The organism is Halosimplex yunnanense, assembly GCF_054504345.1.
This window is the reverse complement of sequence record NZ_JBTJEL010000035.1, coordinates 168,007-512,988: the sequence shown is the minus strand read 5'-3', so window position 1 is coordinate 512,988 and position 344,982 is coordinate 168,007. Positions and strand designations below refer to the sequence as shown.

At 67.9% G+C, this 344,982-nt stretch carries 330 protein-coding genes, 3 tRNA genes and 1 pseudogene (1 of these 334 only partly in view); 167 read left to right on the top strand and 167 right to left on the bottom strand.

The genetic code is table 11. The features are described from left to right. A partial coding sequence (locus AB2U09_RS16125; RefSeq protein WP_459193751.1) for a PGF-CTERM sorting domain-containing protein occupies positions 1-387 on the top strand: 387 nt, incomplete at its 5' end. 524 nt (positions 388-911) lie between these two features. On the opposite strand, the gene AB2U09_RS16120 is transcribed toward AB2U09_RS16125, so the two are convergent. The 7 genes from AB2U09_RS16120 to AB2U09_RS16090 form a co-directional block, all read right to left on the bottom strand. Further along, entirely contained in the window at positions 912-1,337 is a 426-nt protein-coding gene (locus tag AB2U09_RS16120; RefSeq protein WP_459193750.1) for a plastocyanin/azurin family copper-binding protein, read from the bottom strand. A 63-nt stretch (positions 1,338-1,400) separates the two neighbouring features. Further along, the gene (gene ribB, locus AB2U09_RS16115) at positions 1,401-2,069 is read right to left on the bottom strand and encodes a 3,4-dihydroxy-2-butanone-4-phosphate synthase (RefSeq protein WP_459193762.1); all 669 of its coding nucleotides are present in this window, start codon (positions 2,067-2,069) and stop codon (positions 1,401-1,403) included. 1 nt (position 2,070) lies between these two features. Beyond that, positions 2,071-2,778: a DUF120 domain-containing protein gene (locus tag AB2U09_RS16110; RefSeq protein WP_459193749.1), complete on the bottom strand. Its 708-nt coding sequence runs from the start codon at positions 2,776-2,778 to the stop codon at positions 2,071-2,073. Positions 2,779-2,986: 208 nt separating this feature from the next. Further along, a complete protein-coding gene (locus tag AB2U09_RS16105) occupies positions 2,987-4,564 on the bottom strand; it encodes a methyl-accepting chemotaxis protein (RefSeq protein WP_459193748.1) in 1,578 nt (525 codons plus the stop codon). Further along, entirely contained in the window at positions 4,557-4,853 is a 297-nt protein-coding gene (locus AB2U09_RS16100) for a DUF8530 family protein (RefSeq protein ID WP_510172079.1), read from the bottom strand. The genes AB2U09_RS16105 and AB2U09_RS16100 overlap by 8 nt, the downstream gene beginning before the upstream one ends. A 141-nt stretch (positions 4,854-4,994) precedes the next feature. Beyond that, positions 4,995-5,972, bottom strand: a complete 978-nt coding sequence (gene twy1 / locus AB2U09_RS16095; protein ID WP_459193746.1) for a 4-demethylwyosine synthase TYW1 — start codon at positions 5,970-5,972, stop codon at positions 4,995-4,997. 120 nt (positions 5,973-6,092) lie between these two features. Next, positions 6,093-6,458: a group I truncated hemoglobin gene (locus tag AB2U09_RS16090; RefSeq protein WP_459193745.1), complete on the bottom strand. Its 366-nt coding sequence runs from the start codon at positions 6,456-6,458 to the stop codon at positions 6,093-6,095. Between the two features lie 130 nt (positions 6,459-6,588). Here AB2U09_RS16090 and AB2U09_RS16085 point away from each other — a divergent pair, with 130 nt between their 5' ends. From AB2U09_RS16085 to AB2U09_RS16075, 3 genes are all read left to right on the top strand, one after another. Beyond that, entirely contained in the window at positions 6,589-6,912 is a 324-nt protein-coding gene (locus AB2U09_RS16085) for a DUF8000 family membrane protein (protein WP_459193744.1), read from the top strand. A gap of 96 nt (positions 6,913-7,008) precedes the next feature. Then, on the top strand, positions 7,009-7,665 hold the full coding sequence (locus AB2U09_RS16080) for a hypothetical protein (RefSeq protein WP_459193743.1): 657 nt from the start codon (positions 7,009-7,011) through the stop codon (positions 7,663-7,665). After that, on the top strand, positions 7,662-8,942 hold the full coding sequence (locus AB2U09_RS16075; RefSeq protein WP_459193742.1) for a hypothetical protein: 1,281 nt from the start codon (positions 7,662-7,664) through the stop codon (positions 8,940-8,942). The genes AB2U09_RS16080 and AB2U09_RS16075 overlap by 4 nt, the downstream gene beginning before the upstream one ends. A 35-nt stretch (positions 8,943-8,977) precedes the next feature. Here the strand turns inward: AB2U09_RS16075 and AB2U09_RS16070 are convergent, their stop codons facing one another. The 12 genes from AB2U09_RS16070 to AB2U09_RS16015 form a co-directional block, all read right to left on the bottom strand. Then, complete coding sequence (locus AB2U09_RS16070; RefSeq protein WP_459193741.1) at positions 8,978-10,198, bottom strand: cytochrome P450; 1,221 nt, start codon at positions 10,196-10,198, stop codon at positions 8,978-8,980. Positions 10,199-10,328: 130 nt separating this feature from the next. Beyond that, the gene (locus AB2U09_RS16065; RefSeq protein WP_459193740.1) at positions 10,329-10,958 is read right to left on the bottom strand and encodes a TetR/AcrR family transcriptional regulator; all 630 of its coding nucleotides are present in this window, start codon (positions 10,956-10,958) and stop codon (positions 10,329-10,331) included. Between the two features lie 85 nt (positions 10,959-11,043). Continuing rightward, complete coding sequence (locus AB2U09_RS16060) at positions 11,044-11,280, bottom strand: DUF8593 domain-containing protein (RefSeq protein WP_459193739.1); 237 nt, start codon at positions 11,278-11,280, stop codon at positions 11,044-11,046. 121 nt (positions 11,281-11,401) lie between these two features. Further along, positions 11,402-11,905, bottom strand: a complete 504-nt coding sequence (locus tag AB2U09_RS16055) for an HTH domain-containing protein (RefSeq protein ID WP_459193738.1) — start codon at positions 11,903-11,905, stop codon at positions 11,402-11,404. A 179-nt stretch (positions 11,906-12,084) separates the two neighbouring features. Continuing rightward, complete coding sequence (ppk1, locus tag AB2U09_RS16050; protein ID WP_459193737.1) at positions 12,085-14,985, bottom strand: polyphosphate kinase 1; 2,901 nt, start codon at positions 14,983-14,985, stop codon at positions 12,085-12,087. Positions 14,986-14,990: 5 nt separating this feature from the next. Then, on the bottom strand, positions 14,991-15,686 hold the full coding sequence (locus AB2U09_RS16045) for a metallophosphoesterase family protein (RefSeq protein WP_459193736.1): 696 nt from the start codon (positions 15,684-15,686) through the stop codon (positions 14,991-14,993). A 308-nt stretch (positions 15,687-15,994) separates the two neighbouring features. Continuing rightward, complete coding sequence (locus AB2U09_RS16040; protein ID WP_459193735.1) at positions 15,995-16,783, bottom strand: inositol monophosphatase family protein; 789 nt, start codon at positions 16,781-16,783, stop codon at positions 15,995-15,997. Further along, on the bottom strand, positions 16,780-18,369 hold the full coding sequence (locus AB2U09_RS16035) for an ABC transporter ATP-binding protein (RefSeq protein ID WP_459193734.1): 1,590 nt from the start codon (positions 18,367-18,369) through the stop codon (positions 16,780-16,782). The genes AB2U09_RS16040 and AB2U09_RS16035 overlap by 4 nt, the downstream gene beginning before the upstream one ends. Beyond that, positions 18,366-19,439 carry an ABC transporter ATP-binding protein gene (locus AB2U09_RS16030; RefSeq protein WP_459193733.1) on the bottom strand — a complete coding sequence of 358 codons (1,074 nt, stop codon included), beginning with the start codon at positions 19,437-19,439 and terminating at the stop codon, positions 18,366-18,368. Before AB2U09_RS16030 ends, AB2U09_RS16035 begins: the two co-directional genes overlap by 4 nt. Continuing rightward, on the bottom strand, positions 19,436-20,905 hold the full coding sequence (locus tag AB2U09_RS16025; protein WP_459193732.1) for an ABC transporter permease: 1,470 nt from the start codon (positions 20,903-20,905) through the stop codon (positions 19,436-19,438). Before AB2U09_RS16025 ends, AB2U09_RS16030 begins: the two co-directional genes overlap by 4 nt. A gap of 1 nt (position 20,906) precedes the next feature. Continuing rightward, entirely contained in the window at positions 20,907-21,926 is a 1,020-nt protein-coding gene (locus AB2U09_RS16020; protein WP_459193731.1) for an ABC transporter permease, read from the bottom strand. Between the two features lie 164 nt (positions 21,927-22,090). Further along, the gene (locus AB2U09_RS16015; protein WP_459193730.1) at positions 22,091-24,028 is read right to left on the bottom strand and encodes an ABC transporter substrate-binding protein; all 1,938 of its coding nucleotides are present in this window, start codon (positions 24,026-24,028) and stop codon (positions 22,091-22,093) included. A 146-nt stretch (positions 24,029-24,174) separates the two neighbouring features. Between AB2U09_RS16015 and AB2U09_RS16010 the strand changes: the two genes are divergently transcribed. The 8 genes from AB2U09_RS16010 (at position 24,175) to AB2U09_RS15975 (ending at position 33,442) form a co-directional block, all read left to right on the top strand. After that, a complete protein-coding gene (locus AB2U09_RS16010) occupies positions 24,175-24,657 on the top strand; it encodes a DUF7529 family protein (RefSeq protein WP_459193729.1) in 483 nt (160 codons plus the stop codon). Next, on the top strand, positions 24,654-25,655 hold the full coding sequence (locus AB2U09_RS16005) for a metallophosphoesterase family protein (protein WP_459193728.1): 1,002 nt from the start codon (positions 24,654-24,656) through the stop codon (positions 25,653-25,655). Before AB2U09_RS16010 ends, AB2U09_RS16005 begins: the two co-directional genes overlap by 4 nt. A gap of 167 nt (positions 25,656-25,822) precedes the next feature. Then, positions 25,823-26,983, top strand: a complete 1,161-nt coding sequence (locus AB2U09_RS16000) for a substrate-binding domain-containing protein (RefSeq protein ID WP_459193727.1) — start codon at positions 25,823-25,825, stop codon at positions 26,981-26,983. A gap of 71 nt (positions 26,984-27,054) precedes the next feature. Continuing rightward, positions 27,055-28,176, top strand: a complete 1,122-nt coding sequence (gene pstC, locus AB2U09_RS15995) for a phosphate ABC transporter permease subunit PstC (RefSeq protein WP_459193726.1) — start codon at positions 27,055-27,057, stop codon at positions 28,174-28,176. Then, the gene (pstA, locus tag AB2U09_RS15990; protein ID WP_459193725.1) at positions 28,173-30,830 is read left to right on the top strand and encodes a phosphate ABC transporter permease PstA; all 2,658 of its coding nucleotides are present in this window, start codon (positions 28,173-28,175) and stop codon (positions 30,828-30,830) included. Before pstC ends, pstA begins: the two co-directional genes overlap by 4 nt. Then, the gene (gene pstB, locus AB2U09_RS15985) at positions 30,823-31,737 is read left to right on the top strand and encodes a phosphate ABC transporter ATP-binding protein PstB (protein WP_459193724.1); all 915 of its coding nucleotides are present in this window, start codon (positions 30,823-30,825) and stop codon (positions 31,735-31,737) included. The genes pstA and pstB overlap by 8 nt, the downstream gene beginning before the upstream one ends. 5 nt (positions 31,738-31,742) lie before the next feature. Then, positions 31,743-32,414: a phosphate signaling complex protein PhoU gene (phoU, locus tag AB2U09_RS15980; protein WP_459193723.1), complete on the top strand. Its 672-nt coding sequence runs from the start codon at positions 31,743-31,745 to the stop codon at positions 32,412-32,414. Further along, the gene (locus AB2U09_RS15975) at positions 32,414-33,442 is read left to right on the top strand and encodes an AbrB/MazE/SpoVT family DNA-binding domain-containing protein (RefSeq protein ID WP_459193722.1); all 1,029 of its coding nucleotides are present in this window, start codon (positions 32,414-32,416) and stop codon (positions 33,440-33,442) included. Before phoU ends, AB2U09_RS15975 begins: the two co-directional genes overlap by 1 nt. 111 nt (positions 33,443-33,553) lie before the next feature. Here the strand turns inward: AB2U09_RS15975 and AB2U09_RS15970 are convergent, their stop codons facing one another. Further along, a complete protein-coding gene (locus AB2U09_RS15970) occupies positions 33,554-34,627 on the bottom strand; it encodes a halo transducer protein (protein ID WP_459193721.1) in 1,074 nt (357 codons plus the stop codon). 430 nt (positions 34,628-35,057) lie between these two features. After that, a complete protein-coding gene (gene argS / locus AB2U09_RS15965) occupies positions 35,058-36,821 on the bottom strand; it encodes an arginine--tRNA ligase (protein WP_459193720.1) in 1,764 nt (587 codons plus the stop codon). A 351-nt stretch (positions 36,822-37,172) separates the two neighbouring features. On the opposite strand from argS, the gene AB2U09_RS15960 reads away from it, so the two are divergent. Together AB2U09_RS15960 and AB2U09_RS15955 are read left to right on the top strand one after the other, a co-directional pair. Next, on the top strand, positions 37,173-38,687 hold the full coding sequence (locus AB2U09_RS15960) for a PKD domain-containing protein (protein ID WP_459193719.1): 1,515 nt from the start codon (positions 37,173-37,175) through the stop codon (positions 38,685-38,687). Between the two features lie 4 nt (positions 38,688-38,691). Then, positions 38,692-40,047 (top strand): PGF-CTERM sorting domain-containing protein, encoded by a 1,356-nt coding sequence (locus AB2U09_RS15955; RefSeq protein ID WP_459193718.1) that lies wholly within the window; start codon positions 38,692-38,694, stop codon positions 40,045-40,047. 135 nt (positions 40,048-40,182) lie between these two features. On the opposite strand, the gene AB2U09_RS15950 is transcribed toward AB2U09_RS15955, so the two are convergent. After that, positions 40,183-40,851, bottom strand: a complete 669-nt coding sequence (locus AB2U09_RS15950) for an AIM24 family protein (RefSeq protein WP_459193717.1) — start codon at positions 40,849-40,851, stop codon at positions 40,183-40,185. 74 nt (positions 40,852-40,925) lie between these two features. Continuing rightward, on the bottom strand, positions 40,926-41,729 hold the full coding sequence (locus AB2U09_RS15945) for a MinD/ParA family ATP-binding protein (RefSeq protein ID WP_459193716.1): 804 nt from the start codon (positions 41,727-41,729) through the stop codon (positions 40,926-40,928). 167 nt (positions 41,730-41,896) lie between these two features. Between AB2U09_RS15945 and prf1 the strand changes: the two genes are divergently transcribed. After that, the gene (gene prf1, locus AB2U09_RS15940) at positions 41,897-43,141 is read left to right on the top strand and encodes a peptide chain release factor aRF-1 (protein WP_459193715.1); all 1,245 of its coding nucleotides are present in this window, start codon (positions 41,897-41,899) and stop codon (positions 43,139-43,141) included. 475 nt (positions 43,142-43,616) lie between these two features. On the opposite strand, the gene AB2U09_RS15935 is transcribed toward prf1, so the two are convergent. Next, a complete protein-coding gene (locus AB2U09_RS15935) occupies positions 43,617-44,009 on the bottom strand; it encodes a DUF6276 family protein (protein ID WP_459193714.1) in 393 nt (130 codons plus the stop codon). A gap of 111 nt (positions 44,010-44,120) precedes the next feature. Between AB2U09_RS15935 and AB2U09_RS15930 the strand changes: the two genes are divergently transcribed. Next, positions 44,121-44,816: a hypothetical protein gene (locus tag AB2U09_RS15930; protein ID WP_459193713.1), complete on the top strand. Its 696-nt coding sequence runs from the start codon at positions 44,121-44,123 to the stop codon at positions 44,814-44,816. Between the two features lie 12 nt (positions 44,817-44,828). Here the strand turns inward: AB2U09_RS15930 and AB2U09_RS15925 are convergent, their stop codons facing one another. From AB2U09_RS15925 to ahaH, 13 genes are all read right to left on the bottom strand, one after another. Continuing rightward, positions 44,829-49,919 carry an NEW3 domain-containing protein gene (locus AB2U09_RS15925; protein WP_459193712.1) on the bottom strand — a complete coding sequence of 1,697 codons (5,091 nt, stop codon included), beginning with the start codon at positions 49,917-49,919 and terminating at the stop codon, positions 44,829-44,831. Between the two features lie 380 nt (positions 49,920-50,299). Next, positions 50,300-50,995 (bottom strand): V-type ATP synthase subunit D, encoded by a 696-nt coding sequence (locus tag AB2U09_RS15920; protein ID WP_459193711.1) that lies wholly within the window; start codon positions 50,993-50,995, stop codon positions 50,300-50,302. A 135-nt stretch (positions 50,996-51,130) separates the two neighbouring features. Continuing rightward, on the bottom strand, positions 51,131-52,165 hold the full coding sequence (locus tag AB2U09_RS15915) for a Brp/Blh family beta-carotene 15,15'-dioxygenase (protein ID WP_459193710.1): 1,035 nt from the start codon (positions 52,163-52,165) through the stop codon (positions 51,131-51,133). After that, entirely contained in the window at positions 52,156-52,881 is a 726-nt protein-coding gene (locus AB2U09_RS15910) for a lycopene cyclase domain-containing protein (RefSeq protein WP_459193709.1), read from the bottom strand. Before AB2U09_RS15910 ends, AB2U09_RS15915 begins: the two co-directional genes overlap by 10 nt. Positions 52,882-52,987: 106 nt before the next feature. Continuing rightward, positions 52,988-54,982, bottom strand: coding sequence for a bacterio-opsin activator domain-containing protein (locus AB2U09_RS15905; protein WP_459193708.1), 1,995 nt, complete (start codon positions 54,980-54,982; stop codon positions 52,988-52,990). A 148-nt stretch (positions 54,983-55,130) separates the two neighbouring features. After that, positions 55,131-56,540, bottom strand: a complete 1,410-nt coding sequence (locus AB2U09_RS15900; protein ID WP_459193707.1) for an ATP synthase subunit B — start codon at positions 56,538-56,540, stop codon at positions 55,131-55,133. A 2-nt stretch (positions 56,541-56,542) separates the two neighbouring features. Continuing rightward, positions 56,543-58,309 carry an ATP synthase subunit A gene (locus AB2U09_RS15895; RefSeq protein ID WP_459193706.1) on the bottom strand — a complete coding sequence of 589 codons (1,767 nt, stop codon included), beginning with the start codon at positions 58,307-58,309 and terminating at the stop codon, positions 56,543-56,545. A 1-nt stretch (position 58,310) separates the two neighbouring features. Beyond that, on the bottom strand, positions 58,311-58,634 hold the full coding sequence (locus AB2U09_RS15890) for a V-type ATP synthase subunit F (RefSeq protein WP_459193705.1): 324 nt from the start codon (positions 58,632-58,634) through the stop codon (positions 58,311-58,313). Further along, a complete protein-coding gene (locus AB2U09_RS15885) occupies positions 58,631-59,689 on the bottom strand; it encodes a V-type ATP synthase subunit C (protein ID WP_459193704.1) in 1,059 nt (352 codons plus the stop codon). The genes AB2U09_RS15890 and AB2U09_RS15885 overlap by 4 nt, the downstream gene beginning before the upstream one ends. After that, complete coding sequence (locus tag AB2U09_RS15880) at positions 59,686-60,267, bottom strand: V-type ATP synthase subunit E (RefSeq protein WP_459193703.1); 582 nt, start codon at positions 60,265-60,267, stop codon at positions 59,686-59,688. Before AB2U09_RS15880 ends, AB2U09_RS15885 begins: the two co-directional genes overlap by 4 nt. Before the next feature lie 23 nt (positions 60,268-60,290). Continuing rightward, complete coding sequence (locus AB2U09_RS15875; protein WP_459193702.1) at positions 60,291-60,545, bottom strand: V/A-type ATP synthase subunit; 255 nt, start codon at positions 60,543-60,545, stop codon at positions 60,291-60,293. Between the two features lie 185 nt (positions 60,546-60,730). Next, entirely contained in the window at positions 60,731-62,962 is a 2,232-nt protein-coding gene (locus tag AB2U09_RS15870; protein WP_459193701.1) for a V-type ATP synthase subunit I, read from the bottom strand. Further along, positions 62,949-63,281: an ATP synthase archaeal subunit H gene (gene ahaH, locus AB2U09_RS15865; protein WP_459193700.1), complete on the bottom strand. Its 333-nt coding sequence runs from the start codon at positions 63,279-63,281 to the stop codon at positions 62,949-62,951. The genes AB2U09_RS15870 and ahaH overlap by 14 nt, the downstream gene beginning before the upstream one ends. A gap of 229 nt (positions 63,282-63,510) precedes the next feature. On the opposite strand from ahaH, the gene AB2U09_RS15860 reads away from it, so the two are divergent. Beyond that, on the top strand, positions 63,511-64,128 hold the full coding sequence (locus AB2U09_RS15860) for a methyltransferase domain-containing protein (RefSeq protein WP_459193699.1): 618 nt from the start codon (positions 63,511-63,513) through the stop codon (positions 64,126-64,128). Positions 64,129-64,247: 119 nt separating this feature from the next. On the opposite strand, the gene AB2U09_RS15855 is transcribed toward AB2U09_RS15860, so the two are convergent. After that, positions 64,248-65,543 (bottom strand): DUF7096 domain-containing protein, encoded by a 1,296-nt coding sequence (locus AB2U09_RS15855; RefSeq protein WP_459193698.1) that lies wholly within the window; start codon positions 65,541-65,543, stop codon positions 64,248-64,250. A 145-nt stretch (positions 65,544-65,688) separates the two neighbouring features. Between AB2U09_RS15855 and AB2U09_RS15850 the strand changes: the two genes are divergently transcribed. From AB2U09_RS15850 to AB2U09_RS15830, 5 genes are all read left to right on the top strand, one after another. Continuing rightward, positions 65,689-67,053, top strand: a complete 1,365-nt coding sequence (locus AB2U09_RS15850; protein WP_459193697.1) for a helix-turn-helix transcriptional regulator — start codon at positions 65,689-65,691, stop codon at positions 67,051-67,053. A gap of 97 nt (positions 67,054-67,150) precedes the next feature. Further along, on the top strand, positions 67,151-67,942 hold the full coding sequence (locus tag AB2U09_RS15845; RefSeq protein ID WP_459193696.1) for an electron transfer flavoprotein subunit beta/FixA family protein: 792 nt from the start codon (positions 67,151-67,153) through the stop codon (positions 67,940-67,942). Beyond that, entirely contained in the window at positions 67,939-68,892 is a 954-nt protein-coding gene (locus AB2U09_RS15840; protein WP_459193695.1) for an electron transfer flavoprotein subunit alpha/FixB family protein, read from the top strand. Before AB2U09_RS15845 ends, AB2U09_RS15840 begins: the two co-directional genes overlap by 4 nt. A gap of 101 nt (positions 68,893-68,993) precedes the next feature. Then, entirely contained in the window at positions 68,994-70,418 is a 1,425-nt protein-coding gene (locus AB2U09_RS15835; RefSeq protein ID WP_459193694.1) for a hypothetical protein, read from the top strand. Positions 70,419-70,483: 65 nt separating this feature from the next. Then, the gene (locus AB2U09_RS15830) at positions 70,484-71,326 is read left to right on the top strand and encodes a polyprenyl synthetase family protein (RefSeq protein WP_459193693.1); all 843 of its coding nucleotides are present in this window, start codon (positions 70,484-70,486) and stop codon (positions 71,324-71,326) included. A 33-nt stretch (positions 71,327-71,359) separates the two neighbouring features. Here AB2U09_RS15830 and AB2U09_RS15825 read toward each other — a convergent pair whose 3' ends face one another. Beyond that, complete coding sequence (locus tag AB2U09_RS15825) at positions 71,360-71,548, bottom strand: hypothetical protein (protein ID WP_459193692.1); 189 nt, start codon at positions 71,546-71,548, stop codon at positions 71,360-71,362. Positions 71,549-71,624: 76 nt separating this feature from the next. Continuing rightward, positions 71,625-73,001: a hypothetical protein gene (locus tag AB2U09_RS15820; protein WP_459193691.1), complete on the bottom strand. Its 1,377-nt coding sequence runs from the start codon at positions 72,999-73,001 to the stop codon at positions 71,625-71,627. Between the two features lie 148 nt (positions 73,002-73,149). Between AB2U09_RS15820 and AB2U09_RS15815 the strand changes: the two genes are divergently transcribed. The 3 genes from AB2U09_RS15815 to AB2U09_RS15805 all read left to right on the top strand — a co-directional run bounded on the left by AB2U09_RS15815 (position 73,150) and on the right by AB2U09_RS15805 (position 75,857). Next, positions 73,150-73,542 carry a DUF7383 domain-containing protein gene (locus AB2U09_RS15815; protein WP_459193690.1) on the top strand — a complete coding sequence of 131 codons (393 nt, stop codon included), beginning with the start codon at positions 73,150-73,152 and terminating at the stop codon, positions 73,540-73,542. A 300-nt stretch (positions 73,543-73,842) separates the two neighbouring features. After that, positions 73,843-75,504: a thermosome subunit beta gene (gene thsB / locus AB2U09_RS15810; RefSeq protein ID WP_459193689.1), complete on the top strand. Its 1,662-nt coding sequence runs from the start codon at positions 73,843-73,845 to the stop codon at positions 75,502-75,504. Between the two features lie 188 nt (positions 75,505-75,692). Beyond that, entirely contained in the window at positions 75,693-75,857 is a 165-nt protein-coding gene (locus AB2U09_RS15805) for a hypothetical protein (protein WP_274322200.1), read from the top strand. A gap of 30 nt (positions 75,858-75,887) precedes the next feature. Here the strand turns inward: AB2U09_RS15805 and AB2U09_RS15800 are convergent, their stop codons facing one another. Both AB2U09_RS15800 and AB2U09_RS15795 read right to left on the bottom strand, forming a co-directional pair. After that, positions 75,888-76,937 (bottom strand): AAA family ATPase, encoded by a 1,050-nt coding sequence (locus AB2U09_RS15800; protein ID WP_459193688.1) that lies wholly within the window; start codon positions 76,935-76,937, stop codon positions 75,888-75,890. Positions 76,938-77,464: 527 nt separating this feature from the next. Continuing rightward, positions 77,465-79,126, bottom strand: coding sequence for a sulfatase family protein (locus AB2U09_RS15795; protein ID WP_459193687.1), 1,662 nt, complete (start codon positions 79,124-79,126; stop codon positions 77,465-77,467). Between the two features lie 133 nt (positions 79,127-79,259). Between AB2U09_RS15795 and AB2U09_RS15790 the strand changes: the two genes are divergently transcribed. Together AB2U09_RS15790 and AB2U09_RS15785 are read left to right on the top strand one after the other, a co-directional pair. Further along, a complete protein-coding gene (locus AB2U09_RS15790) occupies positions 79,260-80,606 on the top strand; it encodes a hypothetical protein (RefSeq protein WP_459193686.1) in 1,347 nt (448 codons plus the stop codon). A 284-nt stretch (positions 80,607-80,890) separates the two neighbouring features. Next, positions 80,891-82,369, top strand: a complete 1,479-nt coding sequence (locus AB2U09_RS15785; protein ID WP_459193685.1) for an aryl-sulfate sulfotransferase — start codon at positions 80,891-80,893, stop codon at positions 82,367-82,369. 51 nt (positions 82,370-82,420) lie between these two features. Here the strand turns inward: AB2U09_RS15785 and AB2U09_RS15780 are convergent, their stop codons facing one another. Both AB2U09_RS15780 and AB2U09_RS15775 read right to left on the bottom strand, forming a co-directional pair. Then, on the bottom strand, positions 82,421-82,729 hold the full coding sequence (locus AB2U09_RS15780; RefSeq protein WP_459193684.1) for a hypothetical protein: 309 nt from the start codon (positions 82,727-82,729) through the stop codon (positions 82,421-82,423). A gap of 69 nt (positions 82,730-82,798) precedes the next feature. Continuing rightward, positions 82,799-83,482: a class I SAM-dependent methyltransferase gene (locus tag AB2U09_RS15775; protein WP_459193683.1), complete on the bottom strand. Its 684-nt coding sequence runs from the start codon at positions 83,480-83,482 to the stop codon at positions 82,799-82,801. Positions 83,483-83,657: 175 nt separating this feature from the next. Here AB2U09_RS15775 and AB2U09_RS15770 point away from each other — a divergent pair, with 175 nt between their 5' ends. After that, positions 83,658-83,876: a hypothetical protein gene (locus tag AB2U09_RS15770; RefSeq protein ID WP_459193682.1), complete on the top strand. Its 219-nt coding sequence runs from the start codon at positions 83,658-83,660 to the stop codon at positions 83,874-83,876. A gap of 51 nt (positions 83,877-83,927) precedes the next feature. On the opposite strand, the gene AB2U09_RS15765 is transcribed toward AB2U09_RS15770, so the two are convergent. The 5 genes from AB2U09_RS15765 to AB2U09_RS15745 form a co-directional block, all read right to left on the bottom strand. After that, positions 83,928-84,953, bottom strand: a complete 1,026-nt coding sequence (locus AB2U09_RS15765; protein WP_459193681.1) for an iron transporter — start codon at positions 84,951-84,953, stop codon at positions 83,928-83,930. A gap of 181 nt (positions 84,954-85,134) precedes the next feature. Then, entirely contained in the window at positions 85,135-86,445 is a 1,311-nt protein-coding gene (locus tag AB2U09_RS15760) for a DUF7405 family protein (protein WP_459193680.1), read from the bottom strand. Between the two features lie 92 nt (positions 86,446-86,537). After that, positions 86,538-87,050, bottom strand: coding sequence for a winged helix-turn-helix transcriptional regulator (locus AB2U09_RS15755; RefSeq protein ID WP_459193679.1), 513 nt, complete (start codon positions 87,048-87,050; stop codon positions 86,538-86,540). After that, entirely contained in the window at positions 87,047-87,385 is a 339-nt protein-coding gene (locus AB2U09_RS15750; RefSeq protein ID WP_459193678.1) for a DUF7471 family protein, read from the bottom strand. The genes AB2U09_RS15755 and AB2U09_RS15750 overlap by 4 nt, the downstream gene beginning before the upstream one ends. A gap of 79 nt (positions 87,386-87,464) precedes the next feature. Continuing rightward, positions 87,465-88,919, bottom strand: a complete 1,455-nt coding sequence (locus AB2U09_RS15745; protein ID WP_459193677.1) for a hypothetical protein — start codon at positions 88,917-88,919, stop codon at positions 87,465-87,467. A gap of 103 nt (positions 88,920-89,022) precedes the next feature. On the opposite strand from AB2U09_RS15745, the gene AB2U09_RS15740 reads away from it, so the two are divergent. Then, the gene (locus AB2U09_RS15740; RefSeq protein ID WP_459193676.1) at positions 89,023-90,246 is read left to right on the top strand and encodes an outer membrane protein assembly factor BamB family protein; all 1,224 of its coding nucleotides are present in this window, start codon (positions 89,023-89,025) and stop codon (positions 90,244-90,246) included. Between the two features lie 31 nt (positions 90,247-90,277). Here the strand turns inward: AB2U09_RS15740 and AB2U09_RS15735 are convergent, their stop codons facing one another. Beyond that, a complete protein-coding gene (locus AB2U09_RS15735; protein ID WP_459193675.1) occupies positions 90,278-91,150 on the bottom strand; it encodes a ZIP family metal transporter in 873 nt (290 codons plus the stop codon). 120 nt (positions 91,151-91,270) lie between these two features. Here AB2U09_RS15735 and AB2U09_RS15730 point away from each other — a divergent pair, with 120 nt between their 5' ends. Together AB2U09_RS15730 and AB2U09_RS15725 are read left to right on the top strand one after the other, a co-directional pair. Next, positions 91,271-91,927, top strand: a complete 657-nt coding sequence (locus AB2U09_RS15730) for a rubrerythrin family protein (protein WP_459193674.1) — start codon at positions 91,271-91,273, stop codon at positions 91,925-91,927. A gap of 69 nt (positions 91,928-91,996) precedes the next feature. Further along, positions 91,997-92,218, top strand: coding sequence for a DUF7535 family protein (locus AB2U09_RS15725; RefSeq protein ID WP_459193673.1), 222 nt, complete (start codon positions 91,997-91,999; stop codon positions 92,216-92,218). A 15-nt stretch (positions 92,219-92,233) separates the two neighbouring features. Here the strand turns inward: AB2U09_RS15725 and AB2U09_RS15720 are convergent, their stop codons facing one another. The 3 genes from AB2U09_RS15720 to AB2U09_RS15710 form a co-directional block, all read right to left on the bottom strand. Continuing rightward, on the bottom strand, positions 92,234-94,564 hold the full coding sequence (locus tag AB2U09_RS15720) for a xanthine dehydrogenase family protein molybdopterin-binding subunit (protein ID WP_459193672.1): 2,331 nt from the start codon (positions 94,562-94,564) through the stop codon (positions 92,234-92,236). A 287-nt stretch (positions 94,565-94,851) separates the two neighbouring features. Next, entirely contained in the window at positions 94,852-95,358 is a 507-nt protein-coding gene (locus AB2U09_RS15715) for a 2'-5' RNA ligase family protein (RefSeq protein WP_459193671.1), read from the bottom strand. Between the two features lie 64 nt (positions 95,359-95,422). Continuing rightward, positions 95,423-95,605: a DUF7554 family protein gene (locus AB2U09_RS15710; protein ID WP_459193670.1), complete on the bottom strand. Its 183-nt coding sequence runs from the start codon at positions 95,603-95,605 to the stop codon at positions 95,423-95,425. A 114-nt stretch (positions 95,606-95,719) separates the two neighbouring features. Here AB2U09_RS15710 and AB2U09_RS15705 point away from each other — a divergent pair, with 114 nt between their 5' ends. From AB2U09_RS15705 to AB2U09_RS15650, 12 genes are all read left to right on the top strand, one after another. Next, a complete protein-coding gene (locus AB2U09_RS15705; protein ID WP_459193669.1) occupies positions 95,720-96,835 on the top strand; it encodes a DUF7345 domain-containing protein in 1,116 nt (371 codons plus the stop codon). A gap of 153 nt (positions 96,836-96,988) precedes the next feature. Continuing rightward, positions 96,989-98,110 (top strand): hypothetical protein, encoded by a 1,122-nt coding sequence (locus AB2U09_RS15700; protein WP_459193668.1) that lies wholly within the window; start codon positions 96,989-96,991, stop codon positions 98,108-98,110. A gap of 359 nt (positions 98,111-98,469) precedes the next feature. Continuing rightward, positions 98,470-99,720 (top strand): argininosuccinate synthase, encoded by a 1,251-nt coding sequence (locus tag AB2U09_RS15695; protein WP_459193667.1) that lies wholly within the window; start codon positions 98,470-98,472, stop codon positions 99,718-99,720. 1 nt (position 99,721) lies between these two features. After that, positions 99,722-101,248, top strand: coding sequence for an argininosuccinate lyase (gene argH / locus AB2U09_RS15690; protein ID WP_459193666.1), 1,527 nt, complete (start codon positions 99,722-99,724; stop codon positions 101,246-101,248). Between the two features lie 216 nt (positions 101,249-101,464). After that, on the top strand, positions 101,465-101,629 hold the full coding sequence (lysW, locus tag AB2U09_RS15685) for a lysine biosynthesis protein LysW (RefSeq protein WP_006882170.1): 165 nt from the start codon (positions 101,465-101,467) through the stop codon (positions 101,627-101,629). Positions 101,630-101,631: 2 nt separating this feature from the next. After that, entirely contained in the window at positions 101,632-102,528 is an 897-nt protein-coding gene (gene lysX / locus AB2U09_RS15680) for a lysine biosynthesis protein LysX (RefSeq protein WP_459193761.1), read from the top strand. Next, a complete protein-coding gene (gene argC, locus AB2U09_RS15675) occupies positions 102,525-103,565 on the top strand; it encodes an N-acetyl-gamma-glutamyl-phosphate reductase (protein ID WP_459193665.1) in 1,041 nt (346 codons plus the stop codon). Before lysX ends, argC begins: the two co-directional genes overlap by 4 nt. 14 nt (positions 103,566-103,579) lie before the next feature. Then, positions 103,580-104,437, top strand: a complete 858-nt coding sequence (locus AB2U09_RS15670; protein WP_459193664.1) for an acetylglutamate/acetylaminoadipate kinase — start codon at positions 103,580-103,582, stop codon at positions 104,435-104,437. Between the two features lie 2 nt (positions 104,438-104,439). Next, the gene (locus AB2U09_RS15665; protein ID WP_459193663.1) at positions 104,440-105,573 is read left to right on the top strand and encodes an aspartate aminotransferase family protein; all 1,134 of its coding nucleotides are present in this window, start codon (positions 104,440-104,442) and stop codon (positions 105,571-105,573) included. Next, the gene (locus tag AB2U09_RS15660) at positions 105,566-106,669 is read left to right on the top strand and encodes a [LysW]-lysine hydrolase (protein WP_459193662.1); all 1,104 of its coding nucleotides are present in this window, start codon (positions 105,566-105,568) and stop codon (positions 106,667-106,669) included. The genes AB2U09_RS15665 and AB2U09_RS15660 overlap by 8 nt, the downstream gene beginning before the upstream one ends. Beyond that, positions 106,666-107,556: an ornithine carbamoyltransferase gene (argF, locus tag AB2U09_RS15655; RefSeq protein WP_459193661.1), complete on the top strand. Its 891-nt coding sequence runs from the start codon at positions 106,666-106,668 to the stop codon at positions 107,554-107,556. Before AB2U09_RS15660 ends, argF begins: the two co-directional genes overlap by 4 nt. A gap of 199 nt (positions 107,557-107,755) precedes the next feature. Further along, positions 107,756-108,034, top strand: a complete 279-nt coding sequence (locus tag AB2U09_RS15650; RefSeq protein WP_459193660.1) for a DUF5789 family protein — start codon at positions 107,756-107,758, stop codon at positions 108,032-108,034. A gap of 524 nt (positions 108,035-108,558) precedes the next feature. Here the strand turns inward: AB2U09_RS15650 and thrC are convergent. Both thrC and AB2U09_RS15640 read right to left on the bottom strand, forming a co-directional pair. Continuing rightward, positions 108,559-109,839 (bottom strand): threonine synthase, encoded by a 1,281-nt coding sequence (gene thrC, locus AB2U09_RS15645; protein ID WP_459193659.1) that lies wholly within the window; start codon positions 109,837-109,839, stop codon positions 108,559-108,561. 62 nt (positions 109,840-109,901) lie between these two features. Then, the gene (locus AB2U09_RS15640; protein WP_459193658.1) at positions 109,902-110,891 is read right to left on the bottom strand and encodes a CapA family protein; all 990 of its coding nucleotides are present in this window, start codon (positions 110,889-110,891) and stop codon (positions 109,902-109,904) included. A 92-nt stretch (positions 110,892-110,983) separates the two neighbouring features. Between AB2U09_RS15640 and AB2U09_RS15635 the strand changes: the two genes are divergently transcribed. The 11 genes from AB2U09_RS15635 to AB2U09_RS15585 all read left to right on the top strand — a co-directional run bounded on the left by AB2U09_RS15635 (position 110,984) and on the right by AB2U09_RS15585 (position 120,362). Beyond that, positions 110,984-111,058: transfer RNA gene (locus AB2U09_RS15635), tRNA-Arg, on the top strand. Between the two features lie 180 nt (positions 111,059-111,238). After that, a complete protein-coding gene (locus AB2U09_RS15630; RefSeq protein WP_459193657.1) occupies positions 111,239-111,391 on the top strand; it encodes a hypothetical protein in 153 nt (50 codons plus the stop codon). Positions 111,392-111,603: 212 nt separating this feature from the next. After that, positions 111,604-113,343: a DUF8148 domain-containing protein gene (locus AB2U09_RS15625; protein ID WP_459193656.1), complete on the top strand. Its 1,740-nt coding sequence runs from the start codon at positions 111,604-111,606 to the stop codon at positions 113,341-113,343. Between the two features lie 78 nt (positions 113,344-113,421). After that, complete coding sequence (locus tag AB2U09_RS15620; RefSeq protein WP_459193655.1) at positions 113,422-114,522, top strand: hypothetical protein; 1,101 nt, start codon at positions 113,422-113,424, stop codon at positions 114,520-114,522. Continuing rightward, positions 114,515-115,480 carry a hypothetical protein gene (locus AB2U09_RS15615; protein ID WP_510172078.1) on the top strand — a complete coding sequence of 322 codons (966 nt, stop codon included), beginning with the start codon at positions 114,515-114,517 and terminating at the stop codon, positions 115,478-115,480. Before AB2U09_RS15620 ends, AB2U09_RS15615 begins: the two co-directional genes overlap by 8 nt. A gap of 147 nt (positions 115,481-115,627) precedes the next feature. Then, positions 115,628-115,999: a hypothetical protein gene (locus tag AB2U09_RS15610; protein ID WP_459193653.1), complete on the top strand. Its 372-nt coding sequence runs from the start codon at positions 115,628-115,630 to the stop codon at positions 115,997-115,999. Further along, positions 115,996-116,376, top strand: a complete 381-nt coding sequence (locus tag AB2U09_RS15605; protein ID WP_459193652.1) for a DUF8023 family protein — start codon at positions 115,996-115,998, stop codon at positions 116,374-116,376. Before AB2U09_RS15610 ends, AB2U09_RS15605 begins: the two co-directional genes overlap by 4 nt. 4 nt (positions 116,377-116,380) lie before the next feature. Then, the gene (locus AB2U09_RS15600; protein ID WP_459193651.1) at positions 116,381-117,925 is read left to right on the top strand and encodes an Env/VP5 family phage fusion protein; all 1,545 of its coding nucleotides are present in this window, start codon (positions 116,381-116,383) and stop codon (positions 117,923-117,925) included. Positions 117,926-117,951: 26 nt separating this feature from the next. Next, complete coding sequence (locus AB2U09_RS15595; RefSeq protein ID WP_459193650.1) at positions 117,952-118,518, top strand: DUF8063 family protein; 567 nt, start codon at positions 117,952-117,954, stop codon at positions 118,516-118,518. Beyond that, entirely contained in the window at positions 118,505-119,413 is a 909-nt protein-coding gene (locus AB2U09_RS15590) for a hypothetical protein (RefSeq protein WP_459193649.1), read from the top strand. The genes AB2U09_RS15595 and AB2U09_RS15590 overlap by 14 nt, the downstream gene beginning before the upstream one ends. Then, positions 119,406-120,362 (top strand): hypothetical protein, encoded by a 957-nt coding sequence (locus tag AB2U09_RS15585; protein WP_459193648.1) that lies wholly within the window; start codon positions 119,406-119,408, stop codon positions 120,360-120,362. The genes AB2U09_RS15590 and AB2U09_RS15585 overlap by 8 nt, the downstream gene beginning before the upstream one ends. Positions 120,363-120,451: 89 nt before the next feature. On the opposite strand, the gene AB2U09_RS15580 is transcribed toward AB2U09_RS15585, so the two are convergent. From AB2U09_RS15580 to AB2U09_RS15570, 3 genes are all read right to left on the bottom strand, one after another. Then, positions 120,452-121,591, bottom strand: a complete 1,140-nt coding sequence (locus tag AB2U09_RS15580) for a hypothetical protein (RefSeq protein WP_459193647.1) — start codon at positions 121,589-121,591, stop codon at positions 120,452-120,454. A 463-nt stretch (positions 121,592-122,054) separates the two neighbouring features. Next, entirely contained in the window at positions 122,055-123,056 is a 1,002-nt protein-coding gene (locus AB2U09_RS15575; RefSeq protein ID WP_459193646.1) for a DUF7961 domain-containing protein, read from the bottom strand. 352 nt (positions 123,057-123,408) lie between these two features. After that, entirely contained in the window at positions 123,409-123,732 is a 324-nt protein-coding gene (locus tag AB2U09_RS15570) for a winged helix-turn-helix domain-containing protein (RefSeq protein ID WP_510172080.1), read from the bottom strand. A 468-nt stretch (positions 123,733-124,200) separates the two neighbouring features. Between AB2U09_RS15570 and AB2U09_RS15565 the strand changes: the two genes are divergently transcribed. Next, positions 124,201-125,208: a tyrosine-type recombinase/integrase gene (locus AB2U09_RS15565; protein ID WP_459193760.1), complete on the top strand. Its 1,008-nt coding sequence runs from the start codon at positions 124,201-124,203 to the stop codon at positions 125,206-125,208. Between the two features lie 224 nt (positions 125,209-125,432). Here the strand turns inward: AB2U09_RS15565 and AB2U09_RS15560 are convergent, their stop codons facing one another. The 3 genes from AB2U09_RS15560 to AB2U09_RS15550 all read right to left on the bottom strand — a co-directional run bounded on the left by AB2U09_RS15560 (position 125,433) and on the right by AB2U09_RS15550 (position 126,822). Further along, on the bottom strand, positions 125,433-125,729 hold the full coding sequence (locus AB2U09_RS15560) for a type II toxin-antitoxin system RelE family toxin (RefSeq protein WP_459193644.1): 297 nt from the start codon (positions 125,727-125,729) through the stop codon (positions 125,433-125,435). Next, on the bottom strand, positions 125,719-125,916 hold the full coding sequence (locus AB2U09_RS15555; protein WP_459193643.1) for a hypothetical protein: 198 nt from the start codon (positions 125,914-125,916) through the stop codon (positions 125,719-125,721). The genes AB2U09_RS15560 and AB2U09_RS15555 overlap by 11 nt, the downstream gene beginning before the upstream one ends. A gap of 132 nt (positions 125,917-126,048) precedes the next feature. Then, complete coding sequence (locus AB2U09_RS15550) at positions 126,049-126,822, bottom strand: creatininase family protein (RefSeq protein ID WP_459193642.1); 774 nt, start codon at positions 126,820-126,822, stop codon at positions 126,049-126,051. 126 nt (positions 126,823-126,948) lie between these two features. On the opposite strand from AB2U09_RS15550, the gene AB2U09_RS15545 reads away from it, so the two are divergent. The 8 genes from AB2U09_RS15545 to AB2U09_RS15510 all read left to right on the top strand — a co-directional run bounded on the left by AB2U09_RS15545 (position 126,949) and on the right by AB2U09_RS15510 (position 136,403). Next, on the top strand, positions 126,949-127,731 hold the full coding sequence (locus AB2U09_RS15545; protein ID WP_459193641.1) for a class I SAM-dependent methyltransferase: 783 nt from the start codon (positions 126,949-126,951) through the stop codon (positions 127,729-127,731). An 88-nt stretch (positions 127,732-127,819) separates the two neighbouring features. After that, on the top strand, positions 127,820-128,353 hold the full coding sequence (locus AB2U09_RS15540) for a (2Fe-2S)-binding protein (protein WP_459193640.1): 534 nt from the start codon (positions 127,820-127,822) through the stop codon (positions 128,351-128,353). A 1-nt stretch (position 128,354) separates the two neighbouring features. Then, positions 128,355-129,242: an FAD binding domain-containing protein gene (locus tag AB2U09_RS15535; RefSeq protein WP_459193639.1), complete on the top strand. Its 888-nt coding sequence runs from the start codon at positions 128,355-128,357 to the stop codon at positions 129,240-129,242. After that, on the top strand, positions 129,239-130,378 hold the full coding sequence (locus AB2U09_RS15530; RefSeq protein ID WP_459193638.1) for an XdhC family protein: 1,140 nt from the start codon (positions 129,239-129,241) through the stop codon (positions 130,376-130,378). Before AB2U09_RS15535 ends, AB2U09_RS15530 begins: the two co-directional genes overlap by 4 nt. 410 nt (positions 130,379-130,788) lie before the next feature. Then, a complete protein-coding gene (locus AB2U09_RS15525; RefSeq protein WP_459193637.1) occupies positions 130,789-132,417 on the top strand; it encodes a DUF255 domain-containing protein in 1,629 nt (542 codons plus the stop codon). 90 nt (positions 132,418-132,507) lie between these two features. After that, positions 132,508-133,311, top strand: coding sequence for a TrmB family transcriptional regulator (locus AB2U09_RS15520; RefSeq protein WP_459193636.1), 804 nt, complete (start codon positions 132,508-132,510; stop codon positions 133,309-133,311). 84 nt (positions 133,312-133,395) lie between these two features. After that, positions 133,396-134,460 carry a metallophosphoesterase family protein gene (locus AB2U09_RS15515; RefSeq protein WP_459193635.1) on the top strand — a complete coding sequence of 355 codons (1,065 nt, stop codon included), beginning with the start codon at positions 133,396-133,398 and terminating at the stop codon, positions 134,458-134,460. Further along, complete coding sequence (locus tag AB2U09_RS15510; RefSeq protein ID WP_459193634.1) at positions 134,457-136,403, top strand: ATP-binding protein; 1,947 nt, start codon at positions 134,457-134,459, stop codon at positions 136,401-136,403. The genes AB2U09_RS15515 and AB2U09_RS15510 overlap by 4 nt, the downstream gene beginning before the upstream one ends. 42 nt (positions 136,404-136,445) lie before the next feature. On the opposite strand, the gene AB2U09_RS15505 is transcribed toward AB2U09_RS15510, so the two are convergent. The 3 genes from AB2U09_RS15505 to AB2U09_RS15495 all read right to left on the bottom strand — a co-directional run bounded on the left by AB2U09_RS15505 (position 136,446) and on the right by AB2U09_RS15495 (position 139,997). Continuing rightward, entirely contained in the window at positions 136,446-137,237 is a 792-nt protein-coding gene (locus tag AB2U09_RS15505) for a hypothetical protein (protein ID WP_459193633.1), read from the bottom strand. A 133-nt stretch (positions 137,238-137,370) separates the two neighbouring features. Continuing rightward, complete coding sequence (locus AB2U09_RS15500) at positions 137,371-138,009, bottom strand: hypothetical protein (RefSeq protein ID WP_459193632.1); 639 nt, start codon at positions 138,007-138,009, stop codon at positions 137,371-137,373. Positions 138,010-138,122: 113 nt separating this feature from the next. Next, a complete protein-coding gene (locus tag AB2U09_RS15495; protein WP_459193631.1) occupies positions 138,123-139,997 on the bottom strand; it encodes an ATP-binding protein in 1,875 nt (624 codons plus the stop codon). Positions 139,998-140,677: 680 nt separating this feature from the next. Between AB2U09_RS15495 and AB2U09_RS15490 the strand changes: the two genes are divergently transcribed. Both AB2U09_RS15490 and AB2U09_RS15485 read left to right on the top strand, forming a co-directional pair. After that, the gene (locus tag AB2U09_RS15490; RefSeq protein ID WP_459193630.1) at positions 140,678-141,475 is read left to right on the top strand and encodes an endonuclease/exonuclease/phosphatase family protein; all 798 of its coding nucleotides are present in this window, start codon (positions 140,678-140,680) and stop codon (positions 141,473-141,475) included. 68 nt (positions 141,476-141,543) lie between these two features. After that, positions 141,544-141,903, top strand: a complete 360-nt coding sequence (locus AB2U09_RS15485; RefSeq protein ID WP_459193629.1) for a DUF7113 family protein — start codon at positions 141,544-141,546, stop codon at positions 141,901-141,903. Positions 141,904-141,996: 93 nt separating this feature from the next. Here the strand turns inward: AB2U09_RS15485 and AB2U09_RS15480 are convergent, their stop codons facing one another. The 7 genes from AB2U09_RS15480 to AB2U09_RS15450 form a co-directional block, all read right to left on the bottom strand. Further along, positions 141,997-142,380 carry a DUF5789 family protein gene (locus AB2U09_RS15480; protein ID WP_459193628.1) on the bottom strand — a complete coding sequence of 128 codons (384 nt, stop codon included), beginning with the start codon at positions 142,378-142,380 and terminating at the stop codon, positions 141,997-141,999. Between the two features lie 147 nt (positions 142,381-142,527). Next, positions 142,528-143,466, bottom strand: a complete 939-nt coding sequence (locus tag AB2U09_RS15475) for an ABC transporter permease (protein ID WP_459193627.1) — start codon at positions 143,464-143,466, stop codon at positions 142,528-142,530. Next, positions 143,463-144,518: an ABC transporter ATP-binding protein gene (locus tag AB2U09_RS15470; RefSeq protein ID WP_459193626.1), complete on the bottom strand. Its 1,056-nt coding sequence runs from the start codon at positions 144,516-144,518 to the stop codon at positions 143,463-143,465. The genes AB2U09_RS15475 and AB2U09_RS15470 overlap by 4 nt, the downstream gene beginning before the upstream one ends. A gap of 36 nt (positions 144,519-144,554) precedes the next feature. Then, positions 144,555-145,259, bottom strand: coding sequence for a helix-turn-helix domain-containing protein (locus AB2U09_RS15465; RefSeq protein WP_459193625.1), 705 nt, complete (start codon positions 145,257-145,259; stop codon positions 144,555-144,557). A 668-nt stretch (positions 145,260-145,927) separates the two neighbouring features. Then, positions 145,928-146,929: a lipid II:glycine glycyltransferase FemX gene (locus AB2U09_RS15460; RefSeq protein WP_459193624.1), complete on the bottom strand. Its 1,002-nt coding sequence runs from the start codon at positions 146,927-146,929 to the stop codon at positions 145,928-145,930. After that, positions 146,926-148,122: a GNAT family N-acetyltransferase gene (locus AB2U09_RS15455; protein WP_459193623.1), complete on the bottom strand. Its 1,197-nt coding sequence runs from the start codon at positions 148,120-148,122 to the stop codon at positions 146,926-146,928. The genes AB2U09_RS15460 and AB2U09_RS15455 overlap by 4 nt, the downstream gene beginning before the upstream one ends. After that, on the bottom strand, positions 148,115-149,746 hold the full coding sequence (locus AB2U09_RS15450) for an alkaline phosphatase family protein (RefSeq protein WP_459193622.1): 1,632 nt from the start codon (positions 149,744-149,746) through the stop codon (positions 148,115-148,117). The genes AB2U09_RS15455 and AB2U09_RS15450 overlap by 8 nt, the downstream gene beginning before the upstream one ends. A gap of 338 nt (positions 149,747-150,084) precedes the next feature. Here AB2U09_RS15450 and AB2U09_RS15445 point away from each other — a divergent pair, with 338 nt between their 5' ends. From AB2U09_RS15445 to AB2U09_RS15435, 3 genes are all read left to right on the top strand, one after another. Next, complete coding sequence (locus AB2U09_RS15445; protein ID WP_459193621.1) at positions 150,085-151,890, top strand: radical SAM protein; 1,806 nt, start codon at positions 150,085-150,087, stop codon at positions 151,888-151,890. Between the two features lie 156 nt (positions 151,891-152,046). Next, positions 152,047-153,939 carry a lysylphosphatidylglycerol synthase domain-containing protein gene (locus tag AB2U09_RS15440; protein WP_459193620.1) on the top strand — a complete coding sequence of 631 codons (1,893 nt, stop codon included), beginning with the start codon at positions 152,047-152,049 and terminating at the stop codon, positions 153,937-153,939. 121 nt (positions 153,940-154,060) lie between these two features. Beyond that, the gene (locus AB2U09_RS15435; protein WP_459193619.1) at positions 154,061-155,245 is read left to right on the top strand and encodes an ABC transporter substrate-binding protein; all 1,185 of its coding nucleotides are present in this window, start codon (positions 154,061-154,063) and stop codon (positions 155,243-155,245) included. 28 nt (positions 155,246-155,273) lie between these two features. Here the strand turns inward: AB2U09_RS15435 and yjjX are convergent, their stop codons facing one another. Next, positions 155,274-155,795, bottom strand: a complete 522-nt coding sequence (gene yjjX / locus AB2U09_RS15430; protein ID WP_459193618.1) for an inosine/xanthosine triphosphatase — start codon at positions 155,793-155,795, stop codon at positions 155,274-155,276. Positions 155,796-156,047: 252 nt separating this feature from the next. On the opposite strand from yjjX, the gene AB2U09_RS15425 reads away from it, so the two are divergent. From AB2U09_RS15425 to AB2U09_RS15405, 5 genes are all read left to right on the top strand, one after another. Next, positions 156,048-157,016 carry a transcription initiation factor IIB gene (locus tag AB2U09_RS15425; RefSeq protein ID WP_459193617.1) on the top strand — a complete coding sequence of 323 codons (969 nt, stop codon included), beginning with the start codon at positions 156,048-156,050 and terminating at the stop codon, positions 157,014-157,016. 95 nt (positions 157,017-157,111) lie between these two features. After that, a complete protein-coding gene (locus tag AB2U09_RS15420) occupies positions 157,112-158,020 on the top strand; it encodes a methyl-accepting chemotaxis protein (RefSeq protein WP_459193616.1) in 909 nt (302 codons plus the stop codon). A gap of 121 nt (positions 158,021-158,141) precedes the next feature. Beyond that, on the top strand, positions 158,142-158,825 hold the full coding sequence (locus AB2U09_RS15415) for a type I 3-dehydroquinate dehydratase (RefSeq protein WP_459193615.1): 684 nt from the start codon (positions 158,142-158,144) through the stop codon (positions 158,823-158,825). Positions 158,826-158,940: 115 nt separating this feature from the next. Further along, positions 158,941-159,363: a DUF7575 domain-containing protein gene (locus AB2U09_RS15410; protein ID WP_459193614.1), complete on the top strand. Its 423-nt coding sequence runs from the start codon at positions 158,941-158,943 to the stop codon at positions 159,361-159,363. A gap of 141 nt (positions 159,364-159,504) precedes the next feature. Further along, a complete protein-coding gene (locus AB2U09_RS15405) occupies positions 159,505-159,747 on the top strand; it encodes a hypothetical protein (RefSeq protein WP_459193613.1) in 243 nt (80 codons plus the stop codon). A gap of 47 nt (positions 159,748-159,794) precedes the next feature. On the opposite strand, the gene AB2U09_RS15400 is transcribed toward AB2U09_RS15405, so the two are convergent. The 7 genes from AB2U09_RS15400 to AB2U09_RS15370 form a co-directional block, all read right to left on the bottom strand. Next, entirely contained in the window at positions 159,795-160,835 is a 1,041-nt protein-coding gene (locus tag AB2U09_RS15400; protein ID WP_459193612.1) for a glycosyltransferase family 4 protein, read from the bottom strand. Further along, the gene (locus tag AB2U09_RS15395) at positions 160,832-161,164 is read right to left on the bottom strand and encodes a DUF7347 domain-containing protein (RefSeq protein WP_459193611.1); all 333 of its coding nucleotides are present in this window, start codon (positions 161,162-161,164) and stop codon (positions 160,832-160,834) included. The genes AB2U09_RS15400 and AB2U09_RS15395 overlap by 4 nt, the downstream gene beginning before the upstream one ends. Next, positions 161,157-161,888 (bottom strand): hypothetical protein, encoded by a 732-nt coding sequence (locus AB2U09_RS15390; RefSeq protein WP_459193610.1) that lies wholly within the window; start codon positions 161,886-161,888, stop codon positions 161,157-161,159. Before AB2U09_RS15390 ends, AB2U09_RS15395 begins: the two co-directional genes overlap by 8 nt. A 258-nt stretch (positions 161,889-162,146) precedes the next feature. Beyond that, positions 162,147-163,322, bottom strand: coding sequence for a 3-dehydroquinate synthase II (locus AB2U09_RS15385; protein WP_459193609.1), 1,176 nt, complete (start codon positions 163,320-163,322; stop codon positions 162,147-162,149). Positions 163,323-163,944: 622 nt separating this feature from the next. Continuing rightward, the gene (locus AB2U09_RS15380) at positions 163,945-165,201 is read right to left on the bottom strand and encodes a DNA double-strand break repair nuclease NurA (RefSeq protein WP_459193608.1); all 1,257 of its coding nucleotides are present in this window, start codon (positions 165,199-165,201) and stop codon (positions 163,945-163,947) included. Further along, a complete protein-coding gene (locus tag AB2U09_RS15375; protein ID WP_459193607.1) occupies positions 165,198-165,590 on the bottom strand; it encodes a DUF7522 family protein in 393 nt (130 codons plus the stop codon). Before AB2U09_RS15375 ends, AB2U09_RS15380 begins: the two co-directional genes overlap by 4 nt. Positions 165,591-165,669: 79 nt before the next feature. Next, positions 165,670-167,127 carry a HEAT repeat domain-containing protein gene (locus AB2U09_RS15370; protein ID WP_459193606.1) on the bottom strand — a complete coding sequence of 486 codons (1,458 nt, stop codon included), beginning with the start codon at positions 167,125-167,127 and terminating at the stop codon, positions 165,670-165,672. Between the two features lie 130 nt (positions 167,128-167,257). Here AB2U09_RS15370 and gpmI point away from each other — a divergent pair, with 130 nt between their 5' ends. After that, a complete protein-coding gene (gene gpmI / locus AB2U09_RS15365) occupies positions 167,258-168,838 on the top strand; it encodes a 2,3-bisphosphoglycerate-independent phosphoglycerate mutase (RefSeq protein WP_459193605.1) in 1,581 nt (526 codons plus the stop codon). A 72-nt stretch (positions 168,839-168,910) separates the two neighbouring features. On the opposite strand, the gene AB2U09_RS15360 is transcribed toward gpmI, so the two are convergent. The 3 genes from AB2U09_RS15360 to AB2U09_RS15350 form a co-directional block, all read right to left on the bottom strand. Further along, complete coding sequence (locus AB2U09_RS15360) at positions 168,911-169,870, bottom strand: Gfo/Idh/MocA family protein (protein WP_459193604.1); 960 nt, start codon at positions 169,868-169,870, stop codon at positions 168,911-168,913. Between the two features lie 61 nt (positions 169,871-169,931). Next, positions 169,932-170,168, bottom strand: coding sequence for an amphi-Trp domain-containing protein (locus tag AB2U09_RS15355; protein WP_459193603.1), 237 nt, complete (start codon positions 170,166-170,168; stop codon positions 169,932-169,934). A gap of 112 nt (positions 170,169-170,280) precedes the next feature. After that, positions 170,281-171,357 carry a saccharopine dehydrogenase family protein gene (locus tag AB2U09_RS15350; RefSeq protein WP_459193602.1) on the bottom strand — a complete coding sequence of 359 codons (1,077 nt, stop codon included), beginning with the start codon at positions 171,355-171,357 and terminating at the stop codon, positions 170,281-170,283. A gap of 218 nt (positions 171,358-171,575) precedes the next feature. Here AB2U09_RS15350 and AB2U09_RS15345 point away from each other — a divergent pair, with 218 nt between their 5' ends. The 4 genes from AB2U09_RS15345 to AB2U09_RS15330 all read left to right on the top strand — a co-directional run bounded on the left by AB2U09_RS15345 (position 171,576) and on the right by AB2U09_RS15330 (position 174,496). Further along, entirely contained in the window at positions 171,576-172,070 is a 495-nt protein-coding gene (locus AB2U09_RS15345) for a YciE/YciF ferroxidase family protein (protein ID WP_459193601.1), read from the top strand. 140 nt (positions 172,071-172,210) lie between these two features. Continuing rightward, the gene (locus tag AB2U09_RS15340) at positions 172,211-173,695 is read left to right on the top strand and encodes a TIGR00341 family protein (RefSeq protein ID WP_459193600.1); all 1,485 of its coding nucleotides are present in this window, start codon (positions 172,211-172,213) and stop codon (positions 173,693-173,695) included. Between the two features lie 57 nt (positions 173,696-173,752). Further along, positions 173,753-174,109 carry a hypothetical protein gene (locus AB2U09_RS15335; RefSeq protein WP_459193599.1) on the top strand — a complete coding sequence of 119 codons (357 nt, stop codon included), beginning with the start codon at positions 173,753-173,755 and terminating at the stop codon, positions 174,107-174,109. A gap of 99 nt (positions 174,110-174,208) precedes the next feature. Next, on the top strand, positions 174,209-174,496 hold the full coding sequence (locus tag AB2U09_RS15330; protein WP_459193598.1) for a GYD domain-containing protein: 288 nt from the start codon (positions 174,209-174,211) through the stop codon (positions 174,494-174,496). A gap of 41 nt (positions 174,497-174,537) precedes the next feature. Here AB2U09_RS15330 and AB2U09_RS15325 read toward each other — a convergent pair whose 3' ends face one another. Further along, complete coding sequence (locus tag AB2U09_RS15325; protein WP_459193597.1) at positions 174,538-175,749, bottom strand: site-2 protease family protein; 1,212 nt, start codon at positions 175,747-175,749, stop codon at positions 174,538-174,540. A 125-nt stretch (positions 175,750-175,874) separates the two neighbouring features. Here AB2U09_RS15325 and AB2U09_RS15320 point away from each other — a divergent pair, with 125 nt between their 5' ends. The 3 genes from AB2U09_RS15320 to AB2U09_RS15310 all read left to right on the top strand — a co-directional run bounded on the left by AB2U09_RS15320 (position 175,875) and on the right by AB2U09_RS15310 (position 177,989). Continuing rightward, a complete protein-coding gene (locus AB2U09_RS15320; RefSeq protein ID WP_459193596.1) occupies positions 175,875-176,714 on the top strand; it encodes a sugar phosphate isomerase/epimerase family protein in 840 nt (279 codons plus the stop codon). 69 nt (positions 176,715-176,783) lie between these two features. Next, entirely contained in the window at positions 176,784-177,185 is a 402-nt protein-coding gene (locus AB2U09_RS15315; RefSeq protein WP_459193595.1) for a cupin domain-containing protein, read from the top strand. Between the two features lie 459 nt (positions 177,186-177,644). After that, positions 177,645-177,989, top strand: a complete 345-nt coding sequence (locus tag AB2U09_RS15310; protein ID WP_459193594.1) for a DUF7968 family protein — start codon at positions 177,645-177,647, stop codon at positions 177,987-177,989. Between the two features lie 9 nt (positions 177,990-177,998). Here the strand turns inward: AB2U09_RS15310 and AB2U09_RS15305 are convergent, their stop codons facing one another. Next, positions 177,999-178,874 carry an NAD-dependent epimerase/dehydratase family protein gene (locus AB2U09_RS15305; RefSeq protein ID WP_459193593.1) on the bottom strand — a complete coding sequence of 292 codons (876 nt, stop codon included), beginning with the start codon at positions 178,872-178,874 and terminating at the stop codon, positions 177,999-178,001. A gap of 150 nt (positions 178,875-179,024) precedes the next feature. Here AB2U09_RS15305 and AB2U09_RS15300 point away from each other — a divergent pair, with 150 nt between their 5' ends. From AB2U09_RS15300 to AB2U09_RS15245, 12 genes are all read left to right on the top strand, one after another. Next, the gene (locus AB2U09_RS15300) at positions 179,025-181,076 is read left to right on the top strand and encodes a DEAD/DEAH box helicase (protein WP_459193592.1); all 2,052 of its coding nucleotides are present in this window, start codon (positions 179,025-179,027) and stop codon (positions 181,074-181,076) included. Positions 181,077-181,203: 127 nt separating this feature from the next. Further along, complete coding sequence (locus AB2U09_RS15295) at positions 181,204-182,013, top strand: CehA/McbA family metallohydrolase (RefSeq protein WP_459193591.1); 810 nt, start codon at positions 181,204-181,206, stop codon at positions 182,011-182,013. A gap of 13 nt (positions 182,014-182,026) precedes the next feature. Next, positions 182,027-183,940: an SLC13 family permease gene (locus AB2U09_RS15290; RefSeq protein ID WP_459193590.1), complete on the top strand. Its 1,914-nt coding sequence runs from the start codon at positions 182,027-182,029 to the stop codon at positions 183,938-183,940. A 75-nt stretch (positions 183,941-184,015) separates the two neighbouring features. Then, positions 184,016-184,088, top strand: a tRNA-Pro gene (locus AB2U09_RS15285). A gap of 237 nt (positions 184,089-184,325) precedes the next feature. After that, positions 184,326-184,865, top strand: a complete 540-nt coding sequence (locus AB2U09_RS15280; protein WP_459193589.1) for a hypothetical protein — start codon at positions 184,326-184,328, stop codon at positions 184,863-184,865. 124 nt (positions 184,866-184,989) lie between these two features. Continuing rightward, entirely contained in the window at positions 184,990-187,086 is a 2,097-nt protein-coding gene (locus AB2U09_RS15275; RefSeq protein ID WP_459193588.1) for a minichromosome maintenance protein MCM, read from the top strand. Between the two features lie 7 nt (positions 187,087-187,093). Then, the gene (locus AB2U09_RS15270; protein WP_459193587.1) at positions 187,094-187,429 is read left to right on the top strand and encodes a DUF7854 family protein; all 336 of its coding nucleotides are present in this window, start codon (positions 187,094-187,096) and stop codon (positions 187,427-187,429) included. A gap of 86 nt (positions 187,430-187,515) precedes the next feature. Further along, positions 187,516-188,097 (top strand): DUF7504 family protein, encoded by a 582-nt coding sequence (locus AB2U09_RS15265; protein WP_459193586.1) that lies wholly within the window; start codon positions 187,516-187,518, stop codon positions 188,095-188,097. 66 nt (positions 188,098-188,163) lie between these two features. Further along, complete coding sequence (locus AB2U09_RS15260; RefSeq protein ID WP_459193585.1) at positions 188,164-188,502, top strand: DUF7855 family protein; 339 nt, start codon at positions 188,164-188,166, stop codon at positions 188,500-188,502. Further along, on the top strand, positions 188,499-189,365 hold the full coding sequence (locus tag AB2U09_RS15255) for a DUF7856 family protein (protein WP_459193584.1): 867 nt from the start codon (positions 188,499-188,501) through the stop codon (positions 189,363-189,365). Before AB2U09_RS15260 ends, AB2U09_RS15255 begins: the two co-directional genes overlap by 4 nt. A 72-nt stretch (positions 189,366-189,437) precedes the next feature. Then, a complete protein-coding gene (locus tag AB2U09_RS15250; protein ID WP_459193583.1) occupies positions 189,438-190,295 on the top strand; it encodes a DUF7857 domain-containing protein in 858 nt (285 codons plus the stop codon). Further along, positions 190,292-190,972 (top strand): MinD/ParA family ATP-binding protein, encoded by a 681-nt coding sequence (locus tag AB2U09_RS15245; RefSeq protein WP_459193582.1) that lies wholly within the window; start codon positions 190,292-190,294, stop codon positions 190,970-190,972. The genes AB2U09_RS15250 and AB2U09_RS15245 overlap by 4 nt, the downstream gene beginning before the upstream one ends. Before the next feature lie 310 nt (positions 190,973-191,282). On the opposite strand, the gene AB2U09_RS15240 is transcribed toward AB2U09_RS15245, so the two are convergent. Beyond that, positions 191,283-192,152 carry a transcription initiation factor IIB gene (locus tag AB2U09_RS15240; RefSeq protein ID WP_459193581.1) on the bottom strand — a complete coding sequence of 290 codons (870 nt, stop codon included), beginning with the start codon at positions 192,150-192,152 and terminating at the stop codon, positions 191,283-191,285. A 195-nt stretch (positions 192,153-192,347) separates the two neighbouring features. Then, positions 192,348-193,388 carry a Gfo/Idh/MocA family protein gene (locus AB2U09_RS15235; protein ID WP_459193580.1) on the bottom strand — a complete coding sequence of 347 codons (1,041 nt, stop codon included), beginning with the start codon at positions 193,386-193,388 and terminating at the stop codon, positions 192,348-192,350. Between the two features lie 165 nt (positions 193,389-193,553). Here AB2U09_RS15235 and AB2U09_RS15230 point away from each other — a divergent pair, with 165 nt between their 5' ends. Next, positions 193,554-194,072 carry a DUF7858 family protein gene (locus AB2U09_RS15230; RefSeq protein WP_459193579.1) on the top strand — a complete coding sequence of 173 codons (519 nt, stop codon included), beginning with the start codon at positions 193,554-193,556 and terminating at the stop codon, positions 194,070-194,072. A 469-nt stretch (positions 194,073-194,541) separates the two neighbouring features. Here the strand turns inward: AB2U09_RS15230 and AB2U09_RS15225 are convergent, their stop codons facing one another. Further along, positions 194,542-195,573: a Gfo/Idh/MocA family protein gene (locus tag AB2U09_RS15225; RefSeq protein ID WP_459193578.1), complete on the bottom strand. Its 1,032-nt coding sequence runs from the start codon at positions 195,571-195,573 to the stop codon at positions 194,542-194,544. 185 nt (positions 195,574-195,758) lie between these two features. Between AB2U09_RS15225 and hemL the strand changes: the two genes are divergently transcribed. The 3 genes from hemL (at position 195,759) to AB2U09_RS15210 (ending at position 198,754) form a co-directional block, all read left to right on the top strand. Next, on the top strand, positions 195,759-197,099 hold the full coding sequence (hemL, locus tag AB2U09_RS15220) for a glutamate-1-semialdehyde 2,1-aminomutase (RefSeq protein ID WP_459193577.1): 1,341 nt from the start codon (positions 195,759-195,761) through the stop codon (positions 197,097-197,099). Between the two features lie 138 nt (positions 197,100-197,237). Beyond that, positions 197,238-197,888, top strand: coding sequence for a DUF7344 domain-containing protein (locus AB2U09_RS15215; RefSeq protein WP_459193576.1), 651 nt, complete (start codon positions 197,238-197,240; stop codon positions 197,886-197,888). Positions 197,889-197,947: 59 nt separating this feature from the next. Further along, complete coding sequence (locus AB2U09_RS15210; RefSeq protein ID WP_459193575.1) at positions 197,948-198,754, top strand: HVO_0234 family beta-propeller protein; 807 nt, start codon at positions 197,948-197,950, stop codon at positions 198,752-198,754. Positions 198,755-198,773: 19 nt separating this feature from the next. On the opposite strand, the gene AB2U09_RS15205 is transcribed toward AB2U09_RS15210, so the two are convergent. Then, positions 198,774-200,141, bottom strand: coding sequence for an endonuclease/exonuclease/phosphatase family protein (locus AB2U09_RS15205; protein WP_459193574.1), 1,368 nt, complete (start codon positions 200,139-200,141; stop codon positions 198,774-198,776). Positions 200,142-200,276: 135 nt separating this feature from the next. Between AB2U09_RS15205 and prs the strand changes: the two genes are divergently transcribed. Together prs and AB2U09_RS15195 are read left to right on the top strand one after the other, a co-directional pair. Next, positions 200,277-201,128 carry a ribose-phosphate diphosphokinase gene (gene prs / locus AB2U09_RS15200; protein ID WP_459193573.1) on the top strand — a complete coding sequence of 284 codons (852 nt, stop codon included), beginning with the start codon at positions 200,277-200,279 and terminating at the stop codon, positions 201,126-201,128. 144 nt (positions 201,129-201,272) lie between these two features. Then, a complete protein-coding gene (locus AB2U09_RS15195; RefSeq protein ID WP_459193572.1) occupies positions 201,273-201,452 on the top strand; it encodes a hypothetical protein in 180 nt (59 codons plus the stop codon). A gap of 2 nt (positions 201,453-201,454) precedes the next feature. Here AB2U09_RS15195 and AB2U09_RS15190 read toward each other — a convergent pair whose 3' ends face one another. The 3 genes from AB2U09_RS15190 to AB2U09_RS15180 all read right to left on the bottom strand — a co-directional run bounded on the left by AB2U09_RS15190 (position 201,455) and on the right by AB2U09_RS15180 (position 204,313). Continuing rightward, positions 201,455-201,772: a HalOD1 output domain-containing protein gene (locus tag AB2U09_RS15190; RefSeq protein ID WP_459193571.1), complete on the bottom strand. Its 318-nt coding sequence runs from the start codon at positions 201,770-201,772 to the stop codon at positions 201,455-201,457. Positions 201,773-202,188: 416 nt separating this feature from the next. Then, positions 202,189-203,928, bottom strand: a complete 1,740-nt coding sequence (gene ilvD / locus AB2U09_RS15185) for a dihydroxy-acid dehydratase (RefSeq protein WP_459193570.1) — start codon at positions 203,926-203,928, stop codon at positions 202,189-202,191. Positions 203,929-204,040: 112 nt separating this feature from the next. Continuing rightward, positions 204,041-204,313, bottom strand: coding sequence for a hypothetical protein (locus AB2U09_RS15180; protein ID WP_459193569.1), 273 nt, complete (start codon positions 204,311-204,313; stop codon positions 204,041-204,043). Positions 204,314-204,475: 162 nt separating this feature from the next. On the opposite strand from AB2U09_RS15180, the gene AB2U09_RS15175 reads away from it, so the two are divergent. Further along, entirely contained in the window at positions 204,476-205,087 is a 612-nt protein-coding gene (locus AB2U09_RS15175; RefSeq protein ID WP_459193568.1) for a cell division protein CdpA domain-containing protein, read from the top strand. 154 nt (positions 205,088-205,241) lie between these two features. After that, entirely contained in the window at positions 205,242-206,474 is a 1,233-nt protein-coding gene (gene priL / locus AB2U09_RS15170; protein WP_459193759.1) for a DNA primase regulatory subunit PriL, read from the top strand. Positions 206,475-206,535: 61 nt separating this feature from the next. Here the strand turns inward: priL and AB2U09_RS15165 are convergent, their stop codons facing one another. After that, positions 206,536-206,784 carry a DUF7472 family protein gene (locus AB2U09_RS15165; protein WP_459193567.1) on the bottom strand — a complete coding sequence of 83 codons (249 nt, stop codon included), beginning with the start codon at positions 206,782-206,784 and terminating at the stop codon, positions 206,536-206,538. A 243-nt stretch (positions 206,785-207,027) separates the two neighbouring features. On the opposite strand from AB2U09_RS15165, the gene AB2U09_RS15160 reads away from it, so the two are divergent. Further along, positions 207,028-207,690 (top strand): SWIM zinc finger family protein, encoded by a 663-nt coding sequence (locus AB2U09_RS15160; RefSeq protein WP_459193566.1) that lies wholly within the window; start codon positions 207,028-207,030, stop codon positions 207,688-207,690. Between the two features lie 35 nt (positions 207,691-207,725). Here the strand turns inward: AB2U09_RS15160 and AB2U09_RS15155 are convergent, their stop codons facing one another. After that, on the bottom strand, positions 207,726-207,908 hold the full coding sequence (locus AB2U09_RS15155; RefSeq protein ID WP_459193565.1) for a hypothetical protein: 183 nt from the start codon (positions 207,906-207,908) through the stop codon (positions 207,726-207,728). A 130-nt stretch (positions 207,909-208,038) separates the two neighbouring features. Here AB2U09_RS15155 and AB2U09_RS15150 point away from each other — a divergent pair, with 130 nt between their 5' ends. Then, a complete protein-coding gene (locus AB2U09_RS15150; protein ID WP_459193564.1) occupies positions 208,039-208,941 on the top strand; it encodes a polysaccharide deacetylase family protein in 903 nt (300 codons plus the stop codon). A gap of 48 nt (positions 208,942-208,989) precedes the next feature. After that, positions 208,990-209,166, top strand: coding sequence for a hypothetical protein (locus AB2U09_RS15145; protein ID WP_459193563.1), 177 nt, complete (start codon positions 208,990-208,992; stop codon positions 209,164-209,166). A gap of 6 nt (positions 209,167-209,172) precedes the next feature. On the opposite strand, the gene hjc is transcribed toward AB2U09_RS15145, so the two are convergent. The 3 genes from hjc to AB2U09_RS15130 all read right to left on the bottom strand — a co-directional run bounded on the left by hjc (position 209,173) and on the right by AB2U09_RS15130 (position 213,828). Continuing rightward, positions 209,173-209,694, bottom strand: coding sequence for a Holliday junction resolvase Hjc (hjc, locus tag AB2U09_RS15140; RefSeq protein WP_459193562.1), 522 nt, complete (start codon positions 209,692-209,694; stop codon positions 209,173-209,175). A 131-nt stretch (positions 209,695-209,825) separates the two neighbouring features. Then, positions 209,826-211,769 carry a cellulase family glycosylhydrolase gene (locus tag AB2U09_RS15135; protein ID WP_459193561.1) on the bottom strand — a complete coding sequence of 648 codons (1,944 nt, stop codon included), beginning with the start codon at positions 211,767-211,769 and terminating at the stop codon, positions 209,826-209,828. Positions 211,770-211,911: 142 nt separating this feature from the next. Further along, positions 211,912-213,828 carry a sensor histidine kinase gene (locus tag AB2U09_RS15130; protein ID WP_459193560.1) on the bottom strand — a complete coding sequence of 639 codons (1,917 nt, stop codon included), beginning with the start codon at positions 213,826-213,828 and terminating at the stop codon, positions 211,912-211,914. A gap of 179 nt (positions 213,829-214,007) precedes the next feature. Between AB2U09_RS15130 and AB2U09_RS15125 the strand changes: the two genes are divergently transcribed. The 4 genes from AB2U09_RS15125 (at position 214,008) to AB2U09_RS15110 (ending at position 219,480) form a co-directional block, all read left to right on the top strand. Beyond that, positions 214,008-214,679 (top strand): TetR/AcrR family transcriptional regulator, encoded by a 672-nt coding sequence (locus AB2U09_RS15125; RefSeq protein ID WP_459193559.1) that lies wholly within the window; start codon positions 214,008-214,010, stop codon positions 214,677-214,679. Between the two features lie 251 nt (positions 214,680-214,930). Beyond that, entirely contained in the window at positions 214,931-215,563 is a 633-nt protein-coding gene (locus AB2U09_RS15120; RefSeq protein WP_459193558.1) for a TetR/AcrR family transcriptional regulator, read from the top strand. A 135-nt stretch (positions 215,564-215,698) separates the two neighbouring features. Further along, positions 215,699-217,639, top strand: a complete 1,941-nt coding sequence (locus tag AB2U09_RS15115; protein ID WP_459193557.1) for an ABC transporter ATP-binding protein — start codon at positions 215,699-215,701, stop codon at positions 217,637-217,639. Next, entirely contained in the window at positions 217,636-219,480 is a 1,845-nt protein-coding gene (locus tag AB2U09_RS15110; RefSeq protein WP_459193556.1) for an ABC transporter ATP-binding protein, read from the top strand. The genes AB2U09_RS15115 and AB2U09_RS15110 overlap by 4 nt, the downstream gene beginning before the upstream one ends. A 58-nt stretch (positions 219,481-219,538) precedes the next feature. Here the strand turns inward: AB2U09_RS15110 and AB2U09_RS15105 are convergent, their stop codons facing one another. Further along, complete coding sequence (locus AB2U09_RS15105) at positions 219,539-219,955, bottom strand: SRPBCC family protein (RefSeq protein ID WP_459193555.1); 417 nt, start codon at positions 219,953-219,955, stop codon at positions 219,539-219,541. A 163-nt stretch (positions 219,956-220,118) separates the two neighbouring features. On the opposite strand from AB2U09_RS15105, the gene AB2U09_RS15100 reads away from it, so the two are divergent. The 3 genes from AB2U09_RS15100 (at position 220,119) to AB2U09_RS15090 (ending at position 222,336) form a co-directional block, all read left to right on the top strand. Next, entirely contained in the window at positions 220,119-220,358 is a 240-nt protein-coding gene (locus AB2U09_RS15100; protein WP_459193554.1) for a DUF2249 domain-containing protein, read from the top strand. A 62-nt stretch (positions 220,359-220,420) separates the two neighbouring features. Further along, on the top strand, positions 220,421-221,053 hold the full coding sequence (locus AB2U09_RS15095; RefSeq protein WP_459193553.1) for a DUF7998 family protein: 633 nt from the start codon (positions 220,421-220,423) through the stop codon (positions 221,051-221,053). A gap of 86 nt (positions 221,054-221,139) precedes the next feature. After that, complete coding sequence (locus AB2U09_RS15090) at positions 221,140-222,336, top strand: MFS transporter (RefSeq protein ID WP_459193552.1); 1,197 nt, start codon at positions 221,140-221,142, stop codon at positions 222,334-222,336. Positions 222,337-222,361: 25 nt separating this feature from the next. On the opposite strand, the gene AB2U09_RS15085 is transcribed toward AB2U09_RS15090, so the two are convergent. From AB2U09_RS15085 to AB2U09_RS15025, 13 genes are all read right to left on the bottom strand, one after another. Next, positions 222,362-223,774: an outer membrane protein assembly factor BamB family protein gene (locus AB2U09_RS15085; RefSeq protein ID WP_459193551.1), complete on the bottom strand. Its 1,413-nt coding sequence runs from the start codon at positions 223,772-223,774 to the stop codon at positions 222,362-222,364. A 231-nt stretch (positions 223,775-224,005) separates the two neighbouring features. Next, positions 224,006-224,086: transfer RNA gene (locus AB2U09_RS15080), tRNA-Ser, on the bottom strand. Between the two features lie 80 nt (positions 224,087-224,166). Further along, on the bottom strand, positions 224,167-224,982 hold the full coding sequence (locus AB2U09_RS15075; protein WP_459193550.1) for a DUF6159 family protein: 816 nt from the start codon (positions 224,980-224,982) through the stop codon (positions 224,167-224,169). Positions 224,983-225,154: 172 nt separating this feature from the next. Continuing rightward, positions 225,155-225,397 (bottom strand): DUF7981 family protein, encoded by a 243-nt coding sequence (locus AB2U09_RS15070; protein WP_459193549.1) that lies wholly within the window; start codon positions 225,395-225,397, stop codon positions 225,155-225,157. Next, positions 225,397-225,774, bottom strand: a complete 378-nt coding sequence (locus AB2U09_RS15065) for a Rid family detoxifying hydrolase (protein WP_459193548.1) — start codon at positions 225,772-225,774, stop codon at positions 225,397-225,399. The genes AB2U09_RS15070 and AB2U09_RS15065 overlap by 1 nt, the downstream gene beginning before the upstream one ends. A 45-nt stretch (positions 225,775-225,819) precedes the next feature. Further along, complete coding sequence (locus tag AB2U09_RS15060) at positions 225,820-226,323, bottom strand: DUF8162 family protein (protein WP_459193547.1); 504 nt, start codon at positions 226,321-226,323, stop codon at positions 225,820-225,822. A gap of 105 nt (positions 226,324-226,428) precedes the next feature. Continuing rightward, positions 226,429-226,770, bottom strand: a complete 342-nt coding sequence (locus AB2U09_RS15055) for a glutaredoxin family protein (protein ID WP_459193546.1) — start codon at positions 226,768-226,770, stop codon at positions 226,429-226,431. Positions 226,771-226,869: 99 nt separating this feature from the next. Further along, on the bottom strand, positions 226,870-228,072 hold the full coding sequence (locus AB2U09_RS15050) for an inorganic phosphate transporter (protein ID WP_459193545.1): 1,203 nt from the start codon (positions 228,070-228,072) through the stop codon (positions 226,870-226,872). A gap of 154 nt (positions 228,073-228,226) precedes the next feature. After that, positions 228,227-228,928, bottom strand: coding sequence for a universal stress protein (locus tag AB2U09_RS15045; RefSeq protein ID WP_459193544.1), 702 nt, complete (start codon positions 228,926-228,928; stop codon positions 228,227-228,229). Then, positions 228,925-230,364, bottom strand: a complete 1,440-nt coding sequence (locus AB2U09_RS15040; protein WP_459193543.1) for an APC family permease — start codon at positions 230,362-230,364, stop codon at positions 228,925-228,927. The genes AB2U09_RS15045 and AB2U09_RS15040 overlap by 4 nt, the downstream gene beginning before the upstream one ends. A gap of 52 nt (positions 230,365-230,416) precedes the next feature. After that, positions 230,417-232,060, bottom strand: coding sequence for an SLC13 family permease (locus tag AB2U09_RS15035; protein WP_459193542.1), 1,644 nt, complete (start codon positions 232,058-232,060; stop codon positions 230,417-230,419). A 61-nt stretch (positions 232,061-232,121) separates the two neighbouring features. Next, a complete protein-coding gene (locus tag AB2U09_RS15030; RefSeq protein ID WP_459193541.1) occupies positions 232,122-232,367 on the bottom strand; it encodes a helix-turn-helix domain-containing protein in 246 nt (81 codons plus the stop codon). 52 nt (positions 232,368-232,419) lie between these two features. Continuing rightward, the gene (locus AB2U09_RS15025) at positions 232,420-233,730 is read right to left on the bottom strand and encodes a nickel pincer cofactor-dependent isomerase, group 22 (RefSeq protein ID WP_459193540.1); all 1,311 of its coding nucleotides are present in this window, start codon (positions 233,728-233,730) and stop codon (positions 232,420-232,422) included. Positions 233,731-233,889: 159 nt separating this feature from the next. Between AB2U09_RS15025 and AB2U09_RS15020 the strand changes: the two genes are divergently transcribed. After that, a complete protein-coding gene (locus tag AB2U09_RS15020; protein WP_459193539.1) occupies positions 233,890-234,477 on the top strand; it encodes a hypothetical protein in 588 nt (195 codons plus the stop codon). Between the two features lie 27 nt (positions 234,478-234,504). On the opposite strand, the gene AB2U09_RS15015 is transcribed toward AB2U09_RS15020, so the two are convergent. Beyond that, positions 234,505-234,918, bottom strand: coding sequence for a hypothetical protein (locus AB2U09_RS15015; RefSeq protein WP_459193538.1), 414 nt, complete (start codon positions 234,916-234,918; stop codon positions 234,505-234,507). 563 nt (positions 234,919-235,481) lie between these two features. Between AB2U09_RS15015 and AB2U09_RS15010 the strand changes: the two genes are divergently transcribed. From AB2U09_RS15010 to AB2U09_RS14990, 5 genes are all read left to right on the top strand, one after another. Beyond that, entirely contained in the window at positions 235,482-235,661 is a 180-nt protein-coding gene (locus AB2U09_RS15010; protein ID WP_459193537.1) for a DUF5786 family protein, read from the top strand. Then, entirely contained in the window at positions 235,658-236,215 is a 558-nt protein-coding gene (locus AB2U09_RS15005; RefSeq protein ID WP_459193536.1) for an endonuclease dU, read from the top strand. Before AB2U09_RS15010 ends, AB2U09_RS15005 begins: the two co-directional genes overlap by 4 nt. Positions 236,216-236,283: 68 nt before the next feature. After that, complete coding sequence (locus AB2U09_RS15000) at positions 236,284-236,877, top strand: uracil-DNA glycosylase (protein ID WP_459193535.1); 594 nt, start codon at positions 236,284-236,286, stop codon at positions 236,875-236,877. 99 nt (positions 236,878-236,976) lie between these two features. Then, the gene (gene hisH / locus AB2U09_RS14995; RefSeq protein ID WP_459193534.1) at positions 236,977-237,624 is read left to right on the top strand and encodes an imidazole glycerol phosphate synthase subunit HisH; all 648 of its coding nucleotides are present in this window, start codon (positions 236,977-236,979) and stop codon (positions 237,622-237,624) included. Positions 237,625-237,705: 81 nt separating this feature from the next. Beyond that, the gene (locus tag AB2U09_RS14990; RefSeq protein WP_459193533.1) at positions 237,706-238,242 is read left to right on the top strand and encodes a DUF8173 domain-containing protein; all 537 of its coding nucleotides are present in this window, start codon (positions 237,706-237,708) and stop codon (positions 238,240-238,242) included. A gap of 430 nt (positions 238,243-238,672) precedes the next feature. On the opposite strand, the gene AB2U09_RS14985 is transcribed toward AB2U09_RS14990, so the two are convergent. Together AB2U09_RS14985 and AB2U09_RS14980 are read right to left on the bottom strand one after the other, a co-directional pair. Continuing rightward, entirely contained in the window at positions 238,673-243,925 is a 5,253-nt protein-coding gene (locus AB2U09_RS14985) for an LAGLIDADG family homing endonuclease (RefSeq protein WP_459193532.1), read from the bottom strand. 13 nt (positions 243,926-243,938) lie between these two features. After that, the gene (locus AB2U09_RS14980) at positions 243,939-244,361 is read right to left on the bottom strand and encodes a PPC domain-containing DNA-binding protein (RefSeq protein ID WP_459193531.1); all 423 of its coding nucleotides are present in this window, start codon (positions 244,359-244,361) and stop codon (positions 243,939-243,941) included. Positions 244,362-244,477: 116 nt separating this feature from the next. Here AB2U09_RS14980 and AB2U09_RS14975 point away from each other — a divergent pair, with 116 nt between their 5' ends. Further along, positions 244,478-245,260: an SDR family NAD(P)-dependent oxidoreductase gene (locus tag AB2U09_RS14975; protein WP_459193530.1), complete on the top strand. Its 783-nt coding sequence runs from the start codon at positions 244,478-244,480 to the stop codon at positions 245,258-245,260. Positions 245,261-245,621: 361 nt separating this feature from the next. Here AB2U09_RS14975 and AB2U09_RS14970 read toward each other — a convergent pair whose 3' ends face one another. Both AB2U09_RS14970 and AB2U09_RS14965 read right to left on the bottom strand, forming a co-directional pair. Beyond that, on the bottom strand, positions 245,622-246,443 hold the full coding sequence (locus tag AB2U09_RS14970; RefSeq protein WP_459193529.1) for a class I SAM-dependent methyltransferase: 822 nt from the start codon (positions 246,441-246,443) through the stop codon (positions 245,622-245,624). Positions 246,444-246,507: 64 nt separating this feature from the next. Continuing rightward, positions 246,508-252,783, bottom strand: coding sequence for a PAS domain S-box protein (locus AB2U09_RS14965; protein WP_459193528.1), 6,276 nt, complete (start codon positions 252,781-252,783; stop codon positions 246,508-246,510). A 316-nt stretch (positions 252,784-253,099) separates the two neighbouring features. Here AB2U09_RS14965 and AB2U09_RS14960 point away from each other — a divergent pair, with 316 nt between their 5' ends. From AB2U09_RS14960 to AB2U09_RS14950, 3 genes are all read left to right on the top strand, one after another. Then, on the top strand, positions 253,100-253,345 hold the full coding sequence (locus tag AB2U09_RS14960; protein ID WP_459193527.1) for a HalOD1 output domain-containing protein: 246 nt from the start codon (positions 253,100-253,102) through the stop codon (positions 253,343-253,345). A 2-nt stretch (positions 253,346-253,347) separates the two neighbouring features. Beyond that, complete coding sequence (locus AB2U09_RS14955; RefSeq protein ID WP_459193526.1) at positions 253,348-253,500, top strand: hypothetical protein; 153 nt, start codon at positions 253,348-253,350, stop codon at positions 253,498-253,500. A gap of 134 nt (positions 253,501-253,634) precedes the next feature. Further along, complete coding sequence (locus AB2U09_RS14950; protein WP_459193525.1) at positions 253,635-254,405, top strand: response regulator; 771 nt, start codon at positions 253,635-253,637, stop codon at positions 254,403-254,405. Positions 254,406-254,477: 72 nt separating this feature from the next. On the opposite strand, the gene AB2U09_RS14945 is transcribed toward AB2U09_RS14950, so the two are convergent. Next, the gene (locus AB2U09_RS14945; RefSeq protein ID WP_459193524.1) at positions 254,478-255,755 is read right to left on the bottom strand and encodes an adenosylhomocysteinase; all 1,278 of its coding nucleotides are present in this window, start codon (positions 255,753-255,755) and stop codon (positions 254,478-254,480) included. Positions 255,756-256,326: 571 nt separating this feature from the next. Here AB2U09_RS14945 and AB2U09_RS14940 point away from each other — a divergent pair. After that, positions 256,327-256,704, top strand: a complete 378-nt coding sequence (locus tag AB2U09_RS14940; RefSeq protein ID WP_459193523.1) for a hypothetical protein — start codon at positions 256,327-256,329, stop codon at positions 256,702-256,704. 69 nt (positions 256,705-256,773) lie between these two features. Here the strand turns inward: AB2U09_RS14940 and serA are convergent, their stop codons facing one another. The 3 genes from serA to AB2U09_RS14925 all read right to left on the bottom strand — a co-directional run bounded on the left by serA (position 256,774) and on the right by AB2U09_RS14925 (position 259,630). Next, positions 256,774-258,363, bottom strand: a complete 1,590-nt coding sequence (serA, locus tag AB2U09_RS14935) for a phosphoglycerate dehydrogenase (protein WP_459193522.1) — start codon at positions 258,361-258,363, stop codon at positions 256,774-256,776. 246 nt (positions 258,364-258,609) lie between these two features. Beyond that, positions 258,610-258,777 (bottom strand): DUF7556 family protein, encoded by a 168-nt coding sequence (locus AB2U09_RS14930; protein WP_274321938.1) that lies wholly within the window; start codon positions 258,775-258,777, stop codon positions 258,610-258,612. 175 nt (positions 258,778-258,952) lie between these two features. Next, positions 258,953-259,630, bottom strand: coding sequence for an MBL fold metallo-hydrolase (locus tag AB2U09_RS14925; protein WP_459193521.1), 678 nt, complete (start codon positions 259,628-259,630; stop codon positions 258,953-258,955). A 99-nt stretch (positions 259,631-259,729) separates the two neighbouring features. Here AB2U09_RS14925 and AB2U09_RS14920 point away from each other — a divergent pair, with 99 nt between their 5' ends. Both AB2U09_RS14920 and AB2U09_RS14915 read left to right on the top strand, forming a co-directional pair. Next, a complete protein-coding gene (locus AB2U09_RS14920) occupies positions 259,730-259,936 on the top strand; it encodes a hypothetical protein (protein ID WP_459193520.1) in 207 nt (68 codons plus the stop codon). An 80-nt stretch (positions 259,937-260,016) separates the two neighbouring features. Beyond that, a complete protein-coding gene (locus AB2U09_RS14915; protein ID WP_459193519.1) occupies positions 260,017-260,682 on the top strand; it encodes a helix-turn-helix domain-containing protein in 666 nt (221 codons plus the stop codon). 13 nt (positions 260,683-260,695) lie between these two features. Here the strand turns inward: AB2U09_RS14915 and AB2U09_RS14910 are convergent, their stop codons facing one another. Both AB2U09_RS14910 and AB2U09_RS14905 read right to left on the bottom strand, forming a co-directional pair. Beyond that, positions 260,696-261,790, bottom strand: a complete 1,095-nt coding sequence (locus AB2U09_RS14910) for an aminopeptidase (protein WP_459193518.1) — start codon at positions 261,788-261,790, stop codon at positions 260,696-260,698. Positions 261,791-261,859: 69 nt separating this feature from the next. After that, positions 261,860-262,912, bottom strand: coding sequence for a nucleotidyl transferase family protein (locus AB2U09_RS14905; RefSeq protein ID WP_459193517.1), 1,053 nt, complete (start codon positions 262,910-262,912; stop codon positions 261,860-261,862). A 188-nt stretch (positions 262,913-263,100) separates the two neighbouring features. Here AB2U09_RS14905 and AB2U09_RS14900 point away from each other — a divergent pair, with 188 nt between their 5' ends. Together AB2U09_RS14900 and AB2U09_RS14895 are read left to right on the top strand one after the other, a co-directional pair. Further along, positions 263,101-264,342: a hypothetical protein gene (locus AB2U09_RS14900; protein ID WP_459193516.1), complete on the top strand. Its 1,242-nt coding sequence runs from the start codon at positions 263,101-263,103 to the stop codon at positions 264,340-264,342. Positions 264,343-264,430: 88 nt separating this feature from the next. Further along, positions 264,431-265,441 (top strand): threonine aldolase family protein, encoded by a 1,011-nt coding sequence (locus AB2U09_RS14895; RefSeq protein WP_459193515.1) that lies wholly within the window; start codon positions 264,431-264,433, stop codon positions 265,439-265,441. Between the two features lie 26 nt (positions 265,442-265,467). On the opposite strand, the gene AB2U09_RS14890 is transcribed toward AB2U09_RS14895, so the two are convergent. Then, a complete protein-coding gene (locus tag AB2U09_RS14890) occupies positions 265,468-265,620 on the bottom strand; it encodes a DUF7859 family protein (protein WP_459193514.1) in 153 nt (50 codons plus the stop codon). A gap of 186 nt (positions 265,621-265,806) precedes the next feature. Here AB2U09_RS14890 and AB2U09_RS14885 point away from each other — a divergent pair, with 186 nt between their 5' ends. Continuing rightward, the gene (locus AB2U09_RS14885; protein WP_459193513.1) at positions 265,807-266,445 is read left to right on the top strand and encodes an ArsR/SmtB family transcription factor; all 639 of its coding nucleotides are present in this window, start codon (positions 265,807-265,809) and stop codon (positions 266,443-266,445) included. Positions 266,446-266,554: 109 nt separating this feature from the next. On the opposite strand, the gene AB2U09_RS14880 is transcribed toward AB2U09_RS14885, so the two are convergent. Then, positions 266,555-267,097 carry a metallophosphoesterase gene (locus AB2U09_RS14880; RefSeq protein WP_459193758.1) on the bottom strand — a complete coding sequence of 181 codons (543 nt, stop codon included), beginning with the start codon at positions 267,095-267,097 and terminating at the stop codon, positions 266,555-266,557. Positions 267,098-267,748: 651 nt separating this feature from the next. Between AB2U09_RS14880 and AB2U09_RS14875 the strand changes: the two genes are divergently transcribed. The 4 genes from AB2U09_RS14875 to serB all read left to right on the top strand — a co-directional run bounded on the left by AB2U09_RS14875 (position 267,749) and on the right by serB (position 272,419). Next, positions 267,749-268,711, top strand: coding sequence for a cation diffusion facilitator family transporter (locus tag AB2U09_RS14875; RefSeq protein ID WP_459193512.1), 963 nt, complete (start codon positions 267,749-267,751; stop codon positions 268,709-268,711). A 103-nt stretch (positions 268,712-268,814) separates the two neighbouring features. Further along, the gene (locus AB2U09_RS14870; protein ID WP_459193511.1) at positions 268,815-271,052 is read left to right on the top strand and encodes an ATP-dependent DNA helicase; all 2,238 of its coding nucleotides are present in this window, start codon (positions 268,815-268,817) and stop codon (positions 271,050-271,052) included. Positions 271,053-271,171: 119 nt separating this feature from the next. Continuing rightward, positions 271,172-271,645: a GyrI-like domain-containing protein gene (locus tag AB2U09_RS14865; protein WP_459193510.1), complete on the top strand. Its 474-nt coding sequence runs from the start codon at positions 271,172-271,174 to the stop codon at positions 271,643-271,645. 135 nt (positions 271,646-271,780) lie between these two features. Then, a complete protein-coding gene (gene serB, locus AB2U09_RS14860; protein ID WP_459193509.1) occupies positions 271,781-272,419 on the top strand; it encodes a phosphoserine phosphatase SerB in 639 nt (212 codons plus the stop codon). A 128-nt stretch (positions 272,420-272,547) separates the two neighbouring features. Here serB and AB2U09_RS14855 read toward each other — a convergent pair whose 3' ends face one another. From AB2U09_RS14855 to AB2U09_RS14840, 4 genes are all read right to left on the bottom strand, one after another. Next, complete coding sequence (locus AB2U09_RS14855; protein ID WP_459193508.1) at positions 272,548-272,883, bottom strand: hypothetical protein; 336 nt, start codon at positions 272,881-272,883, stop codon at positions 272,548-272,550. A gap of 182 nt (positions 272,884-273,065) precedes the next feature. Beyond that, positions 273,066-274,634, bottom strand: a complete 1,569-nt coding sequence (locus AB2U09_RS14850; RefSeq protein WP_459193507.1) for a sensor histidine kinase — start codon at positions 274,632-274,634, stop codon at positions 273,066-273,068. A gap of 185 nt (positions 274,635-274,819) precedes the next feature. Next, positions 274,820-275,152 (bottom strand): hypothetical protein, encoded by a 333-nt coding sequence (locus tag AB2U09_RS14845; protein WP_459193506.1) that lies wholly within the window; start codon positions 275,150-275,152, stop codon positions 274,820-274,822. Between the two features lie 83 nt (positions 275,153-275,235). Continuing rightward, positions 275,236-276,528, bottom strand: coding sequence for an O-acetylhomoserine aminocarboxypropyltransferase/cysteine synthase family protein (locus AB2U09_RS14840; protein ID WP_459193505.1), 1,293 nt, complete (start codon positions 276,526-276,528; stop codon positions 275,236-275,238). Between the two features lie 180 nt (positions 276,529-276,708). On the opposite strand from AB2U09_RS14840, the gene AB2U09_RS14835 reads away from it, so the two are divergent. Both AB2U09_RS14835 and AB2U09_RS14830 read left to right on the top strand, forming a co-directional pair. Next, positions 276,709-277,005 carry a hypothetical protein gene (locus AB2U09_RS14835; protein ID WP_459193504.1) on the top strand — a complete coding sequence of 99 codons (297 nt, stop codon included), beginning with the start codon at positions 276,709-276,711 and terminating at the stop codon, positions 277,003-277,005. Between the two features lie 109 nt (positions 277,006-277,114). After that, a complete protein-coding gene (locus AB2U09_RS14830) occupies positions 277,115-277,417 on the top strand; it encodes a hypothetical protein (RefSeq protein ID WP_459193503.1) in 303 nt (100 codons plus the stop codon). 70 nt (positions 277,418-277,487) lie between these two features. Here AB2U09_RS14830 and AB2U09_RS14825 read toward each other — a convergent pair whose 3' ends face one another. Continuing rightward, complete coding sequence (locus AB2U09_RS14825; RefSeq protein ID WP_459193502.1) at positions 277,488-279,050, bottom strand: DNA-directed DNA polymerase II small subunit; 1,563 nt, start codon at positions 279,048-279,050, stop codon at positions 277,488-277,490. Positions 279,051-279,217: 167 nt separating this feature from the next. Here AB2U09_RS14825 and AB2U09_RS14820 point away from each other — a divergent pair, with 167 nt between their 5' ends. Then, positions 279,218-280,162, top strand: a complete 945-nt coding sequence (locus AB2U09_RS14820) for a S24/S26 family peptidase (protein ID WP_459193501.1) — start codon at positions 279,218-279,220, stop codon at positions 280,160-280,162. Positions 280,163-280,239: 77 nt separating this feature from the next. Here AB2U09_RS14820 and AB2U09_RS14815 read toward each other — a convergent pair whose 3' ends face one another. After that, a complete protein-coding gene (locus AB2U09_RS14815; RefSeq protein WP_459193500.1) occupies positions 280,240-282,093 on the bottom strand; it encodes a Cdc6/Cdc18 family protein in 1,854 nt (617 codons plus the stop codon). Positions 282,094-283,212: 1,119 nt separating this feature from the next. Between AB2U09_RS14815 and dipA the strand changes: the two genes are divergently transcribed. From dipA to AB2U09_RS14795, 4 genes are all read left to right on the top strand, one after another. Then, positions 283,213-283,854, top strand: a complete 642-nt coding sequence (gene dipA / locus AB2U09_RS14810; RefSeq protein WP_006882467.1) for a divisome-positioning GTPase DipA — start codon at positions 283,213-283,215, stop codon at positions 283,852-283,854. 4 nt (positions 283,855-283,858) lie between these two features. After that, positions 283,859-284,248: a divisome-positioning protein B gene (gene dipB / locus AB2U09_RS14805; RefSeq protein WP_459193499.1), complete on the top strand. Its 390-nt coding sequence runs from the start codon at positions 283,859-283,861 to the stop codon at positions 284,246-284,248. 7 nt (positions 284,249-284,255) lie between these two features. Beyond that, positions 284,256-285,155 carry an OapC/ArvC family zinc-ribbon domain-containing protein gene (locus tag AB2U09_RS14800; protein WP_459193498.1) on the top strand — a complete coding sequence of 300 codons (900 nt, stop codon included), beginning with the start codon at positions 284,256-284,258 and terminating at the stop codon, positions 285,153-285,155. Positions 285,156-285,500: 345 nt separating this feature from the next. Beyond that, entirely contained in the window at positions 285,501-285,629 is a 129-nt protein-coding gene (locus AB2U09_RS14795) for a hypothetical protein (RefSeq protein WP_459193497.1), read from the top strand. A gap of 150 nt (positions 285,630-285,779) precedes the next feature. On the opposite strand, the gene mdh is transcribed toward AB2U09_RS14795, so the two are convergent. After that, complete coding sequence (gene mdh / locus AB2U09_RS14790) at positions 285,780-286,703, bottom strand: malate dehydrogenase (RefSeq protein ID WP_459193496.1); 924 nt, start codon at positions 286,701-286,703, stop codon at positions 285,780-285,782. Between the two features lie 161 nt (positions 286,704-286,864). Between mdh and AB2U09_RS14785 the strand changes: the two genes are divergently transcribed. Next, entirely contained in the window at positions 286,865-287,680 is an 816-nt protein-coding gene (locus tag AB2U09_RS14785; protein ID WP_459193495.1) for an Sjogren's syndrome/scleroderma autoantigen 1 family protein, read from the top strand. 45 nt (positions 287,681-287,725) lie between these two features. Here AB2U09_RS14785 and AB2U09_RS14780 read toward each other — a convergent pair whose 3' ends face one another. From AB2U09_RS14780 to hemB, 11 genes and pseudogenes are all read right to left on the bottom strand, one after another. Further along, a complete protein-coding gene (locus AB2U09_RS14780; RefSeq protein WP_459193494.1) occupies positions 287,726-288,259 on the bottom strand; it encodes a redoxin domain-containing protein in 534 nt (177 codons plus the stop codon). A gap of 179 nt (positions 288,260-288,438) precedes the next feature. Then, positions 288,439-291,012 (bottom strand): DEAD/DEAH box helicase, encoded by a 2,574-nt coding sequence (locus AB2U09_RS14775; protein ID WP_459193493.1) that lies wholly within the window; start codon positions 291,010-291,012, stop codon positions 288,439-288,441. 105 nt (positions 291,013-291,117) lie between these two features. Continuing rightward, positions 291,118-291,441 (bottom strand): hypothetical protein, encoded by a 324-nt coding sequence (locus AB2U09_RS14770; RefSeq protein ID WP_459193492.1) that lies wholly within the window; start codon positions 291,439-291,441, stop codon positions 291,118-291,120. Positions 291,442-291,530: 89 nt separating this feature from the next. Then, the gene (locus AB2U09_RS14765; protein WP_459193491.1) at positions 291,531-292,112 is read right to left on the bottom strand and encodes a dolichol kinase; all 582 of its coding nucleotides are present in this window, start codon (positions 292,110-292,112) and stop codon (positions 291,531-291,533) included. A gap of 22 nt (positions 292,113-292,134) precedes the next feature. Continuing rightward, complete coding sequence (gene glyS, locus AB2U09_RS14760; protein ID WP_459193490.1) at positions 292,135-293,919, bottom strand: glycine--tRNA ligase; 1,785 nt, start codon at positions 293,917-293,919, stop codon at positions 292,135-292,137. Next, positions 293,916-294,764: a CBS domain-containing protein gene (locus AB2U09_RS14755; RefSeq protein ID WP_459193489.1), complete on the bottom strand. Its 849-nt coding sequence runs from the start codon at positions 294,762-294,764 to the stop codon at positions 293,916-293,918. Before AB2U09_RS14755 ends, glyS begins: the two co-directional genes overlap by 4 nt. 141 nt (positions 294,765-294,905) lie before the next feature. Beyond that, on the bottom strand, positions 294,906-295,367 hold the full coding sequence (locus AB2U09_RS14750; RefSeq protein WP_459193488.1) for a winged helix-turn-helix transcriptional regulator: 462 nt from the start codon (positions 295,365-295,367) through the stop codon (positions 294,906-294,908). A 40-nt stretch (positions 295,368-295,407) separates the two neighbouring features. Then, positions 295,408-297,369: pseudogene (locus AB2U09_RS14745) on the bottom strand (ammonium transporter). A gap of 408 nt (positions 297,370-297,777) precedes the next feature. Then, on the bottom strand, positions 297,778-298,248 hold the full coding sequence (locus AB2U09_RS14740; RefSeq protein WP_459193487.1) for a winged helix-turn-helix transcriptional regulator: 471 nt from the start codon (positions 298,246-298,248) through the stop codon (positions 297,778-297,780). Positions 298,249-298,254: 6 nt separating this feature from the next. Further along, entirely contained in the window at positions 298,255-298,608 is a 354-nt protein-coding gene (gene glnK1, locus AB2U09_RS14735; protein ID WP_459193486.1) for a nitrogen regulatory protein GlnK1, read from the bottom strand. Positions 298,609-299,028: 420 nt separating this feature from the next. Continuing rightward, positions 299,029-300,009, bottom strand: a complete 981-nt coding sequence (gene hemB / locus AB2U09_RS14730) for a porphobilinogen synthase (RefSeq protein ID WP_459193485.1) — start codon at positions 300,007-300,009, stop codon at positions 299,029-299,031. Between the two features lie 224 nt (positions 300,010-300,233). Here hemB and AB2U09_RS14725 point away from each other — a divergent pair, with 224 nt between their 5' ends. From AB2U09_RS14725 to AB2U09_RS14710, 4 genes are all read left to right on the top strand, one after another. Next, the gene (locus AB2U09_RS14725) at positions 300,234-300,689 is read left to right on the top strand and encodes a response regulator (protein ID WP_459193484.1); all 456 of its coding nucleotides are present in this window, start codon (positions 300,234-300,236) and stop codon (positions 300,687-300,689) included. Between the two features lie 91 nt (positions 300,690-300,780). Further along, the gene (locus AB2U09_RS14720; RefSeq protein WP_459193483.1) at positions 300,781-301,428 is read left to right on the top strand and encodes a DedA family protein; all 648 of its coding nucleotides are present in this window, start codon (positions 300,781-300,783) and stop codon (positions 301,426-301,428) included. 65 nt (positions 301,429-301,493) lie between these two features. After that, on the top strand, positions 301,494-302,051 hold the full coding sequence (locus AB2U09_RS14715; protein ID WP_459193482.1) for a GNAT family N-acetyltransferase: 558 nt from the start codon (positions 301,494-301,496) through the stop codon (positions 302,049-302,051). Beyond that, complete coding sequence (locus tag AB2U09_RS14710) at positions 302,051-302,590, top strand: GNAT family N-acetyltransferase (protein ID WP_459193481.1); 540 nt, start codon at positions 302,051-302,053, stop codon at positions 302,588-302,590. Before AB2U09_RS14715 ends, AB2U09_RS14710 begins: the two co-directional genes overlap by 1 nt. 51 nt (positions 302,591-302,641) lie before the next feature. On the opposite strand, the gene AB2U09_RS14705 is transcribed toward AB2U09_RS14710, so the two are convergent. Then, complete coding sequence (locus AB2U09_RS14705) at positions 302,642-302,878, bottom strand: hypothetical protein (protein ID WP_459193480.1); 237 nt, start codon at positions 302,876-302,878, stop codon at positions 302,642-302,644. 91 nt (positions 302,879-302,969) lie between these two features. Beyond that, a complete protein-coding gene (locus AB2U09_RS14700; protein ID WP_459193479.1) occupies positions 302,970-303,701 on the bottom strand; it encodes a competence/damage-inducible protein A in 732 nt (243 codons plus the stop codon). Between the two features lie 107 nt (positions 303,702-303,808). Between AB2U09_RS14700 and AB2U09_RS14695 the strand changes: the two genes are divergently transcribed. After that, a complete protein-coding gene (locus tag AB2U09_RS14695; protein ID WP_459193478.1) occupies positions 303,809-304,741 on the top strand; it encodes a glycosyltransferase in 933 nt (310 codons plus the stop codon). A gap of 51 nt (positions 304,742-304,792) precedes the next feature. Here AB2U09_RS14695 and AB2U09_RS14690 read toward each other — a convergent pair whose 3' ends face one another. Beyond that, positions 304,793-307,000, bottom strand: coding sequence for a heterodisulfide reductase-related iron-sulfur binding cluster (locus tag AB2U09_RS14690; RefSeq protein WP_459193477.1), 2,208 nt, complete (start codon positions 306,998-307,000; stop codon positions 304,793-304,795). A gap of 164 nt (positions 307,001-307,164) precedes the next feature. Between AB2U09_RS14690 and AB2U09_RS14685 the strand changes: the two genes are divergently transcribed. Together AB2U09_RS14685 and AB2U09_RS14680 are read left to right on the top strand one after the other, a co-directional pair. Beyond that, positions 307,165-307,764 (top strand): conditioned medium-induced protein 4, encoded by a 600-nt coding sequence (locus AB2U09_RS14685; RefSeq protein ID WP_459193476.1) that lies wholly within the window; start codon positions 307,165-307,167, stop codon positions 307,762-307,764. A 69-nt stretch (positions 307,765-307,833) separates the two neighbouring features. Continuing rightward, the gene (locus AB2U09_RS14680; protein WP_459193475.1) at positions 307,834-308,487 is read left to right on the top strand and encodes a CRISPR-associated protein Cas4; all 654 of its coding nucleotides are present in this window, start codon (positions 307,834-307,836) and stop codon (positions 308,485-308,487) included. Between the two features lie 25 nt (positions 308,488-308,512). Here AB2U09_RS14680 and AB2U09_RS14675 read toward each other — a convergent pair whose 3' ends face one another. The 5 genes from AB2U09_RS14675 to AB2U09_RS14655 form a co-directional block, all read right to left on the bottom strand. Next, the gene (locus AB2U09_RS14675) at positions 308,513-309,097 is read right to left on the bottom strand and encodes an L-threonylcarbamoyladenylate synthase (protein ID WP_459193474.1); all 585 of its coding nucleotides are present in this window, start codon (positions 309,095-309,097) and stop codon (positions 308,513-308,515) included. Between the two features lie 80 nt (positions 309,098-309,177). After that, positions 309,178-310,170: a ring-cleaving dioxygenase gene (locus tag AB2U09_RS14670; RefSeq protein WP_459193473.1), complete on the bottom strand. Its 993-nt coding sequence runs from the start codon at positions 310,168-310,170 to the stop codon at positions 309,178-309,180. Between the two features lie 68 nt (positions 310,171-310,238). Continuing rightward, positions 310,239-310,499 (bottom strand): hypothetical protein, encoded by a 261-nt coding sequence (locus tag AB2U09_RS14665; RefSeq protein WP_459193472.1) that lies wholly within the window; start codon positions 310,497-310,499, stop codon positions 310,239-310,241. A 128-nt stretch (positions 310,500-310,627) separates the two neighbouring features. Beyond that, entirely contained in the window at positions 310,628-311,143 is a 516-nt protein-coding gene (locus AB2U09_RS14660; RefSeq protein WP_459193471.1) for a redoxin domain-containing protein, read from the bottom strand. Further along, positions 311,143-311,412: a glutathione S-transferase N-terminal domain-containing protein gene (locus tag AB2U09_RS14655; RefSeq protein ID WP_459193470.1), complete on the bottom strand. Its 270-nt coding sequence runs from the start codon at positions 311,410-311,412 to the stop codon at positions 311,143-311,145. Before AB2U09_RS14655 ends, AB2U09_RS14660 begins: the two co-directional genes overlap by 1 nt. A gap of 89 nt (positions 311,413-311,501) precedes the next feature. Here AB2U09_RS14655 and AB2U09_RS14650 point away from each other — a divergent pair, with 89 nt between their 5' ends. Further along, positions 311,502-312,074 (top strand): type IV pilin domain-containing protein, encoded by a 573-nt coding sequence (locus AB2U09_RS14650; RefSeq protein ID WP_459193469.1) that lies wholly within the window; start codon positions 311,502-311,504, stop codon positions 312,072-312,074. Positions 312,075-312,231: 157 nt separating this feature from the next. Then, entirely contained in the window at positions 312,232-313,641 is a 1,410-nt protein-coding gene (locus AB2U09_RS14645) for a hemolysin family protein (RefSeq protein ID WP_459193468.1), read from the top strand. A gap of 156 nt (positions 313,642-313,797) precedes the next feature. Here AB2U09_RS14645 and AB2U09_RS14640 read toward each other — a convergent pair whose 3' ends face one another. The 4 genes from AB2U09_RS14640 to hisB form a co-directional block, all read right to left on the bottom strand. After that, entirely contained in the window at positions 313,798-314,433 is a 636-nt protein-coding gene (locus AB2U09_RS14640) for an IMPACT family protein (RefSeq protein WP_459193467.1), read from the bottom strand. A 25-nt stretch (positions 314,434-314,458) separates the two neighbouring features. Continuing rightward, a complete protein-coding gene (locus AB2U09_RS14635; protein ID WP_459193466.1) occupies positions 314,459-315,556 on the bottom strand; it encodes a YhjD/YihY/BrkB family envelope integrity protein in 1,098 nt (365 codons plus the stop codon). Positions 315,557-315,655: 99 nt separating this feature from the next. Further along, positions 315,656-316,144: a TrpY family transcription regulator gene (trpY, locus tag AB2U09_RS14630; protein WP_459193757.1), complete on the bottom strand. Its 489-nt coding sequence runs from the start codon at positions 316,142-316,144 to the stop codon at positions 315,656-315,658. 93 nt (positions 316,145-316,237) lie between these two features. Further along, on the bottom strand, positions 316,238-316,825 hold the full coding sequence (gene hisB / locus AB2U09_RS14625) for an imidazoleglycerol-phosphate dehydratase HisB (protein ID WP_459193465.1): 588 nt from the start codon (positions 316,823-316,825) through the stop codon (positions 316,238-316,240). A 162-nt stretch (positions 316,826-316,987) separates the two neighbouring features. Between hisB and AB2U09_RS14620 the strand changes: the two genes are divergently transcribed. Beyond that, a complete protein-coding gene (locus AB2U09_RS14620; protein ID WP_459193464.1) occupies positions 316,988-317,161 on the top strand; it encodes a hypothetical protein in 174 nt (57 codons plus the stop codon). 50 nt (positions 317,162-317,211) lie between these two features. Here the strand turns inward: AB2U09_RS14620 and AB2U09_RS14615 are convergent, their stop codons facing one another. From AB2U09_RS14615 to hisA, 3 genes are all read right to left on the bottom strand, one after another. Then, the gene (locus tag AB2U09_RS14615) at positions 317,212-318,438 is read right to left on the bottom strand and encodes an MFS transporter (protein WP_459193463.1); all 1,227 of its coding nucleotides are present in this window, start codon (positions 318,436-318,438) and stop codon (positions 317,212-317,214) included. Between the two features lie 267 nt (positions 318,439-318,705). Further along, on the bottom strand, positions 318,706-319,020 hold the full coding sequence (locus tag AB2U09_RS14610; protein WP_459193462.1) for a hypothetical protein: 315 nt from the start codon (positions 319,018-319,020) through the stop codon (positions 318,706-318,708). Between the two features lie 214 nt (positions 319,021-319,234). Then, entirely contained in the window at positions 319,235-319,954 is a 720-nt protein-coding gene (gene hisA / locus AB2U09_RS14605) for a 1-(5-phosphoribosyl)-5-[(5-phosphoribosylamino)methylideneamino]imidazole-4-carboxamide isomerase (protein WP_459193461.1), read from the bottom strand. Between the two features lie 167 nt (positions 319,955-320,121). On the opposite strand from hisA, the gene AB2U09_RS14600 reads away from it, so the two are divergent. The 5 genes from AB2U09_RS14600 (at position 320,122) to AB2U09_RS14580 (ending at position 325,967) form a co-directional block, all read left to right on the top strand. Continuing rightward, complete coding sequence (locus AB2U09_RS14600; RefSeq protein WP_459193460.1) at positions 320,122-321,717, top strand: globin-coupled sensor protein; 1,596 nt, start codon at positions 320,122-320,124, stop codon at positions 321,715-321,717. Positions 321,718-321,759: 42 nt separating this feature from the next. After that, on the top strand, positions 321,760-322,920 hold the full coding sequence (locus AB2U09_RS14595; RefSeq protein WP_459193459.1) for an inorganic phosphate transporter: 1,161 nt from the start codon (positions 321,760-321,762) through the stop codon (positions 322,918-322,920). Positions 322,921-322,998: 78 nt separating this feature from the next. Next, entirely contained in the window at positions 322,999-324,198 is a 1,200-nt protein-coding gene (locus tag AB2U09_RS14590) for an inorganic phosphate transporter (protein ID WP_459193458.1), read from the top strand. 142 nt (positions 324,199-324,340) lie between these two features. Beyond that, positions 324,341-324,730, top strand: coding sequence for a ferredoxin Fer (fer, locus tag AB2U09_RS14585; protein WP_459193457.1), 390 nt, complete (start codon positions 324,341-324,343; stop codon positions 324,728-324,730). A 187-nt stretch (positions 324,731-324,917) separates the two neighbouring features. Further along, complete coding sequence (locus AB2U09_RS14580) at positions 324,918-325,967, top strand: prepilin peptidase (RefSeq protein WP_459193456.1); 1,050 nt, start codon at positions 324,918-324,920, stop codon at positions 325,965-325,967. Positions 325,968-325,970: 3 nt separating this feature from the next. Here the strand turns inward: AB2U09_RS14580 and AB2U09_RS14575 are convergent, their stop codons facing one another. Together AB2U09_RS14575 and AB2U09_RS14570 are read right to left on the bottom strand one after the other, a co-directional pair. Beyond that, on the bottom strand, positions 325,971-326,234 hold the full coding sequence (locus AB2U09_RS14575; protein WP_459193455.1) for a hypothetical protein: 264 nt from the start codon (positions 326,232-326,234) through the stop codon (positions 325,971-325,973). A gap of 43 nt (positions 326,235-326,277) precedes the next feature. After that, positions 326,278-326,874 (bottom strand): hypothetical protein, encoded by a 597-nt coding sequence (locus AB2U09_RS14570; protein ID WP_459193454.1) that lies wholly within the window; start codon positions 326,872-326,874, stop codon positions 326,278-326,280. Positions 326,875-327,102: 228 nt separating this feature from the next. Here AB2U09_RS14570 and hisI point away from each other — a divergent pair, with 228 nt between their 5' ends. Both hisI and AB2U09_RS14560 read left to right on the top strand, forming a co-directional pair. Next, the gene (gene hisI / locus AB2U09_RS14565) at positions 327,103-327,468 is read left to right on the top strand and encodes a phosphoribosyl-AMP cyclohydrolase (protein WP_459193453.1); all 366 of its coding nucleotides are present in this window, start codon (positions 327,103-327,105) and stop codon (positions 327,466-327,468) included. Between the two features lie 4 nt (positions 327,469-327,472). After that, positions 327,473-328,648, top strand: coding sequence for a DUF7118 family protein (locus tag AB2U09_RS14560; protein WP_459193452.1), 1,176 nt, complete (start codon positions 327,473-327,475; stop codon positions 328,646-328,648). Positions 328,649-328,803: 155 nt separating this feature from the next. On the opposite strand, the gene AB2U09_RS14555 is transcribed toward AB2U09_RS14560, so the two are convergent. Both AB2U09_RS14555 and AB2U09_RS14550 read right to left on the bottom strand, forming a co-directional pair. Continuing rightward, positions 328,804-328,959, bottom strand: a complete 156-nt coding sequence (locus AB2U09_RS14555; RefSeq protein WP_459193451.1) for a hypothetical protein — start codon at positions 328,957-328,959, stop codon at positions 328,804-328,806. A gap of 102 nt (positions 328,960-329,061) precedes the next feature. Continuing rightward, positions 329,062-329,307: a BolA family protein gene (locus AB2U09_RS14550; protein ID WP_459193450.1), complete on the bottom strand. Its 246-nt coding sequence runs from the start codon at positions 329,305-329,307 to the stop codon at positions 329,062-329,064. A gap of 305 nt (positions 329,308-329,612) precedes the next feature. Between AB2U09_RS14550 and AB2U09_RS14545 the strand changes: the two genes are divergently transcribed. After that, positions 329,613-329,831: a hypothetical protein gene (locus AB2U09_RS14545; RefSeq protein WP_459193449.1), complete on the top strand. Its 219-nt coding sequence runs from the start codon at positions 329,613-329,615 to the stop codon at positions 329,829-329,831. 20 nt (positions 329,832-329,851) lie between these two features. On the opposite strand, the gene ilvA is transcribed toward AB2U09_RS14545, so the two are convergent. Together ilvA and AB2U09_RS14535 are read right to left on the bottom strand one after the other, a co-directional pair. Next, complete coding sequence (gene ilvA, locus AB2U09_RS14540) at positions 329,852-331,063, bottom strand: threonine ammonia-lyase (protein ID WP_459193448.1); 1,212 nt, start codon at positions 331,061-331,063, stop codon at positions 329,852-329,854. A 7-nt stretch (positions 331,064-331,070) separates the two neighbouring features. Next, positions 331,071-331,325: a gamma-glutamylcyclotransferase gene (locus tag AB2U09_RS14535; RefSeq protein ID WP_459193447.1), complete on the bottom strand. Its 255-nt coding sequence runs from the start codon at positions 331,323-331,325 to the stop codon at positions 331,071-331,073. A gap of 134 nt (positions 331,326-331,459) precedes the next feature. On the opposite strand from AB2U09_RS14535, the gene AB2U09_RS14530 reads away from it, so the two are divergent. The 3 genes from AB2U09_RS14530 to AB2U09_RS14520 all read left to right on the top strand — a co-directional run bounded on the left by AB2U09_RS14530 (position 331,460) and on the right by AB2U09_RS14520 (position 334,646). Further along, positions 331,460-332,620, top strand: a complete 1,161-nt coding sequence (locus AB2U09_RS14530; RefSeq protein ID WP_459193446.1) for an ATP-binding protein — start codon at positions 331,460-331,462, stop codon at positions 332,618-332,620. A 66-nt stretch (positions 332,621-332,686) separates the two neighbouring features. After that, positions 332,687-334,117 (top strand): MATE family efflux transporter, encoded by a 1,431-nt coding sequence (locus tag AB2U09_RS14525; protein WP_459193445.1) that lies wholly within the window; start codon positions 332,687-332,689, stop codon positions 334,115-334,117. Positions 334,118-334,163: 46 nt separating this feature from the next. Then, positions 334,164-334,646: a dihydrofolate reductase gene (locus tag AB2U09_RS14520; RefSeq protein WP_459193444.1), complete on the top strand. Its 483-nt coding sequence runs from the start codon at positions 334,164-334,166 to the stop codon at positions 334,644-334,646. A 147-nt stretch (positions 334,647-334,793) separates the two neighbouring features. Here the strand turns inward: AB2U09_RS14520 and AB2U09_RS14515 are convergent, their stop codons facing one another. Beyond that, the gene (locus tag AB2U09_RS14515) at positions 334,794-335,750 is read right to left on the bottom strand and encodes a succinylglutamate desuccinylase/aspartoacylase family protein (protein WP_459193443.1); all 957 of its coding nucleotides are present in this window, start codon (positions 335,748-335,750) and stop codon (positions 334,794-334,796) included. Between the two features lie 100 nt (positions 335,751-335,850). Here AB2U09_RS14515 and AB2U09_RS14510 point away from each other — a divergent pair, with 100 nt between their 5' ends. From AB2U09_RS14510 to AB2U09_RS14495, 4 genes are all read left to right on the top strand, one after another. Next, positions 335,851-336,153 (top strand): DUF7536 family protein, encoded by a 303-nt coding sequence (locus tag AB2U09_RS14510; RefSeq protein ID WP_459193442.1) that lies wholly within the window; start codon positions 335,851-335,853, stop codon positions 336,151-336,153. A 415-nt stretch (positions 336,154-336,568) separates the two neighbouring features. Further along, complete coding sequence (citZ, locus tag AB2U09_RS14505; protein ID WP_459193441.1) at positions 336,569-337,705, top strand: citrate synthase; 1,137 nt, start codon at positions 336,569-336,571, stop codon at positions 337,703-337,705. A gap of 134 nt (positions 337,706-337,839) precedes the next feature. Beyond that, positions 337,840-338,952 (top strand): pyridoxal-phosphate dependent enzyme, encoded by a 1,113-nt coding sequence (locus tag AB2U09_RS14500; protein ID WP_459193440.1) that lies wholly within the window; start codon positions 337,840-337,842, stop codon positions 338,950-338,952. Further along, entirely contained in the window at positions 338,949-339,503 is a 555-nt protein-coding gene (locus AB2U09_RS14495) for an NUDIX hydrolase (protein WP_459193439.1), read from the top strand. The genes AB2U09_RS14500 and AB2U09_RS14495 overlap by 4 nt, the downstream gene beginning before the upstream one ends. A 4-nt stretch (positions 339,504-339,507) precedes the next feature. Here the strand turns inward: AB2U09_RS14495 and AB2U09_RS14490 are convergent, their stop codons facing one another. Beyond that, entirely contained in the window at positions 339,508-339,732 is a 225-nt protein-coding gene (locus tag AB2U09_RS14490) for a hypothetical protein (RefSeq protein WP_459193438.1), read from the bottom strand. 184 nt (positions 339,733-339,916) lie between these two features. Here AB2U09_RS14490 and AB2U09_RS14485 point away from each other — a divergent pair, with 184 nt between their 5' ends. Continuing rightward, a complete protein-coding gene (locus AB2U09_RS14485) occupies positions 339,917-340,333 on the top strand; it encodes a VOC family protein (RefSeq protein ID WP_459193437.1) in 417 nt (138 codons plus the stop codon). A 60-nt stretch (positions 340,334-340,393) separates the two neighbouring features. On the opposite strand, the gene AB2U09_RS14480 is transcribed toward AB2U09_RS14485, so the two are convergent. Next, a complete protein-coding gene (locus tag AB2U09_RS14480) occupies positions 340,394-341,665 on the bottom strand; it encodes a TiaS agmantine-binding domain-containing protein (protein ID WP_459193436.1) in 1,272 nt (423 codons plus the stop codon). A 131-nt stretch (positions 341,666-341,796) separates the two neighbouring features. On the opposite strand from AB2U09_RS14480, the gene AB2U09_RS14475 reads away from it, so the two are divergent. Continuing rightward, positions 341,797-342,231, top strand: a complete 435-nt coding sequence (locus AB2U09_RS14475) for a hypothetical protein (protein ID WP_459193435.1) — start codon at positions 341,797-341,799, stop codon at positions 342,229-342,231. Positions 342,232-342,467: 236 nt separating this feature from the next. Next, positions 342,468-343,436 (top strand): transcriptional regulator, encoded by a 969-nt coding sequence (locus AB2U09_RS14470; RefSeq protein WP_459193434.1) that lies wholly within the window; start codon positions 342,468-342,470, stop codon positions 343,434-343,436. A 30-nt stretch (positions 343,437-343,466) separates the two neighbouring features. Here the strand turns inward: AB2U09_RS14470 and AB2U09_RS14465 are convergent, their stop codons facing one another. Both AB2U09_RS14465 and AB2U09_RS14460 read right to left on the bottom strand, forming a co-directional pair. Continuing rightward, complete coding sequence (locus tag AB2U09_RS14465) at positions 343,467-344,741, bottom strand: BNR repeat-containing protein (RefSeq protein WP_459193433.1); 1,275 nt, start codon at positions 344,739-344,741, stop codon at positions 343,467-343,469. A gap of 69 nt (positions 344,742-344,810) precedes the next feature. After that, positions 344,811-344,982, bottom strand: partial view of a halocyanin domain-containing protein gene (locus tag AB2U09_RS14460; protein WP_459193432.1) — the final stretch only. It continues 914 nt past the right edge of the window; only the last 172 of its 1,086 coding nucleotides appear in the window; its start codon lies beyond the right edge, outside the window — the gene reads right to left on this strand; it ends in the stop codon at positions 344,811-344,813.

Sequence of the window (344,982 nt, the reverse complement as noted above, 5' to 3'; positions counted from 1 at the left end):
GCCATGCCCCACCTCGACGACAACTCGAACAACCTCTACGACTTCCCCGAGGCTGACGCGCCGTACTCGGTCAACGGCACCACCGTAACCGACAGCGCCGAGGTCACCGTCGGCGACGCGACGCCGACCCCGACCGCGACGGCTACTGACGAGCCGACGCCTACGGCAACCGACGAGCCGACGCCGACTGCGACCGACGAACCGACGGACGAGCCGACCGACGTCGTCACCACGACGGAGGCGACCGACGGAACGGCCACCGACGACGGTAACTCGACCGACGCGCCGGAGACGACCACCACCGACGACGGTGCTGGCTTCGGTGTCGCAGTCTCGCTCGTCGCCCTGCTCGCTGCTGCGCTCCTCACGGCGCGCCGCCGCGACTAAGGCTGAACCATCGGGCTACCGCCCGACCCGACTCATCCGATATTTTTTCGGCGCTCCCCAGCAGCTACGGGTGACCGATCGTCACGACCCACGAGTCGAACTCCGGAATTGCCGGTCTCGGCTTTCTCTAGTAAACTAGCCGATATCCGAACCAGACACATCGAATATACTTATCATACTCAGTGGCGTCGAAGGAGACGCTCGAAAGCGATCGGACGGCGCCCCCGGTCGAGATCGGTCGTATCTCTACGATTCGACCGCTAACAGCGGGTTTTGTCAGCCCGCCGATCGGGATAGCTGCTGTCTCGGAGAACCCCGACAGTACCGCTTCCGGAGCGGTACGGGATTCAAATCTACCACCTTCGGTGGATCACGGGCGGTATCACGGTCAGACGACGCCGAGTCTCGGAATCGGCCCGTTCGCTCGTCACTATCCGCTCGGAAGCAATAATATAATTCCCCTGTCTATCTATCTATTCTGTTACTTCGGACGACCCCGGAATTTCACCCCGACTGGCCGGGGCTTATTCCACGACGATAGTCCCGACCATTCCCTGTCCGGCGTGGGGGATACAGACGTACGTGTACTCGCCGGCGGTCTCGAAGGATTGCTCGTACGTCGCCCCCTGGGGGAGCGTCTGCCCGGGCTTGCCCTCCTCGTAGCTCGCGAACGGTTCGGCGCCGTCGGGCAGTGACGCCTGAGGGTGATCCTCCGGGACGCAGGAGACGTTGTGCATCGGACTGGCGAACGACCAGGTGACGGTGTCGCCGACAGAGATCGTGTACTCCGCGGGATCGTACACGTAGGTGCCGTTGGGACCGGCGACGATATCGGCCGCTGGCGTGTCGCTCGATCCGCCATCAGCACCGTCGGTCGAACAGCCGGCGAGCGCGCCGAAGGCTGCGAGGCCGCTGGCCCGGACGAACGACCGACGCGAGAATCTTCTCATCGCCACTGCTGGGTGGCGAGTTCCCTTCAGTGTCGCGGAGTCGAGAGGAGGGCGTGTCGGCAGCTATCCGAGGCGGTCGATGACGTCGGCGCCTTCGACGTAGACGAGGCCCTCGCGGTCGGCGTAGGTGCGGGCGGCCGCGGGCGAGCGGGCGCCGCCCGTCTCGTCGTCGAGCATCTCGCAGACGACCATCGCGGGCGGTAGATCCGCGGCCGCGGCGAGCGCGAGGGCGAGTTCCGTGTGGCCTTCGCGGTCGGCCAGCAGGCCCGGGGCGGCGCGGAGGACGTGGACGTGTCCCGGCGCGCGGAACTCGGTCGCGAAGTCGGTGGCCTCGGGGTCGGCCGCGGCGGCGCCGAGTTCGGTGATCGTCAGGGCGCGGTCCTCGTCGGTGATACCGGTGTAGGTGTCGCGGTGGTTGACCGTCAGCGAGAACGACGAGCGGTCGTCGTACCCCAGTTCGTGGTCGGCGGCGGCGGGGTGGTCGATGGCCTCCCGCAGGTACGGCAGGTCGAACGCCGCGGCGACGGCGTCGCCGAGGGCGACGCAGACCAGCCCGCCCGCGTCGTTGCGCATGCGGGCGACGGCGTCCGGCGTGACGGCGCCGGCGGGGTAGATCAGGTCGGTCTCGCCCTCGCGGTCGGCGGCGTCGTGGACGAGGACGGGGTCGCCGCGGCGGAGCGCCTCGATCGCGCGCTCGACGCTCGCGGCCGCGGTCGATGCGTCGCCGGTCATGCTATCGCTGTTCGGTGACATCGATGGTGAGGGAGTCGTCGTCTTCGAGGCCGAGTTCCTCGCGGAGTTTCGCCGGCGCGATCACTTCCAGCTGGTCGTCCCCGTGGTGGGTACGTTCGGGCGTGATGACGTGGGCGTCGCCGAACGTCTCGCCGTCGACGGTCTCGACGGTCGCCGGGTAGCAGTAGGCCGGGCCGTAGGTCCGCTCGTCGTCCTCCCAGCCCTCGATGGTGATGGGCTCGAACGACGAGAGGTGGCCGCGCTCGCGGACGCTGTCCTCGGCGAGTTCGACGTTGAGCGTCCCGAGGAACGGCTCGTAGCCGAGTTTCTCCTCGAACTGGCGCATGTAGCCCGGCAGCGAGATGTAGTGGCGGCCCTCGCCCATCCCGCTCGTGATCGTCCCGTGGAGTTCGACGGTCGCGTCGCGCTCGAAGATCCGGCGGTAGTCGGCGTACTCGCGCTGGAGCGTGCGCTCGCCCGCGTCGGTGACCGTCACCCACTGCCCGTCGCTGACGATCTCCCGTTCGACCAGGTCGGCTTCCTCCAGCCGCTGGAGTCGCCGCGAGGCCGTCTGGGTCGACGCGTCGAGGCGGTCGGCCAACGCCGAGCACGACACCTTCTGGTCGCCGTCGAGTCCGCCCTGCAGCGCCAGCGCCTTCAGCGTCGCCAACTCGGCGTGTCCGACCGACGACGCCGTGACTCCTGTCATACCTGTCACTTGCGGCTACCCGCCGATAAACGTACCGAATACGATACGCGTCTCAGAAGTGGAACGGTAGACGGGTTGCGAACAGTTGTCGCCGGCGACGATCCGTAGCGACAGTTCCACGTGGTCAGTGAAAACGGCGTCGGCATCGCCGCGACGGAACGGAGGGAGTGAAACGCGGACCGGATCGACCGTGCTGGTGGCCGGGTACTCAGGCGGTCGGGTCGCGGGCGGACGGGCCGCCGTCGGCCGCCGCTCGCTGCGAGCGGTCGCCCCCAGTCCCGTCGCCGACGACGAACTCGTCGACTAGGTCCCGGAGGTCGTCGGCGCGTTCGGACATCGAGCGAGCGTTCTCGGCGGCCTGCGTGAGCGACGCGGTCTGCTCCTCGGCGGCGGCCGAGACCTCGTCGGACTCGGAGTCGATCCGGCCGGCCATGTCGGAGACCTCGTCGACCATGCTCGCGACCTCCTCGGTGGAGGCGGCCTGGTCGTCGGTGGCCGAACTGACTTCCGTGATGCTGTCGTGAGCGGTCCGGACGGTCTCGGCCATCTCCTCGAGCGCGTCGAGCGCCTCCTCGGTGGTGACGGCCCCGCTGTCGACGCGCTCGCCCATCTCGCGGATGTTCACGACGGTCTCGTCGGTCGAGTTCTGGATATCGGTGATGAGCCGCTCGACCTCGTCGGTGGCGGCCGCGGCCTCGCCGGCCAGCCCCTTGATCTCATCGGCGACGACGGCGAAGCCCTCGCCGGCCTCGCCCGCGCGGGCGGCCTCGATCGAGGCGTTCAGCGCCAGCATGTTCGTCTGGTCGGCGATGTCGGCGATCATGTCGACGACCTCGCCGATCTCGTCCATCTCGCTCGCGAGCGCCTCGACCTCGTCGATGGTGTCGTCGGCCTTCTCCTCGATGGCGTCGAGTTCGTCGATGGCCTCACCGGCGGCCTCGCGGCCCGACTGGCCGACCTCGACGGCCTCCTCGGTGGCCTGCGAGAGTTCGTCGGCGGAGGCGGCGACCTCCTCGACGGCACCGGAGAGCGTGCTCATCTCGGTGGCGACCGACTGGAGGCGGTCGTTCTGCTCGTCCGCGTCGGCCGAGACCGCCTGCATCGAGTCGGCCACCTGCTCGCTGGCGGAGAGGCTCTCGGTGGCGCCGGCGGTCACTTCCTCGCTGTCGGCCCGCACCTCGTCGGCGAACGACCGGATCTCGACGAGCGTCGCCTCCAGGTCGTCCATCATGGCGTTGAACGACTCGGCGATCTCCGTCATCGCCTCGCTGTCGCTCTCGGGGTCCATCCGTCGGGTCAGGTCGCCCGCGGCGGCCGCGGCCATCACGTCGCCGAACTCCGTCGCCTTGCGCTGGAGGGTCTCGGTGAGCTGTTGTGCGTGCTCGCGCTCCTCCTCGGCTTCCTCGCGGGCCTCCTCGGCCTCCAGGCGCGCGTCCTGGGCGTCTTCCTGGAGTTCGACGGCCTCCTGGCGCGCCCGGTCGGCCTCGGCGGTGGCCGACTTCATGTCGTCCACGACGGCCATCGTCCCCGTGGAACCGACCGCGTAGACGCCGATGGTCGTCCCGAGGAACATCACGCTCAACGCGTCCATCAGCGTAGGCAAGACGCCGAGCCACTCCAGCAACACCGAACTGGTCCACAGAAAGCCCAGGCTCGCGCCGAAGACGAAGTTGACCCAGAACCCGCGCTCGAGTTCGGTGTCCCGCCAGTTCCTGACGCCGACGACGATCGCGGCCGCGAACCCCACCGCCGCGACGAAGTCGAAGAGGACCGTGATCTCAGCCATCGTCGGCCACCACTCCTTCGATCTCCCGCTGTCGATGGGCGTAGGCTGCCACGAAGAAAGCGATCCCGGCGCCCATGAGCCCGACGCCGTGCTCGATACCGTTCATTAGCCCTCCGAGCAGCAAGTCCTCGACGTTCGTCGCCAGCGCCGCGACGACGAGCATCGCGTACCCGACGGCGAACCACTTCGAGCGGTCACGGTACTGTATCACAACCGGGGCGACTCCGATCACCCCGATGATCGCCATCGCGACCGTTATCGGATCTAGTGTCGACCATAGTCCTGCCATGCAATTTCACCAGTATTACCCCTCTCAGTGGCAGATATGAATGTAACTCCCCGATTATAACAGACGATAATGGAGTTGACGATTCGGTGCCCCGTCGAGCGGCGCTCGGTTGGTCGAGCGACCGCGACCGAGACGGCACCGCTACGCGTCGACGTACGGGTCCCGCTCCCAGAACTCGCTTCCCTTCCGGAGTTTGGGGACCCACGTCTCCTCGGTCTTCGAGAGCAGCGTCACGTGGGAGACGGGCACGTCGTTCAGGTAGTCGTGCTCGGGCATGTGCGCCTTGACGTCCTCGGTGAACTCGCGGACCTCCTCGTGTTCGGGCATCGAGTCGCGGTCGAGTCGGCCGCGCGAGTGGCCGACGTGCATGTACGCCTTCAGTTCGACGAAGTCGGGGTCGGCCCGCTGGAACATCGACGCGTACCACTCGGGGTGGTGCATGTTGTTGCCCTTGACCAGCGTGGTCCGCAGGACGGTCCGGGTCTCCTCCTTCTCGGCGAGGACGTCGAGCGTGTCGATCAGCCGCTCCCAGGCGTCGTCCTCGACGGCCTTGACGGTCTCGTCGAACGTCCAGCGGTCCGGCGCGTCGACGCTGACGTACAGCTGGGTGGGGTCACACTCCGCGAGCACCTCGGGCTTCGTCCCGTTGGAGACGAGGAACGTGGTGATGTCGCGGTCGTGGAACTCCTCGATGAGTTCCGGCAGGTAAGGGTAGAGGGAGGGTTCGCCGTCCAGCGAGATCGCGACGTGGCGGGGTTCCATCGCCTCCTCGAACCGTTCGCGAGGCACCTCGTCGTTGCCGCCGAACCCCGAGAGCAGTTTCTTCTGGAGTTCGAGGGAGGCATCGGCGACGGCCGAGGGGTCGTCCCACTCGACGTCGCCGAGTTCGTAGGCGTGGCCGGCGTGGTCGCGCCAGCAGAAGACACAGCGCTCGTTGCACTTGACGACCGGCGTCATCTGGATGCAGCGGTGGGACTCGATCCCGTAGAAGGCGTACTTGTAGCACTTGCCCTCCCCCCGGAGGGCGTTGGCGGTCCACCCGCACGTCTGCGCGGCGGTGTGGTTCTCGCTGTGATACTCCGGGTCCGACACCTGTTTGGGACCGTCCGATTCGCTCATTGAGCGGAACCAAGTCGGGGATTCGTATACATCTGTTCCTCCCGTGTGCGACCGTCTCGATCGGGGCGGACGGGGACCGTCGAACAGCGGACAGGAGTCGCCAAAGGGGCGGGAAAACCGCTACTCCTCGACGATAGCGGGCTTCAGCGCGTCCACCGCTTCGAGGATAGACTCCCTGTCTTCGTCCGTGACGCCGTTCGCTTCGAGCGCCTCGTCGAGGTACGTCGCGACGCGGTCGAAGTCGGCTCCGGTGATCCCCAGCCCCTCGTGGGCTGGCCCCATGTCGTCGCCGTCGTAGGACGCGGGGCCGCCGGCGACCGCGCTGATAAACTGGACCTGATGAGCGTACAGCGCCTCCCGGTCGGTGCCTTCGAAGTACGGTTCGAGCTGCGGGTCCGCGAAGACGCGGTCGTAGAAGTCGGAGACGACGGCTTCGACGGCGTCCCGTCCACCGATCTTCGCGTACAGTGACTCGGTATCAGTCATCGATCTAGACGGCATTCCTGTGACACTAATCACCTGTGAAAACATTCAGCCGGCGTTTCACGTCCGGGGTCCGGACACCGACCGCCATCCGGCGAGTGGACTTATCCCTCCGGGGGACGAGTACCTGACAATGGGACGGACCATCGAGCTATCGGGCGGCTCGCTCCGGTTCGCGCTCTACGCGCTCCAGCTGAGCGGGCTGGTGCTGGTCGCGCTCTTCGTGGTGGCCCCGTTCGATTCGGCCGCGAACATCGTGCTCGCGGTCCTGTTCGGGTCGCTCGCGGTCGCGTCGGCGTACGGCCTGTGGCGCCGGCGCACCGACAGCGGCGCCTCCACACAGGCTCGGACCGCCGAAGACATCACCTACGACCCGATCGCGGATCCCGGGCAGGCGGCAAGGGACAGGTGGGAGAGAGCCGTCCGGCGGCTCCCCGGCGGAGACGACGAGGACTGACGCCGAGGGGGATCTCCCCGGCCGGACGCCACGTACGGCATTTTGCCGGGCGCTCGGACACAAGGCGGATTACACACCTGTACAAATACCACGGTGATGCCCGACCTGACCCGCCGCCGAGCCCTCCTCGCGGTCGCGTCGGGGGCCGTGACACTCGCCGGTTGCAGCGACCGGGAGGCGCGCCCGACGATCGAATGGGAGCGACAGAATCGACGGATCGAGGACCTGGAAGTGCGCACCGCCCGGAGCGAGGACAGCGCCGTGCTGTTCGCCCAGGGCGAGCAGTTGCCGACGGTGACCGACGACCGGCGGCGTCGATACGCCCAGTCCGGTCGAGCGGTCCTCGTCTCCGACGACGACGTCGCCGGACTCACCTTCGGGGACGGCCCCGAAGCCGAACGGCTCCGGTCGTTCGTGACCGAGACGGACTTCGACGCCTCGTCGGTCTACCTCCTCGCGATGTCGATCGGGGCCTGCTACGAGATCCGCCTCCAGTCGGTGACCGTCGAGTGGGACGACGCCGACACGGACGACCTCCACCCCCACGCCGACTTCTGCGAGGCCTACCGGCCCGCCGACGTCGAATGCAGCGCCGACGAGCGCCACACCGTGGGATTCGCGATCCGCCTACCCGTCGCCGCCGAGAGGTCGTCGGGGAGCGGCCGCGGCATGTCGAGTTCCTGCCATCCGGACCCGCGGGGCGAGGCGTTCGACGCGACCGTGACCCCCGCCGAGAGAGGTGATGACGAATGAGGTCGCGGCGAGCGGTCCTCGCCGGCCTCGGAACGGTCGGTGCCGCCGGTCTGACCGGCTGTTCGGCCCTGCCGTTCGGGGACGATGAGAATCAGCGAGAGGACGTGGCGCTGCCGGCCGACGCCGTCGAACCGATGTCGTGGCCCGAGTCGCCGTTCCCGGTCGCCGTCCCCGAGGGGGTCGCAGAGACTCACCGCGAGCGCGCACAGGAACTGCTCGAGGAAGTGCCGGCCGAGCCGACGGTCCCGAACGGCGCGATCACCGAGAAACTCCGTTCGGAGCGCGAGGACGCCGCCAGCGGGCTCGCGGATCCCGTCGATGACCCCTGGCCGATCGACCGGCTCTCGACGTGGCGCAGCCGCCGGGAGACGGCGGCGACCGTCCGCGGTGCGTACCGCGCGGCCACCGGGGAAGACGACGGTGAGACCGTCGCGGAGCGACGGCGGGCCGTGCGCGAGGACCTCGGTGCGTTCGTCGCCGGTACCGAGTACCGCGCGTCCCCGACCCTGGAAGCGGTGCTCGTCTACGCCCCGATCGAGGAACTGATAGCGGACTGCCGCAGCGACGTCCGGCCCGATCGACCGTACCCGTCCGATCCGATCGCCCGGCCCTTCCAGGCCGGCGAGGCCCTCGGGCAGGTCGAGCGCGCCCGCGCGACGCTCCGCGACGCCCGCCGACTGCGGGAGGTCTATCTGGCCGAGCGTACGGATGCCACCTCGCAGTGGGAGACGCTGATCGACGCGTCGGGCCGCCTGCGGTTCGCGGTCGGGCGCGCCCGCTCGACCGTCGACGCGTTCCTCGACGTCGACGAGCCCCCGTTCGAGGCCGACCTCGACGGGACGGCGGCCCGGACGCTGTTCGTCGAGAGTAGCAGACAGGTCTCCTCGGCCGTCGAGAGCCACGAGCGGTACCGCGACGACGGAGACTACGCGCGCGCCGTGATCGAGGCCGGGCAGGCGTTAGCCGCCGTCGAGGCGCTCCGGACGGCGATCGACGGCATCCGCGACGGCGCCTATCAGGGGGAGGTGACCGTCGACTCCGTCACGGAGGCCGCGACCCGGGCCCGGGAAGCCATCGCCGCGGTCGAGGACGCCGAGAACCGACAGTTGGCGACGCGTCTCGTCCGTCCCCCGCTCCAGACGTTCGAGTACCTCCCGCGACACATCGAGGAGGGATACGCCGACGCACCGCGCGTCCAGGGCGAACTGGCCCGGGCCGAACTCTACGCCCGCGCCGTCCCCGCCGCAACCGCGTTCGTGGCCCAGCGGCTCGAATAGGTGGATTACAGGCCAACCGTCCGCCGGTGAGGGCGCTACTCCGCGGGACGAGTGTCGTCGCTCGTTTCACAGGGGAGCGATTCGAGCCCGTAGAGACTGGACAGCGGTTCCAGATCGGATCGATCGGCGTCAAGCCGATCGAAGCGGTCCAGTAGTTGCGAGATGGCTACGTCCGCCTCCATCCGCGCGAGGTGCGCGCCGAGACAGAAGTGGATGCCCGTCCCGAATGCGATGTGGCGGTTCGGCTTGCGCTCCGGACGGAACTCCTCGGGAGCGTCGAAGACCTCCGGGTCGCGGTTGGCCGCGCCCAGCCAGAGCGTGACGACGTCGCCCGCCTCGATAGCCCGGCCGTTCAACTCGACGTCTTCGACGGCGATCCGCTTCAGCGACTGGATCGGCGACCGGTAGCGGAGGACTTCCTCGATGGCCTGTCGCCGGTCGATTTCACCCGTCCGGACCGCGTCCGTGACGCCCTGCTCGTCGAAGGTCCAGATCGCGTTGGTGAGGAGGTTCGTCGTGGTGATGTTCCCCGCGAGGAGGAGCAGGACGCAGAAGCCGACTTGCTCCGGTCTGGACAGGTCCTCCGCGTTCGCCGCGAGCGTGATCAGGTCGTCGCCGTCGCCGCCCTGACGCTCTCCCAGCAACTTCGCGAAGTACCGGCCCATCTCCTGTTCGGCCTGCTGACGGTCCCGCTGTATCCGCTCTCGCTCGGCCTCCGAGTCGTCTTCGGGCCGCGCGACGAGCGCGTCCGACCACGCCTTGAACTGGTCGCGACGCTCGGCAGGGATCCCCAGTAGTTCTGCGATGACGGTGACGGGGAGCGGAATCGCGAACTCGTCGACGAAATCGATAGCGTCGGCGCCCTCCAGATCGTCAAGGAGACCTGCAGTTACGTCCTCGACACCGGGCTGGTACTCCCGGATCGTACCCGGCTGAAACCGCTCGTCGACGAACCCACGGAGCCGCGTGTGCTCCGGCGGGTCGGTCGTGATCATCGTCTGGAGGATCGAATTGCCGCCGTCGCCACCGTCCGCGTCGTCGAGGGACCGGTTCGCGGTGAACGCGTCGTGATCCTTGAGCACGCGGTCCACGTCCTCGTACCGGAAGACGTCCCACGTCTCCCGTCGCTCGTCGTAGCGAACCGGGTCCTCCGCTCGCATCTCGGCGTACCACTCGAACGGCGAGAGTTGCCCCTCGCGGCTTCGAATGGCGTCCGGTGGCTGGCCGACTCCGACGACTGAATCAGGGGACTGCATGGATTAATTGGCCGATTAATCAATTATAGCTCTTTTGGCCATGCGGACAATCTCGGGTGGCGAGACGGGCCGATCGACACCAGAAGTCCGAGGGGTCGCGGAGCAATCGAACTCGCGAGTTCGCCGGGTGTCACGCTCCCGACGGGTCGTCGACGAGATCGTCGACGATGTCGTTGGTGAGCGCGTGAACCCGATCGATCGGGGCGTCCCGGTTTGTCGTCGCGCGCGTGTGCAGCCCCTGTTTGAGGAGGAAAAAGAGGTGATCCGCCGTTCGCTCGGGGTCGACCGGCCGGAACTGGTCGCGCTCGATTCCGGACTGGATCGTCAGTGCGAGCACGTCGCGGACGTTCCCCTCGACCGCCGTCGTCGCCGCCCGGAAGTCGGGGTCCCAGATGGAGTGGGCCCACAGTTCGACGAACACCCGCGCGATGGCCGTCTCGACGTCCTCGGGCGGCGACGAGATGACCTCGCTGACCCGCTCCGGTTCCGGGTGGAGCATCTGGTCGATTATCCCACGGAGCGCCGCTTCGGCGTCGGCGATCGGCGCGTCGGTCTGGCGGTCGACGAAGATGTCGACGAACCCGTCGAGCATCGACAGCAGCAGGTCGTCCTTGCTGTCGAAGTAGTGGTATATGATAGAGGGGTTCTGGCCAAGTTCCTCGCCGATGTCCGTCAGGGAGAGGTCCGCGTACCCGTGTTCGACGAGCGCTCGAAACGCGGCCTCCCTGATCCGCTGTTCCGTCTCCGAACCACTGCTCATTGCACGCATCTGGGGAGGAAGTTCACATGAGCGTTCTGCTCCGGTGGACAGCCAGCGGTCAAGCGAGAAGCGACGGCGGCGGGCGTTACACGCGCAGTCGGATCGTGTTCTCCCGGACGTTCGAGACGTAGCGGTCGTTCAGGGTGTGTTCTTCCCGGTTAGTGCGCACGTCCCAGTCGAGGTGGTCGACGACGTCGTTGTTGTTCCCGACCGTGACGCGGACGACCAGCGACCCGTCGTCGATCCCGCTCACCTCGCCGATCTCGGCGCCGTCCTGGGAGACGACGCGCTTGCCGACCTGTTCCTCGGAGTACTCGGCCATACCGATCGCAGGGGCCGGCGCGCCGTATGGGTTCTTTCGGGGTGGTTGCCCACCGGTAGCGAGTCGCCTTCGGACGATCGTCAGGGCAGTCTCGATGCTCCAAAGCCGGCGGCTCGCCGGCTCAGTCGCCGCTGAGTCCGTGCGTCGCGCCGATCCGGTCGGGACCGTGTTCCCCATTCCGGTCGCGGCGGTCGAGCCAATCGAGTCGGTCGGCGACGCTGCAGATCGCCTCGCCGGTGCTGTAGGGGGCGACGTGAGCCAGTTCCCCGTCGGCGTACTCGGCGAGACAGCAGACCGGCAGCCGGAGCGCGGCGAACTCCTCGCCGGTCAGCGACGACGAACGCTGGCGCGTGTCGAAGAACGGCTCCATCGAGACTCCGCGTTCGTCCGCCCACGCGCGGAAGTCGGCGACCCGGTCAAGGACGCACTGGCCGGCCTGCGTCCGCCGCGCTCGCGCCGAGAGCTCGATCTCGCGCCCCCAGACGGCGACCGACGCCGTCTCGATGCGGCCGGCTTCCGCCAGATCGCGGACCCGCTCGACATGCCCCGTCGCGGGCGTCTCCGTCGGCGACAGCGAGCGGACGAACAGTGCTACGGAACGACGGCCGGGAGTTGCTGTAGCCATGGGTGGGCGTCACGCGAAGCCTCGGTAGCCAGTATCTAATAATTTTCTTCCATGAATACATTTTCTCACAGTAATCTATATATCCGAGAGCGAGCGAGAACGCTGGAACAGCGATCGGTGCAGCGGAAGCGGAAACGACTGGACAGGCCACCAACGGGCGTGTCAGCGGTCCGAACGGCTCATTCGACGATGCGTTCGACGACGGTCGCCGCGCCGTCTGTGGTCTTGCGGTAGACGGTCCCGTCGGGCGTCCGAATCGCGAAGGCGTAGTGGTCGCTGTCCGGGCGGTACCAGCGGTCGGGGTTGGTCCGGAGCAGCGCCGGCAGGTCGGACGCTTCCGCGCCCGACGCACCGGCATCGCCCTCCGTAGTCGGTGACCCACCGTTCTCAGCCGGCGACCGGCCGTCATCCGTCTCGGTGTCCGGGGATCCGTCGCTGGACGCTGCGACAGTCGAGTCGCCGTTTTCCGCGACCTGTGAACCGTCGGCCGCGGTGGCGACCACGGACTCGACCTCGTCCGTCTCCTCGAACGGTTCGACCTCCCCGACCGCGGTCTCACCGGCCGACGAACCGTCGTCCGCGTCGCGGTCGTCGGCCGGTAGATCGACGAGATCCGGGTCGACCGGTTCGACGAGCAGGTCGGTCTCCGTGGCGGCGTCGGTCGGGATCCCCCGTTCGACGTCGTCGTCGGTGGCAGCGCGGCGGGCGCGCTCCATCAGGACTTCCTGAGTGTTGATCACCTCCTCGCCGGGACCGGGCTGGTGCTGTTCGTAGCTCCCGTCGGCGTTCATCTCCCAGCGCTTGCGGTTGTCCCGCAGGAGCAGGTCGAGGACGAACCGGAGCTGTTCGCGGATGGCGGTGTCCTCGACGGGCGCGACGGCCTCGACGCGGCTGTCGAGATTCCGGGTCATCCAGTCCGCGGAGCCGATGTAGTACTCCGGTTCGCCGCCCTCCGCGTCGTCCTCGGCCCGCAGGTCCGGATCCCGAGCCCCGTTCTCGAAGTAGTAGATCCGCGAGTGCTCGAGGAAGCGGCCGACGACGCTGTAGACGTTCACGTTCTCACTGACGCCCTCGATGCCCGGGCGGAGCCGGCAGATGTCCCGGACGATCAGGTCGACGTCGACGCCGGCCATCGCGGCCTCGTAGAGTTCGGCGACGAGGTCGGGGTCTTCGAGGGCGTTGACCTTCGCGACGATGCGGGCCGAGCGCCCCTCCCGGGCGTGTTCGGCCTCGCGGCGGATGTAGCGGGTCAGGCGGTCGCGCATCGTCACGGGCGCGATGAGCAGCTTCCGGAACTCCTCGTCGAGGGAGGGGCCGGTGAAGAAGTTGAACACCTTCACCAAGTCCTGCCCGATGTCGCGGTCGGCGGTCAGCAGTCCGAGGTCGACGTAGCCCTTCGCCGTCTCGGAGTGGTAGTTGCCGGTGGCGACGTGGGAGTACAGCTCGACGCCGTCGTCCTCCTCGCGGACGACCAGCGCGGTCTTGGTGTGGGTCTTCAGCCCGATGGTCCCGTAGGCGACGTGGATGCCGTTTTCCTCCAGCCGACGGACCCACTCCAGGTTGTTCTGCTCGTCGAAGCGGGCCTTCAGCTCGACCATGACGGCGACCTGCTTGCCGTTGTCTGCGGCGTCGATGAGCGACTGGATCACCTGCGAGTCGCTGGCGGTCCGGTAGATAGCCGCCTTGATGGCGAGGACGTCCGGATCGTTGGCCGCTTCGTCGAGGAAGCGCTGGACCGTGTCGGTGAAGGAGTGATACGGGTGGTGCAGCAGGATGTCGTCCTCCCGGATGCGCGCGAAGATATCGCCGTCGTCGCTGGCGCCGTTCAGCGGCGTCCGCTGGCGCTGGAGTCGCGGGTGCGGTTTGGGCGTCCACGACGGGAGCTTCAGCCCCGGCCGATCCAACTCGAGCAGCGTGTCGAACTCCCGGTAGTCCATCGGGCCGGGCCGTTCGAACACCTCCTGTTCGCTCACGTCGAGTTGCTCGACGAGCGTCTGCCGAACGCGTTCGGAGGTCCCGGCCTCGACTTCCAGGCGGACGGCGGTCGCGAACCGCCGCTGTTCGAGCACCTCCTCGATCATGTCGATGAGGTCCTCGGCGACCTCCTCGTCGCGGCGCACCTCGGCGTTGCGGGTCAGCCGGAACAGCGACGCCTCGACCACCTCGGCGTTCGGGAAGAGGAGATCGAGGTTCGCGCGGACGACCTCCTCGATGAGGACGTACCGCTCACCCCCGGCGACTTCGACCAGCCGCGGCAGGTTCTGCGGGACCTTCACCCGCGTGAACGTCGGCGACTCCTCGTCGTCTTCGCGGGTCAGCACCGCCAGCGAGAGGCTCAGGTTCGAGATGAACGGGAACGGGTGGGCCGGGTCGAACGCGAGCGGCGTGAGCGTCGGGAGCACCGACCGCTCGAAGTACTCGCGCATCGACGCGCGCTCGTCGGCCGAGAGGTCGTCGTAGTCGACGACGTGGATCCCCGCCTCGGCCAGCGCCGGCCGGATTACGTTCTCGTAACAGTCGGTCTGTCGAGCGAACATCGGTCGCGCGGCGTCGAGAACCTCCTCCCACTGCTCGCGGGGCGTGCGGCCGTCGACCGTCCGGTCGGTGATCCCCGCCTCAATCTGCTGTTTGAGGCCGCCGACCCGCTTCATGAAGAACTCGTCCATGTTGCGGGTGAAAATCGACAGGAAGCGGACCCGTTCGAGCAGCGGGTTGCGCTCGTCGAGCGCCTCGTGGAGCACCCGGCGCTGGTAGGCCAGTTCGCTCAGTTCGCGGTTCAGGTAGTACTCCGACGCCGAGGCGTCGAACTCGGCCGAGTGGACGTCGACGCCGTCCGCCTCGCCGGTGGCAGTGTCCGTCCCGCCGTCGGCCCCAAGGACCGAGACTGACGGCGGGCCGGCGTCCAGAATCGAGACCGTCCCGGCGTGTTCGGTGCCACTTGCGTCCCCGTCGTCTGTCGCGGTGCCACCGTCGTCACCGGCCGACGCGACGCTCCCGTCACCGTCGGCCGTCACAGTCCCGCCGTCACTCTCGTCCGTCCCGCTGCTCCCGTCACCGTCTTCGTGACTGCACCCCGTCATCGTTCTCAGCCGCTCGCTCGAGGCGTGACGATGCTGTCGGCGCTGCGCTCCTGATAGGTCTCGGCCGGCTCGACGGTCACGAACTCGCCGGTGTCGGTGTGGTAGGCGGTCAGCGTCCCGCCGTAGACGCAGCCGGTGTCGAGGCCGACGGCGCTGGCCGACTCGAATGGCTCGGCCAGCACTGTGTGGCCGAAGAACACCCGCGGGCGCCCGTCGTACTCCTCGAACCAGAAGGGCCGGTCGTAGCTCCCGCCGGGCGCGAGCGAGCGCATCGTCAGGATCTCCGCCGAATCGTGATCGTCCAGCGCCTTCCGCGGGTCGATCCCGCCGTGGACGACGAGGTTGTCCTCCCACGAGACGGCGTGGGGAAGCGACTCGACGTACGCCATGTCCTCGTCGGAAAGTTCGGGGAGGTGTTTGTCCCCGCGGATCAGCTTGTCCTCGTTGTTGCCGCGGACGCTGATCACGTTGTCGCGCTCGCGCACGAACTCGAGGACGCCCCGGCTGTCCGGCCCCTTCCGCACGAGGTCGCCGACGATCACGAGCAGCGTGTCCTCGTCCGGGTCGATGCGCTCGACCAGTCGTTCGAGCGCCGGCAGACAGCCGTGAACGTCGCCGACGACGTAGATGTCGTCCCACCGGTCGGCGTCGATCCGCCGGTGGTCGTCCCCTGCACCGCCGAGCAGTCGGTCGTCCGTCACCGTCGGCCACCCCTCCGTCCACGTGTTCGAGACATATCCGGAGCAACCGGATCCACGGTATAGGTGATTTATATGAGTGTTTCCAGAGTGGACATACCGCTCTATAGATCTACTGACCAGTCTGTAGAGAGACACGAGACGGCACGCGCCCGGCCGAGCCGGGGCCGCCGAACAGGTTGCTGGCCGGCGCGGTGACAATAGCCGGCTGCGTCGCTGACAGCGGGTCGTGACGTATCACAGCGACGGGAGGCTCCCGCGGTGGCGCCGAACGACGGCACCGCAGAAGGCGGTCGCGCGGATAGGTGAAATCAGATCTCGGTCGCGGCGTCGAGGACGGCGTCGTGGACGCCACCGTTGGAGGCGACGAGGCCGACGGAGTCGTGGCGCCAGCGCTCGCCGTCCAGGTCGGTCACGCGCCCGCCGGCCTGCCGGACGAGGTGGACGCCCGCGATGGTGTCCCACGGGTGAGCGTCGACGTTGGTGAACACGCCGTCGAGTTCGCCGGCCGCGAGCCGCGCGAGCGCGGTCTGGACCGACCCCGGACGGCGGACGTCGCCGAACCGCGAGACGGCGGCGCGGGTGGCCGCGGCGAACTCGTCACGGCGGTCGTGGGGCCACCAGACGGTCGGGGCGACCATGCAGCGCTCGGGGTCGGTCCGGTCGCTGACGGTGACCGGCTCGCCGTTTCGCTCGACGGCACCGTCGGCCGCGACGACGGCGTCGCCGATAGCGGGACAGACCGTCGCCGCGGCCACCGGCTCGCCGCCGTCGACGGCGCCGACGCTCGTCGCCCACGTCCGCCCGCCGCGGACGAAGTTGTGGCTGCCGTCGATCGGGTCGACGACCCACGCGGTCCCGGACTCGGGAACCTCCGTGGGGGCGTCGTTCTCCTCGGCGACGACTGGTTCCCCCGGGTAGTGTTCGCGGATGGTCGCCAGCGTCTCCTCCTGGGCCTCCCGGTCGGCGCGGGTCACGTAGTCCGTCTCGTTGTCCTTCGTCTCGACGGAGATGTCACGGCGGAACAGCGACTCGGCGACCGACCCGCCGGCGCGGGCCGCGCGCTCGGCGACGGCCGCGCGTTCGCGGGCGTCAGTCATCGGACGCCTCCGTTCTGGCGGGCGGCGACCGTCTCGCGCACGCCGCGGTAGTCGTCCTCGCAGCGGAAACAGCGGCTCTCGACGTCACCCGTCGAGACCGCTTCGGGCGCCTCTCGGTCGCACCGGGAGCCGAACGCCTCGCGCAGGCGTTCGGCGGCGCCGCCGTCGTCGCCGCTCTCGGCGCGGTCGACCGCCTCGTCGACGGCCCGTCGGGCCTCGGCCGGGAGTTCGCGGTCGCCCAGCAATTCGTCGACCGCCTCCTCGACAGCGTCGGCGTCGACGTCCAGCCCGAGCGCGCCTTTCACGCGGTCGAGCGCCGAGTCGTCGCCGCGGGCGCGCGTCCGGAACACCACCCGGAGTTCGTCGAGCGCCCGCCAGGTCGCCTCGGGCAGGTCGAACTCCTCGGAGCGGATCTTCGCCGGACAGCGCGTCGCGAACGCGCAACCGTCCGGCGGGTCCCGCGGGCTCGGCGGGGTCCCGCGCAGAGTGACCCGCTCGCCGTCCCACGGCGACCCGCTCCCGGGGATGGCCGACAACAGCGAGAGGGTGTACGGGTGGGAGGGGTCACGGAACACCGATTCGGTCGGCCCGAGTTCGACCACGTTGCCGAGGTACATCACCGCGACGCGGTCGGCGATATGCCGCACCACGCTCAGGTCGTGGGCGATGAACAGGTAGGTGAGCCCGAACTCGGCCTGTAGTTCCTCGAGGAGGTTGATGATCCGCGCCTGAACGCTCACGTCCAGCGCGCTCACGGGTTCGTCGAGGACGAGGAAGTCCGGTTCGAGCGCGAGCGCGCGGGCGATACCGACGCGCTGGCGCTGGCCCCCGGAGAACTGGTGGGGGTACCGGCGGACGTGCTCCTCGTTCAGCCCGACACGGGTGATCAGGGCCTCGGCGCGGTCGCGGCGCATCTCGTCGACCGACTTCTCGACAGTCACCGAGACGGTCGGACGACTACCGCGGTCGACCGAGACGCTCACGTCCGACCGGTCGAGCGGGAGTCGCCGGCGGACGGCCACTTCGGGGTCGCCGTTGCCGAGCGTGACCGTGATGTCGGCGCTCTCGGGTACCGCGTCACCCGCGGAGCGCTCTTCGACGGGGCTGTTGCCGGTGACGGTCGCCCCGTCGACGTCCGGGACGGCGACCGAGAGCGTCGGCCAGTCGTGCGCTTCCAGCGGTTCGCGGACGATCTGGCCGACCGTCTGGCGGTCGTTGAGGCTCTCCTGTGGGTCCTGGAACACCATGCCGACCCGCTGTTGCCACTCGCGGGCCTCCGCGCCCGACAGGTCGGTCACGTCGCGGCCCTCGGCGGAGATGGTGCCGTCGGTCGGCTCCTCCAGCCCGAGGAGCGTCCGGCCGAGCGTCGTCTTGCCGCACCCGGACTCGCCGACCAGCCCGATGGTCTCGCCCTCGTAGACGTCGAAAGAGACGCCGTCGACCGCCCGGACGGGCGGCGACCGCGAGAACATCGACCGCTCGTCGTAGTAGGTCCGCAGGTCCCGCACCGACAGCAGCGGTTCGCCGCGGGCCTCGCCATCGTCGGCGTGACCGGCTGTCTGGCCGGTCGCCGGATCGGGCGTCACAGCGACTCACCTCCGTCGGGGCTGACGGTGCCGTCGTCCGTCTCGTCGGCATCCGTCCGGCCGCCGACCCCGCCGTCGAGGTCGCTCTCGCTCGGGTAGCGGTCGTCGTGGAGCAGGCAGGCGGCCGTCCGATCGACGGCCGGGTCGCCGACCGCCTCGTGCTCCGGGTGGACCTCCCGGCAGGCGCCGAACGCTTCGGGACAGCGCGGGGCGAACCGGCAGTCGGTCGCCGGACCGGTCGGCGTGGGCACCTCGCCCTCGATGGTCGGCAGTTGCTCGTCGGGCGGCGTCCGCCCGGGGATCGACCGCAGCAGCGCCTCCGTGTAGGGGTGTTTCGGGTCGTCGAACAGCGCCCCGGTCGGCGCGCGCTCGACGACCTCGCCGGCGTAGATGACGTTCACGCGGTCCGCGGCGTCCTCGATGACCCCCATGTCGTGGGTGATGAGCAGGATGGCGAGATCCTCCTCGCGCTGGAGTTCGTCCAGCAGGTCGAGGATCTGCGCCTGGATGGTCACGTCGAGCGCCGTCGTCGGCTCGTCGCAGACAAGCAGATCGGGATCGCAGGCCAGCGCCATCGCGATGACGGCGCGCTGTTGCATCCCGCCGGAGAGCTGGTGGGGGTACTCGTCGACGCGGCTGGCGGCGTCGGGGATGCCCACGTCCTCCAGCAGTTCGACGGCGCGCTCGCGGGCTCCCGATCCGCGCAGGTTCTGGTGGATCCGCAGCGCCTCGCGGATCTGGTTGCCGACGGTGTAGACGGGGTTCAGGGCGCTGCCGGGGTCCTGGAAGACGATGGCGATGTCGCCGCGGTGGGCCTCCCAGTTGTCCGCTGTGAGGTCCTCCCCGCGGAAGCGGATCGACCCCTCCTCGATGGCACCGGGGTCGTCGACCAACCCGAGGATCGACCGGGCGGTGACGGACTTGCCCGAACCGGACTCGCCGACGAGGCCGACCGTCTCGCCCGCGTCGACCTCGAAGGAGACGCCGTCGACGGCGTGTATCTCCTCGCGCTCGGTGTAGAACACCGTCCGGAGGTCCTCGACGGCCAGCAGAGGCTCGGCGTCGCTCACGCGCCACCACCCCGCCCGGCCGCACCGCCGCTCTCGGCGTCCGACTGCGGGTCGATGGCGTCGCGGATGCCGTCGCCGAGCGCGTTGAACCCGGTGACGACGACGGTGATAAGCAGTCCCGGGATGAGCGAGATGTGCCACGAGCCGGTCGTCACGTAGTCCTGCCCGAGGTTGATCGCCCGGCCCCACTCGGGGGTTGGCGCCGAGACGCCCAGGCCGAGGAAGGACAGTCCGGCGATGGCGATGATCGCGCCGCCCAGCGTCATCGACCCGTAGATGAGCAGGTAGCCGGTGATATACGGGAGCATGTGCCGGCGCATGATAACCCTGGGTTTCTGCCCGAAGCTCCGCGCCGCGTCGACCCACTGTCGTTCGGACACCTGGAGGGCGGGCCCGCGGACCGACCGCCACATGTAGGTCCAGCCGGTGCCCGCCAGTATCAGCGCGAGCACGAACGCGCCGCTGTATATCCCGCCGACCCAGGTGTCCGCCAGCACCGTCGTGAGCATGATTATCAGCAGTAACTGCGGCATGGCCATCACCGCGTCGGAAACGAGCACCAGCCCGAGGTCGACTCGACCCTTGTAGTAGGCCGCGGTCAGCGCGAGCGAGCCCGCGAGCAGGACGCTCAGCCCGACCGAGAGCACGCCGATCACCAGTGAGATACGCGATCCCGCGGCGATGAACGTGAACAGGTCACGACCGGTCGGGAGCGTCCCGAACGGGTGATAGCGGTCGTAGTCGTCGTAGCTGAACGGCAGGATCCGCGACTGCGTCCCGGTCGACTGGGAGTCGAGGTTCGCCTCGCCGACCAGCGCCGTCTCGACGCTGCCGGTTTCGGCGTTCCAGTAGCTTATCTCGTTGGAGTAGGAGTTTCGCATGTTCTTGTCGACGGTCGTCGGGCCGAGCGCGGGCGCGAACACCGCCATCACGACGAACATGAAGACGACGACGAGGCCGAACTGACCCCACGTGTGCGAGCGGAAGCGGTCGACCATGTCGTCGCGCGGCGTCCACTCCAGATCGCGGATCTCCCGACGATAGAGGCGGTAACCGAGCACCGCCCAGCCCGCACAGGCGAAGGCGTACGCGTAGATGGCTATCAGGCGGAGCGCCCACGCGAAGGCGGGTTCCAGCCCGAGGAACGTCCCGACGTAGCGCTGGCCGTTCCAGTAGCCCTCGTTGGGGATCGTCTCCCGCGAGAGCAGCGTCGGGACCGACTCGGCGACCGATCGGGCGGTCTCGAGCGCCTCGATGACCGGGGCCGCCGCGGAGGCGACGCCGGCGAGGTCCACCGCCGTCGACAGGAAGTCCGCGAGGATGCCGACGAGGAAGGTGGCGAGCGCGCCGGCTTCGAGCGCGAGCAACACGGCGCCCGCGGCGAGCCAGACGGCCAGCGGCGAGCCGGTCGGGAGGACGGTCGATTCCCGCGGGGCGGGCGCGTCGGCGTCGTGTGCGCCGGCCATCTCAGGCCCCCTCCAGCGCGACTCGCGGATCGATTAGCGTGTACAGCAGGTCCTGTATCAGGTTGATACCGACGATCATGAGGATGAAGATGTACATGAGTGTGCCCACCAGCGGCAGGTCGCCCTGCATGGCCGCCTGGAAGAACAGCCAGCCGATGCCGTGGATGCCGAAGACCGTCTCGACGAGCACCGACCCGCCGATGAGCAGGAACGCCTCGCTCGTGATGATCGGCACCAGCGGCACGAGCGCGTTCCGGAAGATGTGCTTCCAGACGAGCGCCCGGTCCGAGACGCCCTTGGCCTTCGCCATGTCGACGAAGTCCTCGTTTCGCACTTCCAGCACCGCGGTCCGCCCGATCCGCATCTCGTTGCCCATCGAGGCCGACCCGAGTACCAGCGCGGCGGGCAGTACCTTCTTCGTCGCCGCCAGGAAGCCGTCGACAGTGCCGATGCGGGACATGTCCGGGCTGCCGGAGATAGCCTCGATGGGAACGAGCAGCCCTTCCCAGCTGATCCCGAAGATGGCCTGCGCGCTGCCCAGAAGCGCAAGCAGCATGATCGCCAGCCAGAAGTTCGGCATCGCACGCCAGACGATCCCGCCGAACGAGGCGAAGTAATCGGAGACGGAGTTCGACCGCAACCCGGCGAAAAAGCCCAGCGGCACGCCGATCAGCACCGCGATGAGCACCGACCAGAAGCCCAGCCACAGCGTCCGCGGCAGGAAATCGAGGATGAGCGCGTTGACGCTGGAGCCCTGATAGAGCAGGAACGTCTGCCCGAGGTCGAAGGTGTACAGGTCGGTCAGGTAGCTGACGTAGTGCTCCAGCGGTGGCTGATTGAGCCCGAGTTGCTCCTTGGCAGCGGTGTACGCGTCGGGGTTGCGCGTCTGCCCCTCGCTGAGCAGTCGGGTCGCCGGGTCGATGGGTCCCATGAAGATGACGAACCACGTCAGCGACGTGCCGATCCAGACGACCGGGATCGACAGCAGGAGCCGCTTGCCGAGGTACTTCAGTCGGCTCACGGACGCACCCCTCCGTCAGCCGACGGTCGCTGCCGCTCGCCGTGGTGCCTGCGCCCGCAGGGTCGATCCCACGCGCAATCGTTCGCGTACATGTGATCAGATGGGGGGAGAGCGCGTCCCGGCCGTCCACCCGCGATCGGCCGCGGACGCCCGATACCGAACCGTTACCGATCGAGCGTGACGTCGTCGAACGTCTGGTTCTTCATCACGTCGTACATCTCGACGTTTACCCCGTCGTGCCAAAAGCGCTGGCTATTGGGGTGGAGGAAGGGCAGCTCCTGTACGGACGCCCAGTTCATCTCCTCGACGGTCTGGAAGGCCTCGTTGTGGTCTTCCTCGGTCGTCCCGTCGGCGGCGTAGTTCTCTTCCCACGCGTCCATGGCCGTGTTGCGGTACTCCTCGGTGAAGTGGCTGCCCTCGGCACCCCAGCGGGTGAACTGCGTGCTCGGGCTGTTGCCCCAGAGGAACCGCAGGAAGTTCTGTGGGCCGGGGTACTCCATCCCGTCGCCGAGCCCGAACACGTCCATGTCGCCGGAGAGCGCCTGGCTGATGATCGTCCCGAACTCCGCCTCGGTGATCTCCATGTCGATGTACGCCGACCGGAGCTTGGGCTGGAGCCGGGTGAACACCTGCCGGTAGCCGGACTTGCCGGAGATGGTCGTCGCCGTGATCTCGAAGCGGTTGTCCTCGCCGTAGCCGGCCTCTTCCATGACACTCCGGGCCTCGTCGAGCAGCGTCTCGCCGTAGCCGTAGGGGTAGCCGTCGGCGGCGAAGTCGGTGTTGGAGTTGGCCCCGCTCTCGGCGTGGGCGTCGTAGGCCTCCTCGCCGGACTGGCCGTCCTCGAAGGTCGGGTACGGTGCCGGCGGCGTGATGTGGTAGGCCGGCTTCCCCGTGCCCTTGTAGATGTTCTCGGCGATCTCGTGCTGGTTCATCGCGTAGGCGAACGCCCGCCGCACCGGAAGCGGCACTTCCAGCGTGTTGAAGACGATGTACTCGGTTCGCAGCGCCGGGATCTCGCCGTAGTTGACCTCGTCGCCGTTCTGGAACTGGTAGGTGCCGATCTCGCGGTTGCCCTCGCGCGAGTCGATCGAGACGTTGTCCGGGTTGAACGAGGCTTTCGGCATCCCCTCGAGGATGTCCGCGTTGCCGTTGCGGAAGCGGCTGAGCCGCGTGTTGCCGTCGCCGACGACAGTGAACTTGATCCCGTCGAGTTTGGGACTCTCTCCGTAGTAGTCGTCGAACGCCGAGAGCGTGATGTTGCTGCCCTTGGTCCAGGAGTCGACCTCGAAGGGGCCGACGCCGGCGAAGGTCGGCCCGTCGCCTTCCGTGCTGAAGAACTCGTTGTAGCTGTACTCGCCGTCGTAGCCCTCGATGTCGCCGACCGCACCCTCGGGGAGGACCGCGAACGTGCCGCCCGCGATCTGGAAGAGCGTGTACTGGAACGGGGAGGTCAGCGTCATCTCGAAGGTGTAGTCGTCGACGGCCTCGACCGCGAGCGACTCCGGCACGACGTCGCTGAGCGTCTCCTCGTCGGTCGGCTCGCTCAGGCTCTTGTCCTTCTCGTGGTCGATGGTCATCGTCTCGCCGATGATGTCGTCCCGGTTGCGGGAGTTCTCCGACTCGGCGAGCCGCCGGTACGTGTAGACCACGTCGTCGGCGGTGAGTTCCGTCCCGTCGTGGAACTTCACGCCCTCCCGGAGCGTGAACGTGTAGGTCAGCCCGTCGTCGGAAACGTCGTAGCCCTTCGCGATGGCCGGCTCGGGCGGATACTCCCCGTTCGGGAACTCCATCAGCGACTTGTTGTACTGGTTGTAGCCCGCACCGGACCCCTTCGCGTTGATCGGGTCGAGCGTCTGGACCGACCCCGTCGCCATCATCTGGAGCGTCCCACCGGCGCCCCCTTCGTTTCCGCTCGAGTCCGACCCGTCCGTTTCGCCGTCTCCACCGTCTCCACTGCCGTCTCCATCGCCGCCGGCGCTTCCCTCGGTCCCGTCGCCGTCTGTCGGCGTCGAGGTGTCGTTGCCGGTACAGCCGGCGAGCGCGGCGGCCGCGCCGGCCCCCGCAGCAGTGAGGAAGCGTCGTCGGGTCTGTTTCTCTGGCATCGGTGGAACCGTTCGATGGAACGCAGATATAGGTTATGAAACGGTTTATGGATAGTTATACACGCCACTTTTCGATATATAGTGGGAACAATAGGCCAGAACTGCGCATCCGGAACAGCCATGTGTCGCTGGACGGAGGATGTGATATGGCCGCTGACACGGACGAACCTTCGGCGTGGAGTCGGACGTTACGTGAAGCCAACGAGATGGGCGAGCGGCTCCGCGAGGACGGCTGGGAGGTCGTGACCGTCCGCGCAGGTCACCTCGCCGCGGTCACCCCCGACAGCGGCGACACCGACCGCTTCGGGCTGGTGTACGTCGCCCCCGACAGCGTCGCCGAGTCGCTGCCGGCCGCCGTCGCCGAGGCCGAGTTCGACCGCTCGGCCGCGTTCCGACAGCGGGTCGGGACCGACTTCTTCCTACTCACGCGCGTGGAAGACACCGACGAACGGGTCGCCGTGTTGCTCGTCGGCGCGCTCGATCTGAGCCGGTCGGAACCGGACGAACTCGCGACCCTGGCCCGCGAGCGAGGCCACCTCTTCTCGCACGTCGAACTGCTGGACGGGACCCACCTCGCAACCGTCCGCCACGACCACCCCGCTGACTTCCTGCCGGAGGAGGGACGATGAGCCCCGCAAACGGCGGTGACGGCGACGGCGCACCCCGCGAGGACGGCCCGGGAACGGTCCTCGCGCACCTCGACCGACCGGCCGGCGAGCGCACACGGATCGCCGTCGTCGCCGACCCGCACGTCTCGACGCGGGCCGAGGGCACGTCGAAGCTGTTCGAACTGACCCGCGAGCACCTCGAAGCCGCCGTCGCGGACATCGAGACCCGCGACGTCGACGCGGTGCTGTCGCCGGGCGACCTGACCAAGGACGGGGAGCGCTGGAACTACGAGGCCGTCGACGAGATAGTCGCCGACCTCGACGTGCCGTTTTTCGCCGTTCCCGGTAACCACGACGTGCCCAAGGAGCGCGACGAACACGAGACGCCCGGGCTCGGTCGGTTCGTCGAGCAGTACACGCCCGAGGATCCGGTTTCACGCGGTCCGGACGGTCTCTCGTTCCGGACGCGCGTCGGCGGGCTGGACGTGTTCGGCCTCAACAGCTCCGGCACGGCCGAGCGGTTGTTCGATTCCCACGAGGGCCACGTCGAGGCGCGCCAGCGCGAGTGGCTGGCCGACGAACTGGAGACGGCCGAGACGCCCGTCGTGCTCGTCCACCACAACCTCCCCGCGATCACCGAGCAACTCGATGCCCACCGCGAGCACGTCGAACCCGAGTTCGCCGACATCCCGGCGATGGCCGATCCGGAGCCGTTCGTCGACACGCTCGCCGCGGGCGACGTGGAACTCGTGCTGGCCGGCCACTACCACATCCCGACGACCGGCGTCTCCGAGGGGGTCCGCGAGGTGACCGTCCCGACGACCTGCTCGTTCCCGCAGTCGTACCTCCTCGCGGACGTGACGCCCGCGGGAACGACGGTCCGGCTGGTCCCCGTCGCCGACGACCTGGGACTCGAAACCGCCCACGCGCGGCGGGTCGGCGACTCGCCGACGGCCCGCGGGCTGACCTCCGTCGCCGCCGCGCGGCTGGCCGCGTTCCCGCTGGTCGACGACCGCTGACCCGAACGGGGCTTCCACCCCGCGTCTCCGTCCCCGACAGTAGGTCTACATAGCACTCCCTACCGTGGGGTGACAACCGTTCGCAACGCCACCCGACAGTACGGATGTGGGAGTGGCCATACCCCTATTATAAACCCGTTTAGTGACCTCCCATCTCCGTTCAGGTGATGACGCACGATTCGGAGCGTCCGGCAGACGGCGTAACGCGGCGAAAGTTCTTGCTCACATCCGGCGCGATCGGGGCGGCGGGACTGGCCGGCTGTACCGGCGGTGACGACTCGACCGAGACGCCCGAACCCGAGGACGAAGGGGACGGCTCCTCCGATGGGAGCTCCTCGGACTCGACACCGTCGCCGACGCCGTCGTCGACCGAGACCGCGAGCGGGGAGGGGAGTTCCGGACCGCTCGAGGCAGGCGGCTCCTCGACGGTCTATCCGATCGCGCAGACGGCGGGTTCGTACTGGAACGGGAACCGCCCGGCCAGCGACACCGAGTACTGGCCCCACGGCGAGTACGACATCGACACGGAGAAGAACCTCGCCGACTACTGGGGCGGCCTCTACGGCTTCGAGGGGTCCGACGGGAACGCGCCGTTCGCGGTCACCGTCGCGCTCTCCCACTCCGGGACCGGCGTCGAGAAGGTGATGAACGGCCAGCACGACATCGGTAACGCCTCGGGGAACGTCGAAGACGAGCTCCCCGACCGCGACTCCTACGAGAAGTTCATCGACCACGTGGTCGGCGTCGACGGCCAGCCGATCGTGGTCTCCAGCGAGATCGCCGACGCCGGCGTCACCGGCGTCACCGGCCAGCAGCTCAAGGACCTCTACAAGGGCCGCATCACCAACTGGAGCGAACTCGGCGGTCCGGACCGAGAGATCCAGGTGCTCGGGCGCGTGAAGGGGTCGGGGACGCGGACGTCGTTCGTCAGCAACGTCTTCGGTGACCCCGAGGCGGAGACTACCGTCGCCAACCGCTACGGCCAGAACCAGCGCCTCGCGCAGGCGATCTCCCAGGCCGACAACGCGATCAGCTACCTCGCGCTAGCCTTCCTCGACACCGACGGCGTCACGCCCATCTCCCTCGAGTGGGAGGGCACGACGTACAGCTACCAGGACGACGAGAACGGGCTGGACTCCAAGGAGTACCCGCTGTCGCGTGACCTGCACATGTACACGTGGGACGGCACGTCGATGAAGGAAGCCGCCTTCATCAACATGATCCTCCACGACTTCGGGCAGGAAACGTTCGTGGCCCCCAACGACTACTTCACGCTGAACAAGCGTCGCAAGGAAGAGCAGTTGGCCAAGCTGCCCGACCAGGTGTAGCCGGCGTACCACGAGGTGACACGTCCGCGGTTTCCGATCGCACGCAGATCCTATTGAATTACTGAAATTAGATGATACGAGAAATTCGAACGGCAGGTGAACAACTGCTCCTCGGCGAGGAGCGAAGTGGTGGCGAGCCCCTCGTCGTGGCGGTGCTCGGGTTCCTGCTCGCGGCGCTCGTGGCGGTGTTCCTCGCCAGACCGGGACTGGTGGTCCCGCTGTTGCTGGCGCTGATCGTCGCGACCGCCGTGGGCTGGGTGACGTACCAGGCCGTCGTCGCGCGCTTGCTCACGCTGGTGGCGACCGTCTCGACGGTGCTGACGGTCGCATTCATCACGTACTTCCTCTTCGTGAGCGCGCTCCCGGCGTTCCTCGAACACGGCGCGGGACTGTTCGTCGTTCCCGCCGAGAACGGGCGTGCGCGGTGGTTCTTCGGGCTCGAGACGGTCCTGCCCGCTAGCGAGTCGTTCTGGAACCCGTCCGGTGGCGCCTACTCGCTCCTGCCGACCATCTGGGCGACAGTCATCGTGACGATCATCGCCGGCTCGGTCGCTGTCCCGCTGGGGCTGTTCGGCGCGCTGTTCATCGCCGAGGTCGCCAGCGACGGCGTGCGCGGGGTCGTCAAACCCGGGGTGGAAGTGCTCGCCGGCATCCCCTCGATCGTCTACGGGTTCATCGGCTTTCAGGTACTCAACGGCTTCATTCAGAACGCCTTCCTCGACGACGGGGCGAGCTTCCTCATCGCCGGCGTCGTCGTGGGGGTCATGGCGCTGCCGACGGTCGTCTCGGTCGCCGAGGACGCCCTGTCGAGCGTCCCCGGTTCGATGCGCGACGGCTCGATCGCCATGGGCGCGACGCAGTGGCAGACGATGAAGAGCATCTCGATCCCGGCGGCGTTCTCGGGAATCTCCGCGGCGGTGATCCTCGGGCTCGGCCGAGCGATCGGCGAGACGATGGCCGTCGCGGCGATCATGGCCGCGGGTGTCGGCCTGGCCGACCCGCTGTACGACGTCTTCGACGCCAGCGCGACGCTGACGAGCCTGATCGCCACCCAGTACGGAAGCGCCTCCGAGAGCACGCTCGACGTCCTGTTCGTCGCCGGCGTCATCCTGTTCGTCATCGTCGCCGGGATGAGCGTCGTCTCGCAGGCCGTCGAGCGCCGAATGAAACGCAAACTGAAGGGTGGCCGATGAGCGAGGCCTTCGAGACCGGCGCACACGCGTCGCTGGTCAGCGACGAGTCGAGCCGCTACGACCGCGGCCTCGATGGCATCGTCGCGTTGGGCGTGCTGAGCTTCGCCCTCGGACTGATCTCATTGATCCAGCTGATCCCCCTCGACGCCAGTGGAGGGGCACTCGGCGAGTCACTGCTCGTCTTCCTGGCCGTCGTGGTCGGCGCCGTCGGCGCAGTCGGTCTCGCGTCGCAGCTCGGCGTCGTTCCCGTCACCTCCGACCGCGTCCGAGGCATCGCCTCCGGCCTGATCGTCGGCGCGCTCGCTCTGACGGTCGTCGCCTACGCCGCCCCGATCACCTTCGCGACGCTGCTCGGCGTGGTCATGCTCGTGGAAGCGGCCGGAGTCGCCGCCGCCGGCGTCGCCTCGCGCACGGGCGCGGTCGACACCTCACCCGACGCGTCGGCGGGGCTGCTAGCCGGCTTCGCCTTCGGCGCGGCCGGTCTGTTCCTCGGCGCCGCCATCGGCGGGACGCTCGTCGGGTTCGACACGCCGCTGTGGCGGGTCGTCGCCGTCGGAACGGGGCTACTGTTCTGGGCCGTGACCGTGTTCCCGCGCGAGGACATCGGCTCGACGCTGCCACCGGCGCTGATCGTCGGCGCGCTCGGACTGACGGTCACGACGGCGGTGCTCGGCGTCGGCTGGGAGTGGAACCCCGATACCCTCTCGGGCGGGTTCACCGGCGGCGCCGTCGTCCCGCTGTTCGTCCTCTTCGGCGCGATCCTCGCCTCCTGGGCGGCCGCGAAGAGCCGCGCCGGCTTCGGCGCGCGCGGTCGCCAGTACGGCGCGTTCCTCGTGATCGACCTCGTGGCCGTCATGACGGTGAGCGCGATGGTCGCCATCGTGGTGTTCGTCACGCTCAAGGGGGTCGGGTACGCCTTCCACGACCTCCGGATCGGCGCGCTCGCAGTACTCGTCGCGCTCGTTCCGGTGCTCATGGCCGCAGTCCGGATCGCCGCGACGCCCAGCGGCCGCGAGTCGTGGCACGGGGGCGTTCGGCTCCTCGCGCGCGTCGCCCCGCTGTCGGCTGTCGGCGCCCTCGCGGTGGTGCTGGTCGGTACCCTGGTTACCGGTGATGCGCTGCGCTACCCCTACACGTACACCGTCCAGGTGAACCGCGAGTCGGTCGTCCTCGACACCTCAGTCGCCGTGACCCCCGAGCCGGCAGTCGGTTCGCTGCTGCTCGTCATCTCGGGCGGGCTCACGTTCGCGTACTTCTACCGACGGTACGGTTCGCTGCGTAACGTCGGGACGCCGTCGGCGTTCGCCGACCGGCTCGATCGAGCGACCCCCGCAGCGCTCGCCGCCCTCGCCGTCCTTACGGGATTGTTCGTCCTCGCTGGTCCGTCGCCGTTCGGCCTCCCGCTGGGCGCAACCCTCGGTCTGGCGGCCGTCGCGGCCGCCGCCCTGGGCGGGCTCGCGCTGACAATCGTGGCCCTGTCGGCCGTCGTGAGCGGCGACGGCGACCCCGCAGCGCGCGCCCAGTCGGCCGCGCCGCTGGTCGTTCGGGGCGTGTTCGGTGGGCTCGGACTGTTGCTCGGCGCGACGGTTCTCCAGGCGGCGAGCGGGGCCGTCCCCATGCTCGGATCGGGAGCGCTCGTTCCGATGGTCACCCTGACCGCAGCGGCGGCCTGCGGGGTGCTCGCGCTCGCCGTCGGTGGACGGCGGCGGTCGGTGGAAGACGGCATCACCCGTCGGCTGCTGGGCGAGGAAGCGACGCTCGGGCTGGCGGGGACGGCCGGGTTCGCCGCGCTCGCGGGGCTCCACGTCTGGCTCGTCGGCTCGTCGTTCGGCGTCCTCGGCCTGACGATCAGCGCCGACGGCACGCTCTCGTGGCCGATGACCATGCAGGCGTACATCCCGCTGGGCGCCGAACCCGGCGGGATCATGCCGGCGGTCGTCGGGACCATCTGGTTGGTCGGCGGGTCGACGCTGTTCGCGGTGCCGCTGGGCGTCGGTGCGGCCGTCTTCCTCACCGAATACGCCGAGCAGGGCGCGTTCACCGGCGTCGTCGAGGTGGCGACCAACGCGCTGTGGAGCACGCCGAGCGTCGTCTTCGGACTCTTCGGCGCCGCCTTCCTCATCCCGCGGCTGGGCGGAGACACCTCGCTGCTGGCCGGGATGTTCGTGCTCGGGTTCATGCTGCTCCCGCTGGTGCTCATCACCAGTCGGGAGGCGATCCTCGCGGTCCCCGACGAGTTCCGCGACGCCAGCGCCGCGCTGGGGGCGACCCAGTGGCAGACGATCCGCAGCGTCGTCCTGCCGGCGTCGATGCCGGGGATCATCACCGGCGGTATCCTCGGCGTCGGCCGCGTCGCCGGCGAGACGGCACCGCTCATCCTCGTGCTTGGCTCGACGCTCAACGCGACCGAGTCCGTTCACGTCCTCGGCGGGTTCCGGTTCGTCCCGCACCCGCCGTTCGTCGCCAACCCGGAGCTGCTGTCGGCCTCGGCGTCGCTGCCGACGCAGGTGTGGGCAGTCATCGCCGCCGGCGTCAGCGGATCGCCGTCGATGGGATGGGCGAGCGCGTTCGTCCTGCTGATGGTCGTCCTCAGCTTCTACGCCTTCGGTATCACCGCGCGCAACTACTTCAGAGACAAGATCAACTATGAGTAAGACGACGAGCGACCCGACCGACGCATCGAGCGACCGACCGACCGGGGAGACGACCGTCGCCGGCGAGACGGACGAGGAGACCCGTCCGGAGTGGACTACATTCAGCTTCGACCGCGAGACGAAACTCGCCGTCGAGGACCTGAACGTCTACTACGGCGACGACCACGCGCTGAAGGGCGTCTCGATGGACGTCCCCGAGGAGAGCGTCACCGCGCTGATCGGGCCGTCGGGCTGTGGCAAGTCGACGTTCCTGCGCTCGCTCAACCGCATGAACGACCGCATCAAGGCCGCGCGCGTCGAGGGGTCGGTCGAACTCGACGGGACGGAGATCTACGACCCCAACGCCAACCGCGTCGAGCTCCGCAAACGCATCGGGATGGTGTTCCAGTCGCCCAACCCCTTCCCGAAGTCCATCCGCGACAACGTCTCCTACGGCCCGCGCAAGCACGGCGACATCGACACGGGACTGCTCGCTCGACTGACCGGCCGCGACGACACCGAAGAGGAGGAAGCGCTCGTCGAGCGCTCGCTCAAGCAGGCCGCGCTGTGGGACGAGGTGAAAGACCGGTTGGACGACAACGCGCTCGGGCTGTCGGGCGGTCAGCAACAGCGGCTGTGTATCGCCCGCTGTCTCGCGGTCGACCCCGAGGTCATCCTCATGGACGAACCGGCGAGCGCGCTGGACCCAGTCGCTACCTCGAAGATCGAGGACCTCATCGAAGACCTGGCCGAGGACTACACGGTCGTCGTCGTCACGCACAACATGCAGCAGGCCGCGCGCATCTCTGACCAGACCGCCGTGTTCCTCACCGGCGGCGAACTCGTCGAGTACGACGACACCGAGAAGATCTTCGAGAACCCCGAGAGCCAGCGCGTCGAGGACTACGTCAGCGGGAAGTTCGGGTGACCCCCGTGGCGCGCGACGGCTACCAGACGGCGCTCGCCGACCTACGGACCGACGTGCTCGGCCTCGGCGCGGACGTCGTCGCACAGCTCGACGATGGGCTGACCGCGCTCGAGAGCGGCGACGAGACGATCGCTCGCGACGTGATCGACGGCGACGACGCGATCAACGACCGCTACCTCGACCTGGAAGGTGACTGCGTCGACCTGCTGGCCCTCCAGCAACCGGTCGCCTCCGACCTGCGCTTCGTCGCCGCCTCGTTCAAGATCCTCACCGACCTCGAACGCGTCGGCGACCTGGCGACCAACCTCGCCCGCTACTCGCTGTCGGCCGACCGCGGGACCGACGAGGTGGACGTGCAGGCCATCGGTGCGGACGCGCGAAACCAGCTCGAAGCGGCCCTCAGCGCCTACGAGCGGGAAGACGCCGACGCCTGTCACGCGGTGGCCGCTCGCGACGACGACCTCGACGCGCTCTGTCAGCGCGCGAGCGAGCGGGTCGTCCGCGACCTCCTCGAACGGGAGGCCGGCGACGACTCGTGGGCGGTCGAGCGGGTGCTCGACGACGTCTCTCGGCTGTTGCTGACGCTCCGCGACCTCGAACGCGTCGGCGACCACGCCGTCAACGTGGCCGCGCGGACGCTGTACATGCTGGAAAACGACCCGGAGTTGCTCTACTGATGCAGACGCGCAAGCTTCAGCAGGTCGGCGGCGGGACGTACACGGTGTCGATCCCCAAAGAGTGGGCGAACGAGCACCACCTCGAAGCGGGGATGGAGCTGTACCTCTCGACGCACATCGACGACTCCATCGTCGTCCGCGCCGCCGAGAAAGACGTCGACGAACTGGGAACCGCAACCGTCGAGATCCGCGGCGAGGACCCGGCGCTCGTCCGGCGAGCGCTCCGGGCCGCCCACGCCGCCGGGTTCGAGACGGTGACGCTGGACCCCGCCGACGCGTTCACGGACCGCCAGCGCCGGGTCGCCCGCGAGGTCGTCCGCGACCTCGTCGGGACCGACCTGCTGGTCGAGTCGACTGAGGAGATCACTGTCCAGCACCTGCTGGACGCGGCGAACGTCTCCGTCAGGCAGTCGGTGGTCCAGCTGCAGTACACCGCGCTCTCCATCCACCGCGCCGCGACCGACGCGCTCGTCGATGGCGACGCCGAGGCGTACGACCGACTCCGCACGCGCGCGGACGAGGCCGACCGGTTCTCGCGGATGGTCACCCGCCACCTCGCCCGGTCGCTCGTCTCCCTCGAAGAGATCGACCGCCTCGGGCTGACGCGGGCGATGCTGTTCGACTACTACGTGACCGCCCGCCGGCTGGAGACCGTCGCTCGACAGGGCGTCGGCGTCGCTCGTGCCGCTCGACGCCTGCCCGATCCCCTCCCGGACGAAGTCGCCGAGAGCGTCCGCGACGCCGCCACGGCCGCCCGCGACGTCGTCGACGACGCCACGACTGCGGTCCTCGACGAGGAGGACGACGTGCGCGAAACCGACGCGCTGGCGCGCTACGACGACGCGACCGTCGAGATCGAAGCCATCGAAGAGGCGCTGTTGGACGGCGCGACCGACCCCTTCGATCGGTCGACCGCCGCGACCGTGGCGCTCGCACGCGCGCTCGATCACCTCACGCGAACGGCCGACGCCGGCGTCGCCGTCGCCGACGTGGCCGCTCGCGCCGCGATCCGCGCCGAAAACAGCTGAGTCGTCCCCGCTGACGACGTGAATCGGTCCCGTTCCCGCTGACGAATCGGCTCCGTTTCGCCGACGCCTCCACGTTTTCGCCGTCCCATCCCCGCTCCGCCGTTCTCGCGGCTATTCCATCGAGTCGGCGCCGCTCCGGCGCTCCTCCAGCGCCCGCTGGACGGCACCCCACTCGACCGGCGGGGCGAGCGCGTCGAGGTCCCGCTCGAACCCGTCGATGCGGTCGCCGTACCGGTCGCGCCACGCGGGCGTCGCGAGGCCGTCGAGTCGGTCTGTGAGCCCCGCCCGGCGCTCGTCGACGTCGTCGAGGCGCGCTTCGAGGTCGGCAAGGCCGTTCCCGGACTCGCCGTCGGCCTCGTCCTCCCGGTCCGCCAACGTCTGGAGGTCGTCGAGTTCGGCACGGAGGTCGGCGACGGTGAGGTCGATCACCCGGACGCGGAGCGTCGCGTCGAACCAGGCGCGGGCGGAGGTCGCGTCGACGTCCGTCTCGTCGTCCGCCGTTTCGTCGGCCAGATCGTCGACGGCCGCCGCGAGGTCGTCGAGCGACGAGGCGAGCGCGTCGACATCCTCCTCGAGGGACGCGACGCGGGCCTCGTGGCTGCCGAGCCAGCGCTCGAACGCCTCGAGGTCGAACTGGAGGTCGTCGGCCTCGCGCTGGACCGACCGCGAGCGGTTCTCTATCCGGCGGATGCCGTCGGCGACGGCGAAGCGAGTCTCGGGGCCGGTGCGGTCGGCGACCACGGACTGGAGGGAATCGCCCAGAGCCGCGGCGCGGTCCTCGACGGCCGACACCTCGGCCTCGAAACGGTCGATGCGGGAAGCGACCGCGGGGACGTCGGCGACCGACTCGGCGGCCTCGCGCGCGTCGTCGAGCGCGATACGCGCGAGTTCGGTCCGCGTCTCGGCCGTGGTAACGAGTTTCGAGGTGGACTTCAGCGTCTCCTCGACCGCCTCCGCGCTGACGACGCCGTCGTCCGCGACGTACTCCAGCGCGGCCCGGACCGTCTCCGGGTCGCGGTCGCACTCGCGAGCGACGACCCGCTCGGTCGCTTTGTCGAGCGAGAGTCCGTCAAGCGACCCGGCGGCGGCTTCCTCGCCGTCGGCCGCCCCTGCGTGTTCGTCGCCTCCCGCGTCCGCGTCGCTGGTCTCGTCGGTCGCGCCGGCGTCGTGAGTGCTGTCGGTCATAGTGAGGGCGAGGCGCGGCGGTCGGATCGGCCGCGCCGGTTGGCCGTCGCTACCCGGTCGGCGGGGAAGACGGTGACTAAGTTCACTATATCGACGTGCGGATCGGTACGTATCCCTATATAGAAAAACGGCGGCGACCACAGCGGTCGCAACCGGTTCACCGTCCCGACGACCGCGGAGACCGGACTCCCGACCGGCACCACCTATTAGTCCGTTCGCCCCGAATTCTCGGCGATGTCAGGACGCTCGGCGACCGCAGATCGATCCGGTGACGCGTCGGAGGACGACAGATGAGCGCCGGCGACATCGGCGACGATCCCGTCCCCGACTGGTGGGTCTTCGTCTTTCTCGTACTCGCGCTCGCGACGCTCGCCGGTGTTCTGCTCGCGCTCGGGAGTCTCTGAGCGACCGAAACGGGTCTGTCTTCGGCCTACATTGAGTCCGGAGCGGCGACGCCGAGCAGGTGCAGGGCGTTGCCGACCGTCTCGCGGGCAGCGGCCACGAGCGCGAGGCGCGCGCGGCGGGTCTCCTCGTCGTCGGCGGTCAGGACCGGACACTCGCGGTAGAAGGCGTTGAACTGCTCCGCGAAGGTGCGAGTGTAGGTGGCGACGCGGTGCGGTTCCAGTTCCTCGGCGGCCTCCTCGACGACCGCGGGGAAGCGCGCGATGGTCCGGAGGAGGTCGCGTTCGGCCTCGGTGTCGAGGACGTCGGGGTCGACGGAATCGGCGGGTTCGAGCCCTTCGCCGGCGGCCTCGTCGAGGATACCACATGCGCGCGCGTGAACGTACTGGACGTACGGGGCCGACTGTGCCTCGAAGTCGAGGGCGCGCTCCCACTCGAAGGTGATCGACTTGGTGGGCTGTTTCGAGACGATGTCGTAGCGGACGGCGCCGATGCCGACCTGGTGGGCGATGCGCTCGATGTCCTCCTCGTCGAGGTCGTCGTCGCGGATGCGGTCGTCGAGGCGGTCCTCGACTTCGGCGCGAGCGCGCTCGACGGCCTCGTCCAGCAGGTCGTCGAGGTCGATGCCGGTCCCCTCGCGGGTGCTCATCCCCTCGCCGCCGGGGAGGTTCACCCACGAGTAGAACACCTGATCGAGGTCGTCGGTCTCGTGGTCGAGGAGTTCGAGCGTCCGGCGCAGTTGCTCGAAGGTGAGCTGGTGGTCCTCGCCGATGACGGTGACTGCGCGGTCGTAGTTCTCGAACTTCCACTCGTGGTGGGCGATGTCGCGGGTCGTGTACAGCGTCGTGCCGTCCGAGCGCAGGAAGACGAGGTTCTTCTCAAGCCCGAATTCCGAGAGGTCGAGTTGCCAGGCGTCCTCCTCGTAGACCGCCTCGTCGAGTTCCTTCAGGCGCTCGACGACGTCGTCGGTCGAGCCGTCGCGCATGAACCGCGTCTCCTTGACGAACTCGTCGAACGCGGCGGGCAGGCGGTCGAGCGTCTCGGTCATCCCGGCGAGGACCTGGTCGACGACCTGCGCGACCCGCTCGTAGGTCTCCTCGTCGTCGGCTTCCAGGCCCTGCATGATGGCCTCGATCTCGGCCTCGGCCTCCTCGACGGCCTCGGGGTCACCGTCTTCGAGGAACGCGTTGCCCTTGCGGTAGTAGCGGACGAGTTCGTAGTCGGCCTTCTCCCGTTCGGGTTCGGGCAGGTCGTCCTCGTCGAAGGTCTCGTAGGCCCAGGTGAACACGGCGACCTGGCGGCCGGCGTCGTTGACGTAGTAGTGGGTGTCGACGTCGTAGCCCGCGAAATCGAGGACGCGGACGACGGCGTCGCCGACGATGGGGTTGCGGGCGCGGCCGACGTGGACCGGGCCAGTCGGGTTGGCGCTCGTGTGCTCGACGACGACCGAGGTGTCGCGGTCGGGCAGGCGGCCGTACTCCGCGGACTGACCCTCCTCGACGGTCTCGGCGAGGTACCGGTCGGTCGGGTAGAAGTTGAGGTACGGGCCCTGCGTGTCGACGCGTCCGAGGTAGTCGTAGCCTTCGGGGTCGATCTCGGCCGCGACGTCGGCGGCGACCTTCGGGGGCGGGGCGCCCACCTCGTTCGCCAGCCGGAACGCGACGCTGGAGGCGACGGCCGCGTCGACGTCGTCCGGCGGGCGCTCGATGCCCAGGTCAGCGGTCGGCAGGTCGAGGGCACCCAGGGCCGCTTCGAGGGCCTCCTCGACCTCCGCGCGCAGGGAGAGATACATACCTCCCGGTTTTCGAGCGGCGGATATAGGGATAACGAACTTCCCGGCCGGGACCGGGCCGCCGATCGAAACACCCCGGGAAAACACCGCAGCTGGCTCGTGACAGGCGCGGAAGCGGTCGTTTAACGCACGTTATACGGCGTGTTCTCGCTCGGAAGCGACCCATAACAATACGTCGAAGTTTCGAACGCGCAGTCAGTCAATGAGGGCACAAGTAGCGAGTAACGTAGGGTTACGTACCGACCAGACGGGACGTACCACGCACGTTCACCGAGCGGACGACCCCGCCGACGGCGATCCCGCGCGAGCGGGGAGTGCCACCCGGGCCGAATCGGAGGCACGGGGGTACTGATGACGTCCTCGCTGGCAAAGATCGGAGCCCTGGCAATCGTGACGGCGCTCGTCCTGAGTCTCCTCGTGAGCGGGACGACCGTCGCGGCCCCGGGCGCCGGAAACGAGTCTGGCGGTGACGAGACGTTCGCCGTCCAGCAGGGCGACAGCTGTTACGAGACGCGCGCGCTGGGCGACGGGTCGAAGACGGTCGAGTCGTTTTACAACTACAGCGTCGAGCACGACTGGAGCTCCGAGGGGACCCGGCACCTCCAGGAGGACCAGGTGAGCAACCTCTTCGTCTACTACGGCGCGGAGGGGTACAGCCTGGTCTTTCTCCACGACGAGTACGGCACCGGGAGCTACGCGAGCACGATCTCGATGACGGTCTCCGGGCTCCCCGAATCCGGCGAGTGGGCCGTCGAAGACGACCAGTACTCCGGGCGCGACGACAACTTCGACCACTACGGGACCCGGAGCGAGATCGACTGGATGTGGGCGCCGCAACGAACTGACGGCGGCGCCTTCCGCGGACTGACGGCTGAGGGAGACACCTACGTCACGATCGAGCCAAGGTTCAACGAGGACGCGGACTACTGGGGCGACTGGGCCTTCTCCGAGGGCAACCACCGGATCGAGTCGTGGCAGTTCCTCGGCCCGGACGGCTCGACGGCCTCCACGCTCGACATGGACCAGAACGTCACCGTCGCCACCGGCGAGTGCGACCGGACGGCCCCCGCGGCGTCGCTGTCGGCGAATTCGACCGACGTCGAGGTCAACGAGTCGGTCTCCTTCGACGCGAGCGCGTCGAGCGACGACCGAGCGGTCGCCGAGTACCGCTGGGACTTCGACGGGGACGGCACCGTCGACCGGACTACCGACAGCGCGACCGCGACCGCGAGCTACGACGCGAGCGGCGAGTACGACGCGACCGTGACTGTCGTCGACGAGTTCGGCAACACCGACACCGCGAGCGTCGCGGTGAGCGTGACGGAAGCGACCACCGAACCGCCGCCGGCCGAGTTGACCGTCTCCGACGTGGAACCCACCGACGCCGGGACCGAAGTCACGGTTCCGCTGTCGCTGACGAACGACGGCGAGGCGCAGGCGTTCACGCTCGACGTGGACGCGCCCGAGTCGTTCTCGGTGACGAGCCAGTCCTCCGACGGCGGGACGTGGAACGCCGAGGAGACGAGATGGGAGTGGGAGACCGTCGGCACCGGCGAGACCGTCCAGCCGTCGGTGACCCTCGCGGTCCCCGAGGACGCCAGCGGCAACTACACGGTCGCGGCGACGGCCATCGCGGCCGACACGGCGGTCGCCAACGGCACCGGAACGGTCCCGGTCAACGAGTGCCAGTCCCTCTCGGAGGCGATCGACGAGAATGACGACGGCCGTATCGGCGACTCGGAGATCCTCACGGCGAACGAGTACTGGCGAACCGGCGAGCAAGTACCGGGCACCTGCGGGAAGACGGTCGACGACTCCGCGGTGCTCGAACTGACCGAGATGTGGCGCAACGAGACGCAGGTCTGAACCAATGGTGAACACCAACACACTGTCGATCCGAAGTGGAGTCGTCCTCGCGATAGTCGCCGTCGTCGTCGTGTCGATGACGGTCGCAGCGGAACCGGCCGGCGTGACGGTCGACGGCCCCGACACGACGGAGCCGGGCCAGACCGTCGAGATATCGTACTCGGTGACCAACACCGGGGGCAACGACAGCGCGTACATCCTGAACGCCACGTTGCCCGACGGCTGGGAGGTCGTCAACCACACCGACGACGGAGCCACCTGGAAGGCCAGTGAATACAAGTGGCTGTGGCAGACGATCTCGCCGGACGAGACCGTCGAGTCGTCGCTGACGGTCAAAGTGCCCGATAGCGCCGACGGCGACTACAGTCTGCGCGCCACCGTGATGGACGACACCGGCGTTCGTGACACCACGGCGACAGGGATTTCGGTCGACGCCTCGACCCCCACGCCGACGCCGTCACCAACACCGTCGCCGACGCCGTCACCGACGCCCACTCCCACGCCGACCCCAACTGTGACGCCGACTCCGACGCCCACGCCGACCCCGACTGCGACGCCAACGCCGTCGCCCACGCCGACTCCGACGGCGACGCCCACGGCGACTCCGACCCCGACCCCGACCGACACGCCGACGCCCACGCCTACGCCGTCACCCACCCCAACGCCGACGGCGACGCCAACCCCGACCCCGACCGACACGCCGACGCCCACCCCAACCCCGACGCCGAACGAGACCACGCCGAACGAGACGGCGACGCCGACGCCAACGCCGACGGCGACGCCCACCCCGACGGAGTCGTCTGACTCCGACGATTCATCGGATTCCGACGATTCCTCGGACTCGGGCGGTTCGTCGGGCGGGACGTGGAGCTCCGGCGGCTCGTCGGGCTGGGACGACACGCCGACGCCCACCCCGACGCCGACCGCCACGCCGAACGCGACTGCCACGCCCAACGGAACGACCACGCCGAACGCGACGGCCACCCCGAACGGAACGGCCACGCCGAACGGGACTGCCACGCCCACGCCGAACGAGACGGCGACGCCCAGCGACGGCGACTCGGGGCAGAACGACACGACGCCGACGGTCTCACCGACGCCGACGGAGACGCCGGAGCCCACCGAGACGACGGGCGCCGCGACGCCGACCGCGACGCAGACGTCGACGCCCGAACTGAACGCCGCCCAGTCGCCGGCGGACGCCTCGACGGACGCCCAGTCGGCCGCGGAGAACTCGACCGACTGGGTCGTCCAGAGTCCGACGACCGACGAGGACGGCCCCGGGTTCGGACCCCTGGCCGTCGTCGCGGCGCTGGTCGGGCTGAGCGGCCTGGCCCGGTTCAGACGCCGACGGAACTGAACGCAGCGTAGCCCGCACGGTCTCACGCCGGGAAACCGGCGTGCTCCCGATCGCTGCCGCTCGGACGCTTCGGCCTTCTCGAAAAAATCACGCGGAAACGGACTTTCTCCGGCGGCTGTTGCTACGGATGACCGGTCACTGCATGCCGGGGCCTTCCTCGTAGGGCTGGACGACGACGAAGCCCTCCGCCCCGGAGAAGTCGAGCTGGTAGGTCTCGCCGGAGGACTGCCCGATCGCGTCGCTGAGACTCCGGTCGGTGTTGATGCTCGGCGAGAGGTTGCTGCTCCACGCGACGGTCGCGTCGGGGTCGGTCCGGACCGGCGGCTCCAGCACCAGCGGGTCTCCGTGGGTGGTGATCGCGACCGTGCCCGGCCCGGAGAGGAAGACGTTCGTGAGCCCGGCGGCCGACGCGCCGCCGATGCTGCCGATCGTCCCGATCTCGTAGTCGACGCCGCCCTCGAAGGCGAGGACGTCCTCGCCGTTGACCGAGATGGACTCCCCGTCGTCGAGCCGGAGGAGCTGGATCTTCTTCTCGCGGTCGGCCACGTAGACGTGGCCCTGCCCCTCGACTTCCATCACGGGCGTCCCCTCGCTGGTCGCCTTCTCCTTGATGAAGCCGGTGAGTCCGCCCTCGGCGGAGGACTTGCCGGTGAAGGAGAGATCGCCGGTGTAGGCGACCATCGCGCCGGCCTTGGTGAGGACGGTGCCGTCCACGTCGATGTCGAGTAGCTTGCTGTTCTCCAGTTCGAAGCGCTCGGCGCCCTCGTCGGGGGCGTTCGCGCTGACGAATTCGTCGAGTTCCATGGACCAATCCAGAGCCGCGATGCGACTCTACCCACGGTATCGAGCGCCCCTGTCAAATAAGTGGCTGCTCGGCGTCAGCCGAAGAGACCGAACCGGCCGCCGGAGTCGTCGTCATCGTCTTCCTCTTCTTCGTCGACGAACCAGCCCGGCTCGACGGCGGTCTCGATCTCGTCGATCTCGACGCCCTCGAAGAAGACGCCGATCAGCCGCTCGGTGAGCTGACGGTAGGCCTCGGCGGCGGCGCTGTCGGGGGCGTTGAGGACGAGCGGCTCCTCGGCAGTCGCCTCGATGTCGTCGGGGACGACGGCGAACAGTTTCGAGTCGAAGCGGTCGGCGATGGCCTCCACGTCCGTCTCGGTGGTCGTCCGGTTGAGGACGGTGCCGATGACCTCGCCGTCGACGCGGTCGGCGAGTTCTGCCGTCTTGATGGCGTCGCCGACCGCGACGTCGTCGGGCGTCGTGATGAGGACGACGCCGTCGGCGAGGCCGAGCGGAACGGTCGTCTCGTGGCTCAGCCCGGCGCCGGTGTCGATGAGGACTACGTCGTAGGCGTTGCGCAGCGTCTTGATGACCTTGCTGAGTTTCGCGGGGTCGGCGTCGGCGAACGCTTCGAGGCTCTGTTCGCCGGGGACGATGGTGATGCCGCCCTGTACGTCGGTCAGCGCGTCGCTGACGGTTCGGCCGCCGGCGAGGATCTCGTGGATGCTGGTCTCCGGTTCGACACCGAGCATCGCACCGAGGTTCGCCATCCCCAGGTCCGCGTCGACGACGACGACGTCGTAGCCGTCCTGTTCCATGGCCGCCGCGACGTTGACCGCCGTCGTGGTCTTGCCGACCCCTCCTTTACCGCCGGCAACGGTACACACGTAGCCCGCCATTGGTACGTCCAAGAGACGGGTCCCACATAAACCCGCCGTCCGCTCGCCCGCCCAGTTGTATCGGACGATCCGCCACGTCGTCCGTCCACGTCGGGTGGTCGACCGGGGCCAGCCCCCGCCCCGACAGGTCAACACTTACTTACCGTCCAGCGCCCGAAACATGGACAATGAGTGAGCAACAGGAACAGTCGGACAAACAGAAATACGAGTTCCGCAAGGTCATCGAGGAACTCAAGGGGTACAGCGGATCGGGGACGCAACTGGTCTCCATCTACATCCCCGAGGACCGCCAGATCAGCAGCGTCGTCGCTCACGTCACCCAGGAGCACAGCGAAGCGTCGAACATCAAGTCCAAGGACACCCGCACGGCCGTCCAGGACGCGCTGACCTCGATCAAGGACCGACTGCGCTACTACGACACCTTCCCGCCGGAGAACGGGATGGTCGTCTTCTCCGGCGCCATTGACACCGGCGGCGGCCGCTCGGAGATGGTCACCCGCACGCTGGAGAGCCCGCCCCAGCCCATCGAGTCGTTCCGCTATCACTGCGATTCGGACTTCCTGACCGAGCCGCTGGAGGAGATGCTGGCCGACAAGGGCCTGTTCGGCCTCATCGTCCTCGACCGTCGGGAGGCCAACGTCGGCTGGCTCCGCGGCAAGCGCGTCGAGCCAGTCAAGTCCGCCTCGTCGCTCGTCCCCGGCAAGCAGCGAAAGGGTGGTCAGTCCGCACAGCGATTCGCCCGCCTGCGCCTCGAGGCCATCGACAACTTCTATCAGGAAGTCGCGGGAATGGCGAACGACCTCTTCGTCGAGGACCGCCACGACATGAACGGCATCCTCGTCGGCGGCCCCTCCCCGACGAAAGACGAGTTCCTCGACGGCGATTACCTCCACCACGAGCTCGGCGACATGGTCCTCGGGAAGTTCGACGTCTCCTACACCGACGAGTCGGGGCTGTACGACCTCGTCGACGCCGCCCAGGACGTCCTCGACGAGCACGAGATGCTCCAGGACAAGAAGTACATGGAGCAGTTCTTCGACGAGCTCCACGACGGCGATCTGGCGACCTACGGGTTCGGTCCCACCCGCGAGAACCTCAACATGGGCGCCGTCGAGACGCTGCTGCTCAGCGAGGACCTCCGCCAGGACGTGGCCATCTACGACTGCCCCAACGGCCACACCGAGCGGGAGCTGCTCGGACAGAGCGAGAGCCTCGACGACGACCGGGCCTGCGACCGCTGCGGCGAGCCGATGGAGGGCGAACGCACCGACGCCATCGACCACCTCATGGAGCTGGCCGACCAGCGCGGCACCGAGACGTACTTCGTCTCCACCGACTTCGAGAAGGGCGAACAGCTCCTCTCGGCGTTCGGCGGCATCGCCGGCATCCTCCGCTACTCCACCGGCGTCTAATCGCACTCGACGCTCCCGTTGCTCCGTTTTCGCGTCCTCACTCGACCAGTAGCGGTGAATTCGACACCCGATAGGGCGCGCCTCTTTACGGCGAGATCGGCCGTGCCTGTCGGACTGGAATCGCTCCGGTAGCACCGCTGGTCGGAGCAGAAGTCACGACGGGTTCATCGCGGGCGCACCGATCGGTCGCACTCGCGGACTGTGAAGTAGGGAGAGAGAGTGTCGCCGGCGTACCCGGGAGGCGGGGGGAGAGTGCCTCCGTCGGGCCACCACCGGCGACGCGAATTGGGTGCTGGTGGTTAGGGGGGGATTGGGGGGAGACGACGACGGGTCCTAAGTGTCGTCGCGGCGGCACCTGGCATCGATGCCGCAATCGATCTTATCGTCCCCGGGTGTAAATGCGGTGTACCTAACAGAGTAGGGATCCGGGGCAAACGGACGAGTATCGGGATCTATTCGCACGACTGCGAAGGGATCACAGCAGCTGTTCGAGCTGTCGGCGACGGGTTCGCAGGTCGGCCGCGGCGTCGATTTCGGGGTCGTCCGCGAGGCGGTCGAGCGCGAGGAGCGGGTCGGTCCCCGCGCGCTCGACGTGTTCGAGCAGCGTCGAGATCTCCGATCGATTGGTCGCCAGCGAGGGAACTAGCCCGACCATGAGAACGAACGGGAGCGCCGCGTCCGGGTTCGAGGGGATCGCGTCGCTGATCGCGCCGAAGTCGGGTCGCTCCGCGGGCGGGTCCGCCGCCGGGCGGAGCCGCAGGCAGCGGGTGCAGATCTCCGCCCCGCTGCCCTCGCCGGGGAGGTGATCGCGGTACTCGGCGGGCACGGCGAACGCGAGCGTCTGCGCGCCGCAGTCGGGACAGGTCACGTCCGTTCCTGCGCGCGGGTCGAACTAAACGGTGCCGGCGTGCGTACCGTTTCGAACGGACAGAGAACCGTAGACGAACGACTTTTGCCGATACCGTCGAAACGCCGACGCATGGGTCGCGGGGAACTGATCGCGGTCGGTCTGGTCGTACTGCTCGCAGGATGTGGCGCGCTCCCGTTCTCAGGGGGATCGACGACACCTACCGCGGAGTCGCCGGCGCCGTCGAGTCCAAGTCCGGCTCCGACGGTATCGGAGACGCCTTCGACGACGGACGCCACGGGCCCGAGCGCGACGGTTCCGGGTCAGACGCAGACCACGACTGCGGTCGGGGATCGACGGCTCTCGGACCCCGGCCGTCCGCAGCTCAGCCGCGGTGACGTCGGCGAGGAGTACGAGCTCGTCGGCTCAGTTCGAACTGGTGAAACGAATCTGAGCGAAAGCGAGCGCAGCGCGGGAATGACCAACCTCACCCGCCGGACGTTCCGCTACAACGGAACCGGCGACCGGCCTTTCCTCCTCGTCACAGAGGTTTCCCTCTACAGGAACGGGTCGGCGGCGAGGGGCGCGCTCGCTGACCGTGCGGCGGAGTACGAACGCAAGGGAGCGACGGTGAACGAAACCGCCGTCTCGGGCGGGACGACGGTCACCGTCGTCGAGGTGACGACCGACGGTGGATCCAGCGGCGTCATCGCGCTCGCTCGGGTCGACAATGCCCTGCTGACCTCACAGACGTTCAGCACCGAGGGCTACTACCGGGATCGGACCATCCGGCTAGTTCTGGAGATGGCTGGACGGGCCGGAGCCTGACGCGGCCGCCGGTCACGGGGCGCCGGCCGGGACGGCCCGGATAGACGGTGTCGAGCCTGACGCGGAGGGCCCCAGCGCTGCCGGGCTATGGGCCAGCGAGGCGGTACCGATCGGAGCGGCGTGGAGGCCCGGTGGCAGACCGTGCGATTTGACCGCGTCGTGGGGCGGTGTTCGCCCCTCCGACTTCGCGAGGGAATTTGTCTGTCGCACGAATGCGTCGCTCGACTGCCCAAATGTCTTGACGCTGTGACCGCGCGCCGTCGCGTACTCGAATATCGTCTGCCCCGCCCGATTTGTCACGTCCGCCGCGTTCGACGGGATCTGGTACACCGTGTCGACATCGTCAGGGACGTGTTTCGGCTCGATGCCCGCTGGTGAAGCGCTGCCGGTCTCGAGCTTCCCGAGCCTCTCTTGGAGCTGGCGAATCCCCTCCTTGTCGAACGGATCCGAGGCTCTGGTGACTTCGTAGATAGCTTCTACTTCGGTCTCGCCGTCCGTCCGGCGAAGCACGACCGCGTCGATGTCGCCGATGTTATCCCCGTCTACGCCCTGCATCACGTAGTAGCCGTCGTCGGATATATCATCGACGTGTTTTATCATCGCCGCGTCATCGTACCGCTGGAGAAGCCGCCGCGCGGTCGCCGCCTCCGCGAGGTCACCCGCCTTTTCGACATTGTTGACAAACTCGCTATTTTTCGCGAACCGTGCGCTCTCGGCGGCGTCTTCCAGCCGCGACAGGGACCCGCCCCTGTTGACGTGATCGCGGATGGTCCGACGCGCGAACCCGTGGTTGTCGGTCAGCGCCTTCGCCGACTTCCTGGCGCGCCCGAGGTCGGTCCCCTCGGCGCCGAGCCGCTTCACTGTCCGCTCAGCAAAGCCGTAGTCGTCGACGAGGGTGCTCGCCGGCGACGCGTCGTAGAGGGCGTCGAACGCCTTGACACGCGCGCTATCGAGCTGTTTCATGTGCGCGACGACACGCTGCATCTTCACGATCTCCTCGTGTTTGGCGACTTTCGAGAACTGACGGAGCCGCTTCATGACGGTTCCGGTGTCGCCGACGACCGGCAGGAGGCCGAAGGCGGTCAGAGCGGTGTCGACCGCATCGCCGTCGAGGATGGCGGCCGGGAGATCCCGGACGTCGCCGGCAGCGGCGAACCCGCTCGCGATCCAGCCGGTCATGTACGCCGTCTTGTCGTCCACCTCGTCCGGCCAGCACCACTTCCCGCACATCGCGCCGCGGAGGAACGACGAGGAGTCCTCCGACGGGTCTGTGTCCGGCAGCCGGATTGGGACCTCGTTGTCTCCCTCGCTCAGGTAGACCGGCTGGCGATGGAGGATGTCACCGTCGAGTTTCACGACTGCGGTCCCGTGGCCTGTCGCCAACGGGCCGTCCATGTTGTAGGCGCCGTCCGCATCCGTCTCCGCGGACTGCTCGCCGATCTCGACCGTGAGGCCTTCGAGCTTCGTTCCGTTGGGGAGGTGAACGGTCCCGCTTACCGCAGCTTCCTCGCCGAGCGTGAATCCGACTTCGCGGTCCGTGCCTGCCTCGTACCGGATCACCTTCGACCGCCGGATCTGCGGGCCGGCCACCTCCTCAGAGGTGACTGTCACGACCGTTCGTCCGCCCGGCAGGCCCTCGAAGCGCGCTGCCCCGTCATCGCCGACGCGCTTCGAGACGCCGTCGTAAGTGTTCACGTCGACTCTCGCCATCGGGACCGCCTCGCCGCCGGGTCGCTCCACGACCACCGCCACCGCGCCGTCGCCGACGACGTCGAACGCGTCGCGGACGACGCGACGTTCGTAGCGTTTCTTCGTCGCGTCTGAACCGTGAACCGTCAGTCGAAGGTCGTACTCGGCGGGGTCCGCGTCGGCGGGGACGGGGAGGTTGACGGACAGCGGTTTCTCGCTGTCGGCCGAGACGGCCACGTCGTGGCGTGTCTCGACTGTCTCCCACGCTCCATCGGGGTTTCGTATCTCGAACGCGACAGTGACGAGGCGCATCTCGTCGTCCTCCGAGGCGACCGTCGGTTCGACGGGAACAGTTCCGCCGGGTTCGACCTCCGAGCGGTCGATCTGGATCCCCCCAACGTCGATGAGGGCCTCGTCGGGAATGATCCGGACGGCATCGCTCGCAGTCGTCTCGTCGAGTCGCTCGGACGAACCGGCCCGTCGGACCGAGACGACCACGTCGAACGAGCCGCGCGTCTCGCCGGCGGTCGTCTCCCACTCGGCGGTGGCCGTCGCCGTCCTACCCGACGCGACCCTTACTTCGCGTTCGCGTTCCGCGACCGGGTCCGAGCGGTCGCCGATCTGATAGATCGTCGTCGTGACCGTGTAGTTCTCCGCGAACGCGGCGTCGTTCTCGACCGTCGCGTCGATCGTCACGAGGTCGCCGGCCTGATACTCGTCTCGGCCTGGCGCTACCTCGCGGACCGTCGCCATAGCCGATCCGACCTTCAGTACGTCGGTCCGCGTCGCACCGCCGTACTCCTCGGCTTTCTCTTCGCTTCGGTAGACCGCGGCGCCGAGCGAGTAGGCTCCTGCGGATCCGTCGGCCGGGATCGGGGCGTCCAGTTCGACTGTTCGGCGGTCACCCGGATCGAGCGTGACGCGTCGACCCTGCCCGGTCGTCCACGCACCGGCGGGCGACTGTACGGACGCGTCGACCCAGAACGAGTGGGTCGTCTCGCCCGTGTTCTCGACGGTCACCGCCGCGGTGGCGCTGTCCCCGCGCTCGTGACGGCGCGTCACTGGTTCAACCGAAGTCACCGCCGCGTCGGTCGTCGGGATCGACACGGAGATCGCGTCGGCGTCACTCACGCCGTCGTACTTCTCGTCTTTGTCGTCGGTTTCGTACACCGCCGTCCCGGCGTCGTACGTCCCGTTCCGGGCGCCTTCGGGGACAACCCACGTCAACTCGACCGCCCGGCGCTCGCCGGGATCGAGGTCGACCCACTGCCCGTCCGCGACGGTCCAGTCGCCGTCGGGTGCCCGCACCGAGTAGTCGACCCAGTACCGGTGGGCCAGTCCGCCCGTGTTCTCGACGGTGACCGTTCCGGTGACCGTCTCGCCGGGCCGGTACGTCCCGTCGTCGACGGTAAAGTCGGCGACCGTTGCATCGACCGTCGGTCGCTCGACGCGGAAGGCGTCCAGTTCGGACCGCCCGTCGTACTTCTCGTCTTTGCTCTCAGACCTGAAGACCGCCGCCCCGCCGTCGTACCGCCCCTCCTCGGCTCCGTCGGGGACGGTCCAGGTGAGGTCGACCGTCCGGCGTTCACCGGGATCGAGGTCGACGTACTGGCCCTCGCCCGTCGACCAGCCGCCGTCGGGGCCCTGTCCGGAGAAGTCCACCCAGAACGCGTGCGCGACGTCACCCGTGTTCTCTACTGTCACCGTGCCCGTTATCTCGTCACCCGGGTAGTACGTGCCGCCGTCGACGGAGAAGTCGGTGATCGTCGCCTCCGTGGTCGGTCGCTCGACCCGGAACGCGCCCAGTTCGGAGCGCCCGTCGTACTTCTCGTCTTTGCTCTCAGACCTGAAGACCGCCGTCCCACCGTCGTACAGGCCGGCCTCGGCCCCCTCCGGAATCGACCAGGTGAGGTCGACCGTCCGGCGTTCACCGGGGTCGAGGTCGACGTACTGTCCTTCGCCCGTCGACCAGCCGCCGTCGGGGCCCTGTCCGGAGAAGTCCACCCAGAACGCGTGCGAGAGATCGCCCGTGTTCTCGACGGTGACCGTTCCGGTGACCGTCTCGCCGGGCTGGTACGTTCCGCTCGCCACCGAGAGATCAGTGATCGCTGCTTCGGCCGTCCGCTGTTCCACCCGGAAGGCGTCCAGTTTGGACCGCCCGTCGTACTTCGTGTCCTTGCCGTCAGTTTTGTACACCGCCGTCCCGCCGTCGTACAGGCCGGCCTCGGCCCCCTCCGGAATCGACCAGGTGAGGTCGACCGTCCGGCGTTCACCGGGGTCGAGGTCGACGTACTGGCCCTCGCCCGTCGACCAGCCGCCGTCGGGGCCCTGTCCGGAGAAGTCCACCCAGAACGCGTGCGAGACATCGCCCGTATTCTCGACGGTAACCGTCCCGGTCACCTCGTCACCCGGGTAGTACGTCCCGCCGTCGACGGAGAAATCCGCGATCCACGCCTCCGTAGTCGGTCGCTCGACCTGGAACGCGTCCAGTTCGGAGCGCCCGTCGTACTTCTCGTCTTTACTGTCGGACCGGTACACCGCAGTCCCACCGTCGTACGTACCTGTCTCCGCGTCCTCCGGGATTGTCCAGGTCAGTTCGACCGTCCGGCGTTCACCGGGATCGAGGTCGACGTACTGTCCCTCGCCCGTCGACCAGCCGCCGTCTGGTCCCTGCCCGGAGAAGTCCACCCAGAACGCGTGCGAGAGATCGCCCGTGTTCTCGACTGTTACGGTGCCCGTCACCGTATCTCCGGGCTGATAGGTCCCGCTTTCGACAGAGAAATCCGCGATCCACGCCTCCGTGGTCGGCTGTTCGACGCGGAAGGCGTCCAGTTCAGACCGCCCGTCGTACTTCGTGTCCTTGTCGTCAGTTTTGTACACCGCCGTCCCGCCGTCGTACAGGCCGGCCTCGGCCCCCTCCGGAATCGACCAGGTGAGGTCGACCGTCCGACGTTCACCGGGATCGAGGTCGACGTACTGTCCTTCGCCCGTCGACCAGCCGCCGTCGGGGCCCTGCCCGGAGAAGTCCACCCAGAACGCGTGCGAGACGTCACCCGTGTTTTCGACGGTAACCGTCCCGGTCACCTCGTCACCCGGGTAGTACGTGCCGCCGTCGACGGAGAAATCCGCGATCCACGCCTCCGTGGTCGGTCGTTCGACCCGGAACGCGTCGGACTCCTCGTCACCGCCCAGCCGGTTGTCCTTGCTGTCTGACTCGTACACCGCTGCCCCGGCGGTGTAGGTCCCCGTTTGGGCGCCGTCGGGGACGGTCCACGAGAGCGTGACCGTCCGGCGCTCTCCCGGGGCTAATTCGACGTATCGACCTTCCCCGAGCGACCAGGCTCCGCCGGGATTCTCCGCCGAGAAATCGACCCAGAACGTGTGCGAGGTGTCGCCCGTGTTCTCGACGACCATCGTCGCCGAAACTGTCTCGCCAGGATAAAACGTGCCGCTCTCGGCGTCGAGGTCGCTCAATGTCGCCGAAACCGCGGTCTCACTCGCGCCAGCGGGTTGCACCACCTGTGCGACCGGAGCGAACGCGAGTACCAGTGCTAGCGTAATGACTGTGTATTTGCCCATCATACCCTCCGCCCGAATGGTATCCACGTAGCGACTCGTTACCAAAGAATCTGCTGGTAGTGACGGTCGATATCGTGGGAAGTCGCAACAATCTCGGACGGATGTGACGCGAACGAGGACGGTAGCTACCCGACCACAGGGGAGTCAGTACAGACCGGCCAGGGATCGATCGACGAAACCAGAACTGAAGGGGGAAAACCTAGATACCGCGAGCGTCAGTCGTCCGCAGTGACGGTCTCGGCGGCCTCTTCCTCCGCTTCAGCCGCTTCACGTTCCTCGTCTTCCTCGCGTTCCTTCTTGTCTTTGATCTTCTTCATGCGGAAGATCTCCTCGCGTTCCTGCTCTTCGAGCTTCTGCTCGATGTACTCCTCGTTGGCGCGGAGTTCGGGGAGGAGCTTGAACTCCAGGGCGTTGACGCGGCGCTTGGTGGTCTCGATCTCGTCGAGCATCTTCTTCATCGCCGTCTCGACCTCGGCGGCGAGGATGATCTGGTCGAGCAGTTCCTCGTAGGCGCTCGCGGCCTCGTCGATGCGGGCGCTGGTCCCGAGGACGCCGTAGCCGCGTTCGTCGAGGCTCTTGGAGACCTTCGTAGCGTCGATCTGGGGGATGTAGACGCCCATGACGCTCTTGGACTCGGTGGTGATCTCGGGGTGTTCCTTGAGCGCGGCGGCGGCGCCGCGGACGGCGACGTCGCCGTCGAGGGCGCGGGCCATGTTGATCGCGTTCTGGGCCTCCTCGTACTTCTCGTCGAGGTCGGCGCGGACATCCTGGGCCTCGTCCAGGATGTCCATGAACTCCATGATGAGGCCGTCGCGTTTCTGCTCCAGCGTGTCGTGCCCGCGTTCGGAGAGCTCGATGCGCTCCTCGATGTGCATGAGCTCCTTGCGAGTGGGTTTGACGTCCTCGGCCATTTGATACGGCTTTGTCGACGTAGGCAGTTAACCGTTTTCAGTCGTCGCGAGGTCGTGAGCGAAGCGAACGGCCTCGAGTATCCGATCGGACGCACCACCGTCCGTGAAAAGGGTGGTGCTGCTGCTCTAGCTCGCTCACCAGTATCCGGCAAATCGGTCGAGCCAGGTCACGACGACCACGTGCGGCAGGGTCAACACCGCGATGGCGACGAGATAGACCGCCGTGGCCCCTTCCAGCGTCGGTTCGGGCGCCGGTGCTGCCCACCACAGCCCCGCGCAGCCAGCGAGCGCGACGAGCGACGGGACGGCGGCCTCGCGGGCGAACCGACCGAGTGCCTCGGCGAGACGGCCCCGCGAGAGCGCCTCGCGCGAATCGGAGTCCAAGGCAAGGGTTCTCGCGACGTGACGCGGCGCGTGCCAGCAGCAGAAGTACAGCCCAACCGCGAACACCGGCGGGACGACGAAGAAGTAGCCCCACAGCAGCGCAGTCTCGCCGGCGTCGAGCGCCCACGCGCGCCGGTTCGACGCCTCCCGATAACCGATAGCGAGTGTGCCGACGGTCAACGCGGCCAGTCCTCCGGCGAGCACGAGGCGCGCGTCGGTCCCGAACGGCCACGCCGGTACCGTCCCGCCGAACGGTGCGACGAACGAGTCGAGGACGGCCCGGTACCGGCCCGGAAACGCGAGCAGCGGGACGCCCATCGGGAGCGCGCCGCGGACGGCGACGGTCAGGGCGCGGCGCCACCGGGCGTCGAGGTGGTCGGCGCCGATCACCTCGCGGAGCGGGTAGAGTTCGCCCTGTCCCCAGTGGAACCACGTCAGCGCGAGGAAGGCCCCGGCCGCGGCGAGGGGCGCGAGGAACCAGCCGACGGCGTAGGCCGCGCCGAAGACGAGGTAGACGACGCCGACGACGGCGAGCCACCGGCGGTCGAGTCGACCGGTCGCCGCCCGCGGGAGCGCCGCCCAGTCGACCGCGCCGTGGGGGAGGCCGAAGGCGACGACACTGACCGCGAGCGGGACGTAGCGCCACTCGCGGGCCAGTTCCACGCCAGTAGCGAACGCGAGCATCACGGCCGCGACGGGAACCCACGGGAGCCAGCAGATCAGTACCCGGAGCGAACGGCGGGTGGTCGCCGAGAGGGTGGATACCTCCTCGCGAGCTACCGCCATCGGTGGACCACCCAGCGGAAGAGGACGACCCCCTGGACGACGAAGCAGTTCGTCACGACGAAAAAGACCATCTCCTCGACCGGCAGTCCGGCGACGGCTACTCCCGTCGTGTACGTCTCCGAGATAGTCCAGACGCCCGCGTCGATGGCGAGGCGGTCGACGACCCAGAGGTATGCCGAGGGGACGAGGACGGCAACTGCGACGCGGGCGCGCACCCGCCAGAGGTACCGCCAGCCGACGGTCCACTGGAGCGCCAGCACGGGACCTGCCCACGCCAGGATCGCACCGAGGTACGTCGTCGACGGGCCCGTAAGTAGCGCGAGGCCGACCAGCCCGACGGCGATGCCGGCAACGGCACCTCCGAGTCGGTCGGGCCGGCTGTGTTCGACGCCGCCAGCGACGGGGCCGACGACGTGGACGGCCCACAGCGTCGTCAGGGCGGGCTGGAGGACGAAAAAGAGGACTTCCTCGTAGGGGACGCCCCACAGCCGACCGGCGACCGTCTCGGCGCCGTAGGTCCAGACCCCCGTCTCGATGAGCAAGCGGTCCCACGGCAGCGTGTACGCCACCGCCAGCACCGTAACGAGCGCGAGGCCGCCGCCGCAGACTCGCCAGTCGACGCTGTCCCGGCGGTGGTGGACCGTCGCCGCGAGCGCGGCCAGCGCGGGAAGCACGTAGACGGCGTGGAACTGGACGTAGGTCAGCGACGGCGCCATTGGATGCCCGAAGCGTGGGACAGCGCCGCCGTGAATCGTTCGGCCCAGTTCTCGCGGGTGATAGCGGCCCCGGGAACCGCGCGAGCCGAATCCGCCGGCGACCGCTCTACCCGTACAGTTCCTCGAAGACCTTCCGCTGGGCAGCGCGGAGGTGCTGGTGGAAGGTCGAGCGGCCGATGTCCATCGAGGCGGCCAGATCCTCGCCGTTCGTATCGCGGGGCCACTCGAAGAAGCCGCCGACGAGGGCGGTCCGCAGCGCCGTCGCCTGCCGGTCGGTGAGCCGGTCGTCGATGCGCGCCCGCACGTCCTGACGGGTCGTCACCGGCCGCTCGTGCTCGCGGTAGGCCGTCAGGCTCGCCCCGGTGACCTCCTCTTCGAGTACGTCGACGACCGTCCGGGGTTGCGCTTCCGGCGGTATCTCGACCGTCAGCTCGCCCGTACCGCCGGTCGCCGACGTGGCCGCGATGCGGCCGCCGCGGTCGAGCAACAGTTCGATCAGCGGCGCCTCGTCGACGGTGAACTCCACGACCGTCCGCTCGTCGTCGGTCGTCACCGGCGTGCAGTCGCGCACGTCCGCCCGCTCGGCGGCGGCCGCGACCGTCGCGTCCGGGTCGGCGTCCGTCTCGAAGAACAGGGTCGTCGGCCCCTCCTCACGGGTGACGGTCCCGGCGTGAACGAACTCCGCGTCGAGTGTACCGGAGAGTCCGACGTAGAACGGGTCCTCGCCCGCCAGCGAGAACGACAGCTCGATCACGTCGTCGGACCCGAGCAGGCGCTGGGAGGTCAGGGCGTGCAGCGCCATCGCGACCGAGCGGGCGACCGCCGAGAGGATTCGCCGCTCCGCCTCGGGCAACGTCGTCCCCGCCCGGAGGACGACAGTGAGCACGCCGTAGTTCACGTCGCCGTACCGTAGCGGGAGCGCAGCCATTCCGCCCACGCCGCCGGGGACCAGATCGGCGTAGACCTCGGGGACCGCATCGTCGTCGTACACCTGGAACTCCCCCGTCCGTACGGCGCGGGCGGCCGGGTCGTCGGCGTCGGTCGGGAGTTCGAGCGCCGGCGGGTCGGCGACGCCGGCCCACGTCCCCGGCGTGACGGTGTCGGACGCCGGGTCGCGGTCACCGATCCACGCCAGAGCGTACTCGTCGGTCTCGACGAGCCGTTCGGTCACCGCCGACTCGACGGCGGCCCGGGAGTCCGCGCCGAGCAGGGCGGTGGTCACGTCGGTCACCAGCCCGTCGATGCGGTCCAGCAGCGCCTGAACCTTCTCGCGCTCGCGGCGGGCGGTTTCGGCCTGCCGCCTGGCCTCCCGTTCGGCCTCGACGCGGTCGGTGACGTCCGTCTGGAAGCCGACGTAGTGAGTCACCTCGCCGGCGTCGTTCCTGACCGGCGCGATGTCGACGCGGTTCCAGAACTCCTCGCCGTCACGGGCGTAGTTGCGCAGTTCGACGCTGACCGGCTCCCCGGCACCGATCGCCGCTGCCATCGCTTCGATGGGCTCGTCGGCCGAGTCCGGCCCCTGCAGGAAGTTACAGTTACGGCCGACCACCTCGGCCTCGTCGTAACCGGTCAGTTCCTCGAAGGCCTCGTTGACGTAGATGAGCGGCGTGTCTCGCCGGTTTCCGTCCGCGATCGTAATCCCCACCGGCGCCTCGTCCATCGCGCGGTCTTTCAGCTGTTCGGTCACTTCGGCGAACCGCCGGTCGGCGTCGGCGACGGCCGCCTCGATCGCGTCCACCAGCGCCCCCCGCTGTTTCTCGGGCGGCTCCCGCGGGACGTAGTCGGTCACGCCCGCCGAGATTGCCGCGCTCGCCAGGTGCTCGTCGCCCGAGGCCGTGAAGAGAACGAACGCCAGTCCGCCGCTCGTCTCCCGGACGTGTTCCAGCAGTTCGAGCCCGGACCCCTCGGGGAGGTCCTGCTCGCTGACCACGCAGTCGGGCGGGTCGGTCGCCACGGCGTCGCGGGCCGCCGCCGCGTCGCGGGCGCGGTCGACCGTGAAACCGGCGTCGGCGAGGGCCTCGACCACCGGCGTGGCCCGCTCGTCGTCACCGTCGACATAGAGGACGCGGGCACCGGACCGAACCCCGCTCTCGCTCGTCATGCCACCACCTACCCGAGGGTGCCCAAAGAGCGTTACTCCGGGTCGACGGGATTGCCGGTTCGTGGGCCGGCCGATCCGTCACGGCAAGCGGGTCGGCGTCGCAACTCGACGCGTGGCGACCCGAAAAAGTACGTCGGCGATAGAATCGTCAGTCGGCGGCGACTTCGGCCTGCACGTCTTCGCGGTAGTACTCCTCGATGTTCTCCTCGTCGATACGGTTGAGCTCTTCCTTCGGCAGCATCGAGAGGAGATCCCAGCCGATGTCCAGCGTCTCCTCGATGTCGCGGTCGGTGTCGTAGCCCTGCTCGACGAACTCCTCTTCGAACGCGTCGGCGAAGTCGAGGTACTTGTTGTCCCGCTCGGAGAGGGCCTCGCGACCGACGATGTTCACGAGGTCGCGCAGGTCCTCACCCTGGGCGTAGGCGGCGTAGAGCTGGTCGGAGACCCCGCTGTGGTCGTCGCGGGTCAGCCCCTCGCCGATACCGTCGTCCATCAGGCGCGACAGGGACGGCAGCGGGTCGATCGGCGGCTGGATGCCCTGGCTGTTGAGGTCGCGGTCGACGAGGATCTGCCCCTCCGTGATGTACCCGGTCAGGTCCGGGATCGGGTGGGTGATGTCGTCCGAGGGCATCGTCAGGATGGGGATCTGCGTGATGGACCCTTCCTGGCCCTTGATGCGGCCCGCACGCTCGTAGAGCTGGGCGAGGTCGGTGTACATGTACCCCGGGTAGCCACGGCGGCCCGGGACCTCTTCGCGCGCCGCACCGATCTCGCGCAGCGCCTCACAGTAGTTGGTCATGTCCGTCAGGATGACCAGCACGTGGTACCCCTTGTCGAAGGCGAGGTACTCGGCGGTGGTCAGTGCCAGTCGCGGCGTGACCGTCCGCTCGACGGCGGGGTCGTCCGCGAGGTTCATGAAGACGACCGACCGCTCCAGCGCGCCCGTGCGCTCGAAGTCGTCCATGAACTCGTTGGCCTCCTCGGCGGTGATCCCCATCGCGCCGAAGATCACTGCGAACTCCGAGTCCTCGTCGTCGCCCTCCTCTTCCTCCGGGACGGAGGCCTGGCGGGCGATCTGCAGCGCCAGATCGTTGTGCGGCAGCCCCGAGCCGGAGAAGATCGGGAGCTTCTGGCCGCGGACGAGCGTGTTCATGCCGTCGATGGCCGACACGCCCGTCTGGATGAAGTCCTCGGGGTACTCCCGGGAGTAGGGGTTGATCGCGGCACCGACGATGTCGCGGCGCTCGTCCGGGACGATGTCCGGGCCGCCGTCGATCGGGTTGCCGGACCCGTCCAGCACCCGCCCGAGCAGGTCCTCGGTGACGGGCATCTTCATCGTCTCGCCGAGGAACCGGACCGACGAGTCCATGTCGATCCCTTCGGTGCCCTCGAAGACCTGGATCGCCACGTGGTCGCTGGAGGAGTCCAGCACCTGTCCGCGGCGGGTCTCGCCGTCGCCGGTCTCGATCTCGACGATCTCGTCGTAGCCGATCGGCTCGTCCGTCTCGACGTGAACCAGCGGACCGCTGATTTCCGTGATTGTCTGGTATTCTTTCATTGTTAGTACAGGGAGCGCAGTTGCTCTGCGATGTCCGCTTCGAGGTCGTCGACGAACTCGTCGACCTCGTCGTCGGGCGTCGTGCCGATGCGGTTGAGCTTCGGGGCGGCGTCGATGCCCGTGATCTCCTCGATCGGGACGCCCGCCTCGAGCGCCTCCTCGGCCTCGTCGTTGAACGTCCGGATGGCGCCGAGGATGCGGTAGGTCTTCTCCGGCGGACAGTAGCGGTCGACGTCGTGCAGCGCGTTCTGCTGCAGCCACGCCTCCTTGATGAACCGGGCGACCTCCAGCGTCAGCTGCTGGTCCTCCGGAAGGGCGTCCTTGCCGACGAGCTGGACGACTTCCTGCAGTTCGCCGTCCTCGTCGAGGATGTCGATCGCCCACTGGCGCTGCTCCGGCCAGTCGTCGGCGACGTTGTCCTCGAACCACGGGTCGAGCTGGTCGCGATACAGCGAGTAGGAGTCGTTCCAGTTGATCGCCGGGAAGTGCCGTTTCTCTGCCAGGTCGGAGTCCAGCGCCCAGAACGTCTTGACGATACGCAGCGTGTTCTGGGTGACCGGCTCCGAGAAGTCGCCGCCGGGCGGCGAGACGGCCCCGATGGCAGAAATCGACCCTTCCGTGCCGTTGATGTTGTCGAAGTAACCGGCCCGCTCGTAGAACTGCGAGAGACGGGCGGCGAGGTAGGCCGGGTAGCCCTCCTCACCGGGCATCTCCTCGAGTCGGGAGGAGATCTCGCGCATGGCCTCGGCCCACCGCGAGGTGGAGTCGGCCATCAGCGCCACGTCGTAGCCCATGTCGCGGTAGTGTTCCGCGATGGTGATCCCCGTGTATACGCAGGATTCGCGGGCGGCGACGGGCATGTTCGACGTGTTCGCGATGAGACAGGTTCGAGCCATCAGCGCGTTCCCGGTCTGCGGGTCGGGCAGCTCCGGGAAGTCGTCAATGACCTCGGTCATCTCGTTGCCGCGCTCGCCGCAACCGATGTAGACGACGATGTCGGCGTCGGCGAACTTGGCGAGGCTCTGCTGGGTGACGGTCTTCCCGGAGCCGAACGGCCCCGGAATCGCGGCCGTCCCGCCCTTCGCGAGCGGGAATAGGCCGTCGAGGATGCGCTGGCCGGAGGTCAGCGGCTCCGTCGGCGTCTGCTTGTCCTCGGTCGGTCGCGCCGAGCGGACCGGCCACTCCTGGCGCATCTGGATCTCCTCGCCGTTGTCGAGTTCGGCGACGGTCTCTTCGACGTTGAAGTTCCCCGACTCGATGGAGACGACTTCGCCGCCCTCGTAGTCGGGCGGCACCATCACCTTGTGGTCGATACTGGGCGTCTCGGGGACGGAGCCGACGATGTCGCCGGCCTCGACCTCGTCACCCTCTTCGACTTCGGGGGTGAACTCCCAGGTCTTCTCCAGGTCGATACCGGGGGCGTCGACGCCGCGGTCGAGGAACGCCGAGCCCATCTTGTCTTCGAGGACGTCGAGCGGACGCTGGACGCCGTCGTAGATGGAGTCCAGCATGCCCGGACCGAGGTCGACCGACAGCGGCGAGCCCGTCCCTTCGACGGGTTCGCCCGGGGCGACCGCGGAGGTCTCCTCGTAGACCTGGATCGTGGTGATGTCGCCCTCGATCTCGATGACCTCTCCCATCAGTCCCTCTTCGCCGACGTAGACGACGTCGTTCATCTTCGCGTCGAGGTTCCTGGCCGTGACGACCGGACCCGACACGCTGTCGATGACGCCGTCCTCGCGAACGGTCGTGTCTGTTGCTTGGCTCATGTTAGTCTTCCTCCATCAGGTCGATGCCGATGGCGCGTTTGATCTGCTCGCGGAGTCCGCTGGAACCGCCCTCGCCACCGAGGGTGACGAGAACCGGCTCCACGCTCGTCTCGACGTCGGACCGAACGCCGCGGGAGAGCCGCTCGAGGTCGTCGTCGTGCATCACAAGGATGCCCACGTCGTCGTCGTCCAGCATCTCCCGGACCGCCTCGTCGAACTGTTCGTCTGGTTCGTCGTCGCGGACGTCGGCGAACCGCCGGACGCCCGCGAGCCGGAAGCCCGTCGTGAAATCCGGGCTGCCGACGACGCCGATCTCCTGACTCATAGTACCACCAGTTCCTCCCGGATCTGGTCCGGCGAGAGGTCGGCTTCCCGACCGCGCGCGATCGCACGAATGTTGTCGACCTCGCGCTCCTTCGCCAGCACGTACGAGAGCACCGGACACACGGATAGGGGATAGCGGTTCGAAAGTGTGTCGGCGTACGCGAGCAGCGCCGCGTCGAGGGCGTGCTCGAACTCGATGAGCGACTCGGCCTCGTCGAGGACGCGCAGCGCCTCCGAGAGGTCGTCGCCGTACGTGCTCTCGCGGATCCGCTCGAGAAGCAGCGCCTCGTCGTCGACCAGCTGGCGGACCTCGTCGGGGTCGAACAGCTGCCCGCCGTCGATGAAGTACTCCGCCGGGTCCATGTCGGTGTCCGTCCGGGCCAGCCGGAGCGCGTTCCGGAGGTTCCGGAAGTCGATCTCCGCCCGCAAGAACTCGATGTACAGCCCGGTCGGCCGGTTCGGGTTCGCGGGGAGGCCCTCCATCAGCGTCTCGTAGAACGTCCGGTCGACCGCGTTCTCCAGCGGGACGAGCAGGTCGGTCGCCTCATAGTCCTCCATGGCCGCCACGAGCGAGTCGCCGAACATCGTCCCCTCCAGCGCGGTGACGACGTCCTCGATGGACTCGGCGGCGACCAGCGATTCCAGCAGCGGCTCGGAGAACTCGCCCGCACGGATGAGGTCGTCCTCGATGTCCGCGCCGGACGCGCCCGAGTAGACCCCCCGGAGCGCCGTCTTGACGTTCCAGGCGTCGAACTTCCGGAGGTAGCGGGCGACGTAGTCGTACAGCCGCCCCTCGCACCAGCGAAGCAGGTCGTTGAAGTGCTTCGCCAGGTTCTGGTTCAGGGCGTACTCGATGAGATCGACCCCGGAGTAGCGGGCGCCGAGGCGGTTCATCTCCTCCTCGTACTCCGACTCCTCCATGAAGCGGGCGATCTCACCGGGCCCCATCCGGACCAGCTTGCGGTAATCGTCGTCGTCGAACAGCGACGCGCGCCGGGACCGGACCCGGGCGTTGACGTACTCGTAGTTGCTGGTTTCGTAGTCGGGGGCGCTCATTGTGCTTCGAACAACCTGTCGCTGATCTCCCGGAGGTTGTCCTCCCAGACGTCTTCGAGCAGCGAGTCGAACGTGTTGTTGACCCGGACGCGCGAGGTCTCGCTCTCGACGACGACGCCGCCGAGACAGTCGTGCTCGCCGGCGTGCTCGTAGCCGAACTCCCCGGCGAGGTCGTCCAGCAGCGCCGCGTCGTCGGCGCGCCCGTAGACGGTCACGTCGTCGTCCTCGTCGAACTCGGTGCTCGCGGCCTCGAGCAGCGTGCGGGTCAGCTCCTCGCGGCGCTCGCCCTCGAGCGACGCCAGCTCGTCCTCGACGGCGTCGCGGACGTCCTGCAGGACGTCGCGTCGCGCTTCCAGTCGCGCCTGCTTGGCCTCGAGTTTCGCGCTCGAGAGCTTCTGTTCGCGCTCCTGCTCGATGGTGGCCTCGACCTCCCGCTGGCGCTCCTCGCGGATCTCGTCGGCCTCGGCCTCGGCCTCCTCGGTGATCTCAGCCGCCTGTGCCTCGGCGTCGGCCCGAATCTCGTCCGCACGCGCGCGGGCCTCGTCTCGAATGTCCTCTACGACAGTATCGAGGCTCATGTGTAGTGAAAGGGGGAGGAGTGTTAGTTCGCGATGAAGATCGTCACGAAGGCGATGATGATCAGCGTCTCCGGCAGCGCTGTGAAGATCAGCGCCGGAACGAACATGTCATCGTCCTCCGCGACGGCCCCGACCGCGGCCGAACCGATGCCGCGCTGGGCGTAGCCCGTCGCGAGTGCCCCGAGACCGACCGCGATGGCCGCTGCGCCCTGGTTGTTGAGTGCCGGACCGCCCTGCTGCAGTGCCACTTCCGCCGTCTGTGAAATGATGTCCATCATTGTTGTGATCGAACTCGCGGGTTTGGTTTCCGTACAGGTGTTGTATACTCTATCCAGTTCATAAAGGTTCTCAAATACGTCGATAGACATTGCGAAGACAGACAATTCTCGCTACTGGCGAGTTCCGATCGTCAACCGAACGAACGTGGGAGAAACCGTCGGTGAACCGACGGAGTCGGAGCGCGTTACCGGTCGCGGGTGAACACGCGCTCACGACCGAGCGGCGAGTACTCCTCGCCGTTGCCGTCGTAGAACTTCTCGAAGAACTCGAAGAACTCCAGGCGGATGGACTGGATGCCCGAGGAGGTGACCCCGAGGACGAGCACGACGATGTGCCCGAGGATCAACACGAGGATCCCGAACACCAGCATCGCCGGGCTGCCGTGGTACATCCCGCCGAAGATGATCGACGCCTCCTCGTGGTGTTCGAGGACGTACTCGGGCCCGTGGCTGAGCATGAAGTGGTACTCGCCGTGGGTCTCGTAGGCGCCGAAGAACAGCAGGTTGACCGCGAAGGCCATCCCCGCCTTGGCGAGCAGGACCGCGGCGATCCGCAGGTACGACAGCGCGTGGGCCAGCACGACGTGGATCTCGATGAGCTCGTACGCGGCAGGACCGAGAGCCAGCATCGCCATGCCGGCCAGCACCATGCCCGCGCCGACCATCCCGACCTCCGGGGAGAACCCGGCGAAGCCGAGTTCGAACGCGGCGTTCTCGCCCTCGTTGAAGACCTGGTAGAGGAAGTCCGGCTTGACGTCGGCGAACGTCCGGCTGAAGATGAACAGCCAGAGGCCGTTGAGCGCCAGAATCCACGAACCGCTCTCGATGACGGCTTCCTTGGCGCCGTGGAGCGTGTACTCCTCGAGGAACGAGAGGACGTACGCCGTGTTCAGGTGCAGGATACCGAACAGCACCGTCACGACGAACCAGGCACGGGCCCAGTAGCTCGTCGCGGGCGAGAGTCCCTTCTGGATGGGTGCGTGCTCCATGTGGAACACGCCGTGCCAGAGGTGCTCGGCGACCAGGTGCAGTCCGAATATCTCGCCGTAGAGGATACCGAACAGCGTCGTCCAGAGACCGGCCGCGATGGTGATGACGCCGAGGTTCTCGAAGGCGTCGGAGTCGAAGTTCCGGTAGATGTAGTAGCCGATCGCGGTGTAGATGAGCCCGTACCCGGTGTCCCCGATGATGAAACCGAACATCAGCGGGAACGTCATGAAGAGGATGATCGTCGGGTCGAACTCCGAGTAGTTCGGTCGCCCGACGGCCTTGGTGAGCAGTTCGAAGGGCCTGATGACCGAGGGGTTGTCCTGGACGACCGGCGGGTCGTCGTGCTCGGCCATCGAGACCGTGCCCCCGTCGGCGCGCGCTTCCTGCGCGGGCGCCTCTTCGTCGGCGTCGTCGTCGGCTTCACCGTCGGCCGCCGGTGCGGGATCGATACCGCCCGCCTGCTCGGTCTCGGGCGCCCCGCCGGCGTCGGTGTGGCCGTGCCCGTGGCGGTCGTAAGCCGCGGTTTCGAGCTCCTCGATGTGGACGTGACCGTCGACGGCCTCGTCGACCGCGCGCTCGAACGTCTCGACTTCCTCAGTGGGGAGCCACCCCTCGGCGACGAAGGCGTTGTCGGTCGTCGCGAAGGAGAGGGGCGCTTCCGCCTTCTGGACACGGATAGACAGTTTCTCCTCGGCAGCCAGCAGGAAGCCGGCGACGTCGTAACGCAGGTCCTCGAGCTGGCTCTCGACGGTCGAGAGGTTCGACTCGAGTGACTGGCGCTCGTGGCGCAACTCGTCGAGATACTCCGCGGGGTCGCCCTCGCCGTCGGGAACCTCGAGCGCGGAGATGTCCGCCTCGACGAGCGCGCTCTGGAGCGTGTCTTCGTCCGTGCGGGCGAACGCGGCGATCACGTCGTCCTCGGCGAAGACTTCCGTCTCGGCGTCGAGGTCGGCCAGCGCCAGCTCGACGCTGTTGACGTCGCCCTCGCCGACCTCGACGGCCAGCGAATCGTAGCCGTAGAGGAGATCGAGGTCGATCCCGAGGGTCGCGAACGGCTCCAGCGTGTCGATCCGTTCCTCGGTCTCGCGGAGCTCGTCTTCGAGTTCCGCGCGTCGGTCGTCGAGCTCGTTGACCTCGGTCCGGATCTCCTCGAGTTCGCGCTCCAGTTCGTCGTCGTCGAGGATCCGGTTCGGGCCGGCGTCCTCCTCCTCGACGTCGAGGACGGACTTGAGCGAGCGGATGGTGACGAGCTTCTCCGAGGCGTCGTCGGCGCCCGAGATGGGGTCGCCGTTGGCGAAGCCCTCCCAGCGGCCGTCGTACTCGTTGAGGTGGAGCACGCGCAGGTCGTACGCTGCCTCGATGACGTCGTCCATGACGGACTTCGAGCCCGTCACGGACACCTTGCTCATCCGCTTAGGTCTGAGCATGCACCGCCTCCTCGAACTGTGTCACCACGTATTCGACGACCTCGTCGGTGCGTTCCTGCGCGCGCGATTCGAGGTCCTCACGCTCGTCGGTCCCCTCTTCGAGGATCCGTTCGCGCTCGGCCTCGATCTCTTCGCGCGCCGCCTCGAGCCGTTCCTCGGCCTCGGCGTCGGCTTCTTCGCTGGCCTGCTCGCGGATCTCGTCGGCCTCGTCGCGAGCCGCCGCGATCGTCTCCTCGGCCTCCTCCTCGGCCTCGGCGACGATCTCGTCCGCCTCCTGTTCGGCGTCTTTGACTCGGTCGAGAACCTCTGGCCTTGGCATTTGCTAATCGTGGGGAGATCCGTTCAGGGCCTATTTGGTAGTTGCGAAGTGTACCCGTCCGAGCGCCCCGGGAACGCGCTCGTCGGCGGTCTCCTGTCACCGAACGCCAACGGGCGGAGTCGCCGCAGCAGCTCCGGGGTCAGTCCGGGGACCGCCGCCAGTCGTTCGCTCGACCGCCGAGGCGTCGGAAAACAGGGGAATTATGCCCGACTGGGACGAACTGCCGGCAATGGCCGTCCAAGACAAGACGCGGGCCCGCCTGTTCTACAAGTATCTCTCGAAGGTGTACGACCAGATCAACCCCTTCATCTGGAACGAGGAGATGCGGACGGAGGCGCTCGATCTCCTCGACATCGAGGAGGGCGACCGGGTGCTCGACGTCGGCTGTGGCACCGGGTTCGCCACGGAAGGCCTGCTCGAACGGACGGAGAACGTCCACGGCCTCGACCAGAGCGTCCACCAGCTGGAGAAGGCGTGGGCGAAGTTCGGCAAGCGCGGGGCCGTCCCGTTTTACCGCGGGGACGCCGAGCGACTCCCGTTCAAAGACGACACCTTCGACGTGGTGTGGTCCTCGGGCTCGATCGAGTACTGGCCCGACCCCGTCAAGGCCCTCGCGGAGTGTCGCCGCATCACGAAACCCGGCGGACAGGTGCTCATCGTCGGCCCGAACTACCCCTCTAACACCGTCTTCCAGAAGCTCGCCGACGCGATCATGCTCTTCTACGGCGCCGACGAGGCCGACCGCATGTTCCGACAGGCCGGCTTCGAGGAGTTCCGCCACGTGACGATGGGTCCCTCCTACAGTCCCGAAGTCGCGATCACGACAGTCGCCGAAGTCTCCGAGTAGCCCGTCTGCAGGACGAGTTCGAGGCAGCGGCAGTCGATCGATGCGCGCGTCTCCCGGTGTCTCCGGGACGCGAGCGAAGAAACGCTCAGTGAGTGTCCCGAAACGGATCGGTCCGGGACTCAGTTCGCGAAGAAGCGTTCGGTGACGGTTCGGCCGTCCTCGGTCGTCACAGAGATGCGGACCGCCTGGTGGGGCGCTAACGTCAGGAGGCGACCGTCACTGCCGGTGGATCCGACCTCGGCGCCGTTGATCGTGACGCTCGCGTCGAGCGGCTGGCCGGTCTCGTTGTCGGTGACGAGTAGTTCCATCGGCCCGGTGGCGTGGGTGCGATTGACCTGGAGGACAACGTCGTCGGTCGCGTTGGTCGTCGAGCGCGTGGGGAGCGCGTCGATCCGTTTGGTCTGGAACTCGCGAAATGCCGACTCCGTCCGCCCGTCGAGATAGGTATCGAGCGAACCGTGGGGGTGGCCCGTTCGGATGTAGTAGATGGACGTGGTCCCGATGACGTCGACAGACATGGTTCCGCGGTTGTTTTGGTAGACCCAGGGGTACAGCTCGGTCGCGCGGTTGTTGGCAGCGCTGAGGCCGGTCGAATCGTCGCTGTTGACGAAGTAATCCGTGCCGACCTTCTCGCGGTTCTGGCCGAGATAGGCCTCGCGATAGTAGCGCGACCCCTGGTTCGACGCCAGCACGATCCCGGTCGGGGACGTGACCGTGTAGACCGGGACCGGACCGCGGTCACCGGTCATCGCCTGGGACATCCGCTGGCGGACCGGACCGCGCAGCGTGAGGAGATCGCCCTCGACGTTGTCCATCTTCGTGTCGAGATCCGACGGGAGTTCGAGTCCGGCGGCCTGGCGTACTCGCTCGATCCGCGACTCGATATCGCGGGCCGCGGCGTCCAACGCCGCCAGCTCGCGGAGGAACGTCTCTGTGCTCATCTCGCCGGCGTTGTAGTCGTCCAGCAGGCTGTTACGGCGCAGTTCGAGTTGCTGGACGTCTCGTTCGATCTGGGAGATCTCGGAGCGGATCACGTCCAGCCGCGCCGTCTGCCCGGTGGTGTTCTCGTAGCGCTGTTCGAACGTAAGCGACGCGTACTCGCTTCTGAGGGAGGCGACGTCCTGTTGAACCGCGCCCGCGACGTTCAACGAGGTGCGTTCTCGGCCGGTCTGCTCGACCGCCTCCTCGCGGATCTCGAGATAGTTCGACGTGTTCTGCCCGACGCTAGCTGTCGCGCTGGCGGCGAACGCGTCCGCAGTGGCGGGCGAGAGCGGCGCAGCCGTCTCCGGGCTGGACCCAGTCGGGGAGGCAACGGACGTGGGTGGGGCGGTCGTCGCGGCGACGGAATGAGTTACCGGCGCCAGGACGAGGACCGCGACCACGAGCGCGAGGAGGACAGGGCGGTTCCGTGGCATCGTCACCGACTTTTCTATCTCCGCTTACAAAAACCCATCTACTCCCAGCGAGTGCGTGAGCGCCCGAGAACTGCGGAGACGTTTCAAAAGCAGTGGAGACGTTTTAATGGAAAGCGTTTTCCCCGAGGGCAGGGATGGATGGAATATGTCCCCGCGGTCGTTCGCCGCAGTCGTTACAGTCCTCCTCGTCCTCGCCGGGGCCGCGCCGGCAGTCGCGCTGGCCGGGGTGCCGTCGAGTGCGAGTAGCGGTGCGACCGCCGATGCGAGCGGGGTCCAGAACGCGCTCCCACACAACGACTCGATGGCTCTCGGGGAGATCGAGATGCGGGTCGACGTGGCAGCCAACGGCGACGCGAAATGGCGAGTGAAGGCCGTCATCACCGACGATGCCGACCCGGACGCCTTCGCGGATCTGGTCGACCGGTTCAACCGGACCGAGTCACCGCTGGACTACGACTCGTTCAAGACCGCCGCGGCAAACGCGAGCAACGCCACCGGTCGCCCGATGGAGGTCAAGAACCTCGAACGCCACCACGCGCTCCACAACGGGACCGGCGCGGTGTGGATCACGTTCACGTGGACGAACTTCGGGGCGACGAACGGCGACCGCCTCGCGGTCGACGACGTGTTCAACACGAGCACCGGCACCTGGCTCCCCTCGATCACGGAAGACGAGACGCTGGTCATCGCTCCCCCCGACGGCTACGGTGTCAGCAGCGCGCCGACCGGATCACAGTCGGCGCCGTCGAGCCTCTCCGACGGCGTCGCTCGCTGGGAGGGGCCCCAGAACTTCGGGGCGCGCGGCCCGTGGATCGTCTACTCCGGTGACGCGGCGACGCCGACGCTGACGCCCACGGACGTCCAGGAGAACGGGACCGAGTCGCCCAGTCCAGGAACGTCGCCGGGCGGTCCGGGTAGTGACGGCGACGGCCTGCTTTCGGGTGCGCTCCCGCTGGTCCTGTTGTTCGCGGTCGCAGGGGCGAGCGCGGCGGTCCTCGCGGTCTACATGCGCGGCGACGACGACGGCCTCGGCGGGCTCGTGGGCTCCAGCGGGAGCGACGACGGCGGGTCGAGCGCCGAGTCCGCGTCCGGATCCGCTTCCGAACCGGCCGCAAGCCCCGAGGCGGGCGCGACCGGAACGAGCGGTGCCGCGTCAGAGAATGGCAGCGAAGCCAGTGGCGGGACTGCCGCAGCGGCCGGTGCGAGTGCAACCGGCGCGAGCGCCCAAAACGGGTCCGAGTCGGCTGACGACGGCGCGGACGCGGACGACGACCATCCCATCGACGAGGACCTGCTCAGCGACGAGGAGCGCGTCGAGCGGCTGATCGAGCAGAACGGCGGGCGGATGAAGCAGGCCGCCATCGTCCAGGAGACGGGCTGGTCGAACGCGAAGGTCTCGCAGTTGCTCTCCTCGATGGACGACGACGGTCGGATCGACAAGCTCCGGATCGGTCGCGAGAACCTCATCTCGTTCCCCGGCGAGGACGTGGCCGATCTGGACAACGAGTGAGCGCCGGGTCGCCGAGAGGCGGTAAGCGCCGTGAAAACGTCGAGAAACGGACTTGGCCTCGGAAACGTTTAACCGGCGACCGGGCGAACGATCCTGCATGAAAGTCCTCGTCACAGTCACCGACGTCGCGGTCGTCGACGACGAGTTCGAGATCGACGGGCTCGGCGTCGACGAGCGCTATCTCACCTACGAACTCAACGAGTGGGACGACTACGCCGTCGAGGAGGCCGTCCAGATCGCCGAAGTGGCCGAGGACGTGGAAGTCGTGACGGTCACCGTCGGCCCCGAGCGCTCCGAGGAGGCCATCAGGAAGGCCCTGGCGAAGGGCGCCGACCGCGCGGTGCGCGTCTGGGACGACGCCATCGCCGAGCGAGAACTTCTCGACGCCGAGACGAAAGCCGACCTGCTCGCGGCCGTCGCCAAGGAAGAGGACCCCGACCTGATCCTCTCGGGCGTCCAGAGCGGCGACGACAGCTTCGCCGCCACGGGCGTCACGCTCGCGGAGAAGCTCGGGATGGAGTGGGCCGCGGTCGTCAACCAGCTCGATCTGGACGCCGACGCGGGCCTCGCTTCCGTTCACCGCGAACTGGAGGGTGGCGTCGACGAGCTGACCGACGTGGAGCTGCCGGCGGTGTTGACCATCCAGACGGGCATCAACGAGCCCCGCTACGCCAGTCTCCGCGGGATCCGGCAGGCCCAGAACAAGCCGCTGGACGTGAAGGACCTCGGCGACCTCGACCTCGACGAAGGGGCACTGGAGACCCCGCTCCGCTGGACGGCGACCTACGAGCCCGAGAGCGAGGGAGAGGCGACCATCTTCGAGGGCGGCATCGACGAGACGGCCGGTGAACTTGCCGGCGTGCTCCGCGAGCAGGGGGTGGGCGAATGACGGTCCTCGCCGTCGCCGAGCACCGCCGCGGGGAACTGCGCGACGTGAGTCACCAGCTGATCACGGCCGGCCGCGAACTCGCCGAGGCCACCGGGTCGGAGTTGCACGTCGCAGTCGTCAGCGGTGACGTCGAGGGATTCGCCGAGGACCTGAACCGCGAGGGCGTCGACGTGGTCCACACCGTCGACCACGGCGAGGAGTTCAACCACGACGTGTACGTTCAGGCGATCGAACAACTGGCTGGCGACGTGGATCCGCAGTACCTGCTCCTCCCCCACACCGTCAACGGGCTGGACTACGCCCCGGCGCTCGCCGAGCGGCTGGGGTACCCGCTGGTCACCGACGCCGTCGGCCTCTCGCTCGACGGCGCGCTGGAGGTCACCCGCGAGATGTACGGCTCGAAGGTCGAGACGACAATCGAGGTCGACAGCCAGCCCGCGGCGGTGACGGTCCGGCCGGCGGAGTGGCCCCCCGCGCCGGCGGGCGGCGCCGCCGCAGTCGAACCGTTCGAGGCGAGCATCGACGAGAGCGCCGTCCGCGCGGCGGTGACGGGCTTCGAGGAGGCCGCCACCGGCGACGTGGACATCTCGGAGGCGGACGTGCTCGTCTCGGTCGGCCGCGGCATCGAGGAGGAGGACAACCTCGACATCATCTTCGACCTCGCCGAGGCGCTGGACGCGACGGTGTCGGCTTCCCGTCCCGTCGTCGACAGCGGCTGGCTCCCGAAGAACCGGCAGGTCGGCCAGAGCGGGAAGGTCGTCACGCCCGACGTGTACATCGCCATCGGGATCTCCGGCGCGGTCCAGCACGTCGCCGGGATGAAAGGCGCCGACACGATCATCGCGATCAACAAGGACCCCAACGCGCCCATCTTCGACATCGCCGACTACGGAATCGTCGACGACCTGTTCGAGGTCGTCCCCGCGCTGACCGAGGAGTTCGGCGGGTAGCGTCCGGCGAGGAGTCGCAGACTCCGGGCCGTTCGACGGGTACGGCTACGGTGGGACGTGCTTACAGAAAGTACTTACCGATCAGTTGACACCGGCCAGCTGTGAAACCGCGCGCGCTGGCACTCGGCTTTCTCCTCGTCTTCGCGACCCTGGCGATCGGGGGCGCGGTCGGGAGTCCACAACCGGCTCCCGTCTGCCGGGCGTGTGGGACGGGTTTCGCGCAGGCGGCCGAAGACAGCGGCTACAACGTGAGCGTCGTGAACAGCACGGCGACTGTCCGCATCCACGAGAACGGGTCGGCGACGTGGACGGTGACGAACCGACTCGACGGGGAGGACGCCGACAGTATCGCCGCTCCGGGAGCGGCAGAGTCAGTCGCCCGCGGGGCCGTCAACGACGGGTACGGCCTTCCACACGTCTACGAGGAGGGAGATCTCAGTCTGGAATCGGTCGCCGTCGATGACCGATCCGTGACGATCCGGTTTACCGATCCCGACGCCGGAACCCGCCGACTCGGGACGCTCGTCGTGGATTACTTCCACTCCGATGGGGTCCGCGGCGGGTGGATCCTCGACGTCGACGAGTTCACGCTGGTCGGGCCGCCGAACGCGACGGTCCTGAACGACCCGGCTGGAGTCGTCGACGAGGGGTACTCGACCGCCGAAGCGACGCCGACCGTCGACGGCAGGCGGGTTACCTGGCACGGGTCGCTCGACGAGGACCAGACGCCGATTTTCTACGACGATCTCTACGTCGTCTACGGCGACTCGGACACGGCAGACTGGCGCGCGACCGGTGCGACGGCGCTTTCGACCGCGCCGATCTGGCTCGACAACGTATGGACCTTCGTCGCGCCGACCGCGCTCATCTTCGGTGGCGCACTGTACATCGCCGTGGTCGGAGTGAACTGGCTGCTCTCCTCCGCCATCGACAGTCGTCCGCGACGGATCGCCCGAGCGATAACTGCCCTCGGTGCCATCACTGTCGTCGCGGGCCCCGTAGTGCCGAACGGGCACTTGCTGGTCGGGATCGCCGCTCTGTACCTCGTTGCGGGCGGAGGGGCGCTGATCACGCCACGGCTGCTCCGGTCGCTCGGGGGGACGGCAGTTCTGGGAGGCGCTTCGCTGGCTGCAGTCGGGGCCGCCTACGTCACGATGGAAGCGCTAGTGGGCGGTTCCGTCGCGTTCGAGCAAGCCATCGAGCTCGGGATCTATCACCTCCCCGTCGCCGGCGGGCTGATCGTCGGGCACGCGCTCGCACGGTGTCGAGCCGGTAGCGTCGTCCGTCCCGTACTGTTCGGAACCGTGACGGCGCTGGCCAGCTGGTTCGTCGCGGGCGGCGTCTACGTCCCCGTCGCGTCGCGGCCGTTCGGAGTCATACTCGTCATCATGGTCTTCGCCGCCGTCGTGGCCGCGGTCGCTGCGGCCCCGCTCGTCGCCCTGACCGCGCGGGCGTCCGAAATCCCGGCAGCCGACGCGGAAGACGAGACTACCGCCAAATCGTCGGTCGGTCGCGAAGCCCGGTAGCTGCCGTCGCGCGGACAGCGGTGGTTTCGTCAGGTACAAGCGGGGCTGTTCCCAAGCGTGGGTCGATGGAGTACCTGGAGAGTCGTCGGGAACGGGTCGAGGAGCGGCTGGAGGAGGTCCTCGACGGCGTGGAACCCGACGAACTCGGCGAGGAGGTGCGCCACGTCGTGCTGTCGGGCGGCAAGCGGGTGCGACCGACGGTGACGGTGCTGGTCTGCGAGGCGCTGGGCGGCGACATGGACACGGCGGTCGAGTTCGCGGTGGGGATCGAACTCGTCCACAGCGCCTCGCTGGTCGTCGACGACATCATCGACCGCTCGGAGCTGCGCCGCGGGACACCGAGCGCCTGGGCCGAGTACGGCCACGGGCCGGCGATCATCGCCAGCGACGGGCTGCTCGGCGAGGCGTTCGCCCTCTTCTCCGCCAACGAACGGGCGATGCAGGCCGTCTCGGAGTCGATGGTCGAACTCGGCGAGGGCGAGGCGACGGAACTCGTCGCCCAGCCGTCCAGCGAGGACGACTACATGGAACTCGCGCGGCGGAAGACCGGCGCGCTCTTTCGCGCCGCAGCGGAACTTGGCGCCATCGCCGCCGAGGCCGACGCCTACACCGTCGAGAACTTCGGCAAGTACGCCGAGCGCGTCGGCGTCGCCTTCCAGATGCGCGACGACGTGCTCGACGCGACGGCCGACGCCGAGGAACTCGGCAAACCCACCGGCCACGACGCGGCGATGGAGCGGCCTTCGCTCGTGCAGGTGGCCGACCTGACCCCAGAGGAAGCAAACGAACGCGCGCGCGAGCAGTCGCAGGTGGCGCTCGACGCGCTCGCGGCCGTCGACGCCGACGACTCGAAGGCGATGGACTACCTGCGCGACCTCGCGGAGTTCGTCGTCGTCCGCGAGCGGTGAGCGGCGGTCAGGTTCTCTCGGTCGTTCGGGCCGTTATTCGTCGTTCGCTGTCTCCGCCGTCTCGACGACGGCCTCGGCGCCGCAGTCGGGACAGTAGTCGTGGTTCGTCGTGAACCGCTCTCCGCACTCCTCGCACCGGTAGTCGTACTGCTCCTCGGCCGACTCCACGGCCGTCTGCTTGAACTGTTCGACCTCCCGGCCGAGCCTGTTGAAGATGCCCATCTTCTCTGAGCGGAGGGGACAGAGCGGGATAAGCATTCGCTGGACCGCCTGTCGTGAGCGAACCGCAGAGGGTCCGTCACCGAACGGCGTCTTCGGCGCCCGGCACGTCGTCGCTCGGGCTCTCGGCGGCTCCGTCGTCGGCGAGGCGAGTGACGAGCACGCCCCGGAGCGTGTGAGGGCTGTGTTCGCGGACGACCAGCAGCATATTGGCGGCGAACAGCCCGAATCCGACGGTCGCGAGGACGCCCGAGCCGGCCGTGACTGGGGTCGGGAGCGCGAACGCGTCGGCGGCGAGGAGGCCGACGGCACCGGTGAGGACGCAGACGAAGTCCGCGGCGGCGACGCGGTCGTCGTAGAGGTCGTCGATCATCGGGACCGGTTCGTACCCGAGCAGGTCGCTGTAGCGGTGGACCCAGACGATGAACGGGACGACGTGATACAGCGTCCCGAGGACGACGAAGCCGACGACGCCGAAGACGAGCAGGTGGGGCGGGCCGCCGCCGAACAGCGCCGACCGGCCGAGCGGGTCGACGAACCACGCGCGGGCCGCGAGGAGCGCCCACAGGGCCACGGCGACGGACGCGACCGCGTAGCGCGAGAGCATCGGCGTCCACTCGACCTGCGTCTCGACCAGCCGCCGAACGAGGATCACGGCGAACCCCAGCAGCGAGGCGGCGACGAGCAGCCCGCCGACGCGGGCGACGGGGGCGGAACCCAGCAGTCGACCCGCCGCGAGGGCGACGACGCCGGCGGGGTAGCCGACTTCCTCGGCGCGGCGGAGGTGCAGGTCGACGCCGTGGAGTTCGGTCTGGGTGAACATCGTCACGAGCTGGTAGAGCGCGCCGAGCACCGTCGTGAGTACGGCGCCGAACACCGCGAGCGTAACGTGCGCGGCGGTGAGTTGCGACGGGGTGACCGGCGAGCCCGCGAGGAACGGGACGGCGTAGTTCATCGCGAGCGCGAAGCCCATCGCCGGCACGGCAACGAAAAAGCCGAGCGCGAGCACGAAGTGGCGCTCGGTGACGTCCCAGGGCCGCGCAGGCAGGAGCGTGCGGGCGATGTTGTAGACGAACGTCCAGAATCCGAGCAGGGCGAGGCCGCCGAAGGCGTGGACCCACCCGAGGATCCCGGCTGCGAAGGTGACGGCCATCCCGCCGACGCCGACGGTCACTAGCCACAACTGGGCCGTCGCCAGCCGGCGGGAGTGCAGCGCGACGTTCGACCACACCGGGACGAACTGCGTCATCGCGCCCATGATCGTCACGCAGACCCACCCCGCCAGCAGGAGGTGGACGTGCGCGAGGATAGACAGCCCGGACAGGGCGCCGAGCGCGTCGAGCACACCCATCACCCCACCGGCCACGAGCAGCCCCAGTCCGACCAGAAAGTGCCGAAGCGGGATCGTCATCGGCGGCTGCTGGTCGGTGTCGACGTCCCCCGGAATGGCGCTCATACGCGTCCGTACGGCACCCGAACATCTCGACCTGTGGCCGAACACGTTCGCATCGCGGCGGCAGGCAAGAGCGGAGGGGAGCACAGGGAAGGCCGAACGACGCGTCGGTCGCCCGGACATATAAGCCAGTTGCAACCCACCGATCGGTATGGGAGACCGCCGTCCCAACTACGCGCTCGTCCCGTTCCAGCAACACCTCGGACAGAACGAGGAGAGCCTCGCCGTCCCGTGGGCGGAGTTCGTCGGCGACGCGACGGACGAACTGGAGTTCACCGTCCCGACCGACGACGCCACCGACGCCTACCTCGAACTGCAGGCCTACGACGTCGAGGAGTACGGTCACGAGATCCGCGTCAACGGCGCCGCGCTGTCGGGGTTCGACATCCCGCCGAGCGAGGGCTGGCAACACTGGATGGACACCCTCACCGGGATCGACCTCAACGAGGGCACCAACACCATCCAGATCGAACGCGACAACACGACGACCGACTCGTTCGTCGTCGGCGTAGTCATCGTCCACTGGAAAGAGCCTGCGGACTGACCCACCCCTCGATTTCTCACTGACCGGCCGCTGACTACCAGTCCGCCGCCCCGTCGTTTCTACCGACAGCCGCGCACGTCCGTCCCGTTCCCGACGCCCGCCGGCTCGCGACGATCCGGCCGATACATATAAACCCCAGTGACAGTCGCTCGCACACGTTGATAGCTCGTCGCACACCCGAACCCGGTAGCGGACGCGATATGCCGGTTATCCGGAGGTACATGGCGACTCCGGCCGACTCCCCCGTCGCCCTCGAACACCCATTTTTATATAGAAGCACATTCATACTTCCGTACGAATATGAGTCAACAGCGAATGCAGGGTCAGCCCATGATCATTCTGGGTGAGGACTCCCAGCGGATGAAGGACAAGGACGCACAGAGCCACAACATCTCCGCGGCGCGGGCGGTCGCGGAGTCGGTGCGCTCGACACTCGGGCCGAAGGGGATGGACAAGATGCTCGTCGACTCCCTCGGTGACGTGACCGTCACGAACGACGGCGTGACGATCCTCACCGAGATGGACATCGACAACCCGACCGCGGAGATGATCGTCGAAGTCGCCGAGACCCAGGAAGACGAGGCCGGCGACGGCACAACAACCGCGGTCGCCATCGCGGGCGAGCTCCTCAAGAACGCCGAGGACCTGCTCGAGCAGGACATCCACCCGACCTCGATCATCCGCGGGTTCAACCTCGCGAGCAAGCGAGCCAAAGAGGAGATCGGCGAGATCGCCGTCGACGTCGACCCCGAGGACGAGGAGATCCTCCAGAAGGTCGCCGAGACGTCCATGACCGGCAAGGGCGCCGAGCTCAACAAGGACGTCCTCGTCGACCTCGTCGTCAGCGCCATCCAGGAAGTCACCGTGGAGGCCGACGACGGCAGCCACGTCCCGGACCTGCAGTTCCTCAACATCCAGACCCAGACCGGCCGCTCGGTCTCCGACTCGGAGCTGCTGGCCGGCGGCACCATCGACAAGGACGCCGTCCACAGCGACATGCCCTCGAACGTCGAGGACGCAAACGTCCTCCTGCTGGACACGCCCATCGAGGTCGAGGAGACCGAGACCGACGCCCAGCTCAACCTCGACAGCCCCGACCAGCTCCAGGACTTCATCGAGCAGGAGGAACAGCGCCTCCAGGAGATGGTCGAGACCATCGCCGACGCCGGCGCCAACGTCGTCTTCTGCCAGAAGGGCATCGACGACATGGCCCAGCACTACCTCGCCAAGGAGGGCATCCTCGCCGTCCGCCGCGTGAAGAAATCGGACATCGAGTTCGTCTCCGAGGTCCTCGAGGCCAACATCGTCTCCGACATCGACTCGGTCACCTCCGACGACGTCGCCAGCGGCTCCGTCCGCCGCGACGAGGAAGACGAGATGTTCTACGTCGAGGGCAGCGGCCACGGCGCGACCCTGATCCTGCGCGGCTCGACCGACCACGTCGTCGACGAGCTCGAGCGCGGCATCAACGACGCGCTCGACGTCGTCGCCTCGACCGTCGCCGACGGCCGCGTCCTCGCGGGCGGCGGCGCCACCGAGGTCGAACTCGCCGGCCGCGTCCGCGACTACGCTGACTCCGTCGAGGGCCGCGAGCAGCTGGCCGTCGAAGCGTTCGCCGACTCGCTCGAGCTCGTCCCGCGCGTGCTCGCCGAGAACGCGGGCCTCGACTCCATCGACACGCTGGTCGACCTCCGCGCCGCCCACGAGGACGGCGACGAGCACGCCGGCCTGAACGTCCACGAGGGCGAGGTCGTCGACACCTTCGAGGCCGGCGTCGTCGAGCCGGCCCACGCCAAGGAGCAGGCCGTCTCCTCGGCCTCCGAGGCCGCGAACCTCGTCATGAAGATCGACGACATCATCGCTGCCGGCGACCTCTCGACCTCGGGCGGCGACGAGGAAGGCGGTCCCGGCGGCGCCGGCGGCATGGGCGGCATGGGCGGCGGCATGGGCGGCATGATGTAAACGTCGGCCAACGAGATTCCACTGACAGCTGACCGGTGAACCGGCAGCCTGACGGCCGCCGGACGCCGACCCGTCGACCGCTGCATCGCCTCGGCGAACCGCCGACGGCTCCCGACACCTCCACAGTCCGCCGACGGCTCTCGGATCCGTCCCGATACTTTTTGCGCGCTCGCCGCGTTCGCTCTCGTATGTCTCCCGCCAGTTACACCTGTCAGTGCGGGGCGACGCTGCGGTACAAACAGGACCTCGTCAAGGAGCAGGGCGACGTCTACCCGACGTGGAAGTGTCGCGAGTGTCTCTCGGAAGTGCCGAGCGTCAGAGCCGAACAGATCAAACACCAGCACCCGTCGTGAACGGGGCCGGAGCCGACCGTCGGAGACGACCTACCGACCCATCCCGAACCGGCGGTGGCGCAGTTCGGGCGTGATCTGGATGCGGTCGATCTCCTGGCCGGTGCGGTACCAGACGAAGGCGGCGCGGGTGAACAGCTCGCGACACTCGATGCGAACCTCGCGGGGGATGCCCTCGCTGCGTTCGGTCACGTCGCGGATCGCGGCCTCCGTGAACAGTTCGGGCTGCTGGCCCTCGTAGGGCTCGCCGCGGAAGTACGCGAACGAGCGAGCGATGTACTCGGCGACGTCCTCGGGGCCGAACGGCTCGATCTCCTCGTAGTAGCGCAGTCGGGAGTCGAGCGTCCCGCGGAGGTCGGCGATGCGCTCTTTGCCCTCGGGGGTGCCCATCAGGAACAGCCGCACGCCCATGTCGCCGGCGACCTGCAGCGTCGAGAGGATCTCGGCGGGCAGGACCTCGATCTCGTCGACGACCAGCAGGATGGTCTTGCCGTCGGCGCGGACCTCCTCGACGAGTTCGCGGGCGGCCTCCTTGGCGTCCTCCGTCGCCCACGGGACGCCGTCGCGGGTCTGCCAGTACTCACGGTCCTCGATCTCGTAGCCCGCCGCCTCGATAGTCGTCTGGACCGTCGCGTAGAGTTTCCGCGGCGTGGTCTCGCGGGGGTTGTCGAGGATGGCGACCACGAAGTCGTCGTGTTCGCCGAGGTCGCGGCGGACGATCTCGCGGAAGGCCGTCTTGCCGGTGCCGTAGTGGCTGACGAGGCCGATGTGCTGTTCCTGGAGCAGCCAGCCCGTCACCTGGTTGAGCATCTCCGTGTCGTGGCGGACGTAGAGCGGCTCGGGCATCTTGTCGGTGCCCGCCTCCTCGGTGAAGGGGAGGTCCGCGACGGTGTCGGGGTCGCCGCCGAGGGCCCGCCCGAACGCCAGCAGGCGCTGTTCGACCTCCGAGAGCTGGTCGAGGAGGACCCCCTGGCTGCGCTCCTCCTCGTCGTCCAGCGACCGTATCTTCTCGACCAGGTCGCCGACCGATTCGGTCTCGCCCGCGCGTCCGTCCGTCGTCGGCCGGTCAGTGTCGTCTGTCATGCTGTTCGTCCGATCGGTCTTTGGTTTGCCGCGCGGACGGATAGCTTTTCTGACGACGAGAGAAGATGGGCGTGAGTGCTGGGACCGCTCCAAACGTTGCGAACGCGGTCGTCCAGACCACATCAGCCGAATCGCGGCAACCACAGTAACCGCAAACAGCGTGAAAGCCCCCGCCCGCTCCGGTTGAGGAGCTTGCTGTGCGCTTCGCTCGTTTCACTCGCTGTAGTGCTTGCGGCGCTCGTCTTCCCGGAGCGGACGGCCCCTTTCATTCCCTCCCACACAGACTGATCGGCCAAGCTACGCGGGTGGGAATGAAAAGGGCCGCTCTCTCGACGAACCCGGGCGACGGTGAGCCGAACAGAGTGAGGCGAACGCCGAGAGAGCAAGCTCTCTCGGAATAAGCACCGCAGGGCGGAGCCCGAGGAGCGCAGCGAGCCCCGGAAGTCGAGAGAGCGGGGGCTTTCACGCTGTCCTGGGCTGCAATCGCACTCGCGCTGTGGTGATCGAGACGTTCATATGTCCCCCATTCACTCCGAGACGGTGAACGCGCCGACCTGTTCCTCGCTCTCCTGAAAGCCGTAGCGGACCGCCTTCGCGCGGACGGTCGTCTCGCCCTCGGGCAGGTCGATCGGGCCGGTGTAGAGGTGCCAGTGGGGGTCCTCGCCGTCGTCGTCGACCGGGCTTTCAGAGAACGCGTAGGCGACGGAGGCGCCCTGCGTGGCGCAGTACAGCGAGAGCGTCGCCGGCGATTCGAGGGTCAGCCCGTCGGTTCTGCCCTCGCGCTCGTCGTGGTCGGGTGCGTTGACGACGAACCGCGGGGCGGCGGTCTCCGGCTGTTCGTCGCCCTGGTACTGCTCCCAGACCATCCGTTCCTCGGCCACGTCGCCGGTGTCGTCGACCCGCTCGCGCCACTCGTCGAGGGCGTCGCGGAAGCGATCGAGCGTGTCCGCGTAGGCGGGGTCGTCGGCCAGGTTCTCGACCTCGTAAGGGTCCGTTCGGAGGTCGTAGAGTTCCTCGGCTGGCCGGCGGGCGTCGAACCACTGCTCGGCGCCCTCCAGTTCGCCTTCCCGGGCGCGCTCCAGAATCTGGCGCATCACGGGATGACGATTCCGGAAGGGGATCCACTGGCGGTAGGGCGTCCCCGGGCGGTAGTGACGGACGTACTTGAAGCGGTGGTCGCGGACGGCCCGGACCATGTCGTAGGTCTCGTCGTAGCGGTCCCGCGCGGCGAAGACGTACTCCCGCTCGTCGGCGTCGGGGCCGAGGAACCGGCGACCGCCCATGTACTGCGGCACGTCGAGTCCGCAAGCGCCCATCGTCGTCGGGCCGAGGTCCATCATGCTCACGAGCCGGCCGTCGACGTCGCCGTCGTCGACTTCGCCCGGCCAGCGGACGATCAGGGGGACGTGGATGCCGCCGTCGTAGGGCCAGCGCTTGCTCCGGGGGAGTCCCTCGCCGTGGTCGCTCCAGAGGACGACGACGGTGTCCTCGGCGAACCCGTCCGCGTCGAGTCGGGCGAGGAGGTTTCCGACCCACTCGTCCGAGCGGGAGACGTTGTCGTACTGGCGGGCGATGGCCATGCGGGTCTCCTCCGTGTCGGGGAGGTACGGCGGGACTTCCACGGCGTCGGGATCCGTTTCGGGGTCGGCGACGGCCCCGCCGAACTGGTCGTCAGTACCGGGTTCGGTGGGGTCCCACTGACCGCTCTCGTGGGTGACGCCGTTGGTGAACATGGCGAAGAAGGGCTGATCTGGGTCGCGTGCGCCGTCCCACCAGCCGGCACCGTCTCCGTGGTGGTCCCACATCGTAACGGGGGTGCCGAACTGGTAGTCGGCCTTCTCGTCGAGCGTGCAGTAGTAGCCGGCCTGCCGGAAGAATTCGGGGACAGCCGTGACATAGTGGGGCGGGACGGCCTCGTAGGGCGTCGGGAGTTCGGGGGCGTCGTCGTTGGTGTGGGTCGTCCGCATGTGGTGGGCGCCGATGGCGTTCTGGTGACAGCCGGTCATCACCGCGGCGCGGCTGGGCGCACAGACCGGCGCGGTCGAGAAGGCGTTCGGATAGCGCCGGCCGTCGGCCGCGAGCCCGTCGATATTCGGCGTCCGGGCGAGGTCGTCGCCGTAACACCCCAGGCGCGGCGTCGTGTCTTCCATCGCGATCCAGACGACGTTCGGCCGGTCGGCGCCGGGCATACCCCATTCCCGGCTGCCGCGGCCCTAAATGTACTTGCGGGATGTTCAGCGTGTCTCGGGACCTCGGTCGCTCTCGCCGGGGTTCGTCGACCCCGCCAACAAGTATTTGCCGCTCAATCCGAATCCTCCGACGATGCGACGGTCCCCGACCGTACTGATTTCCCTCCTCGTTCTCCTCGCCGTCGGAACGGCGGCAGCGCTGGTCCTCCTCGGCGCGGCCCCGTTCGGTGGCAGTCCCGCGACCGCCACCACCCCGACCGCGGCGTCTCCCTCCGACGCCGAGATATCGGCCCCGGGAACGCCTGCCACCGCGACGGGCGTCCCGGACGAATCGATCGCGACCCCAACCGCGACCGCCACGCCGACAGCCACCGCGACACCGACCGCTACTCCGACGGCGACGCCCGTCCCCGACAGTGACGGCGACGGCCTCGCTGACGACATCGAACGCGACGAGTACGACACCGATCCGACCGCTGCCGACACCGACGGCGACGGTCTCTCCGACGGCCGCGAGGTCGAACTGGGCACCGATCCGACCGCCGCCGACACCGACGGCGACGGCCTCGTCGACGGTCGGGAACTCGAAATCGGGACGAACGCGACGCTCGCGGACAGCGACCGGGACGGTCTGTCCGATCCCAGCGAACTCGAAGCCGGGACGAACGCCACACGTCCCGATACCGACGGCGACGGCCTCCCCGACGGCCGGGAATTCGACGGCCGTTCGGACCCGCTGGTGGCCGACACCGACGGGGACGGCCTGCCCGACGGTCGGGAGGTAGAAATCGGGACGAACCTGACCGCCGGCGATACCGACCGCGACGGACTCGACGACGGGGCCGAAGCGGCGGGTGTCACCGAGAGCGGGACGCGCCTCCCCGACGCCGACCCGTTGCGCGCGGACCTCTACGTGCAGGTCTCCGTCAGCGAGAGCGCCGAACCGCTCGAGGAGAGCGAACTCGACCGCTTCGAGGAGGCGTGGGCGTCGATGCCCGTCGAGAACCCCGACGGATCGACGGGCATCGCGCTCCACGTCGACCAGCGCCCGCTCAACGAGTCAGCCATCGTCTCGGACGACCGGGACTACTTCGAGCACAAGGGACGAGACGCCAGCGACACGATGGGCAACCGGACCGGCGTGTACCACCGCATGCTGCTGACCAGAGTCGACGCGGAGTACGCCGGACGGAGCGCCACCCCGGGGACTTTCTCGGTCGTCGCCACGCAGTACCGCGCCGAGTTCAACGGGACGAGCCAGCGGGTCTTCATCGCCGTCCACGAACTCCTGCACAACGTCGTCGGCCGGCTCGACGAGCGCAACCACTGTCCCGCCGAGTTCGACGGCGAGGCCGCCGCCCACCACACCTGCGACGGTTGGCTTAGCTACGACCAGCCCGGCACCTCCCAGTTCCTCTCCGACGGCGTCGCCGCCGAACTCGAGCGCGACGGTCTGCGGACGGCGTTCCGCGCCCGGTGATCCCCGTGTTCCGCACCCAGTGACCCACCGCCGCCGGGTCGCCTCGCGGCACCCGGCGGCGCGGGAGCGCGGCTTCTGCCCTGCTGCGGCTATCGGACGCTCGCCCCCGGTCGGCCTCCGCGAATACGGCCCTGCGTCGAAGGCGCAGCTCCGAACAGCCGCGTTTCGACGCGCGCGTGCTCCGTGGAGCGGGTGATCTCACGGTCGCCCGAGCGACACACTCGACCGCCCTGAATGGGGTACCCGAAGGCTTATTCGCCGACGCGGCGCACACACGTGCCACGATGGACGTTTCGCGCGGCAGTGCTCTGGTCCTGCTCGGCGTCGGTCTCGTCGTCGCGACGATGGTCGTCGGTGCCGCGACCGCCCCCGACCGCTCGATGGGCGGCGTCGACGGCTCGACGCCGACCCCGACGCCCTCCGACGGTACCGCGGTCCCGGGTGGGGCCGACGAGCCGACAGCGACCGATGCCCCGCTCCCCGAGACGTCACGGACGCTCGTCGGCGTTCAGGGCGGGTGGGTGACCCACGGGAGCGTCCTCGGCTACGAGGGCCAGGACGTCCAGTGGCGCAACACGCAGGCCGACGGCTATTTCGAGGTCTCGATGCAGGAGGACGGGACCGTCCTCGCGGCGTTCGCCAACGAGAGTTCGACCGACTGCGGCCGGCTCGGGGACTCCTGTGCCCGGACGGGCTACCGCGTCATCGACCCCGAGACGGGGGAAATCGTCGACGAGTACAGCTTCCCAGTCGGCGGGATCACCAACCGCGAGGTCCACGCGATGGACGCGACCGGTGACGGCGGCATCGTCTACACCGACATGGACGAAGAGCGCGTCGTCGTCGTTGAGAACGGCACCGAGGTCTGGGAGTGGCGCGCCAGCCAGTTCTACGAGGCGCCGGAGGACCCGACAAGCCGCGACTGGCTGCACATCAACGACGTCGACACCATCGGCGAGGATCGCTTCCTCGTCTCGGTGCGCAACGCGAACCAGATCGTCATCGTCGAGCGCGGCGAGGGCGTCGTCGAGGTCATCAACGAAGACACCGGGACGAGCGACGACAACTGCCTCCGCGGCGACCGGCTGGTCGACGCCGACGGCGACGGCGACGTCCGCTGTGGTGATCCCTCGGTCATCAGGGAGCAGCACAACCCGCAGTGGCTCGGCGACGGCGCCGTCCTCGTCGCCGACAGCGAGAACGACCGCGTCGTCGAGCTCCACCGGACCGAGAACGGCAGCTGGGAGCCGTCGTGGATCCTCGAATCGGCCGGCGGTCTGGAGTTCTTCTGGCCGCGCGACGCCGACCGGCTCCCCAACGGGAACACGCTGATCACCGACTCGCGCAACAAGCGCGTCGTCGAGGTGAACCCGCAGGGCGAACTCGTCTGGAGCGTCGCGACCGACCGCGTAGTCACGTCCGGCCCCGGCATCCCCTACGAGGCCGACCGCCTGCCGTACGGCGAGTTCGCCGGGAGTTACGGGGACGACGAAACGCCGTCCGGCGGAAACACCAGTGCGACGCCGACGAAGACGCCGCTCCCGCGGATGAACGGCTCCGGCTCGGAGGGAGGGAGCACCAGCGGCGGGATCCCCGTCCTCACGCTCGCAATCGCCGGCATTCAGGGGAGCGTCGCACAGGTACCGTTCTGGTTCCGCGAGGCGCACCTCGCCGTGACGGTCCTCGGTCTGGTCCTCGTGGTCGTCGGCGCTGCCGACCACGTCCGCTCGACCCGAAACGGTCCCCTGATCGGGAGCGACTGACGCCCCGCCGTCCCCGGATTGCCGCAGAATCGGTTCTCCCGTGCTGTCCACTCACCCGTCGAACGCACGCCAGCAGCGCCACAGCCCCGCGATCGCGGCCGCCGGCCCGACCGCGAGTAGGACCGTCCGCGTCGCCCGCGGGACGACGGCGGTACAGCCGTGGGGCCACGCGCCCTGTTCCACGCAGGCCTCCGTCGGCAGCCCCGCGAGCGCGAGGGCCAGCCCGCAGAGGGCGAGCAACACACCGGTGTGCAGGCGTCTGGCCGCGCGCTCGCGCCGCTCGAGCTCCGTCCACCGCTCGCTGACGGCCTCCTCCTCCCACTCGAGGCCTCGCTCCATCCCGATCCGTACGTATGCCATGCCATCACAAAACAATATTTTCCGGACCCTTGCCGGGTCGCTAGTCGCCAGTCGCTGGCGGCGGGTCGCTCACTCGGGGACGGTCCCGACAGCGAGATAGTAGTCGTGGTGCGGTTCGCGGCCCCACAGCACCGGGTCCGCGAGGGCTTCGGACTCGATCTCGACGTCCCGGAGGCCGCAGTCCTCGAGCGTCGCCCGTATCCGCTCGGGCGGTCGCCCGTCGTACATCGGCAGGTCGTCGTGGATCCGTTCGTACTCGTCCCACGGTTCGTCGTGGTCCCAGTAGCCCTCTACCAGGAGGAGTTGCCCGCCCGGTTCGAGGACGCGCGTCCACTCACGGATCGCCGCGTCCGGGTTCGGGAGCGTCCAGACGAGGTGGCGAGCGGTGAGCAGTTCGACGGCGTCGTCGGGGAGGGCGAGGCGCTCGGCGTCGCCGCGGAAGAAGTCGACCGACAGGCCTGCCCCGTCGGCTTTCGCCCGGGCGCGGTCGAGCATCGCCGGCGCGAAGTCGACGCCGGTGACGTCGTGGCCGAGCGCCGCCAGCAGCAGCGAGACGACGCCCGTCCCGCAGCCGACGTCGAGCGTCCGACGCGGCGGTTCGCCGGTCCACTCGGAGAGCACGGACAGCCACCGCTCGCGCTGTTCGTCGGTGTGGATGCCGTGCTGGCTCTCGTCGTCGAACGTCGACGCCCGACCGTTCCAGTGGCGCCTGACGAGGTCCTTGACGGCGTCGTCGCGGTCGGATTCCGTCACGCTGTACTCACTGCTTCGCGGTACCTCCGGATTCGCCAAAAGCGTGCTGACCGACGGGTCCCGGAACCGGTGTCCCGCCGGCCCGAGATCGCGGGCGGGGAGCCCGACGGGGTAATCACAGCCAAAACACTTTGGAAGGATCGTTATCGGGACGGGTGTCGAAGTCGGGAGCAAGATGTCCGTACTCGAACGCGGTTCTCGGAAGGACGGTGCCCGCGGGGTCACCAGCGAGATGGTCTCCTGCCCGGACTGCGGGCGCCCGGCCGGGGTGCCGCTGCCGCGGGACACCACGGTCGTCGACGACGCGGCCGACGCCGACGGGGAGTCGCCGACCTGCTGCCCGACCTGCGACACCCACTTCGACGTCCAGTACGCGTTCGAGCGCGGCGCCTAGCGGCCAGTTACTGCCCCATTCACGCCGAATCCACCGCTCCGAGCGGCCGCGCTATTCGCCGACGGCGATCGTCGCCTCGTCGAAGTCGACGAACGCGGTCTCGTAGCCCTCGTGACGGGAGAACTGCGGGAGCGCGCCGACCGAGAGCGTCAGCTCGTCGCCGGACTGCACGTCGGCGACGGCGCCGTAGTGGGAGCCGAGGTCGGAGTCGAACGTCTGTGCGAGGGCATCGTCGAAGACGGTCTCGCCGCCCCGGTCGACCGTCGCGGACACCGAGGTGGCAGGGATCGGATAGCGGTTGTAGGGCGTCCGCATCGAGACGGCCAGATAGGACTCGCCGTCAGCGCTTCCCCCGCCCTCGTCGCCAGATTCGACGAACCCGGCAGGTGGGGATTCGAGGCGCGTGGCGACGAAGACGGCGTCGGCGCTGGTCGTCTCGCCCAGGACCGTCCCCGGCAGGTCCTCGGTTGCGGGCGCCCGGCTGAGGGGGATCATCTCCATCTCCATCGGGTCGAGGGCGCCCTGCTCGCCCTGCCTGTCCGGCAGTCGCTCGAAGCGGACGTCTTCGAGCGTCGACTGGGCGAACTCCATGGTGAACGAGGCGGTGCCGCGTTCGCCGAAGCGGTCTCGAAATGCCCCCGTCCGACGGATCGAGAGCGGGCCGACGGCGATCTCGACCTCGTAGGTGCCGTCGCCGTCGAGTTCGATGTTGTCGCCGGCGTGGACGCCCATGTTCTGGGAGAGCATCAGCCAGAGCGGTTTCCCGCTGACGAGCGTCTCGCCGTCTTTCGTGATCGTCGTCGTGATCGCGCCGGTGGGCACGACGGTCCCCGTCTCGGCGTCCCAGACCGTCGTCATGAGGTGGACCGTGTCGCTGCCCTGGATCTCGACCTTGTTGGGCTGGTTGCCCTCGGCGCGCCAGAATCGGTGCGGGTAGCTGTAGGTGAGCGCGACCCTGAAGTCGCCGGCGTCGGCCGTCCCGACCATCTCCATCCCCTCGACGTGGGTCGGGACGTAGACGGCGTCGGGCCGGTCCTCGACCAGCGGGGGCGCGCGGGCCGAGCGCGTCTGAAACATCGACCGACACCCCGCCGCACCTGCGGACGCGAGAGCCACGCCCGCCGCGAGAAACCGTCGTCTGTACATGTTCGGTCCTAGCGGACGTACCTAAAAGCGGCTTCTGGTAGGGCTCTCGAAACGGGGTCGCGCCGTCCGGCGGATTCGAGGGTCGGCGGTCGCGGTGCGTTCGGAATCGGTGTCACGCGGACGGTTGCGGAGCGGGGAGCGCCCGGTGCTCGCGCGGCGGGAGCAGGTAGTTCCCGCGGCGGCGGACGGACATGTACTGGAGGATGCCGTTGTTCGAGCGCTGGCGGACGGCGGTGTCCCTGGCGAGGTCGCTCCCGTTCATCGCCTCGCGCGTCCGGACGAAGTCCGCGATGGACGACTGCAGCGAGAGGAAGTGGAGGCCGGCCTGTCCGCCGTCGGTCGAATCGAAGTCACGGCGGAGGATGACGGGCGAGCCGTCCTCGCGGACGGTCGCGGTCTTCTGGGAGTGGCCGACGACGCCCTTCTCGCGCGCGTCGCTCTCGAGGTCCTCGGCGCAGGCCTCGACGCCGGTGTCGGTGCCGAGGTTGTCGCCGACGCCCTCGATGCGGTCCTCCTCGGCGTGGGCCGGGCAGAACATCGTCGCCTCGCGCTGCTCGCGGCTGTCCTGCTCGTACCACTGGCCGAGGTTGAGGTGGATCTGCGAGACGTGCTGGGTGGACCCGCCGGCGAACGGCCCCGACTCGATAGTCACGCGGTCCTCGCTGGCCTGGTTGCCCTCGAAACCCGACTTGAACCCCATGTAGAGGGGGCTCTCCTCGGGGACGGGCTCGGAGTCCGGGATCCCGTTGACGTCCTGGTTGTCGGCGGGCAGTCCTTCGCCGATGAAGCCGGTTCGGCGGTTCGGGCCGTCCGCGGTCAGCGAGGCCCGCTCGAAGACGCCGGAGAAGTCGGCGTCCATCTCGCGGCCGTTGAGCGAGGATTCCTCGCCGAGCAGCGCTTCCTCGGCGGCGAGGACGACCGAGCCGTAGTCGCTTGCGAGGTGGACGACGGCGTCGGGGTCGTCGGGCTCCGGGTCCTCGAAGGGCGCGAGCGCCTCGGGCGCGGGCAGGTCGACGCTCTCGGGGAGCGACTGGTCGAACCGCTCGAAGTACGCCGGCGCGTAGCTGACGGTGAACAGGAGGCCGACCTCGCCCTCGTGGTTCCGGGGGTACGAACGTTCCAGGGACTGGAGGGCGGTCTCGACCGTCTCGCGGTCGTCGTCGGAGGGCGCGCCGTCGCCGGCGTAGTCCAGATAGCAGAGGAGGTGGTGGCGCGGCTGGCGGTGGTTGCCGTGGTCGTCTGTCGGGAGGGCGGCGTTCCAGGCGTGCTGGCGGCGGGGGGCGTCAGAGAGGTCGTCGGGACCCTGCGGGAGGTCGGGGTTCTCCCGACCGAGACAGGCCGACAGCGCCGACGCGCCGCCGATGGCGACGGCCGCCTTGACGAACTCCCGACGAGAGACGCCGCGGGAGCGACTGGGTGGCATCGGCGGTTCTAGCGACCGGGTCACCAAGGGGGTTCTGGTCGGGCTCTCGAAAGTCGGGGGACGGGGCTGGCGGTCGGCCGCCGCGGACGGAATTACTCCGCGAGCAGGCGGTCCAGTAGCGTGGCGAAGCGGTCGACCATCCGGCTGGACAGCGAGGGGTCGACGGTGCGGAGGTGCCGGGCGGTCTCCGCGGGCGCTTCGAGCACGAGCGTCACGCGGCCGCGGTCGTCGCGGCGCTTGGCGACGATTTCGAGGTCGGTCAGCCGGTCGAGGTGCCACTCCAGCGTGCTCCGGGCCACGTCGATCTCCTCGGCGACGGTCCCCGGTGCGGTGGGTCCCCGGCGGAGGAGCACGGCGACGAGGTCCGCAGCGGTCTCCCGGCGCAGCGTAGCGAGCGCGCGGCGCTCGAAGTCCTCGCACTCCGGCGGGTAGTAGTGGGTCCGCCCGTAGAGGTCCGCGGAGACGACCCGGTCGCCCAGCCGGCGCAGGTGGTACTGGACCTGTCCCGGCGCGAGGTCGAGCTGGCGGACGAGTTCGCTGAAGTACACGCCCGGGTTCTCGGCGACGTGGGAGGCGATCCGTTCGCGCGTGTCGGTCCCGGTCATCGCGGCTCACCCGGCGTGACCGATTCGGTCGTCCGCGCGTAGTAGATGGCCGCGAGCAGGAACGTGGCGAGCATCGCGTCGAGGGCGTGCTCGGCGAAGTGGTGGAGCGCGGCGTCGAGCGGCCCGAACATCGCCAGCCCGGAGACGACGGTCCGGGCGACCAGCGCGCCCAGCGCGAGCACGACCAGCAGGTACGAGCGCGAGCCCCGCTGGCCGAGCGCCGCGACGCCCAGGGCGAGCAACAGGCCGGAGCCGACGCCAGCCAGCAGGTGGACCCCGAGCAACATCGGGTCCGGCGCGGGCGGCGCGTGGGCGACCGGGCGGAACGGTGTCACGGGTCCGGCTAGCCGCCCGGGTTATCTAAGTGAGTCGCTTCGATCGTCCGAGTCCATCGAGTCCGGTGCCCGAAGCGATTCAGCCGGCGATCGGCATCGAGACGATCCACAGCGAGAGCACCGTGTAGCCGACCATGACGACGACCAGCGGCGCGTGGCCGCGGCGGGCGTGTGCCCCGGCGCCGTACCGACCGACCGCGACCCGGTGGGCGGCGACGACCGCGACGAGGTGTCCGGCGACGACGAGCGCGACCTGCGACGCCCAGAACGCCCCGACGGGGAGGGCCGCGAGCGGGTCAAGCGAGCCGCCGGCGGTCCCGAGCGCGAGGTCGCGGACGACGGCGACCGCCCCGCCGAGATTGGCCGCGACGTACGGGTAGTTGTGCGCGACCTCGTAGGCGGCCGCGATGGGGACGACCGTCCCGCCGAACGCGGCCGCGGCCGACACTCCCGACAGCGACGGGTCGGTTCCGTCCCGCGGTTCGTCGTTCGACTTCCGCCCGAACCGGTCGGCGAGTGCGGCCGCGAGCGCGAACGACGCGAGGAAGACCGCGAGCCCCAGCGCGTACAGCCCGACGCTCGCGGCGCCGACGCCGACGGCGTCCCGGGCGACCGCGAGCAGTGCCCGGTAGGTCCGGGTCGCGGTGAACCCGTCGAAGCTGACGGTGTAGACCGCCGCGACGACGAACGCGACCAGCGAGGCGTCCGCCAGCGGGCGCGCCGGGGCGGTCCACGGCACGCGGACTGCGATCGTGGCAGCGCCGTCGTCGGTCCGGCAGACGGACAGCGGGGCGACCCGGCCGAGGAGGGCGAACAGCACCGCGAGCGCGTCGGCGCGGGCGAACCACTCCCGACCGAACGCGACGCCGCCGACGAGCATGAGGGCGGCGTACCCGCCGGCGACGGCGACGGTGATCCGCGGCGAGCGCGTCGCGACGGTCAGGTTCTCCAGCACGCCGACCCCGAAGACGAACCCGGCCACGGCAGGCCACGCGCCCAGTCGTTCGGGGTACTCGCCGAGGACGGCGATCTGCCGCCCTTCCAGTGTGACGAGCGCGTCGTAGCAGGTCTCCCACGGTGAGAGGAGGCGCCACGGCGACCCCGCGACGACGGCGAGCAGGCCGACGCCCTTGAGGACGAGCGGCCAGACGACGAGCGTCGCGAGGTTCCCCGCGGCGACCTGCCGGCCGAGGAGCCCGTGCGCGAGCGCGCCGACGAACAGCGCGAGGAAGCCGATCCGGACGGCGAGCACTCCCGGGCGGACGAGAGCGGGCGGAAGCACCGCGACCGTCCGCTGGCCGTGGCCGGTCGCGGCGCGGTCGCCGACGCCGAGCCAGAGGGCCGTCAGCCCGACCGTCGCGCCGGCGCCGGCGAAGACGAGCGGCAGCGGCACCGGCGCGGCGAACTCCCGGACGGCGAGTTCGTGCGCGCTCGCGACACCTGCGGAAGCCACGACGGCGACGACTCCGAGGGCGGCGACAACCGCGCGACGAGCCGCTGCGCGGCCGAGTCCGCCGCCGTCGCGCGGTGACATACCCGCGAGTCGGACGAGCGCGGGCAAAGGGGCTCTGGTACGGGCGTCGAATCCGGCTACGGGGTCGGAAGCGCTTTGCCCGCCCCCCGGCGAGGACGAGACGATGCGAACCCGCACGGCCGCCGCGCTGGTCGCCCTCCTCTTCGTCTTCGCGGGCGCCGGTGTCGCGGCGCTCTGGGTGCTCCCCGGCGGCGGAGGCACGCTGACGGAACTGTGGGTGAGCGACACCGCGCGGGCCAACGACTTCAACCACCACGGCGTCGGCGCCACCGAGGGCGTGGTCGTCGCGCCGGTCACGGCAGTCCGGGGCGCGGAGAATCACACCCGCCGGTCCTGCTCGCTGAACCGGCTGGCCGTCCCGAACGGGAGCGTCCGCTGGTGGACGGGCGTCCCCCCGGAGCGCTGTTTCAGCCACGCGCTCACGAAGCCCGCTATCGCCGACGTGACCGGCGACGGCGCGCCCGAAGTGATCGCCGGGACGACCGAGAACGCTACCGTCGCCCTCGACGCGAGCGACGGGAGCGAGCGGTTCCGGATCCCGACGCGCGCCTACGGCTACGCGAAGCCGACGATCGCCGACGTGCTCGGCGACGGCCGCCCGGAGATCGTCGCGAGCGACGTCTCCGGCGACGTCCACGTCGCGGCCGGCGACGGGACCGTCCGGTGGCGGGGGAACGTCTCCGGCATCGTGTACGCGTCGCCGGTCGCGACCGACCTCGACGGCGACGGTGCGTCGGAGGTCGTCGTCGCCAGCCGCGAGGAGACGGTCGCCTTCGCGAACGACGGCCGGGTGCTGTGGCGCCGCGGCGCGGGCGCCAACGACGCGGCCGCCGCAGTCGTCGACGGGGAGGCGGTCGTGGTCGTCGCGGGCAACGACGGCGTGGTCGCGCTAGACGGGGCGACCGGGGATCGGCTGTGGAACCGCTCGGCGGCGGGGTCGCCGTCGCTGGGCGCGCTCGCCGACGGCGACGGAGACGGCACGCCGGAAGCCTACGTCAGCGAGGCAGGATCGATCGTGCGAGCGCTCGACGCGAGCGACGGGAGCGAGGAGTGGCGGACGCGGCTCGCGACCGACGAGGGAAGCGTCACGCCCCCGGCCGTCCTCGCTGACCTGACCGGCGACGGCGACCGCGAACTCGCGGCCGTGACCAACGGCGGGACAGTCGCGGTCCTCGACCCCGCGTCCGGCGCCGAGCTGGCGGCCTACGAGCGCGACGTGCCGATCTGGACCGGCGCGACGCCGGCGAACCTTACCGCCGCGTCCGGCGACGAACTGCTGGTCCGCTACGGCGACGGGCGCGTCGTCGCCCTCGCCTACGACGGGTGAGCGGGCCGGGTAGCGGTGACGGCGGCGGCAGTCACGCCAGCGAGATGTCGAGGTAGAGCATGACGACGACGCCGACGATGGTGCCGAGCGTCGCGATCCGCTCGTTGCCGCGGAGATGGGTCTCGGGGACGATCTCGTCGCTGATGACGAACAGCATCGCGCCCGCCGCGAAGCCCATCGCGTAGGGGAGGATGGGCGCCGCCAGCGTGACCGCGAGCGCGCCCAGCAGGACGAGCGGGATCTCGACGATCCCGGACCGGATCCCGGTGAGAGCGGCGTAGAACTTCCGGTCGAGGCCGGCGTTGACGGCGGCGACAGACACCGCCAGTCCCTCGGGGACGTTCTGGATACCGATCGCGAGCATGAGCGCGACGGCGTCGCCGAGAGTCGGCACGTTCGTCGCCCCGGGTGGGACCGGCGCAGCCGCCGACCCGAGCCCGACCCCCACGGCGAGCCCTTCGGGCATGTTGTGCAGCGTGATCGCGAGGATGAACAGGATCACCGAGGCGAACCGGTCTTCCCCATCGGACTGGTCGTCCTCGGGGTTGGCCGCGTCCTCGCGGCGCTTGCCGGTCAGCAGGTAGTGAGCGTGCGGGACGAGTACGTCAGCGCGGTCGAGCGCGAGCGCGCCCAGGAGGACGCCGCCGAGGACGGGGAGCGGGTTCGCGCCCGGCGTGGCCTCGATCCCGGGGAGGATGAGGCTCGTGAAACTCGCCGCGAGCATGACGCCGGCGGCGAACCCGAGCGCACCGTCGAGCGCGCGCTCGGAGGGGTCGCGCCAGACGAACACCAGCGACGCGCCGAACAGGTTGAGGCCGGCGATGACCACCCCCCCGATCAGCGCCTGGACGACGAGCGTCTGCCCGCTCAGCATATCGACGAGCGCGTCGGCGGGTCCGACCATTCTGTATCGCGGCGACGAAGTGCGGGCACTTAAAGGTCGTCTCGTGGCCCCGGGAGGGTGAGGCCCCGCCCCGCTCGTCGCCGACCGGACATATACCTGCGCGGCGCCCCAACGAAGCCCATGAACGGCCAGGAACTCGTCGACGCGGTACGGGACGAGCGGGCGACCGCGCTGGATCGGCTCGGGTCGGACAAGTACCTGATCGCCGCGACCGACGCCGACCTGGAGCGGGCGCCAGTCCTCCGGACCGTGGCGCAGTCGGCCGCCAGCGGCCGCGAGACGTTCCAAGGGTGGGCCGAGGAGGGAGTCGACGACGCGGCCTCGGCCTTCGAGACCGCCGCCGAGCGGGAGGCCGCCCACTTCGACCGCGTCGTCGAGTCGCTGGCGGGGCTGCCGAACGACGGCGCCGACGCCGCCGACACGCTCGACGCCGCGGACGACCCGGTCCACGCGGCGCTGGCCGAGACCGACGGGACGATCGAGCGGCTGGGCGCCGCCTTCGTCGGCCGTCCGCTCGTCGCCGACCGGACGCGGCTGCAAGCGGTCAACTTCTTCGTCAACGAGGCCGACGAGGGCCGGGCGGACCTGATCCGCGAGCTACGAACCGACGCCCAGACGCGACTGGAGGAGGGAATCGAGTTGCTCGATTCGGTCTGCGAGACGGACAGCGACTGGGAGCGTGCCCAGCGAGGCGCCGAGCGAGTCATCGACGCGGCCTACGACGCGTACGTGGACGCCCTCGAAGCGATGGGCGTCGACCCGAAACCGGTGTGCTAGGGGACGGCGGCACAGCCATGACGCCCGCTTTGGATCGGTTTTATCGCATCGTTCGTCTTACAGGTGGGTATGAGCGATGCGAGCGAATCCGACGACCCGGGCGCCGCGAAGAAACTGCTTCGGACGGTCACGCCGGGGACCGGACCCCGACCTGACGCGGAGATGGACTCGATCGGCTGGGCGCTGTTTCTCGGACTGGTGATCCTGCTGGTCCCGCTGCTCCCCTTCCTGATCGTCGGGTGGCTGTTCACGAAAGTGCTCGATTTCCTCGCGGGACAACGGGGCGAGTGAGTTCGTCCGGACGGCCTACTCCTCGGCCTCGCGGATCGCCGACCAGACGCGTTCTTCGGTCAGCGGCATGTCGACGTGGGAGATTCCGAGCGGTTCGAGCGCGTCGCAGACCGCGTTGACGATAGCGGGCGGCGCGGCGATGGTGCCCGCCTCGCCGATACCTTTCACGCCGAGGTCGTTGGTCGGACTGGGCGTGACCGTGGCCTCGGTCTGGATCTCGGGGACGTGGAACGACCGCGGGAGCGCGTAGTCGAGCATCGAGTCCGTTTCGAGGGTACCGTCGTCGGCGTAGACGGCCGTCTCGTAGCGCGCCTGGCCGATGCCCTGGGCGACGCCGCCCTCGACCTGCCCCTCGACGATGGTAGGGTTGACCCGCTCGCCGCAGTCGTCCAGGGCGACGTAGCGCTCGATCTCGACGTCGCCGGTGTCGGGGTCGACGGCGACGGCGACGACGTGGGTGCCGAAGGTGTAGGCCGTCTCCTCCTGCTCGAAGAACGTCGTCGCCTCGAGGCCGGGATCCATGTCTTCGGGAACGCCCCAGCCGTAGGCCGCCTCCGCGACGTCGGCGAACGTGCAGGTCTCGCCGTCGGGCGCGGCGAACTCGCCGTCGTCGTACTCGATCGCGGCTTCGGGTGCATCGAGGACGTTCGCGGCGAGTTTGAGAGCCTTCTCGCGGACCGCACGAGCGCTCTCGGCGATGGCGTTGCCGCCGGTGATGGTGGAGCGGCTGCCGAACGTGCCGGTTCCGGTGGGCGTCGCGTCGGAGTCGCCCTCGTTCACGTCGATGTCGTCGTAGTCGACGCCGAGTTCGTCGGCGACGATCTGGGCGTAGGTGGTCTCGTGCCCCTGGCCGTGGGAGTGGGTGCCGGCGTAGACCGTAACCGTGCCGTCGGGGTGGGCGCGCACGACGCCGCTCTCGTGGCCGCCGCCGGTCGACTCGACGTAGCAGGCGAGGCCGACGCCGATGTAGCGCCCCTCTTCGTCGCGGTCGGGGCGATCGCGGAGGTCCCCCCAGCCGGCCGCATCGAGGGCTTCGTCGAGCCCGAGTTCGTAGTCGCCGCTGTCGTAGGTGGCGCCGACAGCGGTCTCGTGCGGGAAGTCGGTGAGCTGGTTCTGCCGGCGGAGTTCGGCGGGGTCGAAGCCGAGTTCGCGGGCGGCGGCGCCGACGCAGCGCTCGATCACGTAGTTGGCCTCCGGGCGGCCCGCCCCGCGGTAGGAGTGGATCGGCGTCGTGTTGGTGAACACGGCTCGCGTCTCGCAGTGGATGGCCGGGACGTCGTACTGACTCGACAGGAGCGAGCCGTACCAGCCGGGCATGCCGAGGCTGCCGCCGAGGCCGTAGCCGCCGACGTTGGCGTCGGTCTCGACGCGCAGTCCGCGCATGGTCCCGTCGTCGTCGACGGCGAGTTCGGCCGTCGTCCGGTGGTCGCGGCCGTGTGCGCCGGCGTAGTAGTTCTCGCTGCGCGTCGCGGTCCACTTCACGGGCTTGTCGAGGTCCATTGCCGCGAAGGCGGCCGCGGCCTCGCCGGGGTGGTGGTGGCCCTTGTGGCCGAACCCGCCGCCCACGGAGGGTGCGAGAACGCGGATGTCGCTCTCGGGGAGGCCGAGCGTGGTCGAGAGCTTCCCGCGGTGGCCGTGGGGCGACTGGGTCGTCATCTCGACGGTCAAGCGCTCGTCGCCGGCGTCCCAGCGGGCGATCGCTGCTCGGGGCTCCAGCGCGTTCGGGATGAGCCGGTTGTTCGTCAGGTCCACCTCGACGACGTGATCGGCTTCGGCGACGGCCGCGTCGGTCTCCTCGGCGTCGCCCAGGTGGGACGTGGCCGCCACGTTGTCCGGCGCGTCGTCGTAGACGGTCGGCGCGTCGGGCTCCTGCGCCGCCCGCTGGTCGACGACCGCTGGGAGCGGGTCGTAGTCGACGTCGACCGCATCGGCGGCGTCCCGAGCGCGATAGCGGTCCGCGGCGACGACGGCGGCGATCGGCTGGCCCTGATACCGGACCCGGTCGCGGGCGAGCACCGGGTGGCCCGGCGGGTCGCAGTCGAGGCCGTGGGTCGAGATGGGCAGCACGCCCGGCACGTCCGAGGCGGCGATGTCCTCCCAGGTGTAGACGGCCTCAACGCCGTCCATCGAGGCCGCAGCGGCCGCGTCGACGGATTCGATCTCGGCGTGGGCCTCGTCGCTCCGGACGAACGTGAGATACGTCAGGCCTGGCGCGTCGACGTCGTCGGTGAACGTGGCGTCGCCGGTGAGCAGGGCCGCGTCCTCGCGACGGGCGACCCCCTCGCCGACGAGCCCCTCGGCGTCGGGTGTGTCGTCCGAATCGTCCGCCGGCGCGTCCTCGGTCATGGCTACTACATCCGGCGACAGCGGCTAAACTGTTGTCCCGCTCTACGAGGAGTTGCGATGTGAGTCTCGAACGGGGGAGCAGCGACAGCAGACAGCACGACGCGATCACCGCGAGTCAAGACAGCATGAAAGGGGCCGGTGCTCTCGACGAAGGCCGACGAAGTAAGCACCGCAGGGCGGAGCCCGAGGAGCGCAGCGAGGCGCCCGAGTCGAGAGCGCCGGGGGCTTTCATGCTGCCCTGTTCACAGTCGCACAAGACCTAGTTCTTCTTGCACCGGTTCGTACTCCTACCCCAGCGACACGGAACTCACCGACTGACCGTGTTCGGCGTCCCAGAACTCCAGCCGTTCGACGGCCCACTCGACGGGGTCGAACGGGGTATCGCGCAGGTCGGCGGCGCGCTGGACGGAGCCGCCGCGGGCGACCGTGATGTGCGGGACGTACTCCTCACCTTCGATGTCGTCGACGGGGTCGAACGCCTCGCAGAGCCGGCGGTGGAGGGATTCGAGGCCGGGGCTCTCGACGGTGAGATAGACGACAGGGCCCTCACCGCGGGGGACGTCAGTGAAGACGTCGACGCCGTCGACGCGGACCTCGAAGGGGGGTTCGCCGGCGAGGACCTCGCGGGCGCGGGCTTCGATCTCGTGGTAGGTGGCGGCGTCGCCGGTGCCGAGGCGCTTGGCGACGAGGGTGTGCTCGCCGCGGGGGCGGACCTCGGCGGTGCCGAGGCGCGTCCCGAGGTCGCCGGCGAGGGCCGCGACCGTCCCGGGGACGGGGACGTTGAGACTGTACACGGATGTGTGGACGGGATCGCCGGCGAAAAGACCGTCGGACGACGGCAGGGGCCGGCGCGACGGATCAGATGCGGTCGAGCAGCCAGAGGACGATAAGGACGACGATGACCAGCCCGAACACCGACTTCAGCGGCCCGAGGACCATCGAGATCGCGGCGTCGAGTATCTCGATCGCGATCCAGACGATCACGAGCACGAGGACGACCTTCAGCAGCGCCTCGACCTCGATGTCTGCCCGGGAGTCCATGACCGGGCGCTCGACGGCCACTCGCAAATGCCTTGTGGGCGTCGGCTTGTGGACGCGTGGCGAACCCGGCCCACGTCACAAAGCCTTTCGCGGTTCAGGCCAACCCGAGTGACGATGAGAGACGCGTCGCGGCAAGTCGCCGCCTGGGTCGCGGCCGCACTGCTGTGTCTGTCGGCCGTCGGTCCCGCCGTCGGGGCCGCGAGCGGCCCGGGATCGGCTGACGAGCGGGCGTTCGCGGTCGATAGCGGCGTCGCCGCCCAACAGCAGGGCCCGGCGTTCCAGTCGGCGGTCGACCCGGACGTGGTGATGCTCCGCGCCGACGTCGGTGAGGACGGCACCGCCCAGTGGACGGTCGCGTTCCGGGTCAGGCTGACCGACGAGAACGAGACCGCCGCCTTCGAGTCGGTCCAGGCCGACGTCGCGGAGAACGCCACCGCCTTCACCAGCCAGTTCGCGACGGGGATGGAGCGGACCGTCGCGAGCGCCGAGAACCGGACCGGCCGCGAGATGTCTCTGGAGAACGTCACCGTCACCGCGACGACGGAGCGGCTCCCCCAGAAGTACGGCGTACTTACCTACCGCTTCCGGTGGACGAACTTCGCCACGGTCGACGGCGACCGCCTGCGGATCGGCGACTCGCTGTCGGGCTTTTTCCTCGACGGCGAATCGTCGCTCACGCTGGCCTGGCCGGAGGGGTACGAGCGCCAGTCGGTGACCCCCCAGCCCGACGAGAGCGGCGATACATCGGTCACCTGGCGCGGACCCGCTGACCTCGGGCCGGACGAACCGCGCGTCGTCGCCGCGCCCGCGGGCGGGCTCCCCACCACGCTGCTCGCGGTCGCCGCGCTCCTGCTCGTCGCGCTGGCGGCCGGCGGGTGGCTCTACCGCTCGCGGAGTGGCGGCGAAGACTCCGACGAAGACGGCTCCAGCGCCGAGACCAGTGGGCCAGCGACCGGCGCAATGGGAGAGGACGGTGCGACCGACGCCGCGGACGCGGACACCGCCCCCGACGAACCGCCGGAGGAGTTGCTGAGCAACGAGGAACGGGTGCTCCGCCTGCTGGAGGAGAACGGCGGCCGGGTCAAACAACAGCGGATCGCCGGCGAACTCGACTGGACCGACGCCAAGACCAGTCAAGTCGTCGGCGACCTCCGCGAGGACGACGCCGTCGAGACGTTCCGCATCGGCCGCGAGAACGTCGTCACTCTCCCCGAAGAGAGTGACTTGTAGCTTTCGGCCGTTCATTCCGCCGCTCGACGGCTAGACCTCGATTATCGCGAGACAGCGGTTCTGTGTTCGACGTCGAAAACGGCCTTAATCCGGGTTGAATCGGGTTGGGGATCGGGGATATATATGGAGACAGGGGACTATGATGGGAGTGAGATGGTCGAAGCATCACCCGTCGCCGCGGCGCTGCTGCTCGTCTTCGGGGCGGTCGGCGCCGTTCCGGTCGCCGCGCTGGCGGGCTCGGAAGCGGGAGCCCAACAGGTGGCGACCGATGGGAACGAGTCGGTGGCGCCCGGTGAGCAGTTCGCGGGCGTCGTCGGTGTCCAACAGGCCGAGGTGTCGAGCGAAGTCGACGCCCGGGCGTTCGGCCAGCGGGTCGCCGCCGCGGGGTCGAACCGGTCGAGCGCCGGCGTCGTCGCCGCGGAGGTCGGCGACCTGGACGAGCGGCTCGCCGACCTCGAATCGCAACTGTCGGAACTGGAGCGGGCCCACGAGAACGGGACGGTGAGCGAGGGGCAGTACCGCGCCCGTCTGGCGAAGCTCCACGCCGAGCAGCGTGCGATCGAGCGCCGGCTGAACCAGACCGAGCAGGTCGCCCGCAGGCTGCCCTCGGAGGCGCTGGAGGCGAAAGGCGTCAACGCGACCGCGATCGACCGGCTCCGGACGAAGGCAGGCGAGATGACCGGGCCGGAGGTCGCCGCGGTCGCGCGGTCTATCGCGGGCAAGAACGCCGGTAAGGGGATGGGCGGCCCGGCCGCCGCGGGTCCACCGGCGTTCGCCGGGAACCGAACCGGCGCGAACGCGTCGGACGCCCCGGGAAACGGTAACGCGGGGCCGCCGGCCGACGCCGGCCCCGGAGCCGAAACCGGACCGCCCAGCGCTGCCGGCCCGAACGACGGAGCACAGAACGAATCCGGTCCGCCGACCGACGTCGGCCTGAGCGGCGCCGGACCGAGCAACGACACCGGCGGCGCGAACGACGCCGGTTCCGACGGCGAGGCCGGTCCGCCCGCGGACGCCGGTCCCGGCAACGAGACCGCCGGCGGTAACGGCGAGGCCGGCTCCAACGGCGCCGGTTTCGGCGCCGAGAACGTTACCAGCGGCGGTGACGCTGCTGGGAACGCTACCAGCGGCGATAGTGCCGGCAACGCCGATGGCGGTAGCGACGGTGGGACCGGATCGAACGGCGCTGATACCGGAGACACCGGCCGGAGCAGCGACGGGGGCGCCGACGAGGGTGCGGCCCGGTCTGCCGTCCCCCTGTTCGAGCGGATCTGATCGGCCGTCAACGGAGCGGGCCAGCAATTTCTGCCCGCCCGTGCGAACGGCTAACAGACGATAGCGGGCCGCTCGGTGTCGGTTCGCAACCTTTTAGTAGCGAGTTGTCGGTAGTAGCAGGTACATGGCTTCGACCCGCACTCCCGGCACGCAGGCCGCGTCGAGTGGCGGGTCCGCCGACCGACTTTTCGCGCGTCGGAGCGCGGCGCCGACCGGCGTCGACGCCCGACGACCGCGGCGACGACGACCGGGCCGTTAGGCCCGAAATTACTACTCCCATCGTCGCCACGTCTCGTTTCCAACTCCCGCCACCGTCGGGTTCCGGGCGGACATCTCACCCGACAGTCACCACACAACACATGACATCCGACCCATCCGGCACTGTCGCGCTCGCCTTCTCCGGCGGGCTCGACACGACAGTCTGCGTCCCGCTCATCAAGGAAGAGTACGGCTACGACGACGTCATCGGCGTCACCGTCGACGTCGGCCAGCCCGCAAAGGAGTTCGACGAGGCCGAGGAGACCGCCGAGGAACTCGGCCTCGACCACTACGTCGTCGACGCCAAGGAGGAGTTCGCCGACCTCTGTCTCCAGTCCGTCAAGGCCAACGGCACCTACCAGGGCTACCCGCTGGGCACCGCGCTCGCACGCCCGGTCATCGCCAACGCCATCCTCGAAGTCGCCGAGGAACAGGGCTGTAGCGCCCTCGCCCACGGCTGCACGGGGAAGGGCAACGACCAGCTCCGCTTCGAGGCCGTCTGGCGCGCCTCGGACCTCGACGTCCTCGCGCCCGTGCGCGAACTCGGCCTCACCCGCGAGTGGGAGAGCGAGTACGCCGCCGAGAAGGGCCTGCCCGTCGAGGGCGGCGACGGTGGCCGCTGGAGCATCGACACCAATCTCTGGAGCCGCTCGGTCGAGGGCTCCGAGCTCGAAGACCCCGCCCACGTCCCCGGCGAGGAGATTTACGACTGGACGACCGCACCGGGCGGCGCCGAGACCGAGACGCTGGAACTCACCTTCGAGGAGGGCGTGCCGGTCGCTCTCGACGGCGAGGAGATCGGCGCGGTCGAACTCATCGAACAGCTCAACGAGCGCGCGGGCAAGCACGGCATCGGCCGCTCGGACATCATGGAGGACCGCATGCTCGGGCTCAAGGTCCGCGAGAACTACGAGCACCCCGCAGCGACCGTGCTGCTGAACGCCCACGAGGCCCTCGAGAGCCTCGTCCTCACGCAGGAAGAGCGCGCGTTCAAACAGCAGATCGACCAGCGCTGGGCCCAGAAGGGCTACGAGGGGCTCGTCGACGCGCCGCTGACGAAGGCGCTCGAAGGCTTCATCGAGCAGACCCAGACGAAGGTCACCGGCACGGTGACCGTCAAGCTGGACGGCGGGCAGGCCCGCCCGGTCGGCCGCGACAGCGAGTACGCGGTCTACAGCGAGTCCGCGGCCTCGTTCAACGAGGAAGCGGTCACCGACGACATCGAACAGGACGACGCCACCGGCGTCGCGAAGTACCACGGCTTCCAGTCGCGCCTGGCCAACCGCGTCGCCGAGAACGTGGCGGCGAAGCAGGCCGAGGCGGCGACGGACGGCGGCCAAGACGACGAGTAAGATGAGCGACGGCGAGGACACTCCCGACGAGACCGGTGAGTCGCCCGGTGCGAGCAATGGCGACGGCCAGAGCGGCGGGACCGCGATCCGCCGGGACCGCTTTTCCGGCGGGCCGGCGCGCGGGTTCATGTCCTCGCTGGCCGCCGACGAGCGGATCTTCGCGGCGGACCTGCAGGTCGACCGCGCGCACGTCGTGATGCTGGCCGAGCAGGGCATCGTCGACGACGAAGACGCGAGCGCGATCCTGGCAGCGCTGGACGACGTGGAAGCGGCGGGCCACGGCGAGTTGCCCGACGCCGAGGACGTCCACGAGGCGATCGAGACGGCGGTCATCCAGCGCGTCGGTCCCGAGGGCGGGCGGATGCACACCGCCCGCTCGCGCAACGACGAGGTAGCGACGTGCATCCGGTATCGCCTGCGCTCGGACCTCTTCGAGGCGCTGGAGACGGTGGTCGGCGCGCGTGAGCAGTTACTCGACGCCGCCGCCGAGCACACCGAGACGGTGATGCCCGGGTTCACCCACCTGCAGTACGCCCAGCCCGTGACCGTGGCCCACTGGATACTCTCCTACGAGGGACCGCTGGCCCGCGATACGGAGCGGTTGCTCGCGGCGCTTTCCACGACGAACCAGTCGCCGCTGGGCGCGGCGGCGTTCGCGGGGACGCCCTTCGATGTCGACCGCGAGCGCACGGCCGAACTGCTGGGATTCGACGGGACGGTAGCGAACTCGATGGACGCCACGTCCTCCCGTGATTTCCTCGTCGAGACGACGAGCGCCCTGACGACGCTGGCGACGACGCTGTCCGGCATGGCCGAGGACCTGGTCGTCTACAGCGGCCGGGACTACGTCGAGATCAGCGACGACTACGCCTCGACGTCGTCGATCATGCCCCAGAAGAAGAATCCCGACACGCTGGAGATCGTCCGCGCCACGGCCGGCGAGGCCCAGGGCGCGCTCCAGCGGTTGCTGACGACGCTGAAGGGGCTGCCCCGGTCGTACAACATCGACCTGCAGGAGGCGACGCCGCCGGCGTGGACCGCCGTTGATTCGGTGCCGCCCGCGCTGGAAGTGGCGACGGGCGCGCTGACCACGGCGGAGTGGCACGAGGACGTGCTCGCCGCGGAAGCGGCGGCCGGGTTCTCGACGGCGACCGGCGTCGCCGACAGGCTGGCGATGGCCGGCGTGCCCTTCCGGACGGCCCACGAGGTCGTGGCGGCGGTCGCCGAGGATCTCGATCCCGGACGGGACGCCCCCGAGATCGCCGAGCTGGAGGCCGCCGCCGAGGAGATTCTCGGCGAGCCGCTGACGGCGTACGTCGACGAGGAGACGCTGGCGGCGACGCTCGACCCGGTCGAGAGCGTGGCGATGCGCGACTCGGCCGGCGGTCCCGCGCCCGACGCGGTCGAAGCACAGATCGAGAGCGCCCGCGAGCGGCTGACGGGCGACGAGGACGCGGTCGCCGAGCGCCGCGACGCCGTGGCCGGCGCGCTCGAATCGCTCGAAGCGGAGGTGGCCGACTATGTCTGAGCGCGAGGCCGCCCGGACCCGCCCCCACATCGACCCGCACCACCGACCACAGCCGCTCCCACGACCCCCGCGAGGGGAACTACCACCAAACTGATACAGTGTACGGACTGTCCACGAAATCGGGCTCGCGACGCGGTTAGCGGGGCGTATGCGTAATTAACTTCTTTTGATAGGTTCGAAGCCTTTAAGTGTATCCCAGTGCGAGTAGCGGGTACGATGGCAGAATGCGTCGAGTGCGGGGCGGAGGTAACCCTGCACGACGGCATCGAGATAGGAGAGATCGTCGACTGTGGCACCTGCGGTGCGGAGCTGGAAGTCGTCGACACCGAACCTCCAGTCCTCGAGACGGCACCGGAGCTCGAAGAGGACTGGGGTGAGTGAGAGTGAACGTCGGCATCCTCTACTCCCGGATCCGCCGGGACGAGAAGCTCCTGCTGAACGAGCTGCGTGAGCGCGACCACGAGGTCGTCAAGGTCGACGTCCGCAAGCAGCGCTTCGGGCTCTCCGAGGTTCCCGAGGACATGCAGGACGTCGACGTGCTCGTCGACCGCTGTCTGGCGACGAGCCGCTCGCTGTACGCCACCCAGTTCGCCGAGGCCTACGACATCCCGGTCGTCAACGCCGCCGAGACGGCGGAGGTCTGCGCGAACAAGGTGAAAAACAGCCTCGCGCTGGAGCAGGCGGGGGTCCCGACGCCGGCGACGGACGTGGCGTTCACCAAAGACGCCGCGCTGGAGAGCATCGAGGACTTCGGCTACCCCTGCGTCCTCAAGCCCGTGATCGGGTCGTGGGGCCGCCTGATGGCCAAGATCGACTCCCGGTCGGCCGCCGAAGCGATCCTCGAACACAAGGAGACGCTGGGCCACTACGAGCACAAGGTCTTCTACATCCAGGAGTTCGTCGACAAGCCGGGCCGCGACATCCGCATCGTCGCGGTCGACGGCGAGCCGATCGCCGGCATGGTCCGTTCGTCGGACCACTGGCTGACCAACGCCGCCAAGGGTGCCGAGACCGCCGAGATCGAGATCACCGACGAGATGCGCGAGCTGGTCGCGACCGCGAGCGACGCGGTCGGCGGCGGGCTGCTGGGCATCGACCTCATGGAAACCGGCGTGGACGACGACGGGAACCCGTCGGGCTACACCGTCCACGAGGTCAACCACACCGTCGAGTTCAAGGCGCTCAACGAGGTCACCGACGTCGACGTGCCCGCCGAAGTCGTCGACTGGCTGGAGGAACGCGCGGGTGCCGACGAGGAAACCGCAGAGGCAGCGACATGAGCGAATACACCGCATCGGTCGTCGGCGGCTCGGGCTTCACGGGCGGGGAGCTGCTGCGCCTGCTCGCCGGCCACCCGGAGTTCGAGATTACGCAGGCGACCAGCCGTTCGAAGGAGAACAAGACGGTGGGCCACGCCCACCCGAACCTCCGCGACCTGGACCTGCGCTTCTCCTCGCCGGAGGAGCTGGAGAGCGTCGACGTGCTGTTCGCGGCGACGCCCCACGGCGTCTCGATGGAGCAGATCGACCAGTTTCAGGAAGCGGCCGACACCGTCGTCGACCTCTCGGCGGACTTCCGGCTGGACAGCGAAGCGCAGTACGACGAGTGGTACGACGGGCACACGCGCCCGGAACTGCTGGAGGACGCCGTCTACGCGCTCCCCGAGGTCACGCGCGACGAGCTGCCGGGCGCGGATCTCATCGCCTCCGGCGGCTGTAACGCGACGGCGACGATCCTCGGACTGAAGCCGCTGGTCGAGGACGGCATCCTCTCCGGCGACGAGCAGGTCGTCGTCGACGTGAAGGTCGGCTCCTCGGAGGGCGGCGCTGGAGGCGGGGAAGCTTCCAGCCACCCCGAGCGCTCGGGCGTCGTCCGCCCGTACGCGCCGACGGGCCACCGCCACGAGGCCGAGATCGAGCAGTTCCTCGGACTGGACGTCTCCTTCACCGTCCACGCGGTGGACATGATCCGCGGCGCGAGCGCGACCTGTCACGTCTTCCCGGGTGAGCCCGTCTCGAAGGGCGACCTCTGGGGAGCGTACCGCGGCGAGTACGACGAGGAGCCGTTCGTCGAACTCGTCGCGGGCGGGGGCGGCGTGTATCGCTACCCCGAGCCGAAGGCGGTCGCGGGGACGAATCGTGCGGAGGTCGGGTTCGAACTCGACCCCGGAAACAAGCGCCTCGTCGTCTTCTCGGCGATCGACAACATGATGAAGGGCTCGGCGGGGCAGGCGGTCCACGCCGCCAACGTCGCGCTCGGCATCGAGGAGACGGCGGGACTGGAGTTCCAGGGCCTCCACCCGGTCGGGGCCCCCTGAGCAGGTGATTTTTCGTGACTACAGTCGTCAAGATCGGCGGTGCCCGCGCGGTCGACCCCGCGGGCGCCCTGGCGGACGTTGCAACGCTCACTAACGACGACGGCGAGGACGTCGCGGTCGTCCACGGCGGCTCGACGGCCGTCGACGAGACGCTCGAACGGCTCGGCATCGAGCCGGAGTACGTCGAGACGCCCTCCGGCGTCGTCGGCCGGTTCACCGACGAAGACACCATGGAGGTCTTCGAGATGGTGTTCGGCCACCTCAACACGCAACTGGTCGCCGGCCTGCAGGGCCAGGGCGTCGACGCCGTCGGCCTCAATGGAGTGGACGGGAAACTCCTGTACGGGCCGCGCAAGTCCGCCGTCCGCGTCATGGAAGACGGCAAGCGCAAGATCCGTCGCGGGGACCACTCCGGGACGATAAAGCGGGTCAATTCGGACCTGCTGGAGACGCTGTTCGCCGACGGCTACACCCCGGTCGCCTCCCCGCCGATGGCCGGCAAGGACGACGACGAGGTCGTCCCGGTCAACACGGACGCCGACCGCTCGGCGGCCCACGTCGCGGGCGCGCTGGAGGCGACGCTCGTCCTGCTGACGGACGTCGAGGGCATCTACGCGGACCCGGACGACCCGTCGACGCTCATCGAGACCGTCGAGACGAGCGAGGAGTGGGCGGCCCTCGAAGACGCCGCCGAGGGCTTCATGGAGCGGAAGGTGATGGCGATCCAGGAAGCCATCGAGGGCGGCGCCGACGAGGTCGTCGTGGCGGACGCCAACGCCGAGGAGCCGATCCTGTCGGCGCTCGACGGCGGCGGCACGCACGTCTACGCGTCGGCACTTTCAGATACTGCGGAAGCGGACACGGAGACATAACGATGACCGGATTCGTCTTTTCCGAGAAACCTATCCAGATCGAATCGGGCGACGGCACCGTCCTGTACGGCGACGACGGCACGGAGTACCTCGACTTCGGGGCCTCCTACGCCTGCGTCCCGCTGGGCCACGGCCACGAGGCCGTCCACGACGCCGTCACCGAGCAGTTCGAGAAGCTGACCTACGTGCAGGCGTCGTACCCGAACGCCGCGCGGACGGCGCTGTACGAGCGCCTCGCCGACTCGGCGCCCGACCCCATCGAGTACACGTGGCTCTGTAACTCGGGGACCGAGGCCAACGAGGCGGCGCTGAAGTTCGCCCGCTCGGCCACCGACAAGTCGAAGATCGTCGCGACGATGAAGGGGTTCCACGGCCGGACGATGGGCGCGCTGGCGACGACGTGGAAGGACAAGTACAAGAAGCCCTACGAACCGCTGATGGGCGACGTGGAGTTCGTCCCCTACGACGACGGCGACGAACTCGCCGACGCCGTCGACGAGGACACCGCGGCCGTCATCGTCGAACCCGTCCAGGGCGAGGGCGGCATCAACCCCGCCTCCGCCGAGTACCTCCAGCGCGCTCGCGAGGTGACCGAGGAGTCGGGCGCGGCGCTCATCTTCGACGAGGTCCAGACGGGCATGGGAAGGACTGGAACGCTGTGGGCCTGCGAGCAGTCGGGCGTGACGCCAGACATCCTCACGACCGCGAAGGGGCTGGGCAACGGCTTCCCGGTCGGCGCGACGCTGTGTCGCGAGTGGATCGCTGACAACTACGGCAGCCACGCCTCGACGTTCTCGGGCGGGCCCGTCATCTCCGCGGCCGCGGGGACGACCGTCTCGACCGTCGTCGAGGAGGACCTGCCGAGTCACGCCGGCGACGTGGGCGCGTACATGCAGGAGCGCCTCGAAGCGGAGATCGGCGACGAGGTGCGCGAGGTGCGCGGCGAGGGCCTGATGGTCGGCGTCGAGGTCGGCCGCGGCGCCAACCGCGCGCTGAAGCAGCTCGCCCTGAACCACGGGATCCTCGCGCTGCCGGCCGGTCGAACGGTCGTCCGCTTCCTCCCGCCGCTGACCGTCAGCGAGGAGGAGGTCGACCAGGTCGTCGACGCCATGGCGGAGGTCGTCGGCGATGACTGAGAGCGAGGGCGCCGCCGCGGACGACGGTGACGACGGCGAGGAACCGGCCCCCGACCTGCCCGCCGACGAGGAAGCGCGCGAACTGCTGATCGACGTGGTCGACACGCCCTCCGTGACCGGCGAGGAGGAAGAAGCGGCGGGGGTTCTCGTCGACTTCTTCGAATCCCACGACCGCGAGGTGTGGGTCGACGAGGTCGGCAACGTCCGCGCGCCCGCCGACGACAGCGTCCTGCTGACCTCCCACATCGACACCGTGCCGGGCGACATCCCCGTGCGCGTGGAAGAAAGCGAAGACGGCGAAGAAGTGCTGTGGGGTCGCGGGAGCGTCGACGCGAAGGGGCCGCTGTGCTCGATGGCCGTCGCGGCCGTCCGGACGGGCGCCTCCTTCGTCGGCGTCGTCGGCGAGGAGGTCGATTCGCGGGGTGCGCGCCACCTCGTCGAGGACCGCGACGAAGAACCGGGGGCCGTCGTCAACGGCGAGCCCTCGGGCTGGGACGGCATCACGCTCGGCTACAGGGGCCTGCTCGCGGGCACCTACGTGGCCACCTCGGAGTCGGGCCACTCCTCGCGCCCGGAGAACAACGCCATCCAGGACGCCATCGGCTGGTGGTCCGACGTGGAGACGGAGTTCGGCCACGACGAGTGGGTGCCCGTCTTCGAGCGGGTGACGGCCAAGCCCATCAGTTTCGAGGGCGGCATCACCGACGACGGCCTCTCGGTGGAGGCGACGGTGGACGTGCAGCTGCGCGTCCCCCCGGAGCAGACGACCGAAGAGGTGCGCGAACTCGCGGACGGCCACCTCTCGAACGGCACCGTCCACTGGCACGACGCGGTCGAGCCGGTGATGCAGAGTCCGCGGACGGCGGCCGGTCGGGCGTTCCGCGTGGCGATCCGACAGACCGGGGGCGACCCGCGGCTCCTGCGCAAGACCGGCACGAGCGACATGAACATCTTCGCCCAGGAGTGGGACTGTCCGATGGTGACCTACGGCCCCGGCGACTCGGACCTCGACCACGCACCTGACGAGCACGTCTCGCTGGCGGAGTACGACCGCGCCGTGGCCGTCCTCGAAGCCGCGACGGAGCAACTACAATGAACTTCCTCGACGTCGACGACCTCACGACCGACGAACTGGCGACCGTCCTCGACCGCGCGGCCACGATCAAGGCCGACTACGAAGAGAGCGGTGCGAGCGACCACCTCGACGGCCAGACCCTCGGGATGATCTTCGAGAAGCCCTCGACACGGACCCGGGTGTCCTTCGAGACGGGGATGACCCAACTCGGCGGCCACGCCGTCTTCCTCGGCCCGGACGACATCGGGCTGCACGGCCGCGAGCCGGTGAAAGACATCGCACGGGCGCTCGGCCGCTACGTCGATTTCGTGATGGCCCGCGTGTTCGACCACGACGACATCGTCGAACTCGGCGAGTACGCGGAGGTGCCCGTGATCAACGCGCTGACCGACGACGCCCACCCCTGCCAGACGCTCGCCGATCTCTTGACCATCCACGAGCACTTCGGCGACGACGTCTCGGTCGCGTGGGTCGGCGACGGCAACAACGTCTGCCAGTCGTTCGTCCTCGGCGCGGCGATGCGCGAACTCGACCTCACCGTCGCGACCCCCGAGGGCTACGGCGTCGACGGCGACGTGCTGGACCGCGCGGCGGAACTCGGCGGGGAGCCGACGGTGTCGAACGACCCCGAGGCGGCCGTTGCCGACGCCGACGTGGTGTACACCGACGTCTGGGTCAGCATGGGCCAGGAAGACGAGCGCGAGGAGAAACTGGCGGCCTTCGACGGCTTCCAGATCACTCCCGAGTTGCTCGGCGACCGCGCGCTGATGCACTGCCTGCCCGCCCACCGCGGCGAGGAGGTCACCGACGCCGTCATCGAGAGCGACAACGCCATCGTCTGGGACCAGGCGGAGAACCGCCTGCACGCCCAGAAGGGCCTGCTCGCGTGGCTGGCGGAACAAGAGTAGCATCCGCGCGAGCGGAGCGAGCGCGGCTTTTTCGCCCACGTTTTTGCGCGAGTGGTACTCGCAGGGAGCGGAGCGACCGAGGACAGCCGAACAGCAGCGCCTGCTTTCGGGAGTCGACGACCGCGACGAGACGCGATTATCATAATTGTTGCTCTAACCGAGTGATTTATAATGATATACTCGAGTTGTGCGGGTACAGATGCGGATCACAGAGACGCAACAGTTGTTCAACCAATCGTTCGACTACCCGATGGACGCAGCGACGGCCGCCGACGCGTTCGGCGACGTGGAGATCGAGGCCCCGACTGGCGATACGACGACGGTCGAAGCAGTGCTCGAACGGTCGAACGTGTCGACCTACGAGTCGGCCGACGACGTCTTCACCGCGATGATGAGCAACCTCGACGAATCGTTCATCGGCCGCAAGTACTACGACGACCGCGGCGACAACCAGCCCCACCCCAAGCGAAGCTGGTAGGAATCTCGGTCGCTTCGATTTTTGGCTGTGGGCTGAGTGCGAATCCGGCAGCAGGCGACGGCTTCACCGCTAGCAGTTACTGTCACCGCAGTAGACGGGAAGCGTCGAAAGCCCTCGGCTCGCTCGCTAGCAGCAACTGCGACAGCAACCGCAGGGAACAGCAGGTGATGAAAGCCCTCGGCGCGCTCACTAGGAGTTGTAGTGACGGCAACCGCGGGGAATACTGAGAGATGAAAGCCCTCGGCGTGCTCGCGGTCGCTGAGGCGGGATATCCGCGCTCTCCGCACCGCCCGCGCGGATAGTGCCCGCTCAGGCGACTCCATAAACGCGAGCCCGCCTCGCCCTTTCAGTCCACCAGGGACCGCACCGCGACCGCAACAGCAACCGCACCGCAGCCGGCCACACGCCTCCCCAGCCGATTCCATCGGTCGCTTCGCTCCCTCAGTCATCCCTCGCACGATGCTGTCGCGCGACGAGACGCGCGACAGCGCGCGCCAGAAGAAAAGCCAGTCGGCGAAATCGCGTTATTCGCCGAGGTGGTCGAGGACGGCTTCGGTGTCGTTGGGGACGGGTTCGGGTTCGCCGCCGGCCTCGTAGGCGGCTTCGGGGTCCTTGAGCAGGTGCCCCGTCGTCAGGCAGACCACGTCCTCGTCGGCCTCGATTTCGCCGGTCTCGCGGAGTTTGCGCAGGCCGGCAATGGAGGCTGCGGAGGCGGGTTCGACGCCGACGCCTTCCTCGGCGAGCGAGCGCTGGGCGTCGGTGATCTCCTCGTCGGACACGGCGACGGCGGTGCCGCCCGTCTCGCGGATGCCCGGCAGGGCCTTCGGGGCGTTGACGGGGTTACCGATGCGGATTGCGGTCGCGCGGGTCTCGACGTCCTCCCAGCGGCGGACCTCGTCGTTGCCCTCCTCGATGGCCTCGACCATCGGCGCAGAGTTCTCGGCCTGGACGCCGGTGAGCTTGGGGACTTCGTCCTCGTCGATAGCGCCGACCTTCCGGAGCTCGCGGAAGCACTTGTACAGCGCGGCGGTGTTGCCGGCGTTGCCGACGGGCAGGACGATCCGGTCGGGGTAGCGCCCTTCGTCGGCGTGGAAGCGCTCCATGATCTCGAGGCCGATTGTCTTCTGGCCCTCGAGGCGGAAGGGGTTCAGCGAGTTGAGCAGGTACGCCTCGCCGCGGGCGGCCAGATTCTGGACGATGTCGAGACAGGAGTCGAAGTTCCCGTCGACTTCGAGGATGCGGGCGCCGTGGAGGCTCGCCTGAGCGACCTTGCCGGCGGCGACCTTGCCCGCGGGGAGCAGGACAAGCGTCTCCATGCCGGCGCGGGCGCCGTAGGCGGCCAGCGCAGCGGAGGTGTTGCCGGTCGACGCGCAGGCGAGGCGGTCGACGCCGACCTCGCGGGCGACGCGGACGCCGACAGTCATCCCGCGGTCCTTGAACGAGCCGGTGGGGTTCATCCCCTCGTGTTTAACTCGGAGCGTGTTCACGCCGGTCTCGTCTTCGAGTCGGGGAACGTAGTGCAGCGGCGTGCCGCCCTCGGGGAGGGAGACGCCCTCTTCGAAGGGCAGCGCGGCCGAGTAGCGCCAGACGCCGTAGGGGCCGCTCTCGGGCGTGCTGGCGCCGCCGAAGTCGTCCCACGTGGGCAGGTCGGCGTAGCGGACTTCGAGCAGGCCGTCGCAGTGGTCGCAGGTGTAGCGGATCTCCGCGAAGGGGGCGAACTGCTCGCCGCACTCGATGCAGGTGAGCCAGACGCCGTCGGTTGCCACGTCGGGCTCGGACTCCTCTAAGTCCAGGTGCGCGCTCATTGGTGGTGCTGGACGCCCGGCGACCAAAAGAGGGACGGTTGTCCCGCCGCCGGCTCTATCGCTCAGGGCACATCCAACACCAGCGCGTCGTCGTCACGCTCGAAGTGAGTCCCGAACGGCTCCGAGCGCTCGCGCATACGTTCCCGGGACCTCACGGCGGCCTCCGGGCCGGCCGCGTATACCGTCCGATCTGCAATTTCGATCGGTTCGAGTCGAAGCGAGCGGACGCCCGACTCGTCGACGTCGGCGACGAACAGGAACCCGCGGTCGTTGCGCAGCGTCGGGTCGACGCGGTAGTCGTCCACGAAGTCGCCGCAGTCGTGGAGCACGGGCGTCCCGTCGACGACTTCGACCCCCTGAAAGACGTGGGCGCTGTGACCGTGGACGAGGTCGACCCGCTCGGCGAGCCACTGGTGGAACGCCCGCAGTCGCTCGCTCGGTGCGGTCTCCATGTTCGGCCCGCCGTGGACCGAGGCGACGACGAGGTCCGGATCTCGGGCTCGTACGTCGGCGACCATCCCCTCGATGGCGGTCCGGGTCACCTCCTCGTTCGGGTCGAAATCGAGGTGGCAGACGCCCGGGCTGTCCGGCCCGGCTGCGTACTCCGGCGTGTTGTCCGTCGCCGCGATCACCGCGACATCGAGGTCGCCGACGGTGAAGAAGGCCGGTTCGCGGGCTTCGGCGATCGTTTCCCCCGCGCCGGTGTGGGCGATGTCCACGGCGTCGAGGTGGTCGAGCGTGTCGCGGAGCGCCGGCTCCTCGTAGTCCAGCAGATGGTTGTTGGCGAGACAGGCGCAGTCGACGCCCGCGGCGGTCAGCGCCTCGGTCGCCCAGTCCGGCGCCGCCCGGAAGTGGAACGGGCGGTCGGTGCGCGTCCACTTTCGTCCTCTCGTGGAGAGCGTACATTCGAGGTTGATCAGCAGCCCGTCCAGCGCGCGGAGACGGTCGTACACGTTCCCCCAGATCGCGTCGGCGTCGTTACCGGGCTGGACATAGCGCTCGTCGACCTGCCGCCCGAGCATCACGTCCCCCGTCAGACCGATTCGGGGCATGCGTGTACGTTTGGCATCGAGTGGCAAATGTGCTAGGCCGGCCGATTACAACCCGGGCCGCTTTTTAATCGCGCCCGCACAATTCCGAACGAGGGCACGTAGCTCAGTCCGGATAGAGCGTCGGACTTCTAATCCGACGGTCGTGGGTTCGAATCCCACCGTGCCCGTACCAGAACCGTCGGTTCTGAGGTTCTACGAGATTCCGTGCCTCAGAGCGGCAGCGCCGTCGTATCACCGGCTTCAGAATCGAAGTTCTGTACCGAGATTTCGGAGTTCGTTCAGCCGCTGAACGGCCCCCTACGCCGTCGTGCGATTTCCATTGTCGGGATCGACCGGAGTGATCGCCCATGACAGGCGACTCGACCGGCTCGCTGTCCCGCGATGACTGGCCGTTCCCGGCGGACGAGTTCGTCCGCGCTTCGCTCCTTCCCCGCGACGAAGCGACCGATGCCGACGCTCGTCGAGCCGTCGCCCGCGTCGAGGACGGTGATTCTCAGTGACGGACTGGTCGGAGTACGTCGAGTACAAGTGTCGCCATCGGAGCTGCCAAGCCGATTGTATCAACCGCGTCGACTCGCCTGTTGCTCAGACGAAGCAGTGCTGGAGCTGCTACCAGGTCACCGACCCGGACGAACTCTCGTCCCTGACGCATCACCTGCCGAAGTCCCGGCGCGGCGAGACGCGCCCCGCTGCTTCTCTCGACTAATTCTCAATGAGTATCGCGTCTCCTCCTGGACACCTGGGCCACCTCGACCTCTCCGAGAGATGTAACACTCCCGTACTGGCGGACCTCATGGAAGAGCGAGATCTCCTCGGCTACGGTCCGCTCATCGACGGGACGCTCACGGAGCGCGATACCGACAGATGTCGGATAGCGAAGTTCATAACCCAACATCCAGAGGGGACGCCGCTGACGCACATCGTGTCCTACGTCGTCAAAGGCGTCTCCCCGGACGCCTGCGATCGCGTCGAAGGCTCGGATCCCGACTACCAGTTCGCCTATCGATTCGTCAACGACCTCGCCGACAGAGAGGACCCCTACGTGCGAAAATCCGAGTCTTCAGGGGTGCTGATGGTCACGCCGACCCTCCGCCTTCTTGACTTGATTACAGAAGGCATTACTCAAACAACCACCGAGCGCGATGGCCCGGTGTACGACCGGGAATTTCTTCGCAACTATCTCGCAAAGGTCGATTCCGTGGATGAAGACCTTCAAGAGTTGCTGGTCGACGGTTTTACATCCTACCTCAATCGTATCGAGGACTACAAGCTACTCTTCGACGTCCACTTCGTCGACGGCCAGGGTAGCGAGACGACCCGCCGGATGACGAAGGACTACAAGACCCGCTTCAACGACTCCGGTCGTGTCTCGAAGCAGTTCGCCCGTTTCAATGACGCGCTCGAATACGGCTACGACCACGCCGACAACGCGGTTTTAGTGACACTCACCACCGACCCGAAGCGACAGGATTCCCTCCTGGACGGGATCGACTCGATCAACGAGAATTTCAATCGGCTGCTTTCGTACTTCGATTCCGACCCGTCGACCAAATCGGACACCCGCCAGGAAGGTGTCTGTGGCTGGCGACCAGAGCTTGATGATTCGGTCACCGGACGGCCTCGGTGCCGTCCCGACTACATCAAGGCGCTCGAATTCACCGAGAAAGGTTATCCGCACCTGCACGTGCTATTCTTCGACGTTCCCGAACGGGAGAGCGACGGGATGCCCTGGCTTTGCGACAAGCCGGAGCTGGCAAAGAAGTGGTCCGACTACGGGCAAGGTGAGATCGTCGACGCATATCCGCTGGTGTATCGGGACGACCTCGACGACCTCGCTCCTGAGTTCCAGGACGACGAAGGATTCGTCGACTGGTATCGGTTCGGTGAGCACGGGCACGATGAGAAGTGGATTCGGGAGCGGACCCGTGCTCATGATCTAATTGAGTTCGACGATGATCAGCAGGAAATGGAATCAACAGCAGGTGCTTATCTTGGGAAGTATTTGAGTGCTACATTCGGATCTCTTTTGGATGCTACAGAATCATTTACCGAGTCTGATGAAGAACGAAGATCGTACGCGGATAAAGCTGCCACTTGGAAGCTTGCGCTCTATTGGACAACAAATCGGCGATTTTGGTCTTGCTCGAAGCCAATTACTGAGGGGATTGACCCAAACGAGCACTTACAGGATTCGGATGTCCGAGAAGCGGTTCGATGGTGCATACTTGATTCTTTGAAATCGATAAGTGAGACTGAGGTACGATTCGATTTAGCGCGCCGACAATGGGGGGATATTGACGAGTTAAAGGCAGCGATAGAAAGAACCGTTTCTGTCACTGAACAGCCCAAAATCCGTTCTACATTGCCTGAAGAGGTGGGTTTCAGATGTGCTATCGATTATATCGGTGCATATGCGTACTGGGATCTCCCAAACGACTGTCTTATAATATGACTTCGGACATAAGGTGGGAAATCCTGGGAAAATTTCTTCACTGAGACTCCTGAAGGCTTAACTAAGCAATTTCAGCCTATGCTAGCCACCCACATATCCAGCCGGCAGGAGATGTTTTCCTTTTTCCAGCAGACGCTAGAAGGAACTCAGGATGATCTCGTTGAGGATCAGGAATTGGACTATGGAAGTACGATGTTGAAGACCTTTTTAATTGAATCAAATATTTCTCCCAATACTCTCTTTGACGAGTATGAAGATATCCAAGAGTTTGAAGAGATTGAACAGAATCTTTTCGGTCTGACTATTGAAAACAAAGATGGAAGAAAAACAGTATTCTTAGATACTCAAGATAGCAGATTCTGGACACTATATTCCACTGCTCACTCAGATTTTGTAAATAGAGTTTTCAAGGATATGTTGGCCGGTGAACGGAGCGGACTCGACAGGCCTTGGATACCAAGTGGAGAAGTTGAAAACTTCCGTGACTTTGGAGAGTTCCGCGGTGTGAGTGTAAAGTACGATGCAGAGAAGATTTTCCCCGAAGAATACATTGATGATAATATTTTGTTCGGTGATCTCTCTCTACAATCTTCCGGCAATGGGACTCAGAATCTTTACGAACAGCTCAAAGCAAGTGAAGGTGTAAACAACTTTCTATCGCTTTCAAATGTCCAGATTCGCCGAGAAGTAGGGGGAGAGTTCGTCAAAGAGCGTATTACGAACGAAGGGCGATTTACTACGAGAGGGGGAACCGATATTCAATTGCATGTTGACACAGTCCTTAATGTCCGTGATAAATACCGTGAACTCTTAGAAGCTATCGAGGAAAACCACAGAATTCGTGGAAAGAACACATCCCATGGATCTCGGGCTAAAGGGTCCCCATTAAAGATATCTTTTAATAACAAGATCGAGAACATAGAGGAATTTTTAAATTATATGATATCTGCTACAGATCCTCTTCGGCTTTGGGGAAATATTACCGAACTGGAGTCGGACTATTACAAAGTAAAAGGTGTAGACATGCACAACGGGGATATGTTCTCTATGGAAGTCACTTCGGACTGGATTCGCCTCTATTTACTTGAAGACGCTTGCGGGAATACTGCTCTACGAATATTTACAAACCTCCAACAGTATTATGACCCATCTGCTGAAATGGTGATAGATAATGTATAACATCTCAGATCACACTGCGCAAATGAATGGTTGGATCTCTCTTACTCGACGTGACGTAGGTTATTCTGATACATTAGCGGAGTTAGATTATGAATGCGATATCATGGAGGAGCAGTTCTATTTAGGAGACGACCAGCTCCACCCAGATATTATTCTTACATCTCCCACTTTGGACCACTCGATCATAACAGAGTGCAAATCAAATTCTATCGATAGAGCCCAAATAGAACGTTATTCTAAACTCAGTCAGGAAGATATTGGTCTCATCGAGAGAGGGGTTGTCGGGGATATTGATGAAAATATTTCCCCTCCAGATTATGAGACCGATATTTGTCTCTCATCTTTAGAGGATCTTTCATCCCATCCCATAGAGATTCCTAATAACTTTGTCATTCTCCATTTTCTTCATGCTGCTTACAGTGGATTCAATATCTGGGTTCGATCGGACACCACGTTCGGCCCTACAGATTTGCAAGAGATCTTCCCAATAAACAGCGGCGAAGGCGAATACATAAGAACCGAGTTCTATCCGTACGATGTCTATCCAGAGGATCACGAGGCCTTGGTTGAGTCGGTTCTACAGGCGATAATTAGCTTAGCACTTAAAAAGAGGGAATTCACACTCGAAGAGGTTTTGGAGCGATCTCATCGGTATTGGGAAAGTATTGGAGACAAGAAACAAGAGGAACTTCGAACTAAAGCTAAAATGATAATCGACGAGCTTGCTGCTGAAGAACTCAAAGGGCATATTGAACAAATCGTCGATACAGATGAGTACGAGTGGAAAGTCATTGCATCTCAAATCCAACCAATTGCTAAACGAACAGAAAGGTTCGTAGAAAAAGTTGTTTCCCGCCTTGATGAGGGAACGACTCAGACAGAATTAGGTGAGTGGATGGAAGGAATGGAAACTGAGGATAATAACGACGATTACCAATTCGGTGGACCTTCAAGTTAGACCGTCATCCAGGAGTCATATAATAGGGAGTTCATTCGCGTAGTCTTGTCTTGCTGGTCCTGTTTCAAATAAAATGTTCTAGAGTATCCCCTTGCCGTCTGGTGATTTGCTGCTTCTAGTATAGCCGCCCGAAATATCGTATGCAGTATGGCAACCCAGGATACCCCGTCTTTCGACGATCTCGAAACTGTAGAAGCGAGCGACGAATCGGACGACTACGACACTGACTGGCTCGACCTTGAACCCGGCGAGAGCGTCGTCGGGGAGATCCGCGCGGTCAAACCTAACTGCGGTCAGTACGACACGACCGTCATCGAGCTGGCCCGCGGTCTCGGCGACATTGTGGCGATGTGGTCCAACGGCCAGATCGACCGCGCCCTGGAGTCGAACGAACTCGGTGAAGGCGACGTAGTCGGCATCAAGCATACCGAAGAGACGCGGACCTTCACCACCGACGACGGCGACGAACGCGAGTTCGACGTGTGGGAGGTCCGCGCGATGGGTGGTGACGGAGAATGAGTTACCGGAACCGGTCGGCGCTCCAGGCATACAAGCAGCTGGACATCGGCACCGCGCTGGCGCTGATGCTCTTCGCAGTCGTCGGGCTGGTCCAGACCGGGCTGATGCTCGACATCGTGGAGCTGCTGACCGAGTACAAGTTCCTCCCGCTGGCGGCGTCGTACGCTGCGTATGCCGTGGTGTTCGCCTCCAGTGGTACCCGTGACCCGTCGAACTACCACCCGCTTGAATGGGTGATTGTCACGCTGACCGCTGTCGTCATGACGGCGAACGCTGTGATGGTCGAGGTGCAGACCGCGGTGACGAACCTGAACCCCTGGGCCAGCGTCGTGATCATGGTGCTGATGGTCGTGACTGGTGCGATCCTCGGGAAGTGAGACGATGAAGCGTCAACTGCTAAATGCGTTCCTCGTCTTGACGCTGATCACTTCGTCGTTAGGTGGTACTGTCGGTCCGGAGATGATGACGACGGCCACCGCTGATTCCCGCGAGTGTACGAACACTGAGCTGTTCGCGATCGGTTTCACGCTCGGCTTTGCTGGATTCGGGACTGACTGCGAGATCCCGTGGAATGCGGGAGCGGTAAACACGACCCAAGAAGACGCTCAGCAACTGAAACTGGATCTCTATCAGTCGGCGCAAAACAGCAAGGCTAACGCTGACCTCTATCAGACGACTGTAGAGAACAGTCTTCAGGACACTGAGAATATCGCCCTGATGATCGCTAAAAACCAGTACGTCAGGGAGTTAAACAACGGTAGCAGCAAGGCCGCGGCGAAGACTGCGGCGAAACAGAAGGCTCTCGACTACTACGCTGGGAAACAGAAAAACCTCGCTGAGCAGTGGCGTCTTCAGCTGCAACATGGCGAGTACATGAAAGGTGTCGCTCAAAACGAGAGCGGCATCGGTGACAACTTTGCGAGTTTTGTAGAGGTCACTTCGACGGGACCCTACAAATACGATGACCAAGGGACGAATCGGTATATTGACGGGTATGAGAACTTCACGCTGGTGAATTCTACTACCGTCAATATCCCGTATATGTACACCCAGTACTACACTCGTAGTGATACTACGTCTGGTACTACAGCAGATCATAAGCTGCACTTCGGAGAGTACATCAACGAGAGCGACGAGATTCATGGGTTCGCGGTGAAAGCCCCGGATTCGAATTACGATCGTCTGCTGTTCGTGGACCTGAAGCGGTACAAGAAGGCGAACGACGAGATCGTCTCCCAAAGCCAGTCGGTTCAAAGTGAGATTGATTCGTTCGTTGAAACCACCTACGACCAGTACCAGACTGGTGAGATCAACAATAGCGACCTCATAGACCCGTACATGATGAACCGGCAGTACAGTCCGAACGGATCGTTCCAGGCGTGGGCGACAACTTCCCTCACGCTGATGGGTGCCAACACGCCCGAGAACGTCCAGAACGTCGGTTCATTCGAGGTCGAGGCCGGTTCCCAGAAGCACGAGGGAATGTTGTTGTCGGACGAAACTCCCGCCAGCGGGATGTTCGAGGCCGGCAACACGTACGACCCTGAGGCGATCGGCGGTCAGCAGTATGTAGTGACCGATGATCGAATCGTGGAGCTGCAACGCAACTTCACGATTCGGAACATCACCAACAGTGATGGTGAGAACGTCCAGAACGTGACGGTCCGAAAGGTGAACTACAATACTGCCAACATGACCGAGCTGCGGGAGCTGAACGAAGAACTCGCTTCGCTCCGCGCCGAGGTCGAGGCTCGCGAACAGAAAAAGAGGAATTCCGGTGGTGCCGGCTTCCTACCCAACGGTTTCGGCGGATTCGGTGGTGGCCTCGTATCCGGTGGACTCGTCGGTGTTGTGGCCGCTATCATCGGAATCATCGCGCTGGTAATGTTGCTGTGGCCTGTGATCGGCCCGGCGATAATCAGCTGAAACACCACTTCCCATATTTATCCAATATGAAACGAGTAGCTGTTACTATAGCGTTCCTCGTGGCGCTGGTGTCGGTACCAACTGGCGCGGTCGCACAGGCCGACAACGGGACGCAGAGCGGTCCCGGTGTGGAGATGCCCAAGGAGTCGGGTACACAGATACAAGACGGCCTTGTCATCGTCTCCTCGTCGTACACCGCAGTGGACGAGATGCAGGGCTTCGAGACTGGAGAGGCGACGATCGTCCTTCGGTCTGACTCCCCGATCGCGGTGACGCTGGCGGACGCGGGAGCGTTCTTCACGGACCAAGACCGGGAGATCAACCGGCGGACGACCGTCGTCGACGGGCGCGCCCAGCTGAAGTTCGCCGTCACCGAGCGAAACGGTCGGGTCGGCGTCTCCATCTCGACTGACGAAACGCTGTACGGCCATACGATACGGAAAGGCGGTAGTACCGACTTCGTGCCGGGTGGCCCGTCTCCCGAGGATACGTGGCTGGCCGGCGCGACGATATTCGCCCTGTTTGCTGTCGCGATGCCGGGCGCGTTCATTGCGAATCGAAAGCTGAGAGGGAAGGAACATGACCAACACTGAACCGCCGAACCCGCAGGCTCCAGCGAAGCCGTCGAATCGTGAGCTGATGGTCGAAGTGTTGCGATACACGGCCGCCCCCCTGCTGATCGGTATCCTGAGCCTCCTTGGCCTCGCACTGGTCTGGTGGTACGGTCTCCCGGCGCGGCCGATCTCGATAGTGCTGCTGTCCGCGATGATCGGTAGCCCGTTCATCGTCTGCTATGCGTTCCTGTTCGCGTACATCTACCAGAAGCGCCTCGACGTGCCGATCGTGCTGAATGACCCAGACGGTCAGTATTGGGGTCTGAAGTACCTCCATCCCGACGAGTTTGGAAAGGCCGAGATTGAGGGTGACCGACTCGCCACTCGTCACGGTCGCGCCACCGGCGAGACCATCTACTTCGCCGAAGGCCAGCGCATCGAGCAGCGCGAAGAGGTCGACCCAGAGACCGGCGAGAAGAAAACGGTTCCTCGTCGAGTCCTGGTATCGACGTGGGAAGGCGAGATCTCCCACCAGAAGTTCATGGAGAAGAAAGCCTCGCTGAAACAGCAGCGGAAGAAACTGGTTCCGCTCGCCTTCGAGGGTCTAAAAGCCCGCGCAGGTGCGGACATGAAGGCCCTCGAAAACACGGACAAGCTATCTCACGCGCTGCTGCTCGGTGCGGAAGAAGACTCCTTCCTCGCCGATGGGCTGGACCCGATGAACTTTGACCTCGACGTCGACCTCGACAGTACGCTCGACGGCCTGATCCCCAGCCGCGGGGAAGCCGACGATCAGGAAGAGCGCGCCGAAGCCGAACGTCCTGGCTCGGCCGACATCCAAGAGTCCAGCGACCCGCTAGAAGAACGTGCGAAAGCCGGCGGTTCACCGGGTAGCAACGGTCAGCATCCCAGCAGCGAGGTGGACCATGAGTAACTACGACGGCAGTTCCCTGGGCATCGGCGCTGCGGAGTTCCGCGAAGTGGCTGAAGGTCGACTGACCGAGAACAACCGCGTGTATCCGCTCGCGCCGTTCCTCGACGGCCGTGCGCTCCATCGTTATGTTCACTACAAGCGTCGATACGACGAGATTCTACGCATCAACGAGGACCAAGAAGCCGATCTCCCGGCGACGTTCGAGCAGACCCAGTACTGTCGGAACTTGATCGCCGCTCACGGCTCGCCGGTTGCAGCTGCGGCAGTCCGCAACGGGAACCTCGCTGTGCTCTCCTGGCTGTCCGGGCTGACTCGTCGAGAGTCGGACTTCTCTAGCGCCCAGGTGTTCTCCCAGCTGGTTCAGGACCTCCGGCGGCCGGGATACCTCGGTGTGTTCCTCGGCATGACCGACGGCGGAAAAACTAATTCCGCCTTGGTTGGTGCCGGTCTACATCTCCGCGATGAACCTGATGCAGTCCTCGCCACGAACGTAACCACCCTCGAGTGGGAAGAACCTGGACTGAACGAACGGACATACACCGTAGAGTCCAAATCTGAACTGGAACTGCTGTGCGAGAAATATTCAGATGTGGTTGCTGTCCTCGACGAGATGAGTACCCAGGCGAACGCTCAAACCCAGAGCTACGAAGTCAACAATGAGTTCTACCCGCTGGTGACATTCAAATCGAAACTTGGACTTCGACTGTTCGTTATCGGTCACCGCGAGGATGGCTATGATATCGCACCGCCGATTCGAGAACATGCTGACCACATTATCGTTCAGCGGGCCGAAAACGTGGGCCTTGACGAGACGGAATATTCCGCGGAGTTCTATCGAGATCTCATTGACGGTAACCCTAGCGACCTCGCATACTCGCTCGATCCGGTGCCGCCAATCGCCGGCTCATACGATCCCGATGAACAAGCGGAATTTGATATCACCATCTAGCGAGCGAGCCTGCGAGCGCCCCCCTTAATGGGGGGCCGAGCAGATGAGACTTCAATTTCTTTGTTAATTTAGCTGGTACAGTGTAGTAGTCAGATTATCCGCCGTAGTATTACCTGAGGAATGAGATCGGATAACCCCCCAAGAACGGATTCATGGTTTATAACTCTATCAACATAATCATCTATATCCGGCTGGACATTTTCTTTCATTTCGAGAGGCTCTAATTCCCCGTATACTTCGCCTCTAGTTACTCGGAGATGTGCACCAAACTCAAGTACAGCCTGTAGTATTCCTAGATATCTTGGTGAGATAGGATTGCCAAACCAATTCTCGGTGTTGAATTCATCCAACAATTCGGTCAAATCATCGCGAATTCGTTTGAGGTGCCGCTCTTCTAAGAGAGCAAAGTCATATGCTAAATACAGATTATTCAAGAGATGAATTCGTTTCCAGCGCCGGTTCCGTTCACTCAGTGGCGAAAATGACGGGGTAACTACTGCTGCTCCCTCTAAATCAACTGAAATCCGGTCACCCTTTAGATAGCCCATATACGGTTCAGCTACCTCATTTGCGGTCCGCTCCGGAATATCCCGTTCTTCTCGTCGAATAATACGTGCCCGTTCTGACTTTGATAACTCATCACTTTCATAAAGATAGGTAATTGAACAGACCTTCCGATCTCCGTTCTTTCCAACGTAAGGCTCTGGAATATCTCCCGCAAACACGGACTTATTTATGTCCATGAATATCGATTGTATGTCTCTATCACCATTCTCAATGGAGATTTCTAGCTCCTTTTGTACGGAGCGTTCAAAATTAAGGAATTCTCTAACGGGAACCTCATTTTCAAACTCAAAGTACACCCTCACACGAACTACAAAATATCCAAAAGGGTAAAACAAAATCCTAGGAGAGATCTTATAATCTGCTAAATTATAGCTATTAATCACCCAACTTGGAAGGTGAGCGCCACCAGAAGGAACGCAAAATTCAGGTTGAAAGTGAAAATTATGTTCTTTTTCATGATTATACAATTGGTTCCAGAAATTCCAACCACCAGTGAATTCACCAATTTTATCGATATAAAGAGGGCGGCTAGGCGGATCACCATCAGTAATTAAAGAATCGCAAGTATTCTGGAACTTTGATCGTAGTTTGTCTTGTCTAAATATAGCCTCTGTATAGAACTCTTGAGTGAATTCCGTAAGTGTCCCACTTTTAATGCCCATAAGGGGAAATATTTATATTTGAGAAACAATTATTTTTCGAATGGACTCCGCCGGCTTTAAGCCGTTTGTGGGGTCGCCGAGAGGCGGCTACTCGCAGCCAGAAGCCGGAACGCAGGTTGGACTCCTGCGCTGGCGGAAAAGCATTGGGGAGTGTGTGTTAAATTAGATCGCATCGCCATCCCAATGTGGGCTGTCTCTCGGTTCCTAGATCGAAAGAGAATTCTTAGTAGAGTCTCATCTCGATTGTTTCCGTTCGGTTGTAGATTTAGCGCTAATTGGGAAATGGATCATAAGCACCGGATAGCTCGCCGTGTCTCGGACGCGCCGAGCGCCCCGAGGCGCGTCAGCGGCGAGCTGCCGGTAAGCGACCCCTTGCGGGTCGACCCGGCAAGCCGGGGCGCACGGGCCGACCTACGGTCGGCCCCAATCGTGTTGCGGTTGCGGTGCGGTCAGGCGCTATCCCTTAGATCTCCGCAAATTCGAGAACAGACGGCTCGTAACTGTATGTCGAGATATCGTTTTCTTCGCAGTGAGCTTTGAGATTTGCTGGCTCTACTTTGTTGCCCAGCTGCCGGTCGAAAGCGACCGTCACCTCCTCGTCACATTCGACGACTACCGCCACGTCCGGATCATCGTGCGATGGCTTGATGACGTAGTCTCCGACAGTATACGGATTCTCTGCGAATTTCAGATTCTCGTGCTTGTAGGTGTACAGACTGATGTCTTGATCGTCGCAATAGGAAGATAGTAACGCTCGATCGATCTCTCGCCAGTCGCCGGGGCCTTCATCGATCGAACTCGGGAACGCAACCCGAACCCCTTCGCCGTCCAACTCCTGCCCGTATAATTCGATCTGTGTCTCTGGCGGTAACACCTCAACGACAACCCCGACAGACGGATCGTCTTTTCCTCTCTTCTCTACCCGGTCACCTGGCTGGAACGGATTCTCGGGCTTCTGGTTCATGTTCGCCATGTTCGGCCCGAGGTCCTGGAGATCGTTCATCGGCCTCGACGCCAGGTGTCGCAATTTCTCGGGTTCGTCTCCCGAGAACTCTTCTTGCGTCTGAACTTTCGACTTCAGCGTCTCCACGTGTTCCCAGCCTAGTAGAATCAGTGAGTCCTCGTTGTCTCGGTGCCACGCCATCACGATAATATCGTCTTCCGAGTCGTTTTCAACTAGTTTCTTAGGTAGAAAGGCAGACACGTCCCGAGAAGTTTTCACGTCGACCTCGTACCCGAAAACCTCGAAGTCGTGACCGGAATAGCTCTCAGGGTTACAGCGCCGGAGTGCATCTTCGTTTTCCCACTCCCACATTTCCGCAGGGAGATATTCACGACAGAACTGCTCGAAGGCGAGCTCGCCAAGGTTCCCGATTCGCTTGACCTTCTCGTCGTCTACGTCCTGCTTTACCGCTTGGTGGTGGGCTCGCTGTTGGTCGATCTCGTCGGGGGTGTACTGATACACGAAGGTGAAGGTAATCCCCAGTTACAAGTAAATTGCTTTTCAGTTACTTACAAATCGCACGAGGGTGGCGAGGCGTTGGATGCAACTCCATGTCGATTTCACCGTTCAGGTACTGAACCCCCGCGGTCGTTATCTCTACGAGATGGGCGTCCTCAGTAAGAAATGCCACTAGCTCGGCGTCGGCCAGAACGTAACATCGCTCTCTGACCTGCGCCTTCGTTGCGTGGATTCCTGAGAGTTTCGCCATGTGGCGCGGTGTTGACCACGATTCATCTCGGAGATGTTCAAGTATCCGATCGTCCACACACCGTTGCCATGTTGCGGTTCTTCGTATCGTCATAGTGGAGGGCAGTCACACTCCGTTCCGTCCCTGTTCCGATGCCGATGGGCCGTCTGTGGCCGAATTCCCGTTGTTGATGTATTTTCCTTGCTCTGCGTCGTATTCTTCGTTCAGATAGGCTTCGCCTTTCTCCGTGATAACGTAAGCTCCGTTACCGACGTGCCGGAGTAGACCGTTGTCAGCGAGTTTCTTACATCGGCGCGCGATATGCGTCTGCGAGACGCGAATTAACCCGCTGTCGTTGAGTTGCTTTGGAGTTCCGGATCCCTCGTTTTCTCGCATCCATTCGAGGATCCGGTCGTCCCAGACACTCATCCACGAACCAGATCGACGCATCTTATTCTCATTTTCCCCGTGTGCCACCTATTTCATACTCTACCAATTAAAGAGTGTTTTAACAACGTAATAGGGTCGTCGTTACATTTATGTTGTCAGCAATCTCCAGTGTTGTCGTGGGCCGCCCACACCGGTGGCTCTGAGTCATCGGAATCGGGCCGTGCTGGGACACGGCCCAGAAGGCGGCTCCGCCCGCGTACCCATGCAAGACGGAACCAGCGTGGGGCATTCGCCCCACACGTCACCAGAGGCATCGACCAGTGAAAAGACCGCCGTTCCCCCGAAGGAAGCGGGTCAGCTACGCTGCCCTGACTGCGGATTTTCGAAGCGATATCCCAACTACGTCACCGCGGTCTCACTCCAGACCTCGAAGCCGTGTCCGAACTGTAACCGGATGATGGCTGTCTCTTGGAGAGGTGGTGAGAAGTGACCGACCTCGACCCAATCTCTCCGGTCGACGCCGTGGAGATGTACCATGACGCCATGCGGGACGAACACGCCGAATCGACCCGCAAGAGCGCCCGCCACCGGCTTCGCGCGTTCATCCAGTTCTGCGACGAAGAAGGGATCGAGAACCTGAACGAACTCTCCGGTCGTGACCTCTTCAGGTATCGCACCTGGCGGCGGGAAGGCCAGGGAGAAGATCGAGAACCAATCAAACTCGTCACGCTCAAGGGTCAGCTGGCGACCCTCCGTCGGTTCCTCCGCTTCGCGGCCAACATCGACGCGGTCGACCCGGAGTTGTACGAGCAGCTGACGCTGCCGACGATGAAGAACGGTGAGGACGTATCGGATACCACACTCGATCCCGACCGCGCGATCGCCATTCTCGACTACCTCGAAAACGCGCAACCGGCCACGCGAGACCACATCATCCTGCTGCTCCTGTGGGAGACTGGTGCGCGAACCGGCGCGCTCCGTGGCCTCGATCTCCGCGACCTCGACCTGGAAGGGAAGCATCCGCGTCTGTCCGGTCCGGCACTTCACTTCGTCCATCGGCCTGATACTGGAACCCCGCTGAAGAACCACGATAAGGGAACCCGGTGGAACCGGATCAGTGAGCGGACTGCGACGTTCATCAAGGACTACATCGACTTCCACCGGAACGAGGTGACCGACGACCACGGTCGAGAACCGCTGATTACCACCGAGTACGGTCGTCCAGCGGCCAACACTATCCGAACCACGCTGTACCGGGTGACTCGTCCCTGCTGGCGCGGCGAAGACTGTCCGCACGACCGCGACCTCGACGACTGCGAAGCGACCCACCTCGACCACGCGAGCAAGTGCCCGTCCGCGAGATCTCCGCACGACGTTCGGAGTGGTCGGGTGACCTACTATCGGCGCGAGGATGTTCCCCGACGAGTCGTCAAAGACCGCCTCAACGCGAGCGAAGATATCCTCGATCGCCACTACGACCGCCGAACCGACCGAGAACAGGCCGAACAGCGCAGCGACCACCTCCCTGACCTCTAAAACCCATGTTCGCTACAATCAACGCCGCACACCGTGAGAAAGCCGGAACCCACCGTGCCCGTCCACCTTTTTGCGGCTCGGGTTTCCTCGCGAGCCTTCGGCTCGCTGCGGGAATCACTCGCCGCAAAAAGATGGGGCAAAAAGGCGCGAGCGCTCCGCGCTCGCGTGAAACGGCTCGCTTCGCTCGCCGTATGCTGGATACTCAACTCCGCTCGTACTGTTGGTCAATCGAACCCGTAGCGCTTGTGGGCCTCGTCGATGTCGACGATCTCGATCACACGGACTTCCTCGTCTCCTTCGAGAACGTCGTAGAACGCGGTGTGGGTCCGCCCGATGTGTAGCCGATATAGCTCCTCTCCGTCGATCACCAGCTTCTCTTTGTCTCCGGAGCCGGGTTCTGGCCTCGGATACGGGTCGTCGGCAAGTTTCCGTAGGTTGTCCTTCACGATGCGGGCACTCTTCTCGTCTAACGCGGCGACGTACTCACGGGCTTCCTCCGCGAGGAGGACCTCATAACTCATCAAGCGACGTCAGATCCTCGCTGTCTGCTTCACGGACCTCCTTCGCCCGCTCGGCGAGTTGCCGGCGCTGGTGTTCCTGGATCAACTCTCCGAGCAGGTCGTCGTAGGTTTCCCCCGCTTCCTTGAGTTCGTTCAGTTCCTTCCACCGTTCCTCTGTGACAGGAATTCGTTTGCTGGCGTTAGACATGCGTATCGCCTTCCGTTACCAGTCCTTACAACGCTTACAACCAAAAGTCTTTGTTGGGAGGATCGAAATCGGCGGTATCAGGGCTACACACCAGCGGAGAACCGGAACCCACTGTACCTGAACTAGCCCATCTTACACGTGCTCCCGCGGCATCAGGTCCGCGTATTCCTGCTCGGCCAGCCACTCGCTCAACTTCACCAACTGATCACACGCGGCCTCGAACAACTCGGCACCCTTCTCCCGGGTCGCGTCGGTCTGGTCGCCGATGACGCCGCACTCGGTGTTGTCGATGGCGTCGTAGAAGGTGCGGGCGCCGAACTTCCGGATGCCCTCGTAGTCCTCGAAGTTGCGGATGCCGTCGTCGCGGGCGCGCTCGAACTGGTCTTCACGCACTAACTCGTCGTCGATGTGGAGCATCATCGCGGTCTCCTTCGGGCCGCCGTGGGGGCCGTTGTTCTCGAAGAGGTCGTCGACCAGTTCGGGGATGGACTCGTCCCACATCCACTCGATGGCGTAGGCGTCGCCGTCGTCGCGGAGGCGGCGGCCCACTTCGCGGAGGTGCTGGACGTTGCCGCCGTGGGCGTTGACGAAGATCACGCGGTCGATGCCGTGATACGTCAGGTTCCGCGTCAGCGACTCGACGTAGTCGCGGAACACGCCGGGTTCGACCCACATCGTGCCGTGGAACTGCCGGTGGTGGGGGCTGACGCCGACGTTTATCGTGGGCGTGCAGAGGAAACCCGTCCGCTCGGCGGCCTCGCGGGCGAGCGCCTCGGCGATGCGGTGGTCGGTGGACTCGGGCAGGTGCGGGCCGTGCTGTTCGGTCGACCCCAGCGGCACGAGCGCCAGCGACTCCGCGTCGAAATACTCGCCCAGCTCCGGCCAGGTCCGGTCTGCGAGGTACATGTCCCGACACGAGGACTGCGCACCCGTCACTGTTTCCCTCCCGGCGGAATCGCCCGCGTCGTCGAGTGTGCCACAGATCCCCACGCGACCCCCGTCACTGATTTCCCCGCGGGTCGATCCGCCCGTATGGACGACAGCGAGACGCCCGAGGCGCCGACGCCGGAGACGGGCGACGCGCTCGGCGCGATGCTCCGGGACTACCACGAGACCGGCGAGGGCGTCGAGGTGATCGAGCGGGACGACGGCTGGATCGGGATCAGCGCCGGCGGCGAGTTCTACTTCGCCGGATACGACGAGTGGCCGGCACCCGACCGCCGCGCGGTAGACCGCGTCGGGGGGCGGGTCCTCGACGTGGGCTGTGGCGCGGGCCGCGCAGCGCTGTACCTGCAGGAGCAGGGCCACGACGTGACGGCCATCGACGTGTCGCCCGGTGCGGTCGAGGTGGCCCGCGAGCGCGGCGTCGACGACGCCCGGGTGGTCGACGTGGCGGACGTCGCCGAGGCGTTCGACCGCGGTACGTTCGACTCGGTGTTGATGCTCGGGAACAATTTCGGGCTCGTCGGGAGCGCCGAGACCGCTCCCGACCGCCTCCGTGGACTGGCCGAGGTGGCGACCGACGACGCGACACTCGTCGCCCAGAGTCGCGATCCGGTCGCCACCGACGACGAGTCCCACCTCGCGTACCACGAGTACAACCGCGAGCGCGGCCGGCTCCCCGGCGCGCTCCGGATGCGCGTCCGCCACGAGACGCTCGCGACGCCGTGGTTCGACTACCTCATGGCCGCCCCCGACACGATGGCCGACCTCGCGAGCGAGACGCCCTGGCACCTCGTCGACACGCTCGAACCCGAAGAGAGGCTGGACCCGGCGGGCGGGGACTACGTCGGGATCCTGGAGCCGAAAGGCTGAGACTCGTCGGGGCCGTTCGCCAGCGTCCCCGAGACCAACACTTTACCCTCCGCGGGCCGTTGTCGGCCCAAGGTATCGATCCTCGCCCATGGCTACACACGACATCACGCTCACGGTGAACGGGCAGGAGGAGACGCTGACCGTCGAGTCGCGGACCCTGCTGGTCCACGCGCTGCGCGACGAACTGGGCTACACCGGCCCGAACGTCGGCTGCGAGAGCGGCAAGTGCGGCGCCTGCACGGTCGACGTCGACGGCGATGCGGTCAAGTCCTGTACCGTCCTCGCCGTCCAGGCCGACGGCGCCGAGGTGACGACCGCGGCCGGCTACGCGACCGACGGCCTCGACGCCGTCCAGCGGGCGTTCCACGACGAACACGGCCTGCAATGCGGGTACTGCACGCCCGGGATGCTCGCGACGACTCACCAGTTCCTCGACGAGAACCCCGACCCTTCGCGCGCCGAGATCCGGAAGGCGCTCAAGGGGAACGTCTGCCGCTGCACCGGCTACGGCAACATCGTCGACGCGGTCGAGACGGCGGCCGATCGACTGGCTGAGACGGAGTCCTCGGGCGCCGAGACCGGCCGACGCGCCGACCCTACCGAAGTGGAGGCCGAGGACTGAGATGTTCCCGGACGACTTCGACTACGAGCGGGCGACCTCGGTGAGCGAGGCGCTGGACTTGCTGGAGGAGCACGCCGACGCGGAGGTCGAGATCCTCGCCGGCGGCCACAGCCTCGTCCCGGCGATGAAGACCGAAGGGCGCAGCCCCGACGTGGTCGTGGATCTGGACGTAGACGCTCTGGACGCGATCAACGCGCTCGACGACCGGACCGTCGTCGGTGCGCTGACGACCTACGCCGACATCGCCGACTCGCGGGTGCTCCGGGCGAACGCGCCGCTGCTGGCCGAGACGGCCGCCGAAGTGGGCGACCTGCAGATCCGAAACCGGGGGACCATCGGTGGGAACCTCGCCGAGGCCCACCCCGGTGCGGACCCGCCCGCGGCGGTGCTGGCGAGCGACGCGATCGTCCTGTTGCGCACCCGCGACGGCAAGCGCGAGGTGCCCGCGACCGAGTTCTTCCGGGGCGACGGCGAGACGGCCGTCGAGTACGGTGAACTCGTCGCCGGCGTCCGCATCCCGCACACCGACGACGCCGGCGTCGCGTACGCGAAGAAGACTCACCCCGCGACGGGCTACGCGATGGTCGGCGTGGCGGCCGTGGTCGAGGTAACTGGAGAAGTCGTTTCGACTGCACGCGTCGCCGCGACCGGCGCGGTGGATCGAGCGGTCCGCCTCCCGTCGGTCGAGGACGCGCTCGTCGACGAACGCCCCGATTCCGATAGCATCGACGCGGCGGCGAGCGAAGCGCGGGCAGATATCGACCCCGAGCGGTTGCGCTCGGACCCCTACGCATCCGGCGAGTTCCGCGGCGAACTGCTGGAGACGTACGTCGCCCGCGCGCTCGAATCGGCCGCCGAGCGGGTCGCCGGCGAGCCTCGGACGGCATGACTGACGGCGGCAGCGACGGAGACTGGACGACCGATCGACCGACCGACTGGACGGCCCCGGACCGCGAGGTCCGCGCGGCGGCCCGCGAGTACCTCGACTCGGGCGAGCCGGCCGTGCTGGCGACGGTCGTCGCCGTCGACGGCCGGGCCTACCGTCGACCGGGCGCGAAGATGGTCGTCGCGCCCGACGCGGGCGGCGTCGGGTCGGTGACCGCCGGCTGCCTGACCGACTCGCTGGCACGACTGGCGGCGGACGTACTCGACGACGGGACGGCCCGGCTTGAGCGATTCGACCTCCGCGAGGACGATGGCTGGGGCCTCGGCGTCGGCTGCAACGGCGTCGTCGACGTATTGCTCGAACCGCTCGGGGAATCCCATCGGCCGCTACTGGCGAGCGCCGACGAACTTAGTGGCGGACGGATCGCCGCCGTCGTTGTCGAGAGCGACGACGAGCGCGCCGACGTCGGAGTGCGATGGACCGACGGGGAGAGCGACACTGTCGATGGCCTCCCCCCGGAGGTGACCGCCGCGGTTCCCGAGGCCGTCGACGGGACGACCACGGTTCGAGTGGAAACGGGGGGCGGATCGGTCCGGCTGTTCGTCGAGCGCGTGACACCACCGCCGCGGCTGGTCGTCGTCGGCAGTAACGCCGACGTCCGCCCGGTCATCCACCTCGCGCGGTCTGCGGGGTTCCGCGTCACCGTCGTCGGGTTCCGCGGGGGCCGCACGACGACCGACCGATTCCCGCGCGCTGACTGCGTCGTCTCGACTTCGCCACGAGATTTGTGCGAGACGGTTGATTTCGAATCGAGCGACGCGGTGGTCCTGATGACCCACAACTTCGTCGACGACCGACTGGCGCTCGGGGAGGTGTTGGAGACGACTGTCGAATACATCGGCGTAATGGGACCGCCCGACCGGTTCGAGCGGTTGCGGGACGCGCTCGCGTCGGACGGTGTCGAAATCGGTGACGGGGACAGGGAGCGCATCTACGCGCCCGTCGGCCTCGATCTGGGCGGCGACAATCCCTATCAGGTCGCCCACAGCATCGTCGCCGAGGTGCTCGCGGTCCGGAACGGTCGTGACGGCGGGCATCTGGGTTCGAGTGCGGGACCGATCCACGCTCGCGAGGACTGAAACTCGGTGGCTGAGAGTGGTCGGCGAGGGTCCTCGGCACGCTCGCTAGCAGTATTACTATCCGCTACCGCAGGAATCAGTGGGCGTAGAAAGCCCTCGGCGCGCTCGCGGTCGCTGAGGCGGGATATCCGCGCTCTCCGCACTGCCCGCGCGGATAGTGCCCGCTCAGGCGACTATACAAGCGCGAGCCCGCCTCGCCCTTTCAGTCCACCAGGAACAATACCGGACCGCACCGCACCGCAGCCGGCCACACGCCTCCCCAACCGATTCGCTCAGTCGCTGCGCTCTTTCGATCATCCCTCGTACGATGCTGTCGCGAGATGAAACTCGCGACAGCGCGCGCCACCGGCGAATTCACCCCGGTCAGAGAGAGTTGAAAGCCCTTATCGGCGCAAGCACGTAGTTCGGGTATGGACGATTCAGCGGACGCGACGAAAGTCGAGTGGCGCGAGTGGGGTCCGGAGGCGTTCGCCGACGCCGAGCGGGCGGGCAAGCCGGTCCTGCTCTCGCTGTGGGCGCCCTGGAGCGAGGACTGCCGGGAGATGGACCGCACGACCTACTCCGAGCCCCGCATCGCCGCGAACGTCAACGACGGGTTCGTCCCCGTCCGGGTGTCCGTCGACCGGCACCCGCGCGTCCGCGACCGCTACAACATGGGCGGGTTCCCCTCGACGGTGTTCACGACGCCCGACGGCACCGTCATCACCGGCGCGACGTTCCTCGGCGTCGACGGCTTCCGCGAGATCCTCGACGCCGTCCGGCGCACCTGGGACGGCAAGGGCGCGGAAGCCGGCTCGATCCCCCGCCAGCTCGGCGACGCCGACCCGCCGGGCGGCGAGCTGTCCGCTCGCGTCGAGGAACACATGGTCGAACAGTTGCTGGCCGCGTACGACGACGAGTTCGGCGGGTGGGGAACGGACGTGAAGTTCCCGCTCCCGCGGACGATCGAGTTCGCGCTGGTCCGTGCGCGCGACCAGGCGACGCGCACGCTGGAGGCCGTGCGAACGCGACTGTTCGACACCTACGACGGCGGGTTCTACCGGCTGTCCCACAACCGCAACTGGGGGTCGCCCCAGCGCGAGAAGCTCGCCGACGAGAACGCGGCGCTCGTGCGGGCGTTCGCCCACGGCTACCGCTACACCGGCGAGGACGCCTACCGCGAGACCGCCGAGCGAACGGTCGAGTACCTGACGACCGACCTGTGGACCGGCGACGCCTTCGCGGCGAGCCAGGGCGGCGACGACGCCTACTACCGGCTGGAGGCGACCGAGCGCGAGGACGCCGACCCGCCGGCGGTCGACGAGACGGTCTTCGCCGGGCACAACGGCGTCGCCGTCGACGGCCTGTTGACCTACGCCGCGTACACCGACGACGAGCGCGCCCAGCGGTACGCCGAGCGCGCCCGCGACCACGTCCTCGCGGAACTCGTCGGCGAGGACGGCGCTGTCGTCCACTTCGGCGACCCCGAGACCGGCGAGGTCGGCGAGGCCGGTCTCCTCTCGTCGCAGGCCCGCGTGCTCGCGGGGCTGACGACGAGCGCGTCCGTGCTGGGCGAACCCGGACCGATGCAGGCGGTCGCGGACTACGCTATCGACGCGCTACAGGGCGACGCCGGTGCGTTCCGCGACGGGTCGTCCGCCGGTGCCGGACTGCTGGATCGCCCGCTGTACCCCCTCGACACCAACGTCGAGGCGGCCGACGCGCTGATCGACTGCTGGCTGCTCACCGACGACGACCGCTACCGCGAGGCGGCCCACGACGCGCTCGCCGCGTTCGCCGGCGCGACCGACCGGATGGGCGTCGAGGTCGCGAACTACGCCTCGGCCGTGGCTCGGCTGCGCGACCCGCGCGTCGTCGCCGTCGGGACCGACGCCGGCAGCGACCTCCACCGCGCGGCACTCCGGCTGGCCGACCACGAGACGGTCGTCTCACCTGCCGACGACCGCGCCGAGGACGGCACGGCGGTCGTCCTCGCCGACGGCGAACCCGAGGGGCGAGCAGCCGACCCCGAGAGCCTCGAATCGCTGCTGACGGGCTGACCGGTCGAACGCCGTACGGCGAGCCGCCGGAGCGCGGACGGTCGTAAATTCACCAGTTGTTTTTTGTTGTTCGGGGAAGAGTTCAACACGATGGCGAGTCTCAGAGACCTGGGTCTCTCGGAGTACGAGGCGCGGGCCTATCGCGCGCTGCTGGAGGCGGGGCCGACGACGGCGAAGGACCTCTCGCGGGCGAGCGACGTCCCGATGGGACGCATCTACGACGTGCTCAACAGTCTGGAGACGAAGCGGCTCGCGCGGAGCCAGACGGCGAGCCGTCCGAAGAAGTACGTCGCCGTCGAGACCGACACCGCCCTGGACCGGCTGCTGGAAGCCAAACAGCGCGAACTGGAGGAACAGGCCGCCCAGTACGAGGAGATCGTCGACGAACTGGTCGACGAACTCGACGAGGGCGAACCGGTCGACGAGCCGTTCTGGACGGCCAGCGTCGGGCCACAGGAGGCGTTCGACCTGCTGGTCGAGCGGTTGACTGCGGCCGACGAACGCATCGTCGTCGTCGCCTCCGAGCCAGTCCAGCAGTTCGACCTCGAAGACGTCTCGGCCCGCATCACCGGCGCGCTGGAGGACGCGCTCGAACGCGGCGTCTCCGTTTCAGTACTGTTGACGCCGGAACTGGTCGACGCACTGCCCGACGGCGTCGGGCGACGCTACCGCGAGACGCTCCAGCCCCACGACCGCTTCGAGACGCGGACCAGCCCGGACGTCTCCGGGACCTTCGAGATCATCGACGACACCGAGGTCTGCATCGAGGTGCCCCACCCGCTCATCGAGGACGAGACGTTCGCGGTCATCGACCTCAAGGACCCCGAGTTCGCCGCCGACGTGGGGAGGGAGTTCGCCCCTCGCTGGGACGAGGCCGAGCAGTTGCGACTCTGAGTCGCCCGGACCACCATCCCGGCAATTCTGTCGGCCACGTAACCAATCCTTAAGTCGCTTGCCGCCGCCAGACGGGGGTAACGGATGAGGCTACTCCACACTGCGGACCTCCACCTCGGGCGCGGCGGCGAGCGATCGGTCGCCGCGCTCGACGCGCTTCTCGACGCCGCCGCCCGGGAGGACGTCGACGCGCTGACCGTCGGCGGCGACTGCTTCGACTCGGCGGCCGCCGCCGACGACCTCCGCCCCGCCCTCCGCGAGCGGTTCACCGACAACCCCTTCGACGTCCTCGTCGTCCCCGGCAACCACGACGCCGACGCCTTCCAGGGGAACGTCGAGTTCGGCCCCGACTTCCGCGTGCTCGCCGCCGACCCCTTCGAAGTCGCGGAGGTCGACGGCGGCGAGGTCGTGGGCGTCCCCTACCGCGAGCGACTGGGCGACGACCTGTTCTTCGAGTTGCGCGAGCGCGCCCACGAGGACGCGGTCCTCTCGCTGCACTGCACGCTCGACGCCGGCTTCGGCGCGAGCGCGACCGGCCACGAGGAGGCCCCCAGCTACTGCCCCGTCCAGACGGAGACGCTGGGCGAACTGGGCTACGAGTTCGTCCTCGCGGGCCACGTCCACGCCGAACTCTACCAGCGGAAACTCCCCAACGGCGGCCTGTTCGTCTACCCCGGGTCGCCCGTCTCCCATTCGTGGGCCGAAACCGGTCGGCGCCACGCCGTCCTCGTCGACACCGACGACGCGAACGTCCAGCCGGTCGCGCTCGACACCTACTACCGCGACCGCTTCGACGCGACGGTCACCCCCGGCGATGGCTACGAGGTCATCGACCGCGTGGAAGGGTGGATCGACGGCCAGGACACCGACCGGAGCGATCTGGAAGTTCGCGTCGACGGGTTCACCGAACTCGACGAGAGCACCTTCGACGAGCGACTGCACGCCGCGGCCGGACCGGCGGCCGTCGTCAACGAGACCCGCGGCGTCGCGGCCGTCCTCGACCACCCCATCTACGCCGACTTCGTCGACCGCCTCGACGACCTCGACCTCGACGAGTGGGACCGCGTCGACGACCGCGAACAGGTCGAACGGCGACTCGTCGAGACGCTCGCCGAGTTGCTCGCCGCCGGGGAGGTGACACACGCGTGAAGCTCAGCGAGGTCCACGTCGACCGCTACGGGCCGCTCCGCGAGACGCTCCAGTTCGACGACGCTCACGTCGTCTACGGCCCCAACGAGTCGGGGAAGACGCTGCTCACCGAGTGTCTCCTGCGGACGCTGACCGGCGACCGCCGCGTCGCCGGCACGCGCATCGAGGAGTCCCCCGAGGGGCACGTCGTCCTCGATGGCGACGAGGGCGAACACAAGCTTTCCAACGGCGAGACGCTTCTCGATCGGTACGCCGAGCGGTACAACTTCGAGCTGACGCCCGCGGAGTTCCGCAACGTCTTCGTCGTCCGCGACGGCGACCTGGGCGTCCTCGACGAGGGTGCGTTCTACCGGCAGGTCACCGACCGCATCGTCGGCATCTGGACCGGCGACATCGAGACCGTCCGCGACCGCGTCCTCGAACGCGGCCGTCTCACGCCCGAGCGGTGGAACCTCTCGAACCAGTACGACGACGCCGACGAACAGCGCGAGCGCGCCGCGACGCTGCTCGAGGACGTGCGGTCGTACCTGGAGCGGGCAGAGTCCGAGGATCTCGACGCCGTCGAGCGCGAGTGCTATCAGGCGGCCCGCGAGCGCGAGCGTGCCGAAACCGAGGTGGCCGCACTCGAAGCCGCACAGGCCCGCGAGGAGTACGAGGAACTCGTCAAGACGAAGGGCGCGCTGGAGCGCAGCCTCGGGGAACGGGCGTCGCTGCCCGGCGACGCCGAGCTGTCTGAGCTGGAGTCGCGGCTGGACGACCTGGCGACCGGGAGCGAGGACGAGTTCGAGACGCGCAAGGCATGGTACCGCCGGACGACGGTCGCGGCGCTGGCCGCCGGCGTCGTCGCCGGAGCGGTCCCGCTGGCGCTGGGGATCCGCGAGCCGTCGCTGGTCGCCGCCGGCCCCGCGGCGTTCGGCGTCGTCACGCTGGTCGCGCTTGCCCTTTACCGGTCGGCCAGCAGTTCTCTCGCGCGGCTCACTGCCGACCGGGAAGCCGTCGTCGAGCGCGCCGCGGAGATCGGTATCGACGCCTACGACCCGACGGACGTCCGCTCCGCCATCGCGGAATTGCGCGACGAGCGCGAGGACCACACCGAGGTGATCCAGACGAACACGGGCGTCCTGCGCAAGTGGCTCGACATCGACGCACAGGACCCGAGCGAGGTCGTCGACGCCGCGACCGACGCCCTCGAAGCCCGCCGGGCCGAGATCGACTTCGAGGCCGACCAGGAGTTCACCGAGCAAGAGCTTGAGGAGGGTCGCGAGCGCGCGGAGGCCGCCGCCGAGCGCTACGAGGAACTCGAATCCGCGCTGCGCGAGCACCGTCGCCAGCTCGACCGGTTCGCCGATCGAGCCGGCGAGATCCGCTTCCAATCGGTCTGCGGCGAGCCGCTGGACCTCGCGGTCACCAACCTCGCTGCGCTCGAAGACCTCGCCGACCGGCTGGAGGCGTTCGTCGACGCCGTCGAGACCGACGCGGACGTCTCGCGGGCGGCCGCGACGGTGCTAGAGCGGATGGCCGAATCGGAGAACGAGAAGATGGCGTCGCTGTTCGCCGACGGCGAGGCCGCCGAGGTGTTCCGCCGGATCACCGACGACCGCTACGTCGACGTGGGCCTGACCGACGAGTCACGCCTCGCCGTCGAACTCGCGAACGGCGAGCGGCTCTCGCCGCGGGAACTGAGTCGCGGGACGCGCGACCAGCTGTACCTCTCGGTCCGCGTCGCGCTCGGCCGCCGCCTCATGGAAGGGCGCGACGGCTTCTTCCTGATGGACGACGCCTTCCTGTCGGCCGACCCCCAGCGGCTCGAACGGCAGGCGGAGGTACTCGGCGAACTGGTCGACTCCGGCTGGCAGGTCGTCTACCTCACCTGCAAACCCGAGGCCCGCGAGGCGCTCACCGACGCGACCGGCGCGGCGGTAACCGAACTGACGCCGCTGTAGGTCGGTGCCGTCCGTCCCGTTTCGGTTCCGCGGTGTGGCCGCTCACAGCGAGAGCGCGAGCGCCGCCAGCGTCGGAAGCAGGACGTATCCGAGCAGCGACCACCCGACTGCCGTGGCCTGGCGCCGATAGACGCCTACCTTCGGGTCGTCGAAGAGGAACGCCTGGTCCGTCCGCGGGTCGTAGTACGCGGTGTCGCCGGCCTCCTCGGCGAGCGAACGGGCGTCCTCGCGAGCGGCCTCCCGGCCGACCGAGGTCTCGTGGACCCCGTCGGGGAAGGCGCGATAGCTCCGCCGTTCGCCACTCGCCGGCCGCGCGCCGTGTCGGTGTGGGTTCGCCGCGTGCTCCTCGACGACAGCCGCCGCGAGCTGCTCGGCCCGCTCCTCGGTGGCCGCGCGTGCCGGGACATCCCGCCCGTCGAGCGGTCCGTCGTCGTCGGACCGCCCCTCGTCGCCGTCGAGTTCGTAGGTGAACTCGACCACCGGGAGAAACCGCTGGCGGCCCAGTGCGAGCGCCGTCCGCGACGGCTGGCTCGTCTTCGCGATCGCGTCGGTTCCCTCGATCGAACAGGGCACCGGCTCCGCGCGGTCGACGACGCGCCGGCGCCGGACCAGTCGCCGCCGGACGCTCCGGTAGGTGAGCCACGCGAGCGCGACGCCGACTGACCCGTACAGTAGCGGCGGTTTCGCCCCGGCGCTCGACCGGTAGCCGACCCCGAACACGACCGACCACAGCACCCCGTAGATCACGAACGCCTCCGAGAGCGCCCGCGGGAGCTGTACGCGACGCCGGATCCGGTCGAACGCCGCCTCGCGACGCACCGACTCGTCGTCCATGTGCTCGTCGTGCAGTTCGCGAGCCAATACGCGTTGCGGTAGGATCGGCGCGCGAAGCGACGCTCCGTGGTGAGCCGCCGGCGACTGCCGGTGTCTCGGCGAGCGCGGTCCCCGCCGTACGCCTCCGTGCCGCCTACACGTGCAGCGTCTGGCCCACAAACAGCACGGCGGACGCTACCACGAGACGATACAAGAGGGTCCTGGCGAAATCCTTCTGGTGGCCCCACCACACCGCATCGTTTGGGTCGTCGAACAGGAACGCCTGCTCGGTCTCGGGGTCGTAGTATGCGGTGTCACCGGCCAGCTCGGTCATCTGGGACGCTTCCCGGGCCGACGTCTGTTCGTCGAACGAACTCGTGTGGACGCCGTAGGGATACGCGAAGAAACTCCGTTCGCGTTCGCCGGCTCGCTCGTAGACGAACTCGACGACCGGCAAGTAACGGTTTCGGTCCCACAGACCCACCCAGTCGCTCTTGTTTATGACGTGAGTGTCGCAGACGCTGCACGGGACCGGTTCCGCGCGTTCGACGGCGCGCTGACGGTGGCGCCATCCGCCCGATAGCGTCCGGTACTCGAACCCGACGGCGGCGACGAGGACGAGTGCCGCGCCGAGCAGGAAGACGCTGCCTCCGGAACGGAAGGCGTAGGCGCTACCGAGGGCCGTCAGCAACAGCAGCGATCCCACGTACGAGATCTCGACCGACATGGGAACGTTCATCGACCGACGGATCCTGTCGAAGGCGGTCTGTCTCGCCTCGATGTTCTCCCCCATCTCCCGTCCCATCAAGGAATCGGCAAATAAATTTGCCGGTCACTGCCGTTCCAGCGGTCGATCCGTCGAGACGCCGTCTGGCGAAACGGACGCGGTCGGTGCTCTCGCCGAACTCACTCGTGATTGGTCAGGCACTTCGAGAGTCCGACCAGTTCGACCGGTTCGGAGTTGTCCGGCGAGTAGACGACCTTCTGTCCCTTCTCCATGTAGGGGACCTTCTGTTCGAGGCTGGCGGGGATGTTCACCGCCGAGATGGCGTCGTCGTCGCCGAGGTTGAGGACGACGGTCGAGTTGATCTGCTTGAACACGGGGTCGGCGATGTCCTGCGGGTCCTGGGTGATGAGGAACAGGCCGAGTCGCTCCTTGCGGCCCTGTTTCGCGGCCTCGGTGAACTTGCCGATGATCTGCTCGCCCTGGACGCTGTCGACCTCCGAGAGGAAGTTGTGGGCTTCGTCGAGGCCGAGCACGAGCGGCGTGTGCTTGATGCGCTCGTAGCGGGGGCTGTTCGAGAGCTTCTGGTCGACGATCAGCGCCGCGAGCGCGAGGACGATGGTCACCGTCGTCCGCGAGTTGTTGATGTGGTAGGTCGGGACGACCGAGACCCCGCCCGGGCGGACGAACTCGTGGATACGGTCGGTGATCGGCCGGGCGTCCTGGTCGAAGATCCCGTCGAAGCCCAGCGCCCGGCGCTTGACCGCATTGAACGTCGCCTCGTGGACCCGACCCGTCTCGTCGAGTTCCTCCCGGAGTGCGGGGTCGTCGAGGAACGTTTTAAACTGCTGGTAGGTGCCGTCGCCTCCGTAGTCTTTCGCGAAGCGATCCAGGAGAAGTTGGAGGGCGTTGTACTGGTTGCCGTTGAGGTTCGCGCCGGCGATGAGCCACGGGTTCTCGTGGACCATCGAGAACGGGATGGTGAACTCCACCTGCTCGGCGCGGTGGTCGCCGGTCGCGTAGGAGGCCCCCTCGACCTTCGGGACGAAGGCGACGGTGTCGTCGACGCCGCCGTGGGCGATGCCCTCGCGGTCGAGCCGGCGGGCGAACTCGTCGTCGAGGTCGGGGTTGTCGTCGTGCATCTGGGCGTACTCGTCCTGCGGGTCGAACATGACGAGTCCGGGCGAGACGTCGCGGGCGCCGTCCTCGACGGGGTAGGTCCGGTCCTCCGCGAGGTACTGCCGGAGGACGTTCTTGGCGCTGTGGGTCTTCCCCGACCCGGTCCCGCCGGCGACGAGCGTGTGCCGGAAGACCAGCGGGTCGCCGTCCTCGTAGTCGTCTTTCAGCCGGTAGTCGATGGTCGGCGGCTCGGCGGCGGTCCTCACCTTCTCGCCGCCCACGGAGAGGTGGCCGAGGAAGACGCCGTCCTCGGGGATCTTCAGCCCGGTCTTGATCTCCGAGGTGTCGGTCGCCTCGCGGACGACCGTCTCGGGTTTGGGCACGCGGTCGGTCATCCGGCGCTTGAGCTCGCCGTCCTCCGAGTAGAGGACCGCGACGGGGTCCAGCGTCGCGACGAACTTGAAGTCCTGTTCGTCGATGTCGCCGCGGCGCATCGCCCGACGGGCGTGGATCTCGGTCGCGTCGTCGGCGCGGAACTCCTGTGCGTACTCTAGCGCCGTGATCCGGCAGAACAGCCGCTCGTCGTCCAAGTACGGGACGAGCAGGTACTTCCCGATGCGCACGTCCGAACGGTTTTCGACGGTGACGTACGCCCGGAGTTCGGTCTCCTCGCCGTCCTCGCTGATCCGCAGGCCCTCGGTCGCCGAGACGACGCCGACGCCGTGGTCTTCGCCGGCCGGCGTCACGTCCATCGACGCGAAGTCCTCGTCGGTCTCGCCGCTCGCGTCGAGCAGCTCTCCATCGGTCGCGGTACCGTCCGTATCAACGTCGGCCGTCGAGGTCGTGGACGTCGCTGCCTCCGCGCCGTCGCCCGCATCGTCGCCGTCGTCGCCGTCGCCGCCGCCGTCGAAATCAGTGAAATCCCCGAGGTCAGACATACCCGCCACGTCGCACTGCGACGTGAAACGCTTTCCGCCCCATCTTTTTCCGGACGGGGTTTCCTCGCGAGCCGAAGGCTCGCTGCGGGAACCCCGCCCACAAAAACATGGGTGAAAACACCGTCAGAGCAACGCTCTGACGAGGTGCTCAAAAATCAGAGATTTTTGGCATGACGAGACGGCTTTGCCGTCTCGAACCATCTCGTTCGCTTCTCTCTCGAGACAGGCCGAACTCGCGCAAAGCGCGAGTTCGGTGAACCGGCGCCTGCGGCGCCGGATGCTTCGCAGGGGCCGACTGATAGCGGTGGCGCGCGCTGTCGCGAGTCTCGTCTCGCGACAGCACCGTGCGAGGGATGAGCGACCACAGGGAGCGAAGCGACTGAGCGAATCGGTTGGGGAGGCGTGTGGCCGTCTGCGGTGCTGTGTGGTGTGATTGCGGTTCCTGGTGGACTGAAAGGGCGAGGCGGGCTCGCGTTCATGTAGTCGCCTGAGCGGGCACTATCCGCGCGGGCGGTGCGGAGAGCGCGGATATCCCGTCTCAGCGACCGCGAGCGCGTCGAGGGCTTTCAACTCTCAGCGTCCCCTGGGTCATTCAAATTCCACTACCAACCACGGTCCTTCGAGCAGAATCGAGAGTAACGGACCGCGGTACTAAGGGCCGCCATGCCCGAGAGACCGATATGAACGGCGACGCCGTCCGCGTCCTCACGTACAACGTTCGCCGGGACGTGGCGAGGGACGGGAAGTTCGACTGGGCGGCCAGACGGGACGCCGTCGCGGGTACGCTCCGCTTTCACCGTCCCGACGTGATCGGACTGCAGGAGCCGCTGGCACACCAGTACGCTGACGTCCGCGAGGCGCTGCCAACCTACGAGTGGGTCGGCCGGTCGCGCAACGCCGACGACGGCGACGGGGAGTTCTGCCCCATCGGCTACCGCCGCGACCGCTTCGAACGTATCGGATCGGGGACGTTCTGGCTCTCGCCGACACCCGACGAACCGGGCAGCGCCGGCTGGGACGCCGCCTACCCCCGGATCGCCACCTGGATCCGCCTCGAAGACCGCCGCAGCGGCGAGCGCCTGCTGTACGCCAACACGCACTTCGACCACGAGAGCGCTCGCGCCCGCGTGGAGGGAGCGAAACTCCTGCGTGATCGGGTCCAACAACAGCAAGCAGACGACGAAGCGCTCGTCGTCGGCGGCGACCTGAACTGTCTGGCAGGCGACGAGCCCTACCGTGCGCTTGCGGGGACTGACGAAGGAGGACCGCTGGTCGACGCGCGGGAGGCGAGCCCCTACCCGCCCCACGGCCCCTCGACCACCCGGACCGACTTCGAGGAACTCCTGCCCGGGCGTCAGATCGACCACGTGTTCGTCGCCGGGTGCAACGTCGAAGGGTACGGCGTCGCCGCCGACGTGGTCGAGGACGGCTGGTTCCCCTCCGACCACCTGCCCGTCGTGGTCGATCTCGGGCTGTAATCCTGCAGTACGTCCGCGAATGCCGGGGGCGGCGTGCTTTTCAGCTTCGGCCCCCTACTGTCGGGGATATGCTACTGGTACGCGGCCACGCGGGCGGGACGGCGCTGACGGGCACGCTCTACGAGCGCGGCGAGCGGCCGCCGACCTTCGAGGGCGCGCCCGACGAAGGCGCCCCCTACGTCTGGATCTGCGACGAGTTCTACGAGGTCGAATCGGGCGGACAACTCCAGCGGATCGACGGTACCGAGCGGCGAGTGGCCTTCGAGGCGCCGACGACCCGCGGGTTCGACACGCGGGAAGCAGCGCTTGCGGCGGCCGAGGAACACGTCCGCACCCAGTTCGCGCGCCTCGGGCTCTCCGGCGACGACGTCGAGATGGAGGTCGTGGAGAACCCCGACCGAGACGACGCGGGCGTGGACCGCGACTGACCGCGCAGCCACGATTCGCCGCATAGCCGCGACTGACGGTACGGACGTGGTGTTGACCGGAAACTGTGATTGGGAAGTCCGGGCGCGGTGGGGTTACTGCTGCGTCGTGTCAGGGTCGGTCGCCGTCCCCTCCTCCGCGTCGGCGGCCGTCTGTTCTTCGGCTTCCTCGGCGGCTTCGGTCGTCGTCGGGTTCGAGCCGCCGCGGTCGGAGTAGTTGGTCCGGCCCTCGCTGTCGCTGGGCATCTGGCCGACGATCTGCTGACGGAGTTCCTCCTCGGACTCGAAGGTCGTATCGCCCATGTACTCCAGCACCGTTCCGACTTCGATGGGCTCGGCGTTGGTCCGTGGGAGTTCGCGGTCGCCGTACTCCTCGACGAACTCGTCGGCCGTGATCGGGTACGACAAGTCCTCGAGTACGGGGTTGAGGTCGGTGAAGTTGACGCCTTCGAACCGCTCCTGATCGTCGTCGTCGGACATACCCACGGTAGGGGCGCGAGCGGTAAACACCCTTTGCGCCGCCGTAGCGGGGCGTATGTACGTGATCAGGAGATCGGGAGCGATCAGCAACCAACTGGGAGCGACGGCCGGCGGACGGGAGCCGAGCGAGTTACTCGAATCGCCGCCTCACTGCACGGCGGAACTCGACGCGCGGTTGAGCAGGTAGACCATGGCGCCGCCGAGCACCAGGTCGAGCGCGAGGAGCACGGCGACGGCGGGGACGAGCGTGTTCCAGATGCCGCCGAAGCGGGTGACCTCGACGACGGTCATCACGTCCTGGTCGAGCATGAGCGCGCGGGCGGCGTCGACCCCGTAGGTGATCGGGTTGTACGTCGCGACGGTCTGGATCCAGCCGGGCATCGCGTCGAGCGGGAGGAAGGCAGTCGAGACGAACAGCAGGGGGAACTGCAGGAGGTTCGCGCCGATGATCGTCGACTCCTGGTCGCGCGTGACGATCGCCATGATGTTCGAGAGCGCGATGAACCACAGCGAGAAGAGGATCCCGACGCCGAGAATCCCGAGGGCACCGAGCAAGCCGGTGGCGACACTCGCGCCGAGGACCGTCCCCAGTGCGAGGATGATCGCGATCTGGACGACGATCCGGAGGATCTCCGCGGCTGTCTTGCCGAGGAACATCGCCGAACGGCTCATCGGCATCACGAGCGTCTTCTCGAACATCCCCTCTTCCATGTCGTTGACGAGGCCGATCCCCGACCCCGCGGCGGCGGCCAGCGACACCTGCATGGCGATGGCGGGCAACAGGAACGTCTCGTAGGTGATACCGGCGCTGGCGCCGCCGCTGAGCGCGCCCGTCGCGACCTTGCCGAACACCTGCGTGAACAGTACGAGGAAGATGATCGGCTGGACCAGCGACCCGACGACTACGAACGGGTTCCGGACCGCCTTCAGGTTCCAGCGGACGAAGTTCACCCAGAAATCGCCGAAAAAGGAGTTCCCCGACCGCCCCGCAGTGGCGTGGCCGCCGTCCGTCCTGACGTCGTCATCCGCTCGCGCGCTCGACGAGTCGCTTTCGACCGCTCGATCGGCTGCGGTATCGTCGCTCATTCGGCCCGCACCTCCCGCTGGGACGCGTCGTCGGTCCCATCGCGCTCCCCATCTTCGCCCGCGCCCTCGTCGGTGATCGCGAGGAACACGTCGTCGAGCGTCGGCGCGCGGATGTTGAACCCGGTGACGGTGATGCCGGCGTCGCGGAGCGCGACCAGCAGGTCGGTCCCGTGCTCGCGCGCCCGCTCGGAGGTGACGGTGATGCCGTCATCCGAAATCGTTACGTCCGCGTCGGCGCCGAACACGTCGCCGGTACGGGCGATCTCGGCGGCGCGCTCGCGGGCGTCCTCGCCCGCGTCCCCGTCTTCCGCGGGGATCTCCACGTCGAGGACCTCGCCGCCGACGCGGCGTTTGAGCTCCGCCGGCGACCCCGTCGCGACGATCTCGCCGTCCATGATGACCGAGATGCGGTCGCAGAGCTGGTCGGCCTCTTCGAGATACTGCGTGGTGAGAAACAGCGTCGTCCCGCGCTCGTTGATACGCTCGAAGTACTCCCACAGCCGGTTGCGCGCCTTCGGGTCGAGCCCGGTCGTCGGCTCGTCGAGGAAGACCAGCGGCGGGCTGTGGACCAGCGCCGTCGCGGCGTCCAGTCGCTTTTTCATCCCGCCGGAGAACTCGCCGGCCCGCTTGTCGCCCACGTCGGCCAGATCGACGAGGTCGAGCAACTCGTCGATGCGGGCTTCCCGCTCGCTCTTGGGGACGCCGTAGGCCCGCGCGGCGAAGCGGATGTTCTCCCGGGCGGTGAGTTCCTCGTCGACGCTGGTCTCTTGCGCCATGTAGCCGATGGTCTCGCGGATCCTGCGGGGTTCGTCCCGCACGTCGAACCCGTTGACGGTGATCGACCCCGCTGTCGGGGCCAGAAGCGTCGCGAACGTCTTGATCGTCGTCGTCTTCCCGGCGCCGTTCGCGCCGAGGAAGCCGAAGAACTCGCCCTCCGGGACAGTCAGGTCGATCCCCTTGACCGCCTCCGTCCCGTCCGCGTAGGTGAGTTCCACACCCTCGGCCTCGATGGCGGCACCGCGCCCGTCCGTCCGTAGCGTATGCTCGGTCACAGGCGTCCTTGTGACTACGGCCCCGTAGCCCGTGCCCTAATTTATTCGGGGTTTTATGTCGTAGCTGCGCCGGAACTCCGCGACGAGGTGGTGCTGCGCGCGGCGCAGCCGCTCGGAGAGGGAGGCGGGCGCGACGCCGAGTTCCTCGGCCACGTCGGCCATCGTGGCGGTCCGCGGCGTGTCGAAGTAGCCCATTTCCTGGGCCGTGACCAGCGCCTCCTGCTGGGGGCCGGTCATCTCCTTCGGTCGCGACAGGTCGCCGTCACCGAACGGCCGCGCGTCGCCGCCGGGCGATCCCTCGTCGGACTCGACGAGGCGGTCGAGGCGGAACTCGTAGTCGTTGGCCCGGCAGAACGCGCGGAACTGGTCGAACTCTTCGCGGTCGGCGAACCAGCGACGTTCCTCCCAGCCGCCCGGCGTGGCGAGCACCCGGTCGACGATGGACTCGTTGTCCGCGAGCAGGTCGAGGTCCGTCGGCGGCCCGCCGGTCGGCCGACAGCGGTAGCGTCGCGTCGCCCCGTCGGCGACGACGAGCGAGTGCTCGGTCACCGAATCGGCGCCGGCGAACGCCGCCTCGGCGGCGTCGGCGTCCGCACCCACGACCCGCACGACGAACGTCGGCGCCCCCGACGGCCGCCCCTGGACCGACTCGAACTCGACGGTCGCCTCGGGCACCCCTTCTGCCACGTCGACCAGCGGGAGCTCCTCGGAGACCATCCGGAACTCCGCGATCAATCCCATGGGGAGTCACAGGACGGACGGACAGTTAGCGCTGGCGGGCGATCAGGGTGTCATCGAGCAGTTGCCGGACTCGCCTACTGTTCAGTACAGGAGACAGAAGTAACGAAACAGCAGTGCTAACAGACAGTACTGGAGGGGTTCGTATACAATTCTCCATCCGGCAAATACACGAAAGTAGCAGGCCCGCCGTAGCAATCACTGAGATGAACTTGTATAGTGCCCGGCTCGCCCCCGGGATTACTCGTGGTCACTGTAACAGACGAACGACCGATATGTAACGGGTTTCTGGCTAGTTTTGCCATTTCCATCTCCGAGTGAGCAGCAACAGTATGCGTTTCTCGATACATTTCCCGAAACTGGTGTCCGATAGTCACTGTCACCGAGACGTTCTGTCCGCGTTCGTTTTCCAGTACAACACTGCGATCGTGCCCTTCTGAAACGAGGGTCGGTGTCGCAGTCACTCCATACAGGAAGGCGATCGCTGCGAGGATGAAAATAGCGAGCGCGACCCGCCTCCAATTCATACGTCGTAGTAAGCCGTATCGTGTATATGTTTTCTCACAACAATGAGGAACCAGAAACTACGCACGAATACTGAACGAGTGATATATTCTCGATAGCCCTGAAATCTCCCATCCCGTGAATCGGTCTACGACACCTGTAACCGCTCACTTCACTCGCGAGTACAACCCGAGAAGGGCGTTCATCGGGAGCGAGGAGCGCTCAACGCTGTGGAACGTCTCGACGGAGGGGCCGAACTTCGCCTTGTAGGAGTTGATCCGCGGGTCGCCCGCGCCGACGAGGTCGTAGGCGTCGAGGCCCCGATCCATCGCGTCGGTCATGACCGTCCAGTCGAGGTTGTCGTTGACCGCGAAGTCCACGTCAGGGGTCACGCCGCCCTGCCAGCGGTGGATCCAGTCGTCGGTCTCGTAGGTGAGGATGCCGCCGACGAACTCGCCCTCGTGGCGGCAGACGTACGTGCGCATCGCGCCGTCTGGCAGCGCTTCGTAGCAGTCGCGAGCGAATCCGCGAGGGAGGCTGAACGGTTCGTCTTGCGCGTCGAAGCGGTCGCGGACGTGGCCGAGGACGCGCTCGACGTCGGCGGCGCCGCCCTCCTCGAAGGTGGCGTCGGCGTCGAGGTTCCGGATGTTCGAGCGGGCGTCGCTGCTGAACGACGAGAGGAGTTCCTCGCGGTCGTCCGGCAGGTCGACGACGTAAGTGAACTCCGGAGTCACGTCCGTCTCCTGCCACTTGAACGGTCGGAGGTCGGCGAACGAGCACTCGGTCTTCACGCGGAGGACGTTCGGGCTACAGCGCTCGTCGAGCCACTCGAAGGCCCCGTCCACGAACCGGCGGATGCGACGCTCGGCCTTGCGCTGGGAGAGCTTGTCGACGTTCAACAGCGCGGGGCCGAGGCGGTGGATCCACAGCGGCGGCGCGGGGGAGAACGCGGCGGTAATCGGTCCCTTCGAGCGCTCGAAGACGGGGAAGATGCCGACCGGTTCCTGGCCCTTGAAGCCGACGAGGCGGTGACAGGTCGTCCCGGAGTACTCCTCCTCGACGGCGAGCGCTTCGGCGCGATGGAAGGGGTTGGCGTCGGGCGAGCGCTCGACGTAGCGGTTCCACTCCTCGGTGTCGCCCTCGTCGAGGGCTTCGATCTCGATGGTCATTGGTCTGAGTAGGCGTATCGCTGGTAACCGTTGCGCGCGATGCGGTAGGCGTTCCACAGGACCGAGGAGCCGCCGCGCTCCCACCGGAGCGTCGGCTCCACGCGCGCGCCGTACTTCTCCTTGTACCGGAAGGTCCCGTCGCGGAAGGTCGACCCCGAGGACCCGAAGTCGTACTCGTCGTAGCCGCGCTCGCGCGCCCACTCGATGGCGTGGGCGTGCAGCAGCTCCGTGGGGTTGTGCTCGTAGTTCTCGACCGCGCCGATGGCCGAGAAGTAGTAGTGGAGGGCCGACTGCTCGTCGTCGAGCAGGTAGACGTACTGGCCGGCGGTCGTGCCATCGACCTCCGCGGAGAACACGCGCGTCCGCTCGGGGAAGTCGGCCGCCAGCGCCGTGAACAACGAGCGGGGGTAGGGGTCGCCGCCCGCTCGCTCCATGTCGCAGACGTACCGCTCGTAGGTCTCGTCGAGCGTCTCCGCCAGCGGGCGCTCGGTCACCTCGTAGTCCTGCTCGCGGGCGTCGCGGACCGCCTTGCGGCGCTCCTTGTCCATGCCGTCGAGGACCTCGTCGAAGGGCCGGTCGACGTCGAGGACGAACCGACAGTCGAGCAACGTCGGCGTGTAGCCCTCGCCGGCGAGGAACTTGCCGTAGCGCATGAACTCGGACTCTTTCGCCTTGACGACGTGACAGAGCGTCGACTCCGAGACGGCCTCCTCGACCGCGTCGAACAGCAGTTCGAGGCAGTCGGCCTCGTCGGTCAGGACGACGGGGCCGCCGAACCCGGGCGACATGGAGGTGAGTCGCTCGACGGGGAGCGAATCGAGCGCACTGGCACCCACATTGACGGGTGTGCCGGCGACCGTCGAGAGGGCGCCGAGGGCGCTGGTCGGGAGGCGGTCGACCAGCGTGGGGCCGTCAGGGTGGTCGTCGAACGGCGACGCGTCGATCTGGTCGAGCAGCGTCGAAGGGTCGGGGAGGTCGACGGGTTCCCGGAAGTTCGGGAGGACGGCGACCGGGTTCGAGCCTTTCCGGACGACGAAGTGGCGTGCCTCTCGGCCGAGGCCGCGCTCGATGGCGCGGAGCCATCCGTAGCGGTGGAACACCGATCCGAGATCCGACTGGCGGACCAGGGTGTTCCACTGGTTCTCGCCGACTTCGTCGATCGATTCGTGGACCGTGAGTTCGAGATCAGTCATCTGTTTCGATGTAGCCGAGGTCGGCGAGCGTCTCGGTCACGCGCTCGTCCTCGGTGGCGACCCGCTCGCGCCGCTGGCGCGGCGGGTACTGTCGTTCGTCGGTCGGTTCCACGAACGGGAGCGGCGCCCCGTCCATCCGGTCGCTGTAGGGGATGCCGAGCGCGGCGCACACCGTCGGCGCCACGTCGAACAGGTGGGGGTCGCCGGGTCCCGCGTCGGGGTCGACGCCCTCGCCCGCGGCGACGACCATGCCCGTGCGCTTGTGGATCCACGGCTCCGAGGGCTCGCCGAACTGGTCGCCGTAGAGCTGGGCGACGAGGTACTGGTCGAAGTCGGCGGGGACGGTGACCACGTCGACCGCCCGGTCCGCCTCGGGGCCGCTGAAGTACGCTTCTCGAGGGGCGACCTCCTCGAAGACCGGGTCGCCGTCGGGCGTTTGAACCGACCGGAGCGCCGCGATGAGGTCCTGTCGAACCGATTCGTAGTCGTCGGGATCCACCACGCCGTCGGGGTCCCGGCCGGCCAGGTTGATCCGGACGCCGAGTTCGATCGGGTCGCGCATGTACGCCGTCGACGCGGGGAAGTCGACGCGTTCGCTCCCGGCCTGCTGTAGATCCTCGGGGACCACTCGCGAGACGACGTCGGTGAGGCCGAGCGCGTCGATCACTCGCGCCACGCGCTGGGTTGTGACGCCGGCGCTGGCGGCGACGCCCATCGCCGCGGCCAACGCGTCAGTCGCGGCGGGGGACTCGCCGCCGGCCTCGTCCCCGTCGCCGTCTCCTTCGCGCAGGTCGCCCTCGCGGATCGACACCCACGACGGCATGCCGTCGCCGTCGGTCGTCGCCTCCACGAACCCCTCCTCGCGGAGGAACTCGTTGACGCGGAACTCCCGCCCCTCGCAGGGACCGATACCGTGGTCGCTGGCGAGGACGACGGTGTCCGGGTCACAGGCGTCGAGGATCGCCTCGATCTCCTCGTCGACCGTCCCGTAGACGGAGCCGAGGAGGTCGTCGTCGCCGGGGAACTCGTGGCAGACCGTGTCGGTCTGCTGGAACTGGACGAAGCCGAAGTCGGGGTCGAAGCGGTCGGCGAGGTACCGGAACGCCGCGCCGCGCGAGCGGACGAACGACCGGTAGTCCTCGGCGGCCGTCTCGCGGTCGACGTCGCCCTCGGAGTAGAGCCGGTACTCCCCGACGTGGTCGCGCACCTCGTCGAGGATACCCGACGGGTGGCACTCGGGGTCCTCGGGGGCGGTGTACCCCGGGACGAGCGCGCCGTCGAACGACCGCGGCGGATGGGTCACCGGCGCGTTCACGACGACGCTGGTCAGTCCGTGTCTGTCCGCGATCTCCCAGACGGGTCGCACCGAGACGTCGGTCGCGTTGACGACGTCCCAGTCGTACCCGTCGAACTGTAGAAAGCCGAAGACGCCGTGTTTCCCGGGATTCGCCCCCGTGTACAGCGACGGCCACGCGCTCGCCGTCCAGGGGGGGATCGCTGATTCGAGCGGCGCGGAGACGCCGCGCTGGCTGATCGAGTCGATAGTCGAGACGGCAGATCGGTCGGGGAGGCGATCCAAGACCGACCAACACCCCGCGTCGACACCGACGAGTAACGTGTTCATGCCCACTCTGTCTGTCACCTCTTGGATCCGGGTTCGCCGTGACCGGGGGTTGTTATTTAGGCGTTAAGCGACCCAGCTCGTCGTTTCTCTCCGAGCGTCCAGAATGGCGTTCCCGGGCGCCAGGCGTTCTACTGGCGGTTATACGCTCTCTAAGACGGGCGAGAGCCATAATTTCCAGTTACTGGGGAGGGACCGCCCGACGACGGCGGGTGCCGAATTCGGGAGAGGGCGCGTCGACGGTTCGACGGTCGGCACGCTCGGGCGTGGGACCGGGTTCCGACCGAGCGCGACGGCGGGAAGAAGATGGTTTATACGCGTCGAGCGGGTACCTCGTTCCGATGACTACGGACCCCGCGACGCTCGACGTGACCATCGTCGACGGGTACGTCGACGAGCCGGCCCACTTTGGGGTGCCGCCCTACATCTCGACGTACCCGCGGTACACCGCGGGAGCGCTCGTCGACGCCGGCGTGCCCGAGACGCAGATCACCTACCACACCATCGATGCGCTCCGCGAGGACCAGGGGCGCTGGGCGGACGTGGCCGACGCCGATCTCATGATCTACGTCGGCGGGATGACCGTCCCCGGCAAGTACGTCGGCGGCACCCCCGCCGAACCCGACGAGGTGCGGGAACTCACCTGGACCGCCGACGGGACGACGCTGCTCGGCGGCCCCGTCCGCTTCGGCGTCGGCGAGGAGAACAAGGGCGCCGAAGAGACCGAGCGCGACGACCTGGACTACGACTTCGTCGCGAAAGGCGACATCGAAGCCGCAGCCTACGACCTCGTCGAGAACGGGCTGGAGGGCTTCGGCAACCGGATGCGTGACAACGAGGAGATCGCCCGCTGGGCCGAGCGAGGCGCGTTCGTCGTCGAGCAACACCCCAACCATCCCGACTACCTCATCTGCGAACTGGAGACCTCCCGCGGCTGTGCCTACCGCTGTTCGTTCTGCACCGAACCGCTGTACGGCGACCCCGCGTTCCGCTCTGCTGAGTCGGTCGTCGACGAGGTCGACGCCCTCTCGGACCACGGCGTGCGGGACTTCCGACTCGGTCGGCAGGCCGACATCCTCGCCTTTGGAGGCGACGGCGAGGCACCGAATCCCGAGGCGCTGCGTGACCTCTACGGCGGGATCCGCGAGGTGGCGCCCGACCTACGGACGCTGCACCTCGACAACATGAACCCGGTGACGATCACCGACTACCCCGAGGAGTCCCGCGAGGCGATCCGGATCATCGCCGAGCACAACACGCCGGGCGACACCGCCGCCTTCGGCCTCGAATCCGCCGATCCGGTGGTCCGCGAGGAGAACAACCTGCTCGTCTCCGCCGAGGAGTGCCTCGAAGCGGTCCGCATCGTCAACGAGGAAGCCGGCTGGCGACCCGGGGGCGACCGCGAGAGCGCGCCGACGTTTGGCGACGACGCGCCCCGTCGGCTACCGAAGCTCCTGCCGGGGATCAACCTCGTCCACGGGCTGAAAGGCGAGCGCAGCGAGACCTTCGAGCACAACAAGCAGTTCCTGCAGGACGTGCTCGACGAGGGCCTGATGGTCCGGCGGATCAACATCCGGCAGGTGATGGCCTTCGAGGGGACCGAGATGAGCGAGACGGGCGCGGAGATCGCCCGCGACCACAAGAAGCAGTTCAAGCGCTACAAGCGCGAAGTCCGGGAGGAGATCGACAACGCGATGCTCCAGCGGGTCGCCCCGCCGGGGACCGTCCTGCCCGACGTCCACCTCGAATACCATCAGGACGGCAAGACGTTCGGTCGCCAGCTCGGCACGTACGCGCTGCTCGTGGCGGTGCCCGGCGAGCGCGAACTCGACCGGACGATCGACGTGGCCATCACCGACCACGGCTACCGCTCGGTGACCGGCGTACCCTACCCGCTCGACCTGAACGCGGCGTCGATGGACGAACTCCGGGCGATCCCCGGCGTCGGTCGGTCGACCGCTGGCGACATCGTGGTCGACCGGCCGTACGACGACGTCGGCGCGGTCGGGGGCGACGCCGACCTCTCGTCGTTCGCGACGGTCGACGGCGCGGCGCCGGCTGACGTCCCCGGCCTCTCCGAGCGCGACGAGCGTCCGGACCGAGGCGACGGTCACGACACCGCCGGACGGACGGAAGCCGACGACTGAGAGGCGAAAGCCGACGACTGATGGACTGAAGTCGGCGACTGACGGCCCCGTGACTCGCATCCGATCGCTGCCGACTGGCGGTCGCATGCAGCGTTTCGGGTCGGCTTGCACCAGCGAACAGAAGGTTCTTGACCGTGCCTGTCGCTACGTGCACCAATGAGTGACGTCGAGGTGAGTGTCGTCCTCCCGGCCTACAACGAGGAGGCCACCATCGAGCAGACGGTGGCCGTGACGCTGGAGACGCTCGCCTCCTTTCTTCCTGCCGGTAGCTTCGAGGTGATCGTCGCCGAGGACGGCTGTGACGACCGCACGCCGGAGATCGCCACGCGGCTCGCCGGCGAGGACGACCGCGTGCGCCACATCCACAGCGACGAGCGACTCGGCCGCGGCGGCGCGCTGGAGTTCGCCTTCGAGCGCGCCGAGGGGGAGACGCTCGTCTACTTCGACACGGACCTGGCGACGGACATGAAACACCTCGAAGAGCTGGTCGAGAGCGTCCGCTCCGGCGAGTACGACGTGGCGACCGGCTCGCGGTGGATGCCCGAGAACAAGGCCGAACGCCCGACGAAGCGCGCCGTCTCCAGTCTCGGCTACAACACGCTCGTCCGCCTGTTCCTCCGCTCGGACCTGGAGGACCACCAGTGCGGGTTCAAGGCCATCTCGCGGGAGACCTTCGACAACCTGCGGAACGAGGTCGAGGACGAACACTGGTTCTGGGACACCGAAGTACTCGTGCTCGCCCAGCGACGGGGCTACCGCGTCCGGGAGTTCCCGGTCGACTGGGAGCCGAAGGGCGACACGAAGGTCGACCTCGTCCGGGACGTCTTCGGCATGGGCAGCCAGATCCTGCGGACGTGGTGGCAGCTGTCCGTCAGCCCGCGGCTCTCCCGGCGCGTGAGCATGACCGCCGGTTCGGTCCTCGTCATGCTCGCGCTCGTGGTCGCCGTCGCCGTCGTCTTCGACCTGCAGGCGGTCTTCGACGCGATGAGCGGCGCTGACTTGGGATGGGTGATCGCCTCCGGCGTCGTCTACCTGCTCTCGTGGCCGCTGCGGGGGCTGCGCTACCGTGACATCCTCGACAGACTGGGCTACGTGGGCGACACGTGGTTCCTCACCGGCGCGATCTTCATCAGCCAGACCGGGAACCTCGTCTTCCCGGCGCGACTCGGTGACGGTGTTCGCGCGTACGTCGTGAAGGCGCGCCGTGACGTGCCTTACCCGAGCGGGTTCGCGTCGCTGGCGATCGAGCGCGTGTTCGACCTGCTGGCGATCACCGTCCTCGCGGGGACCGTGCTCGTCGGCCTCGTCCTGACCGGCGGGACCGAGCAGATCGCCGAGGCCATCGCCACCGAGGTCCCGCCGGTCTCGGTCGGCGGGGAGACGATAAACCCGGGCGCGGCGGCCCGGACGGCGCTGCAGGTCGCGGCGGTCGTCGGCGGCGCGGCGGTCGTCGCCGTCCTCACGATCCTCCTGAGCGCCCGCCGGGACACCGAACTCGTCCACCGGACAGTCACGGCGATCAGCAACGACTCCTACGCCGACTACGTCGCCGGCGTCGTCGAACAGTTCGTCGGCGACATCGAAGCGGTCATCAGCGACCGCGGGGCCTTCCTGCGAGTCGGCGTTGGCAGCCTCGTCATCTGGGTCGTCGACGTGCTGACGGCGCTGGTCGTCTTCTACGCGTTCGGCGACGCGATCAGGCCCGCACTCGGCGAGACGGCGCCCGCACTCGGCGGGGTGATCACCCCCGCACTCGTCGCCACCGCGTTCTTCGCGGTCAGCGTCGGCAACCTCGCGAAGGTGCTCCCGCTCTCTCCGGGCGGGATCGGCCTCTACGAGGGCGCGTTCACGCTCATCGTCTTCGGCCTCACCGGGATTCCCGCGCCCACTGCCTTCGCCATCTCCATCGTCGACCACGTCGTCAAGAACGCCGTCACCATCCTCGGCGGCCTCGCCTCGATGGCGTGGCTCAACGTCTCGCTGACCACCGCCGTCGAGGAGAGCCGCGAAGCGAGCGAGGTCGAAGCCGCCGCCGCGACCGAAGATTGATTCTCTTCCCGGCGGAGTGCCTTTCCAGTCAGCTGCTCACCCACCTAGTCGCCCGTTACTGTACTTGCCGACCTCAAGCGTTTCAATAGGTTTTTATATTTTTAGGTTAGCCTAAAGACCGATGCGACGGAGAACGTTCATCGCTGGTGGGACGAGCACAGTAATCGGGGTCCTGGCCGGTTGTACCGGGGGCAGCGGCGACGACACGCCCGAGACCGAAGGCGGATCCGATCGGAGTGAGGCGGCGACGGGAACCCCGGAAGGGGCGGGGACTGCCGACGGGAGCGGGGGGACGGCGACGGAGACCGCGGACAGCTACACCGTCTCGATGGAGCCGATGGGACCGGTCACCTTCGACGGCCCGCCCGAGGACTGGATGGCACTACTCCCGAGTTACGCCGACATGGGGATAGCGCTCGACGCCGGGCAGACGCTCGGGATCCAGTTGCCCTACCGGTACGCCAGTCACTTCTACGAGGAACTCCCCGGCGTCGAGTACGATCCCGACGCGGTGACGACGCTCTATCAGGACGGCGTCGACAAAGAGCGTTTCTACGAGATCGACGCCGACGTCCACTTCATGGAACCGAACCAGCTCATCCACTGGTACGGCTGGGACGAGGCCGACGTGCAGGAAATCGAGGACAACGTCGGCCCCTTCTTCGGGAACTTCATCCGGCGGCGCAGCGACGGCTGGCACGACTACCCCTACTACTCGCTGTACGGCGCCTTCCGGAAGATCGCAAAAGTCTTCGGCCGCGAGAAGCGCTACCGGCAGTTCAGGGCCTTCCACGACGAGTTCCTCGCGGACCTGCAGGAGCGGCTCCCCGAGGAGACGCCCGAAGCGGCGCTGGTCTACCCCGCGGATGAGCCGCCGGAGACGTTCTACCCCTACCAGCTCTACGACGGCGGCGTCGGCAAGAAACAATGGCGCGACCTGCGACTGCGCGACGCCTTCGAGGGGACGGACGTGGGCCACTACGCCGGCGACACGAGCCTCGAAGTCGACTTCGAGACGCTGCTGGACATCGACCCCGACGTGCTCCTGATCCGCGGGCAGGAGAAGCGAGACCGCGCGGCCTTCGAAGACCACATCGTCGACCCGCTGGCCGACCACACGCTCGGGAGTGAACTGACCGCCGTCCAGAACGGCGACGTCTATCAGGGCGGCTACCTCGATCAGGGGCCGATCATCAACCTCTTCCAGACCGAACTGGCCGCCCAGCGGATCTTCGGCGACGAGTTCACCGAGGACCGGCTGTTCGACCGTCAGCGCCTCGCCGACGTCATCAACGGCGAAGCCTGAGCGCGGCCCTCGCGGGACCGCCGGCGGATCAGTATAGGTCGGTCGCGAACGGGCCGAACGCACCGGCGACCGCGTGGGCCAGCGCCGACTCGCGGTCGACTGCCTCGCCCGTGAGAACGCCGGCCGCGCCCGCTCGTTCGCTGACCCCCTCCGTATCGAGCAGGTCGTCAAGCACCGGCCCGAGTTCCTCGCCCGACCGCACCCGCTCGGCGACGTCGTCGGGCAGTCGCAAGAGCGGGCCGCCGCCGCGTTCGAGGCGCTCGCCGTCGGTGACCGCGGCCCACATGATCAGGTACAGCCCGGGCCGCTCGTCCAGTTCGGCGACGCCGCCCTCGATGCCGACGCCGTAGGCAGCGTCCGGATCGACTTCGAGCGCCCGAGCCGCGCGGTTCTCGGCGCCCGTGACCGTCTCGGTTCGGCCGCGGGGCTGCTCGGGTACGCCCGAGTCGACCGCGACGCCGGCCACCTCGGCGTCGAACAGGTCGTCGACGACTCGCTCCGTCGCGCGGATCTTCACGGGGTTCTCGCTTCCGACTGCGACGCGTTCCATGCCCGAACGCTTCCCGACGCGCGGCTTGGCGGTTTCGCTCTCGACTCACCCCGGGCGAGTATATAAAATCACGAGTAACCAGCATGAAAATCGTTCACACTCCCCCCGAATTTCCGCCTCAGCGGCGTTTCAGCGAGACGGGGGTTTCGATACCAACAGATTTATAAAAGTATCTCCGAATGGTTGTCTCACCATCGGACGCGTCCGGGATTTTCGCGGCGCTATCTACCCGGATGAGTACGCCCCAGAGCCATGAGCGACTCTCGACTCAGAACCCAGCGAACAGACGTACAGGACGAGGAGACCACCGACGAGCGGGCCGACCAGTCCTGCCCGGAGTGTAGCGGCCACCTCGTGGTGGACGACGAGCGCGGCGAGACGGTCTGTGAGGACTGCGGGCTCGTCGTCGAGACCGACGAGATCGACCGCGGCCCCGAGTGGCGCGCCTTCGACGCCAGCGAGAAAGACGAGAAGTCCCGCGTCGGCGCACCGACGACGAACATGATGCACGACAAGGGCCTCTCGACGAACATCGACTGGCGCGACCAGGACGCCTACGGCAACTCGCTGAACTCGAACCAGCGCCAGAAGATGCAGCGCCTGCGCAAGTGGAACGAGCGCTTCCGCACGCGCGACTCCAAGGAGCGCAACCTCAAGCAGGCGCTCGGCGAGATCGACCGCATGGCCTCGGCGCTCGGCCTGCCCGAGAACGTCCGCGAGACCGCCTCGGTCATCTACCGCCGCGCGCTCGACGAGAACCTCCTGCCGGGCCGCTCCATCGAGGGCGTCTCGACGGCGTCGGTCTACGCCGCCGCGCGCCAGGCCGGCGTCCCTCGCAGCCTCGACGAGATCAACGAGGTCTCCCGCGTCGAGCGCGACGAGGTCGCCCGGACGTACCGCTACGTGGTCCGCGAACTCGGCCTCGAAGTCGCGCCGGCCGACCCCGAGAGCTACGTGCCCCGCTTCGCCTCCTCGCTCGGCATGTCCGACGAGGCCGAACACCGCGCCCGCACGCTCCTCCAGAACGCCAAGGAGCAGGGCGTCCACTCGGGCAAGTCCCCGGTCGGTCTCGCGGCCGCCGCCGTCTACGCCGCCGCGCTCCTCACGAACGAGAAGACGACCCAGGCAGCCGTCTCCGAGGTCGCCGACATCTCAGAGGTCACCATCCGAAACCGCTACCACGAGCTGCTGGAGGCCGAGCAGGGCCTCCCCGTCGCCTGACTCGGACGCGGTCCGCTTCTCCAACCGACCCTGTCGAGAATCAGGCCTGATAACCGCGGAGGTACGCTTAATTCGGTCGCCCGCCGCGTACGCCTATGGCTTCCGAATCCGGCGATCTCGCCACTGACGCACTCGACGTCGCGGACGGCGAGGGAGACATGACGGTAGACGAACTCGGAACAGCGATAGACGAACTTCTGCGGGCTTCGGAGAGCGTTTCCGGCAGTTCTCAGCAGATCAGCGATCTGGCCAACGAGCAGTCCGAGACGATGCGGGAGGTCGCGGGGGAGATCTCCAATCTCAGCGCCACCGTCGAGGAAGTCGCCTCCAGCGCGAGCCAGGTGCGACAGGTCAGCACCGAGGCCCGCGATCTGGCCGACGACGGCCGCGAGATGGCCGACGACGCCATCGACGCGATGGAGGCCGTCGACGAGGCCAACACCGAGGTCTCAGAGGACGTCGATCAACTGCGCGACCGCATCGACGAGATCGACGAGATCGTCGAAGTGATCAACGACATCGCCGACCAGACGAACATGCTGGCGCTCAACGCCTCGATCGAGGCCGCCCGCGCGGGCGAGGCCGGCGAGGGCTTCGCCGTCGTCGCCGACGAGGTCAAGAGCCTCGCCGAGGAGTCCCAGCAGAACGCCACGGAGATCGAACAGCTCGTCTCGAACATCAAAAGCGACACCGAGAGCACCGTCGACAGCATCGACCACGCCAACGAGCAGGTCGAAGAGGGCATCGAGCAGGTCGACGACACGGTCGACGTGCTTCGAGAGATCGACGCGGCCGTCGAGGAGGCCGCCCAGGGCGCCCAGGAAGTCGCCAGCGCCACCGACGAGCAGGCCGCCTCCACCGAGGAGGTCGCCTCGATGGTCGACCAGACCGCCGACAGCGCCGAGGAAGTCGCCGGCGAGATCGAACGCATCGCCGCGGCCAACCAGCAACAGACCTCGAAGATCACCGAGATCCAGGCTCTCGTTCGCGACCTCGAACGGTAATCGAACCGCGAACGACGACCGGTCCGCGGCTTTCGGTCGGTCTGGGCTCGGCCGGGACACCACCAGTCGGTCCCGGACGCGGATCCGGGCGCTTTTTTCCCGTCTCACCGAAGGCGTCGACATGCACATCGACTTCTCGTCGTTCGTCCTCGCGGCCGCGACCGCGGACCTGCGCGACGAACCGACGGCCCGCGATCACGCCGACGCGGTCGAGTTCCGCCTCGACATGGCCAGCGACCCGCTCGACGCGCTCGCAGCCTACGACGGCGAACTGCCGCTGATCGCGACCAACCGCCCGGAATGGGAGGGCGGCGACGTGGAAGACGGTCAGGCCCGCCTCGACGCGCTCCGGACGGCGGTCGAGTACGACGCGGTCGCCGCCGTCGATCTGGAACTCGCCGCGCTGGAAGACGGCGACGCAACCGACCTCGCCGAGTACGCCCGCGAGCAGGGAACCGCGGTCGTCGTCTCGACGCACGACTTCGAGGAGACGCCCCACCGCGACACCATGCGGGAGTTGCTGGCCGAAGCGAGCCGCTGGGGCGACGTGGCGAAGCTCGCGGTCACCGCCGAGGGCGCCGGCGACGTGCTCGACCTGCTCGGCGCGACGTGGGACGCGACCACCGACGGCGAGACGGTGGCGACGATGGCGATGGGCGAAGCCGGTCGCCACTCCCGCGCGGTCGCGCCGCTGTACGGCTCGCGCATCGGGTACGCGCCGGTCGACCCCGCCGACGCGACCGCCTCCGGGCAGTACGATCTGGCGACGCTGTCGGCGCTCGTCGACAGGCTGCAGAGCGAGTGACTGGCTGACGGTCTCCTCTCGGCACGCCCTCGCCGACGATCACCCCGCCGAGCGGCCGAAATACCCGGAGTCGGAAGCTTAACAACGCGCGACACCCGAAATGGAGCAACTAACAGTGAGTACTCGGAACAACTCGCGACCGTGGCTGGCGGCCCTGCTCGCCTTCCTCTATCCCGGCCTCGGGCACGTCTACCTGCGCGAGTGGCTCCGCGCGCTCGTGTGGTTCTTCCTCAACGCGACGAGCTTCGCGCTCCTGAGCGAGGACGCGGTGCCGGAGACGCTGAGCTTCGACGCGCTCGTCCGCGCGGCCGAGAACATCCCGCCGGAAGCCGCGCTCGCGCTCGTCTCGATCACGCTCTTCAGCATGATCGACGCCTACTGGATGGCAAAGCGCCAGAACCAGACCGAAGCCGTCGAGGAGGGGACGACCTGCCCCAACTGCGGCCGCGACGTCGACCCCGACCTGGAGTTCTGTCACTGGTGCACCGAGCGCTTGGATCCCCAACCCGAGGGCGACGACTCCGAAGCGCGAGTCTGACGACGCGGAGACGGTCTCGGAGAAGTTCTGCAGCGCCGATCCGCCGAACGTGAGACGGGACGCGTCGCTATCGGTCGGCTGTTCTCGAGTGAGAGTGTCACGTTCCAAAAGGGCTTATTGCACTCCGCGGAACCGTTCGCTATGCCCGCGACGAGTCTCGCGTTCCTCGCTGCACAGCTCCTCCTCTCGGGAGTCATCGCTTATTCGGCGAGCAAACACGGGTCGCAGTCGGCGTTCCTGGCGGGCGCCTTCGTCTTCGCACTCGGGTTTGCCCTCGTTCTCGTGCTCGACACCGTGCTCGGACTGTTCGTAGTCGAATCGCTCGTCGTTCTCGGCTATTACGTGAAAGTACGAACGGGCCGGCAGTCCCCCGTTTCGGAGTGAACCAGACGGATCGAGAGCGAGACGATTCCAGAACGACAGCGCCGGAATCAGCGGGTCGGCGTCCGCTCGTTGGTCGGACCACTCACGACTTCGTCGTAGAGGGTGATCAGTTGCTCGCCGACGGCGTCGAGGGTGAACTGTTCGGTCGTTTCAGCGGCGTTCGCGCCGATCCGGTCGCGCTCCTCGGCGTCCTCGCAGAGCGCGGCGATGGCGTCGGCGAACTCCGTCCCGGTCCGGCACTTGCGACAGTCCTCGCCGTCGTCCAGCCACTCGTAGGTGGGGATGTCGCGGATGACGGGCGGCTTCCCGCAGTGCATCGCCTCCAGCAGCGCCATCCCCTCGTTCTCGTTCTTCGAGGGCCAGAAGAACACGTCGCCGGCGGCGGGCGCGCCCCGCGGGTCCTCGATGTACCCGGTAAAGGTGCAGTTCTCGGGGGAGTACTCGACGAGTTTGCGCGTCTCGCGGGGCTGGAGGAACTTGTCGAGTCGCCCACCGGTCGGGTTGAGGTAGCCGAACCAGGCGAAGTCGTACTCCGGGAGCGCCTGTGCGGTCTCGACGAACGTCCGCAGGCCCTTGCGCTTGATGACGTGGCCGAACATGAAGACGACCGGCGGCTCCAGGTCGTAGCGGTCCAGGTACTCCTCGCGGAGGGCGGGGTCGTCCCAGCCGGCGAAGCGCTCGTCGTCGAAGCCGTTGGAGATGACAGTCGACGGCGTGTCGGTGTACTCCGCGATCACCCGCTGGTTGTGCTCGGAGGGGCAGATCAGGTGGTCCGCGAGGCCGTAGGCGTAGGCGAGGTAGGGGCGCAGGGGCTTCGCGAGCGCGTTCGAGAAGACGAAGCTGTCCCGGAAGTCCGCGGCCGTGTTGTGGGTGTGGAAGAGGACGGGGATCCCGCGGCGGCGGGCGCGCTTGGCGTAGTAGAGAGAGCGCGGGCCGGCGTTGTTGAGGTGCAGGAGGTCAACGTCGAGCGACGGCTCGGTGGTGTAGTCGATGCCGTGGCGGTCGAGGATCTCGCGCTGGTTGTTGACAGACTGGGCGAAGCCGCCGGTGACGACGCCCTCCCCCTCGAAGTAGTGGCTGACTCTCATAGCAGTCGCGCCACCGCCCGGCCGGATTCGGTGAGCGCGTAGCCGTCGTCGGTCTTCGCGACGAGCTCGCCGCGGAGCCGGTCGAGGTGGTAGTTGAACTGCCCGGAGTCGGTCACGTCCACTCGCGTCCGCAGGTCCGAGAAGCGCACCGCCTCGGCGTCGGCGTCGGCGAGCGCCGCGAGGATGCGGACGCGCGTCTCGTTGCTGAGGAGCGTGAACGTGTCCGATACCGCCGCGGGGTCGACGCGCTCGTCCCGGTCAGCGTCGACGACCTGTCGCGGCCCGTCGCGGTCGCCGGAGGCGTCGCCGCCGTTCGCCTGCTCACTCATCATCGAAGAGCACCTCCGGGATCCCGACGTCGGAGACGACCGGCGCCCCGTCGTCGTCGCGGCGCCAGGCGATGGCCGGACCGACCTCGTAGGCCTCCTCGCCGTCGAACGACAGCGTCGCCGTCCCGCCGCGCGCGAGGTGTTCGTTGATCGACTGGCGGGTCTCCCGATCGAAGCGGTTCATCCCGGAGACGGACTTGCCCCCACGGACCGCGACGACCTCGAAGTCGAGACCGCCGCGGCTCGTCTCCAGGCGGACCCGGAGGGGCACCCGGTAGCGCGGGTCGTCCCCCGTCACGTCGTCGAATCGGAGGACGGCGTCCTCCGCGCGTTCGAGTTCCGTCATCTCGCGTTCGAGGCCCGCGCCGGCCGCGTCGACGGACTCCATCGACGCGCGAAGTGACTCCCTGACCTGATCGTGGACCTGTCCCTTGATCTCCTCGACCATCGCGCCGATGGAGTCGCCGTGGTCGACCGGACCGGAACCGAACTCGACGTTGACGTCGTGACCGTGGTGACCGCGCCGGTCGTCCGCCGCGCGGCGGTCCCCCTCTCGGCCGGGGCTCGCGCCGGGCGGCTGTGGCTCTCCCGGTCGCTCCTGCGGTTCCTCGCGCAACCCCCGGTGGAGCACCTCCTCCCAGGAGAGGTCGAGTTCGCGCTTGCGGGCCTTCATCCGCTCGAAGACCTCGTCGTCGTCGATGGTGATCCGCACCTCTCTCGCCATAATGTGAGTTCTAGAAACGATCGTATTTAAAACTTCGCTGTATCACTCACATCGAACTCACATCAGACTGCGAATCGATACGGATCGGTGCGGATCGACGTGCCAGATGTGCGTCGCAGCGGGACGTCGAGAGAGATCGACCGCTGGCCAGACCGGATTCGAGGAGTGCCGGCCGCTTTCCCGCCAAGGAGCACGATACAGGCGAGTTCGGAGAGGGACAGCGTGGAGAAAACTGGGAGATCGCGACGGCAGCGAGGGCTACTGTTCGATGATGCTCTCTTCGATGGCCTCGCCGAAGTGACGGGCCTTGTCGCCGTAGTAGACGAGCACGTCGTCGCCCTCTTCGAGGTCGGTCACGGCCTTGCGACCCCCGCTCGTGGCGACCTTGATCGTCTCGGCGTTCTGCAGCAGCGTCTCGATGCGGTCGACACCCTCGTCGGTCTCGACCTCGGCGCTGACGCGGAACATCGGCCGCTTCTCGATCTTGACGCGGCCGACGATGGCCTCGCGGGTGCGGCCCTCGGTGTCGACGACCTGCACCTCGTCGCCGCTGCGCAGCTCGGAGAGGTACTTCGTCCCGCCGTCGGGCGTGCGGACGTACGCGTGGACGGCCCCGGCGTTCACCCGGAAGGGCCGGGAGGCCACGTACGGCGACTCCGCTGTCTCGGCGTGGACGAAAAAGAGGCCGCGACTCATCGACCCGACGAGCATCCCCTCGTCGTGTTCCATGAGGTTCCCCGTATCGATGCAGACGCGGTCGGCGGAGCCGGTCTGTTCGATCTCCTGGATCTCCGCTTCGACGAGGTCGACCTGCTCGCGACCCATCTCGTCGCGCACCTCGACGGTCTTGCGGATCTCGTCTAGGTCGTCGGTGTCAAGCAGGACCGAGTCGGCGCCGATTTCCAGCGTCTCGTAGGCCGTGCGGGCCTCCTCGGCGGTCGTGACGCCGGCGACGAGGTTCGTCTCCTCGCCGATGCGGGCGATGAGGTTTTCGAGGGGGATGATCTGCCAGTCCTCGCCGACGACGATGGTGTAGTCGGCCGCCGTGGCGACTTCCTCGGCGAACTCCTCGTAGCGCTGGTCGAAGATGCGCACGTAGCCCGCCGTCGCCTTGCCGTCCTGGCGCAGGACGGACAGATCCGCAGAGCCCGAGAGGTCGCCGGGGATGTCCATCGACCCGTCGCCCTCGCCGTCCTTCCCGACGACGGCGATATCGGGTTCGTCCTCCTCGTCGGCCTCCGCGTCCATGACGTGGACGTCGCCGTTGGTGAACGCCGCGACGTTGACCGCGCCGAGGTCGCGGACCCGCTCGACGTCTTCCTCGTCGACGAGGACCCAGTCGACGCCCGCCTCGAGTCCGGCGGTTATCCGCCGCTTGCGCTCCTCCCAGTCGCCGACTTCATCGTCGGCCTTCAGCCACACTTGCCGTGTCATGTATCCACGCTCGCTCCCGCCCGATTTGAACGTGGCGGAAGCGGCGCTATCAGTCAGCGGTCGCGTGATTCAGTGGTTCACCCCTGCTGTCAGGAACTGTCTCGGGGCGGTATTCGAGCGGGAGCGCTGTCGCTTGTCGGTCAGCGGTCCGGTGGACAGAACGCGCGAGTACCCCTACCCGCTGTCCACCGACGTACCCGCGAATCGTTTGACACTGGAAATATGTTTTGTGGTTTGTGAGAGCGAGGTGAACGGTTTCTCGATGGAAGAAGAGACTACCCCGGGGCACACTGAACGTTGAAAGCCCTCGGCACGCTCGCTAGGTGGAGCCGTGACTGCAGGATACATTGAGAGATGAAAGCCCTCGGCGCGCTCGCGGTCGCTGAGCGACATACCCTCGTTGCACTCGGGTAGGGGTCGCTCAGGCGGCTGAACTGTACGCGAGCCCGCCTCGCCCTTTCAGTCCACCAGGAACCGCCCCGCACAGCACTGCACCGCACCGCAGACGGCCACGGGCCTCCCCAGCCGATTCGCTCGCTCCCGTCGGTCGCTCTCTCATCCCTCGCACGACTACGGTCGCGCGACGAGACGCGCGACAGCGCGCGCCACTGCACGTTCGGCGCTACACCAGTTCTTCGACGTCGACGCCCCAGCGTTTGTCGTCGTACTCGCGGTGGCGGTCGCTGCCGAGTTCGCGCTCGATGCGCCGGCGGAGCTGCTCGTTGGCCTGCCGGTCGATGTGCGCGAGTTCGTCGGCCTTGGCGACGGCGAGCGGCGGCCCCTGCTCGCCGGCCACGTCGTGGAGCACCTGCAGGCGGAGCGCCTCGCGGGTGTCCTCGTCCTCGGTGAAGGCGTACGGTGCCTCGATGCGGTAACAGAGGTCGTCGCGGGGGTCGTAGCACACGAAGAAGGTGACCTCGTAGGCCTCGGGGTCGAGGCGGCGCTCGATGCCGAGGGCGTCGCCGTCGGCGGCCATGACGCGGTCGGTGCCGACGCGCGAGCGGAACCACCCCGTCGCAGTCAGGGCGTCGGTCTGGAGGTCGCCGCGGTCGTCGCGGCGAGCGAGCACTCGCTGGAAGAAGGCGTTGTCGTTGGCCCAGGGGGCGTTGGTCTTCTCGCGGACGACCTGCGTGATCGCCTTGGCGGTGCTGTTCTTGATGAAGCCGATCAGGGGTACGTCTCGCTCGACGAAGTCCTCGACGAGGCGGACGTAGTTCCCGACCACGTCGCGCGGGCGCTCGTCTTCGGTGAGCAGGTCCGCGAGCGCGGTGTCGCGTTCGGCCCACTTGAGGAGGCCGGTGGGATAGAGGGGACCGTCGAGGATCAGCAGGTCGTCGACGATGCCGGCCTGTTCGAGGGCGTGCTCGCTCTCGGCGAGGTAGAGCGCCAGCGCGTGGACGACGTTCTGCTCGTAGCGGTCGACCCGGGGGGCGTGCAGCGCGCGCTTGCGGACGTAGCCCGAATCCTGCATCGTCCAGTCGTCCTCGCCGAGGACGTAGGTGTCGTCGTTGGAGTGAACGGTCATCACGATGGTCCGCGCGCGGTGAAGGTCCAGATCGGAGGGGACGCCGGCCATCGCCGCCTGCGAGACGTCCAGTACGAGGCCGTTCTTGAACGTCGTCGGGTTGATCGTGCCCGAGTCGAGGCCGTGCTGGGTCGGGAACGGAGCGTCCCGGAGGGCGACGGCGTCGATGGGTACCTTCTCGCGGACCTGCTCGCCCATCGGTTCGAGGACGGGGTCGCCGTCGCGGTAGAGCGGGTCGAGGAACTCCGCCCAGACGGTCTCGGCGGCGTTCTGGTGGTCGTTCTCGTCGACGCCGGCGCCGACGCGGCCGGCGAGGCGGGCGATGCCGTCGACGTGGACCGGGTCGAGGGTCATTCCGCGGTCGGGTCCTCGGCGAGCATCTTCTCGATGGCGTCGGCGATCTCCTCGTAGGACTGCATCTGGAGGCCGTCGGTGGTGATGAGGACGCCGCGGCGCTCGCCGGTCACCCGGAGGAGGTAGCCGTTGGTGAACGCGCGGACGGTAAAGCGGTACTCGCCGAGTTCGGAGGACTGGTAGGCGTTGCGCGTGTCGCGGAACCCGCGCCATTCGTGGCCGACGAAGGTGTCCAGGTCGGCGTCGCGTTCCAGGTCCTCGCGGAGGTAGAGCTGTTCGAAGTCCGAGCGCGTGAAGAACGTCACCGACCGGAGGCTGTCGCCGGTCGCCGTCCGGGCCGTCGTGACGATCTGGTCCGCCAGTTCGTTCGACAGCAGTTGCGCGTCCATACCCCCACGACCGCCCGCCAGACCCAAAGAGATAGCGGTGGTGCGAACGGTCGCAGTCCGCCACGTCCCCGTCCAGTGTTCAGGACCGCTCGGGCGGGTCGAACGTCGCGTCGGGACCCGCCTCGATGGTCTCGACGGCCTCGTCGATCAGCGTCAGCACGCGGTCAGACGACTCGCCCTCGCGGCGCGCCCGAAGCGCGTCGAGCGCGCGCTCGTCGCCGATCCGACCGAGCGCTCGGGCGGCGTGGCCGCGGGCTCCGGTGTCGGCGTCGCCGAGCAGACCCGCGAGAGCGTCCACCTCATCCCGGACCGCATCGGGCCGAGTCTCGCCGACGACGCCGAGGGCTTCGGCGCCGCAGGCGCGGACGCCGCGGTCGTCGTCGTCCAGCAGGGCCGCGAAGGCGTCGACGTGGGGGACGAGCGCGTCGGGGTCGACGCTCCCCAGTTCGGTCAGGACGCGCGTCGCGTTGAACCGGATCGGCGCCGAGTCGGCGTCGAGCGCGGCCACCAGCGTCTCTACCCGGCCCTCGCCGGTCGTCGGCTCGGCCTCGGCGAGCGCGACGAGCGCGACGCTCGCACCCCGCCGGACGGCCACGTGGTCGTCGTCCAGCGCCGCAAAGAGCGGGGCTCGGCTCTCGATCGCCGCGAGCGCGTCCTCGTCCTCGTGTGCGATCCGTTCGAGCGCTCTCCCGGCTCCACGGCGGGCGTCCTCCGCGTCGTCGGCGAGCGTCTCGGCGAGCGCATCGGTCGCGGCCGTGACGGCATCGACGTCCACGCGGGCGACGCGGCCGAGCGCTTTGGCCGCCGAGCCGCGGACCGCGCCGCTCTCGTCGTCGAGCGCGTCGACCAGCACGTCCGCGAGGTCGGCCGCGGCGTCGGGGTCCGTCTCGCTGAGCCGTCCGATCGCCTCGGCGGCCTCCTCACGGACGACTTCGGCCGAGTCGTCGAGCGCGGCCACGAGCGGGTCGCGGTAGGCGAGCGCGTCGTCCGGTTCGGCCCTGAGGAAGTGGCCGAACGCCCGCGCGGCCGCTCGCCGGACGTCCGCGTCGTCGTCCCGGAGCGCCGACGCGAGCGAATCGGCGGCGGGATGGACTGTCTCGGGCGCTTCCCGGGCGAGTTCCGCGAGGATCACCGCCGCGTTGTGTCGGACGCCCGGGTCGGCATGGCCCAGCAGGTCCTCGCACTCCGAGACCGCGGGTTCGACAGCACGGGGGCGCTCGGCCGCCGTCCGCGAGATGGCCACCGCGACGTGCGTCTGGACGTACGAGATCGGCGTCTCCTCGAAGTACTGGACCGTCGGCTCCTGATCGGGGACCGTCGCGGCCAGCGCGTCGACGTGGTCGGCGACCGCGTCCGGATACTCCTCGGCGATCCGCGACAGGCCCTCGGCGGCGTCCCGTCGCGCGGTGGGACTGTCGCTATCGAGCAGGTCCGCGAGCACCGGCACCCGATCCAGCGCGTCCTCGGGATCGGTCTTCGCCCGCTGTGCGTCCGCCATCGCCCTGTACCGGTCGAGTGCGCGCCCCAGCAACCCCATGATACGCCGACGGAGATTCGGGCCCCTCTTAGGTGTCACGGTGCCTGCGCCGGCGACGGGAGGCGCGTCTACAGTCGAATCGGGCCGAGCGACCGACACTCACTTTGACGCCCCGGGCGGAACTCCCGGCATGGAAGCCGCGCTCGTCATCCTCGACGGCTGGGCGTTCAACCCCGACGAGGGAGTCCGCGACGCCGTCGCCGCCGCAGAGACGCCGAACTTCGATCGGTTCTGGAACGCCGGCGCCCGCGGGACGCTGGTCACCTCCGGCCGCCGCGTCGGCCTCCCCGAGGGCCAGATGGGCAACTCGGAGGTCGGCCACCTCAACATCGGCGCCGGCCGCGTCGTCACACAGGAATCGGCCCGGGTCACCGACGCCATCGCCCGCTGGCGGGCCGCACAGGGCGAGGTCGACCCCGAAGACCTCCCGCCGGACGTCGTCGACGACGGCCCCCTCCACGAGAACGACGCCATCCAGTCGGCGTTCGAGTACGCCCGCCGCAACGACGGCCGCGTCCACTTCATGGGCCTCGTCTCCGACGGCGGCGTCCACTCCTACCAGTCCCACCTCCACGCGCTGATCGAACTCGCCGCCGACGAGGGGGTCGAGGCGGTCACCCACGCGTTCACCGACGGCCGCGACACCTCGCCGACCGGCGGCGAGGACTACCTCGCCGACCTGCAGGCCCACGTCGAACAGCAGGGAACGGGCCACGTCGCCACCGTCTCCGGACGATACTACGCGATGGACCGCGACGAGAACTGGGACCGCACCGAACTGGCCTACGACGCCATCGTCGAGCGCCGCGCCGGGCACACCGCCGACTCGGCCGTCGACGCAGTCCAGGAGTCCTACGACCGCGGCGACACCGACGAGTTCGTCGAGCCGACGCTGATCGAGGGCCGACCCGCGCTGGAGGACGGGGACAGCGTCGTCTTCTTCAACTTCCGGTCGGACCGCGCCCGCCAGCTCACCCGGATGCTCGCGGACGTCCGCCCGGGCGCGTGGGGCGGCCACACCGATCCGCCTGAAACCCGCGTCGTCACGATGACCCAGTACGACGAGACGTTCGACCTGCCGACCGCCTTCCCGCCGATCCGCCCCGAAGATACTCTCGGCGAGGTGGTCTCGGAGACGGGCGGCACGCAGCTTCGCCTCGCCGAGACCGAGAAGTACGCTCACGTCACCTACTTCCTCAACGGCGGCCGCGAGGTGGAGTTCGACGGCGAGATCCGCGAGATCGTCCCCAGTCCCGACGTGCCGACCTACGACCAGCAGCCGGAGATGAGCGCCTCCGAGGTCACCGACACCGCCATCGCCGAGATCGAGGACCGCGATCCCGATCTCATGGTGCTCAACTACGCGAACCCCGACATGGTCGGCCACACCGGCGACTTCGAGGCGGCTATCGCCGCGGTCGAGGCCGTCGACGAGCAACTCGGCCGACTCGTCGAGGCCGTCCAGACGGCCGGCGGGCACGTCCTGATCACCGCCGACCACGGCAACGCCGACGACATGGGCACCGAGGAAGAACCCTACACCGCCCACACGACGAACCCCGTCCCCCTGATCTACCTCGCCGACGACGGGACGGACGGCGGCCGACTGGTCCGTGAGGGCGGCGCGCTGGAAGACGTTGCGCCGACGCTGCTGGAACTGATGGGCCTCGAGAAGCCGTCGGTGATGACCGGCGAGAGCCTGCTGGAGTGACGAGCCGGCTGTTTACACCCGATCTATTCGCATACACGCGAAGAGCGCCGTCGAGAATTCACCCAGTAGCCGCTACAGCTCGACGGGTTCGCCGTTCTCGATGGACTCGTTGACCGCGAGCGTCAGTTCGAAGGTTTCGAGCGCGTCGTCGTACGGCGAGCGCAGGCCCGCGCCGTCGCCGGTCGCCACGGCGTCGACGAACGCCTCGACCTCGGCGGCGTAGGGGTTGCGGTCGAACGACTCGTCGATATCCTCGCCGTCGACGGTGCCGGAGACGGCCTGTTCGGTCACCTCGATGGTCGCGCCGTCGGCGACGACTTCGAGGCCGTGTTTGCCGTCCTCGGCGGCGCAGGTGGTCGAGACGTGGCTGACGGCGCCGTTCTCGTGGGTCATCGTCGCCGAGGTCGCGTCGGAGAAGTCGACGGCGTCCTCGATGCGGTGGCTGCCGGCGGCCGTGACGCGCTCGACGTCGCCCGCGAGGTAGCGGACCGTATCGTAGATGTGTGTCGCCTGCTCGACGACCTGCCCGCCCGATTTCTCGGCGTGGCGCCACCAGTGGTCCTCACCGCCGGCGACGCCGCCCCACCAGTAGCCGTCGACGTAGCCGACGGTACGGTCGGCGAGGATTTCGCGGGCGCGCTCGACGCCGGCCGAGTAGCGCCAGTCGTAGCCCGCCTGCGCGAGCACGTCGTTTTCCTCGACGGCGTCGCGGATCGAGCGGGCCTTCTCGGCGGAGAGCGCGAGCGGTTTCTCGACGAACAGGTCGTAGCCGTGCTCGGCGGCGGCGATCTCCTGGTCCTCGTGAGCGAACGGCGGGAGACAGACGAAGACGGCGTCGGGGTCGGTCTCCGCGTAGAGGTTGTGGTGGTCGGAGAAGGCGGGGACGTCGAAGCGCTCGGCCGCGGACTCGGCGGTGTCGCTGTCCACGTCGCAGATGCCGACGATCTCGGCTTCCTCGATCGCTTCGAGGTTGTCGAAGTGCTGCCACTGGGCGATGCCGCCGGCGCCGACGAAGGCTAGCTCGACTGTCATGGCCTGAGTCGCGCGCCGGCGCCTCATAAAGTCCGCGTCGCCGGAAGGTTGGGCCGGTGTGTCACTCCGGTTTCCAGTCGAGTTTGATCGTGAACGCCTCGCGGTCGCCGCGCAGCAGCGACGACATCTCGCGGACGCCGATCTCCATGCCGACGTCCTCCGGCGGTGCGAGGTGGACCGTCCGGTTGTTCACGTTCACGTCGAACGACCCCTCACCGCGGAGATCCTCGGCGAACGATTCGAGCCGCTGGGCCGCCTCCTCGCGGGTCACGTCCAGTTCTTCGAGTTCTTTCGCCATGCTCGGCACTCGCGGAGCGACGGGGAAAAGTAACGGCCCGGAACCCGCGGTAACGACCACCTAGAGCCCGTCTTCGCTGATACCGTAACGGCGACGGGCCGGTTACCGGCCGCTACTGGACGACGCGCTCGGGCGCGGTCGTGAACTCCATCGTGACGCCGTGGAACTCCTCGGCGAACTCGGGGCCGAACGCGGAGGCGGGCGTCTGGAACCCGCTCCCGGCCGCGCCGTCGAGGACCCGTTCGGCCGCCGTGACCGCCGTCGCCGTCGTGAGGTCGTAGGTGTCCGGCGTCCGCATCCGGGCGCGGGCGACGGTCCCGTCCTCGGCCCGCACCTCGCCCCAGATGTGGGTCTCGCTCTCGGCGCGCTCGCGAGCAGTCGGCCCGGAGACGACGGCGTCGATCAGCGACTCGGCGGCTCCCCTGACTGGTCCGACCGTGAGCAGCCGGGCGAGCGGTCGCGTCCACTCCATCACGTCCGCGGCGCGCGAGGGGACGCCGGCGTACACCTCGATGTTCGGGATGCCCGTCGAGTAGTACGCCGAGGAGACGTCGCCCCAGGGGACCGTCACCGCGGTCGTCTCGCCCGACGGGAACTCGAACGTGCGACGCTTCCAGGCGAACGGAACCCTCTCGATGTGGCCGTCCTGCCGGACGGCGCCGGGGCGGTCCATCCCGCGGAGGACGGACTTCAGCGTCCCCGGCGAGAAGGTGCCCATGCCGTCGATGGCGAGCGTGAGTTCGGTCGCCTGCGGGAGCCGGCCGTGCAGGCTCGCCGCGAGGCAGTCGGTCGGCACCACGTCGAACCCGACCCCGGGGACGAGAGCGACGCCCCGCTCCGTGGCCTCGGCGTCGCGGGCGGCGGTCGCTTCGAGGACGTCGACGTTCCCCGAGATGTCGAGGTAGTCGGTCCCGGTGCGGAGACACGCGTCGACGAGCGGTTCGGCCGTCTCCTCGAAGGGGCCGGCGCAGTTGAGCACCGCGTCGACGCCGGCGAGCATCCCGTCGACGATGGCCGGGTGTTCGAGGCTGAACACCCGGTGGTCGCAGCCGCGCTCGGTCGCCGCCGCCTCGACGCGCTCGGCGTCTCGCCCGGCGAGTATCGGGTCGAGCCCGTCGGTGACGGCGCGCTCGCTGATCAGCGACCCGGTGTACCCGTAGGAGCCGTAGACGAGCAGGGTGCCTTCCATGCCGCTCCGTTCGAGTCCGACCGGAAAAACGAGTGTGTCCGTTCACCGTCGGCCGCCCGCTCTCCCGTCGCGACCGGCGGCACGGGGCGCGACCGAGCGGCCGTTTCGCCGCCCTTTCCGCGCGGTAACGCGAGCGTATCCCGGCGCCGTCCGCGACTCGCGGAGTAGCGAGTGGATTACTAACCGCGGGCGGGTCGAACGCCCGGACGGTGACTCATATGGCAGTGAACTCAGCGCAGGAACTGTTCGAGCACGAACTTGAAGACATCTACTACGCCGAGCACGAACTGCTCGACGTCCTCCAGCAGCTCGCCGACCAGACCGAACACGAGGAGATCGCACAGGCCTTCGAGGAACACCGCGAGGAGACGAAAGGACAGATCGAGCGCGTCGAGCAGGTGTTCGAGATGATCGGCGAGCCGCCCGAGGAAGAGGAGTGCGAGGGCATTCAGGGCCTCATCGAGGAACACCAGGAACTCGTCGACATGGACCCCGACAAGAACGTCCTCGACGTACACAACCTCACGGCGGCACAGAAGACGGAACACTACGAGATCGCCGCCTACGGGAACCTCGCCCTGCTGGCCGACCGGCTCGGCATGGACGAGGCCGGTGACCTCCTCCACCAGAACCTCGAAGAGGAAGAAGAGGCGCTGGAGAAGCTGAAGGACCTGACCGACCAGTACGACTACGAGCCGATCGTCGCCGCGTGAGCGGCCGCTGAACGGCAATCGGTCGACGGGTTCGACCCGCGCCTATCCACGAGTCGAGAACACTACCGGTCCGCCGGTCGCCGTCCGCTGCCCGTCGCTCGCCCCGACACGACAGGAGCGCGATCGCTCCGCCCCACATCATGCGATTCGTCCACGTGACTGTCCCGGAAGGGAAGCGACGGGACGTCGAACAGATCCTCGCCGACCAGGGCATCGACTACTCCGTGACCGAGGAGGTCGGTACTGTCGCCAACCGGCCGGACGGCCGAGAGTACGAGGCGGTCGTGACCTTCCCGATCCCGATCGAGGCCGTCGAGCCGACGCTGGCTTCCTTCCGCGAGATCGGCCTCGACGAGGAGTCCCACGTCGTCGTCCAGAACGTCCAGACGGTCGTCTCCGACCGGTTCGGCAAACTCCAGCAGGCCTACGACGAGCACACGCCGGACGAGCGGATCGCCCACGAGGAGATCCGGATGGTCGCGAAGGACCTCATCCCGGACCGGTACACCTACGTGCTGCTCGTGGTGGTGAGCGCGGTCGTCGCGACCGCCGGGATGCTGCTCGACAGCGCCTCGGTCGTCGTCGGATCGATGGTCATCGCCCCGCTCGTGGGGCCGGCACTGGCCGCCAGCGTCGGGACCGTCCTCTCGGACGATGGGTTGTTCCGCAAGGGGGCTTCCTATCAGGTGGTCGGGTTCGCGCTCGCGGTCGTGAGCGCGACGCTGTTCGCCGTCGTCGTCCGCTATCTCTTCCTCGTCCCGCCGAACATCGACGTGACCGCGATCGAGCAGATCTCCGGTCGGCTCTCGCCCGACCTGCTCGCGCTCGTCGTCGCGCTGGGGTCCGGCGCGGCCGGCGCCAGGAGTCTCACCGGCGACATCTCGACGCCGCTCGTGGGCGTCATGGTCGCCGCCGCGCTCGTCCCACCGGTCGGCGCCATCGGTATCGGTATCGCGTGGGGGCTGCCGACCGTCGTCTTCCGCGCCGGGTTGCTCGCGCTCGTCAACGCCTTCTCGATCAACCTCACCGCGCTGGCGACGCTGTGGGTCTCGGGCTACCGCGCCCACGGCGGGCGCCAGCGACGGCAATCGCTCGCCGACGTCCAGAACCGGACGGCGATCCTCGTGGTTGCGATCCTCGTCCTCGCGTCGATCCTCGGGGCGTTCACCTACTCCGCCTACCAGGCCGGGTCGTCCACGGAGACGATCCGCACCTCCGTCGAGACCGTCGTCGACAGCGACCGGTACGCGAACCTCACGGTGACGGAGGTCAGCGTCGAGTACGGCGACGAACCGTTCAGCCGCACGCCCACCCGCGTCGTCACGACGGTCACGACGCCCGGCGGCCGGACCTATCCGCGACTCGACGACGACATCGAACGGCGGCTCGAGAGCGAGGCCGACATCGACGTCGAGACCGCAGTCCGGTTCATCCCCGTCGAGACGACCGGCTCGACGGCGACGCCCGCGGAGAACGTCACGCGCGCACCGACCGCGTCGGCGACGACGCATCTCGGTCGGCCCCGCCCGGGACCGACGCCGTCCCGCGATGGTGATGCATTACGATCGGTATCGGTTGCGGGGGATACCGGTGGTGTTGAACCTAGCAGGCGCCGCTGCGTCTGACGCATGACCGACTGGGCTTTATACGTAGGGACGCCCTCGGATCGAGGCGAGACGACGATGATCCCGACCACAGAACGCGGCGACGACAGCGGTGTCGGCGACGATGGCAGTGTCGGCGAGGCTGGGGAGCGATCGATCCCGATCGAGATCAGCGTCGCGGGCGAGGGCGACGAGCGTCCGCCGGTCGACGACGAGACGCGGGTCGACGTCGAGGTCGACGGGCAGATGTACCCCACGGCGCGGCTCGCCGACGGTCGCTACGTCGCGTGGTGGTTCGAGACCGACGCCCCCGAGCTGTCCGACCCCGTGACGACCGAATGGGTCGCCGCCCCGACGCGCTTTCTCGCGGCGGGCACCCTCCACGAACTCTGGCAGGACCCGGCGGCCTTCGACTCTCTCCCCGACGGCTTCTGAGCCGGCGATTCGCTGGCTCTCGACGGCTTCGTGACGGCGCTCCACCGCGAGCGCGCCGTAACCCACAATGGGCTGCCGGCCCTTGTGCGACCGAATACCATGCCAACCTACATCAGCGAGGTCGACGTCCACGAGGCCGACGCCCAGAATCCGCAAGAACTCGTCTCCGTCTGGGGATCCATCCGGGAAGAGATCCACGACCTCGGGGGCGAGGTGCTGGACTCCCACGCCGTCCTCGGCGAGTACGACTTCCTGATCCTCTACGACGTCGACGACCGCGAGACGGCGTTCCAGGTGACGCAGGTCATCGAACGCCACGGCTTCGACACGCAGACGATGGAGGCGCTGCCGATCGACCGGATCGGCGAACTCGTCGACGACGTGTGAACGGTGGAGGGGTCAGGAGACGGCCGGCCACCACCAGGTAGTCAGGGCTGGCGCGACTCGTCGGCGTCGAACACGCCCGGTCCGGCCGTGTCGGCGGGTTCGGACTGGTAGCGGCCGCTCGATTTGATGATCGAGAGGGCGCTCATGATGTCCGTCCGCGTGATGAGGCCGACGAACTCCTCGCCGTCCATGACGAGCAGGCGGCCGACGGCGTGTGAATCCAGTTCCTCCAGCGCCGTCATCACGTCCGCGTCGGGCGCGACCGTGTACAGCTCCGTCGACATGATCTCCTCGACGCGGTAGGCGTCGCGTTCGACCTCCCGGACCGCGCGAGCGTCTTCGAGCGTGACGAGCCCGACGACCTCGCCGTCGCGCTCGACCGGGTAGCCGGTGTGGCGCTCGCGGAACATCGTCTCGATCAGTTCGGTGACCGACTGGTCGGCGTCGACGGCCGTGACCCGGTCGGCCGGCGTCATCACGTCGCGGGCGGTCACGCCCTCGAAGGCCGCCCGCATCACCGTCTGCTGGGCCTCCGACGCCGCCCCGATGTAGATGAAGAAGGCGATGGCGACGAGGAAGAGCCCGCCCCCGCCGAACAGCCCGAACAGTCCGAGGCCGATGGCGAACAGCTTCCCCACCTCGGCGGCGATCTCGGTCGCTCGCGCGTACGGCCGAGTGCGATTGAGCAGCGCCCGGAGGACCCGGCCACCGTCCATCGGGAACCCCGGGAGCATGTTGAACGCCGCGAGGACCACGTTCATCAGCGCGAGGTAGCCGAGGACGAACCGCGCGGCCGCGAGCGCGAGCGACTCGCCCGCGGGTACCGCGAGGAACGCGGCGTAGGAGATCACGCCGAGGGCCACGCTGACGACCGGCCCGGCGATGGCGATGGCGAACTCCTGGCGCCAGTCCTCGGGCATCTCCTCCATCTGGGCGATCCCGCCGAAGATCCACAGCGTGATCGACCCGATGGGGAAGCCGTAGCGCATCGCCACCAGCGAGTGGCCCAGTTCGTGGAGGACGACGCCGACGAACAGCCCCAGCGCCGCGACCAGCCCCAGCCCGAGCGACAGCTCCGTCGAGGTGGTGAGAACGTCCACGGGGATCGACGCCCCGAACAGTTCGTTGACGATCCCCACGTAGCGGCCCAGCTGCGACCCGATGGCCCACGCGAACAGCGGCAACACGAGGAGAAAGGTGAGATCGACGTCTATCGGGATCCCGAACGCGCTCCCGAGTCGAAATCGTCGCATACCCGGAGATAGTGCCGGGACGACCTTAAGCCCGTGTGTGGGCGCAATTCGGAGCGGCGGGTGGCCGGAGACGAGTCAGGGGTCCCTGCGGGGAATATAAACTCCCGGCCCCCGACCCTCGATCCATGTACACGAGCTTCGGGCCGGCAAAGGTCGGCGTCGACCTGCCGTTCCCGGACACGGCCGCGCTCGCCGCCGAACACGACTTCGACGCGATCCAGACGGACCTGTCCGCTCTCGGGGAGCGCGGCCCCGACGACTACCGCGCAGTGCTCGACGACCACGACCTCCGGCCGGGCAGCGCGAATCTGCCCGTCGACGTGACCGGGGACACCGAATCCTACGAGGCCGACCTTGACGACCTCCCGGCGGTCGCCGAGGCGGCCGCAGCCGTCGGCTGCACCCGGTTCACGACTTACCTCATGTCCTTCAGCGACGAGCGGCCCTTCGACGAGAACTTCGCGTTCCACCGCGACCGGCTGGAACCCGTCGCCGAAACCCTCGCCGACCACGGGATCGACCTGGGACTGGAGTACCTCGGCCCGGTGTCCATCCGCGAGGGCCACGAGTACGAGTTCGTCTCGACCGCCGAGGGGATGCTCGACCTCTGCTCGGCCGTCGGCGAGAACGTCGGCCTCCTGCTGGATAGCTGGCACTGGCACACCGCCGGCGAGTCGGCCGACGCGCTCGAACCGCTCGACGCCGACGACATCGTGGACGTGCACGTCAACGACGCGCCGGAGGGGCTGGCGATGGGCGAGTACGTCGACACCGAGCGCGCGATGCCCGGCGAGACCGGCGTCATCGACATCGAGGGGTTCCTCGGCCACCTCGACGCGGTGGGCTACGACGGCCCGGTGATGGCCGAACCCTTCTCCGAGGACGTGGAAGCGCTAGACGACGAGGCCGCCGCCCGCGAGACGGCCCGATCGCTCGACGTCGTGTTCGACCGCGCCGACATCTGAGCGGGGACGGTTCTCTATCGATCCCGCGACGGGACTACAGTCATGGTCCCCCCGGTCGTAGCCGCTCGCATGAGCGACTCAGACGCGACCGCCGACCCCGCAACGCCGCTGATCCGGAGCGCCGAAGACGTCGAGTACGAGGAGGTCGACGCCGCCGAGGGCCTCTCGAAGGGTGTCCTGATCGGCGAGGAGCACGGCGCGCCGAACCTCGCGATCCGTCGGTTCACCCTCGCACCGGGGGCCGAGGTACCGAGACACACCAACGAGATCGAACACGAGCAGTACGTCCTCGCGGGGGAGTACGTCGTCGGCATCGACGGCGAGGAACACATCGTCCGCGGCGGCGACTCCCTGCACATCCCCGCCGGCGCCGTCCACTGGTACCGCAACGAGGCCGACATGGAGGGCGCGTTCCTCTGTGCCGTGCCGACCGGCGACGACTCGATCGAACTGGTCGACGACGAGAAATGATCGAGGTGCGAGCGTGGAACTGGAACTGAACAACACCGCAGAACAGCGTGAAAGCCCCCGCTCTCTCGGCGAACCCGGGCGATGTAAGCACCGCAGGGCGGAGCCCGAGGAGCGCAGCGAGCCCCGGGAGCCGAGAGAGCGGCCCCTTTCATTCCCACCCGCATAGATCGGCCGACCAGCCGACACGGGCGGGAATGAAAGGGGCGGCGCGTTCGACGACGGACGACGACGGTGAGCCGAACGAGGTGAGGCGAACGCCGAGAGAGCAAGCTCTCTCGGAACAAGCACTGGACCGAGCGAAGCGCACAGCGAGGCGCCCGAGTCGAACGCGCCGGGGCTTTCACGCTCTTTCCGATCGATCTGTACGCGGGTCGCCGCTGCAATCTCTCGGCCCGTTCAGTAGTCGCTCTACCACACGTCCCCGGAAGTCCCATACTGCTCGGCCTCGAACTGGGAGGCATGAGCAGTCAGGAACAGGCCGACGAGACGGACGCGCTGGCCACCCGGATCGAGCTCTCCTTTCCGGCGGACATCGGGACCCACGGGCGCAAGCGGATCCGCTCGGACTACTACATGACCTACCTCAAGAAGGTCCACGACAGCGCCGAGGTTGGCGACGAGTGGGACGAGTTCACCGACGTGGGCTGCTGCGGCAGCCAGATGGACGTACCGCTGGTCGTCGAGGCCGTCGACGGGGGGTCGCGGATCGGCCCCGACACCGAGATCGAGTACACCGAGCGGGAAGCCTGCGGCATCAACCAGGGCTGGTCGGTCCAGCACGACGAACCCGAAGCGTTCGACTGACGAGAGTTCTCAGACGTCCGGAACCGGCACGTCGGCGTCCGCAGCGTCGCGCCACGACCGGGTCGGCTTCCAGTCGAGCAGTCGCTCGGCCTTCGCCGTCGAGTAGGCGCTGGCGTCGCCCTCGACCGTGCAGTCGTCGGGGACGGCGCCGTAGTACTCCTCCATCAACTCGGCCAGCGGGCTGCCCATCGCGTTGTCGGGGCCGACGCAGTTGAACGCCTCGTGACCGTCGAAGTCGGCGACGAGCGCCGCGGCGACCATGTCCGCCACGTCGCGGGCGTCCACGTAGGACCAGTAGTTGCCGGCACCGGCGCTCAGGTCCTCGACGTAGCCCTCCGCTCGACAGGGGTACTCGCCGGGCGTCTGGATCCACGAGGGCCGGATCGACGCCACGGAGACGCCGTCGCGGCGGGCGATCGTCTTCCCGATCTCCTCGGTGACGACCTTCGAGAGCCCGTAGTCGTCCTCCGGCCGGAGTGCGTGGGACTCGGTGATCGGCAGTTCGTCCGGGACCGGCGTCTGCTCGGCGAAGAAGAAGCCGTAGGCGCCGTCCGAGGAGGCCTGAACGACCCGAGCGCCGATCCGGCCGACGGCGCTCAGGACGCTGTGGGCCGCCAGCGTGTTGTTGCGGTAGACGTCGACGCCGGGGTGGGTGTCGGCGACGGGGATGGCCGCCCAGTGGACGACCGCGTCGGGGTCGAGCGCGGTCAGCGTGTCGAAGACGCTCCCCGTGTCGGTCAGGTCGACGGCGCGATACGCCACGTCGGGGTGGCCCGCCGCGCCGGGGTGGTCCCGGTCGAGGCAGGTGACGGCGTGGTCGGCCGCGAGACGGTCGAGGACCCAGCGGCCCGACTCCCCGCGGCCGCCCGTGACGACGATGTCCATGGTCGAATTGAGGATGCCGGCGACCAAAGTGTGGCGGGTCGCCGCAGGGCTCGCCGAGGGGATCGCCGAACCACCGCCGGGAGCGTCGCGTGGTATCGCCCCGCACGACGGTCCGAATCGCTGATATACCTCGATGGCGGAGGGAGGAGTGTGTCTCAGCAGGTCGGCGAGGTCGGAACGCTGTTCCTCCACGAGTACGGCGACGACGTGCGGGTCGCCGTCGTCAAGGACGGACAGCGGCGCCTCCACGCGATACTGGAACTCAAGGAGACCGACGCCGGGCCGCGACCGGCCCGGCTCCGCGTGAAACAGGGGTCCAGCGAAGAACCGCGCCCGCCCGACCTGTTTCTCGAACTCGCCCGCTCGGCCTCGCGGATCCGCATCTCCGAGCAGACCTCCACCGGGACCCGCCAGCGGATCCTCGACCTCCTCGACGCCTACCAGCTGGACGCGAAGGCGGTCCGGACCTGCCGGTTCTGCGCCAGCGAGGGACAGTACTCCCCCATCACGTCGGAGACGGCCATCGAGGCCGACGGCGAGTACATCTGTCCGGACTGCGCGAAGGCCGAACTCGATCGCGAACTCGCCTACAAGGGCGAACTCACCAGCGGCGCGCGCGAACGGCTCTACGACCTCCTGCTCGACGTGCAGGACCTCGAACGCGTCTCCAATCTCCTGAAGGGCGAACTCGACCCCGACCTGACGAAGTTCGACGAGATCTCGGCGACCGTCGACGAGGTCGACCCCGTCCCCGTCGACTCGTTGAACCTCCACCCCGGGATGCAACAGCATCTCGAATCCCGGTTCGACACGCTGCTGCCCGTCCAGAGCCTCGCCGTCGAGAACGGCGCGACCGACGGACAGGACCAGCTGGTCGTGTCCGCGACGGCGACCGGGAAGACGCTCGTCGGCGAGATGGCCGGCATCGACCGCGTGCTCAACGGGAGGGGGAAGATGCTCTTCCTCGTCCCGCTCGTCGCGCTGGCCAACCAGAAACACGAGTCCTTCGAGGAGCGCTACGGCGACATGGTCGACGTGTCGCTGCGCGTCGGCGCCAGTCGCATCAACGACGGCGGCGGCCGCTTCGACCCCGGCGCCGACGTCATCGTCGGGACCTACGAGGGCATCGACCACGCGCTGCGGACCGGGAAGGACCTCGGTAACATCGGGACGGTCGTCATCGACGAGGTCCACACCCTCGGCGAGGACGAGCGCGGCCACCGCCTCGACGGCCTCATCTCCCGGCTGAAGCACTACTGCGGGGAGCTGTCGGACAACCACAGCACAGACGGCACCCAGTGGATCTACCTGTCGGCGACCGTCGGCAACCCGGAGGAGTTGGCCCGCAAGCTCCGCGCCCAGCTCATCGAGTTCGAGGAGCGACCGGTCCCCATCGAGCGCCACGTCACCTTCGCGGACGGCCGCGAGAAGGCTCGGATCGAGAACAAGCTCGTCCGCCGGGCGTTCGACACGAAATCGTCGAAGGGCTACCGCGGCCAGACCATCATCTTCACCAACTCCCGGCGGCGCTGCCACGAGATCTCGCGAAAACTCGAGTACGACTCCGCGCCGTACCACGCGGGGCTGGACCACGGCCGCCGGAAGAAAGTCGAGCGGATGTTCGCCGACCAGGATCTCGCCGCGGTCGTCACGACGGCGGCGCTGGCGGCGGGGGTCGACTTCCCGGCCTCGCAGGTGATCTTCGACTCGCTGGCGATGGGCATCGAGTGGCTCACCGTTCAGGAGTTCCACCAGATGCTCGGCCGCGCCGGCCGGCCGGACTACCACGACAAGGGGACCGTCTACGTCCTCGTCGAGCCCGACGGTCACTACCACAACAGCCAGGAGATGAGCGAGGACGAGGTGGCGTTCAAGCTCCTCAAGGGCGAAATGGACCCCGTGATCACCCGCTACGACGAGGGCGCGGCCGTCGAGGAGACGCTCGCCAACGTCACCGTCGGCGGCAAGCACGCAAAGCGGCTCAACGACCGGATGATCGGCGAGGTGCCCACGAAGCACGCCCTCGGCAAGTTGCTGGAGTACGAGTTCATCGACGGGCTCGAGCCGACGCCGCTCGGCCGGGCGGTCACCTCCCACTTCCTCTCGCCCGACGACGCGTTCCTCCTGCTCGACGGCATCCGGAAGGGCCACGACCCATACGAGATCGTCGCGACGATGGAACTCCGCGACGACGAGCGGTAATCGGTCGTGGTCACGGCGGACACGACTCCGGGGAGTACAAACTGTCGTCGACGGCATCGGCCAGACCGATTCTCACCGCAAAGAACTCACCGCGTCAGTTATGCCGGTCGGCGACATGCACGAACCAATGACCGCCGCGAGCGGGTCGGACCCGGCCCGAACGATCACCCTGGACGCGCACGTCCACACCGACGCTTCTCACGACTGTTCTGCCGCTCCCGACGCCGTCGTCGACGCCGCCGTCGCCGCCGGCCTCGACGCGATCGCTGTCACCGACCACGACGCCGTCGACGGCGCCCGGCGAGCCGTCACCGCCGCCGAGGGGACGGACCTCCTCGTCGTCCCCGGCGTCGAGGTATCGACCGCCGACGGCCACCTCCTCGCGCTCGGCGTGTCGAAGGCGCCCGATCCGGGACTTCCGTTCGCGACGACCGTCGAACTGGTCCGAGACGTCGGCGGCGTAGCCATCGTTCCCCACCCCTTCCAGATCAGCCGCCACGGCGTCCGACGAGAGACGCTGGCCGGCTGCGATCTGGACGCCGTCGAGACGCTGAACGCGGTTGCCGTCACCGGTGCGCAGAACCGCCACGCCCGCCGGTTCGCGGCGAGAACGGGACACGCCGCCGTCGGCGGGAGCGATGCGCACACGCCCGACCTGATCGGGCGAGCGTTCACCAGCGTCGAACTCCCGGCGGGCGTCGACTGGACGACGATGACAGTTTCGGACGTGCTCGACGGGATCCACGCCGGCGACGCGACGGCGCAGGGGACCGTCACGACGCCCGTCGAGTTCGTCCGGACCTACGCCTGGCACGCCCGCAACACGGCGGCGACGGCGCTCGGACCGGCCGGTTCGGCCGCCGTAACCGGACGGAAGGTCATCGAGCCGTCCGCCGTCGGTCGGCTCCCCCGGCGTTTCTCGATCCGGCCGAGATAGGCCGACCGCGGCGATGGTGACTTTTTTCCCACCGCCGCGAGTTCCGTCGGACGTGCCATTCGGGATCTCCGCGGGTGCGGCGTTCGTCTTCCTCGTCATCCTCGCCGCGCTGGTCCTGTTCGCCACCGAGCCGGTGCCCGTCGACATCACGGCCATCGGCATCCTCATCGCCCTGCTCGTCGCCGAACCGCTGTCGGCGCTGGCCGCCGACTGGGGCCTGCTCGCCGAGCCGCTGGTCGTCCTGAGCGACCCCGAGGCGGGCCTGTCAGCCACCGACAACGGCCTCTCCGGGTTCGCCAGTTCGGCGACGCTGACGGTCCTCGCGATGTTCATCCTCTCGGAGGGCGTCCAGCGGACCGGCGTCATCCAGATCCTCGGTTCGAAGATCGCCGGGTTCACCCGCGAGAGCGAGGGCCGCCAGCTCGGGGCGATCATCGGCCTCGTCAGCCCGATCTCGGGATTCATCAACAACACCGCCGCCGTGGCTATCCTCCTGCCGATGGTCACCGATCTCGCCCACGAAGGCAAGACCTCGCCGTCGAAACTGCTCATCCCGCTGTCGTACGCCTCGATGTTCGGCGGCATGCTGACGCTCATCGGGACGTCGACGAACATCCTCGCCTCGGAGCTCTCGGGCCGGCTCATCGGCCGCACGTTCACGATGTTCGAGTTCACGCAGCTGGGGATCGTCGTCTCGATCGTCGGGACCGTCTACCTGCTGACAGTCGGTCGCCTGCTCACGCCCGCGCGGATTCCCTTCGCCGAGGACCTCACCGCGGAGTTCGAGATGGGCGAATACCTCACTGAGGTCGTCGTCCGCGAGGACTCGCCGCTGGTCGGCGAGACCGTCAGGGACGCCCTCCGCGAGACCGACTTCGACATCGACCTCGTCCAGCTGATCCGCGGCGATCGCGCGTTCACCGAACCGCTGGACCCGAAGACGATCCAGGCCGGCGACGTGTTCGCCGTGCGGACCGACCGCGACACGCTCGTCGAACTCTCCGATTCCGAGGGGCTGGACCTCCTTCCCGAGGTCGAGGTCGACGAGGACGAACTGGAAGTGCCCAACGAACGCGACAACCTCGTCGAAGTCGTGATCGCGCCGGGCTCGAACCTCGTCGGCGAGACCCTGGCGACGACGAACTTCCGCCAGCGCTACGACGCGACCGTCCTCGCGCTCCGGCGCGGTCAAGAGCTGTTCCGCCAGCGCATGGACGACGTGCAGTTGCGCGTCGGCGACACCCTCCTCATTCAGGGGCCGCCCGAGAGCATCGAGCGCCTCAACGTCAACCGCGACTTCATCGTCGCCCAGGAGATCGACCGCCCGGACTACCGCAGCTCGAAGATCCCCGTCGCCATCGGCGTCGTCGCCGGCGTCGTCGGGATCGCCGCCGTCGGCGTGCTCCCCATCGTCGTCGCCGCGCTCACCGGCGCGCTCCTGATGGTCCTCACCGGCTGTCTGAAGCCCACCGAGATCTACGACGCCGTCCAGTGGGACGTAGTCTTCCTGCTCGCCGGCGTCATCCCGCTTGGCATCGCTCTGGAGAACACCGGGGGCGCCGACCTCGTGGCCGACCTCGTCGTCGGCTCGGCCGCCGTCCTCCCGCCGCTGGGCGTGGTCGCCGTGCTCTATCTCGTCACCGCCCTGCTTACGAACATCATCAGCAACAACGCCAGCGTCGTGCTCATGATCCCCGTCGCCGTCGAGGCCGCCCAGCAGCTCGGCGCCAACGCGTTCTCCTTTATCCTCGCGGTCACCTTCGCCGCCTCGACGGCCTTCATGACCCCCGTCGGCTACCAGACGAACCTCTTCGTCTACGGCCCCGGTGGCTACCGCTTCACCGACTACCTCCGCGTCGGTGGCCCGCTCCAGCTGCTGTTCGCCGGCGTCACGACCCTCGGGATCGCCTTCTTCTGGGGCGTGTGAGACGATCGGCGGCCCTCGCCAGCGGCCGTCGCGCAACGAAACGCTTTCATCGGTCCCACCGCAACGTCTTCTCGCGGGACCGTGGGGTAGCTTGGTATCCTTTCGGCCTTGGGTGCCGATAACCTCGGTTCAAATCCGAGCGGTCCCATCTTCTCGCCGTCGCTCTACTCGACCAGCACCGGTAGCGACCGGTATAAACGGCCACAGTACTGAGGACGGACGGTCAAGCCGGTTCGCGTCCCAGATTCAGGTGGCCGATGGGCACTCGGCCACGGGGCGGACAGCGAGGGCGACCGTACCCCTTCGATATCTCTCCTTTCGGAACGTCGGCGTTCCTAACTGGTTTGGCAGGAGGGATTTTACGCGAGCGGCCGTAGGCACCGGTATGAGTTCGGTCCCCGGCGAGAGCCCGGTCGCGGAGGCGGAAGTGACCGGTGAGATCGTCGTGGCAGTCGCCGACGGCGTCGAGAAGTTCTCCGCCGAGTGCCGGGAGGCGGCCGAGAACGCGCTCCGGGATCGCGACATGGCATCTCCCAACGTGTGTGAGTGGTATTCGCTCGGCGCGTGCGTCGAGGCCATCGAGGCGATCCGCGACGTCGCGGGCGACCAGGCGGTCCACGCGCTCGGCCAGCGGATCGCCCGGGCGGTCGAGTACCCCGACGACCTCGAGTCAGTGCCGGCCGCGCTCGCGGCGCTGGACGAGGTGTATCGCGACCGTCACCGCGGCGACGCCGGGGGGTACTCCTTCCGACAGATCGGCGACGAAGACGGCCGAATCGAGTGTGATACGCCCTATCCCTGTCCGTTCGATCGCGGTATCATCGAGGGCGTCGCCGTCGCCCACGCCGACGGGTTCGTCTGCGTCTGTGAGGTCGGTGCCTGCAGCGACGACGCCGACCGCTGTACGTACGACGTGAGCTGGTGACCGCCGAACGGCGTGTATCCGATATCCCCGATAGCCCGGCCGATCGCCACGTCGTCGGGCGTTTCACTTTCGCCCCGGTTTGCGAACCTTCTTATCCGAGGGAGGGCTAAACTGGGTTCACCCAATGGCGCGCGCGGAGAACACCGAACTGATCGACGCCTTCGAGGACCTCTATCGGGACTACTACCGCGACGAGATCGGCGATCTCGCCCAGAAGTACCCGACCGAGCAGAAATCTCTCTACCTCGACTGGCAGGACATCTACCGCTTCGATCCCGACCTCGCCGACGACGTGCGCAACCACCCCGAGGAACTCCGGGAGTACGCCGAGGAAGCGCTGCGCCTCTACGATCTGCCCGTCGACGTGAAACTCGGGCAGGCCCACGTCCGCATCCACAACCTCCCCGACTCGACGGACATCCGGGAGCTCCGCGCCGACCACCGCGGTCAGCTCATCTCCGTCCAGGGCATCGTCCGGAAGGCCACCGACGTCAAGCCGAAAATCACGCAGGCCGCCTTCGAATGCCAGCGTTGCGGCACGCTCACCCGCATTCCCCAGCAGACCGGCGATTTCCAGGAGCCCCACGAGTGCCAGGGCTGCGAGCGGCAAGGGCCGTTCCGCATCAACTTCGACCAGTCGGAGTTCATCGACGCCCAGAAGATCCGGGTTCAGGAGTCCCCCGAGGGGCTACGCGGCGGCGAGACGCCCCAGAACATCGACGTCAACATCGAGGACGACATCACCGGCGAAGTGACCGCGGGCGACCACGTCCGCGTCTCCGGCGTCCTCAAACTCGACCAGCAGGGCAGCGACCAGGACCAGTCGCCCATGTTCGACACCTACATGGACGGCTTCTCGGTCGAGATCGAGGACGAGCAGTTCGAGGAGATGGACATCACCGAGGAGGACAAAAACGAGATCATCGACCTCTCCGAGGAAGAGGGCATCTACGACCAGATGGTCGGCGCCATCGCGCCCTCCATCTACGGCTACGAGCGCGAGAAGCTCTCGATGATCCTCCAGCTGTTCTCGGGGGTCACCAAGCACCTTCCTGACGAATCCCGGATACGTGGAGACCTCCATATGTTGCTGATAGGAGACCCTGGGACTGGCAAATCGCAGATGTTGTCATATATCCAGAACATCGCGCCGCGCTCGGTATATACCTCGGGGAAGGGCTCCTCGTCGGCCGGTCTCACCGCCGCAGCCGTCCGCGACGACTTCGGCGACGGCCAGCAGTGGACGCTCGAAGCGGGCGCGCTGGTTCTCGCCGATCAGGGCATCGCAGCGGTCGACGAACTGGACAAGATGGCCGCCGACGACCGCTCGGCGATGCACCAGGCGCTCGAACAGCAGGAGATCAGCGTCTCGAAGGCCGGCATCAACGCGACGCTCAAATCGCGGTGTTCGCTGCTCGGCGCGGCCAATCCCAAGTACGGCCGGTTCGACCAGTACGAGCCGATCAGCGAGCAGATCGACCTCGAACCGGCGCTCATCTCGCGGTTCGACCTGATCTTCACGGTCACCGACCAGCCCAACGAGGAGGAAGACCGCAACCTCGCCGACCACATCCTGCGGACGAACTACGCGGGCGAGTTGCACACCCACCGCGTGGAGTCGAACACGTCGAACTTCAGCGACGAGGAGGTCGAGAACGTCACCGACGACGTCGCGCCGACCATCGAGCCCGAGCTGCTGCGCAAGTACATCGCCTACGCGAAGCGCAACTGCTACCCGACGATGACCGACGCGGCCCGCGAGGAGATCGAGGACTTCTACGTCGACCTGCGGACCCAGGGCGCCGACGAGGACGCGGCGGTGCCGGTCACGGCGCGGAAGCTGGAGGCGACGGTGCGGCTGGCCGAGGCCTCGGCGCGGGTCCGGCTGTCGGACAAGGTGACCGAGGAGGACGCGGCGCGGGTCATCGACATCGTCCGCTCGTGCATGGAGGACGTGGGCGTCGACCCGGAGACGGGCGAGTTCGACGCCGACATGATCGAGGCCGGGACGACCAAGAGCCAGCGCGACCGGATCAAGAACCTCAAGACGCTCATCGAGGACTTGGAGGACGAGTACGACGAGGGGGCACCGGTCGACGTCGTCATCGACCGCGCCGAGGAGGTCGGAATGGACGAGACGAAAGCCGAACACGAGATCGAGAAGCTCAAGCAGAAAGGCGAGGTGTACGAGCCCCAGACCGACCACCTGCGCACGACCTGATCGGACGATGGACCGGATCTCCGCCCTGCGAAACGTCGAGGACGCGCTCGGTGACTTCGAAGACGGCGAGATCGATCTGGCGGAGCTAGAGCGGGAAGTCCGCGGCACGCTCCGGACCTACGCGACGGAGTTCGACGGAGAACTCGCCGCGTACCGGGCCTGCAGCACGGAGTCGGACGGGGATGCAGCCACCGGCGCCGGCAAAGAGAGTCAGTGCGGGAGCGGCAAGCGGGTCGACGGCACGGTCGTCCTCGCGGGGTCGCCCCAGGGCGCTCGCGAGCGAGTTCGCGAACTGGTCGACAGTCCCGGAGAGTTCACCGTCGAACGGTACGAGCGGCCGTAGCGGCCGGCCGGAGGATCGACCGCACCGACCGAGCGGAAGGACTTTGGTCGCGCCGCGGCTATACTGAGTGAACTTTCCAATCAGTGATGACCGACCTGAGCACCGAGTTGGCCGACGCTCGGAACGTGCTGCTGTGTGCGCCGTCGATGACCGGCGGGGAAGACGAGGCCTGTACCGACCTGTTGGTCCCCTCCGATCCCGGCGCGGCGAACGTCCTGTGGGTGACCTTCCGCGGGGACGCGAACGATTGTCTCGACCGGTGGGCCGGCGCGACCGACGAGCAGCCGGGTGACGCGACGGTCATCGTCGTCGGCGAGTCGTCCGGCTCGAAACCCGAGGGCGTCACCGTCGAGCACGTCTCCTCGCCGAGCGACCTGACCGGGCTGGGGATCGCCATCGGCGAGTTGCTCTCGAAGTGGGAGCAGCCGCCGGTCGTCTGCGTCGACTCGCTGACGGCGATGCTCCAGTACGTCGAGACGGAGACGGCCTACGAGTTCCTCCACGCGATCACCGGCCAGCTCTACGCCGCCGACGCGCGGGCGCACTTCCACATCGACCCGAGCGCGCACGACCGGACGACCGTCGACGGCATCGCCTCGCTGTTCGACGCCGTCGTCGAACTCGGTGCCGACGAACCCGAAATCCGCAAGCGCCACCTCCTGCAGTGAGCCACTGACGCCAGTCGTTACTTCCGAGCGACACTTTTATCTCGGCCGGGAGCGCACTCGCCGGGCGTGCTACTGGTGGTGGCCTATTCACGGGGGGCGCGGGGGACGCTCCGGAACGTCTGTCGGACACACGAGGAGATCGTGGTCCGGCGGTTCGGGCGCGTCGCGCTGCTCGCCGAGACGGAGTTCGCGGCGTTCCAGGCGCTGCGGCTCCGCGAGAAACACGGGGGAGACGTACAGATCGAACAGACGCGACCGTTCAACGAGTTCGAGGCGCTCGACGGGTCCATACGGGAAGCGGCGGCGGCCTACGAACAGCGTGAGGAACCCGCGCTCCCATACGCGACCTTCGCCGACGGGACCGATCACCCGTCGCCGGAGCGGATGCGCGACGCCGAGCTATGAGCGCCGGGGGGAGACCGGTCGTCGGGTTCGGCGACGGAGAGCGTCGCACGGCGGATCTGCGCGACCGTGACATCGATCCCGAGCGACTCGTGACCGTGATCCGCGGCGAGGGTACGGTCGACGAAGAGTCATCGGACGAGGAGACACTTCGGGTAGAGTGCCCGTCGCCGCGGCGTGTCCACGACCACGTCGGGTGCCTGCAGCCGTCGATGACACTCCGGGTCCGAACGGCGCTGGCGGCTGCGGCCCGGTCGCGGGGCGGCGAGGCGCCGCAGGACGACGAACTCGCGAGCGTTCGCGAGCAGTTATCGGAGCTGACGGTCCCGTCGTCGCCCGACGTACAGAGCCCGCGCGAACGCCTCGCAGGAACCGACGCCGCAGTCGACCGGATCCGCGAGCGGGTCGCCGCGCTTCGGGGGCGGGTTCAGGCCGGCCGTGAAGCCGGACGGGACGTGAGCGATCTGGAGGCCGAACTGGCCGAGGCGACCCGCGAACTCTCGGAGTACGAGACCGAGCGGGCTGCCGCACGGGAAGCGCTGGAGCGGGCCGAGCGGCAGGCCCGCGAGAGTCGCGACGCCCGGGAGCGACGCCGCCGCCTCGAAGACCGGCGGGCCAACCTCGAACGGAGCGCCCGCGCCCACCTCGTCGGGCGGATCCGCGAGGAGTACGAGGCGGCCGTCGCGGAAGTGCCGGAGGCGCCCACCGACGGGAGCGACGACCCGTTCGAGGTCGACGACGTGACCGCCGCGCTGGCGGTCGGTCGCGTGGCCGCGCTGCGCGCACCGGTCGTGCTCGCCTGTGATCGCTTCGAGTCGGTCGGGGCCGCGGCCGAGTGGTTCGACGCGCCGATCGTCCGAGTCTGAACGGCGGTCGCGACGGTCGACTGGCGTCCCCCGTCCGCGAATTTAAGTCGGAACGGGCGACCACCGCCGCACATGGTCACGCTGGACTGGAGTCTCGAACGGAGCGAGGGGGTGACGCTGGTCGGACTCGTCGTCGCGGCCGAGCGGCCGTGTCGGGTGCGGGTCGAGAACCGCCTCGACGGCCCCGTCTGGCCGCCGCGGCACCGCGGTCAGCCCGCCGCCGGGTGGGACGACGGCGTTTTCACGGGTGAAGTACCCGCAGACGGTCGATTGACGGTCGGCTACGCGAGTCCCGCCCCGCCCGAAGAGCCGCCCGCGGAAGTGGTCTCGACCGAACCCGTCGCGGAGGCCGATGGAGCGGACGCCGGCGAGAGATCCCGAGCGAGTCCCGTGCCCGCGGTGGACCAGACGCCCGCCGGCGTCGTCCGTGCGCTCGGTGACCCGGTCGTCCCGCGTGACGGCGTCCCGGTTCCCGCCCCGGATGACGGGCGATATGGACCGACAAATGAGACGACAGCGGGGGATCCGGACAGCCACGCTTCAGGTGGAACGGCCGAGGCCCGCGACGAAACCCCCGAACAGACTCGAGCGGGCGCGAGAACGGACTCCCGCGGACAGCCGCTCGGGGACGCCGGCAGAACGGAGCGTCCTGCCGGCGCCGAAGCGTTGCTCGTCCCGAGCGACATCCGGACGTGGCTCCGGGACGTGGAAGCGCGTCTCGACGCAGCCGAGCGGGAACGAACAGTAAATTCGGGCCGTCAAGGGGCCGATCGACCGCTCGCTGCGGCGCAAACGACCGATCGGCGAGCGCTCCAGCAGGTGCGCCAGCGGGTGGACGAGTTGCTGGTTCGGTGCGATGAGGACGGTTCCGTCCAGCGTAACGGGAAGCGGCGAGCGACAGACGCGAGCGGCGATGCGGTCGAGCGATGATTCTGGCGGTCGTTGGGGGGAAAGGCGGCGTCGGCAAGTCGACGGTCGCATACAACCTCGGGGCGCACCTCGACGGCGTCGTCGTCGACGCCGACCTCGCGATGGCGGACCTGCCAGCGGACCGCGGCCCGGACCTGCACGACGTGCTGGCCGGCCGGGCGGACCCGACCGAAGCCGTCCGGGAAGGTGGTCCAGTCGCGCTGCTGCCCTGCGGCCGGTCGCTGGCGGGCGCGCGGGCCTGTGATCCCACGGCACTGGTCGAGACCGTCGAGCGCGTCAGAGACGAGTACGGCCGCGTCGTCGTGGACTGCCCGGCGGGGATGTGCGGCGACGTGGGACTCGGGCTGCTCACGGCCGACGCGTGCGTCCTCGTGACCGAACCGGACCCGTCGGCGCTGGGCGACGCCGTCCGGGCGAGAGCGCTCGCCCGCGAACTCGACGCCGGGCTGGCTGCCATCGCCCTGAACCGGGCGAGCGAGGCGTCTCCGACTGATCTCGTGGCCCGCGAACTCGGCGGGCCGGTGACCGCAGTTCCCGAATCCGACGCCGTCGCCGAGGCGCAAGCCGCCGGTATTCCAGTCGGCGAGCACGCACCCGACGCCGCCGCGACCGCGGCGTTCGCCGAACTGGCGGAGACGGTCAAGCGGGCCTGCCAGTACGCAGGTCCAGTGGCGTAGCCGTGGGTGATGCGGGGCCGGCGAAGCCGACAGCGGCCGGAATGTGGACTCGATCGCCCGCGTCGACGGTGTTGCCACTGCCCGCCTCATCCCCATTTGTAGTTATATCCATCTCGACACTCCGTTGACAGACACCCGGTAAAGAACGATCGATGGTGTGTCCCACCTTCCCACCCCGTCGGGGTGGCCAAGCCCCGTGTAATCGGAGAGCCCGAACACGAACGGAGAGTCTCCCGGCCGGCCGATAATTGTTTTCAGAACTACATTTCACACAGGGAGCTGATAGGTCGAGACGGACGAGAAGTCGGGCTCAGTCCCCGCTTTCGGTCAGTGCCTGATAGGTGGCCCTGAGCGTGACCGGCGTCACGTCGGCGGCGTCGGCGGCCTCCTGCTGAGTGAGCGGATAGGAGCGCTCGTCGGCAGCGGTGTAGAGACAGCCGGCGGCCACGCCGGCGGGGTTGCGGCCGGTGACGTGGCCGCTCCCGCGGACTTGCTCGGCGAGTTCGCGGGCGCGGCCCTCGACGTCCTGCGGCAGGTCGAGGTCGCTGGCGAACCGGGCGAGGTACTCCGCGGGGTCGATGGGGCCCGTGGGGAGGCCGAGTTCGCGGTTGAGCGCGTCGTACGCGGCTGAGAGTTCCGCCTTCGACGCGCGGGCCTCGCCGACGACTTCGTCGACGGTCCGGGAGACGTCCGCGGTGCGGCAGGTCGCGTAGACGGTCGCGGCGGCGAACCCTTCGAGCGAGCGCCCGCGCAGGAGGTCCTCGTCCTGCGCGGACTCGAAGAGGACGCACGAGCGGTCGCGGATGTGGTCCGAGAGCCCAAGCGCGCCGACGAGCCGGCGGATCTCGGTGAAACCGTACACCTGGTTGCGTTCGGCCTTCGAGCCGATCTTGGTACGGTTGTGCTGGCGGCGGAGCCGCGCCATCCGCCGGCGCTTGCGCCCCTTGAGACGGGTCGATCTGCCGATTTCGGTCGAGAGGCCGCGGTCGTGACGGGAGCGGGTCAGCGGTGCACCGGTACGTTCGCGATTGGTGTCGTCGTCTTCGAACGAGCGCCACTCGGGGCCGTGGTCGATGTTGTCCTCGGCGACCACGAGGCCGCAGTTCGCACAGACCGTTTCGCTGTCGTCGCTCCGCAGTTGCCCTTCACATTCCGGGCACGCAGTGACTGTCGTGCTCATATGCGACGCTTCGACCGGAGAGGGGTTAATAAGCCGTGCGGTCGCGCCGGTTCTCCGGGGCTATCGCGGCCGATCCACCGACCGGTTACCGGTAGGTGGTACGGCGAGTCGGCGGCGCGACGGCCATCTCGCGAGTGCGACGCGGAGCGAGACGAACGGTTCAGCCTCGGACGGCTGCTACCTCGGTTCGCAGGCTCACTCGTCTGCGCGAACCTCGTCCAGCCGGACGCGCTCACCGGTCTCGGACGACCGATAGGCCGCGAGGATGATGTCGACGGCGGTGCGGGCCTCTCGACCGGGGACCTCGGGTTCGCGGCCCTCGCGGACCGCCGTCACGAAGTCCTGGACGACGCCGTCGTGGCCGACGCCGGCGTCGTGGGGGTCGCCCTCGAACTCGCGGTCCTCCGTCTCGGCGTGCCAGCGGGACTCCTCGCCGGTGCCGACGCTGAAGTCGGTGATCTCGGTTTCCTCGAGCACGACGGTTCCCTCGGTGCCGTTGATCTCGGTGCGGTCGCTGCCGCCCTTGGTGGCCGTGGTGACCGCGACGGTGCCGATGGCGCCGTTCTCGAAGCGCAGGACGAGCGCACCGGTGTCCTCACACTCCAGGTCGCGGTCGAGCGCGTCCATCTCGGCCTGGACGGACTCGACGCCGCCCATGATCCACTGAAGCGCGTCGAGGGAGTGGATCCCCTGGTTCATGAACGCGCCGCCGTCCATCTCGCGGGTGCCGCGCCACTCGGCGTCGTCGTAGTAGAACTGCGGTCGGAACCACTTGACGTGTGTGTCGGCCAACACGGGTCGGCCGATCTCGCCGTCGTCGGCGGCTCGCTTCGCCCGGCGGAGGTCCGGGTCGAAGCGCCGCTGGAAGACCCCGGCGAGCGTGACGCCCGCGTCGTCGCAGGCCTCGATCATCCGATCGAGGCGGTCGGCGGTCACGTCCAGCGGCTTCTCGCAGAGGACGTGTGCCCCCGCCTCGGCGACGGACGTCGTCACGTCGGCGTGGGTCCCGCTTGGCGTGCAGACGCTAACGGCGTCGATATCGCCGTCTGCGACCATCGTCGCTGGATCCTCGTACGTCTCGGCCACGTCGTGTTCGTCGGCGAACGCCTCGGCGGCCTCGGCGTCGAGGTCGGCGCAGGCGACCAGTGTCGCTCCGTCAGCGTCGCGGACCGCCTCGGCGTGTGCGTTGCCGATCCCCGCGCAACCGACGACTCCGTATCGGAGGGTGTCAGCCATGGTCACGTTCCCCACGGCCAGCGGCAAGTATCTGCCGTCACCGGATCGATCGGCCGAAGAAGTGGCTCGACCGTCCGACGGGGGCGTCGACCGACCAGCAGATCGACTGCCCCGTTGGTGTAGAACCACCAACAGTTAAACCGGAGAGGAATGAAATCGCGTGCAATGGGGCTGGCGGACATCGCAGCGGGGATCGAGGTGGTCGACGAGCAGCACGACTCGGGAGTGGCGACGGTCGACCGGACGGCAGACCCGCTCGCCGAGCGACTGGAGCCGTTCGCCGACGCGCTGCCGTGTGATCCGGCGGAGGCTGCGACGCTCGTCGATGCCTACGCCGAGGGCAAGAGCGTCGGCGCGAGCGCCCGCGTCGCCGGCATCGCGCCCACCGACGGCGCGAAGGCGCTGCACCTGTTCGGCGAGTCGGTCTCCCCGGTCGGCCCGATGGGCCGGGATATCGTCCGCGACTGGCTCGCCGGGGAACTACCCCGGACCGAGGCCGTCGAACTCGCGGGCGTCTCCGACCAGGCGTTCGCGCTGGCCGCCTACGTCGAGACCCACGATCCGATCGAGGGCGCGATGGAAGCCGTCGAAGGCGCGCTCTCGCTCGACGGCGACGGCGCGGTGGCGAAACGCGAGGAACTCGGTGAGACGATGGACGACGTCGGTGATCTGGGCGGGTTCTGATCAGGTATTTCGCGCTCACTAGTTGTCGGATCGGCTGCTGCCGTCGGATGGACTAAGCGTTGACAGCCCTCGGCGCACTCACTAGCAGTCGTAGTATCCGCTACCGCGAGGAACAGTGAGTGTTGAAAGCCCTCGGTGCGCTCGCTAAGAGTGTTTGGGACAGCAACCGCAGGATACGCAGAGAGTTGAAAGCCCTCGGCGCGCTCGCGGTCGCTGCGCGGGATATCCGCGCTCTCCGCACCGCCCGCGCGGATAGTGCCCGCGCAGACGACTGAACTGCACGCGAGCCCGCCTCGCCCTTTCAGTCCACCAGGGAACAGCATCGCACCGCACGCCACAGCAGACGGCCACACGCCTCCCCAGCCGATTCACTCAGTCGCTTCGCTCCATCGCTCATCCCTCGCACGGCTACATCGCGCGCATGAAAGCGCGCGACAGCGCGCGCCAGAAGAAATTACACCCCTCGCCGTTACTCTCCGTACTCCTCACGAGCGTCCGCGACGAGCCGGGTCACGTCGACCGTCTCGCCGGACTCGCGGGCGCGGTACGCACCTTCGGTCAGCGCCGTGACGCGCAGGCCGAACTCCGGCGGGACCGGGTTCTCGCGCTCGCCGGCGGCGGCGTCGAGGAACGCGAGCACTTTCTTCGTCGTCTGCTCCTGGTAGCTACCGGCGTCGAACTGCCGGGTCTCGGGTTCGGCGCCGGGCTCGTCAAAGATAGCGAGACCCTGCTCGCCGTACTGGAGGTGGCCGTCGGTCCCCCAGAGCACTAGCGACTCCTCGAAGCCGGTGCCGTCGCCGCTGATCCCGATGCTGGCGGTGATCGGCCCGTTTCGGCCGTCGAGCGTGGCCGCGAGCGCGGAGTTGACGTCCACGTCGTGGTCGCGGTCGTCTATGACGGCTGCGACCTCCCGGGCACGCGAGTCGGTGGTCCAGAGGAGCGCGTCGAGCAGGTGCGACCCGGAGTCGATGAGCTGGCCGCCGCCCGAGAGGTCGGGGTCGGCGCGCCACGAGCCCTGGACGCCGTCGATCCAGTCCTGCGCGAGGTAGCAGGAGGCCATGTGGACGTCGCCGATGCGTCCACTCGTGACGGCCTCGCGGACGGCTCGGTACCCGGGATGGAGGTGACGCTGGTAGCCGATCTGGAGGAGGGCGTCGCTCTCGCGGGCGCGGCGGACGAGGTCGACGGCGTGGCCCGTCTCCGCGACCATCGGCTTCTCGAGGAGGACGTCGAGGTCGCGGTCGAGACAGGCGACGGTCTGCTCGTAGTGGAGGGTGTGGGGCGTGACGATGGTGACGGCGTCCAGCGATTCGTCGTCGAGCATCGCCTCGTAGTCGGCGTAGGCGGGCGCGTCGTACTCGGCGGCGAACGACTCTCGGGCCTCGGCGGCCACGTCCGACCCGGCGACGACCTCCACGTCGGCGTCGGGGTGGCTGGTAATCCCGTCGAGTTGCATCCGTCCGAGCGCGCCGAGACCGATCGCACCGAGTCGCGTTGACATGTCACATCGATACCGTGGACGGCGCATCAAGCTACCGAACGCGGAGGCGCGGACTGGAAACCCGACCGCTCGTCACGGATGCGTTCGGCCACTCGAGCGAAGGCGTTCGGGCCGAACGCCGCCGGAAAGCAGCAGCCGCGTCTCACCTCGGTACGCCTTTGGGCGACGAGCGAGAACCGGTGGGTATGAACCACGATCGCTCTCGGGACCTCTACGATCGCGCGCTGTCGGTCATGCCGGGCGGCGTCAACTCCGCCGTGCGGGCCGCAATCGAGCCGTACCCCTTCTTCGTCGAGCGCGGCGACGGCGGGCACGTCATCGACGCCGACGGCAACCGCTACGTCGACTGGGTGATGGGGCTGGGCCCGCTGCTGTACGGCCACGACCTGCCGCAGCCGGTCGAGTCCGCGATCCAGTCGCGGGTCAGCGAGGGACCGATGTTCGGCGCGCCGACCGAGATCGAGGTCGAACACGCCGAGTTCGTCGCCCGCCACGTCCCCAGCGTCGAGATGATCCGCTTCGTCAACTCCGGGACCGAGGCGACCGTCTCGGCCTGCCGGCTGGCCCGCGCCGCCACCGGCCGCGACAAGATCGTCGTCATGCAGGGCGGCTACCACGGCGCCCAGGAGACCACCCTCGTCCAGGGCGAGTACGACGACGTCGAGCCCTCCAGCCCGGGCATCCCCGACTCCTTCGCCGAGCACACGCTCGCCGTGCCGTTCAACGACGAGGAGGCCGCCCAGCGTGTCTTCGAGGACCACGGTGAGGACATCGCGGCCGTCCTCGTCGAGCCGATCCTCGCCAACATGGGCGTGGTTCACCCGGTCGACGGCTACCACGAGACGCTACGTGACCTCACCGAGGACAACGGCGCGCTGCTGATCTTCGACGAGGTCATCACCGGCTTCCGCGTCGGCGGTCTCCAGTGCGCGCAGGGCAAGTTCGGCATCGAACCGGACATCACGACCTTCGGGAAGCTCATCGGCGGCGGCTTCCCCGTCGGCGCCATCGGCGGCCGCTCCGATCTCATCGAGCAGTTCACTCCCTCGGGCGACGTGTTCCAGGCGGGTACCTTCTCGGGCCACCCGGTCACGATGGCTGCCGGCCTCGAATCGCTGCGCTACGCCGCCGAACACGACGTCCACGAGCACATCAACGACCTCGGCGAGCAGTTGCGGACCGGGCTGCAGGAGATCGTCACCGACCAGGCGCCGGAGTACACCGTCGCCGGGACCGAAGGGATCTTCAAGGTCCTGTTCACCCGCGAAGCGCCCGATACCTTTGAGGGGCACTGCGAAGGGGGTTGCTCCCAGCGACCCGAGTGTCCGCGCTACGACATCTGTCCGAAAAACGCCGCAGACGTCGCCGCCGGCCAGACCGACCGCTGGCGGCGGGTCTTCTGGCAGGAGATGAAAGAGCAGGGCATCTTCCTCTCGCAGAACCAGTTCGAGGCGCAGTTCGTCACCTACGCCCACACCGACGACGACGTCGAGGAGACGCTCGAAGCGTACAAGGAAGCGCTGTAGGCCCGGTATCGGCCGCTTTCGGCCCACACTGGGCGCCGAATCTATTTGCCGCGACCGCCAGCGGGCCGCGGACGGTGGTGTCGCGGGATGAAAGGAGTCTTGGCGGTTTAATAGGTCCGAGCGAGCTATCGGGACTAAATGGACATCCCGACGACGTCGCCGGCGGCGCTCGACGCGCTGTCGGTCTCCGCTCGGCGGGTCGCCCTCGCCGCCCTGAACGAGCACGACGGAGCGATGACGGTCGATGCGCTCGCGGAGGCAGTCGCGCGACGCCAGTCCGACCGATCCGCCAACGGACACGCCGACGTCGACGAATCGCGGCGATCGCTGTATCACCTCCACCTCCCGGTCCTCGGGCGGACGGGCGCGGTCACCTTCGATCCGGAGACTGGACTGGTCGCCACGGCGCGCGAGCCACCGTTCGACGAGGCGTGGGTCGACCGGCTCGTCACCGACCACCCCGACCCGGAGTACGACCCGTATCTGTCCGCACTGGCGAGCGTGCGCCGGCAGGCGGTCCTCTACGAGGTGTTCACCGGGGACGCGACGGCCCTGAAGGAACTCGCCATCGCGGTGGCCGCCCACGAACGCGACGGGGCCGCGGTCCCCGACCACGTCTCCCAGGTCGTTCACCTCTCGCTGGCGCACACCCACCTGCCGGCGCTCACCGACGCCGGGCTCGTCGCCTGCGATCGGGCCGACGAACGGATCCGCGCCGGAGAGACGGCGTGGCGGTCGGACCCGTGGGTCTCGCTGAGTCCGATGCGCGAGTGGGCCGCCGTCGAGTGAGAGCGCCTCCGAACCGGTACGGCGGCAGCTTTTCACGCGGGGGCCACCGAGCGGAGGGTATGAGCGCTCTCGAGGAGAAGCGGATGTACGGCGAGCACCGCGAGGAGACGGTCGCGTACCTCGCGACGGGACAGGGAGTGGCCACCGTCCGGATCTCCGGCGACCAGGTCGGCCGGTTCGGGCTCGCCCACCGCTGTCGCGCCCGCGACGTGGCGACGACCGACGGCGCTGCCCTCGTCGCGACCGACGAGGACGTCCTCGTCGGCCCGGACTCGTTCGAATCGCTCGGTTTTGGCCCCGCCGTCGCAGTCACGGCGACCGCCGACGGGTCTATCCTCGCCGCCGACGAGGACGGAGAGATTTCACGATACCGCGACGGTGAGTGGACCGCGCTCGGGACGGCGGGCGACGTGCGCGCGCTCTCGGGCGAATTCGTCGCCGCCGCCGACGGCGTCTCCCGGATCGAGGAAGACGGCCTGTCGAACGTCGGGCTCGACGACGCCCGCGACGTGGCGAACGACGAGGGAACGCCGCTCGCGGCGACCGGCGACGGCCTCTACAGGCTGGCCAACGGCTGGATGCGGGATATCGAGGGCGCGTTCACCGTCGTCGCCGCGGGCGGCGGCGACGCACATGCGGCGACGACCGACGCGCTCTATGCCCGCGGGTCTGACGACTGGGACACTGTCGACCTGCCGGTAGAGGGACCGATAGCGGGCGTGGCCTACGGCGAGTGCACCTACGCCGCGACGGAAGACGGGACTGTCCTCGTGCAGGCCGACCCGGAGCGGACCGCCGACGGCGCCGGCGGCTGGCGCTCGCGGTCGATCGGTCTGCCCGACGTCGCGGCGCTGGCGGTCGCCTGACGCACAAAATCAGTTCGTATCAGTTTCGCCTGCGGGCGAGCGCGACGACGAACGCTACCCCGGCCGCGAGCGCACCGAATCCCGGCCCCGTCCCGCTCGACGTTCCGGACGGCTGCGTCTGTGAGGCCCCCTCGGCGGCCTCCCCGTCTAACGTCGCCGTCGGGTCGGAAGTCGACTCGACTGTTTTCGTCCCGTTCGGCGACCCGGCCGCTGTCCGATTTTCTGTCGACGACAGCCGTGTCGTCGCAGTCGACGCGGAAACGTCGAACGTCCCGACGACGCCGGCGTGGTCGGAGGGCCACGCGGAAACCTCGTCCCCCTCGACCGTCGTCTCGACGCGGTCGTCGGGGGATTCGCCGAGGCGCTCGACCGCCGTCGGCCGCGCTCCGCCGCGGGCGAGGAGTCCGTCGACGCGGCTCGTGAGCTGCGACCCGCCGGCGCCGATCAGCGACGGGCGACAGCACGTGTACCCGTCCTCGTCGGGCCGGAGTGCCCTGTGGGCATCCGTGAGCGTCTCCGTCACCGTGTCGTAGGTGCCGGTCGTCGTCCCCGGGCCGCTGTTGAAGTCGCCGCCGACGACCACCGGCCCCTCCGCCGGGAGGGCGTCGAGCAGTTCCTCCGCCTGCCGGTCACGGGACGCCGCCGATACAGATTCCAGATGCGTCGAGACGGCCGTCAACGCGGCCGCTTCCGGGCCGACCTCGGCCCGGCAGTACCCCCGCCGGAGCGTGACCGTCCGGTCGGTCTCGGGCACGGGGAACTGCAGTTGCTCGTCGTAGGTATCGCCGCCCGCGTTCCGCACCTCGGTTCCCGGTCGGACGAGCAGCACGTCCCGGTCGGTCAGGCGGACCGTCCCCAGTCCGGACTCGCCTTCGACCGGGAGTTCGACGTCGGTCGTGACCGTCGACGCTGCGACCTCGTATGGTCGGCCACGATCGGCAAGTGCCGAGCGTATCGAATCGAGGAGGTCGGCGATCAGTTCGCCGTCCCCGTCTGCGGCGGTTGCGGTGCTATCCGCTGGCCCCGTCTGAATCCGCGCCGCTTCCTGGAGCGCGACCACGTCGGGGTCCGCCGCGACGAGTTCGTCGGCGATCGCGCCGGCGCGGGCCTCGTAGGGGTGTCGCCGCGCGCCGTCGAACAGTTCTCCGGCCGTCTCGCGGACGTCTTCCGCCGAGCGGGCCTCCAGCAGCTCGAACAGGTCGACGCCGAGCGAGACGTTCCACGTGGCGACGGTCGTCGGCCGTGCGTCCGGCGCCGAGTCCCGCGTCGTGGACAGGCCTCGTCGAGAGCGGCGACCCAGAAAGCCGGCCGGGACGCCGGCGACGCCCGCGAGGACGGTGCGGCGGGAACACGTCGGGTCGGAAAAATCGGGCGACGCGGAGGGCATTCGTTGCCCCTCTTTGCGAGCACAGCCTCTTGACTATGTCGCGTCGTTTTCAGCGATGACACCGCCGCCGTCAGGCTTCCGTGGTCGGCCGCTGCAACCGAAACGGTGTTTACCGGCGAAAGCGACCACCCGCACATGATCGTCAGCGGGTCCACGTCACAGGCGTTCGCGGCCGCACTGGCCGAGGCGACGGGTCGGGACCTGGCGTCCGTCGAGTACGACCGCTTCCCCGACGGGGAGCTACAGGCGACGGTGCCCGGGTTCGCGGCCGACGACGCCGTCGTCGTCGGATCGACAGTCTCCAGCGACGCCCACGTCGAGTTGCTCCAGCTCCAGGACGCCGTCCGCGAGGCCGGCGCCCACGAGGTGACCACCGTCCTGCCGTACATGGGCTACGCCCGCCAGGACCGGTCGTTCAGCGACGGCGAACCCGTCTCCGCCCGCGCCGTCGCCCGCGCCGTCTCCACGGGGACCGACCGCGTCCTCACCGTCAACCCCCACGAGACCGCCGTCTGCGACTTCTTCACCGTCCCCGCCGAACCGGTCGACGCCGCCGGCCGCCTCGCCGAACCGCTGCCCGAGGATCTGGCGGACCCGCTGTTTCTCTCCCCCGACGAGGGCGCGATCGACCTCGCGGCGACGACTCGCGACGCCTACGGCCGCGGCGCGACCGACTACTTCGAGAAGGAGCGCGACTACGACACCGGCGACGTCTCCGTCGAACCGAGCGACGCGGCCGTCGCCGACCGCGACGTGGTGCTGGTCGACGACATCGTCGCAACGGGATCGACCATGAGCGAGTCCATCGCCGTCCTCGCCGACCGCGACGCCGCCCGCGTGTTCGTCACCTGCGTCCACCCCATGCTGGCCGCGAACGCCCGGACGAAACTCGAGCGTGCCGGTACCACCGCCGTCTTCGGCACCGACACCATCGAACGACAGGTCAGCGCCGTCAGCGCCGCCCCCGCCGTCGCCGAACACCTCTGAGCCCCCGTTCCCGCCGCCCCTCTCCGTATTCCGACGGTCTTCGCAGTGACGACTCACTCTTGGGCCGGCTCCGGGAGCGTCAGACAGGTGTCAATACCACAACCTATATGACAACAGTAGTCGAGGTTGCTATTAACACGGAATATGACCGGCAAAACCCACGGCCAGTCCGGTTCCGCGGAGGCCGCGCTCGGCACGCTGGACCAGGACTCGATCGACCGGATCGACGTCCACCTGCAGCGAGCGCTGGGAGCGGAGGACGGCGACGAGAAGGATTTCCACGTCCGACACGCCCGACAGTTACTGGAAGCCTGCCGGGAGTGAGTCTACGGGGAACCGATTGCGAGTTCGATCCGACCGTCACCGAGGACGGTCACCTCGGTCCCCGCGTACGAGAACGACACCTCGACCCTCGTCGGGCCGCTCGACTGGGCAATCACGTCCAGTGCGTCGGCGTCGACCACGGTCTGTAGCGGCGGGATCGCCGTCACGCTTCGGTTGGTGACGGCCGCGACCGCCTCCGCGACCGCGATGCTCGGTGTATCCTCTCCCTGCCAGTCGTACCGATCGAAGACGACCGTCTCCCCCGAACCGGCGTTCCCCCCGGAGTCGTCGGTGTCGTCCTTCTGGTTTCGATCTCTCATGTCTCGATAGACGGATGACCGTGCCGACCCCGTCGGCGGATCACCCGCGGTAGTCGAACTATGGCATCGCGCCGCATATGCCTTGTGACAGTAATATCGTTCATGAAATTAAGGGTCGGCGTAAAGCAAAGCCTTCTACCCGGTTGACAGACGCGCTATCATGTCGGATAACGAACTCTCGAATCGAGACGAGCGGAGTCTGATTCAGCGACGGAGCAGAAAGTGCCAGTCGCTACGCGGCTCGCGAGAGCCGGCATTGCCGGCCGTTCCGCGCAGTCCCACTTCACGCCGGGGTTCGTAGCGCCCACCGTTTTCGCCTCGGGGTCGGACGGCGACCCACTCGGGCAAAAAGATGGAGCAAAAAGCGCGAGTCGTGACGCGACTCGCGAAAACCGACGACCGCAGTTAGCTCTCGCTCAGTCCCACTTCACGCCGGGGTTCGTCACGGCGCCGTTGGACGCCGAGTCGAAGTCCCGGCAGTACTTGGCGAGCACGCCGCTATCGTAGTTCGGTTCGGGGTCGTGGTCCTCGAGGCGCTCCTCGATCTCCTCGTCGGAGAGGCCCACCGAGAGCTCGAGTTCGTCGATGTCGATGGTGATGGTGTCACCGTCCTCCAGCGCCGCGATGGGGCCGCCGACGAAGGCCTCGGGAGCGACGTGGCCGATGGAGAAGCCGCGGGTCGCGCCGGAGAAGCGACCGTCGGTGAACAGCGCGACGTCCTCGGCGTGACCGTGGCCGGCGACGGCGGAGGTGACGCCGAACATCTCGCGCATACCGGGGCCGCCGCGGGGGCCCTCGTTGCGGATGCCGATGACGTCGCCGGAGTCGACCTTGTTCTCCTGGACGTACTTCATCGCCTCGGCCTCCTCGTCGAAGATCCGGACCGGACCCTCGTGGTAGAGGTGGTCCTCGCCGGTGATCTTGATGACCGCGCCGTCGGGCGCGAGGTTGCCGGAGAGGATGCGGATGGCACCGCGCTCGTGGATCGGGTCTTCGACCGTGTTCAGGAAGTCGACGTCCAGATCCTCGATGGCCGGCGGGTCGAGGCGCTCGATGGCCTCGGCCATCGTCTCGCCGGTGACCAGTTCGGCGTCGCCGTGGAGCTTGTCCGCCTCCAGCAGTTCGCGGAGGACGACGGGGACGCCGCCGATCTCGTGGAGGTCGTTCATGACCCGCTCGCCGCCGGGCTGCAGGTCCGCGATCTTCGGCGTGCGTTCGCTGATGTCGTTGAACTCCTCGATATCCAGGTCGATGCCTGCCTCGGCGGCCATCGCCAGCAGGTGCATGACGGCGTTCGTGGAGCCGCCGATAGCGACCTGCAGCGCGATGGCGTTCTCGAAGGACTCCTTCGAGAGGAAATCAGAGGGCTTGCGGCGCTCCTGGATGACCTCGACGGCGAGTTCGCCCGTCTCGCGGGCCACGTCGTAGCGCGCGTCGCTCTCGGCGGGCGGCGAAGCCGACCCGAGCGGCGCGAAGCCGATGGTCTCCGAGATGGAGGCCATCGTGTTGGCGGTGAACATCCCGCCGCACGACCCCGCGCCGGGACAGGCCTTGTACTCCATCTCCTCGAGTTCGTCCTCGGTCATGTCGCCCGCGGCGACCGAGCCGACGCCCTCGAACATGTTCTGGATGGTGATCTCCCGGCCCTCGTGCTCGCCGGGCATGATGGATCCACCGTAGAGGAAGACAGAAGGCAGGTCCGTCCGGATGGCCGCCATCATCATGCCGGGCATGTTCTTGTCGCAGCCGCCGATCACGACAAGACCGTCCATCCGCTCGCCGAAGGTGACGAGCTCGACGGAGTCGGCGATCATCTCTCGGGAGATGAGCGAGGCCTTCATCCCCTCGTGGCCCATGGAGATGGCGTCGGAGATGGTGATGGTGCCGAACTCGATCGGCATGCCCTCGCCCTCGTCGATGGCCTCGTAGGCCTCCGCGGCGAGGTCGTCGAGGTGGACGTTACAGGGGGTGATGTCGGCCGCCGGGTTGGCGACGCCGACCATCGGCGAGGACAGGTCCTCGTCGTCGTAGCCCATCGCGCGGAACATCGCCCGGTGGGGCGCCCTGTCTGTCCCTTCCGTCACTTCGCTGCTCGGCAGGTCGTCGGGCTTCCCTTCGCGCTCGTCGTCGCGTTCGGGGGGTTCCTGCTGACTCATACCCCAGAGTGGTCGCCGTTCCCCTAAACAGTTTTCTAACCGTACTGCCGCTCCTGTACCCGTCCGAACCAGTTCGGACGATTATACGACGGGCCGTCCAGCCCGCCCCGGGTCACTCCCCGGGCGACTCGTCCCGCGCGTCCCCAGGGGAGTCACTCGACTCGTCCTCGGACGGGTCGCCCAGCGAGATTCCACAGCGGAGTTCGGCGGCGTCGACCGCGTCGGCATCGAGCGCGCGGTCCGGTCGATCGTCTCCAGAGCGAGCGGGGTCTCTAGAATGATCGCGGGCCTCAGAATGGTCGGCGTCCGCAGAACGGTCGGACTCGTCCGGACGGTCTGTCGTTTCCGCGCCGGCGTCGTCGGTCGTTTGGGAGCCCGACTCCATGCGAATTATAACCATTCTACTTGCACTTAAGGGTTGTTACCGTCCTCCTACCGTCGATTCTGTCCGGCCGCGTTCGCCCGCTACGATAGTGGTCGACAGCGCCGATACCGTCTTGCGTGCGTCTGACGGGTAGTTTTGTAGACCGCGTGTCACGGTACTCACATGCCCAGTCTCTCGGAGGCCTACGACCGCGGGGAGTGGACCGGGCGCGACCCGCGGCGCGTCTCGGCCGGCGCCGGCCTGTTCGCCGTCGGCGCGCTCGCCGTCGTGGGAGCGATCCTCACGTTGACGACCGGACTGGCCGCCGTCTTCGACGCGAGTTCGACGACGGAGACGCGGCGACTCGCCGGCGTCCTCGCGGGCCTGGGGATCCCCGCGATGTTCCTCGGCGTCGTCGTCGTCCTGCCGGCCAGCCGCCGCGAGCGCCTCGGCGCCCTCGTCGGGGCCGCGCTGAACGTCGCCGGCGTCGCGCTGTTCCACCGCGCCTACCCGACCCGATGGGTCGAAGCCAGCGACTCGCTCGCGTTCCCGACCGCCATGGTCTACTTCGTCGGCGGCTCGGTCGCGCTGTGGTTCGTCCTCTCGGCGGTCGCCTCGTTCAAGCTCCGCAACAACCCGCAGGGAACCGTCCGCCTGGAGGTCACCCGGCAGGGCGAGACCGAGGAGATCCAGGTCTCGCGCAGCCAGTACCTCCGCTACAAGCGCGCTGTCAAGGGCGAGTCCGGCAACAGCGAGGCCGTCGTCGAGGAACTGCGGGCGCTCCACGAGGAGTGAGCGCGGACGTTTTCGCTGGGAGCAACCATCCATCAGCCTCGCAGCCGCGGCGATCCGCCCGACGCGAGTCGGATGACGGCACGGGCCGACCACCGGCGTCCCGACTGACCGTCGGCTTTATTCGACGGTAGTCACAACAGAGCGCTCGATGACGATCCAGCCCATCCACGCGCGCTACCCGTTCCGGCAGGTCTCCCGTCAGGCGGTCGGCGAGGCCGACGTCGACCTCGCGGCGGTCGTCGCCGAGGAGGAGGAAGTCGTCGCGCGCGGCGTCGAGCGCGTGGTCTGGGCGCTGGAGGACGGCACCGTCGGCGAGGCTCACGACGTCGACCGGATCGAGTTGCTCTCCTACCCGGTCGCGCGCGTCCTCGTCTCGCTCGTCGACGAACACATCCTCACCCGGAAGTACGCCCAGGCGGAGGCTGCGACCGCCTACGAGCGGTTTACCGCCGACTTCGCCGACACCTCGGAGTTCCAGTACGCGAACGCCGACCGACTCACGCTCTCGGACCTGCTCGCGGAGTTCGACCTCTCGGGGGACGTTCGGGCTGCCGACGGCGGCCCTACGCGAAGCGGGGGCGGTGGCGGCGCCGCTACCGAGGGACGAGCGGGCGGCGCCATCGGCGACGGGTCGGCAGTCGTCAGCGACGGCCAGTCCCGTGAGTTCCGCGTCGAGGTGGGGACGTACCTCGATCTCGCCTCGGACCAGCGCGGCGACGAGTGGAGCCTGGTCAACCGCGCGCTCGCCGACGGCGAGGTGCTCGTCGACGGCGAGGAACTGCTCGCGCTCCTCCGGCAGGCGGTCCGCCACCGCGTCGCCGACGGCCTCCCGCTCTCCGTCCCCGAGGCCATCGAGACGGAGGTCACCGACGAGGTCGCGGACCTGCGCGAGCGCCTCTCGGAACTCGATCTCACCCGCGACATCGACACCGTCGTGCCCGAGCTGTTCCCCCCGTGCATGAAGTCGCTGCTCGACCGCGTCCAGAAGGGCGAGCACCTCGAACACCACTCGCGGTTCGCCATCGCCTCCTTTTTGACGAGCATCGGGATGACGACCGACGAGATCGTCGACATCTTCCAGGTCAACCCCGGTTTCGGCGAGGAAGCCACCCGCTATCAGGTCGACCACATCCGCGGCGCGACCAGCCCGACCGACTACTCGCCGCCCTCGTGCGCGACGATGCAGTCCTACGGCGACTGCGTCAACAAGGACGACATCTGCGAGGACGTCATCGACGAGTCCCACCCGCTGAACTACTACGAACACCGGCTCGACCAGGAAGACGAAGACGAACTCACCGACTGGCGGGACAAACAGGGTGAGGACGGCGACGACGGCGCGGAGGCGGACGGCGGCGAGCCCGAAGCCGACGCCGAAGAGGCCTGAGCGGACGCTCCGATAGCGGGGTCACCGAACGGAACGGCCGCGAGACCGAGAGAACAGGCGATTACTCCTCGTCGAAGTCGACGCGATACATTATCAGGCCGGCGACGGCCATCACGACGACGAACAGGCCGATGACGCCGACCATCGCGAGCCCGCCGTCGGGCTGCAGGATCGGCGAGGCCGAGCCGTTGTTCGTCGCGTTGCCCGGGACGGCGTAGTTCGAACTGACGACGTACGCGGCGCCGACGAACACGACGACCGAAACCGCCGAGACCGCGAGTTCGACGGCGAACTTCCGGTCGATCTCCATGACCACTCGTTTCCCCGGCCCCGGCAAAAGCGCTTCGAAGCCCCTCCCTCCCCATCGCCGCCGCAGATCGTTCCCCTCCAGGCGCAGTGCGCCCGACGACGCCATTTTCTCAGTACCGATCCGCTGGCCGGGGCCGACCCATCGCTGCGCCACCCGCCCCCGTCGCCCCGACGGACTTAGGTCCGTTCAGGACCTACGTTTCGTGTGGACGCGGCAGCAGAAACCAACAGCGTCCGTACTCCTATGCCCGAAACACGCACCCCTACTCCCGCGCGAAAGACTGCACTCGCACCGGACGTTCGACGGCTCGACGAACGGGCCGCTCGCGCCTGGACCGAGCGCATGGCCGTCCGTCCGCTGGGCGACGGTCGCTACGCCGTCGATAGCCAGAGCGGCGCGACCTACGTCGTCGACCTCCCCGACGGCAGTTGCACCTGTCCCGACAACCAGATCCGTCACAATCGCTGCAAGCACATCCGTCGCGTCGGCATCGAGATCACTACCCGCCGCGTACCCGCGCCCGGGAAGGAGTCCGTCAGCTGTGACGCCTGCGGCATCGAGACGTTCGTTCCCGAAACCGAGGAGGAACCCCACCTCTGTGCGGCCTGCCGGCTGGAGAACGGCGACGTGGTCCGCGACCGCGAGGCCGACGACCGTCTCGTCGTCGTCCGCGTCACCCCCGAGCGCGCCGACGAGGTCGTCATCGAGGGCGTCGGCGAGACCGTCGCCGACTACGCGACCAACGCCGACTATCCGGACGACGACCTCGTCGTCGAAGTCGTCTACCTGAGCGACCTCGCCCGCGCCGAGTCGCCGCGGCGCTACTCGTTCCCGCTCTCGCGGCTGGAGCGAGTGGACGACGCCGAGATCGTCGACCGGGACCTGCGCGATCGGATCCCGGCCTGAGCGGAACGACGTGTCGACTCCGTTGCCGTCTCGACTCACGAAGACGCTTCGCGGGCCTGTCTGGCACACAGTGCGCCGAAGATCAGCAGGACGACCGGAGCTATCAGGCCCGTGACGCCCACCTCCGGATACTGGGAATACAGCCACAGCACCAGCGCGGCGACCGCGACCGATTGCAGTGCGCCGAGCGCGAAGAGTATCCGTTCGACGGTGGCCATGCGGTCCCGTGTTCGACGAATTAACGTTCCGACATAAGCATTTTCGGACGGGAGCGACCTCCGACGCGGCCCGTATCATCGTCAAGCGGTCTCGCCGGACACTTATCAGCGGGCCGCGGAATCGACGCACATGAGCGACTGCAGGCTCGCGCTGACATTCGACGACGGCTACGCGACGGACTACGAGGAGGTTTACCCGGTTCTCGCGGACCGTGACGCCCCGGCATCGCTGGCGATCGTCGCCGACTGGCTCGGCAACGAGGGCCACCTCACGGTCGACCGCCTCCGCGAACTCGCCGACGAGGGCTGGGAGGTCGTGGCCCACGGCCGGCGACACCGCTACATGCAGCCCCACCACCTCGCCGCGGACGCCAGCGCCGGCGACGACCGCCTCGTCCTCGACAGCGACCACGTCTTCCCCGACGCGGATCACGGGCTCTACCCCGAGGACACCTTCGAGGTGACCGACGGCGAGCGGACGGAGACCGTCACGCTCGCGGAGAAGGGCCGCGTGGGGGACGGCGCGGCCGACCGCGACGGCGTCGACGCGAGCGACCCGTTCGTCCGCTTCGAGGCCTCGCTCGGGTCGGGCTTCGACGCGGCGGAGGCCGTCTTCCGGCCGACGCGCGAGCAGATTCGAGACGAAATCGAGGGGTCAAAGCGGGACCTGCAGGAGCTCGGGTTCGAGGTGACGACGTTCGCGCTGCCGTACGACGCCGCCGACGCGCGGGTCTGGCGCGTCGTCGCCGACCACTTCGACGCGCTGGCCGACGCGGCGGTGCGCTCGCTGCCGAACCCGCCGGGCGCGTCGCCGCTCGACCTGCGGCGGTACTACCTGGAGACCGACGCGATGCGGCTGGCCGAGATCGAAGCCTACCTCGACGGTGTCGCCGAGCGCGGCGGACTCGGCATCCTCGCCGGACACAGCGCGTGGGACACGGTCCCACCCGAGCGCGTCGCCGCGGTGGTCGACGCTGCCCACGAACGCGGGATCGAAGTAACGACCGTCCGCGAGGCGGTTCGACGGGCGTGACTCGGCCGACACCGGAACACATACCAACTGACTGTCCGATCCGCCGGCATGGAGGCTTCGGAGTTTCCCGTCGTCGAGGCGGGAGGAGTCGCGGCCGTCGTCGCCGGACTGCTGGGCCTCGGCGGGTCGCTCGGCCTCGGACTGATCAACGTGTTGCAGTTCGTCGGGGGACTCGGCGGCGTCGTCTACCTCGTCGAACGGGGACGAGCGGCCCTCTCGAACTGAGCAGTCTTAGAGCATCTCAGCGGCTTCCTCTCTCGTCAGGTCGCCGCGCTCGAAGGCCGCGAGCACGTCCAGCGTGCCCTGGTCGGGGCCGTCGTCGGCCACCTCTTCGAGCGTGACCTTCTCGGAGTGGCCGACGAGTTCATCGAAGTCGGTACCGTGGGCGAGCGCGGTCTCCTTCTTGATACGGTAGTTGCCGCCGTCGGTGACGTGGACGGTCTCGTCGCCGGGGTGGAAGAAGTACCAGTCCTCGCGGTCGTAGCGGACGCCGATGCGCGGTTTGGCGCCGAAGTTCCGGGAGAAAAAGAGGAGCGCCTCGACCTCGGCGCCGTCGAGGTAGATCGGATCGCCCGACGAGGACTTGGCCTCGATGGCGTAGAAGTCCCCGCCGTCGCCGGCCAGCACGTCCGGGAGTTCCCGCTCGGTGGCGCTCCCGCTGGCGGGGGCGCGCATCACCGCGAACCCGGCGGCGTCGAGTTCGTTGACGAGCTCGCGCTCGCGGCGGTCGCCTTTCGCGTTCGAATTCGGCATCTGCCGAGTAGTTGCCGGTCGACGGCTAAAGGCTATCGGGACCGGAGCGAAAGTGATCGGCCGACAGCGCCGCGACGGGGCCGCCGTGGCGGACGAGACTGCCGCGGCCGTGCGGGACTCGCCGCGACCGCTCACTCGCCGAGGGCGACGGTGGCGAACCGCGCAGGTGTCTGCCACGCCCGGTCGCGCCTGTCGTGCCAGACGTACTTCGCGTCGCGGTCGTCGTCGCTGTCCGAGTCGTCGGCGACGTGGACGTCCATCCCGAAGCGCATCCCCGCGAGCGGCGTCACGTCGTAGTCCGCCCAGGGAACCGAGAGCTCGACGCGCCAGCCTTCGCCAGTGTCGTCCGTCCTGACGAACACCGGTTCGGAGGTCGCGGAGTTGGGCCCCTGCCACGCTTGCTTGATCCCGGGGACCATGACGAGTTGCAGGTCGTTCTCCCCGTCGTAGGAGTCGCCCGCGCTGTTGTCGAGGTCGAGGAACACCTCGACCGCGTCGTTCTCCCGAATGTCGGTGTCAGAGACCGAGACGAGCAGATACAGCGCTTCCTCGTCCCACAGCGCCCGCCACTGCGCGGACACGTCGGCCTCCTCGCCCCACGCGAGGACGCCGATGTCGTGCGGGTCCGCGCGCTCCCAGACGTCGTCGACGGCCCTGTCGACCGTCGGCGCCGACGGCGCCCGGGGGATCGTCGCCTTCGGATCGACGGCCTCGGCGGTCGAGAACTGGAGCTGCGCCGGGTCGGACTCCAGTCCGAACTCGTCGACCGCAGTGACCGTCGCCGTGTAGTCCCGCCCCGGGGAGAGGCCGGTCAGTTCGAACGACCGGACGGACCCGCGGAGGGTCCGGCGTTCGCCGTCGCCGACGGCGACCCGGTACTGGAGAACGTCGTCGCCGTCGGGATCGATCGCACCGTCCCACGCGATCTTCGTCGTCGTCTTGCCGACACCCTCGACGTGCAGATCCGCCGGCGGGTCCGGTGGCCGACCCGTCACGACCGGCGTCGCAGTGGGGGCGCCGGCGGCTTGCGGCGGCCAGTGGCTGTCGCGCCTGTCGGCCAACCACTGTTTGGTGAGCGTGCCCATGTGCGCGTCGCCGCCCAGCAGGTCCCAGTCCTCGTCGAACATGGGAGGCTCCCACCGGGAGTCGAACGCCCGCGCGCACCAGCTGACGTTCTCGTGGGCGTCCAGCCACTGCCGGAACGGCCGGCCCCACGACTCCGTCGACCCGACCACGTGCGTGTCGGCGGCGTCCCGGTCGTCGACGTACCCCCACTCGGTGACGAACACGGGCACGTCGAACGCCGGGTCGCCGAACGTCGGCTCCCAGCTCTCGGGGTCCCACGAGGGGTAGATGTGCGCCGAGTAGAGCACGTTGTCGTCGTCGAACGGCTCGGCCGCCGCGTGGTTGGTCATCGACGACCACCGCGGCGACCCGACGACGATCGGCGTCTCCGGCGCCTCGGATCGGACCAGATCCACCCACGGTTCGGCCGTCTCCTTCCACGTCCGCCAGGCGTCGATCCCGTCGCCCGCCGGCTCGGTCGGCTCGCTGAACAGTTCGTAGAGGACGTGGGAGTCCTCGGCGTACCGCGGCGCGATCTCGCCCCAGAACTCCCGGAGCCGTTCGTCGACTCCCTCGGTGTCGTATCGCTCGACGGCGTGGTAGTCGATCAGGGCATAGACGCCCTGCTCGGCCGCCAGCGACACCGCCCGGTCGAGGTAGTCGCTCGCGATCGTCCCGACGCCGACCTCCTCGATCGACTGCGGCTCGACCGGGATCCGGAGCACGTGCGCGTGCCAGTCCGACTCCGCGTCCGTGGCGAGCCGCAGCGTCTCCCAGTATCCGTTCCCGCGGGCTTCGGCCCGTTCGGTCCCCCACACGGGGTCCGGCACGTTGACGCCCCGGAGCACCACGCGGTGGCCCGCCGGGTCCGCGAGCCACCTGCCGTCGACGCCTAGCCGCGGCGGTCCGTCGGCTCCAGAATCGCCGCTGGACCCGACTAGTCCGCCGCAGCCAGCGACCCCTGTAGCGGCGCCCGCCGCCAGCCCCGCCAGAAGGCCTCGTCGTCGCATGTGCCGTAGTTACCAGTTGCTCCCTAAAACGCTAGCGACTCAGTTATCAGGAAGGATTTCAGACGCCGAAAGTCGGAATATAGCCGCCGTGAGCTGGTGTGAAGATATCAAATCCGGAAACGGTCAGGTCGTTCGGTATCGCTCAGTCGTCGGAAACGCCAGTGACGACGAACTTCGCGCCGTCGTGGCCCTCGTCGACGGCGATCGACCACCCGTGAGCGGTCACGATGGTCTCGACGATCGCAAGCCCGAACCCGGTCCCGTCCGGGTCGGTGGTGTGGCCGTACTCGAAGACGTCGTCGACCGCGTCTGGCGGGATACCCGTCCCGTCGTCGGCGACGTAGAATCCCGTCTCTGTCAGGCCGACTTCCACCGACAGTGGCGGGTCCCCGTCGCTGCCGGTCCCGGTCTCGTCGTCGGGCAGGCCGTGGTCGACGGCGTTGCGGAAGAGGTTCTCGAAGGCCTGGCGGAGCCGGTCGGGGTCCGCCTCGACGGTCCGCGTGCCGGTCACGGCGAAGGCCACGTCCCCGCTGTCGACGGTCGCCCAGGCGTCCCGGGCGATGGTCTCCAGGTCGACCGACTGTGGTTCCTCGATGTCACGGCCGTCGCGCGCCAGCGCGAGCACGTCGTCGATGATCCCCTCCATCCGCTCGTGGGCGCCGTCGATCGTCTCGACGTGCGAGCACAGCGACTCGACCACGTCGTCGCCGAAGTCCTCGGCCTTTCGCTCTATCAGCCGGAGGTGGCCGCTGGCGACGTTCAGCGGGTTCCGCAGGTCGTGGCTGACCGTGCTGGCGAACTGCTCGAGGCGCTCGTTCTGTCGCTGTAGCTCCCGTCTGGACTGCTCGGCCTCCTCGCGGGCCGCCTCGGCCTCGCGGATCTGCTGGCGGAGCGCGCGGCGCATGCTGTCGAACGCGACGAACAGCCGCCCGATCTCGTCCTCGCGAGTCGTCCGCAGGTCCACGTCGAGATCGCCGTCTTCCATCGCCTCGGCGCGCCGCCGCAACCGGGCCAGCGGGAGCACCGTCCCGCGGCCGAGGACGAACCCGACGACGGCCAGGATGGAGATCGACGCCGCGACGAGGAAGCCGACGTTCCGACCGACTGTCTCGCTGGCCTTGTAGAGCTCCGACTTCGGCGCCTCGGTGACGACCACCCAGTCGGCGCCGGTGACCGGCGCGAACGCGAGCACCGTCGAATCGCGCTCGCGGGTCGTCGTCTCGCCGGCCATCGCCGTCTCGAAGGCCTCCGTCTCCGCCAGCGGGCTCGGTCGCGGCTGGCGCGAGGCGAACACGTCCCGGCCCTCGGGATTCAACAGTTGCGTCCGGACGATACTCCGCGAGCGGTGGAGCTGCTCGAAGTCCTGTCGCACGTCGCCGACGGCGACGAGGACGCCCTCGCCGACGCGGACGCGCCCGGCGAACGCCATCAGCAGGCGGCCGTTGTTCTCGTAGGCGCGTTCGGAGGTGCCGATGCGCCACTCGCCGTCGGACGCCTCCGCCGCCGTCTCGATGGGGCCGCGCCACCGCGGTCGCTGGGCGCTGACCGACTGGCCCTCGAGTTCGGCCGACGTGCTCGCGACGATCGTCCCGTCCGGACCGACGTAGTGGAGGCCGACGACGTCGCTGCTCGTCCGCGTCAGCGAGTCCGACAGCGCCTCGCTGATCCGGTCGGGATTGGAAGAGGCGTAGACGTCCGATCCGGCGAACCCGCTCACCTGTGCCCGCATCCCCGCCATCCACTCGCTGACCGAGTCCGCCTGCAGGGTCGCGGTCGACTCCAGCGTGTTCTCGGCGTCGTCCTCGATGATCCCCCGGATCTGGACCTGGCTCACGATCCCGACGGTCGCGACGAGGAAGATGACCACCAGCATGGCGACCGCGAACTTCAGCGCGTAGTTCCGCCGGATCGGTCCCGGGATCAGTTGCCGCCCGAGCCGACCCGTCACCCCCGCAGGGTCGTTCGGCCCGTCCGTCTGCCCACCCTCGACGTGCCCCTCGGCGTCGGGCGGTCCGACGCGCTCGGGTTGCCCGTCACCGGACTCGTTCGATCCCTCCATGTCGTCTCCCGATACCTCTCCGGGCAGGGGCCTTGACTATTGTCCCGCATTTATCGGTGCGTGAAATGAACGTGTGCGGATCGACACCGTCCGCCCGGCCACTCGTCACGTCGATCGGAGGGGGCGACAGCGTCGCACGAATCCGTCCTCTTAAGTATTGACTGGACGTTCGACCAGCTATGAGCGGGGAGGACTCGACGCGCGAGGCGATCATGGAGGCGACCTTTCGGGCGCTCGTGACCCACGGCTACGCAGACCTGACGGTCCAGGCCATCGCCGACGAGTTCGAGAAGAGCAAGTCGCTGATCCACTACCACTACGACTCGAAGGCCGACCTCATGGTCGCGTTCATGGCCGACCTCTTCGAGGGGTTCGTCGACGAGGTCGAGGGCCGCGAGGGCGACGACCCCCGGGACCGACTCCTCCGGATGGCCGAGATCGTCCTCGGGATCGAGGGCGGGGAGGACGCGCGGGAGTTTCACACCGCCCTGCTCGGGATGCGCGCGCAGGCTCCCTTCGACGAGGATCTACAGGGCCAACTGGTCGAAAACGACCGCCTCATCCGGGGCGTGATCGCCGACATCGTCCGCGAGGGGATCGAGTCGGGGCAGTTCCGCGAGGTCGACCCCGAGCGCTACGCCGCGCTCTTCCGCTCGACCATCGAGGGCGCCCAGTCCCACGACGTGATCCTCGGCGACGAAGCGCCCACCGAAGCGGCCTTCGCCGGCATCGAGGCGTACCTGATCGACGACTTGCTTCTTCCCGGAGCGACGGAAGCGGGCGGCGCAGCCGGGAGTGCGACCGACGAGGCTGCCGCCGACACCGCGAGCACGGAGGAGCGCGAGGAGTGAACCGCCGGCGCAGACGCGTGCAAGGATATTTTCCGGTATCTTCGGCGGTCGGATGCGACGTCGACAACCGGATCGACGACCACAGCGCCGACACCGACGCCGAAAGCTACGACGCCGACGATAGCGCCGGTGTCGAGCGAGACGGACCGGGCGACCCCGCCCCGACGCCAGCCCACTGACGCCCCGGCGGGTCGCGGAACCACCTTCCGTAACCATCACCTATTTGTTTGTTTGATTGCTCAATCAACCCCATGAGCGATAGTTCGGACGGGAGCGCCGGGGACGACCCCGACGAACCGTCGACCGAGGACGAGATCCGGTGGGCGGCATTCGACGTGCTGGTGTCGGACGGGTTCGACGACTTCACGACCCACGCCGTCGCCGACGCCGCCGGCGTGAGCCAGTCGCTGGTCCACCACTACTACGACACGAAGGAGGATCTGGTCTTCTCGATGTTCACGAACGGGCTGGACCACCTCACCGAGGAGGTCCGCGAGCGGGCCGACAGCGACGACCCGCGCGAGCGACTGCTGGAGCTCGCCCGGTTCATGCTCAGAGAGCCCGAGGGCGACGACGACGTCGTCGGGTTCTCGCGGATGCTCCTCGAGATCGAGGCGCAGGCCCCCTACGACGACCGCCTGCGCGAGGCCGTCGAGTACGACTCCGACTTCCTGGAGGAGTTCGTCGCCGACGCCGTCGCGGAGGGGATCGAGTCCGGGCAGTTCCGCGAGGTCGATCCCGAGCCGTTCGCGGTCACCTTCGTCGCGGCCATCCGCTCGGGCCAGAACCGCCGCGCCATCTTCGCCGACGACGCGAGAGTCGGACCGGTCCTCGACGGACTGGAGGCGATGGTCGACGACTACCTCGCCGGGGGCGACGCGTGATCGGACGCTCGGCGCGGACGGTTCTACGAAGTCGTGCTAACACCCCACACCCCACCGGTAGCGATATCCGGGCACCGCCGACAGATCGCTGTACGCTGCGGCGCCGGTTCCCGAGCCCCCGTGACGGTGATACACGTGAGTGAGTCCCCCGAGTCGTCCAACTTCGACGTCCCCGACGGCGTCGGCAATCCCCTCTGGCACCTGATCCGTCGGTACGCCACGCCGTACGTGCCCAGATACGTCGTCGCGGTCGTCGGGACGGCGCTCGCGCAGGTCCCCCAGCGGGTGCCGGCGCTCGTCGTCGGCGTCGCGCTGGACGCGATCCTCCTGTCGAGTACGCCCTACACGCTCCCGGGCGTCCCGACCGGCTGGATCCCGAACACGACCGGGGGGCAAGTCACCTTCACCGTCGGCCTGCTCGCGGCGGCGTACCTCCTCGACGGCGGGCTGAGCTGGATCGCCGGCCGGATCGCCGGGACCGCCCGCCTGCGGACGCTCCACGACATCCGCGTCGACACGTTCGACGCGCTGGTCGGCCGCGAACTGGGCTTTTTCGACGAGCGCCAGACGGGCGACGTGATGAGCGTCCTCAACAACGACGTGAGCAATCTCAACGGCTTCGCCGACAACGCCGTCCAGGGACTGCGCTTCGTCACGCAGATCGCCGTCGCCTTCGCGTTCATGGCGACGCTGCACGTCCGGCTGGCCGCGCTGTTGCTCGTGTTGCCGGTCGGCCTCGCGCTGGTCGGCCGCTGGTACACGACCCGCGTCGAGACGGTCTACGAGCGCGTCCGCGAGAGCGTCGGCGCCGTCAACTCGCGGCTGGAGGACAGCATCGACGGTATCGCGACAGTCAAGAGCTTCGCCCGCGAGGACCGCGAGCGCGACGCCGTCGCGTCGTCGTCCCGCGAGTACCGCGACCGCAACTGGTCGGTTATCCGCCTGCGCCTCATCTTCAACTACGCCAGCTGGTCGATCGCCTCCTTCTCGTTCATCGGGCTGTTCGCCGTCGGCGCGTACATCAACCTCAACGGCGCGCCGCCGGTCCTCGGCCACTCGCTGACCGCCGGGACGCTGCTCACCTTCCTCCTCTACAGCAAGTCCTTCTACGGCCCGATCCGCCAGCTCATGCTCGACGTGCTCGACAGCTACGAGAACGCGCTGGCCTCCAGCAAGCGCATCGTCGCCGTCCTCGAGACCGACCGCGACGCGACCGAGACCGGCGCGGACCTCGACGTCTCGGAGGGTCGCATCGAGTACGATAGCGTCGACTTCAGCTACCGCGGGAGCGACGAGCAGATCCTCTCGGACGTGAGTTTCGCCGCCGAACCCGGCTCGCTGGTCGGCATCGTCGGCCCGACCGGCGCGGGCAAGTCGACCATCACGAAGCTCCTGTTCCGGTTCTACGAGGCCGACGAGGGGAGCGTCCGGATCGACGGCACCGACGTGCGCGAGGTCTCCCCGCGCAGCCTGCGCGAGCACCTCGGCTACGTCTCGCAGGACCCGTTCCTCTTCTACGGGACGATCCGCGAGAACGTCGCCTACGGCATCGACGATCCGGACGACGGCGAGATCGTCGCGGCGGCGAAGCTGGCGGGCGCCCACGAGTTCGTCACCGGCCTCGACGACGGCTACGACACGCAGGTCGGCGAGCGCGGCGAGAGCCTCTCGGGCGGCCAGCGCCAGCGGATCGCCATCGCCCGCGCGCTGCTGCGCGAGCCGGAGATCCTCGTGCTCGACGAGGCGACCAGCCACGTCGACAACGAGACCGAACGGCAGATCCAGGAGAGCATCGACGCGCTCGCCGGTCAGCGGACGACGCTGGCCATCGCCCACCGGCTCTCGACCGTCCGCGACGCCGACACCATCGTCGTCGTCGACGACGGCCGCGTCGTCGAGCAGGGCACCCACGAGGAACTGCTCGACCGCGACGGGCTGTACGCCGACCTCTGGAAGGTGCAGGTCGGCGACCTCGACGCCGTCTCGGAGGCGTTCCTGGAGCGCGCCCGCGCGGCTGATCACGTCGAGGGGGACGAACCGCCGGAACCGGTCGCGGACGGGGAGGGGCCACGATGAGCGACCGCGAGTCCGGGCGGATCGCGGCGGCGGCCGAGGACGTTCGCCGGCCGCTGGTGTCGCTGATCCGCGACGGCGGCCGCGGCGACCTGCGGTGGCTCGGGTTCGGCTCGCTCTCCGCGGTCGGCGCGCAGTTCCTCTCGAACGTCGACATGTTCATCATCGGGCTGGCCTTCGACGCGATGTTCAACGGGCTGCCCTACGACCTGCCGCTGGTACCGACGGGGTGGGTCCCGACGGAGCCCACGCCACAGCTGGCGTTCACGGTCGCGCTGCTGGTCGGGATCAAACTGCTCGACATGACCCTCGGCGTCCTCGCGCAGTACTCGTTCCTCCTGTTCGCCCAGCGGACGCTCCACCGGATCCGCGTCGACGCCTTCGACACGGTCCAGCGCCTCGACATGGGATTCTTCGACACCCAGCAGACCGGCGAGGTGATGAGCGTCCTCAACAACGACGTCAACTCGCTGGAGCGGTTCCTCGAAGTCGGCCCGGACCTGGGGACCGCCGCCGCCGCGATGTTCGTCAGCTCGCTGGTCTACATGGCGCTGCTCAACTGGCGGCTCGCGCTCATCTCGATCGCGGTCGCACCCGTGCTCGTCGCCGTCAACCACTGGTTCGGCAACCGCCACGAGGCCAGAAACGACGACGTCCGCGAGGAGACCGGCGTCCTGAACGCCCTGCTGGAGACGAACATCAGCGGCATCCAGACCGTCAAGGCGTTCGGCGGCGAGGGCCACGAGACCGACCGCGTCGAACGCCAGTCGGCCACCCACCGGACGGCGAGCTGGCGGGCCCACCTCGTCGGCGTCCGCCACCAGCCCGCGCTGCGCATGCTCGCCGGCCTCGCGTTCGTCGCGACGCTGTTCGTCGGGACCGAATGGGCCATCAACAGCCGCTTCTGGTTCCTGCCGGGCACGATCACCGCGGGCGAACTCGTCCCGTTCATGTACTACACGCAGAACCTCGTGCTCCCGGTCCGCTTCGCCGCGTGGGTGACCGGCCTCTACAAGGCCGGGACCTCCTCGGCCAAGCGCATCCTCGGCGTCCAGCGCATCGAACCGCCCCGCGACGACGGGACGACCGAACTCGTCGACCCCGAGGGTCGCGTCGAGTACGACGGCGTGAGCTTCGCCTACCCCGGTACCGACGAGCCGGTACTCCGCGACGTCGACCTCGACGTGGAGCCCGGCGAGACCGTCGGTCTCGTCGGCGAGACCGGCGCCGGGAAGTCGACGCTGCTGAAGCTCCTGCAGGCCTACTACGACCCCGACGAGGGGAGCGTCCGCGTCGACGGAACGGACGTGCGCGACCTCTCGCGGGCGTCGCTGCGCCGGTCGATCGGCTACGTCGCGCAGGACCCGTTCCTGTTCACCGGCACAATCGCCGAGAACATCGCCTACGGCGTCGACGGCGCGACCGACGCCGAGATCGAGGCTGCCGCGAGAGACGCCGGCGCCCACGAGTTCATCGCCGACCTGGAGGCGGGCTACGAGGCCGAAGTCGGTGAGCGCGGCGTGAAGCTCTCGGGCGGCCAGCGCCAGCGCATCGCCATCGCGCGGACGCTGCTGGCCGACCCACCGATGATGGTCCTCGACGAGGCGACCAGCCACGTCGACAACCGGACCGAGGTGCTGATCCAGCGCTCGCTCGACGAGGTGACCGCCGACCGCACGACCTTCGTCGTCGCCCACCGCCTCTCCACGGTCCGCGACGCCGACCGCATCGTCGTCGTCGACGACGGCGAAATCGTCGAACAGGGCAGTCACGAGGAGCTACTGGACCACGACGGCAAGTACGCCGACCTCTGGACGGTGCAGGTCGGCGCCGTCGGGGACTAATCGGAGCGGAACAGCCGCTAGAACGGGATCAGTCCCGGCGGATGTGCCGGCGATCCACTCATCCCCCGAACTGCTCCTCGAGCCAGTCGAACTGCTGTTCGAGTTCGTGGCGGCGCTGGCGTTTGATCACGGTCGAATCGAGAATCTGGCCGACCAGCGCCACGTCGAGCGCGAAGTCGGTCGTCGCGGTCACCTCGGAGGCCCCGTCGCCGACCGGTTCGACCCGGTACTCGGTGTCCATGACCTCGAAGAAGCCGTCGGCCTGCTCGTAGGCGAGGTCGGCGTCGGTGTCGACGACGCGGAGGTCGAGGGTGACCGTCGCGAGGCCGACCTGGTTCTCGAGGTGCATGTCGTCGCCGTCGACGGTCACCTCGGTGAAGCCGGCGGCGAGCATGAACGACTCCAGGTCCTCCATGGCCGCGCGCACTCGCTCGGGCGGGGCGTCGATTCGTCGCGAAACCGTGACCGACTGCATGTCCGACCCCACACAGTCCAGCCCCGTCAGTGTCACGCCGTACCGGTTCGGAGGCGAGGGGTTCGGCCCCGCGAGCCGGGCCGGGCTCGACGACCAACCAGCCGGGAATCGACCCGAACGTCTTCGGCACAACGCGCTCGCCCGGCGGCCTCCAATTCGGGATATGGCCAGCGAAGACCCCACGGAAGTAACGCGGACCCTCGACGCACGGGAGATCGACGGCGAGCCGTTCGGTGACATCATGAGTGCGCTGGAGGAACTACCTGAGGACGGCACGCTGCGCCTGATAAACAGTTTCGAGCCGGAACCGCTCTACGGCGTGCTCGCCGAGCGCGGCTTCGACCACGACACCGAGCAGGTGGACAGCGACGAGTGGCACGTCCACATCCGCCACGCCGAGTGATCGCGAGCGGTCCCGAACGAGTTCGGGACGAGGCATAGCCGGACGGGAACCCAAAATGGGGTATGGTCAGCGTTCCATCGCCGTTCGGCGCGGACGAGGACACCTTCGACGCCTACGACGAGTTCGTGCCGGAGAACGTCCCCGTTCCGGGGGAGTTCCTCGACGGCCACCGCGCGCTCGCGGACCGCGAGCACCTCGCCGTCCACCGGCTCGCGCGCGAGCTGTTCGAGGAGCGGGCGGTCTACGACATGACGTTCGGGTACAACCTCGCGCGGCTGAACTGCGACACCCGCCACCCCGACGCGGGGTACCGGTACGCCGTCGAGGACGCCGACCGGCTGGCCGCGGAAGACGAGGACCTGCCGGCGATGCCCGACGACGCCCGCGTCCTCCGCGCCGAGTTCACGCCGACGACCGCCTTCTGCCCGCAGAGCGACACGCTCACGAAGGGGTCGTTCCGCGCGTGGAACGGCCTCGCCGACCGCCACGAGTTCGACCTCGTGCGCGTCCGCGTCGCGCCGCTGCACCAGCGCGCCGCGCCGATCAACGCCGCGCTACGCGAGATGGAGGCGACCTACGTCGAGACCGGCGAGATGCCGGAACCGAAGGACAGCGGCGGGCCGGGCCCGGACACGGAGATCGACGGGGAGATCCCCGGTTCCCCCGAGCCCGACGGGTCGCAGACGCCGTTCTGATATCCCGTCGGAGCGGCCGGTCGGGGGCGACGGTCCCGGCGCACATTCGACACACCGATAGTGCTCTCGTCCCACGTCCCGGGTGAATGACGAAGTCGCGCGACCGCTGGGCGCTGGCGGCAATGGTTTTCGCCGTGTTACTGGCGCAGGTGCTCCTGTACCCGGGCGTCGACCGACTGGTCGGCGCGCTCGGCGCGACGACGGATCTCGACGCGAGCATGTGGTTCCTCGCCGCGGAGTTCGCCGCGTTCGTCGCCTTCGCCGGCGTCTGGGGCGCCGCGAGCGACCGCGCCGGCCGGCGGACGCCGTTCATCGCCGCCGGCGCGTTCGGCGGCGCAGTGGGGTATCTGGTGCTCGCGCTCGCGCCCGGATTCCTCTCGCTGTCGTTCGGCGCCGTCCTCGCGCTCCGCGCGCTTCAGGGGGCGGCGACCATCGGCGCCTTCTCGCTCGCGATGACGATGCTGATGGACCTAGACGGCGGGCACGGCCGGAACATGGCCGCCGCCGGCGCCGCCATCGGCGGCGGGACAGCCACCGGCGCACCGCTCGGCGGCCAGCTGTACGAGATCGACGCCTTCGTCCCGCTGTACCTCGCGAGCGCGCTGCTGGTCGGCGTGGGTCTGCTCGCGCTCGTGGTCGACGACCGTGCACCCTCCGGCGACCGGAACTCCGTCGCCCGCGCGCTGGCTGGGTTGCGGCGGACGCCGACGCTTCTCGTCCCCTACGCGTTCGGCTTTCTCGACCGTCTCACCGCCGGCTTCTTCGCGCTCGTCGGCACGCTGTACTTCCGGTCGGCGGCCGGGTTCAATCTGGATCCGGGGGCGACCGGACTGATGCTCGCGCTGTTTTTCGCGCCGTTCGCCCTCCTGCAGTACCCGATGGGCATCCTCTCGGACCGAGTGGGCCGCACGCTGCCCATCGTCGCCGGGTCGGCCTGTTACGGGCTCGTGGTCATCGCGATCGGCCGGGCGCCGACCGCGGAACTCGCAGGCGCGGGGATGCTCGCCGTCGGCGTCCTCGGCGCGCTGATGTCGCCCGCGACGATGGCGCTCGTGACTGACCTGGCGAGCGAGCGCGAGCGCGGCGTCGCGATGGGCGGGTTCAACATCTTCGGTAGCCTGGGCTTCCTAGCCGGCGTCGTCGTCGGCGGCAGCGTCGCCAGTGCCTACGACTACCCCACCGCCTTCCTCGTCGCCGGCGGACTGGAAGTCGTCGTCGCGCTCGTCACGATTCCCGTGTTCCTGCGCCTGAGCGTCGGCCGAACGGCGACGTTCGCCGACTGAGCGTGGCGACAGATCCCGGAGTGGGTCACTCGTCGGTGACGCAGTAGAGGCTCCCGTCCGCAGACCCGATGAAAAGGTTCCCGTCGGCGACGGCCGGCGAGGAGTCGACGTAGTCGTCGAACGTCACGCGCCACTGTTCGGTCCCGTCCTCGCGGGCGACCGCGAGCGCGCCGTCGCCGCTGCCGACGTAGACGCGGTCGCCGACGACAGCAGGCGAGGAGCGGAAGTCGCGGTCGGTCTCGTGCGTCCAGACCTCGCTCCCATCTGCGCGGTCGAGCGCGAAGAGTCGGCCCGCCGGCCCGCGCTCGGGCGTCGACGTCGCCGCCGCGGTCGCCCCCTCACCGTCGTCGAGGGTGAGGCTCGCACCGCGGTAGCCGTAGGCGCCGAGGTACACCCGGTCGTCGGTCACGGCGGGCGAGGACTTGACGTTCCCGAGGTCGAGGTCGGTCGACCACTCGGTGTCGCCCGTCGCCGCGTCGAGCGCGACGAGGCGACCGGCAGCGTGGACCGCGACGTACACCGTCCCGTCGGCGACGGTCGGTGGGACGAGAACGGCCGCGCTGTCGTCCGCTGCAGCGGTCGCCGAGCGGGACCAGACCGCCTCGCCGCTTCCCGCTTCGAGTGCGAACACCTCACCTGTGTGGTTGCCGACGTAGACGCGCCCGTCGGCGAACGCCGGCCCCGTGAACCAGTCTTCGGGGCCTTCGAACGACCACCGCTCCGCTCCGGATTCGGCGTCGAGTGCGACGACCTTGCCGGCTTTCGAGCGGTCGGTGTCGCCGCTGACGACCATCGGCATGTCGCCGGCGGTCCCGACGTAGACGGCGTCGTCCCGGACGGCGAGTGTCCGGCTGTGGAAGTTCTGCTCCGTGTCGTGGCGCCAGACTTCCTCGCCGCCGGTCGTCAGCGCGTACACTACACCATCGGCGTCGGCGGTGTAGACGCGTCCGTCGGCGACAGTCGGGGCCGTCTCGACGTAGCTCGTCGTCTCGAACGTCCACAGTTCCTCGCCCGACTCGACGTCGAAGGCGTAGACGGCGTCCGCAGCACTTCCCGTATAGACGACACCGTCGGCGACCGTCGGCGGACAGAGCACGGTCGGTGCGTCACCGATAGCCGACCACTCGACGGTGCCGTCCGACGGGCCGACGCCGTTCGGACGATAGCCAGTGTTGGCGTCGTTCGCCCCGAACGTCGGCCACGCTCGCGATGGTTCGATGGTGGCCGTCGGCTCGTTGTCGGTCGCGGACTCGGTCGGCGATTCTGCGGCGGAACTCGTCGGGGCAGAATCCGCGGTTCCCTCGGTGGGTCCGTCGGTCGCCCCGACGGCTTCCCCTCCAGCCGGTTCCGTGTCCGTCTCGGGCGCCGCTTCGAGACAGCCCGCGAGGGCTACGGTGCCGAGACCGACCAGTCGACGGCAGAGCGACCGTCTGTTCATACGTTTGAAACGAACCAGGTGGCAGAAATGTCTTGTGGGGCGACACCCGACACAGTGCTCGTGGCAGTTCAGCGGTGCGGGGCGAAACCAGCGTCCGCGCGCCTTCGGCGCGCGGTTCACCGAATTCGCGCGGAGCGCGAATTCGGCCTTTTTGCCCCATCTTTTTGCGGCTCGGGTTCCCCGCAGCGAGCCGCTGGCTCGCGAGGAAACCCGAGCCGTAAAAAGGTGGTACGCCAGGACTGGGATTTGAACCCAGAATCCCAAAGGGAACACGCTTTCCAGGCGTGCGCCTTACCGTTCGGCCATCCTGGCTCAGGTGTAGCTACCGGAGTCGGCCGATTAAGGGTTTTCGTTCTGGACCGACGATCGGCGCGCCGTCCGACGGCCAGCGACTACGGAGTTTGACGGAAGTCGACGGATTCGAACGCCTCGGGCGTGCGGTCCTCGGTTGCGTAGACGTAGAGGGCGGTCTTGGCCGTCGCGCCCAGCGCGTTGCCGAAGACGGCGGCGACGACAACGACGCCGCCGCCGATGGCGAGCGCGCCGACGAACCCGACCGTCGATCCGCCGAGCGCGACGAAGATCACGACCGCGAGCGCCAGTCCGACGAAGGTGAACGCGGCGGTGATCAGCGAGATGCCGAACTCGGCGCCGGCGGTCTCGCCCCAGGTGTTCTTGAACGTCTCGCCGCTGCGGCGGAACATCTCGCCGACGCCGACGTCCTCGAAGACGATGACCGGGACGATGAAGTAGGTGATGACGCTCCAGGCGACGCTGAACAGCGCCGCGGCGATCTCCGCGACGAGGTTGTCCTGCGACTCGATCGCCCTGAGGAGGACGCCGACGGTCGCGGCGACGACCGCCCAGACGAAAAGGGGCGTCCGGTGACGCCAGGCCGCCCGCAGCCCCTCGCCGACCGTCGGTTCGCGCCCGTCGAACACCTCGCGAGCGCTGTACACCAGCGCCGCGTTGAAAAACGAGGCGAGGAAAGTCAATCCGAGATAGAGGACGAACAGCACCGCGTAGGTCAACACGTCCGATTCGAAGCCGCCGAAGACGAACGATCCGCCGAGGATCAGCGTCAGAAACGCGAGCCCGGCGATCCCGCTGATGACCGGAAACACCGCCAGCGACGGCTGCGTGCGCAACACTCCGAAGCTGTCTCGCGCCAAACCCCAGCCCGTTCGCAGTCGCGTCAGGAATCCCATGGGGGAGGCACAGCCCCGCCCGGCCAATATACGTTACGGATGCTACATGTTCGACACTCCGCTTCCGTGCGGTCCGTGCCGAGCGGGGATGGGCGATCCCCGTATCTACAGTCCGAGATATCTACAGTCTGAGAGAAGTTTCGCGATGTGGGGACAGCGTGACGGGTGCGGCCTACGGCAGTCGCGCTCCCGCAGCGTAGGTCAGCAGGGTGGCGACCGCCGCCACGACCAGCGCCACGATGATCTTGATGCCGATGCCGACCCCGAGGTCGCCCACGAGTTCGTACCCCTGTACGAGCACGAGGAAGGACAGTCCCCCGACGACGCCCCACAGGAGACTCGACCGGGCCCGCGGTGAGAGGGGCAGCGCGGAAGCGGGGCCGGCGTCCGCAGTCGGGGAGTCGTCGCCGGCCATCACTTCGTCGCGACGGCCTCGATCTCGACGCCGACGCCCTTCGGGAGTTCGTCGACGCCGACGGCGCTGCGGGCCGGTGGCTCGTCGTCGAAGAAGGTCTCGTAGGTGTCGTTCATCGCGTCGAAGTCGTCGATGTCGTCGAGGAAGACCGTGACCTTCAGCACGTCGTCCATGCTCGCGCCCGCCTCCTCGAGGATGGCTTCGACGTTCTCCAGCGACTGCTGGGTCTGGACGTCGACGTCGGCGTCGTCGAGGAGTTCGCCGTCGGGAGTCAGGGGGATCTGCCCCGCCGTGAACACCAGATCGTCCGTCTCGGTGGCCTGGCTGTACGCCCCCACGGCCGCGGGCGCCGCGTCGGTGTCGACGATGCGTTTCATACCCGGAGTGGCGACCGCGACCGGCTTAAAACTCGGTGGCCCGGTCTACTCGCCCGGGTAGTAGTAGAACACCATCGCGACGAACAGCGGGACGGTCGTCATCGCCGCGTACCAGACCGCCCCGAAGAAGAGGAAGAGTCGGGACACCACGGCGTCTTCGACCCAGTCGTAGCCGAGTGCCGGGAGGGCGAACGCCGCGAGGGCCCAGACGGCCAGGACGAAGGCCGGGTTGCCGAGCACGACGATAGTAGCGACCGCGTCGTCGGTCGGCGCGTTCGTCAGCGTCCAGAACAGCACCGCCGTGTGGACCGCCCCGACCACGACGAACCCCACGAGATAGTTGCCCAGCCAGTGGTTCGTCGGTCCGATCTCGAACAGCCGGCGGACTCGCGTCGACGCCGCGAACGGGATCCACAGCCCCCCGACGACGAGCCCCGGAAGGACCAGCGCAAGCACGAGGAACGCGGTGCCGAGGAGTGTGCCGGCCACGTCGCTCCCGAGTGACGCCATCGCTGTTCCCAGGAGCGGCCAGCTGACGACGGGGACCATGCTCGGAACTCCGACCACCCGCAAGAAGAGTCTTGTGCAACAGTTGATACGTCAGCAGATGGTTCGAGCGGGCGTCAGGCCGTCAGCAGATGGTTCGAGCGGGCGTCAAGCGGTCACCTTCGGTTCGAGGTCGCCGCGCTCGTCGAGCTGTTTGAGGATGTCGCTGCCGCCGACGAACTCGCCGTCGACGAACGTCTGGGGGATGGTCTCGCGGCCGCTGTGGCGTTCGAGCGCAGCGCGGAACTCGTCGAGCGATTCGAGCGTGTCGACCACTTCGACGTCGTCGCGGTACTGCTTGAGGAGCGTCAGCGCCCGGTCGGAGTAGCCGCACTGGGGCATCATCTCCGTGCCCTTCATGAACAGGACGACCTCGTTGTTCTCGATGGCGTCGTCCACGCGCTCGTCGACCTCGTCCTGGGGAAGGCTCTCGTTGGGATCGAACGTCATACCCGTGTGCTGGCGCCCCTCGTGGAAACCTCTTGCGACGACCGGCGCTGCGTCACCGTTGCCGCCGACGACAACACTCGATGAAAGCCCACTGCGTCGTCACCCGAGCACGGCGGCGAACACGCGGTAGAGGCCGAAGCCGATGGCGATGGAGGCGACGAGCGTGATGATCCAGAACGCGAGGGTGACGCCGATCTTCCGCCGGGAGACGCCCGCGGACCCGCCGGCGAGGCCGCTACCGATGACGCCGGAGATGATGATGTTGTTGAACGAGATGGGGATGCCCAGCGCGATGGCGAGCTGGGCGATGATGAACCCGGGGACGAGCGCGGCGATAGACCGGCGGATCCCCAGCGAGGCGTACTCCCGGGAAGTCGCCTGGAGGAGCCGCGGCGCGCCCATCCAGGCGCCGCCGAGGATCCCGACGGCGCCGATAGCGAGCAGGACGATGCTCGGGAGGCCGAGTTCCGCAGTGTAGAGGTTCTCCAGCGGCCCCGTGGCGAGGCCGACCTGGCTCCCGCCGCTGGAGAAGGCGACGACGCTGCCGAGGACCACGAGAAAGGTCCGGATCCCCCTGTCGACCGACTGCTGGGTCCGCCGGCGGATGAACTGGAAGCTCAGGGCGGCGAACGCGACCGTCACGACGACGACCGTCGGCTCGACGGCCGCGACCGCGGGCAGATCGGCGAGGTCTGCGGCGAAACCCGCCAGGGAGTTCTGTTCTGCGCCGGGGCCGGAAGGGATGATCCCCAGCTGGACGTTGGCGACGATCGCGCCGACGACGGCCGCGAGCAGCGGGACGCCGACGGTCTCGGGGATGTCGTCCCGGCGGAGGATCGTGGCGGTGAGGTAGGCGAGTCCACCCGAAACGGGGGGGACGAGGACCCAGAAGGTCACGATCCGGCGGTACGTGTCGAACGCGGGGTCGCCGCCCAGCGAGCGGCCGACGCCGACCATGGCGCCGGTCGTGGCGAAGGCGGCGGGGACGGGATACCCGGTGTAGACGCCGAAGGCCATGAACGCGGTCGCGGTGAGCAGCCCGGCGGTCGCCGCCAGCGACGTGATCGCGACCCCGTCGATGAGGCCCGCCCCGACCGTCTCGGAGATGGCACCACCCTGTGTCAGTGCGCCGAGCGCGGCGAGGATACCGATGAGGAAGGCGGCGCGCATCGTCGAGATGGCGCTGGCGCCGATAGCGGGGGCGAAGGGAGGCGAGTTGCTGTTGGCGCCCAGCGCCCACGCCGTCAACAGGCTGGTCACCGTGGCGAGGACGACCAGGGCCCAGAAACCGACACCCGGCACGTTCACGACCCCCTGTCGACTGACGGCGCGATCATTGCCGGCACGTTGTGTCGGCGACCGAATAAACTTCGTGCCGGCCGAGCTGACTGACGATCCGACCGATCCGACAGTCGGAGACCCGTCGGATCACCGTCTCGGCTACCCGTCCGCTCGGCTACTCGTCCTCGCCAGCTTCGCCCCGGCGGACGACCAGCACCGGGCCGACCGTCTCGGCGGCGACCCGGTCGGCCTCGTCGCCGAACACCAGCGAGCGGAGCGAGGGCGCCTGCTCGCCCATGACGACGGCGTCGTGGCCCGCCGCAGCCTCGACGAGCGCGTCGAAGGGACCACCGGTCGCGAGTATCGTCTCGACGTCGAGGCCGGCGTCGGTCAGCGGCGCGGCGGCGTCGTCGAGCGTGGTCTGCCCGTCGTCGGTCGCTTCATCTGTCGCGAGGAAGAGCGTGACGCCGACGTCCCGGTCGCCGACGAGTGCGGCGACGAACGCGGTGAGTCGGTCGACCGCGACGTCGCCGGTCACCGGGACGAGCAGCCGCTCGACGGGCCCGGTCGCACCGACGATAGCGAAGGCGTCGGCGCCGGTCTCGGCCGAGACGCGGCGGAACGTCTGCTCGCGGTCGTGCGTGAATACGAGACGATGGTCCGCCGCGCCGCCGGCCGCGGCGAACTCTTCGGTCACGTCTTCGAGCGCCTCGGTGGCCCGGTCCTCGTACTGGAGGCGGGCCTGGTCCGGCGGGGTCTGCTCCGGGAGGACGTGATAGCCAAGTACCGTCACGTCGACGGGGCCGAGCAGGTCGATCAGTCCCGGGGGGACAGTTCCCCCCTCAAGTATCGCCAGCGGAACGAGGACGCGGGTCATAGGGCTCCCCGCAGACTAACGTCCCGAGCGTAATAGAAGTACCAGCCCGCGCTGGCGAGCATCACCGCGACCCCGATGATCTGCGAGATCCGTTGCATGAAGCCGATGAGCGCGAAACTCGACAGCGCGCCCAGGATCGGGACGACCGGGTAGCCGGGCACCCGAAAGTCGGGGTCGTACCACTCGGGTTCGTCCCGGCGGAGCGCGATCAGGGCGACGCACATCAGCCCGTAGAGGATCAGGTGCAGGAAGGAAGCGACCTCCGCGAGGACTTCGACCTGTCCGGTCGCGACGAGCACCAGGACGGGGCCGCCGGCCATCCCGAGCGCGACGTGTGGCGTCCCGTACTTCAGGTTGATACGGCTGGCCCACCGCGGGAGGAGGGCGTCGCGGGAGACGGCGTAGATGGCCCGCGAGGTGCTCAAAATAGAGGCGTTCGCGCTGGACATCGTCGCCAGCAGGCCGCCGAAGACGATGGCGAGCGCGCCGGCGCCGCCGAGGTAGTGTCGACCCACGTCGACCATCGCGGTCTCGCCCAGCCGTTCGAGTTCGCCGCTCGGGATGGCGCTCGTCGCGACGAACACCGTCAACACGTACATCACGCCGACGATGACGACCGACCCGACCATCGCCAGCGGGAGGTTCCGGCCCGGTTGCTTCATCTCGCCGGCGACGGTCGCGACCTGCGCGAAGCCGAGGTAGGAGGTGAAGACGAGCGCGGCCGTGGTCAGGACCGGGAACGGCCCGAACGGCATGAACTGCTCGGGCGCGCTGGGCGCGCCGACCAGCCCGACGGCGTCGAGGCTGCCGTACAGCAGAAACGCCGAGAGGATCGAGAGGAGCAGGGCCACGACGCCGTTCTGGAGCTTGGCGGCGTTCTCGGTCCCCGTCACGTTCAGGAGGGTGAAGCCGGCGCCGAAGAGTAAGGCGACGGGGATGGCCAGCCCCTCGCCGACGGTGACGCCGAGTTCCGCGAGCGTGTCGACGGCGTAGTAGCCGAAGCCGACGAGGTAGAAAGCGGTCGCGAACACCAGCCCGAACCACAGCGAGAGGCCGACGACCGTGCCCGCCAGGGTGCCGAGCCCGCGCGAGATGAAGTAGTAGCCGCCGCCGCTTTTGGGCATCGCCGTCGCGAGTTCCGAGGTCGGCAGCGCGACGAGCAGCGCGACGACCGCCCCGATCGCGAACGACCCCGCCGCGGCCGGGCCGGCTTCGCCCGCCGCCAGCCCGGGGAACACGAAGATACCCGCGCCGATCATCGTTCCGATACCGATGGCGAGGCCGCCGGTCAGCCCGAGCGTCCGCTCCAGTTCGGCGTCGTCGGTGAACGTCGCCTCGTCCGTCTCGACCGTCTCCTCGACCACCGGTGTCTCGCCCTCGACGTTCCGTCCCCCGGGCGCGTCGCCACTCACACACCGATGTTGGGTTCCGAACATATAGAACTACTGCCAGAACAGGTGGGTTCGGTGCAGGGCGGGAGGCGAGCGCTCACCAGAGGATCGCCGGCCAGACGAACCGGAACAAAAGCCAGATGAGCACCGTGAGCACGCCGGTCATCAGGAGGTTGAGGACGACGCCGGCGCGCATCATGTGGCGCTGTTCGAGGTAGCCGCTGCCGAAGACGATGGCGTTGGGCGGCGTCGCGACCGGGAGCGCGAACGCGAAACTCGCGGCGATGGCGCCGCTGGTCGCCAGGAAGACCGCGGCCGCCACGTCGGGCAGCCCCAGCGTCGTCGCGAAGACGCCGCCGACGCCGATCAGCAGCGGGATGATGATCGCCGATGTTGCGGTGTTCGAGGTCATCTCGGTGAGGAAGATGATGAGCAGGACGACCGCCGCGACGACGAGGACGATGGGCGCGCCGGTGAGCGAGCTGAAGACGGTGTCGGCGAGCCACTCGGTCGCGCCGGTGCTGGACAGACCGCCGGCCAGCGAGATGCCGCCGCCGAACAGCAGGATCGTCCCCCAGTCGATGTCGACGAGTTCGTCCCACTCCATCGTGTCGGCGAGCACCAGCGCCGGGATGGCGGCCATCCCGACCATCACGTAGTAGAGCAGTCCCTGGTGGCCGTCGACGCCGAAGACGCTCGTCCCCTCGCCGCCGAACAGCGTCACCGCGACCGTCTCGGGGAGGTAGCCCGACAGCAGGTCGGCGAAGCCGCCGACCACCCACAGGCCTGCGGTCGCCGTGAAGATGATCGCGACCCGGCGGCCGCGCGTGCTGAGCGACCCCTCCTCGCGGAGGTAGCGCTCGGCCTCGATGCGGGCGTCCTCGACGTCGGTGATCTCGGGCGGATAGAGCCGGTAGGTCAGCAGGTACCAGATGATCGGGAGCGTCACGACGACGACCGGGAGCCCGATCGCCAGCCACTGGGCGAAACCGATCTCGTAGCCGAGCAGCTCGTTGAGCTGGGTCGCGAGGATGGCGTTGGGCGGCGTGCCGATGAGCGTCCCGACGCCGCCGACGCTCGCCGCGTAGGCCGTCCCGAGCAGCATCGAGATCTGGAGGTTGCTGAAGCCGTCGTCGGTGCCGAGTCCGGCCGTCGCGCCGCCGTCGGTCGCCGCGTCACCGGAGGCGTCGACGTCCGCGTCGAGTTCGTCGGCGTCGGCCGACGCGGCGGCGATGCCCTCGCTCCCGATGACCTGCGAGAGGACGCCGAGCGCGATCGGGGTCATCATCGCCGCCGTCGCTGTGTTCGAGACCCACATCGAGAGGAACGCGGTGGCGATCATCACCGCGCCGACCAGCCGCCGCGGCGAGGTCCCCATCCGGGACATCAGCCAGAGGGCGATCCGCCGGTCGATGTCGTACTTCTGCAAGGCGTTGGCGAGCATGAACCCCGCGACGAACAGGAAGATGAGGTGGTCGGCGAAGCCCGAGAGCGCCGCGTCCAGATCGGCGTAGACTCCGAAGGCCGTCAGCAGCACCGGGATCGTCAGCGCCGTCACTGCCAGCGGCATGGCGCCGGTCACCCACAGCGCGCCGGCGAAGAACATCGTCGCGAACGCGTACTGGGCCCGGGGATTCAGCCCCTCCGGCGACGGGCCGAACGCGACGATCCCCGTCCCGAGGAGCGCGACCGCGAACACCAGTAGTGTCCCGCGATTCCCGCTGAATCGGTCCTGTATCATTGATACACCGGCTTCGACCGAGCCGATACTTAACGATTTTCCTTCGAGGTCACGCGCGGCGTCAGAAGTGTTCGACAAGCGCCGAGACCTGGTCCGCCGAGAGCTCGGCGGTGTAGAGTTCGAACAGGCGTTCGCGGCGGTCGGTCGACAGGCCGCGGGTACCGTTTTCGAGCATGGAGATGTGCGCCTGCATGATCTCGTCGACATCCCGTTCGACGTCGCGCTGGCTGAACCCCGCGGCGACCCGCAGCAGTCGCCACGCGTCCGGAGAGATCGCCGCGACGTCGACTCGCACCCGCTCTCCCATCGGTATCGATGGGCACGTGCCGGTAGATAAGTGCCGCGGTCACGGGCCCCGATCAGTAGGGATCCGCCTCGAGCGCGCCGTCGTCGAATTCGAGCGGTGCGAGGGGGCCGACGGTCACGTCCGGGCGCTCGCGCAATTCGGCCGCGACCGGCGCGGAGACGACGAGCGAGTCGGGGTTCATCGTGCTCGGGATGCGGGCGACCCGCAGGTCGGCCGGGTCGGCGACGCCGGTGGTCGAGCAGGCGAGCACGAGCGCGGTCGCGTCGTCCGGGACGACGACGGGGAGTTTGGCCCGCCGCGGCTCGCCGCTGGTGACGACGTTGACGTACGTGTCCGTGAAGTCGACGTCGGCGACGAGGTCGCGGTGGACGAAGTCGGCGAGGCCCATCCCGATGGCGTTGCCGTGCGAGGGCGCCGACAGCGACCGGGCGTAGACCCGGGTGATCGACAGCGAGTCGGGTTCGACCTCGCCGTGGAAGGCGTACCGACCGATGACGTTCGTGTCCATCCCCGTCCCGGAGTGGTTCTTGCCGGTCTCGTCGACGACGAGGAGGTCGAGGTCGTCGACGGGGAGTTCGGCCATGTGCTCGCGCGCGGTGTCGAGCAGTTCGGGTTCGCGATCCAGCACGACTGCGGCGTCGATTCCCGCGATTCGCGCCGCGCGGTGGTCGGCGTTCTCGACGAGAGCGATGCCGCCGACGATTGGCGTCTCCGCCCGCAGGACCTCGTAGCGGTCGGCGATCACGTCGGCGAAGTCGGTTGCGATGGCGGCGTTGTGAAGCGACTCGGCGCCGCGGTGCTTGCCGAGGCCGATCACGGCCATCTTGGCGAGACCGCTCTCTACGTCGCCGCGGAAGTCGGTGTGGGGCTTGACGCGGTTGGCGAGCAGGACCGCGTCGGCCTCCAGCGCGTCGCGGGCGGCGTAGACCGGCCGTCCGAGGGCGTCCTCGCCAACCTCCTCGACGGCCATCGACGAGCGGATCTCACAGCCGAGCGACTCGGGGGTGATCCCCAGCGCGTCGAGCGTCTCGCGTTGCCCCTCGGCGGTCGCGCCGCCGTGGCTCCCCATCGCCGGGATCACGAACGGCTCGAACTCCCGCTCGGCGAGGCGGTCGACGGCCACCGAGAGCACCGCGGGCATATCGTGGATACCACGGCTTCCGGCGGTTATCGCGACCGACGCGCCCGCCGCGAGGTCGTCGAACCCCTCGATGGCGTCGACGGCCGCCCGGGTCGCTTCAGTCACGTCCGCGACGGCCTCGGGGTCGCGCTCGCGGTTCGTGACGGCGAACTCGGGGAGGTCCTCGACGGTGGAGTCGCTCGCACCGACTAGCGCTTCGGCGTCGGGGAAGTCGACGTTCATGGACGCTCGCCCGGGTTCGGGGCCGGGCGGGCTTCCTTCGTCGCGGCGGTTGTCGATCGGTCCATGCTACCGCCAAGCACACCCAGACAGTTGAGCGTATCCGTCGGCCGCCGGAGCCGCCGGCCTGTGATTTATTCGCGCCACGCACCAACCGATCGCATGGCCGAACCGAACCAGGCGGTCGTCGACGAGATCGTCCACGAGGGGGAGTCGATCGGCGCCCGGGGCATCGTCGAGTTGATCGAGCGCTACGACCAGGGGGCCGGCGTCGAACCGGAGACGATCGAGGTCTACGCCGACGAACTCGAAGCGCGCGACGACTACGCCTTCGACGGCCGGGACTTCCTCGCTCACGTCGACGAGAACACGACAGACGCCGAGTGGTGGGAAGGCGGCGTCTACTACGAGATCGGCGAGGACGTCGACGACCACCGGATCAGCCTGTTCCCGGCGGCGTGGCACGAGCACCTCGGCGGGTCGACCGACGTGACCGAGTACGTCGAGTTCATCCTCGACGAGGACCCCGACTACCTCGACGACCTCTCTCTCGGCGGTCCCGGCGGAGGCGTCCCGGAGAAAGCCGTCGTCGAGGCGCTCATGCTGATCGGGCAGGTCGACCGTCCCGACGCGAACACGCGCATCAACGAGGCCCGCGAACGCGGTGACGTCGTCGAGGACGCCGACCAGAGCCCGGAAGCCCACGTCTATCTCGCCGAGCGAGCGCCCGAGGAGCTGCAGGAGCGCTGACCGACGGCGATCGCTCCGGCGCGCCGCTCAGTCGTCGGCGGGGTCGGCGGAACCGGTCGACTCCTCCCGTTCGTCGCCGACGTCCAGTTCGAGGGCGTCCAGCCCGCCGAGGGTGTAGCCGACGAAGTACGTGGCGAAGACGACGACGAGGAGTCCGATCCGGTCGGCGAATTCGAGGGGCGCGGCGTAGACCGCGGTGAACGTGACCAGGATTACGAACACCTGCCCCAGCGCGCTCCACCTGTTGTCGCGCCAACTACGGTCGGCGCTCGTGAACGCCGGGTACTCGCGGACGAGCCGCGAGACCACGAGGCCGAGCACCAGCATGGCGATTCCACCGGTCACGGCGATGTCGGGATAGGTGCCCAGCCACCAGAGACCGACCCCCGTTGCGATCCCGAGCACGATCGAGAGGATGCGATGAGTCCTCGCCCGCGTCATGAGTAGCACTACGACCGCGCCCCAGAAAAGTCATCTGGCCGACTTTTTCTCCCCGATGGCCCCAACTCGGAGCGCCACTGCTCGGCCCACGTCGTCGCGGCATCCGGAGGAACCCCCGCTGGCGCGGTAGGCCGTTCCCAGTGAGCGGTAAGCCCGGCGTTCCTCCAGGTCCGCTGGCAGTTTTCCCAGCGGCCGCTCCGGGGTTCGATCCGGTCGCCGATACACTGGGGCGACGTGACCCAAGAGCGCTCGATGCAAGAACAGTTGAATATTATTCATATTGGGAATACACTTCGTGCTGTCATCGCTATATCTGCGCCGACGGTACCGCTACCGGGGAATATTGCGACCTTACGAGCGAATCCAGACCGCTCGGGTCCGTGATACGACGGTCGACGGGCGTCCAGTTATCGACCGGATATATCGAATCGCACCCGCCTATTCGACTTTCGTTCGGTATTCGGTTCGTTTTTCGGGCAGTAATCGTCGTTCGATCAGTTAATTGCCGATTACTCCCCCTGGGGCGTATGATTTTTCACGATCAGTGTGTTATGATCTCTTGTATGGGGTTCGGGAGCTACGACGAATCAGAGCAGGAGAATCAGGAACTTGACGCCGACCTCGAGGACGGGGACGGCGTTAACACGGCAGAGAACACACACGACGGAGACGTGTCCTACGAGTTCGACGCCTCGAACGACGAGCTGCTGGATCGGCTGGAGGACATCAAGGACAACACGTGAAGCGCGGGGCCCGCGCCCTCGGCGTGGCCGAATCGTACCGCGGAGAGGATAGCACGCTGGCGGGTGCCGTCGTCCGCGCGAGTCGGGTCGTCGACGGGTTCGCCTTCGACACCTGCGCGGTCGGCGGTACCGACGCCACCGAGACAGTGATCTCGCTGGTCGACGCGCTCGACCGCGAAGACGTGCAGTACGTACTTCTCGCGGGCATCGCCCCCGCGTGGTTCAACCTCTTCGACCTGCCGGCGATCCGCGAGGCCGTCGACCGCCCCGTCCTCTCAGTGACGTTCGAGGAGAGCCCGGGGCTGGAAGACGCGCTCCGCGACGCCTTCGACGGCGACGCCCTCGACGAGCGCCTGTCGGTCTACCGCCGCCAGCCCGACCGCCGGCCCGTGACCGTCGGCGACGAGACGGTCTACGTCCGCGCGGTCGGAGTGGACGACGACGAGGCCGCCGACGTGGTTCGAGGATTCACACCTGAAGGCGGCCGGCCGGAACCGCTCCGGGTCGCCCGGCTGGCCGCCCGCGCCGCCGACGAGCGGTTCGGCGGCGAGTAGTGCGAACGGGCGGCGTCGCTCGCGCACGGACCGACCCGATTATGGTCGTCCCCGGCCGACGGGGAGTCATGAGCGACGGCGAGATGGACGGGCTGGAGGTGACCGCCTGCGAGCGGTGTCCGACGCTCGTGGAGTGTCGGAGCCGGATCGTCAACGGCACCGGGCCCGGGGACGCGGACCTGCTGTTCGTCGGCGAGGCGCCGGGACAGCACGAGGACGAACAGGGCGAGCCGTTCGTCGGCCGCAGCGGCGACGTGCTCGACGACGGCCTGCGCGACGCGGGACTGGATCGGGGCGACGTGCGTATCACCAACTGCGCGCGCTGTCGCCCGCCCGACAACCGCGACCCGACCGACGAGGAACTCGCGAACTGCCGTGGGTACCTCGAGACCGAAATCGACCTGGTCGACCCTGAAGTGGTCGTCACGATGGGGAAGGTCCCGGCCGAACACCTGCTTGAACGCGACGTCGCCGTCACGAGCGAGGCCGGCGACGTCGTCGAAGCGGAGGTCGCCGGCGTTCCCCGACGGGTGCTGGTCTGCGTCCACCCCGCTGCGACGCTGTACGACCCCTCCCAGCGCGCCACGTTCGCCTCCACGCTGGAGCGGGCCGCCGAGTTCACCGACGAGACGAGCGGCCAGTCGCGCATCGGCGACTTCTGACCGACTCGCCGTGCGAACCGCGGTGACCCCACTCCCGAGTCGGTCGCAGGCTTCGCCCGGACGGAAAGGGACTTGTCCGCGGTGTGTCTACCTCTTCGCATGAGCACGCGACAGACCGCGGCCGAGGTCGTCGTGGTCGACTACGGGCTGGGGAACCTCCGGAGCGTCACGCGCGGCCTCGAACGCGCGGGCGCCACCGTCGAACTCAGCGAGGACCCCGGAGACTTCGACGCCGCCGACGGGATCGTCCTCCCCGGGGTCGGCGCCTTCTCCGAAGGGATGGACAACGCCGGCCCCTTCCGCGACGCGCTGGTCGAACAGGCCGAGGCCGGAACCCCCCTCTTCGGCATCTGCCTCGGCATGCAGATGCTCCTCACGAGCAGCGAGGAGGCCGAACGGGAGGGACAGGGCGGCGTGCAGGGCCTCGATCTGATCCCCGGCCAGAACGTCCGCTTCCGCGGCGACCTGAAGGTGCCCCACATGGGCTGGAACGAACTCGACGTCCAGCGCGACCACCCGCTCGTCGACGGCGTCGACGGGCAGTACGCCTACTTCGTCCACTCCTACTACGCCGAGCCCGACGACGCCGACGCCGTGGTCACCACGACCGACTACGGCACCGACTTCGCCTCCATCGTCGCCAACGACCGGGGCAACGTCTTCGGCACCCAGTTCCACCCCGAGAAATCCGGCGAGACCGGCCTGCGCATCCTGCGGAACTTCGTCGACGTCTGCGTCGAGGGGTGACGGCGGCGGTTCGATCCCGGATCCGACCCCGAATTCGGCCCGCCGATGCCTTCTTAAGTGCGTCCGCCGACTGTTGGCACTATGTTTTCCCACGCGGTCGATCTGTCCACGCTGGCGTTACAATCCGATCTCTCGTCGATCGTCCTCCAGATCGACGTGAACGTCGACCTCGACCCGGCCGCCAACGTCGTCGGGAGCGCCGTCGGTTCCTTTTTGACGACACTGATCGTCGGTGCCATCCTCGTCGCGGTCGCCCCCGAGTTCCTCGAAGACCGGATGGCCGCCGTGCTGGACGACCCCGTCGGGTCGTTCACCTACGGAATTCTCGTCCTGATCGCCCTCGCGCTCGCGACGTTCCTCCTCGTCATCTCGTTCGTCGGCATCGTCGTGGCGATCCCGCTCGTCATCGTGGCGTACGTCGTCTGGGCCGTCGGCGCGTCCGTCGCCTTCCTCGCGATCGCCGATCGGCTCGTCGACCGCGACGGCGACGACTGGACGACGGCCCTCCTCGTCGCGGCGGCGATGAACGGCGGCCTCGTCCTCACCGGGATTGGCGGCCTCGTCGCGATCTGTATCGGCGCCGCCGGCTTCGGCGCCGTGCTGGAAGACCGTCTGTGACGCTGGTATCTGGTCTCCGGAGTCGAACGCGATGCGTCGCAAGCTCTCGACGCGCTCGCTAGCTGTTGGAGCGACTACAGCGAACAGCAGGCGCTGAAAGCCCTCGGCGCGCTCGCGGTCGCTGAGCGGGATATCCGCGCTCTCCGCACTGCCCGCGCGGATAGTGCCCGCTTAGGCGACTGAACTGCACGCGAGCCCGCCTCGCCCTTTCAGTCCGCCAGGACAGCAACCGCCCCGCACGACACCGCAGACGGCCACACGCCTCCCCAGCCGATTCACTCGTTCGCGCTGCTCACTCGCTCATCCCTCGCGCGGCTATTTCGAACGGCCCGCCAGGAGGCGGGCACGCTCGACAGCGCGCGCCACGGCTCTCAGTCCGTCCCTTGCTGGAATCAGTCGGCCACGGACGACTCCGCGAGAAAGCAGGCCGCTACATGAAGTCCGCGATGCCGCTCTGCTTGTTCGTGTCGTCCTCGAAGACCCGCTTGATCGACCGGTCGAGGACTTCGAGGCGCTGTTTGGTGTAGGTGCGACAGCCGAACTCCTCGGCGACGCGGGTCGCCGTCTCGATGTACTTGTTGACCGAACCCTCGTGGACGGTGAGGTTGACCCGGCCGCCGCACTCCCGGCAGTCGCCGGTCAGCGGCATCCGCCGGTACTTCTCGCCGCAGTCGAGACAGCGCACGTCCTGCCGGGAGAACGCCCGCAGGTTCCCGATGAGGTCGGGGAGGAAGTGGTACTCGATGATCCGCTCGGCCACGTCGGTCTCGTCGACCGCACGGATCTTCCGCGAGAGGTTCAGCTGGGCGTCCATCTTCTCCTCCATCGACCCGAGCGTCTTGTACGCCGACAGGTCCGGCCCGGCGGCGATGTTCGTCGTGTCGTGGGTGTGGTCGAACCCAGTGTACTCCTCGTCGGTGCCCAGCGTCTCCTCCGCGATGGTCATGATGTCCTCGACGTCTTCCGGGTCCGCCAACTCCCGCGTCGCCTCGTAGAACTCCTTCGGGTACTCTCGCATGATGTCGACGTTGTGCGCCTCGTCGTCGATCTCCGCCGGGTCGATCCGCGAGGACATCACCAGCGGCGCGTCCATCTGCCCCCCGCGCTTGTCCGGCAGGAACTGTTTCGAGAAGTTGAGAAGTCCGTCCATCAGCAGCATCACGCAGTCCTCGTCGCCGTCACATTGCTTGACCGACAGATCATCTGCGACGAGCGAGTGGTTCTCTGCGACGGTGAGACAGTAGACGTTATCGGTGTCGGACTCGGTATACGACACCGTCTGGATCGGGTCCAGGTGGTACTCGTCGGTACCGCCGTCAAAGACGTATGCGTGGCGGCCGGTCGATTTACGATTGACGACCTGTCGGCTGAGGCGGTCGTCCTTCTCGGTAAGGTGGAAACCGACGCGGTCGGCGAACCGGACGGCATCGTCCCGAGAGACGGTTAATTCGTAACTATGGCGCGAAAGTGACTCGTCGTCATCGTCGTAGAACTCCGGGAACGCCTCCGAGAGCGCCACCGGTTCCATGTGATTGACCGTCGCAGTGATGCCCAGCCGGGTCAGTAGTGCGAGAAGGTCCGACTTGAGTTCCGGACTCACGGTTGTAGCCGAGACACGAGGAGTCTGTCCATCGGCTGTCCCGTCGCCGCTGAAGTATCCAGCGAGGTACGCACCGACGATCCGGTCAGGGGAATCGAAGATACACTGCGGGACCCGCTTCGTGTGTGCCGCGGTCCCAGCGTCCAGCATCGTATCGAAGAACCCACGGAGCAATCGGCCCGAGGCAGTTATCTTCGCGTGATTCTCGACGTAGGGATCGACGCCAAATTCCTCGGTGAGCACATCGAGGAAAAACTCTCGTGCCTCATCGTCCGTGCCGCAAATCGTCGTCTGATGGATCTTCCCCTTCGGGGTCTCCTGAACCCGGGCAAATCCTTCGGCGGCGTAGTACCCGAGAAGCGTGGCAACCCGCTCGTTGAGGGCGATGTATCGGTCGATCTCCGTCCCGTCGCGTTTGACACCGAGCGTCGCGTCTTCGGGGACGAACGACAGCAAGTCCTCCGTCGAATCGAAGAAGTTGTCGAGTAACGCGACCGGGATACTCTCTCGGTAAAGGTAGTTACTCAACGTCTTCTTCGTCAGCCCGAGATAGTCGGCACTGCTCTGAAGCGGGTAGAAGCGACCGTCCCACTCGTCGGCGAGCCGGTGTTCGAAGCGCTCGTAGAGGCGGTCCTTATCCAGTCCTTTGACCATCAGCCGGTCGTCGGCGACGACATCTGACCCGATGAACGCTTCGAGGAGGTCAAACCGCTCCGGCTCGTCAGCCGGATCGGTGCTGTCGAGGTGTTTCGGCGTGACGAGACAATCCGACTCGTCGAGCTTCCCCGCTGGGACAGACACCATCCGACCGAGGTCCGGCTCGTAGATGTGTACCTTGTGGTCCGGGGTCACTTTCAGATCCCGACCGGACTCCGTTCGGATCTCGACGAGGTGATCCGGTGCCGGATGCTTACTCAGCGCCTCCACGGGCTGTGCGGACTGAGAACCAGCGTTGTCGAACGAGGGGACGGAGAGATCGCCGTCGAGGTGGTCGAGGTCGTCTACGAGCGTCCCAAAGTCGTCTTCTTCGGCGTGCTCTGGATCAAGATAACCTTCGACGACAGTCTCGATCGACTCGTGTTTGAGCGCGCCGTCTTCGTCCTCGTACCAGACTTTCGTATCCGGATGGAAGCAGTTGCGACGCTTCGCGGCGTGGAAGTACGGATGCGCGTACCCAACCGCTGCTGTCGTGAATCCGACAATACGTCCGACGGTCGCCGCGCTGGTGTGGGGGGCCATCCCGAAGACGAGTTCGCCGACGAGGTCGTCCCGCTCTTCCAGATCGTAGAACGGTTCGAGACCGTAATAGGACTCCAGCAGGTCGTCGACGAAGTCGGCGGTCTTGAGCATGTGCTCGGCGGCGCCCTCCGAGAGGACGATGTCCTGGACGTTCAGCTCGACCAGCTGGTCGTCGTGTTCGAGGCGCTGGCCGTGGATGTCCTCCTCGTAGCCGAGCCCGCGGAAGGCCTCGGCGGTGACATCGAGCTCGGAGGGGCGCACCGCCGTGACGGGCAGGTCCGTCATGTCGTAGCGGACGGTGCCGTCCTTGAACGCCGAGACGCCGTGTTTCGCGCGGAGGACGCCCTTCTCCATCGGCTCTGGCGTCTTCTTCTCCGAGGAGAGGCCCTTGACGGCCTTGAGCGCGTCGTAGGCGGTGGGGCGCTCGTTCAGGTTCGCGAGGGCGTCCTTGAACTCCTCGTTGACGTCGACGACCTTCGTCTGCGTGGGTCGTGCGAGCGTCTCGCAGCGGGAACACTCCGCGCGACCGGACTCGTCGGGTTCGACCTCGGAGTCGCAGTCGGGGCAGACGTAGACGGCCTCGCAGACGCCGCCGCAGTCCGGGCAGCGGGGCTTGTACGTCCGCGTCCCGCAGTCGGTACACTCCTGACGGCCGACCTCTACCTCGACTTTCCCCTGGCTGTCGTCGTAGCTGTCGCCGGCGACGGCCGCGTCGCCGACCTTCCGCTGGGAGCCGCCGGCTTCGCCGATGGGGAACAGGGTGTGGACCGCCGGCGAGAGGTCGCGCTTCTCGGACTTCTCGGGTCGGCCCATCCGGTTGCCGATGCGGGTGGGCGCGCGCTCGCGGACCTCGAAGGGCGCGATTTCCTTGACCGCGAGGACGGCGTTGGCGCCGTCCTCGGTGGAGGCCGCCGACGATTCGAGTTGGGCGTCGCTGGCCTCGCCGCCGCCGTAGGCCTTCGCGCGCTCGGAGAGGTCCTCGGGCGTCCACTCCCGTTCGAGCGAGTCGGAAAAGCCGAGCGTCCGAACCAGGGGTCGCCAGTCGGGGATGACCAGCGTGTCCTCGGTCTGTGTGTGCTCGACGAGCAGGTGCTCGACGGCCTCGCGAACCGTCTCGGAGCGCGGGAGGACGAGGTCGCCGGCGGCCGCGGCGCCCGCGTCGCGGTCGTGACCGTCGGTCGCCGCGTCGTGCTGGAGTTCGTCGGAACCGTCGTCGCCGTCACCGCTGTCGGGGTCGCGAACGACCGCCCCGTCGGTCTGTGCGACGCGCCCGTCGTCGACCGCGTCGGCCAGCGTACACACCTCGTCGACGCTCAGGTCGTGCCAGCAGTAGGTGTACTTGGGGTGCAGCGGCGCGTCGTACTCGTCGGCCCACTCCAGCGCTTCCTCCGCGCTCGGGTCCGAGAGGTCGACGTCGAGCGAGTCGCGCATCGCCTGCACGTCCGCGCCGGCCTCGTCGAACTCCTGGGCCCACCACTCGACGGTGTAGGAGGCGGGCGCGAGCGGGTGGTTGTTCTCGACGAACTCGCCGTAGTTGACGAGGTACTCGCCCAGGTCGATCACCTTCTCGACGCCGTTGCGGATCGCCAGTGCCTCCTCGGGGTCGTCGATGCGCCGCACCTCGCCGTTGGCAAGGCGAACCGTCGGTCCCTCGATCGTGTCGACGGGGACGACGCCGGCGGCCTTGCCGGGCCGTTCGGTCTTGATCTGGGTCCCCGTGGCGAGGAAGTCGTCGACGAGGTGCATCGTCGCCGGGTGGACGCCGGCGGTTGCGTTCCCGTGGTTGCGCGCCCGACCGTAGCGCAGGCGGAAGCCACCGGCCTCGCTCGGATGCGAGAACACCGGACGGCCGGCGATGAGGTCCCGCAGGAACTTCTTCGACGGGTCCAGCCGCGGCGGGCCGGCGGGTTCCTCGCCGCCGTCTTCGTCTTCGCCCTCGTCGTCGCCTTCGGCGCCTTCCTCGTCGGTTTCGTCGTCCTCGTCGCTCTCGTCGCCGTCGTCCTTGCCGATGGTGCCGTCGATGAGGTCCTGCAGCCACGGCCAGTCGACCTCGTCGAGGTTGCGAGTGTACCGCTGGATCTTCGGGGCCTTTAGCGCGATCCCCTCGGCCATGACGAGACACATCCCGCCGCGTGCGGAGTTGGAGTCGACCCGTTCGAGGTCTCGATAGCCGGAGACTTCCTCGTCGCCGGTCGCCTCCCCGTCGAGCATGATCGGCATGTGCTCGGCGATGAACTTGCTCTCCTTCTCCTTCGGGGAGTACTGCAGGCCCGTCTCCTTGTCGTAGAGGTCTATCTCCTCTGCGTAGCGGCCGATCTCGTCGTCGCGGGCCTTGTACTGGTCGATGCCGAGCATCGCGCGGGCGTAGTCGGCGACGAGGACGGAGAGCGCCTGCGCGGTCCCGCCCGCGGAGCGGATCGGGCCGGCGTAGTAGACGTTGACGAACTCCGTGCCGTCGTCGTTCTCGAGGATCTCGACGCGGTCGATCCCCTCGATGGGGGCGGCGACGACGCCCTCGGTCAGGAGGGCGACCGCCGTTCGAACGGCCCCCTCGACCTTCCCGGCGCGGGACTCGTAGTCGCCGACCTCGCCGTCGACGAAGTCGGATACGAGTTCGAGCGCCGCTTCTTCCCTGCTCATCTCGCCTTCGAGTTCGCGGACGCGCTCGGCGACGCCGTCGATGCCGAGAATGTTCTCGACGCGGTCGGCCATGTCGCGGGCGACCGGAATCTCGACGTCGTCGGTCGGGTCGTCGCCGCGCTCGCGGGCCGCCTCCGCCACCTCGAACGCGTCGTCGAGGCCGGACTCCAGTCGCTCGAAGTACCGTTCGTCCTCGGGTTTCATCGTCGCGCTCCCATCACAGCGGCCAGAGGTCGAGCGCTGTCTCCTCGTCGTACTCCCGCTCCAGCGGCACGTCGAACTCGCGGACGTAGAGTTCGCCGGCGAAGACGGTCGCGCTGTCGAGGTGACCGGCCAGCGCCGTTCCGTCTTCCCGCGAGAGGACGGCGTGGGTGTGAGCGAACGGCTCGCCGTCCAGTTCGGAGATATTTCCGACGCAGGCGGCCATCTCCAGCGGCTCGTCGAAGGTCTCGGGGTAGTACTCCTCGTCGTCCTGGTCGTAGTAGAGGATCTCGGCGTCCTGCACCGCGCCGAGGCCGAAGAAAAACGCCGAGTCGACCCCCTCGTCGGCGGCGAAAGCCTCGATCTGGCCGCGCCAGTCGCGCCCGTGCTCCAGACGGGCGACGAACTCGCGAGCCCCTTCGAGTTCCAGGTAATCCATACCCACTACAGCGAGTGGCTCGACAAAAAACGTTTCCGACCCGGCCACGCTCGGGCCGACCCGCCGTGGTTCCGCGAGGACCGGGCTTGAAGGCAGCGGCCGTCGAACGCCGCCCCATGGATCTCGACCTGACCGGCGAGACGGCACTGGTGACCGGTGGCGGCCGCGGGAACGGCCGCGCCATCGCGCTCGAACTCGCGACCCACGGCGCCGACGTGGTCGTCAACGACCTCGACGAGGACGTGGCGAAAGACACCGCGGCGACCATCCGCGACCGCGACGACGACAGCGACGCCGTCGGCCTCGCCGCCGACGTGACCGACGAGGACGAGGTCGCGGCGATGGTCGAACACGCCGAGGAAGAACTCGGGAGCGTCGACATCCTCGTCAACAACGCCGGCGTCGGCGACGCCGGCCCGTTCCTCGACGAGGGCTACGACGACGACTTCCGGCTGAACATCGAAGTCCACCTGTTCGGCTCGCTCAACTGCACGCGCGCCGTCGTCGACGGCATGGTCGAGCGCGGCTACGGCAAGATCGTCAACATCACCTCCATCCACACGAAAAACGCCGTCGGCCAGTCCCCGCAGTACGACGTCGGGAAGTGGAGCCTCCTCGGGCTCACCAAGAGCCTCGCGCTCGAACTCGGCCACGAGGGGATCCGCGTCAACGCCGTCGCCCCCGGCTGGGTCAACACCCGCATGACCGAGGGCTTCTCCGACGCCGTCACCGAACAGATCAAGGACCTCAACCCGCTGGGTCAGTTCGCCGAACCCGAGGACATCGCCAACGGCGTCGTCTTCCTCGCCTCCCCCGCCGCCGACTACGTCAACGGCCACGAACTCCGCGTCGACGGCGGCCAGGTCCCTATCCCCGACTGGCGACTGGACAACCGGTAGACGGCTTCAGACGAGAGATTTTTCACGGGTTTCGGCAATGAAACGCTGATTCTGGCGCGCGCTGTCGAGCGTGTCCGAGCACTGCGAGGACCGCTCGAAATAGTCGCGCGAGGGATGAGCGAGCCAGCGGCGAGCGAATCGGCTGGGGAGGCGTGTGGCCGTCTGCGGTGTGGGGCGGTCGCGGTTGCTGTTGTGGTCGCGGTGTTGTTTCCTGGTGGATTGAAAGGGCGAGGCGGGCTCGCGTTCATCTAGTCGTCTGAGCGGCCCCTACCCGAGTGCAACGAGGGTATGTCGCTCAGCGACCGCGAGCCCGGCGAGGGCTTATAACGGCTAGCGGTCGTTGCACTCGAAACGGTGCCCTTCACTCCCGGACCGCGACGAATCGCAGTCGGCGGTAATCGGCCGTCCAGACCCCGTCGTCGCCGGCGTCCGGATCGAACAGGTCGTCGCGAACCCGCGCTTCCACAGCGGAAACAACGGCGGATTTCTCCCCGTCGTCCAGGTCAGCGAACAGCGAGTCGCCGAAGACGTCGAGCCAGCGCGCCAGCCCGTCGGCGCCGCCCTCCAGTTCCGTCGGCCGGTCGAACAGGCGAAGCAGGCGTACTTCGAAGCCGGCCGACTCCAGCACTGCGGCGTGCTCGCCGGGCGTCGGGAAGTACCACGGGTTCGCCGCCTCGTAGCCCCGTTCTCGCAACTCCGCCACCGTCGCGTCGACGATAGATCCGACGTTCCCCACGCCGCCCATCTCGGCGACGAAGCGACCGCCGGGGGCCAGCAGCTCGTGTACGCGCTCAGCCACCGGGCCCTGATCCGACGCGGGGATCCAGTGGAGCGCGGCGTTCGAGAACACGGCGTCGACCTCCCGGCCCGGGGCGTACGTCCGGGCGTCGGCCACCTCGAATCGCAGGTCTGGATACGTCTCCCGCGCCCGCTCGACCATCTCGACGGACTGGTCGACGCCGACGACCGAGCCCGATGCGCCCACGGCGTCGGCGATGTCGGCGGTCAGGTGGCCGGTGCCACAGCCGAGGTCGAGCACGCGCTCGCCCGGTTCCGGGTCGAGCAGGTCCACGACGGAGCCGCCGTACTCGTGCACGAAGCCGGTGTCGCGGTCGTAGGAGTCGGGGTCCCAGTCGTTGGGGGTGTCCTCCGAACCAGCGCTGTCGGACGCGTCGTCTGCCATACCGCGAATGGGGGGTCCCTTCTCCTGAACGTTGCCCCGGTGCGGTACCGCCTCACAGCCGGCCTCAGTCGGCCGCCGCCTCGACTTCCGCGCTGGTCTCCTCGAAGAGCTGGCGGAGGAGTCGCTGCTGGCCGAGCCGCAGGTGGCGGTTGACGGTCGGCTGGCTGACGTCGAGCATCTCCGCGACGTCCTCGCCGGTGGAGGTTCGGGGCCACTCGAAGAAGCCGGCGAAGTAGGCGGTCCGGAGCACCTCCAGCTGGCGGTCGGTCAGCGCCTCGAACAGCCGGGTCGCGAAGGTGCCGCCGGTCTCGTCGCCCCGCTCGACGGTCCGCCGGCTCGCGAGTTCGACGCTCGGATGGGTCTCCGCGAGCATCTCGACGAACTCGCGGACGTCCGTCCCGGTCGGCACGTCGACGACCGCCTCGATGCCCGCGGCGGTCGCGCGGATGGTCTGCGGGCCGGCGCCGTGGCGGACGAATCGCGACGGGAGCGTATCGGCGCCGACGGTCACCTCGAACAGGAGTCTGCCCTCGTCGCTCTCGCCGTCGCCGTCACTCACGAGGCGGTAGGTCGCGACCGACACAAGGTCCTCGAGTACGTCCTCGACGCGCTCGGCGGGCGCGCCCGAAGCGGTGACGAACAGCCCGGTCTCGGACTCCGAGTGGGTGGCCAACCCGGCGAACTCGACGGTGCAGTCGGCCTCGGTCGCCAGGCGGCCGAGCACGTCGTCGGCGGCGTCGAACTCCAGCGTGAGCTCGACCCGCTGGTCGGTGTGGAGCGCGCGCTGGGTCTCGACGGCGTTCATCGAGTGGGCGACGTTCTCGCCGAGTTCGGCGAACACCTCGCGTTCGAGGTCGCCGAAGGCGTCGGGCTCGCCGGCGTAGACCGTGAGCACGCCGTAGAAGTACTCCTCGAAGGCGATGGGCACGCTCAACACCGACTGGAACCCCTCCGAGAGAGCGGTCTGGCGCCACTCCTCGCGTTTCAGGTCGTCGACGACGTTGCGGACGACGGTGGGTTGCTCGGAGACGGCCGTGGCGACGGCGGGTTCGGCGCTCTCGTCGGCTGCCAGCGACACCGTGTCGAGGTAGTCGGCGCCGTCGCCGGCCCACGCGCTCGGTTCGAGGCGGTCATCGGCGGCGTCGAGCGACCCGATCCACGCGAAGGCCACGTCGTCGCTCTCGACCAGTCGGTCACAGACCGCCGACTCGATGGCCTCGCGGGATTCGGCCTGGATGAGCGACTGGTCGATCCGACGGATCAGGTCGGTGATCTGGATCTGCCGGCGCAGGCGGCTGTTTTGCGCCTCCAGTTCCGCGTCGCGCTCGCGGAGCGTCTCCTCGCTGGCGAGGCGGTCGAACGCCGCCTCGGTCGTCGCGACGAGCGTCTCGGCCAGCCGCCGGGTCGACTGGTCGACCGCCCGGTCGCGGGTGGCGACGACGAACACGCCGTGGTTGCCGACCGGCACCAGCAGCCCGCCGCCGACGTCCGGGCCGAAGACGTTCGACTGCGTGGCGGCCTGCGTGTCGTCGAACACCGTCGGCGTCCCCGTCACGTAGGTGTTCCACAGCAGCGAGTCGCCCGCGCTCGCCCCCACCGGCTCGGCGTCACACAGCGACTCGAACCCGTCCGAGCAGGCGAGCGCGTCCAGTTGATTGGTGGTGTCGTCGAGCAGGTAGACGGCCACGCCCGCCACGTCGAGCACCGCGTGGGCGGTGTCGACGACCAGGTCCGCCGCCTCGGCGTTGCTCTCGACGCCGAGCAGGCCGCGCGTCGCCTCGTGGAGCGACTCCAGCGCCAGCTCGCGCTCCTTGCGGTCGGTGATGTCCTGGAGCGACCCGCGGAGTTCGGTCACGTGCCCGTCCTCGACGACGGGTTCGCAGATGGAGTGGACCCACCGCTCGGTCCCCTCGCCCGTGACGATCCGATACTCGGTGTCCCACGGTTCGCCGCCGCCCCAGGCGCGTTCGAGGTGTTGACGGTGGTCCGCGCGGTCGTCGGGATGGATGTACTCGAAGACGCCCTCCGTCATCGGGCCCTCCTCGGGCGGCACCTCGAAGATGTCGTAGACGTTGTCTGTCCACTGGATTTCGTTCGTGCCGTCCTCGGTGACGGTACTCGTCCACCCGCCGACGTCCGCCATCTGCTCGACGCGGCTGAGCAGATCCGTCGTCCGTTCGAGTTCGCGCTCGCGCTCTTTCTGCTCGGTGATGTCCTGAACGGAGCCGCGGAAGACGGCGGGACTCTCGACGTCGTCCACGGGGTAGCCGATCGCCCTGACCCACCGCACTTCACCGGACCCGACGACGATGCGGGCTTCGATCTCGTACCCCGTCCCTTCCTCGATGGACTCCTCGACGGTTTCGCGTACTCGCTCGCGGTCGTCGGGGTGGTACGAGTCGATGATATCATCGAGTTCCACTTCCATGCCCTGCGGGAAGTCGTGGATGCGATACAGCTCCTCGGTCCAGGTCTGCGTGGGTTCCTCACCGCTGACGTCGAGTTCCCAGCCGCCGACGTTGGCCATCTGCTGAACCTGTTTGAGGAGATCCGTCGTCCGTTCGAGTTCTCGCTCGCGTTCGACGCGCTCGCTCACGTCGCGGATGATGCCGGCGAAGAACCGCTCGCCGTCGTGTTCGTACTCGGTGAAGGAGATACCGAGCGGGACCTCCGACCCGTCCGCGCGGACGCCGGGGAACTCGACGGAGTCCCAGTCGACCGTCTTCTCACCCGAGGAGAGGTACCGCTCGAGGGCCGCGAAGTGGTCTTCGGTCAGCCGGTCGGGCATCAGTATCGAGAGCGGCTCGCCGACGAGGTCGGCTGGGTCGTAGCCGAACACGTCGCGCACCGCCGGGTTGACGTCGCGGATGACGCTGTCCGTGTCGATGGTCACGATGGCGTCCGACGCCGTCTGCGCGACCGTCTCGTAGCGTTCGAGTTCGCGCTCGCGCTCCTTGCGCTCGGTGATGTCGTTCTGGACGGCGACGAACCGGTCGACAGTGCCGCTCTCGTCAGTCACCGGTGCGATGGTCTGTTCGGCGTAGTACAGTTCGCCGTTCTTGCGGCGGTCGATTATCTCCTCGTCCCACACCTCGCCGGCCCGGATCGTGTCCCAGAGCGCGTCGTAGTACTCCTGGCCGTGCTCGCCCGAGTGGAGGATCGCGGGCGTCTGTCCGACGGCCTCCGCGGCGCTGTAGCCCGTCGTCTCCTCGAAGGCGGGGTTGACGTAGGTGATCTCCCTGTCCGCGTCGGTCATGTAGATGGAGTGGCCCGAGGCCTCGACCGCGCGCTTGAACCGCGCCAGTTCCCGCTCGCGCTCCTTGCGGTCGGTGATATCGCGGACCACGCAGATCTGCCGGCCGTCGTCGAGGGCAGTCAGCGAGAGCTCCTGTGGGAACCGCTCGCCGTCCGCCGTCAGCCCGACCGCCTCGCCGCGCCACTCGCCCTCCTCGAGGAGCGACGGGACCGCCTCCTCGGCGAGCCGCTCGCGCTCCTCCTCGTGATAACACATCTCCCACGTCTCGTCGAGAAACGCCCCGGGATCGTCGTAGCCGTAGACGTCGGCGTGGGCCTGGTTGACGAACTGGTAGACGCTGTTCTCGTCGAGGATGGCGATGCCGTCGCTCGCCTGTTCCATCGCCGCCGACCGCGCGGCGAGTTCGCGCTCGCGCTCCTTTCGCTCGGTGATGTCCTCGATGTAGCCGACCAGTTCGGTCACCTCGCCGTCCTCGTCGTAGATGGGGCCGGTCGACAGCGAGACGTCGATCACCTCGCCGTCGGCGCGGACACGCTTGAGTTCCACGCCGGAGACGGACTCGCCGTCGAGCACGCGCTGGCGGACGTCGTCCTCGACGCCGTCGGGCACGGCGGGATACTGCGCTCCCAGCACTTCGTCGGCGGACCAGCCGAAGATGTCCTCCATCGCGTCGTTCCACAGCGTCACCTCGCCGTCGGTATCGGTGGCGACGACGCCGACGGGGGAGGTCTCGATGAACTTCTGCAGGCGGTTCTTGGTCGCGCGCAGCTCACGCTCGCGGGCCTTCCGCTCGGAGACGTCGCGGCCGATCCCGACGAGCACGTGCTCGCCGTCAGGGTTCTCCAGCCGCGAAGCGACGAACTCGTAGGGGATCCGCTCGCCGTCTTTCGTCAGGACCGGCGCCTCGACGCGACCGTCCTCCCCCGTCGAGAACACTGTGGCGATCGCCTCGACGACCCGGGCGTGCTCGCTCTCCGGGAAAAAGTCCGTCCCGTGCATCGACTCGATCTCCGCGTCGTCGTAGCCGGTTAGCTCGGCGAAGCTCTCGTTCCACCGCTGGATCTTCCCGGCGTCGTCGAAGACGTAGAACACGTCGTCGATCGCGTCGAGGATGTCCTCGGTGTACTCGCGGTATTCCTCGAGGCGCTGCTCGCGCTCGCGTAACTCCCGTTCGGCCTCCTTGCGCTCGGTGATGTCGCGGCTGATCCCCATCACCCCGACGACCTCGCCGTCCTCGTCGCGATAGGGGTACTTGTGGTCGAGGAACACCCGATCGTCGCCGTCGATCGGCCGGATCACCTCCCGGGAGACGGACTCTCCCGTCTCGAGGACTCGCCGGTCGTCCTCGCGGATGTCCTGGACGGTCGCCTCGTCGAAGAACTCCTCGTCGGGCTTGCCGATCACCCCCTCCGGATCGAGGTCGAACGGCTCCGCCACGGCTTCGTTTGCGAACTGATAGCGGCCCTCGCGGTCCTTGATGTAGATCGGGTCCTCCGTGTTCTCGACGATCGCCTCCAGCTGGCGCTCGCGCTCGCGGCGCTCGGAGATGTCCCGGCCGATCCCGACGATGACCCGCTCGCCCTCGGGGTTCTCCATCGGCGAGGCGACGATCTCGTAGGGGATCGCCTCGCCGTCTTTCGTCCGGAGTCGCGCTTCGAGCGGCACGCCCGCCGCCCGGTCGATGCTCGCGATCCCTCGCCGAATGGCGTCGCGGTCCTCCTCGACGAAGAAGTCCGTCGCGTGCATCGACTCGATCTCTACGTCGTCGTAGCCGGTCACCTCCGCAAGCGTCTCGTTCCAGCGCTGGGGGTGCCCGTCGGCGTCGAGCACGTAGAACACGTCGTCGATCGAATCGATGATGTCGGTGGTGAACTCGCGGTACTGTTCGAGTTCCTGCTGTTGGCGCTTCCGCTCGGTGATCTGCCGGGAGACGCCGATCAGTCCGCGGAGCTCACCGTCGGATCCCCGCCACGGCACCTTCGTCGTGAGGTTCCACTCGTCGGCGTGGTCGACGTACTCCTCCTTGTTGACGATCGGTTCCCCGGTCTCGATGACCTCCAGGTCGTCCTCGTAGGCCTCCTCGGCGAACTCGGCGTCGAACACCTCGACGTCGGTCTTCCCGAGGACCTCCTTTTCGATCAGGTCGGGACTCCACTCCGCCGCGAACGCGGTGCTGTAGCGGACGTGGCGTGCGTCGCGGTCCTTGGCGTAGATGTGCAACGGGAGCTGCTCGAAGATCGCGTCGAGCAGCGACCCGCGCCGCTCCAGTTCGGCCTCGCGCTCGACCCGCTCGGTGACGTCCTCCTGGAAGCCGACGAAGTGGGTGACTTCCCCGTCGGTCTCGACCGGGGCCAGCCTGACACGGTTCCAGAACTCGGTGCCGTCCTTCCGGTAGTTGCGGAGTTCGACCGTCGTCTCCTCTTCGTTCTCGACGGCGCGGCGCAGTTCCGCGATCCGCTCTTCGTCGGTCTCCTCCCCCTGCAGGAACCGGCAGTTGCGGCCCACACACTCTGACTCCTCGTAGCCGGTCAGCTCCTCGAACCGTTCGTTGACGGCGATCAGCGGGGCGTCCTCGGCGGTAGCGTCGGCGACGCTGATCCCGACCGGGGCCGAGTCGATGACCCGCTCGCGGAGGTCGCGCTCGCGCTCGCACTCCCGCAGGTCTTCCGTCAGCCCCGAGACCGCTTCGGCCAGTTCGCCGAGTTCGTCGTCGCGGTCGGTGTCGAAGGAGACGTCCTCGCCCGCCCGAGCGCGCTCGATTCTGTCGGTCATCGCCGCGACGGCGTCCTCGCGGTCGCTCGACGCCGCGAGTCCGACGACGCCGGTGGCGAGCAACCCGACGAGCGCTCCGGCACCGCCCCCCAGCGACGCCGACGCGTCCGCAGCGATCGCCACCAGCACCATACACCCCAGCGCGAGCGAAGCGAGTGCGACGCGCTGTCGACGGACCCGCCGTTCGGCGTCCGTCGCGTTCGACGCGACCCCCGTTCGTCTCGAAGGGGGGTCGACCGATCCCTCGTTGCGGTCCCCCGTGTCCCCGACGCCGCGGCCGGCGACCGCGTCGCGGATCGAACCAACGTCCATTAGTAGCATTTGATAGCACGTGCAATTAATCGTTACTTCCCAGATACCCGATAAAAAGGGGCCAGTAGCGGTCCGGAACCCCGTCGCGCACTGCCGCCGAGCGGGGTTCGCGCTTGTCATCGATCCGCAGACCGACCCTACCGGCGGTAACGGATCGCTATCTCCACCCGCCTCGGGGCCGAATCCGGATGATCGGGCCAGTGGCGCGCTCGACCGCGCTCGGCACCGGGGCTATACATATTACCCCTGGAATCAGGGGGCTGTTATTCACGTAGCGACCAGACCGATGCACGTAGTGCTCGGAGGGAGAAGTAGCATGGACGGTATTGCAGTTCACGACACCAGCGACCAAGTCAGCCTCGACGTGATCGAAACCCTCGCCAGCGTGACCGACACGGACCCGCTCACGATGGAACCCCCGCTGTACGACGTCGTCGACACGGACGCGCTCGACTCCCTCTACGAGAGCGGGGCCGAGGCGTCGGTCGAGTTCGAGTACAACGGCCACACGGTCGCCATCGACGCCGACCGGACTGTGACCGTCGACGGGAGGAGGGCCTGACGATGTCGACGCACTCCACCGAGACCAGCGAGGAAGCGATCCGCGAGACCTACGAGGAGTACGACGTCGGCGACACCCGCCTGGCGATGATCGCCGACCCCGAGAACGAGCACGCGTGGATCCAGTCCGACCTCACCGAGCCCATCGAGCAATGAGGCAGTGGGGGTGGGCGAACAGCCGACAGATCGACCGCGCTCGAGAGCGGCGCGCCCACGCGCCGCGCGGGCCGCGTCCGCTCGGCCCTCGGTCGACGGCTCACCCGGCGCGGACCGCCAGACGGAGCGAGTAAATGACGATGATCGACTACCACGACACTACGGTCTCGACGCAGTCGACGATCGAGGAGCCGATCGACGTCCTCTGCGTCGACGACGACCGCGACTACCTCGAACTGATCGAGGCGCATCTCTCCGGACACGAGGAGTTCACGGTACACACCGAGCAGTCCCCCTCCGACGCGCTCGGCGCGCTGGAGCAGGCCGACTGCGTGGTCAGTGACTACGAGATGCCGGAGATGGACGGCCTCGACCTGCTCGAAGCGGTACGCGAGCGGTCGCCGACGCTCCCGTTCGTGCTGTTCACCGGGTCGACACGGAAGAAGCTCACCGAGCGGTTCCCCGAGGAGATCTGGACCGACTTCATCCGGAAGGACGACCCGAAGACCGCGATGCCGATCCTCGCCGGGCGGATCCGCCGGCTGGTCGACCACCACCGCACCCTGCGAGCGGCCACCCGGAGCCTCACCGCCATCGAGGCCTCCGCCGACGGCATCGCTGTCGTCGGCCCCGACGGCACGTTCACCTTCGCCAACCGCGTGTTCGCCGGCCGCCTCGGCGTCGGACCCGACGACCTCGCGGGCCGGCGCTGGCAGACCTGCTTCCCCGACGACGAGGCCGACCGCCTCGAATCGACGGCCATCGCCACTGTCCGCGACGACTGGCAGTGGACGGGCGGCTGTCGCTACGTGACCGACGACGGGGAAGAGTTCACTGCACAGACCCGCATCGCCGGCCTCGACGACGGGAGCCTCGTCTTCTGCCTCATCGATTCCGACGGGTAACCAACCGCGGTTCCCCGACTACCGTTCATTTTCGCTCGTTCTCGCCGTCGCTCGGATTTGCGTTCGCCCGTTCTACGTGCCGTGTTGCCACGACCCCATGTACTCTTCCTGAGTCTCCGTCAGCGAGTCGAAGGCGACGCCCTCGGCGTCCAGCTTGATCTCCGCGACCTCCTTGTCCAGCCGGTCGGGCACGTCGTGGACGCCGGCCGCGTACTCGTCGCCGGACTCGACGAGTTCGCGCACGCAGACCGCCTGCACGCCGAAGCTCTGGTCCATCACCTCGACCGGGTGGCCCAGCGCGACGGGCGTCGCGAGGTTCACCAGTCGACCTTCCGCGAGGACGTTCAGTCGGCGGCCGTCCTCCAGTTCGTAGGCCTGCACGCCGTCGCGGGCCTCGTAGCTGTCGACGGCCAGGTCGGAGAGCGCGTCGAGGTCGATCTCGACGTCGAAGTGGCCGGCGTTGGCCAGCAGGACGCCGTCGTCCATCTTCTCGAAGTGCTCGCGGACGACGACGTCGCGGTTGCCCGTCGTCGTGAGGAACACGTCGCCGATCTCGGCCGCTTCGTCCATCGGCATCACGTCGTAGCCCTCCATGTGGGCTTCGAGCGCGCGGCGGGGTTCGACCTCGGTGACGACCACGTCGGCGTTCTGGCCGCTGGCCTTCTTCGCGACGCCCTTCCCGCAGTGGCCGTAGCCCGCCACGACCACGGTCTTGCCGGCCCACGAGAGATTCGTCGTCATCGCGACGGAGGCGAGGGAGGACTCGCCGGTGCCGTGGACGTTGTCGAACAGCCGCTTCATCGGCGTGTCGTTGACCGCGAACATCGGGTATTCGAGTTCGCCGTCGGCGTCCATCGCGCGCAGGCGGTGGACCCCCGTCGTCGTCTCCTCGCACCCGCCGACGATCGAGTCGATGAGTTCGGGGTAGTCCTCGTGGATGGCCGCCACCAGGTCCATCCCGTCGTCGACGGTGATGGTCGGTTCGTGCTGGATGACCGCCTCGATGGCGGCGTAGTACTCCTCGTCGTCGACGCCGCGCTCGGCGTAGGAGGTGACGCCCTCGACGGCGTCGAGCGCGACGCTCACGTCGTCGTGGGTCGAGAGGGGGTTACAGCCGGTGATGGCGACCTCGGCGCCGCCCGCCGCCAGGAGTTCGGCCAGAATCGCGGTCTTGGCCTCGACGTGCATCGCCATCCCCACGATCTCGTCCGCGAACGGTTGGTCGTCCTCGAAGTCCCCCCGTAGCGACTCGCAGATCGGCATGTGCTGGCGCGCCCATTCCATCTTCCGGCGGCCGGATTCGCGGGCCGCCTCCGGGTCGTCGACGCGCTCCGTGATCGGGTCCGTCATACCCCGACGGACGGCCAGCGGCGGGAAAACCCCACCGGATCCGCGTCTGGACACCGTTCCACGAAGACGCCCGGCGTGATTTTCTGAGTGGCGCGCGCTGTCGTCTCGGAATCGCTCGCGATTCCGATGGGCCGTCAGCGCTTTGCTCTGACGGTGGCGCGCTTTCATGCGCGCGGCGTAGTCGTGCGAGGGATGAGTGATAGAGCGAAGCGACTGAGCGAATCGGCTGGGGAGGCGTGTGGCCGGCTGCGGTGCCGTGCGGTTCTGCTGTTCCTGGTGGATTGAAAGGGCGAGACGGGCTCGCGTGCAATTCAGTCGCCTGAGCGGCCCTTACCCAAAGCGGCCTTTGGCCGCGAGGGTATGTCGCTCAGCGACCGCGAGCGCGCCGAGGGCTTTCAACGCTCAGTGTACTCCGCGGTGGCGGTCCCGAATACTGCTAGCGATCGGGCCGAACCGAACTCACCCCTGCCACAAATCGGATGACGGCGCCGGTGTGGTACTGATCGTCAGACGCGCGTCGGGTGTCCGTCTGCCCGGTCTTTTTGCACGCGTGAAACATCTGTTCGAAAGCATGGCCGCGAACGCCGACGAACCGAACCAGGGGGAACTCAGCCCATGCACCGACCGCCAGCCGGCGGGCGAGTCGTGTGGAGCGGCGATTCCGGAGCGGGAGACGGCCGGCCGCCCGCTCTTGACGCCCCAGACGCTGTATCTGATACGGATCGCGATGCTCGAAGCGAGGGTCGCGACGCTCGAAGCGCGCCTCGAATCGAGAGAGCGCGACCTCCAGCACGTCGTCGACCGCTACGAACGCGTCCTCCAGGGACGCGACGCCTGCCGCGACGAACCGCTCGTGTCCGACGAGTTCGACGTCACAGCACCGACCCCGGACGAGGGCGCCGACTCCCCGACCGGCGCGCTCGGTCGACTCCGGGGACTGCTGCGATAGTCGCGGCCGTCGCGAGGGGAGGATACTCCGTTCCGTTTCTGCACTCCAAAAAAGCGCCAGCGACCGCGCTTACTGGCCGTTGAGCTGGATCTGCGTGATGTCGATGACCCGCTCGTCGGCGAGCAGTTCCTCGACCGTCGCCTCGGAGACGGGGTCGTCGAGGTTGTAGACGGTGAGCGCCTCGCCGCCGATGGTCTCGCGGCCGTTGAACATCCCGGCGATGTTCACGTCGGCCTCGCCGAGGACGGTGCCGATGAAGCCGATGACACCGGGGACGTCCTCGTTGCGGGCGACGAGCATGTGGCCGTGCGGGACCGCGTCGACGCGGTAGCCGTCGATGCGGACGATACGGGCGTCGTCGCCGGCAAACTGCGTCCCGGAGACGCTGATCGACTCGTCGCCGTCGGAGACGGTGACGGTGATGAGGCTCTGGAAGTCCTCGGCGGAGCTGGTCTTGGACTCCGTGACGTCGATGCCGCGCTCCTCGGCGATCCGCTCGGCGTTGACCGCGTTGACCTGCGTCTCGACGACGCCCTCGAAGACGCCCTTCAGGGCCGTGGCCGTCACGATCTCGGTGTCGTGGTCGGCGATGTCGCCGGCGTAGGTGACCTCGATGTCCGAGACGCCGCCGTCGAACAGCTGGACGGCGATGGTGCCGGCCGTGTCCGCGAGGTCGAGGTACGGCTCGACCGCGGGGAACGCGCTCTCGTCCATCGAGGGGGCGTTCAGCGCGTTGATGACCGGCTCGCCGTTGAACGCGGCGATGATCTGGTCGGCCGTCGAGGTGGCGACGTGCTCCTGGGCGGCCTCCGTCGAGGCGCCGAGGTGCGGCGTCACGACGACGTCGTCGACGTCGAGCAGCGGGTTGTCCGGGCTGATCGGCTCGTCGGCGAAGACGTCGATGGCCGCGCCCTTCAGCAGGCCGTCCTCGACGGCTTCGGCGAGCACGGGCTCGTCGATGATGCCGCCGCGGGCGCAGTTGACGACGTAGCCGCCCTCGAGCTGGGCGATCTCTTCCTCGCCGATCATGTTCTCGGTCTCGTCGGTCAGCGGCGTGTGGATCGTGATGAAGTCCGCGCGTTCGAGACACTCGTCGAGCGAGTCGACGAGTTCGGCGCCGAAGCGTTCGGCACGCTCCTCGCTGATGTAGGGGTCGTAGGTGACGAGATCCATGCCCAGCGCGTCGAGGCGGCGGGCGACCTCCTGGCCGACCCGGCCGAAGCCGACGACGCCGAGCGTCTTCTCGTTGAGTTCCGTGCCGAGGAAATCGCCCTTGGCCCACTCGCCGTCTCGCAGGCGGTTGTGCGCCTGCGGGATGGAGCGCGCGGTCGCGAACGCCATCGCGACGGAGTGTTCGGCCGCGGCGCGGACGTTGCCCTGCGGCGCGTTGGCGACGATGACGCCGTGCTCGGTCGCGGCCTCGATGTCGATGTTGTCGACACCGATGCCGGCGCGACCGACGATCTGGAGGTTCGGCGCGGCGGCGAAGACCTCCGCGGTGACCTCCGTCCCCGAGCGCACGACCATGGCGTCGGCGTCCTCGACGGCGGCGAGGAGCGCGTCGCCCTCGACGTCGTAGGCTGTCTCGACCTCGTGGCCCGCCTCGCGGAACCGGTCCAGACCCGCGTCGGCGATCGGGTCCGTGACGAGTACCTTCATGGGCGTCCGATCCCCGCCAGCCGGTATAACGCTTGTTTTCTCCGGACGCAGACGAGGACACTACCGACACAGTCGACACGGTCGGACAGCGACGCTCGTCGCAACCGAGCGAACCAGCGAGCGCACCCCGCCGGTCGGGAGGCCGGAAGAAACGCGCGGCTACCGGCAGCGGCCGTCGGGATCGATGCCAGAGAAGAGCGCGGCGAGTCGAGGGCAGGTCACGGCTGTGCCAGCGCGGTGGCCCGCCTACCGCCACTCCGGGAGGGTGGCGGCGTCGGCGAGCGGCGCTGTAAGATACGCGTCGTCACAGCTGATATCCGCGATTACGAGCGTCTCGGTGGGACCGTCTTCGACCGAGGCCATGACCTCGGCGTTCGCTTCCACCTCGGCTTCAGCGACCATATCCGGCGCCATGTGTGACAACATGTAGCAACCACCTATAAACCTGCCGGAACGATTCTCAGCAGTTGAAAACCCAACGTCTGACGGACGTCTGACTCGCGAATGACGCGCCCCGGGTACGAGGGGTGAGAACGTAGCAGTCGATTACTTCCGGAACGCACGGACCTCCGAGGAATGCCGAGGCGACTCAGGCGTCGATCGACGCGCCGATCTCGGCGATCCGCTCGTCGTCCGCCGTGACGGCACCGCCGTGGAAGCAGAGCACGCGCTCGACGTCGAGCGCGGCCAGCCGCGCCACCGACTGGCCCGCCTCGGCCATGTCGAGCGTGAAGTGCTCGCTCGGCGGCTGGAGCTCCCCGTCCGCTGCGGTCAGCGCGTCGGCCGCGAGCAGCAGCCGCTCCTCGGGGAGGTACAGCGAGACGTGTCCCGGCGTGTGCCCGGGCGTGTAGACGACCCGCATCGGCCCCGCCGCGGTCCGGAAGGCCTCCTCGCCCACGAGTTCCACGTCGACCGGGACCGGTGGGTAGCGCTCGCCGTCGCCCTTGAGCGGGTCTTCGCGGCCGTCGACGTACTGCGCGCAGGCCTCGTGGGCGAACACGACCGCGTCGGTCTCCTCGCGGACCGTCGCGAGCGCGCCCGCGTGGTCACCGTCGTGATGCGTGATCAGGACCGCCCACACGTCAGCCCACTCGAACCCCGCCTCCGCGAGTTCGGCCGCGAGCGCGTCGGCCTGTCCGGGGAGGCCGACGTCGATCAGCAACAGGCCGCGGTCGGTCTCGACGGCCGCGGGGTGGAACGCCCGCTCGCCGTCCTCGGTCTCGATCGTCTCCGTGAACGCGTAGACGCCCCCCGTGAGTTCCTCCATAGAGGGCGTTCGGAGGCCGTTCACAAAGTACGTCGGGCCGCGGCGACCGCGTCACGGCGGTCGGTGGTATAATGACTGGCCGGCGTCACGTCGTCCCGTATGGACGACGCCCTCCAGGCACGGCTCCGCGGTATCGAACGCCGACAGTACCTGCTGATCGCACTGCTCGTCCCGCCGAACTACCTCGCCGCCGCCGACCTGTTCGGCTACTGGGTCGCCGGTGTGGCCCTGTTCGCGCTCGTGTGTCTGAGTTTCTCGTTTCTGCTCGTCAGAGGCCGACAACGCCGCGACGGCGCCGGCGTGTGACACCGCCCGTCGGCCGGGGCGGGCCGCTTTCGGTCCCGGATGACCGACGAATCTTTGCCGAGCGAAGCGTACGCACGGGTATGCGGTACGTCACGCTGCTGGTGTCGCCGAGCGACGGGCAGGGCTTTCACCCGGTCGGCGAGCGGATCGCCCGCGACCCCGACGTGACCGGCGAGGCGATCCACCGGATGGACGACCTGGGCGACGGGACGGTGACGCTGCTGACCGAGGCCAGCGGCGATCTGGACCGATACCGCGAGATCCTCGACTCGTCCCCGGAGGTCCACGAGTTCACCGTCGCCGACGGGGAGGGCGCTCGCGGGTGGGGCTACTCCCGTGTCGAGACCAACGATCTCGTCGAGTACATGCTCGAACGCGACGACGAACTCGAACTCGTCCGGGACATGCCGATCGAACTCACCCCGGACGGCGACCAGCGGGTGACGCTGGTCGGCACCGAGGAAGCGTTCGCCCGCGCTGCCCAGTTCGACGAGCCGGAGGGCTACGACGTCGAGATCCAGAAGACGGGCGAGTACCACCCGGAGAGCGGCCGCCTGTTGAACGCGCTCACCGCCCGCCAGCGGGAGGTGCTGGAAGCGGCGGTCGCCGTCGGCTACTACGAGGCGCCCCGACAGGCGACTCACGAAGACGTCGCCGAGATCGTCGACTGCTCGCCCGCCACCGTCGGCGAGCACCTCCAGAAGATCGAACGCGCCGTGTTCGGTGCGCTCGTCGGACAGGGCTGATCGCCGACGCCGACTACCCTTCGAAGCCGTCCTCGAACCGGAACGTCCCGTTCTTCTGCACCACTTCGCCGTCGACCTCGATGAACGAGTCCTCGCTCATGTCGACGATCATGTCGACGTGGACGGCGGAGTCGTTCTGTTCGTTGCCCTCGCCGACGGTGTCGTCGTAGGCCCGCCCGACCGCCATGTGGACGGTGTCGCCCATCTTCTCGTCGAACAGCATGTTGTAGGTGAACCGGTCGATGGCGCGGTTCATCCCGATGCCGAGTTCGCCGAGACGCTTCGACCCCTCGTCGGTCTCCAGCACGTTCGTCAGCACCTCTTCGTTCTTCCCGGCGGAGTGCTCGACGACCTCGCCGCCCTCGAACTTGCAGTACACGTCGGTGACCTCCCGGCCCTGGTGGTACAGCGGCTTGTCGAAGTAGACCTCGCCTTCGACGGAGTCCGGGACGGGCGCGGTGAACACCTCGCCGCCGGGGAGGTTGCGCTCGCCGTAGTCGTTGAGCGTCGGGTTGCCGGCGACGCTCATCGTCACGTCCGTCGAGTCACCCGAGACGATGCGCACTTCTTCGGCGTCGTCCATGATCTCGACCATGTTGGCCTGGAAATCCCGCTGCTCGTCCCAGTCGCGCAGGATCGCATCCCAGACGAAGTTCTCGTAGCCCTCGGTGCTCATCTGCCCGAGCTGGGCGTTGGCGGGCGCGGGGTACTGCGTGAGACACCAGCGCTTCGAGAGCCGTTCGTTCAGCAGGGGCTGCTGGGCGGCCGCGTAGGCCGTCGCCACCTCGGGGTCGACGTCGCTGGTCTGGGTGACGTTGTCGCTGCCCCGGATGACGATGTAGACGTCCATCTCCTCGTAGAGCGCCATCTGATGCTCCGGCAGCGAGAAGTCGCCGTCGTGGTTGCGCTGGAAGGCGCGCGTGAAGCGCTTGCCCATGCGGTCCTGGACGACCAGCGGGTGAGCGTTCCGGTCGGCGATGATCTCGTGCAGCGCCGTGACGAGGTCCTCGGCCACCGGGTGGGCGTCGATGACGACCGTGTCGCCCTCCTGCAGATCGACGGAGTGGTTACAGATGATCTCTGCGTGTTCGCGAACGCGCGAGTCCATGCCCGGACGGTCGGCCGGAACCGTGAAACCGGTTTCGTCGTGGCATCGAGTACTGGCGGCCGACGACTGTCATTCGGCCGTCGATTGCCACCGCTCGGCGAGGTCGACCACGGAGTCGGCATACTCCGCTCGCGCTCGCTCCCACTCGTCGCCACCGGCCGCACAGGCCGTCTCGATCCGGTCCAGCCGGTCGGCGTCGTAGCGCGAGGCCAGACACATCGCCTGGAAGACCGGCGACGCCGCCGGGTCGCCGCCCCCGTCGCCGCCGATCCGCTCGCGGATCGTCTCCGAGTCCATTCCGAGAGAGATCCCCGAACCGGGGATCGATTTCGACATCTTCGGCATCCCGTCGAACCCCGGGAGCATCCGGGTGTAGAGCCCGGCGACGGGGCTATCGACCGGCGCGGCGTCGCGGAACTGCCGCGCCATCCGGGTCAGGTGATGCTCGTCGACTCCGAACGAGAGGACGATCTGTTCGTACTCGCCCGCGTAGAGCGGGTGCAGGAAGTCGACGCCGTGGAGGACGGCGCTGTGGGTGCTTGCCGCTTCGGACGTCGCCCCCGAGAAGTCGATCGTCCGCTCGTCGTCGGTGGACTCGTACGCCTCGCCGACGGCCTGCTCCCACTCCGTCGGCGGGTGGTCCGGGCCGTCCGCCCACGAATCCGGGTCGTAGTACGGCGCGAGCAACTGGGCGGTGTGCATCACGTCGCGGGCCTCCGACTGGGTGCGGAGCCGTCCCCGGTCAGGGTCGAAGCCGAGATCCGCGATGAACGTCCGGTAGCGCTCGGCGAGTTCTTGTACCCGCTCCAGCGGCACCCCGCCGTGGTACGGTTCGAGGTCGGCGATCACGAACTGGACGTCGAGGCCCGCCCGCTGGAGTTCGACTGCGGTCAGGACCTGTCCGACCGTGCCCAGATGCGGCGGGCCGGTCATTCCGACACCGGTCGTGACGAGGGTCCGGCGGTCAGCAGCGCGGTCGAAGACTCCGGAGCCGGTTGCTCCGGGTTCGTCGATAGCCACGAATCGCCGTCGCTCCGTCGCGGGGATCGGACCGACGGCTCCGTCGACCGGCTGGTAGTCGTTCCGTTCGCGGACGCGTTCGTAGTGGTCGGTGAGGTCCATCACGATCGTAATTCATAGGCGAAGCGTAAAGTGATAATCTGTGACTAGGTATCAACCAACAATGACCGGGGGACGGACCACTGCCGTCTGTCCGCGATCCCCATCCCGTACGGCACGTAACCGCCGCTTACCGGCGGATGGGGTGCCTATAACGAAATACGGGAACCACCCTACCCGGATAGCGTGCTATGACGGACCGACCACTGCGGAACACGCGGCGGACCTTCCTCGCAGCGAGCGCGCTGGGGGCTCTCTCGGGGATCGCAACGACTGGGAGCGCCACTGAAACGGCTGCAACGGCGCCCGAACCGGAGTTCACCATCGACTGTTCGACGGTCTCGGTCGACAACTGGGACACGGCCACGGGCGCCCGCGCCGTCTTCGACGACGGCAGTTTCGTCCTGATCGGTGAGGGCACGCCCGAGGAGTTCGGTGCGCCGGGACGCGTCGTCGAGTCCGTGACGTTCACCGACTCGAACGGGAACGACCGGACGTACTCGAACGACCCGACCGACTGCGATCCGGGTGCGAAAGCGATCACCTTCACCGACTCGCGGGCGACCGTCAGGGGAGAGCAGTTCGCGGACGTAGATGCGACGCCGGATAGCCTGATCTCGAGCGTCGATCTGCACTTCGTCGACGGGACCACCGAGACCGTCTACCACTACGAGGGCCCGCCGACGGAGATCCCCGACGTCTATCGCGGGAGCGGCGAACACGCCGGGAAGGTGATCGAGGCGTTCGACGTCTCCTACGACCTGAACTACACGCGCCACTACGTGCGCAACCCGGCCGCCGACAAGTACCTCCTCGGCAAGGAGAACTCCCAGGACCGCTGTATCGAGGTCGTGGGCGCGACCGAGGGCGCCGTCGACTACGAGTTCACCGTCGACGGCCCCGTGCACGCAGTCACCCTCTCGGACCGTCGCGGCGCGAATCCTGGCGGCAACGACGCCGTCGCCGACAACGGCGACGGTACGTGGACCGCGACCGGTTCGACCGGGAACCCGGGCTACAGCGACGTCTACGCGGTCTGCGGCGAGGTCCAGTCGTTCGAGCAGACGGGCGGCGACGGCGACTACGTGCTCCGGGAGTGCGAGTGGCGGATCCTCGAAGACACCTCCGCTTCCACCGACCTCCTCGCGATCGTCGCCGAGGAATCGGGCGACGTTGACTACGAGTTCACCGTCGACGGAACCGTTCGACCGATCACCAACGCGGGCGACAAGCGCTCGGCCGAAGACAACGACGCCATCGCCGACAACGGCGACGGGACGACGACCGTGACCGGCTTCACCGGCAATTCAGGCTACGGCGACACCTTCGCTCTCACCGGGGACGTCACCGACTTCCAGCGCACCGGGGGCGAGGCCGCCTTCCGCATCGAGTACAACGGCGTCGAAGTAGCGCCCGACGAGCTGGGCGACTAAACCCGATCGGCCGATCCGCCTGCCGACTTTCCGGGGTGTCCGCCCCGCGTTCGGCCACCTTTTCTACCGCGAGCGCGAACGGGGGCGCATGATCGACTTGCGCAGCGACACCGTCACGAGACCGAACGAGGAGATGCGGGAAGCCGCCCGTGACGCGGAGGTCGGCGACGACGTCTACGGCGAGGACCCGACCGTCAACGAACTCGAGGCGCGCGTCGCCGACGTGCTCGGCACCGAGGACGCCCTGCTGGTCCCCTCCGGGACGATGGGCAACCAGGTCGCCGTCCGCACCCACACCGAGCGCGGCGAGGAAGCGATCCTCGAACGCGAGAGCCACGTCTACAAGTGGGAACTCGGCGGCGTCGCCCAGCACTCCGGGGTCCAGCCCCGTCCCGTCGACGGCGACGACCGCGGCGTCGTGGCCCCGGAACAGGTCCGCGACGCCTACGTCGAGGCGGACGGCCACCGCGCGGGGACCGGCCTGCTCGCGCTGGAGAACACCCACAACAGCAAGGGCGGCAGTGCCATCGCGCCCGGGGCGATCGAGGCCGCCGCGGAGGCTGCCCACGAACGCGGCGTCCCAGTCCACCTCGACGGCGCGCGCCTGTTCAACGCCGCCGTCGCGCGCGACGTCCCCGCCGAGCGGTTCGTCCGCGAGGTCGACTCGGTGATGGTCTGTCTCTCGAAGGGGCTCGGCGCGCCCGTCGGGTCGATGCTGGCCGGCAGCGAGGCGTTCGTCGAGCGCGCCCACCGCGTCCGCAAGCTCATGGGCGGCGGGATGCGCCAGGCCGGTATCCTCGCCGCGCCCGGCCTGCTCGCACTGGAGAACCGCGACCGCCTCGCGGAGGACCACGAACGCGCGCGACGGCTCGCCGCGGGTCTCGACCGGATCGACGGAATCGAGGCACCAGAGCCCGAGACCAACATCGTCGTGGCGCGGACGGACGAGCCCGCCGAAGACGTGGTCGCCGCTTGCGAACGCGAAGGCGTCGGTTGCACCGCTTTCGGCGACTATCGCGTGCGCTTCTGTACGCACTGGGACGTCGACGACGAGGACGTGGACCGGGCGCTCGAGGGGATCGAGCGGGCGCTCGACTGAACCGAGAAGTCAGCCCGGGCCGAGTCTTACTGGCGACCCTGGTTCATGCCTTCCTTGAACCCCTTGGCGGTCCGGCGGAGGAACAGGTACACGAGGAAGACGAACCCGAGGAGGACGACGACGATGAAGACGAGGACCGGGTCCTCGAAGAACCCGGAGACCAGGTCACCGATCTGCATACCCCCGGCTACCGCGGCACCGCTCAAAGAGGTTTCGACGCGGCCGCTCCGGTTCGACCGTCGGTCGAAAGCCGTTTCGCTCCCGACACACCCGCGTCGTCTCGCGATCACGGATCAACCGGGGAGGGTGAACGCGCCAATCGGGTGATAAGACTGATACCCCCACAGTGCAAAGCGCGACGTGAGATGTCGCTGCTGCCCTCCAAACCCGACACCACCGCGGCCGAAGACGCGGAGCCGCGGGTGGTCGGCGTCGAGAGCGACGACGCCGACGACCTCCTCTCTGCGCTCTCCTCCGGGACCGCCCGCCGACTCCTGAGCGAACTCCACGAGGACCCCGCACCGCCGGCCGAACTCGCCGAGCGAGTCGACACCTCGCTCCAGAACGCCCAGTACCACCTCGAGAACCTCGAGGAGGCCGGCGCCGTCGAAGTCGTCGACACCGCCTACTCCCAGAAGGGCCGCGAGATGGACGTCTACGCGCCCGCCGACCAGCCGCTCGTCATCTTCGCCGGCGACCAGGAGAAATCGACCAGCATCCGCACCGCCCTCTCGCGGCTGCTCGGCGCCGTCGGCCTGCTCGCCGTCGTCAGCGTCCTCATCCAGGCCATCGCCGGCGGGTCCCTGCTGCCCTCGTTCGGGAGCGGTGGCGACGGCGCCACGACCGACGGTGCGGCCGCCGCGGCGCGCACGCCGGTCCCCGACGCCGGAGCCATGGACGCCGCGACGGGTGCCGCCGCCGGCCTACCGCCCGGCGCCTTCTTCTTCCTCGGCGGGGCCGCCGTGTTGCTCGGCGGCTTCCTCGTCTGGTACGCCACTAACTGAAATCAGTCTTTGAGTCTTCGCCGCCTACTTTTCCGTCCCCTCCGAAACAACGGATGCACGCCGCCCCGTTCCGACCCCCGTCATGCTCGCCCGGCTGGCGGGCGCTCCGTCACTCCCGTCCGGTGGCGGACAGGTCGAACTCGCTGAAGACCTCCCCGTCCGGCGTCACGAGTCGGCCGACCAGTCCCTCCCCGGCCGATTGCAGTTCCGCGTGCGCCGGACGGTACCAGCGCGGGTCGGCGTGACTCCCCGGATTCAGGACCGTGACCGCGCCCGCCTCCCGTCGCCCTGGCTCGTGGGAGTGCCCGACCACGACGACGTCCGCCCGCTCCTGCCGCCCGAGGAGCGAGAGCGCGGTGTCGTCGTGTTCGTGGCCGTGCACGACGACGAACCGATACCCCGACCGTTCCACCGTCCGCGTCGCCTCCAGCCGCCCGCGGATCCCCGCGTCGTCGTTGTTCCCGTACACCGCGACGAACTCCCCTTCCCCGTCCGCGTCGGCGCCCGCCTCCGATTCGAAGGCGTCGAGCACCGGCTCCGTCGTGAAGTCGCCCGCGTGGATCACCAGCTCCGCCTCGCGGACCGCATTTAAGGTCCGCCCGTCCAGTCGATGCCCGTCCGTGCCGTGCGTGTCCGAGACGACCGTAATCACGGCTCCAGCTACGGGCTCGTCCGTGAAATCCGGCATCATTTCGCTCCCCGTCGCACGACGACCCCTGATCAACTACGAAGGCGCGCGCTGTCGCGCGCTTTCATGCGCGCGGCGTAGCCGTGCGAGGGATGAGCATCGCAGGCCGTAGGCCGAGAAGCACAATCGGTTGGGGAGGGTGTGGCCGTCTGCGGTGCTGGGGCGGTGCAGTTGCGGTTGCTGTCCCTGGCGGACTGAAAGGGCGAGGCGGGCTCGCGTTCACTTCAGTCGCCTGAGCGGGCGACTATCCGCGCGGGCTGTGCGGAGAGCGCGGATATCCCGCTCAGCGACCGCGAGCGCGCCGAGGGCTTTCATATCTCAGCCCACCCTGCGGTTGCGGTCACTACAACTCCTCGCGAGAACGCCGAGGGCTTTCAACGCTCAGTGTATCCTGCGTCGTTACGTCAGATAGCGAACGTGCCGACGGCTTTCGACTCCCAGCGACCTCCACGGTGACGAGTACGCCGAGCGAACATCTCGAAAGTCCTCAGTCGGTGTAACGACCGCCACCACTCAACCGCCACGACCGCTCCCACGCCCTCGACCGGAACGACGACACGCACCCGCACTCCCGAAAACCCAAGCGTTTTGATGTTTCCGGGTAACTCCCGGACGATGGCAAGTAGCAAGTCGGTCGTGATGGCCGCGCTGGTCGCCAACGCGGCCATCGCGGTCCTGAAGTTCGTCGGCTTTCTGCTGACGGGCAGCGCCGCGATGCTCTCGGAGACGTACCACTCGATCTCCGACACCGGCAATCAGGTGTTCCTGCTCATCGGCATCCGTTACGGCGGCCGGGAGGCCGACCGGCGCCACCCGTTCGGCTACGGCAAGGCACAGTTCTTCTACTCCTTTCTCGTCTCGGTGTTCCTGTTCGGCATCGCGGGGTGGGAGTCCGCGAAACACGGGTACAACGCCCTGACCAGTCACGGCGGCGGCCACACCGCCGGCGAGGCGATCAACTTCCTCTTTTTCTCCTTCCAGCCGCCGAACTTCGACCCGATCTACGTCAACTACGGGATCCTGCTGGGCGCCATCGTCTTCGAGGGCTACGCGTTCAGCAAGGCCTACGCCGGGATGAGCAAGCAGATCGACGAGCACGACTGGTCGGGCTTCCGCGAGGCGTTCCGCAAGACCAGCGACGTGACCACGCTCACCGCGCTGACCGAGGACACCATCGCGCTGGTCGGCCTCGTGCTCGCGCTGGCCGGCGTCTTCCTCGAACAGCAGACCGGCAACGCCATCTACGACGCGATCGCCGCTCTGCTCATCGGGATCATGCTGATGGGCTTCGCCGTCGCCCTCGCGTGGGAGAACAAGCGGCTCATCCTCGGCGAGAGCGTGCCCGCCGACGAGGAGCAGAAACTCCGCGCGGTCGCCGAGGGCCGCGAGGAAGTCGAGCGCATCGTCGACTTCCGCACCGTCTACTTCGGTCCCGAGCGGGTGGTCGTCTCCGCGGACATCGAGTTCGTCCCCGGATTCCAGGGAGGCGACCTCGACGCGATCATCACCGAGATCGAAGAGGAAATGAAGTCGGTGAACTCGAACGTCCGGACGGTGTACCTCGAACCCGAAGTGTAGCCGGGCACTCGAACCGACCTCGGTTTGGCGCCGGGAGCCCGCGGTTCACTTTCACCGCGATGGGGCTAGGGCTTTTATCCGGGCGCGCGAACACCACTACACAGTGGCGAGCGCGTCAGACCCCGACTATCTCCGCTTTTTCCCGTACGACGAGCCGTACGACCACCAGACCGACGCGATGGGGAGCATCTACGACGCGCTGGATGACGCGCGGAACGTCCTCTTCGAGGGGGCGACCGGAACCGGCAAGACACTCTCGGCGCTGGCGCCCGCGCTCGAGTACGCCCGCGAGACATCGAAGACGGTCGTCATCACGACCAACGTTCACCAGCAGATGCGCCAGTTCGTCCGCGAGGCGGCAGCGATCACCGACCAGGAACCCATCCGCGCGGTCGTCTTCCGGGGCAAGGCCTCGATGTGTCACATCGATGTCGGCTACGAGGAGTGTCAGGCGCTGCGCGACACGACCCGCGAACTCGTCGACGCCGAGGAGAACATGGCCGAACTGGAGGAACAGCAGCGCGCCCTGCTGGAGGAGAGCCGGGACGGCAGTGCCGAGGCCGCCGACGCCCGCGGCGCCGTGATGGACGAACTCGAATCCGTCGAGGAGGAGATCGCGGAGCTCCGCGAGGAACGGAACGTCTGCGACCACTACTACCGCAACCTGACCGCCGATACCGACGCGTTCTACGGGTGGCTCTACGACGACGTGCGCACGCCCGACGACGTCTACGAGTACGCCGACCGCGAGGGCCTGTGCGGCTACGAACTCCTCAAGGAAGGCATGGAAGGCGTCGATCTGGTGGTGTGTAACTACCACCACCTGCTCGACCCGATGATCCGCGAGCAGTTCTTCCGGTGGCTCGGTCGGGACCCCGAGGACGTCATCGCCGTCTTCGACGAGGCGCACAACGTCGAGGACGCCGCCCGCGACCACGCCCGCCGGACGCTCACCGAGACGACGCTCGACCAGGCCGTCGACGAGCTGGAGACGACCGAGGACCCGCGGGCCGACGCCGCCCTGAACGTCCTCACCACCTTCCGGGACGCGCTGGTCGACGCCTACGACGAGGCATTCTCCTTCGGCGAGCGCGAGCAGGTCGACGAGCACTGGTACGACCTCTCCATCGACAACGACGACGCGCGCGACGACCTGACGCTGGCGTTCCTGCAGAACTACTCTGGGCCGGGCTTTTCGGAGGAACTCGACCTGACGCTCGATCTCGGGCGGGAGCTCGACCAGTCCTACGAGGAGGCCTACAAGAACGGCGAGACGACCTCCCGGCAGGAGTGCCAGACGCTGCAGGCCGCCAGCTTCGTCGAGGACTGGCTCGACGAATCGGCCGCCGAGGGGCAGTATCCCGTCGTTAGCGTTCGCCGCGCCGAGGAGGGCGGCCAGCGCGAGGCCGGCGAGGTCTACGGCCGTGCTGAACTCTACACGTGCATCCCGAGCCAGGTCACCGCGGACCTGTTCGGCGACCTGCACGCCGGCGTGCTGATGAGCGCGACGCTGCGGCCGTTCGACGTGACCGAAGACGTCCTCGGGCTCGACGACCCGGTGACGCTCGCCTACGGGCAGCAGTTCCCCGAGGAACGCCGTCGCACCTACGCCGTCGACGGCCCCGCCCTCTTCGCCAGCAAGCGCGACGACATGGAGGTCCAATCGACCGTCGCCGAGGTGCTGGAGGACACCGCCCGTTTCACGCCCGGCAACACGCTCGCGTTCTTCCCGAGTTACGGCGAGGCCGAGCGCTACCACCAGCGGGTCGACACGGGCGGGAAGACCTACCTCGACCGCCCGGGAACCTCCGCGAAGGACCTCCGCGAGTCGTTCACGAACGACGACGACGCTATCCTGTTCACCTCGCTGTGGGGCACCCTCGCCGAGGGCGTGAGCTTCGACGGCGACGACGCCCGCACCGTCGTCGTCGTCGGCGTCCCCTACCCGCACCTCGACGACCGCATGGACGCCGTCCAGGAAGCCTACGACGCCGCCTTCGGCGAGGAAGACGACGGCCGCGGGTCGCGCTCTGGCGGTCGCGGGAGCGACGACGACGGGGCGGGCTGGCGCTACGCCGTCGAGATCCCCACCGTCCGCAAGACCCGGCAGGCGCTCGGGCGGGTCGTCCGCTCGCCGGAGGACTTCGGCGCCCGCATCCTGCTCGACAAGCGCTACACCGAGCGCTCGGAGGTCGAGATGCGCGACTACTCGGTACGGACCACCTTCCCGCCGGAAGAGCGCCGGGAGATGGTCGACGTCGACCCCGGGAAACTGAAGTTCGCCCTGCTCAACTTCTATCAGGACGTCGATGGCTACGACGGCGAGCCGCCGCGACCGTGAGGGTCGCCCCGTTGATTCTGCAAGGGGCGACTGCGCGTACGTACCGGCTTGCGGCGACCTGTTCGTCGGCTTCTCCACCGATTCCGGGGACGTAAGCCAGTTCCACCCCAACTGCGGGTATGGTACTCGACACGGCAGACACGGAGACCGAACGGCACGGCAACTTCCTCGTCGCGGGCGTCGCCCACCGCGGGAAAGACGTCGACGAGTCGGCGCTGTGGGCCTCGCTCGACGACTACGCCGACGAACTCGAAGCGGCCGCCATCGGTACCGACTACTACGCGGTCATGTTCGACGTCGACGCCGACAGCGGCGAGTTCACCTACGTCGCCGGCCGCGAAGTCGACTCCGCCGACGACCTCTCGGCGGAACTGACTGCCGTCGAGATCCCACATGCCACCTACGCCGTCCTCCGCCCCGAGTACGAGACGGTCGACGAGATGGTCACCACGATCCACCGGGAAGAACTCGACTACGACGACGACAGCGACGACGTCCACGCGCCGATCTTCGAGCGCTACGAGTCCGGCCGTGACCCGACGACCGTCGCCGACCGCGAGATCTACGTCCCCGTCCGCGACGACGAGGACTGACGGCGCCTGCGAGAGCGTATCGTCCACCGAAACGACCGCCGTTCCTCCCGTCTCACCGTTCCACTCCGCAGAGCGACTGCGTCGTTCCACTCGAAACCGGGGGCTTTGAATCCCCCCGCGGAGAACGAGCGAGCAATGACCGTAGTCGCGTTCGACTTCGACGGGACGCTCTCGGACTCTGAGATGACCGTCCTCCTCGGTCGCCAGAACGGTACCGACGAGGACATGGCCGAGATCACCGAGCGAGCGATGAACGACGAGATCGAGTACGCCGAGAGCCTCCGCCAGCGTTGCGCACTCCTCGAAGACCTCCCCGACGAGGACGCACAGGCCGCCTTCGACCAGGTCGAGTTGCGCCCCGGCGCGGCCGACGTGATCGAGGCGCTCCGCGAGGCCGGCATCTACGTCGCCATCCTCACCGGCGGGTTCGAGCGCGGCGTCGCCGCTGCACTCGAAACGGAGGGGGTCGAGGTCGACGCTATCGTCGCCAACCGACTGCCCGTCGCCGACGGGAAACTGACCGGTGCGGTCGACGGCCCGCTCATCGAGGGGACGAAAGACGACGCCCTCGAAGTGCTGACGGCCGCCGTCGGCGAGGACCGCGAGGACACCATCGCCGTCGGCGACGGCGCCAACGACCTCCCGATGCTCCAGGTCGCCGGCCTCGCCGTCGGGTTCGACCCGAAACCGGCCGTCGCGCCCGCCTGCGACACCATCGTCGAGACGATGGAAGAACTCCACGAGGTCCTGCAGGGCGAGGACGTGCTAGACTGACGGCCGCCGTGTCGGTCCGAGTTCGACGTGAACCGGTGGGGTAGACGATCGGGTCCGGGTCCGCCGGCGGAACGGTCCACACTCCGGGATCCGGGGACGACAGTACCGTGAGTCCGCCCGTATCGGTCTCAGGCGAACTCGTCGTTTTTCATGCCGAGGTAGACGACTGCGAGGAGGTACACCACGGCGGCCACGAGGTGGACGACGAGCGCGTTCACCGCCGCCTGAAAGGCGAAGACCACGATACCCACCTGGAGCGCCCAGAATCTCATCCGCCAGATGCCGACGATCACCACTAACTCGGCGACCGAGATAAGCAAGACGACACCTGCCAGAACTATCGCCAACGGTTCGAGAGCAGCGAGGCCACTACCGAAGATCTGAACACCTTGCACGGCACCGATCAGAGCACCGAGACCGCCGAGGGCGCAGACGAACTTGAGGCCAGCGGGTCTTCGTGTCACGTGGCGGTACGGGAAGTTCAGTCTGCTTATCTGTTCCGATATGGCACTTTATAGGCTGTTGACGCATGTTCCGACGGGCACGAGTCCGCCGCCGCGCCCGGCTGCGACACCATCGTCGAGACGATGGAAGAACTCCGCGAGGTCCTCGAGACCGAGCAGGTCCTCGACTAGCCGCCGCTGTTCTAGACGAACTTGACGCCGCGGAACTCGAAGCGCGCACCACCGAGGGGGCCGGGGCCCGGCCCGTCACCGTCCTCCGGGTCCGCGAGTGACACCCGCCACCCGTGTGCTTCGGCGATCACCTGCACGATCGAGAGCCCGAACCCGGTCCCGTCCTCGGAGGTGGTGTAGCCCGATTCGAAGACCCTCTCGTGGTCCTCGGCGGGGATGCCCGGCCCGTCGTCCTCGACGTAGAAGCCCGACCAGTCCGAGAGGGGACCGACTCTGACCGTGACGTCGTCGCCGCCGTGAACGACGGCGTTGCGGAAGAGGTTCTCGAGCAGTTGCCGAAGTCGGTCGCGGTCCGCCTCGAGGTCGGGGTCCTCGTGGAACCGCAGGATCCCGGCCTCCCCGGTCGCCGTGTCCCAACAGCCCTTCGCGACCGCGTTCAGCGACACCGGCTCGGGGTCCTCGACCCACTGGCCGTGGCGCACCAGTTCCAGCAGGTCCTCGAGCAGGGCGCCCATCCGGTCGATCGCGCCGGACGCCGACTCGACGTGGTCGCCGCCCGCCCCCTGTTTCGCGAGTTCGAGGTGGCCCGAAGCGACCTGGAGCGGATTGCGAATGTCGTGGGAGATGACGCTCGCGACGGTGCGCAGGCGCTCGTTCTGGCGTTCGAGCTGGCGCTCCTGCCGTTTCCACTCGCTCATGTCGTGCGTGAGTCCGATCAGTCCGCGAATCTCGCCGTTTCCGTCCCGCCACGGCACTTTCGACGTGCTGTAGAAGTGATTCCACTCGGGGTTCGCCCGTATCTTGTCGATTATCTCCTCGCCCTCCTCGATGACGCGCATGTCGTCCTCGTAGCTCTCGCGGCCCTCCTCGCCCCAGATATCCAGATCGGTCTTGCCGATGTAGTCGCTGGCGTCCGGGTTGAAGTCGCTCACCCGCACGTGGCGTCCCTCCTCGTCTTTGACGTAGAGATACACCGGAATCGACTCGAAGATGACGTCGAGGATGTTGCTCTCGCGCTCCAGCAGCACCCGTTCGGAGACGTCCCGGACCGTCAGTAACGCGTACGATTCGCCCGCGACCGTGACCGGTTTCGCCGTCACTTCGACGGCGATCTCCCGCGCGTTCGCAGGGTCGATCGACCGCCGCTCCCCGCAGGGCGCGGTCGGCAGCAACTCCTCGTCACCCGACGAGAATCCATCGAAGGTCGGCACGCCGTCGGGATCGCGTTCGAACGTTCGCTCGACCGTCTCCGGTCCGTCGAGTGCGGCGACCCACTCGCCCCCCGAGTCGGCGTCGACCAGCGGCGTTTCGATGACCGACAAACCGACGAGCGAGCCCTCCGCGACGCCCAGCATCGTCTCGACCTCCTCGTTCGCGAAGACGACCGCCCCCTCCTCGTCGCAGGCCGCGACGCCGACGTCGACGGCCGAGACGAGCGCCTCGAAGAACTGTCCGTCGGGGGCCGAGGCGCCGTCGGTCGCGAGGTCACGCCCCCCGTCGGTCACCACGACCGCTTCGCTCGGACCGTCGAGCGCGCGGCCTCCGTCGTCGGATTCCGTCTGCTCGAACACCCGATCCATACGATAGAACAGACGGATGTGCTTGATCTATATAAATGGGCCGGGGATCATCGTAAATAGGTCGGGGATCATCGAAGACGGAATGGACCGGGCGGGGAACTGGCCGGCGCACCGGTCTCCGACACGATGGACGAGCAGATCGTCGGGCCACTCTCCGAGGTGTTCGACGGCGTGTGGCGTCGCCGCTAGTCGAACAGCGGTCGCTTCGTAAACAGGTACAGGACGATGATCGCGGAGATCACGGCCCCGAACGGGTCGACGGTGACCAGATCGATCAGCCCGCTGAGCCCGTAGAGCGCGACCCCGAGGGACCATCCCCAGGTGTGGAGATTCCAGAGTCCGACCACTGCGACGAGTTGTCCCACCGAGACCACGAACGTGAATAGCCCCAGCAGCGGGTTCGCTCCCAGGATGACGACGCTCCCGAGCAGTCCCAGTAGCGCGCCGAGACCAGCCAGGATACAGATAATTGTTACCCCCAGCGGACGCGTCCGGGAGACCGCACTGCGCGTACTCATGGTTTCGATCGTATCACAGACATGTAGGAGAAATAACTTTCGACAGCCGATGGGGCGGCGGGGGCGGCCACCGGCGTCGCGCGTTACTGCGTGGCGGTCTCGATGGCCTGGTCGAGGTCGTCGACGATGTCGTCGACCGATTCGAGGCCGACCGAGATCCGGACCAGGTCGTCGGTGACGCCCGCGGCGGCCTTCTCCTCGTCGCTGAGTTGCTGGTGCGTGGTCGAAGCGGGGTGGATGATCAGCGTCTTCGCGTCGCCGACGTTCGCGAGCAGGGAGGCGATCTCCGTCGACTCGACGGTCGACCGCGCCGCCTCGTAGCCCTGTTCCAGCCCGAAGGTGATCATGCCGCCGTAGCCGCCGTCGAGGTACTCGCTGGCTTCCTCGTGGGTCTCGTGGTCGTCCAGCCCGGGGTACGTGACCCACGAGACCTCGGGGTGGTCGGCGAGGTGCTCGGCGACGGCCTGGGCGTTCCGGCAGTGGCGGTCCATCCGCATCGGGAGGGACTCCAGCCCCTGCAGCGTCGTCCACGAGTCGAACGGCGACTGCTGGCTGCCCAGGTCACGCAGCCCGCGACCGACCGCGGCGTAGGTGAACGCGGCGTCACCGAACCGCTCGCGGAAGTTGACGCCGTGATACGCGGGGTTCGGCTCGGCGATCTCGGGGAACTTCTCTGCGTGCTCGTCCCAGGGGAAGGATCCGCCGTCGACGAGGACGCCGCCGACGGTCGTGCCGTGGCCGTGGATCCACTTCGTGGTGGAGTTCCAGACCAGGTCCGCGCCGTGGTCCAGCGGCTGGCAGAGGTGCGGCGTCGCGAACGTGTTGTCGACGAACAGCGGCACGCCGTGGTCGTGTGCGATGTCTGCGATCCGCTCGATGTCCGGCGTCACGAGCGCCGGGTTACCGATGGTCTCGAAGTGGACGTAGGCGGTGTCGTCGTCGATGGCCTCCGCGTAGGCCTCGTAGTCGAGCGTGTCGACGAACCGCGCCTCGACGCCCATCCGCGGCGCGGTGTGGGTGAAGTAGGTGTAGGTACCGCCGTACAGCGAGGAGGCGGTGACGACGTTGTCGCCCACGTCGGCGAGCATGAAGGTAGCGAGGTTCAGCGCGGCCATCCCCGACGAGGTGGCGACGGCGGCGACGCCGTTCTCCAGCGCCGCGATGCGCTCCTCGAGGACGGCGTTCGTCGGGTTCATCAGCCGCGAGTAGATGTGGCCCGGTTTCTCCAGAGCGAACTGCGCCGCGGCGTCGTCGGCGTCCTCGAAGACGTACGACGTCGTCTGGTAGATCGGCGGCGCTCGCGCGCCGGTCGCGGAATCTGGTTCTTCCTGTCCAACGTGCAGTGCCTCGGTCGCCGGATCCCAGTCCTCGGACATGGATACCCCCGACGAGGGCCCCCAACCACATAAGTCCCGGTCAGCGGGCCAGTCCCGCCAGTTGTCGGCGGTCGCGGCAGGATTTCGCGCCAGCCCGAACGAGTTCGTCCACGTGACGACACCCGACTGTCCCCGAGTGTCTGACGCGACTATAAGTCCGTTCGACCGCTATACCCGATAATGAGTGGCACGGGAATCGGTTCGAGGGTGGTCGCGACGATCAGCGCACAGGTACTCCGCGTCGTCGGCCTGCTCACCGTCTCGCTATCCGTCGTGGTCATAGCCCTGAGTCTCTCGACCGAACACGGCCTCGCCGTCCGCGGCGGTGACGCGCAGACAGCGGCGTACGTCACCGACGTCGGAGTCGTGACGGCGCTCGCCGAGTTCGCCGGCGCACACCCGGCGTACCCGGTCGCGATGCTGGTCGGGATCGTGCTGATCGTCGCCGACGACGAGACGCCGCTGCTCGGCAGTTGATCGAGCCGAGACTGGCCGGCAGCGATGCCAGACGAACCCGTCTGTTTTCGGTGGCGCCCAGCGGACGTCTGACGTAGACTTATGAGCCGATCCGCCGTTCACACGCCCCATGGAACGGCTCGGTGGGAAAGCGAAACGGGGACTGGGAGCGAAGGTCGCCCGACAGACCCTGCGTATCGTCGGGCTGGTCGCGATCGCCTGCACGGCGGTCGTCACTGCGGCGAGTCTCACCACCCCTTACGGACTGTCGGTTCCCAGCCGATCCGGAGCGAACACCGCGACGGTCATCACCGACGTGGGGAACGTGACCGCACTGATCGAGTTCGCCGCCGCACATCCCGCGTATCCGGTGGTCGCGCTGGTGGGACTCGTCCTCGTCGTCGCGGGTGAGGACACGCCGCTACTGGGATGACCGAACGAGCGACGCCGCTGCTCGGGTAAACGGCGGTTGCACTCGAAACAGGGGCGTTCGCCCGCTGGCCTCACTCGAAGTCGTGGATCCGCAGATCGAGCGTGTCCAGCGAGACGATGGGCGCGAACGCCACGTCGGGGTCGATGTTGACGCTCTTCTGGAAGTCCGTCTGAGCCTGCCAGCAGCCGGAGTTGATGGTCAGGACGTTGTGGTACTTGCCGTAGCCCAGCTTGTGGACGTGGCCCGAGTGGAACACGTCGGGGACGGACTCCATCACGAGGTGGTCTTCCTCCTCGGGCGCCAGCCGGGTCTGCCCGCCGAACTGCGGGGCGACGTGGCGCTTCTTGAGCAGCTGGTACATCGGCTTGTGCGGCTCGTCGTAGGTGGCCTTCTCGTCGGGGAGTTCGGCGATGACCTCGTCCAGCGAAACCCCGTGGTACATGAGCACGTCGACGCCCTCGACGGTGACCGTCGAGGGGTTGCCCGAGATGCGGGCGTCGTGGGCGCTCATGATCGACCGCAGTTCCTCGTCGAACGCCGGCTGGGGCTCGGCGAGGCGGACCGCGTCGTGGTTGCCCGGGATCATGATGATCTCCATGTCCCCGGGGACTTCCTTGAGATACTCGCTGAAGCGCTCGTACTGCTCGTAGATGTCGACGATGTCGAGTTCCTCGTCCTGGTTGGGGTAGACGCCGACGCCCTCGACCATGTCGCCGGCGATGAGGAGGTACTCGACGCGGTCGGCCTCGGCGGTGTGCAGCCAGTCGGCGAAGCGGTGCCACGCGTCGGCCTCGAACTCCTGACTGCCGACGTGGACGTCGCTGATGAGCGCCGCCTCGACCTCGCGGTCGGCCGTCGAGGGTTCGTGCGTGCGCGGGATCTCCGGGAAGTACAGCGAGTCGACGAAGAGGATGCCGCCGTCGTCCGCGAGCGTCCCGTCGACGGCGATCACCTCGTCCAGCAGGAGTTCGTTCACCAGATCGGCGATGTCTCGGTCTTTCATCACCAGACAGGGGAAGGTCCCGTTGGTGTCTTCGAGTTCGACCAGCCAGTGGCCGCTGGCGGTCGAGCGGATGTCCGAGACCATCCCGACCATCGCGGCCTCGCTCCCGCCGGGCATCGACTCGATGGCGTCGGTCGGCCGGTGGTTGACCCGCCCGCGGAGCTGTTTCGAGAGTTTCTCGTACCGGTCACGGAAGACGGCGACGAAGTCGGAGTACTCGCCGGTCCCCGTGCTCTGGATGTCGCCTTCGATCTCGATGGACCGCTGGCTCGGGTCCGCCGGCGTCCGACCATCCTCCTTCGTTTCGGCTGGAGCGCCGCCGCTCCCGTCTTCCGATTCGGCGGTCCCGTCTCCAGTTGAAACAGAGGGGTCGTCGCCCGCGTGGGTCGGACTGTCGGTCCCTTCGCGCGCGCCAGCGTCCACACCCTGCGAGCGCGATCGGGTCTCGATGGCCTCTTTGACGTGGTCGGTGGTGAGCTTGAACGCCTCGTCGGGGACCGTTTCGAGTGTACGGTCGAGAGCCGCAACGGGATCGCCCGCCGACGCGATCAGCGTGACGGCCTCGGGCTCGGCGTTGTACCCGCGCCTCGCGAGTTCGTTGGCGACGTGGACCGGCGTCTCGAGCGGCACACTCGGTGATCGGCGGCGGTCCGCAAAAGCGTAGCGAACCGGCAAGCGAGTGGTCCGCAGTCCGCCAGTCTCGGCGGCGGACGGGCCGCCCCGAGCGCCGACACGTCGGCGTCCACCGGCGCGTCCGGTCAGAACATTCAAACGGACACTGCACCAACGGACTGTCAATGAGTCCGCCCCGCGACGGCGAGGGTCCTCCCGACGATGACGACGGCGACGGCGCTTCCCCCAACAATTTCTCCGGTGGCGATCCCACATCGACCGACTCCGGATCGGCCGACGGCCCACTCGGTCCCGACGATTCGGCGGGTCCCGACGGCGATACGCGCCGCTCGGACGAGTTCGGATCCCGTGACAGCGCCGCCCCGAACGGCGGCGCCGAAACCATCGATCCACCGGGTGCCCGCGAAGAACAGGACCACGAGGACGACGGCGCCCTGCGGACGTTCGTCGTGGACGTCCTGAGCAGCGCGATCGCGGTGTTGCTCGTGGGCGTGTTGCTCTTCGCGGTCAGCGGCGTCTGGCCGCCGATGGTCGCCGTCGAGAGCCCGAGCATGACGCCCCACATGAAGACCGGCGACCTGGTCTTCGTCATGGAAGAGCACCGGTTCCCCGGCGACGGCGCCGTCGCGGGGACCGGCGTCGTCACGGCTGACACCGGGGAACAGACGGACTACCGGAAGTTCGCGAAAAACGGCGACGTGATAATATACAAACCGGACGGCAGCGAGACCGCTACCCCGATCATCCACCGGGCGATGTTCTGGGTCAACGAGAGCGAGAACTGGTACGACGAGGCAGATCGGCAGTCGGTCGGTCGATACAGCGAGTGCGGCGAGACGCCCGACGAGGCGATGCCGAACTGTCCGGCCCCCCACGCCGGGTTCGTGACAAAAGGCGACGCCAACGGCCTCTACGACCAGGTACAACCGCTGAGCGGCCCCGTCAAGCCCGCGTGGGTCGTCGGTACGGCCGAGGTCCGGATCCCGAAACTCGGCTGCATCCGCCTGCGCTCGGAGGGCTGTATGAACGGCGCCCTCGGGTTCGCCGTCCCGGACGCCAGCGCGACCCCCTTCGAACAGTCGTGTCTCTGTAACCAGACGGCGGGATAGACGGCGCCTGACGGCTGGGCGTGTGGGTTCTCGAACTCGGAATACGCCGAGTGTAACAGTCGAGCCGGAAGAAGGGATTACTCGTTGTCGAAGCGGGTCTGGACGAACGGCTGCGTGTCCTCGATGTCGGAGAGCCGCGAGTCCGAGAGGAGGACGGCTTCGGTCTCGTCGATGGGGACCGACAGGGAGATCTCCTTCGTGCGGCCGTAGCGGCCCTTGCTCACCACGACGGCGTTGACGATCCCGAGCATGTCGAGTTCGGAGATCAGGTCGGTGACCCGGCGCTGAGTGAGCGTGTCGACGTCGATCTCCTCGCAGAGCCGTTGATAGACGTTGTACACCTCGCCGGTGTTGATGTTGTGGACGCCGTTTTTCTCGAGCATGATGATCGAGAAGAGGACGAGCTTCGACTGGGTCGGCAGCGTACGGACGACCTCGACGACCCGGTCGAGTTCGATCTTCTCCTGAGCCTTCCGGACGTGGTCCTCGTTGACGTTGTCGGTCTGGTCGCGCTCGGCGAGTTCGCCGGCCGTCCGGAGCAGGTCGAGCGCGCGGCGGGCGTCGCCGTGTTCCTGCGCGGCGAAGGCCGCACACAGGGGGATCACGTCGTCGGTGAGCGCATCGCCCTCGAAGGCGACCTCCGCGCGGTGTTCGAGGATGTCCCGCAGCTGGTTAGCGTCGTACGGCGGGAAGACGATCTCCTCTTCGCCGAGGCTCGACTTGACCCGCGGGTCTAGGAAGTCGGTGAACTTCAGGTCGTTGGAGATGCCCATGATCGACACGCGGGAGCGTTCGAGTTCAGAGTTCATCCGGGAGAGGTTGTAGAGGGTGTCGTCGCCGCTCTTCTCGACGAGCTTGTCGATCTCGTCGAGCATGATGACGACGACCCGCTCGTGGTAGTCGACGGCGTCGAAGAACGTGCTGTACACGCGGTCGGTCGGCCACCCCGTCATCGGGACGTGCTCGAACGACTCGCGGTCCTCCCGGAGACTGTCGATCCGGTCTTCGACCGCGGCGATCGAGTCGTAGTCCGTCTCGACGAGGGCGGTTTTGTCTTCGCGTGCGCGCTCGCGTAGGGATTCGAGGTCGTCGAGTTCCTCGTCGATGACCGCCTCGTTCTTCTCGATGAACTTGTTGGCGAGCTGGGCGAGCACGCGGTACTGGGTGTCGGTCACCTCGCAGTTGATGTACTCGACCTCGCAGGGGACCTCGTACTTCTGGGAGGTCGACTCCAGCTCCGTGCTGACGAACTTCGCACTGGCGGTCTTGCCGGTCCCCGTCTTCCCGTAGATGAGGATGTTCGACGGCGAGTCCCCGCGCAGCGCGGTCACGAGGATGGTCGCCATGTTGTTGATCTGTTCCTCGCGGTGGGGGAGCTTGCGGGGCGTGTACGACGGGCGCAGGACTTCCTTGTTCTCGAAGATCGGGTCGCCGGCGAGTAGGTCGTCGAACAGCCCCTGTGAGGCCTCCTCGGCGTCCTCGGAAGCGACGTCGTCGAGAACGACCTCGTCGAGGACGGACGGATCGTCCTCCATATCCTCGCCGTCCGTATCGCCGTCCAGATCCACGCCTGACGAGGACGACACCGAACCCCGAACCGCCGTGGACCCGTCCGTTTCGGGTCCATCGTCGGCACCCGATCCGCTATCGCCATCGTGATCGGCGGTGACTTCGGGTTGACCGTTGGCTGCCCGGCCTTCGCCCGCTTCACCGTCGGTCTCGGCTGAATCGGAGTCCTCGGAGGTGTCGGCTCCGTCCGTCTCGGGATCGTCCAGCTCGTCATCGGCCGTCTCCCCCGAAGCGTCGTCCGCGTCTGTTCGCGACGCCGCCGCGTCCGACGGCGCCGGGACTGGTTCCTCCTCGTCGCCCGATCCGTCCACGTACTCCGACGAATCGAGCGTCATGTCCTGATCGCTTTCGTCCCCGTCCATTATTCTGTGATAGTCGCGATACCGAACCCCTCTATTTCGTCTGGAAATGCGGTCACGCGCCCTCGAAACTACACTCAAACCGAGTGAGACACCACCGTTCGCCGATTTCGGTGACGACGGCGTGTCCAGTTGAACCACAAGAACCCGTGGTTGATACGATATTAAATATTTCGGTGACGGATGCAAATCGACGGAGTGTGACGAAATAATTCAGTGCTCAGGAGCCCTGAGACGGGTGAACCAGAGAAATCAGTGTCTCGAACGGACTCGATTCACCGCTCGATCGGGTAATCAAACTCTCTCGAATGGGTCATGTGAATCGTTCCTGTCATCTGTCGCGATATTCTAGGGGGAACGCCCCCACCCCTTCGTTTCGGGTGGAACGCACAAGAGGCGGGTGGGGTGTGAGCGGAAGTTACGTCGACAGCTAGTAGGAGAAAGATTTACTACCTTACCCCTAAAACCAAATCCGCACTAGTGAGAAAACAAATTTTCATCGGGTTACGTTTCTAGAACTAGGGTGATAATGCGTCCAAGTTATTCGGAGATGTCTAGGAAAAATCGTATTCGAGATTTGGATACGCTCCAGTAATCTCTTTGTCCGCTCCAGTCGAACACCACCTCCCGTGAACGGCAGCCGCACCCCACGGTCATCCGGGGTTCCACCTGAAACGAAGGGGTGGGGGTGTAGCCCGTTTCACTCGGTCGACTCCATTCGACTCGAAGCCGTGGTCCAGTTCAATCGTGACCTCCACCGTTTCGTGTCCGTCGTATCGAAAGAAGAGGGTGAGCCTCAGCCGACATATCAGACGGGACCGGAGACGCTGCAACTGTTCTCCACCCGTAGTACCGACGACTGTCCTGGTGTCCCAGTCGATGCTCGTGAAACGACGGAAGTCTCCGAGAGATTACTCGGTGGGACATCCGTCTACTCCACGTCCATATCTAGGTACTCAAACTGATATTTTCCGTCACGGTTTCCACGAGGCGGCGAATCGAGGGCCACAGCGGCTGAATTCGACAACTTACGTCGTATAATTTAAATTTGTCTGACGTAGGCTTAAGTAAGTCGGCGCGGCTTATTCCGTCAGATGCGTCCCTGTGGCGCAGGAGGATAGGATGGGACTGTTCACAGAACTCAAAGATAGCATTTCGAGGGCGGCGTCGACGCTGTTCTCGGAAGAGGATCCGAAACGTATCGGCATCTACGGCCCGCCGAACGCCGGGAAGACGACGCTCGCCAACCGCATCGCCCGCGACTGGACCGGGGACGCGGTCGGTCCGGAGAGCCACGTTCCCCACGAGACGCGTCGGGCGCGCAGGAAAGAAGACGTCGAGATCGAGCGCGACGGGAAGACGGTCAACATCGACATCGTCGACACGCCCGGCGTGACGACGAAGGTCGACTACACCGAGTTTCTCGAACACGACATGGAGAAAGACGACGCCGTGCGTCGCTCTCGCGAGGCCACCGAGGGGGTCGCCGAAGCGATGCACTGGCTCCGCGAGGACGTCGACGGCGTCATCTACGTGCTGGACTCGACGGAGGACCCGTTCACGCAGGTCAACACGATGCTCATCGGGATCATCGAGAGCCAGGACCTGCCGGTGTTGATCCTCGCGAACAAGATCGACCTCGAAGAGTCGAGCGTCCAGCGGATCCGCAACGCGTTCCCTCAGCACGAGACCACGGAGCTGTCGGCCCTCGAAGGTGACAACATGGACGAAGTGTACGACCAGATCGCGGAGTACTTCGGGTGATACAATGGCCGAAGCCAAACACCCCGAAGACGAAGACGGAGTGCAGATCGACCTGATCAGCGCCGAGCGAATGGACGGCAAGACGACGATGGAGAAGATCCGGATGATCTTAGACGGCGTCCGGGACAACAACATCGTCGTCCTCGAGGCCGGCCTGACGCCCGACGAGGAGTCGCGGCTCATCGAGGTCACGATGACCGAGATCAGCCCCGACGAGTTCAACGGCATCGAGATCGAGACCTACCCGAAGTCCCAGGCCAACGATTCGAGCCTCCTCGGTCGGCTCATGGGCAAAGAGGAGACGAAGAAACTCACCGTGATCGGCCCGGCCAACCAGATCGAGACGCTCCACAAGGACGAAACCCTGATCAGCGCGCTCGTCTCGCGGAAATAGCCCAGGTATGCCCCATCAGTGCACGAACTGCGACCGGACGTTCGCCGACGGCTCCAAGGAGATGCTGTCGGGGTGTCCGGACTGTGGCGGCACGAAGTTCCAGTTCCGGCCGAACGGATTCGACGGCGGATCCGACGCCGGCGACAGCGCCGCCGCTGACACGGGTTCGGCCTCGGCTTCGACCGCCGAGACGCCACCGGAACCGACCGACCGTCCCGGGGATGCGATGACGCGGACTGTCGGCAACGCCGCCGCGACGGTTCGGGACCTGGTCAGCGGGTCCGCCGGGAAGGACGCGACGAGCGCCACTCCGCCGACGGACGAGTCGCCGTCCGAACCGGCGACGGCGTCCAAGTCCCAGACGACGTCCAAGTCCACGTCCACGACGCGGACCAAGTCCGCCTCGGAATCCGACACTGAGTCGCCGGACCCCTCGGACTCGTCGTTCGACGACGACATCATCATCGCGGAGTCGAAACCCGTCGCGGGCGAGGACACGGCACAGGCCGACGCCCGGAGCGCTGTCGCCGATCCCGAAGAACTCCCGGACTCCGAGAGCTTCGATCCAGCCGAAGACGACTCCGATCCCTCGACGACCGCCGAAACCGAAGACGTCGATGGCAACGAGGCCGAACCGTCGCAGTCTCCCGAGGCCTCCCCGGAGGATGACGCGACCGACCGGACGGTGGCCGACGAACCAGACGCCGAGCGCGCGGACCGGCCGGATCTGGCGGAACTCCGCGAGGAACTCAACGACCAGTTCGAGAGCATCCGCGTCGTCGAACCCGGTCAGTACGAACTCAATCTGATGGAGCTCTACGACCGCGAGGAGTACATCATCGCGCTCCAGGAAGACGGTCGCTACAGTATCCAGGTGCCCGAAACCTGGCGCCAGGCCGACGCCTGACCTCCTGCGTTACAGCGCCGCGTTCTCTCGGTTGCTGCCTGCTCACGGCGGGGCCCTTCCGCCCCAGCCGACGCCACGACTGTTTCCTCTCGACCGACGCCACGATTGTTTCGTCCCGATCGGTACTGCGTCCGCGACTCGCCAGTCGCAAGCCGGAATCGTCAGCTAGTCACGTAGACAAACGCCAGTCAGAAACCGGTCCAGCAGAAATCGGGGCGGTATTCGGCCAGACCGCGGCATTCGTGCCACCATTCCACCGCATGAGTCCGCGTTGACCTGGTTTTCGGTGCAGGCACAATCATTATACTCTCGGCTGTCGATACTCGTCTTAACGGAGGGTTTCCAGTGCACAGACAGCGATCACACCTCGAAGAGTGGGCGTCGTTGCTCGGCGAGCGCGTGTCGGACGACGCCCTCGACGAGGCCGCGCGAGGGGACGGTTCCGCGGACCGGTCGGAGCGGCGCGGGAGCTGAGCCGCTTCGAGCCGAACTTCCTCGGAGTCGAAACCGCACCGTGACCGGACTCGGCCCGTGTTCGACCCGAAGCGGTGCCCGCTGTTCGCCGTCTCGATACGATGAGACTAGAGACTCAGCCTCGGTAGGCCGCTTCGTCCGCTCGGCCGCTCAGTCCTCGCTGGTCATTTGCTCGTACTGGTCGGAGAGCTTCTCGGCGGCCTCGTCCATGAGTTCGCGCTCGTAGTCCGACAGTTCCCACTCGACGACTTCCTCGACGCCGTTCGAGCCGAGCTTGACGGGGACGCCGAACGCGGTGTCCTCGTAGCCGAACTCGCCGTCGAGGACGACCGATCCCGGCAGCACCTCGCCGGTGTCGCGGAGGATGGCTTCGACCATGTGGGCGACGCCCGTCGCGGGGCCCCATTCGGTGGCGCCCTTGCGTTCGATGACGTTCATCGCGGACTCCTGGAGGTCTTCGAGGATCTCCTCGCGCTCGTCGGCGGAGAACTCGGGGTCGCGGCCGTCGACGCGGACCTTCGAGAAGACGGGGACCTGCGCGTCGCCGTGCTCGCCGAGGATCGTCGCTTCGACGTTGCCGACCTGCGTGTCGAAGCGCTCGGAGAGGACGTAGCGGAACCGCGCGGAGTCGAGTCGGCCGCCGAAGCCGACGACCGTGTGGCGGTCGCGGTCGCCCGTCTCGTAGAGGTGGCGGTTGAGCAGGTCGACCGGGTTCGAGGTCGTCACGGTCACGTAGTCGTCGTTGTGCTCGGCGATCGACGAGCCGATGTCGTCCATGATCGGCGCGTTGTCGCCCGCGAGGTCGATGCGGGTCTGGCCGGGCTGGCGGGGGATGCCCGCCGTGATCACGACGACGTCCGAGCCGGCGGTGTCCTCGTAGGTGCCCTGCCGGACGGTCGTGTTCGAGTCGTAGGCGACGCCGTGGTTGGCGTCCGCGGCCTGACCGATCGTGACGTCCTCCTGATCCGGGATGTCGACGAAGACCAGATCGTCGACGATGTCGCGAAGCGCCAGATTGTACCCCGCTGCTGCCCCGACGGTGCCAGCGGCACCGACGATGCTAACTTTCGTCATACCACGTAATCGTTGCCGCGTTCGGTGGGTAAATCTATCGGAACCCGGCGTTTCGACCCGTCAGTCGTCCATTCTCTGTTCGACAGATGACGATAATACCGGCTGGTCGACCGAGTCGACGTGGCGACGGTCTTTTTGGCGGTCGCTGGTATCCTTCGGGTATGAGCGACTTCGACAAGGAAGCCGAGCGCGAGCGGCTCCGCGAGAAATACGAGCGCGACCAGCAAAAGCGGGAGGCCAGCGAGCGGATGAGCGACCTCCTGCTGAAGGGGGCGACGATGACCAACTCCCACTGCGGGAACTGCGGCGATCCGATCTTCCGCTACGACGGCGACGAGTTCTGCCCCACCTGCCAGCAGGTCGTGACCAACGACGAGGCCGCCGAAGACGCCGCGGCGGACGACCAGCAGGACGAAGCTGCACCCACTGCGGACGCGGGCGGTCTCGAAGAGACCGGCGAGGAGGCGGCGAACGGCGACACGCCCGACCACATCGAGATCAAACAGCCCGACGGCCCCGCGGTCCAGACCGGTGGTGACCAGACCGACGAGACCGCGCCGAACGCCTCCGGACCCAAAGCCGGCGCGTCGACCGGAGCGCAGACTGACACGAACCAGGCGGACGCGACCCCAACAGACACGACCGAAGCGCAAGTGGACGCCGCTAGCGAAGACGGCGCGTCGCGACCGGTCCCGTCGGCCGATCCCGCTGGATCGCAGTCGTCCGAGTCCACCCGCTCACAGCCGGTTCAGCCCCAACAATCGACTCAGCCCCGACAGCCGGCTGAAACGGGTTCTACGACCGATCCGAACGACGCGAGCGGGGATTTCGGGGCGGCCCGCGCGTCGCTGGTCCGGACGCTCAGGACGCACGCCGAGCGCGCGGAGAACTCTGAGGATCCGCGGCGCGCTCGCGACCACCTCGCCGCGGCGCGCGAGGCGGCCGAAGCGCTATCGGCGCTGTCCGGTTCGTACTGACGCGGAAAATCTCAGTCCGCGGCTTCCGACATCTCTTCTGCGGTCCTATCGATCGAGGACGTCGAGAGCGGCGTCGAGCGCCTCCTCGGGGCTCGGACACTCCTGTAGGGTCTCGCCGCCCTCGGTGTAGACGAGGCGGGGGTACTCCGAGCGCGTGTCGAGGACGCCGATGCCCGGTAGCGTCTCGGCGCCCAGTTCGACGTCGGCGAAGGCGTCGAACCGCGGCATCCCGTCGGTCATCGCGGGCGTCGCGCCGGCGCCGGCGTCCGCGGCCGCGTTCATCTCGGCGGAGTCGGCGAGTACGGGATAGGTCAGGTCGTAGCGGCGCCGCCAGTACTCGGCGCGCTCGGCCGTGTCGGGGAGCGCGCCGATGACGGCCACGTCCTCGGCGGCGAACGAGTCGAACGCGTCGCTGTAGGCCGTCGCCCGTTCGCGGGATACCTGGCAGTAGTGGTCGCGCAACAGGAGTACGACCACGGCGTCGAACTCGGCGGCGAGATCCTCGCTCGTCACCGTGTCCGGTCCCGGTCCCCCGTTCGGCAACTCGAACCTGACGATCCAGTGCATGCCGTCGCTCATCTGTGACCCCCTGTCGTCCCCCTCAACGAACCGGGGGGTATTCGTTGTTGCGATCGGTCAGATCCTCCACTCGAAACGAAGGGGTTCGCGAATCGAAGTGCGAGGCCTGCCGAACGAACCGGGGAAACGGCAGGTGCGCGACGGTACCCAGCGCTCTCGATACCGGTGTTTTCGGCCGCTCATCCGTCGTAGTCGCTGCCGACGACTTCGCGGAATCGTTCGGCGGTCACCTCGCCGACGCCCTCGGCCGTCTGGAGTTCCTCCGCATCGGCCGTCATCACCGCCTCGACGCTGCCGAACTCGGCGAGTAGCGACTCGGCGGTGACCGGTCCGACCTCCGCGACGCTGGCGACGACGTACTCCTGTTGCTCGGCCAGCGTCTTCGAACTCTTCTCGCCGTGGACGCTGACCGTCCGATCCTCCTGTTCCTGTTCCCGGGTGGCGATGGTCTCCAGCAAGTCAGTGGTCTCGTCCTCGTCGGCCGTCCGGAGGACGCTCGCGCCGAAGTCGACCGCGAGCGAGGCCAGCGCTCCGTTGATGGCGTTCGGGTGGACGTTGCGCTCCCCGTAGAGGTCATCGCCCTCGATGATCACCACCGGGCGGGCGTAGTAGCGAGTCGCGTCTTTCACCTGCTCGAACATCGAGCGCTCGTCACCGCCGGTCAGCGTGTCGAGGAAGTCCGCGACGGTCTTGCGCTCGACGACCACACGGTCCGAGAGGACGTAGTCGCCGACGGCGAGCGTCTCCAGGCGCGTCTCGATCGTGTCCTCCCGCGAGAGGTCCTTCGCGATCGAGGCGTCGAGCTCCCGCTGGTCGACGACGACTTCGACCGACTCCTCGTCGTCCGCGCTCGCGGTCGCGATCTCCCCGTCGGGGTCGTCGCGGGTCACGCCCTCGTCGGAAGCGGAGTCGCCGCCTTCGCCGTCCTCAGTTCTACGTTCCTCGTCGCCTGCGAACGCGTCGAGACCGGCCTGCCCGTCGCCGTCGGCCGATTGCGCGGAAGTTTCGGCCACGCCTCCATCGCGTGCAGACTCGTCATCTTTGGTTGCGGAACCGCTAGCGGACGGCGAGGACTCCTCGTCTTCGGTTGCTGCTTCGCCCCCCGTTTCGTGTGGAACTGCGCCGTCGCCGGACGACGGAGCGCTCTCCGCGGCGCTGCCCGCCTCCTCGAATTCGTCCATCCCGGTCTGGCTGAGTTCGCTCTCGATCTCGCCGGTGATCGCTTTGAGCGAGCGCAACTCCTCTTTCATCCGCTTCTGGTCGTTGCGGGCCTTCCAGAAGTACGCCTCGTCGCGGGTGTCCTCGGCGAGCAGGACCGACACGGCGCCCTCGGTCTGGCGGCCGGTCCGGCCCTTGCGCTGGATGGCACGGATAGCGGTCGGAACGGGCTCGTAGAACAGCACGAGGTCGACCTCGGGCACGTCGAGCCCCTCTTCGGCCACGGACGTCGACACGAGCACCTCGAACTCGCCGGCGCGGAACTCGTCGAGGGCCTCCTGCTGCTCGTTCTGGGTCATCCCGTCGCTCCCCTCGGTGTCGGACTGGCCGACGAACTTCCGGGCGGTGAAGTGCTCGTTCAGGAAGTCCGTCAGCGTCTCGGCGGTGTCGCGGGACTCGGTGAAGACGATGACGCGCTCGCCGTTCTCGATGCCCAGCGTCTGGGCGATGAGCATCCGCGTCCGGCGGAACTTCGGGTGGAGGTCGTCGTAGTCCTCGGCGCGACGGATCGCCTCGCGGACTTTGGGCTCGGAGATCATCCGCTGGTCGGCCTTCGACGCCCCCGAGGAGCGAGCGGCCTGCTTCTGGCGCTCGAAGTACCGCCGGAGGCTCTCGACGCTCTGGGTCTCGGCGTAGGTGACCGCGGTCCGGAGCTTCCGGACTTCGGCGAGCAGGCTCATCCCCTCGTAGCCCTCCGACTGGTCGTTGTTCATCAGCTCCCGGAGCTTGCCCTGTATCTTCTGGATCTCCCGCTCGGAGACGTCGGCCTTGCTCGTGTTGGTCACACCCAGTTCCCGGAGCTTCGAGAGTCGGTCCTCGATGACCTCGTTTATCGCGTCGCGGATCTCGACGACCGTCTCGGGGAGTTCGATGCGTTCCCAGTCGACGGAGGTCTCGTGAGTGTAGGCGGACACGTCGGCGTCCTCCTCGGTCATCACCTCGACCTGCCGGAGGCCGAGGTTGTGGCAGACTTCGAGGATGGCTTCCTCGTCGTCGCCGGGCGAGGCGCTCATCCCCGTCGCGAGCGGGTCGCGGGCCTGTTCGTGGTAGCGCTCGGCGATGTAGTTGTACGCGTAGTCGCCGGTCGCGCGGTGGCACTCGTCGAAGGTGCAGTGAACCACGTCGGTCAGGTCGATCCGCGAGCCGACGAGGTCGTTCTCGACGACCTCGGGCGTCGCGACGACGACCCGTGCGCCCGACCACAGGTCCGCGCGGTCGTCGGGGCGGGTATCGCCGGTGTAGACGACGATCTCGTCGTCGTGGACCTCCAAGGCCTCGCGGTAGAAGTCGGCGTGTTGCTGGACGAGGGGTTTCGTCGGGGCGAGCAGCAGGGACTTGTTGACCACGTCGCCGGCCAGTCGCCCGGCGGTAACCAGCAGGCTCACCGTCGTCTTCCCGAGGCCGGTCGGGAGACAGACGAGCGTGTGCGTCTCGAGGGCGGCGTCGGCCAGCTGGCGCTGGTAGCTCCGGTCCTCGAGGAAGCCGTCGACCAGCAGCGCCCCCGTCACGCCCTCCCCCTCGTCGGTCGTCGCCATTACGGGTGAGTTAGCCGCGCCGGTGGATAAGGCTTCAGGTAGCGCGGTGGAAGTGAAATCGGGTCGTCGACAGGCCGTCCTCGCTGCCGAAACCGCGGGGACTCCTCAGGGAAGGTGGACGAGTTGCAGCCCGTCCTCGGCGTCTTCCAGGCGGGCGTTCGGCAGCGTGCACGGCCACTCGTCGTAGTCGACGGGGAGGTCGCTCTCCCCGGCTTGCCACCGGTCGTAGTCCACGTCTTCCCAGTTCACATCGTACGCTGCACGGTCGCCCCAGCCCAGCCCGTCCCAGGTGTTCTCGTCGATTTCGGCCGACGGTTCGATGAGCAGTTTCCCCCGCTCGTCGTCGTAGTCGACGACCGTACCGATGGGCTTGCCGCGGTCGCGAACGCGCTCGCCGATGTACCGGTCCCAGTCGGGCGCTTCGAGCATGGCGGCGCTAGTCCCGTCCGGGCCATGAACCTCTGGCCTGCCGTGGCAAGCGGCGGAGCCGCGGGCCTCGCCCGACGCCTGTCCGGTGCTCAGACCGGGCTTGCGGGCAGATACTGGATGGCGAGGTACATCGCGACGGCGCCGGCGAGGGGAATAGTGAGGTTGTCGTCGATGACGTAGCCGCGGATGACGGGCTTGATCCCGTCGGCGACGGTGGCGGCGGCGCCGCCGAGAATAGCGGCGATCGGCGGGACGAAGGGGACCGCGAGCAGCGTCGCGACGGCGAAGGTCACCAGCAACACGGAGACGTCCTTGGCGGTCCGGAGTTCGCCGGACCCGAGGAGCCCCGAGACGGGGTCGGCGATGGTCAACATGAGGAGCGCGGGGACCGCGATCTGCCACTCGAAGGCGAGCGCGACGACGGTCATCCCGAAGACGGCGAGGAAGTAGCCGGCGAGGTTGTCCTGCTCGTACTCGCGGGTGAGCTTCTCGTAGATCTGCCAATCGAGGCCGACGATCAGCCGGACGACTTCGAGGGCGAACGCGACGACGAGCCCGCCGACCAGCAACAGCTGGACGTGTCGCCACGTGATCTCGTCGATCAGGAGGAACGCCAGCGGCACCGCTGTCCCGCTCGCGTGCACCAGCCGCCGGGCGATTTCGTCGCGCATTGGAGTGGCTCCGTCGCGAGGCCTACAGCTCGTCGAACGCCAGCTCGCCGTCCTGCAGGGCTTCGAGCGTCTCGGGCAGCTCCTCGATCGGCAGCCGGCGCTGGGCGGTCGTGTCGCGCTTGCGGACGGTGACCGTCCCCGGCTCGCCTTCGTCATCCTCGCGGGCCTCGCCGATGGTCGCGTAGTCGACGGTGACGCAGAACGGCGTCCCGACCTCGTCCTGCCGGCGGTAGCGACGGCCGATGGCGCCCGAGTCGTCGTAGGCGACCGAGAGGCCGCGCTCGCGCAGGTCGGCCGCGACCTCGCGGGCCTGCTCGCCGAGGCCGTCGCGGTCCATCAGCGGGAAGACGCCGACGGTCGTCGGCGCCACTTCCGCGGGGAGTTCGAGGTACGTCCGCTGTTCGCCGTCGACCTCGTCCTCGCGGTAGGAGTGGTCGAGGACGGTGTACAGTGCGCGGTCGATCCCCAGCGACGGCTCGACGACGTGGGGCAGGACGTGCTCGCCGGACTCGGTGACTTCCTCGACGGCGAAGCCGGTCTGCTCGACGGGGACTTCGTAGCTCTCGCCGTCGACGTCGACGGTGACTGCGCCGTCCTCGCCGGCGTCGCGGAAGGCGTCTGGGTCGGACTCGGCGAGTTCCTCCAGCGCGTCGGCCACGTCGCCGGCGGCGCCGCCGAACTCAGGCCCGAGGGCGCTCATGTCGGGGTCGACGGTGGGCCGCTCGACGGTGACCGGCTCGTCGTACTGGCGGAAGACGGTGTAGTCCTCGTCGGAGTACTCGTCGTGTTTCGAGAGGTCGTAGTCAGAGCGGTAGGCGAAGCCGGCGAGTTCGATCCAGTCGCCGTCGACCTCGGCCTCGGCGTCCCAGCAGTCCGCGGCGTAGTGGGCGCGCTCGCCGGAGAGGTGCTGGCGGAAGCGGAACCGGTCCATGTCGACGCCGATGGACGCGTACCACTCGGCAGCCACGCCGAGGTAGTAGGCGATCCACGGGTCCGCGACGAGGCCGCGCTCGTGGGCCTCGCCGACGGTGATTTCCAGGGGTTCGCCGTCCTCGGCCTCCTGCTGGTCGACGCCGTAGAAGGGCGCGACCACGTCCGCGACGGCGTCGAGGTCCGGCCCCTCGTCGCTCTCGGGATCGATGAACAGTTCGAGCTCGGCCTGCGTGAACTCGCGCACGCGAAGCAGCGACTTCCGCGGGCTGATCTCGTTGCGGTAGGCGCGGCCGATCTGCGTGACGCCGAAGGGCAGCTGGTTGCGGGCGTACTCCTTGAGTTGCGGGAACTCGACGAAGATGCCCTGTGCGGTCTCCGGGCGCAGGTAGCCCGGCGACGAGGAACCGGGGCCGATGTTCGTCTCGAACATGAGGTTGAAGTCCTCGATGGCCTGCCCGGCGAGACCGGTGCCGCAGGTCGGGCAGACGAGTTCGTACTCGGCGATGATCTCGCCGACGCGCTCGGGACCGAGGCCCTCCGCTTCCTCGTAGTCGGTGTTGTCCTCGACGACGTGGTCGGCGCGGTGGGACTCGCCGCACTCGGGGCACTCGACGAGCATGTCGTCGAAGCCGTCGAGGTGGCCCGAGGCCTCGAAGACCGCCTCGGGCATCACGGTGGGCGCGTCGATCTCCATGTTGCCTTCGCGGACGGTGAACCGGTCGCGCCAGGCGTTCTCGACGTTGTCCTTGAGGCTGGCCCCCTGCGGACCGAACGTATAAAAACCGGAGACGCCGCCGTAGGCGCCCGCGCTCTGCAGGAAGAAGCCGCGGCGCTTGGCCAGCTCGGTCAGATCGTAGTCGCCCTCCTCGCTCATCGAAGCGCCTCCAGCAGATCCATGTCGCGGACGATGCCCTCCAGCTCGTCGCCCCCGACCAGCGGGATCTGCTCGATGTCGTGTTCGATCATCAGCTGCGCGGCGTCCTGGGCGGAGCGGCGGCCGCTGATGGTGACCAGATCGCTGGTCATGAACTCCGAGACGGGGCCGGCCGGGAGCTCGACGTTCCGGGTGGGCATGTAGCGGCTGCCGACGGCCTTGACGCTCTCCCACTTCCAGTCGTCGTCGTCGGCGGCGAGGCTGTCGCCGGTCTCCTCCTCGCCCTCGACGACGCGGGCGACGTCGATGATGTCGACCTCGGTGATCATCCCGCTGGTCTCGCCGACCTCGTCGAGCGCGACGCCGTAGGGGACGTCGGCGTGGGAGAGTTCGCGCTCGGCGACCGGGAGCGGCGTCCCCTCGTAGACGCAGTTGACGTCCCGGCGGGCGAGCCCGTCGACGGTGACCTCGCCGTCGACGTCGCCGGTCGCGATGGCGCGGACGACGTCGGTGATGGTGACGATACCTTCGAGTCGGCCGTCCACGACGGGGATGCGGCGGGCGTATTCTTCGAGCATCAGCCCCGCCAGTTCCTCCAGCGTCGAATCGGCGCTGGTGGTGGGAACCTCCTCGACGAGCATGGCGAGCTGGTCCTCGTCGGGCTCGTCGATGAGCGCGTCGCGGGAGACGAGCCCGCGGAACTCCTCGCCCTCGTCGCCGTCGGTGACGACGGGGACCGAGGAGAAAGCCCGCTCTTGGAGGTACTCGAGGACGTCGTCCCGGGTGCCGGGTAGCTCGACCGTGACGAGGTCCTCGCGGGGCGTCATTACGTCTGCGACGTTCATAGTACAGCGTACTCCCAGCCCCAAATACTAAGACCTTACACTTCCCCCCGCGCCGGGGAGCCGTTCAGATTCCTCGATCGCCGAAAAACGTCCTTCCCCGTTCGTCGGGGCGCTTTCACTCCTCCCCGCTCGCCGGAAGCCTCACTCCTCGACCGGGAGCGCGACCGGGTCGTTCTCGCAGACGGTCTCCAGCACGACGTCCGTCGAGACGGCCTCGATCCGGGCGTTGGTGAGCAGCGCCTTGATCTGGGCGTTCAGCGCTTCCGTGTCCTCGAACTTGCCGATGGCGACCACGTCGTCGCTGCCGGTGACCTCGTAGACGCCGATCATGTGGCCGGTCTCGCGTAGGTCGCTGACCACCCCGGGGAGGCCGTCGCCGGTCACGTCGAGCCGGAAGACGGCGGTCACCTCGTAGCCGAAGCCGGCGTAGTCGACCTCGGCGCGGTAACCCTCGATGACGTCTTCGTCCTCGAGCGTCCGGATCCGCTTGGTCGCGGTGGCGGTCGCGATGCCGACCGCGTCGGCCAGTTCGTTCGCGCTCGCGCGGCCGTCGTCCAGGAGCCCGTTGACTAGCTGCCTGTCGATGTCGTCGATATCGGTCATTGGTCGCGTGTGTCGTGAGTGAGCGGGGACCACGGAGGCATCAGACCGCGTCGCGGCCGGTCTTGCCCGTGCGGATCTGGGTCGCGCTCTCGACCGGCAGGACGAACACCTTGCCGTCGCCCTTCTCGCCGGTGTTGGCCCCCTCGACGATGGCGTCGACGACGTCCTGTGCCGGGATGTCGGCGACGACGCACTCGATTTTGACCTTCTGGTGCAGGTCGACGACGTACTCCTCGCCGCGCCACTGGCCCTTCTTCGCGGGCTGTGAGCCGCGGCCGGAGACGTTCGTCACCGTCAGCGACGGCGCGCCGATCTCAGCGAGCGCCTGTTTCACGTCGCCAAGCTTGTCCGGGCGGACCATCGCGACGACCATCTTGATCTCGCCGTCGTTCGCTTCTCCTCCGTCGGTTCGAATCTCCTGTTCGGTGTCGTCCGTGGGTTCGTGTTGGGTGTCGTTCATGTCGTCTCCTCCGTCAGTTCGGATCCGGTTGTCGGTGGTGTTCGCCGCGACATTTGCGCGGTCGTCCGTCTCGATATCGTCGGCGTGTGCGCCGTTGCTCACGAGTCAGTCACTCCGTTCGTTCGCGTCGCGTTCGGCCGGGACGAAGTCCTCCTCGAGGAGCCCGCCGTCGGTGCGGATCTCGCCGCCGTCAGAGCGGAGCTCTGACGAGGTCTCGTTCGGTTCGCTCACGACACCGCCGTCCGCGACCGCTGCGCCCTCGTCGCCGAACTCGGGGTAGGTCTCGACGCCGTGCTCGCTGGTGTCGAGGCCGTCCTGCTCGTGTTCGCGGCTGACGCGGGCCTGACCGGCGGCCTTGAAGGCGCCCCAGATGGCGCCGGTCGTCAGCACCGTCCAGACGGTGATGACCGCGACGCCGGCGACTTGGGCGATGAAGCCCTCGATCATGAAGCCGACGTCGGGCCCGCCGCTCCAGGCCTCGACGGCGACGAACGAGTACATGAGCGTCCCGATGACGCCCGCGCTCCCGTGGACGGGGAAGACCGCACAGACGTCGTCGATGTTGAGGCGCTTCTCGACGATCGAGAAGACGATGGGCAGCTGTGCGCCGGCGACGCCGCCGACGAGGAACGCACCCCACCAGGTCGTCGTGTGAGGGATCGCGGTGATCCCGACGAGCCCGGCGAGCAGCCCGTTGGCGACGTAGAGCGTGTCGACCTTGCCGGTCTTTGCCCACGCGACGAGGCCGGCGCCCATCGCGCCGCAGGCCATCGCGAGCGTGGTGGTCATCGCAACGCGACCGAGCTGGTCGGCCAGGAAGGCGTTCTCGGTGTTGAAGATCGCCGAGGTGCCGACGTTGAAGCCGTACCAGCCGAACGCGAGCATCAGCGTGCCGAGCACGGCGAAGGTCATCGAGTGCCCGGGGATGACGTTCGCCGATCCGTCGTCGTTGAACCGGCCGATGCGCGGGCCGAGTACCCACGCGGCAGTGAGGCCGGCGATGCCGCCCATCGCGTGGACGACCGTCCCGCCCGCGAAGTCGGTGAAGGCCATGCCGACGGCCTGGCCGACGGCGCCGTCAGCGCCGAGCAGGCCGGTCACGTACCAGGCCATCCCGGAGACGACGGGGTAGATGACCGCAGCGAGCAGGAGCGTGTAGGTGACGTACGCGCGGAGCTTCGCGCGACCGGCGACGGCCCCGGAGACGATGGTCGCCGCCGTCATCGCGAAGACGGCGCCGTAGAGCCAGCCGATCCAGTCGGCGGCGGTCTCAGCGGCGAACGCGGGCGAGAAACTCCCCGTCCCGACGAGACTGTCGACGCCGGCGCCTATCAGGAAAAACACCGTCACGCCGACGCTCCAGGTGAGCAGGTTCTTCGTCAGCTGGTTCGAGACGTTCTTCGAGCGCACCTGCCCCGCCTCCAGCATGGCGAAGCCGGCGTGCATGAAGAAGATCAGGAACGTGACGACCAGTATCCACGTGTTGTTTATCGCGTCGATCAGCGTTTGCGTGTCGGTCTGTAGCGCAGTTGGGTCGAACATGGGTCGTGTCTTGGGGGTGTGTCGAATTCGTTTCGATTTGTTCCGAATCGTTCAGACGATCGCGGAATTACACTCCGAACGTTTCGGAGAGCACGGGAGAACTGTGCGGAATGGTACACCATAAGGGTTAGCTTTACGATTGCATATATTTCAGGGTGTTAGGTAGATAAACGTCAAAATTGCAGTAGAGTATTACGTGTTTAAGGTTGTATTCCGTCCAGAAAGCAGCCGCTGACGCGGACGAATTCTGGACGGTCGTCAACCATCGGATCAGGCAAAAAGCGCGAAAACGGGGGTATCGGCCGCTCGCGCGGTCGTCGTGACGTTCCGATCGAAGACGGGCGAAAAAGTGATCAGATGCTGCCGCTCGGTCGTGGTCCGTGTTGACCGGTCGCGGTCGGTGACTGGCTACTCGGCGTCGGCCGGGGCGGCCGGGACCGGGGCGTACTCACAGACGGTGTCGAGCGCGATGCTCGTCCGCGCGGCGTGCACTTCGGAGTGGGTGAGCAGGTCCTTGATCTGGGCGTTCATCGCCTCGGTGGTCTCGAACTTGCCGATTGCGACCACGTCGTCGCTACCGGTGACCTCGTAGACGCCGATCATGTGGCCGGTCTCGCGCAGATCCTCGACGACCTCCGTGAGCCCCGATCCCTCCACGTCGAGCCGAAAGACGGCGGTCACCTCGTAGCCGAAGGCTTCGTAGTCGATCTCGGGCCGGTAGCCGTCGATGACCTCCGACTCCTCCAGTCGCTGGAGTCGCTTGGTCGCGGTCGCCGTCGCGACCCCGGCGGCCTCGGCGAGCTCGCTCGCGCTGGCTCGGCCGTTGTCCAGTAGTGCGTCGAGGATCCGTCTGTCAGTGTCGTCGATATCCGCGGACATCCAACGTCAGACCGCCTCCGGACCCGACTCGCCTGTCCGGACCTGTACCGCTTCGCCCACCGGCATGACGAAGACCTTGCCGTCGCCGGGCTCGCCCGTCTGGGCGGCGTCCGCGATGGCGTCGACGACGTCCTGTGCGGGGATGTCGGCGACCACGCACTCGATTTTGACCTTCTGGTGCAGGTCGATGGCGTACTCCTCGCCGCGCCACTGGCCCGTCTTCGCGGGCTGTGAGCCGCGGCCGGAGACGTTCGTCACCGTCAGCGACGGCGCGCCGACCTCGGCGAGCGCTTGCTTGACGTCACCCAGCTTGTCCGGGCGGACGACAGCGAGGACCATCTCGATGTCGCCGTCAGGCATCGGCGATACCTCCCTGTAGACCGCCGTCCGCGCGGCGATCCGACGGGCCGTCGGCGACGGCGATATCTTGACGATCGTCTACACTCCTATCAAATATCGAAACGTTCGTGGTCGCCATCTCGATTAGAGTTCACGAACCCCTCTCACATAACGCTATACTTGATATTTTGTGAAATTGGGGCGAAGAATGAGACAGACGTCAAAACTATCCAATAGTATTATGGATAATAGGTTGTCGGTCGTCCAGAATAGCGGGCATTCGTTCGGGTCGAATTTGACACGCGTCGACCCGGTTCGAGGTGACCGCCCGGTGGCGGCTAGTGGCTCAACTCGTGGGCGAGCGTGGTCGTCGAGCCGCGAACCTACCGATGAATCGCCGAACACTGTCCCGAAGAACGGGAGCCGAGGACGCCGCGTCCGCTACAGTCGCTGGGCCACGTCCTCGGCGAAGTAGGTGACGATGATGTCCGCGCCGGCGCGTTTGATCGACAGCAGCGACTCGTGGGCGACGGCCTCCAGGTCAAGCCAGCCCTTCTCGGCGGCGGCGTGAAGCATCGCGTACTCGCCGGAGACGTTGTAGGCGGCGACGGGGTGGTCGAAGTTCTCGCGCACCTCCGCGACCACGTCGAGGTACGGCAGCGCGGGCTTGACCATCAGCACGTCGGCGCCCTCCTCGACGTCGAGGGCGACCTCGCGCATCGCTTCGCGGCCGTTGGCGGGGTCCATCTGGTAGTGACGGCGGTCGCCGAACGCCGGCGCACCGTCCGCGGCGTCGCGAAACGGCCCGTAGAACGCCGACTCGTACTTTGCGGCGTAGCTCATGATCGGCGTCGACTCGAAGCCGCGCTCGTCCAGCGCTCCGCGGATGGCCCCGATCATCCCGTCGGTCATGCTGGACGGCGCGATCATGTCCGCGCCCGCCTCGGCGTGGGAGACGGCGGTCTTCGCCAGCAACTCCAGCGTCCGGTCGTTGTCGACGGTCATGTGCGGGTCTTCGCGGGCGCCGTCCTCGATGATACCGCAGTGGCCGTGCTCGGTGTACTCGCAGAGGCAGACGTCGGTGATGACGTAGGCGTCGGTCTCGTCGGTGATCGCCCGGACGGCCCGCTGGACGACGCCGTCGTCTGCCCACGCGCGCGAGCCCTCGGCGTCTTTCGACTCGGGGATACCGAACAGGATGACGGCCTCGACGCCGGTCTCGCGGACCTCGCGGACGCGCTCGACGGCCTGGTCGACGGGCACCCGCTCGTGGCCGGGCATCGATCCGATCGGGACGCGCTCGTCGGTCGTCGCGTCGACGAACACGGGTGCGACGAGGTCCGACGCCGACAGGTCGGTCTCCCGAACTAGCGGTCGGACGCCGTCGCTCCGGAGTCGACGGGGGCGGCGTGTCAGGTCCATACCGCTTCTGGGCGCCTCACCGCCTTCAGCCCTGCCATCCGTCCGGCGACCGACCGTTCCCCGGGATCCACGCCGCTCGCGCCCGACTGCGGTCTTGCGGTTAGATCCGAACTGGGCTCTCGATCGGGGCGTACGTGCCAGAGCGACGCCTCCGCACGGCCAATCCATTTAGGGGTGTGGACTAACCCGAGGTGGACCAATCCAGTAGTAGGAACTACGTCCCCGTGAGTAACCCCTTCACCCGCGGACGGACTCCGACCTTCGATATCCTGCTCGTCGAGTCGGCACCGGACGACGCCGAGGCGTTCATCGAGGCGTTCGAGACCACGGAGTACACCGAGAGCGTCCACGTCGTGACCGACGGAGGCACCGCCCTCGACTTTCTCCACGACCGGGGCGACTACGAAGACGCGCCCCGTCCGGACCTCATCCTCCTCGATCTGCACGTCTCCGAGCCCGACGGGGCCGTGATCCTCGACGAGTTGGCCGGCCACGACGAACTGGCCCCTGTCCCCGTCGTCGCGGTGAAGGCGTCGGACGCCCCCGAAGAGGTCTTCGACACCTACGACCGCAACGCGAACGCCTTCGTCGAGAAGCCCGCGACGGCCGACGGGTTCGCGAACCTCGCCGAAGCGATCGAGCGGTTCTGGCTCCGGGAAGCGAAACTCCCGCCGAAGTAATCCGCCGTCGCCGCACACGCGCCCGTCATTCCCGCGGTTGACGTACGATAGCGGAAGACATTTGGCCCACACGCTCCGACCGGTCGATCGAATGGCATCGCTGGAATCGGGCGATCGGTCCCGACTGCGCGGGTTCGCCGAGGACTACGGACTGATCGCCGTCGCCGGCTTCTTCTTCCTGCTGGCGGTCGCGGGCGTCGTCCTCTTCGTCTTGGGCGACGAGGAGTTCGCCAAGCAGGTCATCGACACGTACGGGCTGCCTGCGCTGTTCCCCATCTTCGTCCTCGAAGGGGCAATGTTGCTGTATTTCGCCCCCAGCGAGGCGCTGGTGCCCGGCGCCATCGAGTTCCTCGCCACCGAGCCCTCGGGCTACGAGTGGCCGACGATCGCGCTCATCTTCGTCGTCGCGACGGTCGGCGCGACGCTGGGACAGGTCGCGCTGTTCCTCCTCGCCAAGCGGGGCGGCCGCGAGTGGCTGCTCCGGAAGCCGTGGTTCCGCATCGAGGAGTCGAAACTCGACCGCTTCGACGGCTGGTTCGACCGCTGGGGCAAGTGGGCGGTGCTCGTCAGCAACGCGCTCATCCTCACGCGCGGCATGCTCACCGTCCCGGCCGGCGTCGCCGAGATGGACGTCCGGGAGTTCGCCGCGCTCTCGGCGGTCGGGACGATCATCTTCGAGACGTGGCTCGCGCTCTTCTGGCACTACGCCGTCTCGCTGGGCCTGCTGAACTTCTTCTGAACACTCCTGTCACTGATTGACGAGGCACCGCAACGTTTTCGCTGACCCGTCGAGAGTCGTCGGATATGTCAGCCCCCGTGTTCCTCCGCGGCGACGACGTCTCGCTTCACCCGGTCGAGGAGAGCGACTACGACTTCCTCCGGGACCACCTGAACCGTCCCGAGGTCCGCGTCGGGTTCGGCGCAGCGATTCTGCTCGACGAGAACGGCGTGGGGGAGTACGTTGAGGGGCTCGCCGGCGGAGACGATTCGGAGATACTTCTCGTCCGTGCCGACGGCGAGCGCGTCGGCGAGGTGTTCCTGTTCGACCTCCACGAGGGACGCGGTACCGTCGAGGTCGGCTACTGGATCGCGCCCGAGCACCAGGGCGACGGCTACGCGACCGCCGCCGCCGAACTGGTCGTCGACTACTGTTTCACCGAGCGGCGGCTCCACAAGGTCAACGCCCGCGTCCTGGCGTTCAACGACGCGTCTCGGGCGGTGCTCGAACACGTCGGTTTCGAGCCGGAAGGCTGCCGACGGGACGACTTCTTCGTCGACGGCGAGTACGTCGACGCCGACCTCTACGGCGTCGTCGAGGACGAGTGGGAGCGGCCCGAGTCCCTCGTCGAGCGAGGCGACTGATGCCCGGACCAGTCTTCTTGCGGGGCGAGCGCGTGACGCTCAGACCGCCCGAGGAGGAGGACCTGAACTTCCTCCAGCGGACGCACAACGACCCCGCCGTCCGTCAGTCGATGCCGCGCGTCCACCCACAGAACCGCGATGCGACCCGCGAGGAGTACGTCGAGGGGTCCGAGGGAACGGTCGGGTTGCTCATCTGCGACGGCGACGACCCGGACGCCGAGCGACTCGGCTTCTGCGCACTCTTCGACGTCAGCACCGACTCCGGCCGCGCGGAAGTCGGTGTGTGGCTCGACCCCGCCGCGGAGGGGCAGGGGTACGCCACCGAGGCGCTCTCGCTGCTGGTCGACTATGCGTTCAACGAGCGGCGGCTCCACCGGCTGAACGCCGGTCGACTGGCGACCAACGACCGGTCGACCGCGCTGCTCGAACGGCTCGGGTTCACCGAGGAAGGACGGCGGCGCGAGTACTACTTCGTCGGCGGCGAGTTCGTCGACCGCGTCGAGTACGGCCTGCTCACGAGCGAGTGGGACGACGGCTAACCGCTTTTCTCCTTCGGTCTCCCGCGAGTGATCGCCGGTCGTTCGCGGCCGTCAGAACAGCCCGCTCCCCAGCAGGAACAGGGTCAGGAGCAAGGCGAGGCCGACGAAGACGAAGACTTTGATCGCGATGTGTGTGGGACTTCCGGCGCCGCCGTCCGGTTCGGTGGTGTCCGCGACGGCGTAGCCGAGCGAATCGAGGTTCGCCTCCGTCGAGTCGGACGTCTTCGCCATACCCGACCCTATGAACCCCTCCTGGCCGCCCTCGCCGCCCCCGTCGTCTGACTCCACGTGATCTCGAAACTGTCGGACAGTGATAAGCTTTCTCCGGCAGCCAGCGCTCGATCGACCGATCCGGCCGCCGTCTCCCGGTCTCGCTCGTTCACTCGGGGTCGGCGACCTGTTCGTCGACCCACTCGATGGCTCGTTCGACCTCCTCGGGGTCGGTGCCGGTCACCTTCACCCTGCCGGCCTCGCCGCGCTCGGCGGGGTAACTGCCGACGGCGACGTCGAAGCGGTCGCGGACGCCGTCGAGGACGTGCCGCAGCGCGCCCTCGGGCGTGGACGTTTCGACCGATTCCGACACCACGTCGCCGCCGAACTCGTCGGCGACCGAGTCGAACATCACCTTCAGCTCCTTCGGGAACCCGGGGAAGACGTAGACGTTCTCGACGACGCAGCCGGGGTTGAAGCTCTCCTCCGTCTGAATGGGGCGTGCGCCTGCGGGGAGCGCGGCCGTCTCGTCTAGATCGAGGTCGAAGTCGTGCTGCTCGTAGTACTCTGGGTCCGCCTCGCGGAACTGTCGGGCCTTCTCGGCGATGCGCTCGCGGACTTCGGGGTCGACTTCCAGGTCGCGGTCGAAGGCGTCCGCGACGGCCTCGACGGTCACGTCGTCGGGCGTGTCGCCGAGGCCGCCGGTGACGATCACCGCGTCGAACTGGTCGGCGAAGTCGCCGACCCAGCGGGCGATCAGGGCGCGGTCGTCGGGGATCGTGAGCATGCGGGGGACCGTGGCGCCACGCTCGGCGAGCTGGCGCGCAAGCCACGTCGCGTTCGTGTTCTCGGTGTCCCCAGCGAGCAGTTCGTCGCCGACGGTGACGAGCGCGACTTCCATGGGCGTGTCGTGGGTGTAGAACGGGTAAACGGTGTCGGGTCGGCGACGCGCCGCACGTGTCGCGCGCCGGCTCTGGCCTTATTGGGCGCGAACCCGAACCCGTTCACATGGTCGATCGGCCGCCGACGAGCGTGATCTTGCCGACGGTGCGGTGGACCGACGCCTGCGGAGAGGTCGCCGACCAGCTCCGTGAGGGGGACGAACTGCTCGTCGTCCACGACCGGGAGTCGGACCCCGTCGCCGGCCGCGCCGGAGGTCTCCCCGAGAACGTCCACCTCGTCGCCGCGGGCGAGCCGAGCGGTTGTTCCGGCAAGGCTAACGCCGTCGCGGCCGGACTGGAGGCCGCCGCCCAGGAACGAATCGTCGTGACCGACGACGACTTCCACCACCCGCCCGACTGGCTCGACGGGCTGGCCGCCGACTACGCGCTCTACGGCCCCGTCTCGGAGGTCCCCGTCTTCGTCGGGCGCGACCCGCTGTCGGTCCTGCTGGAGCCGGTCTACCTCGTCGGTGGGACGCTGGCGACCTACGCCAACGACTACGCCTGGGGCGGCGCCGTGCTGTTCGAACGGTCGGACCTGGACGACGAGGGGGCGCTGTGCGATCGCCTCCGCCGGACCGTCAGCGACGACGGGATGCTCACCGACGCGCTGGACGTGACGACGCTGGATCGGACGCGACGCGTCCCCGTCGGCGGGACCGTTCGCGAGACGCTCGAACGACACGTCCGCTTCAACAAGCTCGTCCGCCGCCACGACCCCCGCGGGACTGCGGTTTCGGTGGCTCTCGTCCTCGCGATCGCCGCGCTCTCAGTCCTCTCCCCGCTCGGCGCCGCAGCCGTCCTGACGGCGGTCGCTGCCACGGTCGGCGCCCGATTCGGCATCGTCAGGCCGACGGTCCTGCTCGCGTGGCCGTCGCTCGTGGCGTCGATCCCGCTCGGCGCCTACGCGCACCTGCGGCGGACGTTCGTCTGGGGAGGTCGCCGCTACCGCTGGCGGCGCACGTTCGACGTCGAAGTCGTCGAACGAGTCCGCGAGTGAGGCAGCCGGGCGGCGTAGGGAGGGGAACGGCGTCACCGGACGCGGCGGCGGTCAGTCGTCGGCCGGCGATCCCGCCGTACCCGATTCGCTGCCGGCGGTCACGCCGCCGCTCTCCTTGACCTCGACGGCTTCGATCAGCAACTCGGCCACGTCGACGATCTCGACGTCGTCCTCGAAGCCGCCGGTCTTGCGGCCGTCCTCGAACATCGTGGTGCACATCGGGCAGGCGACGACGAACTTCTCGACGGCACCGCCGGCGTCGGTGTCCTCGAGCGCCTCGCGCAGGCGCTCTTCGCTGGGTTTCGGGTCCTCGTCGAACTCCATCCAGAGGCCGCCGCCCCCGCCGCCGCAGCAGAAGGAGTCGTCTCGGTTTCTGGGCATCTCGGCCAGGTCGCAGCCCGTCGCGCGGACGAGTTCCCGCGGCGCCTCGTACTCGCCGTTGTACCGCCCGAGGTGACACGGGTCGTGGTAGGTGACAGTGTAGTCGAGTTCGTCGCCCCGGAGGCCGAGCCGACCCCGCTCGACGAGGTCCTCGACGACCTGCGTCCAGTGGAAGACCGGGGCGCCGTCCCAGTTCTCCTCGGGCACCTCCATCATCGGGTCGTCGGCGAACTCCGCGAAGTCGAGTTCGGGGTACTCGTTTTCGAAGGTGTTGAACGCGTGGGGGTCGGTGCAGACGATCTTCTCGAAGTCGCACTCGTCGAAGGCGCTCACCATGGTCGCGGCCTGCTCGATGAAGAGGAACTCCTCGCCGACGCGGCGCACGTCGTTGCCGTCGTACACCTCGTCGTCGTAGCAAATACCGTAGTCCACGTCGGCCTCCTCGAAGAGGCGGGCGAGCGAGCGGGCCACCTTCTTGTTCCGGTCGTCGAAGCTCGGGTAGTCGCCGACGTACCAGAGGTACTCGACCGACTCCTCGCGGGCATCCGCGGGCTCCGTTTCGAGCGGGTCGGCCCAGTCGGCGCGGTTGCGCTGTGACTCGCCGAAGGTGTTGCCCTGCTGCATGACGTTCTGGAACGTCTCCTGGACGTTCCTGTCCAGGTCCCCCTGGTCGACGAGCTGGCGGTTCAGCCGCGTGAACGAGTTGAGGTGTTCGATCTCGACGGGGCAGGCGTCCATGCAGGCCATGCAGGCCATGCAGGACTCCATCGTCTCGGCGGCGATGACGCTCCCGCCCTCGTCGTAGGCGAGTTCGCCCGGGCGGTCGGGATCGGGGGCGTCCGAGACGATCGGGATCGACTCCTCGCCGGCGTCGCGGGCCTCGCGGTACCGCTTGAGGTCGAGGATCACGTTCCGTGGGTCGAGCGGTCGACCGGCGGTCTCGGCGGGGCAGGCCGACGAACAGCGGCCGCACTTCGTGCAGGCGTCCTGGTCGAGCAGCTCTTTCCAGGTGAAATCGTCGATGGACTCGGCGTCGGTGGCCTCCAGGTCGGCGGGGACGCCGGGCAGGCGCTTGCCCGCGTCCTCGTCGTGCGTGACGACGTTGGCGTACGACGAGAGCATGTGGAACGGCTTGCCCAGCGGGACGGCGGCGATGAAGACGAACGCGAGGATCGAGTGACTCCACCAGACGACGGGGTAGGTCGCCTCGGCCATCGCGGGCGTCATCCCCGCGCCGTCGAGGGCGAGGGCGACCGCCCAGCCGACGAAGCTCACCGTCTCGAAGTCGGGGTAGGACTGCCCGAGGATGCGGAATCCCTCGGTGAGGTAGCCGCCGACGCCGAGGAGGAACAGCGCCCAGACGAAGAGGTCGTCCTCGGCGCTGGTGTGGCGGCCCCAGAGACGCCACTGACGGGCGGCGTAGCGGCGGTAGAGGAACACGCCGAGGCCGACGACGAACAGCAGCCCCATCGCGTCGACGACGAACGAATAGGAGAGGTAGAAGTCGCCGACGAAGAAGGAGTCGCCGGTCAGCGGTCGGTAGAGGTCCATGTCGACGCCGAGGATCGTGGTGGCGATGAGCAGCGTGAGAAAGCCCCAGAGGACGAACGTGTGGGCGAGGCCGGCGACGACGTCGCGGTCGCGCAGCGTCCGGTTCGAGAGGACGGTCCCGGCCGCGCCGACGATCCGTCCGGGCAGGTCGTCGAGCCGCGGGAGCGGGTCCTCCGCGCCCTCGGCGTAGCGGGCGACCCGGCGGTAGGAACCGAGCAGGAAGACCGCGATGGTCACCGCGGCGAGGTAGTAGAAGGCCGCCTTCCCGACCGGCCCGATCCCCCAGAACGTCGGCCGCGTCGCCGCTCCGGACTGGAGTACGGACATACTAGATGGCGGGCAACCGCCCGCTTAAAGGTTGCCACGAATTCACACGACAACCGTTCACAATCGGGGACGAGTTTGCCGATTTTCGGTCTCCCGGAGCGGCGCCGTCGGCTCACAGGTGTCAACAATTATTTATGTGTACGGCACCGGACTCACGGTCGGGGATGGACGACAAGACCGAAGAACTGCGGGACATCTTCATGGACGTCTCCGAGGAGGGGACGGTCACGGAGAGCCAGGAAGAGCCGCGGGGCTCTCTCGCGAAGACGGACGACGAGGAGGCGGTCCGCGAGCGTCTGCGGGGGGTAATCGAGGCGCTCGCCGATCGCTACGACTTCGCGACCGACTTCGAGACGGCGACGTACGTCCGGCTCGTCCGCGCGTTCTACGACGACGAGTCCGACGCGGCGATCGCCGACGAACTGGACGTATCCGAGGACGAAGTGTTCCGCGCACGCATGGATCTGCACCTGCTCCGGGGGGACGACACCGACGCCCCGTTCGACGTCTGCGAGTTGCGACGGTGCCGCGACGCGAGCGACGAGGCGCTCGCAGACGAGTTCGGGGTCGACGAAGCGACGGTCCGCCACTACCGCCGCGTCGTCGCCGCCCAGGACGCCGCCCGGGCCGCGAACCACCGCTACCAGACCGAATTCGACGAGATCCTCACCGACGCCGCCCTCTCCGGTCGGTTCACCGACCAGATGACGGAAGACGGCCTCGAAGAGGCCGCCGAGGACATCGAAACCGACGTCTCGTTCTGACCGGCGGCTCCCCGTTTTCCCGACTGTCGCGCCGAGGGTTTATGACCGAAAGCGCGGCCACGCCGCCCTATGCACACGTTTCGCGACCTGGCCACGGCGGCGTACTGCCCGCGGAAGCTCTACTACCGCCACCGCGACCCCGCGGCCGACGAGGACGTGCCTCAGGAAGTCCGTGCGCGCCGCGACCTGGCCTTTCGTTACCCGGAGCTGCTGGAATCCGATCCCGAGGTGCAGGCCGCGCCCATCGAGGTGACGCCGACGCAGTACCGCTCGCGCCTGGGCCAGTTGCGGGCGAGCCTCGACGCGTGGGACGACCTCGTCGATCCCGCCGGCCGCGAGGTGCTGCTCGAAGGCCGCGAGTGTCGCGGCGTCGCGCACAAAGTGCTGGAGGGGCCGCCGCGTCCGTCGCTGGTGTTCGCGGGTTCGCCACCGGAGCAGGGCGTCTGGGAGCCACAGACCGTCCGGCTGGTCGCTGCCGCCAAGGCGCTCGCGTGGGAGCGCGAGACGCCCGTCGAGACGGCCTTCGCAGAGTACCCCGCCTACGGCATCGTCCGCGAGGTCCCGCTGACGACTCGCCGGAAGGCGACCTACCGCTCGGCGGTCCGGACCGCCGACGCCATCGACGGGCCACCCTCTCGCGCGTCGAACCAGGCGAAGTGCGCTCCCTGCGACTATCGAGACCAGTGCGGCGTCACCACTCGGTCGCTCCGGTCGATGCTGTAGCGCGATTGCAGTCGCGACGTCGCACTCAGTTGTCTGCCAGCCACGCCTCGATCTCGTCGCTCATCGCGCCGCGGCGGTGGATCTCGCCAGCCTGCACGTCCACGACAGTACTCTCCGTCCCGTCCGTTCGGCCGCCGTCCAGCACCGCGCTAACCACGTCTCGGACTTCGTCGCTCAACTCGTCGACCTCGCGAACGCTCCCTGTCCCACTCAGGTTCGCGCTCGTGGCGGTCACGGGCACGTCGCTCGCTTCGTACAGTTCCAGCGCAAGATCGTGGTCGGGAATCCGAATACCGACCCGATCGCGGCCCGCCGTCAGCACGTCGGGGACCATCTCTCTGCGCTGGACGACGACGGTCACCGGTCCCGGGAGGAACTCCCGCATGAAGGCCATCTCGCGCTCGGTGGGGTCGGTATACTCCCGCGCGCGCTCGACGCTCGGGACGCCCAGCGAGACGGGCTTGTCCCGCGCTCGGCCTTTCACCTCGAACGCTCGCTCGACGGCCGCGGCGTCGATGGCGTTCGCGCCGAGGCCGTAGACGGTCTCCGTCGGGTAGACGACCAGCTCGCCGTCCTCGATCGCCCGCGCCGCCCGCTCTACGTCGGTCATACTCGGCGATCCGACAGTGGCCGGGAAAAGTGTGACGCGATGGCGTCTCCGTCCCGTGCCGCAAATGGGCTCCGCGCCGACTAGTCGTCCGCCTCGGCCGTCTCCGCTCGCGGGATGGTCACGTCGGGCAGGTTCGCCTCGATCTCCTCGCGGCGGGCCTCGAACTTGCCGGGGAGGACGAGCCGCTCGCCCAGTTCGTCGAGCGGTTCGTCGCTGTCGTACCCCGGCCCGTTGGTCGCGAGTTCGAACAGCACGCCGCCGTGCTCCCGGAAGTACACCGACCGGAACCAGTGGCGGTCGATCTGCGTCGTCGGACTCAGCCCTTCCGAGCGGGCGACCTTCCGGATCGCTTCCTGATCGTCGTCGGTCGGCGTCTGGAACGCCACGTGGTGGACAGTGCCGCGACCCTGCCGCCCGGCCTCGACGGTTGGCAACACGTCGACGTACTTCCCGACCGACCCCGGCGCGGCGAAGCGGGTCCGCTGGTCGCCCGGCGTGTCACCCGGCGACTGCTCGGTGCCGACTTCCTCGAAGCCCATCCGCTGGAGCAGCCCCTCGGTGGGCTCTGGATCGACCAGCCAGAGCGTCACCGAGTGGAACCCGCGGATCGCCGCGCGCTCGGGGACGAACTCGGTCCACGGCACCGTGGGGTCGTCGTCGGCGATCGCCGTCTCGACTAACTCGACGGGGAGTCCGTCCGGGTCGCGGAACGGTAGCACCGTCTCGCCGAAGCGATCGACGCGTTCGTCGTAGTCGACGCCGTGGTCGTCGAAGCGCTCTTCCCAGTAGTCCAGGCTCCCCTCGGGCACGCGGAAGGCCGTCCGCGAGACCTGTCCGGAGCCGACCTTGCCGTCGCCCGTCTGTTCGCCCCACGGGAAGAACGTCATGCTCGTACCCGGGTTCCCCTCCGCGTCCGCGAAGAAGAAGTGGTAGGTGCTCGGGTCGTCCTGGTTGATCGACCGCTTGACGAGTCGCAGCCCGAGCGTCTCGACCCAGAAGTCCAGATTCTGCTGGGGATCGCTCGCGATGCAGGTGACGTGGTGGATGCCCGGCGTCTTCGTGTCGTCCGTCATTGGAACTTCGTATGGACTGCTCGTACTTCAGTAGGCGCTGACATCGATGTAACCGGGGTGTCGCCGTGCTACTCGCCCGCCAGTGCCGACCCGCAGTAGCGACAGCTCCTCCGATCAGCGGGATTCCGTGCGTCACACGCCGAGCAGTTCGTCTGTTCGACCACCGCGTCCTCGGCGGTCGACCGGCCGATGTGGGCCGCGAGCACGAGTAGTCCCAGACAGACCGCTATCGGGAGTGTCAGAAGCCCGATCAGTGCCCAGGGACTTATGGCAACGAACGACCCCGGCACCGTCGCAGTGGTGATGTCCGTCGCCGCCAGACCAGCCATACTACGTTTCTTAATGACAGAGCGATAAATTTTCTCCAGCTACCCACGGCTGCCGCGATAGGGAATAACGATCTGGAATTCCCCGGCATCTGTTTCGAGTGACGACCCCACTGAGAGAACGGGGGCACTCAGAGGTCGGCGATCGCGTCCTCGACCTCGTCGTAATCGGGAAACGCGGGCCACTCGGAGGCGACCCAGGCGTACTGGACTACCCGCTTCTCGTCGAGGGCGAAGACAGCGGGGCGGGGCTCCTCGACGCCGGCCATGCCGTCGAGGTCGTTGACGATGTCGAACTGCTCGGCGACGCCGTTGCCGGGGTCGGAGTACAGTTTCGCGTCGACGTTCCGGTCCTCCAGCAGGTCGTTGTGCTCGTAGGGCGTCGAGATGGACAGCCCGACGATCTGGCAGTTGTCGCGGCCGAGCCACCCGCGATCGCGGATCTCGTTCCAGACGTAGGTCGCGGGGAACGCGCCGTCCATCGAGTGGAAGATCAGGACGACGGGCTGCTCGTCGGTCAGTTCGGAGAGGGAGACGTCCTCCCAGTACTCGTCGTTGACGAGCGGGCGCTCGAAGTCGGGGACGCGGTCGCCCTCCTCCGGGTGGTCGGTCTCGGGGAGGTCGACGACGTCGAAGGGGAGGTCCATCAGGCGCCCCCCTTGCTGCGCTCGCCGTAGGTGGCGTCGAGGTACTCGACGATATTGGCGCTCTCGGACATCGTGACGCCGGTGGACTCGTCGACGATGGCGGGCACGGTCCGCTTGCCGGTCAGGCGCTTGACGACGTCGCGGTCGCCGTGCATCGGCTCGACGAACCGCGAGCGGTAGTCGAGTTCGTACTCCTCGAGTTTCCGCGTGACCCGCTCGCAGAACGGGCAAGCCTGCAACCGGTAGAACGTGATGTCTGGGTCGGTCATCTCGACCGGAGGTAGGGCCAACTGCCGGGTAAGGGCTTCGCCGCCGGCGAGCCGGACATTTAAGGGCGAACGGGCGACCAGCCCGGCGCGTGACCGACCGCCGAGCCGGTTCCGACTGGTCAGCCCACGACGCCGGAGATTCACCACGAGCGGTGAGTCCGGTCGTCGGCGTGGTCGTCCTCGTCGGACTGACGGCGCTGCTGGCGTCGGTGTCGCTGGCAGCGGTCGGCGTCCACCACGCCACCCCAGAAGTCGCTCCGCAGGCGCGACTGAGCGCCGAACTGTCGGCGACCGACGGCTGGCCGGACGGCCAGCGACTCCGACTCGTCCACGAGGCGGGCGAGGTGCTCTCCGCCGAGGACCTCGCGCTCGTCGTCGAACTCGAGCGGACGGGCGAGCACGCGAGGATATCGGGGTTCCCGGCGCGGCGACTCACCGACGAGCACGTCGCGGGCTCGCACTTCGTCGACCGGACCTACGCCGGGGTCGACGGCGAACTCGACGCCGCCCACGGCGACAACCGCTGGGAGAGCGGCGAGACCGCATCGGTGCGTATCGCCCAGCACGAGTTCGACGTGCGATCGGGGGACGGCGCGGTGGTTCGCGTGATTCACCGCCCGAGCGGTGCGACGGTGGCGCGTCTAGAAGTGGCTGCGTCGTGAGAGTGGACGCTCGTGGTTCGTCCACCAACGGAGTGCAAGCAACCGTTCACTCGAGGAATATCGGGGCCTGATCCGTCTGAGTGGTCCCTCTTCGGCGTCTGCTGGGGGGTCCGGTATGACAAGCCTTAATTCCAACCCACGACAAGTCTCGCCGTCGATGGGTATACCCGCAGTGGTGTGGTCCAGCGTTGGGCCCGCCGCACAGCAAACGACGATCGACATCTACGGATACGGCATCCAGAAGAGCATCGTCGCGACAGCAGGAGTGCTCCTGATCGCCGTTCTGATCGGGCTCTCGGCGTTTTTCTCCTCGTCGGAGATCGCGATGTTCTCGCTTCCCGCTCACCGTATCGAGGGGCTCGTCGAAGAGGGCAAGCGCGGGGCGAACACGCTCAAGGGGCTCAAATCGGACCCACACCGACTGCTCGTGACGATCCTCGTCGGAAACAACCTCGTCAACATCGCGATGTCGTCGATCGCGACGGGGCTGTTCGGTCTCTATATGGGCCAGGGCGAAGCAGTCGCGGCAGCCACCTTCGGGATCACCGCGATCGTCCTGCTGTTCGGCGAGAGCGCGCCCAAGTCCTACGCGGTCGAGAACACCGAGTCGTGGGCGTTGCGCGTCTCACGCCCGCTCAAGCTCTCGGAGTACGTCCTCCTGCCGCTCATCGTCCTCTTCGATTACCTCACCCGGGTCGTCAACAAGGTGACTGGTGGACGCTCGGCCATCGAGAGTTCCTACGTCACCCGCGAGGAGATCCAGGACATGATCGAGACGGGCGAGCGCGAGGGCGTCCTCGACGAGGAGGAACGGGAGATGCTCCAGCGCACCCTGCGGTTCAACAACACCATCGCCAAGGAGGTCATGACGCCGCGGCTGGACATGGACGCCATCTCGACGGACGCCTCCGTCTCGGAGGCCATCGAGCAGTGCATCCACAGCGGCCACGCGCGCCTGCCCGTCTACGAGGGGAGCCTCGACAACGTCATCGGCGTCGTCAACATCCGTGACCTCGTCCGTGACCAGAACTACGGGGAGAGCGAGACCGACCTCGAACTCGAAGACCTCATCGAGCCGACGCTGCACGTCCCCGAGTCGAAGAACGTCGACGAGTTGCTCACCGAGATGCGCGACGAGCGCCTGCACATGGTCATCGTCATCGACGAGTTCGGGACTACCGAGGGACTCGTGACGATGGAGGACCTCACCGAGGAGATCGTCGGCGAGATCCTCGAAGGCGGTGAGGACGAACCGATCGAGTACGTCGACGACGACACCGTCCTCGTCAAGGGCGAAGTCAACATCGAGGAGGTCAACGAGGCGCTGGAGATCGACATCCCCGAGGGCGAGGAGTTCGAGACCATCGCCGGGTTCATCTTCAACCTCGCCGGCCGCCTCGTCGAGGAGGGCGAGGTGATCGACTACAACGGCGTCGAGATAGCCGTCCAGACCGTCGAGAACACGCGGATCATGAAAGCGCGCGTCACGCGGACCGAGGACTACGACCCCGACGACACCGGCGAGGAAGAGTCCGAAGCCGACACCGGCGAAGCCCAGCCCGAGTGACCCGCTAGCGCTGGGCCGTCCGCTCCGGCCGTTCCTCGACTCGAAGGCCGCCGTTTCGACTGGAGATACGTTGATTAGTGGCTATAGAACAATTTTATCCGGGATATCGGTTCGAGTTCGGCGAACCTTGACCCGGTTCCGGAACCGAGGTGACGCTCACAGTTCGATGTCGGCCCGGCCGCTGGTGGCGCTGCGGAGTCGGTCGCGGAGCCCCGTCCCGTCTTCGACGGGAACGCGCACGTCGAAGGAAACGCGCTCGGCGTAGTCGGCGTCGAACTCGACGCCGTCGCTCTCGAGGATGCCGCGGACGGTGCCCGAATCGTCGTAGTCGACGGCGACCGAGAAGGTCTCGTGGGGCCGTTCGGTGGTCGTTCCGGCCGCGTCGAGGCCGTCTTTGACCGCCCGGGAGTACGAGCGGGCGAGCCCACCGACGCCGAGGTTCGTCCCGCCGTAGTAGCGGGTGACGACGGCGACGACGTTCTCGATCTCTTCCTGCTGGAGGACGTTCAGCGCGGGGTCGCCGGCCGACCCGGACGGCTCGCCGTCGTCGCTGGCCCACTCGCGGAACGGATCGGCCCGCACGCGATACGCGGGGACGTTGTGGGTAGCGTCGTCGTACTCTTCGCGGACCTGGGCGACAAACGTCTCGGCTGCTTCGACCGTGCGAGCGGGGGCAACGTGGCCGATGAACTCGGAGCCGCGCACCTCGAAGCGCGCCTCGCCGCGGTCGGCGACGGTCCGGTATGGCTCGTCGGCCGCGCCGGGTCCGGTCGTCGCGGGCTCGTCTGTCACGCTTCGGCGTTCGGCCGGCCCGCCCTTAGGTGTCACCGTCGCCGGCCGCGTCGGGACCGCCGTCTGGCCGCGCCGTCTCGCCGCTGTCGACGTCCCTGCCGCGGGACCACGTCATGTCGAGGTGTCCCTCGACTTCCTCGCCGCCGAGTTCGTCGGGGCGGTCCGGCGCCGAGACGTCCGTCTCGTACTCCTCGGGCGGCGGGAGTCGCACCTCGTCGCCGCCGACCGTGACCGTCAGCGACTGCCCGGCGGCGAGGGCGTCCTCGATCGTTTCGAGCCCCTCGGCGAACGGCGTGTGCGCTTTCGCCTCGCGGTCCTCGCCCCATCCCGCTTCGGAGCAATCCGCCGACCGGCCGGCGAGGACGGCGTTGAGTGCGGCGCCGACGAGGATGACGAAGCCGCTGAAGTACAGCCACGTCACGAGCAGGAGGACGGTCCCGAGGATGCCGTACCGCTCGCCGACGCTGGCGACGGCGACGTAGTACCGGAAAAGGTACTCGAGCAGCGTCCAGCCGACGGCCGCGAACACGGTCCCCGGGACGACCTCGCGGACGGTCACGTCCTCGTCGGGGAAGAGGTAGAACAGCGGGAGGAAGACGACCGCGAGACTGGTGGTCGAGACGACGCGGTCGAGGAACCCGCCGACGGCCCCGTCGCCGAACGAGAAGACCGACCCGATCGCAGCGGCGACGAGGAGGCCGACGCCGACGGCGCCCAGCGCGACGCCGGCGTCCCTGAACGAGTCGACCAGTCCCTTCGGGTCGTCCAGGTCGTAGATGCTGGAGAAGGCCGCGTCGAGACTCCGGAAGATCTTGATAGCCCCCCAGAGGAGCACGCCGACGCCCAGCACGGAGAGGCTGGTGTGCTCGGTCGCCTCGGTGACGGTCTCGGTCAGCAGGCCGCCGGCGTTCGGCGAGAGGTAGGTCCCCATCGCGCGGAGCGCGTCGACCGCCGCGGCCTGGTCCTCGATCCGGGAGATCAGCAACAGGATGACGAGCATGAACGGCAGCAGCGAGACGAACGCGTGGTAGGCGATGCTCCCGGCCATGAACGTCAGGCGCTCGGCCCGGGCCTCGCGGACGACGGCGCGAGCGAGCGCTCCCGCGCGCCGGAGCCTGGACATGCGCGCGCTACGGGCCGCAGCCGGAAAACCCAGTCGCCGACGGACGCGGGGACCGGCGACGAGCCGTCGGGGCGACACGGCCGCGGGGCCGTCCGCGTCTCACCGCAGTTCGATCTTGTGGACGAACTCCATCGACCGGATCTCGTTCAGGAGATCACCGGGGATCTCGCCGTCGGTGATGACGTACAGTTTGGGGTCGTCGGTGAACTCTGGGTCCTCGCTGATGGTCTGGCGGATGGAGATGTCCCGGTCGGCGATGGCGCCGGTGACGGTGGCGACGATGCCGGATTCCTCGGCGTCGCGGACGGTGATCGCGAGCGCCGTCAGGTCGAGCACCGGCGCGAGGTCCATCAGGCTCGGGATGGCGGAGATGTTCTGGAAGATACGCCGCAGCTCGTCGTCGGCCAGGATGGCGTCGGTGGTGGCGTCGACGACCCGGCGGTCGACGTCGACCTCGCGGGCGATGCCGGTGTTGGGGATCTCGATGCCGCCCGAGACCACGCGCCCGTCGTCGTTGACGGAGAAGCCGCGTTCGAGGATGAGCCGGATGACCGCCTGCTGGCTCGGCGAATCGGCGAACTTCTCCATGATCGCGTCGAACGTGGCGGTCTCCGCCGTGGGCGCGACGCTCTCGCCGTCCCCGTCGCCCCCCGTCTCGTCGTCCGTCGCCTCGTCGCTCATCTATAGCTCGCCTTTCGTGCTCGCCACGTCGCTGCGGCGCTCGTCGATCCGCGTGGCGTCGTCGAGCGCGCGGGCCAGCCCCTTGAACAGGGCCTCGATCTCGTGGTGGGCGTTCTCGCCCTCGACGCCCGCGTGCAGCGTCAGGCCGGCGTTCATCGCCAGCGAACGCAGGAAGTGCTGGGCCATGTGGCTGGTCAGCCCGCCGACCGAGTCCTGCGAGAACTCGCCGTCGAACGCGAAGTAGGGGCGGCCGCTGACGTCGACGACGACGCTGGCGACGGCCTCGTCGAGCGGGACCTTCCGGTCGGCGAACCGGCGAATGGCGCGCTTGTCGTCCAGCGCCTCGGTGAAGGCCTCGCCGAGGGTGATCGCCACGTCCTCTGCGGTGTGGTGGTCGTCGATCTCCAGGTCGCCGTCGCACTGGACTGTCAGGTCGAACAGGCCGTGCGTGGCGAACGACCCGAGCATGTGGTCGAGAAAGCCGATACCGGTGTCGACGGTGGCGTCGCCGTCGCCGTCGACGTCGAGCGTCACCTCGATCTCCGTCTCGGCGGTCTCGCGGGTCACCGCCGCCGTCCGCTGGGTCATGCCTCGACCAAGCGCACCCGCCTATTTGGCCGTTGTGTTCGTTCGAGCCGGGGTCGCTGCCCGCGACGGCGCCGCCCTCAGTCGCACGACGGCGCGGCGTCAGACGCGCGTCAGCCGCCTGTCTGCCCGGGATTTACGTCCGATTGGCTCGGTGACACGATCGTGGACCGTCACTGGACGCTCGACCTCGTCGCGCTGTCGGGCATCGCCGCCGGGTTCGTCCTCTTCGCGGCCGGCGAGGGAGCCGTGCTCGCCGGCGTGGTCGCCGCCGCCAGCGCCTACGCACTCGTCCTCCCCGAACTCGTCTCGTCCAGTCGACGGGCCAGTCCCCGCTGACCCCTCCGCTCGGATCCGCCCCGGCCGAACATGCGCGGCCGAGCCCGCTTTCAGTCGTCGACCGTTCCGGACTCGATCCTCTCGGCGGCGTCTCGACGCAGCTCCGCGACCCTGGCGAGGCCGACGACCACGACCGCGGCGACCAGCGGCGCGACCAGCAGCCGCATGGCCGTCACGGCGTCGGAACCGCCGATGACGACGCCCATGATCGCGGGGACCGATCCGACCGAGATCGACGACACTGACGACGCGAGCGCGTTGACCGGGCCGCTGTACTCGGGGACCGCGTCGGTGGCGTAAGCCATCATCGTCGGGAACACGCCGGAGATCAACAGCCCGATCGCGACGACACCGGCCAGCACCCACGGGCCGCTGGCGAGGAAGAAGGTGAACGCGAACGCGGGCACGAGCAGCGTCAGGACGCCGACGAGCAGCGTCAGCGGTCCGAGTCGCGCCGTGAGTGCGCCACAGGCGAAGCGACCGGGAACGTAGGCCGCGAGCATCGCCGTCAGCGTCAGCTCCGCCCACGCGCCGGGAAGTTCGGCCCTGGCGTAGTACGGGAGCCAGGTGAACAGCCCGCCCTCGACGCCGGTGACGAAAAAGAGCGCGGCCAGCAGGGCGATCACCTCGGGCTGGCGGAGTAACTCCGCGAGGCGCTCGCGAGTGAGCGGGCGCTCGTTCGACCCGACGCTCGGGGCGTCCAGCGACCAGAACAGGACGGCGAGCGCGAGGACGCCGGCGCCGAGGGCGGCGTAGACGAACTGCCACGAACCGAGGCGCAACGCGAGGACGACGGCGAGCGGCCCGAGCGCGGCCCCGACCGCCCAGGTCCCGTCGTAGAGGTTGTAGATCCGCCCGCGCTCGCTGGGATAGAAGTGGCTCAACAGCGGTCGATCGAGCGCGCGGACGAACCCCAGCGCCGCGCCCTGAACGACGGTCACCGCGAGGAAGAACGGGAACGACGGGGCGACGCCCATCGACAGCAGCGCGAGCCCGGTCCCGAACGCGCCGGCGACGATCAGGCGCCGCGCGTCGACGTGCCCGGCGCTCGATCCGACGACGAGGATGACGAGGAGATAGCCGGCGGTCCCCGCTGGCGCGAGAAGCCCGAGTTGCCACTCGGGGACGGTGAAGACGCCTTCCAGCGTCGGCAGCACGGCGCCGCGGACCTGCATGATCGCGCCCGCGGACGCCATCGTCAGGAAGATCGCGACCGTCCACAGCCGCCGGTTCCCGCCGTCTGCGGTCGCGGACGCGCCGGCGCGCTCCTCACTCACTGGCTGCCCCCCCCGCCGACCCCCATCGGACGGGCCGCCGGCGTTCGGAGGGCTCTCTGCTCGGTCGCCGTGTGCATATCGATTCGATCCGGGTCGACGCGGAAAGCGTTTTTGTAGAGCGTCGACGGCCCTGATGCGGCGGGAGAATGACGTATGCGACCGACTTGGGCGTTCAGACGCTCCGTGGCTGAGAGCGATGTGCGCCGTCGTGGCCGAAGTGACGGGCCAGCGAGCCCCGGAAAATGGCGGGGAAGCGAGTCCCGGCGGTCAGTCGCTCGCCTCGGCCAGGGCCTCACTGACACGCCCGTCGGCGGTACCGGCACGGCTGTCCCCGTCTCCGTCAGCGTCGCCGTCGCGGGGGAGTTTGGCGAGTCGGTCGAGGCCGAGCGTCGCCAGGAAAAAGACGCCCCCGACGTACAGGAGCGACTGCGGATCCGTCACGAGGCGACCTACGACGCTGTTCCCGTATCCGAGCACGGTCCCCAGAAATCCGAGCGTCGACGTCGTCCATCCCAATCCGGTGATCCCGGCCAGTTGCTCGGCGGTGTCGGTGTCCGTCGGGAGTGTCGGCTTCCAGTCCATGACGCAAGACTCCCACAGAACACAATAATAACTCGTCTTTCGTGGGCAAATGTAGTGTAAAACAACTTAGTACGTAACGATACGTAAGCACACGTAGCTATCCGGATCGAAAACGTAGCCTACTGAGCGTGATACGTCATCCTACTGGGATGCAGGAGAACGAAAACTGCTATCTACTGACGGGGAGACGAACACTGAACGGTGACGAACACGCTCACACGGCGTCGATGGCTTCTTCGAGCGTGAACGCGCCCTCGTAGAGCGCGCTCCCGACGACGACGGCGCTCGCCCCCGCCGCTTCCAGCGCGCGCACGTCGTCCAGCGTCGCCACGCCGCCGCTCGCGATCACGGGGACGTCCACCGCCTCGACCACGCGGCGGACGGGCTCGGTCCGGACTCCTTCCAGTTGGCCTTCCACGTCCACGTCGGTGAAGAGGATCCCGCCGGCGCCCAGATCCTCGTAGCGCTCGGCGGCCTCGGCGGGGTCGAGGCCCGTGCCCTCCGTCCAGCCGGAGACGACGACCTCGCCGTCTTTCGCGTCGAGGCTCACGAGGACGCTGCCGGGGTACTCGTCGCTGATCTCGGCGACGATGTCGGGGTTCTCGACGGCGGCGGTGCCGAGGATGACGCGGTCGACGCCCGCGTCGAGCAGGGCGACGGCATCGTCGACGGTGCGGATGCCGCCGCCGAGTTGCGTCTCGACGTCGACGGCGTCGACGACGGCTTCGATGGCGTCGGCGTTCGCGCGCTCGCCCTCGAAGGCGCCGTCGAGGTCGACGAGGTGGAGCGTCCGCGCGCCCTGGTCGACCCACCGCTCGGCGGCCGCGACGGGGTCGCCGTACTCCTTGCCGGTACCGCGCTCGCCGCCCACTAGCTGGACGACCTGTCCGTCCTGCACGTCGACGGCGGGGACGACCTCGAACTCGGGAAACATACCCGCCGGTGGGCGAGCAGGGGGCGAAAGCGTGTCGGTCTACCCGTCCGCTCGATCCGGCGAGTCGCCCGCGGATCGCCGGACGGCAGTATCATCCGCGAAAACTCGGCGGCTAGGATTAATAGGTCGTCTCGGAAACGGGGACGTACATATTCGGGCATCCACTGATGAAGGACTACGCTACAGAATTTGGCCGCGGCGGATTGAACTCGGAAGTCGACGTCGACTCTCTCCTGGGGGACATCGGGCTGGACGCCGAGGAGATCGCCTGGCGGAAGGAGTTCGTCGGGTTCGACGAGGACGACGCCGACCGGCTCGCGGCGCTGGAACCGCTGTTCGCGGACCACGCCGACCAGATCGCAGAGGACTTCTACGACAACCTCACGGACCACGAGGAAGCAGTGGAGGTGATCGGCCGGTCGCCGAAGACCGTCGAGCAACTCAAGCGGACGCAATCCGCGTACTTCGCGACGCTCGCGAGCGGCGAGTACGGCGAGTCGTACTTCGCGGACCGGGCCCGGATCGGGAAGATCCACGACGTGCTGCGGATGCCGATGAAGTTCTACATCGGCCAGTACGGCGTCTACTACGACCTCATCGTCGATCTGCTCGGCGAGCGCCTCCGGGAGTCGCTCACCGAGTCGCTCCGGACCGAACTCTCCGAGACGGTCACCGACGGCGGCGTCAGTGTCGCGAGCTCTGACGTGGAAGACGGCCCGGGGGCGTCGATCGACTCTGCCGTCGAGCGGGTCGTCGAGGAGGAGGTCTCGGCCGGGATGGCGGAGCTCCTCTCCGTGCTTCGCATCGTCGACCTCGACATGCAGGTGGTCGCCGACACGTACATCCACGCGTACAACGAGCGTCTGGAGACCGAGATCGAGCGGCGCGAAGCGCTCCAACGGCAGGTCGGCGACGAGGTCGACGAGCCGATGGACGACCTGCTCGACGCCTCCCACGGCGTCACCGAGAGCGCCCGCGAGATCTCCGAGCTCACCGACGATCAGGCCGACCGGATCGACGAGATCACGAGCGAGGTCTCGGAGCTGAGTGCGACCGTCGAGGAGATCGCGGCGACCGCCGACGAGGTCGAAGCCACCAGCGGCGGCGCCCGGCGGCTGGCCGACGAGGGCCGCTCGGAGGCCGACGAGGCCGTCGAGGTGATGGACGCGGTCGGTGACGCGGTCGACAGCGTCGCGGACGACGTCGACTCGCTGCAGACGCGCATCGCGGAGATCGACGAGGTCGTCGAGGTCATCAACGAGATCGCCGACCAGACGAACATGCTGGCGCTCAACGCGTCGATCGAGGCCGCACGCGCGGGCGAGGCGGGCGAAGGATTCGCTGTGGTCGCCGACGAGGTGAAGTCACTGGCCTCCGACTCGCAGGAGCGGGCCGCTCAGATCGAGGCGCTGGTCGGCGACATTCAGCAGGACGCCGACGAGACCGTCGAGAACCTCGAAACGACGACCGGGCGCGTCGAAGACGGCGTCGAGCGCGTCGAGACCGCGATGGCGAACCTCGAAGACATCGCCGAGGCGGTCGCCGAGGCCTCACAGGGGATCGCGGAGGTCGCCGACGCGACCGACGATCAGGCTGCCAGCGCCGAGGAAATCGCCAGCATGCTCGACGACGTCGTCGCCCAGGCCGAACAGGTCGCGGCCGAGGCGGCCGACGTCGCCGACGCCAGCGAGCGACAGACGCAGATGGTCGACGAGATCGGTCAGGCGGTCGAGCGACTCACGACGGACGAGACGTCGGCGTAGCCGTCCGCCAGTCTTTACTCGGCTACGGTCGAGTGGTTGCCTATGGTCTCTCTGTTGCTCGTCGCCGGGATCGCCGTCGCGGCGTTCGTCGGATTCAACATCGGCGGGTCGTCGACCGGCGTCGCCTTCGGGCCGGCCGTCGGCAGCGGGTCGGTGTCGAAGACCGGCGCCGCGGCGCTGATGACGGCGTTCGCGATCTTCGGCGGCGCCACCGCCGGGACGAACGTCATCGAGACGATGGGCGGACGGATCGTCCCGAGCGACCAGTTCACGCTGGCCGCGAGCGTCGCCGTCCTCTTTTTCGTCGGGCTCGCGCTGTTGGTCTCGAACCTCTTCGGCGTCCCCGCCTCGACCTCGATGACGGCGGTCGGCGCCATCGCGGGCCTCGGCGTCGCGACGGGGACGATCGACTGGGAAGTGATGGGCCAGATCGTCACGTGGTGGCTCGTCGCGCCGATCACCGCCTTCTGGATCTGCGCCGTCACCGGCCGGTACCTCTACCCGCACCTCGAAGCGCGTTTCACGCTGGAATCGCCCGGCGACGAACGGACGCTCCGCGAGCGACTGGGGACGGCGCTGGTCGTCGGGATCGGCTGTTACATGGCCTACGCGGCGGGCGCATCCAACGTCGCCAACGCCGTCGGCCCGCTGTACGGCGGCGGGCTGCTCGGCGAGTCGTTCACCCCGTACGTCGCGCTGGCCGGCGTCGCCATCGGGGTCGGTGCGTTCACCATCGCCCGGCGGACGCTCGACACCGTCGGTAACGACCTGACCGACCTGCCGATCCTCGCGGCGCTCATCGTCGAGACGGTCAGCGCGACGATCATCTACCTGCTCTCGGCCGCGGGGATCCCGGCGAGTCTCGCAGTTTCGGCGACGATGTGCATCGTCGGGCTCGGCTGGGGGCGGGCGACCAGAACGAAGCGACTCGCCGACGCCGCCGCCGAGGCCGTCTCCGGCCCGCCCGACGCGGAAGAGAGCGCCGTCTCCATCGACGCCATCGCCGATAGCGACGCCGGGGACCGCGAGCCGCCAGAACCCGGCGACGTGACGAAGATCGGCGAGGAGGACCCCGCGGAGATCACCGCCGCGGATCTCTTCGACCCCGCGGCGACCGGCCGAGTCGTCCTGCTGTGGATCCTCACGCCCTCGATCTCGGCTATCGCCTCCTATCTCGTCTTCCAGTACCTGCCGATCGTGTGAGTTCGGCACCTGCTGATCGTGTAAGCGGCGCTCGTCGCTGTCGGTAGGCTTTACCTGTCGGTGGTCCTCCATCTGGACATGGTCGCTGTGTTGCTCGTCGTCGGCGTCGCTGTCGCGGTTTTCGTCGGGTTCAACATCGGCGGGTCGTCGACCGGCGTCGCGTTCGGCCCGGCCGTCGGCAGCGACACCATCTCGAAGGTCACGGCGGCCGGGTTGATGACCGTCTTCGCGCTACTGGGCGGCTGGACCGTCGGCCGGGAGGTCGTCGACACGCTCGGCAGTGACATCGTCACGACGACGTTCACGCTGGAGATCAGCATCGGCGTCCTCTTTTTCATCGGGCTCGCGCTGTTCCTCTCGAACGTCGCCGGCGTGCCGGCCTCGACGTCGATGACCGCCGTCGGCGCGATGTCCGGACTCGGGCTCGCCCGCGGGACGCTCAACTGGGCGGAGATGGGCCAGATCGTCACGTGGTGGCTCGTCTCGCCGGTGCTCGCGTTCTGGGTCAGCGCGGTCGTCGGCCGCTACTACTACCCCCGGCTGGTCGAGTGGTTCGCGGTCACCCAGACGGAAGGGTCGCTGGTCGCCGTCGACCGCTCGGGGACGGTTCCCCGGCCGGAACTCGGCCCGAACACGACGCGCCGGGAGCTGATCGGCACGCTCTCGGTCGTCGGCATCGGCTGCTACATGGCCTTCTCGGCGGGCGCATCGAACGTCGCTAACGCCGTCGCGCCGCTGGTCGGCAGCGAGTCGCTGGGCATGGACGCCGCCATCCTGCTCGGCGGCGGCGCTATCGGGCTCGGCGCGTTCACGATCGCGCGGCGGACGATGGACACCGTCGGCAACGACCTCACGGACCTGCCGCTGCTCGCCGCGCTAGTCGTCGCCGCCGTCAGTTCGACCATCGTCACCGGTCTCTCGGCGCTGGGCGTCCCCGCGAGCTTCGTCATCATCGCGACGATGAGCATCGTCGGGCTCGGCTGGGGCCGCGCCACGCGAACAGTCACGCTCTCGGACGCGCGGCAGGGCGACACCCCGGAGGTGTCGGTCGGCGCGCTGACCGCGGACGCAGCCGACACTCCGACGGTCGGGGGCGAAGGGGGGAACCCCGAACCGGCCGAGGCCCCGCCCATCGGCGACGAGGACGGCGAGGACATCCCGCGCGCGGACGACTTGTTCGAGCCGGAGACGACCGCGCGGGTCATCTTCCTCCAGAACGTCGTCCCCGGGATCGCGACGGTGGCGTCGTTTCTCCTCTTTCGGTTCGTGTCGCTGTGAGCGCGATCCCGATCGTCACCGAACGTGTGCGGACGTTCGTCCACCAATGTGGCCACTCGGCCGGCAAAACCTGCCAGCGAGGGGTCGAGAGGGTAGCGGAAACAGCAAGGTCTAACAGTCAGGAAGGCGAACCTCGCAAGTGATGCCCACCGTAGAGTACCTGAATTACGAAGTACTGGACGACCAGGGTTGGGACATGTACGACGATGAGACCTTCGAGAAGGCCGCCGAGGCCGACCTCGACGACGAGGACTACGGTACCCTCGAGGTCAACGAAGGGGAGTACATCCTCGAGGCCGCCGAGGCCCAGGGCTACGACTGGCCCTTCTCGTGTCGCGCCGGCGCGTGTGCGAACTGCGCCGCCATCGCCGTCGAGGGCGACATCGACATGGACATGCAGCAGATCCTCTCCGACGAAGAGGTGGAGGAGAAGAACGTCCGCCTGACCTGCATCGGTAGCGCGGCCACCGACGAGGTCAAGATCGTTTACAACGCGAAGCACCTCGACTACCTGCAGAACCGCGTCATATAATCGTCCCACCATAGACCGACAGTATCGGGATCGACCCGATTTTTCGGAGCGACTCCGTGAGCGACGGCTTCGATCTGCGATCTAGCTCGCTTTCTCTCTGATCGCGCCCCTCCGGCCGCCTCCGATCGACCGCCGGCCTGCCGGTCGCGTCGAAACCACTAACTGACTCCATCGCGCCCATCCGGTCGTGATCGAGTGGCTGGCGACGTTGCTGAGGAGTTCGCCCACGCCGGACCTGCTGCGGCTAGTCGCCGTCCCCGTCTTCGGCTGGGCGGCGTACCGGGACATCCGTACCCGCCGGGTCCCCAACCGGACGTGGCTCCCGCTCGCGCTGCTCGGCATCGCTCTGCTGGCATGGGACCTCTACCGCGCCTCGACGGGCGCGATGATCGGTGGCCTCCTCGAACGCGAGCGCTTCTACCTGCGGGTGGCGCTGTCGCTCGGCATGGTCGGCTCCATCGGCTACCTGTTCTACTGGTTCGGCGGCTTCGGCGGCGCGGACGCGAAGGCGCTGATCGTCCTCGCGGTCCTCTTCCCGACGTTCCCGGAGTACATCTTCCCGACGACGGCGCTGCCGTTGCACCGGACGACCGTCGGCGTCTTCTCGCTGACCATCCTCTCGAACACGGTGCTGGTCGGCGCGGCCTACCCCGTCTTCGTGACGTTCCGCAACGCCGTCTGGGGGCACGTCGCGCCGATCATGTTCATCGGCAAGCCGATCCGGGCCGCCGACGCGGTCGCCGAGTACGGCTCGCTCCTGCAGACGCCGGAGGGGTTCACCCGCCGCGGCCTCGATCTGGACGCCCTCCGGATGTACCTGCGCTGGCGCGGAACCACGCTCGCGGCCGTCCGCGCCGATCCGGAGCGCTTCCGCGACCCCGCCAGTCTCCCCGACGACCCCAACCCGCCAGGCGACGGCTCGATCCCCGACGGCGACGACGTGGTCGGGACGCAACCGACGGATGCCGCGACCGACGGCGGCACCGACACGACTGCCGAAGCCGACGAAGCGGCGTACGACGACCCGTGGGGCGCCGAGGCGTTCCTCGACGACATCGAGCGGTCGGCCTACGGGACGACCCCGGAGGGGCTGCGCGACGGGCTGGACGTGCTCGTCGCCGAAGAGGAGGTCTGGATATCGCCGGGGATGCCCTTCATCGTCCCCATGTTCCTCGCGCTCCTGGTCAGCCTCGTCTACGGCGACCTGTTCTTCGAACTCGTCGCCCTGCTGGTCTGACTATCAGGACTCGGCCGGGCCGACCCGATCGTAGACGGGTCCGATGACGAAAATCGAGAGGAGCCAGCAGACGGCGACGGCGATGTACGCCAGCAGCGGCGTCCGCTGGAAGCCCGGCGCGCTCGTCGCCACGAGCAGTGCGAACGCGCCGACGAGGAGGCCGACCGCGACGACGGTGTTCCCGGCGTCCCAGAGGAGAAACGCCTGCATCGCGCGGCTCTCCTCGCGCCAGGCGGCGAGGAACCGCCGGATCTGCGACCCGATCATCGACCGTGGGTTGTGCCTCGTCCGGTATAAGTGTGGGCGCTCGTCAGGGCTCGTCCCCCTCCCAACAGTTCAGCAACACGCCTTCGTCGGTCGGATGCGGACCGGGATATTCGAACCCCTCTACTGCTGCACGAGCGGCGTTATATCCGCTGATATAGTAGTTGACGGTGTACCGTCCTTCGACATCGTCGTCGAGATGGCGCGTGTACTGGAGGTGAACGACCCAGTTGCGGTCGGTGTGCTGGAGTGTCTCTCTCCTTTCGTAGCCGACCGTCACATCGGGGTACGCGTCGCGGACCGCGGTCTCGCTGGTCCGTCCGTCGGTGGGAGTGTAAGTCGGTGGCTCTCGGTCGAGAACCACCTGATTCTCGACGAATGCGGTTTCGATGCGGACCGCTCGTTCGACCGCTGACTCCCGACTTGCGGGGTTCGCGGGCATTACGATCGACTCAGGAGTTACCGACTGAAATTCCTCCCTGGGTTGCGGGCATTCCGGAAGCCCGCGAATCGAGAGGTCCCGAAAGACGGGAGTCCGTGATTCGGTCGGTGTATCAGCAGGGCTGCTCGAGGTGGAACACCCGGCTAGGGAAGCCGCGGTCCCCGTAAGGCCGATCAGGACTCCGCGACGCGTCGGAGACACAGGTGCCACTTCCCGATGATATACACATAGGTCTTCTGCACTGACATCTGTGGGGGGTTCGACGCTCGGTCCTCCGGCCGGGAGAGCGCGTCTCGATTTCACCGCTCGGACTGGGGGTCTCGTCGACTCGCGCCGGCGCGGCCCGGGTCCGTCTCGCCGGTCCGTTTCGGTCTCCGATGCCTCGCCGGCGACAAAAGACCTATTCGACGGTCGGTCCCAGTTGCGGGTATGAGCGATATCGATCTGGCGTTCGACGAGCAGGAACGCCTCCCCGCGGTCGCCCAGGACGCCGACTCGGGGGAGGTGCTCATGCTCGCGTACGTCACCCCCGAAGCCGTCGAGCGCACCCGCGAGACCGGCTTCGCACACTACTACTCGCGCAGTCGCGAGGAACTCTGGAAGAAAGGCGGGTCCAGCGGCCACGTCCAGCGCGTCGAAGAGATCCGCGTCGACTGCGACGGCGACGCCCTCCTCTATCTCGTCGACCAGGAGGTCGGCGCCTGCCACACCGGCTACGAGTCGTGTTTCCACCGCACCATCGACGGCGAGGTCGTCGGCGAACAGGTGTTCGACCCCGACGAGGTCTACGAGTAGCGCGATGAGCGGCGCCGCCTTCGACCCCGCGACCGACGACCCGCGCGCCGCCGCGGACGCCCTCCTCGCCGACCTCCGGGAAGCCAGCGACGCGCTCGACCGCGCTCGCGACCGCGTCGACGCCGTCGGGGAGTCGGAACTGCGGGCCGTCGCCGACTCCTACGAGGAACTGACGACGCTGTTCGACCGCTACGAGGAGGAGGTGACCGGCGACGGCGACTTCAAGACCTTCATCGAGTTCCAGAGCCAGATCGCCGCCGTCACCGAGGAACTCCCCGAGGACGTCCGCCACCGCGAGGTGTTCGAGCGCGTCGACGACCTCCTCCAGCAGCGCCGGCTCACCGAGTCGGACTGGGGGAAGGTCCACTCGGCGCTCGAACCCGTCCGCGACGACGTGGCCCGCATCGACGACCGGAACGAGGCCCGCAAGCAGTACGAGGACGCCCGCTTCGCCGCCGAGCGCCGGATCGACGCCCTCGCCGACCGCATCGCCGACCTCGAATCCCTCCAGCGGCTCGGCGACGCGGACCTGGACGCCCCCACCGAGCGCCTCCGCGACCCGATCGAGACCTACAACGACCGCGTGACCGACGCCTTCGCCGACTTCCGCGCTTCCGCCAGCGCCCGGGAACTCCTCGCGTTCGTCGCGAAGACCGAGGCCTACCCGCTGGTGGACTTCGAGTCGCCGCCCGCGGACCTCCGGGAGTACGTCGAGACCCACGAGGCCGGCACGGAGCCGATGGGCCAACTGCTGGAGTACGCCGACTACTCGAAGTCCAAGCTCGACCACTACGTGAACGACCCGGACGCACTGAAGCGCAACGTCTCGACCCAGCGCACCTACCTGCGCCGGCTCGGCCCGGAGCCGCTGACGGTGAACTGGCCCCCGTCGGAAGCGGGAACTCTGCGATTCCGCGCCCGCGAACTGACCAGCGTCGTCGCACGGTTCGCCGACGACGTCGAGGGCGGCGAGGAGGCGCTGGTGGCGCTGCGGGACGTGCGCGAGTTGCCCCGGGAGACCGACTACGAGCGCCTCCGCGACAGCGCGCAAGCCCGCGCACAACTCGGCCCGGAGGAGCGCGACCGTCTCGCGAGCGGCGAAGTCGACGACGAACTCGACGCCTGCCGCGACGCGAAAGCGCGACTGGAAGACGCGCTGGACGAGTATCCGGCGTTGTAACGGCAAGACGGGACGACCCGGCAGAGTCTAATGTTTTCTCCCATGACGAACGGCGACGAGCACGATATCGGCCCCCCGACAGGACTCTTCGTAGCGTCTTGCACCCCTACGACAAACATCTACGGTGGGGACAATCTGCGGTGGGTATGATACCCCTAGCTGCCATCGTAGAGTGCCTCGCCCCCGAATGCGATGAGAAATCCTGTCACCATCATTGCGCCACCGACTGTGAGGAGATCTCCCCCCGCCGTAAACACGAATCCACCGAATACCAGAATCAGGAACCCGAGGCGGTATGCTGGGTGTGACATACAGCTGATCGATATCTCGGACATGAGAATATTCTGGTGATAATTAGCGGTGAGGGCCCCCACGCAACCACACGGCCATTCGGCGTTCCTGACCGTCCGAGGCTACTCCTCGCGCTCTTCGGGCGTGTAGGTCTCGACCTCCAGCGCGTGGATGTCGGTGGTCATGTGCTCGTCGAGGGCGTCGTAGACCCGCTGGTGGCGGTCGACGAGCGACTCGTCGGCGAAAGCGGGCGAGACGACGGTGGCGGCGAGGTGGTCGTCGTCGTCCGCGCCGCGGGCGCGGGTGACCGTCGCCTCCGAGTCCGGGATGGACTCCTCGATGAGCGCTTCGATGTCGGCGAGTTCCATGCTCGCAGCGACGCGGGCGAGCGGAAAAACGCTTGTCACTGTCCCGCGCCGCCGCTGCTGTCACTGCACCGCTCCCCCGCGGCGTCCCGGCCGGGATGACGAGGGATTCATACGCCCGCGCCGCGACCGTCCGCGTGGCGGCGATGACGATTAGTTACCCCTCCGAGCCCCTTGTGACGACACGGGACTCCGAGCCGCCTCGATTCTAACCGACCGGTCCTGACGCCGATCAATCGCTGTGTCAGCACGAATTCCAAACAGGTTTGGGACGACATTCTTTCCGCTGGACGTGTACCTCCCACTGGATGATCAGTCCACCCGGCGGCCGTCCTGAGAGCATGGACAGGGCGATCACCGGGGACGTCGTCCCCTGTCCGAACTGCGAACGAGCGACCGGTGTCCCCGTGCCCGCCCAGAGCGCGGTCGTCGACGACGCCGCGGAGGCCGACGGCTCGTCGACGACGAAGTGCCCCAGCTGCGACCGACGATTCGAGGTGTACTACCGGCTCGAATCCCGGGGCTGACACGCTTTGCCGCGATCCGCTCACACCAGCACGTCGACGTCGTAGCCGTGCGAGCGCAGCGCGTCGAGCAGTTCCTCGGCGTGGTCCGGGCCGCGAGTCTCCAGATCGAGTTCCACCTCGGCGGCGTTCATGGCGACGTCCTTGCCGGCGCGGTCGTGTTCGATGGCGTGGATGTTCGCGCGCGACTCGCTGATGACCTCGACGAGGCGCTCGAGTTCGCCGGGGCGGTCCTTGAGGATCGTCCGGATGCGGAGGTACCGACCGGTCTCGACGAGGCCGCGCATGACGACCGTCGTGAGGACGTTGAGGTCGATGTTGCCGCCGCTGAGGACCGGGACGATCACTTCCCCCTCGTCGTAGTCGAACGCGTCTTCGAGGACGGCCGCGAGCGCGACGGCGGCCCCGCCCTCGACGAGCGTCTTCCCGCGTTCGAGCAGCGTCGTCAGCGCGACGGCGATCTCCTCGTCGGAGACGGTGACGACCTCGTCGACGCGCTCGCGGATCACCTCGAACGTCTGCGCGCCGACCTTCCGGGTGGCGATGCCGTCGGCGATGGTGTCGACGCTGTCGCGCGAGACGACCTCGCCTTTCTCCAGGGAGTCGGCGACGCTGGAGGCGCCGTCGGCTTGGACGCCGACGACGCGGGCGTCGGGGTTTTTCGCCTTGACAGCGGTGGCGATGCCGCTGATGAGCCCGCCGCCGCCGATGGGGACGACGACGGTCTCGGCCTCGGGCAGGTCTTCGAGGATCTCGAGGCCGATGGTGCCCTGGCCGGCCATCACCATCTCGTCGTCGAAGGCGTGGACGTAGACGCGATCCTCCTCGCGTTCGATCTCGTGGGCGCGCTCGGCGGCCTCGTCGTAGTCGGCGCCGTGGAGGACGACCTCGGCGCCGTAGTTGCGGGTGGCCTGGACCTTCGAGACGGGGGCGTGTTCGGGCATCACGATCTTCGAGTCGACGCCGATGCGTGTCGCGGCCAGCGCGACACCCTGGGCGTGATTCCCGGCGGAAGCGGTGACGACACCGGAGTCCTGTTGCTCGTGGGAGAGGGTAGCGATCTTGTTCGTCGCGCCGCGGATCTTGAACGACCCCGTCCGCTGGAACGTCTCAAGTTTCAGGTGGACGTCCGCGCCGGTCATCGCCGAGAAGGTGTGCGAGTAGTCGATCGGCGTGTGCCGGGCCGTCTCCGCGACTCGCTCGCGCGCGTCCAGCACGTCCGCGAGTTCGATCATGCCAGCACTACCGCTCGCGGCGTGTTAGATGTAGGGGGAAGAGCGTGTGACACCAGTCACTGCAACGCGATGGTACTTGAACCCGAGCCGTCCGGGGTGAAAGTGGAATCGCGGAACGGCGCCGGGTCACCGCGAGCGTCGGGTACTCGCCGTCGACGCGCTGGAGCCCGTCGAGGACGGCCGGCCCGCGGTAGACGAACTCGTTCAGCACCGCTCCGGCCCGCTCGGGGTCGGTGAGCGTCCCGTAGACGAACGCACGCATCGATCGCACCGACGAGGTAGGGGCAGTTCGTCGTTGCGGCGCGGATGTCCCGGGCGCCGCGCGGCCGGGCCGATCGCGATCGGAGGCGAAAACCGACGGCGAACGCTTTTGCTTGTTCACTCCTGCGCTCTACCATGGATCGACGCCGCGACGTCGACCGGGGGTCGGTCACGGTGGCTGGATTCGGTGCGGTGCTGCTGGCGGCCGCGACCATCCATCACCTCCGGGAATCGTCGTCGGTGGGCGAGCTCGCGGGTCCGTTGAGTGCACTCGCGCTCGACGGAGTGCCGGCGCTCGCGCTCGTCTACGCCGGCTACTGGCTGTGGAACGCCGACCTCGGTCCGGACCACACCGCGCAGATCGCCCGCTGGTGTCTGGGCGGGGCCGCCCTCTTCGCCGGAACGTTCGCCGTCAGCGTAGTCATCAGGGCCGTCGAGGGTCGGGCCGTGACGGAACCGCAGTTCACCCTGCTGCTCGCCGCCGGAGTGGGCGGGCTCGCGGGCTGTGCCGCCGCCTACTACCGCGTCCGGGCCGAGATAACGGCCAGTCGGGCCGAACGGACGGCGAAAGCGCTCGTGTTCGTCAACGGCGTCATCCGCCACGACCTGCGCAACGACCTGCAGGTCGTCCTCGGAAACGCACAGCGGATCGAGGCCGGCGCGGAGGCCCCCGCGGTCGCCGACAGCGCCACCGCCATCCGCGAGACGGTCACGAAGTCCGTCGACCGCATCGAGACCGCGCAGGGGCTCGTGGACGCCCTGACCGGCGCGGCCGACCCCGAACCGGTCGATCTGTCGGCCGTCGTCGCGGAGGTGGCAGCGCGGGTCCGCGAGACCACGGACGCGACCGTCGAGACCGACCTGCCGGAGTCGGCCACGGTCGTCGCCGACGTCGGCCTCCGCTCGGTCGTCGACAACCTCGTCGAGAACGCCGTCGAACACAACGACGCCGACCGGCCCGCAATCGCGGTGACCGTCGAGACGGAGGACGACACCGTCAGGCTGGTCGTCCGCGACAACGGCCCCGGCATCCCACCGTCCGAGCGCGAGGCCCTGTTCGAGAACCCCGAGGAGGCCACGCCGGGCGGGCTCCAGATCGTCCAGACCCTCGTCGACTCCTACGGCGGAACGGTGCGCATCTTCGACGCGTCCCCTCGGGGGGCGAAGTTCGTCGTCGCGCTCCCCGCGGCCGAGAGGGCTCAGCAGACGCGCGGCGAGAGCCAGCGCGCGGACGGCGACACTGAAACGGCGGACGACGGGGACGAGAAGGGGGCGGCCGGGACCTGGTCATCCTGATCCGGGAACCGGTCGCCTGCGGTGGGTTCCGGCATTCTCAACAGGGTGGGGTCCGAGTGATCGGGCATGGCGAGTGGGTCGGTCCGGACGCGCGGGCTGGCGGTCTGGCGGCGAGTGCTCTCGCTGTCGTGGCCGATGATGATCCAGCACGTCTTCCGGACGCTCATGCGGACGACCGACGTGGTCGTCACCGGCCTGTTCTCCCCGGCGGCGGTCGCCGCGGTCGGTCTCGCCGACCTCTACGCTCGCTTCCCGCTCCGCATCGGTCTCGGACTCGGGAGCGGCGCCATCGCCCTCTCCAGTCAGGACACGGGCAGCGACGCCGTCGAGAACCGCGACCAGGCGGTCACGCAGGCGATCCTCATCGGCCTGCTCTCGGGGGTCCCGTTCGTCGCCTTCGGCGTCCTGTTCGGCGAGCAGGCCATCGCGCTGCTGGGCGCGCCGCCCGACGTCGCGGAGATGGGCGGCGCCTATCTCGCCGTCGTCTTCGCGAGCGCGCCGGCGCGACACGTCGCGCTGGTCGGCGCCCGCGCGCTGCAGGGCACCGGTGACACCCGGACGCCGATGTACGTCGACGTGACCTCCTCGATCCTCAACATCGCCGGCTCGGCGGTCCTGGGACTCGGGCTGTTCGGCGCGCCGCGGCTCGCCATCGTCGGCGTCGGCATCGCGACGACGGCCGGCAACTGCTTCACCGCCGGCGTGCTGTCGCTCGCCATCTGGAGCTCGCGGACAGAAGCGTCGTTCACCCGTCCGGAAGACCCGGTCATCGCGAAGCAGCTGCTCGCGGTGAGCGCCCCCCGAATCGGCGAGGGGCTGGTGCGGACGCTGGTGGAGTTCCCGTTCAACGCCCTGCTGCTGTCGTTCGGGACGGACGTCAACGCCGCTTACCAGATCGGCCGGCGGATGTACCAGCAGGTCACCTCGCCGCTCGGTCGGGCGTATCACACCGCCACGAGCGTCGTCGTCGGGCAGTCCCTCGGCGACGGCGACGTGGCGACGGCCCGCTTTCAGGGGTGGGCGACTACGGTACTCGCCGTGGTGACCATGGGCGCCATCGGCGTCGCGCTCTTCCTCGGTGCGGACTGGCTCGTCACGCTCTTCACGAACGACGCTGCGACGGCGGGGTACGCGACCGGGTTCGCCCGCGCCTACGCCCTGGCCGCGCCGGCGATCGGCGCCTATCTCGCGCTCTCGGGGGCGCTCCAGGGCGGCAGTGATACCCGGACGCCGTTCGTCGCGCAGACGACCGCCCTGCTCGGGTTCCAGCTCGGGCTCGGCTACCTGACGAGCGTCGTCCTCGCGTGGGGGGTGGTCGGCATCTATGCGGGCATCGCGCTCCACCTGTACTGGGCGCTCGCGGTCGTCGCCTGGGGGTTCGCCCGCGGCGACTGGGCGGCGAAGGCGGCGGCGATGATGGACGCCCGCGGGAGCGTCGACGGGGGGACGGACGGGGTCGACGGCGACTCAGACGCCGATCCGGATCCGACGGACTGACGGCCCGCGGCGGGGCCGTTATTGGCTCCCGGTTCGAACGAGCGGTATGGATCTGATATCGGTCGCCGCGGTCGCCGAGAACGGCGTCATCGGCGAGGGCGACGAGGTGCCGTGGAACCTGCCCGAGGACAAGAAGCAGTACCGCGAGCGGGTCGCCGGTCACCCCACGATATTCGGCCGGCGGACCTACGAGATGTTCGACGACCCGCCCGGGTCGGCCCACGTCGTCCTCAGTCGCACCGAGCGCGAGTGGGATCGCGAGGACACCTACCACGCCGGCGGCGTCGAAGACGCGGTCGACGTCCTCGACTCGATCGGTGCCGACCGCGCGTACGTCCTCGGCGGCGGCGCCATCTACCACCTCTTCCAGCCCCACCTCGACCGGATGGTCCTGACGCGCGTCCCCGGCGAGTACGAGGGCGACACCTACTATCCCGAGTTCGACGAGAACGACTGGCTCCTCGTCGAGACCGAGGAGTACGAGAACTTTACCGTGGAGACGTGGGAGCGGAGAGAAGCGACTGAGTAGCGGTATCCAGCATCCGGCGCCCTCGGCGCCGGTTCACCGAATTCGCGCTCCGCGCGAATTCGGCCTTTTTCACCCATGTTTTTGGCGGAGGGGTTCCCGCAGGTCGCCAGAGGCGACCTGCGGGAACCCCTCCGCGAAAAAGATGGTTTAGTAGGAGTCCACGTCGGTCCCGACCGAACAGACGTACTCGCCGGTGGCGACCTGCGGGAGCCGGCGGGCGCGCCAGAAGACTCCCGATGAATCGGCGGTGACGGTCTCCTTGACGGTGCCGAAGGCGTCGGTGATCTCGAAGAGGACGTCGCCGCGGGCGACGCGCTCGCCGAGGTCGACGCGGCGGGAGACGAGGCCGCCGGCGGGAGCGCCGTACTGCTCGAAGCCGTTGGCGCGGGTCTGGGGGTTCAGGTCGACCTGTCCGTCGGTGAAGCCGTAGTAGGAGAGGACGTTGAACACGCCCTCGACGCCGGTCTGGATGGACTGCTCGTCCCAGCCGACGCAGCCGCCGAGTTCGGGGTCGATGGTGGGGATGCCCTCGTCGGGGGCGGCGCGGGCGAGCTGGCCGTCCGGTCCCTTCTGGTCGAGGACGTACCCGCAGTCGAAGACCTTCGCGAGTTCGAGGCAGGCGTCGTGGAGGCGGTGGCGCGTGCCGCAGCGGACGCGGCACTCCTCGATCATGTGCGAGGTCGACCCCTGGTGGAGGTCGAGGATGAGGTCGGCGCGGCGGGCCGCCTTGAACGTGGCCGCGGCGATGCGTTCGGTGGAGGTGCCCGTCTCGTCGCCGGGGTAGGCGCGGTTCGTCTTCGTGTCGTCGATGGGGTTGCGGTGTTCGGCGACCTGGAAGGCGTGGTAGTTGACGATGCCGACGACGAGGATGGTCCCCGCGATCTCCTGCGGGTCGAGTTGCGGGACGACCCGCTGGATGACGCCGACGCCGTTGAGCTCGTCGCCGTCGCTCGCGGCCTGCATGTAGAGGGTGTCCCCGTCGGCGGCGCCGTTGATGACCGCCACTGGGAGCCCGACCTGCGTCCCGTCGCGCGCCTCGCCGACCGGCAGCCGGCCCGTGTCCATCTCCCCGGGCGCCGCCTGGGCCGTACCGAGCGTCGTCATTATCACAACTGCAGAACCCGCGTCTCTTTAGCGATTCGGTCGCCGCGCGGCGCCGAGGACCGATCGACGCGTCTTTGCCCGTCCTGTCCGAAGCGCGAGCATGGTCGGCCAGCGACCGGACGGCGAGTCGACGCCGGGCGGACGGGACGCGGAACCGCCCGAGAGCGGCCGTGCGGCCTTCGTCGCCGCACTGCGCGTCCGCCGCAACGCCAAGTGGGGCCTCGCCGTCGGCGTCGCCCTCGCGCTCGCCGCCTTCGTCGTCCGCCTCGTCGTCCTCCCGGACTCCCGGCTCTTCCCGCTGTGGTACGTCGCGCTCGGGTTCGTCCTCGCGATGTCGACGGCCGGCCTCGTCGCGTTCCTCCTGACGCTCGGCCGCGCGGTCCGCCTCTCGCGCGAACTCTGACGCCGAACTCGGGGCTGCTGTCCGCTGGTCGACGGGTCCTCCACCCTGCTCGTCCACCGGTCGGTGGTCCCGGTCGCCTGTCCGCTGGCCGCCCTTCGTGCTGGATTCGACCACGGCTTGATAGCCGATAGAGACGATATACGGCCGGAGATCGGACGGCATCTTCTGAACTGGGCCTCTGTTCGTGAGAATCGAACGGATCGGTACCCGTACCCGCGAATTAAGACGAACGTCGAATCGAATATCGACGACTGAAACTCCACAGTCTCACAGCGTCGGGTACGGAGACGTGGGATTTCGAACGGGTGAGGGAGGGGAATCGATCGACGTTCGTGCAGAAAGACGTTCGGTGATTCCGTACGCGTCCACCTGCGAACGGTAACCCTTTTGGCCGGGCCAGAACAAGAATGGCGGTATGACTGACGAGCTACGGAAAGGGCTCGAGGGAGTGCTCGTCGCCGAATCCGCACTCAGCGAGATCGACGGCGACGAGGGCCGACTCATCTATCGCGGGTACGACATCGAGGACCTGTCGAAACGCGCGAGCTACGAGGAGGTCATCTACCTGCTTTGGCACGGCGAACTCCCCGACGCCGACGAGCTCGACTCGTTCACCGACTCGATGGTCGCCGAGCGGGCCGTCGACGAGGACGTGCTCGACACCGTCGGCCAGCTCGCCGCCGCCGACGAGAACCCGATGGCGGCGCTCCGCACGGCGGTCTCGATGCTTTCGGCCTACGACCCCGACGCCGACGCCCCCGCGACGGACGAGGAAGCGACGCTCCGCAAGGGCCGACGCATCGTCGCCAAGATCCCGACGATCCTCGCGGCGTACACACGCATGCGCGACGGACAGGACCCCGTCGAGCCCCGCGAAGACCTGGACCACGCGGCGAACTTCCTCTACATGCTCAACGGCGAGGCGCCCGACGACGTCCTCGCCGAGACGTTCGACATGGCGCTGGTGCTTCACGCCGACCACGGGCTCAACGCCTCGACGTTCTCCGCTATCACGACTGCCTCGACGCTCTCCGACCTGCACAGCGCCGTCACCTCGGCCATCGGCACCCTGAAGGGACCGCTCCACGGCGGCGCCAATCAGGACGTCATGGAGATGCTCAAGGAAGTCGACGACAGCGACCGCGACCCCATCGGCTGGGTCGAGAACGCGCTGGAGGAGGGCCGGCGCATCTCCGGGTTCGGCCACCGCGTCTACAACGTCAAGGACCCCCGCGCGAAGATCCTCGGCGAGCGCTCCCAAGAGCTCGGCGAGGCCGCCGGCACGCCGAAGTGGTACGAGTACTCCACGAAGGTCGAGGAGTACATGGCCGAGGAGAAGGGCCTGGCCCCGAACGTCGACTTCTACTCGGCGTCGACGTACTACCAGATGGGCATCCCCATCGACATCTACACGCCCATCTTCGCCATGAGCCGCTCGGCCGGCTGGATCGCCCACGCCGTCGAGTACGTCGAAGACAACCGCCTCATCCGCCCGCGCGCCCGCTACACCGGCCCCCGCGACCTGGAGTTCGTCGACGTCGACGAGCGGTAACGCGGATCGCTGGTCGCGGCGATCCCCTGTACCCCTCTACTGCCGTCGACGCTCTTTCTCGTCTCCTCGCGGTTCGTCGTCCGCCGCACTCGCCGATCAACACCTACACAGTCGCCCGACCCGAGGAACGATCCATGCTCACCTGCGGCGATTGCGGTCGGACCTACGCCGACGAGGCCGACGCGCCCTGGCGCTGCAAGTGCGGCCACGCGCTCGACTACGCGAACCAGCCGCTTCCGGCCGACGCCGACCCGCCCGCAAATTTCGATCGCGACCGCGGGCTGGGGGCGTTCGAACCGTTTCTCGATACCGAACGAGCGGTGACGCTCGGCGAGGGGTGGACGCCCGTCGTCGACGCGCCCGAGTGGGACGCTCAGTTCAAACTCGAATCGATCTTCCCGACGGGGAGTTTCAAGGACCGCGGCGCGGCGCTGACGGTCTCGCGCGCGGCCGAACTCGGCGTCGACCGGGTGCTCGAAGACTCCTCCGGGAACGCCGGCCTCGCCATCGCGACGTACGCCGCTCGCGCTGGCATCGACGCGGAGATCTACGTGCCCGCGGACGCCAAGGCGGGCAAACTCCGGGCCATCGAGCGGACGGGCGCCGACGTCGTGCGAGTCGAGGGCTCGCGCGGCGACGTGACCGACGCCTGCGTCGAGGCGGTGCAGGCGGGCGAGGGCTGGTACGCCAGCCACGCGTGGAACCCCGCCTTTTTCCGCGGAACGGCGACGTTCGCACTCGAACTCGCCGCTCAGCGCGGCTGGGACGTGCCCGACGCCGTCGTCACGCCGCTGGGTCACGGGACGCTCCTGCTCGGCGCCTACCGCGGCTTCCGGGCGCTCCGCAAGGCCGGGTGGACCGACAGGATGCCCAAACTGCTCGGCGCGCAGGCCACCGGCGCGGCGCCGATCGCCGACGCACTCGGTGACAGCGGGGACGACGCCGACGCTGATGCGCCCCCCGAATCCGACGCACCGCCGAACGCCGCGGCCGACGGCATCCAGATCCGCGAGCCGGCCCGCGGCGATCAGATCCTCGCGGCGATCCACGAGACCGACGGCGATGCCGTCGCGGTCGGTACCGAGGCGACCGAGCGCGAACACGACCGCCTCGCGCGGGCGGGGTTTCACGTGGAACCGACCTGCGCGACGGCGACCGCGGCGCTGGCCACGTTCCGCGAACGGGGAGTCGTCGCGGATGACGACGACGTGGTCGTGGCGCTGACGGGGACGGGATTGAAAGGATGACCAAGCGACCGGCCAGCTACTGTCCGTACTGCGGGACGGCGCTGGAGACGCGGCGCTCGGAGGGGCGCGACCGGCGGTACTGCCCGGAGTGTCGCTCGTTCGTCTACCGGAATCCGGTGCCGGGCGGCGCGGTCGTCGTCCTCGACGGCGACGCCGCGCTCCTGATCGAGCGGGCCATTCCGCCGGACGTGGGCGCGTGGGCGGTCCCCGGCGGCATCCTCGAAGTCGACGAGTCCGCGCAGGTCGGCGCCGCGCGCGAACTCGAAGAGGAGACCGGGCTGTCGGTCGACCCGGACGCGCTCGAACTCGTCCGGACCGGCTTCGAGATGGACGACCCCGACGCGGGCTCGTACCTCTCGATCACCTTCGCCGTCGAGCGCGAGCACACCCGCGGATCGGTCGTCGCCGGCGCGGAAGCCAGCGACGCGCGGTTCTGGCCGTTCGCGGCGCTTCGCGAGAAGCGCGATACCGTGCGGTCGGTCGATCGCAACCGGATCGAGGCGGCGGTCGAACGGTTGCGCGGCGAGACGGTAGATCTCGCGGGGGAGTAACTCGTTACCGCCAGAGTTCGCGTTCGATCACCACGTCGGCGTCGACGGAGAGGCGCGACTCGGCGACGCCCTCCCGATCCGGTGCGTCGGAGTAGAGGATGTAGCGGCGGCTGTCGTCGGTGCGCGTCCGGACGACGGCCGGCAGGACGTCGTCGGGCGCGGCGGTCGGCGGCGGCGGCGGCCCGATCACGACGCGCCCGTCACGGAACTCCGAGGATTCCTCTGCCATACCTGACCCGACGCACTCGCCGATCATTGTTACGAGTTTACTACCCCCGTTCGGCGCCGCTTAACGGCAAATTAGGCACTCTTTCCCCTTCGGAACTGAGTCGATAGCCGTCGCTTCGGTCGAGCGCCGGTCGCGTCGGCCGTCGACCGATACCGTTTACCCGCCGGCAGCCGCCCACCCGCCCATGCCCGGAAGCGTCCACCACACCGGAACGACCGTCGCGGACCTGAAGCGCGCCGTCGACTTCTACACCGAGGTCTTCGATCTGGAAGTCCTCGCCGAGTTCGAGTCCGGCGGGGAGTCGTTCTCGACCGGCGTCGGCGTCGAGAACGCGACCGGCCAGTTCGCCCACCTCGACGGTGACGGCACCCGCGTCGAACTCGTCGAGTACGAGCCGGAGGGCGGCGAGGCCGTCGCCGACAGCGTCAACGACCACGGTGCCAAACACCTCGGCTTCGGCGTCGACGACGTCGAGGCCTTCTACGCGGACCTCCCCGAAGACGTGGAGACGGTCAGCGAACCGCAGACGACCCAGACGGGGACGACCATCCTCTTCCTCCGCGACCCCGACGGCAACCTGATCGAAGTGCTCGACGCGTAAGCACCGACTAACCGACCGATCTGGCGGAACTGTCGTCCTGACATCTTTCGTCCTGCGTCGCTACCGCTCGGGGTGCGTCGGCGCGTCGAATCCCCCGCGGACCAGCGGCTTCGCGACGTGGCGGCGGGCGCAGGGCGGCACCTCGTACCAGCCCGGTTCGAGATCCCGCTTGACCGCCCGTTCGGCCTTCTCGTCGGCGCTCGTGCCGCAGTCCCGACAGCGATACCCCTGTCCGGCGCCGGCAGAACTCATCGACCGGCCGCAGTCGGGGCACGTCGGGTTCACTCGCTCGGTCGTCACCAGCTCCCGGGCGGCGAATTTCTCCAGTTTCAGCGTCCCGCCGCTGGCCTCGCCGCAGACGGTCACGCGGTCGCCGACGCGGAGCGCCCGCACGCGGTCCCGGAAGCGCTTCGTGGGTTCGAAGGCCGCCACGGCGAGCGCTTCGCCGTCGTCGCTTCGCACCGTACAGAACACGTGGCCGCCTTCCCGGGTCTCCGGCGATTCGACCACCTCGCCGTCGACGCGGTAGGCTCGCCCGTCGGCGGCCGCGCCGAAGCCGTCGACCGACCGGAGGTGCGCGTCAGTCCCCTGGTTCGTCACGAACAGCGCGCGGCTCGCCACCGGCTCGCCCTCGATCGATTCGGCCACCGACCGGACGGTCTCCGGGTCGTCGCCGCGGATCCCGTGGAGGATCGGACAGGGCGTCCGCGGGACACAGACCGGGTAGCCCTCGCCGCGATCGACGGTGTCCCAGGCGTCCGGGTAGGCCCGCTCGGCCGCTGCGAAGACGGACTCGTGGTCCACGTCGCGCTCGGTCCCCCAGCGCTCGCGTTCGCGGTAGGAGATGCACTCGTAGGTCCAGTCGTCGAACGCGCGCCACGCGCCGACGGCGGCGAGGGCGCCGATACGCCCGCGACCGTTTCCAGCGTGAGCGGTTTCGTAGCCCGCATCTGCGGCAAGTTCGACCGCGTCGTCGATCTCGTGGTAGTCGCGGACGGCCGCACGCGAGAACGCGGCCACGTCCTCGGGCACGTCGGCGGGCGATCCGGGAGCGACGACGACGCCCGGGTTCGTCCGCGGGTCGTCGACCTCGGCCAGATCGAGGTGCTCGCGCGCGAGAGCGAGCGCGCGCTCCGGCGTCGCGTCCGTGTGAACGGCGAGCGCGGCGTTCCCGCGGGTCTTGTGTTCGACGCCGGGGTTGAGCCTGACGAGGACCCGTCGGTCGACGCTCGCGCCGGCCTCCCGGAGCCGGTCGGCGAGCGTGGCGGCGACGTACGTCGTGCACATCCCGCGCTCGCGGGAATCGGTGTCGTCGAGGCCGATGACGGTCACGAACGCCGGTACTCGGTTCAGACAGTAACGGGTTTCGGCATCGGACTGGACCGAATCAATCGGCGATGTCGCCCGCGCGATCGTTCTTGATGCCCGGAAAACACTTGCCGGACGGAAGCGACCGTCGCGACATGCGCCAGTGGGAAATAGCGGCCGTCCTACTCGTCGTGGTCGGTACCGTGGGGATCGCTCTCCCGACGTTCGGGGTGGTCAGCGTCTCGGACGGCGCGACGTACTACGTCGAGGCCGAGGCAGTCGACCAAGAGGCGGTACCCGATGACTCCGACGTCAGGCCGATCGAGTCCCTGGCGAATTCGACCGCCGACGCCGTCAGTCGGAGCGCGGACCAGACTGGTTCGTCGGTGGAACTGCCGAGTCGGCCTGTCGATCTGGTTCCCGAATACGTCAGAGACGGGAACGCGACCTACCGGGTCAGCGTCTGGCACACGGACCAAGGACTGAACTTCCCGGGATATCTCGTCGGGGTCGGTGGCTGGATACTCGCCGCTCTTGGAGGAGTCGGCGTCTTCGCCGCTCTCGGTCGACGGGCGGTCCACGGGAACTGACGACCGGTCCCCGTAGACCCGGTTGAGTCACCGCCGGGCGGGGAAGGCAGGCCGGATCTCCGTCTCCCGAACGGGACGATCCGGCGGGTGTCCGGCCGTGAGACGGCGTCGCCGGCGACGCGTACGACCCCGGTCAAACTCTATATGAATCTATTGATCGGGCCGCGAAAACGCCGCGCACGGAAGTTCTACGGTGGGCACAACGCATATATGCGGTGACGTACTTACCGTGTAGTATGTCACGGTCGGCACTGGTCGGCAACGTCACCGCGATGTTGGAGGACGCGGGCTTCGTGGTGAGCGAGCGCTGTGCCATCCGGCCCAAGAGCTTCGACGTCGCGGCCCGCCGCGGGGAGGAGGTCCTCCTCGTGAAGATCCTCGGCAACATCGACGCGTTCGACGGCCACACCGGCGCCGAGATGCGCCGCCTCGGTACCTATCTCGGCGCCACACCGATGGTCATCGGATTGCGGACGCGCGACGAGGAGCTGAAACCGGGCGTCACGTACTTCCGCCACGGCGTCCCGGTCCTCTCGCCCGATACGGCGATGGATCTCTTCGTCGAGGAGGTCCCGCCGCTCATCTACGCCGCGCCCGGCGGCCTCTACGTCAACATCGACAGCGACGTCCTCGCGGACGCCCGCGAAGAGCGCGACTGGTCGCTCGGGCGACTGGCGAACGAACTCGGCGTCTCCCGGCGGACGGTCTCGAAGTACGAGGACGGCATGGACGCCTCCGTCGAGGTCGCCAGCCAGCTCGAAGAGCTGTTCGACGAGCCGCTCACGGCGCCCGTCGACGTCCTCGACGGCGCCGACGAGGTCCGCGAAGACGAGCCGACGCCCGAGGACCCCGAGGTCGACCCCGAGGACGAGCCCATCGTCGCCGTCCTCACCCGCGTCGGCTTCGACGTCCACCCGACGGACCGGGCGCCGTTCAAAACTGTCAGCGAGAACGAGAGCCGCGAGGAGGAGATGCTGACCGGCCACTCCGAACTCAACAAGACCGCCGAGAAGCGCGCCCGCATCATGTCCTCGGTCGGCAAGGTCACTCGCACCCGCTCGGTGTACGTCGTCGAGCGCGCCACCCGCGAGTCCGTCGAGGGCACCGCCATCATCGAGGAGTCGGAGATGGAGAACCTGCGGGAGGCCGACGAACTCCGCGACCTCATCCGCGAGCGCGCCGACATCGAAGGTAGCTCGGCGTAACCGCGGCTCCGCCCGCTTCTTCCGCGACCGCTATTCGAACGCGTAGAGTCGCAACGTCGCCGGTTCGGGTGGTTCCTCGCGCGCTCGGTCGCGGTTTGCCGGCAACGTCTCCCAGCGCAGTGCGTAGGTGCGCGTGTCGTCGCTGTCTCCTGCTTTCGATGCGTCCGTGACCCACTGTACTTCGTGGTCGGTGTCCGTCGGCTGCCGGACCTCCTCAGGCAGACCGTGCCACGGCACCTCGGTCCGCTCCACGGCGAGCGTCTCGGAGTCGAGAACCCAGCGGCCGGGGCCGTATTCAGTGTGCCAGAACGTCTGCACGAGCCGGTCGGCGGCGACGCGGACGGGGTCGACCAGAATCTCGTCGTCCAGCGTGCCGTGGCCGCCGAACGCCCAGCGGTAGTCCCAGTCGCTGATCTGGCAAATCGTCCACTCGTCAGTCTCGCCGTCGAACTGCGCGTCGTAGACCTGCATGTGTCCGTCGGTATCGTGCCTGTGATACGAGAGGACCGGGCGCCCCGCCGTATCGAAGCCCACGGCGACGTTGCTGTTGAGCAGGCCGTCGCCGGCGGGAACGGGGTCGACCACCGCGCCGTCGTCGACCGTGATCGGCAGGTCGAGCGCTCTGCCGTCCGCTCGCTCCCAGTCGACGAGGTTCGGGCTCCGGGCGTACGAGAGGTCGTGGTTCGTGGCGGCGTCGGGCGTGTCGCGCCACACCCACGCGAGGTGGTAGTCGCCGTCGGGGCCGCGGACCGGCCCGGTCGGGTAGGCGTTCTTCTCGCCCCGGCCGTCCAGCAGCGGTTCGCCGAGGAGTCTTCGCCAGGTCTCCGTCTCGGGATCGTAGGCGTTCAGCAGGCGCCGGCCGTCGCCGCTCCCGCCGTCGCGGTACATGAAGACGAGGTCGTCATCGGGACCGTCGAGGTAGGTCGGATAGGTGACTGCGTCCTCGTCGCGGCCGACGAGCGCATCGACCCGCCGGAGCGTCGTCGCGTCCAGCGGTTCGGCGCTCCGGAAGTACACCAGCGGGTCGACGTGCATGTTCCCGCTGACGTGCAGGTGGCCGGCGGCGTCGACGGCCAGCGCGACGTCGTTGTGGCTGTCCCACTCGACGCGCTCGTCCAGCGTCGTCTGCGTCCACTCCTCCTCGTCCAGGTCGCGCTGGGCGACGGTCAGCCGTCGCTCGGCGTCGTAGAACGCGAGGAACTGGCGGCCGGCGACGGTCAGCAGGTCGAACCCGACCGGATGACCGGCCCAGACGGCGGCCACGTCGAGCGCGGAGACGGCGCTGCGCTCCGTCGGCGGTCGCATGCCCGCTCTACCTCCGACGCCGACGTAATAGTTCGGGTCGGCGCGAGGGAGTGCGGGGGCGTTCCCTCGTCAGTCCGCGGTGTGGGGCGGGTGCCGGTGGGAGTCGTCGTCGTCCTTGCGACGGCGGGCGACGATCTCGCTGGCGACGAACGGTGCGGCGACGATGGCCCCAGCGAGCCCCCACAGCGAGGTTTCGAAGAGGTCGATCCCGGCACCACCGGCCGCGGCCCCGGCGGGGTTA

Bases quoted from the DNA above. Each gene is read 5' to 3' on its own strand.
- AB2U09_RS16120 (WP_459193750.1), bottom strand. From the start codon at position 1,337: ATGAGAAGATTCTCGCGTCGGTCGTTCGTCCGGGCCAGCGGCCTCGCA.
- ribB (WP_459193762.1), bottom strand. From the start codon at position 2,069: ATGACCGGCGACGCATCGACCGCGGCCGCGAGCGTCGAGCGCGCGATC.
- AB2U09_RS16110 (WP_459193749.1), bottom strand. From the start codon at position 2,778: ATGACAGGAGTCACGGCGTCGTCGGTCGGACACGCCGAGTTGGCGACG.
- AB2U09_RS16105 (WP_459193748.1), bottom strand. From the start codon at position 4,564: ATGGCTGAGATCACGGTCCTCTTCGACTTCGTCGCGGCGGTGGGGTTC.
- AB2U09_RS16100 (WP_510172079.1), bottom strand. From the start codon at position 4,853: ATGGCAGGACTATGGTCGACACTAGATCCGATAACGGTCGCGATGGCG.
- twy1 (WP_459193746.1), bottom strand. From the start codon at position 5,972: ATGAGCGAATCGGACGGTCCCAAACAGGTGTCGGACCCGGAGTATCAC.
- AB2U09_RS16090 (WP_459193745.1), bottom strand. From the start codon at position 6,458: ATGACTGATACCGAGTCACTGTACGCGAAGATCGGTGGACGGGACGCC.
- AB2U09_RS16085 (WP_459193744.1), top strand. From the start codon at position 6,589: ATGGGACGGACCATCGAGCTATCGGGCGGCTCGCTCCGGTTCGCGCTC.
- AB2U09_RS16080 (WP_459193743.1), top strand. From the start codon at position 7,009: ATGCCCGACCTGACCCGCCGCCGAGCCCTCCTCGCGGTCGCGTCGGGG.
- AB2U09_RS16075 (WP_459193742.1), top strand. From the start codon at position 7,662: ATGAGGTCGCGGCGAGCGGTCCTCGCCGGCCTCGGAACGGTCGGTGCC.
- AB2U09_RS16070 (WP_459193741.1), bottom strand. From the start codon at position 10,198: ATGCAGTCCCCTGATTCAGTCGTCGGAGTCGGCCAGCCACCGGACGCC.
- AB2U09_RS16065 (WP_459193740.1), bottom strand. From the start codon at position 10,958: ATGAGCAGTGGTTCGGAGACGGAACAGCGGATCAGGGAGGCCGCGTTT.
- AB2U09_RS16060 (WP_459193739.1), bottom strand. From the start codon at position 11,280: ATGGCCGAGTACTCCGAGGAACAGGTCGGCAAGCGCGTCGTCTCCCAG.
- AB2U09_RS16055 (WP_459193738.1), bottom strand. From the start codon at position 11,905: ATGGCTACAGCAACTCCCGGCCGTCGTTCCGTAGCACTGTTCGTCCGC.
- ppk1 (WP_459193737.1), bottom strand. From the start codon at position 14,985: ATGACGGGGTGCAGTCACGAAGACGGTGACGGGAGCAGCGGGACGGAC.
- AB2U09_RS16040 (WP_459193735.1), bottom strand. From the start codon at position 16,783: ATGACTGACGCCCGCGAACGCGCGGCCGTCGCCGAGCGCGCGGCCCGC.
- AB2U09_RS16025 (WP_459193732.1), bottom strand. From the start codon at position 20,905: ATGGCCGGCGCACACGACGCCGACGCGCCCGCCCCGCGGGAATCGACC.
- AB2U09_RS16015 (WP_459193730.1), bottom strand. From the start codon at position 24,028: ATGCCAGAGAAACAGACCCGACGACGCTTCCTCACTGCTGCGGGGGCC.
- AB2U09_RS16010 (WP_459193729.1), top strand. From the start codon at position 24,175: ATGGCCGCTGACACGGACGAACCTTCGGCGTGGAGTCGGACGTTACGT.
- AB2U09_RS16005 (WP_459193728.1), top strand. From the start codon at position 24,654: ATGAGCCCCGCAAACGGCGGTGACGGCGACGGCGCACCCCGCGAGGAC.
- AB2U09_RS16000 (WP_459193727.1), top strand. From the start codon at position 25,823: ATGACGCACGATTCGGAGCGTCCGGCAGACGGCGTAACGCGGCGAAAG.
- pstC (WP_459193726.1), top strand. From the start codon at position 27,055: ATGATACGAGAAATTCGAACGGCAGGTGAACAACTGCTCCTCGGCGAG.
- pstA (WP_459193725.1), top strand. From the start codon at position 28,173: ATGAGCGAGGCCTTCGAGACCGGCGCACACGCGTCGCTGGTCAGCGAC.
- pstB (WP_459193724.1), top strand. From the start codon at position 30,823: ATGAGTAAGACGACGAGCGACCCGACCGACGCATCGAGCGACCGACCG.
- AB2U09_RS15975 (WP_459193722.1), top strand. From the start codon at position 32,414: ATGCAGACGCGCAAGCTTCAGCAGGTCGGCGGCGGGACGTACACGGTG.
- AB2U09_RS15970 (WP_459193721.1), bottom strand. From the start codon at position 34,627: ATGACCGACAGCACTCACGACGCCGGCGCGACCGACGAGACCAGCGAC.
- argS (WP_459193720.1), bottom strand. From the start codon at position 36,821: ATGTATCTCTCCCTGCGCGCGGAGGTCGAGGAGGCCCTCGAAGCGGCC.
- AB2U09_RS15960 (WP_459193719.1), top strand. From the start codon at position 37,173: ATGACGTCCTCGCTGGCAAAGATCGGAGCCCTGGCAATCGTGACGGCG.
- AB2U09_RS15955 (WP_459193718.1), top strand. From the start codon at position 38,692: ATGGTGAACACCAACACACTGTCGATCCGAAGTGGAGTCGTCCTCGCG.
- AB2U09_RS15950 (WP_459193717.1), bottom strand. From the start codon at position 40,851: ATGGAACTCGACGAATTCGTCAGCGCGAACGCCCCCGACGAGGGCGCC.
- AB2U09_RS15945 (WP_459193716.1), bottom strand. From the start codon at position 41,729: ATGGCGGGCTACGTGTGTACCGTTGCCGGCGGTAAAGGAGGGGTCGGC.
- prf1 (WP_459193715.1), top strand. From the start codon at position 41,897: ATGAGTGAGCAACAGGAACAGTCGGACAAACAGAAATACGAGTTCCGC.
- AB2U09_RS15930 (WP_459193713.1), top strand. From the start codon at position 44,121: ATGGGTCGCGGGGAACTGATCGCGGTCGGTCTGGTCGTACTGCTCGCA.
- AB2U09_RS15925 (WP_459193712.1), bottom strand. From the start codon at position 49,919: ATGGTCGTCGAGAACACGGGCGACACCTCGCACACGTTCTGGGTCGAT.
- AB2U09_RS15920 (WP_459193711.1), bottom strand. From the start codon at position 50,995: ATGGCCGAGGACGTCAAACCCACTCGCAAGGAGCTCATGCACATCGAG.
- AB2U09_RS15915 (WP_459193710.1), bottom strand. From the start codon at position 52,165: ATGGCGGTAGCTCGCGAGGAGGTATCCACCCTCTCGGCGACCACCCGC.
- AB2U09_RS15910 (WP_459193709.1), bottom strand. From the start codon at position 52,881: ATGGCGCCGTCGCTGACCTACGTCCAGTTCCACGCCGTCTACGTGCTT.
- AB2U09_RS15905 (WP_459193708.1), bottom strand. From the start codon at position 54,982: ATGACGAGCGAGAGCGGGGTTCGGTCCGGTGCCCGCGTCCTCTATGTC.
- AB2U09_RS15900 (WP_459193707.1), bottom strand. From the start codon at position 56,540: ATGAAAGAATACCAGACAATCACGGAAATCAGCGGTCCGCTGGTTCAC.
- AB2U09_RS15895 (WP_459193706.1), bottom strand. From the start codon at position 58,309: ATGAGCCAAGCAACAGACACGACCGTTCGCGAGGACGGCGTCATCGAC.
- AB2U09_RS15890 (WP_459193705.1), bottom strand. From the start codon at position 58,634: ATGAGTCAGGAGATCGGCGTCGTCGGCAGCCCGGATTTCACGACGGGC.
- AB2U09_RS15885 (WP_459193704.1), bottom strand. From the start codon at position 59,689: ATGAGCGCCCCCGACTACGAAACCAGCAACTACGAGTACGTCAACGCC.
- AB2U09_RS15880 (WP_459193703.1), bottom strand. From the start codon at position 60,267: ATGAGCCTCGATACTGTCGTAGAGGACATTCGAGACGAGGCCCGCGCG.
- AB2U09_RS15875 (WP_459193702.1), bottom strand. From the start codon at position 60,545: ATGATGGACATCATTTCACAGACGGCGGAAGTGGCACTGCAGCAGGGC.
- AB2U09_RS15870 (WP_459193701.1), bottom strand. From the start codon at position 62,962: ATGCTCAGACCTAAGCGGATGAGCAAGGTGTCCGTGACGGGCTCGAAG.
- ahaH (WP_459193700.1), bottom strand. From the start codon at position 63,281: ATGCCAAGGCCAGAGGTTCTCGACCGAGTCAAAGACGCCGAACAGGAG.
- AB2U09_RS15860 (WP_459193699.1), top strand. From the start codon at position 63,511: ATGGCCGTCCAAGACAAGACGCGGGCCCGCCTGTTCTACAAGTATCTC.
- AB2U09_RS15855 (WP_459193698.1), bottom strand. From the start codon at position 65,543: ATGCCACGGAACCGCCCTGTCCTCCTCGCGCTCGTGGTCGCGGTCCTC.
- AB2U09_RS15850 (WP_459193697.1), top strand. From the start codon at position 65,689: ATGTCCCCGCGGTCGTTCGCCGCAGTCGTTACAGTCCTCCTCGTCCTC.
- AB2U09_RS15845 (WP_459193696.1), top strand. From the start codon at position 67,151: ATGAAAGTCCTCGTCACAGTCACCGACGTCGCGGTCGTCGACGACGAG.
- AB2U09_RS15840 (WP_459193695.1), top strand. From the start codon at position 67,939: ATGACGGTCCTCGCCGTCGCCGAGCACCGCCGCGGGGAACTGCGCGAC.
- AB2U09_RS15830 (WP_459193693.1), top strand. From the start codon at position 70,484: ATGGAGTACCTGGAGAGTCGTCGGGAACGGGTCGAGGAGCGGCTGGAG.
- AB2U09_RS15825 (WP_459193692.1), bottom strand. From the start codon at position 71,548: ATGGGCATCTTCAACAGGCTCGGCCGGGAGGTCGAACAGTTCAAGCAG.
- AB2U09_RS15820 (WP_459193691.1), bottom strand. From the start codon at position 73,001: ATGAGCGCCATTCCGGGGGACGTCGACACCGACCAGCAGCCGCCGATG.
- AB2U09_RS15815 (WP_459193690.1), top strand. From the start codon at position 73,150: ATGGGAGACCGCCGTCCCAACTACGCGCTCGTCCCGTTCCAGCAACAC.
- thsB (WP_459193689.1), top strand. From the start codon at position 73,843: ATGAGTCAACAGCGAATGCAGGGTCAGCCCATGATCATTCTGGGTGAG.
- AB2U09_RS15805 (WP_274322200.1), top strand. From the start codon at position 75,693: ATGTCTCCCGCCAGTTACACCTGTCAGTGCGGGGCGACGCTGCGGTAC.
- AB2U09_RS15800 (WP_459193688.1), bottom strand. From the start codon at position 76,937: ATGACAGACGACACTGACCGGCCGACGACGGACGGACGCGCGGGCGAG.
- AB2U09_RS15795 (WP_459193687.1), bottom strand. From the start codon at position 79,126: ATGCCCGGCGCCGACCGGCCGAACGTCGTCTGGATCGCGATGGAAGAC.
- AB2U09_RS15790 (WP_459193686.1), top strand. From the start codon at position 79,260: ATGCGACGGTCCCCGACCGTACTGATTTCCCTCCTCGTTCTCCTCGCC.
- AB2U09_RS15785 (WP_459193685.1), top strand. From the start codon at position 80,891: ATGGACGTTTCGCGCGGCAGTGCTCTGGTCCTGCTCGGCGTCGGTCTC.
- AB2U09_RS15780 (WP_459193684.1), bottom strand. From the start codon at position 82,729: ATGGCATACGTACGGATCGGGATGGAGCGAGGCCTCGAGTGGGAGGAG.
- AB2U09_RS15770 (WP_459193682.1), top strand. From the start codon at position 83,658: ATGTCCGTACTCGAACGCGGTTCTCGGAAGGACGGTGCCCGCGGGGTC.
- AB2U09_RS15765 (WP_459193681.1), bottom strand. From the start codon at position 84,953: ATGTTTCAGACGCGCTCGGCCCGCGCGCCCCCGCTGGTCGAGGACCGG.
- AB2U09_RS15760 (WP_459193680.1), bottom strand. From the start codon at position 86,445: ATGCCACCCAGTCGCTCCCGCGGCGTCTCTCGTCGGGAGTTCGTCAAG.
- AB2U09_RS15755 (WP_459193679.1), bottom strand. From the start codon at position 87,050: ATGACCGGGACCGACACGCGCGAACGGATCGCCTCCCACGTCGCCGAG.
- AB2U09_RS15745 (WP_459193677.1), bottom strand. From the start codon at position 88,919: ATGTCACCGCGCGACGGCGGCGGACTCGGCCGCGCAGCGGCTCGTCGC.
- AB2U09_RS15740 (WP_459193676.1), top strand. From the start codon at position 89,023: ATGCGAACCCGCACGGCCGCCGCGCTGGTCGCCCTCCTCTTCGTCTTC.
- AB2U09_RS15735 (WP_459193675.1), bottom strand. From the start codon at position 91,150: ATGGTCGGACCCGCCGACGCGCTCGTCGATATGCTGAGCGGGCAGACG.
- AB2U09_RS15730 (WP_459193674.1), top strand. From the start codon at position 91,271: ATGAACGGCCAGGAACTCGTCGACGCGGTACGGGACGAGCGGGCGACC.
- AB2U09_RS15725 (WP_459193673.1), top strand. From the start codon at position 91,997: ATGAGCGATGCGAGCGAATCCGACGACCCGGGCGCCGCGAAGAAACTG.
- AB2U09_RS15720 (WP_459193672.1), bottom strand. From the start codon at position 94,564: ATGACCGAGGACGCGCCGGCGGACGATTCGGACGACACACCCGACGCC.
- AB2U09_RS15710 (WP_459193670.1), bottom strand. From the start codon at position 95,605: ATGGACTCCCGGGCAGACATCGAGGTCGAGGCGCTGCTGAAGGTCGTC.
- AB2U09_RS15705 (WP_459193669.1), top strand. From the start codon at position 95,720: ATGAGAGACGCGTCGCGGCAAGTCGCCGCCTGGGTCGCGGCCGCACTG.
- AB2U09_RS15700 (WP_459193668.1), top strand. From the start codon at position 96,989: ATGGTCGAAGCATCACCCGTCGCCGCGGCGCTGCTGCTCGTCTTCGGG.
- AB2U09_RS15695 (WP_459193667.1), top strand. From the start codon at position 98,470: ATGACATCCGACCCATCCGGCACTGTCGCGCTCGCCTTCTCCGGCGGG.
- argH (WP_459193666.1), top strand. From the start codon at position 99,722: ATGAGCGACGGCGAGGACACTCCCGACGAGACCGGTGAGTCGCCCGGT.
- lysW (WP_006882170.1), top strand. From the start codon at position 101,465: ATGGCAGAATGCGTCGAGTGCGGGGCGGAGGTAACCCTGCACGACGGC.
- argC (WP_459193665.1), top strand. From the start codon at position 102,525: ATGAGCGAATACACCGCATCGGTCGTCGGCGGCTCGGGCTTCACGGGC.
- AB2U09_RS15665 (WP_459193663.1), top strand. From the start codon at position 104,440: ATGACCGGATTCGTCTTTTCCGAGAAACCTATCCAGATCGAATCGGGC.
- AB2U09_RS15660 (WP_459193662.1), top strand. From the start codon at position 105,566: ATGACTGAGAGCGAGGGCGCCGCCGCGGACGACGGTGACGACGGCGAG.
- argF (WP_459193661.1), top strand. From the start codon at position 106,666: ATGAACTTCCTCGACGTCGACGACCTCACGACCGACGAACTGGCGACC.
- AB2U09_RS15650 (WP_459193660.1), top strand. From the start codon at position 107,756: ATGCGGATCACAGAGACGCAACAGTTGTTCAACCAATCGTTCGACTAC.
- thrC (WP_459193659.1), bottom strand. From the start codon at position 109,839: ATGAGCGCGCACCTGGACTTAGAGGAGTCCGAGCCCGACGTGGCAACC.
- AB2U09_RS15640 (WP_459193658.1), bottom strand. From the start codon at position 110,891: ATGCCCCGAATCGGTCTGACGGGGGACGTGATGCTCGGGCGGCAGGTC.
- AB2U09_RS15630 (WP_459193657.1), top strand. From the start codon at position 111,239: ATGACAGGCGACTCGACCGGCTCGCTGTCCCGCGATGACTGGCCGTTC.
- AB2U09_RS15625 (WP_459193656.1), top strand. From the start codon at position 111,604: ATGAGTATCGCGTCTCCTCCTGGACACCTGGGCCACCTCGACCTCTCC.
- AB2U09_RS15620 (WP_459193655.1), top strand. From the start codon at position 113,422: ATGCTAGCCACCCACATATCCAGCCGGCAGGAGATGTTTTCCTTTTTC.
- AB2U09_RS15615 (WP_510172078.1), top strand. From the start codon at position 114,515: ATGTATAACATCTCAGATCACACTGCGCAAATGAATGGTTGGATCTCT.
- AB2U09_RS15610 (WP_459193653.1), top strand. From the start codon at position 115,628: ATGGCAACCCAGGATACCCCGTCTTTCGACGATCTCGAAACTGTAGAA.
- AB2U09_RS15605 (WP_459193652.1), top strand. From the start codon at position 115,996: ATGAGTTACCGGAACCGGTCGGCGCTCCAGGCATACAAGCAGCTGGAC.
- AB2U09_RS15600 (WP_459193651.1), top strand. From the start codon at position 116,381: ATGAAGCGTCAACTGCTAAATGCGTTCCTCGTCTTGACGCTGATCACT.
- AB2U09_RS15595 (WP_459193650.1), top strand. From the start codon at position 117,952: ATGAAACGAGTAGCTGTTACTATAGCGTTCCTCGTGGCGCTGGTGTCG.
- AB2U09_RS15590 (WP_459193649.1), top strand. From the start codon at position 118,505: ATGACCAACACTGAACCGCCGAACCCGCAGGCTCCAGCGAAGCCGTCG.
- AB2U09_RS15585 (WP_459193648.1), top strand. From the start codon at position 119,406: ATGAGTAACTACGACGGCAGTTCCCTGGGCATCGGCGCTGCGGAGTTC.
- AB2U09_RS15580 (WP_459193647.1), bottom strand. From the start codon at position 121,591: ATGGGCATTAAAAGTGGGACACTTACGGAATTCACTCAAGAGTTCTAT.
- AB2U09_RS15570 (WP_510172080.1), bottom strand. From the start codon at position 123,732: ATGCGTCGATCTGGTTCGTGGATGAGTGTCTGGGACGACCGGATCCTC.
- AB2U09_RS15565 (WP_459193760.1), top strand. From the start codon at position 124,201: ATGTACCATGACGCCATGCGGGACGAACACGCCGAATCGACCCGCAAG.
- AB2U09_RS15560 (WP_459193644.1), bottom strand. From the start codon at position 125,729: ATGAGTTATGAGGTCCTCCTCGCGGAGGAAGCCCGTGAGTACGTCGCC.
- AB2U09_RS15555 (WP_459193643.1), bottom strand. From the start codon at position 125,916: ATGTCTAACGCCAGCAAACGAATTCCTGTCACAGAGGAACGGTGGAAG.
- AB2U09_RS15550 (WP_459193642.1), bottom strand. From the start codon at position 126,822: ATGTACCTCGCAGACCGGACCTGGCCGGAGCTGGGCGAGTATTTCGAC.
- AB2U09_RS15545 (WP_459193641.1), top strand. From the start codon at position 126,949: ATGGACGACAGCGAGACGCCCGAGGCGCCGACGCCGGAGACGGGCGAC.
- AB2U09_RS15540 (WP_459193640.1), top strand. From the start codon at position 127,820: ATGGCTACACACGACATCACGCTCACGGTGAACGGGCAGGAGGAGACG.
- AB2U09_RS15535 (WP_459193639.1), top strand. From the start codon at position 128,355: ATGTTCCCGGACGACTTCGACTACGAGCGGGCGACCTCGGTGAGCGAG.
- AB2U09_RS15530 (WP_459193638.1), top strand. From the start codon at position 129,239: ATGACTGACGGCGGCAGCGACGGAGACTGGACGACCGATCGACCGACC.
- AB2U09_RS15525 (WP_459193637.1), top strand. From the start codon at position 130,789: ATGGACGATTCAGCGGACGCGACGAAAGTCGAGTGGCGCGAGTGGGGT.
- AB2U09_RS15520 (WP_459193636.1), top strand. From the start codon at position 132,508: ATGGCGAGTCTCAGAGACCTGGGTCTCTCGGAGTACGAGGCGCGGGCC.
- AB2U09_RS15515 (WP_459193635.1), top strand. From the start codon at position 133,396: ATGAGGCTACTCCACACTGCGGACCTCCACCTCGGGCGCGGCGGCGAG.
- AB2U09_RS15505 (WP_459193633.1), bottom strand. From the start codon at position 137,237: ATGGACGACGAGTCGGTGCGTCGCGAGGCGGCGTTCGACCGGATCCGG.
- AB2U09_RS15500 (WP_459193632.1), bottom strand. From the start codon at position 138,009: ATGGGGGAGAACATCGAGGCGAGACAGACCGCCTTCGACAGGATCCGT.
- AB2U09_RS15495 (WP_459193631.1), bottom strand. From the start codon at position 139,997: ATGTCTGACCTCGGGGATTTCACTGATTTCGACGGCGGCGGCGACGGC.
- AB2U09_RS15490 (WP_459193630.1), top strand. From the start codon at position 140,678: ATGAACGGCGACGCCGTCCGCGTCCTCACGTACAACGTTCGCCGGGAC.
- AB2U09_RS15485 (WP_459193629.1), top strand. From the start codon at position 141,544: ATGCTACTGGTACGCGGCCACGCGGGCGGGACGGCGCTGACGGGCACG.
- AB2U09_RS15480 (WP_459193628.1), bottom strand. From the start codon at position 142,380: ATGTCCGACGACGACGATCAGGAGCGGTTCGAAGGCGTCAACTTCACC.
- AB2U09_RS15475 (WP_459193627.1), bottom strand. From the start codon at position 143,466: ATGAGCGACGATACCGCAGCCGATCGAGCGGTCGAAAGCGACTCGTCG.
- AB2U09_RS15465 (WP_459193625.1), bottom strand. From the start codon at position 145,259: ATGGGATTGATCGCGGAGTTCCGGATGGTCTCCGAGGAGCTCCCGCTG.
- AB2U09_RS15460 (WP_459193624.1), bottom strand. From the start codon at position 146,929: ATGACCATCGAGATCGAAGCCCTCGACGAGGGCGACACCGAGGAGTGG.
- AB2U09_RS15455 (WP_459193623.1), bottom strand. From the start codon at position 148,122: ATGACTGATCTCGAACTCACGGTCCACGAATCGATCGACGAAGTCGGC.
- AB2U09_RS15450 (WP_459193622.1), bottom strand. From the start codon at position 149,746: ATGAACACGTTACTCGTCGGTGTCGACGCGGGGTGTTGGTCGGTCTTG.
- AB2U09_RS15445 (WP_459193621.1), top strand. From the start codon at position 150,085: ATGACTACGGACCCCGCGACGCTCGACGTGACCATCGTCGACGGGTAC.
- AB2U09_RS15440 (WP_459193620.1), top strand. From the start codon at position 152,047: ATGAGTGACGTCGAGGTGAGTGTCGTCCTCCCGGCCTACAACGAGGAG.
- AB2U09_RS15435 (WP_459193619.1), top strand. From the start codon at position 154,061: ATGCGACGGAGAACGTTCATCGCTGGTGGGACGAGCACAGTAATCGGG.
- yjjX (WP_459193618.1), bottom strand. From the start codon at position 155,795: ATGGAACGCGTCGCAGTCGGAAGCGAGAACCCCGTGAAGATCCGCGCG.
- AB2U09_RS15425 (WP_459193617.1), top strand. From the start codon at position 156,048: ATGAGCGACTCTCGACTCAGAACCCAGCGAACAGACGTACAGGACGAG.
- AB2U09_RS15420 (WP_459193616.1), top strand. From the start codon at position 157,112: ATGGCTTCCGAATCCGGCGATCTCGCCACTGACGCACTCGACGTCGCG.
- AB2U09_RS15415 (WP_459193615.1), top strand. From the start codon at position 158,142: ATGCACATCGACTTCTCGTCGTTCGTCCTCGCGGCCGCGACCGCGGAC.
- AB2U09_RS15405 (WP_459193613.1), top strand. From the start codon at position 159,505: ATGCCCGCGACGAGTCTCGCGTTCCTCGCTGCACAGCTCCTCCTCTCG.
- AB2U09_RS15400 (WP_459193612.1), bottom strand. From the start codon at position 160,835: ATGAGAGTCAGCCACTACTTCGAGGGGGAGGGCGTCGTCACCGGCGGC.
- AB2U09_RS15395 (WP_459193611.1), bottom strand. From the start codon at position 161,164: ATGAGTGAGCAGGCGAACGGCGGCGACGCCTCCGGCGACCGCGACGGG.
- AB2U09_RS15390 (WP_459193610.1), bottom strand. From the start codon at position 161,888: ATGGCGAGAGAGGTGCGGATCACCATCGACGACGACGAGGTCTTCGAG.
- AB2U09_RS15385 (WP_459193609.1), bottom strand. From the start codon at position 163,322: ATGACACGGCAAGTGTGGCTGAAGGCCGACGATGAAGTCGGCGACTGG.
- AB2U09_RS15380 (WP_459193608.1), bottom strand. From the start codon at position 165,201: ATGACCCTCGACCCGGTCCACGTCGACGGCATCGCCCGCCTCGCCGGC.
- AB2U09_RS15375 (WP_459193607.1), bottom strand. From the start codon at position 165,590: ATGGACGCGCAACTGCTGTCGAACGAACTGGCGGACCAGATCGTCACG.
- AB2U09_RS15370 (WP_459193606.1), bottom strand. From the start codon at position 167,127: ATGGGGTTGCTGGGGCGCGCACTCGACCGGTACAGGGCGATGGCGGAC.
- gpmI (WP_459193605.1), top strand. From the start codon at position 167,258: ATGGAAGCCGCGCTCGTCATCCTCGACGGCTGGGCGTTCAACCCCGAC.
- AB2U09_RS15360 (WP_459193604.1), bottom strand. From the start codon at position 169,870: ATGACAGTCGAGCTAGCCTTCGTCGGCGCCGGCGGCATCGCCCAGTGG.
- AB2U09_RS15355 (WP_459193603.1), bottom strand. From the start codon at position 170,168: ATGGCGAAAGAACTCGAAGAACTGGACGTGACCCGCGAGGAGGCGGCC.
- AB2U09_RS15350 (WP_459193602.1), bottom strand. From the start codon at position 171,357: ATGGAAGGCACCCTGCTCGTCTACGGCTCCTACGGGTACACCGGGTCG.
- AB2U09_RS15345 (WP_459193601.1), top strand. From the start codon at position 171,576: ATGGCAGTGAACTCAGCGCAGGAACTGTTCGAGCACGAACTTGAAGAC.
- AB2U09_RS15340 (WP_459193600.1), top strand. From the start codon at position 172,211: ATGCGATTCGTCCACGTGACTGTCCCGGAAGGGAAGCGACGGGACGTC.
- AB2U09_RS15335 (WP_459193599.1), top strand. From the start codon at position 173,753: ATGATCCCGACCACAGAACGCGGCGACGACAGCGGTGTCGGCGACGAT.
- AB2U09_RS15330 (WP_459193598.1), top strand. From the start codon at position 174,209: ATGCCAACCTACATCAGCGAGGTCGACGTCCACGAGGCCGACGCCCAG.
- AB2U09_RS15325 (WP_459193597.1), bottom strand. From the start codon at position 175,749: ATGCGACGATTTCGACTCGGGAGCGCGTTCGGGATCCCGATAGACGTC.
- AB2U09_RS15320 (WP_459193596.1), top strand. From the start codon at position 175,875: ATGTACACGAGCTTCGGGCCGGCAAAGGTCGGCGTCGACCTGCCGTTC.
- AB2U09_RS15315 (WP_459193595.1), top strand. From the start codon at position 176,784: ATGAGCGACTCAGACGCGACCGCCGACCCCGCAACGCCGCTGATCCGG.
- AB2U09_RS15310 (WP_459193594.1), top strand. From the start codon at position 177,645: ATGAGCAGTCAGGAACAGGCCGACGAGACGGACGCGCTGGCCACCCGG.
- AB2U09_RS15305 (WP_459193593.1), bottom strand. From the start codon at position 178,874: ATGGACATCGTCGTCACGGGCGGCCGCGGGGAGTCGGGCCGCTGGGTC.
- AB2U09_RS15295 (WP_459193591.1), top strand. From the start codon at position 181,204: ATGACCGCCGCGAGCGGGTCGGACCCGGCCCGAACGATCACCCTGGAC.
- AB2U09_RS15290 (WP_459193590.1), top strand. From the start codon at position 182,027: ATGGTGACTTTTTTCCCACCGCCGCGAGTTCCGTCGGACGTGCCATTC.
- AB2U09_RS15280 (WP_459193589.1), top strand. From the start codon at position 184,326: ATGAGTTCGGTCCCCGGCGAGAGCCCGGTCGCGGAGGCGGAAGTGACC.
- AB2U09_RS15275 (WP_459193588.1), top strand. From the start codon at position 184,990: ATGGCGCGCGCGGAGAACACCGAACTGATCGACGCCTTCGAGGACCTC.
- AB2U09_RS15270 (WP_459193587.1), top strand. From the start codon at position 187,094: ATGGACCGGATCTCCGCCCTGCGAAACGTCGAGGACGCGCTCGGTGAC.
- AB2U09_RS15265 (WP_459193586.1), top strand. From the start codon at position 187,516: ATGACCGACCTGAGCACCGAGTTGGCCGACGCTCGGAACGTGCTGCTG.
- AB2U09_RS15255 (WP_459193584.1), top strand. From the start codon at position 188,499: ATGAGCGCCGGGGGGAGACCGGTCGTCGGGTTCGGCGACGGAGAGCGT.
- AB2U09_RS15250 (WP_459193583.1), top strand. From the start codon at position 189,438: ATGGTCACGCTGGACTGGAGTCTCGAACGGAGCGAGGGGGTGACGCTG.
- AB2U09_RS15245 (WP_459193582.1), top strand. From the start codon at position 190,292: ATGATTCTGGCGGTCGTTGGGGGGAAAGGCGGCGTCGGCAAGTCGACG.
- AB2U09_RS15240 (WP_459193581.1), bottom strand. From the start codon at position 192,152: ATGAGCACGACAGTCACTGCGTGCCCGGAATGTGAAGGGCAACTGCGG.
- AB2U09_RS15235 (WP_459193580.1), bottom strand. From the start codon at position 193,388: ATGGCTGACACCCTCCGATACGGAGTCGTCGGTTGCGCGGGGATCGGC.
- AB2U09_RS15230 (WP_459193579.1), top strand. From the start codon at position 193,554: ATGGGGCTGGCGGACATCGCAGCGGGGATCGAGGTGGTCGACGAGCAG.
- AB2U09_RS15225 (WP_459193578.1), bottom strand. From the start codon at position 195,573: ATGTCAACGCGACTCGGTGCGATCGGTCTCGGCGCGCTCGGACGGATG.
- hemL (WP_459193577.1), top strand. From the start codon at position 195,759: ATGAACCACGATCGCTCTCGGGACCTCTACGATCGCGCGCTGTCGGTC.
- AB2U09_RS15215 (WP_459193576.1), top strand. From the start codon at position 197,238: ATGGACATCCCGACGACGTCGCCGGCGGCGCTCGACGCGCTGTCGGTC.
- AB2U09_RS15210 (WP_459193575.1), top strand. From the start codon at position 197,948: ATGAGCGCTCTCGAGGAGAAGCGGATGTACGGCGAGCACCGCGAGGAG.
- AB2U09_RS15205 (WP_459193574.1), bottom strand. From the start codon at position 200,141: ATGCCCTCCGCGTCGCCCGATTTTTCCGACCCGACGTGTTCCCGCCGC.
- prs (WP_459193573.1), top strand. From the start codon at position 200,277: ATGATCGTCAGCGGGTCCACGTCACAGGCGTTCGCGGCCGCACTGGCC.
- AB2U09_RS15195 (WP_459193572.1), top strand. From the start codon at position 201,273: ATGACCGGCAAAACCCACGGCCAGTCCGGTTCCGCGGAGGCCGCGCTC.
- AB2U09_RS15190 (WP_459193571.1), bottom strand. From the start codon at position 201,772: ATGAGAGATCGAAACCAGAAGGACGACACCGACGACTCCGGGGGGAAC.
- ilvD (WP_459193570.1), bottom strand. From the start codon at position 203,928: ATGAGTCAGCAGGAACCCCCCGAACGCGACGACGAGCGCGAAGGGAAG.
- AB2U09_RS15180 (WP_459193569.1), bottom strand. From the start codon at position 204,313: ATGGAGTCGGGCTCCCAAACGACCGACGACGCCGGCGCGGAAACGACA.
- AB2U09_RS15175 (WP_459193568.1), top strand. From the start codon at position 204,476: ATGCCCAGTCTCTCGGAGGCCTACGACCGCGGGGAGTGGACCGGGCGC.
- AB2U09_RS15165 (WP_459193567.1), bottom strand. From the start codon at position 206,784: ATGGAGATCGACCGGAAGTTCGCCGTCGAACTCGCGGTCTCGGCGGTT.
- AB2U09_RS15160 (WP_459193566.1), top strand. From the start codon at position 207,028: ATGCCCGAAACACGCACCCCTACTCCCGCGCGAAAGACTGCACTCGCA.
- AB2U09_RS15155 (WP_459193565.1), bottom strand. From the start codon at position 207,908: ATGGCCACCGTCGAACGGATACTCTTCGCGCTCGGCGCACTGCAATCG.
- AB2U09_RS15150 (WP_459193564.1), top strand. From the start codon at position 208,039: ATGAGCGACTGCAGGCTCGCGCTGACATTCGACGACGGCTACGCGACG.
- AB2U09_RS15145 (WP_459193563.1), top strand. From the start codon at position 208,990: ATGGAGGCTTCGGAGTTTCCCGTCGTCGAGGCGGGAGGAGTCGCGGCC.
- hjc (WP_459193562.1), bottom strand. From the start codon at position 209,694: ATGCCGAATTCGAACGCGAAAGGCGACCGCCGCGAGCGCGAGCTCGTC.
- AB2U09_RS15135 (WP_459193561.1), bottom strand. From the start codon at position 211,769: ATGCGACGACGAGGCCTTCTGGCGGGGCTGGCGGCGGGCGCCGCTACA.
- AB2U09_RS15130 (WP_459193560.1), bottom strand. From the start codon at position 213,828: ATGGAGGGATCGAACGAGTCCGGTGACGGGCAACCCGAGCGCGTCGGA.
- AB2U09_RS15125 (WP_459193559.1), top strand. From the start codon at position 214,008: ATGAGCGGGGAGGACTCGACGCGCGAGGCGATCATGGAGGCGACCTTT.
- AB2U09_RS15120 (WP_459193558.1), top strand. From the start codon at position 214,931: ATGAGCGATAGTTCGGACGGGAGCGCCGGGGACGACCCCGACGAACCG.
- AB2U09_RS15110 (WP_459193556.1), top strand. From the start codon at position 217,636: ATGAGCGACCGCGAGTCCGGGCGGATCGCGGCGGCGGCCGAGGACGTT.
- AB2U09_RS15105 (WP_459193555.1), bottom strand. From the start codon at position 219,955: ATGCAGTCGGTCACGGTTTCGCGACGAATCGACGCCCCGCCCGAGCGA.
- AB2U09_RS15100 (WP_459193554.1), top strand. From the start codon at position 220,119: ATGGCCAGCGAAGACCCCACGGAAGTAACGCGGACCCTCGACGCACGG.
- AB2U09_RS15095 (WP_459193553.1), top strand. From the start codon at position 220,421: ATGGTCAGCGTTCCATCGCCGTTCGGCGCGGACGAGGACACCTTCGAC.
- AB2U09_RS15090 (WP_459193552.1), top strand. From the start codon at position 221,140: ATGACGAAGTCGCGCGACCGCTGGGCGCTGGCGGCAATGGTTTTCGCC.
- AB2U09_RS15085 (WP_459193551.1), bottom strand. From the start codon at position 223,774: ATGAACAGACGGTCGCTCTGCCGTCGACTGGTCGGTCTCGGCACCGTA.
- AB2U09_RS15075 (WP_459193550.1), bottom strand. From the start codon at position 224,982: ATGGGATTCCTGACGCGACTGCGAACGGGCTGGGGTTTGGCGCGAGAC.
- AB2U09_RS15070 (WP_459193549.1), bottom strand. From the start codon at position 225,397: ATGGCCGGCGACGACTCCCCGACTGCGGACGCCGGCCCCGCTTCCGCG.
- AB2U09_RS15065 (WP_459193548.1), bottom strand. From the start codon at position 225,774: ATGAAACGCATCGTCGACACCGACGCGGCGCCCGCGGCCGTGGGGGCG.
- AB2U09_RS15060 (WP_459193547.1), bottom strand. From the start codon at position 226,323: ATGGTCCCCGTCGTCAGCTGGCCGCTCCTGGGAACAGCGATGGCGTCA.
- AB2U09_RS15055 (WP_459193546.1), bottom strand. From the start codon at position 226,770: ATGACGTTCGATCCCAACGAGAGCCTTCCCCAGGACGAGGTCGACGAG.
- AB2U09_RS15045 (WP_459193544.1), bottom strand. From the start codon at position 228,928: ATGACCCGCGTCCTCGTTCCGCTGGCGATACTTGAGGGGGGAACTGTC.
- AB2U09_RS15040 (WP_459193543.1), bottom strand. From the start codon at position 230,364: ATGTTCGGAACCCAACATCGGTGTGTGAGTGGCGACGCGCCCGGGGGA.
- AB2U09_RS15035 (WP_459193542.1), bottom strand. From the start codon at position 232,060: ATGATACAGGACCGATTCAGCGGGAATCGCGGGACACTACTGGTGTTC.
- AB2U09_RS15030 (WP_459193541.1), bottom strand. From the start codon at position 232,367: ATGGGAGAGCGGGTGCGAGTCGACGTCGCGGCGATCTCTCCGGACGCG.
- AB2U09_RS15025 (WP_459193540.1), bottom strand. From the start codon at position 233,730: ATGAACGTCGACTTCCCCGACGCCGAAGCGCTAGTCGGTGCGAGCGAC.
- AB2U09_RS15020 (WP_459193539.1), top strand. From the start codon at position 233,890: ATGGCCGAACCGAACCAGGCGGTCGTCGACGAGATCGTCCACGAGGGG.
- AB2U09_RS15015 (WP_459193538.1), bottom strand. From the start codon at position 234,918: ATGACGCGGGCGAGGACTCATCGCATCCTCTCGATCGTGCTCGGGATC.
- AB2U09_RS15010 (WP_459193537.1), top strand. From the start codon at position 235,482: ATGGGGTTCGGGAGCTACGACGAATCAGAGCAGGAGAATCAGGAACTT.
- AB2U09_RS15000 (WP_459193535.1), top strand. From the start codon at position 236,284: ATGAGCGACGGCGAGATGGACGGGCTGGAGGTGACCGCCTGCGAGCGG.
- hisH (WP_459193534.1), top strand. From the start codon at position 236,977: ATGAGCACGCGACAGACCGCGGCCGAGGTCGTCGTGGTCGACTACGGG.
- AB2U09_RS14990 (WP_459193533.1), top strand. From the start codon at position 237,706: ATGTTTTCCCACGCGGTCGATCTGTCCACGCTGGCGTTACAATCCGAT.
- AB2U09_RS14985 (WP_459193532.1), bottom strand. From the start codon at position 243,925: ATGAAACCCGAGGACGAACGGTACTTCGAGCGACTGGAGTCCGGCCTC.
- AB2U09_RS14980 (WP_459193531.1), bottom strand. From the start codon at position 244,361: ATGGATTACCTGGAACTCGAAGGGGCTCGCGAGTTCGTCGCCCGTCTG.
- AB2U09_RS14975 (WP_459193530.1), top strand. From the start codon at position 244,478: ATGGATCTCGACCTGACCGGCGAGACGGCACTGGTGACCGGTGGCGGC.
- AB2U09_RS14970 (WP_459193529.1), bottom strand. From the start codon at position 246,443: ATGGCAGACGACGCGTCCGACAGCGCTGGTTCGGAGGACACCCCCAAC.
- AB2U09_RS14965 (WP_459193528.1), bottom strand. From the start codon at position 252,783: ATGGACGTTGGTTCGATCCGCGACGCGGTCGCCGGCCGCGGCGTCGGG.
- AB2U09_RS14960 (WP_459193527.1), top strand. From the start codon at position 253,100: ATGGACGGTATTGCAGTTCACGACACCAGCGACCAAGTCAGCCTCGAC.
- AB2U09_RS14955 (WP_459193526.1), top strand. From the start codon at position 253,348: ATGTCGACGCACTCCACCGAGACCAGCGAGGAAGCGATCCGCGAGACC.
- AB2U09_RS14950 (WP_459193525.1), top strand. From the start codon at position 253,635: ATGACGATGATCGACTACCACGACACTACGGTCTCGACGCAGTCGACG.
- AB2U09_RS14945 (WP_459193524.1), bottom strand. From the start codon at position 255,755: ATGACGGACCCGATCACGGAGCGCGTCGACGACCCGGAGGCGGCCCGC.
- AB2U09_RS14940 (WP_459193523.1), top strand. From the start codon at position 256,327: ATGGCCGCGAACGCCGACGAACCGAACCAGGGGGAACTCAGCCCATGC.
- serA (WP_459193522.1), bottom strand. From the start codon at position 258,363: ATGAAGGTACTCGTCACGGACCCGATCGCCGACGCGGGTCTGGACCGG.
- AB2U09_RS14930 (WP_274321938.1), bottom strand. From the start codon at position 258,777: ATGGCGCCGGATATGGTCGCTGAAGCCGAGGTGGAAGCGAACGCCGAG.
- AB2U09_RS14925 (WP_459193521.1), bottom strand. From the start codon at position 259,630: ATGGAGGAACTCACGGGGGGCGTCTACGCGTTCACGGAGACGATCGAG.
- AB2U09_RS14920 (WP_459193520.1), top strand. From the start codon at position 259,730: ATGGACGACGCCCTCCAGGCACGGCTCCGCGGTATCGAACGCCGACAG.
- AB2U09_RS14915 (WP_459193519.1), top strand. From the start codon at position 260,017: ATGCGGTACGTCACGCTGCTGGTGTCGCCGAGCGACGGGCAGGGCTTT.
- AB2U09_RS14910 (WP_459193518.1), bottom strand. From the start codon at position 261,790: ATGGACTCGCGCGTTCGCGAACACGCAGAGATCATCTGTAACCACTCC.
- AB2U09_RS14905 (WP_459193517.1), bottom strand. From the start codon at position 262,912: ATGGACCTCACCGACCACTACGAACGCGTCCGCGAACGGAACGACTAC.
- AB2U09_RS14900 (WP_459193516.1), top strand. From the start codon at position 263,101: ATGACGGACCGACCACTGCGGAACACGCGGCGGACCTTCCTCGCAGCG.
- AB2U09_RS14895 (WP_459193515.1), top strand. From the start codon at position 264,431: ATGATCGACTTGCGCAGCGACACCGTCACGAGACCGAACGAGGAGATG.
- AB2U09_RS14890 (WP_459193514.1), bottom strand. From the start codon at position 265,620: ATGCAGATCGGTGACCTGGTCTCCGGGTTCTTCGAGGACCCGGTCCTC.
- AB2U09_RS14885 (WP_459193513.1), top strand. From the start codon at position 265,807: ATGTCGCTGCTGCCCTCCAAACCCGACACCACCGCGGCCGAAGACGCG.
- AB2U09_RS14875 (WP_459193512.1), top strand. From the start codon at position 267,749: ATGGCAAGTAGCAAGTCGGTCGTGATGGCCGCGCTGGTCGCCAACGCG.
- AB2U09_RS14865 (WP_459193510.1), top strand. From the start codon at position 271,172: ATGGTACTCGACACGGCAGACACGGAGACCGAACGGCACGGCAACTTC.
- serB (WP_459193509.1), top strand. From the start codon at position 271,781: ATGACCGTAGTCGCGTTCGACTTCGACGGGACGCTCTCGGACTCTGAG.
- AB2U09_RS14850 (WP_459193507.1), bottom strand. From the start codon at position 274,634: ATGGATCGGGTGTTCGAGCAGACGGAATCCGACGACGGAGGCCGCGCG.
- AB2U09_RS14845 (WP_459193506.1), bottom strand. From the start codon at position 275,152: ATGAGTACGCGCAGTGCGGTCTCCCGGACGCGTCCGCTGGGGGTAACA.
- AB2U09_RS14840 (WP_459193505.1), bottom strand. From the start codon at position 276,528: ATGTCCGAGGACTGGGATCCGGCGACCGAGGCACTGCACGTTGGACAG.
- AB2U09_RS14835 (WP_459193504.1), top strand. From the start codon at position 276,709: ATGAGTGGCACGGGAATCGGTTCGAGGGTGGTCGCGACGATCAGCGCA.
- AB2U09_RS14830 (WP_459193503.1), top strand. From the start codon at position 277,115: ATGGAACGGCTCGGTGGGAAAGCGAAACGGGGACTGGGAGCGAAGGTC.
- AB2U09_RS14820 (WP_459193501.1), top strand. From the start codon at position 279,218: ATGAGTCCGCCCCGCGACGGCGAGGGTCCTCCCGACGATGACGACGGC.
- AB2U09_RS14815 (WP_459193500.1), bottom strand. From the start codon at position 282,093: ATGGACGGGGACGAAAGCGATCAGGACATGACGCTCGATTCGTCGGAG.
- dipA (WP_006882467.1), top strand. From the start codon at position 283,213: ATGGGACTGTTCACAGAACTCAAAGATAGCATTTCGAGGGCGGCGTCG.
- dipB (WP_459193499.1), top strand. From the start codon at position 283,859: ATGGCCGAAGCCAAACACCCCGAAGACGAAGACGGAGTGCAGATCGAC.
- AB2U09_RS14800 (WP_459193498.1), top strand. From the start codon at position 284,256: ATGCCCCATCAGTGCACGAACTGCGACCGGACGTTCGCCGACGGCTCC.
- mdh (WP_459193496.1), bottom strand. From the start codon at position 286,703: ATGACGAAAGTTAGCATCGTCGGTGCCGCTGGCACCGTCGGGGCAGCA.
- AB2U09_RS14785 (WP_459193495.1), top strand. From the start codon at position 286,865: ATGAGCGACTTCGACAAGGAAGCCGAGCGCGAGCGGCTCCGCGAGAAA.
- AB2U09_RS14780 (WP_459193494.1), bottom strand. From the start codon at position 288,259: ATGAGCGACGGCATGCACTGGATCGTCAGGTTCGAGTTGCCGAACGGG.
- AB2U09_RS14775 (WP_459193493.1), bottom strand. From the start codon at position 291,012: ATGGCGACGACCGACGAGGGGGAGGGCGTGACGGGGGCGCTGCTGGTC.
- AB2U09_RS14770 (WP_459193492.1), bottom strand. From the start codon at position 291,441: ATGCTCGAAGCGCCCGACTGGGACCGGTACATCGGCGAGCGCGTTCGC.
- AB2U09_RS14765 (WP_459193491.1), bottom strand. From the start codon at position 292,112: ATGCGCGACGAAATCGCCCGGCGGCTGGTGCACGCGAGCGGGACAGCG.
- glyS (WP_459193490.1), bottom strand. From the start codon at position 293,919: ATGAGCGAGGAGGGCGACTACGATCTGACCGAGCTGGCCAAGCGCCGC.
- AB2U09_RS14755 (WP_459193489.1), bottom strand. From the start codon at position 294,764: ATGAACGTCGCAGACGTAATGACGCCCCGCGAGGACCTCGTCACGGTC.
- AB2U09_RS14750 (WP_459193488.1), bottom strand. From the start codon at position 295,367: ATGACCGATATCGACGACATCGACAGGCAGCTAGTCAACGGGCTCCTG.
- AB2U09_RS14740 (WP_459193487.1), bottom strand. From the start codon at position 298,248: ATGTCCGCGGATATCGACGACACTGACAGACGGATCCTCGACGCACTA.
- glnK1 (WP_459193486.1), bottom strand. From the start codon at position 298,608: ATGCCTGACGGCGACATCGAGATGGTCCTCGCTGTCGTCCGCCCGGAC.
- hemB (WP_459193485.1), bottom strand. From the start codon at position 300,009: ATGGACCTGACACGCCGCCCCCGTCGACTCCGGAGCGACGGCGTCCGA.
- AB2U09_RS14720 (WP_459193483.1), top strand. From the start codon at position 300,781: ATGGCATCGCTGGAATCGGGCGATCGGTCCCGACTGCGCGGGTTCGCC.
- AB2U09_RS14715 (WP_459193482.1), top strand. From the start codon at position 301,494: ATGTCAGCCCCCGTGTTCCTCCGCGGCGACGACGTCTCGCTTCACCCG.
- AB2U09_RS14710 (WP_459193481.1), top strand. From the start codon at position 302,051: ATGCCCGGACCAGTCTTCTTGCGGGGCGAGCGCGTGACGCTCAGACCG.
- AB2U09_RS14700 (WP_459193479.1), bottom strand. From the start codon at position 303,701: ATGGAAGTCGCGCTCGTCACCGTCGGCGACGAACTGCTCGCTGGGGAC.
- AB2U09_RS14695 (WP_459193478.1), top strand. From the start codon at position 303,809: ATGGTCGATCGGCCGCCGACGAGCGTGATCTTGCCGACGGTGCGGTGG.
- AB2U09_RS14690 (WP_459193477.1), bottom strand. From the start codon at position 307,000: ATGTCCGTACTCCAGTCCGGAGCGGCGACGCGGCCGACGTTCTGGGGG.
- AB2U09_RS14685 (WP_459193476.1), top strand. From the start codon at position 307,165: ATGGACGACAAGACCGAAGAACTGCGGGACATCTTCATGGACGTCTCC.
- AB2U09_RS14680 (WP_459193475.1), top strand. From the start codon at position 307,834: ATGCACACGTTTCGCGACCTGGCCACGGCGGCGTACTGCCCGCGGAAG.
- AB2U09_RS14675 (WP_459193474.1), bottom strand. From the start codon at position 309,097: ATGACCGACGTAGAGCGGGCGGCGCGGGCGATCGAGGACGGCGAGCTG.
- AB2U09_RS14670 (WP_459193473.1), bottom strand. From the start codon at position 310,170: ATGACGGACGACACGAAGACGCCGGGCATCCACCACGTCACCTGCATC.
- AB2U09_RS14665 (WP_459193472.1), bottom strand. From the start codon at position 310,499: ATGGCTGGTCTGGCGGCGACGGACATCACCACTGCGACGGTGCCGGGG.
- AB2U09_RS14660 (WP_459193471.1), bottom strand. From the start codon at position 311,143: ATGGACCTCCCCTTCGACGTCGTCGACCTCCCCGAGACCGACCACCCG.
- AB2U09_RS14655 (WP_459193470.1), bottom strand. From the start codon at position 311,412: ATGACCGACCCAGACATCACGTTCTACCGGTTGCAGGCTTGCCCGTTC.
- AB2U09_RS14645 (WP_459193468.1), top strand. From the start codon at position 312,232: ATGGGTATACCCGCAGTGGTGTGGTCCAGCGTTGGGCCCGCCGCACAG.
- AB2U09_RS14635 (WP_459193466.1), bottom strand. From the start codon at position 315,556: ATGTCCAGGCTCCGGCGCGCGGGAGCGCTCGCTCGCGCCGTCGTCCGC.
- trpY (WP_459193757.1), bottom strand. From the start codon at position 316,144: ATGGAGAAGTTCGCCGATTCGCCGAGCCAGCAGGCGGTCATCCGGCTC.
- hisB (WP_459193465.1), bottom strand. From the start codon at position 316,825: ATGACCCAGCGGACGGCGGCGGTGACCCGCGAGACCGCCGAGACGGAG.
- AB2U09_RS14610 (WP_459193462.1), bottom strand. From the start codon at position 319,020: ATGGACTGGAAGCCGACACTCCCGACGGACACCGACACCGCCGAGCAA.
- hisA (WP_459193461.1), bottom strand. From the start codon at position 319,954: ATGTTTCCCGAGTTCGAGGTCGTCCCCGCCGTCGACGTGCAGGACGGA.
- AB2U09_RS14600 (WP_459193460.1), top strand. From the start codon at position 320,122: ATGAAGGACTACGCTACAGAATTTGGCCGCGGCGGATTGAACTCGGAA.
- AB2U09_RS14595 (WP_459193459.1), top strand. From the start codon at position 321,760: ATGGTCTCTCTGTTGCTCGTCGCCGGGATCGCCGTCGCGGCGTTCGTC.
- AB2U09_RS14590 (WP_459193458.1), top strand. From the start codon at position 322,999: ATGGTCGCTGTGTTGCTCGTCGTCGGCGTCGCTGTCGCGGTTTTCGTC.
- fer (WP_459193457.1), top strand. From the start codon at position 324,341: ATGCCCACCGTAGAGTACCTGAATTACGAAGTACTGGACGACCAGGGT.
- AB2U09_RS14575 (WP_459193455.1), bottom strand. From the start codon at position 326,234: ATGATCGGGTCGCAGATCCGGCGGTTCCTCGCCGCCTGGCGCGAGGAG.
- hisI (WP_459193453.1), top strand. From the start codon at position 327,103: ATGAGCGATATCGATCTGGCGTTCGACGAGCAGGAACGCCTCCCCGCG.
- AB2U09_RS14560 (WP_459193452.1), top strand. From the start codon at position 327,473: ATGAGCGGCGCCGCCTTCGACCCCGCGACCGACGACCCGCGCGCCGCC.
- AB2U09_RS14555 (WP_459193451.1), bottom strand. From the start codon at position 328,959: ATGTCACACCCAGCATACCGCCTCGGGTTCCTGATTCTGGTATTCGGT.
- AB2U09_RS14550 (WP_459193450.1), bottom strand. From the start codon at position 329,307: ATGGAACTCGCCGACATCGAAGCGCTCATCGAGGAGTCCATCCCGGAC.
- AB2U09_RS14545 (WP_459193449.1), top strand. From the start codon at position 329,613: ATGATCAGTCCACCCGGCGGCCGTCCTGAGAGCATGGACAGGGCGATC.
- ilvA (WP_459193448.1), bottom strand. From the start codon at position 331,063: ATGATCGAACTCGCGGACGTGCTGGACGCGCGCGAGCGAGTCGCGGAG.
- AB2U09_RS14535 (WP_459193447.1), bottom strand. From the start codon at position 331,325: ATGCGTGCGTTCGTCTACGGGACGCTCACCGACCCCGAGCGGGCCGGA.
- AB2U09_RS14530 (WP_459193446.1), top strand. From the start codon at position 331,460: ATGGATCGACGCCGCGACGTCGACCGGGGGTCGGTCACGGTGGCTGGA.
- AB2U09_RS14525 (WP_459193445.1), top strand. From the start codon at position 332,687: ATGGCGAGTGGGTCGGTCCGGACGCGCGGGCTGGCGGTCTGGCGGCGA.
- AB2U09_RS14520 (WP_459193444.1), top strand. From the start codon at position 334,164: ATGGATCTGATATCGGTCGCCGCGGTCGCCGAGAACGGCGTCATCGGC.
- AB2U09_RS14515 (WP_459193443.1), bottom strand. From the start codon at position 335,750: ATGACGACGCTCGGTACGGCCCAGGCGGCGCCCGGGGAGATGGACACG.
- AB2U09_RS14510 (WP_459193442.1), top strand. From the start codon at position 335,851: ATGGTCGGCCAGCGACCGGACGGCGAGTCGACGCCGGGCGGACGGGAC.
- citZ (WP_459193441.1), top strand. From the start codon at position 336,569: ATGACTGACGAGCTACGGAAAGGGCTCGAGGGAGTGCTCGTCGCCGAA.
- AB2U09_RS14500 (WP_459193440.1), top strand. From the start codon at position 337,840: ATGCTCACCTGCGGCGATTGCGGTCGGACCTACGCCGACGAGGCCGAC.
- AB2U09_RS14495 (WP_459193439.1), top strand. From the start codon at position 338,949: ATGACCAAGCGACCGGCCAGCTACTGTCCGTACTGCGGGACGGCGCTG.
- AB2U09_RS14490 (WP_459193438.1), bottom strand. From the start codon at position 339,732: ATGGCAGAGGAATCCTCGGAGTTCCGTGACGGGCGCGTCGTGATCGGG.
- AB2U09_RS14485 (WP_459193437.1), top strand. From the start codon at position 339,917: ATGCCCGGAAGCGTCCACCACACCGGAACGACCGTCGCGGACCTGAAG.
- AB2U09_RS14475 (WP_459193435.1), top strand. From the start codon at position 341,797: ATGCGCCAGTGGGAAATAGCGGCCGTCCTACTCGTCGTGGTCGGTACC.
- AB2U09_RS14470 (WP_459193434.1), top strand. From the start codon at position 342,468: ATGTCACGGTCGGCACTGGTCGGCAACGTCACCGCGATGTTGGAGGAC.
- AB2U09_RS14465 (WP_459193433.1), bottom strand. From the start codon at position 344,741: ATGCGACCGCCGACGGAGCGCAGCGCCGTCTCCGCGCTCGACGTGGCC.